The sequence below is a fragment of the Oceanimonas sp. GK1 genome, assembly GCF_000243075.1.
Lineage (GTDB): Bacteria > Pseudomonadota > Gammaproteobacteria > Enterobacterales > Aeromonadaceae > Oceanimonas.
Map to the genome: position 1 here is coordinate 3185515 of NC_016745.1, position 329023 is coordinate 3514537.

Below are 329023 nucleotides of genomic sequence, written 5' to 3' on the forward strand. Positions count from 1 at the left end.
CGCCCGGCCCTGAGGCAGCCAGGCGCACACCAGCTGGCCCTGGTGGCAGTTGAGCACCAGTTGGCGGAACAACCGGCCCTGCTCCAGCAGCGGCGGCGTGATCATCTCGCTCCAGTCGATGGTGTGACGCTCACGCCTGAGGTGCAGCGCCACCCCGCCGCTCACCGGCTCCGCGGCGGTAAAGGGATGGTTGAACAGCTGGCCCAGCCAGTGAACCTTGCAGATGGGCATGATATGGCCTCAGGACAGGGTATTGATCACCTCGCCCAGTATCATGTGGGTGCGCACCGTCTTGATATGGGGAGTGTGTTCAATGAGATGGCGAATGGCGTCGAGCCGCTCCATGGACTCCGCCTCCACATATACCAGCATGTCGGTTTCGCCGCTGATGGTATAGCACAGCTTGATCTCGGGCACGGCGCGCAGGGCCTCGGCATATTGCTCACACTGGCGCACATGGTAGCAAAGGGCGAAATAGGCGCGCACCAGCCCCTGAGGCCGGCCCAGCCGGGCATGGTAGCCCCTGATGATGCCGCGCTCTTCCAGGCTCTTGATGCGCTCCGACACCGCCGAGCGGGACAGGCTGACCTCGCGGGCAATGCTGGCCACCGCCATGCGGGCGTTTTCCGTTAACAAAGACAGGATTTTCCGGTCGAACTTGTCCACTGCTACCTCTATTTTCACGCTGCCGGACAAACGTCGGGCAAAAGCGACGTTTCGCCGACCGAAAGCGTCATAGTGCCGAGTCGGGTTGGTATGTTGTGGCGCTAATATATCAGAATTCCTGAATACGGATTCGAAACTCAATGGGACGTTTGCATAAACAACTGGGGCTGGGCTACGGCACCGGCATGATGGCCACCTCGCTGCTGGGCAGCGGTATTTTCGTGGTGCCGGCGGTGGCTGCCGGCCTGGCGGGGGAAGACTCACTCTGGGCCTGGCTGCTGCTGATGGTGCTGGTGCTGCCGGTGGCCTTCACCTTTGCCCGCCTGGGCCGGGCCTACCCCCACGCCGGCGGCGCGCCGCACCTGATTGGCCGGGCGCTGGGGCTGCCGATGGAAAAGCTGGCGGCGTTTTTGTTTCTGGCGGTGCTGCCGGTGGGCCTGCCCGCCATGCTCACCCTCACCACCGGCTTCTGGCATGCGCTGTTTCCGCTCAATGATACCGGCGATCTGCTGGTTCAGCTGGCCACCCTCGCCCTGGTGCTGGTGCTCGGCAGCCGCCCCAGCGGCGCCTCGGGCCTGGTGCAGCTGCTGATTGCGGTGACCATTGTCGGCCTGCTGGTGGCGGTGTGGCTGACCGGGGATCTAGCAACCAGCGCCGCCGCCACCCTGCCGGCAACGTCTTCGGTGAGCTGGGGCGCCCTGCCCGCCGTGCTGGCGGTGATGTTCTGGTGCTTTGTGGGGCTGGAAGCCTTTACCCACATGGGCGAGGAATTCCGCCGGCCGGAGCGGGACTTTCCCCTGGCGCTGCTGTTCGGCGTGTTGCTGGCGGGCTTTATCTACTTTGCCTACGCCATGGCGGTGGTGAAGTTTGGTCTGTTTGGTGACGAGCGCACCAACACCACCTCCTTTCCGGTGCTGCTGGCCATGCTGTTTGGCGAGCCGGGCCGCTGGGTTGCCGCCCTGGTGGGCTATGCCGCCTGCTTTGCCAGCCTCAACCTCTATGTGCAGGGCTTTGGCCGGCTGCTGTGGAGCATGGCCGACGAAGGCAAGCTGCCGGCCCCCCTGGCCCGGCTCAACCGCCACGGCGCCCCCTTTGCCGCCCTGTGCTGGGTGGTAGGCGCCAGTGTGTTGTGCGTGCTGGCCGCCTGGCTCTTCCAACTGCCGCTGGAAACCCTGATGCGCTACGCCAACGGCAACTTTGTGCTGGTGTATTTGCTGGCAATGATTGCCGGCGTGAAACTGCTTTGCGGCTGCTGGCGCGCCCTGGCGGTGGTGGCCACCCTGCTGTGTGCCGGTGTGTTTGTGTCATTGGGGCTGGAAGCGGGCTACGCCCTGGTGATGGGGGCGGGTTTTATTGGAGCGCGGGCGGCTCGCCCGCAATTTGTCGCGAAGCGGCAACGCTTTTAAGTGCCTGCGGCGCTAATGCAGGCAAGGTGCCTGCGTTCCAATAAACCTTTTTGAGCGCCTGCGGCACTGATACGGACTTTCTATACGCGAGCAGCCTGCACGTTACTTTGTACTCAAGCACTTAAACCGTGTTGGCGGCCTGTAGCATCTGCATAGGTTCGGGTTTGCAGAGGGAGCAGTGCCTGGCGCAGTGAAGCAGTTGTATCCTTTAAACCCCAGCGTTTACTGGGAGAATAACGTCCCAGAGCCAGTGGGGTATCGTCCCCCATTAACCGTGAATGGAAATCATGTGTAAGCTTCTGAAGATAAAGTGCATTTTCACGGTAACAGACAGGATATTGACTGAGCAGCTCAAGCACACAGAGCACGCGCTGAAACTGCTCACAAGTCATCACATCCCGCAATCGTTCCAGTTCCGTTTGAGTTGGCTGGTAACCACGATACCAAACGGCGTAAGCAAGCTGTTTCACATCTTCCAGAGCGCTTCCAAGAGGATGCAAGCCTACGCGATATAACCTTTTTTTTGTATAAGATATACTCACTGGCTGCTGCCTTCACTGTAATAATCATTCAGTACCATTTTCATGTTACACAGTATACGGGTTGGCTCGCCAACATAGTAGCTGATGGCTTCCTGAGCCAAACGCTCAAACTCAGCAGAGCTAACATGCGGAAGTTGCAGTAATGCCTGAATATCCAATCGATCACGCTCACTGAACCGGCCCAGCTTTGATATAGCCACGTCAACCGCACTGGCAACATAGACCTCAACATTGGGTACGCTGCTTTGAGTCATCAGTCGAATCACACGATCTTCATAATCTTCGTGCAATGGCCCTAAGGTCGTGTTGAAGCTGGTATCCAGCTCCAACATTTGCAACACCCCTTCTTCATTTGAATACACGTAGGCGTCTTCATTCAGAAGAGCGACAATATCAGATTTACTCGCATAGCCATGAGAGGCAACTTCAGCGTCAACATCTGCGCTGCCCCGCGCTTGAGTATGCACATGAACTGCACAGCCACCAAAAACTATCACCTGAAATATCCCTTTACTCCCATCAGCAAACAATGGTTCCAGCACATCAAAAAAAGCCACCAAAGCACGCCCTAATGCTGTTGCGGGCTGTATAGTTGGATACTCGCGCTTTTCTATCGACATAATCCCCCCCTGTCACTCGACAGACTATACACATAAAAATGATGAACCAGACTCCCTCATGCAAGCGCGAAAGGTGGAGCAGGCCAGTCAATCCAGCCGCTTGTGAAAACGGCGGGCGGCCACCATCAGGCCGAGCAGGGTAAAGCCGGCCAGCCAGAGGGCGTCGGGGGCCAGGGTGGCAAGGCTGGCATCGCGCAGCAAAATGCCCCGGGCCAGGCGCATGTAGTGGGTGGCGGGCAGGGCCTCGGCCAGCCACTGGGCAATGATCGGCATGCCCTCGTAGGGGAACATGAAGCCCGAGAGCAAAATGGACGGCATCAGCACGAACACCGTCATCTGCATGGCCTGCAGCTGGTTGCGGGCCAGGGTGGAGATCACCAGCCCCAGCACCAGGCTGGCGGCAATAAACAACAGGGTGGCCAGCAACAATTGCAGCGGGCTGCCGTTCATGGGCACATCAAACAGGGCAACACCCAGCGCCACAATGATCACCAGCTGCACCAGACCGGCAAAAATGTAGGGCACGATTTTGCCAATCATCAGCTCCATGGGCGTGACCGGAGTGGTGATCAGCCACTCCAGGTTGCCCCGTTCCCGCTCACGCACCACCGCCAGGGCGGTAAACAGCACCATGGTCATGGTAAGGATCACCCCGATCAGCCCCGGAATAATATTCACCGCCGCCCGCTGCTCCGGGTTGAACAGCAGGGTCACCGCAAAGGGTGCATTAACCCCGGGTCGGGGCGGAATTTCCGGCAACGCCGCCTGGCGCAGCAGCGCACCGGCCAGCAGCGGATCCGTGCCGTCCACCAGCCACTGGCCCAGCGGCCGTTCATCCTGACGCCGGCGCGCCAGATCCGCCGGCAGCACCAGGGCCGCCCTCGCCCGCCCCGCCACAATGGCCACCTCGGCCTCGGCCGGCCGGGCCAGCCGCTCGGTAAAGATCACCAAACCGCCGGCCTCCAACCGCGCCGCCAGTGCCCGGCTATCACCGGTTTGCGCCTGATCCACCAGCACCGCCGGAATATGCCGCACCTTGGTGTTGATGGCGTAGCCAAACAGCAGCAGCTGCAGCAGCGGCACCATGATCACCATGGCAAAGGTGAGCCGATCCCGGGACAGCTGGCGAAACTCCTTGACCATGATGGCCTGAATACGGCGCAGACGAACGGCGAGGCTCATGCACTTGCCCCGGTGCAGCTCACAAACACGTCTTCCAGGCTGGGCCGCACGGGGGTCAGCTCGGCGTCAGCCAGGCGCGCGGGCAACTGCCGGCGCAGCCAGGCCACCGGCTGCTCGATGCGGCCATCCACCAGCACGCGCAGGCGCAACCCCAGCTGGGCGGCGGAGCGCACCTCGGGCAGCGCGAGCAGCGCCCGTTTCAGCTCGCGCAGATCGGTAGTGAGCACTTCCACTACCGTGGCGCCCAGGGTGTTCATCAGCTGCTCCGGGGAGCCGTCGGCCCGCTTAACGCCTTGATCCAGAATGGCCAGACCATGGCAGCGCTCGGCCTCATCCATGTAGTGAGTACTGACCACGATACTGGTGCCGGTGTCACACAAGTCGAACAGCTTTTCCCAGAAATCGCGGCGGTTTTCCGGATCCACCGCCGAGGTGGGTTCGTCCAGAAACAGCAAGTCGGGCCTGTGTACGATGGCCGCCGCCAGGGCCAGCCGCTGGCGCTGACCGCCACTTAAGGAGCCCGCCAGCTGGCCGGACAGATCCGCAAGATCGTGAGTGGTCAGCAGCTCGTGAATGCGCTGCCGCGCCTGGCGGCCACCCAACCCCTGCACCCGGGCCACAAAGGCCAGGTTTTCCTGCACCGACAAGTCTTCATAGAGGGAAAAGCGCTGGGTCATGTAGCCCACCCGCCGGCGCAGGGCCTCGGCCTGCTGTGGCACCGGCAGCCCCAGCACCGTTATTTGGCCGTCGGACGGCAACAGCAGGCCGGTGAGCATGCGCAAACAGGTAGACTTGCCGCTGCCGTTGGGGCCGAGAAAGCCGTAGATGGTGCCGGCCGGAATGGCCAGGTCGAGGCGGTCGACCGCTACCAGCTCGCCAAAACGCCGGGTCAGCCCTTGAGTTTCAATGGCCAGCTCACTCATGGTGCCTCCGGCAACACTTGCGCCGGCACGCCGGACGGCAGCGTCACCGCCGCGGCGGGCAGTTGCACCCGGGCCAGGTACATCAGCCGGCTGCGCTCGCCTTCACTGAGCGCATAATAAGGGCCGAACACCGGCTCGCTGGCTACCCAGCTCAGCCGCCCGCGATAGGGCTCGCTCACGCCTTCTACCCATACCCCCATGGCATCACCAATATGCAGCCCGGTGCGCGCCGGCGCCGGCACATACACCTCGGCATAGGGCGCCGTGTCGGTTTCCAGCACCGCCACCACGGCCCCGGCCAGCACCCTGTCCCCCACCCGGTAGGGCAGGCTTTCCACCAGGCCATTACGGCTGGCATCGATGGTGAGCTCATTCAGGCGAAAACGGGCCAGCGCCAGCTCGACCCGGCTGGCATCCCGTGCCGCCTCGGCGGTGTCTATCTCCTGCGTTCGGTTGCCCGCCTCGGTCCGTGCCAGCCGCTGCTCGGCCGCCGCAATTTGAGCCCGCAGGCGATCAAACTCCGCCTGTGCCCGGTCCCGCTCCGCTCGGCTGGCCAGCTGACGGGAAGTGAGCGCCCGCACTCGTTCAAGGCTTAGCCGGGCTTCCGGCAGCAAGGCTCGCTGCTGTGCCAGCTCGGCCCGGGCGGCAGCAATGTCTTCCGCCCGGCTGCCCGCCCGTAACAATGCCAGCCCTGCCTCGGCCTGACGCAGCCGCGCCTGCTGGCGGTTTACCTCCAGCTGCAAGCGTTCCGGGTTCAGCTGCACCAGCAGGGTGCCGGCCGTCACCCGCTCCCCTTCCGCCACCGGCTGCGCCACCACTCGCTCACTCACAGGCGCCAGCAGCTCAATGCGATCCCGCTCCAGGGTGCCCAGCCAGGGCGCCGGCCCGGCGGGCTTGCAGCCGTTCAGCAACAGAGCACAGACGCACAGCAGCATGCGGCAGAAAACAGACATAACGGATTCCATTGAGATTCATGGCTTCAGCTTAGCCGAGCACGGGCAGGAAGGAGTTGCGTGGGATCAGGGAACAGCGTTGTTGGTGGCGAAAAAATCTTAATGAGCATATTTTTACTCAAAAAAGGCATAAAAAATAAATAGTGGGTGAAATATTGCTCATAATGATATTTAAAACTTATAATTGAGCATTATTCTGCACATTTCATCGGTAACTCTATGGTAACCCCTCTCACTCTGACCATTCAGATTTTCCATCATGGCCAATGGCATGATGCCGCCGAGCTGACCATTGAAAAGCCGCACTTGGGCAGAAGCGGGCCGGTGCGACTGGGGTACGAGTTCGATTATGCCCTCAAATACCAGTATCGTGACGATGAATATGCCTGCGGGCTCACCCTGCCGGTAGAGCTGATGATTCCACACGATGCCACAACCTGGTTCGGGTTTCTCGACGACATCATGCCCGCCGGAGCCGCCCGCCGTTATTGGGTTAATTTGCTTGGATTAAGCCATGCCACACCAGAAAAGCAGGATACCGAACTGCTTCACCATGGCACCATAGCGCCGGTTGGCAATTTGCGTATAAAGGAATCGCTGCCTGTGTTGCCAGCCAACAGCACACTCAAACAACGACGCTTTGCAATTGGAGAGGTGGTAGAGCGCAACACCGATTTTCTGGAATATGCCCAACAGATGGGGGCGGCAAGTGGAGGAGCCACTGGTGCCGGCGGCGAAGCACCCAAGCTGCTGTTACGCTGCTCGGACAAAGATGAAGTATGGATTGATACCTTTCAGGATGATGTGCATACGCCGGATACCCATTATCTGGTTAAATTTCCGCGCAATAACAGAGGAACCATCGATTGCGACATTCTGCGTGCGGAATATCACTATTATCATGAGTTGCACAGCCTGGGCATCAGCACCATCAGCACAACCGGAATGAAGCTACTTGAAGGTGAGCGCTTTCCTTCACTCTGGTTACCTCGCTTCGACGTGGCCATGCGTGAGGGCGAGCTCACCCGTTATGGGTTGGAGTCGGTATATTCGGTACTTCACAAGGCACCAGGCAGTTATCTGAAGCACCAGGAGGCATTACGCTGCCTGGTTAAATTGCTGGAGCAGCAATACCGGGTTGTAGAGCTGGAAGAAAGTTTTGATCGGCAGGCGTTTGTCATCGAGTGGATTAAACGGGATTTGCTGAATGTGGCCTTTGGCAACTCCGACAACCATGGCCGCAACACAGCATTACTGAAAAAGCCGGCAGGTATCTGGCTGGCACCAGTCTATGACTTTGCCCCCATGAAAGCAGATCCGGAAATGGTGCCCCGCTCCACCATCTGGGGGAGCCCGCTGGAAGAAGGCGGTCAGTATAACTGGCAGACCATTGCTGCCGAGCTTGCCGATTTGGCAGAGCCGGAGCAGGTGTTGAAAGAGCTGAAAGCGCTTGCCGGCAAACTGGTGGGACTAAAACAGCGGCTGAAAGCCAGAGGAGTGCCCGAAAGCATACTCAATATGCCGGTGATGGGGTTTGATTATCTGGACAACAAACTGAAAAGCTGGGGGTTGATTTAATGAACAAGCCCAGCCCCGCCGAACGAGAGGCCTTGTTAATCTCATTACTTTCCAGGTTATTTGGCGGAGAGATCACCGAAGGTGAGCTTTTGCGCACCCTGCGAAAGGATCTGCTGAAGATGTCGCAAACTGACTACGCCAATATGGTAGGCATTAGCAGACGCACTCTGTCCGACATCGAACGTAACACCGGCAGCCCTACACTTGCAGTGCTGAACACCGTATTCAAGCCTTTCGGACTAAAAGCTGGCCTGCTGCCAAGAAACCCGGCTCTGATGAAAAAAATGCTGGCAGAAAATATACAGCCGCCCGGCAATCCGTAGCTTATTGGAGCCCGGAGGCCTTGCCGGCTACTCAACCCCTGCACTCGGGCCACAAAGGCCAGGTTTTCCTGTACCGACAGATCCTCGGAAAGGGAAAAACGCTGGGTCATGTAGCCCACCCGCCGGCGCAGGGCCTACCGATGGAAAGGCTTGCGCCAAATCAGCACGGCATGCAGTTGCCGGGCAATCCGGGTAACATAAGGCGCCATACACAGCCCCCGCTTTCAAGGAAAGGAACACCCATGATCATCACCCAGGAACTGCTCAGCCAAACCGATGCCCTCGCCCGCCAGGCCGGCGCCGCCATTATGGAGATTTACGGCCGGGACTTTGCCGTTGAGCAAAAACAGGACAACTCGCCGCTAACCGAGGCCGACGCCGCCGCGCACCACATCATCGTCAACGGGCTGAAGGCACTGCCACTCACCGCCCCCATTCTGTCGGAAGAAGACACCGCCGGCTTTGCCGGGGCCGATGAGCAGGGGCGCTACTGGCTGGTGGATCCGCTGGACGGCACCAAGGAATTCATCAAGCGCAACGGCGAGTTCACCGTCAACATTGCGCTGATTGAGCACGGCAAACCGGTGCTGGGCGTGGTCTATGCGCCGGCCCTGGGCGTGGGCTATATGGCCGCACAGGGGCTCGGGGCCTTCAAGTACGAAGGCGACAAGGTGCCAGTGGCCATTGCCGTGGTTGCACACCAAGAAGGCCAGCCCTGGCGCGTGGTGGGCAGCCGCTCCCACGGCGGTGGCGAGCTGCCGTCCCTGCTGGACAAGCTGGGCGAACATGAGCTGGTGGCCATGGGCAGCTCGCTTAAATTATGCCTGGTGGCCGAAGGCGCCGCCGATGTGTATCCGCGCCTGGGCCCCACCTCGTTGTGGGACACGGGGGCCGCCCAGTGTGTGGTGGAGCAGGCCGGCGGCACCGTGGTGCAGCTGAACGGCGAACCGCTTTGCTACGCCAATACCCAAGAAGTGCTTAACCCGTATTTTCTGGTGCTGGGCAGGAATGACGTAAACTGGCCGGGGTTGTTTGGGTGAGCATGCCCATCCCCCTGGTTGCGGGGTGTGCTCCTCTGCCAAATTAAGGTACTCTGTCCGCCGTTTTTTACCCAGCTCAGGAACCACGGATTGGCCCGCATCAACCAGCGCCAGGTGTTTTATCTTCACGGCTTCGACCCGCGCGGAGCGAGACATTACCACCGCCTTTATCGTGAGCAGGCCGCCTTGCAGGAAAAGGTAAACGGCCTGCACATTCGCGTATCGGGCCGCCGGCGCGGGCACGATCACAGCCACCACTGGCAACTGGACACCGACAATACCCACACCCGTTACAGCTACCTGGGCTGGGATGACATTATTCGCAACCACTGGGCCAGAGGCTGGCGCGAAATCATCGGCGATTTGTGGCTGTTTGTGTGGGCCTATATTTTACCCGGCCACATTCTGGCCTATGCCAAGGCTTCTCCCAAACAAATGATGGCCGGCTTCTATCCTCTCTTTTATCTGTTGCTGAGCCTGCTCCTTTCCGGCTGGCTGGCCACCGGCCTGGCCGAACACTTGCCCTGGACTTATGCGCAAGTGCCGGCAGGCCTGGCGCTGTTTGCATTGCTGATGCACAGCAGCAAACGTCTGGGAGACAAACTGGCGGTATTCTGGCTGTTGCGCATTTACGCCTTTTCAACGCGCTGGGCCAAAGGCCGAATACCGGAGCTGGAGCCACGCATTCACGCCTTTGCCAGGCACATGGCGGACGCCATCAACGACGAGACCAACGATGAAGTTGTTATCGTCGCCCACAGCGTGGGCACCATGGTGGTGATCCCGGCTCTGGCCCGGGCCCTTGAGCAAATACAGGATCCAGCGCGGCTGGCCAACCGCCGTGTGGTGCTGATCACCCTGGGGCACTGCATTCCACTGCTCAGTTTTCAGCCCAAGGCAACCGACTTTCGCGCCGCCCTGCAGCAGTTGGGCCACAACGAGCAACTGCTGTGGCTGGATTACACCGCCCCCACCGACGGCGCCTGTTTTCCATTGCTCGACCCCATTACCTCCTGCGGCCAGCAACGGGCCGCCAATGCCGGGCCCAAACTGCTCTCTCCGCGTTTTTTCACCCTTTATCACCCTGTTCGCTACAAAAAACTGCGCCGGGCCTGGTATACCATGCACTTTTTGTATTTGATGGCCACCGACAAGCCCGGCCCTTACGACTATTTCGCCTTTACCGCCGGCCCCGATGCCATCGCCACTCGACTGAAGGAGCGGTCATGACCTGCCCCGTGTTTCCCAAGCCGGCCAAAAGCAAAGCCTCGTTGTGGAAAGTGTTTTTCACCAAACGCCACTCCTGGCTGGATGCCCTGTATGAACGCAGCTACGGCATGAAAATGGGCGAATACAAACTGCCCGGGCTCACCCTTTACATGGTGAACCAGCCGGATCTGGTGAGGCAGGTGATGGTGCAGAGCATGGCCGACTTTCCCAAACACCGCATGCTGGGCGACATCCTCGAGCCGCTGCTGGGCGAGAGTATTTTCACCACCAACGGCGAGCAATGGCAAAAACAGCGCGACATGCTCGACCCTGCCTTTAAGCACGCCCGGGTGCAGCAGGTGTTTGGGCTGATGCAAAGCGCCGCCAACGACATGCTGGAACGGCTTAAAACACACCGGCCCGGGCAGGACATAGACCCGGAAATGACCTTTGTTACCGCCGACATTATTTTTCGTACCATTATGTCGACCCGGCTCAACGAAGAGCAGGCCAACCGCATTCTCGACGCCTTTGTGCGCTTTCAGGCCGAGTCTCCCAAGCTGGCGCTGATGAAAATGTTCCGCCTGCCGGGCTTTTTGCAGCGGGGTGGCAGCGAGCGCCGGCGCATGGCGGCGGCGAAAGAAATTCGCGGCACCATAGAAGACATTATTCGCCCTCGCTACCAGCAGGCCGAAGCCGCCCGGGCCGGATGCCCGCGCTCAAAAGCCGAGCTGGAAAACCAGCAGGATATTTTGTCTTCCCTGCTGCTTACCACGGATGCCAGCACCGGCCAGCCCTTTGGCTTTGATGAGATAGTGGATCAAATCTCCATGCTGTTTCTGGCCGGGCACGAAACCACCGCCAGCTCCCTGACCTGGTCGCTCTACCTGCTGGCAACCCACCCGCAAATACAGGAAGACGCCTACCAGGAGGTGACTCAGGTACTGAATGGACAGCCCATCAGCGTGGAGGCCCTGCGCAAAATGGTGCTGGTACGCGATGTGTTCCGCGAAGCCCTGCGCCTCTACCCGCCGGTGGGCTTTTTTGCCCGGGAATGCGCCCATGCCACCGAAATGCGCAACAAACACATGAAAGCCGGCAGCACGGTAATGGTGTCGCCCTGGCTTATTCACCGGCACAAAGACTACTGGCACAATCCGCACCAGTTCGACCCCTACCGCTTTACTGCTAAGCAGCTGAAAACTCCGCTGAGCAAGTCTTACCTGCCTTTTGGCGCCGGGCCACGGGTGTGCATTGGCGCCGCCTTTGCCCAGCAGGAGTCCAGCCTTATACTGGCGAGCATATTGCAACACTACCAGCTCAGCCTGGCCGAAGGCTTTGAGCCCAAACCCGTGGGCAGGCTGACCATACGCTCCGACAACGGCCTGCAACTGGTACTGACCCCAAGGGAACAACAACCATGAAAGAACGCATTGCCGGTTTTATTTTAATGTGCGCCGTGGTGCCCCTGGCCGTGGTGGGTTACCTCATCATCTGCTACGTGGGCTTTATGGGCCGGGTGGAGCGTGGCCGCGCCGGCGTGCGGGCGCTGGACCACTTTGTGAATGCTTCCGTATTTAACGGCTACGCCTGGGAGTCGGTGTCGTCTCACGCCTGGCGCGAACGCGACAACAAACGCTGGGCCCGCTTTGTGATCTGGCTGACCGACAAATTCCAGCAGGATCACTGCAAGCGCGCCAACAAACGGGAGCAACCCCTGGTAGACCTGATGCTGCAAAAGGGCCTGCACCGGCAAACCATTAAATAACCCCCACCCCGGCACACGTTGTCGCATTTATCCCGTTTATACATCCGTAATAAACATTTGATATTAATCCTGCTCACCCCCTGTGATAGCATACGCGCCGCACGGAAAACGCCAACATAACTAAAAAATGTTCATTCGGGACTCTTAATGAAATCAGCCTTGCTACTACAAGGGCCACTTGGACCTTTTTTTCAGCACTTTTCTCGCTTTTTGAACGAGCAAGGCGTTCATGTTCATAAAATTCACTTCAACGGCGGCGACGGCTGCTGGCCCTGCAAGGGCACCAATGTGCATTACACCGGCTCCCTGCCCGAGTGGCGGAACTTCTTAAACAGCTACATTAGCAAACACCAAATTGACACCGTGTTCTGCTACAGCGACTGCCGTGAGTATCACGCCGTGGCCCGGCACTATTGCCTGAGCCACAACATTCGCTTTTTTGTATTTGAAGAAGGCTACCTGCGGCCGCACTACATTACCCTGGAACAAAACGGCGTGAATGCCCATAGCCCCTGGTTCGGAAAACTGGAGCAAGCACTGCCCCGGCAAAACCCCGAGCACGTTAAACACCAGTTTGATATTCGCGCTAGCTTTAAACGCCGCATTTATTTTGCCATGCGATATTATTTCAGCATGCACTGCTGCCGTTGGCGCTTTCGGCACTATGTTCATCATCGCCACCGCCCCTACTGGAAAGAAGGCATCGCCTGGCTGAAAGGCTGGTACACCAAATATACCCACACAGCCCACGACAAAGGCCTGCAACAAAAGCTGATTGACCAGCACTCAAAGCATATTTTTCTGGTGCCGCTGCAGGTGGCCGACGATTTTCAGATAAGAGCACATTCGCCCTTTAACGATGTGGCCGAGTCCATTCGGCACATTATGACCTCGTTCGCGGCCTGTGCCCCCCGGCAGGATGTGCTGCTGTTCAAGCACCACCCCATGGACCGGGGCTACACCAACTACACCCAACTGATAAAAAGCCTGGCCAGCGAGCTGGGCATTGAACACCGCGTGTTTTACGGCTTTGAACTGCACCTGCCTGACCTCTATCAGCACTGCAAGGGCGTAGTCACCGTAAACAGCACCGTGGGCATGTCGGCCCTACTGCACCATGTGCCCACCATGACCCTGGGCAAGGCACTTTATGATGTGCCGGGCCTCACCAGCACGGGGCCGCTGGCCACCTTTTGGCGTGCACCGCAACCGGTGGATGTGGACTTATTTAAACGCTTACGGGCATTTTTGCTGGAGCACACCCAGCTGAACGGCAGCTTTTATGCCGAGCCGGAGAACACCTGCCAGCAAATTTGGCAACGGCTGCAGCAACAGGCCGAACCGCCGCTGCAACAGCGCCCGCGCATCATTTCGCTCCAACCGGCCAGGGCGGAAAACAGCCCACGCAAAGGAAAAAGAGAAGTGGCGTAAGGCAACGCCCTGCCGCCTTGCCCACAAGCCAAACAGGCGAGCGGATTGGCATCGAAATGACGATGGCCAGATGATAAAATTCGCCGCTAAAAAAATGCCGCCATGCAATTTGCAAGGGTGTGCACAAGGAAAGTGACATCAGCGAATTGGGAGCTGCAACCCACGGGCGGTAGCGTGCCTTTTTATTAATTAACACGAGTTAACCCATGCATTTTGTTAGCAATCCCCTTGCAGGCACCATGATGGCGCTGTGCCTGTTCACCCTGGCCGGCTGCGCCGGCCAGGCATCACAAAACAGCACTGCTATAAACAACGCCCCGCTCAACCAGTTTCTTGAGTCGGCCGCCGCCAACGCGGCCGGCACCCTGGCCACCAGCCCCTGGGGCGACAACGCCCAGGTAACCGCCGGCGCCTCCTATTTCGCGGCCAGCGGCAAAACCTGCCGCCCGCTGCAGGTAAGCCTGCCCACCGGCAGCACAGATGCACACATTGCCTGCAAAACCCAAAACGGCGAATGGCAACTTTCCCGCCCCTTCGGGAGCCATAAGCTTTAAGCTGTCGGCTGTAAGAAAAATAACACCATGCTAATGGAGCGCAGGCAGCCTGCCTGCAATAGCGCCGCAGGCGCTACCTGGCTTAGAGCCAAACAAGCACAGCACGATATCCGCATACAACACGCAGCCATCTTTAACTGAAAGCTGACAGCTGACAGCTGTTTTCAAGACTCCGAGAACACCACATGTCTCTAAAGAAATTACTTCTCCCCCTTGGGCTACTCATGCTGGCGGGCCCCGCCCAGGCCCAGCTGATTGGCGCCAGCGCCGGCGAACTGCCCGCCGAGCAACAAAGCCGCTATAACTCGCCGTCCGAAGCCGACCAAGCCGCGCAAAACAGCAACACCCAGTGGCAAAACCCTCGCTATGGCACCCACGGCGCTCCTGCAATGGCCACCGACTACTCCAGTTTTGGCAGCCACCTGTTCAGCGGCGGCTTTAGTGGCGTGCGTGCCGACGGCCTTAACCCGGACTATGTGATCACCCCCGGCGATCAGGTTACCCTGCGGGTGTGGGGCGCGGTAGAAATAGACAAAGTGCTGCCGGTGGATGCCCAGGGCAACATTTTTATTCCCGGCGTGGGCCCCATTAAAGTGCAGGGCATAAGGCACAGCCAGCTGGACGCCCGCGTGCGCAGTGCCGTTAACTCCATCTACTCCAACAACGTGCAGGTATACACCAACCTGCAGGGTGTGCAGCCGGTGTCGGTGTTTGTAACCGGCTATGTGCAGAACCCTGGCCGCTTTGCCGGCACCCCCAGCGACTCGCTGCTGTATTTTCTCGATCAGGCCGGCGGCATAGACGACGCCACCGGCAGCTACCGCAAGGTGCGGGTTAAGCGCCACGGCAACACCATTGCCACCGCCGACCTTTACGCCTTTTTGCTGAACGGCACCCTGCCCCGCCTGCAGTTTAAAGACGGCGACACCATAGTGGTGGAAGAACGCGGCCCCACCGTGACGGTGGAAGGCGACGTGGCCCGCCCCTATCGCTATGAGCTGCTGCGCACCGGCATGACCGGCCAGGAGCTGCTGAAACTGGCGCGACTCAAGTCGAACGTAACCCATGTGCTGCTGCGCGGCGCCCGTGCCCAGGGCCCGGTTTCCAGCTATGTAAAGCTGAACGAATTCGACCGGCAACCGCTGAACAGTGGTGATCAACTGGTGTTCAGCCGCGACATGCGCGACAACACCATAGTGGTGCAGTTGGAAGGCAGCTATTACGGCCCCTCGCACTTTGCCCTGCCCCGCGATGCTCGCCTGCATGAACTGCTGAACGCCATTGCCGTGCCGCAAACCATGACCGACACCGCCAGCATCTCGCTCAAGCGAGTCAGCGTGGCCGAGCGCCAGAAACAAGCCTTGAATGAAAGCCTGGCAAGGCTGGAAACCACCTACCTGGGCGCCACCTCTTCCACCGCCGAAGAAGCCCAAATTCGGGTGCGTGAGGCCGAGCTTATCAGCCAGTTTATTGAACGCGCCCGCCAAGTAGAGCCCAACGGCCGCCTGGTGCTGGCCAACAACGGCACCATCAGCGACATTCGCCTGCAAGACGGCGACGTGATCACCATTCCGGAAAAATCCGATGCGCTCTTGATCAGCGGCGAAGTGCTGGTGCCCCAGTCGGTGGTGTTTGCTCCCGGCCGCAGCGCCCAGGACTATATCGCCGGCGCCGGCGGCTTTACCGAGCACGCCGATGAAAGCCGCATTCTGGTGGTGCGCCAGAACGGCGAAGTACGCGAGGCGGCAGACGTAACCCTGCGCCCGGGCGATGAAATTCTGGTGTTGCCCAAGGCCCCCACCAAAAACTTGCAACTGGCCGGCACCATCACCCAGATCCTTTACCAGATCGCCATTGCCGCCAAGGTGGCGGTGGATCTGTAATGAGCACAATGCCGACCCGCACACCCTGGCAGGTAACCCGCAGTGTGTGGTTCGCCATGTTTATGCGCGAGGCCGTGTCGCGCACCATGGCCGATCGCATGGGCTGGTTCTGGATGATTGCCGAGCCGGTGGCCATTATTGCCATCATGGTGGCCATGCGTGCCATGATCAGCCACAGCAACGGCCTGATTATTGGCGCTGATTTCATCCCCTGGATGATTGTCGGCTTGATGGGCTTTTACCTGGTACGGGACGGCATGATGCGAGGCCTGGGCGCCGTGGATGCCAACAAGGCGCTGTTTGCCTACCGCCAGGTTCAGCCGGTGGATCCGGTGCTGGTGCGCAACTTTCTTGAAGGAATACTGCATACCGTTGTTTTTCTTCTTTTTATTGTTGGCGGTTTGATGGTTGGCATGGATATGTTTCCGGACAACCTGATCAACGCCCTGTTCGGCTGGTTTTCGTTATGGACCCTGGGGCTGGGGCTTGGGCTGATTGTTTCCGTTGCCGGCACTCTTATTCCCGAGCTGGCCAAGATTGTTCGCATGCTCAGCCTGCCCTTAATGATTATTTCCGGCGGCATTATTCCTCTGCATATACTCCCGCATAATGTGCTGGAATATTTAATGCTAAACCCTATAGCCCATGGCCTTGAGCTGCTGCGCCATGACTTTTTTGAGCCTTATCATATGGCCAAGGGCTCCAGCAATATCTATCTGTGGCTGATCAATCTGGCGTTGATTACCTTTGGCCTGCTGTTGCATGCGCGCTTTAAAGAGAGGTTAAAGGCACAATGATTGCCATCCAAAACCTTTACAAACGCTATAACAACCACGACGGTACCGAGAACCACTGGGTACTGAAAGACATCAACCTTACCATTCCCAAAAACGTAAGCGTGGGCCTGCTGGGCCGCAACGGCGCCGGCAAAAGTACCCTGCTGCGGCTAATTGCCGGCATGGACAGCCCCGAGCGGGGCGTGGTGGAGCGGCATGCCCGGGTTTCCTGGCCTATCGGGCTTTCCGGTGGCTTTCAGAGCAACATGACCGGCAGGCAAAACGTAAAATTTGTGGCCCGGGTGCACGGTGGCGGCCTTAACGTGCAGCGTATTATCGACTACGTGGAAGACTTTGCCGAAATTGGCGATGCCTTCGACCGGCCTATCCGCACCTATTCTTCGGGCATGCGTGCCCGACTGAACTTTGGCTTATCTTTGGCCTTTAACTTCGATGTATACCTGTCGGACGAAGCCACGGCGGTAGGCGACCGCGCCTTTCGGGAAAAAGCCAGCAAAGCCTTTAAAGACAAAGTAGGCCAGTCCAGCCTGATTATGGTGTCGCACTCCGAAGGCATACTCAAAGATCTGTGCCAGGCTGGCATTTACCTGAAAAACGGCCAGGCCCAATGGTATGACGACATCAACGACGCCATCGTGGCTTACCACCAAGAAACTGCCCCGCCTCCCAACCTTCACCCTTAAAAAGGGGGAAGAGCAAAAACTCCCTCCCCTTTTTAAGGGGAGGGCTGGGGTGGGGTCTTCTCTCCCTCCCCTTACCAAGGGGAGGGTTGGGGTGGGGTTAAAACAAACAACGCCGGGCAACAACATGAAACCGCCCGAATAAATTCGGGCCTACAGGCAACAAATTCGAATCCAAAACTGAGACACCATGCATCACTTCATCAAAAAACAACCCCATTGGGCTGCCGCCCTGGTGGCGATTCTGGCCGTTGCCTTTTACTGGTTCGCCTGGGCGGCGGATCGTTATGTTTCTCGCGCCACCGTCGTGCTGGAAAGCCCGCAAATTGCCGCACCCGAGTTCAGCTTCTCCAGCCTTATCAAGGGTACCAGTGGCCACAGCGATCTGCTGCTGCTGCGCGAGCACCTGCTCTCTACCGATATGCTTAAAAAAGTGGAGGCCGAGCTGCCTTTTCGCCAGCACTACAGCCAGAATGGCGATCTCTTCTCCCGCTTGTGGGACGCCAGCGCCCCCATTGAGGAAGTACACGAATACTTTAAAAAGCGCGTAAGTGTAGAATTGGATGAATACGCCGGTGTACTGAACATAGAGGTACAGGCCTTTACCCCGGAATTTGCCCATCAACTGGCCGCCCTGTTGCTGCAAAGCGGCGAAGCCCATATGAACGACATGGGCCAACGCCTGGCAGAAGAGCAGGTTAAATTCCTGGAGCGCCAGGTAGAACGGCTGGAGCACAGGCTGAATACAGAGCGGGCCGCCCTGCTGGCCTACCAGAACGAGCACGGCCTTATCTCGCCCCTGCACACGGTAGAAAGCCTTAACCAGGTAGTGGGCACGCTGGAAGGTGAGCTGGCCCGCCTGCAGGCCCGCTACACGGCGGCCCAAAGCTACCAGAGCACCCGCTCCGCCGAAATGGTGCAAATCAAAAACGAAATCAACGCTCTGCAAACCCAAATAGACCGCGAGCGCAACCGCCTGGCGCAAGAAACCGGTAATGCCCTTAACCGCATTTCCGCCGACTATCAAACCCTGGAGCTAAAAGCCCAGTTTGCACAACAAACCTACTCCAGTGCCCTGGCAGCCCTGGAAAACACCCGTATAGAAGCCGCCCGCAAACTCAAACAGGTAAGCGTGCTGCAAAGTCCGTTGCAGCCGGAGTATGCCACCCAGCCCGAGCGGCTCTACAACGCCAGCGTATTTGCCATCATCACCCTGTTTCTGGCCTTTATTGCCAACATGATGATGCTGATCATTCGGGATCATCGGGACTAACCCAATGAACCAAGCCACAATACAAAACCAAATAACGGCGTTCACAGAGCTGGCTGCGCACCCCTACAACCAGCCAGTAGACCTCCATTTTGCGTTACCAACCCGCTTTTATGCGGGCATGTATGCCATTTGGTTGCTGCGCCCGGCGTTGCAGCAACGATTTCCGTTACACAAACAGCGCCAGCAAGATTACCTTAAGTTTCTGGCCTGGTGCGTGGGTGTGGGCAGAAGGCAATATGCCCTGTTAAGAGAAAACCAGGCCTGGAACCAGGAACTGGATAACCCCGTAACACTGCCCCCCCTGCGTGGTGACCAGTGGCAAGGCTGTTACACCAATGCGGTATATCTGGCAGGCATTTATCGTGCGGGTTTCTGGCCTGCGTTTTATCTGCATAACAAAAAAATACGCCACCGGGCCACACGCTGGTTTTTTCGGGATGGCCGTGAGTTGCTTGGCTTTAGTGCACTGCCCCAGTGGCAACAGCAGCAAGTGCTGGCGAACTTTGGTAATGCTGAGCAATTTATTAATGCCATTACCCTGCCCAAAGATCACCAAACCAAACATGGCATGGCGCGCCTAAAAGAGATGAATAAAGACATTCTCTCGCTCACCGCCACACCAGATGCTCACCTGGTGCAGAAGCAGGCTCACGCAGATTCCATCAGCAAACCGCAGGCCTGGCTGGCCAGCCTGTGCTGGCCCATCACCACCCGTTTGCTAAACGCAAAATACAAAAAGCACGCCAAAGCAAGTGTGCAAACACTCTCCACCACCATGAAGGCGGTTAACCAGTTGCAGTGGCAACGCACAGCAGCTACTTCCGCCTTGCCGTTTGGTGTAAACCTCTATGGCTATGCCCGTGGCGAGCTTGGCATAGGCGAAGATGTGCGCATGATGGCGCTGTCGCTGGAAGCCGCCGGCATACCGTTTTGCATCATCAATATTGAACCGGGCAACGATGTAAGCCAGCAAGACAGCTCGGCTGAACACTGGATTAGCCAGGCGCCCCAATATCACATCAACATATTTTGCATGACCGGCATAGAGCACTGCCGGCTGGTGTGTGAGCAGGGACTGGCACTGCTGCAAAACCATTACAACATTGGCCTGTGGCCCTGGGAGCTGCCCCAGTGGCCCGAGCCCTGGGAGCACAGCTTTCACCTGGTGGACGAGCTATGGGGCATAAGCCACTACACCGTCCATGCCTACCACAAGGCTCAAGTGCCGGTGCAGGCAGTGCCACTGCCGGTAATGCTGGGCGAGGTAAGCAATAAGCAACGCCGGCACTGGCAATTGCCCGAACAAGCCTACTTGTTTGTGTTCGCGTTCGACATGAACTCCACCCTTGCCCGTAAAAATCCGGCTGGCCTGATCAAGGCATTTTTAACAGCCTTTCCGGACAGAACCGCCAGCGAAGTAGGCCTGGTGCTTAAAATAAGCCACCTCAAACAGCAAGATCCCGCGTGGCAGAAACTGGAAGCACTTATTCAGCAAGACACCAGGATCCATCTGGTTGCGGAAGAATTGCGCCGCCCCGATGTGCTGGCGCTGTATGGCTGCTGCGACTGCTATATAAGCCTGCACCGGGCAGAAGGCTTTGGCCGTGGCCTGGCCGAGGCCCAACTGCTGGGGCTGCAACTGATTGCCACAGGTTACTCCGGCAATATGGATTTTTGCGCTCCTCCCACCCTGCTGGTGAAGCACCAGCTTAGTCGGTTGCAGCCCGGCGAATATTTTTATGGTGATGGCCAGCACTGGGCAGAGCCAGATATTGACCATGCAGCTTTGCTGATGCAGCAGTGCTTGCAAGAAAAACAAGAAGACACACAAACAGAATATAACCTTGCTCGCTTTACCCCAGACTATTGCGGCCAGGTGTTTAAAGAAAAACTAACCAGCATTAATCAACGAATCAGAGATCATCTATGAACTTAGATCGCATTCACCCTGTAGTACTTTCCGGTGGCTCCGGCAGCCGCCTGTGGCCCCTTTCCCGTGCCGGTTACCCCAAGCAATTTTTGCCACTGGCCGGCGAGCAAACCATGTTGCAGGGCACCATGCAGCGGGTGGCCGGCCCTCAGTTTGCTGCTCCGTTAATGATTTGCAACGACGAGCACCGCTTTGTGGTAGCTGAGCAGCTGCGCACCGCCCGCATTACCGCCAACCGCATTATTCTGGAGCCCATTGGCCGCAATACGGCACCGGCAGTGGCGGTGGCTGCTCTTACTCTGCTACAACAGCATGAAGACGCCCTTATGCTGGTGTTGCCTTCCGATCACGTTATTCAAAACGAGCCGGCGTTTCACGCGGCCATTGCCAGGGCAGAGCAGGCCGCCAGGCAGGGCAACCTGGTCACCTTTGGCATTACGCCCAACAAGCCGGAAACCGGCTATGGCTATATTCAGCAAGCCGAAGCATTAAGTGTGGATGGCGTACACAAGGTAGCCCGCTTTGTTGAAAAACCGGACGCAGACACCGCTGCCACCTATGTAGCCAGTGGCGAGTTCCTGTGGAACAGCGGCATTTTTCTGTTCAGTGCCCGCCAGTACCTGGATGAACTGAAAGCCCACCATCCAAAAATGGTAAAAGCCTGCGAGGCAGCACTGGCGCTGGCAGAAAACGACCTTAACTTTTGCCGCTTGAACAAAGAAGCCTTTGCCGACTCTCCATCTGATTCCATTGACTATGCGGTAATGGAAAAAACCACTCATGCCGCCGTGGTACCGGTGGATATGGACTGGAGCGACCTGGGTGCCTGGTCTGCATTGTGGGACATTACCCAAAAAGACGAGCACGGTAACGCCAGCCATGGTGATGTGCTGCTGCACAACACCCGCAACAGCTATGTGCATGCCGACCACGCCCTGGTGGCGGTAACCGGACTGGACGATGTAATAGTGGTAGCCACCGACGACGCCGTGCTGGTGGCCAACCGCAACAACGCACAAGACGTTAAAAAAATCGTAGACACACTCAAAGAGCAAGGCCGCTACGAGCATACCCTGCACACCACGGTGCACCGCCCCTGGGGCAACTATCAGGGCATAGACCTGGGTGAGCGCTATCAGGTAAAGCGCATTAGCGTGAAGCCCGGTGAGCAACTCTCTTTGCAAAAGCACTACCACAGGGCCGAACACTGGATTGTGGTAAAAGGCACCGCCCTGGTTACCTGTGGCGACAAGGAATTTCTGGTGCGTGAAAACGAATCTACCTACATTCCCATGGGCGAGGTTCATCGCCTGAAAAACCCCGGCAAGGTAGAGCTGGAGCTGATTGAAGTTCAGTCTGGCGGCTATTTGGGTGAAGACGATATTGTAAGACTGGAAGACGGATACGGACGCACAAAATAATGAAAGCACTTTGTATTACCGGCATGAGCTCAGCCAGCTTGCAGCAGGTGGGCTCTTTATTCTTTGACGCTGGAGTAAACGAGGCTAAACCAGTAGAGCGTGGTGTTACTGTTACCATCGGCAACTGGGAAAGGACCATCCTGGGCAAACAGTCTCAATCTTCATCGACTGTTAAAATATCGAACCTTTGGCGGCAACTGGCTGCAGATTTGTTGCTCAACAATATGGATAGCAGCATCTGGGCCTGGACGAGCAGTACTAGTGCTTTACTGCTGGATTTTTGGGCAGAACTGGATCACGACATTCATTTTCTATTGATAGGCTGCTCGTTACAGGAGGGCCTGACCAATGAAGTGAACAATGGTGCCAACCTCGAGGAATTGCAGAAGTATTATCATCAATGGTGCCGATACCATCAGACTCTGTTGCAATTCTACCTAACTCACCCAGAGCGTTGCCTGCTGGTCGATCAATATGTTGCCTTGAATAACGGTGTAAATTTGCTCCAAACGGTGAGTGATCGCTGGGGTTGGAACCTCTCGCTTAGTAAGAAGCTCACAACCAACTTTCAAGTAAATTCTTGCTCAAAACTTTCTTATTATCTGGCTCAGCAATTGATTACTGAGCGTTTCAAACTGCCAGATTTCGCACAAGAAATTACCGCTGCACAGCATCCATTGACTCTACCCCAGGATAGTGGTTTTACAAATGAACCGGCTATAACCGTTGAAGAGCTGCTTACCGTTTATCAACAAGAAAAGCAGGAGCAACAGCAGCAAGCAGTTATCTCAGAGCAGCAATATCAATCAAAACTAACAGAGCTAAACTCACAAATGGCAGAGCTGATTTCCAGCAATCAGCAGCTGCGTCAGAATGAAGAGCAAGCCCGAGTACACTTAACCCATGTAGAAAACGAAGCCAAAAAACTACTGCTGGAACTGCATAACACTCAGCAGGAGCTGGAGCAGGCACTGCTGGATAGAGAGTCTATCCTGCAGCAGGCTAATCAAGCACAACAAACTCTTAACGCAAAAATGACCGAGTTGGAAAACCACCGTGACCAGTTGACCCAAAGCGAAGAGCAATTGCGTGCCCGCCTGAACCATGTAGAAAACGAAGCCGAAAAACTGCTGCTGGAACTGCATAACACTCAGCAGGAGCTGGAACAGACACTGCTGGATAGAGAGTCGATCCAACAGCAGGCTAATGAAGCACAACAAGCTCTTAACGCAAAGATGACCGAGTTCGAAAACCGCCGTGACCAGTTGACCCAAAGCGAAGAGCAATTGCGTGCCCGACTGAACCATGTAGAAAACGAGGCCGAAAAACTGCTGCTGAAGCTGCACAACACCCAACAAGAACTGGAGCGGGCGCTGATCCGGCAAGATGAGCTGAAAAAACAACAACAAACAGCCGAGTCGACAAAGTCCCTTGGTGCCCTACCCCGGTTGTGGAGCGGTAAAAAGACAGTCCTTCCAAAGCTGAACTTTAGCGAGCTGCAACTGCGCCATGTACAAGTAAACCCGGATTATGAACACCTCTGGTTCAGCCTGAAAAATCCAGAGTTTGGCAAACACCAGCTACCCCAGTGGCAGTTCCGTTTGTCCTGCGCCGCCATTCGGCCTGGCCAGTTTGGCAGCCAGCCTAAGCTGGAATTTCCAAAGCAGCCACAACAGCTGCTTGGCAACTGGTTTGCAGAAAGTCAGGATGACTTTGGCGAAAAGCTGGAGCTTCGCTTCGCCCTACCGGACGCCATGGACAAAGGGCTGTGGAAAAAGCTCGGCACTAAGGATCAGCAACTGCTGCAGGCATTGATCAACCAGTTGCCGACCATGTTGCAACAGGCACAGCAATTACGCCCCACCCTCTCCCGATCGTGGCAGGACTGGCATAGCCTGGCAGAAGATGTTCAACGCATTTACGCCCTTAAGGCAAAACCAGGAAAGTAACCCATGACGGCGCAATATCAAACTCTCATTCATATAGGCTGTGGTACACAACCACCCTTAACACTTTACCGGCAATTGGCTGAAAAAACGGTGCTGGTGGATGCCGCCGATGCTGTGGTAAACACATTGCAGCAACAGGCTAGTGAAACACCCCAAAAGGTGGAGGTGCTGCAACGGGTAATCGCAGCGTCAACACAACCAGTATGCTTTTATGAGTACAACCTTAACTGGGTAAGCAGCCTTAAACCGGCACCAGAAGAACTTAAAGTGCTTTATCCGGGCCTTGCCCTTTTGCGACAAAACGAGCACACAGCGACTGGTCTGCCCGACTTCCTTGGTTCTATAAGCTGCGGTCAACCGGGCACTAACCTGCTGATCCTTGACTTACAGGACCAGGCCGAAAACTTACTGCAGGCCCTGGCTCAAACAAACCTGCTTCAGTCATTTTGCTGCATTGTGCTTCCTCATCATCAGCAACAAGCACTCAGGATAAACAACCTGCCGCTACAGCTTCATCCTGCTGCCGGGCAATTGCCCGCAGAGCTGACCCAGGTGCTGAAACAACCGGAAGTGTATATCCTCCACCCCTGGCTGCAACAGCTTGCCGACCAGCAAAACACCATTGCCGGATTACAACAGCAACAGACACATCTGCAGGCAGGCAAAGCCCAAATGGAACAGGCTTTGCAGCAAGCAGAGCAAAGCGCCAAGCAACAGCAAGGAGAACTAAACGAAGTTAAGCAATCCTTTGACGCAATCAGCGCCGAAAATACAACGCTTCGGCAGCAACTTACGCAAGCCCAACAACAGTACACCGAAAGTTCCACTGAACGACAAAGCCTTCAGCAACAACTCCAATCGCAAACCCAATTGCAACAAACGCTGGAACAGCAAAACCAGCAACTGCAAGCCCAATATCAGCAGGCCACCCAAGCAGTACAGAGTGCCGGCCAAACCATAGAAAGGCTGAATGAACAAATTAAAGGTCTGCAATCCGAAAATGAAGCATTTCGGGCAGAAATCAGTGAGCTGCAACAACGATTACAAACACGGGATGCGGAACAAAACACATTGCGCCAACAACTGGATGAAGCTAATAAACAAAAAGAACACGCGCTGCATCAAAACCATATCAATCATGAAGGCTGGAAAGCAGAACAGGCACGCACTGCTCAGTTGGAACAAGAGCTGAACCATGCCAACAACGAGCTGGAACAGGCTCGTCAGCAGGCACAACAAACCAGCCTGCAGCTGGTACAAGAGCAGAGCTCTCGCCAGCAACTGATTGAACAGGAAGTGATGAAGGCAGAAGCCCAGCTTGAATTAATCAAGGATGTGCTGCTTCGCAGCCAGGAAGCTTGATATGGCCAAATCGAAGAATAAAAAAAGAATAAAAAAACGCACGTCACTCACTCCTGCACCTCGTTCAGCACACACAATCGCCCTCCCCTCGGCAGAAACATCGCGCTTGACTCAGGCCCGAACCCATTGGCTGTTTAATGAATGGGATCAGCTTACACAGGTCCAGCTGCAGGAAGTGGAGCAACAACCACAGCGGGAACAACTGGCGCTGCTAATTGCCAGCGCACACCAGCAGAAAGGTAATATAACCACAGCACAAACCTGGGCCAAGCAGGCATTAGCTTGGGGAGCCAGCCGCAAGGCGGTTGCCCAGGTTCTGGTTTCAGGCTTACATCACACCTTGGGGAGAGTAGCGATACTCCAAGAAGATGGTCAAAAAGCACAACGTCATTTCTCTGATTCTATATCTGTAATGCAGCTACAAGATACAGATACTGGAACTTTGGCAAAATTTCGTATGCATGACCAGATACAGCTTCTGAAAGAGAATATAAACAACAGTGCTTGTAATGAATCACTAACCAGAGAGGATGTTAAGCAAGCTTTTCGCTATATCCTTAATCGTGAGCCTGAAGATGAAAAAACAATACTGTCACATGCACAACTTGCATCAAAAGAGAAGCTCAGAACAACACTGATAGAATCAGCCGAATTCACAGAGAAATACAACAAGCACCATCGAAATAAGGTATATAAAAACACAGAAGTGAACCTTAGTGAACAAAGAGTGATTTTTATGCATCTCCCTAAAACGGGGGGAAGTACAATGCATAAACTACTCGAGAAACACTTCCACTCAAGTGAAATCTGCCCAGAGCGGTGGAATTATTTACGGGAATATCAACTTGGTGAACTGAGCCAGTATCGATTATTATCTGGTCATTTTGATTACACCAGCTGCAAAATGATTCCCGGGCTTAATAATAAAATTATCACTATGTTACGTGAGCCAAAGTCACGATTAATATCACTGTATTACTTTCAACGTGCACACAAAGCAGAAGTCATTAAGAGAGAAAGACTTAGACTAGCAGAACTGGCAAACCAGTACACTATACTAGATTTCTTTAAACTTGAAGAAGTTCAGCAACATACATCGATTTCGAATGCAATGGTCAATGCATTAATCGGGGTTTCTCAGCTCAGACGTTGGGAGCATGCTGCAGATATAGAAGACAATCATCGAAAAACCACATGCATGACAGACCAACAAAATCTTTCTCTAGCTAAAAAAAACCTTGTAAATTTAAATGCGTTTGGAATCATGGAACACTTTGATGATTCTGTAAAAAAAATATTTAAGAAAATAAATTTAGAAGTGCCATCGTCAATATCATGGGAAAATAAGTTAAATAAAGTCATGCATACAAACCCTGGATTGAAGCAAGTAACCAGGGAACCCATGACTGAAGAACTCAATGAAATATTATCAAAGCTAACCGCACTAGATCATCAGCTTTATGAGTTTGCTCTAAATAAATTCAAAAAAGACCTTACATGAAACGCTAGAGCAAAACATTTTTCAACTTCACCTATCAAAGATAAGACGCCTAGTAACTCTATCTAAAATCACAACTGAACACTGAGTTTAAAATGAGTATTGAAGAGTTAAAAACCAGAAACGCAAACATAACCTTAGACTTTGCAATAAGCATTTTCTCCTATCAAAATAAAATAGAGCGAGAGCTGAGGGAAACATGGCTGGAAAGGATAAAGACCGGTGCCAGTCTCCAGGAAGTACTGCACGAGATCAGAGAAAACAGTAACTTCAACACCGATAATTTACAGAACACCTCACAAGACAGCATAAGCATAGCAGATTCAAATTTAGACTTTCAGGCTGGCCTGAAAAGAAAGTTAAACGTAAAAATAAAAAACAATTCATCTCAAACTTACCAAACAACGCCGGAAGAGCCACTCTTTGCATGCTATCACTGGTTCAATGAGGATGGCAGTGTATACGAGTTTGATGGTGTCAGAACTCCTTTAGCAGGCACCATTGAACCTGATAATTCTTTGGAAATGGCAATAAATATCAACTCCCCCCTAGAACCTGGTAACTATCACCTTATGGTGACTATGGTATATGAAGGCCGGCACTGGATGGAAGAAGTGGGTTTAAATGTGAGTAAGGTGCTTATAAACGTTCAGGATTATGAGGGCAGCGACCTTACTCGTCAGGCACTCTCTGTTTTCAAACAACTACATGCTGCTGAAATGGAGGCATCCCAATAATGCGTATTGCTATTGATATGCAAGGGGCTCAGACTGATAGCCGCTTCCGGGGTATTGGCCGTTATACCACCTCTCTTACTCAAGCCATTTGCCGCAACCGTGGCGATCATGAAATTATTCTTGTGTTAAACGGTCTGTTTCCGGAAACGATAGAACCCATTCGCACAGCCTTTGATGGACTGATACCTCAAGACTGCATCAGAGTATGGAGTGCTGCTGCTCCTGTATTTGAGCCACTGCAAGATAATGAGTCACGCAGAAGAGCGGCTGAACTTGTTCGCGAAGCATTTATTCAGAGCTTAGAGCCTGATATAATACACATCCCTAGCTTATTCGAAGGGTTTGGCCAAGATGCGGTACTCAGCATTGGCCGGCTTGATAAAAACACGCCGGTAAGTGTAACCCTGCATGATCTGATCCCCTTACTTAATCCAGAGGAATACCTGGATAATAATCAAAAGTTCGCTGATTACTACAACAACAAGATTGAAAACCTAAAGCGTGCAGCTTTATATCTCAGCATTTCAGAATCATCAAGCCAGGAGGCTTTTGATTACCTCCATGTTACTCAGGAAAAGGTAGTTAACACATCCGAAGCTGCCGATCCGATGTTTAAGGAAATAAACATAACACCTGAAGAGCAGAGCTCTCTTCTTAACAAGCTTGGGATTAACAGAAAATTTATACTCTACAGTGGTGGCGGAGATAAAAGAAAAAACCTTCCTCGACTGATTGAAGCTTACTCGGCGCTCCCTGTTCGGCTTCGTCAGCACTATCAACTGGTTTTCGCGGGCAAGATTCCTCATGGCATTGCAATGCAGTTTAAGAGCATTGCAGAGCAGCATGGACTGAACGAAGATGAATTCATTTTCACCGACTACATTACAGATGAAGAGCTGGTAAAGCTATACAACCTTTGTCATCTTTTTATTTTCCCAAGCTGGCACGAAGGATTTGGACTACCGGCACTGGAGGCCATGGCATGCAGTGCGCCAGTCATTGGCTCTAATACTTCCAGCCTGCCTGAAGTCATTGGCCATGAAGACGCGCTATTTGATCCATTTAGCACTAACAGCATTGCAGGAAAATTGCAGGAAGTTTTACAAGACCCGGCACTCTATCAACGACTAAAAGATCATGCCAAAACACATGCCAAAAAATTCTCCTGGGATAATTCAGCCCGTATAGCACTTGATGCATGGGAAAAATTACTGCATACCCATCCAGGAAGTACTGCTAATGTAGATTCCTCGAACCTGATCAACCAACTGATTAATGAATTAACTGGCTGGAGCAAAGGGTTAAAAAGTGAGCTTTCCAGTGCCATTGCACTCAACCAACAGGCTGGTATTAGCCGCCAGCTTCTGCTGGATGTATCTGAAATCCGCAACAATGATGCAGCCACTGGTGTGCAACGTGTAGTCCGCAGCTATTTACAGGCGCTGCTGCAATCTCCTCCGGCCAGTTTTAAGGTCATTCCGGTATACGCCACCCGGGAAGAAGGCTATTGCTATGCATGGCAAATGGCCAAACAGTATGGTGCTGTTTTGCCGGCTGGATTAACTCGCCAGGCACTGGAAGATCAAATGCCCATTCACTGGCAACGGGGCGATATTTTCTTTGCCCTCGACATGCAGCACCATGTTCAGCTGGCGCACAAGCATTTCTTCCGCCAGTTGCAGGCCGATGGGGTAACGGTGAAGTTTCTGGTACATGATCTGCTGCCTATTCAGCTGGCAGAGCTGTTTAAGGATGATGACGCCAAACAGTTGCATGAACAGCTGCTTGCCATGATAGCAGCAACCGATGGGGCCATTTGTGTATCCAAGGCGACGGCTGATGCCTTTGATGAATGGATTGAACATAACAATATCTTCCGCACTCCCGGCTTTCGTATGGCATGGGTGCATAATGGCGGTGATCTCGACGGCTCCAAACCGTCGACCGGACTGCCCGAAGATGCCAACGCTGTGTTGAATAAAATACGTCAACGCCCCGCTTTTCTTTCGGTATCAACCATTGAGCCTCGCAAGGGACAAGACCTGCTGTTTAATGCCGTTGAAACACTGTGGCAACAGGGAGCAGATATCAACCTGGTGCTGGTTGGTAAGCAGGGCTGGAAAATGGATGAACTGGCTCAGCAACTGCGCAGTCATCCGGAGAATGGAAAGCGTCTGTTCTGGCTGGAAGGTATCAGTGACGAATATCTTGAAAAGGTCTATCAGGCCAGCAGTGCCTTGGTGGCCGCCAGTATCAATGAAGGATTCGGCCTGTCACTGATTGAAGCCGCACGCTATAAGGTACCGATTATTGCCCGGGATATACCGGTATTCCGGGAAGTGGCCCAGGACTGTGCCTTTTATTTCAACAGCAATAGTGCTGAAGCATTGGCAGGTGAACTGCAGCAGTGGCTTGTATTGCAGCAGCAGGGCAAGCAGCCAACATCCGGCCAGCTGCACTGGCAAACCTGGGCACAAAGCGCTGAACAGCTAAAAACAGAACTGGTAGAAAAACGCTACCCTCGCCGGCAGTTGCTGGTGGATATCTCCGAGCTGGTGCGGCACGATGCACGCAGCGGCATTCAGCGTGTAGTGCGCAGCATTCTTACCGAGTGGTTAAACAACCCGCCCGAAGGCTACCGGGTAGAGCCGGTTTACGCCAGTGTGGATGAAGGCTATCGCTATGCCCGGCGCTTTACACTCGACTTTATGAACTGGCCCCCAGCAGCACTGGAAGATGAACTGATCGACTATGCGCCCGGCGATGTGTTTTTTGGCCTGGATATGCAGCCACAGGTGCAAATTGCACAGCAGCCTTTCTATCAGCGGCTGAGACAGCAAGGTGTGATGGTAAAATTCCTGCTGCATGATCTGCTGCCCATTCAGATGCCGGAGTTTTTCCCTCCGGGTAATGAAGAAGGCTTTACCCAGTGGTTGAAGTCCATTACCGCAACCGACGGGGTTATTTGTGTATCCCGCACCGTGTCTGAAGAGTTGCGTGAGTGGGTGGAACAGCATGGGCCAGAGCACGGGCGACCATTGCAGATTGGCTGGTCACACAACGGCGCGGATATCGACAGTTCGGCCCCCAGCAAGGGCATGCCCGATGATGCCGAACAGGTGCTCAGCGAAATAAAGGCCAGACCCAGCTTTTTGATGGTAGGCACCATGGAGCCACGCAAAGGCCATGCAGACACCCTGGATGTATTTGATGCGCTGTGGCAACAGGGCGAAGACGTAAACCTGGTGATTGTGGGCAAAAAGGGCTGGAAAATTGAAGCACTGATTGAACGCATTAAAACGCATCCTGAATACAACCGCCGCCTCTACTGGCTGCCCGGCATCAGCGATGAATATCTGGATAAGGTCTATGATGCCTGCTCCTGTCTGATTGCTGCTTCTTACGGCGAAGGCTTTGGTCTGCCACTGATTGAAGCTGCTCAAAAGGGCATGCCTATTATTGCGCGGGATATTCCTGTTTTTCGGGAGGTTGCGGGGGAATATGCAACATATACACCTTCTCAAATGAAAGTAGAACCGACTAAAGTAATTTTCAGTGAATGGCTGAATTGCAACATAAAAAACAAACTTAAAACATCAGCAACTATAAACTGGTTAACATGGCAAGAAAGTTCAAGAGTACTTTTCAAGGAAATAAAAAATGATCATATCAATCGATAAAAAATTCATCTTTATTGCAAACCTTAAAACGGCATCAACATCTATAGAAGCCGCACTAAGACCGCACGGCGATATTGTTGTAAGACGTAGTGAGTTAGGTAAACATCTCCCTTACACTGAAATACAACACCGTTTCAGATGGGTATTTAACACTATAAAAGAAGAAGAGTTCTTTAAGTTTGGAGTAATTCGCGACCCATTGGACTATGCTATTAGTCTTTACAGATCCCATAATGACGAAAAATTCAAAAGTAACAATAAGCTTTACACTGGAGACATAAACTTTGATGAATTTTTAGAAACATGGGTGCCCAACAACCCGGGGCAATTGCAACCTCAGATCAGTAAGTTCATAGATAACGATGGAAAATTAGCGCTAGACCATCTAATCCTTTACAGCAAATTAGAAAATGAGTTTCCAGTTGCAATGAGAAAAATAGGAATACCAGAAATAAAGCTCCCAAGAATGAACGTAAGTCCTTCAGTAGATGTTGAAATTAGTGAAGAGGCGGAAATGAAAGTGAAAGATATAATGAGCAAGGATTACGATGAGATAGCAAAAATAGGTTATTAGCAGCCCTTCTCTTCATGAACAATTAAGTTAACGAAAACACACGTAGACTAAGTCAAACATTTCTAACACCAAGGGCACACAAGCATTAATAGGTGACGCCTTTATAAACTAGCTTACCTTTAAACCTTGAAGAAAAAGTGCCCTGAACTCACACATTTTTTATCATGCATCAGTGTTCTGCTTATAATTATCAGGGTTATGACTCTTATTATCTCCCTCCAACATTAATTTATAATAAAAAATAATGCGACTAGTGAAAATCGCACACCCAAACTGCCATGCATTAATTTCTACTCAAGGTGCACAATTACTACACTGGCAGCCTGCCATAACTGAACAACCCGTACTTTGGCATTCAGATAAGGCTTTCTGGAAGCCCGGCTTACCCGTTCGGGGTGGAATCCCTCTGTGCTGGCCCTGGTTTGGCAAACACCAACAGCCCAGCCATGGCTTTGCCCGCCTGCTCGAGTGGACACTGACAGAGCAGCGGCAAGATGCTGACGCTACTTACCTTGCTTTTGAACTAACCGATAATGAATACACCAAACACCTTTGGCCATACGCCTTTTTGGCCAGGGTTCATATGATATTGGGCAAGCAGTGTGATATTCAGCTGGAAGTCGATTGCAACGTTAACACCACTGCCGCCCTGCATACCTATCTCAGAACAGGCAATGTGCAAGGCACAACCGTAACCGGGCTGGGTGAGCAATATCAGGATGCTCTGCAAGGCCTCAAGCCATGTTCAGCTGGCCCTGCATTACAACTGGACGGGCCGGTAGATCGCATCTATACCACTCCTCCAAATACCACCGTTTTAAAGGATACAAGCTTCAACCGGGAGATAAAGCTAGATCACCGCCATCATTCCGATCTGGTGGTATGGAACCCCTGGCACGAAGGTGAACACCATTTAGCTGATGTCAATGCTGGGCAGTTTCAGGAATTTTTCTGTATTGAAACGGCAGCCATTAACCGCCCTTGTACAAACCGCCTTGGTGTTAGCATCAGTCTTCCATCTTAAGAGTCGAGAAACATCACATTTAATAACATAAGGTTACATTCAACACTCTGAGCAGTGATATCAGCTTTAAGGCCGGCATTAAACATGATCGGGCAAGTAGTAACATCGAATACCTGTTACAAGCCCTGTCAGGCATCGCAATCTTGCTCTGCCGTTTAATTACAAAAGATTTGGATAATTGTGCTAAAGGAAGCAGATGACTACTGACAAATCACTAACAGAAATTGGTGTACGTAATATCATTGATCTGCTGCTTTGGCGTGCAGATGCCAACTCAAACAATCTTGCCTATACCTATCTGGAAAATGGCAGAAGAGAAAAAGAAGCATTAACCTATCAGCAGTTAAAATGCCGCATTCTCGAAGTTGGGGCTCACTTACAGGCACTGGGTGCCCAAGGTCAACGAGCGCTGCTGCTATACCCTCAAGGGCTCGACTTTATCATCGCGTTTCTAGGTTGTCTGTCAGCAGGTGTGATTGCCATTCCGGCACCTGCGCCTGAAGCAGCCCGATTAAAGCGGACACTTCCTAGATTACAGGCCATTGTTGATGATGCAGAGGCATCAGTTGTTCTAACGACAACAAGCATTTTGCAGAGCATTGAAAGCTCCTGGTCTGACAGTAGTTACCTGAATGCTTTGAACTGGATAGATACAACCAACCTCTCTACCCCAGTTGACCAAGAATGGCATGCTAATGAGATCACCCTCTCAGCAACGGCCTATTTGCAATATACATCCGGATCTACATCAACGCCGAAAGGCGTAAGAATCAGTCACGAGAATATCTTCAATCATCTTCGTAGTATTCAATTATCTTGTGGCTATACCCCAAACTCGGTTACTGTAACATGGATGCCACACTTCCATGATTATGGTTTGGTTGAAGGGATTATGCTGCCATTATTTAATGGCACTCCCTGTTATCTTATGTCTCCTTTTGCTTTTGCAAAAAGGCCCAGCTGCTGGCTACAGGCAATTTCTGACTATAAAGCTACACATAGTCAAGCACCTAACTTTGCCTATGAACAGTGCATTAAACGCGTGTCACCTGAGTATCAGAAGTCGTTAGACCTATCTAGCTGGATATCAGCTGCAAATGCTGCGGAACCCATTAACCCGCGGGTTATGATTGAGTTTTATGAAAAGTTCAAACACAATTATTTTCACTGGAATTCATTTTCTCCAGCCTACGGGCTTGCCGAAAACACGCTTGTAGTATCCATCAATTCAGTTTTCTCTCCACCAGTATTAGGCAGGTTTAATTCAGAAGCATTGGGGCAGTCTAAGGTTATTGAATGTATTGGTGAAAGTGAGTCAGGTACAATAATAGTTGGATGTGGGGAACCGATACATAGCACGGAAGTTGTCATAGTAGACCCAGTAACTAAAAAACGTTGCGCAACGGATGCTATTGGCGAAGTCTGGGTTACAAGCAGTGGAGTTGCGAACGGATTCTGGAGAAGAGCAGAAGAGAGCACAACAACGTTTCAAGCTAAACTAGTTGATGGTTTAAATGAAGATAAAACCTATTTGCGCACAGGCGATCTTGGTTTCATGAAAGAAGGTGAACTATTCATAACCGGTCGCCTTAAAGACTTGATCATTATCGATGGTGTAAACCATTGGCCCCATGATATTGAGTGGACGGTAGAGCAAAGCCACCCCGCCATTCGGTCAGGAAACTGCTGTGCTGCATTTTCTATTAATGAATTAAATAAAGAAAAGTTAATAGTAGTTATAGAAACTGAGAAATCACGGACTAACTTCAAAGATATATACCAGTCTGTTAAAGTCGCAATCAGTGAATATCATGATATAAAGCTACACCAACTAGTTGTTGTAAGTCGGGGAGGAGTATTTAAAACCTCTAGCGGAAAAGTTCAACGCAACACCTGTCGATCTAGCTTTAGCAACGGTTCGTTACCTGTTCTTTGGAGCAGCCCCCTTAATCAAGGTATTAACAAAACAGCATTAGAATCAAGCTTCAACCCTGACAATAAAATAAAATCAGAAGAACAGGTTAAGCTTGAGACTTGGCTCATACAAGAGATTTTTAAGCTGATTGGCACCAGCAGCGCTGAGATAGAACCTGAAACCCCACTTAGCGCTCTCGGTTTAGGCTCAATGGATACATTAATATTAGTCTGTGAAATCGAGGACAAGATAGGAAAAAAAATACCTTTAGCTGAGGTGATAGGTGACGGAGTAACTATTCATAAACTGGTAAAAAAAATTACTGAATCGGGCTGGTCACCATCTAAAAACTCTCTTGTGGCAATTCAGCCAAAAGGATCAAAGCCACCACTTTTCTGCATACACCCGGCAGGCGGAAATGTAGTAGGTTATTCTGCGCTAGCTAAACACCTGGGCACAGATCAACCCCTGTATGGTTTGCAGTCACAAGGCTTGATACCAGGGCAGCGTCCTTTAACAAGCTTTGAAGATATGGCAAAACACTATTTAAAGGAAATTAAAGAACTCCAACCTGAAGGACCCTATTATCTTAGCGGTATGTGCTTGGGTGGTATGATTGCTTTTGAGATGGCACAGCAACTCAAAGCAGAAAAAAGTGAGGTTGCATTTCTAGGATTAATTGATCCTCGTAACCCACCAACCCTTTTAAACAAAATAATCAGTCAAAACTCAGATAAGAACTATGCTAACGAAGCAATTCCCTTTGAACGGAGAGAGTTACTGTGTAAGCTTAGAGATGAAGCAAAAGTAAAACCCCCTATATCATTCCCCGACAACCTTGTCCCTGAAGATCCAACACTAAAAAAAGTGATGGATACAAATGGAAAAGCAAGGGATATTTACTTACCAAGAACATACACTGGTTTAGTAGAGTTCTTTTGGGCAAACCAAACTCCTGGAGATCTTGGTTTTTACCACGACCCTAGAGTTTGCTGGTCTCAGTTAGCAGGAGGTGGGCTGAATATCCATGAGATTGATGCGAATCACTTTGAGTTACTTGAAGAGCCTCATGTAAAAGTGCTCGCAGAAAAAATAAAACGCTGCCTTGAACAGATCAATCACTAATAACTTAGATGGTTAGTATATAGTTACATATCAATTGATAATTATAACTCCCGCATGCGCTTTAATACATTACCATGTGAACCAAAATAAAATTATGCAAGAAATCAAAATATCAGCTGACATTATTAAAAAAAGCGGCATCGCCTTTGGCACAAGTGGTGCTCGGGGTTTGGTAGAACAGTTTACCGACAAAACCTGCGCTGCCTTTGCAGTAGCGTTTTTATCACATTTGCAACAATCTGCCGCTGTTAAACGGGTGGCCATTGGCATGGACAGGCGTCCATCCAGCCCGGCCATGGCTGCCGCTTGTGCCGGCGCGGCCCAGGCCATGGGACTCGCGGTAGATTATTACGGCATTCTGCCTACTCCGGCTCTGGCCTGGCAGGCGATGCTGGATGGCGTGCCTGCCATTATGATCACCGGCAGCCATATTCCCTTTGATCGCAACGGCATCAAGTTTTACCGGCCAGACGGCGAAATTACCAAGGCCGATGAGCAGGCCATTGTGCAATCAACCGCTGAACTGCCTGCCTTTGAACCTGCACTTCCGGCTGAGTCTGCTAACGCCCGTGCAAACTATATGGCACGGAATCTCACGCTGTTCCCGGACGGGCTTCTTTCAGGCTGGCGCATTGGCGTATATGAACATTCCGCTGCCGGCCGGGATATTAACATTGAGGTGCTTACACAACTGGGTGCCGAGGTTGTCTCTTTGGGCCGTACCGATACCTTTGTTCCCATAGATACCGAAGCGGTTTCGGAAGAAGACAAGGCCCTGGGCAAAGCCTGGTCGCGCGAGCATAAGCTGGATGCCATTTTATCAACCGACGGTGATGGCGATCGCCCGCTGGTAGCGGATGAAAACGGCGAATGGCTGCGTGGTGATATTCTTGGCTTGCTGTGCGCGCGATTTCTTAATATTCAGGCGCTGGCTGTGCCAGTTAGCTGCAATACCGCCATTGAGGCCTCCGACAGCTTTAGTGAAGTGCTGCGCACCCGCATAGGCTCACCCTATGTGATTGAAGGCATGCAACAGTTGAGCCGCCGCCATAAACGAGTGGCCGGGTTTGAGGCCAATGGCGGCTTTTTAATGGGCGACCTGCCTACACGAGATGCGCTGCTGCCGGCCCTGGCATTGTTTGCCGCCGCACGGCAGCGCAACCTGCCCATTTCTGCTTTGCTGGCCGATTTGCCGTCGCGCTTTACCGCCAGTGACCGTATTAAAAACTTCCCTACCGAACAAAGCCGGGCTTTGCTGGCCAGCTGGCAGCAAAATACCGCCGGGCTTGAAGCCGCCCTGAACTTGCCCGCCCCGATTGCCAACATCAACACCACAGACGGCCTGCGCGCCACTCTGGAAAACGGCAGCATTGTGCACCTGCGCCCTTCCGGCAACGCGCCCGAGCTGCGCTGTTATGTGGAGGCCTCAGCCCCGGCTGCTGCAGAACAATTACTTACTCATTGCATGAAAGCGCTTGGCAGTTTATGACGCAAAAGTTTCGTATTATTTTGCATATAGGTACCGAAAAAACCGGTACCTCTACCCTTCAGCATTTATTTCATCAGCAACAGCATGCCCTGCTTAAGCAGGGCATTTTCTACTATGCCTCGCAAAACCGGGTGGAAGCCCGCGCCCTGGCTGCAGCCGCAATGGGAGACAAAGCTGCAGACGATTACCTGAGCAGTGAAGCAATACACACCCCAGAGCAAAGGCAGGCGTTCCGGCAGCAGGTAGCTGAGCATTTTTCGGCTGCCATGGCGGCCATGCCAACGCAGGTGCATACGGTTATTATCTCCAGCGAGCATTTTCATTCCCGCTTGCGCCGGCCCGAGCAACTTAAGTGGCTGCAAAACCTTATTGCCCCCTGGTGCCACTCTTTACAGATGGTAGTTTATTTGCGCCGGCAGGTTGACTTGGCAAGCTCTTATTATTCTACCGAGCTTAAAAACGGGGGAATACGCACACTGGAACAAACCGCCAGACAGGGTTGCAAACCCGCTAATCATTATTTTAACTATCAGGCTTTGCTTGCTTTGTGGGAGAGCATTTTCTCTGAGGCACTGATTACGCCACGGCTGTTTACAAAAACAGAGCTGGTTAACGGTGATATTGTTGCAGACTTTATGCACATTACCGGGCTGACCTGCCACTTCTCTGACGCATCTCGCACCTTTCGCTACAATGAATCTCTCACGCCATTTGGTCAGCACTTGTTGTTAGCGCTTAATCAAATGGCCAGAAAAAATGTAAATGGTGAAGTTCAGGATATTTCTTCACTTAAGTCGCAACTCAACAAAGCGTTTGCCGGCACGGGTGAACGCCTGCCACTCACACTTGCTCACGCTCTGCAGAAGGCGTTTTATGAAAGCAATCAGGCAGTGTGTGCACGCTGGTTTAGTGACAGACAAGCACTGTTTGATGAACCAGAAGATAAACCTGCTGTAGCAACATTCAGGCTTAACAAGCAACAGGCACAGCTTGCTAAAACAGTGCTTGGGCTGGTTGCAGATGCATCAGCAGGGTTGCCCCAACTTAACCCGTATGCAGATAAACTGCGTGATATGGCTGTTGTTTGTGAAAGCACTGATCTGGAGCTTGCAACGCTGTTAATGGAGTCGGCCTGGCTGATAAGGCCTCAAGGCCCGGTTATTAACAGAAAACTGGGTGAATACAGCATACAGCGCACTCAGCTTGGTAACCGCCTGAAAAAGTGGTTAATGCGAATAAAAGAACAATAAAGCATGCTTTTTACACAGCACACAGGCTGGCACTTGCTCCGCTGCCAGTCAGGCAGCGAGCACACCACCTTTACAGAGCTTGTTGGCAGCACCACTAATGTGCCGGTGGCACAACTGCGTTTAATAGCCGGCCGAAAAATACAGTATGTTTTGTATTTATCAGCAGGAACTTACAGCTTACAGCCTGCCTCGAACAAAAACATAAATGCTGAGCTTGAACCCATATCAACAGCAGATGCTCTGCACAGATTATGGCGCAGGGTGCGCAACTTGCTACCCGGCTGGCGACAGATATCACTTCCCCGTTTTCTGTTCCGGGTGAGTGCTTACTGCTTTCACAATAAAACATCTTTTACTAATTCGCTGTTGCACCTCTACAACACAACATGGGAATATCTTCCTCTCTGTGGCAATAGCTATCATTACTGGATTAACAAAGCTGAAGATAAAATTTACAACAGAGCAACTGAACAAAATGGCAGCATCAACTTTCTAATCAGCATCACTGGCAACAGCGAGCTGGAAAAGTTAAAAAAAACATTAAAAAGCATTACACAGCTAAAGTGTAGGAGTTGGCATTGCTATATAGCTTGCCATTCCAGCACTTACCATGAGCTGACCAAAATAACATCTTCTTTTTCAGCCAGCACCACTTTACTTCCTTCAGAGTTCAAAACCACTTCTCAGCTTTTAAATTCAGCCTTAAGCTTTATACCAAAAGAAAGCTGGTTATTACCTCTATTGCCCGGGTGCCAGTTAAATCCTGCAGCCATCAACTGTTTGTTAGCTGCCACAGATAATAACCCTGAGCTTATGGGATTATTACTGGATGAAGACGAGCTTTCTGATGAAGGCACAAGAGCCAACCCCACTTTTAAATGCAAACCGGATATTTACTCACTGCTTTCTGGTGTAAAACCGGGGTATGCTGTTTTATTTAAAACGAAGTGGCTGCTAAACCAGCCAAGCGACGATAACAATGCATCATTGCAAGACTGGATCTACAAAAAATTTCTGCAACTGGTTCAGCAGCATTCGCCGGAGGCCATAAAACACTTGCCCGTAGTGGCGCTTCACACAGTTCCGGAGCTTTGTGCACATAAACCTGTTCGCCATACCGCTGAGCAGTGCCTGGCAGCTGAGCAGCAAAAGCCTGAAGTCATGGAGCAGGCCTCAGGCTTGTTGCGCTTGCAGTGGCCGTTGCCAGAGCCTGCACCGCTGGTTTCTGTACTTATTCCTACTAAAGACAGGCTGGACATTTTAAAACCATGTTTAGATACATTACTGTCTGTTACTGAATACCCTGACTTTGAAGTGCTTATTCTGGACAACCAGACCACCTGCCCTGAAGCGCTTGCTTTTATGAAGGTATTATCTGAACAAGACGCGCGTGTGCATGTTCTGCCCTGGAATTATCCTTTTAACTTTGCTGCTATTAACAATTTTGGTGCAAAACATGCCAAAGGCAGCGTGCTGGCACTGGTAAACAATGACATTGAGCCTATTTCACCCCACTGGCTGCAAGAGATGGTCAGTCTTGCTTGCTTGCCGGATACCGGCTGTGTTGGTGCCAAGCTTTATTACCCCAATGGGGCTATTCAGCATGCAGGCGTAGTGCTGGGGCTGGGAGGGGTAGCAGGTCACTCAGACAGGTTCAGCCCTGGTAACGCTGCAGGCTATTTACAGCGCTTGCAGCATGTGCGTGAAGTATCGGCTGTGACTGCCGCCTGCCTGGTGGTAAAAAAAGAGCTGTTTGAACGAGTGGGCGGCATGAACGAAGAGCACCTTGCTGTGAATTACAATGATATTGACTTTTGCCTTAAAGTTAATGCGTTAGGCTATAAAAACCTCTGGACGCCTCACGCAGAGCTGGTTCATCACGAGTCGGTTTCTCGCGGTCCTGCCACCAGCAAAGCGCATATAAAGCGCGCAAGACAAGAAGCTGACTATATGTATAAAACCTGGGGTAACCGGCTGTGCGCAGATCCTTTTTACAGCCCCAACTTCTCACTGATTCATGAAGAAGTATCACTGCGAGCAGTGGAATAATGCGCTGGTTACTGGTTCAGCAGGGTGCCAACCCTTCAGCTGATTTTTTTTTGCGGCCTTATCTGCGCAATATGAATGCAGCGGTAACAGAGACTCATCTGCATAACTCCCCTCCCTTGAGCGCGCCTTTTGAGGGAGTGATTTTTGTACGTTATTTAACACCAGACTGGTGCAAGTGGGTTGAACAGCACCGCTCGCACATTGGCCGGCTGGTGTTTTTTATGGATGACGATCTGTTTGACCTGCGTGCTCACACAGGTTTGCCGCTGCGCTATCGCTATAAGCTATGGAAAATGGCGTTACGCTATAAGGGCTGGCTGCAGCGCATGCAGGCAGAACTATGGGTGTCTACGCCCTGGCTGGCAGAGAAATATGCCAGCTGGTCTCCTGTGGTGTTGCAACCACAATCACCTTATGTGCGTTCAACACCACAAAAAACGCTGTTTTATCATGGTTCTGCATCACACGGAGCTGAGTTTGAGTGGCTGTATCCGGTGTTTGAACAGGTGCTGGAACAGGATGCCAGCCTTAGCGTGGAGTTAATTGGCAGCCAGGCAGTTCGCAAACAGTTTGCCGGCCTGCCCCGGGTGCATGTGTTGCACCCCATGAGCTGGCCGGCTTACCAGGCCTTGCTGGCCCGCCCGGGCCGCACCATTGGCCTGGCACCACTGCTGGACAGCCGCTTTAATGCAGCCCGGGCTCCCACCAAGTTTTTTGACATTACCCAGGCTGGCGCCACAGGCATTTATGCGGATCATCCTGTTTACCGTTCTCTGGTGCGCCATGAACACAACGGCTTGCTGCTGCCCATGGAGCAGCAAAACTGGGTGGAGGCGATTTTGCGGTTAAGTGCCAATGCGACAGCCCGGCAGGCGATGTGGGAAAATGCACAATTCACAAGTGCCGTCCCGGCCACCCAATTCCCTGAACAAAAGTGAGGGCCAAAATGGGCCCCGTCGACGGCAATTATCAATTCAAATAATCTGAGCACAACAATTACATGCGAAAAATCATGGTCACCGGTGGCGCCGGATTTATCGGCTCTGCCGTTATACGCCACATTATTCACCACACACAAGATCGGGTGGTGAACGTCGACAAGCTGACCTATGCCGGTAACCTGGCATCCCTGGCCGAGGTTGCCAACTCCGCACGCTATCACTTTGCGCACCTCGACATTTGCGATCGCGCCGGGCTGGATACGCTATTCGCCGAACACAAACCCGATGCCGTACTTCACCTGGCGGCAGAGAGCCACGTTGACCGTTCCATTTCAGGCCCGGCGGAGTTCATCAACACCAACATAGTGGGTACTTACACCCTACTGGAAGCAAGCCGTCATTACTGGAACGAATTAAACGAGCAGGACAAGGCCGCGTTTCGCTTTCACCATGTTTCCACCGATGAGGTTTACGGCGATCTGCCCCACCCGGCCGACGCCCCCCTCGCAACCGAACTGCCCCTCTTTACCGAGCACACCGCTTATGCGTCCAGCAGCCCTTATTCGGCCAGCAAGGCGGGCTCGGACCATCTGGTACGGGCCTGGCACCGCACCTATGGTTTGCCGGTCTTGCTCACCAATTGCTCCAATAACTACGGGCTCTGCCAGTTTCCGGAAAAGTTGATTCCGCTGGTGATGCTCAACGCGCTCGCAGGCAAGCCGCTGCCTGTTTACGGCCAGGGTGATCAAATCCGTGACTGGCTGTATGTGGAAGATCACGCCCGGGCCCTGTATACGGTGCTCACGCAGGGCGCAGTGGGTGGCACCTGGAACATTGGCGGCCACAACGAAAAGACCAATCTGGAGGTGGTTCACACCATCTGTGAACTGCTGGAAGAGCTGGCGCCCCCCTCTGCTCATTCCCATAAAGGCGGGAATCCATCGAGCCATGTGCAAGGCTACAAGAGCCTCATCACCCACGTCACGGACAGGCCCGGCCACGACCGCCGCTATGCCATTGATGCCGGAAAAATTGAGCGGGAGCTGGGTTGGCGCCCTCAGGAAAGCTTTGAATCGGGCATGCGCAAAACCGTGCAGTGGTACCTGGCCAACAAAGAGTGGGTCGAGCAAGTAAAGAATGGCTCTTACCGGGAGTGGCTGGATCAACACTACGGTGAGACCCGCTCATGAAGATTCTGCTGCTGGGAAAAAACGGACAGGTCGGCTGGGAACTGCAAAGGGCTCTGGCCCCCCTGGGCGAGGTCATCGCCCTGGATCGTCACTCACAAGAATACTGTGGCGATCTGAGCAATCTGCCGGGACTGGTGCATACCCTTCACACCCTCAAGCCGAATGTCATCGTCAACGCGGCGGCCTACACGGCGGTGGATCAGGCCGAAACCGAACACGCTCAGGCTACGCTCATCAACGCTGAGGCCGTGGCCCTGCTGGCGAAGGAAGCCTGCGCCCTGGGTGCCTGGCTGGTGCATTATTCCACCGACTATGTCTTCAACGGGGCCGGTTCAACGCCCTGGCGTGAAGAAGACACACCGGCTCCGCTCAATCATTACGGTGCCAGCAAACTGGCCGGTGAGCGAGCCGTTATATGGCATTGCTCCCGTTATCTGCTGTTTCGCACCAGTTGGGTCTACGGCGCACGCGGCAGCAATTTCGCCAGAACCATGCTGCGCCTGGGTAAAGCACGCAGCACACTGGGCGTTATCCACGATCAGGTGGGGTCTCCCACCGGGGCCGCCCTCATTGCCGATGTCACCGCTCATGCACTGCATAAAGCCATGCAGCAACCGGAGCTGGCCGGTCTGTATCACCTGGCCGCCGCTGGCTCAGCCAGTTGGTACGACTATGCAAGCCTGGTATTTGAGCAAGCTCGTAAAGCTGGCATACCTCTTGCCTTAACTTCACTGGAAGCCATTCCATCCAGTGCATGGCAAGCCGCGGCCAAAAGACCGCTTAATTCCCGACTCGATTGCCGACGACTGGAAGCCGTATTTGAGCTCAGTTTGCCGCCCTGGCAACAAGGCCTGCAGCACACGCTTACCGTAATTTTTGGAGCCACTCATTGAACAAGCGTAAAGGCATGATTCTGGCCGGGGGTTCGGGCACCCGGCTTTATCCGGTTACCATGGCGGTAAGCAAACAACTGCTGCCGGTATACGACAAACCGATGATCTATTATCCGCTGTGCACCCTGATGCTGGCGGGGATCCGAGATATTCTGATCATCAGCACCCCGCAAGATACCCCCCGTTTTGAACAGTTGCTGGGTGATGGCAGCCAATGGGGGATTAACTTGAGTTATGCGGTGCAGCCCAGCCCCGACGGGCTGGCTCAAGCCTTTCTTATTGGTGCCGATTTTATTGGCGAAGACCCCTGTGCTCTTGTGCTTGGCGACAATATCTTTTTTGGCCATAACCTGCAGCAGGAGCTGGTGCAAACCAGCAACCAGACCCAGGGTGCCACCGTGTTCGCTTATCATGTGCAAGATCCGGAGCGCTATGGCGTGGTGGAGTTTAATGAGCACGGCCATGCTCTTTCACTGGAAGAAAAGCCCGCTCATCCCAAAAGTAACTACGCCGTTACTGGCCTGTATTTTTACGATAACAAGGTTATAGACATTGCCCGGGAGCTGACACCCTCAGCCCGCGGGGAGCTGGAGATCACCGACGTGAACCGGCATTACCTGGAGCAGGGCAAGCTGTCGGTAACGGTAATGGGCCGGGGTTATGCCTGGCTGGACACCGGCACTCACGACAGCCTGATGGAAGCCGGCAGCTTTATTCAGACCATTGAGCACCGTCAGGGCCTGAAAGTGGCCTGCCCGGAAGAAATTGCATATCGCAAGGGATTTATTGATGCCGTGCAGGTTGCCCGTTTGGCCGAGGCGCTGGCCAAAACCACCTATGGCCAGTATTTGCTGCGCCTGACTCAGCCCGGGTTCAGAGCCTGATGAACATTATTCACACCACCATTCCCGATCTTTACGTTATCGAGCCCACCGTATTTGGCGACGAGCGGGGCTTTTTCTTTGAGAGCTTTAACCAACGGCGGTTTGAGCAGGCCATTAAACGCCAGGTCTCCTTTGTGCAGGACAATCACTCCCGCTCTGCTCAGGGGGTGCTGCGTGGCCTGCATTACCAGGTAGCCCAGCAACAAGGCAAGCTGGTGCGTTGTACGCTGGGAGAGGTGTTTGATGTGGCGGTAGACCTGCGCCCGGATTCAAATACTTTCGGGCAATGGGAAGGCATGCTGCTCTCGGCCGAAAACAAGCGCCAGGTATGGATTCCGGAAGGCTTCGCCCACGGCTTTGTGGTGCTCTCAGAAGTGGCCGAGTTTTTATATAAAACCACAGACTATTATGCCCCCGAGCATGAACGAGCCATTCGCTGGGACGACCCCACCCTGGCCATAGACTGGCCACTACCCTGTTCACCGGTACTTTCGGCTAAAGACAAACAAGCGCCGCTGTTTGCCGATGTGGAATTACCTACGACTCTTACCCCCGATTAAAACGGAAACACCATGGGCACCAGCGTGATCACCCCGGCGGAGTAGACAAGGCTGACGGGCAGGCCGGTTTTAATAAAGTCGGTCATTCGGTAACGTCCGGGGGAATACACCATCAGGTGGGTTTGGTATCCAAAAGGCACCAGAAAACAAGCGCTGGCACCAAACGCCACGGCCATAATAAAGGGCATGGGTTCGGCGCCAAAGGCATAAGCGGTAGAAAGCCCCACCGGAAAGGCCAGCGCCGCTGCCGCATTGTTGGTTACGGTTTCGGTGAGCAGCAATGTCATGACATAGACCCCCACAAAGGCGCCGAACACGCCGTAACCACCAAACAGGGATCGCATGCCATTGGCCAGTAACTGTGCCGCTCCCGAGCTGTCCATGGCCTTGGCCACGGTGAGCGCCGAGCCAATAATAATGACCAACTCAAACGGAAAGCGCCGCCGCAGCTCCGAAAGCGTAAGAATGCGGCTTAGTAACAAGGCTGCCAACAGCAGCAGCAAGCCGTTTAGCAGTGGCAACACATTAAAGGCTGCCAGCGCCACTACGGCACCAAAGCCGGCAAAGGCCAGCATGCTCTGGCGATGGCTGAGCTTGGGTCGTTGCCAGTTTCCCAGCACATGAAAATTGCGATCAATGTTGCGGTGCTGGGTAAAGTCGTGCCCCACCGCCAGCAAAAGGCTGTCGCCTACCCTGAGTGGAATTTTACCCAACTGGCCGGTTAACCGTTTGTTGCCCCGCCTTATTCCCACGACTCCGGCATTGAACATGGTGCGAAAGTCCACCTCTTGCAGGGTTCGCTTGGCCAGCTCCGACTCGTTGGAAACCACCACTTCCACCAGGTTGGAGGCAAGTAACTGGTCTGCGCCGTTGCCAAATAGCTCCAGCCCGCTGAAGGGCTGCAGCGCCTGCACCTTTTCTATTTCACCGGTAAATACCAAGACATCGTTCGCTTCCAGCACTTCATCGGGCGACACCGGGCTAATAAGCCGGTCGTTACGCACAATTTCCAGCAAAAACAATCCATCCAGGCTGCGCAGACGGTTTTGCTCTATGCTGCGACCAATCAGTGCCGCACCGGGCTGCACTCTTGCTTCCAAAAAATAAGTCTGCGCATGCTCGTTATGTTGCTGATCATGCCTCGGCAACCACCTGCGGCTTGCCAGCACAACCAGCAAACACAGCAGGGCCACCGGTACCCCCACAGCGGCAAATTCGAACATGCCCAGCGCCGGCAGCCCGGCACTCACCACAAATGAATTCACTACCAGGTTGGTGGAGGTGCCAATCAGGGTGGTGACTCCCCCCAGCACAGAGGCAAACGACAGTGGAATAAGCAGGCGGGATGCCGGAATATGACGCTGCCGAGACACCACACTCAACAAGGTACCCACCACAGCGGTGTTGTTAAGAAAAGCAGAAAGCGTTGCCGTCACCCCCATCAGCCGCAGGCTGGCCCGGTTTTCGCTGCCTGTGAGCAGTGCACCGGCAAACCGTTCCAGTAAAGGAGAGCGTTCCAGCGCCAATGACACCAGCATTAACACCAGCAGGGTGATCAAGGCCGGATTGGTAAAACTGCTCAGCCATTGTTGCTCGCTCACTACCCCCAGCACCAAATAGCCGGTGGCCCAACCGCCAAACAGCGCGGCCGGCGCAAAACGCCCCTGCACCAGCAGCACCAGCAACGTCCCTACCGATGCCAACACCCACCAGGCCATCATTATTTTTGTTCCTTTTTACGCATGCTTTTATTCTACTTTGATGTTTAATACACTGTCATCCGAAACTAAAGCAAATAACCGGCAACATGGCCAAACCCCTTGCGGTAACTGAACTTGAACAAAAAGAGCAGTATTAAAGATTTATCGCCAGCAAAGCTAAATCAACGCCGAAAACAGGCGGTGGAACTGCGGCTTGGCGGTGCCACCCTGGCTCAGGTTTCTGCCACTACCGGGCTAAGTAACCCCACCATTATTGCGGCCTGCAAGGCCTTTGCGGCCGGTGGCTGGGATGCCATCAATGTGAAACCCAGAGGCCGGCAAACGGGTGACGGTCGCGCCTTGTCTTCCGAGCAGGAGCAGGTGTTGCTGCAACGCCTGCAATCTCCGCCGCCGGGCAATGGCCTGTGGCATACTCAGCCGATTTTGCAATGGGTAGCCAGCGAGCTGGGTGTGCCATTAACCGAGCGTTCTCTGCAGCGTTTTCTGGTGCGCTGGCAACTACAGGCAGAGCCGGTGCATGCTGTTTTTTCACGTTCAGCCCACCCCGTGAATCCGCAGTGGCTTAAACATGCTTTTCCCCTTGTTGAGCAGCGTGCCAGGCATATGGGTGCACGGGTGCTCTGGGGCGGCCTTAAAACAACAGGCACGCATTCGCTGTTGTACGCGCACACGCCCAGAGGGCGGCAACTGTGGCTTGCCGTGCCCTACCCGGCCACGGCCGAGCATTTTATTGCGTTTTTTGAGCGTCTTCTCTTTGAAGAGCAACAACTCTGCCTGGTGCTCACTGGCTGCGATATTTCACGCGTTACCAAAATTCAGCATTGGCTGAACGAACACTCAAGCATCTGTGTTTTTCACCCTGCGTCATATTCATCTTCGCCGGTTGCAACAGCAGCGCCACGGGAGCCCGCCCGGCGCCCGCAGTCTTCTGCAATTTCAGCTACGGCAACCTTCGTAACCAAGAGGAACTCCATGAACTTAACCCACCTGCAACGGCTGGAAGCCGAAAGTATTCACATCATGCGGGAAGTGGTGGCCGAGGCCGACAACCCGGTCATGCTCTATTCCATTGGCAAGGACAGCGCCGTCATGCTGCACCTGGCGATGAAGGCGTTCTACCCCTCGGTGCCGCCCTTTCCGCTGCTGCATGTGGACACCCGCTGGAAGTTCCGCGAAATGTACGAGTTCCGCGACCACATGGCCAAGAAGCTCGGCATGGAGCTGCTGGTGCACGTCAACCCGGAAGCCATCGAGAAGGACATCAACCCCTTCACCCACGGCTCCGCCATTCATACCGACATCACCAAGACCGAGGGCCTGAAGCAGGCGCTGGACAAGTACGGTTTCGACGCCGCCTTTGGCGGTGCCCGCCGCGACGAGGAAAAGTCCCGGGCCAAGGAGCGCATTTTCTCCTTCCGCACCGCCCAGCACCGCTGGGACCCGAAAAACCAGCGTCCCGAGCTGTGGAAGCAGTACAACGCCCGCAAGCACAAGGGCGAGTCTATTCGCGTGTTCCCGCTGTCCAACTGGACCGAGCTCGACATCTGGCAATACATTCACCTCGAGAACATTCCCATCGTGCCCCTGTACTACGCGGCCCAGCGCCCGGTGGTGGAGCGCGACGGCACCCTGATCATGGTGGATGACGAGCGCATGCCGCTGAAAGACGGCGAAGTGCCGATGATGAAGCACGTGCGTTTCCGTACCCTCGGCTGCTACCCGCTCACCGGTGCCGTGGAGTCGGAGGCCGATACCCTGCCCGCCATTATTCAGGAGATGCTGCTGACCAAGACCTCGGAGCGTCAGGGCCGCATGATCGACCACGACTCCGCCGCATCCATGGAAAAGAAAAAACAGGAAGGTTATTTCTGAGGCGCGCAGCGCCTCGGAAATAACCAGCTGTAAGCTATAAGCTTTATGCTGTAAGACAAATAAAGTCACAGCGCAGCTGATGGTTTATGGCTTCCAGAGAGGGCGTGATGAATTTTGAGAAATTGCAGGTGTGGAAGAAGTCGGCGAGGTTATCGGCTGACTTGTATAAGGCGCTGAGAGAACTACGGGATTTTGGTTTTCGCGATCAAATTACCCGTTCGGGCCTGTCCATACCCAGCAATATTGCCGAAGGCATGTCACGCTTCTCCAACAAGGACAAACGCCACTTTTTGGTGATCGCCAGGGGCTCATGTGCCGAGCTGCGCACTCAGGTCTATATCGGCATCGAAATTGGCTATATCAACGAGCAACAGGGTCGGCATTGGTTGCAGGAAACCCGTGATATTTCAGCCATGCTGCACGGGCTTATTACCACCCTGAATGACGAACAAAACGCCGCAAGCTGACGCTTTGACATACAGCATACAGCTTACGGCATATAGCTCTGAAGGATACGCAAGATGCACCAGTCATCTCTGATAGAAAGCAATATCAACGAATACCTCAAGCAGCACGAAAGCAAGAGTCTGCTGCGCTTTATCACCTGCGGCAGCGTGGACGACGGCAAGAGCACCCTGATCGGCCGCCTGCTGTTCGAATCCAAAATGCTGTTTGAAGATCAGCTCGCCGCCATGGAAGCGGACTCCAAGAAATACGGCACCCAGGGGGAAGAGATCGACTTCGCCCTGCTGGTGGACGGCCTCGCCGCCGAGCGGGAGCAGGGCATCACCATCGACGTGGCCTACCGCTTCTTCTCCACCGACAAGCGCAAGTTCATCGTGGCCGACACCCCCGGGCACGAGCAGTACACCCGCAACATGGTGACCGGCGCTTCCACCGCCGATGCCGCCATTCTGATGGTGGACGCGCGCAAGGGCATCCTCACCCAGACCCGCCGCCACAGCTACCTGATGTCGCTGCTGGGTATTCGCCAGGTGGTGGTGGCCATCAACAAGATGGACCTGGTGGATTACGCGGAAGACACCTTCAACCGCATTCGGGAAGACTACGCCCAGTTCGCCGAGCAGCTCGATCTTGAAAACATCACCTACATTCCGATGTCAGCGTTCAAGGGCGACAACATCGTCGAGCCCAGCCCGAACATGCCCTGGTACCACGGCACCACCCTGATGGGCTACCTGGAAACCGTGGAAGTGGACGACACCCGCATGCAGCGCGCGCCCTTCCGCCTGCCGGTGCAGTGGGTCAACCGCCCCAACCTGGACTTTCGCGGCTTCGCCGGCACCATCGCCAGCGGCGTGGTCAAGCCCGGTGATCGCATTCGGGTACTGCCCTCGGGCAAGGAAAGCACCGTGGACCGCATCGTGGTGCACGGCGGCGATCTGGCACAGGCCGTGGCCGGCCAGTCGGTGACCCTGACCCTGGCGGACGAGATCGACATCTCCCGCGGCGACATTATCTCCGCCGCCGACGCGCCGGTGGAAACCGCCGATCAGTTCGAGACCACCCTGGTGTGGATGCACGAAGACGCCCTGCTGCCCGGCCGCCCCTACCTGCTGAAGATCGGCACCAAGACGGTGACCGCCACCGTCACCGACATCAAGTACCAGGTCAACGTCAACACCCTGGAGCACGTGGCCGCCAAGAAGCTGGACTTGAATGGCATCGCGGTGTGTAACCTCAGCCTGGACCGGGCCATCGCCTTTGATGACTACCAGAGCAACAAGGACACCGGCGGCTTCATTCTGATCGACCGCCTGTCCAACAACACGGTCGCCGCCGGCATGCTGCACTTCGCCCTGCGCCGCAGCCAGAACATTCACATGCAACACGTGGATGTCAACAAGGAAGCCCGTGCCCTCACCAAAGGCCAGAAGCCGGCGGTGCTGTGGTTCACTGGCCTGTCCGGTGCCGGCAAGTCCACCATCGCCAACCTGGTGGAGAAGAAGCTGCACGCTCAAGGGAACCACACCTACCTGCTGGACGGTGACAACGTGCGCCACGGCCTGAATAAAGACCTGGGCTTTACCGATGCCGACCGGGTGGAAAACATTCGCCGGGTGGCAGAAGTGTCCAAGCTGATGGTGGACGCCGGCCTGATTGTGCTTACCGCCTTTATCTCGCCGTTTCGCGCCGAGCGCCGCCTGGCCCGGGAACTGCTGGCCGAGGGGGAGTTCATTGAAGTGCACGTGGACACCCCGCTCAACGTGGCGGAAGAGCGCGACGTGAAAGGCCTGTACAAGAAGGCCCGCCGCGGCGAGCTGAAGAACTTCACCGGCATTGACTCCGCCTATGAGCAGCCGGAAAGCCCGGAACTGCGCCTCGACACCACGGCACTCAGTGCCGACGAAGCGGCGGATCTGGTTATTGAGCTGCTGAAAGAGCGGGGAATAATCGGCTAACAACAGCTAACTGCTTTAACCCCCTCCCAACCTCCCCCTTAAAAAGGGGGAGGAGCAAACCAATTCCCTCCCCTTGCCAAGCGGGAGGAGCAAACCAGCTCCCTCCCCTTACCAAGGGGAGGGTTAGGGTGGGGTTATTTGGACACCAACACATTCACAGGAAACAGAATGATCATTACTCAGGAATTGCTTAACCAGGTAGATTCTCTGGCTCGAAAGGCCGGCGCCGCCATCATGGAAATTTATGGCCGCGACTTTTCCATCGAGCAGAAAGAAGACAAGTCACCGCTGACCGAAGCTGATGCCGCCGCGCACCAGATCATCGCCGACGGCCTGGCCAAGCTGGAGCTCAAGGCCCCCATTCTGTCGGAAGAGGACACCGCCGGTTTCGCCGGTACCGATGAGCATGGCCGTTACTGGCTGGTGGATCCGCTGGACGGCACCAAGGAATTCATCAAGCGCAACGGCGAATTCACCGTGAACATTGCACTGGTGGAGCACGGCAAGCCAGTGCTGGGCGTGGTATACGCACCTGCGCTGGATGTGGGCTATACCGCTGCTCAGGGTATTGGCGCTTTCAAAACCGAAGGCCAAAACACCCCAATGGCAATTCAGGTAGCGGCCTATCAGGCTGGTACTCCTTGGCGGGTAGTTGGCAGTCGTTCTCACGCCGGCGATTCCCTGCTACAGCTATTGGAAAAACTGGGTGAGAATGAGTTAGTGGCCATGGGTAGCTCGCTCAAGCTGTGTCTGGTGGCCGAAGGCGCCGCCGACGTATACCCGCGCCTCGGCCCTACCTCGCTTTGGGACACGGGTGCCGCTCAGTGTGTTGTGGAGCAAGCCGGCGGCACCGTGGTGCAGCTGAACGGCGAACCGCTGAGTTACACCAACACTCAAGAAGTACTTAACCCCTTCTTCCTGGTGCTGGGTAAGAGCGACGTAAACTGGCCGGCACTGTTTGCCTGAGTCACCCTCTCGGGAACCATTAATTATAAGTGAAAATACCCTCTCCCGGCCTTCACCCTTAAAAAAGGGGAGGTGCAAAATAGTTCCCTCCCCTTGCCAAGGGGAGGGTTAGGGTGGGGTTAAAACCTGCCTATTTCCCTTTAACTTCTTTAAATTCCGCCCATTATGCTTCTAACCACCTCTTACGGCATCTGGCGTCAGCGCCGAGTGCTAAATGCCTTGCTGGCCCCTCACTACCTTGGGCTTATGCCTGGCAACAACGCCACTGCCGTGGTGGGCTGGGGCATGAAACCCAACACCGAGCGGGCCCGCCGGCTGGCAGCGAGAAAAGACCTGCCCTTCTGGCAGTTGGAGGATGGCTTTGTGGGCTATATTGGCCACCCCGCCACAAGGGCCACCCGGCTGTCGCTGATTGTGGACGAGGTGGGTGTGTATTACGACGCCACCCGCCCCAGCCGCCTGGAGCAGTTGCTGCAAAACATCGACTGGTGGAATGATGACTGGCAGCAGCGGGCCGATGCTCTGCGTCGCATTCTGGTTGACCAGGGCATTACCAAATACAACTGCTACTCCGGCAATGTGTTGCCGGCAGCCATCGCGGCCAGGCTGGATAACACTCGCCCCCGGGTGCTGGTGATTGACCAGACTAAAGGCGATCAGTCGGTGCGGCTGGGGCTGGCAAGCGAGGCGTCGTTTACCAATATGCTGGCTGCCGCCAAGGCCGAGAACCCGGACGCCCAGATTATTGTGCGCACCCACCCCGATGTGCTGTTGGGCAAAAAGCAGGGGTATTTAACCGATGTGGCCGGTAGCGATGTGTTGCTACTGGCCGACAGCGTGAACCCCTTTGCGCTGATGGCCGAGATGGACAAAGTGTATACCGTTACTTCCCAGTTGGGCTTTGAAGCCCTGCTGGCCGGTAAGCCGGTGGTGTGTTTTGGCGCGCCCTTTTATGCGGGCTGGGGCGTAACCGACGATCGCCTTGCCGTGCTGCGCCGGGGTGAACAACGCACGGTGCCACAACTGCTGGCGGCGGCCTATTTACGTTATTGCCGTTATCTTGACCCGGTAACCGGTGAGCGTTGCGAACTGGAAGATCTGCTGGATTTGATCCTGGCGCAGCGCTCACCGGTGCCGCCGGTGGATACCCTGTATGCGGTGGGCTTTTCGTTATGGCGCCGTCGCTTTGCGCCCCGTTTTTTGCGCCGTTATGCAAAGAAAGTGATATTTGTTGACCGTATGCCGGACGCCATGGATTCCCGCCTGCGCGGGAATGACACTTCCCCTTCCCGGGCCGTGCTGGTATGGGGCCGCAAATTTGAATCGCAACTGGCCGGTTGTTCACTACCGGTGTGGCGAATGGAAGACGGCTTTTTGCGATCTGTGGGGCTGGGTTCGGATCTGCGCCGCCCAGGCTCGCTGGTAATTGACCCCTTGGGCATGTATTACGATCCGCGCACCCCCAGTGCCATTGAGCATTATTTAAAACATCATGACTTTTCCGCTCTGGAGCTGGAGCTGGGTGAGCAGCTGTTAACGCATTTTCGCGAGCAGGCACTGACCAAATACAATGTGGGTGTTCGCCGCCAACTGGATTGGCGGGCACAGGCCAGCCATCGTCCGGTCATTCTGGTGCCTGGCCAGGTAGATGACGATGCCTCGGTGCAACTGGGCAGCCCCTTTGTGGCGGGCAATGCCGCCCTGCTGCAGGCGGTACGGGCAGCTCACCCCAATGCTTTTATCGTGTTTAAACCCCATCCGGATGTAGTAAGTGGCAACCGCAAAGGACAGGTGCCGGAAAAGGTGCTGAAAGCTTGTGTAGACCTGGTGGAAACCGAGGCCGGCATTGTGGATTGTTTGGATGAGTGCGATGCGGTGCATACGCTAACGTCACTGACAGGGCTGGAAGCGTTAATTCGTGGTAAGCCGGTCACGGTATGGGGCCAGCCGTTTTATGCCGGTTGGGGGCTGACCACAAATGTTCACCCGGTAACGCGCCGGGCTCGAACTCTACCCTTGGCCGCGCTGGTGTATGCCACCTATGCCTGGTACCCCACCTATGTGGATTATGACTCCGGCCTGTGCAGCACGCCGCTACGCATGGCGCGCCAGCTGGCTCAAGAGCGGAAAGCATACCGGGAGCCCAAACACCCTGCCCTGCAGTTGGTTTATCGCCGTTGGCGCAAACTGAAGTATTTATGGGAAGCGTTGGTTCCAAATCGCACAGGTTGGCGATGAACGCCACACATTCACCACCTTGTCGCCTTCTGCGGAATAGATTCCGGGTCAAACCCGGAATGACAAGGGTGGGGTTGTAGGCCCCGGTTTATCCGGGGCTAATACGGTCGCATGGGGCATGATTTGCCCCAACAAATGGGCCCTACAGACCCAGATGCCGCGCATGAAAGCGCAAATGCTCTTCTATAAAGCTGGCGATAAAGTAGTAGCTGTGGTCGTAACCGGGCTGCAGGCGCAGCTCCAGCTTGGCGCCACTCGCTTCGGCGGCGGCCTTGAGCGCCTGAGGTTTCAGTTGCTCAGCCAGGAAGTTGTCGGCCTCTCCCTGATCCACCAGCATCGGCAGTGAACAGCCTTTTTGCTTCAGCAGCAGGCTGGCGTCGTACTCGGCCCAGGCGGCTTTATCATCACCCAGGTAGGCGCCCAGCGCTTTGTGGCCCCAGGGGCAGTCGCTCGGGTTGGAGATGGGCGCAAAGGCCGACACCGACACAAACCGCTCGGGGTTGCGCAGCGCCAGCACCAGAGCACCGTGGCCCCCCATGGAATGACCGCTGATGGCGCGCCGGCCGCTGAGCGGCAGCTCGCGTTCCACCAGTGCCGGCAACTCGCTCAGCACGTAGTCGTACATGCGGTAGTGCTTGTTCCAGGGCGCTTTGGTGGCGTTAACGTAAAAGCCCGCCCCCAGGCCCAGATCGTAGGCGCCTTCAGGGTCGTCGGCCACACCGTCGCCCCGGGGGCTGGTGTCGGGAATGACGAGCGCCAGCCCCAGTTCGGCGGCCACCCGCTGGGCGCCGGCCTTGGCGGAAAAGTTCTCGTCGGTGCAGGTCAGGCCCGACAGCCAGTACAGCGCCGGCACCGGACCTTGCTCGGCCTGGGGCGGCAGAAACACGGAAAACTGCATGGTGCAGTTAAGGGTACTGGAGTCGTGCTGATAGCGGATTTGGCGACCGCCAAAGCATTTTTGTTCTTGTAGCAGTTTCATAGCTTCCCCTTCGGGTAGCTGTAAGCTGTCGGCTTTAAGCTGTAAGACAAACACCGAAGGCTGAAGGCACAGCATGGTGCCTGCAGCATCACTAGCCGCCTGTTACATGGACTCCGGCCTGCGCCGGAGTGACACGGGTTTACAGGCGGCTTCGGGCTGCTTACAGCTGATAGCTTAAAGCTTAAAGCTGTTTATTTGTCGTACAGGATCACCGAGCGGATGGACTTGCCTTCGTGCATCAGGTCAAAGGCGTGGTTGATGTCGTCCAGGCCCATGGTGTGGGTGATAAAGGTGTCCAGCTCGAACTCGCCGTTCAGGTACTGCTCCACGATGCCGGGCAGCTGGGAGCGTCCCTTCACGCCGCCAAAGGCGGAGCCTTTCCACACCCGGCCGGTCACCAGCTGGAACGGACGGGTGGAGATCTCGGCGCCGGCCGGGGCCACACCAATGATCACCGACTCGCCCCAGCCCTTGTGGCAACACTCGAGGGCAGAGCGCATCACCTTGACGTTGCCGATGCACTCAAAGGAGAAGTCCACGCCGCCGTCGGTCATTTCCACGATCACGTCCTGGATCGGCTGGTCGAACTTGCTCGGGTTCACGCAGTCGGTGGCGCCCAGCTTTTTGGCAATCTCGAACTTGTCTTCGTTGATGTCGATGGCAATGATACGGCTGGCCTTGGCCTGCACCGCACCGATGATCACCGCCAGGCCAATGCCGCCGAGGCCAAACACCGCCACGGTGTCGCCTTCCTGCACCTTGGCGGTGTTTTTCACCGCGCCCATGCCGGTGGTCACGCCGCAGCCCAGCAGACACACCTTCTCCAGCGGCGCTTCCTTGCTTATTTTGGCCAGGGAAATCTCGGGCACTACGGTGTGCTCGGCAAAGGTGGAGCAGCCCATGTAGTGGAAAATCGGCTTGCCGTCTTTGAAGAAACGGGTGGTGCCGTCGGGCATCAGGCCCTTGCCCTGAGTGGCACGCACCGCCTGACACAGGTTGGTCTTGCCGGATTTGCAGAACTTGCACTCGCCGCATTCGGCGGTATACAGCGGAATAACGTGATCGCCCACCTGCAGGCTGGTCACGCCCTCGCCCACGGCCTCCACAATGCCGGCGCCTTCGTGACCCAGAATGGCGGGAAACACGCCTTCGGCGTCGTCGCCGGACAGGGTGTAGGCGTCGGTATGACAAACCCCGGTGGCCACAATGCGCACCAGCACTTCACCTTTCTGGGGCGGCATCAGATCCACTTCTTCAATGCTGAGCGGCTTGCCCGGCTCCCAGGCGACGGCGGCGCGGGTTTTCATCATTTCCATGGTTGGCTCCTGTTGGTGTTCGGTTTTGTCTGCAAAAGGGTTGCCGCTTTGCGGCAAATGGCGGGCAGGCTGCCCGCGCTCCATTGCATATGCATAAGTGTATTTGGAGCGCAGGCTGCCAGCCTGCATCAGCGCCGCAAGGCGCTTCGCATGCCGGTTATTGTATTACAGCCCTCATCGACGATAATGCTCCACAAGGCAAATGATTTTTACCACTGAGTAACAATGACCCACTGGGAAGGCATTAACGAGTTCATCAGTGTAGTGGAAAGCGAGAGCTTTACCGCCGCCGCCCGCCGCTTGAACGTGTCGGTGGCCCATGTCAGCCGGCGCATCAACCAGCTGGAAAAGCGGCTGGGGGCCAAACTGCTGTACCGCACCACCCGCAAGCTCAACCTCACCGAGACCGGGCGGCTTTACTATCGCCAGGTACGCCGGGTGCAGGATGAACTGCAGGCCGCCGAAGAGCAGGTGATGGCGATGGAAGGCAACCCGGCGGGCAAACTGCGCATTACCGCCCCGGTGTATTACGGCGAGCAGTTCCTGGCGCCATTGGTGAATGATTTTCTGCTGCGCTATCCGGAGCTGAAACTCGACATGGTGCTTACCAATCAGACGGTGGATCTGGTGCAGGACGGTTTTGATCTGGCCATTCGCCTGGGCACCCTGGGCTCCTCCAGCCTGATGTGCCGCAAGCTGGCCCGGCGCACCCAGTATTTATGTGCCGCCCCCGATTACCTGGCACGCTTCGGCACCCCTCTGCACATTGGGGAGCTGGCCCGGCACCGCTGTCTGGCCGGCACCGTGGATCACTGGCGCTTTGTGGAGGACGGTCGCCCCCGCGCCTTTCGGCTGCATTCGGGCTGGCACTGCAACTCGGGGCTGGCATTGAAAGATGCGGCCATCAAGGGGCTGGGCATAGTCCAGCTGCCCGATTACTACGTGACCGACGAGCTGGAGCGAGGCCTGCTGGTCAGCCTGCTGGACCAATACCGGCTGCCGGACGACGGCGTCTGGGTGGTGTACCCCAACAACCGGCACCTGTCCCCCCGGGTGCGGCTGCTGGTGGATTATCTGGTGGAGCAACTGGGCTAGTGACTAAGCTTGGAGCAGTTTCCCAAGCCAGCGAGCCTTGCCATGACCTCTTCTTCTCTCTATCTCGGCGCCACCCGCGACCGGCAGCCGGTCACCCTGCACCTGCCCATGGCCAACCGCCATGGGCTGATCACCGGGGCCACCGGCACCGGCAAAACCGTCACCCTGCAACGGCTGGCGGAGGGCTTTTCCCGCGCCGGCACGCCGGTGTTTGTGGCCGACGTCAAGGGGGATCTGTCGGGCCTGGCGGCCGCCGCCGGCCCCAATGACAAGGTGGCCGAGCGGCTGGCGCTATTATCCTATTCAGATTACCAGCCGCGCCCGGTGCCCACCCTGCTCTGGGATCTGTTCGGTGAGGCCGGCCACCCGGTACGGGCCAGCCTGTCGGAGCTGGGGCCGCTGTTGCTGGCCAACATCATGGCGCTGAACGACACCCAAAGCAGCCTGCTGTACGCCTGTTACCGCATCGCCGATGACGAGGGCCTGCTGTTGCTGGATCTCAAGGACTTGCGCGCCCTGCTGGGCTGGGTAATGGAAAACGGCAAGGCGCTGGGCCCGCGCTACGGCCATCTGCCCACCAACAGCCTGGCGGCGATTCAGCGCCGCCTGCTGGTACTGGAGCAGGAAGGGGCCGGGCACTTTTTTGGCGAGCCGTCGCTGCAGCTGCCGGATCTAATGCAACGGGATTTTTCCGGCCAGGGGGTGGTCAGCATTCTCGATGCCCGCCGGCTGATGCAAAGCCCGCGCCTCTACGCCAGCCTGCTGCTGTGGTTGCTGAGCGAGCTGTTTGAAAACCTGCCGGAGCGGGGCGATGGCGAGCGGCCCGAGCTGGTGTTCTTCTTTGATGAAGCCCACCTGCTGTTCGACACCGCCCCCCAGTCCCTGCTCGACAAGGTGGAGCAGCTGGTGCGGCTGATCCGCTCCAAGGGCGTGGGCGTGTATTTCATTACCCAGAGCCCGCAGGACATTCCCGAGGCGGTGCTGGGCCAGCTCGGCAACCGCATTCAGCACGCCCTGCGCGCCTTTACCCCCAAGGACGAACAGGCGGTGCGTACGGCGGCCCGCACCTTCAGGGCCAACCCGGCCTTTGATACCCTGGCCGCCATTACGCAGTTGGGAGTGGGCGAGACCCTGGTCTCGGTGCTGGATGAAAAGGGTACGCCCACCATGGTGGAGCAGACCCTGATCTGCCCGCCGGAATCCCGCATCGGTCCCTTGAGTGAGGACGAGCGCCGGCTCAGGCGGCAGCAGTCGCCCCTGGCCGGACGCTATGAGCAAACACTGGATCGGGACTCGGCCTTTGAAATGCTGGCGCGGCGGCTGGAAACCGCCCGGAGCGAGCCGCCGTCACAGCGTCCGGCACCGGCCAGGCGGCAAACCGACTCCCTGCTGGAAAGCATGGCCAAGAGCGCCCTGCGCAGCATGAGCAGCCAGATCGGCCGGCGGCTGGCGCGCGGCTTGCTGGGATCCCTGCTGGGCGGTAAATAGAGGAAAATCACGGCACGCGCGGGCAGGACGCCCGCGCGTGAGAACGGAATTGCTGACTTACATCTGCGACTGCAGGTAGTTGGGCAGGCCGATGCGCTGAATAAGGCCCAGCTGCTGCTCCAGCCAGTGGGTGTGGTCGTTTTCGGTGTCTGCCAGCAGCACCTGCAGCATGTCGCGGGTCTGGTAGTCCTGCTCCTGTTCACACAGGGCCATGACCTTGCGCAGATCTTCAATGACCTTGTACTCCAGGTTCAGATCGCTCTGCAGCATGGCGGGAACGTCCTTGCCGATGTTGAGCGGAACCCGGGTCACCATGTCGGGGGTGCCTTCCAGAAACAGAATGCGCTCAATCAGCTTGGAGGCATGACCCTTTTCGTCTTCAAACTCGTGGTCGATGCGTTCAAACAGCTTGGTCAGACCCCAGTCTTCATACATGCGGGAATGGATAAAATACTGATCCATCGCGCTCAGCTCGCCGGCCAACAGCTCGTTCAGTGCGGCAATGATTTGCTGATTACCTTTCATTGTTCTGCTCCCTTACAGTTGTGACTGCTGGTAATTCTCAAGGCCAATTTTACCGATAAGGTCAAGCTGGGTATCGATCCAGTCCAGGTGCCCTTCCTCGTATTCTTCCAGTTCGCACAGCAGCTCGCGGGACACGTAATCCTGTACCGACTCACAGTAGGCGATGGCTTCTTTCAGCACCTGCAACTGCTCTTCCACCTGCTGGCGGTCACAGCCCAGCATTTCCTCGGTGTTTTCACCAATACGCAACCGGTTGAGGTGCTGCAGGTTGGGCAGACCTTCGAGGAACAGAATGCGCTCGATCAGCTCATCGGCCTGTTTCATGTCCTTGATGGACTTCTTGTATTCCCGCTCGTTGAGCTGTCCGAGCCCCCAGTTCTTGAACATGCGGGCATGCAGGAAATACTGGTTGATGGAGGTCAGCTCAATGCTGAGCACCTGGTTCAGGTACTCGATGACTTTCTTGTCGCCTTTCATAACCCTCTTCTCCCCTTGAGACGTCAGCCATAAGGATAGACGTCACGGTCTATTTAATCAAACCAAAATAAAATATAAGCGTATGATTTTATTGGGTTTTACTAGAAACAAGAACGAGTGGCATTTACCCTCACAGTCAGTGGCCGGCACCTCCACGGACCACGGCCACTCACTGCTCGGGCTCAGCTGGCCTCCGCTATCTCGCCCGTCTGCACCCGCCATTGGGCGGCATACTGTCCGTTCCGGGCAAGCAGCTCGGCATGATTCCCCTGCTCTACAATCCGGCCCCGTTCCATCACCACGATGTTGTGGGCCTGGACCACGGTCGACAACCGGTGAGCGATCACGATCAGGGTACGATCCCTGGCGATATGGCGCAGCGAGCGCTGAATGGCAGCTTCGGTTTCATTGTCGACGGCGCTGGTGGCCTCGTCCAGGATCAGCACCGGCGGATCCTTGAGCAGCGCCCGGGCCAGTGACAGCCGCTGGCGCTGGCCGCCCGACAGCCGTACTCCCCGCTCTCCGACCTGGGTATCGAGCCCTTGGGGCAGGCGCTCGATGAACTCCCAGGCTTCCGCCTGCCGGGCCGCCGCCACGATGTCGGCTTCGCAGGCGTCGGGCCTGCCGTAGGCGATGTTGTCGCGGATGCTGCCCTCAAACAGATACACATCCTGGCTCACCAGGCCGATGTTGCCCCGCAGCGACGACAGTGCCAGTTGCTGAATGGGCGTTTCATCCAGATAAATCGTTCCCTGCTGAGGCTGGTAGAAACGCAACAACAGCTTGATCAGGGTCGACTTGCCCGAGCCGGTGGCGCCCACCAGTCCCAGGGTGGTGCCCGCCGGCACCTGCAGACTGACATCATCCACCCCCGCCGCGCCGGCACCGTAATGAAAGCCCAGGTTTTCAAAGCGCAGTTCGCCACGCACCGGCGCCGCCAGCGCCTTGCCGGTGTCCTGGCCGGAGACCGGTTCATTGAGCACATCCAGAATGCGCCGAGTGCTGGCCATGGCCCGCTCAAACAGATCGATCACCTGGGCCAGGCCGGTGAGCGGCCACAACAGCCGCTGGGTAAGAAAAACCAGCACGCCGTAAGCGCCCACATTGAGGGAGCCGTCCAGGGTTTTCAGGCCTCCCAGAATGAAGGTGGCCAGAAACCCCACCAGAATGGCCATGCGGATCACCGGGATAAAGGCAGAGCTGATACGAATGGCGCGACGGTTGGCCTCCACATAGGCTTCGCTGCCGGCACGCAGGCGCTCGCTTTCCCGCGCTTCGGCGGTAAAACTCTTGATGGTGGCAATGCCGTTCAGGTTGTTGGACAGCCGCCCGGCCAGCTCACCGACCCGTTCGCGCACCTCGGTATAAACCGGGCCCGCCTTGCGCTGAAAGTAAAAGGCTCCCCAGATGATCAGGGGGATGGGCGTAAAGGCCAGCAGGGCTATCTGGGGCGAGAGCACCATAAATACCGCCCCTACCGCCACCACGGTGACGAACACCTGGATCAGGCTGTTGGCGCCGCCGTCCAGAAAGCGCTCCAGCTGGTTGACATCGTCATTGAGGATGGAGACCAGCCGCCCCGAACTCTGTCGTTCAAAGAACCCCATATCGAGCCGTTGCAGGTGGTCGTAGGCGTCCTGCCGCAAGTCCGACTGCAACCGCTGGGCCAGGTTGCGCCACAGGATCTGGTAAAGATATTCAAACAGTGACTCGCCGGCCCAGATCAGAAAGGTCAGGGCGCCCAGCACCAGGATCTGCTCCTTGGGCGTGACAAACCCCAGCCGGGCCACAAAGCTCTGCTCCTGGTTCACCACCACATCAATGGCGATACCGATCAGTATTTCGGGCGCGATGTCGAACAGTTTATTGATAATCGAGCAGCTGACCGCCGCCACGATGCGCCGGCGATAACCACCGGCGTAACGCAGCAGTCTGGCCAGTGCCTGAAAGCTGGATGAGGAAGACATAAAAACCCCTGGCTGCAGAAAAAAGCCAAGGGTACTCAATGACACCCGTTTAAGAAAGCGAATCGTTATCGTTTTGCCGTTTGTTATTCAATCCAGATGGGGTTGGAGTAGGCCCGCTTGCCGTCGCGATCTTCCACCACCCACTGCATCCAGGTATGGTTGGGCGGCACCGGCACTCCGGTTCTAAACCACTTGGCGCCGTTGATTTTCCAGCCGGCGACCTGCTTGCCATCCAGCCACACTTCGGCCCGGGCCAGGCCCACCTCGGAGCGGAATTCCACCTGGCTTTCGCTGAAGGGCTTGGCGACACCGCCAAAGTTGGTGGTCACCGGATAAACCTGGGGGCCAAAACTCAGAAAGCTGTGGCCCTTGCCGGCAGCGCTGGCGTAGTCGGCACTCAGCCGGCCGTTGGGAGTGTAGGCGTAGAGCTTGCCGCTTTCGCCTCCCAGATACACCTTTTCGCCCTTGCTCCAGCGCTGGCGCAGTTCCCTGAGCCGGGCCTCAAACCCATCGGTCACCGGTCTCAGCTCCAGCAGGGCCAGCTCGGCCTGCCCCTGGCCGGCATAGAGCGGCTTATCGGCGCTCAGGGCGCCAAGAGAGCCGGCGCTGAGCCAGGCGCTGACGTCACCGCCCTTGCGGGGCTGGCGCAGATCATCACTGCTATACAGCATGCCCAGCTCGTTTTGCAGCCGGGCGGCGGTCCAGTGGGCCTGCACCATGTTGGGCATGTCGTTGTAATTGCGGGTTACCGGCGCCGTCAGGGGATTGCGCTGCAGCCGGTAGCCGGCCAGGCGAGATTCCCCCTGGGGCAGGGTGCTGGAAAGACGAATGCCGGCATCATCCCGGTTCACCTCGTAGCGACTGACCAGCGGCTGGCCCTTCCAGCGCCGCTCCAGCTCAATGACCAGCCGGCTGTCGCTTTGCTCCACCACCTCGATACGGGCCGAAGAGAGCTCACCCTCGCCGGGCACCACGTCCAGATGCTGCACCAGATCCGGCCCGTAGCGGCCCTGGTCGACCAAAGACAAATCCACCAGAGCGCCGCTGTCGGCACTGATGGCAAAGGCAAAGTGCGGTGTGCGCACCGTGATGTCTTCCTCGCCGCCGGCGTTGCCGCCCTCGATAAAGGTGGGACCACGGGTCACCTCCAGGGTCGCGGCGGCCATGCCGGCATCACCGCCCTTGGAGGCACAGGCAGAAAGGACCAGGGCGGCCAGCAGGGTCAGCCCGGTTTGATAAAAGCGCATATTGAAAACCCCGAAAAATAAAAAACGCCATGAATTCTGACAGCTTGCGGCCCAATCTCAAGAGGAGGCGCAGGCTCTTTCCCGCACAACAGCGACGGCGTGCTGCGCCACCTGAACCCCAGCGCCCGGCGCCGGCGCCGAATGCGACCAAAACGGTCGTCAGGGTGCTTCAGCGTCAAGCCAGGCTTCGGCCTCACTCCGGCTTTCAAAGTACTGCACCTGGCTGCCCAGCATAAACCAGTCCACCAGGGTGGCCATGATCTTTTCCTTGAGGTTGCAGCCCACAATGGCCAGCCGGCTGAAGTCGTCACCGTGCTGTTGGGTAAAGCGGATCTCTTCCCAGAAGGCCCGGGCTTCCCAGCCACTGAAGCCGGTAAGATCCACCAGGGCGAGAATGCGCGGCTGATCCATGGCGGCCAGCTCCTGCTCCAGCCGCTGCTCCATGTCCCGGAAATCGTCATAGGCAATGTCGCCAAAAATACGCAGGTGCAGGCGCAGGGTGTGATCGTCCTGCCGCGTCATCTCCACTTCCATTCCATGTGCATTGAGCATGGCCGTCTCCTTGAACGAGTGAGTGTGGCTGTAAGTATAGAGCCGCCTCGCCCACTCTCACCGACACGACCGTCGTCACATGTGATCCAGCTGGTCCAGCAACTGATTGAGGTGATTGAGCAGGGAGCTGGCATCCCCATTGGCCAGCCCCTGGGCCAGCCGGGATTCCCACTCCAGCACTCTGGGGACCATGCGCCGGTACAAGGCCTTGCCGTTCTGGGTCAGGGCAATGCGGGCGGCGCGCTGATCCCGCAGGCTGGGAGTACGCCGGATCATTCCCTTGGCTTCCAGCCCCTGCAATGCCCGGGACACTTTGACCTTGTCCATGCAGGTGAGCTCCGCCAGCTCCCGGGCGATGCGGGTTTCCCCCTGCCCCAGCACCGCCAGCAACCGCCACTCCGGCCGGGTGATACCGAACTCCTTGCGGTAAAACACCGCCAGCTCGCTGCTCACCCGCTCGGCCACCTGCATCAGTTTGTAGGGCAAGAAACGCTCCAGCTCAAAGTCGTCCCTGTCATTCATCTGTGACTCCTGTCGGTCTTCCGTGAAGAGGCCAAGTGTAACCACTTTCCCCGGCCGCTTTAAGGGGACACCATAATACGGTGAGGGGAACTATAGTGATTAAGGCATTCATCGACGCCGGAGGCTCAGCATGAAAACCGGGGTTTCCTTTCCCCTGCGCGAAGGCGAGTATGCACGGCAGGCCCACTGTGATCTGCCCGCCGGCAGCGTTGAGCGGGAAATCGGCAAGGACGGCTTTTTCGGCCCGGCCAGTCACATGTATCACCGCCATCCGCCCACCGGCTGGAGCCACTGGGAAGGGCCGTTGCGTCCCCGCGCGCTCGATACCGGCAAACTGCCCGTACCGGGCCCGTCTCCCTGGGACGCGGCGTCCCTGCTGTATAACGAGCGGCTGCACATTCGCCTGTGGCGTTGCCAGGCCGCCATGGATCACTTGGTGCGTAACGGCGACGGCGACGAATGCCTGTTTGTGCACCAGGGTCGCGGCGAGCTGTATTGCGACTATGGCAGGCTGCCTTTCACCCAAGGGGATTACCTGGTGCTGCCCCGCTCCACCAGCTGGCGTATTGAGCCCGCCGAGCCGGTTACCCTGCTGATGATTGAAGCCACTCACGGCAGCTACCGGCTGGCAGACCGGGGGCCGGCAGGGCGGCACGCCATTTTTGACCCGGGCGTGCTGGATCACCCGCACATCGACGAGGCCTTTACCCGCCAGGCCGAGGCTCCCGGCGAGTGGCAAGTCAAGCTCAAGGCCCGCGGCCAGCTGAACACCATCACCTACCCGTTCAACCCGCTGGACGCCATAGGCTGGAAGGGCGATCTGACCGTGCTCCGGCTCAACTGGCGGGACATTCGCCCCCTGATGAGCCATCGCTATCACCTGCCGCCTTCGGCCCACAGCACCTGGGTGACCGACGATTTTGTGATCTGCACCTTTGTGCCCCGGCCCATGGAGTCGGATCCCGGGGCGCTCAAGGTGCCTTTCTTTCACAATAACGACGATTACGACGAAGTGATTTTTTATCACCAGGGCAACTTTTTCAGCCGCGACAATATCGACGCCGGCATGATCACCTGGCACCCCTGCGGCTTTACCCATGGCCCTCATCCCAAGGCGTTGGTCGCCGGCAGCCAAGCCAGGCGCACCGAAACCGACGAGGTGGCGGTGATGATCGACAGCCGCCAGCCCCTGAACCTGGCCGAGCTGCCGCCGGGGGTGGAAAACGCCGATTACGTCAACTCCTGGCAAGGCAACGGCGCCGCCACATAACGTAAACAAGGAGGTAATGGTGAAACTGGCTTCTCTCAAGGAAGGACGTGACGGCAGCCTGGTGGTGGTGTCCCGGGATCTGCGCCGGGCCTGCAGCGCCGAAGGGGTAGCACCCACCCTGCAGGCCGCGCTCGACAACTGGGAGGAATGCGAGCGCGCCCTGCGCGCCCTCTACCAGCAACTGAACCGGGAAACCCACCGCGACGCCTTTGACTTCCACCCGCAGGAATGTGCCGCTCCCCTGCCCCGGGCCTACCAGTGGGCCGACGGCAGCGCCTACGTCAGTCATATCGAGCTGGTGCGCCGGGCCCGGGGCGCCGAAATGCCGCCCAGCTTCTGGACCGATCCGCTGATGTATCAGGGCATGTCGGACGGGTTTCTCGGCCCCTGCGACGACATTGCCCTGGCCGATGAAGCCTGGGGCATCGATTTTGAAGGGGAAGTGGCGGTGATCACCGGGGATGTGCCCATGGGCACCGAAGAGCGCCACACCCTGCCCCATGTGCGACTGCTGATGCTGGTGAACGATGTGTCGCTGCGCAACCTGATCCCGGCGGAGCTGGCCAAGGGCTTTGGCTTTTTCCAGTCCAAACCGGCCACTTCCTGCTCACCGGTGGCGGTCACCCCCGACGAGTTGGGTCAGCACTGGCAACAGGGCCGGGTGCAGCACCGGCTGCGGGTGGAACTGAACGGCACCCTGTTTGGGGAGCCCCACGCCGGCACCGACATGACCTTTGGCTTTGACCGTCTGATTGCCCACGCCTGCCTGAGCCGGCGACTGGGGGCCGGTACCATTATCGGCTCGGGCACCGTCTCCAACCGGGATGAACACACCGGCGCCTGCTGCATTGCCGAACGCCGCACCCGAGAACTGCTCAACGCCGGCAGCGCCAGCACGTCCTTTATGCACTTTGGCGATCGGGTGCGCATGGAAATGATCGATGACGGGGGGCAGAGCATTTTCGGCGCCATCGATCAGCAACTGGTGCGCTACCGGGGGCCGGACACATGAATACCGCTCCGCTGTGGACGCCCTCGCCCGAGCGAATACAGCACAGCCTGCTGCACGCCTTTATGCAACGGCTGGAGCGAGAGCTCGGGCTGGGGGTTGACGACTACGCCTCCCTGCATGCCTGGTCGGTGGCATATCCCGATCTGTTCTGGCACCAGTTGTGGCGCTTTGCCGGCATTATTGGCCATCGCGGCAGCGTAACCGTTACCCATGTCGAAGACGCCGAACACGCAGTCTGGTTTCCCGAAGCCCGGCTCAATGTTGCCGAAAACCTGCTGGCCCACGAGCGGGTGCCCCTTGACGATCCCGCCATCATCGCCCTTGTGGAGGGCGGCGCCACGCGCACCCTCAATTGGCATCAACTGCACCGGCAGGTAGCGGCGGTAGCCGCCTGGCTGGATGAGGCGGGAGTCCAGCCCGGAGACGTGGTGGCGGGCTTTCTGCCCAATGTGCCGGAAACCCTGGTCGCCATGCTGGCCACCGCCAGCCTGGGCGCGGTATGGACCTCCTGCTCGCCGGACTTCGGCACCGAGGGGGTGATCGAGCGCTTTGGCCAGACTCAACCCAAGGTGCTGTTTGCCGCCGACGGCTACCGCTATAACGGCAAGGCCCACGACAGCCGCGTTCGGGCCAGCGCCATCATGGCGGCCATTCCCAGCCTCTGCCTGCGGGTGGAAGTGCCCTGCCTTAATGATCCGGCCCCGGTCGACGGCATCACCGCCTGGTGCGAGATCCTGGCCGCCCATGAACAGGCGCCGCTTCGCTTTCATTCCATGCCCTTCAACGCGCCACTGTATGTGCTCTATTCCTCCGGCACCACCGGCAAGCCCAAATGCATGGTGCATGGCGCCGGCGGCACCCTGCTCAACCATATCAAGGAGCACCAGCTGCACTGCGACATTCACCCCGGGGACCGTGTGTTTTATTTCACTACCTGCGGCTGGATGATGTGGAACTGGCTGGCCTCGGCCCTGGCCAGCGGTGCCACCCTGCTGCTTTATGATGGCGCGCCCTTTTATCCCGAGGCCGGCCGGCTGTGGCAGTGGTGCAGCGAGCAACAGGTCAGCCTGTTCGGCACCTCGGCCAAATACCTGGAAGCGCTGGAAAAAACCGGCCTGCAACCGGGCCGGCACTACCACCTGGGGGCACTGCATACCCTGTGCTCTACCGGCTCCCCCCTGGCGCCGGAGCAGTTCGACTTTGTCTACCGGCATATCAAGCGTGACCTGCTGCTGGCGTCCATTTCCGGCGGCACCGACATCTGCGGCTGTTTTGTACTCGGCAATCCCATCAGTCCGGTATACCGGGGGCAGTGCCAGGGGCCGGGGCTGGGCATGGACGTGCGCGTGTTTGATGATGAGGGCAGAAACCTGGTCGGTGAGCCGGGTGAGCTGGTGTGCTGCACTGCCTTTCCCAACCGGCCGGTGGGCTTCTGGAACGACGACGGCAGCCGTTATCACCAGGCCTACTGGGCCCGCTGGCCGGGGGTGTGGCATCACGGCGACTTTGTCACGCAAACCCGTGAGGGTGGCATGGTGTTTCACGGCCGTTCCGATGCGGTGCTCAACCCCGGAGGCGTGCGCATCGGCACCGCCGAAATCTACCGCCAGCTGGCGCGCTTCAAGGAAATTGCAGAAAGCGTGGTGATTGGCCAGCGCCAGGGCCACGACGAACGACTGGTGCTGTTTGTGCAGCCGGCAAAGGGCCACACACTGACGCCTGAACTGGCCGCAGCCATCCGCCAGCGGTTAAGGGAAGCCTGCTCACCCCGCCATGTGCCGGCGGTGATCCTGGCGGTGAATGACGTGCCCCGCACCCGATCGGGCAAGCTGGTGGAGCTGGCGGTACGGGAAGTGGTCCACAACAGGCCGGTCAAAAACCTGGAGGCCCTGGCCAATCCCGAGGCGCTGGAACAGTTCAGGAACCGGCCGGAGCTGGCTTAGCTGTCGAGGTAGCGCCCCTGGCTCAGCTCGCGTTCGCGCTGGCATTCGGCCAGGTAGATGGCGGCCACCACGGAAGATTCCTTGTGATGATCGTCAATGGCCCGGGAGACCATGCGCTCCAGAGTCTTGTCATTCTTGGCCATGCGGAACTTGCGCAGCCAGTAATATTTGTCCTGCAGATCCTGTTCCTGAACTGACTCGATATGTTCGTTCATTAATGACGTGAATTCCGGTGAGGAAATAAAGTAAAAGGCCAAAGCCGAAAAATTAGACGGCAAACCGTCCGAAATGGTTCCCGCGCCATTGGCGCGGGAATCCGGGCAGAGTGGGCTCAGCGAACCCGCGGCACGAAGCCGATCACATCATACACTTTGTCGAGGGTCTGCACCGCCTTGGCCCGGGCCTTGTCGGCGCCCAGCGTCAGCACCCGGCGCAGCTCGGTCTCATCTTCCCGCAGCTCGTGAAAACGCTGCTGAATGGGGGCGAGCATGGCCAGCACCGCCTCGGCGGTTTCGGTCTTGAGGTGACCGTACATCTTGCCCTCAAAGTGCTGCTCCAGCTCCGGGAGGGTGCGACCGCTGGCACCGGCCATCAGGGTCAGCAGGTTGGACACGCCGGGCTTTTCGGCGGTGTCGAAACGCACCACGGGCGGCTCGTCCGAATCGGTCACGGCCCGCTTCAGCTTCTTGGTGATCACCTTGGGATCTTCCAGCAGTCCGATGAAGTTGTTGGCGTTGTCGTCCGACTTCGACATCTTCTTGGTCGGCTCCTGCAGGCTCATGATGCGGGCGCCGTCTTCGGGAATAAAGGGCTCGGGCACGGTAAACACGTCGCCATACAGCTGGTTGAAGCGGTAGGCGATGTCCCGGGTCAGCTCCAGATGCTGCTTCTGATCGTTGCCCACCGGCACCTGGTTGGCCTGATACAGCAGAATATCGGCGGCCATCAGCGCCGGATAGGTAAAGAGGCCGGCGTTGATGTTTTCGGCGTAGCGGCTGGACTTGTCCTTGAACTGGGTCATGCGCGACAGCTCGCCGAACTGGGTATAGCAGTTGAGCACCCAGGCCAGCTCCGCGTGCTCGGGCACGTGAGACTGAATAAAGATGGTGCTCTGCTCGGGCTCAAGGCCGATGGCCAGGTACAGGGCGGCGGCGTCCAGGCAGGCCGAGCGCAGGGCTTGCGGGTCTTGCCGCACGGTGATGGCGTGCATGTCCACGATGCAGTACAGGCAGTCGTAGTCCTGCTGCATTTTCACCCACTGGCGCAGGGCGCCCATGTAGTTGCCAATGGTCAGCTGGCCCGAGGGCTGGGCACCGCTGAGTACGATGGGTTTAGCCATGATGTTCCTTGTGGTGTATTGGGTTAAATCTTAAGGATGGCAGCGAGCCCGGCGAAATCGTCCAGCACCCAGTCGGGGGAGCTGTCGGCGATGGGCCGGCCGTAATTGTAGCCATAGCTCAGCGCCGCCACCGCCATGCCCGCGGCCCTGGCCGCCAGCACGTCGTTCTCCGAGTCACCCACCATCAGGCTGCGGGCCGGGCTCACGTCCAGCCGCTCGCAGATGTGCAGCAGCGGGGCCGCACTCGGCTTTTTCTCGGCCAGGCTGTCGCCGCCCAGGGCCAGTTCAAAGTGATCGGTCAGTCCTCCCGCCGCCAGAATGCCGGGCACAAAACGATAGGGCTTGTTGGTAACCAGGGCCAGGCGTTTGCCCGCCGTGCGCAACCGCTCAAGGGTGTCGAGCACGCCGGGATAAAACACCAGGGCAGCGTCGGCATGGCCGGCATAGGCCTCGTCGAACAGGGCGCGGGCGCGGCGGTGCAGGTCGGCGTCCGGGGCCTCTCCCTGCGCGGCGGTGAGCGCCCGCTGTACCAGCATGTCGGCACCATTGCCCACCCAGCAACGCACCGCTTCCACCGGCTGACCGGCATGGCCGAGGGTGGCCAGCATGTCGTTGATGGCCTCGGCCAGCTGGGGCACGCTGTCGATCAGGGTGCCGTCGAGATCGAACTGAATAAGCTCAAAGTCAGCCATGGGCGGCCGCCAGCTCCCGGCGCATCTGGTCGATCACCGCCTTGTAGTCGGGCTTGCCGAAAATGGCCGAGCCGGCCACAAACATGTCGGCGCCGGCCTCGGCGATATCGCGAATGTTCTCGGGCTTGACGCCGCCGTCGATCTCCAGACGAATATTGCGGCCGCTCTCGTTGATACGGCGACGGGCTTCACGCAGCTTGTCGAGGGTACCGGCAATAAAGGACTGACCGCCAAAGCCCGGGTTGACCGACATCAGCAGGATCACGTCGACCTTGTCCATCACGTAGTCCAGGTGGCTGAGCGGCGTGGCCGGGTTGAACACCAGGCCGGCCTGGCAGCCCTGCTCGCGAATCAGCCCCAGGGTGCGGTCGATGTGCTCGGACGCTTCCGGGTGAAAGGTGATGATGGAGGCTCCCGCTTTCGCGAACTCGGGCACCAGGCTGTCGACCGGCTTAACCATCAGGTGCACGTCGATGGGCGCGGTAATGCCGTAGTCGCGCAGGGCCTGGCACACCATGGGACCAATGGTCAGGTTGGGCACATAGTGGTTGTCCATCACATCGAAATGCACGACATCGGCACCGGCTTCCAGCACGTTCGCCACGTCTTCACCCAGACGGGCAAAATCGGCGGAAAGAATGGAAGGAGCAATCAGAAAGTCTTTCATCGGGGTTACCTTGAGCGCAAAAAACGCACCGATTCTACCCCAGCGCCCGGGGATTCTCTAGCGCGCGTCTATGCTTGGCGTAAGCGAATTCGGGAGTATGGCCTGGCTTCGTCGAGTCATTCCGGCCTTGAGCCGGAATCTGTAGCAGGATGCAAAGCACTCCCTGAAGGAAGATGCCGGCTCGAAGGCCGGCATGACAAATCTTGTGGAGAGGAAAGCCCATGAGCTGGAAACACAGACTGCAGGCGGTGCTGGCCGCCCTGTTCGGGGTGCAGTCGGAGCAAAACCGCCACGCCCAGTTCACCGGCAGTCCCTGGCCCTATGTGGCCCTGGGGGCGGTACTGATTTTGCTGTTTGTGCTGGCGCTGGTGGGCATAGTGAAGCTGGTGCTGGGCGGTGAGGGGTAAAACGTGAGGAGTGAGGCGATGGTTTCCTCACACTTTACCCCTCACTCCTCACCGGCCTTCGGCGCGAACAGCGCCAGCAGTTCATCCACCTTCTGGCGATTGTGGCCGTGACGGCTGATGGTCCGCTTGACCGCCACCACATCCAGGCTCGCATCCCGGTACAGTTCCCGGGTCAGCGGAATATCGTGGTTGCTGATCAGCACCGGCACGCCCTTGGCCGCGGTTTCCCGGGCCAGCCGCGCCAGAATGGCCTGATCGTCCAGGGTAAAGCCGTTGGCGGCATAGGTGGTAAAACTGGCGGTACTCGACAGCGGCGCATAGGGCGGATCGCAGTAGAACACCTGATCCGGCTCGGCGCCGGCAAAGACTTCATCATAGCCCTGGCAGACAAAGCGGGCCTTCTGTGCCTTTTCGGCAAAAAACCACAGCTCCCTTTCGGGAAAATAGGGCTTCTTGTAGGCGCCAAAGGGCACATTGAAACCGCCCTTGCGGTTATAGCGGCACAGGCCGTTGTAACCGTGGCGATTGAGGTACAGGAACAGCAAGGCCCGCCGGAACGGCTCCGCTTCCTGATTGAACTCGGTACGCAGGCCGTAATACACCGCCTTGTCGTTATTGCCGGGCACAAACAGGCTGGCCGCCTCGCGAACAAAGGCATCGGGGCGGGTTTGCAGCAACTGGTAGAGACTGATCAGATCGGCGTTGATGTCGGCCAGCACATAGGCATCGAAGTTCGAATTGAGAAACACCGACCCCGCCCCCACGAAGGGCTCGACCAGGGTGCGGCCTTCGGGCAGGCGGCGGTTGATGTTGTCCACCAGACCATATTTTCCGCCGGCCCACTTAAGAAAGGCGCGGGTTTTCGTCATTGTTGCCATTATTGCCGAACCGTGTGAGGGGCGCGCATTGTAACCCCATGCCGTGCCCATGGCTACGGGCCGGCTTCTTTTTGCACCTGGCCAAAGGGCTTGGGCCAGGGCTTGGCGGCACGCAGCTCGCCGGGCAGCCCGCCAATGGCCCGCCGCGCCTGCTCGGCCGTGGCAAAATCGCCGTGCACCAGCACATACCAGGGCTGGCCGTTAAGAGTGCGGGAATAGACCCAGGCGGGCGACAACCGGTGGCGGGACACCAGCTGGTTGAGGGCGTTCTGATCCCGGCTCGCCATCAGCTGCAGGGTGTAATGGGCCGCCGGTTTTTGCTTCAGTGCCGCCGGCGAAGTGGGCGTCGGCGAAGTGGGCATCGGAGCGGCTCGAGTGTCGTTGGCCGCCGGACGCTCGGCCTGAGGCTCGCCGTCTCGGCGCAGTAACCGGCTGACCACCTCGTCTTCAATGATCACCCGTTCCTTGCCACTGTCGTCGGGAGATGCTGCCACCTGGGTGTCCACACGGGGTTCATCGGGCAGCGGCTCCAGCGGCCAGTCACTGACCAGCGGCTCGGCCCCGGACTCGGTCGGTGTTGCCGGCACTTCGGGGGCCAGGGTCAGGGGCTGCCCCGGGGCCTCGGGCAGGGATTCGGCCTGAAACGGCTGGGCCACCTCGGGAGCAGGCTCCTGCCTGCCCAGCAGCAGGCTGACCACCGCCGTCAGCCCAAGCAGGATCAACCCGGTCAGCAGGATTTTGACGGATTTGTTTTCAAGCCATTGCCGGTATTGGGAAGGTCTCATGCTCGACTCCATGCTGGTCGCCAGATCGCCCGGGTAATGCAGCCGTGCAAGCAGGCTTGCCGCTGGCTCCACCCCGGAATGAAGGCACAGTTGCCGTTTATCCTGCTCGCTCAGTTCGGGAACTTCAAGCTCCACCACCGGCAGTTCCGGATAACTGCGCAACAGCCCGCGCACCCCGCCGGCCCAGGAGGGCAGGCCCAGCAACGCCATAAAGGGGCGCAGCTCTGCCGGCAAGCCCTGGCCCAGTTCGGCCAGCTCCTGCAGTTGGGGATCGGTCAGCCACTGGGCGTTGTCCACCACCAGCAGCCGCCGGCCCGGCGCCGCCGGCAGCAAGCGGGTCATGGAGTCAAGCAGAGTGTCATCGGCATCAAAGACCGCCCCGGCAAACCACTGCTCCAGCAGCGCTTCGCGAAAGGCGGTCTGACTGGTGATCAGACGAGCATCGAGCACCACAGGGGTGAGCCCGGTGCTCTGTTGCGCCAGCAGGCCGGCCAGGGTGCTTTTGCCGGCACCCTTGGGGCCACTCAGCAACACCAGTTCGTGATCGAGCCTAAACAGGTGCAGCAGCCGCTCCAGCAACTGCTGTTGGGAGGACAGTATCGGCAGGGCCTCGGCGGTCACGCGCTACCGCCCTTAATCCAGCACTTGTGCCAGCTGGCCCTGAGTGACGTCACTCACCACCCGCGCCCGGCCAATGCCCTCGGGCAGCACCAGCCGCAGCTGGCCGGCCAGCACCTTCTTGTCCCGCAGCATGTGCGGCAGGTACTGGGCCAGGGTCATGCCGGCGGGGCCGGCAACCGGCAGCCGGGCCCGGGTCAGCAGGGCTTCGACCCGGGCCACCTCGGCCTCGCTCATGTCGCCGCGCAGCCGGGCGGTATGGCAGGCCTGCATGGTGCCGGCGGCCACCGCCTCGCCGTGCAGCCAGTTGCCATAGCCCATTTCCGCCTCGATGGCATGACCAAAGGTGTGGCCCAGATTGAGCAGGGCGCGCACACCGTGCTCACGCTCGTCGCAGGCCACCATCTCGGCCTTGATCTCGCAGCAGCGACGAATGGCGTAAGACAGAGCTTCAGTATCGAGTTGCTGCAGGCGGGACAGGTTCTGCTCGAGCCAGGCAAAGAAGTCGGCATCCCAGATAATGCCGTACTTGATCACCTCGGCCATGCCGGCGGCAAATTCCCGCTCGGGCAGGCTGCCCAGGCAGGCGGTATCGATCAACACCAGCTCCGGCTGGTAAAAGGCCCCGATCATATTCTTGCCCAGGGGATGGTTGACCGCGGTCTTGCCGCCCACCGAGGAGTCGACCTGGGCCAGCAGGGTGGTGGGCACCTGAATAAAGGGCACGCCCCGCTGATAGCAGGCGGCGGCAAAGCCGGTCAGATCGCCGATCACCCCGCCGCCGAGGGCGATCAGGGTAGTATCCCGGCCGTGACCGCTTTCCAGCAGCTTGCCCATCACCTGATTAAAGGTCTCCAGGGTCTTGAACTGCTCGCCATCGGGCAGCCCCAGGGTGTCGGCCTCAAGCGGTGCCAGGGCCGCCAGCAGCCGGTCAAGGTACAGCGGCGCCACCACCTCGTTGGTGACCACCAGTACCTTGTTGCCCTTGATGGCGCCCTTCAGCAGAGCGCCGTCGGACATCAGCCCGGCGGCGATCAGGATGGGGTAGCTGCGTTCGCCCAGATTGACGGTTAACCTTTCCATGGAGCTTCTCCCGGCTTACAGGCCGATCAGTTCAACGATCTGGTTGGCCACCAGCTTGGCGCTCTGCTCATCGGTGCGCACGACGTAGTCGGCCACTTCCCGGTAGAGCTCATTGCGCTCGTGGGCCAGGCGTTCCAGCACCTCCCGCGGCGGCTCTTCGGTTTGCAGCAGCGGGCGGCGCTTGTCTTTCTGCACTCGGGCCAGCTGCTTTTCCACCGTGGTTTCCAGGTACACCACTATGCCCCGGGCCGACAGCCGGTTACGGCTTTCCCGGCTCTTGATGGAGCCGCCGCCGGTGGCGAGTACAATGCCCTGCAGCTCGCTCAGTTCGTTGATTACCTTTTCTTCGCGTTGGCGGAAGCCTTCTTCGCCTTCGACATCAAACACCCAGCTGATATCGGCACCGGTACGGCGCTCGATTTCATGATCGGAGTCGTAAAACTCCATATGAAGTTGCTGGGCCAGATATTTGCCAATGGTGCTCTTGCCCGCACCCATAGGTCCCACTAGGAAGATATTGCGTTTCTCAGCCATGTTGCACGAAATTCTCACAAACAAATGCGCCCCACGAACACCGCGGGGTCGACGATGAACCTAACCTTGATTTTCTGAAACTGGACGCCGGATTATCGCAACTGAGCCGGCGGCTGGCAAGGTGCACGCCGCCGGCTCGGTGATCGGCCCCGGTTCCTAGATGCTGTCGTGCACGATACGGGGGGTGACGAAGATAATCAATTCCCGCTTGCGGTTGGTGTCCGAGGTGCTCTTGAACAGCCGCCCCACCACCGGAATGTCCCCCAGCAGCGGCACCTTGGTGACATTGCGCAAAATATCCTGCTGATAGATGCCCCCCAGCACCAGGGTTTCGCCGTCGCTGACCAGCACCTGGGTGGTCACCGACTGGGCGTTAATCGAGGGAACAATGGAGCCGTCCGCCTGGGGAACAAATTCTCCCACGCTGTCCTGGGTCACGATCAAATCCAGCACTACCCGGTGATCGGGGGTGATCTGGGGAGTCACCTGAAGGCTGAGAAACGCATCTGCAAACTCCACATTGGTGCCCTGTTCGCTGACGGTACTGTAGGGGATCTGCACCCCCTGCTGAATCAACGCCGGTTTCTGGCTGGAGGTGGTGACCCGGGGGCTGGCGATAATCTCGGCCCGGTTTTCCCGCTCCAGCGCCGATAACTCCAGATCGAGAATGGTGCCGTCCGACAGTTTGGCGATCTGCAAGCCAATGGATCCTCCCTCGCTGGTCGTGGGCAGGTTGATATTCAGGTTGCCTTCGGTGCGGTTATGAGAACCCGTGGTGTCGTTACGGTATTCCCAGTTGATCCCCAGGTCCTCCTCCAGCCCTTCATTAATGGTGACCATGCGCGCTTCGATCACCACCTGTTTGATGGGAATGTCCAGCAGCGCCAGCATGCGGCGAATGTTTTCGATGTTTTCCCGAGTGTCCTTGAGCACCAGCATGTTGGTTCTGTCATCCACCGCAATGGCGCCCCGCTCCGACAGCAGGCTGGTGCTTTCGTTGGTCAGCAGGGCCACCACGTCCATGGCCTTGGCATAGTTGACCTGCAGAAACTCGGTTTCAAGCGGTGCCAGCCCTTCCTGGGCCTGGCGGTTTTCCAGCAGTTGCTGCTCCTGTTGCGCCAGCTCCGCCGCCGGCGCCACCAGCAGAATGTTGCCGTCCAGGCGCTTGTCGAGGCCACGCACCTGCAAAATGGTATCGAGGGCCTGCTCCCAGGGCACGCCGTCCAGCCGCAGGGTCAGGTTGCCCTGCACCGAGTCGGTGGTGACCAGGTTGAAATTGTTGAAGTCGGCGATCAGCTGCAGCGCAGTACGCACCGGAATATCCTGAAAGTTCATCGAGATGGGCTTGCCGCCCCTGGCAGCGCGGCTGGCACCGGCCGCCACCGCCGGCCGGGCCAGCTCGATCACAAACTCGCGACCGCGCTGCTCATACTGGTAAACGAAGTCTCCGTCCGTCTCGATCGTCATTCTCACGTTTTCCCGCTCCCGGCGCGTCTGAATGCGCCTGGCCGGGGTAGCGAAGTCGCTCACATCGTAGGTTTGCCGCAGCGCGTCGGGAATGTGGGTATTGTGAAAACTGGCGGTCAGCCGCCGGCCGTGCTGTTGCAGATCCACCGCCGCCGTCGGCCGCTCAAGCGTGATCACCAGCTGCCCCTGCCCCTGGGCGCCACGACGAAAGTCGATGCCGGCAATGCCGTTGATGGCCCCGGGCGGCAGCGGGTGACCGGCGCCGGCAGGGGCAGACACTCCCTCCCCCAGCAACACCTGCAGGGTATTGCCCTGCTGCTGCACCCGGTAGGGCTGCACCCGCGCCATGGGGATCACCACCTCCAGTACCGTCCCGGCACGACGAACGTCAATGGCGGAAATGCCCTGGCGCTCAATGGGAATGTGGTTTTCCAGCAGTGCCGAGCTGGCCCCGGGCAGCTGCAGCACCAGGCTCGGCGGGCTCTGGCTCAGCCGCTCGATCACCCTGGGTGGCCCGTCGAATTCCAGTTCCAGCACCAGCTGATCGCCCGTCAGCGGATTAACCCGAAACTGCTCCAGGCTCACCGCCAGCGCCGGCCAGGCAATCAGCCAGGCGGCCAGACAGACACTCAGCCGCGCGGCCGTCGTTATTCCCATGATGTGTGCTCCCTGCAAACATGATTATTCGAACTCATTTATTGTTATTCGCCGGTCAGCGCCAGGGTGGTTTCCCGCAAGCTCCAGCAACCCCGGCCATCGGCCACGTATTCCTTCAGGGTGATCCGCTCCCCGCTGATGGCGGTCACCTCCCCATGGTTCAGCCCCAGCCGGTCTCCGGGCGCCACCAGGTGGGCCTCCCCATTCCGGGACACCACCAGCGCCCGAATGCCGGCGTCATTCTGCAATGTGCCCCCCATGGCGAGATTGGCGAGGGAATAGCGCTCCAGCGGCTGTTTTTCCCGGTTGCTATCGGGTTGTTCGCAATCCCGCGGCAGCGGCCCCCGGCTGGCACTTTCCGGCCGGGGCGTGACAAAGGGACTGCGCTCACGGACCGGTACATAAGCCGCGGGCACATATTCATTGATCTCGGGCATGGCTTCAGGCGGCGCCGCCGGACGGGAGCGGACCTCGGCCACGTAACGGCGCAGATCCTCTTCCTCGGCGCAGGCACTCAGGCCCAGCACCACCAGCAGCAAGATCAGTGGGCCCCTCATCGCTCCCCCTGCTCGTTGTATTTGTAGGTTTTGGCCAGCATGCTCATGGCCAGCTGTTCGCCGCTCTGGTGGCTGAGGCTGAAACTGTCGAGGATCACGATGCGCGGCAGTGCCGCCACGCCGGCCACGAACCGGCCCAGCTGATGATAGTCACCACGGACGATGATGCGCATGGGCAACTCGGTGGAAAACTCCCCCGGCTGCTCCGCCTCCCAGTTAATGCGCTCCAGACGCAGGCCGTTATTGGTGGCAATAAAGCTGATGTCATCGAGCAGGCCGGCGATCTCCAGCTGGTTGGGCAACTTGCGCAACTCCTGTTCCAGGCGCACCTGCAGTGTTTTCATCTGCTGCTCGTAGGCGGGCAGGGCCGACGCCTGGCGGGCCTTGGTTTCAAAGGTGGCCTTGAGGGACGCTTCCTGGGCCCGGGCCTGCTCCAGCTGCGCCAGACTGTCGCGGATCAGGAACTGTCCCAGCAGCCCGGCCAGCAGGGCGCACAGTATCACCAGGGTGGCCACCTTGGCAGATCTTGGCCACTGGCCGATGTTGTCAAAGTCCAGATCATTCAGCTCTTGCCAGTTCATGGTTGCCTCCCTTCTGCGGCCACCTTAACGCTCATGGAAAACTGGCTGAGGGCCATGGGCTGGCTGTCGGATGCGTAAATGGAGCCCAGCCGGGGTTCGGTGAGCCAGCGACTGTCCTCCATGCTGCGCAGCATGCTGGCCACCCGCGGATAGGCTTCGGCCTTGCCCACCAGCTCAATGCGCTCCCGATCCACGTTGAGCGAGCTCAGGTATACCCCGGCGGGCACCAGCCCCGGCATCTGGTTAAACAACCGCACCGAAAAGGCCCGCCGGTGCTGCAACTGCTCTATCAGCCGCATGCGCTCCAGCAGTTGTTCCCGTTGCTGGCGAATGGCGCTGATCTCCCCCAGCACCTGATCCAGCCTGACGGTTTCCAGCTGTAAAAAGCGGTTGCGCTCCTGCTGATGCGCCTCAAGCTGGCCAATGCGCAGGTTAATCAGCACCATCACCAGGGTGGTCACTGCCACCGCCGCCGCCAGCAGCAGCATAAAGCGTTTTTTCTGCCGGACTTTCCGCCCTTCCCGCCAGGGCAGCAGGTTTATATTGGACATGGTGTAAAGCTCCTCAGCGCCAGCCCCAGTGCCGTGGTGTAGGCCGCCGCTCCGGCATAGTGCCGATCGTCACCGCCCAGCAGTCGCTCAAAGCGGGGCACCAGCACCGGCATGGCCAGCTCTTGCTCCAGCACCTGAGCCAGCTGGGGCAGCTGGCTGCCGCCGCCGCTCAGCAACAGCGCCTGGGGCGGTTGACTGCCGGCGCCGCTCTGAAAGATCTGCAGGTTGCGACGAAGATGCTGAAGAATGGCGGTAATGTGATGCTGCCTTGCCTCCTCCAGCAGCGGCTCAGGCAGGCCGTACTGGACCTTGGCGGTGTCGGCCTGGCTTTCCGGCATGCCCGAGAGCTGGCTGATCTCCCGGGTAAAATGGGCTCCGCCAAAGTTCTGCAACCGGCTGTGAATAACGTCTCCCCGCGCCATCACGCCAAAGGTCAGGCATTCTGCACCGATATCGGCCAGCGCCAACAGGCCGACGCTGGCCTGTTCCGCCTGCAGCAACGCCTGCGCGGCCCGGGCCAGGGCGTGCACGCCGATGTCCACCACGCTGGTCTCCCAGCCGGCCAGCTGCAGGGCCGCCAGGCGCGAGCTGATGCTGTCGGTACGGGCGGCGCTGAGCAGAATGTCTTCCCGGTCGGGGTGCGCCTGGCCGGGGCCCAGGCGCTCGTAGTCGAGGCTGATTTCTTCCAGCGGAAAGGGAATGTGCTGGCCGGCTTCCAGCATCACCTGGTGCTCCAGGTCATCGTCACTCAGACCCCGGGGAAAGGAAATGATTTTGCTGGTCACGCTGCTGCCGGTTACCGCCGTGGCGACCCTGCCAACCGGGCTGCCGAGCTGACGCCTGAGCTGTTTGAGCGCTTCGCCCACGGCATTGATGTCCTGCAACTGGTGGTCAATGATGCTGTGAGCCGGCGTGGGAACACTGGCCATGGCGGCGAGCTGTATGCGTTCCCTTTGCCCCTTGAGCAGCACCGCCTTGAGACTGCCGGTGCCGAAGTCCACCCCCACCATCCACTGTACGTCCCGTCTTCCCGTCAGACTAAACATAAGCATCCATGTCGTTGTTTTTGTTGGCGCCCCTAAGCTTAGGTGGACTCATTTGTACTTATAGTCATTTCATAAAATAAAACCAAATAAAACCAAAAGCGCTCGAATAACACGGCGCTCACAGGATATACTTGCCCGTCAATTGGTTAAAAAATGATTTACCGGGTTTTATTACATGCTCAAATGGCTCGTTCGCCTGCTTGCCCTGGCTTTCTTCCTTGGCCTTTCCGGCATGGTTGCACTTTTTGTTCTGTACCAGCAAATCAGTGCCGATCTGCCGGATGTTTCCACCCTTAAGGACGTGCGTCTGGAAACTCCCATGCGCATCTACAGCCAGGACGGCGAACTGATCTCCCAGTATGGGGAGCAACGCCGCACGCCGGTCACCATAGACCAAATGCCGCCCCTGCTCATCGACGCCTTTCTCGCCACCGAGGACGCCCGCTTTTACGAGCACCCGGGTATCGATCCGGTGGGCATTGCCCGCGCGGCCATGGTGTGGCTGACCACGGGGGAAAAGCGCCAGGGCGCCAGCACCATTACCCAACAGGTGGCCCGCAACTTTTTCCTCAGCCGGGAAAAAACCATAGTGCGCAAGGTAAAAGAGATTGTTCTGGCTTTGCACATTGAAAGTCAACTGACCAAGGACGAGATCCTTGAGCTCTACCTCAATAAAATTCCCTTGGGCCACCGCTCCCACGGCGTGGGCGCCGCCGCTCAGGTGTATTACGGCAAGGAGCTGAGCGATCTGAGCCTGCCGGAAATGGCGATGATCGCCGGCCTGCCCAAGGCCCCGTCTACCCTCAACCCCATCAGCAACCCGCGCCGAGCCGAGGAACGCCGGGCGGTGGTGCTGGGACGCATGCTGGAAACCGGCAAAATCACTCAAGACCAGTATGAAGACGCCATGGCGGCGCCGGTGCGCACCCGTTATCACGGCGCCGAAATCACCCTGAACGCCCCCTACCTGGCGGAAATGGCCCACCAGTTTGCCCTGGCCATGTTTGGGGACGAGGCCTACACCCGTGGCCTGAACATTTACACCACGGTGCATGCCGACGAGCAACAGGCCGCCAACCAGGCCCTGGTTAACGGTCTGCTGGCCTACGATTTGCGCCACGGCTACCGAGGCCCGGTGGCCGCGCTGTGGCAGGGCGACAACGCCTGGAGCGAAGCGCAGATTGAACAGCACCTGGAAGAGCAGCCCGCTTACTGGCCCCTGAAGCCGGCGGTGGTCACCAAGGTGGGAGAGCGCAGCGCCACGGTCTTCATCAAGGACAGCGGCCCCGCCGAACTGGAGTGGGATGGCCTGAAATGGGCGCGTGCCTATATCGCCGACAACCGCCAGGGCAAGGCACCTTCAAGGGCCGGGGACATTCTCAAGGCGGGCGAACAAGTCTGGGTGCGCCCGCTCGGCGAAGGCTGGATGCTGGGCCAGCAGCCCGAGATCAATGGCGCCCTGGTGGCATTGGAGCCGGTCACCGGCGCCGTCACCGCCCTGGTCGGCGGCTTCAACTTTACCCTCAACAAGTTCAACCGGGTGGAGCAGGCCGAGCGCCAGATGGGATCCAACATCAAACCCTTCATCTACTCCACCGCCCTGGATCACGGCTTTACCCTGGCCAGCCTGGTGAACGACGCCCCCATCAACCACTGGGACGCGGGCAGCGGCAACGCCTGGAAACCGCGCAACTCCCCCAATGTCTATGATGGCCCCATTCGGGTTAGAGAGGCCCTGGCCCGCTCCAAAAACGTGGTGTCCATCCGTCTGTTGAGGGACAGCGGCATCGCCAACGCCATGCAGCGGCTGAACGATTTTGGCTTTGATACCAGCCGCATTCCCGCCACCGAGAGCCTGGCGCTGGGCTCGCCCTCGGCCACGCCGCTGCAAATGGCCGCTGGCTACGCCGCCTTTGCCAACGGCGGCAACAAGATCTCGCCCTTTGTGGTGGAACGCATTGAAGACGCCCAAGGGGTGGTGCTGTACCGGGCCGCGCCCGAGCAACAGCGTATCATCAGCGAGGAAAACGCCTGGCTTATCAGCTCGGCGCTGGGCTCGGCCATTCAGGGCGGAGTGACCGGTGATCGCCGCTGGAACGGTACCGGTTGGCGCGCCGGCCGCGCCCTGGGGCGCAGCGACATCGCCGGTAAAACCGGCACCACCAACGACTCCCGGGATGCCTGGTTTTCGGGCTTTACGCCAGACCGGGTCGCCACCGCCTGGGTGGGCTTTGACGACTTTGGCCGGCCGCTCGGCCGCACCGCCTATCATCCCAACCTGGGCCGGGATCAGGTGGCCGGCGGCGAGTTCGGCGGCAGCACGGCCCTGCCGATCTGGGCCGATTACATGAAGGTGGCCTTGTCGCACTTTCCGGAGCGCGAACGGCCCCGTCCCGCCGAGCTGGTCAGCGTCAGCATCGATACCAGCACCGGCCTGCTGAGCAACGGCAAAGGGCACACCGAGTATTTCGTGAAAGGCAGCGAGCCCCGCCGCTACAGCCGCCCCGACAGCCATCAGCAGTTTGGCGGCACCAGCGTGACCGACGAGCTGTTTTAGGCCGGCTAACGGAAAGACAAAGGCGCTGCATGAGCAGCGCCTTTTTTATGGCAAGCGCTCTTGCAGCAGCGTGCTGATCACCTTGGCCATTTCGTTAAAGCAGGGCCGGCGCACCGAGTGAGCCCGGTGCAGCAGGGCAATGGTGCGGCTGGGCTGGGGATCGGTCACCCTGAGGTAGCTGACCCCGGCGTCGCTGCTTTGCTCTCCCACCGCCAGTTGCGGGATCAGGGTCAGCCCCGAGCCCGCCGCCACCATGTTGCGCAGGGTTTCCAGGCTGGTGGCCTTGAAATGGCTGTCTTCACCGATGCCGGCGGCAAAGCAGAAGCCCATGGCCTGATCCCGCAGGCAGTGGCCATCTTCCAGCATCAGCAGTTTCTCGCCCTTGAGCTCGTTAAGCCGTATCTGTTCCCGCCCGGCCCAGGCATGGGTGGCAGGCACCGCCAGCAACATGGGCTCGTCATACAGCGCCAGCGCACCAAAGTTGTCCATGTTGTCGAGCTGGGCCAGGATCAGGCAGTCGAGTTCGCCGTCCGCCAGCTGTTTGAGCAATACCTGGGTCTGGGCTTCGTAAAGAAAGATGTGCAGCTCGGGAAAATGCTGCCTGAGCGCGGGAATGATATGGGGCAGCAGGTAGGGGCCGACGGTGGGAATCAACCCGATATGCAACTCGCCCGACATGGGCTCGGTAAAGGTGCGGGCGATATCGCGCAGCTCCTTGGTGGCCGCCAGCACCCGGCGGGCCTGAGCGGTAATGGCATCCCCCGCCGGGGTGAACAGCACCTTGCGGGACGTACGCTCCATCAGCAGCACGCCCAGCTCGTCTTCCAGCTTGCGCAGCTGGCCGCTGAGGGTGGGCTGACTGACGAAACACTTTTCCGCCGCCTTGCGAAAGTGGCGCTCTTCCGCGAGCGCCACCAGGTATTCCAGATCCCGTAAATTCACCTTTTCACCATGGTTATTCATTCCTTTGCGGCATGATCCCCGATTTTGGTGAGAATGGAAAGGTACGTGCAACCAAAGCAACCACAGGGTTACCTTCACCGACACGCTGCAAGTACTTCCCTGTAGCGCTAGGCACATGCCATCCATGGCATGTGACGGTCGGTTCCGGCAATCCCTGTGGTTGCTAATCCGTTTATTAGCCCAGGTGGGCGGCCAGTTCGTCGCTGCCGCCGATATGGCGGCCGTCGATAAACACCTGGGGCACGGTAGTGCGACCGGACACCGCCTTCAGGCTGATGCTGGTGGCATCCTGGCCGATGATCACCTCTTCATAGCGCATGTTGCGCTCCAGCAGCATCTGCTTGGCCCGGGCGCAGTAAGGACAGCCCGGCTTGCTGAACAGGGTAATGGCCGAGGGCTTGGCGGCTTCCGGGTTGATATAGGCCAGCATGGTGTCGGCATCGGACACTTCAAAGGGATCGCCGGGCTTTTCGGGCTCGATAAACATTTTTTCGATCACCCCGTCTTTCACCAGCATGGAGTAGCGCCAGGAACGCTGGCCAAAGCCCAGTTCCCGCTTGTCTACCAGCATGCCCATGCCCTCGGTGAATTCGCCGTTGCCGTCGGGGATCACTCGAATGTGCTCGGCCTCCTGATCCGCCAGCCAGGCGTTCATCACAAAGGTATCGTTCACGCTCATGCAGATGATCTCATCCACACCGTTTTCAAACAGCACCGGCGCCAGCTCGTTGTAGCGCGGCAGGTGCGTGGACGAACAGGTGGGGGTAAAGGCGCCGGGCAGCGAGAACACCACCACGGTTTTGCCACTGAACAGTTCATTCGAGGTTATGTCGGTCCACTGATCCTGCTGGCGGGTACGAAAGGTCACCTGGGGTACGCGCTGGCCGGTTTTGTCTGTCATCATATTGAGTCCTTGTGCTGCCTGTTTGGAATTGGACTCATTATTACCCGACACAGAACAAAGGTGAAATCGTTTAGGCTGCTTAATTTGATAGGTTTACACAATTAAAAAGAGCAATGGTGTTGCCATTGCTCTTGTCGTCTGGTGCTTCAGCCCCGGCCGTTAAACCACCCTTTATAGATCTGCTCCTTTAACTCCAGCCGCCTGAGCTTGAGGCTTTCAAACTCCGCATCGGAAATCGGCAGGTTACAGGCCTCAAGGCCTTCTATTTCGTGGTTCACCTTGTGATATTCCCGGGCAAGACGGGCAAACTCCTCATCGTTGAGCTTGAGCGCGGTAATGTGCTCGGCGTGCTCGGGAAATTCTTCGGCAAGCGTGTGTGTCATGGTTCAACCTCCTCGGCATCAGGGGATGGTTTAACTATAGACGACGCTTTCTTCCGGCACCCTGGCCATGGCCGCTTCCACCACCTCGGGGCCGGCGCCGCGTTTGTGGGCATTTTCACTGAGATGACGACGCCAGGCCCGGGCCCCCGGCATGCCCTGGAAAATCCCCAGGGTGTGGCGGGTAATATTGCCCAGATAGGTGCCCTGCGTCAGCTCCCGCTCGATATAAGGCAACAGCTGGCGGATCACCTGGTGGCGGCTCGGCGCCTCATGCTCGTCATTAAACAGCTCGGCATCCACCCGGGCCAGCAGATACGGGTTCTGATACACCTCGCGCCCCAGCATAACGCCATCCAGATTCGCCAGATGAACCCTAGCCTCTTCCAGGGTCTTGATGCCGCCGTTCACAGCGATGGTCAGCCCGGGATAATCCCGCTTGAGCTGATAAACCCGGTCGTAATCGAGCGGCGGAATGTCCCGGTTTTCCTTCGGGCTCAGCCCCTGCAGCCAGGCCTTGCGGGCATGTACGATCAGCGCATCGACGCCGGCCTCGGCCACCTTGTCTACCAGGGTGCACAGAAATTCGTAGCTGTCCTGTTCGTCGATACCGATGCGGGTTTTCACCGTTACCGGAATGGACACCGCCGCCTTCATGGCCGCCACGCCCTCGGCCACGGTGTGGGGATGGGCCATCAAGCAGGCGCCGAACAGACCGTTTTGCACCCGATCCGACGGGCAGCCCACGTTCAGGTTGATCTCGTCGTAGCCGCGCTGCTCCGCCAGCCGGGCACAGTGCGCCAGAGCCTGCGGGTCATTGCCTCCCAATTGCAACACCAGCGGGTGCTCTTCGTCGTTGTAGGCCAGATAATCGCCCTTGCCGTGAATAATGGCGCCGGTGGTGACCATTTCGGTATACAACTGGGCGTGACGGCTCATCAGCCGGTGAAAATAACGGCAATGACGGTCGGTCCAGTCCAACATGGGGGCAACAGAAAACCTGCCAGAGCTGAAACCGCCAGCCGTAGCGGCTTCGCTCTGGTTTTTCCTTGTATTTGAATCTCTTACAATCTTAGTCATTTGGCATTGGTCTCAGGCATTTTTCGGGCTGCGGTATCCCTTACAAATGGGATACCTGATGGAGGAAACATGGCCAGCTTTACAGTAGAGAAGCGCAAAATAGCGGCGGGCGTCATACGGTACCGCTGCATAGTGCGCGTCAAAAAAGATAAGGCGATAGTGTATCAGGAGTCCCGCACCTTCGGGAAATTGGCCAAGACCGGAACGCAGCCGGCGGCCAACCAGCGACGAGCAAGCGGAAGCTGATCAGCTCGAAGTGCTGCGCTCTTCCAGCTCATGGCGACTGGCCACGGCCAGGAAGTGACTGCGGTCCCGGTATTGCCCCTTTGAGGCCTTCACCCGGGAGTCAATCAGCTGGATCAGGCCGTCCGGCAAGCTGACATTAATACGCTTGGGCTTGCCCATAAACTCGGTCAGATCCACATCCAGCAACAGCCAGCCGTCGCAGTGGCTGTAGTCCTCAAGCTGTCGATACTGGCGTGGGCCCATGTCCTTAATGTTGTCGACACTGACCCCATTGCTGACCATTTCCTCTACCACCATGGCAATGGCCTCGGTGGCCATGGACTTCACCTGCTCTTCACTGTCGGCGGCACTGAAGCAGGCATAGTCATCATTACAGAGCGCAGGCACCACCAGGCCGAGCGCTTCCCCGTCGTGGGACGGATATTCAACACCGACTGAAAACAACATAAGCACCTCCGCTAAATTCTGTGTCAGACCCAAGGAGCGGGGGGATCAAATCCCCGCCGCTTTCTTAATGGACTTGATGGTTCCGACCGGCAGCGATTTCTTCGGGTGCGGCACCGGGAAGGTTCTGCCCGTGATGGGTGAGTACCAGATCTCGTGGCTCCCCTTGCCTTGCCGTTTAAGCTCGCAGCCGGCGGCCTTCAATTCCTTGATCAGGTCGCCTGACGTCATAGAACCTCCTAATCAAGTGCCATCAATATACACACCAATACACACAAAATCAAAATCAGGAGGCAGCAAAGAAGGGGCCCACCATCTCTCTTCCAGCTCCTTGATGGGCATCTGTTGTATCAGGCAATCTGTAGGCATAGCAGTTGACTGGAAGTAGCAACTTCATCCCCACCATCTGGAAGACGCGGTGAAGATGAACCCACTGGCGGCGGCCGGGAAAGCAGAATTTCAACGGATGATCTTTTTTGAAGAAAAATGAAATTACGGCGGGGCAGCGCAGGATCCGGCAAGGATCGCAAAGCCCCGCCGGCTCTGCCTCTCCGGCCGTTTACGTGGGTGTATTTCACATTCCAATGTTTTATCTGGCCAACAATAAACATTGTATAAAGTGAGGCTGAGTGAGGTGTTCAGACTGATCAGCAGGCTGCCCCCGACAGAGCCGGAAGAGCTGGTGGAAAGGCTGAAGAAAGAGTTGCCGCCTGTTATGGAAGCCGAACCAAGCGGCCCCAGGATCGTCAGGCGGTCAACGTGACTATTCTTCACTGTGGCGGCTGGCCAGCCGCCACTTTCAAACAAATATCATTACGACATCCGCGGTTTAGTCGCCCCCGAAATCACCAGGTCGCCAACCACCTAGATACTTCTCTGCAAGCTCGAGATACATAAGTTCACCTTTGGGGCAAACCGGCCTGAGCTGCGCTATGCGTTCGCCCAACTCTCTTTCTCCACCGCATATTTCGACTAACACATCCCACGCTAGCCGGGGAGACCGCCGTACCGCACGGGTTCCCATCTGTTGGCTCAGAGCGTAGCTATGAGCTGAACGCAATAGTCGAAGTACTATTGCTGGAGAGTCAGGAACCACAAGAAGAGCTTCATTAGAGCTCGCATCCCGTTTCGCATTCATCAGAACCCGAAGTAGATCTTGCTCTTTAGTCAAGGTTGATGGTGCAGCAGCTCGAACTTCGGCCCGCCATTCCGCTTCTAGCTGGCGAGCGGCCTCCTCACTTACAAGCTCATGCCCAGCATTCTCGCGGTATCCCACTATCGTAATGAGTTTATTCTTCGCCGATAAAGTGTTGAGTTCCGGCAAAATCCTCCGAACGGCCTCTTCAACTTTATCAGGAGTTTTTATAGTCCGCACTAACCGATAGACCACCCGCCCGACAACCATTGCTGAGCCAAACTCAAACATACCTCGCTCCCTTTCTGGCAGGTCAGGGAGAAGGTTAAGCAAAGCTACGCTTCCAGGAATAACGTGTTCTGGTTCAAATTCGTCCTCGTAAACCTCCAGAGACGAAATAACATCCTCCCACATCTCCGGCTCGATAAGACGAAAATAATCCTCTAGGGCCTTTCTGTTTAGCATCCGGGCCCAAACTTCTTCGGCATGCGTGAAGGCCTGAAGCCCTTCCCCAAGCACTCTCTCCAGGTAAAACCTAAGCACATCCTCATGCGCCACTCGCCGTTCTCGAAGCCATCTATGCGCCGACTGCGGTACGTAACATGAGCCGCCTATATGACTTAGAGCAGCGGGAAAGAGACGTTCTATTACGTCTCGTACAACAGGAGCGTGCGCACCAGCCGAATCAATGAGTTGTTCAATCTGCTGTTTTAGGTACGGCGAGTCATCGCTACCACTGCTAGAAAAATTACTAGTCTGGGTTAAACCATCAATGGATATATGCAGCCTTCGAAACACATCAGGCAGGAAAACCCGTACGGCTTCCAAAGCAAGTACATCTACCAAAGCAACTTGGCCACCCAATCCTGTAACAGTACCATGAACAGAAGCTGCGTAACGCCGAACGTCGCGCATGTTCCGTACCAAGGGGCGAATCACTTCCATGAACACATCGGGCCAAGAGTCCTCATCGAACGTTCCCTTCTGATCCACCTGCGAGAGAGCGTCATCAATCGCCTTGAGAGTTTGATGAATTAGGGCCTTGGGTGGCACCTCCGGGAGATCGATCCCCACCTGAAGAATCTTCTCAAGATAATCACGGCCGGGAATGCCCTGCTCGGCGAGGGCTTCTTCAACGCGCGCACGGTCAAAAGCCACCACATATATAATGTTTGGAAAGTTCGCTGTCAGTCTCACCAGCTTGAATATATCCCGTATTTCTCCAGTGGTGAGTCGGTCGATATCATCAAGCACAACGATAAGAGGCTTACTCAAGCCTCGAAGAGCTTTTTCAACTTTAGCCCTCCGGCTACCAACACCTTCCCTGCGATGCTGAAGCATTTTGGAAATTAGGCTTGTTGCTGCTCGCCCTCTCTCTATCCAGGGGCCTACCAATGGCAACCATCCCATGCCGGCGAATGCTTCTCCGTATTCCTCCAAGCCTTTGCCAACCTCAGACAGCTCTGGGGTAAGTCGAAGCTGCGCTGATATCTCAACGAAAAAGGAGTCAACCAACTGCTCAGTCCCGCTAAACATCCAAGGGTTGAAATTAAGTACAGCAATTCCCGAATCATCCAGATACGTACGAGCAATGTTTACAAATGAAGTCTTGCCAGAACCCCAGGGCCCTAAAACCCCCACAACCACGCCCTCACTCACATCCAAGGAAAGAAGCTGGCTCGCGAAATTCTTGGCAACTTTCGCCCTCCCTAATGCGTCATCTACTGGGTCTTGAATAGGATTGTCCGCAGTCGCGCCTACCTTTTTTACCTCACGGCGTGCAACCTGGTTGACATCAACTTTTCTTTTGGAACGTCGAAAAATGCTAAGTATTCGCTTCAATTGTTATTAGCCTCCACCCAATAATTTTAATACCTGCGTGCACATATATTCTTGCACGAACTCTTAAAAATTAAGAATGCGATTGAATTTAACTTTTTCATTAAAGGTAAATACTTAACTGGAAATTCTTGGCGACCTTGCCTCTCCTCGTCCCTGTGAAGATGATCTCCGCCAGTCGAATGGAATCGTATGAAACCGCTTCATTATGACGTTACAAGCCGCCGAATGGAAGAATAGCCCAAGAGCCTGGCCGCAACTGAGCCCGCCTGGCGTTAATGCGTTTGGAACACCGAATTATGAGGGGGCTCCTCCAGCACGACGTGATATCGCCAGCTACCAAGCCCTAGGTTAAATATGACGGTCCAGGGCTTTGCCCTGGCGGGTATGGGCGGAGCCCATAAAGACCCAGCGAAACGGCAGGCCAGGATAAATCCGCTACGCGATCACTGATTCATCAAGCGATAGAAAGCTTTCCTACGCCCTGTCAAACCGAGTTTTTGCCAACAGGCGTCAAGTCGCTTGAGCTTGATGCAGGCAGATCAAAAGTCCGCTTAGCTTGCTGCAGGGAATCTGGGAACGGGTGGGATACTGGGTAGTAGCAGGGGACAGAAAGTACGTTTAATCAGATCCTCGGTGATCCATAAGTATCCCAAGGAATTAACCAGTCCAATAAAAACAAAGGCTTATTTAAAAGTCAGCCCCATCGAGCATGGGGCAACGGAGAAACGGGCGCTGGGATAATGGCTCATGGGCGTGATGACTTTTTGAACAACGGGGCGCGCATTATACCCAAGCATGCTCACAGACCCAACCCTGAAGGCAGGAAGGGGCCGCCGGCTGTGTTAATATGCGCCCAGAAGCCCTAGCGATGAGCCTGATTTATGTCCATAACACAACAACTTAAACGTGCCGAGCAGCTGTGCGAACAGCGCGGAGTGCGTTTTACGCCCACCCGCCGTCATGTGTTCGCCCTGATGGCCGAACACAAGGGGGCGGTCAGTGCCTACGAGTTGCTGGATCAGCTCAAGGAGCTGGAGCCCAGCGCCAAGCCACCCACGGTATACCGGGCGCTGGACTTTTTGCTGGCCCAGGGCTTTGTGCACAAGGTGGAGTCGCTCAATGCCTTTCTGTTCTGCGATCACTTTGCCGAGCACCACCCCATGCAACTGTTGATCTGCACCCAGTGCGGCGAGGTCATCGAGCTGCACGACGAGGCCATCAACCGCGCCTTTGAGCACCAGGCCGAGCTGCACGGCTTTGCCATTACCAGTCAGTCCATTGAAGCCCACGGCCGGTGCCGCCGCTGCCGGGGCGAAAGTGCCGGCAGCTGATATGCTTGTATCACCGCCACACCACAGGGACGAGACCATGGGCGCACTGATCAAACTGCTGCTGCTACTGCTGGTTGCCTTTTTCCTGGCCAGCGAGGTCACTCTCAGTACCTCCCTTTATCGTTATGAAGACAACGAAATCGAGCTGACCTTTCCGGTCTGGCAAACCGACAAGCCCTGGTATTACCTCAAGTGGAACCCAGCCGAGGGGGAGTTCGAGCAGCGTGTTAGCCTGAAACAGTGACGCAGCTCAGTGCCGTGTAACATCACCATGCTAGTATGCCGGCTTTTACTTCCGGAATACGATCATGGCCGAACCCCTGCTTAACCTGTTGCTGCCACTGATGCTGGCGCTGATGACCCTGATCATGGGCATGACCCTGGAAGCCGGCCATTTTACGCACTTGCTGCGCCGCCCCCGCCCGCTGCTGCTGGGGCTGGCCCTGCAATGGCTGCTGTTGCCGTTGCTGGCCTGGGGGCTGATCTTCCTGCTGGCACTGCCGCCACTGGTGGCCGCCGCCCTGGTGCTGATTGCCGCCGCGCCCGGGGGCGCCACCTCCAACCTGTTCAGTTTTCTGGCCAACGGCGACACCGCCCTGTCGGTCAGTCTCACCGCCCTGGTGGGCCTGCTGGCGCCCTTGTGGATGCCGGTGGCAGTGATGCTGCAACTGGGCTGGCTGGGCCAGCAGGATGCCAGCCTGGCCCTGCCGCTGGGGCCGGCCATGGCACAACTGGCATTGATCTGCATTGTGCCGGTGATACTCGGTATGCTGATACGCCAGTGCAGGCCGGGCTGGGTGGAGCGACACCAGCCACGGCTGAAAAAAACCGTGAGCCTGACGTTTTTGCTGTTGCTCATCGTGCTGGTGGCGCGCCATCGTGAACAGCTGCCGTCCCTGCTCAGTCTGGCGGCGCTGGCCATGCTGCTGCTGTGCACCTCGGCCCTGGCGGCCGGCTATGGGCTGGCACGCCTGGCACGCTGTGCCCAGCCAAGTTGTCGCAGCCTGGCCTTTGAAACCGGCATTCAGAACGCCGCCATCGCCATTGTGGTGGCCTATACCCAGCTCAACTCCGGCGAGCTGGCCCTGATGGCCCTGCTGTATGGAATTGTGATGAACATTCCGGCCCTGCTGCTGCTGGGCTGGTTTCGCCGCCGGCAAACGGCAGCGCGCAGCGCAATGGCGTGAGACGTAAAAAAGCCCTGTTGCGAACAACAGGGCTTTTTTTGAAGGCAAATCCGTCAGTCCACGTATTCCAGCATGGGCCGTGCGGTCATGCGGGTCACCAGCTCGTAGGCAATGGTGCCCACATGGCGGGCCACTTCTTCCGCCGCCAGGCCGTCACCCCACAGCAGAACTTCATCACCCACCCGGTCGGTGGCATTCGGGCCCAGATCCACCGTGGCCATGTCCATGGACACCCGGCCTGCCAGCGGTACCCGTCGGCCATTCACCAGCACCGGCGTACCCGCCGGCGCCATGCGCGGATAACCGTCGCCGTAGCCCACGGCAATCACGCCGAGGCGGGTGTCTCGTGGGCTGACCCAGCTGCCGGCATAGCCCACCGGCTCGCCGGCCTTGTGATCACGCACCGCAATCAGGGTGGTGGTGAAGTTCATCGCCGGGCGAAGGCCAAAGTCGGTGCCCTGCTGATCGCCAAAGGGGGTAATGCCGTAGAGCATGACACCGGGACGAATGAAGTCGGCATGGGCCTCGGGAAAGGCCAGCACCCCGGCGGAGTTGCACAGGGCGGTGGCACCGACCTTGCCGTCGGTCGCAGCCTTGAAGCGGGCAATCTGGGCCTCGGTCACGGCGCGCTGCTCGGGCTCGTCGGCCCGGGCGAAGTGGGTCATGGCATTCACCGGCTGCACCACTCGGGTCAGCCTGGCCAGACGGGCAAACACCCCTTCGGCCTCTTCCGGGGCAAAGCCCACCCGGTGCATACCCGAGTCGATTTTCACCCACACCGTCACCGGGGCGGCCAGCTCGGTGCGCTCAAGGGCATCGAGCTGGGCATGGCTGTGAATGCACAGGTGAAAGTCGTGCCGGGCGGCGTATTCCAGCTGGGGAATATTAAAAAAGCCTTCCAGCAGCAAAATGGGCAACTGAATGCCGCCGGCACGCAGCCGTTGCGCCTCTTCAAACCGCGCCACCGCGAACAGATCCGCGTCCTGCTCCAGGGCCGCCGCCACCCTGAGATCTCCGTGGCCGTAGGCATTGGCCTTGACCACGGCCATGGCCCTGGCATTGGGCGCCTGTTGTCTGGCTACCTTCAAATTGTGCCGAATGGCCTCCAGACTGATGCGGGCCACTGCTCCCCGTGCATCCATCTTGACTCCTTAATAATCATCATCGAAATCCGGTCCGGCGTAGTTGTCGAAGCGGGAAAACTGCCCCTGAAACGTCAGCCGCACCTTGCCTATGGGTCCGTTACGCTGCTTGCCGATGATGATTTCAGCGATGCCTTTATCGGGGCTGTCTTCGTGATAGACCTCGTCCCGATAGATAAACATGATGAGGTCGGCGTCCTGCTCGATGGAGCCGGACTCCCGCAGATCCGAGTTAACCGGCCGTTTGTCGGCGCGCTGTTCCAGGCTTCGGTTAAGCTGGGACAGCGCCACCACCGGCACCTGCAGCTCCTTGGCCAGGGCCTTGAGCGAGCGGGAAATCTCGGCGATTTCCAGGGTCCGGTTATCGGCCAGGCTGGGTACCGTCATCAGTTGCAGGTAGTCGATCATGATCATGCTGACACCACCGTGCTCGCGGGCCACTCGCCGGGCCCGGGAACGCACTTCGGTGGGAGTCAGGCCGGAAGAGTCGTCGATATAGAGCTGACCTTTCTCCAGCAACATGCCCATGGTGGAAGACAACCTGCCCCAGTCTTCATCATCCAGTTGCCCGGTGCGAATACGGGTTTGATCGATTCGTCCCAGGGAAGCAAGCATCCGCATAATAATTTGCTCAGATGGCATTTCCAAGGAGAATATGAGCACAGGTTTGTCATTTGTTAGTGCAGCGTGCTCGCAAAGATTCATTGCAAAAGTAGTTTTACCCATAGAGGGTCTGGCCGCCACTATAATCAGATCGGAAGGTTGCAGTCCGGCAGTTTTTTTATCTAGATCATTGTATCCGGTAGAGACACCGGTAATGCCCTGATGCGGATTTTTAAATAAATCTTCTATGCGATCTATGGTCTTTTCGAGCAGGTTTCGCAGCGGTTGCGGTCCCTCGTTGGCACCGGTGCGACTCTCGGCAATCTTGAACACCCGGCTTTCAGCCAGATCCAGCAGATCGGAGGAGCTGCGCCCCTGGGGATCGAACCCGGCCTCGGCAATCTCGTTGGCCACGGCGATCATCTCGCGCACCACCGCCCGCTCCCGCACGATATCCGCATAGGCGCCGATGTTGGCTGCGCTGGGGGTGTTCTTCGCCACCTCCACCAGATAGGAAAAGCCGCCCACGGTTTCCAGCGCCTCGTGCCGCTCCAGCTCTTCCTGCACCGTGATCAGGTCAATGGGGCTGCCGGCCTGGCTGAGCCGCTGCATGGCCTGAAACACCAGCCGGTGGGGCCGGCTGTAGAAGTCGGTGTCCGAGACCTTCTCCGCCACCCGGTCCCAGGCATTGTTGTCCAGCAACAAGCCGCCCAACACGGACTGCTCCGCTTCAAAGGAATGGGGCGGCATTTTAAGCTGGGCCACGGCCTGATCGGACCGGTTGGCGGTCTTGTCTGTCATCGGAACTCTCGCTGATTGACCAAAACGTCATTATCGGAATTTTTGGGGGCGACTGAAAGGTTCAAAGTTGCCTGTTACTCCTTTCTGCTTTCCCTCATAATAAAACGGCAGTTGACATAACATGTCGCTGCTTTAGGATGTTGCCAGTCCGTTAATCAAGGAAATCACCATGCGCAAACTGCTTGCCCTGTTTACCCTGATCTTTGCCGTGGGCCTGACCGCCACCGCCTTTGATGCCGAAGCCCGCAAAATGGGCGGCGGCAGCCGCTCTGTCGGCAAGTCTTACAAGACGGCGCCGGCGCAGCCGACCCAGCAAAACATCAACCGCAACAACACCACCCAGACTCAGCCCCAGTCCAAGAAATCCGGTCTGATGGGCGGCCTTCTGGGCGGCCTGCTGGCCGGCGGCCTGTTCGCCGCCCTGCTCGGCTCCGGCGCCTTTGAAGGCTTCCAGTTTATGGACTTTCTGCTGATTGCCGGCCTGGCCTTTGGCGCCGTCATGCTGTTCCGCGCCCTGCGCCGAAGCAAGGCACCGGCGGCCCAGCCCGCCTACAGCGGCCCTCAGCGGTTTGAAGCGCCGCCCCAGGCGCCGGCCGCAACCGGTGCCACCGGCGGCTTTGGCCAAACCGAGGTGCCCTTTAACCTGCCCCCGGGGTTTGACCTGCAGGCGTTTTTGCAGGGCTCCCGCGAGCACTACCGCACCCTGCAGAAAGCCTGGAACCAGAACAACCTGGAAAAAATGCGCGAATATCTCTCCCCCGAGCTGTTTGCGGAATTGAGCCGCGAGCGCGCCGCCCTGAGCGGTGACCAGCACACCGAAGTGATGTTCGTCGATGCCGAACTGGTGCGTGCCGACCATACCTCCTACCAGGCCCAGGTAAGTCTGAAGTTCAGCGGCCGCTACCGCGACAGCGCGGAAAACGTGGAGCAGGACATCAGCGAAATCTGGCACCTGGAGCGGGATCTGACCCAACCCAACGCCCCCTGGCTGATTGTGGGTCTGGAAGATCTGGCCTGATCGTTTTTATTCTCTGTATCAAAGGGCTGCCATGGGCAGCCCTTTTTGTTGCTGCGAAGCGGCAACCCGAGCCATCAAGCGCCTCGCGGCGCCAAGGCATGCTGGCAGCCTGCGCTCCATCTGTTCCGTACACCATGCTCTGGATTCCTGCGAGAGAAGGCTCCCTGAATACGTCACCCCCGCGCAGGCGCAGATCCATGCGCATCTGCAGACACTGCGTGACCGTCAAGATTCTGCACCCTGTTCTGGATTCCTGCCTTCGCGGGAAGGGCGGTACTAGAAGCTGATTCGTGGAAGTTTCTGGTCCCAAGGCCCCATTCCCAATCCCAAAACAAAAAAGGCGCCCGCAGGCGCCTTTGAGTAAGGGTTAATAAGGGTGTCAGCCCACCAGGGCCAGCAGCACACCGGCGGCCACCGCCGAGCCGAGCACACCGGCCACATTGGGCCCCATGGCGTGCATCAGCAGGAAGTTCTGATGGTTGGCCTCCAGCCCCACCTTGTTCACCACCCGGGCGGCCATGGGCACCGCCGACACGCCGGCGGCGCCGATCAGCGGGTTGATCTTGCCGCCCGACAGCCGACTCATCAGCTTGGCCATCAGCACACCGGCGGCGGTACCGATGGAGAAGGCCACCGCGCCCAGGCCGAGAATGCCCAGGGTGTCCAGGGTCAGGAACTTGTCGGCCGACAGCTTGGAGCCCACCGCCAGCCCCAGAAAGATGGTGACCACGTTGATCAGCTCGTTCTGGGCAGTTTTCGACAACCGGTCCACCACCCCCGACTCCTTCATCAGGTTACCCAGGCAGAACATGCCTACCAGCGGCACCGCCGACGGCAGGAACAGCAGGGTCAGGGTGAGGATCATCAGCGGAAAGATCACCTTTTCCCGGCGGCTGACATGCCGCAGCTGATCCATCTTGATGGCCCGCTCTTCCGGGGTGGTCAGCAGCTTCATGATGGGCGGCTGAATGATCGGCACCAGCGCCATGTAGGAATAGGCCGCCACCGCAATGGCCCCCAGCAGATCCGGCGCCAGGCGCGAGGCCAGGAAAATGGCGGTGGGACCGTCGGCACCGCCGATAATGGCGATGGCCGAGGCGTCCGCCAGGGTGAAGTCAAACCCGGGCAGCGCATTGAGGGCAATGGCGCCAAACAGGGTGGCGAAAATACCAAACTGGGCCGCCGCCCCCAAGAGCAGGGTCTTGGGGTTGGCGATCAGCGCCCCGAAGTCGGTCATGGCCCCTACCCCCATGAAGATCAGCAAGGGGAAGACGCCGCTGCCGATACCCACTTCATAGACGTAGTAGAGCAGGCCGCCGGGCTCGGCCATGCCCGCATTGGGAATATTGGCCAGCACGCCGCCAAAGCCGATGGGCAGCAGCAGCAGGGGCTCAAAGCCCCGGGCAATGGCCAGATACAGCAGCAACAGGCCCACCGCTATCATCACCAGCTGCTTCCAGTGGAAGTTGGCGATGCCGGTTTCCTGCCACAGGGTCAACAAGGATTCCATCTCGCTCTCCTCAGCCCAGGCTGACCAGGGTATCGCCCACGGACACGGCGTCGCCTTCCTTCACCAGCACGTCCACAATCTGGCCGTCCCGGGCGGCGCGCACCTCGGTTTCCATCTTCATGGCTTCCATGATCAGCAGTACCTCGCCGGCGGCCACCGACGCGCCCTTTTTGGCCAGGATCTTGAAGATGTTGCCCGCCAGTGGCGCCGCGACCGGCTCACCGCTGCCGGCGGGGGCCACGGCCGGGGCCGGGGCGGGTGTCGCGGCAGCGGCGCCGGTTTCACGCACGGCACTGATGCTGCCCGCCGGGCCCACTTCCACTTCAAACACCTGGCCATCCACCTTGACCGCATAGGTCTCGGGGGCGCCTGCAGGGGCGCCGGCAGGAGCAGAAGCGGCCGGAGCGGCAGGCACCGGCTCGCTGCCCGGGGCCGGCTCAAAGGCGTCCGGATTGTCCCGGTTACGCAGGAATTTGAGGCCGATCTGCGGGAACAGGGCGTAGGTGAGCACATCGTCCACTTCAGCGCTGGCCACCCGCAGTTGTTCTTCCTTCGCCAGGGCCTGGAACTCACTGGTGAGGCGCTCCAGCTCGTCGGAGAGCAGATCCGCCGGGCGGCAGCTGATGGGCTCGGCACCGTTCAGCACCCGCGCCTGCAGCTCGGCATTGAGCGGCGCCGGCGCGGCACCATACTCGCCCTTGAGAATACCGGCGGTCTCCTTGGTGATGGTCTTGTACCGCTCGCCGGTGAGCACGTTGATCACCGCCTGGGTACCCACAATCTGGGAGGTCGGGGTCACCAGCGGAATAAAGCCCAGATCTTCCCGCACCCGGGGGATCTCTTCCAGCACCTCGTCCATGCGATCGGCGGCGCCCTGCTCTTTCAGCTGGCTTTCCATGTTGGTGAGCATGCCACCGGGCACCTGAGCCAGCAGAATGCGGGAGTCGACGCCCTTGAGGCTACCTTCAAATTTGGCGTACTTCTTGCGCACCTCACGGAAATAGGCGGCGATCTCTTCCAGCTTGGTCAGATCCAGGCCGGTATCGCGTTCGCTGCCCTGCACCATGGCCACCAGGGTTTCGGTGGGAGAATGGCCGTAGGTCATGCTCATGGAGGAAATGGCGGTGTCGAGGATATCGATGCCGGCATCGATGGCCTTCATGTGGGTCGGCAGGCTGAGGCCGGTGGTGGCATGACAATGCAGCGCCAATGGCAGCGACACTTCGGCCTTGATGCGCTTGATCAGGGTCTCCGCCTCATAGGGCTTGAGCAGGCCCGACATGTCCTTGATACAGATAGAGTGACAGCCCAGATCCTGCAGCCGCTTGGCCATGTCGACCCAGGTCTCCAGGGTATGCACCTTGGAGGTGGTGTAGGAGATGGTGCCCTGGGCATGCCCCTCCATTTCCACCGTGGCCTTGATGGCACTTTGCAGGTTGCGCACGTCGTTCATGGCATCGAAGATGCGGAACACGTCCATACCGTTGGCCCGGGCCCGCTCCACGAACTTGAATACCAGATCATCGGCGTAATGGCGGTAGCCCAGCAGGTTCTGGCCGCGCAGCAGCATTTGCTGGCGAGTGTTGGGCATGGCTTTTTTCAGGGCGCGCAGCCGCTCCCAGGGATCTTCGCCCAGGTAGCGAATGCAGGCGTCAAAGGTGGCGCCGCCCCAGGTTTCCAGTGACCAGTAGCCGATGGCATCGAGCTTTTCGGCAATGGGCAGCATGTCTTCCAGACGCAGGCGGGTGGCCAGCAGGGATTGGTGCGCGTCACGCAGCACCACGTCGGTAATGGCGAGGGGTTGAGTCATGGTTAAAGGCTCCATTCAAGTTCCGTTTTGGTGTTTCCGTAAGATGCCGCTCAGTGCTTGTGATTTTTTTTGTATTGATTGATGGCGGCGGCAATGGCGGCCAGCTTTTGCGGGCCAAGTTGGTGGTCACTGGGCAGCGGGGCCGCCGGAGCGGCTGCGGGCACCGGAGCGGCTTCGCCCGCAAAGCGGGCCAGCAGGGTGACGGCCACGATGGCCAGCGACAGAAAGGCAAACACGAAGGCCATGCCCAGCCCCATCAGGCTGGCCGCCTCCAACAGTTGCGCAGAAAGGTTGTTCATTAGCATTGTCCTTGCCGTGATTGTCCAGGCTCGGGAGCATATCCAGCCCGACTCGGTAGTGACAACGCCGCATTATCAAAAATGTTGTAATGATCCTAAAAAAAATTGCATTTCGATGACTGGATCACGCTATGAGCGTATGAAAAAACTGCAATGTTTTGATTGATAACATAAAAGCATGAAAGACGTATACAAAGGATGAAAGCTGGTAACACAAGGAAAGGAAGGAACGGAGTCGCGGGCCGGATTGCGAACATGGCAGGATGAGAAGAACGGAAAAGCAAAAAGCCGGCACAAGGCCGGCTTTTCACTGTATGGCGCATCCGGGAGGATTCGAACCTCCGACCGCTCGGTTCGTAGCCGAGTACTCTATCCAGCTGAGCTACGGATGCATGTCTTTGCGTTGATATTCAGATGGCGCATCCGGGAGGATTCGAACCTCCGACCGCTCGGTTCGTAGCCGAGTACTCTATCCAGCTGAGCTACGGATGCTTTTCTGAAAAACGCTTTTAAAAATGGCGCATCCGGGAGGATTCGAACCTCCGACCGCTCGGTTCGTAGCCGAGTACTCTATCCAGCTGAGCTACGGATGCGCTGCAAAAATGGCGGTGAAGGAGGGATTCGAACCCTCGATGCGGGTATAAGCCGCATACTCCCTTAGCAGGGGAGCGCCTTCAGCCTCTCGGCCACCTCACCGTGTTTGCGGGGCGTATATTACCGTCGGGCCAAAATAAGTCAAACACTTTTCCCACCGGTTTTTTTCGTTCGAACAGACTTTAAGCAGTTGGCAGCAAAAGCCGGCAATGTGAATAAAAAACGCCCCAAAAACCCGCCAATTAAAACTGGCTGTCGTCGCCGGTTCCCTTTTCCGCCTGTATCCGCATGTAAATTTCTTCACGATGCACGGACACTTCTTTCGGTGCATTTACACCGATGCGCACCTGGTTACCCTTGACGCCCAGCACGGTCACGGTTACTTCGTCACCGATCATCAGGGTCTCCCCTACTCGACGAGTCAAAATCAGCATATGGCTGCTCCTGTATTGGCAATGTATTAGTGAAAAATGTTGTTCATTATCCGATAAAGACGACGAAAAACCCAGCCTTCCTGTGGCATGAAATGGGGGGAACCCGTGTCAAAATCAAGAGGCCTGTCGATGACAGGCCTCTTTTTACTGTTTCGGCGTATGGCTGCCGATCCAAATTATAGACGGCCTGGTCCGGCCCGCCGGGTTACAGACGTTCGCTAAGCCAGGATGTGACCGAGTCCAACGCCGCCGGCAGCGCCGCCGGCTCGCTGCCGCCGGCCTGGGCCATGTCGGGGCGACCGCCCCCCTTGCCACCCACCTGCTGGGCGACCATGTTGACCAGTTCACCGGCCTTGACCTTGCCGGTGAGATCCTTGGTGACACCGGCAATCAGGCTGACCTTATCGCCGCTGACGGTGCCCAGCACCACCACGCCGGACTGCAGCTTGGACTTGAGATCGTCCAGGGTGCCGCGCAGGGATTTGGCATCCACCCCTTCCAGGTTGGCCACCAGCACCTTGTTGCCGTTGATGTCACGCACCTGCTCCAGCAGAGAAGCGCTGGCCTGGGCCGCCAGCTTGCCCTTGAGCTGCTCGACTTCCTTCTCCAGCTGGCGACTGCGCTCCAGCATCTGACGCACCTTGGCCGACACCGAGAAGGTATCGCCCTTGACCAGGCTGGCGGCCTGGTCAATTTCGTGGTCGAGCTGGTGCAGGTAGGCCAGGGCCGCCTCGCCGGTCACCGCCTCGATACGGCGCACGCCGGCGGCGATGCCGCTTTCGGACAGGATCTTAAACAGGCCGATATCCCCGGTGCGGCTGACGTGGGTACCGCCACACAGCTCGGTGGACACCTCGCCCATGGCCACCACCCGGACTTCGTTTTCATCGTACTTTTCACCAAACAGGGCGGTGGCACCGGCCCGTTTGGCGCCTTCCAGATCCATCAGCTCGGTGGACACCGGCAGGTTGGCACGAATGTCCCGGTTGACCATGTCTTCCACTTCCCGCAGTTCCTGTGCGCTCATGGCTTCCAGGTGGGAGAAGTCAAAACGCAGCCGCTCCGGTTCGACCAGCGAGCCTTTCTGAGTGACGTGATCCCCCAGCAGCTTGCGCAGGCTGGCATGCAGCAGGTGGGTCACCGAGTGGTTGAGGGCGGTGGCCTGGCGACGGGCACCGTCGACCGCGGCAGCCACTTCCTCGCCCACTTCCAGGGTGCCCAGCTCCAGGTAGCCCAGGTGCAGAATGCCGCTGCCGGCCTTTTGGGTGTCTTTCACCACGAACAGGCCGTCATCCATGCGGATCACGCCGGCATCCCCCACCTGGCCGCCGGACTCGGCATAGAAGGGCGTGGTGTCGAGCACCACGGCGCCCTCTTCACCGGCGATCAGCGCCGGTACCGGTTCGCCATTTTTGAACAGGCCGGTCACCTTGCCGGGCTGCGCCAGATGCTCGTAGCCGGTAAAGGCGGTTTCGCCGTCCACCTTGATGACCTTGGAGTAATCCACGCCGAAGTTGGAGGCTTCCTTGGCCCGTTCCCGCTGCTGCTGCATCAGGGTTTCAAAGCCGGCCTCGTCGATGCTGATATCCCGATCCCGCAGCACGTCGGCGGTCAGATCCGCCGGGAAGCCGTAGGTATCGTAAAGCTTGAACACCACCTCGCCGGGCAGTACCTTGCCCTCGCCCAACTCATTGATGGCGTCTTCCAGCAGTTGCAGCCCCCGGTCCAGGGTGCGGGCAAACTGCTCTTCTTCCAGCCGCAGCACCTTCTCGATGATCGGCCGCTGGGTGTTCAGCTCAGGGTAGGCCTCGCCCATCTGCTCGCACAGGGCTCCCACCAGGGTATGGAAGAAACTCTTGTCGGCGCCCAGCTTGCGGCCATGGCGCACGGCCCGGCGAATAATACGACGCAGTACATAGCCCCGGCCCTCATTGGACGGCATGACGCCATCGGCAATCAGGAAGGAACAGGAACGAATGTGATCGGCGATCACCCGCAGGGATTTGTTGTCGAGATCCGTGGTGCCCACTGCCTCGGCGGCGGCCTTGATCAGCGCCTGAAACAGGTCGATTTCGTAGTTGGAGTGCACCCCCTGCAAAATGGTGGCGATGCGCTCCAGGCCCATGCCGGTGTCCACCGAGGGCTTGGGCAGTGGCTCCATGGTGCCGTCGGCGTGACGGTTGAACTGCATGAACACCAGGTTCCAGATTTCAATGTAGCGGTCACCGTCTTCTTCCGGGCTGCCGGGAGGACCGCCCCAGATGTGTTCGCCGTGATCGTAGAAGATCTCGGTACAGGGGCCGCAGGGGCCGGTGTCACCCATGGTCCAGAAGTTGTCGGACGCATACTGGGCGCCCTTGTTGTCGCCGATGCGCACGATGCGATCCACCGGTACGCCGATTTCCTGGGACCAGATGCCAAAGGCCTCGTCATCGGTCTCATACACGGTGACCCACAGCTTGTCTTTGGGCAGCTTGACCACTTCGGTCAGGAATTCCCAGGCGAAGCGAATGGCATCCTGCTTGAAATAGTCACCAAAGCTGAAGTTGCCCAGCATCTCAAAGAAGGTGTGGTGACGGGCGGTGTAACCCACGTTTTCCAGGTCGTTGTGCTTGCCGCCGGCACGCACGCAACGCTGGGAGCTGACGGCCCGGTTGTAGGCCCGCTGCTCCAGGCCCAGGAACAGATCCTTGAACTGGTTCATGCCGGCATTGGTGAACAGCAGGGTCGGGTCGTTGTGAGGCACCAGCGAGCTGGACGCCACCACCTGGTGTCCCTGCTGGCGGAAATACTCGAGAAACGCGTTGCGTAACTCAGACGTGGTCATTCGCATGGAAAATCCTGTTGATTGCTTGGTAGGCGGTTACTCCCATAATTTAAAAGGAATGGGGAGCAATGTAAAACGCGCCATCAGGGCGATGGCCGTGGAAAGGCGCTATTCGTCACCGCTTTCCAGGGCGTAACGGATATGAGCCGGGCCAAAGCCCCTCGCCTGCAGGTAACGCATGCGCCGGGCCCGCTCCTTGAAATCGGTGATGGGCGCGTCGCCAAAGCGACCGCGGTGGCACTCCCGAGCCAGCTCGAACCAGTCGGGGTCTTGCTCTTCCAGGGCTGTGGCTATCTCGTCCGGGCGCACCCCCTTGCGCTGCAGCTCGGCGCGAATGCGCAGGGGGCCATGCTTTTTATACAGATGCTGTCGCACCTGAGTATGGGCAAAGCGCGCGTCCTGCAGCCATTGCTGCTGCTCCAGCCGATCCAGGGTGCGTGTGATTTCCTCTTCCCCAAACTGGCGCTGGCGCAGCTTTTGCTCCAGCTCCCGCCGGCTGTGATCCCGGCGCGACAGCAGCCGCAGGGCGCAGTCCCACACCGGCTGATCCGGATTTGCTGACTCAAACAACATGGGGATGCCTCAAAAAACGGTCTACCTCAAAACACAAAGGCCGGGCATTGCCCGGCCTGTTCATCAGAATTCGTTGTTGCCATCCGGGCCGTCCAGCTCGGTGACCGCCTCGCCCTTGACGTCGCCTTCATCCTTGGTCGCCCCCGGCGCCAGCAGCAGCATCTGACGCAGTTGCTGTTCAATTTCGTCGGAGATGTTCTTGTGCTCCAGCAGGTATTTGATGGAGTTGGCCTTGCCCTGGCCAATCTTGTCGCCCTTGTAGCTGTACCAGGCACCGGCCTTTTCGATAAGCTTGTGCTTCACGCCCAGCTCAATCAGCTCGCCTTCCTTGGAAATGCCCGCGCCATACATGATCTGGAACTCAGCCTGCTTGAACGGCGGCGCTACCTTGTTCTTCACCACCTTGACCCGGGTTTCGTTACCCACCACCTCATCGCCTTCCTTGATGGAGCCGATACGGCGAATGTCGAGGCGCACGGAGGCGTAGAACTTGAGGGCATTACCGCCGGTGGTGGTTTCCGGGCTGCCGAACATGACGCCGATCTTCATGCGGATCTGGTTGATGAAGATACACAGGCAGTTGGCACTCTTGATGTTGGCGGTCAGCTTGCGCAGCGCCTGGGACATCAGGCGGGCCTGCAGGCCAACATGGGAATCCCCCATTTCACCTTCAATTTCGGCACGGGGCGTCAGCGCCGCCACCGAGTCGACGATAATCACGTCTACCGCGCCGGAACGCACCAGCATGTCGCAGATTTCCAGCGCCTGCTCACCGGTATCGGGCTGGGATACCAGCAGATCGTCCACGTTCACGCCCAGCTTGCCGGCGTAGACCGGATCCAGCGCGTGTTCGGCATCGACAAAGGCACACACCTTGCCGGCGCGTTGCGCCTCGGCGATCACCTGCAGGGTCAGGGTGGTTTTACCGGAGGACTCGGGGCCGTAGATTTCTACGATACGGCCGGTAGGTAGGCCACCAATGCCCAGCGCAATGTCCAGAGACAGGGAGCCGGTGGAAATGGCTTCAACATTCAAAGCCTTGTTGTCGCCCAAACGCATGATGGAGCCCTTGCCAAACTGTTTTTCAATCTGGCCCAGGGCGGCGGCCAAGGCTTTTTCTTTGTTCTGATCCATAAAGTGCTCCGCTGAAAATTGGCTGGTGCGTAATACGAGAAACTGAAGTTGAGTATACTGTTTATTCGTACAGTATCAAGTTGGGTTTTCATCGAGCAGGTCAAGGCAGGCCTGCAGCGCCTGCACAACGGTCTGCCGGCGCACTCCGGCCCGGTCGCCGTCAAGGCGCAGCAGCCGGCAGACCAGCCGGTCGGTCTTCGCCAGATAGCAGGCCAGCCAGACGGTGCCCACGGGTTTGTCCGGGCTGCCGCCACCGGGGCCGGCCACGCCGGTGACCGCCACGCCGAGGGCGCAGCCGGATGCGGTGCAGGCGCCACGCACCATGGCCTCGGCCACTTCCCGGCTGACCGCACCGTATTGCTCGATAAGGGCCTCGTCCACCCCCAGCATCTGGTGCTTGGCGGCATTGGAGTAGGTCACAAAGCCCCGGTCAAACCAGGCCGAGCTGCCGGCGATGTCGGTGATGGCGGCGGCAATGCCGCCCCCGGTGCAGGACTCGGCAGTGGTCATCATGATGCCCTCGGCCTGCAGCGCTTCGCCCAGTTGCCGCGCCAGTGTAATGGTGTCCATCGCCTGCCCCATGTGCTCGTTTCAATATGCTGGTATTATGCCGGGCTCGGCCCCAGGGTGCCAACACCATTGCTTACCACCTCGTAAAGACAACGACAAAAGGCATTGATTTCATTATGAATCAGGAAAATTCCCCGCACACGCCCATGATGCAGCAATACCTGGCCCTGAAGGCCCAGCATCCGGACATTCTGCTGTTCTACCGCATGGGGGATTTTTACGAGCTGTTTTACGACGATGCCAAGAAGGCGTCACGGTTGCTGGACATTTCCCTGACCAAGCGCGGCAAGTCGGCGGGCACCGCCATTCCCATGGCCGGGGTGCCTTACCACGCGGCGGAAAACTACCTGGCGCGGCTGGTGCAAATGGGGGAGTCGGTGGCCATTTGCGAGCAAATTGGCGATCCGGCCACCAGCAAGGGGCCGGTGGAGCGTCAGGTGGTGCGCATCGTGACCCCCGGTACCCTGTCCGATGAAGCCCTGCTCAATGAACGCCAGGACAATTGCCTGGCGGCGGTGTACCACGATGGCGAACGCTTCGGTTACGGCATTCTCGATGTCAGTACCGGCCGCTTTGTGATCAACCAGTTCGACAAGGAAGAAACCCTCACCGCCGAGCTGCAGCGCACCCAGCCCGCCGAGCTGTTGTACCCGGAAGGCTTTGAGTGGTTTGGTCTTATCGAGCAGCGCAAGGGTCTGCGCCGCCGGCCCGAGTGGGAGTTTGATCTCGGCACCGCCCGTCACCTGCTGTGCCAGCAGTTCGGCACTCGGGATCTAGTGGGCTTTGGCGTTGAGCAGTCCACCACCGCCCTGTGCGCCGCCGGCTGCCTGCTGCAGTATGTGAAAGACACTCAGCGCACCGCCCTGCCCCATATCAACAGCGTGCGGCTGGAGCGGCGTCAGGACATGGTGATCATGGACGCCGCCACCCGCCGCAATCTGGAGCTGACCCTGAACCTCTCGGGCACGGTGGAAAACACCCTGGCCGAGGTACTCGACCGCACTGCAACCCCCATGGGCAGCCGCTTGCTCAAGCGCTGGATCCATCAGCCCATCTGCAACCGCAATGAACTGGCCCAGCGCCAGGACATGATCGCCGCGCTGATGGCAGACGGCAGCCATGACGCGCTGCATCCGCTGCTGCGCCAGGTGGGCGATCTGGAGCGGGTGCTGGCACGGCTGGCGCTGCGTTCGGCCCGGCCCCGGGATCTGAGCCGGCTGCGCGCCGCCCTGCAGGCCCAGCCGGACATTCAGACGGTGCTGGCCGAGGCCGAGGCTGACTGCCTGGCACCACTGGCCCAACAGATCAGCACCTTTCCCGAGCTGGCGGAGCTGCTGGAAGTGGCGGTAGTGGATACACCGCCGGTGGTGATCCGCGACGGCGGCGTGATACGGGATGGCTACAATGCCGAGCTGGATGAATTGCGCGAGCTGGCCGCCGGTGCCCACCGCTACCTGGAAGAACTCGAAGCCCGGGAGCGGGTCGCCACCGGCATCAGCACCCTGAAAGTGGCCTACAACAAGGTGCACGGCTTTTATATCGATGTCAGCCGGGCCAACGCCCACCTGGTGCCGCCGCACTATGTGCGCCGCCAGACCCTGAAAAACAATGAGCGCTACATCATTCCCGAACTGAAGGAATACGAAGACAAGGTACTCAATGCCCAGAGCAAGGGGCTGGCACTGGAAAAACGCCTGTATGAAGCGCTGCTCGACCGGCTGCTAGAGCATCTTGCCCCCTTGCAGCAAAGCGCCGCGGCGCTGGCCAGCCTGGATGTGCTGGCCAACCTGGCAGAGCGGGCCGACAGCCTGAATTACTGCCGGCCCGAGCTGACCGACGACGAGGTGATCGACATCGAGGAAGGCCGTCACCCGGTGGTGGAGCAGGTGATGACGGATCCCTTTATCGCCAACCCGCTGGCGCTCTCCAATGAGCGTAAGATGCTGGTGATTACCGGCCCCAACATGGGCGGTAAATCCACCTATATGCGGCAAACGGCGCTGATCGTGCTGATGGCCTACATGGGCTCCTTTGTGCCCGCACAGCAGGCCCGCATCGGTCGAGTAGACCGCATCTTCACCCGCATCGGCGCCTCGGACGATCTGGCCTCGGGCCGCTCCACCTTTATGGTGGAAATGACCGAAACTGCCAATATTCTCAACAACGCCAGCCGTCACAGCCTGGTCTTGATGGACGAAATCGGCCGCGGCACCAGCACTTACGACGGCCTGGCCCTGGCCTGGGCCTGTGCCGATGCCCTGGCCAACCGGCTGCACGCCTATACCCTGTTCGCCACTCACTACTTTGAGCTGACCGGGCTGGCGGCACTGTGGCCGGCGGTGGCCAACGTACACCTGGACGCGGTAGAGCACGGCGACACCATCGCCTTCATGCACGCGGTGCAGGAAGGGGCCGCCAGCCGTTCCTACGGCCTGCAGGTGGCGGCCCTGGCGGGAGTACCAAAGCCGGTGCTGAGCCTGGCCCGGCAGAAGCTTACCGAATTGGAAAGCGGCCGGGGGGCCCCGGCCGCGGAGCCGGCTCTCACCGAGCCTCAAGGGTCACTGCCGCTGTTTGAGGAGCCACTGGATGATCCGGCGTTGGCGTTACTGGATGAACTGGATCCGGACGAGATGACGCCACGGCAGGCGCTGGAGCAGCTGTACCGGCTGAAGCAAGCCAGAAAAGACAGCTGAAAGCTGGAAACTGGAAGTAACCCCCTCCCTCCCTCCCCTTATCAAGGGGGGGGAGTTAAAGCAATGTACTCCTGCTTGTTTAAGAGGGAGGGGTTATTAGCGTTACTCGCTGTGGAACAGGGTATCGATATTAAGGCCCTGCTGGGTGAGGATTTCCTTCAGCCGGCGCAGGGCTTCCACCTGGATCTGGCGCACCCGCTCCCGGGTCAGGCCGATTTCCCGGCCCACGTCTTCCAGGGTGGAAGCCTCATAACCCAGCAGCCCAAAACGCCGCGCCAGCACTTCCCGCTGCTTGGGGTTCAGCTCTTCCAACCAGCGCACCAGGCTCAGGTGCATGTCGTCGTCCTGGGTCTCGGCTTCCGGATCCTTGTCGTTTTCATCGGCCAGCACATCGAGCAGCGCCTTGTCGCCGTCACCGCCGATGGGGGTATCGACAGAGCTGATTTTTTCGTTCAGCTTGAGCATCCGCGACACGTCTTCCACCGGCTTGTCGAGCGCGTCGGCAATCTCGTCGGCCGTGGGCTCGTGGTCCAGCCGATGGGCCAGCTCCCGGGCGGTGCGCAGGTAGACATTGAGCTCCTTGACCACATGAATAGGCAGACGAATGGTACGGGTCTGGTTCATGATGGCCCGCTCTATGGTCTGGCGAATCCACCAGGTTGCATAGGTGGAGAAGCGGAAGCCCCGCTCGGGATCGAATTTCTCCACGGCGCGGATCAGGCCCAGGTTGCCTTCTTCGATAAGATCCAGCAGAGCCAGGCCCCGGTTGTTGTAACGGCGGGATATTTTAACCACCAGCCGCAGGTTGGACTCGATCATCCGTTTGCGGGCGGCAAGGTCGCCCCGCAGGGCGCGACGGGCGTAATGGACTTCTTCTTCGGCAGTCAGCAGTGGAGAAAAACCGATTTCCCCCAGATACAACTGGGTCACATCCAGGCTGCGCTGGCTGGGCGCACTGAGCACTTCCTCTTCCTGAGCGTCCAGCTCGGCGTCCTGAATCTCCTGTTCGGCGGGCTCAACCTCCGTGTTATTGATGGTGTTCGTTTCTGCGTCGTCGTGGATGTTATGTTTTTTCTGGCTCATGGCAGTTCTCCCTCAATCCGGGTACTACCTGTTTCCCGGTCACTATCGCTTGGGCAGATATTTTCTCGGATCAACCGACTTGCCCTGATGCCGGATTTCGAAATGCAACCGGACATCATCAGCATCGCTGCTTCCCATATCCGCTATGTGCTGCCCGCCCTGCACCGTGTCCTGCTCCTTGACCCGCAGTACCTCGTTATGGGCATAGGCCGACAAGTAATCATCGTTGTGCTTGATGATGATCAGATTGCCGTAACCACGTAGCGCATTCCCTGCATAAACTACCTTGCCTGCTGCGGCGGACTGAACGGCCTGCCCCCTGCTGCCACCAATGTCGATGCCCTTGTTGCCGGTTTCCGACAGTGAAAAGCCCGAAATCACCGGCCCCTTGACGGGCCATTGCCACACAATGGCAGCATTGACGGCAGTGCTTTTTTGTACTCCGGATCCAGCGTATGCCTTTCCCTTGGCCGGTGCAAGAGGCTTGGATGATTTTGCAGCAACCGCAGTGGAAGGCCGGGAGGGAACCGATAATGGCGGGGCCTTTTGCGTGTGTTCGGGGCCGCTAACCCCATGCAGCGCCAGCGGCTGCCCCACGTAAATGCGGTAGGGCGGGCGCAGGCCGTTGAGGCTGGCGAGATCCGCCACCGAATGGTTGGTTCGCCGGGCAATGCCGCTCAGGGTATCGCCCCGGCGCACCCGATACAGCAGCTGTTTGCGGCCGGGCACATCCAGCCGCAGCGTCTGACCGGGATAGATGCGGTAAGGCGGACGCAGGCCGTTGTGGCGGGCCAGAGTGGCCACGTCGGTGCCGGCTTGCCAGGCAATGGAATAGAGGGTATCTCCCCGGACCACCACATACTGGCGGCCATGGGCCTGAATCTGCCCCTGGGCATGCACGCCGGCCCCTCTTACCGGGGCCGGCCGGGGCGCGGAGCAGGCCGACAGCAGCAACACCAGCGCAAGGCCGATGCTCACCGCGTTGCCAATCCCGCGCCCGCGCGTCATCAGTTTCTCAGCAACAGGTAGGCCAGTACCGCCGCCGCCACGCACAGCCAGCCCAGCAGATCGATGTAGCGAATGAGCTTGCGCTCCATTTTCACGCCACCCCATACCATCAGCCCGGACACCAGGAAGAAGCGCAGGCCGCGGCCAACCAGGGAAATCAGCAAAAACGGCATAAACGCCATCTGCAGCAGGCCGGCAGTCACGGTAAACACCTTGTAGGGAACGGGCGTAAAACTGGCAATAAAGATCACCCACACGCCCCATTCATCAAACCACTGGCGGGCCACTTCTATCTTGCCCTGATAGCCCATGGCGGTAATAAAGGGCTCCACCAGCGGCTCCCACATGGCATAGCCCAGCAGGTAGCCAAAGGCCGCCCCCAGTACCGAAAACACCGTCGCCAGGGTGGCATAATTCCAGGCCCGCTCGGGCTTGGCCAGGGCCATGGGTGCCAGCATCACATCCACCGGCACCGGCCAGAAAATGGACTCAACAAAACTGTTCATGGACAGATAAACCGGTGCGTGACGGTGGACCGCCCACATCATGACCAGCCGGTACATACGGGAAAACAACTTCACTCAAGATCACCCTGAATCAAAGGAACAAACCGCACCGCCTCAAGCTCGGTGCGCATAAACTCATCTCCCTGGCGCCGGTACAGCCACAGGGTCTGGTGCATTCCCCCCACCGGAATCACCATACGGCCGCCATCCATCAGCTGCTCCAGCAGCGCCGTGGGCGTGGAGCTGGCCGCTGCCGTAACCAGAATGGCATCAAAGGGGGCCTTGCTGGCCCAGCCCTGCCAGCCGTCGCCGTGCTTGGTCGACACATTGTGCAGATCCAGCCGTTGCAGCCGGCGCCGGGCCTGGTACTGCAGGCGCTTGATACGCTCTATGGTGTACACCTGCTCCACCAGCTGGGCCAGCACCGCGGTCTGAAACCCGGAGCCGGTGCCCACCTCCAGCACCCGGCGCGGGGCCGGCCCCTGCAACAGGACTTCGGTCATGCGCGCCACTATATAGGGCTGGGAAATGGTCTGGCCAAAACCAATAGGCAGGGCCCGGTTGTCCCAGGCCTGGTGAGCCATGGCCTCATCCACAAATTCGTGCCGCGGCAAACCGGTAATGGCCCGCAGTACCCGCTCGTTACCAATGCCCTGCTGCTTCAGCAGGCGATAAAGCTGCTCTCCCGCTAACGTGCGCACATCCTTACTCCACATCCTTAATCCAGCGGGACAGGGCCGCCATCTGATCGTATGCCGTCAGATCGATGGTCAGCGGGGTAATGGACACAAAGCCCCGCTCCACCGCGTCAAAGTCGGTGCCTTCCCCCGCATCCTGAATGGCGCCGGGAGGACCTATCCAGTAAATGGGACGACCACGGGGATCATATTCCTTGAGCACCGCCTCGGAACGATGGCGATTGCCCAGGCGGGTCACTTTGATACCCTGAATTTCCGCCAGGGGCAAGTCGGGCACGTTCACGTTCAGGATCTGGTTGGAGTACAGCGGCGCCCGCAGTAACCCCTGCACCAGCATGCAGGCAAAGTGGGCGGCGGTCTCGAAATGACGCTCGCCGCACAGGGATACGGCCAGGGCCGGCAACCCCAGGTGCCGGCCTTCGGTGGCCGCCGCCACCGTGCCGGAGTAGAGCACGTCATCGCCCAGATTGGCGCCGTGGTTAATGCCCGCCACCACCAGATCCGGATCCGGATCCAGCAGGTGGTTTACCGCCCAGTGCACGCAGTCGGTGGGGGTGCCCTTGACCGAATAAAAGCCGCTGGCATCCATTTTGTCGGCGCGCAGCGGCACCTCCAGCGTCAAGGAATGACTGGCACCGCTGCGATTGCGATCCGGCGCCACCGTCACCACCTCGGCAAATTCCGACAGGGCGCGGCTCAGGGTGCGAATACCGAGGGCGTTCACGCCGTCGTCGTTACTCACCAGTATTTTCATGGCTCTCCGTTTCCTTGATGACTTCCCGCACCAGGCTGGTGGCATAGCTGCCCGCCGGCAGCCAGAACGACAGCCTGAGACGGTCTGCTTCCCGCTGCCAGTTCAGCTGTTCCGGTTTCAGCAGCAGGGCGCGGCGCTCCTGCTTCAGGCCGTTGGCCTCCAGCCCCTGCTGCAGTTCCTGCATATTGGCCAGCGCCGCCTGCTCAAGCTCGCCGGCCTCGTCCTCGGCCGGCAACCGGCCCCGGCCCCACAGCGGCGCGCTCAGGCGAATGTCGCCGGAAGCGAACCGTGCCCGCAGGGCGTCGTCGAGCGGGTTGTCGTCGTTCAGGGTGAAAAACGACTGGCTGCCCGCCAGCATCACGCAGTCGCCCGCCAGCAATTGCTCGCCAAGGCCTGCCGCCAGCCGGTGGCTCACCGCCAGGTTGAACAGATAACTGCGGGCCGCAGACAAGTACATCGACCGCTTGTTGCGATCCTTGATGCGCTTGCCGCCAAACATGGCCCTGGCCTGGTCGATATTGCCGCCGTTATGGCCAAAACGCTGCTCGCCGAAATAGTTGGGCACGCCCCGATCACGAATGGCCGCCAGCCGGGCATCGAGACAGCCCTCACCTTGCAAGCCGGTCAGGGTCAACTCAAAGTGGTTGCCCTTGAGGGCGCCGGTTTTCAGCTTTTTGTGGTGACGGGCAATGGCCAGGATCTGCACATCGTCGTTTTCCAGGGACGAGAAGTCGGGCATCTCCTTGCCCGGCAGGTGCACCCCGAACCACTGTTCGGTAACCGCGTGCCGGTCCTTGAGCCCGGCCCAGGTCACATCGCGCTGGGCCACCCCGGCCAGCCGGGCCAGGTCCCGGGCCACCCACTGGGTGTTCTGGCCGCGCTTGCGAATGTGCAGAAAAATATGCTCGCCGTCGCCGCTGGGGACAAAGCCCAGATCCTCGCGCACCACAAAATGTTCGGGCTCGGCCTTGAGCCGGCCGCTGAGGCTGGGCTCGCCGTGCAGATAATGCCAGTTGTTGTTCATGCTTTTACCAGTAACACCACGGCTTCTGCCGCTATGCCCTCTTTGCGGCCGACAAAGCCGAGTTTTTCGGTGGTGGTCGCCTTGACGTTGACCTGAGACAGGTTGGCCTGCAGATCCTCGGCGATATTGGCCGCCATGGCATCGACAAAGGGCGCCAGCCTGGGGGCCTGGGCCATGACGGTGACATCGGCGTTGCCCAGTACGTACCCCGCCGCTTTCACTTTCGCAAAGACATCGCGCAGCAAAATACGGCTGTCGATGCCGGCAAAGGCAGCATCGGTATCCGGAAAGTGACGGCCGATGTCGCCGGCGCCGATGGCGCCCAGCAGGGCATCGCAGAGGGCATGCAGCACCACGTCGCCGTCGGAATGCGCCAGCAAGCCCTGCTCGTACGGCACCGCCACCCCGGCCAGAATGCAGGGACCCTGGCCACCAAATTTATGCACGTCAAACCCGTGCCCGATTCGCATCATTCGTTGTTCTCTTTCAGCTGCTGCAGAAAAAAGCCGGCCAGTGCCAAGTCTTCCGGCCGAGTGATCTTGATATTGTCGGCCCGGCCTTCCACCAGCAGGGGGTGAACGCCGGCCAGCTCCATGGCCGAAGCCTCGTCGGTCACCGCCAGGCCGTTAGCCAGCGCATCCGCCAGCGCCCGGCGCAACTCCTCGGTAACAAAACACTGGGGGGTAAGCGCGTGCCAGAGCTCGTCCCGGGGCACACTTTCGGCAATGGCCCCCCGGCCGTTGCCCCGCTTCATGGTGTCTCGCACCCGACAGGCCAGAATGGCGCCCTGCGGCTGTTGGGCGGCGGCCAGCAGGGCATCGAGATCGCCGTAAGCCAGACAGGGCCGGGCGGCATCGTGCACCAGCACCCGCTCGCTGGTCACCACGGCCAGCGCATTGAGCACCGAGTCGGCCCGCTCCCGGCCGCCGTCAACCCGCAGCACCCGGGGGTCCTCGGCCAGCGGCAGCGAGGCAAACCACTGATCTTCGGGGCTGACCGCCACCACCACCCGCTCGATGGCATCGTGGGCCAGCAACCGCGCCAGGCTGTGCTCCAGCACGGTTTTGCCGGCGAGCTTCAGGTATTGCTTGGGGACAGTGCTGCCCATGCGTTTGCCCACCCCGGCGGCGGGCACCACGGCGGTCATACCGGTACGGCTCATTGTCTGAGTCCGTCATCGGCGGGGATCACCCGATAGAAGGTTTCCCCGGGCTTGATCATGCCCAGATCGTTGCGCGCCAACTCTTCCACCGCCGCCAGTCCCTGATTGAGATCCCTGATTTCCCGGTACAGCAGGGCGTTGCGCTCCACCAGCCGCTGGTTATCGGTCAGCTGGCGGGCGACATTGGCGGCCGTTTCATGGTATTCGGCCAGGCCGTTTTTACCCCACCACAGGTGGTATTGCAGGGTGGCCAGCAAGGCGAGCAGTATCAACGTCAGGGTGCGCATTTATCCTCCGGAACAAGGCGGCTAGTTTCCCATATTCGCCGGCCGAACAAAAGAAACCCCGCACGAGGCGGGGTTTCAGGAAGGCATGCGGGGAGGACAAAGGGACTGCGCCGCCGAGACGCTTCAAGCCCATCCCTGGGACGCTCGGCAAATGCCATCCATGGCATTTGACGGTCGGCTCTGCAGCACCCTTTGCTCTCCGTTTTCGACTTCTCAGCCAAAAGCTGGCTTAGGCCTGGCCTTTCACTTCGGACAGACCGTGGAACGGGGCCTTGGCGCCCAGCTCTTCCTCGATGCGGATCAGCTGGTTGTACTTGGCGATACGGTCGGAGCGGCTCATGGAGCCGGTCTTGATCTGACCGGCGCAGGTGCCCACGGCCAGATCGGCGATGGTGGCGTCTTCGGTCTCGCCGGAGCGGTGGGAGATCACCGCGGTGTAGCCGGCGTCCTTGGCCATCTTGATGGCGTTCAGGGTTTCGGTCAGGGAGCCAATCTGGTTGAACTTGATCAGAATGGAGTTGGCGATACCCTTGTCGATGCCTTCCTTCAGGATCTTGGTATTGGTCACGAACAGATCGTCACCCACCAGCTGCACCTTGTCGCCCAGGATCTGGGTCTGGTAGGCGAAACCGTCCCAGTCAGACTCGTCCTGACCGTCTTCAATGGACACGATCGGGTACTGCTGGCACAGCTCGGCCAGGTAGTCGGAGAACTGCTCGGAGGTGAACACCTTGCCTTCACCCTTCAGGTTGTAGTTGCCTTTTTCCTTGTCGAAGAACTCGGAAGCGGCGCAGTCCAGGGCCAGGGTCACGTCCTTGCCCAGGGTGTAGCCGGCCTGCTCCACGGCTTCCTTGATGGCGGCCAGGGCGGCGGCGTTGGACTCCAGGTTGGGCGCGAAACCACCCTCGTCACCCACGGCGGTGGACAGGCCCTTGGCCTTAAGTACCTTGGCCAGGTTGTGGAATACCTCGGCGCCGATGCGCAGGGCTTCCTTGATGTTCTTGGCGCCCACCGGCTGGATCATGAATTCCTGAATGTCGACGTTGTTGTCGGCGTGCTCACCGCCGTTGATGATGTTCATCATCGGCAGCGGCATGGAAAACTGGCCGGGGGTGCCGTTCAGCTCGGCAATCCAGGCGTACAGGGGCTGGCCCTTGGCGGCGGCGGCGGCCTTGGCGTTGGCCAGAGACACGGCCAGAATGGCGTTGGCGCCCAGGCTGGCCTTGTTGTCGGTGCCGTCCAGATCGATCATGATCTGGTCAATGTCGGCCTGCTGAGTCGCGTCCTTGCCCACCAGAGCGGCGGCGATGCGATCGTTGATGTTGGCCACGGCGGTCTGTACGCCCTTGCCCAGAAAACGGGACTTGTCGCCGTCACGCAGTTCCAGTGCCTCGCGGGAGCCGGTGGAGGCACCGGAGGGCGCCGCTGCACGGCCCATGAAACCACCTTCCAGGTAGACGTCGGCTTCCACGGTGGGGTTGCCACGGGAGTCGATGATCTCACGACCGATCACTTTAACGATCTTAGCCATTCTCTGTTTCCTCTTGAGTTAAACGCAAAACCTAACTAAAGCGCTAAAAAGTACGGCCAACCCCAAGGGGTCAGCCGCTGGTAAGGATTACTCCAGCTCTCCCTGCTGGTACTGGCCGGCCGCCTTGACGAAACCGGCGAACAGGCCGTGGCCATCGCGGGGGGTGGAGGTGAATTCGGGGTGGAACTGGGCCGCCACGAACCAGGGGTGATCCGGGTTTTCGATGATTTCCACCAGCTTCTTGTCGGCGGAAAGTCCGGTCACCTTCAGGCCCGCCGCCTCGATTTGCGGCAGTAGGCGGTTGTTCACTTCATAGCGGTGACGGTGACGCTCATAGATGGTGTCGGAGCCGTACAGGGCGTGTACCTTGGAGCCCGGCGCCAGATGACAGAGCTGAGCGCCCAGACGCATGGTACCGCCCAGATCGGACTCTTCGTCGCGCACTTCGACGTTGCCTTCCTCGTCCACCCACTCGGTGATCAACCCCACCACCGGATAAGGGCTCTTGGGATCAAACTCGGTGGAGTGGGCGCCTTCCAGGCCGGCCACGTTGCGGGCGTATTCGATCAATGCCACCTGCATGCCAAGGCAGATGCCGAGATAAGGCACCCGGTTTTCCCGGGCGTAGCGGGCCGCCATGATCTTGCCTTCCACGCCGCGCTCGCCAAAGCCGCCGGGCACCAGGATGGCATCCAGGCCTTCCAGCAGGGACACGCCCTTGCTCTCCAGATCCTGGGAGTCGATGTATTTGATGTTGACGGTGAGCCGGCTCTTCAGGCCGCCGTGCTTGAGCGCCTCGTTCACCGACTTGTAGGCGTCGGGCAGCTCAACGTATTTGCCCACCATGCCGATGGTCACTTCGCCCACCGGGTTGGCTTCTTCATAGATAACCTGTTCCCACTCGGACAGATCCGCGGCCGGACAGGTCAGGCCAAAGCGCTTGACCACCAGCTCGTCCAGGCCCTGAGACTTGAGCAGCGCCGGAATCTTGTAGATGGAATCCACGTCCTTCAGCGAAATGACCGCCTTTTCAGACACGTTGCAGAACAGGGCAATCTTGCCGCGCTCGTTGGCCGGGATCACCCGGTCGGAGCGGCAGATCAGAATGTCGGGCTGAATGCCGATGGACAACAGTTCCTTCACCGAATGCTGGGTCGGCTTGGTTTTCACCTCGCCGGCGGCGGCCATGTAGGGCACCAGGGTCAGGTGCATAAACAGGGTGTTTTCCCGGCCCACTTCCACCGCCAGCTGGCGAATGGCTTCCAGGAACGGCAGCGACTCGATGTCGCCCACGGTGCCGCCGATTTCCACAATAGCCACCTGGTGGCCTTCGGCACCGGCGATCACCCTGTCCTTGATGGCATTGGTGATGTGCGGAATCACCTGAATGGTGGCGCCCAGATAGTCGCCGCGTCGTTCCTTGCGCAGCACATCCGCGTAAACGCGGCCCGAGGTGAAGTTGTTGCGGCGGGTCATCTTGGTACGGATGAACCGCTCGTAATGGCCCAGGTCCAGATCGGTTTCAGCGCCGTCGTCGGTCACGAAGACTTCACCGTGCTGGGTGGGGCTCATGGTGCCCGGATCCACGTTGATGTAGGGATCCAGCTTCATGATGGTCACGTTAAGACCGCGGGCTTCGAGGATAGCGGCCAATGAGGCGGCTGCAATGCCTTTGCCCAGGGAGGAGACCACCCCGCCAGTAACAAAAATATATTTAGTCGTCATGCTGAACCTGAAAAAGCTTGGGAACGAATGAAATGTGGAATTCAAGACGGGGTCACATTATACGCAAGAAGCCCGATTACGACAATGAAACAATGGTCCATGCCCCTGCCTTGTGGCGACTTCCCTTTTCATATCCATGCTCCTGCCATGGCCGGAACTATAACTTCTATCGTAGTTTTATTACAACAAAATAACATTCCGGCTTGCCATTGGCGGGCAAGCGGTCAGAATGGTCCCCGGCCGCCGGCTTGCTGCCGGCCTTTGCTGACCTTTTCGATAAGGATATGGAATGAGCTTTACTTTCAATGATTTGAAAAACAGTTGTGCGCACAACTGGCGCGCCTATCGGGAGCACGATTTTGTCCGCCGGCTGGGTGAAAGCACCCTGGCGCCCGAGGCCTTTCGTCATTATCTGAAGCAGGATTACCTTTTTCTTATTCAGTTTGGCCGCGCCTTTGCCCTGGCCGCCTACAAGAGCCCGACCCTGGCAGACCTGCGCCACGCCAAGGCCGGGCTGGACGCCATTATCGATCTGGAGCTGGGGCTGCATATCGACTACTGCAGCCGGTGGGGCATCAGCGAGCAGGAGCTGAGTGAGCTGCCGGAAGCCCGCGCCACCCTGGCCTACACCCGCTATGTGCTGGACACCGGCAACCGCGGCGATCTGCTGGACTTGCATGTGGCGCTGGCGCCCTGTCTGGTAGGCTACGCCGAGATCGCCCGCTGGCTGGTGGAGCAGCCCGCTACGGTGCGCGGCGAGGCCAACCCCTATGAGGCCTGGATCGCCATGTATGAAAGCGCCGAATTCCAGGCCGCCGCCCAGGCGGAAATCGCCTGGCTCAACGAGCGTTTGGCCGAGGTGCCGCCGTCGCGCTTTAATCAGCTGTGCCGCATCTTTGACGATGCCACCCGGCTGGAAATCGACTTCTGGGAGATGGGGTTAGAGCAAAGAATGTAACTCTGATGTGAGGGGGGAGGAGAAAAGCGTGAGGAGACCAAGCCCCCTCCCACCTCACTCTTTACCCCTCACATACGTCTCACAACATGTTCTCCAGCTCCGGTAATGCTGTAAACAAGTCCGCCACCAGGCCGTAGTCCGCCACCTGAAAGATGGGAGCGTCTTCGTCCTTGTTGATGGCCACGATGATTTTGGCGTCCTTGATGCCGGCAAGATGCTGAATGGCCCCTGAGATGCCCACGGCAATATACAGCTCCGGCGCCACTATCTTGCCGGTCTGTCCCACCTGCTGATCGTTGTCGGCCAGTCCCGCGTCCACCGCCGCCCGGCTGGCCCCCACCGCCGCGCCCAGTTTGTCGGCCAGCCGTTCCAGCAAGGCGAACTGCTCCTTGGAGCCCAGGCCGCGGCCACCGGATACCACCACTCGGGCCGAGGTCAGCTCGGGCCGCGCGCTGACCCTCAGCTCATCGCGCACAAACCGACTGGCGTTGTCCACCGCCACCGGGGTTATTCCCTCAACCGGCACCACCTCCTCCCCTTCGGCCACCGGCTCAAAGGCGGTGGCGCGAACGGTCAGCAGGGTCACCGGATCCAGCGACTGTACCCGGGCCAAGGCGTTGCCGGCATAAACGGGGCGTACAAAAATGTCTTCGCTTTCAATGGCCACCACGTCCGCCACCAGCCCCACCCCCAGCAGGGCCGCCACCCGGGGCAACATATCCTTGCCAAAGGTGGACGCCGGCGCCAGCACGTGGCGGTATTGGGTGGCCAGACGCGACACCAGGGCGGCACAGGGCTCGGCCAGCTGGTGTTCATAGAGGGCATCATCAGCCAGCAGCACCTTGCTCACGCCTGCCAGCCGGCTGCCCTGTTCGCTCACGGCAGTGCAGCCATGGCCCATCACCAGCAGGTGCACTTCGGCATTCAGCCGGCTGGCCGCCCCCAGCACTTTCGCCGTGTTGGCCGCAAGCAGCGCATTATCGTGTTCGGCTATCACCAGTATGCTCATGGGATCACCTTGGCGTCATGTTTGAGTTTGTTCACCAGCTCGGCCACGTCGGCCACCCGTACCCCGGCCTTGCGTGCCGGCGGCTCGCTCACCCCCAGCAGGCGCACATGCTGCTCAGGCGTCACGCCCAGTTCGTCGGGAGTCAGCGTGTTCAGCGGCTTTTGTCTGGCTTTCATGATATTGGGCAGTGAGGCAAAGCGCGGCTCGTTCAGCCGCAGATCCGTGGTGATCACCGCCGGGGGTACCACTGCCTGAGTGCGCAGGCCGCCGTCCACTTCCCGGGTCACCAGCAGTGTCTTATCCTCACGCTCGATGGCCGAGGCAAAGGTGGCCTGGGGCCAGCCATTGAGTGCCGCCAGCATCTGCCCGGCCTGATTATGATCGGTGTCGATGGACTGTTTGCCCATCAGCACCAGATCGGGCTTTTCACGCTCGCACAGCGCCGCCAGCAACCGGGCCACGGTCAGCGGCTCGGCCACCTCGGCGGTTTCAACCAATACCGCCCGGTCGGCGCCCAGGGCCAGGGCCGCGCGCAGTTGCTCTGCCGCCTCGGCCGGGCCAATGGACACGGCCACGATTTCCGACACCCAGCCCTTTTCCTTCATGCGTACCGCCTCTTCCACCGCAATCTCGCAAAAGGGGTTGGCCGCCATCTTGACGTTGTTCAGGTCCACGTCGCTGCCGTCACTGCGCACCCGGACCCGCACGTGATAGTCGATTACCCGCTTGACCGTCACCAGTACTTTCATGGCTGCTCCCGCAATTGAGTGACACGAGTTAATACTAGACGATTCCCGCCCCGCTCCCGTTTGTTAAATATCACCGCCAATACAATACTTTAGCCAGGGCAGCAAGCAGGAGAGCGAGCATGGTGCGGGAGTCGATGGAGTTTGACGTGGTCATAGTGGGGGCCGGCCCGGCGGGGCTGGCGGCGGCCTGTGGCCTGATGCAACGGGCACAACAGGCGAGCCTGGAGCTCAGCGTGTGCGTGGTAGAAAAGGGCGCCGAGGTGGGCGCGCATCTGCTCTCCGGCGCCCTGCTCGATACTCAAGCCCTGAACGAGCTGTTTCCCGACTGGCGCACGCGCAACGCTCCCCTGACCACGCCGGTTGCCGAGGAGCATTTTTACCTGCTGAGCAGTGCGCAAGGGGGCATTGAGCTCCCCGCCTGGCTGACCCCGCCGTCGCTGCACAACCAGGGCTGCTATATCGTCAGCCTGGGCCGGTTGTGCCGCTGGCTGGCGCAGCAGGCAGAGCAGCTCGGGGTGGCGGTATTTCCCGGTTTTGCCGCGGCGGAGGCCCTGTTCAATGATCAGGGCGCCGTGTGTGGCGTGCTTACCGGCGACATGGGCGTGGCCGCCGATGGCTCACCCAAACCCGGCCACGTACCGGGCATGGAACTGCGCGCCAAATACACCCTGCTGGCAGAGGGCAGCCGGGGCCATATTGGCAAAAGTCTGATCGATCGCTTCGCCCTGGACCGGGGCCGGGATCCCCAGCATTACGCCATCGGCTTCAAAGAGCTGTGGCGGCTGGCACCCGAGCGCCATCGTCCCGGCCTGGTGGTACACGGCGGCGGCTGGCCGCTGGGGCGCAATGGCGGCGGCTTTTTTCTCTATCACGGCGACGACGGTCTGGCCTCGGTGGGGCTCGTCGTCGATCTCAACTATGAAAATCCGCACCTGGATCCGTTCCGGGAGTGCCAGCGGCTCAAGCACCATCCGGTGCTGGCCCGCCACCTGTGGGACGGCGAGCGACTGGCCTGGGGCGCCCGGGCGCTGACCAAGGGCGGGCTCAACTCCCTGCCACAAATGAGCCTGCCCGGCGCCCTGCTGCTGGGCTGTGACGCCGGCACCCTGAACGGCGCCCGCATCAAGGGCATACATACCGCCATGAAATCCGGCCTGCTGGCCGCCGAGGCGCTGGTGCCGGCGCTGGCGGCGGGCCGGCGCGGTGACCGATTGACGGAGTTTGATGCATGCATGAACGACAGCTGGCTGCAGCACGAACTGAGGCAGGCCCGGCACTTTGTTCCTGCACTGCACAAACTCGGACCCTGGGCGGGCGGCGCGTTAAACTGGCTGAGCCAGCGCCTGCTGGGAGGCCGGCTGCCGTTTGCGCTGCATGACCGCATCCCGGATCACGCCACCCTCAAGCCGGCGGCGACCAGTCCGGCCATGGCCTATCCTCACCCCGACGGCGTGCTGGCCTTTGATCGCATGTCGTCGGTGCACCTGGCCAACACCGGCCACGACGAGGATCAGCCCTGTCACCTGCACCTGACCGACGGTTTGCTGCCGGTGCGGGACAACCTGCCCCGCTTTAACGAACCGGCCCAGCGCTACTGCCCTGCCGGGGTTTACGAAGTTGTGGAACAAGCGGGGCAGCCGGTGTTTCGCATTAACGCCGCTAACTGTGTGCACTGCAAAACCTGCGACATCAAGGATCCGGCCCAGAACATTACCTGGGTGCCGCCGGAAGGGGGCAGCGGGCCCAATTATTCGGGCATGTAACGCAAAAAAAAAACCCTGAAGGCAGTGTTCCCTCTAAAGGGATCAATGCGTTCAGGGATATGGCAGTGGTTATGATTATTTTGTTGTTTGGCTCTGTTAACGCAGGGCACGTCCGTCGCTGTGCGTTGCAAAAAACAATACGCCTTTCATCCACTGCTCACAAGATAGACTTTAGTTCTAACCAGGCAGCATCCAGAGCCCCATGCCCAACATCATCAGGTTTTCGGTCAAGGAGATGGCTCCGAGAGGCACCTTGCTGTTACCCCCGACGCAGGCGCACTTCAGCTCACGTTTGTCTATATACACCGCCTTGAACACGGAAACCGCGCCAATCAGGCCAATCACAATCGCCACCGGTGAAGCCAGCCAGAGCAGTATCCCCGCCGTCATGGCAACACCCGCCAGGGCCTCGCCAAAGGGATAGAGCATGCCGTAGGGCACCCAGCGCCGGGCCAGCAGATCATAGTTCAGAAACATGGTTGAAAAGCTTTCAATATCCTGCAGTTTCTGCACAGCCAGAAAACACATGGAGATAGAAATGAACCACTCCACGGCGCGCCCGGTAAAAATGCTGTCATACATCTGCCAGGAAAGCCCCAGCGCCATCAGCAAGGCCACGGCAAAAATGGCGATCACCGGCTGATATGAGGTCTGTTCTTTTTCTGGATTGTCGAGCCCAAAATAAACGCGTAATTTCTCGTAACCGCCGATACGCTCGCCATCAATAAAGGCCTGGGGGGTGGTATCCACACCGTGACGCTTCATAAAGGCATCGGTTTCCTCCCGCGAGGAAAGATGATGATCCTCCACTTCCAGCCCCTGCCGCTCCAGCAAATATTTTGACTTCAGACCATAGGGGCACAGATGCCCGGGCATTACCATACGATAGAGTTGTGCCGTTTGTTTACCGCTCTGCTCCTCTGCCATTACTGTCCTCCTTTTGTCTACAGCCGCAAGCCGCCGTCCATTTCCAGTATGCGGCCGTTGAAATAGTCGTTTTCAATCACGTATTGCAGGCTGTGCAATAGCTCATCCACTTCTGCCAGCCGGCCAAGGGGAATACGCTTGGTGATGCGCTCCATGGCGTCGGGCTTCATCTGCGCCGTCATCTCTGTGGCAATCACCCCGGGGGCGATGCCCGCCACCCGAATCCCAAAACGGGCAAGTTCACCGGCCCAGCCCACCACCAGCGCCGCCACCCCGGCCTTGCTGGCGGCATAGTTGCTCTGGCCCGGGTTGCCGACCCGGGCCACCGAGGAAATATTGACAATCAGTCCGCCCTGGCCGCGCTCGGCCATGATGGCCGCCGCTTCCCGACCACAGAGAAAGCTGCCGGTCAGGTTGACGTCGATCACTTGCTGCCAGTCTGTCAGGCTCATTTTTTGGCTGACCTTGCCATTTTCCCGCTTCACCAGCAGGGCATCGCGCATCAGGCCGGCATTGTTGACCAGCACATTCAAGCCCCCCAGCTCCCGTACGATATGCCCAAAACAATCGCTCACCTGGGTTTCATCGGCCACGTCACACAGGTGCACCGCCACCCGGGCACCGGTGGCCGCCACCATTTCACCGGTTTTGGCCAGATCCTGCTCCTGAGTGTCGAGCAGGGCCAAAACGGCCCCCTGCCGTCCCAAATGATGGGCCATGGCCCGCCCCAGGCCGCGACCGGCCCCGGTGATCACCACCACCTTGTCCTTGATGTCCATTCAGTCGTCTCCCCGGGGTTCGCGATACAGTTGAAACAGGCTGGAAAAGTCGAGACCACCATGGCCTGCCACCCGGTGCAGGCTGAACAGAGCCCGGGCGGCAGAGCCCATGGGCACCGGCGAGCCACTGGCCTGACTCAGACTCATGGCCAGATTGAGATCCTTACACATCAGGTTGACCTGAAAGCCCCCCTGGTAATCACGACTCGCGGGTACTCGGTCCATCACTCCCGGCACCGGGTTGTAATGCTCCATCACCCAGTTATTACCCGAACTCTGGCGAATGATCTCCGACAGCACCGCCGGATCCAGGCCATGATCCAGCCCCAGGTTAAGGGCCTCGCAGCTGGCCGCCATCTGCGCCGCCAGCAACAGGTTGTTGCAGGCCTTGGCCACCTGGCCAGCACCGTGAGGCCCGGCGTGCAAGACCTTTTTGCCCATGTGTGTCAGCACCGGCGCGGCGCGGGCAAACTGGTCGTCGCTGCCGCCCACAATAAAGGTCAGGGTAGCGGCTTCGGCGCCGGCCACACCGCCGGACACCGGGGCGTCCACAAAGTCCAGGCCATGGCCGGCAGCCATCTTGGCCAGGGTTTGCGCGGTATCGGCCTCGATGGTGGAGCAGTCGATGACCAGGGTGCCCGGCGCCAGGTGGCCAAACAGGCCGTCGTCTCCTCCATAGAGGCTCGCCACCTGGCGGCCGTTTTGCAGCATGGAGATCACCACGGCGGCGTGTCTGGCCGCGGCGGCCGCGCCGGTGGCAGGCATGGCGCCCAGCGCCTCGGCCTGCTTCAGCGCCTCGGGCTGCAGGTCAAACGCCTGCACTTGGTGCCCGGCTTTCACCAGGTTGGCGGTCATGGGCAGCCCCATGTTGCCGAGGCCGATAAATGCGAGGGTTGCCATAATGTGTGCCTCCTATTTAAGATCCGCCAGCGGGCTCAGGCCCCAGGGGGACGAGAACAACGTGTTCAGCAATGCCGGATCTACCTCGTTCAGGCCGGCAAAGGTCCAGTGGGCGGCGTTGTCCTTGTCGATCAATCTTGCGCGCACCCCTTCGGCAAACTCCCGGCAGCGACAAAGCTGTACCGACAACGCCAACTCGGCCTGGAACACCTGCGCCAACGACAAATAGCGGCTGGCCGCCAGCTGCCGGTGGATCACCGCCATGGCCAGGGGGCTGCCCGCCGCCAGGGTTGCCTGGGCCTGACTGAACCAGGCATCGTGCATGTCTACTTCCAGTATGGCGCCGACCTGCTCGGCCAGGCTGTCCTTGTCCATCAGTTTACCAATCAGATCCTGGTGCCGGCGTAGCGGCGAGTCGAGCCCGGCCAATCGCGCCGCCGACTCGGCTTCCAGCTCCCGCAGCACACGCCCAACGGCCACGGGCCAGTCACTTTCCTCCTGCAGCCGGGGCAGCAGTTCAGCCACATGCTCTTCGGCCACAAAACGGTTGGCCAGCCCCAGCCAGAGGCTGTCGGCCGCATTGAGGGAGCAACCGGTGAGGGCGATAAATTCCCCCAGCCCCGGCGGCAGTCGGTTAAGAAACCAGCTGCCGCCCACGTCCGGATAGAGGGCGATGGTCACCTCGGGCATGGCCAGCCGGCTGCGCTCGGTCACGATGCGCTGCCCGGCCCCCGCAAAGAGTCCCATGCCGCCCCCCATGACGATGCCGGCCCCCACACAGATCACCGGCTTGCCATAGGTGTGCAGCAGGTAGTCGAGCCGGTATTCCCGCTCAAAAAAACGCGCTGCCGGTGCCGGCACCGGACCGAGTTCCCGGTCCGCGCAACCGGCTCTGGCAGTGACCATGGCCCTGTGCAAGCCGACCACGTCGCCGCCGGCGCAAAAGGCCTTGTCACCGGCGCCCTCCAGCACCACCGCGACCACGTCATTGTCATGCTGCCATTCCCGCAGGGATAACAGCATGGCTTCAATCATCTCCAGATTCAGCGCATTCAACTGAGCTTCACGGTCCAGCACCAGATGGCCGAGATGGCGGCCATCGGCGGTGGGCAGCCTGTTCATCCTGATACTCATGCCATCTCCTAACGGTTACGCCACTGGGGAGCGCGTTTTTCCAGAAAGGCAGTGACCCCTTCCCGCTGATCTTCGGTGTCGAACAGCGCCATAAAATAGTCCCGTTCCCGCACTCGGCCCTCGCTCAAGGGCCGCTGCCGGGCCGACTGTATCAGCCGCTTGCAGGCCGCCACCGAGCCCGGGCTCTGCCCCGCGGCGCTTTCGGCCAGGGCCATGGCCCGGCTCAGTACCTCATTATCGGGCACCATTTCTTCCACCAGCCCGATACCCAGCGCCTGTTCGGCGCTCAGCCGCTCCCCACACAGGATCAGCCGCTTGGCCCAGGCTTCCCCCACCAGATGGGGCAGCAACTGAGTGCCGCCGGCACAGGGCAACAGCCCCACCCTGGCCTCGGGCAGGCCCATGACGGCACGCTCGGCGGCAATGCGCAGATCACAGGCCAGGGCCGCTTCCAGCCCGCCGCCCATGGCAAACCCGTTAATGGCCGCCACCGACAGGCCGCGAAAGTCACTCAGGGCCTCAAAGGCCCGGCCAAAGGCCTGGGCCATGGCGTGGGCCTTGCCCTTGTCGCCATCGGCAAACAGACGAAGCTCGGCCCCGGCACAGAAAAACTTCTCGCCTTCACCGGTCAGCACCAGGCTGCGAATGTCTTCATCGCTATTCAGCTTCTCCACCAGCGCCGCCAGCCGGTTCAGGCTGTCCACCGTCCAGGTATTCGCCGGCGGGTTGTTCATGGTCAACAGCGCCACATGCCCTTGTTTTTCATACTGGATCACAGCTCGCCTCCTTCCGCCAGCAGCCGGCGGGCGATCAGCAGTTTCATGATTTCGTTGGTGCCTTCCAGAATACGGTGCACCCGGGTGTCCCGCACATGGCGCTCCAGCGGATATTCCCGAATGTAGCCATAGCCGCCATAGAGCTGCAGCGCCTGATCGCAGACTCTAAAACCCACATCGGTGGCAAAACGTTTGGCCATGGCGCAATAGGTGGTGGCGTCCGCAAGTCCGGCGTCCAGCCGGCTGGCGGCCAGCCGCACCAGTTGCCGCGCCGCCACCAGCTCGGTGGCCATGTCGGCCAGGGCAAACTGCAGCGCCTGAAACTCCGCCAGCTTGCGGCCGAACTGGCTGCGCTCCTGCAGGTAATTGCGCGCCAGGTTCAGCGCCTGCTGCGCCGTGCCCAATGAACAGCTGGCAATATTGATGCGGCCACCGTCCAGCCCTTTCATCGCCAGTTTAAAGCCCTCGCCTTCCCGCCCTAGCAACTGGCGGGCGGGCACCCGCACCCCGTCAAAGGTGACGCTGCGGGTAGGCTGGCTGTGCCAGCCCATCTTGTCTTCCGGCCGGCCGTATTCAATGCCGGGGCTGTCGGCATTCAGGGCAAAGGCGGAAATGCCGCCGGGGCCCTCGCCGCCGGTGCGGGCCATGACCACCAGTACCTGGGTGCTGCCCGCCCCGGAAATAAACATCTTGCTGCCGGTGAGTTCATAGTCGTCGCCCACCTTCTTCGCCCGGGCTTTAAGGGACGCGGCATCGGAGCCCGCATTGGGCTCGGTGAGGCAGTAGGATCCCAGCCAGCGGCCACTGATCATGCCGTCCCGCCACTGCTTCCAGACCTCTTGCTCGGCACTGCTGGCCACCATCCAGGTCACCATGTTGTGAATGGTAAGAAAGGCGGTGGTGGAGGTGCAGCCCATAGCCAGCCGCTCAAAGATCAGGCTGGCATCGAGCCGAGACAGCCCCAGACCGCCGGCGGCTTCCGGTGTATAGAGCGCGCAAAACCCCAGCTCGCCGGCCTGTTGCAGGGTCTCCACCGGAAAATGATGGTCCCGGTCCCAGTCCGCGGCAAAAGGTGCCAGCGCCTTGTCGGCAAACTCCCCCGCCAGCGCCACAAAGGCCCGCTGCTCCTCGTTCAGTTCAAAGTCCATAAGCCCTCCTGGCTGACAACCAAAAGTTGACTGAAAGTTCCTGCCTGCCTTCGAGCAAAGGGCACTACTTCGCCGACACGCCGTAAACCCCTCCATGGGGGCTCCGCTGCGCCATCCATGGCGCAGAGGGTACGGCGAAGCAGACACCCTTTGCTCTTCGGGAAAGTGCCGAGTTGCATGAAAGCATTCATCAGGCGGCACCGGCGTGAAGCGAAGAAGCAGCAGGGATTGCCGGAGCCGACCGTCAAATGCCAGGGATGGCATTTGCCGAGCGCTACATGGATGTACTCGCAGCGTGTCGGCGGAGGTAACCCTGCTGATTCATCGCCTGGCAGAAACTCCCGGGCAACAGACAACCTTCCCGCTGGATTCGTCATTTCAGATGAATCGACAGATTGAGGCCGGCCACGACCTCGTCATCGAACCAGCGGGCGGTCACGGTTTTGGTTTCGGTGTAAAAGCGCACCGCCTGTTTGCCGTAGGCGTGCAGATCCCCGTAAAAAGACCCGCGCCAGCCGGTAAAGGAGAAAAACGGCAGCGGCACCGGAATGGGCACATTAATGCCCACCTGCCCCACCTGAATCTCCATTTGATACTTGTGTGCTGCCGCCCCCGAGGCGGTAAAAATGGCGGTGCCGTTGCCGTAGGGATTGGCATTCACCAAGGCAATGGCGTCGTTCAGGCTGTCCGCTTCCATCAGCAGCAACACGGGGCCGAAAATCTCTTCGGTGTAAATGCGCATGGTGGGGGTCACACCGGCAAACAGGGTGGGCCCGACCCAGTTGCCTTCCGGGTAACCGCTCACGGTGCAGTGGCTGCCATCCAGCAGACAGTCGGCCCCTTCTTGCTTTACAGACTCAATCAAATCCAACACCCGCTTTTTGGCATGCTGGGTGATAAGCGGGCCATACCCCGCCTTGGGGTTATTCCAGACACCGGGCTGCACCTTTTCCAGCGCCGCTTTAATCTCGGGGATCCACGCTCTGGCCTCGCCCACCAGCACGCCCACCGAAATGGCCATGCAGCGCTGGCCGGCGGCGCCTACGGAGGCGCCCACCAGGTTATTGATGGCCTGCTGTTTATTGGCATCGGGCATCACCACCATGTGGTTTTTGGCACCGGCAAACACCTGCACCCGCTTCAGCCGGTCGGTGGCGGTGCGGTACACATGCCGCCCTACCGCCACCGAGCCCACAAAGGATACGGCGGCAATGTCATCGTGAGTCAGCAACTGATCCACCACCTCGGGCCCGCCGTGCACGATATTGAGCAAACCGTCGGGGGCCCCCGCTTCCCGAAACAACGTGGCCAGCTCCATGGGTACCAGGGGATCCTGCTCCGACGGTTTCAGTACAAAGGCATTGCCGCAGGCGATGGCCAGGGGAAACATCCACAGCGGAATCATGGCCGGAAAATTAAAGGGGGTGATGCCCAGGCACACGCCCAGGGGCTGGCTGAAACTGTAACAATCCACCCCCGCAGCCACATCGGCCTGGTTTTCACCCAGGGTCAGTGAGGCCACATTGGCAGCCTGCTCCACCACTTCTATGCCCCGCCATACATCGCCCCTGGCGTCTTCCAGGGTCTTGCCGGTGTCCCGGCTGAGCAATTGCGCCAGCTCATCATGCCGCTCCTTGAGCAGGGCCTGATAGCGCAGCATCAGCCGGGCCCGCTCCGGCACCGGCACTTGCCGCCACTGAAGAAAGGCAGTTTTCGCCGCCGCCACCGCCGCGGTCACTTCATACTTAGTGGCACAGGGCAGGCGCGCAATGACCTTCTGAGTGGCCGGATTGGTCACCTCCAGCCACTGTTTGGTGTGGCTTTGCACCATGCTGCCGTCGATCAGCAGCGGAACCTGATAAGCCATGGGTTCACCTCACTCACACAGTTCAATGGCCAGCGCCGTGGCTTCGCCCCCGCCGATGCACAGGGCCGCCACTCCTTTCTTCAGCCCTCGCCGGCGCAGGGCATGCAGCAGGGTCACCACAATGCGCGCGCCGCTGGCACCGATGGGATGCCCCAGGGCACAGGCGCCGCCGTTTACGTTCACGCTGTCCGGGTCAAGCCCCAGTTCCCTGATGGCCAGCAGGGTGACCACCGCAAAGGCTTCGTTGATCTCGAATAAATCCACCTCGTCCGCTTGCCAATCCAGTTGTTTCAGCAATGTCTGCATGGCACCGATGGGCGCCAGGGTAAATTCGGCGGGCAATTGCGCATGAGTGGCGTGACCAAGAACGCGCGCCAGCGGCCTGAGGCCAAGCTGTTGTGCCCTTTCCGCCGTGGTCAGCACCAGGGCGGCGGCACCGTCGGAAATGGAGCTGGAATTGGCGGCGGTAATGGTGCCGTTGTCGGCAAAGGCGGGGTTGAGGCGCGGAATTTTTTCAGGGCTTGCCTTGCCCGGCTGCTCGTCGGTGTCCACCATGATCTCGCCTTTGCGGCCGGTCACCGTGACCGGGGCGATTTCCTCGCGAAAGTCCCCTTCATCAATGGCCCGCTGGGCCCGGCGCAACGAACGGATGGCAAAGTCGTCCATTTCGGCGCGGGTCACGCCAAAGCGGTCGGCGGTACGCTGGGCAAAGCAACCCATCAGGCCGCCTTCATAGGCGTCTTCCAAGCCGTCGAGAAACATATGATCCAATAACTGACCGTGACCCAGCCGCAAGCCGACCCGGGCCCTGGGCACCAGGTAGGGGGCCAGGCTCATGCTTTCCATGCCGCCGGCCACCATCAGCGAGGCCGAGCCCGCCCGCAGTTGGTCGTGAGCCAGCATCAGCGCCTTCATGCCCGAGCCGCACATTTTGTTGACCGTGGTGCAGGGCACCGATACCGGCAGCCCCGCGCCCAGGGCCGCCTGCCGGGCCGGAGCCTGCCCCTGGCCGGCAGGCAGCACACAACCCATGATCACCTCATCCACCTGCTCCCCGCCAATACCGCCCCGCGCCAGGGCGGCATGGATGGCCACCGCCCCCAGCCGGTGGGCGGGTTCACTGCCCAGTGAGCCCATCAGCCCGCCCATGGGGGTGCGGGCGGCGGCCACAATCACAATCTGGCGCTCTGTGTTCATACGGGCCTCATTCCTGAAAATGCCGTTGTCCGTTAAAGCTTAGCCGGCTCCCGCTGACTATAGTTAATGCATTCAAACGAACCCGGTTTTCTGCCTTCTCAGGAGGTGACATGGCCCCATATCCCACCCTCGATCTTGATCTCGGCGAGATGCACAGCCTGCTGCGCGAGCAGGTGGCCGCCTTTGCAGCCAAGGAAATCGCCCCCCTGGCCGAAGCCATCGACCGGGACAACCGCTTTCCTGCCGAGCTCTGGCCCAGGCTGGGCGAGCTGGGACTGTTTGGCATTACCGTGGCGGAAAGATTTGGCGGCGTGAACCTGGGTTATCTCGCCCATGTGCTGGCCATGGAGGAGATCAGCCGGGCCTCCGCTTCGGTGGGGCTGTCTTATGGTGCCCACTCCAACCTGTGCGTGAACCAAGTTCACCGCCACGGCAGTGAGGAGCAGCAACAAAAATACCTGCCCGCCCTGCTCAGCGGCGAGCACATCGGCGCCCTGGCCATGTCCGAGCCTGGTGCCGGCTCCGACGTGGTGGCCATGAAACTCACCGCCCGCCGCGACGACAATGATTTTGTGCTGAACGGCAACAAGATGTGGATCACCAATGGCCCCGATGCCCATGTGTTTGTGGTGTACGCCAAGACCGACCCGCAAGCCGGTGCCAAGGGCATCAGCGCCTTTATTGTGGAAGCCGGCACGCCCGGCTTTGCGCCGGCCCAGAAGCTCGACAAGCTTGGCATGCGCGGCTCCAACACCTGCGAGCTGGTGTTTCAGGACTGCCGGGTACCCGCCGCCAACCTGCTGGGGCCGCTGAACGGTGGCGTGGCCGTGCTAATGAGCGGCCTGGATACCGAGCGGCTGGTGCTGGCGGGCGGGCCACTCGGCATTATGGCGGCGGCCATGGATCTGGTGGTGCCCTATGTACGGGAGCGCCGGCAGTTTGGCCGGGCCATCGGCGAGTTTCAGCTGGTGCAGGGCAAACTGGCCGACATGTATACCCGCATGAACGCCGCCCGCTGCTACACCTACATGACCGCCATGGCGGCGGACCGGGGCAAACTCAGCCGTCAGGACGCCGCCGGAGTGATTTTGCTGGCGGCCGAAACCGCCACGCAAGTGGCCCTGGATGCCATTCAGCTGCTGGGCGGCAACGGCTATATCAACGACTACCCCGCCGGCCGCCTGTTGCGGGACGCCAAGCTCTATGAAATTGGTGCCGGCACCTCGGAGATTCGGCGCATGCTGATCGGCCGGGAGCTGGTGCGCGAACCTTGAGGAGCCGTTATGACCCAGTTTGTCAGCCGGGTGCAGCCGGCTTCCACAGAGTTTATTGCCAACCAGCAGGCGATGGCCGCCGAGGTAACGGCCCTGCGTGAACAGGTGGCCCTCATTGCCGAAGGCGGCGGAGCCGACAGCCGGGAGCGCCATCAGGCCAGAGGCAAGCTGCTGGTGCGGGATCGCATTGCTGCCCTGCTTGACCCGGGCACGCCCTTTCTTGAGCTGTCGCAACTGGCAGCACTCAACGTTTACGACGAGCCGGTGCCGGCGGCGGGCATCATCACCGGCATTGGCCGGGTGAACGGGGTGGAGTGCATGGTGGTGGCCAACGATGCCACGGTCAAGGGCGGCACCTATTATCCGCTCACGGTGAAAAAGCACCTGCGGGCCCAGGCCATTGCCGAGCATTGCCGACTGCCCTGCCTGTATCTGGTGGACTCGGGCGGTGCTCACCTGCCCAGTCAGGACGAGGTCTTTCCCGACCGCGATCACTTTGGCCGCATCTTCTTTAATCAGGCCCGCCTGTCCGCCGCCGGCATTCCCCAGCTGGCGGTCGTCATGGGCCTGTGTACCGCCGGCGGCGCCTATGTGCCGGCCATGGCGGACGAGTCCATTATGGTGCGCAATCAGGCCACCATTTTTCTCGGTGGCCCGCCATTGGTCAGGGCCGCCACCGGCGAGGTGGTGACCGCCGAGGAGCTGGGGGGGGCCGAGGTGCACACTCGGCAGTCCGGCGTGGCGGATCATGCCGCCGACGACGACCGTCATGCCCTTGGCCTGGCCCGCCGGCTGGTGGCCAATCTCAATGTGTCCGCCGTACCGCCGCCCCCCCGTGAGCCTCGCTCACCCCGCTACCCCATTGACGAGCTCTACGGCATTGTCGGCACCAGCCTGCGCACCCCCTTTGAGGTGCGGGAAGTGATCGCCCGGCTGGTGGATGATTCTGTGCTGGACGAGTTCAAGCGCGATTTCGGCCCCACCCTGGTCACCGGATTCGCCCATCTGCAGGGCTATCCGGTGGGCATCATCGCCAACAACGGCATTCTGTTCAGCGAGTCGGCCCAGAAAGGGACCCACTTTATCGAGCTGTGCTGCCAGCGGAATATTCCGCTGCTGTTTCTGCAGAACATCACCGGCTTTATGGTGGGCAAGAAATACGAGGCCGAGGGCATCGCCAAGCACGGCGCCAAGCTGGTGACGGCGGTGGCCTGCGCCAGCGTCCCCAAAATCACACTAATCATCGGCGGCAGCTTTGGGGCCGGCAACTACGGCATGTGCGGCCGGGCCTATGATCCCGACTTTTTGTGGTGCTGGCCCAATGCCCGCATTTCGGTCATGGGTGGCGAGCAGGCCGCCGGGGTACTCGCCACCGTGCGCCGGGATGCCCTGGCAAAAACAGGCCAGGACTGGTCCGCCGAGGACGAAGCCGCCTTCAAGGCCCCCATTATCGAGCGCTACGAGCAGCAGGGCCACCCCTGGTATGCCAGCGCCCGGCTGTGGGACGACGGCGTGATCGACCCGAAAGACAGCCGCACCGTGCTGGCCATGAGCCTGGCGCTGGCGGGAAACCGCCCTGTCACTCCCACCCGCTTTGGCGTATTTCGTATGTAGGGCGCCTGTAAGGACGCCTGTAAGGAGGTGCCATGTCCGACCCAATAACACTGCAACCGACCGGCAAAGGGGTATGGGAGCTGGTGCTGAATAACCCCGAACGCCGCAATGTGCTGAACGAAGCGACCATCGAAGCCTTTCACCAGTGCCTGAGCGACGCCGAGGCCGAGCCGACACTGCGCCTGCTGGTGCTGAAGGCCGAGGGCAGGCACTTTTGTGCCGGGGCGGATCTGGGCTGGATGCAGCGGGCTGCGTCCTTAAGTCCGGCGCAGAACCGTGCCGACGCCGGCCGACTGGCGGAGTTGCTGTGGCGGCTGGACCGCTTTCCCCACCCCACCCTGGCACTGGTGCAGGGGGCGGCCTTTGGCGGTGCCCTGGGGCTGGTGTGCGCCTGCGATATGGTGGTGGCCGCCGCCGATGCCCGTTTTTGCCTGAGCGAAACCCGCCTCGGCCTTATTCCCGCGACCATCGCCCCCTATGTGCTGCGGGTGCTGGGCGAACGCCAGGCCCGGCGCTATATGCTGAGCGGGGAAGTGATCGACGCGGCCCGCGCCGAGCGGCTGGGGCTGGTGCACGAGGTGGCGGAATCGGCCCTTGCAGAGGGCGCCACTCCCATTATCACCGCCTTGTTACGGGGCGGTCCGACGGCCCAGAGAGCGGCCAAGGCGCTGATTCGGGATTATGCCGGCCGGCCGTTAAGCCGAGCCCTGGTGAGCGACAGCGCCCAACGCCTGGCCGCCCTGCGAGTAACAGAGGAAGCGCAAGAAGGGCTGGCGGCCTTTCTGGAAAAACGCCCCCCGGGTTGGGAGAACAAGGATGATCACTAAACTGCTGGTGGCCAACCGGGGCGAGATCGCCTGCCGGGTGCTGCGCACCGCGCGCCGGATGGGGCTACATACCATAGCAGTCTACTCCGATGCGGACCGACAGGCCCTGCATGTGGAGCTGGCCGATGAGGCCTGGCGCCTGGGCCCGCCCTCGGCGGCGGAAAGTTACCTCAATCAGGCGGCGCTGCTGGAGATTGCCGGCGCCTGCGGGGCCGATGCGGTGCACCCGGGGTACGGGTTTCTGTCGGAAAACGCCGGCTTTGCTCAGGGGTGTGCCGACACCGGCCTGGTGTTTGTGGGCCCGCCCCCCGCCGCCATTGCCGCCATGGGCGACAAGGCCGCCGCCAAGGCGCTGATGGCCGCCGCCGGTGTGCCCCTGGTGCCTGGTTATCATGGCGAGGATCAAAGTCATGCACGGCTAAAACGAGAGGCCGAGGCCTGCGGTTATCCACTGCTGCTGAAAGCGGTGGCCGGCGGTGGCGGCAAAGGCATGCGCATCGTGCATGAGCCCGGTGAGTTCGATGACGCCCTGGCCGCCGCCCGGCGCGAGGCCAGGGCGGCCTTTGGCAACGATGCCATGCTGCTGGAGCGTTACCTGCCGAAGGCCCGCCACGTGGAAGTGCAGGTATTCTGCGATGCCCACGGTAGCGGCCTTTACCTCTCGGAGCGGGACTGCTCGGTGCAGCGCCGGCATCAGAAAATTCTGGAAGAAGCCCCCGCGCCCGGCCTGACCAGTGCTACCCGCACCGCCATGGGCGAGGCGGCGGTGCGGGCCGCCCAGGCCATCGACTATCGCGGCGCCGGCACCGTGGAGTTTCTCTATACCGAAGACGGCCACTTCTATTTTATGGAAATGAACACCCGGTTACAGGTGGAGCACCCGGTAACCGAGTTCATTACCGGCCTGGATCTGGTGGAATGGCAGTTGCGGGTGGCGGCGGGAGAGCCCCTGCCGCTGACCCAGGAGCACATCAAGCTTCAGGGCCATGCGGTGGAAGCCCGCATTTACGCCGAGGATGCCGAGCACGGCTTTCTGCCCGCCGCCGGCGTCCTGCACACCCTGCACGAGCCCGTCATATCAAGCCAAGTACGCCTTGACACCGGCGTGCGCCAGGGCGATGAAGTGGGCATTTATTATGATCCGCTGATCGCCAAGCTGATCGTGCACGCTCACAGCCGCGAGGCCGCCCTGGCGGAGCTGGCACGGGCGCTGGCGCAGTACCGTATCGGCGGTGTGAAAACCAATATCGGCTTTTTACGCCGCCTGTGCCGGCACCCGGCCTTTCAGGCCTGCGAGCTGCATACCCGTTTTATCGAGCAGCACCAGCACAGCCTGTTTCAAGCTTCGGCGCTGGCCGCCGGCGAGGTGCTGGCGCTGGCCGCCCTGGCTTATACCCTTCACCCGCCGCCAGGGAGTGACTCGCCCTTTGCGGCAAGCAGCGGTTGGCGCCTGAACCAGCCGGCGGCCTACCGGCTGCGGCTGGAATACTCGGGGGAAGTTTATGATCTGACGCTCACCGCCACGGATACCGGCTGGCACGTACCCGTGAAGGAGCAACAACACACGCTGGAAGGCGAGCTGACCGATGAACGGCTGCAGGTCAATCTGAATGGCCGACGGTTGGCACTGCATGTTGCCCGGCATGACGCCTTTGTCTGGCTGTTTTATCAGGGAGAACGTTTCGATCTGCGCCGCATTGACGCCGAGGCCGGTACGCCTCCCCATCAGGCCGCCGGCGGCCTGACCGCCCCCATGCCGGGACTGGTGGGGGAGCTGAAGGTGGCCGAAGGCGATGACGTCCGTGAAGGCCAGACCCTGCTGGTGCTGGAAGCCATGAAAATGGAGCATCCCATTCGCGCCCCCATGGCAGGCCGGGTGGCGGAAATTCACTTTCGCGCCGGCGACCAGGTGAGTGAAGGGGACGAGCTGTTACGGCTGGAGGCGCCCGATGGATAGGGTCAAACTGGTGGAGATGGGCCCCCGGGATGGTCTGCAAAACGAGCCCATGCCGGTGCCCACCTCAACCAAAATCGAGCTGGTGGAACGGCTGGCGGAGTGCGGCCTCACTCACATTGAGGCGGCCAGCTTTGTGTCGCCCAAATGGGTGCCGCAAATGGCCGACGGCGCCGAGGTACTCCAAGGCCTTCGCCGCCGCGACGGTGTGGTGTATTCGGCACTCACCCCCAACCTGCAGGGGCTGCAGGCAGCGCTCGCCGCCGGCGCCGATGAAGTGGCGGTGTTTACCGCCGCCTCGGAAAGCTTTTGCCAGAGGAACATCAACTGCTCGGTGGTGGAAAGCCTTGAACGCTTCACCCCCGTACTGCAACGGGCTCATGAACACGGAGTACGGGTACGGGGCTATGTGTCCACCGTGCTGGGCTGCCCCTATGAAGGGCACATTGCCCCCGCCGCCGTGGCCCGGGTCGCCGGCGCGCTCTATCGGCTGGGCTGTGATGAAATCTCCCTGGGCGACACCATTGGTACCGGCACCCCGAAAAAGGCCATCGCCATGCTGTCGGCGGTGCGCCAGGAGGTGCCCCTGGTGCGGCTGGCGGCCCATTTTCACGATACCTACGGCCAGGCCCTGGCCAACCTGTATGCGGTGCTGGAGCAGGGCCTGCGTATTATCGACAGCTCGGTGGCGGGCCTCGGCGGCTGCCCCTATGCCAAAGGCGCCACCGGCAACGTGGCAACCGAAGACGTGGTCTATCTGCTGCACGGCCTGGGCCTGGACACCGGCGTGGATCTCGACCGGCTGGTCGCCACCGGTCGCTGGATAAGCCGACAGCTGGGCCGGGAGAACGGCTCCAAGGTGGGCCGAGCATGGAACGACCAAAGCTGAAAGCCCGGATTGTCGTTTGCTGTACCGCGCACTTTCGTCGGACAAAGCGCACTGCTTCCCCCGCACGCTGTAAATACATCCCTATACGCTCCATCGCGCCATCCCTGGCGCGAAGGGCACGGCGAAGCAGACACCCTTTGCCCTCCTTGGAACACTCTGAGCCGACTGACAGCATGCAGACAACGCCGAGGTTACCCGAAGCAGCAGTGGGGATTGCCGTAGCCGACCATAAAATGCCATATATGGCATTTTCGAGCGTACATGGGGCGAGCTTGCTCGCCGTGACGAAGTAAAAAAGCCTGACCGAACATTAAATATGTTCGCAGCAGACTTTTTTAGTGAGTGGCCTGCAGCGAAGCGTGTCGGCGGAGTGCAACCGCACTGATGCTTCGCATTGCGTCCTCTTTGGCGACTTGTGACTAAGAGGCAGACCGTAAGCTGTAAGTATCCAATCCCAGTCCCGACGCCCCAATTCCTAAACGAAAAAAGGGAGCCGAAGCTCCCTTTTTAGTGTTTAACTCGCAAACCTTACTGGTTAACGAACTCCACACCTTTCTGAATGTCGCCACGCAGGGTTTCCAGCATGCCGTCCATGGCGGCCTGCTCGAAAGCACTGACTTCGCCGTAGGGCAGCACTTTTTCCACGCCGTTCTTGCCGAGCAGTACCGGCTGGGCGAAGAACTGGGCGTGCTCGCTGCCGCCGTCCACATAGGTGCACTCAACCACGTTGGCTTCGCCTTGCATGGCTTTCACCAGAGACAGGGCGAAACGGCAGGCGGCCTGGCCCATGGACAGGGTGGCGGAGCCGCCACCGGCCTTGGCTTCCACCACTTCGGTGCCGGCATTCTGAATACGGTAGGTCAGCTTCTCGATTTCCTCGTCGGAGAAGGAAGCGCCTTCCACCTGGGACAGCAGCGGCAGAATGGTCACGCCGCTGTGGCCACCAATCACCGGCACCTTGACGTCGGCCACGTTCAGACCCTTGGCTTCGGCCACAAAAGTCTCGGCACGGATCACGTCGAGGGTAGTGATGCCGAACAGCTTGTTCTTGTCGTACACACCGGCCTTTTTCAGGACTTCGGCGGCGATCGGCACAGTGGTGTTCACCGGGTTGGTAATGATGCCGATGCAGGCCTGGGGGCAGGCGGCGGCGGCTTTCTCGATCAGGTTCTTGACGATGCCGGCGTTCACGTTGAACAGATCGGCACGGTCCATGCCCGGCTTGCGGGCCACACCGGCGGAGATCAGCACAATGTCGGCACCGGTCAGGGCCGGAGTGGGGTCTTCACCGCCAAAACCCACTACGTTGACCGCAGTCGGGATGTGGCTCAGATCGGCAGCAACACCGGGAGTAACGGGAGCGATATCGTACAGGCTCAGTTCAGAGCCGGCGGGCAGATTGTTCTTCAACAGCAGGGCGAGAGCCTGACCGATACCACCGGCAGCTCCGAGTACGGCAACTTTCATAACTGAACTCCGTTTATTATTGAATAGTTATACGTTTCCTGGGCCTTAGCAAAATAGCGAAACCGCCGTTCAAACACAATGCCCAGGCCTATCAAATGTCATGGTTCTGTGAGCCAACGCAGTGCGAAACAACAGCGCGGTTGCACTGCGCCGGCACGTTTTATCCCTGCTGCTGGAACGCCAGCGCGCGCCGTTCCAGCAGACGGAACAGCCAGGTCAGCAGGCTGTTCATCAACAGGTAAATGGCCCCCGCCACCCCGAACACCGTCAGGGTGTCGTAGGTCTGGCCGTTGATGCGCTGGGCCAGGCCCATGATGTCCATAATGGAAATGGTGCTGGCCAGGGAACTGCCCTTGAGCACCAGCACCACCTCGTTGGAATAGGCCGGGATCACCCGGCGCATGGCGTGGCGCAACTTCACGTTCAGGGTCTGCCATTCGCTCATGCCGAGCGCCCGGCAGGCCAGGGTTTCTCCTCTCGGCACCCCATCCAGGGCGCCCTTGAACAGCCGGCAGGTATAGGCTCCGGCGTTCATGCCCAGGGCCAGAATGGCACAGAACAGGGGTTCACGCAGATACTGCCAGGCCCAGCTCTGCTTGATCCAGTCAAACTGGGCCGGGCCGTAGTAGATCAGAAAGATCTGCACCAGCAGGGGGGTACCGGTGATCAGCAGCAGGTAGCCTTCCGCCAGCCAGTTCAGCACCGGCACCCGCTTGTCCAGGATCCAGGTGAGCAGCAAGGCGATCAACAGCCCCAGCAGCAGGCCGGAGGCGGTGATCAGCAAGGTGATCTGCAGCCCTTCCAGCAGAGCCAGCGAATACTCGATTACTTTAGTCATAACGGGTGACCCTCGCCTGCAACCGTTTCAGGCCCTGCTGGCTAACCAGGGTAATGGCCAGGTAAATCAGCGCCGCCAGGGCGTACCAGGTAAAGGGCTCATAGGTGCTGGCCGCCGCCGACTTGGCCTGGTGCATCAGGTCGTGCACGCCAATCAGCGACACCAGGGCGGTATCCTTCAGTAAGACCAGCCACTGGTTGCTCAGCCCCGGCAGGGCGTGGCGCCAGGTTTGCGGCAGCACGATGTGAAAGAAGGTGTACAGGGGCGGCAGTCCCAGTGCTTGGGCCGCCTGGCGCTGCCCGCGGGACACGGCGTTGAGCGCGCCGCGCAGGGTCTGGGCGGCATAGGCGGCAAACAGCAGCGACAACGCGGTCACCCCGCACCAGAAGGGGCTGAACTCAATGTATTCGCCGGTCAGCAGAAACAGCAGATGGGTGGAGCCGAAATAGATAAAGAACACCACCAGGATTTCCGGCAGGCCGCGCAGCACTGTGGTGAACGCCGCCGGCAGCCGAAGCAGCCGCCAGCGACTCATTTCGGCACCGCACAGCAACACGGCCAGCACCATGCCCACCGCCAGCGAGACCAATGCCAGCCCCAAGGTCATGAGGCCGGCATTCAACAGGTGCGTCATCATCAGTGGGGAAAGTACTTGCCGTAAAGACGGTCGTAGGTGCCGTTGGCCTTGAGCTCGGCCAGGCCCTGATTGAGCTTGTCGAGCAGTTCCTGGTTGCCCTTGGTCACGGCAATGCCAAAGCCGGTGCCGAAGTAGTTATCATCGGTCACCGCCTCGCCCACCACCTCGAATCCGTCGGACTTGGCCAGCCAGTCGCCCACCACGGCGGTGTCGGCAAACACGGCTTCAATACGGCCGTTGGTCAGATCCAGCAGGGCGTCCTGCACACTCTGGTAGGAGCGCGGCTCCAGGCCTTCGCCTTCCAGCTTGTCCTGAATGTACTTCTGGTGGGAAGTGCCGTTCTGCACGCCCACGGTCTGGCCCTTGAGGCCGTCGATGGCGCTGAACTTGCCATTGGGCGCCACAAACACCGCGGAGTTTTCATAGTAAATGTCACTGAAGTCCACCTGTTCGGCGCGCTCGGGGGTAATGTCCATGGCGGCAATGGCGGCATGGTAACGCTTGAACTTGAGGCTGGGGATCAGGCTGTCGAAGGCCTGGTTGTGAAAGCTGCACTCCAGCGCCGCCACCTCGCACAGGGCCTTGGCCAGATCGATGTCAAAGCCCTGCATTTCGTTGTTGTCGTCAACGAATTCAAAGGGAGGATAGGCGGCGTTGGTGACGAACTTCACTTCGTCGGCCTGGGCGGCGGCGCTGCCGGCGGCGGCCAGCAGGGCCAGGGACAACAGGGTCTTTTTCATGGTCGAGTCCTTTATCAATGAGTCAGAAATTCCGCCAGACGCTGGGTCTGGGGGTGGTCAAACAGGGAGGCATCACCGTACTCCACCAGCTTGCCCTGCTCCAGGTAGGCCACTCTGGTGGCCACCCGGCGGGCAAAATTCACTTCGTGGGTCACGATCACCTGAGTGATGCCGGTTTTGCCCAGTTGCCGAATGATCTCCGCCACTTCCTTGGTGATCTCCGGATCCAGGGCCGCCGTGGGCTCGTCAAACAACAGCACCTCGGGGTTCATCATCAGCGCCCGGGCAATGGCCACCCGCTGCTGCTGGCCGCCGGACAGGGATCCGGGCCAGGCCTGGCGCTTGTCCGCCAGCTTGAGCTGGGCCAGCAGCTGGCCGGCCTTGTCCTGGGCCTCGGCCTTGTCCATGCCCAGTACCTTGAGCGGCGCTTCCAGCAGGTTTTGCTCCACCGTCAGGTGGGGCCACAGGTGGTATTGCTGAAACACCATGCCCACCTTGCGGCGCAGGGCTTGAGCCCGCTTCGGCAGCCGGCCGTTGTTGTCGGCGGGAAAGCTGAATTGCTCACCGGCGATGGCTAGCTGGCCGGAATCCGGAATATCCAGCAGGTTCATCAGCCTGAGCAAAGAACTTTTTCCTGCACCGCTTGGGCCAAGCAGCACTAATGTCTCTCCGGCATCGCATTGCAGCGAAACCTGGCTTAAAATTTCCTGACCGAACCAGGACTTGCTTATGCCGCTGAATTCTATGCCCATGCGCTATGTTCACTTCATCTGTCAGAGTCTTTGGCTGATTTTATTTTGCATTATTGTTAATGCAAGCTAATTTTGCATCTTTATGCAAGATAAATGACTATTCCTTGATAAAAAACCATGGCGGATAGACAATATGGCCCATTCACTCACGCTCGGTCGACTGCAAAACATGAACGAAAAACAGGAACAGCTGATCAAGGCGTTCAAGGCGCTGCTTAAAGAGGAGCGGTTCGGCTCCCAGGCGGAAATCGTCAATGCCCTGCAGGATCTGGGGTTTGAGAACATCAACCAGTCCAAGGTGTCGCGCATGCTGAGCAAGTTCGGCGCCGTGCGTACCCGCAACGCCAAGATGGAAATGGTGTACTGCCTGCCGGTGGAGCTGGGTGTGCCCACCAGCAGCAGCCAGCTCAAAAACCTGGTGCTGGATGTGGGCCACAACAGCGCGCTGATCGTGATCCATACCAGCCCCGGCGCGGCCCAGCTAATTGCCCGCATGCTCGACTCCCTGGGCCGGGCCGAAGGCATTCTCGGTACCATTGCCGGCGACGACACCATCTTTATTACCCCCACCAAGGAAACCCCCATCGAGGAGCTGTACCAGAGCGTACTGGAACTGTTCGAGCAATACGTATAAATCCCGGGACTGGTGATCCGGGACTGGGGATTAGATTCCAGTCCCCGGTCCCTGCTCCCTAGTCCCCGCTTGTTTCCAGCCATTCTTCCGACGGCGCAAAAAACGCCGCCCCGGTTTCCGGGCGCGTGTACAGCGTCAGGTGATCAAAGTGCCCTTCGCCGTCTCCCCGGTACATGCTTTCCAGCATGCGGGTAAAGTGCCGGGGCGTGTGGCAACAGGAAATAAACACCAGCCCCTGCTCGGTGGCACTGCCCCAGGGCATGCTCTGACGCAGAATCTCCAGGCTGTTGCCGGCGTCGTCCTTCAGGCTGGTGCGCCTGGTATGGGCGGTCAGTGGCTTGTCGGCGGAAGCGTACTCGATATTGTCGGCCTTGGTACGGCCGTACACGTCCTCCTGCTCTTTCACGGCCAGCCGCTGCCAGCGGGTCATGCGGTGGTGAAAGCGCTGCACATGCACATAGCTGCCGCCGGCAAAGGGACCATCGGCCACCAGCGCCACCTCGGCCCTGTGCTCCCCTTGCGGGTTTTCGGTGCCGTCCACAAAACCGGTCATGTCGCGGCAATCGAGATAGCGAAAGCCCTGGCGTTCGTCCTTCAGCTCCGCCAGATTAGCCAGCAACGCCATGACCTTCTGTACCGCAATCCAGGCCACATCGAGACGGTCGGCGCGCAGCTGAAAAAACAGATCAAAGGGAGTGGCCGGTGCCGAACGTTCCCCTTCCCCCTGGGCCGGAAAAGCAGTCAGCTCCTTCGGCCGCCCTTGGGGATAGAGCTCGTCCCACGCCTCATTGCCGATGGCCGCCAGGCCGGAGAAAGCGGCGTCAGGATAGCTTGCGCTCAGCTCTCGCCACAGCCAGGGAATGGCCCGCAGCCGCTCCCGCACCTCGGCCTGACGACCGGGCAGGATATTGAAAAACAGGTAATAAGCGTGAAGATTGGGTTCGGCGCAAACGCCGGCTTGTGCTGTCATGCTGTGCTCTTCCATTGCTTCGAAGGAGTCCAGTATAAGACGGCAGCTCAGGCGCTGTCAGCGATCCACAGCACCTTGTTGGAAACACCATGGGGACTGGGGACTGGGGACTGGGGACTGGGGACTGGGGACTGGGGACTGGGGACTGGGGACTGGGGACTGGGGACTGGGGACTGGGGAAATGGTAGACACCACTTTAGTCGACGCAACGCCAGCGACCATATCGGAACCATCGCCTTGCTACACCGGCTCTACCAGCTAAAGCGGCAGCTACAAGTCCCTGATCCCTGCTCCCCAGTCCCTGCTCTTAAGCCACTTCCCGCCGGCGCTCGCTTTGGTCGGGAAAAAAGGTCAGGGCATGGGCCGCCACCCTGACCTGTACCCTGGCCTGGGGCGGCAAGGGCTCATTGATGCTCACTTCCAGCAACAACCCCTGGCAGTCCACCTGGCAGCGGGTATGGGCACCGAGAAACTGCTGCTCCAGTACCCGGCCATTGCCCTGCTCGTCTTCGGTCAGCTGCAGCTGGCGCGGTCGCAGCAACAGCTGACCTTCACTGCCGGGCTCGGCATTCAGGGCGGCCTGGCTCTCGATGGAGCCGATGGGCGTGACCAGGGTGTGGCTGTCGTGCACCGTGGCCGGCACATAGTTGCTCTGTCCGAGAAAGTCCGCCACAAAGGGGGTCTGCGGATGCTGGTAGAGGGTTTGCGGCCGCCCCACCTGCTCGATGTGACCGGCCCGGAACAGCGCCAGCTTGTCGGCAAAAGCAAAGGCTTCTTCCTTGCTGTGGGTCACGAAAATGGCGCTGATCCCCTGCTGCTTGAGCAGGCTGCGGATTTCGCCAATCAGGCGCATCCGTACCTGAGTATCGATATTGGAAAAGGGCTCATCCAGCAGCATCAGCTGGGGCCGGCAGATCAGCGCCCGGGCAATGGCCACCCGCTGCTGCTGGCCGCCGGACAGCTGGTGCGGATAGCGCTCGCCGAGGCCCGCCAGGTTCACCAGCTCCAGCACCTCCTCTACCCGGGCGTGAATCACCGCCTTGTTGCTTTCCTTGCTCTGCAGACCAAAGGCCACGTTCTGGGCCACATTAAGGTGGGGAAACAACGCATAATCCTGAAAGATCATGCCGATATTACGCTCTTCCGGCACCACCGCCAGGCCATGGCCATTCACCGGCCGGCCATTAATGGCAATGTCACCGCTCGCTACCGGCAACAGCCCGGCCACCGCCTTCAGCAGCGTGGTCTTGCCGCAGCCGCTGGCGCCCAGCAGACACATGATCTCGTTGTCTTCCACTTCCAGCGACAAGCCGTTCAGCACCGGTTTGCCGTTGTAACTGCAACAAATGTCGTGAATGGTCAGTGCCGCCATCAGTGATGCTGCTCCAGTGAACGGTTCAGAAAAATCAGCGGTATCAGTCCCACCAACACGATGACAATGGCGGGCAGCGCACCCAGCTCCAGTTGCTCGTCGGACACGAACTGATACACATAGGTGGCCAGGGTCTGAAAGTTGAAGGGCCTGAGCAGCAGCGCCGCCGGCAACTCCTTCATGCATTCAATAAACACCAGCAGGGCCCCGGCCAGCATGCCCTTGCGAATCAGCGGCAGGTGCACCCGCCGAATCATGGCCGCCGGGCCATAGCCCATGGTCTGGGTGACCATATCGAGGGACGGCGACACCTTGTTGAGGCTGCTTTCCACCGCGCCGATGGCCATGGCGCCAAACCGCACCAGATAGCCAAAGGCAATGGCGGTCATGGTGCCGGTCAGCAGCAGCCCCGGCTCGGGCAGTCCCAGCCACAGCGCCAGATCATTGATGGCAAAGTCCATCATGGTGAGCGGCACCAGCACGCCAATGGCCAGCACGGTGCCGGGCAGGGCGTACCCCATGGAGGCCAGCCGCATCGGCAGCACGGTGTAACGCTTGCCCCGCAGGCGGTGGGTCATGCCCAGCAGCAGGGCAATGGCCAGCGCCAGCACCGCCACCACCGCCGACAACACCAGGCTGTTCAGGCTGTACTCAAAAAAGCGGGCGTTCCAGGCCCGGTCAAAATAACGTACCGCGTGGTAACACAGGATGCCAAAGGGCAGCAGAAAGCCCAGCCCCACCAGGCCCCAGCAAAATGCCAGCGCCGCCCATTTGCGTCCGCCGGTCAGCCGGTAACCGGTTTCCTGTTCATGGCCCATGCTCTTCTGAAACACCTGCTGGCGCTGGCGGCTCATGCGCTCCAGGCTCAGCAGCACCATGACCACCAGCAGCATGATGGCGGAGATCTTGGCCGCCGCCTGCAGGCTGCCATACCCCAGCCAGGTGTCGTACACCGCCGTGGTCAGGGTATTGACCGCAAAGAAATTGACGGTGCCGAACTCGGCCAGGGTTTCCATGGCCACCAACGACAACCCCACCGCCAGGGCCGGGCGGGCCAGGGGCAGACTGACCCGGCGAAAGCTCTGCCAGGGCGAGCAGCCCAGCAGCCGACTGGACTGAATAAGACTGGTGGACTGCTCCAGAAAGGCGGTGCGGCCCAGCAGGTAAACGTAGGGGTACAGCACCAGCCCCATCACCAGGGCGGCACCGCCCAGGGTGCGAATGGGAGGAAAGAAGTAATCACCGGCCGACTGCCAGCCAAACCAGTCCCGCAGCGCCAGCTGCACCGGACCGGAGTAGTCGAGCAGGTCGGTGTACACAAAGGCGACGATGTAGGACGGCATGGCCAGGGGCAGGATCAGCGCCCATTGCAGCAAGCGCCGGCCCGGCAGCTCGCACATGGCCATCAGCCAGGCGGCGGGCAGCCCGAACAGCAGGCTCAGTCCCATTACCAGCGACACCAACCAGAAGGTGTTGCCGATATAGGCCGGAAGCACAGAAGCCCACAGATGACGGAAGATGTCTTCTGCGGGCAACAGGGCTTCGGCAATCAGTGCCAGTACCGGCAAGGTCAGCACCAGGGCGATGCCCCAGCTGCTGACCGTCCAACCATATCTTTTCATGTACTACTCAAAGCGGGGGCGAACCCCCGTCTTTTTACAGATCGTATTGCACTTCGTCTACCAGCTTAATCGCTTCCTGGGCATGTTTGGCGACCTCGGTCAGCGGCAGGCTATCGGCCTTGAAGTCACCCCAGCCCTTCACCAGCTCGGAGGGCTCCACGCCCGGCTTGACCGGATATTCGTGGTTGGCAGAGGCATAAAGATGCTGGGCTTCGTCACCGGACAGGAATTCCATCAGCTTGAGCGCGGCGTCCTTGTTCTTGGCATGACTGGTCATGGCCACCGCAGAAATATTGACGTGGGTACCACGATCGGCCTGGTTCGGGAAGTTGACCACGGCGGCCTCGGCCCACTCGCGCTGCTCTTCGTCGTTGAGCATGGCACCGTAGTAGTAGCTGTTGCCCAGGGCATAGTCACAGACGCCGTCACGAATGGCCTTCACCTGATCCCGGTCGCCACCCTGGGGCTTCTGCGCCAGGTTGGCCTTCAGCCCCTGCAGCCAGTTCTTGGTGTACTCGCTGCCGTGCTCGGCAATCATTGAAGCGGTCAGTGCCACATTGTAGGGGTGTTTGCCGCTGCGGGTACAAATTTTACCCTTGTACTTGGGATCGGCCAGTTCTTCATAGGTGATGTCGGTTTTGCCTACCCGCTCGGCGGAGCTGTACACCACACGGGCACGGGTCGTTAGGGCAAACCACTTGCCATCGGCATCCCGGTACTGGGCCGGAATATTGGCTTCCAGCACGTCGCTTTGCACGGCTTGAGTCAGTTCCTTGTCCACCACATCCATCAACCGGCTGACGTCCACGGTCAGCACCAGATCCGCCGGCGACAACCGTCCTTCCCGCTCCAGACGCTCACCCATGCCGTCCTTGATAAACACCACATTAACGTCGATACCGGTTTCCTTGGTAAAGGTATCAATGATGGGCTTGATCAAAAACTCCTGACGGTTGGAGTAAACGTTTACTTCTTCGGCAAAGGCCTGGGCCGTGAAGCTGGACGCCAGCAGAGCGGCGGCAGAGAGGGAAAACGTTTTGGTCATCATCCGGTTCCATTAGGTTGATTGAGAATAATTAACGTTCAGAAGTATACAGCGGCCAAAACGGGAATCAACTGCCAAAGCATATTGAAATAAGAAAAATTTTCATCTGCAATACGTTCTCTTGCGCCAGATCAAAAAAAGAGGAGCCAGAGGCTCCTCAAAAACAAGACCCGGCGGCCTCGTGACGTAACTTAGCGAGGTTTGATGGTGACAAACTCAGGGTAGGCGTCGATGCCGCAGTCGATGCGATCCATGCCCGACAGCTCTTCTTCCTCACCCACGCGAATGCCCATGCTGCGCTTGAGCCCGTACCACACCAGCAGGCTGGCGCCGAACGACCAGCCGCCAATCACCACAATACCGGCCAGCTGGGCGAACAGGGTGGCGTCGGGGTTGGCCACCGGCACCAATATCAGACCAAGCATGCCGCACACGCCGTGCACCGAAATGGCGCCCACCGGATCGTCGATACGCAACCGGTCCAGCCCGACAATGGCATACACCACCAGCACGCCGGCCAGCAGACCGATGGCGGCCGCCCACAGATGCCCCGGCGACAGCGGATCGGCGGTAATGGCCACCAGTCCGGCCAAGGCGCCGTTGAGGATCATGGTGAGATCCGCCTTGCCCCAGGTCAGCTTGGTGACCAGCAGGGCGCCAATGGCGCCGGTGGCGGCGGCGGCGTTGGTGTTGACGAAAATCTTGGCCACGGCGGTGGCGTTTTCCACGTCGGACACCAGCAGCTGGGAGCCGCCGTTAAAGCCGAACCAGCCCATCCACAGAATAAAGGTGCCCAGGGTCGCCAGCGGCATGTTGGAGCCGGGAATAGGATGGATTTCACCGCTCTTGCCATACTTGCCCTTGCGCGCCCCCAGCAGCAGAACCCCGGCCAGGGCCGCCGCGGCGCCGGCCATATGCACGATGCCGGAGCCGGCAAAGTCGCTGAAGCCCCACTGGGAGAGGAAACCACCGCCCCAGGTCCAGTAACCTTCCAGCGGATAGATAAAGCCGGTCATCACCACACAGAAGGCGAGAAAGGCCCACAGCTTCATGCGCTCGGCCACGGCCCCGGACACGATGGACATGGCGGTGGCCACAAACACCACCTGGAAGAAGAAGTCGGATTCCAGGGCGTGGTCCGCATCGGCGCTGGTGCTGCCAATCAGGCCGCCCAGGCTGGGCAGCCAGCCCCCTTCCGGGTTGTCCACATACATGATGTGGTAGCCCACCAGCAGGTACATGGTGCAGGCGATGGCAAACAACAGAATGTTTTTGGTCAGGATTTCGGTGGTGTTCTTGGCCCTTACCAGGCCCGCCTCCAACATGGCGAAGCCGGCGGCCATCCACATCACCAGCACGCCCGACATCAGAAAATAAAAGGTGTCGAGGGCAAATTTCACTTCGGTCAGTGCATCCATGGCAGATTCCTTCTTTAAATGGCTTCCATATCCCGCTCGCCGGTGCGAATGCGCACCGCTTGCTGCAGGTCGTACACGAAGATCTTGCCGTCGCCGATTTTGCCGGTGCCGGCCGCCTCGGTGATGGTTTCGATCACCCGCTCCACGTCTTCACTCTGGGCGGCGATTTCCAGCTTGATCTTGGGCAGAAAATCCACCTGATATTCCGCACCGCGGTACAGTTCGGTGTGGCCTTTTTGCCGGCCAAATCCCTTGACCTCGGTGACCGTCATGCCGTCGATGCCCATGCCGGCCAGGGCCGAGCGAACATCGTCGAGCTTGAAGGGTTTGATAATGGCGCAAATCATTTTCATGGAGGCTCCTCGCGCTGCCAAGTTGAGTCACCTTGTTCATTACAAGCATCGTGCCAGTTTTTTATTCATTAAAAATCAATGAGTTGAGTTTGCTCAGGTGGCTGGTGATGCGGGCAGCATGTTATGCTGGTGCAGGTTTTCACTGACAAGCACCAAAAAAGTGCAGAGGCAAGGATCATGCTGGAGGTATCGGCCCGGGTGCAGATCCCGGAACAGGAGCTGGAGTTCATCACCATGCGGGCCGGCGGCCCGGGCGGCCAGCACGTCAACAAGACCGATTCGGCGGTGCAGCTGCGCTTTGACTATGCCGGCAGCCCCAGCCTGCCTGAGCATTACAAGGAAGCCCTGGCAAAGATGCGGGATCACCGGGTGCTGGCCAGCGGGCTGATATTAATCCGGGTGGAAAGCGAGCGCAGCCAGCTGATGAACAAGGAAGCGGCCAAAGCGGCCCTGGTTGCCCTGCTGCAACAGGCCGGCAAGCCGGTGAAGGTGCGCCGCCCCACCAAACCGAGCAAGGCGGCCAAGGCCAAGCGCGCCGACAGCAAAACCCACAGGGGCAAGATCAAGAGCGGACGGGGAAAGGTGAAGCTGTAAGCAGTCAGCTGGAAATTGGAAGCCGGTCGAGTGGGCAGTAAATAATGGGTAGCTGCCGCTTTAGCCGGCAGGGGCTGCGCAGCAGGCCTGTAATGCAAGAGCCACCTGCTTGCGCCAGCTGAAGCGGCGCCTACGGCCTCTCCCCCCTTACCGGTTTTGAAGAAATTCCCGCCACTGGGTAAGCAGCCGGGCCAGATCGTCCAGGCCGCAGCCGGCGTAGTGGGCATCGTCGTAGTAGCTCATGCCCTCTTCCAGCTCGTCGTTGTCAAAGGCCAGGCCGTGGCCCACCAGCTCGGCCTCGCCGTCGCTCAGTGCCAGGGAAAACTCGGCATATTCCTGGCGAAATTCGTCCTGTTGGCGTGCATCCAGCTCTGTGATGACGTCCAGCAGACGGCTTGCCTCGGCGGCGTCCACCTCGTCGGTCAGCCATTGGCCAAAGGCCTCGTGGCCCATGTCGCACCGGGCCCGGCAACGGCCGTCCAGATCACGCAGAAAATCAAATTCCATGGCCGTACCCCCGGCGAAAAGCGGCTATTCTAGCCGTCGCCGGCCGCGGCTCACAAGTGCGTCACACGCCAAGGCCCGCCACAGCTTGCCGCCGGTCACCCAGAAGGGCCTGAGGATCAGGGTACTCATGCGCTGATAACGCAGGTTGTCCTTCTCTCCCACCCCAAACTCCAGTGGCTCTGGTGCAGAGGTGGTCACATACAGGGTGCCGAACATCCAGTCCCAGACCGACAGATTGGTGCCGAAATTCAGGCTGAAGTGCCTGGGGTCCCGGCTATGGTGGATCTGATGCTGAGCCGGGCTGTTGATCACATGCTCGATCACCGGGCCGAACGACAGCCATACATGGCTGTGACGCAGATTGGCCGCCAGGGAGTTGAACAGCAGCACCAGATAACTCACGCCAAACAGGGTAAACTTGCCCACCTTGCCGCCACTGACATAGAAGAACAGCCCGGCAAACAGGGCCAGCGCCGCGCCCTTGCACAGCTTCTCAAGCAGTTTTTCCACGATATGAATGCGGCTGGCGGTAAAGGGCACCATGACGGTGGCGGAATGATGCACCTTGTGAAACTCCCACAGCCAGCGGCCATGAAAGGCCCGATGCACCCAGTAATGCACAAAGTCCGACACCAGAAAGGCGCCCAGGCCGTAAGCCAGCATCAGGCCGGTGCTCTCTCCCTGCCAGGGACGGGTCCCCCACCACTCGGTCAACCGGGCGGTCACATCCCCTGAACGCAGCAGGTAAGGGTCCAGCCAGGCCAGCACCGGTACCACCAGGGCAGCATGCAGCAACACCCGCAGAAAATAGTACTGATAGTCAATCATGGCGGAACGGTGCAGCCATACCCGGCGCCCACCCAGAAAATGCCCGAAATGGCGGTAACGGCCATTGTTGCGCCGGCGGTACAGCCCATAGGCCACCGCCAGGGAGATGGCCAGAAAGCCCACTCCCAGACGGCCATTCAGATCGAACAGGCCGGTAAAACGGTGCCAAAGCGGCTGCCAGAGCTGGCTGTAAAGAACATCGGTCAGTACCGGAAAGGCTTCCATGGGATCCTGGCTATCCATGCGAACATCAAGAGGGATGCAATTCTAAAAGAAAGTCAGTCTCAGTTCCATTTTGTCCCGATGGATTGATTTTCAGGTCAGGTGAAGTTTTTTTAAACAAAAAGTGAACACATTTCACACTGAAATTGCATCCAATTACTGGCCGTTCCGGCCCATATCCAGTATCCTATGCGCCCTTCAGCGACCCGCTTTCAGCACGGTCGCCACGATAACCATAACAACGACAACTCCCGTAGCAACACACCGGAAAAACTATGTCTAACCACACGCAGCAACCCTTGCACCAGAGTGATTTGGTGTACCGGCTTCACGACAAGCCGCCGTTTATGCAGTCCCTGTTCGCCGCCATCCAGCACCTGCTGGCGCTGTTCGTGGCGGTGATCACCCCGCCACTGATCATCTGCCAGACCCTGGGCATTCCCGCCGCCGACACCGCGCACATCATCAGCATGTCGCTGTTTATTACCGGTGTGGCCTCTTTTATTCAGATGAAGCGGGTCGGTCCCATCGGCACCGGCCTGCTGTCCATTCAGGGCACCAGCTTTAACTTTCTCGGCCCCATCATTGCCAGCGGCCTGGCCATGAAGGACGGCGGTGTCACCACCGAAGCCATGCTGGCGGCCATTTTCGGCACCGCCCTGCTGGCGGCCCCCACCGAGATGATCATTTCCCGCTTTCTGCACCTGGCCCGGCGCATCATTTCGCCCCTGGTCAGCGGCATTATCGTGACCCTGATCGGCCTCACCCTGATCCAGTTGGGCCTCACCTCCATCGGCGGCGGCTTCGGCGCCATGGCCGCGGGCGAATTCGGCTCCCTGGACAACCTGGCCCTGGCCGGTACCGTGCTCGGCATCATTATTCTGATGAACCGCAGCCGCAATCCCTATGTGCGCCTTTCCTCCATTCTGGTGGCCATGGTCGCCGGCACCCTGCTGGCCTGGCAGATGGGCAAGCTGGCACCGCTGTCCGACAGCTTGCCTACCATCGCCCTGCCCATTCCCATGCAATACGGCCTGGGCTTTGACGCCTCGCTGTTTATTCCGCTGGTACTGGTCTATGTGATCACCTCGCTGGAAGCCATCGGCGACACCACCGCCACCTCGGAAGTGTCCGGCGAGCCGGTGTCCGGCCCGGTGTACATGAAGCGCCTCAAGGGGTGTGTGCTGGGTGACGGCGTGAACTCGTCCCTGGCCTCCATCTTCAACACCTTTCCGGTGTCGACCTTCAGCCAGAACAACGGCGTGATCCAGATGACCGGGGTGGCCAGCCGCCACGTGGGTTTCTTTGTGGCCGCCATTCTGGTGATCATGGGCCTGTTCCCGGCCATCAGCACCCTGGTGCAGCGCATTCCCGAGCCGGTGCTGGGCGGTGCCACCCTGGTGATGTTCGGCTCCATCGCCGCCGCCGGCGTGCGCATTCTGTCCCGGGAAAAGCTGGACCGCCGTGCCCTGTTCATTATCGCCATCTCCTTTGGCATGGGGCTGGGCATTTCCCAGAAGCCGGACATTCTGCAGTTTATGCCCGACATCATTAAGAACGTGTTCGCCTCCGGCATCTCCGCCGGCGGCATTACCGCCATACTGATGAACATCATCATGCCGATGGGCAAGTCCGAGGCCACCGACGCCGCCGCTGAAGCCGAGACTCAGCAGGCGTAATCTATCAGGGAATTGGGATGAGGGACTGGGGACGGGTGAAAAGCGGTTCCCGGTCCCTTTTCTTTACCTATTCCTCCCTACTCCCGCTCAAAGCGCCCAGCGGCGCAGCAGGTTGTGATACACCCCGGTGAGCTGAATGCTGGCCTCGCTGTCGCTGCCCAGTTGCTGGTTGATATGCTGAATGCCGGTATCCAGATCAAACAACAGGCTGCGTTGGCCGTCGTCCCGCACCATGCTCTGAATCCAGAAAAAGGAGCTGATGCGCGCGCCCCTTGTTACCGGCAATACCTTGTGCAGGCTGGAAGACGGATAGAGGATCAGATCGCCGGCGGGCAGCTTGACGCTGTGAGCACCATAGGTGTCTTCCACCACCAGCTCGCCACCGTCGTATTCATCCGGGTTACAGAAAAACAGGGTGGCGGACAGATCGGTGCGGACACGCTCCCCCGTGGCCGGGTTCATGCGAATGGCATTGTCCACATGAATGCCAAAGGACTGGCCGCCCTGATAGCAGTTGAACAGCGGCGGAAAGATTTTCTCCGGCAGGGCCGCCGCCACAAACAGCGGATGTCGTGACAACGCCTCGGTGATCAAGGCACCAATGGCATTGGCGGTGTCGTCGCCTTCCGGCAGTTGCAGATTGTGCTTGGCCTGGGATGACTGAAAGCCGGCAGTGGCATTACCGTCAATCCACTGGGCGGCCAGCAACCGCGCACGGCACTCGGCCACCTGTTCGGCGCTGAGCACGCCGGGTATATGCAGCATCATGATGAAATTCTCGCTTTCTTGCTAAACAAATAAAGCCCCAGCAGGGGCTTGTTATCAAACTAGAAATGGCATGCCGCTGTCAGATCCTGCACAGGGAAGCACCAGCAGGGTTACCTCCGCCGACACGCTTCAAGCCCATCCCTGGGACGCTCGGCACATGCCGTCCATGGCATGTGACGGTCGGCTTCGGCAATCCCTGCTGTTGCTTCCGGCAGCATCGAGTTGCTAAACGCCAGCAGACCTTCTGTTCAGACAGAGCTATCAGAACCGGTAGTTGGCGGAGAGCACGGCAGAGCGGCCATCACCCAGCTCCACGGCGGAGCTGCGGGTCAGAATGCCGGTGGCCGGATCAACCGAGCCGTTGCTGCCGCGAACCCGTTCTACATACTCCTCATCAAACAGGTTGTTCACGTTCAGCTGCAGGCTGAAAGCCTCATTAACCCGATAAGATGCCATGGCATTGTGCACCCAGTAGCTGTCGATTTGGGTATCAGAGCTGCTGGTCACGGCACGGGAACCCACATAGCGGGCACCATAGCCCAGCTCCACGCCCGGAATCACCTCATAGGTGGTCCACAGGTTGGCGCTGTTGCGCGGGGTGTTCTGCAGCTCGCGACCGACCCGGTTCGGATCAAACGAGCTCAGGGTCTCGCTGTCGAGCAGGGTGTAGTTGGCAAACAGCTTCCACTGCTCGCTGACCACACCGGTCAGACCCAGCTCCATACCCTGTACCCGCTGCTCGCCGGCCAGCTCCAGCTCATTGGTCACACTGTTGGTTTCCCGGGCATTGGTCTTGTCGACCCGGAACAGGGCACCGTCCACGCCCAAGTGGCCGTTCATCAGCTCCCACTTGGTACCCAGCTCCCAGGTTTCATTCTTCTCGGGATCCAGGTTTTCGGCGCCATTCCCACGGGGCAAGGCACCGGAGGTCGCGAAAGACTCAGCCGAGGGGTTGAAGGAGGTGCCGTAGGCCAGATACACCCGGCCGTTGTCCGCCGGTTTGTAGACGATGCCGGCACGGCCGCTGAACATTCGATCACTGGTAGAGGTGGTATCACCGCTGACCTTATTGGAGGTATCACCCGAGATCCAGTCTTGGCGCGCACCCAGACTCAGATCCCACTGCGGGTGCAGCGTAATAGTATCAAACACATACAGTGCCCGCGTGTTCAGCTCGGCCTCGGTACCGCCGCTGTCCTTGTAGTTGGTGGGGCCAGTCCAGACACCCGGCGGGTTGTAAAGGTCAAAACCGTTGGCCGGATAATTACCACTCAGGTTGTAGCTGCCCGAGGTCAGATCATAGGTTTCATGAGCGAGCTCACCGCCCACCAGCATATCGTGTTTCAGGGCGCCGGTGTCGAACTCGAACGCCACGCCGGTCTGGTTGATCCACAGCTCGGTTCGGGCATCCCGGCGATAGCCCTGTGGGCCGGCGGGGTTATAGCGACCGGGATCCAGGTTCTCGGTATTAACATGAGAGGCCGAAATGGTGGTATCCCGATCCACCCGGCTGTAGCGGGTCTGGTTTTCGATGCGGGCGGTCTCGCTCAGCTCGTGCTCAAGCTTGAGGGTAACGGCATCGGACTGGATCTTCTCTTCATCCAGGTTGCGCCAGCCAAAGTAGCTCTCCCGATCTACCCCGGGCAGCACTCGGCCGTTTCGGGCCGGCAGGCCGTAGTCGGGCAGGTTGTCGTCCTGCTGGTGGAAGTAGCTCAGGGTGGCCTGGGTCTGCTCGCTCAGCCCTATGGTTACCGAGGGCGCAATACCAAAACGCTGACGATCGATGTTGTTGCGCCCGGGCACGTCGTTCTCGTGAGCCATCAGGTTGATGCGGGCAGCGCTGTTCACGCCCACATCCAGGGTGGTGTTGGCGTCCAGGGTCACACGACGATATTCATCAGTGCCCAGGCTGGCGCCAAGCTCGGCGAAGTCGCGCTGCTTGGGCGCCTTGCTTACCTGGTTGATGGCACCGCCGGTGGTGCCGGCACCGCCAAACACCGAGTTGGGCCCCTTCAGTACCTCCACCTGTTCAATGTTGAAGGTGTCGGTGCGGTTGTTCTGGCTGCTGTCGCGCAGGCCGTCGATCTGCATGTTGGAATTGGCGCTAAAGCCGCGAATGTTGATCTTGTCGCCGGAGCCGCCGCCACCCTCGCCCGCATCAAAGGTAATGCCCGACACGTTGGACAGCACCTGGCGCAGGCTCAGGGCCTGCTGCTCTTCCATTACTTCCTTCGGCACCACGGTCACGGTTTGAGGCGTGTCCAGCAGGGGCTTTACATATTTTGAAGAAGCGGACTTTTCGGTTTTATACCCCTGCTCCCGCACGTCTTTCACGGTCACGGTGTCAAAATGAGTCACATCCTGCTGGGCCTGGGCCGGTACCGCCAGGCTGGCCACCGCCAGACCGACTGCCGAGCTGATCATGGTTCTGGGGGGAAGTGCGGATGAGCGAATAAAGGTGCGCACTGACAACTCCTTGTTGTTATTTCTTGATATGAGAATCGATAACCCTTCACAAAGGCGACTCATTCTCATTTAAGACTTGATCAAGATCAACAAACTTTGTGACTTTTGTTACAGCACCGGCGAAAACGCCATCACCTCACCATCACCTCAATAAAAAAGCCAGCCCGAAGGCTGGCTTTTTGAACAGAGGGACTCACCTGATTCAGATGGCCTGCTGGAAGATCACGGTATCGGCCTTTTCCACGTAGCTGTCGAGCTCGTCGAAGTTCAGGTAACGATAGGTGTCGGCAGCGGTGGCGTTCAGCTCCTGGGCGTATTCCAGGTACTCGGCCACGGTGGGAAGCTTGCCGTGAATGGCGGCCACGGCCGCCAGCTCGGCGGACGCCAGGTACACATTGGCACCCTTGCCCAGGCGGTTGGGGAAGTTACGGGTGGAGGTGGACACCACGGTGGTGTTGTCCCCTACCCGCGCCTGGTTACCCATGCACAGGGAGCAGCCCGGGATCTCGATGCGGGCACCGACCCGGCCGAAGATGCCGTAGTAGCCTTCGCTGGTCAGCTGATCCTTGTCCATCTTGGTGGGCGGGGCGACCCACAGGCGGGTGGGCAGCTGGCCCTTGTACTTGTCGAGCAGCTTGCCGGCGGCGCGGAAGTGGCCGATGTTGGTCATGCAGGAGCCGATAAACACCTCATCGATGCTCTCGCCGGTCACCTCGGACAGCAGACGGGCGTCGTCGGGATCGTTAGGCGCACACAGGATCGGCTCCTTGATCTCGCTCATGTCGATTTCCAGCACGTGAGCGTACTCGGCATCGGCATCGGCTTCCATCAGCTCGGGGTTGGCCAGCCACTCTTGCATGCCCTTGATGCGGCGCTCCAGGGTGCGCTGGTCGCCATAACCTTCGGCGATCATCCACTTCAGCATCACGATGTTGGAGTTCAGATACTCGATGATCGGCTCTTTATCCAGCTTGATGGTACAGCCGGCGGCGGAGCGCTCGGCGGTGGCATCGGCCAGTTCAAAGGCTTGTTCCACCTTCAGCTGGGGCAGACCTTCGATTTCCAGCACCCGGCCGGAGAATTCGTTGATCTTGCCTTCCTTGGCCACGGTCAGCAGGCCGTGCTTGATGCCGTAGTAGGGAATGGCGTGCACCAGGTCGCGCAGGGTGATGCCGGGCTGCATTTCGCCCTTGAAGCGCACCAGCACCGACTCGGGCATGTCCAGCGGCATCACGCCGGTGGCGGCGGCAAAGGCCACCAGGCCGGAGCCCGCCGGGAAGGAGATACCGATGGGGAAACGGGTGTGGGAGTCACCGCCGGTGCCCACGGTATCGGGCAGCAGCATGCGGTTCAGCCAGGAGTGGATAACACCGTCGCCCGGACGCAGGGACACGCCGCCGCGGTTCATGATGAAGTCCGGCAGGGTGTGGTGGGTGGTCACGTCCACCGGCTTGGGATAGGCGGCGGTGTGGCAGAACGACTGCATGGTCAGGTCGGCGGAGAAGCCCAGACAGGCCAGGTCTTTCAGCTCGTCCCGGGTCATGGGGCCGGTGGTGTCCTGAGAGCCGACGGTGGTCATCTTCGGCTCGCAGTACTGGCCGGGGCGCACGCCGGTCACGCCGCAGGCCTTGCCCACCATCTTCTGGGCCAGGGTGTACCCCTTGCCGGAGTCGGCCACCGGGGCCGGGCGCTTGAACACCTCGGACGGGGCCAGCCCCAGGGCTTCACGGGCCTTGTCGGTCAGGCCGCGGCCGATGATCAGCGGAATACGGCCGCCGGCACGCACTTCGTCGAGCAGCACGTCGGTCTTCAGCTTAAAGGTGCTCAGCACCTCGTCACTGCCATGGCGGCAGATCTTGCCCTCGTAGGGGTAGATGTCGATCACGTCGCCGGTGTTCAGCTTGGTCACGTCGCACTCGATGGGCAGGGCGCCGGCATCTTCCATGGTGTTGAAGAAGATGGGGGCAATCTTGCTGCCGATACAGATGCCGCCGGCGCGCTTGTTGGGCACAAACGGAATGTCGTCGCCCATGTGCCACAGCACGGAGTTGGTGGCGGACTTGCGGCTGGAGCCGGTGCCGACCACGTCGCCCACGTAGGCCAGCGGATGACCTTTTTCCTTCAGGGCTTCGATGGCGGTGATGGGGCCAACCACGCCGTCTTCGTCGGGCTCAATGCCGGGACGGGCGTTTTTCAGCATGGCCTGGGCGTGCAGCGGAATGTCGGGGCGGGACCAGGCGTCCTGGGCCGGAGACAGGTCATCGGTGTTGGTTTCGCCGGGCACCTTGAATACGGTCATGGTGATCTTGTCGGCCAGGGGCGCGCGCTCCAGGAACCATTCGGCCTCGGCCCAGGACTGCATCACCTGTTTGGCAAAGGCATTGCCGGCCTTGGCCTTTTCGTCCACATCGTGGAAGGCGTCAAACATCAGCAGGGTGTGGCTCAGGGCCTTGGCGGCGATGGGCGCCAGGGCGTCCACGTCCAGCAGCTCAACCAGGGGAGCGATGTTGTAGCCCCCCTGCATGGTGCCCAGCAGCTCGGTGGCCTGCTCGGCAGACACCACCGGTGAGCTCACCTCACCCTTGGCCACGGCGGCGAGAAAACCGGCCTTGACATAGGCGGCTTCATCAACACCAGGGGGAATGCGGGTAGAAAGGAGTTCGTAAAGGAAGGCTTCTTCGCCGGCGGGCGGGTTTTTGAGTAATTCAACCAGGGCGGCAACTTGCTCTGCGTCGAGTGGCTTGGCGGCCACTCCCTCTGCGGCACGTTCTTCGACGTGTTTACGATAGGCTTCAAGCACGACTGTATCCTCTTATTATCATTCGCCACCGTGGGCGTAAATGTCCTTGTAGGGGGCCAGGGGCGTCCGTGAGAACGCCGCGAAAGTATATAAGTTTTAACCCCGGATTAAAATCCGGCCCCTTAGACCTTTGGTCGAATATTTGACTAACACCGTGTTTTGAATGGATTTTCCGCACTTTCGCCACAAAATTGACGCTCAACAAGCCGTTAACATCAAAAGCTGAACAAATTGCCGAAATACAGATAAACGCTGCTTTTATCCCCTTCTGCCTGACCAAAGGCCAGATAGAGCGGGCCCCAGTTGGTGTCGACACCAACAAAAATGCTGCCGGCGGTGAGGGCATTGTCCCAGCCCACCTCGGCCCCGGAATTCCACACCCCGCCCCGCTCCAGTGACCCGCCCAGGTACACCGGTGAGCGAAAGGCGCCGAAATCGTTGTCAGCCCAGCGGTAGTGATAAAGCAGGCCGGCCAGGCCGCTGTAGCGGCCGCTGAGCTGCTCGCTCTGGTAGCCAGAGAGGTTGAACAGCCCTCCCAGGCTGCGGGCGAACACCGGCAATGGCTGCTCGGCGGTGGAGCCGCCCAGCACCAGCTTGCCGATCAGGGTATGGCGATCGGCATTCCAGGGGCGCAGCCAGTCCAGCTCGTAGTCGAGGCCGGCCACGTTTTCATTGCTGCCCTGCCCTTCCAGCCGGTTGCGGTAATAGCCCAGGGTCAGCGCCGCCGCTTCCCCGTGAGTGGGAAAAAACACATTGTTCAGGGTGTCGTGCGTCAGCCGCAGGTAGGGGCCGGCCGAGGTCACGTCCAGACCGCCGTCCAGGTTGCGCGCGTCAATGCTGCCGGTGAGCCCCTGCACCCCCAGGGCCAGCTCGCTCCAGGGGTTAAGGTTGTAGCCCAGCTCGCTCAGCCCCCGCCAGGTGGCATAGTCGAAGTCCAGGGTGGTGAGCCGGCCAAACTGCTGAAAGCTGTCTTCCCCCGGCTCGACAAAAAAGGTGCGCCGGCGCTTTTCATATTCGCCCCGCGCCTTCCAGAACAGGTCGTAATCGGTATCCAGCGGCGTGTAGAACTCGGTGGCCAGCCGCTTGTTGCTGCCCAGGGTGACCTCCGCCAGCCACTCGCCGCCAAGCATGTTGATGTTGGTGCGGCGAAACTGGGCGCCAATCTCGTAACTGGTGCGGCTGGAAAAGTCGTCTTCCAGGGCAAATTTGAGATCCACAAACCCCGGTCCCCAGCCTTTTTCCCGTGTGTGCACCGTCAGCACCTGCTGGTCGTCCCGCTCCTCGATGCGGTAGCTGACCTGCTCAAAGGCATCCAGGGCATAGAGCCGGCGCACTCCCTGCTCCAGCTCTTCGGTCTGGTGAAACTGGCCCGGCCGAAGACCCAGCGCGTCCCGGATCACCGCTTCGCTCAGGCTGGTGTTGCCTTCCACTTCCACCCGGTCAAGAAACACCACATCGCTGCGCTGCAGCCGGGCGCGCGTATCCAGCTTGCGGTTACGGTAATCGGCATAGTCCCGCTCGCTCAGGGCAAGCCGCTGCAGTTGCGGCAGCATCAGCGTGGCCGCGGCCTCACCGCGCCGAATGGCCTCGGGCATCTGGCTGAAGTCCCCCACCCCGATACCGCTGATATTCGGGCTGAGCAGCACGTCGCCCTCGGTCAGCAGTGCCTTTTGCCGTTCGGTACCGGCCCGGGTGAGGTAGTTGGTGAGCTGGGTCACCATGGCCAGGGCGCTGTCGAGCTGTTCTCGGGGCAGCATGGCATCGCCGATGTCCACGGCAATCACCACCTCCGCGCCCAGCTCCTGAGCCACGTCCACCGGCAGGTTGTTGACCACGCCGCCATCCGCCAGCAGCCGGCCGCCCAGCGCCACCGGCTGCAGCACGCCGGGCACCGACATGGAAGCCTGCATGGCGGTGGCCAGATGGCCCCGGCTAAGCACCACGGGAGTCACGGTTTCCATGTCGGTGGCCACCGCCCGGTAGGGAATGGGCAGCTGGTCGAAGTTTTTCAGCCGGGGAATGGTCAGGGTACTACGCCTGAGCAGGGCGCCCAGGGCCTGGCCCTGAAAGAAACCGCCGGGCAGGCTGAGCCGCCACTGATCGTCGATGCCGATATCGGTGCGTAACAAAAATTCGTCGTTCTGCCGTTTGCGCCGAAGCGAGAGCTCGTCCCGGCCCACCTTGTCCTGGTAGCCCTGGTTCCAGTCCAGGGCCAGCAGCTGGCGCTCCAGCTCATCGGCGTCGAGCCCCAGGGCGTACATGCCCGCCACATAGGCGCCCATGCTGGTGCCGGTGACGATATCCACGGGAATGCGGTGTTGTTCCAGCACCCGGATCACGCCCACATGGGCGGCCCCCTTGGCACCACCGCCGCTCAGCACCAGGGCCACCCGCGGGCGCTCGGCCAGCGCCGGCCACGACAACAACAGGGTCAACAGCAACAGAAAAGGGCGCATGACGGTTCACAACAGCACAAGGGGGTATTCGCATTGTATGCCGGCGGGGTGAAAATAGGGAGCGCCGCGGGTATCGGTAAAGACAGGTGCCGGCATGGGGTTGCCGGCAGCATCAGCACAACAAAACAACACCCGGGTTACCTCCGCCGACACGCTTCAAGCCCTGCCAGGGCATCACGCCGGCAGCCGGAACCGCCCCACCAGCTGTTGCAGCTCGTTGCCCAGACCGGCGAGCTGGGCGCTGTTGTCGGCGGCCTCGTCGCTGGCGGCGGCGGAATGCTCGGACAATTCGCGGATGCTGAACACCGAGCGGTTGATCTCTTCCGCCACCGAGCTCTGCTGCTCGGCGGCGGTGGCGATCTGGCTGTTCATCTGCTGGATCTGCGACACCGCCCGGGCAATGGCCTGAATGGCGTTGCCGGTCTCAGAGGCGGTGGCCACGGTGTCTTCGGCCATGGCGGCGCTGTGATCCATCATGGTCACCGACTCCCGGGCCTTGCCCTGCAACCCCTGAATCATGCCCTCAATCTGGGCGGTGGCCTGCTGGGTGCGTTGGGCCAGGGCCCGCACCTCATCGGCCACCACCGCAAAGCCGCGGCCGTGCTCGCCGGCCCGGGCCGCCTCAATGGCGGCATTGAGCGCCAGCAGATTGGTCTGCTCCGCCACGCCCTTGATCACATCGAGAATACCGCCGATGTTCAGGCTCTCGGTTTCCAGCTGCTGAATCACCGCCAGTGACCGGCGCACTTCCTCCGCCAATGCGGAGATCCGCTCCGTGGTCTGGCTGACCCTGGCATTACCGGCCACCGCATCACTGTCGGCGGTCTGGGCCGCGCCAAAGGCGGCCTCGGCATGACGTGCCACTTCCTGCACCGTGGCCGCCATCTCGTTCATGGCGGTAGATACCTGCTCCAGCTCCAGCCGCTGCTGGTTGGTACCGGTACGGCCCTGCTCCGACATCGCCGACAGGCTCTGGGCCGAGGTGGCGATATGACTGCTGTTATTGTTGAGCTCACCCACCAGGCTGCGCAGGTTTTGAGTCATGGTCTGCATGCTGTCCATCAGCCGGCCCAGCTCGTCCCGACGCTGATGCGTCACGTTCTGGGTCAGGTCACCACCGGCGATGCGATCCGCCTGGGCCATCAGCACCTTGAGCGGATTGACGATGCCTTGCGTGATAAGCCAGGCAAACAGCGCGCCCATTACCAGGGCGGCCACGGTCACCAGCAGAACAAGCATGCCCGCCCACTGACTGACGGTTGCCATGTTGTTCTTCTGGCTGGCCACCAGGGCGGCGCTGCTCTCGGCCATGGTGGCCGTCAGGGTACCGATGCGCTCCTGCACCGACTCCAGCTCGCGGTAGACCTCGATATACTGCTGCTGCTGCTGGTCAAAGCGACCCAGCAACTGATAGAACTCCCGCACATCCGGCTCTTCGCCCAGCTTCAGGCGGCTTTCCAGGGTCAGCATCAGGCCCTTGAGCCGGCTGGCCAGCCGGCTGATCTCACTCTCGTCGCGGCTGATCACGTATTCCTGCTGGCTGAGCCGTATGCCCACCAGACGCACCAGCCAGCTCATGTAGGCGGGCTCGCCGGCACTGAGGTATTCGGCCCGTTGCTGGGCCGCAAAACCCAGCTGGTTCAGACTGAACAACAGCTCGCCGGTCTGCTTTTTAAGCGCTCCCAGCCGTTCCAGCTCCTGCTGATAGCGTTGCGTCCCCTCCAGCAACTGTTCCAGCCGGGCCCGATCCTCGCCCTGCTGCAGATCCTCCAGCAGGCGGCCCGCCTGGCTGCCGGCCCGGGATACCAGCGCCTTGGCCTGCTCCAATTGCTTGTCATCGTGCTGCAGCAGGTAGTTTTTTTCGTATTGCCGGGCCTGCTGAAACAGCAAATCGATGCTCGCCGCCCGCTCCTGGCGGTCGGCACTGCTCAGCACCTGGTTCAGGGAAAAACCACTGATGGCGGCGATGGCCAGGGTCGTCAACAACATCATCACAAAGCCCAGGATCAGTTTGACCCTGACGCTCAGATTGCCGGGATGAAAACGCATGTCGTATTCCTTTACGTCGCGGTGGGGCCTGAGTGCCTTAAACAGGACGTTTTAACATATCCGCTAATGGCGGGAGGCGCGCGCTTTTTCTTCCAAACAGTGATCTCTGGCACAAATGAGGCTGGATGCGGGAGACTGGGGACTGGGGACTGGGGACTGGGGACTGGGGACTGGGGACTGGGGACTGGGGACTGGGGACTGGGGACTGGCAGAATAATCCCACCAATCCCTAATCCCAAGTCCCTATTCCCTAAAAAAATCCCCGGCCAATGGGCCGGGGATTTTTATTGCCGAAGGCAAAAAGAAAACTTACTTCTTCTTCTTGGCCTTGGGGTTCGGCATATCGGTGATGGAGCCTTCGAACACTTCGGCGGCCATGCCCACGGACTCGTGCAGAGTGGGGTGAGCGTGAATGGTCAGCGCGATGTCTTCGGCGTCGGCGCCCATCTCGATGGCCAGGCCGATTTCACCCAGCAGTTCGCCGGCGTTGGTACCGATGGTAGCGCCACCCAGCACACGGTGAGTGTCCTTGTCGAAAATCAGCTTGGTCATGCCGTAGGACGAGTCAGAGGCGATGGCCCGGCCAGACGCGGCCCAGGGGAAGGACGCCACTTCAAAGTTCAGGCCTTTTTCCTTGGCTTCCTTCTCGGTCACACCCACCCATGCCACTTCCGGCTCGGTGTAGGCGATGGACGGGATCACCTTGGGATCGAAGTAGTGCTTCATGCCGGCGATGACTTCGGCAGCCACGTGGCCTTCGTGCACGCCCTTGTGCGCCAGCATGGGCTGACCCACGATGTCGCCGATGGCGTAGATGTGCGGCACGTTGGTGCGCATCTGCTTGTCAACATTGATGAAGCCACGCTCGTCCACGTTCACGCCGGCCTTGTCGGCATCCAGTGACTTGCCGTTGGGGGTACGGCCAATGGCCACCAGCACGGCGTCGTACACATTGGTCACGCTCTGGCCTTTCTTGTCTTCCATGGTGACGTGAATGCCATCGTCTTTGGCGTCAACGGCGGTCACCTTGGTTTCCAGCATCAGGTTGAACTTGCTCTTCACCTGCTTGGTGAACACCTTGATGATGTCCTTGTCGGCGGCCGGGATCACCTGGTCGAACATTTCAACCACGTCAATCTTGGAGCCCAGGGCATGGTAGACGGTGCCCATTTCCAGGCCGATGATGCCGCCACCCATGACCAGCAGCTTCTCGGGCACTTCCTTCAGCTCCAGCGCATCGGTGGAGTCCCATACGCGGGGGTCGTCGTGGGGAATGAAGGGCAGTTTGATCGGCCGGGAGCCGGCGGCGATGATGGCGTTGTCAAAGTTGACGGTGGTGTTGCCACCCTCGCCTTCCACCACCAGGGTGTTGGCGCCGGTGAACTTGGCCACACCGTTGACGACCTTGACCTTGCGCATCTTGGCCATGCCGCCCAGCCCCTGAGTCAGCTGACCGATGACCTTTTCTTTGTGCGCGCGCACCTTGTCCAGATCGATCTGCGGCTCGCCAAAGGTCACACCGTGGCTGGCCATGATCTTGGATTCTTCAATCACCTTGGCGATGTGCAGCAGCGCCTTGGAGGGGATACAACCCACGTTCAGACAAACGCCACCCAGAGTGGAATAACGTTCTACGATAACGGTTTCCAGGCCCAGATCGGCGGCACGGAAAGCGGCGGAATAGCCGGCAGGGCCCGCGCCCAGAACCACAACCTGAGCTTTGACTTCTTGACTCATGGTGACCTCTATTATGATTTTTTAGCCCTGTTCAGTCAGTGGCGGCCGGAGCACCAGACTCAAGACGGCCACTACGATACAAACGGGCAAAAGTTTACTGTTCTGTTATCAAAAAGAAAGTAAAAAGGCAGGCTTATGCCTGCCTTGTCACATTAAAGGGCCAGGCGGCGAAGGTCGCTCAGCACACCACTCAGCATGGTGATGAAACGGGCACCGTCGGCGCCGTCGATCACCCTGTGGTCGTAGGACAGCGCCAGCGGCTGGATCAGACGAGGCTCGAATTCCTTGCCGTTCCACACCGGCTTGATGCTGGACTTGGACACACCCAGAATGGCCACTTCCGGCGCATTCACGATGGGGGTGAACTGGGTGCCACCAATGCCGCCCAGAGACGAAATGGTAAAGCAGCCACCCTGCATGTCGGCGGCGGTCAGCTTGCCGGCGCGGGCCTTCTTGGAGATTTCACCCAGCTCCAGGGCCAGCTCGCGAATGCCTTTCTTGTTGACATCGCGTACCACCGGCACCACCAGACCGTTGGGAGTATCCACCGCCACACCGATGTGCACGTACTTCTTCATCACCAGGCTCTGGCCGTCTTCCGACAGGGAAGAGCAGAACTTGGGATAGGCTTCCAGCGCCTTGGCGGCGGCCTTCATGATGAAGATCAGCGGGGAGATCTTGTAACCCAGCTTCTGCTTCTCGGCGATGGCGTTCTCGGTTTTGCGGAACTCTTCCAGCTCGGTGATATCGGTCTCATCAAACTGGGTCACATGGGGGATCTTGACCCAGTTGCGGTGCAGGTTGGGACCGGAGATCTTCTGAATGCGGGTCAGGGCCACTTCTTCGACTTCACCAAACTTGGAGAAATCAACCTTCGGCCAGGCCAGCACTTCCATGCCGCCACCGGCCACGGCCACGCCCGCAGGTTGGGTGGTCACCTGCTTGATGATGCCCTTGACGTAGTTCTGCACGTCTTCCTTCAGAATGCGCTGCTTGGGACCGGTAGCGGCAACCTTGGACAGGTCCACACCAAATTCCCGGGCCAGGCGACGCACCACCGGGGTGGCGTGCACGTAGGCGTTGTTCTCTACGAACTCGGCCTTGGCAGCCGGGGCAGCCGCCGCCGGAGCGGCCGCTTTCGGCGCTTCTGCTTTCGGTGCTTCGGCCGCGGGCGCAGCCTTGGCCGGTGCGGCGGCGGCAGGAGCCGGAGCGGCGCCAGCCACCTCAAACACCATCACCAGAGAGCCGGTAGACACCTTGTCACCGGTGGCTACCTTGATTTCCTTGACCACACCGGCAAAGGGCGCGGGCACTTCCATGGAAGCCTTGTCGCCTTCCACGGTCAGAATGGACTGATCGGCGTCCACCTTGTCGCCCACGGCCACCATCACTTCGGTGACTTCCACTTCGTCACCGCCGATGTCCGGCACGTTCACGTCCTTGGCAGCGGCAGCGGCCGGGGCCGCAGCAGGGGCCGCTTCGGCGGGCGCAGCGGCAGCCGCCGGGGCGGCACCACCCGCCACTTCAAATACCATAATCAGGGAACCGGTGTTGACCTTGTCGCCCACGGCAATCTTGATTTCAGTTACCTTGCCGGCGAAGGGCGCCGGTACTTCCATGGAGGCCTTGTCGCCTTCCACGGTGATCAGGGTCTGCTCTTCCTCAACGGTGTCGCCCACGGCCACGGCAATTTCGGTGACTTCTACTTCATCACCGCCGATGTCCGGTACGTTCACGTCTTTCTGCGCGCTGGCAGCAGCAGGTGCAGCAGCAGCTTCAGCCTTGGGGGCTTCCTCGGCGGCAGCCGGGGCGGCAGCGCCGCCCTCTGCTTCAAAGACCATGATCAGGCTGCCGGTGTTGACCTTGTCGCCCACGGCAATCTTGATTTCCTTGACCACGCCGGCGGCGGGGGCAGGCACTTCCATGGAGGCCTTGTCGCCTTCCACGGTGATCAGAGACTGCTCTTCCTCGACCTTGTCGCCCACGGCAACCAGGATCTCGGTAACTTCAACCTCGTCCGCGCCGATATCCGGCACCAGAATATCTTTAGACATGTGTTACCCCTTATGCGTACAGCGGGTTGATCTTGTCGGCGTCGATGCCGTACTTGGCAATGGCGTCGGCCACGACCTGCTTGTCGATGGTGCCCTGCTTGGCCAGTTCGGTCAGGGCAGCCACTACCACGTAGTGCTTGTTCACTTCGAAGTGACGACGCAGGTTTTCACGGCTGTCGGAACGACCGAAACCGTCGGTACCCAGCACCTTGTAGCTCACGGACGGCATGAAGGCACGAACCTGCTCGGCGTAGTTCTTCATGTAGTCGGTGGCGGCAATGGCCGGCTCGGAACCCATCACCTGAGCGATATAGGGCACGCGCGGCTCACTGGTCGGGTGCAGCATGTTCCAGCGCTCCGCGTCCTGACCGTCGCGGGTCAGTTCGTTGAAGGACGGTACGCTGTACACGTCGGAGCCGATGCCGTATTCCTCGGCCAGGATCTGCGCGGCTTCACGCACGCCCACCAGAATGGTGCCGGAGCCCATCAGCTGAACCTTGCCCTTGCTGCCTGCCACGGTTTCGAGCTTGTAGATACCCTTGCGGATGCCTTCCTCGGCGCCTTCCGGCATGGCCGGCTGGTGGTAGTTCTCGTTCAGGGTGGTCAGGTAGTAGTACACGTTTTCCGGCTTGTCGCCGTACATGCGACGCAGACCGTCCTGCACGATCACCGCCACTTCATAGGCGTAGGTCGGATCGTAGGTGATACAGTTCGGAATGGTACCGGCCAGAATGTGGCTGTGGCCGTCTTCGTGCTGCAGACCTTCACCGTTCAGGGTGGTACGACCGGAGGTGGCACCCAGCAGGAAGCCGCGGGCCTGTTGGTCACCGGCGGCCCAGCACAGATCACCCACCCGCTGGAAACCGAACATCGAGTAGTAGATGTAGAACGGAATCATGGGGCAGTCGTTGGTGCTGTAGGAGGTGGCAGCGGCCAGCCAGGACGACATGGCGCCCAGCTCGTTGATGCCTTCCTGCAGCACCTGACCTTTCTTGTCTTCTTTGTAGTAGGCAACCTGCTCACGGTCCTGGGGTACGTACTGCTGGCCGTGGGGGTTGTAGATGCCAATCTGGCGGAACAGACCTTCCATACCGAAGGTACGGGCTTCGTCGGCCAGGATGGGCACAATGCGCTTACCGAGGGACTTGTCCTTCAGCAGGATGTTCAGGGAGCGCACAAACGCCATGGTGGTGGAGATTTCACGCTTCTGCTCTTCCAGCAGCGGGGCGAAGTCTTCCAGCGCCGGAATGTCCAGCTTGACGGTGGTTTCCGGCAGGCGGGTCGGCAGGTAGCCCTTCAGGCTCTGGCGACGGGCGTGCAGGTATTCGTGCTCGCGGCTGCCTTCCTCGATCTTGATGTAAGGCAGGTTCGGCAGCTCTTCGTCGCTCACTTCAATGTTGAAGCGATCGCGGAAGTGCTTGAGGGAAGACATGTCCATCTTCTTGACTTGGTGCGCGATGTTCTTGCCTTCGGCGGCATCGCCCATGCCGTAACCCTTGATGGTCTTGGCCAGAATGACGGTCGGCTTGCCCTTGGTCTCGGCGGCGTTTTTGTAGGCGGCAAACATCTTGGCCGGATCGTGGCCACCCCGGTTCAGGGCAAAGATTTCTTCGTCGGTCCAGTCCTTCACCAGCGCGGCGGTTTCCGGATACTTGCCGAAGAAGTGCTCGCGCACGTAGGCTCCGTCCTTGGACTTGAAAGTCTGGTAGTCGCCGTCCAGGGTTTCGTTCATCAGCTGGACCAGCTTGCCGGACTTGTCGTTGGCGATCAGGTCGTCCCAGCGACGGCCCCAGATCACTTTAACCACGTTCCAGCCGGCGCCGGTGAACAGGCCGTCCAGTTCGTTGATGATCTTGCCGTTGCCCACCACAGGGCCGTCGAGGCGCTGCAGGTTACAGTTGATGATGAAGCAGAGGTTGTCCAGCTTCTCACGGGCAGCGATGGTGATGGCGCCCTTGGATTCCGGCTCGTCCATCTCGCCGTCGCCCAGGTAGGCGTAAACGCGCTGCTCGGAGCAGTCCTTCAGGCCACGGTCGGTCAGGTACTTGAGGAAGCGGGCCTGATAGATGGCGTTGATCGGACCCAGACCCATGGACACGGTCGGGAACTGCCAGAAGTCCGGCATCAGCTTGGGATGCGGGTAGGACGGAATGCCCTTGCCGTCCACTTCCTGACGGAACATGTCGAGCTGGGCTTCGGTCAGGCGGCCTTCGGCAAAGGCGCGGGCGTAGATACCGGGAGAGATGTGCCCCTGGAAGAACACCAGATCGCCGCCGTCTTTCTCGTTACGAGCGCGGAAGAAGTGGTTGAACGCCACTTCGTACATGGTGGCACTGGAGGAGAAGGAAGACATGTGACCGCCCAGGTCCAGGTCTTTCTTGGAGCCGCGCAGTACGATCATGACTGAGTTCCAGCGGATGATGGCGCGGATCCGCCGTTCCAGATCCCAGTTGCCCGGGTACTCAGGCTCGGCGTCGGCAGCAATGCTGTTGACGTAATCTGAGTGAGCGTTGCGGGCCACGGCAACACCATGCTTGATGGCTTTGGTGGTCAGGCGCTCGTAAATGTATTGAGCGCGCTCAGGTCCTTCTTGACGGATCAAAGACTCCAGGGCGTCAAGCCACTCTTGAGTCTCTATTGAATCCACATCATTTTTCAGGATATCAGACATGGCTGTTTCCTATCTCGTTTGGGGCAAGTGCCCATGGGTTTCGTCGCTGCCGAAGGCATTATTATTCCTGCTGACGGGTCCGGCGCAGGGAGCGCTGTATGCGGCTCTCTTCACGCTGAATGTCTAACAGGGTTTCTTCAATAAAGGCCAGGTGCTCGTGACAAGCGTCCCTGGCCTGCTCCGGCTCGCGTGACAAAATGGTCTGGATCAGATTGGCGCGATGCTTGCGGATCTGCTCCACCGTGCCGGCTCGCCGGTTGAGAATCTGAATGTTGCGCAAAATGCTGGACTCCAGCATGGGCTGGATGGCGCGCAACAGGTGCAGCAGCACCACGTTGTGGGCTGCCGCCGCCACCGCCAGGTAAAACTCAGCGGCGTATTTGGCCTCTGCGGCCAGATCGCCCTTTTCCTGGGCCTGAATAATGGCCTGCTGGGCTTCGCGAATGGCATCGAAGTCGGTTTCGGTACCGCGCATCGCCGCATAGAAGGCGGAAATGCCTTCCATGGTGTGCCGAAACTCCAACAGGTCATACTGGGATTCCGGGTGTTCCGCCAGCAGCTGAAACAGCGGATCCGCCAGGCCCTTGGTCAGGGCATTCTGCACATAGGTGCCCCCGCCCTGCTTGCGGGAAACCAGACCGCGCACCTCCAGGTGCTGAATCGCTTCACGCACCGACGGACGCGACACCGCAAACTGCTCGGCCAGCTCCCGCTCGGGGGGCAACCGCTGGCCCGGCTGCAGGCTGCCTTCCACTATCATCTGCTCCAGCTTGGCGGCGATGGTTTCGGCAAGTTTGGGTTGTTTGATGCGCTGGTAGGTCATTCGCTCTGGCTTTTTAAATTGGTAATACCAATTAACACTGTTAAAAAAAGGTATCAGAGCAGACAAGAGTTGTCCATTTTTTTTGTGATCATTGCATACAAAGGGCCATTTGTTGCCGGCATTTTTTGGAAGCAGCTCATAAAACTAGTCCAGCCACGGGAAAACACAAGGCCACCGGCAATGGTCAGACCAAAAAGGGAAGCAGGGATTGGGGAATAGGGACTGGGGATGGGTGGTGTCGCTGCCACTTTAGTTGGCAGGGCCTGCCCAGCAGGCCTTAAATCACGGAGTAGGAGGCCGGTCCCGCCGGCTGAAAGCGGCGGCTACACGCCTCACGCCTCACGCCTCACGCCTCACGCCTCACGCCTCACGCCTCACGCCTCACGCCTCACGCCTCACGTCTTCAGCATTCGACGAAACCGGTCCCAGTCAAATCCCGGGCCCGGATCCGTTTTGCGGCCCGGGGCAATGTCGCTATGGCCGGTCATGCGGCTGGGGGTAATGGCGGGATAAGCGCCCATAAGGGTTTGTGCCACCGCGGCCAATTGCCGGTACTGAACGTCGGTGTAGTCGCCGCTATCGGTGCCTTCCAGCTCAATGCCGATGGAAAAATCATTGCACTTGTCCCGCCCTTCAAAGCAGGACTGCCCGGCATGCCAGGCCCGCCGGTGAAAGGGCACGTACTGCACCAGTTCGCCGTCCCGGCGGATCAGGCAATGGGCCGACACCCGCAACTGATGAATGCCCTCAAAGTAGGGATGGGCGTTTGCATTTAACCGCCCCAGAAACAGGTCATCTATAAAGGCGCCGCCAAAGCGCCCCGGCGGCAGGCTGATGCAATGCACCACCAGCAACGAGATCTCGCCTTCGGGGCGGTCATCCTGGTGAGGGGATTCACAGTGGCGGGCGGGGCTCAGCCAGCCCTTGTCCAGCGTAAAAGGCATAATGGGTCCCTAAGCGTAAGGTGAGCGGGCGTATACTAACAGTTTGAGCGCAATGTTCGCCAAGGAGTCAACATGGCACCACAGCATGATCCGGTGCGCCGGACCGGCCGCATTATGTGGATTCTGGTGTGGGGCTTGAGCCTGCTGCTGCTGACCTGGTATTTCAACCAGCGGCTGATGCAGGAGAACAACCCCAACCAGCAAGTGCGGGTACTCGGCACCGATACCGTGGTGCTGGAGCAAAACCGCCACGGTCATTACCTGGCCAGCGGCACCATCAACAGCCAACCGGTGGTGTTTCTGCTCGACACCGGCGCCACCCGAATGGCGGTGCCTCAGGCCCTGGCCGCCAGGCTGGAGCTGCCGGCGGGCCGGGCGCTGACCCTGAGCACGGCGGCGGGCCAGGTGACCGGCTACCGTACCCATATTAAATCGTTGTCGCTGGGGCCCTTCACCCTGTACGATCTGGACGCCGTCATCATGCCCAGCCAAAGCGACGAAGTGCTGCTGGGCATGAACGCCCTGCGCCACTTCGAACTGGTGCAGCGGGGCGAACAAATGACCATCACCTATTTGGCGCCGGCGCCCTGAGCCCCGGCCCGCACGCTTGTTAGTGAACCCGTGATAAAAGGTAGACTCCATGCACAACGCCACCCTGGCCAAGGAAATTCGCTTTAACGTCACCGCCGCCCTCACCGAGGATCTGGGTGGCAGCCTGGATCCCAAGCAGGACATCACCGCCATGCTGTTGCCCGAGGATCAGCAGGTGACCGCCCACCTCATTACCCGTGAAAGCGGGGTGTTCTGCGGCCGGGACTTCGCCGAGGAAACCTTTACCCAGCTGGGTGGCCGAGTGCAGCTGCACTGGCTGGTCAAGGACGGCGACGCCATTACCGCCGGCCAGCGGCTGCTGACCCTGACCGGGCCGGCCCGGGCCATTCTCACCGGCGAGCGCACCGCCCTGAACTTTATTCAGACCCTCTCCGCCGTGGCCACCGAGACCAAACGCTATGTCGACAAGCTGGCCGGCACCCAGTGCCGCCTGCTCGACACCCGCAAGACCCTGCCCGGCCTGCGCCAGGCACTGAAATACGCGGTGACCTGCGGCGGTGGCCACAATCACCGCATGGGCCTGTACGACGCCTATCTCATCAAGGAAAACCACATCTTCGCCTGCGGCGGCATCGCCCAGGCGGTGGCCGAGGCCCGCCGGCTGCAGCCGGAAAAACCGGTGGAAGTGGAGGTGGAGTCCTTGCCCGAGCTGGAGCAGGCCCTGGCGGCCGGTGCCGACATCATCATGCTCGACAACTTCAGCGTACCCGACATGCGCACCGCCGTGGCCACCACCGCCGGCCGCGCCAGGCTGGAAGTGTCCGGCAACGTCACCCTGGAGACCATTGCCGACTACGCCGCCACCGGCGTGGATTTTGTCTCGGTGGGGGCGCTCACCAAGCACGTGCACGCCCTGGACCTGTCCCTGCGGGTGGAAAGCTGAGTTCGGCACCCTTCACTTTTGTTCATGCATTATGCCGGGCCTGCCCGGCATTTTTATGCCCACCCCGCAGTAAGAGCCCCCAATGAATAAAAACCGCTGACGCTAGCAGGTGAACGAAAAATAACCAGCTCATAATATGCGCAGATCTACCGCCAAAATGCCGCCAACGTTTCCGTTCCGTGCATGCATGCAATGGGCAATATTCCAAAGCCTTGCTATAGATATGAGGCAGGCTTGATTGAAGCCGGCCCCAAAGAGAAGACTGGATTGCCACTCAAGGATGATGCCATGAACAAGACTTCGCTTTTCCGCCAGGGCGGTTTTACCCTGATCGAACTGATGATAGTGGTGGCCATTGTGGCCATACTGGCCGCCGTGGCCCTGCCGGCGTATCAAACCTATACCCAACGCGCCAAGTTTAGTGAGGTGATTGCTGCCTCAGGTCCAGCTAAAACGGCCATTGAAGTCTGTGTGCAATCAGGATCAGGGAATTCAAGCACATGTACTACTGCAGCTTCAAGCGCGTCTGCAACAGGAGTCGTAGCTGGCCTTGCAACGGGTATATCTATCCAAACAGGTACATCTGGCAGTAATGATACATACACGATTACGGTTACTGGCGATAGCAATGAGTTCCCCTCACCCGGCACTTTTGAAATAGTTGGTGAAGAATCAAATGGAAGGGTAACTTGGTCTCGAAGCTGTGATCCAGTGACTCTTTGTTAATATGACCATTCCCATTAATACCACCCGCAGCGGCCTGGCCCGCAGCCTGGCCGCCGCCGGGCTGCTGTCTTCTGCCGAGCTGGACCAGGTGCAGGACCTCGCCCGGCAGGAAGGCAAGCCGCTCAGCACCATGCTGGTGGACAGGCAGTTACTCAGCTCCCCCGAGCTGGCCCGTTTCTGCGAGCAGGAATACGGCCAGCCGCTGCTGGATCTCGACGACTTCGACCTCGAACAGCTGCCGCCCCAGTTTCTGAGCATGGATCTGATCGAGCGCCATCATGCCATTCCGGTGAAGCTGGACAACCGGGTGCTCTACCTGGCCATGTCGGATCCCACCCATGTGGCGGCATTGGAAGACTTCGGCTTTCGCTTCAACCTGGTCACCGACACCCTGCTGGTGGAAGAAGACAAACTGCAGCAACTGCTGCTCAGGTTGCAGCAAAGCGGCGGCACCGGGCTGGATCTTGACGGTATTGCCGACGACGACATCGCCGGCCTGGAGCTGGACCAGGATCCGTCGGAGCGGGAAGACCAGTTCGACCACAACGAGGACGATGCCCCCATCGTCCGTTATATCAACAAGATCATGCTGGACGCGGTGCGCAAGGAGGCCTCGGATCTGCATTTCGAGCCCTTTGAGCGCTTTTTCCGCATTCGCTTTCGCATCGACGGCATGCTGCACGAGGTGGCCTCACCGCCGGTGCACCTGGCGTCCCGCTTCGCCGCCCGACTCAAGGTGATGGCCCGGCTCGACATCGCCGAGCGCCGACTGCCCCAGGACGGCCGCATCAAGCTCAAGCTGACCCGCTCCAGGTCGGTGGACATGCGGGTCAATACCCTGCCCACCATGTGGGGCGAGAAAGTGGTCATTCGTCTTCTCGACAGCTCCGCCGCCCGTCTCGATATCGATCAGCTGGGCTACAGCGAGGAGCAAAAGGCGCTGTACCTGCATGCCCTGAGGCGCCCCCAGGGCATGATACTGGTGACCGGCCCCACCGGCTCGGGCAAAACGGTGTCGCTCTATACCGGCCTGAGCATTCTCAATACCGTCACCGCCAATATCGCCACCGCCGAAGACCCGGTGGAAATCAACCTGCCCGGCATCAACCAGGTGCAGATCAATCCCAAGGCCGGGCTGTCTTTTGCCCACGCCCTGCGCGCCTTTCTGCGCCAGGATCCGGACATCATCATGGTGGGGGAAATCCGCGATCTGGAAACCGCCGAAATTTCGGTCAAGGCGGCCCAGACCGGCCACCTGGTGCTGTCGACCCTGCACACCAACTCCGCCGCCGAGACCCTTACCCGCCTTGGTAACATGGGACTGCCGGCCTACAACATCGCCTCGTCGGTGAGTCTTATCATGGCCCAGCGGCTGGCGCGCAAGCTGTGCCTGCACTGCCGCACTCCTGAGCTGCTGCCCACCGAGCAGCTGACCCGGCTTGGCTTTACCCCCGCCCAGCTGGCCGACGGCATGACCCTGTACCGGGCGGTGGGGTGTGCCCATTGCACCGAGGGCTACAAGGGCCGTATCGGCGTCTATGAGGTCATGGCCATGAGCGAGCGGCTGGCCCAGCTCATTATGGAAAACGCCGGCTCCCTGGCCCTGGCCCGGGCGGCGGAAGAGGAAGGCATGGTCCCCCTGCGCCAGGCCGCCCTGGACAAGGCGCGACGCGGCATCATCAGCCTGGCGGAGGTCAACCGCATCACCGGCTGAGGCACATCGGTCACAGGACGCTATCATGGCAACCACAAAGGACTTTCGGGTTTACCCCTACAGATGGGAAGGCATTAACCGCAAAGGGCAGAAGGTGTCGGGCTTTGTGCAGGCTGCCGACGCCAAGGCCGCCCGGCGCGAGCTGCAGCGCCAGGGGGTGAACACCCTCAGGGTAAGGCGCAAACGCCAGAGCCTGCTGGCCCGCTACAGGGACGCCATCAAGCCCGCCGACATCGCCATCATCACCCGCCAGGTCGCCACCATGCTGGGGGCCGGCGTGCCCCTGGTGCAAACCCTGCAAATCATCGCCCGCTCCTACGAGAAATCCAGCATTCGCGAGCTGGCCGGCATGCTGGCCGCCGACGTGGAAGGCGGCACGCCGCTGTCCGACGCCCTGAAAAAGCATCCGCGCCATTTTGACCGTCTTTACTGCGATCTGGTGCACTCCGGAGAGCAGACCGGGGCGCTGGAGCATATTTTTGACCGCATCGCCATCTACCGGGAAAAGGCCGAGGCCATCAAATCCAAGATCCGCAAGGCCATGTTTTACCCGGCCATGGTGATCCTGGTGGCCATGGCGGTAACCGCCATTTTGCTGCTGTTCGTCATTCCCCAGTTCGAGGACATTTTTGCCGGCTTCGGCGCTACCCTGCCGCTGTTTACCCAGATGGTGATCAACCTGTCGCGCTGGCTGCAGCACTACTGGCTGTACCTGCTGGCCGCCATGGTGGTGAGCGTCTGGCTGTATGTGCGGGCCTGGCGCAACTCGCAACAGGTGCGCGATGCCACCGACCGCCTGGTGCTGCGCCTGCCCATTGTCGGTACCATTCTGCACAAGGCCGCCCTGGCCCGTTTTGCCCGCACCCTGGCCACCACCTTTTCCGCCGGCATTCCGCTGGTGGAAGGCCTGCTGTCGTCCGCCGGCGCCGCCGGCAACGTGGTCTACCGCCAGGCGGTGCTGCAACTGCGCGACGAGGTGATCGCCGGCATGCAGATGAACATCGCCATGCGCGCCACCGGGCTGTTTCCGGACATGGTGGTGCAGATGATCATGATCGGCGAGGAGTCGGGCGCCATCGACGACATGATGCACAAGGTGGCCAGCATTTATGAGCGGGAAGTGGACGACGCCGTGGACGGCCTCACCAGCCTGATTGAGCCGCTGATCATGGTGGTGCTGGGCGTTTTGGTTGGCGGCCTGGTCATCGCCATGTATCTTCCCATCTTTAACCTGGGCAGCGTGGTACGCTGATGAAAACAATCCGCTGTATCGCCATGCAAAGCTGCAGTGCGGTTGCACTCCGCCGACACGCTTCAAGCCCTTCCATGGGACGCTCGGCACATGCCATCCATGGCATGTGACGGTCGGCTACGGCAATCCCCACTGCAACTTTGGGAAGCTGCCGAGCTGCCTATACAAACCAACAGTCAGCTCGGTGTTCCGCCGAGGAGAGCAAGGGGCGTCTGCTTCGCCGCACCCTCTGCGCCAGGGATGGCGCAGTGGAGCCCCCAGGGAGGGGTTTACGGCGTGTCGGCGAAGTAGTGACCTTTGCTCGACGACGTTGTACACCCCGGCAAGCAAATACCAATACTGGAAACCTCATGACCGAACTGCTCGACAATACCGCTCTGCTTTATATGGTGATTCCCCTGCTCGGCCTGCTGGTGGGCAGTTTTCTCAATGTGGTGATCCACCGGCTGCCGTTGATGATGCAGCGGCAGTGGCAACGGGAATGCGCCGGACTGAACAACCAGCCGGTGGCCGACGAGGCCCCCTTCAACCTGTGCGTCCCCCGCTCCCGCTGCCCCCACTGCCAGCATGTGCTGACCGTCAAAGACAATATACCCCTGCTCAGCTGGCTATGGCTGAAAGGCCGCTGCCGCTACTGCCGCGCGCCCATCGCCAAACGTTACCCCCTGGTGGAGCTGGCTTCGGCGCTGATTGCCGCCCTTGCGCTGTGGCGCTTTGGTCCCGGCCCCCAGTTGCTGGCGGCATTGGTGTTCAGCTGGCTGCTGCTGTGCATGACCCTGATCGATCTGGATCACCTGCTGCTGCCCGACGATCTGACCCTACCGCTGCTGTGGCTGGGGCTGCTGCTGAATGTGGGCGAACTGTTTGTCTCCCTGCCCTCGGCGGTGATCGGTGCCGCCGCCGGTTACGGCGTGTTGTGGAGCCTGTACTGGCTGTTTAAACTGGCCACCGGCAAGGAAGGCATGGGCTATGGCGACTTCAAGCTGCTCGCCGCCATCGGCGCCTGGTTTGGCTGGCAAAGCCTGCTGCCGGTGCTGCTGCTGGCGTCCTTTACCGGCGCCGCCCTGGGGCTGGGGCTGATGGCCCTGCGCCGCCTGGGGGAAGACAGAGTCCTGCCCTTTGGCCCGGCCCTGGCGCTGGGGGGCTGGTGCTACCTGATGTGGGGCACCGAGGTGGTGAATCTTTACTGGAGGCTGGCGTTATGAGCTATGTAGTGGGCCTCACCGGCGGCATCGGCAGCGGCAAAAGCACGGTCGCTAACCTGTTTGCCGAACGGGGCGTGGACATCATTGATGCGGACATCATCGCCCGCGAGGTGGTGGCCCCCGGCGAACCGGCGCTGGCGGCCATTGCCGAACACTTTGGCGCTGGCGTTATCACCGACCGCGGCGAACTGGACCGGCGCGCGTTGCGTGACCGCGTATTCGGCCATCCCCAGGAAAAAGACTGGCTCAATGCCCTGCTGCACCCGCTGATCCGGGAGCGCATGGTGGCCGCCTGCGCGGCCAGTACCTCTCCCTACTGCCTGCTGGTGGTGCCGCTGCTGGTGGAAAACAAGCTCACCGGCCTGTGCAACCGGGTGCTGGTGGTGGACGTCAGCCCCGAGGTGCAGCTTGCGCGTACGGTCAAACGGGACCAAGCCGTTGAAGCCCAAATTCGCGCCATCATGGCCGCCCAGGCCAGCCGGGAACAACGCCTCGCCGCTGCCGACGACGTGATCGATAACAACAGCCCCGACCAGACGGAGCTGCAAAGTGAGGTGATGCGGCTGCACCAGCAGTATTCGGCACTGGCGAAAGGCGTAAACGGCGAGACGTGAGAGGAAAAACGTAAGGGCGTAGGCTCCGTTTCAACGGGGCAAATTGCCCTGAATAAATCGTTGCCGCTGCGCGGCAAGAGGCGGGCAGGCTGCCCGCGCTCCAAAGATGGTCTATGCAGATAAAACTGACTTTACTCGGTGCGGGTAAAGATCAGATCCCAGACGCCGTGGCCCAGGCGGTGGCCGCGCTGTTCGAACTTGGTCAGCGGCCGGTAATCGGGCCGCGGCATGTAGTCACCGGTGGTCGAGGCATTGGCGTAACCGGGAGCGGCCTGCATCACTTCCAGCATGTGCTCGGCGTAGTTTTCCCAGTCGGTGGCCATGTGGAATTCACCGCCGATTTTCAGTTTGCTGCGCACCATTTCCACAAAGGCCGGCTGCACAATGCGGCGCTTGTGGTGGCGTTTCTTGTGCCAGGGATCCGGGAAAAACAGCTGTACCCGGTCCAGGCTCTGCTCGGGCAGCATTTGCTCGAACACTTCCACCGCGTCGTGGCACATCACCCTCAGGTTGGTAAGCTTGGCTTCCGCCGCGCCCATCAGGCAGGCGCCCACACCCGGGGTGTGCACTTCAATGCCGATAAAGTCCTGCTCCGGCGCGGCGGCGGCCATTGCCACCAATGAGCCCCCCATGCCGAAGCCAATTTCCAGCACCCGCGGCGCGGCTCGGCCAAACACCGCGTCCAGATCCAGCGGCTCACCGGAAAACTCAATGCCCATCACCGGCCACTGCTCCGCCAGCGCCTTTTCCTGGCCCTTGGTCAGGCGGCCTTCCCGGCGCACAAAGCTGCGAATTTTGCGCTTGCGCAGATCTTCCTCGGTCTGGGCGGGCGGGTTCTGTTCTGTCATCTCGTTTCTCCGGCAGGCAATGAAGTGCGAATTATCCAAAGTTGAGCCAAAGGTGCAAGCCGAAAACACCTTGGTCAAAACCAAACCTGTGGTGTCTTTTTCACCCCGCCCCTCTGCTTTTCTGCGCGACAACAAAAAGGGCCTGTCGATGACAGGCCCTTGGGTATTCGCACAATGGCGTGATTACCGCTGCGGACGCAGGGTCGGGAACAGGATCACGTCACGAATGGTGTGGGAGTCGGTCAGCAGCATCACCAGACGGTCGATGCCGATGCCCTGGCCGGCGGTGGGCGGCAGGCCGTGCTCCAGCGAGGTCACGTAGTCCTCGTCGTAGAACATGGCCTCGTCGTCACCGGCGTCCTTCTGCTCCACCTGATCGCGGAAACGCTGAGCCTGATCCTCGGCGTCGTTCAGCTCGGAGAAACCGTTGGCGATCTCGCGGCCACCGATAAAGAACTCGAAGCGATCGGTGATGCTCGGATCGTTGTCGTTGCGCCGCGCCAGCGGCGATACTTCCGCCGGGTATTCGGTGATGAAGGTCGGCTGGATCAGGCGGTGCTCGGCGGTCTCCTCGAAGATCTCGGTGATCACCCGGCCCAGGCCCCAGCTCTTCTCTACCTTGATCTTGAGATCCTTGGCCACTTCACAGGCGGACTCGTAAGTCGCCAGCTGGTCCAGAGTCACTTCCGGGTTGTACTTGAGGATGGCGTCTTTCATGCTCAGGCGCGCGAACGGCTTGCCGAAGTCAAAGGTCTCCTCGCCGTATTTCACTTCGGCGCTACCCAGCACCTCGGTGGTGACGGTGCGCAGCATTTCCTCGGTGAAGTCCATCAGGTCGCGGTAGTCGGCGTAGGCCCAGTAGAACTCCATCATGGTGAACTCGGGGTTGTGCCGGGGCGACAGGCCTTCGTTGCGGAAGTTGCGGTTAATTTCGAACACCTTCTCGAAACCGCCCACCACCAGCCGCTTCAAATAAAGCTCGGGGGCGATACGCAGGTACATGTCCAGATCCAGCGCATTGTGATGGGTGATAAACGGACGGGCCGAGGCACCACCGGGGATCACCTGCATCATGGGGGTTTCCACTTCCATGAAGCCGTGGCGGTTCATAAAGCTGCGAATGGCGGCCATCACTTTTGAGCGCACCATGAAGGTCTGGCGGGACTCTTCGTTGGTGATGAGATCCAGGTAACGCTGACGGTAGCGGGTTTCCTGATCCGACAGGCCGTGGAACTTCTCGGGCAGCGGGCGCAGGGCCTTGGTCAGCAGCTGGAAGCTGTCCATGTTGACATAGAGATCGCCCTTGCCGGACTTGTGCAGGGTGCCGGTCACGCCGATGATGTCGCCGATATCCAGGCCGTTGTACTGCTCCTTGATAAAGGCCTGAGCCTCCTTGGTGGCATAGGCCTGAATGCGGCCGGACATGTCCTGCAGGGCCAGGAAGGGGCCGCGCTTGGCCATGATGCGGCCGGCGACCGAGGCCACCTTGCCGAGGGACTCCAGGGTCTCTTTGTCCTGCTCGCCAAATTCGGCCTGCAGCTCGGCGGCCAGGTGCTGGCGGCGGAAATCGTTGGGGTGACCGTTGGCCGGGCAGCCCTTGCGGATCTGCTCGAGCTTGGCCCGGCGCTCGGCAATGAGCTTGTTCTCGTCTTGTTGCTGCTCTGTCGTCATGATTAAGCCTTGTTTGAATCTTTTTATTTACAGCCCGGACTTGAGGCTGGCTTCAATAAACTTGTCCAGACCGCCGTCCAGCACCGCCTGGGTGTTGCGGGTTTCCACGCCGGTGCGCAGATCCTTGATGCGGGCGTCGTCCAGCACATAGGAGCGGATCTGGCTGCCCCAGCCGATGTCGGACTTGCTGTCTTCCAGCGCCTGCTTTTCGGCGTTCTGCTTTTGCAGCTCAAACTCATAGAGCTTGGCCTTCAGCTGCTTCATCGCCTGATCGCGGTTCTTGTGCTGGGAACGATCGTTCTGACACTGCACTACGATGCCGGTGGGCTCGTGGGTAATCCGCACCGCCGAGTCGGTCCGGTTAACGTGCTGACCACCGGCGCCGGAGGCGCGGTAGGTATCTACCCGCAGGTCGGACGGGTTGATCTCGATCTCGATGTTGTCGTCGATTTCCGGATACACAAAGGCAGAGCAGAACGAGGTGTGGCGGCGGCCACCGGAGTCGAACGGAGATTTCCGCACCAGGCGGTGTACACCGGATTCGGTGCGCAGCCAGCCAAAGGCGTATTCGCCGGTAAACTTGACGGTGGCGGACTTGATGCCGGCCACTTCGCCTTCCGACAGTTCGATGATCTCGGTTTTGAAACCGCGGGCCTCACCCCAGCGCAGGTACATGCGCAGCACCATGTTGCACCAGTCCTGAGCCTCGGTACCGCCGGAGCCGGCCTGCAGATCCAGGTAGCAGTCGGCGGCATCCTGCTCGCCGGAGAACATGCGGCGAAACTCCAGATCCTCAAGCTTTTTCTCAAGGCCCGCCAGGTCGGATTTGGCTTCTTCGAAGGTGTCTTCGTCTTCTTCTTCCACCGCCAGCTCAACCAGCTCGCCGATGTCGGCAATGCCCTGATCCAGCTCGTCCAGGGTTTCCACCACGGTTTCCAGGGCGGATCTTTCCTTACCCAGTGCCTGGGCGCGCTCGGGCTGGTTCCACACATCCGGCTGTTCCAGCTCGGCGTTTACTTCTTCCAGACGCTCTTTCTTGGCGTCATAGTCAAAGGTACCCCCTAAGAAGCTGCGCCCGTTCAGACAGCTCCTTAAGTTTGTTGTACACAGGGTTTGTTTCAAACATGGATCGACAGACTCTCTGTTGACTGAGTGAGTGTTTTTGGCGCCAGGCCAAAAAATGAGGCGATCATTCTACCCAAAGCCGGCCCCGAACGCAGCAACAGGGGCTCATTTTCGTGGCAAGCAGAATGACGCCGCCGAATGAATGCTCGGCCTTCCGCTTAAATTGTCGTTACCTGCCGCCATTCCCCATCTTTGTGCTAATACTCTAAGTGGCATTGCGGTTTTTATGCCCCAAATGAGTAACGCTATTTCGCATCGCCAATCAAGAGGACGTGATTATGACAGGCAAAGGAAAAGCAGCCCTGCTGGCAGCCGGTATAGTAATGACAGGGAGCCTTCAGGCCGCCACCCTGGATGACGTCAAGCAACGAGGAGTACTCAAGTGCGGCGTTAACAGTGGCTTGCCGGGATTTTCCAACCCCGATGACAAGGGAGTATGGAAAGGGCTGGACGTGGATCTGTGCCGGGGCATCGCCGCCGCCGTATTCAATGACGCCGACAAGGTGCAGTACATTCCGCTCAATGCCAAGGAACGCCTGACCGCCCTGCAGTCGGGCGAGATTGACGTGCTGTCGCGCAACACCACCTGGACCTCCAGCCGGGATACCGAACTCGGTGTCAATTTCACCGGCATAAACTATTTCGACGGCCAGGGCTTCCTGATCAAGAAGGATCTGGGCGTGGCCAGCGCCAAGGATCTGGACGGCGCCGCCATCTGCATCCAGTCGGGCACCACCACCGAACTGAACGTGGCCGACTACTTCCGCCGCAACGGCATCGGCTACAGTGCCGTGGTGTTCGATACCTCGGAGCAGACCGTACAGGGGCTGGAAGCCGGCCGCTGCGACGTGCTGACTTCGGATCTTTCGCAACTCTATGCCCTGCGCATAAAGCTGTCCGATCCCGACGGCGCCGTTGCCCTGCCCGAAGTCATTTCCAAGGAGCCGCTGGGCCCCTCGGTACGCCAGGGTGATGACCAGTGGTTCAATATCGTGAAATGGACCCATTTCGCCATGGTCAATGCCGAAGAACTGGGCCTGACCAAGGCCAACGTCGACAGCATGAAAAACAGCGAAAACCCGGACATTCGCCGGCTGCTCGGACTGGAAGCCGACTTTGGCAAAGGCATGGGGCTCGACAAGGAATGGGCTTACCGCATCATCAAGCTGGTGGGCAATTATGGCGAGATCTTCGAGGCCAATGTGGGCCAGGGTTCGCCGCTGAAAATAGACCGGGGCCTGAACGCACTGTGGACCGAAGGCGGCCTGCAGTACGCACCGCCGGTGCGCTGACCCCTCTGCGGGCTGCCCCCCGGCAGCCCGCTGGCCAGTCTTCGGCGAGCCCGTTTTCAGAAGGATGAAGCCCATGTCATCACCGGCCAAACATTCCCCTCCCCCGGTAAAGTTCTGGCGCGACCCGACCAAGCGCGCCCTGCTGTTTCAGATATTGCTGCTGGGCGCCGTCGCCGCCTTTATCGGCTTTATCGTCAACAATACCCTTAACAATCTCAGCACCCGGGGCATTACCACCGGCTTTGGTTTTCTCGACGATCCGGCCGGTTTCGCCATCGCCCAGTCCTTGATCCCCTATGCCGAAACCGACACCTATGGCCGTACCTTTGTGGTGGGCCTGCTCAACACCCTGCTGGTGTCGTTTCTCGGCATTATAGGTGCCACCCTGCTGGGCTTTGTTATCGGCGTCGCCCGGCTGTCGCCGAACTGGCTGATTGCCCGGCTGGCCTCGGCCTATGTGGAGCTGTTCCGCAATATTCCGCTGCTGCTGCAGATGTTTTTCTGGTATTTCGCGGTACTGCGCACCCTGCCAAGCCCCCGCGACAGCCTCAGCCTGAATGACAGCGCCTTCCTGAACGTGCGTGGCCTCTACCTGCCCGAGCCCGTACCGGGCGCCGGCTTTCACTGGGTGTGGCTGGCCCTGCTGCTGGCCGTCGCCCTGGCGGTCTGGCTGATCCGCTTCAACCACCACCGTCAGGAAGCCACCGGCCGGCGCCTGCCCGCCTGGTGGATGGCCTTCGGGCTGATCACTTTACTGCCCCTCATCACCTTTGTGACACTGGGCTCCCCGCTGGAATGGAACTACCCCGAGCTGCGCGGCTTCAACTTTCGCGGCGGCATGACCATTATTCCCGAGTTTCTGGCACTGTGGTTGTCCCTTACCGTTTACACCGCCGCCTTTATTGCCGAAATTGTGCGCTCCGGTATTCAGGCCATTTCCCACGGCCAGACCGAGGCGGCCCATGCGCTGGGCATCAAGGACAGCCTGACCCTGCGGCTGGTGATCATCCCCCAGGCGCTGCGGGTGATCATACCGCCGCTGACCAGCCAGTATCTCAACCTGACCAAAAACTCGTCACTGGCCACCGCCATCGGCTACCCGGATCTGGTGTCGGTGTTCGCCGGCACCACCCTCAACCAGACCGGGCAGGCCATTGAAGTCATCGCCATCACCATGCTGGTATACCTCGTCATCAGCCTGTCGGTGTCGTTCTTTATGAACTGGTTCAACAGCCGCATGGCCCTGGTGGAGAGATAATATGTACAAGGACACCCTGACCCCGGAGCGTCCCGCTCCGTCCTCCAGCAGCGGGCTGATGGGCTGGTTGCGCACCAACCTGTTTTCCGGCCCGCTCAACACGGCGGTCACCCTGTTTGGCCTGTACGCCCTGTACCTGATATTGGTCCCCATCATCGACTGGGCCTTTCTCCGAGCTGACTGGACCGGCGCCAGCCGGGATGCCTGCGTCAGCGGCGGCGCCTGCTGGGTGTTCATCACCAACCGGCTGCAACAGTTTACCTATGGTTTTTATCCCACCGCCGAGCTGTGGCGCATCAACCTGACCTTTGTGCTGTTTGTGGTGCAGCTGTTGTGGCTGGCCCTGCCCCGGCTGCCGGGCAAAATGTGGCTGGCTCCCTTTATGGTGCTGGTGTTTCCGGTCATCGCCTGGCTGTTGCTCTATGGCGGGTACTTTGGCCTGACCGAGGTGCCCACCCACCAGTGGGGCGGCCTCACCCTGACCCTGATCCTGGCGGTGGTGGGCATTACCGCCGCCCTGCCCATCGGCACCCTGCTGGCCCTGGGCCGGCGCTCCCACATGCCGATAGTGCGCAGCCTGTCGGTGGTGTTTATCGAGTTCTGGCGCGGGGTGCCGCTGATTACCGTGCTGTTTATGTCGTCGGTGATGCTGCCACTGTTCGTGCCCGAGGAGCTGACCCTCGACAAGCTGGTGCGGGCCATGATCGGCATCATTTTCTTTCAGTCCGCCTACATGGCGGAAGTGGTGCGCGGCGGCCTGCAGGCCATTCCCAAGGGCCAGTACGAGGCGGCCGAGGCCCTGGGCCTGAACTACTGGAAGCTGATGGTACTGGTGGTGCTGCCCCAGGCGCTCAAGCTGATGATTCCCGGCATCGTCAATACCTTTATCGCCCTGTTCAAGGACACCAGCCTGGTGCTGATCATCGGCCTGTTCGACCTGCTGGCCATCGTGCAGGCGGGGCTGGCGGATCCCAACTGGCTGGGCTACGCCACCGAGGGTTATGTGTTTGCCGGCCTGGTGTTCTGGGTGTTCTGCTACGGCATGTCGAAATACAGCCAGTACCTGGAGCGCAAGCTGCATACCGGCCACAAGAAACGTTAGTCGCATCAAGTGGAGTGAGTACATGGAAGCACAACAACAGGAAGCCATGGTAACCCTGCGCGGGGTCAACAAATGGTATGGCGACTTTCACGTGTTACGCGATATCGACCTGACCGTGACCAAGGGCGAGCGCATCGTGATCTGTGGGCCGTCCGGTTCGGGCAAGTCCACCCTGATCCGCTGCATCAACCGGCTGGAAGAGCACCAGCAGGGCGACATCATCGTGCGCGGCACCCCGCTCACCAACGACGTCAAAAACATTGAAACCATTCGCCGGGAAGTGGGCATGGTGTTTCAGCACTTCAACCTGTTTCCGCACCTGACGGTGCTGGAAAACTGCACCCTGGCACAGATTTGGGTGCGCAAGACCCCCAAGCGACAGGCAGAAGAAGTGGCCATGAAACTGCTGGCCCGGGTCAAAATCGAAAACCAGGCCAAAAAGTATCCGGGGCAGCTATCCGGCGGTCAGCAGCAGCGGGTGGCCATCGCCCGCAGCCTGTGCATGAACCCGGAGATCATGCTGTTCGACGAGCCCACCTCGGCGCTGGATCCGGAAATGATCAAGGAAGTGCTGGACGTGATGATCGAGCTGGCGAAGGAAGGCATGACCATGATGTGCGTCACCCACGAGATGGGCTTTGCCCGCACCGTGGCGGACCGGGTGATTTTCATGGACGCCGGACAGATTATTGAAGAGAACGATCCCGAGACCTTCTTCCACCACCCTCAGTCGGAGCGCACCCAGCTGTTTTTGAGTCAGATCCTGGGCAACTGACGGCCACCGGCGGCGATGGGGCATCGCTGCCGACGAACAAGCTAAAGTATTAAATTTCACTCAAGCTTTTCATGGCAGTGGCCGATACAGCAGTCACTGCCCACTCCCCATACTAAAAAACATGAAAAACCTGAAACTAAAGCACAAGATACTGCTCAGTTTTATTGCAGCCATCGTGCTGATCGTGGCCGTGCTCAGCAGCCTCAGCTTCAGAGACATGAAAGCCCAGCTCTACCACGACAACACCGCCCTGGTAGCCGGCCTGGCCGAACGGGAAGCGACCAAGATCGCCACCTGGCTGAACAGCCGCCAGGCCATGCTCGCCGCCGCCGCCAACCATTTGCAGGACGATCCTCATCCGGCATTGCAGCTGATTGAGCAGGCCGGCGACTTTCAGCTGGGCTACTTCGGTACTGCCGAGGGGGTGATGCTTGATGCCCAGCCCCGGGATCGCAGTAACTATGATCCCCGCGTTCGCCCCTGGTACCGACAGGCCGTGCAGGAAAACCGCGCCATCGTTACACCGCCCTACGAGGATGCCACCTTTGGCGGCACCGTGGTCACCCTGGCCCGGCCGGTCACAGACACCGCCGGCCGGCTGCAAGGGGTGATCGGGGCCGACGTGGCCATCTCCAGCCTGATTGCCGGCGTCAACGCCATCGAGCTGCCCGCCGAGGGCTATGCCATGATGCTGAGCCAGAACGGCACTGTCATCGCCTACCAGGATGCCAGCCTGGCCCTGCAGCCGGCCACCCGCATTGACGCCGCGCTGACCGCGGACAACCTGTCCCGCTGGCAGCAACTCACCCGCCTCAATCCGGCGCAGCTGAACCAGACGGACAAGCTGGTCTATGCCCAGGCGGTGCCCGACAGTGACTGGCAACTGCTGTTCGTTCTCGACCAGGCCGCGCTGGAAGCCCCCCTCACCGGCCTGGTATGGCGCCAACTGGGCGTATCCATCCTGGTGATCCTCGCCGCCGTGGTGCTGATCGGCCTGCTGATGCAATACCTGCTAGGGCCCCTGGTCAAGGTATCCCGGGCCCTGGCCCAGATTGCCGATGGCCGGGGCGATCTGACCCAGCGCATCGAGCTGCACGGCCGGGACGAAGTCGGCCTGCTGGCCGCCAACTTCAACCGTTTTGTGGCCAGCCAGGCGGAGCTTATTCGCCAGATCCGTCACCAGGCCGAACACCTGGGAGGCAACGCCGAGCAGGCCTCGGTGCGCGCCAACCAGACCGTCACCGAGCTGGGCCGGGCCCAGCAGGAAATTACCCTGGTGGCCACCGCCGTGACCGAAATGGCCTCGGCCACCCAGGAAATCGCCCACAATGCCGAGCAGACCGCCACCGCCGCCCAGCAATCGAGCGCCAGCACCGAGCAGGGCAAGCAGCTGGTCAACAAGACCCGGGATTCGATTTTCTCGCTGGCCAAGGAAATGGAACAGGCGGCGGCGGTGATCACCCGCCTCGATCAGCACGCCCACGATATTTCCAGCGTACTGGCCACCATTCAGGGGGTGGCCGAGCAGACCAACCTGCTGGCGCTGAACGCCGCCATCGAGGCGGCCCGGGCCGGCGAGCAGGGCCGGGGCTTTGCAGTGGTGGCCGACGAGGTGCGGGTGCTGTCCCAGCGTACCCATGCGTCCACCGAGGAAATTCAGGGCACCATCGCCACCCTGCAACAGGCCACCGGCGAAGCGGTAACACTGATGCAGGCCAGCCGCAACATGGCCGAGCTGAGCGTGGAAGACGCCGAGGCCGCCGCCGGCGCCCTGGAAGAGATCACCGCCGCCGTGGGGCTGATTTCCGACATGGCCAGCCAGATTGCCACCGCCGCCGAGGAGCAAAGCCAGGTAACCGGGGAAATCACCCAGAATACCACCGCCATCAAGGACGTGTCCGACGAGCTGGCGAGTGACGCCGAGCAGTCACTGAAGCAGTCCCGGGATCTGCATCAGCAGGCCGGCGAGCTTAACGGCCTGGTGAGCGCCTTTACCCTTTAAGGGGTGAGGGGTGAGATGTAAATGTTTTACGTCTCACGTTTGACGTCTTACGTCTTACCTCTCACGTCTCACACAACCTACAAGGGCGCCAGCCGCTCCACCAGCAGTTGCAGCTGGCGCCGCCCCCTCCACTCGTTCACATCCAGCTTGTACACCAGCTGCGCTTTCTGAATGGCGGCGTTGGGCCAGGTGCCCAGATCCACGTTAAAGGCAATGGCGTCGATCACGGTGCGGCCTTCGTCCGGACTCAGCACCAGCTTCAGGTGTTTGTCGCCCACCAGCCGCTGCTGAATAATGCGAAACTCGCCGTCGAACAGCGGCTCGGGAAAGGCCTGCCCCCAGGGACCGGCAAAGCGCAGTTGCTCCGCCAGCTCCAGGGTCAGCTCGGTGGGCGCCAGCTCGCCGTCGCTGAGGATCTCGCCGGTCAGCAGCTCGGGGCTGACCCATTCCTCCACCATTTGCTCAAAGGCCGCCTTGAACGGCGCCAGCGCGGCCTTGGTTATCGACAGGCCCGCGGCCATGGCGTGGCCGCCAAATTTGGCTATCAGGCCGGGATGGCGGCTGTTTACCGCTTCCAGCAGATCCCGCAAGTGCACCCCGGGAATGGAGCGGCCCGAGCCTTTCAGCTCGTCGTCGCCAGCCTCGGCAAAGGCGATCACCGGCCGGAAATACTGCTCCTTGATGCGCGAAGCCACCAGCCCCACCACCCCCTGATGCCAGTCGTCCTGGTGCAGCACCAGCCCCGACGGCAGCGCGCCGTCACTGATACGCACCCTGGTCAGGGTGGCCAGCGCCTCCTGCTGCATGCTGGTCTCGATGGCCTTGCGCTCCCGGTTGAGCTCGTCCATTTGCGCCGCCAGCCGGCGGGCCTCGTTGAGATCGTCACAGAGCAGGCAGGCCACCCCCATGGACATGTCGTCGAGTCGGCCCACCGCATTGAGCCTCGGCCCCAGGGCAAAGCCCAGATCGGAGGCCACCAGCCGCTGCTGGTTGCGCCCGGAGATGTCGATCAGCGCCTGAATACCGGGACGCAACCGGCCGGCGCGCATGCGCTGCAGGCCCTGGTGCACCAGCACCCGGTTATTGCCGTCCAGCGCCACCACGTCGGCCACGGTGCCGAGCGCCACCAGGTCCAGGTAATCCGCCATGTTGGGCGGCCGAATGCCCCGTTGCTCAAACCAGCCTTGCTCGCTCAGGGCCGAGCGCAGCGCCAGCAGCAGGTAAAAGGCCACCCCCACCCCGGCCAGGTTCTTGGACGGAAACTCACAGCCATGCTGGTTAGGGTTGACGATGGCATCGGCCTCAGGCGTCTCGTCGCCGGGCAAGTGATGGTCGGTCACGATCACCTGCATGCCGGCGGCCTTGGCCGCCGCCACCCCGCTGATGCTGGAGATGCCGTTATCCACGGTGATCAGCAGCTCGGCGCCCAAGGCCACCGCTTCTTCCACCACCTGGGGGCTCAGGCCATAGCCGTAATCAAAGCGGTTGGGCACCAGGTAGTTGACCCGCTGCGCGCCCATGGCCCGCAGGCCGTGTACCATCAGCGCCGAGCTGGTGGCACCGTCGCAATCGAAGTCGCCCACGATCAAAATGCGGCGCTGCTCCGCCATCGCCTGCATCAGCAGGCGGACCGCCTCACTCATGCCCCTGAACACCGGCTTGTGCAAGGCACTGGCCTGCAGATTGAGCTGCTCAGGAGAGGTCAGTCCCCGGCTGGCATACAGCCGCTGCAATATAGGAGACAGCTCGGAAGGCAGCCGGTGGGCCACCGGCTCACGCCGGCGAATGGGCAGAGGAGAAGACACGGACATGGAAAATACTGGCTGTTTAAACAGGTCGGTAACACTAACCGGGCAAGGCGAAATTTGCAACGACTCACCAAAAGCGAAACAGAGTCTGAATTGTGTGTACAAGCGCCATGCGAAGCAGCAGCGCGGTTGCGCTACGCCGACACGCTTCAAGCCCATCCATGGGACGCTCGGCACCTGCCTTCCCTGGCAGGTGACGGTCGGCTACGGCAATCCCCACTGCTGCTTCGTGAAACTGCGGAGTTGCCTGTTAAATGCTCACAGTCAGCTCCGTGCCCGACCGAGGAGGGGTTTACGGCGTGCCTTCGAGCTGTACGCTTTGACCGACGTACGCGCACGACAAAGCAAACAGTAAGAGGCTCATCCCCTGGGATGATGCTCCTCATGCAGGGCGTTCAGGCGGTGGGTGGCCACATGGGTGTAGATCTGGGTGGTGGACAGATCCGAGTGGCCCAGCAGCATCTGTACTACCCGCAGGTCGGCACCGTGGTTGAGCAGGTGGGTGGCAAAGGCATGGCGCAGGGTATGGGGCGACAGCTCCTGGGTAATGCCGGCGCGCAGGGCGTAATGCTTGATGCGGTGCCAGAAGGTCTGCCGGGTCATCTGCCGGGCACGGCGGGACGGAAACACCACATCGGACGCCTGCTCCCCCAGCAGCGCCGCCCGTCCGTCCTTGAGAAACCGCCCCAGCCAGTACAGGGCCTCTTCCCCCATGGGCACCAGCCGCTCCTTGTTGCCCTTGCCGGTGACCCGTACCAGTCCCTGACGCAGGCTCACGCTTTCCATCGACAGGCTCACCAGCTCGGTCACCCGCAGGCCGGTGGCATAGAGCAGCTCCAGCATGGCCTTGTCGCGCAGCTCCAATGGGTCGCCGGCGTCGGGGGCATCGAGCAGCGCAGACACCTGTTGTTCGCTCAGATCCCTGGGCAGGCGTTTGGGCAGCTTGGGACCGGCGATCAGCACGCTGGGGTCGTCGGCACGCAGTTGCTCCCGGTGCAGGTACTGGAAGAAGCGGCGCAGCACGCTCAGCAGCCGCGCCGTGCTGCTGGCCTTGAAGCCGGAATCGAGGCGATGGGCCAGGTAGTGCTGCAGGGTCAGGCTGTCTGCAGCCAGCAGGCTGCCGCCTTCGCCGTCCAGCCAGGCGGCGAAATGCCCGAGATCGCTGCGGTAGGACGCCAGGGTGTTGTCGGACAGCCCTTTTTCCAGCCAGAGGGCGTCGATAAATTGGTCGATCAGCGGATGACTCATGTTGACTCCCTACTCCGCCTGCACGGCGGCTTCTGTTATGATGACGCCATTCTGTAAAGCGTGAATGGAGCCCCATGAATATCGGTTTGTTTTACGGCTCGACCACCTGCTACACCGAAATGGCAGCCGAGAAAATTCGCGACCAGCTCGGTGCCGAACTGGTCGACCTGCATAATATCAAGGATGTGCCGCTGGCGCGTGCCGAAGACTACCCCATTCTGATCCTGGGCATTTCCACCTGGGATTTTGGCGAACTGCAGGAAGACTGGGAATCCCACTGGGACGACATCGACACCCTGAACCTGGAAGGCCATGTGGTGGCGCTGTTTGGCATGGGAGATCAGCTGGGTTACGGCGAATGGTTTCAGGATGCACTGGGCCTGCTGCACGACAAGGTGGTGGCCCGGGGCGCCAGCGTGGTGGGCTACTGGCCCAACCAGGGCTACGAGTTCGAGGCGTCCAAGGCACTGACCGAGGACGGCAAATACTTCGTGGGCCTGTCGCTGGACGAAGCCAACCAGTATGACGACACCGACACCCGTATTGAAACCTGGGTGGCGCAGATACTGGATGAGATTGCAGCACTGTAAGCGCCTTTTCCCATACAAAACAAAAAAGCGGCTTAACGCCGCTTTTTTCATGCCGGTACCTGGGGTCAGGCGGTGGCCGGTTGCGCCGTTTTGCCCGCCGCCAGACCAATCACCGCGGCCAGGGCGGTGGGCAGGGTCCAGGCCATGCCCACCCCGAACAGGGGCATAAAGTCGAGCAGGCTCATGTCGAGGCCGGCGGCCTGCAGGCCGTCGAGCAGGCCAAAAACAAAGGCCACGCTCATGATCAGGCGAAAGGCGAACACCGGTGCGCGCATCAGCGGCCGCAGGTAGGTGGCCACCACCAGGGCAATGGCCACCGGGTACAGGGCCACCAGAATGGGCACCGACACGCTGATCAGGGTGTTGAGACCCACGTTGGCCACCAGCATGCAGGCGCCGGCGATCAACACTACCCAGCCTTTGTAGCTGCCCTTGCCGGTGAGGTGATGAAAGTAATCGGCACAGGACGATACCAGCCCCACCGCCGTGGTCAGACAGGCCAGGGTCACGATGGCCGACAAAATCCACAGCCCCGGCTCACCGAACAGCGACAGCACATAGGCGCTGATGATCTCGCCGCCATTGCTGGCGTCCAGCACCACACCCAGGCTGGTGCCGCCCAGCACGAACAGCGAGATATACACAAAGCCCAGGCCGGCGGCGGCAATCAGCGCCGCCGCCATCAGGTAGCGGGACTGGGCACGGGTGTCGGTCACGCCCTTCTTGCGCAGCACGTCCAGGATCAGCATGGCAAACAGCAGGGATGCAAATGTATCCATGGTGTTGTAGCCCTCAATAAAGCCCTTCACGAACGGCTGGGCCATATAGGCCTCGGTCACCGGCGGCTGAGTCCCTTGAGGGTTGACGAACACCGCAATGGCCAGCGCCACCAGCAACAGCAGCAGCAGCGGGGTCAGCAGCTTGCCCACCGCCTCCAGCAACCGGCCCTGGCTCAAGGACAGCAGCAGCGCCACGCCAAAGAAGCCAAGAGTATACAGCGTCAGCGTCCCCTGCCCCGGGTTATCCAGAAAGGGCTTCACACCCATCTCATAGGCCACCAGACCGGTGCGGGGCGCGGCAAAGGCCGGGCCGATAATAATGAAGATGGCGCTGCCCATCAGGGTGATCACCACAGGCGGCAGATAACGCCCCATCACCGGCAGGCCGCCGCCGGCCAGGGCGGCCGCCACCAGGCCGGCCAGGGGCAGGCCCACCGCCGTGGTCAGAAAGCCGACCATGGCCGCGGTGAGGTGCTCACCGGCCAGAAAACCGGCCAGGGGCGGGAAAATAATGTTTCCGGCTCCCAGAAAAAAGGCGAATGTCATGAAGCCGAGACCCATGACATCAAAAGTGGACAGTGGCTTTTTCAAGGCAAACCTCGTGGCGGCAACGCGCATTATTAAAGTTTCGTTCGGAAACGAACGAAATCAACAAGACGATGCGCTGCCATTCGCGGTTTGTAAAATACTAAAAACTGGCAGCGCGCGAGCTAGCCAGTAGCATAATGATGTGAAAATTATCTTCAATACGAAATTTACATCTTAAGGTAGAAGGGGGACACCAGACCTTTGTATATATCGCCATATCCACCTTCTCTAGTATTTATGACAATTTCACCTTCTATTACGTAGTTTTTGATCCTGCCAAAGCGCAGCAAAAAACGACCCGGACTTTTCCCTTCCCGGGTCATAACCTGCTGCTGCTCCAGCAAAAATAAGCCGTTTGAGTCCGCCTGAAGCAGGGCTTCCTCCCGCGCCTGCCAGGGCAGCACCAGGCATAACTGCCCTGTTTCGCTCAGCAGCCGCTCGCAATGGCTGAACAGCGCCGCCAGGCTCAGGCTGCCGCCGTGGCGGGCGCTGGCCCGGGCGGCACAGTCAAAGGCCTGCCCCGGCGCAAAATAAGGCGGGTTGGAGACGATCAGCTCAAAGGGAGCGGCCTCAAACTGCTGCAACGCCCCCTGCTCGATGCAAAGGCGCTCCGGCCAGGGCGAGGCGGCGACGTTTTCGGTGGCCTGGGCCGCCGCCGGCGAGTCCAGCTCCAGCCCGGTAATGTGCACTCTGTCGCCTCCCCGCTGGGCCAGCATCAGCGCCACCAGCCCCGAGCCGGTGCCCACGTCCAGGATGCGCCGGCATTGCCCCAGGGGTGCCCAGGCGCCGAGCAGAATGCCGTCGGTGCCCACTTTCATGGCACAGCGGTCGTGATTGACATGAAATTGCTTGAGCGTAAAACCGCGGCTGGCCATGGTGATCCTGTGAGTATTTTGATGGAAGTTCGCCTATAATACTCGGCCATTTTGGCTGACGGAATTGAACATGAGCAGTATGACCTTTGAGCAACTGGAGCTGGACCCCATTCTGGTTCGCGCCCTGGCCCGCATGGGCTATGCCAGACCCACCACCATTCAGAGCCAGGTCATTCCCGAAGCCATGAGCGGCCGGGACATCATGGCCTCGGCGCCCACCGGCACCGGCAAGACCGCCGCCTTTCTGCTGCCCGTCTGCCAGCACCTGCTGGACTTTCCCCGTCGCCAGGCCGGTCCGGCCCGGGTGCTGGTGCTCACCCCCACCCGGGAGCTGGCCAAGCAGATTGCCGACGACGCCAAGGCCCTGCTCAAGGACACCGGCCTGCGGGTAGAAACCATCACCGGCGGCGTGAACGCCGAAAAACACCTGCCGGCCCTGACCAAGACCACCGACATCGTTGTGGCCACCCCGGGTCGTCTGCTGCAGTACATCGACGAGGAGTCGTTCGACAGCCGCGACATCGAAATGCTGATCCTCGACGAAGCCGACCGCATGCTCGACATGGGTTTTATTCAGGACGTGGACCGCATTGCCGCCGAGGCCCGCTGGCGCCGCCAGACCATGCTGTTTTCCGCCACCCTGGAAGGCCGTGGCCTGATGAAATTCGCCGCCGACATTCTCAAGGATCCGGTGGAGCTGTCCGCCGAGCCGCCCCGCAGTGAACGCAAGAAGATCACCCAGTGGCTGCACCTGGCCGACGATGCCGAGCACAAGTTCGCGCTGCTCACCCATCTGCTGCGCCAGCCCGACGTGACCCGCAGTATCGTCTTCGTCAAGACCCGGGAGCGGCTGATGGAGCTGGCCAGCCGGCTGCAACAGGAAGGGCTGGACAACGCCTGGCTGCGCGGCGAAATGGATCAGGAAAAACGCTTCGAGGCCCTGCGCCGCTTTCGCAACGGCAAGGTCAACATTCTGGTGGCCACCGACGTGGCCGCCCGGGGCATCGATCTGCCCGAGGTCAGCCATGTGATCAACTACGACATGCCGCGCACCGCCGATGTCTACGTGCATCGCATCGGCCGCACCGGCCGGGCCGGGCGCAAGGGCATTGCCATCAGCCTGGTGGAAGCCCACGACATGCCCATGGTGGTGAAGGTGGAACGCTACACCGACCAGCGGCTCAAACGCCGGGTGATCGACGAGCTGCGCCCCAAACACAAGGAAGCGGCGGTCACGACCCGCAAGAAGAAAGACACCGACGGCAAGGGCAAAAAGGCCGATCAACCCAAGAAGAAAACCCGCCTGCGCGACAAAAAGGCCAAGGGCCAGCCGCGCTGGCTGAAGGACAAGCCGAGCCGGGACGAATAAAAAAACCGGCCCTGAGGGCCGGTTAAAACAAAAGAGAGAGTCAAAAAAGGGAATTGCTGAAACTCAGTAGACACATCCTTATAGAGCCATGCCGTGCGCTAAAGGTTCCCGCTGTTTTCCACTTTTTTCAGGCAGCCTGCTCTTCCCGCCGGAATACCAGCTCGGTGGCGGTGGATTCTGCTTCCACAAAGTAATAACCGGCGGTATCAAAGGCGGTGAGCTGGCTCACCTCGGTCAGCCGGTGTTCAATGATGTAGCGGGCCATCATGCCCCGCGCCTTCTTGGCGTAAAAGCTGATGATCTTGTACTGGCCGTTTTTGGCGTCCTTGAACACCGGCGTCACTATCTGGCCTTCCAGCCGCTTCGGCTTCACCGCCTTGAAGTACTCGTTGGAGGCCAGGTTCACCAGCACATTATCACCTTGCTCCGCCAGCGCCCGGTTCAGGGTGTCGGTGATGATATTGCCCCAGAAGGCGTACAAGTCCTTGCCCCGGGCATTGTCGAGTTTGGTGCCCATTTCCAGCCGGTAGGGCTGCATCAGATCCAATGGCCGCAGCACGCCGTAGAGCCCCGACAGCATGCGCATATGCAACTGGGCAAAGGCAAAGTCGTCCTGACTCAGGGTCTCGGCATTCAGGCCCGTGTATACATCCCCCTTGAACGCCAGCAACGCCTGCTTGGCATTGTCGGGGGTAAATGCCGGCTGCCAGTCGGCAAAACGGGCGGCATTGAGACCGGCGAGCTTGTCGCTGATCTTCATCAGCTTGCCGATCTCCGCCGGGGTCAGCTCGCGGGCCCGCTCAATCAGCTCGGCCGAATGGGACAGCAGCTCGGGCTGGGTGTAATCGGCGATCACCGGTGGCGTGTCGTAGTCCAGGGTCTTGGCGGGGGACACCACTATCAGCATAGAGTCCTCAGGATTCGATGGTTACGTTGTCAAACAGGCCGGAGTCGATTCCGCCGCCGTCCTGCAGCTTGATCATCAAGCGCAGATCGTTGGGAGAGTCGGCGTAGGCCAGGGCTTCGGTGTAGCCTATATGCTGGCGCGCATAGAGGTCAAACAGCGCCTGATCAAAGGTTTGCATGCCCGCCTCGCGGGACTTGCCCATGATCTCCTTGAGCCGGTGCATGTCCCCCTGGCGAATGATGTCGGCCACGATGGGAGTGTTGAGCAGGATCTCAAAGGCGCCCCGGCGCTGGTTGCCGTCCCGGGTGGGGATCAGTTGCTGGGCCACGATGGCCTTGAGGTTGAACGACAGATCAAACAGCAGCTGGCGATGCTTGTTCTCGGGCACCAGGTGCATGATGCGGTCAATGGCCTGGTTGGCGTTGTTGGCATGCAGGGTGGCCATGCACAAGTGGCCGGTCTCGGCGAACGACAGGGCGTAGGCCATGGTCTCCTCGGTGCGGATCTCCCCGATCAGGATCACATCCGGGGCCTGGCGCAGCGAGCTTTTCAGGGCCGCATCGAAGGATTCGGTGTCGATGCCCACCTCCCGCTGGGTAATGATCGACTGATCGTGCTGGTGCACGAATTCCACCGGATCCTCAATGGTGAGAATATGGCCGCCGGCATGGCGGTTGCGGTGGCCGATCATGGCCGCCTGGGTGGTGGATTTGCCGCTGCCGGTGCCCCCCACAAACAACACCAGGCCGCGCTTGGCCATGGCCACCTCACGCAGCACCTCGGGCAGGTACAGCTCTTCAAAGGTGGGAATGCGGCTCTCGATGCGCCTGAGCACCATGCCCGCCTTGTCTTGCTGCCAGAAGGCGCTGACCCGAAAGCGGCCGTGCTCGCCGTCGTGAATGGCGAAGTTGGCTTCCTTTTCCCGGTGATAACGTTCCCGACATTCGGCGGTCATGCAGGACTCCACCAGCGCCAGCGTCTCGCGCTCGTTCAGCGGGTGGTCCCCGATGGGCAGCAGTTTGCCCTGGGTCTTGATAGTGGGCGCCACGCCCACCGAGATATACATGTCCGAGGCCTTGTGCTCGCACATTTTGCCCAATAATAAGGCCAGCTCCATGGTACTCTCCGGTTAAGTAATCAGATGCTCTGGGGATCCACCGCCTTGGTACGGGCATCGGCGGGAGACACCAGTCCGCTCGCCACCAGCCGCTTCAGGGACTGATCCATGGTCTGCATGCCATGGGCCATGCCGGTCTGGATCACCGAATACATTTGCGCCACCTTGTCTTCCCGGATCAGGTTGCGAATGGCCGGGGTGCCCAGCATGATCTCGTGGGCCGCCACCCGGCCGCCGCTGACCTTCTTCAGCAGGTTCTGGGAGATCACCGCCCGCAGCGATTCCGACAGCATGGAACGCACCATGTCCTTTTCGGCGCCGGGAAAAACGTCGATGATACGGTCGATGGTCTTGGCCGCCGACGAGGTATGCAGGGTGCCGAACACCAGATGACCGGTTTCGGCGGCGGTCAGCGCCAGGCGAATGGTTTCCAGATCCCGCAGTTCCCCCACCAGTATGATGTCGGGATCTTCCCGCAGCGCCGAGCGCAGGGCATTGCTGAAGGAATGGGTATCCCGGTGCACTTCCCGCTGGTTGACCAGGCACTTCTTGTTGTCGTGCACGAATTCGATGGGATCTTCGATGGTCAGAATATGCTTGTTGAAGTGGTCGTTGATGTGGTTGACCATGGCCGCCAGGGTGGTGGACTTGCCCGAGCCGGTGGGGCCGGTGACCAGCACCAGGCCGCGGGAATATTCCGCAATGCGCTCAAAGATCTCCGGCCCGCCGAGCTGCGCCAGGGTCCACACTTCGCTCGGGATCACCCGGAATACCGCCGCCGCGCCCCGGGCCTGGTGATAGGCATTGACCCGAAAGCGCGCCAGTCCCGGCAGCTCAAAGGAGAAGTCGACCTCGAAGTTTTCTTCCAGCTCCTTGCGCTGGCGATCGTTCATGATGTCGTACACCAGCCGGTGCACTTCCCGGTGGTCCAGCACCGGCAGGTTGATCTTGCGTACCTCGCCGTCCACCCGCAGCAGCGGCTGCACCCCGGCGGAGAGGTGCAGATCCGAGGCATTATGCTTTACACTGAACGCCAGTAATTCCGTAATATCCATATCATTCCCCGTCGCTTGAGCCTGAATCGAATTTATTCATATGAGTACTATCGCACAGCATTTGCAAGACGTTCACGCCCGCCTGGCCGACGCCGCCACTCAGGCCGGCCGTGCCGCCCAAGATATCACCCTGCTGGCGGTCAGCAAAACCAAACCCGCCGAAGACGTGGAAGCGGCCTATGCCGCCGGCCAGCGCTGGTTTGGCGAAAACTATGTGCAGGAAGCGGTCGATAAAATCACCGCCCTGAAACAGCGCTGTCCGGATGCAGTCTGGCATTTGATCGGCCCGTTGCAGTCCAACAAGAGCCGGCTGGTGGCCGAGCATTTCGACTGGGTGCAAACCGTGGATCGAGAGAAAATTGCCCGGCGCCTTAACGACCAGCGTCCGCCCCACATGCGCCCGCTCCATATCTGCCTGCAGGTCAATGTCAGCGGCGAGGCCAGCAAGTCGGGGCTCACCCCCGCCGAGGCCGAGGCCCTGGCCGACGAGGTGGCCAGGCTGCCCAGGCTGTGCCTGCGCGGACTGATGACGATTCCGGAGGCAACCGACAATTCCGACACCCTGCGGGCACAATTACTAGAGTTGAAGCATCTCTTTGATAGAATGCAGAAAAAACACCCCCAGCTGGACACCCTGTCGATGGGGATGAGCAACGATTTGGAACTGGCAGTGGCCTGTGGCTCTACCCTGGTACGGGTGGGCACTGCCATCTTCGGCTCCCGCAACCCTTGAGTGATCATTGATGGAACACAGAAAACTCGCCTTTATCGGCGCGGGTAACATGTCGCGCAGCCTGATCTCTGGTCTTATCCAGTCCGGCTACCCGGCCGACCATATCATCGCCGCCAATCCGTCCCGCCCCAAGCTCGACGCCCTGGCCGCCGACTTCGGCATTCGCACCACTCAGCACAACCTCGAAGCCGCCAGCCAGGCCGAGGCCGTCGTGCTGGCGGTCAAGCCCCAGATGATGGCTGCCATGCTGAGCGAGCTCGGCGCCGCCGGTGCCGACTTTAACGGCAAGCTGCTGATCTCCATTGCCGCCGGCATCAGCGTGGCCCGGTTGGAACAGATGGCCGGCGGTCACACCCGCATCGTGCGCACCATGCCCAACACGCCGTCGCTGCTGGGCCTCGGCATGACCGGCCTGTACGCCCGGCCTCATGTAACCCAGGACGATCGGGACTACTGCCAACACATGATGGAGGCGGTGGGCAAGGCGCTGTGGGTGGCCGAGGAAGACGGCATCAATCAGGTGATTGCCGCCGCCGGCAGCGCCCCCGCCTACTTCTTCCTGTTTATGGAAGCCATGGCCAAACAGGCAGAGCGCAGCGGTTTTTCCGCCGAGGAAGCCCGTCTGCTGGTGCAGCAGACCGCCCTGGGTGCCGCCAGCATGGTGGCCGCCAACCCGCAGTGGTCTCTCGCCGAGCTGCGCGAACAGGTGACCTCCAAGGGTGGCACCACCGCCGAGGCCATTCGCAGCTTTAACGACAACGGTCTCGAGCGCCTGGTAGCAGACGCCATGGCCGCCGCCGTGGCCCGGGCCCGGGAACTGGAAAGCCAGCTTTAAGGACGCATAATGAACACCGCTTATTACCTGATCAACACGGTTTTCGATCTCTACCTGATGGTGGTGCTGCTGCGCATCTGGCTGCAGCTGGCCAGGGCCGACTTCTATAACCCCTTCAGCCAGTTTGTGGTCAAGGCCACCAACCCGGTACTCAAGCCCCTGCGCCGGCTGATCCCCGGCTTTTTCGGCATCGACATGGCGGCGGTGCTGCTGGCGCTGATCGTGGCCACGGTCAAGCTGTCCCTGTTCAAGGCGATGAACCTGCTGTATGCCGACTGGAGCACAGTGGTGCTGGTGGGCCTGATCACCGTGCTGAAAAAGGCCGGGGTCATGCTGTTCTGGATTTTGATCATTCGCGCCCTGCTAAGCTGGGTCAGCCAGGGCCGCAGCCAGATTGAATATGTGCTCTACCAGCTCACCGAGCCCCTGCTGGCGCCGCTGCGCCGCATTATTCCGCCCATGGGCGGACTGGATCTCAGCATACTGGTGGCCTTTATCGCCCTGCAGGCGCTGAACTGGCTGATGGGTGACCTGTTTGGCCCGCTGTGGTGGCAGCTGTGACCGAGGCGGTCCGGCTGCACCAACAGCGGCTGTACCTCAGCCTCTATCTGCAACCCCGCTCCAGCCGGGACGCCTTTCTTGGCCGCCACGGCGACGAGCTCAAGGTGGCCATTACCGCACCGCCGGTGGACGGCCAGGCCAACGCCCATCTGCTGAAATGGCTGGCCAAAGAGTGCGGCGTGGCCAAATCCCGGGTCGAACTGGTGGCCGGCGACAGCAGCCGCCACAAGCGGGTGGTGATCGACCACCCCGGCCGAATTCCCCCGGCACTGGCGGAACTCCTCGGCCAGCCGTCCTAAACTGATCAATGACTGCCACTGGTAAAAAGGAATCGTTATGTTCAAAGCAATGATCACCGCACTGGCCCTGCTGTTCACCTTTCAGGCATCCGCCGAGGAAACCCGTATCGGCGACTGGACGGTGCACTACAGCGCCTTCCCGTCCACCTTCCTGTCACCGGAAGTGGCCCAGAGCAACAACATTGAACGCAGCCGCTTTAACGGCCTGCTCAACATTGCCGTGCTCGACGCCAGCGGCAAACCGGTACAGGTGGCCCTCAGCGGCCAGGGCAAAAACCTGCTCGGCAACGTACGGCAACTGGAATTCCAGACCATTCGCGAGGGAGAGGCGGTCTACTACATCGCCCAGTATCCCTACCGCAACGAAGACAATGTGCTGTTCACCATCGACATTCGCGGCCCCAGCCAGGGCGGCGAGCTGAGCTTTCGCCATACCTTTTATACCGAGTGAGGTGTCGAGGGTGAGGAGTGAGGAGACTCTCCTTATCCCTCACTCCTCTCTCCTCACGCCTTCCCCCTCACATCTTTCCCCTGCAGTGGTATCATGCCCGCTCGCGGTATTCCACAGGAGCGAAAGGTGACCCAACACATCGTACTGGCCTCCGGCAACGCCAAAAAAGTTGCCGAACTGCAAAGCCTGCTGGGCGGGCTGGGCATGAGCGTAGTGCCCCAGACCGAGCTGGGCGTGACCGACGCCGAGGAAACCGGCACCACCTTTGTGGAAAACGCCATCATCAAGGCCCGCCACGCCGCCCGCGTGACCGGCCTGCCCGCCATTGCCGATGACTCCGGCCTGGCGGTGGACGCCCTCGGCGGCCGCCCCGGGGTGTATTCCGCCCGCTTTGCCGGCCCGAACGCCACCGATCAGCAAAACCTCGAGCTGCTGCTGGAACAAATGCAGGACGTCCCCGCCGGCGAGCGCCAGGCCACCTTCTGGTGCGTGCTGGTGTATCTGCGCCACGCCGACGACCCGACGCCGCTTATCTGCACCGGCCGCTGGCAGGGGGAGATCACCACGGCGCCCTCCGGCGAGCACGGCTTTGGTTACGATCCCGTGTTCCGGGTACCGGAAGCGGACAAGACCGCCGCCGAGCTGACCCCGGCCGAGAAAAACCGCCACAGCCACCGCGCCAGCGCCCTGCACCAGCTGCAGCAACTGCTGCGAGAAGAACGCTGATGCTGACGCTGCCGCCCCTGAGCCTGTATATCCATATTCCCTGGTGTGTGCAGAAGTGCCCCTACTGCGACTTCAATTCCCATGCCCTGAAGGAAGGCATTCCCGAGCGGGAATACGTGAATGCCCTGCTGGCGGATCTGGATGCCGACCTGCATTTCGCTCAGGGACGAACACTGCACAGTATCTTTATTGGCGGCGGTACCCCCAGCCTGCTGAGCCCGAAGGCCATCGGCCGGCTGCTGGCCGGGGTGCGGGAGCGCCTGCCCTTTGAGGACGACATCGAGATCACCCTGGAAGCCAACCCGGGCACGGTGGAAGCGGGCCGCTTTGGCGGCTTTCAAAAAGCCGGGGTTAACCGCATCTCCATCGGCGTGCAGAGCTTTCAGGCCGACAAGCTGAGCCGCCTGGGCCGCATCCACGACCCCGAGCAGGCCCGCTTTGCCGCCCGGGAAGCCGCCAGCGTGGGGCTCAACAGCTTTAACATCGATCTGATGCACGGCCTGCCGGCGCAACGTCTTGAAGACGCCCTGTTTGATCTCGAGCAGGCGCTGGCGCTGGCGCCGCCGCACCTGTCCTGGTACCAGCTCACCATAGAGCCCAACACGCCGTTTGCCTCGCGCCCGCCGGCGCTGCCGGAAGACGACACCCTGGCGGAAATCTTTGATCGCGGCCACGAACTGCTGCTGGCCCACGGCTATCAGCAGTACGAAGTGTCCGCTTATGCCAAACCCGGCTTCGAGGCCAAACACAACCTCAACTACTGGCGCTTTGGCGATTACCTCGGCATTGGCTGCGGTGCCCACGGCAAAATCACCCTGCCGCTCGAAGGGCGCATTTTGCGTACCGTCAAGGTCAAGCACCCCCGGGGCTACCTGGATGCCGAGCGTCCCTATCTGGATCAACACTGGCACATAGCGACGCAGGATCTGTCGCTGGAATACTTCATGAACCGGCTGCGGCTGTTCGAGCCCATTCCCCAGCACGACTTCACCGCCCTCACCGGTCAGCCCCTGGCGCGGCTGCAGACCCCGCTGGCCGAGGCGCAACGGCTGGAGCTGCTGGCTGACACCGGCACTCACTGGCAGGTGACGCCCCTTGGGCGGCGTTTTCTCAACCGCCTGCTCGATTTGTTTCTTGAGGAGTGAAGCGGGTACACTGGCCGCTTATCGCCTCGAACCACAGGCCAAGCGTGTTATGTCATCACTGGTTTACGAATTTCCCCTTAACGAAAAGTGCCGCAACTACCTGCGGCTGAGCGAGCTGCTGCAACAAATTGAACAGTGCCGGGGCCTGACCGCCCCCGGCCAGGCCACCGCCCTGTTCAAGGCCCTGCTCGACGCCCTGGAGCTGCTGGAACGCTGCGATCTGCGCAGCGATCTGGCCAAGGATCTGGAACAGCAGAACAACAAGCTGGAAGCCTGGGCCCAGGTGCCGGGCGTGGACGCCGCCGCCCTGCAGCAATTCTCCCAAAAACTCGAGTCCATCAGCCAGCAACTGCCCCGCAGCGCCCGCCTGGGCCAGACCCTGCGCGACGACAGGCTGCTCTCGGCGGTGCGCAGCCGCTTTGCCATTCCCGGTGGTCTTTGCGCCTTTGACGTGCCCCAGCTGCACCATTGGCTACATCAGCCGGTTGAGCGCCAGCAGCAGGACTTGAACGCCTGGGTGGAGCAGCTCGGCCTGCTGCAACAGGGCCTGACCCTGCTACTGACCCTGTGGCGGGAAAGCGGCCAGTTTTCCCCCCAGCGGGCCAACGCCGGCTTTTTTCAGGACAGCGCCGAGCAGACCGAGATGATCCGGCTGCGACTGCCCACCGAACTGCCCGTTTACCCGGTGGTGAGCGGCAACAAGTACCGTTTTACCATTCGTTTTATGCCGGTAGGCAACACCGATATCGGCCACATCGACTTTGAACTGGCGAACATCAAATGAGCACCATCATGACCGTCCCCTGCCCCACCTGCGGCACGTCCGTGGAATGGGGCGAGCAAAGCCCCTTTCGTCCCTTTTGCAGCAAACGCTGCCAGTTGATCGATCTGGGTGAATGGGCCGACGAGGAAAAACGCATTCCCGGCGATCCCGCCTGGCTGCCGGAGCAGGATGGCGAAAATGAATATTGAAGGCAAAAAATCGGTACTGGTGGCGGTGGGCGTGATTGAGAACGCCACCGGCGAGATTTTTATCTGCCGCCGGGGCGAAAGCCAGCATCAGGCCTTCAAGTGGGAGTTTCCCGGCGGCAAGGTGGAAGTCGGCGAAACCGTGCCCCAGGCCCTGGCCCGGGAGCTGGAAGAAGAAATCGGCATCACGGTTACCGCCTGTGCGCCCTTTATGCGCATTGACCACGACTACGGCGACAAGCGCGTGACCCTGGACATTCGCAAGGTCACCGCCTTTACCGGCGAGCCCCACGGCCGTGAAGGCCAGCCCAGCCGCTGGGTACCGGTGAGCGAGCTGCACACGTACGAGTTTCCTGCCGCCAACCGCCCGATTGTGGAGCAGCTGCAGCCCGCGGGCGACAACCGCACACCAGCCGCCACTCCAGGCTAAGCCGGTGGTGTGGGCGGCCCCGACCAGGCCGCTGTTCAGGCCTTCCACGCCACCGATATTCTTCGGCGCCAACGTGTCGACGGCGCCATCCCCTTTCCCATTCGGCATCATCCGCCCGGGGCCAGCAGGCCAGCGAGCAGGGCAAGGCCGTGATGCTGGATACGGAAGCCAGCGTGCGGGCATTGAGCGACCAGCTGGGCCAGTCGGCCCGGCACGTTCGCCAGCTGGTGGATCAGTTCCGCAGCTGAGACGATTGGAAAAGCCGGGCTGTCGCAACAGGAACCGATAGCGACGCTATGGGGAAAGAGTGATGAGGCGCCTGGCGTGACCCTAACGCCTTCGCGAACCACCCGAGAGCCCCATGCGCATTCGATACAAACTGATCCTGGCCCTGCTGCTGACCACGCTGCTGCCCACGGCGCTGCTGTCCGCCTTTACCTTCCACCAGGCCCTCCAATCGGCGGAGCAGCGCTTTCTGGAGCAGGGCCTGGGGGAAATTCACCAACTGGACCAGGCCTTTGGCGCCTACTTCGAGCAGATTGGCCAAAACGTGGACTTTCTCGCCTCCTCCCCCCTGCTGGCCCGGGCTGACGACAGCCTGACCCGCTACCACCAGGGCCCGGCCCAACGCATGACGCCGGATCGCAATGGCGGCATCGAGGCCGAGATCTACCGGGAATTCGAGCGCTTCGCCGCCAGCCACCCCGGGCTGGCCTACGTCTACATGGGCACCCGGGACGGGGGCTATGTGCAATGGCCCCTGGGCGAGGTGACCGCCGGTTACGATCCCCGCCAGCGCCCCTGGTACCAGCGGGCCCAGGAGGCGCCCGGACAGGTGGTGCGCACTCAGGCCTATTACTGGGCGGCGGATGACAACACCATGATCGGGGTGGTGCGCAGCTTCAAAGACCGTAACGGCGAAGAATACGGCGTCATGGCGATGGACGTCTCCCTGAAGGCGCTGACCAACATGGCCAAACAGGCCCAGCTCGGAGAGCAGGGCTACCTGATGCTGGTCGAGGACGGCGGTACCGTGCTGGTGGACGCGGCCCGGCCTGAGCACAACTTCCGCCCCCTGGCCGAGCTGGAGGACGAAGCCTATGCCCGCCTGGCGGCCACGGACCAGGGCCAGCTTGAGCTGACACTCGGCGGTGAAGCTGTGCGGGCCTTGGTCTACCCCTCCCCTTTCCTCGGCTGGAAGTTTATCGCCCTGATGCCGGAGCGCGAGCTGCTGGCGCCGGCCCGGCACATGCTGTGGACCACCCTCGGCAGCACCGCCCTGGTGGTGCTGCTGGTGCTGCTGCTGGCCTGGTGGCTGTCCGGCCTGCTGGTCAAACCCATACTGGCGGTGAGCCAGGGGCTCAGGGACATCGCTCAGGGCGAAGGCGACCTCACCCGCCGGCTCGAGGTGCTCAGCCGGGACGAAACCGGCGAGTTGGCCCGCTGGTTCAATCAGTTTCTGGCCTCCATTCAGCAACTGGTGAATCGCATCAAGGACACCGCCCACCAGGTCAACGCCGTGTCGACCCTCGGGCGCGAGAACGCCACCGCCGTGGACACCGCCAGCGGTCATCAGTTGACGGAAGTGGAGCGCATGGTCACCGCCCTGACCGAAATGTCGGCTTCCGCCAACGAGGTGGCCCAGAGCTGTATCCGCTCGGCCGAGGCGGCCGCCCGGGGCCAGCAGGCCAGCGAGCAGGGCAAGGCCGTGATGCTGGATACGGAAGCCAGCGTGCGGGCACTGAGCGACCAGCTGGGTCAGTCGGCCCGGCACGTTCGCCAGCTGGAGGCGGAAAGCGCCCGCATCAATTCCATTCTGGAAGTGATCCGCGGCATCGCCGAGCAGACCAACCTGCTGGCGCTCAACGCCGCCATTGAGGCGGCCCGGGCCGGCGAACAGGGCCGGGGCTTCGCCGTCGTCGCCGACGAGGTACGCACCCTGGCCCAGCGCACCCAGGTGTCCACCGCCGAGATCGACCGCCTGCTGGCGGATCTCAACCAGCAGACCCGCCAGGCGGTGGACAACATGACCGCCAGCCAGCACCAGTCGGAGCAGACGGTGCAGCGTTCACGTCAGGCACGGGAGGCGTTCGACGCCATCAAGGCCTCGGTGGACGAGATCACCGACATGACCACCCAGATCGCCAGCGCCGCCGAGCAGCAGCACCTGGTGGCGGAGAGCTTCAACGCCCATATCGGCGCCATTCACGGGGCCGCCGGTGAGGTCAGCGAGGTGTCGACCCGGGTGGCCGAGCATGCCGGCCGCCAGGCCGCCCTGGCCGGCGAGCTGGGGCAGCTGGTGGATCAGTTCCGCAGCTGAAGCCGCCAACGAAAAAAGGCCGGAAATATCCGGCCTTGTGGGGTTACTCGGGGTGCTCCAGCTCCAGGCCATCCACCCGTTGCAGGCCTCTGGGCAGCAGGGCGCCGCGGCGGCCCCGCTCGCCCTGATAGTGAGCCAGATCGGCGGGCTTCAGGGTCAGCTTGCGCTTGCCGGCGTGCAGGGTCACGCTGGCCCCCTCCGGCACCACCGCCAGCTGCTTGATAAAGTCTTCCCGGGCCTGCACCTTGGCACCGGTAATGCCGATCAGCTTGTTGCCCTTGCCCTTGGCCAGCATCGGCAGGTCCTTCAGCGGGAACAGCAGCATGCGGCCCTCGTTGGTCACCACCAGGCACAGCTCGCTGTCCATTCGTGCCACCGGCACCGGCTTGAGCACCTCGCCGCCGGCGGGCACCGTCAGCAGCGCCTTGCCGTTTTTGTTGCGGCTAACCATGTCGCCGTAGCGGCAGACGAAGCCGTAACCGGCATCGGACGCCAGCAGGTAAAGCGCCTCTTCCTCGCCGGCCAGCACAAAGCGGGCCTGCTCCCCCGGGCTCAGGCTGCAGCGGCCGGTGAGCGGCTCGCCCTGGCCCCGGGCCGAGGGCAGGCTGTGGGCATCCAGGCCGTAGCCCCGGCCGGTATTCGACAGGAACACCGCCATCTGGTTGCTGCGCCCGGGCGCGGCGTCGAGAAAGCCGTCGCCGGCCTTGTAGCTGAGCGCGGCGCCGTCCACCTCCAGGCCCTTGGCGGCCCGGATCCAGCCTTTTTCCGACAGCACAATGGTGACCGGCTCGCTCGGGATCAGCTCTTTTTCACTTAAGGCTTTGGCCTCTTCCCGCTCCACCAGGGGGGAGCGACGATCGTCGCCATATTTCTCGGCGTCGGCCAGGATTTCCTTTTTCAGCAGGGTGCTGAGGCGACGCTCAGACCCCAGGATCTGGGCCAGCTTGTCCCGCTCGGCGGCCAGCTCGTCCTGCTCGCCGCGGATCTTCATTTCTTCCAGTTTCGCCAGGTGGCGCAGCTTCAGCTCGAGGATCGCCTCGGCCTGGGTGTCGGTCAGGCCAAAACGGGCCATCAGCACCGGCTTGGGCTCGTCCTCGGCTCGAATAATCTCAATGACTTCATCGATGTTAAGAAAGGCAATGAGCAAACCGGCCAGAATGTGCAGCCGGGCCTCGACCTTGTCGAGCCGGTACTGCAGCCGGTTGCGCACCGTCTCCCGGCGGAATTGCAGCCACTCGGTCAGAATGCGGTCCAGAGTCTTCACCTGGGGCCGGTTGTCCAGCCCCAGCATGTTGAGGTTGACCCGGTAGGTCTTCTCCAGATCCGTGCTGGCGAACAGGTGCTGCATCAGCTGCTCCACGTCCACCCGGTTGGAGCGGGGAATGATCACCAGCCGAGTCGGGTTTTCGTGATCCGACTCGTCCCGCAGATCCGCCACCATGGGCAGCTTCTTGGCCTGCATCTGGCCGGCGATCTGCTCAAGTATTTTGGCGCCACTGGCCTGGTGCGGCAGGGCGGTGATCACGATGTCGCCCTGCTCCAGCTGATAGACGGCGCGCATTCTGATGCTGCCTTTGCCGGTTTCGTAAATTTTCTGAATATCGGCCCTGGGGGTAATGATCTCGGCCTGAGTCGGGTAATCGGGCCCGGCCACATGGGCCATCAGCTCGCTTACCGTCGCCTTGGGATTATCCAGCAGGTGCACACAGGCGTTGGCCACTTCCCGCACGTTGTGGGGCGGAATGTCGGTGGCCATGCCCACGGCGATGCCGGTAACGCCGTTCAGCAGAATATGCGGCAACCGGGCCGGCAGCATGCGCGGCTCCTTCATGGTGCCGTCGAAGTTGGGGATCCACTCCACCGTGCCCTGGCCGAGTTCGCTCAGCAGCAGCTCGGAGAAGCGCGACAGCCGGGCCTCGGTGTAACGCATGGCGGCAAAGGATTTGGGATCGTCCGGCGCCCCCCAGTTGCCCTGGCCGTCCACCAGCGGGTAGCGGTAGGAGAAGGGCTGGGCCATCAGCACCATGGCCTCGTAACAGGCGGAGTCGCCGTGAGGGTGGTATTTACCCAGCACATCGCCCACGGTACGGGCCGACTTCTTGTGCTTGGACAGGGCCGACAGCCCCAGCTCGCTCATGGCGTAAATGATGCGGCGCTGTACCGGCTTCAAGCCGTCGCCGATGTGCGGCAGGGCCCGGTCCATGATCACGTACATGGAGTAGTTCAGGTAGGCCTGCTCGGTAAAGGTGTGCAGCGGCAGGCGCTCCACCCCTTCCATGGTAAAATCTTGATTCATATTGTTTTATATCCTCAGGCCAGGGGGTCGACCATGTTGCCCTTGGTTTCCAGCCATTCCCGGCGGTCGCCGGCGCGCTTTTTGGCCAGCAGCATGTCCATCAGCTTCTCGGTAGCCTCGGTGTCGTCCACGGTCAGCTGCACCAGCCGGCGGGTGTTGGGATCCAGGGTGGTTTCCCGCAACTGCTTGGGGTTCATCTCGCCCAGGCCCTTGAAGCGGGTCACCTGCACCTTGCCCTTTTTCTTCTCGGCGCGAATGCGCTCCAGCACGCCGTCCCGCTCGTCTTCATCGAGGGCGTAAAACACTTCCTTGCCCACGTCGATGCGATACAGGGGGGGCATGGCCACGAACACGTGCCCCGCCGCCACCAGGTGCTGAAAGTGGCGCACGAACAGGGCGCACAGCAGGGTGGCGATGTGCAGGCCGTCGGAGTCGGCGTCGGCGAGAATACACACCTTGCCGTAGCGCAGGCCGGACAGGTCATCCGAGTCCGGATCCAGGCCGATGGCCACCGAGATGTCGTGCACTTCCTGGGAGGCCAGCACCTGGCCGGACTCCACTTCCCAGGTATTCAGAATTTTCCCGCGCAGGGGCATGATGGCCTGGAATTCCCGATCCCGGGCCTGCTTGGCGCTGCCGCCGGCGGAGTCCCCTTCCACCAGGAACAGCTCGCCCTGCATGGGATCGGAACAGGCGCAGTCGGTCAGCTTGCCGGGCAGCGCCGGCCCTTGAGTCACCTTCTTGCGCACCACCTTCTTGGCCTGGCGCAGCCGGCGCTGGGCGCTGCTGATGCACAGCTCGGCCAGCTGTTCGGCCAGCTCGATATGCTGGTTCAGCCACAGGCTGAAGGCGTCCTTCACCACACCGGAGACAAATGCCGCACACTGGCGGGACGACAGTCGCTCCTTGGTCTGGCCGGCAAACTGGGGATCCTGCATCTTCACCGACAGAATGTAGGCGCAGCGCTCCCAGATGTCGTCCGGGGTCAGCTTGACGCCCCGGGGCAGCAGGTTGCGGAACTCACAGAACTCGCGCATGGCGTCGAGCAGCCCCTGACGCAGGCCGTTGACATGGGTGCCGCCCTGGGCGGTGGGGATCAGGTTAACGTAGCTCTCCCCCAGGGTCTCGCCTCCTTCCGGCAGCCAGCACAGGGCCCAGTCCGCCGCCGAATGCTCGGCGGCAAAGCTACCGGTAAAGGGCGTTTCCGGCAGGCAGGGGTACTCCTTGACCGCTTCCACCAGATAGTCCTTGAGGCCGTCTTCGTAACACCATTCCAGCGTCTCGCCGTTGGCCTTGTCGTCGAAACGAATGGTCAGCCCCGGGCACAGTACCGCCTTGGCCCGCAGCAGGTGCTTGAGCCGGGTGGCGGAGAATTTGGGGGAGTCGAAATAGCTGGCATCGGGCCAGAACCGCACTCGGGTGCCGGTGTTGCGCTGGCCGCAGGTGCCGGTGACGGTGAGTTCGCTTACCTTGTTGCCATGCTCAAAGGCCATCTCGAACACCTGGCCGCCCCGGCGCACGGTCACGTCCACCCGGCTGCTCAAGGCGTTGACCACGGAAATGCCCACCCCGTGCAGGCCGCCGGAGAACTGGTAGTTCTTGTTGGAGAACTTGCCGCCAGCGTGCAGCTTGGTGAAGATCAGCTCCACCCCGGAGATGCCCTCTTCCGGGTGAATGTCCACCGGCATGCCGCGGCCATCGTCGATCACCTCAAGGGACTGATCCTCGTGCAGTATCACCTCCACCTTGCGGGCGTGACCGGCCAGGGCCTCGTCCACGCTGTTGTCGATGACTTCCTGACCAAGGTGGTTGGGGCGCGTGGTGTCCGTATACATGCCGGGGCGACGCCGCACCGGCTCTAGGCCATTGAGCACCTCAATGGCGTCGGCAGTATATTGACTCGATGTCATGTTGACCTTCGGTAAGCTGGGGTTATCGGCGGATCTTACTACTCGCAGCCCAATGCGGGAAGAAGGAAGCAAAACAGCCGGAAACAGGGTGCATGCGGAAACGGTGCGATATGAAGCATCAGCGGGGTTACCTGCGCCGACACGCTTCAGGCCCTTCCATGGGACGCTCGGCACATGCCCTCCCTGGCATGTGACGGTCGGCTTCACAATCCCCACTGCTGCTTCAGTCAACTCCGGAGCTGCCAATGAAGGCTGTCAGGCGACTCGGTGATGAGCCCGGAGGGCAAAGGGTGTCTGCTTCGCCGTGCCCTTCGCGCCAAGGATGGCGCGACGGAGCGTACAGGGAGGTATTCACAGCGTGCCTTCGAGCCGTGCGCTTTGCCCGACGAAATTGCACGGCCAGACAGACGATATGCATTCCCACGCGGAGCGTGGGAACGAGAGCGGATTACAGTTGCAGAAAGCGGATGATCTGGGCGCAGTAGTGCTGAAAGCCGATAAAGGAGTGGTCGCCGCCTTTTTGAATGCAGACCCGGGCGAAGCGGTAGTAATCGAGGGCTTCCCGGTAGTCCAGCACTTCATCCTCCTGCTGTTGCAGCAACCAGATACGATCAAGGCAGCTCGGCGCATTCACCCTGAGCTCGGCCAGCTCCGCCATGTGCTGCCGGTCAAGGGTATAGCGCTCGTGGGTGTAGGGGTTTTCCTGCTCTCCCAGCCAGTCGGCCAGCAGAATATGAGGATTGACCGCCGGGTTCACCACCACGGCGCGCACGCCGTAGTGCTCCGCCACCCGGGTGGCCCAGAAGCCGCCGAGAGACGAGCCGACCACGCCAAAGGGGGCACTCAGTCGGTCACAAATGGACGCAATCTGGGCCCAGGCCGCCGCCGGGGTGGCCGCCAGCTGGGGGCACACCAGCTCGATATCGGGCCGGTGCCGGGCCAGGTGCTCGCGCATCAGCCGGGCCTTGATGGAGTTGGGAGACGAATTGAAACCGTGCAGGTAAAGCAGGGTCGCCATGATTAATATCCCCTGGCGCTGAAGTCGGGCACAAAGGCATTTGGCGGCAGCCGCCAGACCCGGGTACTGAGCCGGCCATCCGGGTACAGCGACAGCTGACGCCAGCCCGGAGCGGTGTGATCCAGGGCAAACTCGTCAGACAACGGCTTGAACTGAATACAGGTGGAGGGGCTCGCCAGGTAGCGGATGCCGCCCCGGACCTCATCAAAGCCCTGATGCACATGGCCGCACAACACCACGCGGTTGGCCCGGTGACGGGCCAGCCGGGCACCGAGCTCATCGGCATTGCGCAGGTTGTGCTGATCCAGCCAGGCACAGCCCACCGGTACCGCCTGGTGATGCACGGCCACCAGCAGATGATGGTTGGGGTAGCGGTCAATGGCCGTGTCCAGCAACGCCAGCTGATCGTCACTCAGCCGGCCATGGGTATGGCCCCGCGCCTGGGTGTCGAGCAGCAGCACCTGCCAGTGCTCGCCCAGCAGGTGCTTGGCCTGGCCGATGCCGGCGGCGTCCAGCTCCGCCTGCATCAGCGGCGCTTCGTCGTGATTACCGGGCAGCCAGAATACCGGCGGGGTGAGCTCGGCCATCATGCCGACGAAGTGGCGGTAGGATTCGGCACTCTGATCCTGGGACAGATCCCCGGTGGCCAGTATGGCATGGCAGCCGGCCAGCTCTTCTTTCATGGCATCCACCACCGCCCGGCAACTGTGCCAGGTCGCCACCCCGAGCAGCTCACCGTCGCGATCGGCAAACAGATGGGTGTCGGTGATCTGGGAAAGCTCAAGTACGCCGTTGCCGGCCCGGGGGCCGAGGGGAAGGGTGGAAAGCGTCATTGCCTCGCTCAAAGCTGTTTGACCGTGCTGAATCCGTGTTGCAGGCAACATCTCAGCCATTCGGCGAGAAAGAAGTTGACCTGTTCCTTTTCGTTACGGTGATGCATGTTTTTGTTGGGATAATCATAACTTGGCTGCAGGGTGGAAATCTGCTGACTGGCACACACTTCGGCCATTCTGACATCATGATACAGCCGCACCCGCACTTTCATGCGCATAAACACCGGCAGGCCCGGGGTACACTGCTCTATCGACACATGCCAGGTATAGGGCGCCGTTTCCAGCACCCTGAGCACAAACAGCACTCGCTCGCTGATCCCCACCGACAGACTCTCGCCCGCCTGCGCCTCGCCGGGCAGCAGTTTCATCAGTGCCATGTAGTTGGTGTCGCAGGTACGCTGCAACCCCTTGAGATCCGGCACATGTTTGCGGGTAGTGAACGCCAAATTATTCTCCTCGTCTTGCTTTGCCGGCCAGGCCTATTGCCAGAGTCCGGCCTCACGCTTCAGCGCCAGCCATTGCAGGGCGATCACGCTGGCGGCGTTATCTATTCTACCATCCTCAAGCCATTGCATCGCCTGCTCTCTGGGCAGGCGATGCACGCGAATGTCTTCCCCTTCGTCGGCAAGACCCGCGTGAGTCGCGGCCTGAGAGGCATCCACCTCCCCCACAAAGACGGTGATCCGCTCGCTGCAGCCACCGGGGCTGGAAAAGTAGCCCAGCGCCCGGGTCAGCCGGCCCAGGGTGAGGCCGGCTTCTTCCTCCGCCTCCCGGCGTACCACGGCTTCTTCCGACTCGCCGGGCTCGACAATACCCGCCACGATTTCCAGCAGCCAGGGCGAGTCGTGATGATGAATGGCACCGACGCGAAACTGCTCCACCAGCACCACTTCGTCGCGCACCGGATCATAGGGCAGCACCGCCGCCGCATGGCCCCGGTCAAACAACTCCCGGGTAAGCGTTGGGCTCCAGCCGCCGGCAAACAGGCGGTGGCGCAGGCGCACCTTCAGCAAACGGAAAAAACCCTGGTAGCCGGTTTCCTCGGCCACAATCTGCATATCCTGTCGCCCCAGGCGGGCGCCCTTGTTATTGTTCATGGTTGCTCCTTGCTTGACATTCCGGTGGCAAAATCTAGACTGAAGCCCTTAATGAATGAACGTTCATTCTCTTGCCGTATCTTGCCTGTATTCGCGGTGCACTCAGGCGGCCGTCAGCCGCGGCAAACAGGGCTCATGTTACCGTTATACTGAACAGACGAAAACCGACTGCCTGCTTGGGCACGGCGATCATGGCATCATCCGTTATACAAGGCCAACCCATGAAAAAAACACTGTTGTCGACCCTGGTGCTACTGTGCACGGCAGGCCAGGCCCAGGCCGAAAACCTGCTGGAAATTTATCAGCAGGCCACGCAAAACGATCCTCAGGTGCGCGAGGCCAAGGCCCGCCGCGACGCCGCCTTTGAGCGGATCAACGAATCCCGCGCACCGCTGCTGCCCCAGGTGGATCTGAGCGCCGGCGCCAACTATATCCAGAGCAGCCAGACCGACTCCACCGTCACCAACGCCGGTGTCAACCTGAGCCAGGCCCTGTACCGCAAGTCGAGCTGGGTCAATCTGGACATCACCGAAAAGCAGGCAGCCCAGAGTGAAGTAACCTACAAGCAGGTGCAGCAGGCACTGATCGTGCGCGCCACCCAGGCCTATTTCAACGTGCTCAACGCCGAAGACACCCTGAGTTTTGTGCAGGCCAACAAAGAAGCGGTCAGCCGCCAGCTGGAGCAGACCAAGCAGCGCTTTGAGGTGGGCCTGAGTGCCATGACCGACGTGCACGAGGCCCAGGCCCAGTATGACCAGGCCCTGGCCGATGAAATTCTGGCCCGCAATGCCCTCGACAACAGCAAGGAAGCCCTGCGCGAGCTCACCGGCATCAGCTACGAGCAACTTGCTCCGCTCAATACCGACAGCTTCAGCCCCCAGGCGCCGGCCATGCGCGCCGACGGCTGGCTGGAGATTGCCCTCGAGCAGAACCTGGAGCTGCACGGCCAGCGCATTGCCAAGGACATTGCCAACGAGCAGATTGACCTGGAACAGACCGGCCATCTGCCGACCCTGGATCTGAATGCGGGTCTGAACAGCCGCCGCACCGATTTCAGTGGTACCCCCAGCGGTACCAATAACGTCCGCGACAATACCCTGAACGAAGGCAGCATTGGCGTGGCCTTTAACCTGCCGCTGTATTCCGGCGGCGCCACCCGCTCCCGGGTCAGCCAGGCCAGTTACAACTATGTGGCGGCCAGCGAGTTGCTGGAAAGAAGTTTCCGCTCGGTACAAAGCAGCGTCTACTCCTCCTACAACGACGTGACCGCCGCCATTGGCTCCATTCGTGCCTTTGAGCAGCTGGTGATCTCGGCCCAGAGCGCCCTCAGCGCCACCGAAGCCGGCTACGAAGTGGGCACCCGCACCATAGTGGACGTGCTCAATGCCACCCGCCAGCTGTACGATGCCCGGCAACAGCTGGCCTCCGCCCGCTACAACTACATCATCAGCCAGCTGCAGCTCAAGCAGGCCGCCGGCAACCTCACCGAGCAGGATCTGATCGATATCAATAACGGTCTGCAACGGTAACGTGAGACGTGAGACGTGAGACGTGAGACATTAATCGTGAAACGTCCAGCGTCTGGACTGGCCCGAAAAAAGTAGACACCTTCATTTAATGAGAAGGTGTTATGAAGTACAAACCCCACCGTCACTTTAGCGATGCATTCAAACGTGAGGCCGTCGAGGCCTCGCTATCCACCACAGAGACACAAGCTCAGCTTGCTGGCAGACTCGGGATCCATCCTAACCAATTGAGTCGCTGGCGCAGAGAGTGGATCATGACCAAGAAATCATCTGACAAAGCAGTTGAAAACACCGGACCAGAAAAAAGCCTGCAGGAGCTGGAGCGCGAGGTGGCTCGGCTGAAGAAGCAGCTTGAGCGGAAAGAGCTGGAGAACGAAATCCTAAAAAAGGCACAAGAGTACTTCGCCAAGCACGGCAAGTAAGGTTTGCCTTTATCGAGGCTCACCGAAGTCAACGCTGGCGGGTCTCGATAATGTGTGAAGTACTCGATGTGTCACGAGCGGGATATTATCGCTGGCGAGCACGTCAGCACTCGCCGGGAGCGCGTACCATCGAGCGACGGACGCTGAGCACCTTCCTGCTCGAGCGAGCCAGGCAACTGAAGAATGTGCCGGGTTATCGCAAGATGTGGCTGGAAGCACGGGATGCCGGGTTCTGCTGCGGCAAGAACCAGGTTCAGGGCTTGCTGAAAGACGCTGGTTATCGTTCATGCACGGCTCCTAAAGCAGGATATCAAAAGCCAGCATCATCCTTGCCTGTGTTGCCGAATCTGCTGAATCGCCAGTTCTCGGTGGGGTCAGCGAACCGAGTTTGGGTATCAGATATCACCCAAATCCGGTGCAGTGAAGGCTGACTCTACATTGCTGCAGTCCTGGACCTGGGCACACGCCGCGTGGTGGGCCGAGCCATGGGTGCGATCAATAGCGCTCAGCTGGTGCTGGAGGCCCTTGAGCAGGCATGGCAACATCAGCTGCCAGATGGGACACAGCTGTTGTTCCACTCGGACCAGGGGAGTCAGTATCGGAGCGAAGAGGTGATGAGATGGCTCAATACACGGGGAATCACCATCAGCATGTCACGCCGAGGTAACTGCTGGGATAACGCCTGTTCGGAAAGCTTCTTCGCGCTGCTCAAGAAGGAATGGATACATCCATTAGGAATGCTCGGAAGAGACGAAATGGCAGATGAAGTCCGGTATTATACGGACGAGTATTACCCGAAAGTGCGGCGCCACATGGCGCTGGGAGGAATAACTCCCAATGCCTACGCAGCTGCCGCTTAACTTAAGTGTCTACTTTATCGGGGCCACTCCAGTCCAACAACATTAATACAAGGAACTTGACGTGTTGAAAATCATTCTGGGAGTCATGCTGGTGGCACTGGTGGTGCTGTTTATTTACCGCGCTCAGGGCAACAAGCAGGCGGCGGCCGCCAACATTCAGGCGGGAGACGCCTTTCTGGCCGACAACAGGGAAAAGGACGGGGTAGAAACCACCGCCTCCGGCCTGCAGTACCAGGTGCTGCAGCCAGGCACCGGCACCGTTCACCCCAAGGCCAGTGACAAGGTGACCGTGCACTACCATGGCACCCTGCTGGATGGCACCGTGTTCGACAGCTCGGTCAATCGCGGCGAGACCATCCAGTTTGGCCTCAACCAGGTGATCAAGGGCTGGACCGAGGGCTTGCAACTGATGGTGGAAGGCGAGAAGACCCGCTTCTTTATTCCCGCCAACCTGGCCTACGGCAACCGCGCCGTGGGCAGCATCCCGCCGGGATCTGTGCTGATCTTTGAGGTGGAACTGTTCAAGATCAACTGATTGCACGCAACGATTTATGCGCCGGGCTGATGTACGCCCGCCCGGCGCATCAGCCAGCCGGCGGTCATGCCCAGCAGCACAATGCGCAGCACATGGTGGAAAATCACCCAGGATGGTTCCAGGCCGGTGACCAGCGCCAGATAGATCATCGCCTCCACCGCTCCCGGCGCATAGGCGAGCCACACCTGAAACACCGGCAATTCCAGCCACCAGGCCACCAGCCCCGCCCACAGCAGCGACACCAGCGAGCTCGACAGGCTGACCAGCAGACCCGCTACCAGCAGGCCGGCCATTTCCCGCGCCGGCAAGGGGCGCAAGCGGCTGCCCACCAGGGCCCCCAGCAACACCATGCTCACCGGAATCAACCCCGCCACCGGCAGCGCCGGCTCCCCCAGCCAGGCGGCACCGGCACCGGCCACCAAGACCCCGGCCAGAATATGGCTGGCGGGCACCCTGAGCCGGGCCAGCAACTGGCCCCCAGCCCAGGCCAGCGCCACCAGCGCCAGGGTGGCGGGTGCCGACAGGCTCAGGCTGGCCGGCGTCGGCGCCAGCGGCACCCATTCCAGCACCATGACGGCACTGACGGTGCTCACCAGGGCGATGACCCGCACCGTTTGCGACAGGATCACGCGAATGGGATTGTCCAGTTTAGTGGCCAGTGCCGCCATCACCGACAGCGCCCCGGGCGAGGCGCCCATGGCCGCCTCCTGGCGGGACCAGCCCAGCCGGTGCAACAGGTATTGCCCCAGCGGAATTTGCGTCGCCAGACACAGCAACAGCCCCGCCACGCTGATCGTCAGCGAAGCGAGGCCGGGCAAATTCAGCTCCAGGCGAAGCCCTACGGCCACCCCCAGACAGGCCTGAATGAGCGGTAACAGCCGACGGGGCAGCGCCACTTCCAGCCCCAGCATGGTGGCCCCGGCCACCAGCAGCATGGCCCCCAGCAGCCAGTCGGACGGAAAGCCGGCCCAGTGGGCCAGCCCTCCTCCTGCCGCGCCCAGCAGGGCCGTGCGCAGCCAGACCGTCATGCTTCGGCAGCGGCCTGTTTCTGCCGGGCCGCCCGGCGGCGCCGGCTCAGCAGCAGCGGCAACACCAGCACCAGCACACTCAGGCTCCACAGGGTCAGGGTGACGCCGTTGCCGAACAGTATGCCCCAGTCACCGGCACTGATGGACAGGGCCCGGCGCAGGTTGTCTTCCAGCACCTCGCCCAGCACCAGGCCGAGGATCACCGGCGCCAGGGAGAAGCCCAGCTTGCGCAGCAAAAACCCGAACACCCCCAGCAGTATCATGAAGAACAGATCAAAGCTGGCACCGTGAATGGAGTAGATGCCCACGAAGGTCAGCATCACGATCACCGGTACCAGGTAGGCCTGACGCACACTGAGCATGCGCACAAAGATGCCGACCAGGGGCAGGTTCATCACCAGCAGGGCAATGTTGCCCACAAACATGGAGGCAATCAGGCCCCAGGCGATGTCCGGCTTCTGGCTGAACAACAGCGGCCCCGGGGTCACATCAAACAGCAGCAGGGCGCCCAGCAGAATGGCGGTGGTGCCGGAGCCGGGGATCCCTAAGGTCAGCATGGGCACCATAGATCCCACCGCCGCCGCGTTGTTGGCCGCCTCCGGGGCCGCCAGGCCGCGCACGTCGCCGTTGCCGAACTCGTTGTGCTCGCCGGCCATGCGTTTTTCGGTGCCGTAGGCCACGGCACTGGCCACGGAGGCGCCGGTGCCCGGCAGCACACCGATCACAAAGCCGACCAAGGTGGAGCGCAGCACCGTCCAGCGTACCGCCACCAGATCCGCCGCCTTGACGAAGGATTTGCTGACCTTTTCCAGCCGGCCGCCACCGCCGTAGTGATGCTCTACCAGCAGCAGGATCTCGCTGATGGCGAACATGCCGATCACCACCACCAGAAAGTCGATGCCGTCAAACAGGCTGGTCAGGCCAAAGGTGAAACGCAGCACGCCGGTGCCGGAGTCTACCCCCACCGTGGCCATGGCCAGGCCGATCAGCGCCCCGATCACGGTTTTCACCGGGCGCGCGCCCACCATGGAGGCCAGGCAGCACAGGGCGAACACCATCAGCGCCACAAACTCGGCGGGGCCAAAGGTCACCGCCAGCCGGGTCAGCAGCGGGGTAAAGATCACCAGCAGCACCAGCGCCCCCATGGAGCCGGCAAAGGACGACACCGCCGACAGCGCCAGCGCCCGGCCGCCTTCGCCCCGCCTGGCCATGGGATGGCCGTCCAGGGTGGTCATGATGGCACCGGCGTCACCGGGCACGTTCAGCAGAATGCTGGAAATACGGCCGCCGTACTCGGCGCCATAGTAGACACCGGCCAGCAAAATAATGGCCGAGGCCGGCTCCAGGCCCATGGAATAGGCCAGGGGCAGCAAAATGGCGATGCCGTTGATGGGGCCGATGCCCGGCAGGGCGCCCATCAGGGTGCCGAAAAAGCAGCCGGCGAGCACCAGCCCCAGGTTCATGGGGGTCAGGGCCACGGCAAAACCGCTGGCCAGGGTAGATAACACATCCATGCAGTTAACCTCCAAACACCGTGCCCACGGGCACATTCAGTTCCAGCAGCCAGCTCAGCAGCAGGTGCCCCACCCCGCCCAGGGCGGCGGAATAGAGCAGCGCCCGGCCCCAGTCCAGACCAAACAGGCGGGCAAACAGGGTGCCCACCAGCCAGGTGGACAGCACCAGGCCCAGCCATTCAAAGCTCCAGGCATAGGCCAGCAGCAACAACACCACCAGAACGTGGCGCAGGAACAGGCCTCCGGTATAGGCCTGCTTGAGCCGGTCTGGCCTGATCGCCAGCCACAGGGCAGTAGCGAACAGCAGCACCGCCAGGATCAGGGGAATGGCCTTGGGCCCCACGGGCTCATATTGAAAGGGCACATCCAGTTGCCAGGCGGCGGCCCCCAGGGCCACCGCCAGCACCATCAGCGCCAGGGAAAAACAGCGATCCGCCATGACGCCACCTCTTATTTGAGCAGTCCCATTTCACGGGACAAGGTCTGGAACTTCTCGACTTCGGCCTTGACGTAGGCCTCGTATTCATCACCAGCCATGGACAGGGGGAACAGGCCCTGATTGTCCCGCACCTGGGTAAAGGCGTCGCTCTGGTAGAGGGCGTTAAACTGCTGCACCCAGTAGCCGTAGGCCTCGTCGGATGCGTCCGGCGCCATGTAGAAGCCACGCATGATGGGCCATTCCAGGTCAAAGCCCTGCTCGCCGGCGGTGGGAATGCCGGCAAAGTCGCCGTCCAGCCGCTCGGGGGCCATCACCGCCAGCACCCGCACAATGCCCGCGTCCAGCTGTCCCTTGATCTCGGACATGTCGCCCGGATACACCTGAATGTGGTTGCCGAGCACCGCGGCCATGGCATCGCCACCCCCTTCGTAGGCCACGTAACGCATGGTGCGCGGATCCAGCCCCAGGCTGCGGTAGAAAAAGGCGGCCTTCATCCAGTCCTGGCTGCCCACGGTGCCGCCGGCACCGAACACCAGCTTGCCCGGGTTGGTCCTGAGATCCGCCGCCAGCTCTTCCAGGCTTTGCCAGGGGGCGTCGGCCTTGACGATGATGGCACCATAATCGGTACCGACCGCGCCCAGCCAGCGGGCGTCCTCCACATCCAGATCCCGGCCAAACTTGTGCAGGGCCAGGTTCAGGGAAGAGCCGGAACTGAAGGCGACCACGGCGTTGTTGTCTGCCCGGCGGTTACTGTTCATGTGGGTATAGGCCACGGCGCCCACACCACCCGGCATAAAGGTGACCCGCATCGGCTCCTGCAGCAGGCCGGACTTGTCGAGACTGCTGGTCAGAATGCGGCAAGTCAAGTCAAAGCCGCCGCCCGGCTTGGCCGGGGCAATGCACTCGGGCTTGTCGGGGGCAAAGCCGGCGCTGGCGGTACCGGTCATCATCAGCAGGCCGGCGCCCAGCAGCGCCTGGGTCAGGGAATGCAGCTTCATAACAGTTCTCCTTGATTGGGGTTCCATGGCACACTTCGGCCACTTGAAGCCAGGCCCTTGTTCCTCATGGAGATGTTAACAAGGGCGTTACAATTGCCTATGCTAACGGCGCAAGCTGTCACCAGGCTGTCATCAAGGAACTGAGCTCAACACATGCGCATTCTTGTGATCGAAGACACGGTCGTCCTGGGCGAAGCCATTGCCGAGCGACTGCAGAAACTGGGCCACGGCACCGATCTGATTGGCAACGGCCGCCAGGCCGCCGACTGGCTGCGCCACCAGCAGGTGGATTTGATCATTCTCGATCTCAACCTGCCGGGCCTCGGCGGCGACGCCCTGCTGGCGGAGCTGCGCCAGCGCAAAAACCCCACGCCGGTGCTCATCCTCACCGCCCGGGACGGCATTGACGATCGCATCAAGCTGCTGGATCTCGGCGCCGACGATTACCTGGCCAAGCCCTTTGACTTTGGCGAGCTGGAAGCCCGGGTGCGGGCCCTGCTGCGCCGCCGCCAGGGCTACGCCTCGGACGTGAGCGAGCACGGCAACCTGGTGTTCAACCGCACCGCCAAGACGGTCACCATCAAGGGGGAACCCTGCGGACTGGTGAACCGGGAGTTCCGGCTGCTGGAGATCTTTCTCGGCGCCCTGGAGCGGGTGATGAGCAAGGAAGAGCTCACCGACCGGCTGTTCAACGCCGATGAAACCCCCTCCGCCAATGCCATTGAGCTGTACGTGGCCCGGCTGCGCAAAAAGCTGGCCGGCAGTTCGGTACACATTCAGACCCTGCGTGGCCTGGGCTATGTGGCCCATGTGCAGGCAGAGGAAAAGGACACATGACCACGCCGGGCCGGCTGCGCCACCCGGCTCTGCGCCGGCGGCTGCTGGCCCTGAGCGGCATCGTGCTGGCCGCCCTGGCGCTGCTGGCACTGGTGCTGATGCAGGGTTACGCCCGCCGGACCGCCGATCGCAGCTACGACATGATGCTGGGCAGCGCCGTCCTGCAACTGGGCCAGTCGGTGCGCCACTCCAGCCGGGGCTTTGCCGTGGATCTGCCGGTGGCGGCCTTTGCCACCCTGGCCCAGGCCCCGAATGACCGGGTGTTTTACCGCATTAGCGTGAACGGCGAAGTGCTCACCGGCTATGGGGATCTGCCCGCCCCGCCGCCCCGTGCGGCCACGGCCCGGACCCTGACCCAACCTGGGCCGGATTTTTTCAACGCCGCCTACCGGGGCGAGCCCATTCGCGTGGCCCGGCTGGTACGGCTCAACACCGAGCGCCTGCCCCAGGACGAAATTGTGATTGAGCTGGCCCAGACCCGGCTGGCCCGCAACGCCATGGCCGAGGCCATGCTGCACCCGGCGCTGGAGCTGATGCTGGCGGTGCTGGCGGCGGCTCTGGGGCTGCTGTGGCTGGGCATCTATTACGCCTTTCGGCCGTTCACCATGCTGGCCCGGGCCCTGGCCCGGCGCTCCCCCAAAGATCTGACGCCGCTGGCGTTACCGGTGCCGAAAGAAACCCTGCCCCTGCTCGATACCATCAACCACTTTATCGCCCGTCAGCAGGCGCTGCTGGAGCGGGTGGAGTCCTATACCTCGGTGGCCGCCCACCAGTTGCGCACGCCCCTGGCCAGCCTGCGGGCCCTGTGTGAAAACGCCCGGGACGAAACCGACGACACCCGCCGGCAGCAGTTGCTGGCGCAACTGGTCGAGCAGTGCGACCAGCTGTCTCTGACGGTGCGCCATCTGCTCAACCAGGCCATGCTGGATCACCGCTTTCACAGCCGCGAGCCGGAGCCGGTGGCCCTCAACGACCTCACCCGCCGCGTGTGCCTGGAGCTGGCGGTGCAGGCCCTGCGCCGCGGCGTGGAGCTGGCCTTTGAGCCGGCCCCGGCAGAGCAGCATATTCAGGGCGATGCCTTTGCCCTGACCCAGATGCTCAACAACCTGATTGAAAATGCCGTGGCCCACAGCCCTGAAGGCGGCCTGGTGGAGATCCGCGTGCTCGCCGGCGGCGGCATTTGCATTCGCGATCAGGGGCCGGGCATTCCCGCTCATGAGAAGGACAGGGTGTTCGAGCGTTTTTACCGGGGCACCGCCAGCCGCCATCATGGCAGCGGCATGGGCATGGCCATCGCCCGGGATGTGGCCGAGCACCACCACGCCCGCATTCACCTTGCCGACAATGTCCCTCACGGCCTGGTGGTAGAGATTCGTTTTGAACCGGAGGTGTCGCCATGAACTGGTGCTACGGGTGCCTGGCCCTGCTCTGCCTGTTTTCGGCCGTACAGGCTGAAGAAACGATACAACTGCCGGCACAGGAGGGCGAGCAACCGCCGCTGGTGATCTACAGCGCCACCGACTACAACCACATGGCGCCCCTGCTGCACGCCTTTCAGCAACGCCACCCCACCGTGGCCATTCGCTTTGTGGATGCCAACTCCCAGCAGCTGTACCAGCGAGTGCTGGAAGAAGGCGAAGCCTCGCCGGCGGATCTGCTCTTGAGCTCGGCCATGGATCTGCAACTGAAGCTGGTCAACGATGGCCATGCCCGGGTCTGGCGGTCGGCGCGTACCAACGCCCTGCCTGCCAATATTCACTGGCGCCACGAACTGTTTGCGGTCACCGTGGAGCCGGTACTGATGGTATTCAACCGCCAGCTGCTGGGCGACCATGCCCTGCCCCAAAGCCGCCAGGAACTGCTGGCCCTGCTGCGCCGGGATCCGGAGCGGTTTCGCGGCCGTATTCATACCTACGACATTACCCAGAGCGGCGTGGGCTACCTGCTGGCCACCCAGGACAGCCTGCAAGGAGAAAGCTACGGCCGGCTGCTGGAAGCCTTTGGCGGCCTGTCGGTGCACCTGAGTGAAAGCAGTAACCAGATGCTGGCCGAGCTCGCCGCCGGCCGGGCCGTGCTGGGCTACAACCTGCTGGGCTCCTACGTGGCCGCCGCCCTGGAGAAACACCCGCAACTGGTGGCGGTGGCGCCCCGGGACTACAGCCTGATATTAATGCGCCTGGCCCTGATCCCCCGTCATGCCCGCCAGCCGGCGCTGGCGGGGGAGCTGCTCGACTTTATGCTCTCTCCCGCCGGCCAGGCGGCGCTGGCCGAGGGGGGCCTGCTGCCCCTGCTGGCCCCGAATGCCGGCGAACCCCGGCTGACCGTGCAGCCGCAAGGCCCGGTGACCCCCATTCCCCTCACGCCGGCGCTGCTGCCGGCGCTGGATCCCCTCGATCAGCAGGGCTTTGTACGCACCTGGATAGACTCGCTGGCGCCCTGAGCCACACCCGGGCACAAAAATGCCGGCGCAAAGCCGGCATGGGTCTCATCAGACGGGCCCCCTCAGCGGGTGCGAATGGCTTCGATAATGGCGGTGGTGGAGCAGCCGTCCTCAAAGTTCAGCACGGTGACCTCGCCGCCGTTGGCGGTCACTTCGGCATAGCCAGCAATGTCTTCGGGCTGGTAGTCACCGCCCTTGACCAGAATGTCCGGCAGCACCCCGGCGATCAGCCGCTGGGGCGTGTCTTCGGCAAAGGGCACCACCCAGTCCACCGCGCCCAGGGCGGCCAGCACCGCCATGCGGCGATCCACGGTATTCACCGGCCGACCTTCGCCTTTGAGCGCCCGCACCGATTCGTCGGTGTTCACCGCCACGATCAGCCGGTCGCCCAGCTTGCGGGCGTTGTTGAGGTAGGACACGTGGCCGGCGTGCAGAATGTCGAAACAGCCGTTGGTCATCACGATTTTCTCGCCACGGCGGCGGGCCGCTTCCACCACGTACTTCAGTTGCTGCTCGCTCACCACCCCCATGCCCGACTCGGGGCCACCATAGAGGGCGTTGGCCAGCTCAATGGCAGACACGGTGGAGGTGCCCAGCTTGCCGACCACAATGCCGGCGGCCACGTTGGCCAGGGCGCAGGCTTCTTCCAATGCCAGGCCAGCGGCCAGGCTGGTGGCCAGGGTGGCGATGACGGTGTCGCCGGCGCCGGTCACGTCATACACCTCGTGGGCCCGGGCCGGCAGGTGCAGCTCGTCATCTTCCCGGCGGATCAGGGTCATGCCGTGCTCGGATCGGGTAACCAGCAGCGCCTGCAGTTCAAAGCGCTCCACCAGCTCCCGGCCCCGGGTCACCAGCTCCTGCTCGTCCTTCACCTTGCCCACCACCGCCTCGAACTCGCTCATGTTGGGGGTGAGCAGGGTGGCACCGCGGTATTTTTCAAACTCGGTGCCCTTGGGATCCACCAGCACCGGCACCCCGGCCTGGTTGGCGGCCTGGATCAGCTCCTGCACCTGGGACAGGGCGCCCTTGGCATAATCCGACAACACCACCACCCCGGCGTCGGCAAGCGCAGCGCGCGTGCGCTCGGTCAGGGGCGCGGCGTCGGCGGCGTCAAAGCCGTTTTCAAAGTCGAGCCGCAGCAGTTGCTGGTTGCGGCTCATCACCCTGAGCTTGGTAATGGTGGGATGGGTGGCATGGCGCACAAAATCGCACGCCACCCCCACCGCCTGCATGCGCTCCTGCAGGGCGTTGGCGGCCTCGTCGTCGCCGGTCAGGCCCAGCAGGCGGGCGCCGGCCCCCAGGGCGGCGGCGTTCAACGCCACGTTGGCGGCGCCGCCCGGACGTTCTTCATTGTGCTCAACCTTGACCACAGGCACCGGGGCCTCGGGGGAGATGCGTCCGGTTGGGCCCGACCAGTAACGGTCCAGCATCACATCCCCGACCACCAGCACCCTGGCGCCATCAAATTCCGGCAGCTTGATCTTCATAGGTTCCGACTCTTTGACACATGGAAAGGCCGAATAATATCACAGCCCCGGCCGACTGGGGGGGCGCGGGTGGTCATTGGTGCCCGAGTTCTTTAAAATCCGGCCATTCCCCTTTGACTGGCGTTGTTACATGCAAGACCACCGGCTTCCCCCTTTTCGTGCGGCCCTGCTGCACCCGCGCTTCTGGCCCGCCTGGCTGGGACTGGGTTCGCTCTGGCTGCTGGTGACCCTGCTGCCCTGGCGCGCCCAGATGGCCCTGGGCCGGGCCCTGGGCCGGCTGTCGATGAGGCTGCTGACCTCCCGGGTGAAGGTGGCCCGGCGCAACCTGGAGCTGGCCCTGCCGGAGCGAGAAGAAAGGGAACGCGAGCGGCTGCTGAAGGCCAATTTTGACAGCGTGGGCTGCGCCGTATTCGAGACCGGCATGGCCTGGTTCTGGCCCCACTGGCGCATGAGCGCCCTGACCACCATGGAAGGCACCGAGCACGTGGACGCGGCGGTGGCCAAAGGCCAGGGCATGCTGCTGCTGTCGGCGCACTTTCTCACCCTGGAGCTGAATGCCCGCCAGTTTGGTTTGTACCGCCCCGGGGTGGGCGTGTACCGGCCCAACACCAATGCGGTGCTGGAATACGCCCAGGTGCACGGCCGCTGCCGCTCCAACAAGTATCTGGTGGACCGGCTCGACATCAAGGGCATGCTCAAGGCCCTGCGTGCCGGCGATGCGCTCTGGTACGCGCCGGATCACGACTACGGCCGCCACGCCAGTGTGTTTGTGCCCTTTTTTGCGGTGGACAAGGCCGCCACCATCACCGGCACCGCCACCCTGGCCCGGGTGAAAAACACCGTGACCCTGCCTTGCTTTACCCTGCGTGAAAAAAACGGCTACCGGCTGGTGATCCAGGCGCCGCTGGAGAATTTTCCCGTCGGCGATGACGAAGCCGACGCCATCACCGGCAACGCCGTGATCGAGGCCGCCATTCGCCGCGCCCCGGAGCAGTACATGTGGCTGCACCGGCGCTTCAAGACCACCCCGGAAGGAGTGCCTTACCGGTACTAATGTCGTGAGGTGTCAGGCGTGAGGGGTGAGGTGCTCCGCAGTTGGTGTTTCTCCTCTCCCTTCACCCTTCACTCCTCACTGGCTTGCAGCCACGTGTTCCAGCTTGCCACCACCCACTCCCGCTCCTGAGTGAGCTCGCTGTCGGGCACCCGGCCGGGTTGATCCGAGAGACTCAGGCGATGGCCCCGGTCACGGATGGCGCAGTAGGCCCGGCGCAGGCGCAGGGATTCCTCTTCCTCGAGCAAGCCCACCTCCACCGCGGTTTCCAGAATACGCATGTTGTCGGACCAGCGGGTCAGCTCCGGGTGCCGCTCGCTATAGGCCAGCACCAGGTACTGGGTCAGGAACTCGATGTCGGCCAGTCCCCCTGCCGACTGCTTGAGGTGAAACTCCCCCGGGCCGGCCTTGATCAGGTGCTCTCGCATCTTTTCGCGCATGGCCACCACCTCTTTGGCCAGCTCGTCGCGGTCGCGGGCCTTGCTCAGCACCCCGGCGCGAATGCAGGCAAACTCATCAAACAAGGCCGGCTCCCCCACGATCAGGCGGCTGCGCACCAGGGCCTGGTGCTCCCAGGTCCAGGCGTCCTTCTCCAGATAATGGCCGTAGGCATCGAGGGGGCTCACCATCAGCCCGGCGTTGCCACTGGGGCGCAGGCGCATGTCCAGCTCGTAAAGCACGCCGCTGGCGGTACGGGTGCTGAACAGGTGAATGATACGCTGGGCCAGGCGCAGGTAGAACTGGCGGCTGTCGAGGGGCTTGTCACCATTGGTCTGGCCGGTGATGCCACTTTGGTGCACAAACACCAGATCCAGATCCGAGCTGTAGGCCAGCTCAATGCCCCCCAGCTTGCCGTAGGCCACCACCCCAAAGCCCTTGTTGCCGCTGTCCGCCAGCAGGCCCGGCACTCCGTGGCGGGCGCTGATCTGGGCCCAGGCCTGGTTGACCACCTCCTCGACGATGGCTTCCGCCAGCCAGGTGAGGTGGTCACTCACTTTCATCAGTGGCAGGGCGCCGGCAATGTCGGCGGCGGCGATGCGCAGCAGCTGAATTTGCTTGAACTGGCGCAGGGCCTCCATCTGCTGCTCCACATCCTCTTCCGGCACCCGCAGCAGAAACTGGCGCAGCTCGTCCTTGTAGGCGTCCAGCGGAATGGGGTTGTACAGCACCTGGGGCACCAGCAGCTCGTCCAGCAGAATGGGAAAACGCGCCAGCTGCTCTGCCACCAGGGAGCTGGCCTCGCACAGGCGAATCAGCTGAGTCAGGGCGCCGGCGTTTTCCACCAGTAGTTGCAGGTAGGCGGTGCGGGTGGCAATTTGCAGCAGCAATTTCTGCAGCCGGGCAAACAAAATGCCGGGAGTGTCGGACTGGCTGACCTTTTCCAGCAGCACCGGCATCAGTTTTTCCAGCGCCTGCCGCCCCTGGGGGCCCATGGCCCGGCGCGGACACTCTTCCTTGAAGGTGTTTAACGCGCCGGCCAGCCGCGCCGCCTTGTCCGCCGCCATGCCCTGCTCCTGCAACAGGGCCGCCAGTTCGCCTTGCTCTTCCCAGTCGGTCTGCCAGATATCGGACCAGATCTGGGCCACGCCTTCGTCTTCCACCTCGGTGCTGTCGCCAATCAGCAGCTCGAACTGGCGGTGCACCCGGCTCATGGCGGTATGCAGGGTGGCGCAAAAGGCGTCCCAGCTGTCGTGGCCGGTCAGCCAGGCCAGCCGCGCCTGGTTGAGCTCATCCTGAGGCAGGGTCTGGGTCTGCTGATCCGCAAAGGCCTGCAGGTAGTTTTCCACCTTGCGTAAAAAGCGGTAGCTGGCGTGCAACTGGGCGGTCACATCTTTTTCAAGGGCGCCCGCCTCACTGGCCGCCGCCAGGGCCTCGGGCAGGTGGCGTACCTGCAGCGCCGGCTCCCGGCCGCCGCGAATAAGCTGGAACACCTGGGCGATAAATTCCACCTCGCGAATGCCACCGGCCCCCAGCTTGATGTTGTCCTTCAGACCCTTGCGGCGCACCTCGGCGGCGATCATCGCCTTCATCTGGCGCAGGGAGTCGATCACCCCGAAGTCGATGTAGCGGCGAAACACAAAGGGCTTGAGCATGGCGCGCAGCTCGGCGGTGTATTCGCCCTCGTCGTTGAGAATGCGCGCCTTGACCATGGCGTAACGCTCCCAGGTACGGCCATGGTGCTGGTAATAGTCTTCCATGGCGGTAAAGCTCACCGCCAGTGGCCCCGACTCGCCAAAGGGCCGCAGCCGCATGTCCACCCGGTAGACCTGGCCGTCGATGGTGGTCTGGTTGAGGGCGTTGACCAGCTTTTGCCCGAGACGGATAAAAAACTGCTGGTTGGCCAGTTCCCGCCGTCCGCCTTGCGTCACGCCGTTGTGGGGAAAGGTAAAAATCAAATCGATGTCGGAGGAAAAGTTGAGCTCGCCGCCCCCCAGCTTGCCCATGCCGAGGATCAGCATGGGCACGGCGTTGCCCTCGGCATCGGTGGGGGTGCCCAGTTCGGCACACTGGCGCCGGTACAGCCAGCGATAACTTTCCACGATCAGGGCATCGGCCAGGGCCGAGATATGCACAAAGCTCTCTTCCACCTCGGCGCCCAGCAACATTTCCCGCCAGGCGATGAGCAGCAGCTCCCGCCGCCGGTACTGGCGCAGCACCCGCATCAGGGTGGGTTCGTCGTTCACCCCGGCCAGCAGCGCCGCCAGCTCGGGCTGATAGCGCCCGGCGCGCTCGGCATTAAACAGATCCCGCTCATTTTCCAGCTCCAGCGCCAGCTCGGGCTGACGGCACAGGCTGTCGGCGGCAAAATCGCTGCAGGCAAACAGCGCCTTGAGCCCGGCCGTGCGGTCGGCGTCGAGCCGGGGCAGCACGTCGGCGGCGCGTTCGGCAAAATGGGCCCAGTGTTTGTCGGCCTGGGCGGCGAGCGGGGCGGGCAATGCTGACATTGGCAATTCCTTCTGTTCGACAATGGCCTTCAGACTACCACCCTTGCCGAAGCGGCACAGCGGGCCGAGCGCAAATTATCCCGCGCCACGCCGCGCTTGCACTGGCAAGGCCGGCTGAATTAGTCTTTAGCCGACTTATTATGTCAGGATTCGTGCATGGAACTATCAATCATCGGCCGTCACCTGGAGCAACTGGGCGAGGCCTCAACCACCGGCTTTGCCTTTCAGTGCTACCCCATTCCCGGCGAAGTGGAGGTGCTCAGGGTCACGGTGGAAGGGCGGGAAGAGCTGCCGCTGTTTATTTCCGTCTCCGATGATCAGATTTTGTGTATCAGTTACCTGTGGGACGAAAGCCAGGTGGATCCGGCGCGGCGCCAGGCCATGCTGGAGGCCATGCTCGACATGAACATTCCCATGCCGCTGTCGGCCTTTGCCCGGCTCGACGACTGGTACGTGGTGTTCGGCGCCCTGTCGCTCAACTCGGCCCTGGCCGACATTGAGCACGAGCTGGCGGTGCTGAGCGACAACTGTCTGGAAGTGATCGAAGACATGGCGGAGTTTTTGTTGTGAGGGCGGGAGTATGAGCGTATTGGGTCGCGTACTGCGCAGCCTGCAGGATGCCGACGGCAGCCTGGATTCGGAGCGGGTATGCGTGCAGCTGGTGCAGGATTGCCGTCATGCGGAGCAACACATGACCGGGCTGGCGCGCCAGTGCGAACAGCTGAAACAGGAGCTTGACGCCACCGGTAAACAGAGTGCCTTGCTGGCCCGACGCCATCATGAGCAGGAAAACGCCGTGCTGGCGGCCCTGGACGACAACGAACAGGCCCATACCCTGGCCCAGGCGCTGGCGGAGCTGGAAAACGAGCAGGAAGCGCTGACGGCCCGCCGCATTTATGATGAAAAACGGCTGGGCTATTACCGCCGCCGCTGGCAGGAGGCAGAGCGCCACTACCACGATCTGTGCCGCCAGCTGGCCATGGCCCGGGCCACCCGCTGCGTGCGCCAGACCATGGCCGCCATTCGCCAGCATCCGGACGTGACCCTGGTCAACGCCAAACAGGCGCTGGCCCATATTCGCGCCCGGGAGCAACAGCCTCAGCCCGACGAGCCGGCACCGGCCGGTGACCAGCCCCGGCGCCACAGCGCCGACGAGGTGCTGGCCCGGTTGCGGCAACAGCGGGATGCACGCCCATGAGCCAGCGCAAACTGCCGGACAAGTGGCAGAGTTCGGTACGGGCCGCCCGGGCGGTGCAGGTGGCCTTTGACATGGACGAACAGCTGCAGTATCGCATTCGCCGCGAGGCCCTGGACAACGGCCTCAGCCCCTCGGATCAAATTCGGCACATACTGAGCCTGCCCACCTCGGCCAAGCCCAAACGCCCCCGCCTGACGGTCTCCCTGAGCCCCGACGATTACGCCTGCCTGGCCGAGCGCTACGGCCTGGAGCCGGAGCAGCAGCTGGAAATCAAGCACCGAGTGATGGACGAGCTGCTGGAATACAGCAAAACCAAGGCCCCTTCGGAAAGCTGAAAGCGGGAAAAATGAACGTTTCCGGCCTGCCTTAGTCATTCCGGCCTTCGAGCCGGAATCCATTCTGCAGACCATGATGTAACTTGCCCTGGACTCCGGCCTGGGCCGGCGTGACGATATTGTTGCAGGCCCGAATTTATTCACGGTTGTAAACGGGCAACGTGTTTTAAGCCTATCCCGCAGCCCCACTAAAGTGGGGGCTGCCAATTTCAGCGCCAGTAGGGCATCAGCTCCAGGGCCTGGCGGCGGGACTGCTCCAGCGCCTCCAGCAGAAAGCCCTGCTTGCGGTCCAGCCATTGCGCCAGCTCTGCCCCCTCTGCCGGCTCCAGTTTGTCCACCAGCTCCGGCAGCGGCGACAGCATGTCGAGATCTTCAATGCCGCGCAGAATATCGAGCCAGGGCATACGAAAGCCCAGCCGTTCCGCCTCCGGAAACAGGCGGCTGAAGCACAACCCCACCATCAGGTTGCGGCGCAACTTGCCCTTTTGCTGAATATACTGCGCCACACTGAGCTGCTCTGAGCCCAGGGCACTGTGGCGCAGGGTCTGCCAGCTGTCTTCCAGCAAGGGCGCGGCCAAGCTGGCCACCGGCGTCAGCAGCTGGGCCTGCTGCTCCCGGGTCAGGCCGGCGCGCCAGTCCTGACGATACAGCCAGTGGGTCAGGCCCAGCACCAGCCGGCCATAGCGGGGGCCATGCAGCAGCTCGCGCAGGCTTTGCTCATCGGGCAGGCACTGCTGCTGCTCGGCCAGCAGCCGCAGCAGACTCTTGCGGCAATCAAGCCGGCGCAGGTAATGGCCCTTGTCGGCAGTCAGGTGCGCCAGCATCTGGGCCCGGTCGAGCCAGGACAGCTGCTGCTGCAGCCACAGTAAATCATCGACCCAGCCGCAATTGACCCGAAGCGACACCCGCTCGCCAAACATCAGCAAAATCTGGTGCACCAGGGCGGCACCTTCGCGCAACTGCACCAGCCAGTCGATGTCGGGCCGGGCCAGCCAGCCCTCCTCGTGGTGCTGCCAGTGGGCCAGGGCCTGATGCAGCAACGCCACCATGGCCTGCTCACAGGACTCATCCGGTTGCAGCGCCACCGGCTCCAGCGCCTGCAGCTCGGGCATGGGGCTTAAGCCCGCCAGCCGGTAACCCCGCTGGGCCTTGGACACCGCGCCCAGGCGCAGGCCACCCTGGCGCACCAGATGTTCGGCCAGCTCAAACAGCACGGAGGCATCGCCGCGCACCAGCTCCAGCTCCAGTTCGCGAATGGGCTCGCGGTGCTCCCCCGCCTGCACTTCCCCCTCGTCCAGCGCCAGTTCAACCTCGGTGCCGTTCAGCTCCACCAGCCAGCGACGGCGCACGAAGTCGGTACAGAACAGGGGTTGCAGCCCCTGCTGCAACGCGAGCGGATCGGCGCCCTCGGGCCAGATGGTGGCGGGAAACAGCGACAGATCCGGATTGTGCACACTCAGGGCCACATTGTACTCGGGCCGCTGGTGCAATCCCCCCACCTGGCTGCCGGCCAGCTTGACGGTCTGCTCCAGCTCGCCATTCTGGCTGCGAATGCGCAGCCCGGCGCCCAGGCGGCGCAGGCCCAGCTCACTGGTGTCGAAGTAGGTGTTGGCCAGGTGCTGGCGGTCGTGCTCAAGAATTCGGCAGGATGGCAGCAGATCGGGCAGGCTGTCATTGATTTCGCGTGAGACAAGAAACTTGATCTCGATTTCTGTATCCATAGGGGTGTCCGGAAAACCAACCTTTTGTTTTGGAAGTGAAAGCAAAAACCACCATCAGAGTAGCATGGCAGTTTTATGAAAAATGCTGTTTTCTTGCCTGGGGAGTTACGTTACCATTCGCGCCACATTGACGTATCGAGTGTTTTTTCACCGACACAGGGTTGGCTATGCCAGTTAATACTATTTTGGGACTCTTTGCCAAGTCCCCGATCAAGCCGTTGCAAAAGCATGTGATGAAAGTCCATGAGGCGGCGCAGCAGTTGGTTCCCTTCTTCGACGCCATGTGGGAGCAGGACTGGGAAAAGGCCGAGCAAATCCAGCGGCGCATTTCCCAGCTGGAACGGGAAGCCGACGCACTGAAGCGGGAGATCCGCCTCAAACTTCCCCGTGGCCTCTTTATGCCGGTGGAACGCACCGACATGCTGGAGCTGCTCACCCAGCAAGACAAAATAGCCAACAAAGCGAAAGACATCTCCGGCCGCATCGTGGGTCGTCAGATGGCCATTCCCGTTGAGCTCAAGTCCGCCTTTATGGATTACCTCAACCGCTGCATTGATGCCACCGCCCAGGCGGCCAAGGCCATCGACGAACTCGACGAACTGCTGGAAACCGGCTTCAAGGGCCGGGAAATGGACTTGGTCACCGACATGATCCACCAGCTTGACCTCATCGAAGACGACACCGACGTGATGCAGGCCAAACTGCGCCGTCAGCTGCAGGTCATTGAAGACAGCTACAACCCCATCGACGTCATGTTCCTGTACAAGATCCTTGAGTGGGTCGGCGACCTGGCGGATCAGGCCGAGCGGGTTGGTTCCCGCCTGGAACTCATGCTGTCCCGTTCCTGAGCGAAACGACAAGGTAAATAAATGGATATCATTGCTAACTACGGCACCACGCTGATCCTGGTGGCGGCCGTCTTCGGCTTCTTTATGGCCTGGGGCATTGGCGCCAACGACGTGGCCAACGCCATGGGCACCTCTGTGGGTACCCGCTCACTGACCATCAAGCAGGCGATCATCATCGCCATGATCTTTGAATTTGCCGGCGCCTATCTGGCCGGCGGCGAGGTCACCTCCACCATTCGCAGCGGCATCATCGACTCCGCCGCCTTTAACGACACCCCGGATCTGCTGGTGTTCGGCATGATCGCCTCGCTGCTGGCGGCGGGCACCTGGCTGCTGCTGGCGTCCTATTTCGGCTGGCCGGTGTCCACCACCCACTCCATCATCGGTGCCATTGTGGGCTTTGCCCTGGTGTCGCTGGGCTCCGAGGCGGTGCACTGGGGCAAGCTCGGCGGTGTGGTCGGCTCCTGGATAGTCACCCCGGCGCTGTCGGGACTATTGGCCTATTTCACCTTTATCAGCGTGCAGCGGCTGATCTTCAACGCCGACAACCCGCTGGCGGCCGCGAAAAAGTATGTGCCCGCCTACATCTTCCTCACCGTCATGGTGATCTGCCTGGTGACCCTGAAAAAGGGCCTCAAGCACGTGGGCCTGGACATGACCGATGTGCAAAGCTGGGGCCTGTCGGTACTGGTCTCGCTGGTAAGCGCCGTGCTCTGCGGCATCTATATCAAGCGGCGGCGCTACAATCCCCAGGATGATCAGGACATGCACTACTCCAACGTGGAGAAGGTGTTCGGCATTCTGATGGTAGTCACCGCCTGCGCCATGGCCTTCGCCCATGGCTCCAACGACGTGGCCAATGCCATTGGGCCGCTGTCGGCGGTGGTCAGCGTGGTGCAGAACGCCGGCCAGATTGGCGCCAGCGCCAGCATTGCCTGGTGGATCCTGCCCCTGGGCGGCATCGGCATCGTGATCGGCCTGGCCTCACTGGGTCACAAGGTGATGGCCACGGTGGGTACCGGCATCACCCATCTCACGCCCAGCCGCGGCTTTGCGGCCCAGCTGGCTACGGCTGCGACAGTGGTGATCGCATCCGGTACCGGCCTGCCCATTTCCACCACCCAGACCCTGGTGGGTGCGGTGATGGGGGTTGGCCTGGCCCGGGGCATTGCCGCCCTGAACCTTAATGTATTGCGCAATATCGTGGTTTCCTGGGTCGTGACCCTGCCCGCCGGGGCCATTCTGGCCATCGTATTCTTCTATATCATCCAGTGGATGTTCACCTGATACCACGCCAATATCGGGGGGCCTTGCGCCCCCCTTGTTCTTGTCCTTCCCGTCGCCCGCCATTACCATGACCTCACTTTAAGAGCCCAAGGATCCTCAGGTGAAAGCAAAACTTCTGCTGCTGCTATGCAGCCTGTTTTGGGTGAGCCAGGCCAGTGCCGCCACCCGTTATATTTCCGATGACGTCTATGCCTTTTTGCATGCCGGCCCCAGCAACCAGTACCGCATTATCGGCTCCATCAAGGCCGGCGAACCGGTGGACTTTCTGGATCGCAACGCCGACACCGAATACGTACAGATCCGGGACGCCGACGGCCGTACCGGCTGGATGGACGGCCAGTTTCTGCAGACGGACGCCAGCTTTCGCTCCCGCCTGCCGGTGCTGGAAAAGGAGCTGAACGATACCAAGGCGCAACTGGCCAGCGTGGATGAACGCCATGCCCAGGACGTGGCCGACAAGCTCAGCCTGATCGAGCGCCAGCAACAGGAGCTGTCGGTGCTGACCGCGCGCCTGGACGAACTCGGCAGCAGCCATGCCAGGCTGACCTCCGAGAACCAGCGCCTGTCCAGCCTGATGGATGACAAGGAACATCAAATGCGTCTGGACTGGCTGGTGCACGGCGGCCTGGTGGCCGGCATTGGCGCCTTGGTGGGCTTGGTGCTGCCAATGCTGCCCCTGCGCCGGCGCAAGCGCCAGGACAGATGGATGAACTGAGCCCCGGGGGATTAGGGATTAGGGAGCCTGCAGGCACATCTTTGTGTCTGCAGGCTTTTTGTTTATGTAGCTGCCACTTTAGTTGGCAGGGCCTGTGCAACAGGCCTTGAAGAGCACGCTGTCTTCAGGTTTGCGCCAGCTAAAGCGGCGCCTACAGCCCGAATACACAATGAGTCAATATTGGCCCGTCAGTCCTCATTCAACGCAAAGTGCCGGTTGGGCTTGCGGTACACCACGCCATCCTGCTGCAGCCAGTGAAAGATGTCTTCCACCTCTTCCTTTGACTTGTTCAGCAAGGCCGATACCGCGCCCTTGGCACAGCGCAACTCCCCGGCCTGCAGCCGCGCCACCAGCTCATGGTAATAATCGGGCCGCGGGGCAGGTTCGGGCAGCGGCTCGGATGGCGGCAGCGCCGGGGCTTTCTGCTGGCGGTGATGACGACGAAAGCGGATTTCATCGCCCAGCAGCGAGATAAAAAAGGCGGCAAAAAAGTCGAGCAGCATCGACAGCGCCGCCACTATGCCAAACTGTACCCGGCTCAGGGGCCAGTTCAGGCCGTCGGCCAGGCTGGTCATCAGCCCCATCAATGAGTCCTGATTGGCCACGGCCACCTGATCCCGCTCCCGGCGCAGCTGGTCCTGCTGCTCCATCAGCGCCTGATTGCGTTGGAGCATGCGGGTCATGCCGGTGGCGATGCGATCCATCTCGATATAGGCCTGAGCCGCCTGCTCATTGATTTCCATTTCCCGGTCGAGGGCGGCAATGCGATCGTCATAGCCCTGCACCAGGGCGGCCCGGGCCTTGTCTCCCTCCAGTAGGGTATTGGTGGCGGCATTAATGCCACCCACGCTGCCGGCAATCGACAAGGCCGCCAGAATGCCATAAAAACAGAACGCCTTGCCCGCGCCCAGCCGGTCCCGGCGGTTGAGCCGCTCCCCCATCTCGTACCAGATGTAGAACTTGCCCACCTCAAACACCAGGGCCAGGCCACCGAACATCACTTTCATCAGGGGCCCCTGATCCAGGGACAGAAACAGCAGCAGGGAAAACACCATGGACGCGGCGATGGAAGCGCCGGTGATCAGATAAACCACGCACAGGGCAAAGGGCCCCTTGGGAAGACGTTGATACAGCACTGACGGAAACCCACAAACAAAATGAGCGGGCATTATAGGGGCCGCTGATCCTCAGGCAAGTACCGGCCGAGCCCTGTTGCACCTTCCTGCGGGGCCGGCCTTCATCCTCAGGTACAGAGCCGGCCCTGCACCGGCAGCGCCATGAACTATAGTCATTCCAGAAACCGGCCTTCATTTCGTATACGAAAATAAAGTGAAACGGACCTACACCAGTCAGAAAAAGGATGATTTAGAGCATGAATTTAGGTTAATTACCGCCATGACTGGCTTTGATCTTTTTAACCTCGACAAAAATCGTATACATTAATGCCGTTCACCGGCCTGACTGCAGGCCTCCACCATTCGCAACATCAGGACACTCGCCATGTTTACTGTCGCCACTGTCTTTGCCCCTGACTACCGCCCTACCGATCTGGCCGCGCTGCGTCAGGACATTACTCATAACTATGCGGTAGACGAAAATGCCTGGCTGGCCCGGCTGCTGGAGCAATTGCCCGCCTCGGGGCCGGAGCTGGCGCAACTGGAGGAGCAGGCACGCCGCCTGGTGACGCGGGTGCGGGCGGAGAGCGACGGCGGCGACGGCATTGACGCCTTTTTGCAGCAATACAGCCTGGATACCCAGGAAGGCATCATCCTCATGTGCCTGGCCGAGGCGTTGCTGCGCATTCCCGACAGTCATACCGCCGACGAGCTGATCAAGGACAAGCTCTCCGGTGCCGACTGGGCCAGGCATTTTCGCCAAAGCGACTCCACCCTGGTCAATGCCTCCACCTGGGGGCTGATGCTCACCGGGCGCATCGTACGCATGGACAAGAAACTGGACGGCAACCCGGCCAACGTGCTGAGCCGAATGATCAACCGCCTGGGCGAGCCGGTGGTGCGCTCGGCCATGTACGCCGCCATGAAGATCATGGGCAAGCAGTTCGTGCTGGGCCGCACCATTACCGAGGCGCTCAAGGCCAGCCGCAAGTCCCGGGAGCAGGGCTATACCCATTCCTACGACATGCTGGGCGAGGCCGCCATGACCGCCGCCGACGCCGAAAAATACCGAGCCGACTACGCCAGTGCCATCGCCGCCGTGGGCGGGGAAAAACTCAACAACCCGGAGGTGCCCCGCCCGTCCATTTCCATCAAGCTGTCGGCCCTGCACCCCCGCTACGAAGAGGCCAACCGCGAGCGGGTACTCACCGAGCTGTACGCCACCGTGCAGGGCCTGCTGGAAACCGCCCGCAAACTGGATGTGTGCATCACCATCGACGCGGAAGAAATGGACCGGCTGGAGCTGTCTCTCAGTCTGTTTGAAAAGCTGTATCGCAGCGAGGTCAACCGGGGCTGGGGCGGTCTGGGGCTGGTGGTACAGGCCTATTCCAAGCGCGCCCTGCCGGTATTGTGCTGGCTCACCGCCCTGGCCCGGGAGCAAGGGGATGAAATTCCGCTGCGGCTGGTGAAGGGCGCCTACTGGGACAGCGAAATAAAGCACAGCCAGCAGGCCGGCCTCGACGGCTATCCGGTCTATACCCGCAAGGCAGGCACCGATGTGGCCTACCTGGTGTGCGCCCGCTATCTGCTGAGTGCAGCCACCGAGGGGGCCATTTACCCGCAGTTTGCCACCCACAATGCCCACACCGTGGTGGCGGTGCTCAGCATGGCCGGCCAGCGCCGCTTTGAATTCCAACGCCTGCACGGCATGGGCGAAGAGCTGTACGATGCGGTGCTGGCGGACAACCCCGGCCTTCACTGCCGCATCTACGCCCCGGTGGGTGCCCACAAGGATCTGTTGCCCTACCTGGTGCGCCGGTTGCTGGAAAACGGTGCCAATACCTCCTTTGTGCACAAGCTGGTGGATCCGGATACCCCCGTCGATGCCCTGATCACCCACCCGGTCACCAGCCTGCGCCACTGCCCCAGCCTGGCCAACGACAAAATCCCCCTGCCCCGCGACATTTTTGCCGACCGCAAAAACTCCGCCGGCATTAACCTGAATATCGATGCGGTGCGTACGCCCCTGTTCCAGCAACTGGACGCCCTGGCCGGCAAGCGCTGGCAGGCCGCACCCCTGGTGGGCGGCAAGGCGGTAACCGGCGAGCCGCGCCCGGTCATGAGCCCACAAAACCGGCAGCACCAGGTAGGCACAGTGGTGTTTGCCGACAAGGGCACGGTGGAGCAGGCCATCACCCAGGCCGAAAATGCCTTTAAAGGCTGGCGCGATACGCCGGTGGAAACCCGGGCCCAGGCGCTGGAAAAACTGGCGGACTTGCTCGAAGCGCACAGCGCCGAGTTTATCTCGCTCTGTACCCGAGAGGCGGGCAAGCTGCTGCAGGATGGCATTGACGAGGTGCGCGAGGCGGTGGACTTCTGCCGCTATTATGCCAACGAGGGCCGCCGGCTGATGGGAGAGCCTGCCAAGCTGCCCGGCTACACCGGCGAGCTCAACCTGCTGCAGGCTCAGGGGCGCGGGCCTTTTGTGTGCATCAGCCCGTGGAACTTTCCCCTGGCTATCTTTCTCGGCCAGGTCAGTGCGGCGCTCATCACCGGCAACACCGTGCTGGCCAAGCCCGCCGAGCAGACCAGCCTGATCGCCCACCTGGCGGTAACCCTGGCCCACGAGGCCGGCATTCCCGGCGACGTGTTGCAACTGCTGCCCGGCGACGGCGCCATCACGGGGGCGGCACTCACCGGTGATCTACGCATTGCCGGGGTCTGCTTTACCGGCTCCACCGACACCGCCCGGCTGATCAACCAGACCCTGGCCCAACGCAGCGGTGCCATAGTGCCGCTGATCGCCGAAACCGGTGGCCAGAATGCCATGATAGTGGACTCCACCGCCCTGCCCGAGCAGGTGGTGCGGGACGTGCTGCGCGCCGCCTTTCAGAGCGCCGGCCAGCGCTGCTCGGCGTTACGGGTGCTGTACCTGCAGGACGATATCGCCGACCGGGTGCTGGAGATCCTTGAAGGGGCCATGCAGGAGCTGAGCGTGGCCGATCCGGCGCTGTGGTCCACCGACGTGGGCCCGGTGATCGACGCCGACGCGCAGGCCGGGCTGCAGGCCCACCTGGATGCCATGAAGGCCGCCGGTCGCAAGGTGCTTGCCGAGGCACCCATGAGCGAGGCCTGCGCCGGCGGCTTTTACCTTCGCCCGACCGCCATTGAAATTGGCAGCATCGGTGAGCTCGACAAGGAGCAATTCGGCCCCATCCTGCATGTGGTACGGTTCAAGGCGAAAGACATCGACCTGGTCATCGACGACATCAATGCCACCGGCTACGGCCTGACCCTGGGCATTCACAGCCGCAACGAGTCGTTCGCCGCCCAGGTGGCCAAGCGGGCCGAGGTGGGTAATATCTACATCAACCGGGATCAGATTGGCGCCATGGTGGGCGTCCAGCCCTTTGGCGGCCGGGGCCTGTCCGGCACCGGACCCAAGGCCGGCGGCCCCCACTACCTGACCCGCTTTATCACCGAGAAGACCGTTACCAACAACACCACCGCCATCGGCGGCAACGCCACCTTGCTGTCGCTGGGAGAGGGGTAAAAGCTGAACGCGGGAAGGAAACCGCGTCCCTCCGCCACAAGCCGGAGTCCATCGCAGGGTGCACCGGCGCCTGCTGAATGGATTCCGGCTCGCGGGCCGGAATGACGACATGGAAGTGACACTTCGCACCGCAACACAATGAAAATGAGTATCAAAGGCGCCGAGGCGCCTTTTTTCATGTTCAGCCGTTATAATGGCCGTTTTGCATGCGGGGGAGCGGACAGTGAAAATCTATCTGGTGGGGGGCGCAGTCAGGGACAAACTGCTGGGCCTGACGGTCAAGGAGCGGGACTACCTGGTGGTGGGCGCCGCCCCGGCGCAGTTGCTGGAGCTTGGCTACACCCAGGTGGGCAAGGACTTTCCGGTGTTCCTGCACCCCCGCAGCAAAGAGGAATACGCCCTGGCCCGCACCGAACGCAAGGCCGGCAGCGGCTACACCGGCTTTATCTGCGACTTCGGGCCGGGCGTCACCCTGGAAGAAGACCTGCGCCGGCGGGATCTCACCATCAACGCCATTGCCCAGGACGAGGCGGGCGCACTGATCGACCCCTATGGCGGCCAGGCCGACATAGAGGCGCGGGTATTGCGCCATGTGTCCGACGCCTTTGGCGAGGATCCGCTGCGGGTGCTGCGGGTGGCCCGCTTTGCCGCCCGCTTCCACCACCTGGGCTTTACCCTGGCCGGCGAGACTCAGGCCCTGATGGTGAATATGGCCGCCAGCGGCGAGCTGGCCACCCTGACCCCGGAGCGCGTGTGGCGAGAAACCGAAAAGGCATTGGCCAGCGATAATCCCCAGGTCTTTTTTGAGGTACTGCGCGACTGCGGCGCGCTGGCGGTACTGTTTCCGGAAGTGGATGCGCTGTTCGGTGTGCCCGGCCCCAAAAACTGGCACCCGGAGATCGACACCGGCCTGCACACCATGATGGTGCTCAAGCGCGCCGCCGATCTGGGTGCCGGTCTGCCCTGCCGCTTTGCCGCCCTGTGCCACGATCTGGGCAAGGCCCTGACGCCGCCCGACCACTGGCCCAGCCACCACCACCACGGCGAGCTGGGAGTGCCCCCCATACGGGCGTTGAGCGAGCGACTGAAGGTACCCACCGAGCACAAGGAGCTGGCGGTACTGATGAGCCGCTGGCACATTTGCCTGCACCGGCTGGCCGAGCCGGCGCCGCAGCAGGCGCATACCGTGCTGGATCTGCTGGATCATACCGATGCCTGGCGCAAACCGGCGCGCTTTGCCGAGCTGCTGCTGTGTGCCCAGGCAGATCTGCAGGGCCGCACCGGCTTTGAACAGCGGCCCTATCCCCAGCGACAACGGTTATGGCAATGGCTGCAGGAACTAAAGCAAATTACCGCCCAACCCTTTGTGGCCCAGGGACTGAAAGGCCCCGCCATTGGCGAGGCCATACGTCAGGCAAGACTTGAGCGGCTGACTCAGCTGCTGGCGGAGTAACGTCAACCTCCCCGTGTTCGCGGGGACGACGCTGTATTCAACCCTGACTCAGCACGCCGATCAGTACCGCCCCCAGCGCCAGCCGGTAGAGCACAAAGGGCAAGACCCCCACCCGGCTGAGCAGCTTAAGAAACAGGTGAATGCAGGCCAGGGCACTGGCGAAGGACACCAGCACTCCCAGGCTGACCGCCGGCCAGGACATCACAGCGCCGCTGCCCACCAGACCGCTGGCCTGGTGGCTGCCCGCCAGCAGGATCACCGGAATCGACATCAGAAAGGAAAACCGCGCCGCCGCCTGCCGGGTGAGCCCCAGCATCAGGCCGGCGGTAAGGGTAATGCCACTGCGGGAGGTACCGGGGATCAGCGCCAGCGCCTGAGCACAGCCAAGCCAAAGGGCGCCGCGCCAGCCGGTTTGATATTCGTTTTTGCATTGCCGGGCGATGCGGTCCGCCCACCACAACAGCAAACCAAAGACAATGGTGGCGGCGGCAATCACCCAGCCAGAGCGCAGGTAGGCGCCAATCACCTCGTCCAGCAGCAGCCCCGCCACGCAGGCGGGCACCGTGGCCAGTATGATGCCCCAGGCCAGCCGCGACTCGGCACTGTGGCCGCCGCCCCGCAGTGATGCCCACCAGCTCAGCGCCATGGTGTGCACCTCGCGCCGAAAGTAGTACAGCACCGCCAGCAGGCTGCCCAGGTGCACCGCCACGTCAAAGGCCATGCCCTGATCGGGCCAGCCCAGCAGGACCGCCGGCAATATCAGGTGAGCAGAGCTCGAAACAGGTAAAAATTCGGTCAGCCCCTGGATCAGGGCCAGCAGAATGGCATGAACTTCCATGAAGCCGTTCTCTGAAATAATGATGGCTTAGAGTATAACGGTTTGGAATGACAATACAGTGACGCTAGCCCTGCAGATTGCGGCTGGCAAAACGTTCGATTTCCACCCCCACCCCGGCCGCATTGGGCACGGCGGCGGGTTTGGTCAGGCGCACCTTCACCGACAGCACCGGGAACTCGGTCAGGATCAGTCGCGCAATGTGCTCGGCCATGGTTTCCACCAGCTCAACGTGGTTCTGCTCGGCATAGGCGGTCACCTTCTGGGACAGGGTCGCATAGTCGAGGGCGCAGCCGATGTCGTCACCCGCCGCCGCGGGTCGGTTGTCATACCCCATTTCCAGATCGAACCGGATCTTCTGGCGAATGCCTTTCTCCCACTCGTAAACGCCTATGGTCGTCAGTACTTCCAGGCCTTGCACAAACACTTTATCCATCGTCTTCGTCTTCTGTTAAGCTGTGGCTGTCTTTGGCGAGCAGGCCGTAAGGCCGGTTCAGCGCGCCATCATAACGGATTGAACCCGGGGTATAAACCGCGAGATGACCGCCCTTACGTTGTTCATGATCATACTGGCCTATCTGGGCGGCTCGGTGTCCAGCGCCGTGCTGATCTCCCGTCTCTATCGCCTGCCCGATCCCCGCACCCATGGCTCCGGTAATCCCGGCGCCACCAATGTGCTGCGCACCGGCAACCGCAGCGCGGCGGTGTGGGTGCTGCTGCTCGACCTGCTCAAAGGCACCCTGCCCGTCTACCTCGGCTGGTTTCTCGGCATCAGCCCGCTTTATCTGGCCTTTATCGCCATGGCCGCCTGCCTGGGGCACATGTTCCCGTTATTTTTTCACTTTCGCGGCGGCAAGGGCGTGGCCACAGCGCTGGGCGCCCTGCTGCCGCTTGGCATGGACCTGGCCGGCCTGTTGCTGCTGACCTGGCTGGTCAGCCTGGGACTGTTTGGCTATTCGTCGCTGGCGTCGCTGATCACCGCCCTGTTCGCGCCCGTATTCGTGTACTTTATCAAGCCCGAATACACCCTGGCGGTGGCGCTGTTGTCCTGCCTGATTATTGTGCGTCATCATCGCAATATCAGCCGGCTTTACCATCATGAGGAAACGCCCATCCTCAACCGCTTCAAGCGCAGGTGAAGCGCGTGAGGAGTGAAGTGTGAGGGGTGAGGAGTTCACGCTCTGTGTCTCCTTACCCCTCACTCCTTACCCCTCACCAACCGGCGACAGCTCATCCAGCGGCCAGCGCGGGCGGGCCTGCACCAGCAACGGTTCGGTCTGGCCGGCCTTGAGCCGCTGCAGCCCGGCAAAGGCGATCATGGCGCCGTTGTCGGTGCAGTATTCATTGCGCGGGTAAAACACCTCGCCCTTCAGCCCGGTCATCAAGGCGGCCAGTTGCTCCCGCAACGACACATTGGCACTGACGCCGCCCGCCACCACCAGCCGGTTGAGCCCGGTCTGCTTCAATGCCCGTTCACATTTGATGGCCAGGGTGTCGACCACCGCCTGCTGAAAGGCGTGGGCAATGTCGGCCCGGGTCTGGTCGTCGTCGCCTTCGGCGGCAATGGTGGTGGCGGTGGCGGTCTTCAGCCCGGAGAAGCTGAAGTCCAGCCCGGGCCGGTCGGTCATGGGCCGGGGAAACTTAAAGCGGCCGGGCACGCCTTGCTCTGCCAGCTTCGCCAGGCGCGGACCGCCGGGATAATCAAGGCCCATCAGCTTGGCGGTCTTGTCAAAGGCCTCGCCGGCGGCATCGTCGATAGACTCGCCAAGGATCTGATAGCGGCCAATGCCGTCCACCCGTACCAGCAGGGTGTGACCACCGGACACCAGCAGCGCCACAAAGGGAAAGGCCGGCATCCGCTCTTCCAGCATGGGGGCCAGCAGGTGCCCTTCCATGTGGTGTACCGCCACCGCCGGCTTGCCCCAGGCAAAGGCCAGGCTGCGACCGATGGTGGCCCCCACCAGCAGCGCGCCCATCAGCCCCGGGCCGGCGGTATAGGCCACACCGTCGATGTCGTCCTGGCTGCAGCCGGCTTCCGCCAGCGCCGCCTCAATCAGCGGAATGGTCTTGCGAATGTGGTCGCGGCTGGCCAGCTCGGGCACCACACCGCCGTAATCGGCATGCAGTTTCACCTGGCTGTACAGCTGATGGGAGAGAATGCCGAGCTTGTCGTCATAGATGGCGATGCCGGTTTCGTCGCAGGAGGTTTCGATGCCTAGTACACGCATGGGAAAATGAATAACACTGTCGAAAAATAGGCAACCATGTTACCCTGCCCGCGCTTTTTTAACCAGTAAAGGGGTGTCGGTCTTTACAGCCATACCCGGTTAAGAGTAGAATTTCGCACCATTTTATTGTCATACTGGTTGATACAAGCCAGTAAACCGAGGTGAGAGGCACATGCCAGTAATTAAAGTACGTGAAAACGAGCCCTTCGACGTAGCCCTGCGTCGCTTCAAGCGTTCCTGCGAAAAGGCCGGTATCCTGTCTGAAGTACGTCGCCGCGAGCACTACGAAAAGCCGACTACCGAGCGCAAGCGCGCCAAGGCTGCCGCTGTTAAGCGTCACGCCAAGAAGCTGGCTCGCGAAAACGCACGTCGCACTCGTCTGTACTAAGGCGTTGTTGATCTCATGTCTTTGAAAGACCAGCTGTCGGAACAGCAGAAAAATGCCATGCGCGCCAAAGACAAGGCTCGCCTGGGCACCCTGCGCATGCTGATGGCCGAGATCAAGCAAAAAGAGATCGACAGCCGCGAGACCCTGGACGATGACGGCATCATCGCGGTGATCACCAAGATGGTGAAACAGCGCAAAGATGCCGCCAACCAGTTCGAGCAGGCCGGTCGTCAGGAACTGGCCGACAATGAGCGCCAGGAAATCGTGGTGCTGCAGGAGTTCCTGCCGCAACCCCTGACCGAAGACGAGCTGGACGCTTTGCTCACGCAGGCCATCGCCGACACCGGCGCCACTGGCATGCAGGACATGGGCAAGGTGATGGCGGTACTCAAACCGCAGATCCAGGGCCGTGCAGACATGGGCAAGGTCAGCGCCACCATCAAGGCCAAACTGGCCTGATAATCGCCGCTGAACTGCCAACGGGCCGTGCTTCGAGAGAATGCACGGCTTTGTTTTTTGCTTTAGGGTGAATCATGGCTGGCAGAATCCCGCAACAATTTATTGACGACCTCCTCGCCCGCACCGACATTGTCGATTTGATCGATCAGCGGGTACGACTCAAAAAAGCCGGCAAGAACTATCAGGCCTGCTGCCCCTTTCATAACGAAAAAAGCCCGTCCTTTACGGTTAGTCCCGACAAACAGTTCTATCACTGCTTCGGCTGTGGCGCCCACGGCACCGCCCTTGGCTTTTTGATGGAATATGACGGGCTGGAATTTCTCGACGCTATTGACGAAATGGCGGCCATGCACGGCCTCACCGTGCCCCGGGAAAGCACCGGCGGCAGCTCGCCCCAGCAACAGGCGGCGGCCCGGGCCGAACGTCAGGATCTCTACGGCCTGCTGAACGACATCAGTCAGTTTTACCAGCAGCAACTGCGCAGCGCATCGGCAGCCATTGACTACCTCAAGGGCCGGGGCCTGAGCGGCGAGGTGGTGAAACGCTTTGGCATTGGCTATGTGCCGGATCAGTGGGACAGCGTCAAACGCCGCTTTGGCAAAAACCGCGACACCGAACGCCAGCTGATCGACGGCGGCATGCTGCTGCAAAACGACAACGGCCGCGTTTACGACCGCTTTCGCGATCGCATCATGTTCCCCATTCGGGACCGGCGCGGCCGCACCATCGGCTTTGGCGGCCGGGTGCTGGGCGACGGCACCCCCAAGTACCTGAACTCGCCGGAAACCCCGGTGTTTCACAAGGGGCGCGAGCTGTATGGCCTGTATGAAGTTCGCCAGGCCCACCGCAACCCGGAGCGCATTCTGGTGGTGGAAGGCTACATGGACGTGGTGGCCCTGGCCCAGTTCGGCATCGACTACGCGGTAGCCAGCCTGGGCACCTCCACCACCCCCGATCAGCTGCAGTTGCTGTACCGTACCACCCGCGAAGTGATCTGCTGCTACGATGGCGACCGCGCCGGTCGCGAAGCCGCCTGGCGGGCACTGGAAAACGCCCTGCCGCTGATGCAGGACGGCCGCAGCCTGCGCTTTGTGTTTTTGCCCGACGGCGAAGATCCCGACAGCCTGGTACGCACCCAGGGCCAGCAGGCCTTTGAACGGCTACTGGACAACGCCCAGGACTTTGGCGACTTTCTGTTTGAACGCCTGGCGCAAGACAGCATGGGCGGCGACGCCGGCCAGCACGAGCTGGCCCACAAGGCCGCCGAAGCCATTATGCGGGTGCCCGAGGGCTTTACCCGGGAAGGCCTGGTCACTCAGCTGTCGCGCCAGCTCAACTGGGGCGAGAACGAGCGCCGGATCAAGGAGCTGTTTGCGCGGCTGAAGCCCGCCGAGGGCGAAAAAAACCGCCGTCGCGCCCGCAAAAACTCAAGTTAACCCCGCTTCGACGGGCCATTGCCCTTGTGCTACAATATCCGGCTGCCGCGGCCCGGCTGCCGGAAATGCCGGCGCTGGAAGAGCTGTCCGTTCCGGGCATGGAGCTGCTGCTGGCGCTGCTGGTGATGGTGCGCGAACAGCCCGGAATGAGTACCGCCCAGTTGCTGGAGCACTGGCGGGGGCATTCAGCGGAGCCTGCGCTGTCGCGCCTGGCCATGGCCGACAACGCCTTTGCCGGTGACCATATCGAGCAGGAACTGCAAGACATCTTCGTGGTGCTGATCAACGACTACCTGGCCCAACGCATTGAGCTGCTGCAACAAAAAAGCCGCAGCCGCGACGGGCTGACACCATCGGAAAAACAGGAATTACTGCTGCTGCTGACAGAAAGCAAGGGCGGCGCGGTCTGATAATTGAAAAACGGGCAAGATGCCCCAAGATTGTAGTAAAGGCCCGAACACGGGTAGAAGGTAAACCAGTGAACGCTGCAGCACGCTCGGCTCAAGGGCGAGGTGTTGGCAAGCTCGGACCAGTTAGCCAGACTGGTCAAATTTTGTTATAATCGGCTACTTGCGCGCCAGAAATGAGTGCCTCTAGTACCCACCCTCTTGCAACATCTAACCGGACGAGTTCTATGGAGCAAACCCCGCAGTCACAGCTTAAGCTTCTCGTTGCCAAAGGTAAAGAACAGGGCTACCTGACCTATGCCGAGGTAAATGATCATCTTCCTCAGGATATTGTCGACTCCGATCAGATCGAAGACATTATCCAGATGATCAACGACATGGGCATTCAGGTGGTGGAAAACGCCCCCGACGCCGATGATCTGATGATGTCGGAAACCACTGCCGACGAAGACGCCGCCGAGGCCGCCGCCCAGGCGCTGGCGTCTGTTGAATCTGAAATTGGCCGCACCACCGACCCGGTGCGCATGTACATGCGCGAAATGGGCACCGTGGAGCTGCTTACCCGCGAAGGCGAAATCGACATCGCCAAGCGCATTGAAGACGGCATCAACCAGGTGCAGAGCTCGGTATCCGAGTACCCGGAGGCCATTACCTCGCTGCTGGATCAGTTCGACCGCTTTGAAGCCGGCGACATCAAGCTGAGCGACATCATCTCCGGTTTTGTGGATCTGGAAGAAGCCGACGACGTGGCGCCCACCGCCACCCACATTGGCTCCGAGCTGAGCGACAAGGACCTCGACGACGAAGACGACGACGAGGATGAAGACGAGGACGACGACGAAGAATCCGACACCGACAATGGTCCGGATCCGGAAGTAGCCCGCGAGAAATTCGGTCAGCTGCGCACTCAGTATGAAGCCGTAAGAGACACCATCGCCGCCAAGGGCCGCACCTCGGACGAAGCCGCCGAGCAGATCACCGCCCTGGCCGACCTGTTCCGCCAGTTCCGTCTGGTGCCCAAGCAGTTCGACCGCCTGGTGAACAGCATGCGCGACATGATGGAGCGGGTGCGGGTGCAGGAACGCATCATCATGAAGCTGTGCGTTGAGCAGTGCAAAATGCCCAAAAAGACCTTCGTGCAGGCCTTTGCCCACCACGAAAGCGAGCAGGCCTGGTTCAACGCCCAGCTGGCCGCCGGCAAGACCTGGTCTGCCCGGCTACAGGACGTGTCTGAAGACGTGCTGCGCGCCATTGGCAAGCTCAAGACGGTGGAAGAGGAAACCGGCCTCACCATTTCCCAGATCAAGGACATCAACCGCCGCATGAGCATTGGCGAGGCCAAGGCCCGCCGCGCCAAGAAGGAAATGGTGGAAGCCAACCTGCGTCTGGTTATTTCTATCGCCAAGAAGTACACCAACCGCGGCCTGCAGTTCCTGGATCTGATCCAGGAGGGCAACATTGGCCTGATGAAGGCGGTCGACAAGTTCGAATATCGCCGCGGCTACAAGTTCTCGACCTACGCCACCTGGTGGATCCGTCAGGCCATTACCCGCTCCATTGCGGATCAGGCCCGCACCATCCGTATTCCGGTGCACATGATCGAGACCATCAACAAGCTGAACCGGATCTCCCGCCAGATGCTGCAGGAAATGGGCCGCGAGCCCACGCCGGAAGAGCTGGCCCACCGCATGGCCATGCCGGAAGACAAGATCCGCAAGGTGCTGAAAATCGCCAAAGAGCCGATCTCGATGGAAACTCCCATCGGTGACGACGAAGATTCACATCTGGGCGATTTTATCGAGGACACCACCCTGTCGCTGCCGGCGGACTCCGCCACCAGCGAGAGCCTGCGCAACGCCACCAAGGACGTGCTGGCCGGCCTTACCGCCCGGGAAGCCAAGGTACTGCGCATGCGCTTTGGTATCGACATGAACACCGACCACACCCTTGAGGAAGTGGGCAAGCAGTTCGACGTTACCCGTGAGCGTATTCGCCAGATTGAAGCCAAGGCCCTGCGCAAACTGCGCCACCCCAGCCGCTCCGAAGTGCTGCGCAGCTTCCTCGACGAATAAGCACAACCGCACCACAAGGTTCAAAGGGCGCTCCGGCGCCCTTTTTCTTTGCCTACCGGTCAAGTCGGCAAAGGGCTACTTCACGACACGCTACGAGTACCTCCATGTAACGCTCGGCAAATGCCACCCATGGCATTTGATCGGTCGTGAAGCAGCTCCCTTTGCCCTCCTGTCGACCATTCACATTGTCTAAAGCGTCGTCTTTGGTATAGAGCCAACCGCTTAAAAATCAAACTCCTAAGCGCCGCCACGGCTGGACAGGCCCCCGCCCCTTCCCCTATAATCAGCCCACTTTTGGCCCCTTAGCTCAGTTGGTTAGAGCAGTCGACTCATAATCGATTGGTCGCCCGTTCAAGTCGGGCAGGGGCCACCATACAGACACTGAAAAAGCCAGTTGCAGCAATGCACTGGCTTTTTTGTGCCGCTGCGCACGCCTGAAAAGCTCCCGGGATACTCAGGAGATACCGCAGCTTCATCAATCAGCCGCTCCAAGGTCCTCTACCCTGCCAAAGTTCCATTTGAATTCCGCCCCGCCACAGGCACAATAAGACCTCTATCGCAGCACGCAAAGCGGCCCGGTCGCCCACAAGATCCGGGCGGTAGCGTGACCACAGCCTAATAAGTGATGATTTGCACAGTGTATTGGCGTGCCTGCCGGCAGAGTGCTCACTATCAACACGCCGTGCGCGTGTACAACAAATCAGGCTAAAAAATGCTCATGATATTAATAAGTTACGCCTGAGCCATGTAGATAGTGAGCAAGAAGCTGTAGATACCGCGCATGCGCGTTTTCACTCATCACAAAACCCGACTGATGAGTGAAAATTAAATTATTATCAATAGCTTACAAGTTAAACACGAGCTGGCCCATGGTAGAAATATGAGCATGCTCACTATTAAAATGTTAGGCATCAAGGAAAAGAATGAAAATTATTCGACGTGTTGATATAAAGTACTTCCGATCAATCTATACGATAGCGCTTAAGCAATGTGGATCTCTCAATGTATTGTCGGGCCGTAATGATGTGGGGAAGTCGAATATTCTTCGCGCACTGAATCTATTCTTCAACGGTCAAACAGATTGGAAAACACCGCTGGATTTTTCCCGGGATTTTTCGCTCGCCCGGTTGGAGCAAGTGCGTAAAGAGTCCGTTAAAGGCAAACAGTTCATTCAAGTATCGATTGAATTTGAAAGGCCGAGTAATTTTAAAGGGAGCCTTCCAGAGAGATTCGTTGTCAAGAGAAACTGGTATCGAGATCAAAACCAATATAGTCAAGCTGACAACCTTGTGGCACTAGATAAAGCTGGAAAGTGCCCGTCAACGCTTGCAACAGCTCAGAGAATGCTCCCTGTGTTTCTAAATCGAGTTCACTTTGAGTATGTTCCTGCAGTAAAAGATAGAGCGTTTTTTGAGCATGTTCTTTCGCGTTTACAGCATTCACTGTTAGGTGCATCGCTTGAGATTGACAACCCAATATCTCAGCTTTCTGGTCAGCTAGCTGAACATATCGGGCAGCAAGTGGGGGATTTACGAACGGATTTTTCAAGAGCTACTAATTTAGATACAACCATCGAACCACCAAGTCAGCTGTCAAGCCTTTTTCAAGCATTCCAGGTGTCAGTTCCTTCTGGTGAGAATCAAGTATCTCTAAATTTAAGAGGTGATGGTATGCAAGCTCGTTACATACCGTCGGTTCTTCACTATATCGCTTCAAAGAGCCCCTCTTTTTTTATATGGGGGTTTGAAGAGCCAGAGAATTCGCTAGAATTTGCCAGCGCTGATTCGCTCGCAGACGATCTTGAAACACGTTACTCGAATGACGCGCAAATTTTAATAACCAGTCATTCACCTGCAATGGTTTCTCGAACAGGCCCAGAAGTTTCATGCTACCGAGTATGGCAGCCGGATTCAAAAACAGAGGTTGAGCGTTTGGAATATCCACTGGAGAAAACAATTTCCGGAGCAAAACTGAAAGAAGAAATTGGATTACTAAGAATTCAGCAAGAAATTCATGGTGAGTACAAAAGTAAATTAAAGGAATTGGAAAAGTTATCTAAAAAGGTTTCTTCATTGGAAGAAGAAATAGAAGCTAAGCAACTTCCTCTTGTGCTAGTGGAAGGTGTGACTGATATCTCAATCATTGAGGCTGCTTGGAAAAAGCTCAATCCCAATGTTGAAATGCCATTCATGATTCGTTCCGCTGACCCTTCAGCAAATATTTCTGGTGGTGGAAGTGGAGGGGCAGGTTCATTGGCTAAAGCTATTGAAAGTATTCATCCCGCAGATGGTCGCCATGTTGTCGCTGTCTTCGATCATGATCAAGAAGGGATAAAGGCGTTTGATTCGCTAAGCAAGAACTTCAAGATTGTGAAGGCGCGATCACATGAAAAAAGGCATGCAAATGGATATGCGGTCGCTCTTACTCTTGCCGTAGCTGGCGATAACTTGCCAGTAGTCGAGGCAAAAAATCTATGTGTAGAATACCTATTCGACAGCGATGTACACCAACTTAAGGATGACGAGGGCCGAGGTCTTGAGTTTAAGGAGCAAGAGATAGTTGTAGCCGCAGCAGGTAAAAAGATCCCTCTTTCTCCAGAGCAACAGCAGCTATTTTCTGGCGCTTTAGGCGACTTATCAGCTTATCGTTTAGTTTCTGGTGATAAGAAGGCATTTTCTCAAAATATAGTGCCAAATTTAGAGGCTGATAAGTTTCATCGTTTCTCTGTTCTCTTTGATCGTATTTCGGTAGCACTACAGAACGATAATGCCTAACAAATCAATTAACTACGCGCCTTCGGCGCCGGACGCAGCAAAGCTGCGCCGGTTATTGAAGCGTTAATTTAGTCATCCAATTGATATAGAGGTTATTGAAAAATCAGATCACGTAAAGCCATTAGAAATCTGGCAGGTGACGGAGCATATTACAGGAGCCAAGAGATGTTTAATGGTCTAAGCGCATTTCCCCTTACCCCCATGAATATGAAAGGACCGAACGAAACATCCTTTGTTCGCCTGATCGAACGCCTTACTGAGGCGGAAGTGGATTCTATCGGGGCACTGGGATCCACCGGCAGCTATGCCTATCTGAACCGGGCCGAACGGGCCCAAATTATTCAGCTGGCGGTGCAACATGCCGGGCCGATACCGGTCATGGCAGGAATAGGAGCGACGAGCACCAGAGAAGTGCTGCACCTGGCCGAAGATGCCCAACAGGCCGGTGCTAGCGCACTGTTGCTGGCACCTGTGTCATACCAGCCGCTGACCAGTGAGGAAGTCTACGAGCTTTACCGAAGCGTCAGCGCTGAAATTTCGGTGCCCCTGTGTGTATACGATAATCCGCGCACGACCCGTTTTGAATTTACTGACGAGCTGCATGGCCGTATCGCTCAGTTGCCCAACATCGCTTCGATAAAAATTCCGGGTGTTCCTGCCGACCCGCAAGCTGCAAAAGAGCGGATATCCCGTCTGCGCAAGCTGATTCCTTCTCATGTATCCATTGGTATCAGCGGAGATCCCTTGGCTGCAACCGGGCTGAACGCCGGCTGTGAGCTGTGGTATTCGGTGCTGGGTGGGCTTTTTCCAGAAATGGCCCTGGCACTGACCCGGGCCGCGCAAAGCGGTAACGCTGCACTGGCGGAACAGCTCTCAATGCGCCTGTCCCCGCTCTGGGCATTGTTTAATCAGCACGGCAGCGTCCGGGTGGTGGCAGCGGCGGCAGAATTGCTGGGGCATGCCAGCGCTCCTTGTCTGCCGGCGCCACTGCAGGCATTGAATGCTGCCGAGCGGGCAGCGCTCGCCACGCTGTTGGATGAACTCGCTCTGTAGCGTTATTTTTCACGCCTAAAATAACAGCCCGGTGTAGGCATTTACCCCATGGCGGAGGAATATGCCGCCATCACCGACTGCTGGTGAAATTCCTTCTCCCCTGGCCGGCTCTCTGAATATATTGAATACTGTTGACGCTACTGCTCCGGGAGCCCACGCCATGACCGACGCCACCACCGCGCTGCTTGAGTTTATTCACCAGCACCCTCGCCTGCTGGTGCTGACCGGCGCCGGCATCAGCACCGACTCCGGCATTCCCGACTACCGGGATCAGCTAGGCCAGTGGAAGCGCCCGCAGCCGGTGCAGCATCCGGATTTTATGGGCTGTGAGCACACCCGTAAGCGGTACTGGGGCCGCAGCCTGGTGGGCTGGCCGGTCATGCGGGATGCGCGCCCCAATCCGGCCCACAGTGCGCTGGCCACCCTTGAGCGGCTGGGTCATGTGAGTTTGCTGGTTACCCAGAACGTGGACGGCCTGCACCAGCGGGCCGGCAGCGAAAAGGTAGTGGACCTGCATGGCCGCTCCGATCAGGTGGTGTGCATGCGCTGCGACTATCGCTACAGCCGGGATGACACCCACCAACGCAGTGCCGAGCTGAACCCGGAGTTTATTCACTATACCGCCGCCACGGCACCGGATGGCGATGCGGATCTGGAAGTGGATTTCAGCCGCTTTCACGTGCCCGAGTGCGACCGGTGCGGCGGCATTCTCAAGCCCGATGTGGTGTTCTTTGGCGACAATGTGCCCAGGCAACGCGTGGCAGATTCACTGAATGCCCTTGAAGCGGCCGACGGCCTGCTGGTGATTGGCTCGTCGCTAATGGTGTATTCCGGCTTTCGCTTCTGCCGCAAGGCCCAGGAGTGGAACAAGCCCATCGCCGCCCTTACCCTGGGCAAAACCCGGGCCGATGAGCTGCTCAGCCTCAAGCTGAATGCGCCCATCACTCCGTTGTTGCAGGGAGTACTGAACGGGCTGGCAGCCGAATAAGCATTTAAAAACCAGGAGGTTTTCGTGGCGACTCAATACACAGGATCATGCCTCTGCGGTGGTGTGAACTATACGCTTGCGGGGGAGTTTCGGTCTTTTTACCTGTGCTACTGCCATCGCTGCCAAAAAGGCACGGGCTCTGCCCATGCCGCCAATCTGTTTGCGCCGTCTGCGGTGTTAACCTGGACTCGGGGCGAAGAGGATGTCAAAACCTACCGGCATGCAAACACGCTGCATGCCAGAAGCTTTTGCCGGCACTGCGGTTCGGCCCTGCCGGTGGTGGCGGAACACATTGATTGTGTGGTGGTGCCTGCCGGCAGTCTCGACAGCCCGGTGCCCATTGCGCCTACAGCCAGAATTTTTTTGGGCAGCGGGGCCCCTTGGGCAATCAAGCTGACGGACATTCCGGCTTATCAACACTTGCCGGAATGTCCGTCATGACCGGTGCCGTTCGCCGGCGTTACACGCGAAAGCGCCCTACCAGCGCCTGCAACTGAGTAGCAAGCCGCGCCAGCTCTGCACTGGCCTGGGCGGTCTGACCCACGGAATGACCGCTTTGCTCGGCAATGTCGTTGATAAGACTCATGCTGCGGTTTACGTCTTCCGCCACGGCGGACTGCTCTTCCACGGCCGCAGCCACCTGGGTGTTCATGTCGTGAATGGCATCCACGGCGGTTTTAATGTCACTCAGCCGGCTGGCCACCGTGTTGGCCTCGTCCACGGCGGTTTCGGTTTTTTGTCGGTTCTGCTCCATCACCGCCACCACATTGTGGGTGCTTTGCTGAATGCGGGTCACCAGCTGTTCAATTTCGCCGGTGCTTTGCTGGGTACGCTGGGCCAGGCTGCGCACTTCATCGGCCACCACCGAGAAGCCCTTGCCGGCGTCGCCGGCCCGGGCCGCTTCAATGGCGGCATTGAGCGCCAGCAGGTTGGTCTGGTCGGCAATGGTGTGGATCACGTCCAGCATTTTGCCAATGTCGCCGCTCTGGCGGGCCAGCTCCTGGATCATGGCCGACGCCTGCCCCGCCTCGCCGGCCAGCTCGTGCATGCTCTGCACGCTGCGGCCCACGGCGTCGCGGCCATGTTCGGTGGTGGCGGTAGTCTGCCGGGCGGTATCGGCGGCATTGCCGGTGTTGCCGGCAATTTCCTGAATCGACATGGTCATCTGATGCATGGCGGTCACCACCTGGGTGGTCTGATCCCGCTGGCTGTCTACGCCCCGACGGGTTTCCCCGGCCACCTGAGACAACTCCTCGGTGGCGGCGGCCATCTGGCCGGTGGCGTCCGACACCCGTCGTACCAGCTCCTGCACCTTGGTCACGAAGCGGTTATAGGCCCGGGCCAGCTCGCTCAGCTCGTCACGGCCGGCCTCATCCAGGCGCCAGGTCAAATCCCCGTCGCCGTCGGCAATGTCCTGCAGGTTCATTACCGTTGCCCGCAGCGGCTGCACTATGCTGCGCGCCAGCACCAGGGCCACCAGCACCGCCACCAGCAGGGCAACCGTGGCCAGACTGCCCACAAACAGCCGGGTGGCGGCCAGATTATCGGCGTAGAAGCTGCGATCCATGGCAATTTCCACCACCGCAATGGGGTTGCCGGCATAGTCGCTCAGGGTGCGGGCCAGGGTGGCGTAGTGCGTATCTTTTTGCTCTTCACGGCCCAGCACGGTTTCTCCCCGCCAGGCGGCCAGCAATTGCTCCGCCGTGTTCAGGCTGCCGCCGGCAATGGTGGAGGCCAACTGCTCCGGGCGGTTGCTGTTAATGGCATGAATGGCAATGCCGGCACCAAATTCCTGACTGAAATGTTCCGCAAAGGACTGGGCCAGGTTAAGCCCGAACTCCACCGAGCCCAGGTGCCGGCCCGCCTGGCCGATGGGCGACAGGCCGCGAATGCCAATGCCGGCCACCCCGCCGTCCAGCCCCCGCACCGGCGCCCGGCTCTGGTTGGTGGCCACTATGGTGGGCCGCAGGGCGCTCAGATCATCACCGTATTTTTCCGGCCGGTGCAGCCGCAGAAAAGAGGTGGCGGGCGCGGTGTGAAACTGAAACTGGGCCACGCCATAGTGTTGTTCAAGACGCTTGAACACCGGCAGAAACTGGCCGGCAAGCCGCTCCCGCTCGCCATTGGCAAAGGCACTTTGCACGCCGGGCTGGGCCGCCACCATGGCGCTCATGGCCTCGGCAAACAGCGCCTGGGTATCAATCTGGGCACGCACGGCGCCATACAGGCCTTGCAGCTCGCGCTTTTCCGCCTGGGCGATCAGCCGGTTGGCATTGGCCAGATAAAAGAAGGACATGGCGAGCACGGTGATCGCCACCAGGCCACCCACGCCGGCGGCCAGGCGAGTGCCGATATTAACGTTTCTGAACAACGGAATTTCCTTGCTGGTTTGGTGTTGAAACAGGGTTTTGGTCGACTGGATGGATCGGCCGGAGCCAGCCAATACTTGAGTGTTTAACCAGGTTTTTAAGTTATATGTTCCCGCTATTTTCAGATAATCGATTATAAGCAATGAGAATAGGTTCCACCTGAACCTTGCTGGCGGTTCACTCCCGCAGGCTATGATAACATCAGCCCCCTGCCTTCCCGCTTCAAGGAGCCGCCATGTCGCTGGTGCTGCTGCTCACTCAGCAGATGTCGCTGTATCTGGTCATTGTGTACCTGGTCAGCCGCACGCCGCTGTTCCGGCTGTTAACCGAAGCGGCCACCCGGCTGCCCCACAAGGTATTTATTTACCTGGTGTTTTCCGGCTTTTGCATCATGGCCACCTACTTTGGCGAGCAAACCCATGGCGCCATTGCCAACACCCGGGCCATGGGCGCGGTGCTGGGCGGCCTGCTCGGCGGCCCGGTTACCGGCACCCTGGTGGGCCTCACCGGCGGACTGCACCGCTACAGCCTGGGGGGCTTTACCGATCTGGCCTGCGCCGTGTCCACCACCCTGGAAGGGCTCTCCGCCGGCCTGGTCAGCCTGTATTTGCGGCGCACCGGCAGAAGCGAGCTGATCTTCAACCCGCTGCGGGTCTGCCTGCTGACGCTCGCGGCCGAGCTGATGCAGATGGCCATTATTCTGCTGCTGGCCCGGCCCTTTGATCAGGCCCTGGCGCTGGTGCTGCAAATCGCGCCGTCCATGCTGCTGGTGAATTCGGTGGGTGCGGCGCTGTTCATGAGCATGATTCGGGATCAGAAAGCCATGTTCGACAAGCAGTCTTCCGCCTTTTCCACCAAGGCACTGAAAATCGCCGAGCGCAGCGTGGGCCTGCTCAGCAAGGGCTTTAACCAGGAAACCAGCACCCAGGTGGCGCGCATCTTAATAGAAGAAACCAAGGTCGGCGCCGTGGCCATCACCGACCGGGAAAAACTGCTGGCCTTTATCGGCATCGGTGCCGACCACCACCTGCCCGGCGCCCCCATTTCCTCGCAAATGACCCTGGACGCCATTCGCCACAATAAAGTGATGTTTGCCGACGGGGTGAACGTTCCCTACGCCTGCTCCATGTCGCCTCACTGCCGGCTTGGGTCCAGCCTGGTGATCCCGCTGCGCAGCGACAACGAAGTGGTGGGCACCATCAAGCTGTACGAGCCCAAGAACAAGCTGTTTCTTAATATCAACCGCACCCTGGGGGAAGGCATTGCCCGGCTGCTGTCGAACCAGATCCTGTTTGGCCGTTTTGTGGAGCAGCAAAGCCTGCTGACCCAGGCGGAGCTGAAACTGCTGCAAGCCCAGGTCAATCCGCACTTTCTGTTCAATGCATTAAGCACCATAGGCGCCATTACCCGGCAGGATCCCGGCAAGGCGCGGCAGCTGTTACAGCAGCTCAGCCAGTTTCTGCGCATCAACCTCAAGCGCACCACCGGCCTGGTCACCCTGGGCGACGAGCTGGAGCACATTCACGCCTACCTCACCATCGAAAAGGCCCGCTTTATCGACAAGCTGCAAGTGGACATCGACATTCCCGCCTCGCTGCACGACATTCGCGTGCCGGCCTTCACCCTGCAGCCCATTATCGAAAATGCGGTCAAGCACGGCACCTCACACCTGCTGGACACCGGCCATATTCAAGTGACGGCGACCATCCAGAGCGGTGTATTATGGCTGGCGGTGACCGACAATGCCGGCCTGTATCAGCCCCAAAAAGACTCGGACGGCCTGGGCATGAACCTGGTGCACAAACGCATTCAGAACCTGTTCGGCCCCGACTACGGCCTGACCGTGGTCTGTGAGCCCGGCGAATTTACCCGGGTGGACATTCACCTGCCCGTGACGGAGCCTGCATCATGATCACCTGCCTGATTGTTGACGACGAGCCCTTTGCCCGGGAGGAGCTGGCCGCCCAGCTCGCCGAGGCCGACGACATCGAGATTGTGGGCCAGTGCGGCAACGCCATTGAGGCCATGCAGGCCATCAGCCGGCTGCAGCCCGATCTGGTGTTTCTGGATATTCAAATGCCCCGCATCAGCGGCATGGAGCTGATCGCCATGCTGGATCCGGCCACCATGCCCCGGGTGGTGTTCGTTACCGCCTTTGACGAGTTTGCGGTGCAGGCCTTTGACCGCCATGCCTTTGACTATTTGCTCAAACCGGTGGATGAACGGCGGCTGCAGCAGACCCTGGAGAAGGTACGCCGGGATCGGCGCCCCCAGGCCCTGGAAACACTGGCGCCCGACCGGCTGGAGCACCTGCCCTGCTACAGCGGCCAGAAGCTGAAAGTGGTGCCGGTGGCGGAGGTGGAATACGTGTTCAGTGATCTCTCCGGCGTGCACGTGGCCACCCCCCGCGAGCAGGTACACACCCATATGACCCTCAAGGTAATTGAGGAAAAAACCCCCTTGGTGCGCTGCCACCGGCAATATCTGGTGGCCCCCGGCGCCATTGCCGAGATCGAGATGCGGGAGGCGGGCGCCGAGCTCACCACCCGCGCCGGCGCCAAGGTGCCGGTGTCGCGCCGCTACCTCAAGCCCCTTAAGCAGCTGTTCGGCTTTCACTAGCTCGCAATCTGAGCGATCGTTCAGCCCGGCTGCCGACCGCTTACCCCCTTGATTCGACCGCTCACCCAAGTCCCCCTTTTCCCGCCTTTATGCCGGCCTACACTGGCGGCCATCTATACAAGAGGGATGATGTGATGACCTGGTTTCTGCTCTGCGTCGGCCTGCTGATCGGCGGTTATTTCATTTACGGCACCTTGGTGGAAAAGGTGTTTGGTATCAAGCCTCAGCGCCAGACGCCGGCGTTCGCTCAGGGCGACGGCGTGGACTATGTGCCCATGTCCAAGGGCAAGGTCTATCTCATTCAACTGCTCAATATCGCCGGCGTCGGCCCCATCTTCGGCCCCATTCTGGGCGCCCTCTATGGCCCCGCCGCCATGCTGTGGATAGTGCTGGGCTGCATTTTTGCCGGCGGTGTGCACGACTACTTCTCCGGCATGCTGTCGGTGCGCAACGGCGGCCAGTCGGTGCCCAACCTGGCGGGCAAATACCTGGGCCGGGGCGCGAAAAACTTCATGAACGTGTTCGCCATCGTGCTGCTGCTGCTGGTGGGCGTGGTGTTCATCTCCGCTCCCGCCGGCCTGCTGGCCAAGATCACCGGCGTGAGCGTGTCGGTGTTTGTAGGCGTGATTTTCGTGTATTACCTGCTGGCCACCATAGTGCCGGTAGACAAGATCATCGGTCGCCTGTACCCCTTCTTCGGCGCCCTGCTGATCTTCATGTCGGTGGGGCTGACCGTGGCGCTGGTTTTCTCCAGCCAGCACAGCATGTTGCCGGGCTTTGAGGTGGGGGATTTCTTCCAGAACCTGAACCCCAACGACATGCCGCTGTGGCCGGCGCTGTTTATCACCATCGCCTGCGGCGCCGTGTCCGGCTTTCATGCCACCCAGTCGCCGCTGATGGCCCGCTGCGTAGAAAACGAAAGCAATGGCCGTTTCGTGTTCTACGGCGCCATGATCGGGGAAGGCATTATCGCGCTGATCTGGTGCGCCATCGCCCTGTCGTTCTTCGGTGGCGTGGAAGGCCTGAACAGCGGCATGGCCGGCAACCCGGCCAACGTGGTGTATGAGGCCTCCACCGGCCTGCTGGGCGCCGTGGGCGGCTTTATGGCGGTGCTGGGCGTGATTGTGCTGCCCATTACCTCCGGCGACACCGCCTTCCGCTCCGCCCGGCTGATCCTGGCCGAGTACTTCAACCTGCCGCAAACCCGCCTGCCCAAGCGCCTGCTGCTGGCCATTCCGCTGTTCGTGATTGGCGCCGTGCTGACCCAGGTAGACTTCGGCATTATCTGGCGCTACTTCGGGGTCGCCAACCAGGCCACCGCCGTGATGATGCTGTGGACCGCCTCGGCCTACCTGCTGCGTCACAACAAGCTGCACTGGATTGCCACCCTGCCGGCCATGTTCATGACCACGGTAGTCATCAGCTTCCTGCTGAACTCCGCCACCCTGGGCGCCGGCCTGCCGATGGCCCTGTCCACCGTGACCGGCATGGTGCTGACCCTGGTGATCACCGCCCTGCTCATTACCCGTATCAAGGGCCGCAACGAAAACATGCTGGCCGACGAAGCCTGACAGCTTCGCGCCATGCCATGAAAAAGCCGGCCCAAGGGCCGGCTTTTTCATGGGTGATATCGAAGGGAATACTTACCCTTTTGCCCCTTCATCGCCTTGGCGCCAGGCGTCGATAAAACGGTGATAACAGGCCACCAGCACGTCCGCCTCATGGGCATAATCGGGAACCGCATCCGGAAAATACAGCGCACAGCGGCTGCCGGCATTTTGTGCGGTCTGCAAGTCAAACAGATAATCCCCCACATAGAGAATGTCGGCGGGCGCCAGCTGCCATTGCCGGCAAATAAGCTGTATCCCCTCAGGGTGGGGCTTGGGCCTGGCATGGTGGCGGGTTAAAACCAGATCGATGTCGATGCCCAGTTTGTTGATGGTGAGCTGAGCCGCCTCGGGAATGTTGCGGGTTAAAATCGCCAGCGGCAGCGACCTGGCGCGTAAAAACGCGATCAGCTCCTGCGCCCCGTCCACCCAGCTTGAGGTATGCGATGCCCGGCATTCGTACTCGTGAATGATGGCCAGCGCCTTTTCCCGTGCCGAGGCATCGCTCAAGCTGTCGACGTGAGCCAGCACATCGGCGCCCGGGCTCACTCCCAGCTCACGGCGCAGGCCGGGAAAGTCAGGATTGGAATGGGCCAGGGTGCCGTCGAGATCGAAGATAACCCCTCGAATCTCATCAAATTTAAAGCCACTGCCGCGAGTAACCACTGCCTTATCTCCTTTAAAAACCCGCCTCACCCGGCGCCGTTCCGTCCAGGGTCACTTCATAGCCGGTAAACTTGCGCAGGTTAATCACCCCGGTGTCGAGGATCAGGTACTGGCCCTTGATGCCGAGCAGGGTGCCGGCCACCTCGGGGTGCTTGTCGAAGTTGTGGCTGGTGATTTTGGTCGGGTATTCCAGCACCGGATAACTGAGCTCAACCACCGGCTCGTCGAGCACGCTGATGGCGTCTTCACCGTATTTGAGGGTAAGCTCGGCCAGTTTTTCCGTTATTTCCGGCAGCAGGCGTTCGGCTTGCGCCTTCAGATCCAGCGGCGCTTCGTCGCCCTTGAGCATGGCGCGCCAGTTGGTCTTGTCCGCCACCATGTCCGCCAGGGCCACTTCCACAAAGCCGGACAGCTGACGGGTGGCCACGCTCAGTATGGGCAGCGCCTGGGTGGCGCCCTGGTCAATCCAACGGGTCGGCACCTGGGTAGCACGGGTAATGCCCACCTTCAGCCCGGAGGTGTTGGCCAGGTAGACGATGTGCTCCACCATGCAGTGGCGGTCGCCCCACTCCGGCTCGCGGCAGGTGCCTTCGAAGTAGTGGCAGGTTTCCGGTTTCATCACGCACATGTCGCAGCGGGCCAGCTTTTTCATACAGGGAAAACAATGCCCCTGGGAATAACTCTTGCTGGTTTTTCGGCCACAGGCGTCGCAGTAAATATTGCCGGTAAAGGTCAGCTTGATGGGCTGGCCCAGGCGGGCATTCAGGTCAAGGCGGTGCTCGCCCAGGGCCAGCTGGTAGGCCACGGGAGCGGCCAGGGTGGCCGGCATTTTGATCAGGGTTCCGGTGAAGTTGCTCATGCTTGCTTCGTGTCGTGATGTTATGAGCACCATTCTACCAGCCACCGGCACGGGCGTCCCGGTGCCTGGCCAGGCCTGCTTGCGGCAACCATACTTCGCACACCGCCCTCACCCGCCAGGAAGGTATCATGACCGACACCCACTATCCCCGCCTGACCCACCTCGCCCTGCATGTGCGGGATCTCGATGCCTGCCTGCGCTTTTATGCCGACTTTTGTGGCCTGCAAGAAACCCACCGGCGGGAAAGCGGCCCCCAGACCATTGTCTGGCTGGCGGAGCCGGGCCGGGAGCAGGATCTGGTGTTTGTGCTGATGAACGGCGGCGAGGATCTGCACCTGGGCAGCCGGGACTACCGTCACTTCGGCTTTGCCCTGCCCAGCCGCAAGGCGGTGGATGCCCTGGCCGAGCGGGCCCGGCAGGCGGGCTGCCTGCTGTGGCCGCCCCGGGACGAGCCCTGGCCGGTGGGCTATTACTTCGGGGTGAAGGATCCCAACGGCAATCAGGTGGAATTCAGCTTCGGTCAGCCTCTTGGCCCGGCTGCCGCGCCAGCACTGGGGCCGGCTGGCTCTCGGGCTCGATAAAGTCCACCACGCCGTTCTGGGTGATCTGCTGCACGCACACCGGCTCGCCCTGCTCGTTGAAGCGCACATAACCAATGCCGGCCCGGTTCAGCAACCGCTCCCCCCTTGACGCCCCCACCGGGGAGTGAGGGGTAATGCGCAGCCGGCGGCGGCGGGTAAACCAGTTCAGGGGCGAGCGGGGGGCATAGAGCCAGCGGTTCAACCGGTCGAGCACGTCCAGCAGGCGGCGGGGAAATTCGTTCTTGATGCCGCTGCTGGTGATCTGCCAGATATGGGGTTCACCGCCCCGGTGGCGCAGGCGAATGTCGTACATAAAGGAGTAATGCACGTCACCGGAGAGGATCACGTAGTTGGCCGGGGTGCGGGCATGACGAAAGATATTGAGGATCACGTTGGCGGTGCCCTTGTGGGCCATCCAGTTTTCCGCATCCACCAGCAGCGGTTTGCCCAGCCAGGTAAAGATCTTCTGGATCACCTCGATCAGTTTCACCCCGAACACCGGAGTGGGCGACACCACCACCACCGATTCCTGATGCAGCATCTCCCCCTGCAACTCGGTCAGTGCCTCCCAGTCCATCAGCCCCGAGGGCCGGTTCAGGCTCGACTCGGAACGCCAGCGCCGGGTGCGGGTGTCGAGCACCAGCAGCCGGGGCTTGGTGTCGAGCTGATATTGCCAGCCGTCAAATTTCAGCAGGCAGTCGATCAGCCGGTCCTGATGGGCGCCGCTGGGCTGCTCGCACCAGGCCTGCAACCGTTCCACCGGGGCACCGGCAAAGGCGTCGGGATCATTGCCCCAGCCCTGACAGATGAAATACCCCACCAGGGCATTACCGATGATCCGTTTGGAAAAGGGGTGGCCGTAGGCGCTTTCCTCCCAGCCCGCGGTCAGGTTCCAGTCGTCGGTCACATCGTGATCGTCAAAGATCATCAGGGTGGGCAGATGGGCCAGCAGCCGGCGCACCGCCGGCAGGCCGTCCACAAAGGCCGCCAGCCGGCCCCGCTCCCGTTCATAACGTTCGGCCAGCTCTCCTTCCAGCGGCGGTCGCTCCTCCGGCAACAGCCGCCAGGGCGCCGGCGACCACACCAGCAGATACATGGCCAGCACCTCGGCCAGGGTGATCAGGTGGTTGGCGGCGCTGCTGGTGGTAAAGATGGGCTTGCGCGCCCCTTCAAAAAAGCGCTTTTGCAGCGGCACGTTGGCCTGGGTGTCGGGCAACAGCTGTTCGCGCCGGTAATAATTGAACGGGCTGGCAAACAGCTCGTCGCTGTCGGCCACCAGGGCGCCTTCGAGCTGCTCACCGTAGAGCCCCAGCTCCTGGATCAGCTGATGAATGGCGGTGAGCATGGGGCCGGCCACGTCGTCGGCATAGATCTGATCTCCGCTCAGCATCAGCACCGCCGGACGCTGGGCCGGCTGACTGTGGCGCTCACTCAACCAGTCGTCCGCCGCCACCAGGCCATCGGGAGCGGCATGATGGGGCTTGCGGCAGGAGCCGTGCAGCATGGCATCAAGCCGCTCCCGCAACACCAGGCTGGGCAGCTCTTCGCCGTCGTAACACAGCTCTCCGCCCCACTCGGCCATGCCGTGCCAGTGAGACTCTCCCGGCCGGCGCCACTGCAGATCGTAGGGCAGCCGGGTATCGGTGGGCAGGGGCTCGTCGAGGGTCAGATCCAGCAACTGAATAAAACATGACTCTCCCACCCGCAGTTGCCGATGCGCCTTATCGGAAAACGCCAAGGGTTCACGACCGGGGAGGCACAGGCGAAAGCCCAGGGCCTCGCGGCTGGCCAGCCAGAACACCAGGCGATGGGTTTCGGCCCGGCGAAGCAGGGGGCCGGCGAGAATGGTGGAGTCCATGAAAAATCCGTTGATGCAGCAGTGGGCCCATCATAACCACTGGTTTGCGGCCTTGAAAGCACCCCCGGCTCAAGCCAGGACGATTCCTGCCGTTAACCCTGTACCGACTGCGCACTGGCCGAGCCGTATTTTGTATTAGTCGGAATGACATTCAGAAAACAAAATGATACAAAGATGTAAACAAAACTAGGGTGAGATCAAGGATGAAGCGACTTTCCATCAGACAAAAAATTCTGTTGCTGGCATTGCTGCCGCTGCTGCTGCTGGCCGCCGTCAGTACCTGGGTCAATGTATCCCAGTCGCTGCGGCTCAAGGAGCTCAGCGGTCAGAGCCTGCATCAATCCCTGTTTGAGTCTCGCAAGCAACAGCTGTCCAACTACATGGAGCTGGCCATCACCAGCATTCAGCCGCTGCTGGCCCGGGGCGACACCGACATTGCCAAGGAGCAGCTGCGCCGGCTGCGCTTCGACAACGGCACCGGTTACTTCTTTGTCTACGACCACGACGGTGTGCAGGTGGTCAGCGCCGACAACCCGGCCCGGGAAGGCAACAACTACTATGACTCCACCAGCCCCGATGGCCGCCACCTGGTGCGGGAGTATATTCAGCTTGGCCGCAATGGCGGCGGCTATGTGGAATACAGCTGGCCCAAGCCCGATGCCCGGGAAGGCTCTCCCAAGCTGGCCCACATCATGCCGGTGCCCGGCACCGACTGGCTGCTGGGCACCGGCTTTTACATCGACGATCTGCTCGCCACCGTGGCTCAGCTGGAAACTGAGCTGTCGGCCTCGGTACGCCAGGGCCTGATCAACTCGGCGCTGTCCGCTTCCCTGCTGCTGGCCTTGATCGCCGCCGTGGGCCTGGTCATTGCCCGGGGTATTCACACCCCCATTCGTCAGGCGGTGCACACCATGGAAAACATCGCCCAGGGGGAAGGGGATCTGACCCGCCGGCTCGACGCCGATCAGCAAAACGAGCTGGGCACCCTGGCCCGCTCCTTTAACCAGTTCGCCGGCCAGATCAGCGAGCTGGTGCAGAACACCCGCCATTCCGCCGACACCCTGCAGCAGGCCAGCCAGGAGCTGCAGCGGTTTATGGAAGAAACCGAGGTCGGCATCGGCCGCCAGCATCACGAGAGTGACCAGCTGGCCACCGCCATGAACCAGATGTCGGCCACCGCCCAGGAAGTGGCCAGCAGCGCCGCCAACGCCGCCGAGGCCGCCGAGCAGGCCGAGCGCCTGGTCAACAATGCCCAGCAGCAGTTGCAGGGCGCCATTGCGGTGATCGACGGGCTGGAGAACCAGGTGGCCGCCGGGGTGGACATCATTCAGCGGCTGGGGCAGGAGTCGGAGCAGATTGGCACCGTACTTGATGTGATCCGCGGCGTGGCCGAGCAGACCAACCTGCTGGCACTCAACGCCGCCATTGAGGCGGCCCGGGCCGGCGAGCAGGGCCGCGGCTTTGCGGTGGTGGCCGACGAGGTACGCACCCTGGCCGGCCGCACCCAGACCAGCACCGAAGAAATTCACACCATGATCACCCGGCTGCAGCAGGGGGCCAAGGAGGCGGTGCAGGCCATCGAGACCATTCGCGACGGCAGCAGTCACACCGTGACCGAAGCCCGCCGCATCGACGAGGCCCTGCTCGACATCGGCACCGCGGTCAATACCATCAACCTGATGAACGCCCAGATCGCCAGTGCCGCGGAAGAGCAGACCCAGGTATCGGAAAGCATCAACACCAACGTGCATCAGATTGTGGCCATCGCCGAGCAGACCAATGCCGGCTCCAAGGCGGCGACCCAAACCAGCCGCCAGCTGGGCGATCTGGCTGGCCGGCTGCAACAGCTGGTGGGCCGCTACCGTACCAGCTAAACCCGAGGCCGGCCCCGGCCGCCGGCCTCAGCATTCACTGGCCACTTCAGTGCCCCTTCTTTACACTGGGGATCCGTTTGCTTCGGATCCCTGACGTTATGCGTGAAAAACTGGAACGCCGCTCTTTTCTGTTTACCCTGCTGCTGGTCAGCCTGTTGTTCGGGCTGGTGCTCAAGCCCTTCTGGGGAGCCATTTTCTGGGCCTGCGCCATCAGCGTGATCTTTTACCCGCTGCAAAACGCCATCATCGCGCGCATCGGCCCCAAGCCCAACCGGGCGGCGCTGCTGACCCTGACCATTTGCGTGGTCATCGTGGTGCTGCCGGTGCTGTTTATCGCCGCCTCCTTTGCCCAGGAGGGGCTGCTGCTGTACCAGCGCCTCGACCAGGGTGAAATCAGCCCCGGCAATCTGCTGGAGCAGATCCGCACCGCCTTTCCGCTGCTGCCCGATCTGCTGGCGCGGTTGGGCATCGATCTGGACAGTATGCGCGAGAAACTGTCGGAAGCCGCGGTGGCGGCCAGCAAGCTGCTGGCGGGCAAGGCCCTCACCGCCGGCCAGAGTACCTTTACCTTTGTGGTGGACGTGGCGCTGATGCTGTACCTGGCCTTTTTTCTGCTGCGCGACGGCCATCAGCTCACCGAGCTGCTGGTACGGGCCCTGCCCCTGGGCGATGCCCGGGAGCGCACCCTGTTTGCCAAGTTTTCGGAAGTCACCCGGGCCACGGTCAAGGGCAACATACTGGTGGCTATGGTCCAGGGCGCCCTGGGCGGCTTTATTTTCTGGGTGCTGGGCATTCCCGGCCCGCTGCTGTGGGGGGTGGTGATGGCGTTCCTGTCACTGATCCCGGCCATTGGCGCGGCCCTGGTATGGCTGCCGGTGGCCATTTACCTGTTCGCTACCGGGGCCTGGGTGTCGGGCAGCATACTGGTAGCATTTGGCGCCCTGGTGATCGGCCTGGCCGACAACGTGCTGCGCCCGCTGCTGGTGGGCCGCGACACCAAGCTGCCCGACTACCTGGTGCTGTTTTCCACCCTGGGCGGCATCAGCCTGATGGGCGTGAACGGCTTTGTTATCGGCCCACTGGTGGCCGCGCTGTTTCTGGTGTTCTGGGACATTTTCATGCGCGAGTTCAACGGCCGGGAGCGGGAAGAGCAAGGCCACCCCGGGCCGCAGGCTCAGTCCGGCAAGGATTGACGGCGGCGAATGCGCGCCATATTGCCGGTCAGCCCCTCGGCAATGGTGCGGATTTGCCGCCCTTCCCGCTCCAGGTTGTCGAGCAGGGGCTGGGAGCTTTCGGCCTGCTGCCACAGTCGCGCCAGATAGGCGTCCAGCTCGTTCATGGCCGCCTCCTGGGCCGAAATGGCCTCGGCAATGTCGCCGTTCATTTTGCTCAGCCCCGCCGAACGCTGCTGAATACCTTCCAGCGCCGCCAGCCCGGAACGCACCTTTTCTGCCGCCTCCCCGCTGACCTGGGCATTGGCGGCCATCAGGCCGGCACTGCGCTCTACCCGCTCACTCAGGGCATCAATCATCTGCTGAATGTCCTGGGTGGCATCCTGAGTGCGCCGGGCCAGGGTGCGCACCTCGTCGGCCACCACCGCAAAGCCCCGCCCCTGTTCACCGGCCCGGGCCGCCTCGATGGCGGCGTTGAGCGCCAGCAGGTTGGTCTGCTCCGAAATGCTTTTAATGGTGTCTACGACCGTGGCCACCCGGGTCAGGGTATCGCCCAGCAAGGCCGCTTCCTGCAATGTGGTGGCGCTGTCCGCCTCCAGCCGGCTGATGCCGTCCATGGCTTCCTGCATGTACTGGCCGGTGGTCGCGGCTTCGGCATGGCTCTGGCCGGTCCATTCACTGGCCTGCCGGCAGTGCACCGCGACCTGCTGCAGACTCTGGTGCTGCCCGGCCACCGCCGTGCGGCAGGCGGCAATTTGACGATGCTGCTCTCCCACCGCCTGGCCGGTATGTTCCACCGTTTCGCCAATGGCGCCCACGGCGCCATGCAGACCGCCCACCGCCTGCTCCACCAGCGTCAGGGTGCCCGAGAGGTGATCCAGGGTGGCATCAATGGCCGAGCCGATCACCCCGAACTCGTCTTCTCCGGAAAACCCGACCCGGCGCTCCAGGCCGCCCGACGCCACGGAGCTCATCACCCCTTCAATGTGCGCCAGCAGTGGCAGCAGGTTGGCACTCACGGCGCGGGCCACCAGCCACAGCAACACCAGGCCGCCAGCACTGGCGGCAAGCAGCCATGCCGGATCGGGCAGCCTCAGGGGTAACGCGGCGGGCTGGCGCCAGGTCAGCCAGAGCACATAAAGGGAAGGCGCCAGCAATAACACGCCGGCCAGGTAGCAGGTCAGCATCAGCTTGTGCTTCAGCGGCAGGTTCATCAGCAGGCGGTCGCGCCAGCCAATTGTGACGGCATCCATGCAGTATCTCCATATGATATTTCTTTATATAGAAATAACACATGGCAAACAACGGCTCAACAACCTCTTTTCATCCCGCTTGAATAACAAAACCCCGTATCGTGTTCACGATACGGGGTTTGATGGCATGACCGGCGTCAGGGACGCTGTCAGTCGAGCTCAACGGTCAGCTGCACCGACTCGTCAAAGAAGAACTCGTCACAGTTGTTGCCCGGGCCGCTGCGATCCACCACCAGGAACTCGTCGTTGTCGCGCAGCGCCATGATCGGATGGTGCCATACGCCCCTGTGGTAGTTCACGCCCTGGCGACCGCTGGCGCGGAAGGCGCGCACGGTGGCCGGGTCGATGTTCATGCTGCCGTCGCCCACCGGGGCAACCACCAGCAGGAAGTCGTGGCCGAACAGCGGAATAAAAGACTGGGAGCCGAACGGATGGCGCTCCAGCATTTTGATCTGCAGCGGGTATTCCAGGGTCTCGGCACGGAAGATGCTGATGATGCCCTGGCCCTGCTCGTCCAGCTGTACTTCACCCAGCTTGTGGTAACGCTGAGTGGAGCCGTTGTTGATCATGAAATAGTCACGACCTTCGGATTCGATGACGTCGCCAAAGGGAGCGAAGGCTTCCTTGGTCAGCGGCTCGATCTTGAGAGTTTTGATCATTGCTGCCTCCTGCAGAGAAGAAAGAAGGCAGGGCCTGCCGGCCCCGCCGGCCGTGTTACATGTCGCTCAGACGGAACAGGGCAATCTTGTTGATCTCTTTCACGGCGCGATCGAACTCGGTGTCGTAGTCGTTGTGAATACGCTCTTCAAAGGCCGCCAGGATCTGGTGACGGTTGGAGCCCTTGACCGCCATGATGAAAGGAAAGGCGAACTTTTCCTTGTAAGCGTTGTTCAGGTAAGTGAAGCGCTCGAACTCTTCGGCGGTGCACTCGCTGATGCCGGCACCGGCCTGCTCGTTGGTGGAGGCTTCGGTCAGCTCGCCGCGCTGGGCAGCCTTGCCGGCCAGATCCGGGTGAGCGTTGATCAGGTCGAGCTGAGCTTGTTTGTCGGCATTCAGCAGCACAGTGCACATACGGGCGTGCAGTTGCTCAATCTCGTTGTCGGCCTCGGTCAGGCCCTGGTCAAAGGTCTGCTCGGCCACCCAGGGAGAGTGCTCGTAAATGTCGGCGAAGATCTTGACGAACTCGTCGCGGCCCATGGTGCTGGGCTTGCAGGTCTTGAACAGGCTCATTACTTGTTTCCTTTGTAGGGATGGTGCTCATGCCAGTGCTTGGCAATGTCGATGCGGCGGGTAAACCACACCTTGTCATGGCTGCGGGCGTACTTGATAAAACGCTCCAGACCGGCCATACGGCCCGGGCGGCCCAGCAGGCGGCAGTGCATGCCGATGGACAGCATCTTGGGTGCTTCGGCGCCTTCTTCATAGAGCACGTCGAAGGCATCCTTCAGGTACTGGTAAAACTCTTCGCCGGTGTTGTAGCAACCCTGGCCAAAGCGCATGTCGTTGGTGTCCATCACGTAGGGGATCACCAGGTGGCCCTTGCCGTTGTTGTCTACCCAGTACGGCAGGTCGTCGCCGTAGGAGTCGGAGTCATACAGGAAACCGCCCTCTTCCATCACCAGCTTGCGGGTGTTGGGGCTGTCGCGACCGGTGTACCAGCCCAGCGGACGTTCGCCACAGACGCGCTCGAAGATTTCCAGCGCCTTATACAGGTGCTCGCGCTCTTCCTCTTCGCTCATGAACTGGTAGGTGATCCACTTGTAGGCGTGGGAGCAGATCTCGTGACCTTCGTCCATGAACGCCTTGGCGATTTCCGGGTAACGCTCAATGGCGGTGGCCACGGCGAAGATGGTCAGCGGAATGTCGTAGCGCTTGAACAGGCGCAGCAGGCGCCAGACACCGGCACGGCTGCCATACTCATAGATGGACTCCATGCTCATGTGACGCGCGTCCGGGAAAGACACGGCTGCCGGCATTTCCGACAGGAAGGCTTCAGATTCACCGTCACCGTGCAGCACACAGCGCTCACCGCCTTCTTCGTAGTTCAGAACAAAGTTGATGGCGATACGCGCATCACCGGGCCACTGCGGGTGAGGAGGGTTGGCACCATACCCGACGAGATCGCGGGGATAGTCTTTGTTTTGGCTCATCTGAAAACTCCTAAAAAAACAAAGGATTACATGCCGGCCAAATACAGCCGGGAAAAGAGAGTTTGACGGTCGTCACAATCTTCCCATTGTATACAATAAAATCAACTTATGTAAATAACAGGTTTAGTTTTTGTATCGGAAGCCCGCCGCATTCTTGCTTTGCGACCACAAAGCAAAGACAATCGGCAACGGATCAAGATTCCCGCATTGAAAAATGTGACGCAGTGCTCAAAAAAACATGTCTCGATGTTAAGATAATGTAGACGCGCTGTTTATCTTGATGTAAAAATACTTCTGCCGGCGTTACCCGTCGGCAGTACCTTGGACTTTGAAGACGCAGTAATGCGCAAGGTAACTTGAAAATGGGAAGACTGACTACTCACGTACTCGATACTGCCAAGGGCCTGCCCGGCTCCGACATCAAGGTTGAGCTGTACAAGGTTGACGGCGAGCAAACCACGCTGATCAACACCGTTTACACCAACCACGACGGCCGTACCGATGCCCCCATCCTGGAAGGTGCTGACTATGTTGCCGGCAAATACCAGCTGGTATTCCACACCTCTCCTTATTTCAAGAAACAAGGTATTGAACTGCTTGAGCCGGCATTCCTGGATGACGTTGTTATCCGTTTCGGTATTGCCGAAGGCGAAGAGCACTATCACGTACCCCTGCTGATCTCGCCCTACAGCTACTCCACCTATCGCGGTAGCTAAAGGGTCGCAGACGGCTCCTGCTCATGCCGCCGGCCCAAGGAAGACTGGCGGCATGGGCAGTCTGCAAAATTACCCACGAGGACTTCCGGTTATGGAACACGCCAAGCACGAGCCAACCTCTCAAACACTCCCGGCTTCCGGGGGGCTGCTGGACAAGCTGTTCAAACTGAGCGCCCATGGCACCACCGTCAAAACCGAGCTGGTAGCCGGTCTGACGACCTTTATCACCATGGCGTACATCATTTTCGTCAACCCCAATATTATGTCTGCCTCCGGCATGGATGCGGGAGCGGTCTTCGTGGCCACCTGTATTGGCGCCGCCATTGCCACCCTGTTTATGGGGCTCTACGCCAACTGGCCGGTGGGCCTGGCGCCGGGTATGGGCCTGAATGCCTTCTTTGCCTTCACCGTGGTCGGTGAAATGGGCTACAGCTGGGAAGTGGCGCTGGGCGCCGTATTCTGGTCCGGCATCATCTTTACCGCCATGAGCTTCTGGAAGATTCGTGAATGGGTGCTCGACGCCATTCCCGAGTCACTGCGCTATGCCATGACCGCGGGTGTGGGCCTGTTTCTGGGCTTTATCGGCCTGAAAACCGCCGGCATCATTGCCGACAGCCCGGCCACCCTGCTGACCACCGGCGACCTGACCCAGCCTCAGGCCTGGCTGGCCGTCCTCTGTTTCCTGATCATCTCCGTGCTGGCTCACCGCAAGGTATTCGGCGCCGTGCTGATCGGCGTGCTCGGCACCACCCTGATTGGTCTGGGCATGGGACTGGTGGAATACAACGGCATCTTTGCCGCGCCGCCCAGCCTGGCCCCGACCCTGTTCAAGCTAGACATCATGGGCGCCCTGGACGTGGGCATGATCACCGTGATCCTGGCGTTTTTGTTTGTGAACATGTTCGACACCGCCGGCACCCTGATGGGCGTGGCCGAACGCGCTCACCTGCGTCGCCCCGACGGCACCATTGAAGGCCTGAAAAAATCCCTCAAGGCCGACAGCGCCTCGTCGGTTATCGGCACCTTTGTCGGCTGTCCACCGGTTACCAGCTATGTGGAAAGCTCCGCCGGCGTGGCCGCCGGTGGCCGTACCGGCCTCACCGCCGTGACCATTGCGGCCCTGTTCCTGCTGTCCATCTTCCTGGCGCCCCTGGCCGGCATGGTGCCCGCCTACGCCACCGCCGGAGCCCTGATCTACGTGGCCTTCCTGATGACCAGCAGCCTGGCCAGCATCGAGTGGCACGACTACACCGAAATGGCCCCGGCCGCCATCACCGCCCTGATGATGCCGCTGACCTTCTCCATCGCCAACGGCATTGCCATGGGCTTCATCTCCTACACGGTGCTGAAAGTGGCCACCGGCCAGGCGAGCAAGGTGTCGGTGGGCGTGTATGTGTTGAGCGCCATCTTCGTCGCCAAGTTTATCTTTATGTAAGCACTTGTCACTGAAAGCAAAAAGCCACCGCATTGCGGTGGCTTTTTTGTTGGCTGTGTCCCGTCATGCCGGGCTTGACCCGGTATCTTGCTGCCTGCCTTGAAAAAATTCCGGCTTTCGCCGGAATGACCGAGAGGGTCAGTTCACCCCGCCAACCGGCTCATGCGCCGGCGCAGCTCGGCCATCTTGTCGTTCATCACCCGCTCAAAACGCCCCAGCTCCAGCAGCAGCCGCTCCCGGGAGCTTTCCCGGCCCAGCAACTGCTCCAGCTCTTCAATGGCGCTGTCCAGGGTCTGGGCCACTTCCCGGTTGATAACCCGGGGAAAATGAAACTTGAGGCTGGCGGGCAGGCAGGAGTCCGGGCCGCGTTCGAACCAGATCTTGAGCACCTTGTGGGTGTCGCTCTCACCCAGGCGAAAACGGCTGATGGCACCGGTGTCTTCAATGCCCATGGCGGCGAGCGTGGGGTAAGCCTGACTCATAACAACCTCCGTTTACAAAACAAACCCTTTACATTTTATTAACCCAAAGGCTAGCCGCTGGCGCCGGTTCCCATTAGAGCCAGTTACCGCGCAAGCTTAAGACCAGCTGGTCCCATGGAACAAGGCCGGCTGGTGCTAATGCCGGCACACGGGCCCTTCTAGAGTGGGGCCACTACCTGTGAACATTACAACAAGACAAGGAGCCGTCATGGCAGCACAAACCCTTACCCTGACACTGAGCCCGGAACTTGCCACCCTGTTTGAACAATATGAAGCCCTGACCCGCGTCAGCGCTGAGCAGTATGTGCAACAACTGGTGGAAAAGACGCAGCCCACTCTGGAAGCCATGGTGGCGGCCCTGCAGGAAGCCGGCGACGACGAAGCCGCGGTGATGGAGCTGTTTGGCAGGAAAATGGCCGAGTCCATGCTGCGCCAGCAGCAGGCGGTCCAGGCGTAACAAACAACAAGGCCACTGTGCTCTGCATCATACAGACAACGCAGATGTGACACGAAGCAGCAGTGGGGATTGCCGTAGCCGACCGTCAAATGTCAGGGATGCCATTTGCCGAGCGGCCCAGGGATGGGCTTGTAGCATGTCGGCGGAGCGCAACCGCACTGTTGCTTCGCACTCCTCCCGATTACTTCAGCGCTTCTATCTGACGGCGCAGTTCGTCCAGCTTGTCCTGCATCACCCGCTCCATGTGCTCCAGATCCGCCAGCAACTGCTGTTTGGTGTCGGCGGTGGCCTCATCTGTTTTCACCTCACTGCCCAGTAACCAGTGCAGCTCCAGCAAGGCCTGGCGCAGGACCGGGCTGGTGTCTTCCAGACTGTGCCACTGCTCGGTTTTCTGAAACTCCACCGGTCCCAACGACCCCGGGCGGGCAAAGGTGAATTTCTTGCTGCGCGACAGCAGCGAGCCCTTTGGCCTGTGGTAATAAATCTTGAGCACGTCCGCCCGGCCCTCACGCCTGAGCTGGTAACGGCTGATGTTGTCAAAGGAGGTAATACCCATCTGGGCAAGGGTCGGATAGAGTTGGCTCATTGCTGCTCGCTCGGAAGTTCGTCATTCAACACACTCCGCTCACTGGCGGAGAACACTGTTGCTGCAAGCCTTCTTCCTTGAGCAGCCCCGGCGGCGACCGGGTCGAGCAACAGGCCGGCAAGTCTAGCCCGGCCCACCAACAACCAACAGGGCCAGTTCACTTTTCATACTGGTACCAGTTGATCAGACCGGGTCGGCCAGACCGGGTCAGACCGATACCAGCACCGTCTTGCCCCGGCAGAATTCCTTCAGCGCCGGACGCCGGGCCGGGTCTGCATCGGGCGGCCAGTGCCGACCGTGATAAGGATCCGGATTGACCCGGCACAGGTCAAAGGGCAGCGCCCGGGCCAGCCGCTCGCCCCGGCTTCGGTCCTGCGTCCAGATAGCTGCCATGCCGTCGGCAGACAGCTGCCGGCACAGCGCCAACATGGCCGCCTCATCCGGTACCCGCAGCACGCCGCAAAACGGGCCGGCGGGCCAGGCGGGAAACAGCGTCATGGCGGGGTCCGTGCCTTCAATCAGCGTCGGCGGATAATGCCAGCCCTCCTCGTCGGGCAGGTAACCGCCACAGCGAATGCGCCCGCCCCGGCGTTCGGCCTCGCGCAACTGGCGCTCCAGCCACTCCCGCTGACCGCTCTTGGCCAGCGGCCCCAGCGCCACTCCCGGCTCGTCGGGCCGGCCGGTGCGCAGCCCCGTCAACCGGGCGGTCAGCCGTTCCAGAAAGGCGTCTGCCAGGGCGGGAGTGATCAGCACGCCGCCTTCGCTCTGGCGCCAGCTGGCCCGATAGCGAAAACAGCTGTTGAGCACCGACTCCACCGCCGGCTCCAGCTCGGCATCATCCAGCACCAGTTGCACATCCGCCCGGGCCAGCTCCAGCCGCACCGGCTTGAGCTGGGCTCCCGCCAGGGCCGCCATGGCCGCCCCGCCCTTGCGCTCGCCGCTGTAGGCCAGCCCCGCAATACGCGGATCCGCCACCAGGCCGGCCACCTGCTCCTTGCTAATGCGCAGCGGCGTCACCAGCCCTTCCGGCACCTCGGCCCGGGCCAGCAGCCGCGCCAGCACATCCACCAAACGGGACAAATGCTCCGCCGGCTTCAGCAGCAGGCCATTGCCGGCCATCAGTGCCGGCACCAGCAAGCGAAAGCATTGCCACAGGGGCGCCGGGCCGGCGGTGAGCGCCAGCATCAGCCCCAGCGGCAACTGGCCATGCTGGCTGCGCGCCGAGGGCAGCATGGCCTGACCATGGGCGGCAAAATAGGCGCATTCCTCGGCGCAGCGTTCCACCTCCTGCAGGCAATCGGCCAGCAGGGAGCCGGTCTCCAGGCAGAGCTCCCGGGCCAGGCGGTCGCGCTCGGCGGACAGCGTCGAGGCCAGCCGGAACAGCAGGGCCGCGCGCTCAGCGGGGGCCACCTGCTGCCACTCCTGGGTCGCCTCATGGGCCAGGGCCAGACTCTGCTCCAGCCGGGTTGCGCTCATACCGGCATGGTGGGCCAGTACCCGACCGGTACCGGGATCAAAGGAAACAAAGGTCATCACAGGGCTCCTTGTGCAGGGCTTGCCACGCCCTCAGCCACGACATCGGCTGGTATACTGAATGCGGTGGCACTCGGCACCACGTTTTCACCGACGTTAATAAAGGGTTAACCGGGCCACAAAGGCCAGTTACCCCCGATGAATGGAACCAGGGAGGAGTCTCATGCCCGAGCCGACGGCCGGCTATTGTTCACGCTGGCAGCGCCTGCTGCCCTTTCTCGGCTGGTGGCCCCTGGTCAACCCGGCCAGCCTGCGGGCCGACGCCCAGTCCGGCCTGACCAACGCCATCGTGGTGCTGCCCCAGGGGGTGGCCTATGCCCTGATCGCCGGCCTGCCGCCGGAATACGGCCTTTACGCCGCCATTGTGCCCGCCATTATTGCGGCCCTGTTCGGCTCTTCCTGGCACCTGATTTCCGGCCCCACCGCCGCCATGTCGGTGGTGGTGTTTACTTCGGTCAGCCCGCTGGCCGAGCCCGGCACCGCCACCTTTATTGCCCTGGCGCTGACCCTGACCCTGATGAAGGGGGTATTCCAGCTGGTGCTGGCCTTTGCCCGGCTCGGGGTGCTGGTGAACTTCGTGTCCCAGTCGGTGGTGATCGGCTTTACCGCCGGTGCCGCCGTGGTGATCGCCTCCAGCCAGCTGCCCACCCTGCTCGGCATTACGGTAGACGGTAATGGCAGCGTCACCGGCACCTGGTGGCAACTGCTGCATCACTTAACGGAAGTGGATTACTACAGCCTGTCGGTGGCGCTGTTTACCGTGGCGGCCTGTGTGGGCATCAAACGCTGGCGGCCACGCTGGCCCAATATGCTGATCGCCCTGGCCCTGGCCAGCGGCCTGGCGCTGTTGATTGATCCCGATCATGAACACATTGCCCTGGTGGGCGCCATTCCCGCCGGCCTGCCGCCCTTAAGCCTGCCGGACTTCAGCCTGGCCAGCATCAGTGCCCTGGCGCCGGGGGCACTGGCCATCAGCCTGCTGGGGCTGGTGGAAGCCGCTGCCATCTCCCGGGCCATTGCCAGCCGCTCCCACCAGCGCCTGGACGACAACCAGGAGTTCATTGGCCAGGGGCTGTCGAATCTGGTGGGCGCCTTCTTCTCCTGCTACGCCTCGTCGGGCTCCTTTACCCGCACCGGCATCAACTACACCTCGGGCGCCCGCACCCCCATGGCGGCCATCTTCGCCTCCGGCTTTTTGTTGCTGATCCTGCTGCTGATCCCGGGCATCACCACCTGGCTGCCCCTGCCGGCCATGGCCGGCCTGCTGCTGGTGGTGGCCTGGAATCTGATCGACGTTCACCATATCGGGCTGATTATTCGCGGCTCCCGCTCCGAGACCACGGTGCTCACCGCGACCTTTGCCGCTACCCTGCTGGTGGAGCTGGAATTCGCCATTTACACCGGGGTGATCCTGTCGCTGGTGTTCTACCTCAAACGCACCTCCACTCCTCGGGTGGTGTCGATTTTGCCCGATCCCGACAGCAAGCATCCCTTTTTCGTCAACGCCGAACGCCGTCGCCTGCCCTACTGCCCCCAGCTGCGTATTGTGCGCATTGAAGGTTCGCTGTTCTTTGGCGCGGTCAACCACGTGCAGGAATACCTGCAGGCCATTCGCGAGCCCCGACTGCTGATCGTGGGCAACGGCATCAACTTTGTGGACATGGTGGGCGCCGACATGCTGGTGCAGGAAGCCGAACGCCGGCGCGAGCTGGGCGGCGACCTTTACCTGTGCAACCTGCGGGAAGGAGTGCTGCGTTTTCTGTTGCGCAACAACCGGCTCGACGACATTCGCCGGGATCATGTGTTTATCAACAAGGGCCAGGCCATTCACCGCATCTACGATCAGCTCGACGCCGAGGTATGCCGCACCTGCACCGCTCGCATCTTTCGGGAATGCCATCTTCGGCCACCGGGGCAACCGGCGGAAAAAGCAAAAGCAGAAGGCTAACGGCGCGCTGGCCATATGGTCGGCGCGCAACTGGCCCTGTTCAGGGCCGTGGCGGGGGGTAGAGTGTGTTAACACCTTGTTACCTTTAGCCGCCGCCAGTGAGGCCAGTGCCATGACCGATCTTCTTCACGACCATCCCAGCCGGCTGCGCCCGGTGCGCGACCTGTTCAACCTCGACGTGGACATGCAGGTGCCGGTGTTCGAGCACCAGGACGAGCACGTGCCCGACATCGATCCCAGCTACTGTTTCAACCCGGACGTCACCCTGGCCATTCTGGCCGGCTTTACCCGCAACCGCCGGGTGCTGCTGCAGGGGCTGCACGGCACCGGCAAGTCCACCCACATCGAGCAGGTGGCCGCCCGTCTCAACTGGCCCTGTGTGCGGGTCAATCTCGACGGCCATATCAGCCGCCTGGATCTGGTGGGCAAGGACACCATAGTGCTGGAGGAAGGCAAGCAGATCACCCGCTTTCAGGAAGGCATAGTGCCCTGGGCGCTGCGCCGGCCGGTGGCGCTGATCTTTGACGAGTTCGACGCCGGCCGGCCCGACGTGATGTTCGTCATTCAGCGCATTCTGGAGCAGGACGGCAAGTTTACCCTGCTTGACCAGAACCAGGTGATCACCCCCCACCCCCACTTTCGGCTGTTCGCCACCGCCAATACCGTGGGGCTGGGCAACGTCACCGGCCTCTACCACGGCACCCAGCAGATCAACCAGGCCCAGATGGATCGCTGGAACATTGTCGCCAAGCTCGACTACCTGCCCCGGGAAGACGAAATTCGCATCGTGCAGGGCAAGGTGCCCCGCTACAACGATGCCCGTGGCCATGAGCTGATAAGCCAAATGGTGGCGGTGGCCGAACTCACCCGGGCCGGCTTTGCCGCCGGGGATCTGTCCACCCTGATGTCGCCCCGCACCCTGATCGCCTGGGCCGAAAACACCGAGATTTTCGGTGATACCGCGCTGGCGTTCCGGCTGTCGTTTCTCAACAAGTGCGACGAGGCCGAACGCCCCTTGGTGGCCGAATACTACCAGCGCTGCTTTGATGAAGAGCTGCGCGAGCCCCAGGCTCTGCAACTGACGGCTATCTGAACCATGGCCGCCTCCCTTCCCCCTTCGAATCCGGCCGCCGAAGCGCGCCGCCAGCAACGGCTGGAAGAGCTGTGCGCGGCGCTGATCCGCGCCCAATCGGCCCAACGCGAGGTGCGCTACCGGGGCCACCGGCTGGAATGGCGCGGCAGGGCCTACCCGCTGCGCGCCCCGCATCTGCAACTGAATGCGCAACAGGACGACTGGGGCTCCTGCCGGGGTGTGGCCGACGCCATTGCCCTGCGCCTGCGCCATCACGATCCCGAACTGCACCGGCACTGGCTGCCCGCGCCGCCGGTGGCCCGGCTGGTGTTCGAATTGCTGGAGCAGCTCAGGGTGGAGTCTCTGGTGCCGGCCCATCACCCCGGCAGCCGGCGCAACCTGCATTACCGCTTCAGCGCCTGGAGCAATCGTTTTCTGGCCTCGGGCCAGACCGAAAGCCACCTGGGGCTGCTGCTGTTTACCCTGTCGATGATGAGCTGGGTACAACTGGGCGGCGGCCCCATCGACGAGAGCACCGAGCACCTGATCGAGTCGACGCGCATGTTTCTGCTGCGGGAGATCGGCCAGCCCTTTGGCCGCATTCGCCGCTGCCGCGAAGATCAGGCCGCCTACGGCGAGCAGGCACTGGCCATTGCCCTGACCGTGAACGGGCTGATCGAGGAGCTGCAAAAGCAGCTGACCGGCGACGAACAGGACAATGACGCACTGGAAGAGGTCGGCAACGGCTTTGGCCTGCTGCTGGATCTCGACGGCGACGGCGAGCAGGGCGCCAGCCTGGCCGGCGGCGCCTCCACCCGCGACGGCGACGGTGAGGCCAGTTACCGCATCTTTACCGGCCAGTACGACAAGGAGTGGCGGGCCGACCGCAAGGTGCGCCCCGAGCTGCTGGCAACGCTGCGCCAGCAGCTGGATAGCCGCATTCGCGAGCAGGGCCTTAACCTCAACGGCCTGACCAAAAAACTGCGCCGGCTACTGGCCCGCCCCCACGACGACGGCTGGCGCTTTGGCGAGGAAGAAGGCCGGCTCGACGGCCGCCGGCTGTCCACCCTGGTCACCAGCCATGCCGACCGCCGGGTGTTCAAGCAGTCCCGGCAGGAATGGCACGCCAACGCCGCGGTCACCCTACTGGTGGACAATTCCGGCTCCATGCGCCCCCACATGACGCACATCGCCATGCTTGTCGACCTGCTGGTGCAGGGGCTGGAACGCACCGGCGCCCGCACCGAAGTGCTCGGCTTTACCACCGGCCACTGGAACGGCGGCCAGCCCCTGAAGGACTGGCAACGCCGGGGCCGGCCCGCCAATCCGGGCCGGCTCAATGAACGCTGCCACCTGGTGTACAAAGGCGCCGACACCCCCTGGCGCCGGGCCCGGCAGAGCCTCGCGGCCCTGCTCAAGGGCGACCTGTTCCGGGAAGGCCTCGACGGCGAGGCCCTGCTGTGGGCCGAGCAACGGCTGCTGGCCGAAGACGTCAATGAGCGCCTGCTGCTGGTGATCTCCGACGGCTGCCCCATGGACACCGCCACCCGCCAGGCCAACGCGCAGGACCTGCTCGACAGCCACCTGATGGCGGTGGCGGATCGCATCGATCGGGATCCGCGCATTCGCCTGTGTGCCCTGGGGGTGGGCCTCGATCTGAGCCGCTATTACCGCCACAACCAGCTGCTGGATCTGGAGCACAGTCCCGACAACCGGATTTTCGATGAAATTCTGGCGCTGCTGGGGCGGACCATGCACGGCTGAACGCCAGTTGACAAGTCGCGTCCCAGGCCGGAGAATTAACAACTTTTTTACAAAAATCAACCATAACAAATTGAAAATAAAGAAGTTTTATTCTGGCCCCAGCTTGAGAACACAAGTGGTCCTAACCAATTTCACGCCCTCATTCAAAGATATTGTCAGGCTTTGAACGAAAGCCGGACACGACAGCCCGCCGTCCTGGCAGTCCCGTTTCGGGCAGCACGGCAACCATTGAGCCAGTCTCACGGAGTGTTCGCACTCCGGTTATCACGGAAGGTACACACCCGGTCTCATCCGGGCCACACAACTGGAGCAAGAAACCATGATATTCAAGCAACGTTTTGTGAAATCCCTGTCCCTCGCCCTTTGCCTTGGCGCCGCCATGGCCAGCCCCCAACTGCTGGCCAACACCTTTCGGGTGGCGGTGGGCGACGGTGCCGGCGGCACCCAGCATGAACTCGGCAAGGCCTTTTCCGAAGAGCTGAAGGCACGCACCGAAGGCAAGCACGACACTCAGTTGTTCCTCAACGGCCAGCTGGGCGACGAACAGGCCACCGTCAACGACGCTTCCATGGGGCTGCTCGACTTCTCCATTCTGGCCATCAACAACGTCACCCCCTTCTCGCCTTCCGTGGGCGTGCTGACCCTGCCCTACATGGTGCAGAGTCTGGATGACGCCGTGGCCCTGACCCAGGGCGAAGTGGGCCAGGAGCTGGTCAACAACACCATTCGCGATGCCGGTGTGCGCATTGTGGGCTGGGCCTATTCCGGTTTCCGGGTGCTGACCAACTCCAAGCAGCCGGTGTCCAGCCTGGCTGATCTCAATGGCCTCAAGATCCGGGTGCCCAACAACGAGATCATGATCGACACCTACCGCGCCTGGGGCATCAACCCCACCCCCATGGCCTGGTCCGAAACCTTTACCGGCCTGCAGATGGGCGTGGTGGACGGCCAGGACAACCCCTACATTACCGTCTCCGCCATGAAGTTCGACGAGGTACAGAAGTACATCACCAACATTCGTTACCTGTTCTCCATTGAACCGCTGATCATGTCGGAAGCGGTGTTCCAGTCGCAGCCAGAAGACGTGCAGCAGGCCATTCTGGCCGCCGGCAAGGCCGCCACCGAGCACAGCGCCCAATGGCTGGTGGCTCAGGAAGACCGCATCAAGGCCGAGCTGGTGAAAAACGGCATGCAAATCAGCGAGCCCGCCAACGGCGAGCAGGAATGGATGGAAAAGGCCGTGAGCCAGGTCTGGCCCAAGTATTACGACGCCGTGGGAGGCAAGGACAAACTGAACCAGATCCTGCAATCCCTGGGCCGTGACACCATTTAATCACCCCGCTCGACCCGTCTGCCCCCGGTTGCGTCGGGGGCAGTGTGCATCAGGGAGGAACCGGCCATGTCCATTGGCACCATCATCTACCGGCTTATCGACAACATCGAACGCGTGATCTGCAGCACCCTGCTTGCCACCTTTGTGGTGATCCTGTTCGTACAGATTATTTCACGGCAGCTGTTCAATCACTCCATTGCCTGGAGCGAGGAGCTGTCCACCTACATGTTTGTGTGGTTTGTGTACTTCGGTGCCAGCTACGCCACCAAACTGGCGGCCCACAACCGGGTCACCTTTCAGTTCAAGCTGTTCCCACCTAGGGTGGCGGTGTGGAGCGAAGCCCTGGCCGATCTGATCTGGGTGGGCTTCAACAGCTACTTTGTCTGGCTCAGCTATGACTTCGTGTTCAACAAGATGAACCTGTTCTGGAAGTCCCAGACGCTGGGGTTCCCGATGAAATACGTGTACATGATCCTGCCCATCGCCTTTGCACTGATGACCTTTCGCATTCTGCAGGTGAACTACTACAAGCTGGTCAAGGGCATCGACATTCGCGATCCCGAGTCACTGGAAGTGGAAAAGCTCATGGACTCGGCCCAGCAACCGAAGTCATCAACATCCACACAGCAGGACGAGCCTCAGCCCCCCATTCAAGGCCGAGTCAAGGCGGGAGCCCACCATGGTTGAATCATCCGTAGTCATGATCCTGTTCGGCAGCTTTCTGGCGCTGCTGCTGCTGGGCGCGCCCATCAGCGTGTCGCTGGGGGTGTCGGCACTGGCCTCCTTTCTGTATCTGGGGGAAAACCCCATCAAGTTCGTGCAGATCGCCTTTACCTCGGTGGGCTCCTTTCCGCTGATGGCGCTGCCCGCCTTTATTCTGGCCGGCGCCCTGATGGAGGCCGCGGGCATTTCCAAACGGCTGGTGGACCTGGCGGAAAGCTTTGCCGGGCCCTTTACCGGCGGTATGTCGGCCGCCACCGTCATGGCCTGCATGTTCTTTGGCGCCATTTCCGGCTCCGGCCCCGCCACCACCGCCGCCGTGGGCATGCTGATGATCCCCGCCATGATCGAGCGGGGCTACGGCAAGGGCTATGCGTCGGCCATTACCGCGTCTTCCGGCGGTCTGGGCGTGGTCATTCCGCCGTCCATTCCCATGGTGATTTTCGGTATTTCCGCCATCGGCCTGATGCCGCCCCCCGAGGCGGTGGCCGCGCACGGCCAGTTCCAGTCGGTGTCCATTCCCAAGCTGTTTATCGCCGGCTTTCTGCCCGGACTGGTGCTGTCCTGCGGTCTGCTGACCATGAACTACTTCCTGTGCAAAAAGCAGAACTATACCGGCACCACCGAGGGCTGGTCCGGTGCCAACATTCTGACCATGCTGCGCAAGGGCACCTGGTCGGTACTGGCCCCCATCGTGATCCTCGGGGGCATTTACAGCGGCCTGTTCACCCCCACCGAATCGGCCATCGTCGCCATCTTCTACACCCTGTTCATCGGCTTTTTCGTGCACCGAGAGCTGAAGCTGAAAGACGTACTGCGCTCCCTGGAAACCACCACCTGGCTCACCGGCCGCGTGCTGCTGATCCTGTTTACCGCCACCGTGTTCGGACGCCTGCTGGTGGAAAACCAGATCCCGGCCATCGTCGCCTCGTCGATGCTGGAGATGACCAGCAACATCTATCTGATCTGGGCGCTGATCATCTTCTTCCTGCTGTTCGTGGGCATGTTCATGGAGACCCTGGCGGCCATACTGATCCTCACCCCGGTATTGCTGCCGGTGGCCTACAGCCTGGGGATAGACCCGGTTCACTTCGGCATTGTGGTGGTGTGCTGTCTGTCCATCGGCTTCCAGACTCCGCCCCTGGGCGAAAACCTGTTTATCGCCTCTGGGGTATCGGGCACCTCCATTGAAGAGATCTCGGTACGGGCCCTGCCCTTTGCCCTCACCTCGGTGATCGCCGTGTTCATTATCGCCTTTGTACCGGAAATCACCCTGTTCCTGCCCGAGCTGCTCGGGTACTAGAACACCGGCGCCAGCCACCACCACGCCGCCGGCGTGATCAGGGTCAAGGCCCGTTCACGCCGGCGGCATCATCATGATGTCACCGATCGGCGCTATGCTGAACATTGCAAGAACGCCATTCCAGCCAACCAACAAGGGAGTGTCCCATGCTGCCGCAAGTCAACCGGATCCTGTACTGTACCGATCTGTCCAAGAACGCCTCCTATGCCTTTCAGTATGCCGTTTACCTGGCCAGGCAGACCGGGGCCGACATTCACATTCTCAAGGTGGTGGAGCAGCTGTCCGGCGACGAAAAGCTCACCCTGCAGTCCTACATTCTCAATCAGAGCAGCCGGGAAGAGTTTCTGCACCAGCGCCTCAATCATGCCAAAAGCCTGCTGCAGGAGCGGCTGGATTACTTCTGGAACGAGATAGCCCCCGAAGAGAAAGCCCTGCGCAGCAAAATCGTCGGGTGCGAGGTGGTGGAAGGCTACCCGGAGCAGACCATACTGAAACGCTCCAAAGAGCTGCAGTGTGACCTCATTATCATGGGCGCCCACGAAAAGGGCTGGTTTCATACCCTGCTGGGCAGCGTGGCCAAGAACGTGCTGCGGGAGTCACGCATTCCCACCCTGATCGTGCCCCGCCCGGCAAAGAAAACGGTCTGATGTAACTCCCCCCACCTTCACCTCGTTCCCACGCTTTGCGTGGGAATGCAGACCCTGTCCGGCAGGACAACCCCAACAGGCAGATATACACACCACGCTGGCGCGTGGAAGCGAGAAAAGCCCCCAGTCCCCAAACAAAAAAAAACCGGGCTGTCGCCCGGTAAAATGGAGTGAAGTAAAAAATGGGTCAGGCCCACTGAATCCTGTCCTGATCCTCCGGGCGATGCACCGCCCGGCCCAAGGGCACATGATCGTTGATCGCGGCGCGGATCGCCGCTTCTTCCTCGGCGGTAAAACCGCCGCACAGTTCAATCAGCTCAATGCGGCGGGTGAGCATTTCCTGGGCGGCCATGATGGCTTCCTCCAGGGTGCTGACGCCGGACACCGCCAGATCAAAGCCTTCGCTCTTGATGCGGCCATGGTGTTTGAACAGCTCCAGAACCGGGGCTTTTACAATAAATCCGTAACGACTCAGGCTCATCGGTTATCTCCTTGTTCAGGCGCTGGCACGGGCGGGGGCCGCCGCGGTCTGCCGGCTGTGATGCACAATACTGGCCAGGGCACAGGACGCCAGCCTTGCCTCGGGCGGATCGGCCCGGGAAGTGAGGATGATCGGCACCCGGGCGCCCAACACCAGGCCGGCGGCGGTGGCGCCCATAAAGTACACCATCTGCTTGAACAGAAAGTTGCCCGACTCCAGGTTGGGCACCAGCAAAATATCGGCGTTACCGGGCACCTTGCCGGAAATGCCCTTGATCTCGGCGGCTTCCCGGGACACCGCATTGTCGAACGCCAGCGGCCCTTCCACCACGGCCCCGGGCAGGGCGCCCATGGCCGCCAGCTTAACCAGCTCGGCGGCGTCCTGGCTCGAGGGCATGGCCTTGCTCACCTCCTCGGTGCCCGACAGCAGCGCCACCCTGGGCTCGTCACAGCCTAGGGCGTGCAGCAGCTCGATGGCGTTGCGGGCAATATGCAGCTTGTCGAGCACCGTCGGCTGCACATTGATCACCGCATCGGTAATGCACAGTGCCCGGCAGCTGCCCGGCACCGTCATGTGAAACACATGGCTCAGGCGGCTGTCGGTGCGCAGCCCGGCGCCGCGGTTGAGCACCGCCCGCAACAGCACATCGGTATGCACATGGCCCTTCATGATGGCGTCGGCCTCGCCCCGGCTGACCAGGGCCACGCCCGCCTGGGCGGCGCCGGCCTCGTCGGCGGCATCCACCAGCCGCACGCCGGCCAGATCCCAGCCCAGCGCCTCGGCTTCATGACGAATACGGGCTTCATTGCCCACCAGAATCGGCGTGATCAGCCCTTCCTGTTGTGCCATGCGCGCGCTGAGCAGCGACACCTGGTTTACCGGATTGATCACCACGGTTGCCACGGCCGCATATTGCCGGGCCTGCGCCAGCAGGTGGGCGGGGCATTCCTTCGGATTGGTATTGAGCATCACTGAATTCCCTTTGACGTGATCAGTAGACAACCGAATACCGCTCGGCAAACGGGATCGGGTTGTCCTCCTGAAAAAACCCGGCCTTGGCGGCCGGGTAAAAAGGCTGCCCTGACCGGGCAGCCGTACCTGTCAGCAATAGTCTTTGTACTTGTCCAGGTGGCGTACCGGCTTGGACAGGGCGTCACGACGGAAGGGGTCGCCCAGCTCGCGGGTACACATGATTTCGATGACGGTGGTCTTGCCTTCTTCCATCTGGCGCGCAATGGCGGCCTTCAGGGCCGGGCCCACGTCTTCCAGCTTGTCGACGGTCACCCCTTCGGCGCCCATGGCGCGGGCGATATCGGCAAAGCTCGGGTTTTCCAGGTCACCGGCCACAAAGCGGCGGTTGTAGAAGTCGACCTGGTTCTTCTTCTCGGCGCCCCACTGGCGGTTGTGGAACACGATGGAGGTCACCGGAATGTGCTCGCGCACACAGGTCATGATTTCCATCATCGACATGCCCCAGGCACCGTCACCGGCGTAGGACACGGCCGGACGGTGCGGCGCGGCGGTCTTGGCACCGATGATGGTCGGCAGGGCGTAACCGCAGTTGCCGAAGCTCATGGCGGCGAAGAAGGAGCGCGGCTTTTCAAAGCGCAGGTAGCTGTTGGCCACGGAGTTGATGTTGCCGATGTCGGTGGACACCATCACATCCTCGGGCATGGCCTTTTCCAGCTCGCGCAGCACCTGACGCGGGTGCAGGTAGCTGCCTTCTTCTTCCGACTGCTCGGCGATCATGTCGAGGGAGTAATCGTCCTTCTCGTGGATCCACTGATCCAGCTCGGCTTCCCAGGCCGCCTTCTCGGCGGCAATTTCGGTGGCGCGGGCGCCCTTGTTTTCCAGGCAGGCGACGTTGAGGTTCTGCAGCCGATCCAGCATGGTCACGGCGGCGGCCTTGGCATCGCCACACACGCCCACGGAGATCTTCTTCACCAGGCCCAGCATCTTGGCGTCGCAGTCCACCTGAATGATCTTGGCCTGCTTCGGCCAGTAGTCCAGGCCATGCTGCGGCAGGGTACCGAACGGCCCCAGACGGGTGCCCAGCGCCAGCACCACGTCGGCGCGGGACAGCAGTTTCATGCCGGCCTTGGAGCCCTGGTAGCCCAGGGGACCGCACCACAGCGGATGGCTGGCGGGGAAGGAGTCGTTGTGCAGGTAGCTGTTCACCACCGGGGCGCCCAGGTACTCGGCCAGGGCCTTGCATTCTTCCACCGCGTCGGCCATGACCACGCCGCCCCCGGAAATGATCACCGGGAACTGGGCCTCGGCCAGCAGGGCCGCGGCCTGCTGCAGGCTCTGCTCGCCGCCGGCACCGCGCTCGATGCGGATCGGCTGAGGAATTTCCACGTTGATGTCGCCGTAGAAGAAGTCCCGGGGAATGTTGAGCTGGGTCGGGCCGTTCTCCAGCATGGCGCGGTCAAAGCAGCGGGCGGTAAACTCGGCCATCCGCGCCGGGTTGGCCACGTGGCCCTGATACTTGGTGATGGTTTCAAAGAAGGGCAGCTGCTGCGCTTCCTGGAAGCCGCCCAGCCCCTGGGTCATGGAGCCGGTTTCCGGGGTGATGCACACCACCGGGCTGTGGGCCCAGTAGGCGGCGGCAATGGCGGTGACGAAGTTGGTGATGCCGGGGCCGTTCTGGGCGATACAAACGCCGTGGCGGCCGCTGACCCGAGCATAGCCGTCGGCCATGTGGCCGGCGCCCTGCTCATGCACCGTGGGGATCAGGCGAATGCCGGCCGGGGCGAAAATATCCATGGCATCCATAAAGGCGGAGCCCATGATACCGAAGACGTCGGTAACACCGTTGGCCGCCAGGGTTTCGACCAAAGCTTCACTGGGAGTCATACGTGGCATAGCTGTCTTCCTTTTGCTGTTTCCCGTCGGTGGCGGCCTTAAGCCATCCTCCTCGGTGGGGTTGAGTTCAATGTTCCGTTTTCTGTTTGGGCAACTGGTTCGTTTGCGTTTGTTATGACGAGCAAGCCGCAAAGCAATACAGGGTCTTGGGTGGCTCGCTTGGGGAACAGCTTAGGAAGGGGGGGGATGGGAACATAGGGCCAGTTTTGCCACCCATGTTACGCCAGCGTTAAAAAATGGTGTTTTGGAGTTGGTTGGTGAGCCGGCGTTGGGTCAAGTAAAGGGGACATCGGCTCCACCTGGATCAGCCGTGATGCCGGCTCAGGGCCGGCATCACGCCATCTGGTCTGCAAGCTGGCGGCTTTGCTGCCAGAAGTGCTCGGCCAGTTCCGAGCGGGCTTCGCCCAGCCGGCACAGCTCGATATTGAGCGCCAGCGGGCGCACGCCGTCCAGGGCCACCACCCGGCGGTTGGCGAGCTCGTCCCGTACCAGGCTTTCGGGCAGAAAGGCCACGCCCTCGCCCAGCAGCAACTGGGCCTTGAGCCCTTCGCCCAGGGCATTTTCACAGGCCGGCAGCCAGGGCCGTTCGCCCAGGGCCGGCAGGCATTCCCGCTGTACCAGGGCGCCGAGAAAGGCATCTTTCGGGTACAGCAGCAGCGGCAGGGGTTGCTCCCCTTCAAGGGGAAAGCGGGGCCGGCCCCCTTCATCGCAGGCGGAAAACAGCACCAGCCGGTCCTGGCCCACCCGCAGCCGTTCCACGTTCAGCCGCTGCAAGGTGTCGGCGCTGCCCGCGTCAGCAAAGCACAGCAAAAAGTCCACCGCTCCCGCCACAAACTGCTCCATGGCCTCGTGGTAGTGACCGGTATTCAGCCGCACCAGGCCCTCGCCCAGGGCGGGCCGCAGCCGGTGCAGCCAGGCCGGAAAAAAGGTCACCGCCAGCGCCGGCTGGGTGATCAGACTCAGGCCCGGGGTCTGCTGCTGGCTCAGCCGCAGCTGGCTGCGCAGGCCGTAGATCTGGGCCAGTAGCTGGCGGGCCTGCTCCAGAAAGGCCTCGCCGGCGGGCGTCAGCTCCAGCGGGTAGCGATGTCGGCACACCAGTGCCACCCCCAGCCAGTTTTCCAGGGAGCGAATGCGCCGGCTGAACGCCGGCTGGGTCACAAAGCGGCTTTCCGCCGCCCGGGAAAAACTGCCCTGCTCGCTGAGCGCGATAAAATCATGCAGCCATTTGGTTTCCATCAATGGGTCCTTGTCTGTGAAAATAGCGCCTATGCAAAAAAGTAACCGCCATGGCCGAAAACGGCATTGGCTCGCTTGTCGCCATCATCAATAACATAACAGCAACATTCATTTGTCTTGCTTCTTCGGAGGAATTCACCATGGCTGCCGACACCCACTCTCCGGTAATGGGCCTGCTGCACCGCCTGGACGACACCCGCAAACGCTATTTTCCCGGCATTTGCGTGGCCGCCACCATCGGCATTGCCGCCAGCTTTCTGTCCCAGCATTACGGTGCCCCCGCCATGCTGATGGCCCTGCTGCTGGGGCTGGCCTTCAACTTTCTCAGCCAGGAACCCCAGTGCGCGCCGGGCCTGGAGCTGTCGGCCAAAACCGTGCTGCGCCTGGGGGTGGCCCTGCTGGGCCTGCGCATTACCTTTGGCGACGTGCTCACCCTGGGCTGGCAGCCCATGCTGATGGTGTGCTCCGCCGTGGTGCTGACCATCTGCTTTGGCGTGGTCATGGCCCGCTGGCTGGGTTTCTCCAAAGAGTTCGGCACCCTCACCGGCGGCTCTGTGGCCATTTGCGGCGCCTCGGCGGCCATGGCCATCAGCAGCGTGCTGCCTCAGAGCGAGCAGGCCAAGCGCGACACCCTGTTTACCGTGATCAGCGTCACCACCCTCAGCACCCTGGCGATGATTTTCTATCCCATGATCAGCGAAGCGCTCGGGCTGACAGACCAGGAAGCCGGCCTCTTTATCGGCGCCACCATTCACGATGTGGCCCAGGTGGTCGGCGCCGGTTACAGCATGTCGGCGGAAGTGGGTGATCTCAGTACCTTTGTGAAACTGCTGCGGGTGGCCATGCTGGTGCCCATCGTGATGACCATCGGCATTCTGATCCGGCGCGCCGCAAGCCAAAAGGGCGACAGCGGTAGCGGCAGCCGAGTGGCCATTCCCGGTTTTCTTATCGGCTTTGTGGTGCTGTTCGTGCTCAACAGCCTAAGCTGGATCCCCCAGGACATCGCCCAGCCCCTGGCCGGCAGCTCCTCCTGGCTGCTGCTCACCGCCATCGCCGCCCTGGGCGTGCGCACCCAGCTCAAGGACATTCTGTCGGTGGGCTGGAAGCCGGTCCTGCTGGTGGTGCTGGAAACCGCCTTTATCGCCCTGCTGGTGATCGCCTACCTGCTGCTGATGGGCTGATATGCCTGCTTTTATTACCCTTGCACCTTTTAGCCCCGCTCACGCGGGGCTTTTTTTGTTCAGGTCATGTCCTTGATCAGCGCCACCAGCGCCTCGATGCCCGGACGAATGCGCTCCGCGGGAATGGAGGAATAACCCAGCCGGAAGTAGTTGAGCGGCACCTCATCACCAAAAAAGTGAATATCGCCGGGCTCGATCAATATGCCCCTGTCCGCCGCCTCCTTGCGCAGAATGCGGCTGTCGAGCCCTTCCGGTCCGCGCACCCAGTAGCAGGAGCCACCAAAGCCCGGCTGGCGGCTGGAGCAGGGCATAAATTCATCCAGCGCCGCGCCCATTTCCCGCCAGCGCGCCTCGTAGGCCTTGGCCAGGTTCATGATCAGGGCGTCGTGATAACCCCGCTCCAGAAACAGCGCCACCGAACGCTGGTTGTTGGCCGCCGGGTGGCGCAGCATCAGCCGGCGCAGGGCCCGGGCCTCGCGTATCAGCTCCGCCGGCCCCACCAGATAACCCAACCGAAGCCCGGGCGCCAGGGTCTTGGACAGGCTGCCCACGTACAGCACCCGGTCGTTGTTATCGAGGCTCTTCAGCGCTGGGGTGGGATTGGCCTTGAAGTTGGTTTCACTCTCGTAGTCGTCTTCGATGATCAGAAAGTCCTGCTTGCTGGCCTGCTCCAGCAACGCATAGCGCCGCTCCAGGGGCATGGTCACCGTGGTCGGACACTGGTGGCTGGGGGTGGTGTACACCAGGTCACAGCCGGCCAGCTGGTCGTCGATGACCAGGCCCTGCTCGTCCACCGGCAGCGGACGCACCTTGGCCGGGTTCATGGTGGCGATATTGCGAATATCGACGTAACCCGGATCCTCAATGCCGATGGTGCTGTCTTTATCCAGCAGCAACCGCGCCAACAGATACAGCGCCTGCTGGGCCCCCACCGTCACCAGGATCTGATCCGCCGAGGCCCAGACGCCACGCCGGGGCAGCAGCCGGGTGCGGATCTGCTCGATCAAGAGGGGATCGTCGTTGTCAAAGCTGTCGGACGCCCAGTCGCGAATGGCGGGAATGCTCACCGCATCGCGGCAGCACTCGCGCCAGTTGTTGCTGGGAAACAGGGTGGGGTCGAACTGGCCGTAAATAAAGGAATAAGGGTATTTCTGCCAGTCTCTGGGCTTGCTGATATTCTGCTGGCCACTGGGATGGATCTTGAGCTTGCGGCCCCAGTCCGGTGGCGTGCCCTCGCTGGCTGGCGCGGTTTCTGCGGGCAGTTCGGGCTGGCGGGACAGGATCTCCGGATTGACGAAATAGCCGCTGCGCTCCCGGGCGATGAGATAACCGTCATCCAGCAGGTGCTCGTAGGCCAGCACCACGGTGTTACGGGCAATGCTGAGCTGCTTGGCCAGCTTGCGGCTGGACGGCAGCGGGGTGTCGACGGGAATGTTGCCGTTAATAATGGCGGCGGCAATCTGCTCCCGCAGCTGTTGCTGCAGGCTGGTGTTTTTTTCGGTGGAAAGATGGAACAACTGGAACATGAAAAGACTTTCCTGTCAGCGAGTTGGATTCGTCTGGCGGGAACACGCAGTCCGCCCTCTGTGCTGATTGTTTTAACTCAGAGGGCGAAAAAGTAAAAGCATTGTTAACAATTTAATGCACTTTACAGCACTTCATCACGCAAATGGTACCAGTGATAGAGCATGCGCTGGCCCAGACGACGGAAGGGCGCGAACAGGTGGCCCGGCAGCGGCGAGTTGTAGATGGGCAGCTCAAACCCTTCCCGAATGCCGGCAATGCGCTGGGCCATGCGCCGGCCGGCATGGGCCGAGAACATGACCCCGTTGCCGCCGTAACCCAGGGCATAGAAGATCTGCTCCCTGTCGTCGGGCTGGTAGATGCGCGGCATCATGTCGTGGCTCACATCCACCCAGCCCCACCAGGAATAGTCGATCTGAATGCCCTTGAGCGGCGGAAACTTGCGGTGCAGGCCGTCGATCAACAGTTGCAGGTGCCGGGGGTTGCTGGCATCGGCCCCGGTGATGGAGCTGCGGCTGCCGATCTGCACCCGGTTGTCGGGCAGCTTGCGGTAGTAATAACGCAGGGTCCGGGTGTCGGTGATCACCTCATTGGTCTTGAAGTTGCACGCCGCGATTTCCTGCTCGGTCAGCGGCCGGGTGACCAGTGAATTCGACAGTATCGGCATGATCTTGCTGTTCAGGCTGGTGTGCAGCCCCTGGGAGGTATAGCCGCCGGTGGCCACCCCCACCGCCCGGGCCCGCACCGTGCCGCCCGGGGTCTTGATGTGGTGCACGCCGTTGATGGTTTCCCAGCCCAGCACCGGACTGGACGGATGTATGGTGGCCCCCAGCTCCCGGGCCATGCGGTGGTAACCGTGGGCCAGCTTGAGCGGATGCACGCCGATGCCTTCCGGCTCGTGCATGGCGCCCACCGCCTCGGCCTCGTTGACGTAGTCGCGGCTCAGGGTGGTCTTGTCGAGCAGTTGGGTTTCATAGCCAAACTGCTCGCGCAGCACCCTGGACTCGGCCTCCAGCTTGCGCATGGCCTTGTCGCGGTGGGCAATGTAGAGATGACCGCCGGTCTGGGGATCACAATCGATGTTGCCGTCCCGGATCAGGCCCTTGAAGGTGTCAAAGCCTTCCTGCACTTCTTCATGCATTTTGCGGGCGGTACTCAGACCCCAGCGCTTGACCCACTGGGAGCGGGTCAGCCGGCCCGAGGCGTTCTGGGCCTGACCGCCGTTGCGGCTGGTGCAGCCCCAGCTGACCTGGTTGGCTTCCAGCACGGTCGCCCTGATGCCGTGATCCCTGGCCAGATGCAGGGCGGCGGACAGGCCGGTGAAGCCGCTGCCGATGATCACCACGTCGACATCCATGTCACCGGTTACGGGGCCATCATCCTCCGGCGGCGCGCCGGCAGTATCAACCCAGTAGGTGGGCGCGTACTGCTGCCCCCGGCCGGGCGTGGCCGCCACCAGGGGATCATAGCCGGGATCGTAACGATCCAGCACGGTGTCGGCCTGAGCCGTCTGGCGGAAGCCCGCCCGAGTGTTGTTGACCATATCCATATTTGTGATTCCCGTTAACAGAGTGGAACTGCCGTGAATTACTTGGGGTCCAGCAGCGGACGGTCCTTGCGGAAGGCCTGCTTGAGCGCTAGCTTGCCGCCCTTGAGGGTGAACAGATCCACCCCGTCGGCTTCAATGCGGCGGCCGTCCGGGGTGGTGGCGCAGAAGGTCCACTGGGACACGCCCCGATCGCCGGCGGCAAAGTGGCTGGTGTTGTTCCACTGCACGTCCGGCATGGTGGTCCACACATTGATAAAGGCGGCGGCCACGGCATCGGCGCCCTCAAAGCGGTTGCCGTGGGCCTCGGGGCCGGCGGCGCCCTCAAACACCACATCGTCGGTCATGCAGGCCATCACGCCTTCCACATCGTGACGGTTAAAGGCGGCAAACAGCTGCTCCAGCAGCGCGATGGTTTTCTGGTTTTCAGCGGACATATCCATTCTCCCTTGGCCACCCAGTGGCAATGAACCCTGGCCCGGCGCACCGGGCCGTTTACATGCTCATAACATTAGGGGGAAAGGGGCAAGGCACGGTAGCGCCAGTTGCATGGATTGGCTTGGACCACCACCACAACATGCCGCCAGGCTGAAACAGGAAGGAAGGGAAACAACGGGCACGGCAACGCCGGGGCGGAGAGACCCGCCCCGAAAAACACTACGTCAAAAGAAGTACGTCAGGAACTCAGCGAGCGCGGCCGGGGCGCTTTTTGGTGACGCCGGAAAACACCACGTGCAGATCGGTGGAGGCGGTGTCGCCGTCCAAGTTGAGCTTGGCCTCAATATGGTCCAGGTGCTCGGTCATCTTCTGCAGTGCCACGTCTTTGTCGCCACTTTCGATGGCGTTGAGCAGGATCTCGTGCTCGTTAAAGGAGCAATGGGCCTGATGGCCGACTTCGTACTGGGCGATGATAAGAGAGGTCTGGGACACCACGCTGCGCTGGAAATTCAGCAAGGGCGTGTTGTTGGCCATGTGGGCAAGCTCCAGGTGAAACTCACCCGACAGCCGAATGCCACTGCCCCGATCGCCCCGGGCAAAGGCGTCCTGCTCTTCCTTCACCATGGCGCGCATGCGGGCCAGGCTTTCGGGGGTGGCGTGCTTGACCGCCAGCTCGGTGACCGCCAGCTCCACCACCCGGCGGGCGGCAAAGATCTGCCGGGCTTCTTCCACGCTGGGCGCGGCCACCACGGCGCCCCGGTTGGGACGAATGATCACCACCTGCTCGTGAGACAGGCGCAGCAGGGCGCGGCGAATAATGGTGCGGCTGACGCCGAAGATCTCGCCCAGGGCTTCCTCACTGAGCTTGGTGCCCGGCGCCAGCCGTTGCTCCAGAATGGCGTCGAAAATGTGTTCGTAGACGATATCGTCCTGGGTGTTTGAGCTCGACTTGACAGGTCTTGGCTCCAGTTGACTGAGTGAACTCATGTTTTGATTTCCAGTTGCGGCCCTGGCGGCGGCGACCGAGTCACCGCCATGTTTGCCATTGCCAGTTAAAAAATTGTTACAAATCACGTATACAATCTAACGCGCTTTTTGCCGATGTGACAGCCACAATGTCCAAGTCTGTGACTGAACACAAAAAACGCCCTATTCGGGCGTTTTGGCTGCGCGAACGACCCTTGCCGCTGTTATGCCGCGTCACGCCGGTGCCGGCACTCGCCATACACATAGGTTTCGGCAATGGCTCTGTCGTCTCCCAGCATCATCAGCACGAAGAGTTTTTCGTACAAACTGTGTGCGTTTTGTATTCTCGCCTTCATCAATGGCGTCGCATGCAGGTCCAGCACCACAAAGTCGGCCTCCTTACCGGGCAACAGGTTGCCCAGTTTGTCATCCAGGCACAGCGCTTCGGCGCCGCCCAGGGTGGCCAGATAAAAGGCCTTGAGCGGGTGCAGCTTGTGCTGCCGCAGCTGCTGGATTTTGTAGGCCTCATTGATGGTCTGCAGCATGGAGAAGCTGGTGCCGGCGCCGACGTCGGTACCCAGGCCCACCCGGATTTGGTGCTGCTCGGCCGACGGCAGGTCGAACAGGCCGGATCCCAGAAACAGGTTGGAGGTAGGGCAATGGGAGATCACCGAATCGGTCACCCCCATGCGCTCGCTTTCTTCCTGCTCCAGGTGCACCGCATGAGCGAACACCGAGCGCTCGCCAAGCAGGCCAAAGTGGTCATATACGTCCAGGTAACCCTTCTGCTCGGGGAACAGCGCCTTGACCCACTCGATTTCCTGCTGGTTTTCCGACAAATGAGTCTGCATGTACAGATCGTCATACTCGCTCATCAGGCGGCCAGCCACCGCCAGTTGCTCGGCGGTGCTGGTGGGCGCGAAACGCGGGGTCACCGCGTACAACTGACGGCCGTTGTTGTGCCAGCGCTCGATCAGCTCCCGGCTGTCTGCGTAGGACGACTCGGGGGTATCCAGCAGAAACTCGGGCGCGTTCCGGTCCATCATCACCTTGCCGGCAATCATGCGGGTATTGCGCCGGGCCGACTCGGTAAAAAAGGCGTCCACCGCCTGCTTGTGCACGGTACCGAACACCATGGCGGTGGTGGTGCCGTTGCGCAGCAGTTCATCCAGAAACAGCCTGGCCACCCGGGCCGCATGGGCCGGCTCGGCGAACTTGCGCTCTTCCGGAAAGGTGTAGTTGTTCAGCCAGTCGAGCAACTGGTCGCCGTAGGAAGCGATCATCTCGGTCTGGGGAAAGTGAACATGGGTGTCGATAAAGCCCGGCATGATCAGCCGGTTTTCCAGCGTGATCACTTGCGTGCCGGCGGGCAGCCTGTCCAGCACCTCGGGGGCCGGACCCACATCCTGAACATGGCCATCGGCCACCACCAGTACACCGTCTTCATGCCAGGCAAAGGACTGTTCGAGGCCGACTTTGGCCGGATCCCCCAGGCTGTAAAGTATGGCGGCGCGATAGGCTACGGGTTGCGTCATCTCTGCGCGTCTCCTTGAAATCAATAAAATCAGGCGTGCTCGGCCTGGATGGCGGAAGCCGCCGTGTCCGCCCCGAGGGCGGCTTCGCCCTGGTAGGCGGCAATCAGCTGGCCGGCCACCGATACCGCGATCTCCGCCGGATGCTTGCCGGCCACCTCGGGCAGGCCGATGGGGCAGATCATGGACGCCAGGGCGGCCTCGTCAAAGCCCCGCTCCCTCAGCCGGTAGTCAAAGCGCTTGCGCTTGGTACGCGAACCAATCACGCCGAAATAGCGGGCATCGCCCCGTTTGAGAATACGGGCGCACAGTTCAAGATCGAGCTGGTGGTTGTGGGTCATCACCAGGTAGTAACTGCCCGGGGGTTGATCATCCACCTCGTCCACCGGCTCCTCACTGACCAGGGCGGTAACGCCCTCGGGCAGGGTAGCGGGAAACTCCTCGGGCCGGGAGTCCACCCAGGTGATGCGAAACGGCAGCGTCGCCAGCACCTGCACCAGGGCCTTGGCCACGTGACCGGCACCAAACAGCACCAGATGATGACGCGGCCGAACCACCGGCTCCAGCATGATGGTGGCCATGCCGCCACAGCACTGACCCAGGTTGGCCCCCAGGTTAAAACGCTCGATGCGCAACTGCTGCTCGCCACTGGCCAGCATGGCCCGCGCCAGCTCCAGCGCCTTGTATTCCAGGTGGCCGCCGCCAATGGTGGCATGGCAGCCGTGCTCGGTCACCAGCATTTTGGTGCCGCTGTCCCGCGGGGTGGAGCCCTTGTGCTCCACCACGGTCACCATGACACAGGGCTCTCCCCGCTGCTCCAGCTCCGCCAGAATTTGGATCCAGTTATCCTTGAACATGTGTTGCTCCCGGGGCGGCGTGCCGCCCCTGTTCGCCGATTATTTGGCGGTCACCGCTTCGCTGGCAACGGCTTGCTGCTGTTGCTCCCGCAATTCACGCATCTGCTCCACCGCCCACAACACCCGCTCGGGGGTCGCCGGCGCGTCGATGTGCGGGTAGCGCAGGTAACCAGACACGCTGGCCACGGCGTCTTTCAGCGCACACCATACCGCCATGCCCAGCATGAAGGGCGGCTCGCCCACGGCCTTGGAGTGGAATACCGTGTCTTCCGGGTTCTTGCGGTTTTCCACCAGCTTCACCCTGAAATCTACCGGCATGTCGGCCACCGCCGGAATCTTGTAGCTGGCCGGCCCCGAGGTCATCAGCCGGCCCTTGTCGTTCCACACCAGCTCCTCGGTGGTGAGCCAGCCGGCGCCCTGCAAAAAGGCCCCTTCCACCTGGCCGATGTCGATGGCCGGGTTCAGGGAGTCGCCCACATCGTGCAGAATGTCGGTGCGCAGCAGCTTGTATTCGCCGGTCAGGGTATCCACCACCACCTCGGCACAGGCGGCGCCGTAGGCAAAGTAGTAGAACGGACGGCCCGAGCCGGTGGCGTGGTCGTAGTAGATCTTCGGCGTCTTGTAGAAGCCGGTGCTGGAGAGCGACACCTGGTTGAAGTAGGCCAGCTGCACGAACTCCGGGAACGACATCAGGGTGTGGCGGATCTGCACGAAGTTGTTCTTGAACACCACCTCTTCCGGGCTGACCTGGAAATGGCCCGCTGCCCAGTCGATCAACCGCTGCTTGATGGTGCGAGCCGCATTCTGGGCCGCCTTGCCGTTCAGATCGGTACCGCTTGAGGCTGCCGTGGGCGAGGTGTTGGGCACCTTGTCGGTGTTGGTGGCGGTGATCTGAATACGATCGATGTCCACCTGGAATTCTTCCGCCACCACCTGGGCCACCTTGATGTTCAGCCCCTGGCCCATTTCGGTGCCGCCATGGTTGAGGTGAATGCTGCCATCGGTATAGACGTGGATCAGCGCCCCGGCCTGGTTGAGGAAGGTGGCGGTAAAGGAGATACCGAACTTCACCGGGGTGATGGCAATCCCTTTTTTCAGAATCGGACTTTTGGCGTTGAAGGCCCGAATCTCTTCCCGGCGTTTGGCGTATTCCGACGACAGCTCCAGATCGTTAACCAGCTCGTGAATGATGTTGTGCTCCACCGGCTGATGGTAGTGGGTGACGTTGCGCTCGGCCTTGCCATAGAAGTTAATCTTGCGGATCTCGAGGGGATCCTTACCCAGATGCGAGGCGATCTCATCGATCACATGCTCGATGGTCATCATCCCTTGAGGGCCGCCAAAGCCGCGGTAAGCGGTGTTGGAGGCGGTGTGGGTCTTGCAGCGGTGGCCGATGACGGTGGCGTCGCCCAGGTAATAGGCATTGTCCGAGTGGAACATGGCCCGGTCGACGATGGACGAAGACAAGTCCGGCGAATAACCGCAGTTGCCGGCCACGATGATTTCTGCGGCCTGAATACGGCCATTGTCGTCGAAACCGATCTTGTACTGGTTATAGAAGGGATGACGCTTGCCGGTCATCATCATGTCTTCCATTCGCGGCAGCCGCATCTTGGCCGGACGGCCGGTCAGGCGGGCCACCACTGCGGCCATGCAGGCGGGGCCGGCGGCCTGGGTTTCCTTGCCGCCAAAACCGCCGCCCATGCGCCGCATGTCGATGACTACCTTGTTCATCGGCACGCCCAAGACGCTGGCCACCAGCTTCTGTACTTCGGTGGGGTTCTGGCTTGAGGTGAACACCAGCATGCCGCCGTCTTCGGTGGGCACCACAGAGCTGACCTGGGTTTCCAGATAGAAGTGCTCCTGGCCGCCGATATGCAGGCTGCCTTCAATCACATGCTTTGACTTTTTCAGGCCGGCGGCGGAGTCGCCCCGCTGCTGCTTGTGGCTTTCGGTCACAAACAGCTCTTTTTCCAGCGCCTCTTCCACCGACAGCACCGCCGGCAGCTCTTCGTATTCAACGATGGCGGCCATGGCCGCCTTGCGGGCGGTGTCCATGTCGCTGGCGGCCACCGCCAGCACCGGCTGGCCGTAGTATTCCACCTTGCCGTCTGCCAGCAGGGGATCCCCCGCCAGCACCGGGCCGATGTCCAGCTCGCCGGGCACGTCCTCGGCGGTGATGGCAATAGCCACCCCGGGAAAGTCGTAACAGGGGCTCACATCCAGCTTGGTGATGCGGGCATGGGCCTTGTCGGACAATCGGGCATAAACATGCAACTGGTTGGGAAACTCCAGCCGGTCGTCGATGTACTGGGCTTCGCCGGAGACCTGCCGGGCGGCGCTGTCGTGGGGCACGCTCTTGCCCACTCCGGTTTGCAGTTCCTGTTTCATTTTCGCCATCATTTCGTCGATGGTGAGCGTGTTCTGAGGTTTGTTAGACATAAGACGTCACCCTGGTTTCCAGTTTCAGATCCTGTTGCTCGATAAAGCACTTGTACAGCAGGTTGGCCGCGGTTCTGGTGCGGTATTCCTTGCTGGCACGGAAGTCCGACAGCGGTTCAAAGTCGGCTTCAAGGGCCTTCATGCCGGCCTTGACCGTGGCCATGTTCCAGGGCTGCCCCAGCAGCGCCTGCTCGCAGCCGGTGGCCCGTTTCGGTGTGGCCGCCATGCCGCCAAAGCCGATGCGGGCGTCGGTGACAATGCCATTTTCAATGATCAGGTTGAAGGCGCCGCACACCGCGGAAATATCGTCGTCCAGTCGTTTGGACAGCTTGTACACCCTGAAGTGCTGATTAGCCGAGGGCTTGGGCACGATAATGCGCTCGATAAATTCGCCCTGTTCCTGAGCGGTCACCTTGTAGCTGAGGAAGTACTCATCCACCGGCAGCTCGCGTACCCGGTCGCCCTTGCGCAGCACCAGGCGGGCATTGAGGGCAATCAGCACCGGCGGCGCATCGCCGATGGGCGAGGCATTACCGACGTTACCCCCAAGAGTGCCCTGGTTGCGGATCTGCAGGGACGCAAAGCGGTGCAGCAGCTCGCCGAAATCCGGGTAGACCGTGCTCAGGGCCTCATAGCTGTCGCTTAGGCTGCGGGCCGCGCCGATGATGATCGCCTCGTCGGTTTCTTCCAGGGTTTTCATGTCGGCAACGTTGCCCACATAAATCATGGTGGGCAGCTCGCGATGGAACTGGGTGACTTCCAGCGCCAGATCGGTGCCGCCGGCCAGCAGCCGGGCGTCCGGGTGCTGCTCCAACAGAGTGGCCAGCTCGTCGCTGGTGGTGGGTGAGAAACACACCTTGTCGTCACCGCTCAGGGTCACCAGGGTGTCGGTCTCGATGTTCGCCAGCCGCGCCACCAGTTGCTGCTCGTAACGGGAAAACTCGTCGGCCAGTTGCGGCTGCTCGGCAATGGCCTTGGCGGCATCCACAATGGGGCGGTAGCCGGTGCAGCGGCACAGGTTGCCGGCCAGGGCTTCCAGAATGTCGTGCTTGTCAGCCGCCGGCTTGTTCTTGCTCAGGGCAAACATCGACATGATGAAGCCCGGGGTACAGAAACCGCACTGGGAGCCGTGGAAATCCACCATGGCCTGCTGCACCGGATGCAGACCGCCGTCTCTGGACTTGAGATCTTCCACGGTGATCAGCTGCTTGCCATGCAGTGCCGACACAAAGGTCAGGCAGGAGTTGACCGAACGGTAGCGAATGCGGTCGCCGTCGCGCTCGCCCAGCACCACGGTACAGGCGCCGCAGTCTCCCGAGCCGCAGCCTTCCTTGGTGCCGGTCTTGCCGACGCGGGTGCGCAGGTAATTGAGCACCGTCATGTTGGGGGACAGGTCTTGCTCCTGTCGCAGCTCCTGATTTAACAAAAAGGTGATCACGGCTTGCCTCCTTCAGGGGTTACAGCGCCTGGCCGAACAAATGAGTTGTTAATATCTTCACATCTAATTAAATTAAAATCTGACCCTGCGGTCAACAAAAATTTTACACCCGGGTTGCGGCTGCCGCCGAGTTCATAGTTAACTGCCTGCTGCAAAAACGGTTTTCAGGCACTCTGCAAGCCGGCCGGCCTTTTTATTAAAGTGTAGTGGGAGCATTTTTATCATGTCCGAAACCATTCAGGACCGGCAAAGCCGGCAGGCGCACCGAGTGTTTGCCGGGGTGGCGCTGGCCATCATGCTGGGGGCACTGGAGATCACCCTGCTGATGCCCGCCATTTCCCGGCTGGGGCAGATTTTTGACTCGCCCGCCCTGGCGCCGCTGCTGGTGAGCAGCTATCTGTTCGCCATGACCCTGACCATGCCGGTGTACGGCCGGCTGAGCGATCGCTTTGGCCGCACGCCCTGCCTGGCCGCGGCCCTGGGCTTCTTTACCCTGGGTTCCCTGGCAAGCGCCCTGACCGACAGCCTGCCGCTGCTGCTGGCCACCCGGCTGCTGACCGGCCTCGGCGGCGGCGGCCTGATCGCGCTGTCTTTTGCGGTGATTGCCGATGTGATCCCGCCCCGCCAGGTAGGCCGCTACCAGGGGCTGATCTCCACCCTGTTTGCGGTCTCCAGCGTAGCGGGGCCGCTGCTGGGTGCCTTTATGGTGGCTCGCTTCGACTGGCGCTGGCTGTTCCTGTTCAAGCTGCCCCTGGGACTGCTGGCCATGGCGGTCAGTTACTGGGCGTTGAAGGGGCTGGGCCACAAGGGCGCCCACAGCACGCCGGATCACTGGGGTATCGGGTTGCTGTTGCTGGCCGGTACCGGCTGGGGCCTGTCCACCAACACCGCCGAGCTGCTGCCGGCGCTGGCCCCGTTTCAGCCGGCGCTGCTGGCCGGCGCTGCCCTGCTCAGTCTGGTGTTGCTGATCCAGCAATGGCGCCACCCTCATCCGGTGCTGCCGCTGCGCCTGCTCGGTGGCCGGCTGATGGCCATTGCGGTGCTGTTGCTGGCGCTGTCCGAAGGCGTGCGCCTGGGGCTGCTGGTATACCTGCCGCTGGCGCTGGAGCAGCAGCAGGGGCTGAGCCCGGATGACACCAGCCGCGTGTTGTTGTGGTTTATTCTGAGCGTGACCGTCGGTACCTTTGTCAGCGGCAAACGTATTTCCCACGCGGGCTACTGCCGGCCCTTTCCCTGGAGTGGCGGGCTGCTGCTGGGGCTGGGGTGCGTGGTGTTGTGGGGGTTGTTCAGCCAGCGGCTGAACGGCGTCTGGCTGCATGGCGGGCTGATTGCCGGCGGCATCGGCATCGGTTTTTTGATCGTGGCCTGCTCCATTGCGGTGCAGAACGCCCTGCCTTCAAACCAGCTGGGGGCCGGCCTGGCGCTGATGAACTTCTGCCGCTCCCTGGGCGGCACCCTGGGAGTGATCTGGCTGGGCTGGCAGTACCAGCAGCAACTAACCGACTGGGCGACCCCGGTGTACGCCTCGCTGTCGGCCTACGGCCTGATCTGCCTGCTGCTGGGGTTCGCCATGCCGGACCGGGAGCTGGGTAACCAGGCCAAGAATCAGCCCGGCTGAACGACTCAGGTTTCGGCCACCGATTTGACCCGGCAGCCTTCGATCACCAGCCGAGTGATCACCTCGGCGGCCTGGTCATAGTCGCTGTCGTCGAGCTCTTCCTTGCCCAGGGCCATGGTGATCTGCCAGTTGAAGTCGGCATAGGTCTGGGTGGAGGCCCAGATCGCAAACAGCAGGTGCCGGGGCTCAAGGCGGGCAATCAGTCCCTGCCCCATCCAGTGGCTCAGCTTGTCGCTCAAGCTGCGCGTCTGCTCGCTCAGGCGGGCGATGATGTCTTCCGGCAGGTGCGGCGCACCGTGCATGATTTCGCTGGCAAACACCTTGGAAGCATAGGGGTAATCCCGGGAGATCAGCAGCTTGGCACGAATGTAGGCGGTCAGTGCCATCACCGGATCCGAATATTCCTCAAAGGGGGCCGAGGCGGCCAGCAGCGGCTCGGTGACGCTTTCCAGCACCGCCCGGTAGAGGTTTTCCTTGCTGCCGAAGTAGTAGTAGATATTGGGCTTGGGCAACTGCGCCAGGGTGGCAATCTCGGCGGTCTTGGTAGCGGCGTAACCGTGTTCGGCAAACACCCGGCTGGCGGCGCGGATGATCTTTTCTTCGTTTCTGGCTCTTATCCGTGACATGCTTGTTTATTGGGCTCCGGCCACAAAGGGGTGGCTTTGTTTTTGCCAACCATACCGGAATCCGGTAAAAATACATAAAAAAAACGCCCACCATGGGTGAGCGTGAAAAAAAGAGTAACCAAGGTTACCCCTCGACCAAAACAACACCTTGGGTGCCGCCGGCTTCGGTCAGCTGCAGTCGGCCTTCAGGCCCACCTGCTCGATACCGGCCACGGCACAGGCTTCGTCCACATCGGACAAATCGCCGGTGATGCCAACGGCACCAATAATCAGATTGTTCTCATCACGGATCAGCACTCCACCCGGGGCAGGCAGGATTTTGCCTCCCCCCAGGGTGGTGAGCGACTGCATAAAGCCCGGGCGAGCCGCGGCCATTTCCGCCAGACCACGGGAGCTGCGGCCCAGCGCAATGGAGCCCCAGGCCTTGGCAATGGCGATATCGGGGCGCATCAGGCTGGCGGTGTCCTGACGTTGCAGTGACACCAGCACGCCGGCGCTGTCGAGCACCGCCACGGTCAGCGGCGCCGCCGACATCTCCTTGCCCCGTTGTAGCGCGCCCTGAGTGATTGCCAGTGCCTGTTCGAGTGAAACCGTATTCATTTACTCATGACTCCCTGTCTAGCCATACTAAAGTATTACCAACTGGAGACTAATAAAACACAAAACCGAGACAAAGTTAACAGATATTTGTATACGTTTAATATAAAGACAAATTTTCTGTCACCTTTCGTCCTACCCTGAGTGCATTTTTAACATGCCGTCCTCAGCGGCCGGCTCCTCCCGGCCCCGCCATGCCAATGGCATGAATATTGCTGAACCCGGACGACTGCTACCCATCGGAGAAACGAACAATGCCGGAGCTGCGACAGGTCTCAACGCTGAACTGGTTTATGTGCTGGTTGATGCTGAGCTGCCTGATGATCACCCTGTTGCCCGAGCGGCTGTTTGCCGGCCAGTTTGGGGCCTGGCTGGGGGAATACCGGCTGCTGTTCGTGCTGGCCATGGTGCTGTCGGCGACCTACTTTCTCTCCATTGCCGCCATCCTGCTGTTTCAGCACGTGTTTTATCGTAAACAGCGGCTGACCCGGCAAAAGCTGCTGAAGGAATTGCTGGAGTACCTGGATGCCAGTGAAAAGGCGGTATTGCGGGAGTTCGTGATCCAGCGCCGCAGCGTCATAAAATTGCCGGTCACCGAGCCCTGCGTCAAAAATTTGCTGGATCAGGGCATTCTCACTTATGCCTATGGCGAGCCCGGCGAACACAGCCTGCAGACCATCAAGCCTCTGATGATCACGCTGGAAGCCCGCCCCCTGCTGACTTTTCGCGTGCTGGGCCTGAACCCGGCCAGCATGACCGAGGAGCAGAAAAACCAGATCCTGAATACCCGCCCCCGCTACGCCTACAAACAGCTGGGCCGCAGCTAAAGCGCCGGTGCGCAAAAGGGCAGAAGATACCCTTTTTTACACGCCCAAAACGACAAAAGCTCCACAAGGGAGCTTTTGTCGCAGAAAACGGTGCGGTCAGGCCACTTCGTAATAGAGGGCGTTTTTGGCGGTTTCCTCGGCCAGAATGGCGAGGGCCACGGGAATGCATTTACCGCACTGGGAGCCGACCCCCAGCTCTCGCTTGAGATCCATAAACTCGGTATTGCCTTCGGCAATGGCCTCTTTCAACTGGCGTTCGGTAATGCCCTTGCACAAACACACATACATGAATAATGTCCTCCGCGTACAGGGCAAATCTAAATGATAGCGGTTATCAGTGCAAGTTAATTTTGTTGAAAAAAACGCCGTCAGTTCACACCGTCGAAAATGGCTGGCGGCGCCTCGACAGGGCCAGACTCACTCAGCGCTTTCCAGGCCTGGAAAAGGGTGAGATAAACCTCACCGCTGAGTCGCGGCAGCAGCTCGCTGCGCTCCAGTCGGTCCATCACCGGCCCCTTGACCTCCGCCAGGTGAAAACGAATGCCGGCCAGTGCCAGCCGTTCGTTAATCATCAGCAGACTGTCCAGCGCCGAGGCATCGATACGGTTCACCGCGCTGCATTGCAGCACCAGATGGCGCAGGCCCGGCCGCAGACTGACCAGGGTGGCGATGATGTCTTCCAGCTGGCCGGCATTGGCAAAATATAGGCTTTCATCCACCCGCAGGCACAACAGCGAGGGCCGCAGCTCCACCTCATGGCGCAGCCGGTTACGAAAATGCTCGGTGCCGGCAATGCGCCCCACTTCGGCCCAGTGCGGCCGGTGGCTGTGGTACAGATGCAGCAGCAAGGACACCAAAATACCGCTGACCAGCCCCGGCTCCACGCCCCCCAGCAGGGTAACCGCAAAGGTCACACACAGGGCGCTGAAATCGGCCCGGGAATAGCGCCAGGTATGGCCGAACTGGCGCCAGTCAAACAAGCCCAGTACCGACACCACTATGGTCGCCGCTAGCACCGCCTGGGGCAGCCCGCTCAGCCAGGGCGCAAACCAGAGCCCGGCCAGGGTGATGCCGAGGGCGGCGTACATGCCCGCCGCCGGGGTTTTAGCACCGGCGTCAAAGTTGACCACCGAGCGGGCAAAGCCGCCGGTCACCGGCATGCCGCTGGACAGCCCCGCCGACAGGTTGGCCAGCCCCAGGCCGATCAGCTCCTGGTTGGGAGAAAGACGCTGGCGCCGCCGGGCGGCCAGGGTCTGGCCGATGGACACCGATTCCACAAAGCCCACCAGGGCCAGCAGCAGAGACGGCAACATCAGCTCGCGCCAGGGCAAGGCGCTCCATTCAGGCCAGCTAAAGGCCGGCAACCCGGCGGGAATGGCCTGCACCACGGCCACCCCCGCCGCCTCCAGTTGCAGACCATAAGACAGCAGAATGGCCACCACCACCACCGCCGCCGGCATCAGCCGCACCAGGGCCGAGGCGCGGCTTGCACTCACCAAGCGCCGCAATAATGCCCCCAGCCCGCCGCGGGCCCAGAACAGCACGCCCAGACTGATGGCAGACACCGCCAGGGTGGCCACCGGCATCGCCCGCCATTGTGCCAGCAGGGCCCCCGGCAGTTGCCAGAGCGCGCCTTCCAGCGGCACCCCCAGCAGGTGGCGCAGCTGGCTCAGGGTGATCAGCACCGCCGAGGCGCTGATAAACCCCGACATCACCGAATGGCTGATAAAGTGCGCCACAAAGCCCAGCCGCAACAGCCCGAACAACAACAACCAGCCGCCGCTCAGCAGCGCCATCGCCAGGGCGCCATCGAGGTAATGCACCCCTTGCAGGGAAAGCTGGCCAAGGGTGGACGCCGTCATCAGCGACAGCACCGCCACCGGTCCCACCGACAGGGTACGGCTGGATCCGAACAGGCCGTAGATCACCAGCGGCAGTATGCTGGCGTACAGCCCCGCCTCGGGCGGCAGGCCGGCCAGCATGGCATAGGCCAGCGACTGGGGGATCAGCATCAGGGTGACAATCAGTGCGGCACTGCCGTCCTGCGCCAGGGTGGCCCTGTCGTAACCCCGCCCCCACTCCAGTATGGGCAGGCGCATGCTCAGCCTTTGCTGCCGGCGGCCAGGTGAAGAGCGGCCAGCCGCTCGGCCTGGGCCGACAGATCATAGCCGGCGGCGGCAGCCTGACGCAGCAAGTCCTCCGCCGGCTGCTGCCCAGCCCGGGACAGGGCCCACAGGGTAATGGAGCGGGTGCCGGTGCGGCAGAAGGCCAGCACCGGTGCCTCATGGTGACCGAGGGCAGCGTCAAAGTCGGCAATGGCCTGTTCGCTGAAATGGCCCGAGGCGATGGGTATCCACTCCCAGGCAAGACCCTGGGCGCTGGCCTCGGCGGCGAGCGCCTGCGCCGCCGGCTGGCCGGCGGTTTCGCCGTCGGGGCGGTTGCAGATCAGGGTTTTGTATCCCAGTGCCTTTAACCGGGCCAGATCGCCGGCGGTGACCTGATCCGCCACCGCAAAGTCCGCTGTTACCTGCCTGATGTCCATGTGCTTGTCCTCTTGTTTCATCCTGCCTGCAGCGAACCATAGCACTGCAGCCATGCCTTTAAATTAGAAATTACTAACATAAAGGCATGGAGACAAGTGCAAAAACAAAAAAAGGAGGCCGAAGCCTCCTTTCTTGCAGCGCTTGTGGCGCCAATCCTCAATTACTTGAGGATCTTGGCTACAACGCCGGCGCCTACGGTACGGCCACCTTCACGGATGGCGAAACGCAGACCGTCTTCCATCGCGATGGGAGCGATCAGGCTTACAACCATCTTGATGTTGTCGCCAGGCATTACCATCTCAACGCCTTCCGGCAGTTCGATGGTACCGGTCACGTCAGTGGTACGGAAGTAGAACTGAGGACGGTAGCCTTTGAAGAACGGAGTGTGACGGCCGCCTTCGTCTTTGGACAGTACGTACACTTCGGATTCGAAGTCGGTATGCGGGGTGATGGAGCCCGGCTTGGCCAGAACCTGACCACGCTCAACGTCTTCACGCTTGGTGCCACGCAGCAGCACGCCCACGTTCTCACCGGCACGGCCTTCGTCCAGCAGCTTGCGGAACATTTCAACGCCGGTACAGGTGGTCTTGGTGGTGTCTTTGATACCCACGATTTCCACTTCTTCACCCACGCGAACGATACCACGCTCTACACGACCGGTCACAACGGTACCACGGCCCTGGATGGAGAATACGTCTTCGATCGGCAGCAGGAAGGCACCGTCGATGGCACGCTCGGGATCCGGAATGTAGGAATCCAGGGCAGCAGCCAGTTCCAGGATCTTCGGTTCCCACTCGGGATCGCCTTCCAGGCCTTTCAGGGCGGAGCCCTGGATAACCGGAATGTCGTCGCCCGGGAAGTCGTACTCGGACAGCAGCTCACGTACTTCCATTTCTACCAGCTCGAGCAGCTCTTCATCGTCAACCATGTCACACTTGTTCATGAAGACAACGATGTAAGGTACACCTACCTGGCGGGCCAGCAGGATGTGCTCACGGGTTTGCGGCATGGGGCCGTCGGTGGCAGCAACCACCAGGATCGCGCCGTCCATCTGGGCAGCACCGGTGATCATGTTTTTCACGTAGTCAGCGTGACCGGGGCAGTCAACGTGAGCGTAGTGACGGGCTTCGGTGTCGTACTCAACGTGAGAAGCAGCGATGGTGATACCACGGGCCTTTTCTTCCGGAGCGTTGTCGATCTGGTCGAAGGCGCGAGCGGAACCGCCGAACTGCTTGGCCAGCACGTTGGTGATGGCAGCGGTCAGAGTGGTTTTACCGTGGTCAACGTGGCCGATGGTACCAACGTTAACGTGCGGTTTCGTACGTTCAAATTTTTCTTTAGACACGGACTAGTCCTTCCTGATTTGCTCCCGTCCGACAGGACGGACGGGAAGATTTAACAAAGATTAATTAACCTCGGCGGGCAGCAATCACTGCCTCGGCCATGTTCGCGGGCACTTCGGCGTACTTGGCAAACTCCATGGAGTAGGAAGCACGACCCTGGGTCTGCGAACGCAGGTCGGTAGCGTAACCGAACATTTCGGACAGCGGAACCAGGGCGTTCACAATCTTGCCGCTGGGGCCGTCTTCCATGCCTTCGATGATGCCGCGACGACGGTTTACATCGCCGATCACATCCCCCATGTAATCTTCGGGGGTTTCCACTTCCACCTTCATCATGGGCTCGAGCAGAGCCGGGTTACACTTCATGAAACCCGCCTTGAACGCCATGGAGCCGGCGATCTTAAAGGCCATTTCGGAAGAGTCAACATCGTGGAACGAGCCGTCGTACAGGGTTACCTTGATGTCTTCAATCGGGTAGCCTGCCAGTACGCCCTGCTTCATCTGCTCCTGAATGCCCTTGTCTACGGCGGGAATGTATTCCTTGGGAATCACACCACCCACAACGGCGTTCACGAAGGTGTAGCCGGCGCCCTCTTCCTGGGGCTCGATTCTGATCCAGACGTGACCAAACTGACCACGACCACCGGACTGGCGCACGAACTTGCCTTCCTGCTCCACGGAACCACGAATGGTTTCGCGGAAGGCCACCTGGGGCTTGCCCACGTTGGCCTCCACCTTGAACTCGCGTCTCATGCGATCCACGATGATGTCCAGGTGCAGTTCGCCCATGCCGGCGATAATGGTCTGGCCGGACTCTTCGTCGGTCCAGACCCGGAACGAGGGATCTTCCTGGGCCAGACGACCCAGGGCCAGGCCCATTTTCTCCTGGTCGGCCTTGGTTCTCGGCTCGACCGCCACGGAGATCACCGGCTCGGGGAATTCCATCCGTTCCAGAATGATCGGTGCGTCCGGCGCACACAGGGTGTCACCGGTGGTCACGTCCTTCAGGCCGATGGCGGCGGCGATGTCTCCGGCGCACACGGACTTGATCTCGTCACGCTTGTTGGCGTGCATCTGCACGATGCGGCCAATGCGTTCACGTTTGCCCTTGACCGAGTTCACCACGGTATCGCCGGTGTTGACGACGCCGGAGTACACGCGGAAGAAGGTCAGGTTGCCCACAAAGGGATCGGTGGCGATCTTGAACGCCAGCGCCGCAAAGGGCGCGGCGTCGTCGGCGGGACGGGTATCGGGCGTTTCGCCGTCTTCCTTCACACCGGCGATGGCAGGTACTTCCACCGGCGACGGCAGGTATTCCACCACCACGTCGAGCATGGCCTGTACACCCTTGTTCTTGAACGCGGATCCACAGGTAACCAGGATGACCTCATTGCTGAGCACGCGGCTGCGCAGGCCGGACTTGATGTCCTCCTCGCTCAGCTCGCCCTCTTCCAGGTACTTTTCCATCAGCTCTTCATTGGCTTCGGCGGCGGCTTCCACCAGATTCTGGTGCCACTCTTCGGCCAGTGCCTGCATGTCTGCAGGAATATCGTGGTATTCAAAGCTGGTACCGTTGTCTTCGTCGCTCCAGTCGATGGCCTTCATCTTGACCAGGTCGACCACGCCCGTGAAGTGCTCTTCGGCGCCAATCGGCAGCTGCACCGGCACCGGCGTTCCTTTCAGACGGGTCTTGATTTGCTCGACCACGCGCAGAAAGTTGGCACCGGTACGGTCCATCTTGTTGACGAAGGCAATACGGGGAACGTGGTACTTGTTGGCCTGACGCCATACCGTCTCGGACTGGGGCTGCACACCACCCACGGCGCAATACACCATGACAGCACCGTCGAGCACCCGCATGGAACGTTCCACTTCAATGGTGAAGTCCACGTGTCCGGGCGTGTCGATGATGTTGATGCGGTGCTGAGGGAACTGGTGATCCATGCCGTCCCAGAAACAGGTCGTTGCTGCGGACGTAATGGTGATACCACGTTCCTGCTCCTGCTCCATCCAGTCCATGGTCGCGGCGCCCTCATGGGTTTCGCCGATCTTATGGTTTACACCGGTATAGAACAGAATGCGCTCGGTAGTGGTGGTCTTGCCGGCGTCAATGTGAGCGCTGATACCGATATTACGGTAGCGTTCAATCGGAGTTGTACGAGCCACAATAAGATCCTCTTGCCAAGGTCGAATGTCCTTAGTGAGCCACAAGGGGCGCGACCGAGGCCGCGCCCGCTCTCATTACCAGCGGTAGTGAGCGAAGGCCTTGTTGGCTTCGGCCATGCGGTGAACGTCTTCACGTTTCTTGACCGCGGAGCCTTTGTTTTCAGAGGCATCCATCAGCTCGCCAGCCAGACGCTGGGCCATGGATTTTTCGCCACGCTTGCGCGCAGCGTCCACCAGCCAGCGCATGGCCAGGGCGTTGCGACGTACGGGGCGTACTTCAACAGGCACCTGATAGGTGGAGCCACCTACCCGGCGGGATTTAACTTCAACAGTAGGACGAACGTTGTCCAGGGCTTCTTCAAACAGCGCCAGGTGATCTTTGCTGGTTTTGGCAGCAACGATGTCCAGGGCACCGTAAACAATCTTTTCAGAGGTAGACTTCTTGCCGTCTACCATTACTACGTTTACAAACTTTGCCAGCAGTTCGGATCCGAACTTGGGATCCGGCAGGATTTTACGCTGGCCGATTACGCGACGTCTTGGCATTGCAAACTCTCCGTAACTTCAGGAATAACCCAAAACAAAACAGGTTAAAAAAATAAATGTTTGGCCTTACTTAACGGAGAACCATTAAGCCTTGGGCTTCTTGGCGCCGTACTTGGAGCGGCCCTGACGACGGGCGGAAACACCGGAGGTGTCCAGCGCGCCGCGCACGGTGTGGTAACGCACACCGGGAAGGTCTTTAACACGACCACCGCGGATCAGCACAACGGAGTGCTCCTGCAGGTTGTGGCCTTCACCACCAATGTAGGAGTTCACTTCGAAGCCGTTGGTCAGACGAACACGGCACACTTTACGCAGTGCGGAGTTCGGCTTCTTCGGAGTGGTGGTGTATACGCGGGTGCACACGCCGCGCTTTTGCGGGCAGGCTTCCAGCGCCGGCACGTTGCTCTTAGCAACGGCTTGTTGGCGAGGCTTGCGCACCAGCTGGTTAATAGTTGCCATTAACAGCTCCTGATAATGTCGTTCTACAGTTGAAAAAATCCATCCCCAAAAGCGGGGACGCAAAATTCTATGCTCGCCCCGAAGGCAAGTCAAGATTTATACAGTTGCTCAAAGCCGCTTGGCTACAGACAGTGGCGGGGATTGCCGGAGTCGACCGTCAAATGTCATGGACGACATTTGCCGAGCGTCCCATGGATGGGCTTGAAGCGTGTCGGCGCAGGTAACCCCGTCACGCTCGGGCTCGCCGGTTACCACGCCGTGGGGCTGCCCTGCGCCGCAATCAGCTCGACCAGGCCGGCCATGGTGAGCGGCGTGCCGATCACTGGCTCAAGGCCGCGGGCCTCCAGATCTTCCTGCATGACAAACAGGCCACCGGCGTCGGCCAACGGCTGCAGCCGGGCCTGCCAGGCCGGCAGGGTGGCGGCGATCACCCCATCCTGCCACAGCACCAGCTGATCGCCGGGCTGCAGGTAACCCATGGCCAGCTCCAGGCTGTGGTGACTAAAGGGAGAGTGTTTGACGGTATGCAGCATAGGTCCTCAGAAGCTCAACCGAACGTCGTGCTCGCCCAGAAGACGGCGCAGCTCGCCGGTATCGCAGGCTTGCGCGTCAATACACAAATCGGCCAGGGTCAGGCCGCGCTCGGCCAGTGAGGCGGCGCACACATACACCTGCTCGATGTCGTACAGCTCCAGCAGGCCAAAGGTCGGCGCATAATCCCGGCCGTGAATGGCGGCGGGCGCTTGCTCACGCTTGAGCTGATACACACCGTCGTCCATAAAAAACACCGCCAGCGCCTCGCTCAGGGCCGAGGTGGCCAGCACCGCATCCAGCCCTTCCCGACCGGCGGCGCTGCCGTGGGGCGCCGTGCGGAATATAAAAGCAACCTTGTTCATCAGAATTGCACCACCCTGTCGGCGGTCAATGCCGCCTGGGCCAGGGCCCCGAGGCCACTCAGACGAAAGGGCGTGGCCACGTTGCCGCTATCCAGACCGGCTTCAGCGGCACCGGTGTCGTCGCACAGGCCACGGCGCAGCGCCGCCGCCACACACAAGTCCAGGGTAAGCCCATGCTGTTCGGCCAGGGCCACCCAGGCCCGGTGCAGATCGAATTCGTCACTGGCGGGCTGCACCAGGCGGTTACCGTTGTGCACCCCTTCCTGATAGAAGAACACGCTGTCGATGACATGCCCCTGCTCCAGCAGGGCACAGGCAAAGCGCCAGGCATCGGCGGCGGCCTGAGTGCCATAACAGGGGCCGGTCACCAGCAGGGCAAAACGCAGGGAAGAGTCGGTCATGGCAAGGTCCGCAGAGAGCAAAAGAGCGGCCGCAACCGCTCTTTGAATTGGCTTATTCCACCAGGGCGATGGCTTCCACTTCCACCAGCACGTCTTTGGGCAGACGGGCCACTTCTACGCAGGAACGGGCCGGGGCACCGGCGGCGAAGTAGCTGGCGTAGACTTCGTTGAAGGCCAGGAAGTTGTTCATGTCGGACAGGAAACAGGTGGTCTTGACCACGCTGGTGGCATCGGCACCGGCTTCGGCCAGCACCGCCATCAGGTTGTCCATTACCTGCTTGGTCTGGGCTTCGATACCGCCCTCGACCACGTCCATGGTGGACGGATCCAGCGGGATCTGACCGGAGGTGTAGACCATGTTGCCCACGCGGGTGGCCTGAACATAGGGACCGATGGCAGCAGGTGCCTGGTCGGTGGCGATTACGGTTTTAGTCATGGGTTCTCCTGGTTATTTGGCGATGACGCTTCGTCATCGCGTTTTTTCTGCCTGATATAGAGATAGACAGTGTGTTTGGAAATGTTGAGCTTGTCCGACACCATGGCGATGGCGTCCTTGATGTCGAAGATGCCTTTTTCAAACAGGGTAGTGACAATTTGCTTGTTCTTGGCGTTGTTGGCCACATCCGGATCGGCGTTGATCGCTTCGATGGTACGCTCCACCGTCAGGGTCACCAGCTCCTCCACATTGTTGCTGAAGTTTTCCGCCGACGCCTGGGGCCGCTCGTTTTCCGGCGGCAACCAGTCGGCCATCAGTTCGTGCAGGGGTGCCCCCAGATCCAGATGCAGGCACAGCACGCCGGCCAGCTCGCCATGAGCACCGCGCACCACCTGCATCAGGCTGCGCACCGGCGAGCCCAGCCGCTGGTGAGTCAGACACAGCCGGCTGCCCCCGCGGTGCTGCAACTCGACCAGCAGCCGCTGTTCGGTATCGGTCATGGCCGCGCCCGGCTGGCGGTTGCCACCGGCCACCCGCAGGGCCACGCCGCCCGGCTCGTGGAGGGAATAGAACACGACCTCACAATGCCGCCCGTAAAGCGCCGACAGCCCCTCTACCAGCTCCGCATACCGCAACAGCGCCTCATTCAAGGCGGCACCCGTGGCCGTATTGTTCAGCACAAGGGCCGCCCCGCTTCGGGCCGTCCCACTCTCCGTTGGCATTGCTGGCTCCCACCCCTGATCTCTGGTTCTGATTTTCAATCGCTGGTAATGAATGTCAACTTTTTTTGAAGGGAAGCGTGAGGCCACCAGCCCGCCGACAAAAAAACCGCCCGCAGGCGGTTTTGCATTGTATGGCAACTTGCTCAGGCCCGCAGGGCCTTTTCACCCCGGGACACACCGCACACGCCGCTGCGCACCACTTCCACCACTTCGGTGGTATCGCTCATGTTGCAGATAAAGGCATCGAGCTTGTCGCTGGTGCCCACCAGCTGCACCGTATACAGGTGCGGAGTGACGTCCACGATCTGGCCGCGAAAGATGTCGGCGGTACGCTTGACTTCATCCCGGTTGGACCCGTCGGCGCGCACCTTGACCAGCACGATTTCCCGCTCGATATGATCCCCGTCGGTCAGATCGCTGACCTTGAGTACGTCCACCAGCTTGTTGAGCTGCTTGGTGATCTGCTCGATTACCCGCTCGTCGCCGCTGGTGACGATGGTCATGCGCGACAGGGTGGGATCCTCGGTAGGCGCCACGGTCAGGGTTTCAATGTTGTAGGCCCGCTGGGAAAACAGCCCCACCACCCGGCTCAGGGCGCCGGACTCGTTTTCCAGCAACAGGGAAATAATACGCCGCATCAGGTTCGCTCCGTTTTGCTCAACCACATTTCATCCATGGCTCCGGTCTTGATCTGCATGGGGTACACATGCTCTTCCGGATCGATCTGAATATCCATGAACACCAGCTTGTCGGTCAGGGAGAAGCACTTCTCCAGGGCCGCGTCCAGCTCGGCCGGATCCGTCACTTTCATGCCCACGTGGCCGTAGGATTCGGCCAGCTTGACGAAGTCGGGCAGCGAGTCCATGTAGGAATGGCTCTGACGGCCTTCATAGAACATCTTCTGCCACTGCTTCACCATGCCCAGGGCGTTGTTGTTCATGGAGATGATTTTCACCGGTATGTTGTATTGCATACAGGTGGACAGCTCCTGAATGTTCATCTGAATGGAGCCGTCACCGGTCACGCACACCGACACCGCATCGGGGCAGCCCAGCTTGGCGCCCATGGCGGCGGGCAGGCCAAAGCCCATGGTGCCCAGGCCACCGGAGTTGATCCACTGGCGCGGCTTGTCGTAGGGATAGTACAGGGCGGCAAACATCTGATGCTGGCCCACATCGGAGCTGACGATGGCCTTGCCCTCGGTGATGCGGTAGACGGATTCGATCACCTGCTGGGGTTTGATGTACTTGTCGCTCTTCTCGTAGCTCAGGCACTGGCGGGAGCGCCACTGCTCGATCTGCACCCACCAGTCGTCCAGCGCCTGGGTATCGGGCTGCAGGCCCAGCTCGCGAATGGCCTCCAGCATCTGGGCCAGCACGGTATCGGCCGAGCCCACGATGGGTATGTGCGCCGGAATGGTCTTGGAAATGGACGTCGGATCCACATCCACGTGCACTATGGTGGCGTGCGGACAGAACTTGGCCACGTTGTTGGTGACCCGGTCGTCGAAGCGGGCACCGATGGCAAGGATCAGATCCGAGTTGTGCATGGTCTTGTTGGCTTCATAGGTGCCATGCATGCCCAGCATGCCGATAAACTGCTTGTGGGTACCGGGCATGACGCCAAGGCCCATCAGGGTGTTGGTCACCGGCAGATTGAACTGCTCGGCCAGCTGCACCACCAGGCCGCTGGCATCGGCAGTAATGGCACCGCCCCCCACGTACATCACCGGTCGCTTGGCGGCGGCCAGGGCCTTCATCGCCTTTTTGATCTGGCCCTTGTGGCCCACGCCGGTGGGGTTGTAGGAGCGCATGTCCACCGACGCCGGATAGACGTAGGGGTGCTTTTCCTTGGGGTTCTGAATGTCTTTGGGCAGGTCCACCACCACCGGGCCGGGGCGACCGGACGCGGCAATGTAGTAGGCCTTTTTAATGGCCAGCGGAATATCGGACGCCTTTTTACACAGAAAGCTGTGCTTCACGATGGGGCGGGAAATACCGATCATGTCGGTTTCCTGGAAAGCGTCATCACCAATGTAGTTGGTCGGCACCTGGCCCGACAGCACCACCATGGGAATGGAATCCATGTAAGCGGTGGCAATGCCGGTAATGCAGTTGGTCGCGCCCGGTCCCGAGGTTACCAGCACGGTGCCCACCTTGCCGGTGGCCCGGGAATAACCATCGGCCATGTGCACGGCCGCCTGCTCGTGGCGCACCAGCACGTGCTCTATTTTGCTGTTTTCAAACAAGGCATCATAGATGTCCAGTACCGAGCCGCCGGGATAACCAAACAGGTAATCAATCCCCTGGTCCTCCAGCGCTCGCACGACCATTTCTGCGCCTGATAACATCTCCATGGTAAAGCCCTCCAGGCTCTGCTCCGTTCACTTTGCCACTCTCTCGCACAGCCACACGCGGCCGCCAGCCGGGTGACATGACAAAATGAGCGACTTTTTATATTTATAAAACAACAACTTACAACAGCGAAGCTGAAGATAAGCAGAAAAAGGATGAAAAATCACCTTAACCTGCTTTAAATCCGTTGTCTACGGGCTTTGGCAAATCCGTTGGCCCCGCTCGAAACAGCCTGCCACAGCGGCCTCGAGCGCAACAGCGCCAACAAAACCTTCCGGCTGGCGCCAGTGCTCAAAGCCTCACCAACCCCACCGGCAACGCCGGATTTTACCAATTACAAAACAATAACAAGACAGAGCCAAATAAAAGCAAAACGATCAATCAACAAAAAACACAAGACCAGAATAAAACACCAAAAATAACCACCAACCCCTTCCTATCAAAGGGGCACCACCCGCCTTCATGACCACGGTAAAGTTGACAGCAGCATCGTTAATCGTTATCTGTATAGCGTTGTTAACGGATTCTTTCCTGATGTGAGTGACCATGCAAAAGCAAATTCAGCTACTACTACTAACCAACAAGGTGCTATAGCGCACGGGGTCAGGCGTAGCTGGAATTTATCATTCACACAGTTTCACACTTAAAAACCCGTGCCGTCCGCACGGGTTTTTTTCATTCTGCCTCGGGCGGCACGAATACACAGAGGAAAGCGACATGTCGAACCAAGTCATCATATTCGATACCACCTTGCGGGACGGTGAACAGGCGCTTTCCGCCAGCCTGACCGTCAAGGAAAAACTGCAGATCGCCCAGGCTCTGGAACGACTCGGTGTGGACGTGATGGAAGTGGGCTTCCCCATTTCCTCGCCCGGCGATTTTGAGTCGGTGCAGACCATTGCCCGCCATATCAAAAACAGCCGCGTCTGCGCCCTGTCCCGCGCCCTCAAGGCCGATATCGACGCCGCCGGTGAGGCGCTGCGGGTGGCGGATCAGTTCCGTATTCACACTTTTATCTCCACCTCCGACATTCATGTGCAGAGCAAGCTGCGCAAGGACTTCGACTCGGTGGTGGAAATGAGCGTGGCTGCGGTCAAGCATGCCCGGGGTTACACCGACGACGTGGAATTCTCCTGCGAGGATGCCGGCCGCACCCCCATCGATAATCTGTGCCGCATGGTGGAAGCCGTGATTAAGGCCGGTGCCCGCACCGTGAACATTCCCGACACCGTGGGCTATACCGTGCCCAGCGAGTTCGGCGGCATCATCAAGACCCTGTTCGAGCGGGTGCCCAACATTCACGAAGCGGTGATTTCCGTGCACTGCCACGACGATCTCGGCATGTCGGTGGCCAACTCCATCGCCGCCGTGCAGCAGGGCGCACGGCAGATAGAATGTACCATCAACGGTATCGGCGAGCGCGCCGGCAACTGCTCGCTGGAAGAAGTGGCCATGATCATGAAAACCCGGGGCGAACTGCTCGGGGTGCACACCAACATCAAGCATCAGGAAATCTACCGCACCAGCCAGCTGGTACGTAACCTGTGCAACATGCCGGTACAGCCCAACAAGGCCATCGTCGGTGCCAACGCCTTCTCTCACTCCTCCGGCATTCACCAGGACGGCGTGCTGAAGAACAAGAATACCTACGAGATCATCACCCCCGAGAGCATCGGCCTGCCCAAGAACCAGCTCAACCTGACCTCCCGCTCCGGTCGCCATGTGATCAAGCACCGCATGAGCGAGATGGGCTACACCGAGCAGGACTACGATCTCGACACCCTCTACACCAGCTTCCTGGCGCTGGCCGACCGCAAGGGCCAGGTATTCGATTACGATCTGGAAGCCCTGGTGTTCTTCAGCCAGATCCACGAGGAGCCCGAGCAGTACAAGCTCAAGTACCTGAGTGTGCAGTCCGGCAGCAACGTCATGTCCACCGCCAGCGTGCGCATGGAAGTGGGTGGCGAAATCGTCAATGAAGCCGCCGTGGGCAACGGCCCGGTGGATGCCGTTTACCAGTGCATCAATCGCGTCACCGGCTATGACATTCGCATCGACAAGTACGAGCTCAAGAGCAAGGGCGAAGGCAAAGATGCCCTCGGTCAGGTGGACATCGTGGCCGAATACAAGGGCCGCAAGTTCCACGGCATGGGCCTGGCTACCGACATCGTCGAGTCGTCTGCCCAGGCCTTGATTCACGTGATTAACTGCATTTACCGGGCCGAGCAGGTCGCGGAAAAGAAAGAAGAAATTCAGAAAAAAATACGTATGGAGACAGTGTGAACATGAGCGCAAGCTACAAGGTCGCGGTATTGCCGGGTGACGGCATTGGCCCGGAAGTCATGGCCGAGGCCATTCGCGTGCTGGACAAGGTGCAGGCCGAATTCGGTCTGCAGCTGGAATACAGCCACTTTGACGTGGGTGGCATCGCCATCGACAACCACGGTACTCCGCTGCCGGCCGCGACCCTGGCCGGCTGTGAAGCCGCCGATGCCGTGCTGTTCGGCTCTGTGGGTGGCCCCAAGTGGGAAAACCTGCCCCCCAATGAGCAGCCCGAACGAGGTGCCCTGCTGCCCCTGCGCGGTCACTTCAAGCTGTTCTGCAACATGCGTCCGGCCAAGATCTACCAGGGCCTGGAAGGCTTCTCGCCGCTGCGTGCCGACATCAGCGCCCGGGGCTTTGATATCGTGTGCATGCGCGAACTGACCGGCGGCATCTACTTCGGTCAGCCCAAGGGCCGCGAAGGCAGCGGCGCCGAGGAGAAGGCGTTCGACACCGAGGTGTATCACCGCTATGAAATTGAGCGCATCGCCCGGCTGGCGTTTGAAGCGGCCCAGGGCCGCCGCGGCCTGGTCACCTCCGTCGACAAGGCCAACGTGCTGCAGGCCTCCATCCTGTGGCGCGAAGTGGTGACCGAAATTGCCAAGGATTACCCGGACGTGGCCCTGAACCACATCTACATCGACAACGCCACCATGCAGCTCATCAAGGATCCGTCCCAGTTCGACGTGCTGCTGTGCTCCAACCTGTTCGGCGACATCATCTCCGATGAAATGGCGATGATCACCGGTTCCATGGGCCTGCTGCCCTCCGTCAGCCTGAACGACCAGGGCTTTGGCCTGTACGAGCCGGCCGGTGGCTCCGCCCCGGACATCGCCGGCAAAGGCATTGCCAACCCTATCGCCCAGATTTTGTCCGCCGCCCTGATGCTGCGCTACAGCTTCAAGCAGGAAGACGCGGCCCAGGCCATTGAGCGCGCCGTGGCCGAAACCCTGGCCGCCGGCTACTTCACCGGCGATCTGTACAGTGACCACGCCGAACATCCGGTGCAATCCACCAGTCAAATGGGTGAGCAGATCCTGTCCCGCATTCGGAGAGCAAACTAATGGCCAAGACCCTTTATCAGAAAGTCTTTGACGCCCACCTGGTGCGCAATGAAGCCGGCGAAACCCCGCTGCTGTATATCGACCGCCACCTGGTACACGAAGTGACCTCGCCCCAGGCCTTTGACGGCCTGCGCGAAAAGGGCCGCAAGCTGCGCCGTCCCGACCGCACCTGGGCGACCATGGACCACAACGTGTCCACCGAGACCAACGACATCGCCGCTTCCGGTGAAATGGCCCGCATCCAGATGGAAACCCTGGCCAAGAACTGTGAAGAATTCGGCGTGCCGCTGTATGACCTGCACCACAAGTACCAGGGCATCGTCCACGTGATCGGCCCGGAGCTGGGCCTGACCCTGCCCGGCACCACCATCGTCTGCGGTGACTCCCACACCGCCACCCACGGTGCCTTTGGTGCACTGGCCTTCGGTATCGGTACGTCCGAGGTGGAGCACGTCATGGCCACCCAGACCCTGAAGCAGGGCCGGGCCAAAACCATGAAGATCCAGGTCAACGGCGAGCTCAACCCGGGCATCAGCGCCAAGGACGTGGTGCTGGCCATCATCGGCAAGGTCGGCCATGCCGGCGGCACCGGTTATGTGGTGGAATTCTGCGGCAGCGCCATCGAATCCCTGTCGATGGAAGCGCGCATGACCATCTGCAACATGGCCATCGAGCTGGGCGCCAAGGCGGGTCTGGTCGCCCCGGATCAGACCACCTTTGACTACCTCAAGGGTCGTCCCTTCGCCCCCGAAGGCGAGCAGTGGGAGCAGGCGGTGGCCTACTGGAGCACCCTGAAGTCCGACGACGGCGCCCAGTTCGACGCCGTGGTGGAACTCAACGGGGCCGACATTGCACCCCAGGTGACCTGGGGCACCAACCCGGGCCAGGTGATGCCGGTGAACGGCACCATTCCTTCGCCGGAAGATTTTGACGACGCCGTGGAGCGCCAGTCCGCCGCCAAGGCGCTGCAGTACATGGACATTCCCGCCGGGGGCAAGCTCACCGACGTGAACATCGACAAGGTGTTCATCGGCTCCTGTACCAACAGCCGCATTGAAGACTTGCGCGCCGCCGCCGCCATCGCTCAGGGCCGCAAGGTGGCCGCCGGGGTCCAGGCCCTGGTGGTCCCCGGCTCCCAGCAGGTGAAGGCCCAGGCCGAAGCGGAAGGGCTGGACAAGATCTTTATCGAAGCCGGTTTTGAATGGCGCCTGCCCGGTTGCTCCATGTGTCTGGCCATGAACAACGACCGGTTGCAGCCCGGCGAGCGTTGTGCCGCCACCAGCAACCGCAACTTTGAAGGCCGTCAGGGCCGGGGTGGCCGTACCCACCTGGTGAGCCCGGCCATGGCCGCCGCCGCCGCCGTGTTCGGTCACTTTGTCGACATTCGGGAACTGTAAGGGGAATAATATGAGCAGATTCAAGCAATTAACCGGTATCGCCGCCCCCCTGGATGCGGCCAACGTAGACACCGACCAGATCATTCCCAAGCAGTTTCTGCAGAAGGTGACCCGGTCCGGCTTTGGCAAGCACCTGTTTCACGACTGGCGCTTTCTGGATGACGCCGGCGAGCAGCCGAACCCCGAGTTCGTGCTCAATCAGGCGCCCTACGACCAGGCGGTGATTCTGCTGGCACGGGAAAACTTCGGTTGTGGCTCCAGCCGCGAACACGCGCCCTGGGCCCTGGCCGATTTCGGTCTGAAGGCCGTCATCGCCCCGAGCTTTGCCGACATCTTCTACGGCAACGCCATCAACAACGGCATGGTGCCGGTGCGCCTCACCGACGACCAGGTTGAAAGCCTGTTCCAGTACGTGGCTGCCAGCCGGGGCGCCGAGATCACCGTGGATCTGGAAGCCCAGCAGGTGCGCGCCGGTGAACTGGCCTTCCCGTTTGAAATCGACGAGTTCCGCCGCTACTGCCTGCTCAACGGCCTCGACAACATCGGCCTGACCCTGCAGCATGCAGATCAGATTGATGCCTATGAGGCTCAGCAGCCCGCCTGGCTGTAATCTGCGGTGCCACTACCTTCAACGCCGGCTTGATGCCGGCGTTTTTTATCAAGGCAACCGCGTCAGTGCACATCCTCCAGATACAGGGCAACCAGATCGGTGGTCACTCCCTGCTCCACCCTTAACACCCGGGCCATAGCCTTGAGCGGAGGCACCCGCTCGCCCGCCGACGGCAGCACCAGCTGCCACTGCTCTCCGGGGTGGCAGCGGCTGCACTCGACTTCCATCAGCATGCCTTCCGGACTCAGGTTCAGACAGGTTCCCTGAATGCGCTCGCTGGCAGTGGCCAGGATCACGGTAGCGTTAACTTGCAGACGGCTGAACAGCCGCTGATCCTTGTTGGCAAATAACATGGGCTCATCCTTTCAATGGCTGGTTTCACACGGGAAATATTCCTACAATAGCGCTCTTACCCCTTACTATCGGGCTCACCGGCAAAGGCAGCTGTATCGCCCCGATGCTTGTAACTCAACCAGGGAGTGGCCCAGTGAAAAAGACGCTGTTTGCCTTGCTGATGGCCGCCGGCACGCCGCTGGCGGCTCAAACGCCGACGCTTACCATTTATACCTATAGCTCATTTGCATCGGACTGGGGACCAGGCCCGGCCATAGAGCAAAGCTTTGAAGCCGAGTGCGGCTGCAACCTGGAATGGGTGGCACTGGACGATGGCGTGTCCATCCTTAACCGGCTGCGGCTGGAAGGGGACAATACCAGGGCCGATATCGTGCTGGGGCTCGACAATAATCTGCTGCAGGCGGCACAAGAAACCGGCCTGATTGAACCTCATGGCCTGAGCCCCGAAGGGCTGACCCTGCCCGGCGGCTGGAGCAACGCCTACTTTCTGCCTTTTGATTACGGCTATTTCGCCTTTATCTACAATGCCGACAAGCTGGCCAACCCGCCCGCCAGTTTTGCCGAACTGCTCGAGCGCCCGGAGCTGACCCTGCTGTATCAGGATCCGCGCACCAGCACCCCGGGACAGGGCCTGCTGCTGTGGGTACAGCGCCTCTACGGCGACCAGGCCCCCGAGGTCTGGCAAAACCTGGCCAAGCGTACCGTGTCGGTCACCAAGGGCTGGAGCGAGTCCTATGGCATGTTCCTCAAGGGTGAGGCGGATCTGGTACTGTCTTACACAACCTCGCCTGCCTATCATATCGAGGCGGAGCAGCAGCACCAGTACCGGGCTGCTGCCTTTGAGGAAGGCCACTATCTGCAGGTGGAAGTCGCCGGTAAGGTGAAAGGCAGCAACCAGCCCGAACTGGCCGACCGCTTTATGCAATTCATGACGACGCCGGGTTTCCAGCAGCACATTCCCGCCGGCAACTGGATGTACCCGGTAATCGACACGGCCCTGCCCGCCGGTTTTGACGAGCTGGTCACCCCGAGCCGATCGTTAAGTTTCAGTGCCGAGGAGGTGGCCAGCCAGCGCAAACAATGGCTGCGCCAGTGGCTTGGCGCCACCACCCGCTGATGTCCCTTCGTTTATGGTGGTTGCCGGGTGCCATCAGCACCGGCGCCATTCTGCTGCTGACGGTCGCTCCCCTCGCCGTTCTGTTGCGCGGCGGCAGCGATACCGGGCAGATCCTTGCCGACCCCTATCTGCGCCACGTGGTCTGGTTCAGCTTTTACCAGGCATCCCTGTCGACTCTGCTCAGCCTGGGCCTGGCCCTGCCACTGGCCCAGGCGCTGTCGCGCCGGCGCTTTCCCGGACGCACCCTGCTGCTGCGGCTGTTTGGACTCACCCTGGTGCTGCCGGTGATCCTGGTGGTGTTTGGCATGGTCACGGTGCACGGTCGCCAGGGCTGGAGCAACCGGCTGCTGGAATGGCTCGGAGTGGAGCCGGTCAGCTACCTCTATGGCCTGAGCGGCATTCTGCTGGCTCATGTGTTTTTCAACATGCCACTGGCAACGCGCATTTTGCTGCAAACCATCGAGGCCATTCCCGCCAGCCAGTGGCGACTGGCCAGCCAGCTCGGCTTTAACAGCCGACAGCTGTTTCGCTGGCTGATCTGGCCGGCGGTACGGGGCGCTTTGCCGGGGCTGGCCAGCCTGATTTTCATGCTCTGTTTTACCAGCTTCGCCACCGTCATGGCGCTAGGCGGCGGCCCCAGATCCACCACCCTGGAAGTGGCCATCTACCAGGCCCTGCGTTACGACTTCGATCTGCCCCTGGCCGGCAGCCTGGCGCTGCTGCAACTGCTGCTCTGCGGTGCCTTTCTGCTGGTGCAATACCGCCTCAGCAGACCGCCGGAGTACCGGAATGATCAAGCGCTGGCCTGCCCGCGTCATGATGCCCCCTGGTGGCATACCCGCCTGACCGATACCCTGGTGATGGCAGTCGCACTGCTCATTTTTTTGCCGCCGTTGCTGGCCATCGTCACCGCCGGCCTTAACCCGCAATTGCTGCCGGCACTGGCTTCACAACAGTTATGGTCGGCCCTGGGGCAGTCTATGGCCATTGCCGTCAGCGCCGGTCTGCTGTCGGTGCTGCTGACCATCGGCCTGCTGAGCACCAGCCGTCACCTGCGACTCAGGCAAGAACGCCGGGTACTCGCCAGCGGGCTCGAAGCCAGCGGCTCCGTCATACTGGTGCTGCCCGCTGTGGTTCTGTCCACCGGCCTGTTTATATTGCTGCGCGACCTCACCGATGTGTTTGCCCTGGGGCCGCTGCTGGTGATCCTGGTCAATGCCCTGATGGCCATGCCCTATGGCCTGCGCACCCTGCAACTGCCCATGGCGCGGGTAGTCCGGCGCTACGACCGCCTTTGTAGCAGCCTGGACATTCGCGCCTTCAACCGTATTCGGCTGGTGGAATGGCCACTGCTGCGCCAACCCCTGGCCCTCGCTCTGGCGCTGGCCATGATGCTGTCGTTGGGAGATTTGAGTGCCATCGCATTGTTTGGCAGCCAGCAGTTGCAGACCCTGCCCTGGCTATTGTACCAGCAACTGGGGAGCTACCAGATGACGGAAGCCGCTGCCACTGCATTGGTACTGCTGGTGCTGAACCTGGCGCTGTTCCTGCTGATTGAACGGGTATTGGGAGGGCGGAATGCTCACACTGAATAAGCTGAGTGCGCACTATCCGGAGCAAAGCCAGTGTTTTTCCCTCACCGCCGCTCCCGGAACCATTACTGCACTGATCGGCCCCAGCGGGGCCGGGAAATCCACCCTGCTGGCCATGCTCGGGGGCTTTGCCAAAACCGATTCGGGCAGCCTCAGCCTTGACGGTGTAGATCTGCTGCCCCTGAGCCCGGCCGAGCGTCCCATGACCACCCTGTTCCAGGACAACAACCTGTTCTGGCACATGAGCGTCCAGCAGAATATTGCCATTGGCCTGGATCCCGGCCTGCGCCTGAGTGTCGAACAGCAACAGCAGGTGCATCAGGTGGCCGCCCGGCTGGGCATTGACCACCTGTTGCAACGCAAGCCGGCGCAACTGTCGGGTGGGCAACAGCAGCGGGTGGGCCTGGCGCGCTGCCTGGTACGCAACCGGCCGGTATTGCTACTCGACGAGCCCTTTTCAGCCCTGGATCCGGCGCTGCGCTTTGAACTGTTGCAATTATTGCGGGAGCAGACTGACCGGCGGCAGCTGATAGTGCTGATGGTCACTCATCATCCAGGCGAAGTAGCCGGCATTGCCGATCAGATCGCCTACATTCACGATGGTCATATTCTGGAGCAGGGTGACGGCGGGCTGCTGTCAGCCCCCCGCACAACAGAATTAAGGGCCTATCTGGGCAAGCAGGCCGTGAGGGGTGAGG

General features: G+C 60.5%; 289 protein-coding genes, 5 tRNA genes and 2 pseudogenes (1 of these 296 cut by a window edge). 135 read left to right on the forward strand and 161 right to left on the reverse strand.

Annotated elements, in window-relative coordinates:
* Together GU3_RS15020 and GU3_RS15025 are read right to left on the reverse strand one after the other, a co-directional pair.
* A protein-coding gene (locus tag GU3_RS15020) for a UvrD-helicase domain-containing protein (RefSeq protein WP_014293382.1) crosses the window boundary here: on the reverse strand, nt 1-231 show its 5' end (the start). It extends 1782 nt beyond the left edge of the window; the window shows 231 of its 2013 coding nt (coding positions 1-231); the start codon lies at nt 229-231; its stop codon lies beyond the left edge, outside the window.
* Nucleotides 232-240: 9 nt separating this feature from the next.
* Nucleotides 241-666, reverse strand: a complete 426-nt coding sequence (locus tag GU3_RS15025; protein ID WP_041543312.1) for an Lrp/AsnC family transcriptional regulator — start codon at nt 664-666, stop codon at nt 241-243.
* 140 nt (nt 667-806) lie between these two features.
* Here GU3_RS15025 and yjeH point away from each other — a divergent pair, with 140 nt between their 5' ends.
* The gene (gene yjeH, locus GU3_RS15030) at nt 807-2072 is read left to right on the forward strand and encodes an L-methionine/branched-chain amino acid transporter (protein WP_014293384.1); all 1266 of its coding nucleotides are present in this window, start codon (nt 807-809) and stop codon (nt 2070-2072) included.
* A 113-nt stretch (nt 2073-2185) separates the two neighbouring features.
* On the opposite strand, the gene GU3_RS17180 is transcribed toward yjeH, so the two are convergent.
* The 5 genes from GU3_RS17180 to GU3_RS15055 form a co-directional block, all read right to left on the reverse strand.
* Nucleotides 2186-2614, reverse strand: coding sequence for a hypothetical protein (locus tag GU3_RS17180; RefSeq protein WP_148265923.1), 429 nt, complete (start codon nt 2612-2614; stop codon nt 2186-2188).
* Nucleotides 2611-3234, reverse strand: coding sequence for a DUF6036 family nucleotidyltransferase (locus GU3_RS15040; protein ID WP_041543316.1), 624 nt, complete (start codon nt 3232-3234; stop codon nt 2611-2613). Before GU3_RS15040 ends, GU3_RS17180 begins: the two co-directional genes overlap by 4 nt.
* A gap of 87 nt (nt 3235-3321) precedes the next feature.
* Entirely contained in the window at nt 3322-4416 is a 1095-nt protein-coding gene (locus GU3_RS15045) for an ABC transporter permease (protein WP_014293387.1), read from the reverse strand.
* Entirely contained in the window at nt 4413-5339 is a 927-nt protein-coding gene (locus GU3_RS15050; protein ID WP_014293388.1) for an ABC transporter ATP-binding protein, read from the reverse strand. Before GU3_RS15050 ends, GU3_RS15045 begins: the two co-directional genes overlap by 4 nt.
* Nucleotides 5336-6292 carry an HlyD family secretion protein gene (locus GU3_RS15055; RefSeq protein WP_014293389.1) on the reverse strand — a complete coding sequence of 319 codons (957 nt, stop codon included), beginning with the start codon at nt 6290-6292 and terminating at the stop codon, nt 5336-5338. Before GU3_RS15055 ends, GU3_RS15050 begins: the two co-directional genes overlap by 4 nt.
* Before the next feature lie 219 nt (nt 6293-6511).
* Between GU3_RS15055 and GU3_RS15060 the strand changes: the two genes are divergently transcribed.
* The 30 genes from GU3_RS15060 (at nt 6512) to rfbC (ending at nt 45299) form a co-directional block, all read left to right on the forward strand.
* Nucleotides 6512-7870: a type II toxin-antitoxin system HipA family toxin gene (locus GU3_RS15060; protein WP_014293390.1), complete on the forward strand. Its 1359-nt coding sequence runs from the start codon at nt 6512-6514 to the stop codon at nt 7868-7870.
* Nucleotides 7870-8193 (forward strand): helix-turn-helix domain-containing protein, encoded by a 324-nt coding sequence (locus GU3_RS15065; protein ID WP_014293391.1) that lies wholly within the window; start codon nt 7870-7872, stop codon nt 8191-8193. Before GU3_RS15060 ends, GU3_RS15065 begins: the two co-directional genes overlap by 1 nt.
* 242 nt (nt 8194-8435) lie before the next feature.
* Complete coding sequence (gene cysQ / locus GU3_RS15070; protein ID WP_014293392.1) at nt 8436-9233, forward strand: 3'(2'),5'-bisphosphate nucleotidase CysQ; 798 nt, start codon at nt 8436-8438, stop codon at nt 9231-9233.
* 90 nt (nt 9234-9323) lie between these two features.
* Nucleotides 9324-10463 (forward strand): hypothetical protein, encoded by a 1140-nt coding sequence (locus GU3_RS15075; protein ID WP_014293393.1) that lies wholly within the window; start codon nt 9324-9326, stop codon nt 10461-10463.
* Nucleotides 10460-11866: a cytochrome P450 gene (locus GU3_RS15080; protein WP_014293394.1), complete on the forward strand. Its 1407-nt coding sequence runs from the start codon at nt 10460-10462 to the stop codon at nt 11864-11866. The genes GU3_RS15075 and GU3_RS15080 overlap by 4 nt, the downstream gene beginning before the upstream one ends.
* Nucleotides 11863-12210 carry a membrane protein gene (locus GU3_RS15085; protein ID WP_014293395.1) on the forward strand — a complete coding sequence of 116 codons (348 nt, stop codon included), beginning with the start codon at nt 11863-11865 and terminating at the stop codon, nt 12208-12210. The genes GU3_RS15080 and GU3_RS15085 overlap by 4 nt, the downstream gene beginning before the upstream one ends.
* 210 nt (nt 12211-12420) lie before the next feature.
* Entirely contained in the window at nt 12421-13641 is a 1221-nt protein-coding gene (locus GU3_RS15090; protein WP_014293396.1) for a capsule biosynthesis protein, read from the forward strand.
* A 206-nt stretch (nt 13642-13847) separates the two neighbouring features.
* Nucleotides 13848-14195 (forward strand): DVU3141 family protein, encoded by a 348-nt coding sequence (locus GU3_RS15095; RefSeq protein WP_014293397.1) that lies wholly within the window; start codon nt 13848-13850, stop codon nt 14193-14195.
* Between the two features lie 224 nt (nt 14196-14419).
* Nucleotides 14420-16078, forward strand: a complete 1659-nt coding sequence (locus tag GU3_RS15100; RefSeq protein ID WP_014293398.1) for a polysaccharide biosynthesis/export family protein — start codon at nt 14420-14422, stop codon at nt 16076-16078.
* Entirely contained in the window at nt 16078-16875 is a 798-nt protein-coding gene (locus tag GU3_RS15105) for an ABC transporter permease (protein ID WP_237711153.1), read from the forward strand. Before GU3_RS15100 ends, GU3_RS15105 begins: the two co-directional genes overlap by 1 nt.
* A complete protein-coding gene (locus GU3_RS15110; RefSeq protein ID WP_014293400.1) occupies nt 16872-17558 on the forward strand; it encodes an ABC transporter ATP-binding protein in 687 nt (228 codons plus the stop codon). The genes GU3_RS15105 and GU3_RS15110 overlap by 4 nt, the downstream gene beginning before the upstream one ends.
* Nucleotides 17559-17745: 187 nt before the next feature.
* Nucleotides 17746-18828 (forward strand): chain-length determining protein, encoded by a 1083-nt coding sequence (locus GU3_RS15115; protein ID WP_014293401.1) that lies wholly within the window; start codon nt 17746-17748, stop codon nt 18826-18828.
* A 4-nt stretch (nt 18829-18832) separates the two neighbouring features.
* Entirely contained in the window at nt 18833-20758 is a 1926-nt protein-coding gene (locus GU3_RS15120) for a glycosyltransferase (protein WP_202798265.1), read from the forward strand.
* On the forward strand, nt 20755-22179 hold the full coding sequence (locus GU3_RS15125; RefSeq protein ID WP_014293403.1) for a mannose-1-phosphate guanylyltransferase/mannose-6-phosphate isomerase: 1425 nt from the start codon (nt 20755-20757) through the stop codon (nt 22177-22179). The genes GU3_RS15120 and GU3_RS15125 overlap by 4 nt, the downstream gene beginning before the upstream one ends.
* Nucleotides 22179-24128, forward strand: a complete 1950-nt coding sequence (locus GU3_RS15130) for a chromosome segregation ATPase-like protein (protein WP_014293404.1) — start codon at nt 22179-22181, stop codon at nt 24126-24128. The genes GU3_RS15125 and GU3_RS15130 overlap by 1 nt, the downstream gene beginning before the upstream one ends.
* Nucleotides 24129-24131: 3 nt before the next feature.
* Nucleotides 24132-25490: a hypothetical protein gene (locus GU3_RS15135; RefSeq protein WP_014293405.1), complete on the forward strand. Its 1359-nt coding sequence runs from the start codon at nt 24132-24134 to the stop codon at nt 25488-25490.
* 1 nt (nt 25491) lies between these two features.
* A complete protein-coding gene (locus tag GU3_RS16900; protein ID WP_158308473.1) occupies nt 25492-26991 on the forward strand; it encodes a sulfotransferase family 2 domain-containing protein in 1500 nt (499 codons plus the stop codon).
* A 92-nt stretch (nt 26992-27083) separates the two neighbouring features.
* Nucleotides 27084-27725 carry a hypothetical protein gene (locus GU3_RS15140; RefSeq protein ID WP_014293407.1) on the forward strand — a complete coding sequence of 214 codons (642 nt, stop codon included), beginning with the start codon at nt 27084-27086 and terminating at the stop codon, nt 27723-27725.
* A complete protein-coding gene (locus GU3_RS16905; protein ID WP_083829486.1) occupies nt 27725-31405 on the forward strand; it encodes a glycosyltransferase family 1 protein in 3681 nt (1226 codons plus the stop codon). Before GU3_RS15140 ends, GU3_RS16905 begins: the two co-directional genes overlap by 1 nt.
* Nucleotides 31386-31979, forward strand: a complete 594-nt coding sequence (locus tag GU3_RS15160) for a sulfotransferase family 2 domain-containing protein (protein WP_014293410.1) — start codon at nt 31386-31388, stop codon at nt 31977-31979. The genes GU3_RS16905 and GU3_RS15160 overlap by 20 nt, the downstream gene beginning before the upstream one ends.
* Nucleotides 31980-32232: 253 nt before the next feature.
* Nucleotides 32233-33003, forward strand: coding sequence for a D-hexose-6-phosphate mutarotase (locus tag GU3_RS16910; protein WP_014293411.1), 771 nt, complete (start codon nt 32233-32235; stop codon nt 33001-33003).
* 196 nt (nt 33004-33199) lie between these two features.
* Nucleotides 33200-36043, forward strand: a complete 2844-nt coding sequence (locus GU3_RS16915) for an AMP-binding protein (protein ID WP_083829488.1) — start codon at nt 33200-33202, stop codon at nt 36041-36043.
* 94 nt (nt 36044-36137) lie between these two features.
* On the forward strand, nt 36138-37532 hold the full coding sequence (locus GU3_RS15170) for a phosphomannomutase (RefSeq protein ID WP_041543326.1): 1395 nt from the start codon (nt 36138-36140) through the stop codon (nt 37530-37532).
* Nucleotides 37529-38782: a hypothetical protein gene (locus GU3_RS15175; RefSeq protein ID WP_014293414.1), complete on the forward strand. Its 1254-nt coding sequence runs from the start codon at nt 37529-37531 to the stop codon at nt 38780-38782. Before GU3_RS15170 ends, GU3_RS15175 begins: the two co-directional genes overlap by 4 nt.
* A 3-nt stretch (nt 38783-38785) precedes the next feature.
* The gene (locus GU3_RS16920; protein WP_083829489.1) at nt 38786-40831 is read left to right on the forward strand and encodes a glycosyltransferase; all 2046 of its coding nucleotides are present in this window, start codon (nt 38786-38788) and stop codon (nt 40829-40831) included.
* Entirely contained in the window at nt 40831-41769 is a 939-nt protein-coding gene (locus GU3_RS15185; protein ID WP_014293416.1) for a hypothetical protein, read from the forward strand. Before GU3_RS16920 ends, GU3_RS15185 begins: the two co-directional genes overlap by 1 nt.
* Before the next feature lie 62 nt (nt 41770-41831).
* Nucleotides 41832-42962, forward strand: coding sequence for a dTDP-glucose 4,6-dehydratase (rfbB, locus tag GU3_RS15190; protein WP_014293417.1), 1131 nt, complete (start codon nt 41832-41834; stop codon nt 42960-42962).
* Entirely contained in the window at nt 42959-43855 is an 897-nt protein-coding gene (rfbD, locus tag GU3_RS15195; RefSeq protein ID WP_014293418.1) for a dTDP-4-dehydrorhamnose reductase, read from the forward strand. The genes rfbB and rfbD overlap by 4 nt, the downstream gene beginning before the upstream one ends.
* The gene (rfbA, locus tag GU3_RS15200; RefSeq protein WP_014293419.1) at nt 43852-44739 is read left to right on the forward strand and encodes a glucose-1-phosphate thymidylyltransferase RfbA; all 888 of its coding nucleotides are present in this window, start codon (nt 43852-43854) and stop codon (nt 44737-44739) included. The genes rfbD and rfbA overlap by 4 nt, the downstream gene beginning before the upstream one ends.
* On the forward strand, nt 44739-45299 hold the full coding sequence (gene rfbC / locus GU3_RS15205; RefSeq protein WP_014293420.1) for a dTDP-4-dehydrorhamnose 3,5-epimerase: 561 nt from the start codon (nt 44739-44741) through the stop codon (nt 45297-45299). Before rfbA ends, rfbC begins: the two co-directional genes overlap by 1 nt.
* On the opposite strand, the gene GU3_RS15210 is transcribed toward rfbC, so the two are convergent.
* Nucleotides 45296-47020 (reverse strand): SLC13 family permease, encoded by a 1725-nt coding sequence (locus tag GU3_RS15210; protein WP_014293421.1) that lies wholly within the window; start codon nt 47018-47020, stop codon nt 45296-45298. The two genes, rfbC and GU3_RS15210, sit on opposite strands and share 4 nt — an antisense overlap.
* Nucleotides 47021-47623: 603 nt before the next feature.
* On the opposite strand from GU3_RS15210, the gene cysD reads away from it, so the two are divergent.
* From cysD to GU3_RS15235, 5 genes are all read left to right on the forward strand, one after another.
* Nucleotides 47624-48892: a sulfate adenylyltransferase subunit CysD gene (gene cysD / locus GU3_RS17380; RefSeq protein ID WP_371245764.1), complete on the forward strand. Its 1269-nt coding sequence runs from the start codon at nt 47624-47626 to the stop codon at nt 48890-48892.
* Between the two features lie 107 nt (nt 48893-48999).
* On the forward strand, nt 49000-49359 hold the full coding sequence (locus GU3_RS15220) for a four helix bundle protein (RefSeq protein ID WP_041543328.1): 360 nt from the start codon (nt 49000-49002) through the stop codon (nt 49357-49359).
* Between the two features lie 54 nt (nt 49360-49413).
* A complete protein-coding gene (gene cysN / locus GU3_RS15225; RefSeq protein ID WP_014293423.1) occupies nt 49414-51315 on the forward strand; it encodes a sulfate adenylyltransferase subunit CysN in 1902 nt (633 codons plus the stop codon).
* Between the two features lie 168 nt (nt 51316-51483).
* Nucleotides 51484-52281, forward strand: a complete 798-nt coding sequence (cysQ, locus tag GU3_RS15230; RefSeq protein WP_014293424.1) for a 3'(2'),5'-bisphosphate nucleotidase CysQ — start codon at nt 51484-51486, stop codon at nt 52279-52281.
* A 165-nt stretch (nt 52282-52446) separates the two neighbouring features.
* Nucleotides 52447-54519, forward strand: coding sequence for a capsular polysaccharide biosynthesis protein (locus GU3_RS15235; RefSeq protein ID WP_050899379.1), 2073 nt, complete (start codon nt 52447-52449; stop codon nt 54517-54519).
* Between the two features lie 142 nt (nt 54520-54661).
* Here GU3_RS15235 and fghA read toward each other — a convergent pair whose 3' ends face one another.
* On the reverse strand, nt 54662-55498 hold the full coding sequence (gene fghA, locus GU3_RS15240; RefSeq protein WP_014293426.1) for an S-formylglutathione hydrolase: 837 nt from the start codon (nt 55496-55498) through the stop codon (nt 54662-54664).
* Nucleotides 55499-55689: 191 nt separating this feature from the next.
* On the reverse strand, nt 55690-56808 hold the full coding sequence (locus tag GU3_RS15245; protein WP_202798317.1) for an S-(hydroxymethyl)glutathione dehydrogenase/class III alcohol dehydrogenase: 1119 nt from the start codon (nt 56806-56808) through the stop codon (nt 55690-55692).
* Nucleotides 56809-57039: 231 nt separating this feature from the next.
* On the opposite strand from GU3_RS15245, the gene GU3_RS15250 reads away from it, so the two are divergent.
* Both GU3_RS15250 and GU3_RS15255 read left to right on the forward strand, forming a co-directional pair.
* Nucleotides 57040-57909 (forward strand): LysR substrate-binding domain-containing protein, encoded by an 870-nt coding sequence (locus GU3_RS15250; protein WP_014293428.1) that lies wholly within the window; start codon nt 57040-57042, stop codon nt 57907-57909.
* 42 nt (nt 57910-57951) lie between these two features.
* On the forward strand, nt 57952-59397 hold the full coding sequence (locus tag GU3_RS15255; protein WP_014293429.1) for a helicase HerA-like domain-containing protein: 1446 nt from the start codon (nt 57952-57954) through the stop codon (nt 59395-59397).
* 57 nt (nt 59398-59454) lie between these two features.
* Here GU3_RS15255 and bfr (GU3_RS15260) read toward each other — a convergent pair whose 3' ends face one another.
* The 6 genes from bfr (GU3_RS15260) to GU3_RS15285 all read right to left on the reverse strand — a co-directional run bounded on the left by bfr (GU3_RS15260) (nt 59455) and on the right by GU3_RS15285 (nt 64687).
* The gene (gene bfr / locus GU3_RS15260) at nt 59455-59922 is read right to left on the reverse strand and encodes a bacterioferritin (protein ID WP_014293430.1); all 468 of its coding nucleotides are present in this window, start codon (nt 59920-59922) and stop codon (nt 59455-59457) included.
* Between the two features lie 12 nt (nt 59923-59934).
* Entirely contained in the window at nt 59935-60399 is a 465-nt protein-coding gene (bfr, locus tag GU3_RS15265) for a bacterioferritin (protein WP_014293431.1), read from the reverse strand.
* A gap of 182 nt (nt 60400-60581) precedes the next feature.
* On the reverse strand, nt 60582-62366 hold the full coding sequence (locus GU3_RS15270; RefSeq protein WP_014293432.1) for an ABC transporter ATP-binding protein: 1785 nt from the start codon (nt 62364-62366) through the stop codon (nt 60582-60584).
* Nucleotides 62367-62449: 83 nt separating this feature from the next.
* Nucleotides 62450-63613 carry a hypothetical protein gene (locus tag GU3_RS15275; RefSeq protein ID WP_014293433.1) on the reverse strand — a complete coding sequence of 388 codons (1164 nt, stop codon included), beginning with the start codon at nt 63611-63613 and terminating at the stop codon, nt 62450-62452.
* Between the two features lie 159 nt (nt 63614-63772).
* Nucleotides 63773-64165: an STAS/SEC14 domain-containing protein gene (locus GU3_RS15280; protein WP_014293434.1), complete on the reverse strand. Its 393-nt coding sequence runs from the start codon at nt 64163-64165 to the stop codon at nt 63773-63775.
* A 75-nt stretch (nt 64166-64240) separates the two neighbouring features.
* Nucleotides 64241-64687 carry a MarR family winged helix-turn-helix transcriptional regulator gene (locus GU3_RS15285; protein WP_014293435.1) on the reverse strand — a complete coding sequence of 149 codons (447 nt, stop codon included), beginning with the start codon at nt 64685-64687 and terminating at the stop codon, nt 64241-64243.
* A gap of 130 nt (nt 64688-64817) precedes the next feature.
* Here GU3_RS15285 and GU3_RS15290 point away from each other — a divergent pair, with 130 nt between their 5' ends.
* Genes GU3_RS15290 through GU3_RS15300 form a run of 3 tightly spaced genes read left to right on the forward strand, consistent with a single transcriptional unit; the run spans nt 64818 to nt 68912 of the window.
* The gene (locus GU3_RS15290; RefSeq protein ID WP_014293436.1) at nt 64818-65957 is read left to right on the forward strand and encodes a homogentisate 1,2-dioxygenase; all 1140 of its coding nucleotides are present in this window, start codon (nt 64818-64820) and stop codon (nt 65955-65957) included.
* Between the two features lie 19 nt (nt 65958-65976).
* Nucleotides 65977-66969 (forward strand): fumarylacetoacetate hydrolase family protein, encoded by a 993-nt coding sequence (locus GU3_RS15295; protein ID WP_041543870.1) that lies wholly within the window; start codon nt 65977-65979, stop codon nt 66967-66969.
* On the forward strand, nt 66966-68912 hold the full coding sequence (locus tag GU3_RS15300; protein WP_014293438.1) for an acetoacetate--CoA ligase: 1947 nt from the start codon (nt 66966-66968) through the stop codon (nt 68910-68912). Before GU3_RS15295 ends, GU3_RS15300 begins: the two co-directional genes overlap by 4 nt.
* Here GU3_RS15300 and GU3_RS15305 read toward each other — a convergent pair.
* From GU3_RS15305 to rpe, 4 genes are all read right to left on the reverse strand, one after another.
* Nucleotides 68909-69127: a hypothetical protein gene (locus GU3_RS15305; RefSeq protein WP_014293439.1), complete on the reverse strand. Its 219-nt coding sequence runs from the start codon at nt 69125-69127 to the stop codon at nt 68909-68911. The genes GU3_RS15300 and GU3_RS15305 overlap by 4 nt on opposite strands.
* A 116-nt stretch (nt 69128-69243) precedes the next feature.
* Entirely contained in the window at nt 69244-70251 is a 1008-nt protein-coding gene (trpS, locus tag GU3_RS15310; protein ID WP_014293440.1) for a tryptophan--tRNA ligase, read from the reverse strand.
* 23 nt (nt 70252-70274) lie between these two features.
* A complete protein-coding gene (locus tag GU3_RS15315) occupies nt 70275-70943 on the reverse strand; it encodes a phosphoglycolate phosphatase (protein ID WP_014293441.1) in 669 nt (222 codons plus the stop codon).
* Complete coding sequence (gene rpe, locus GU3_RS15320; protein ID WP_014293442.1) at nt 70936-71610, reverse strand: ribulose-phosphate 3-epimerase; 675 nt, start codon at nt 71608-71610, stop codon at nt 70936-70938. The genes GU3_RS15315 and rpe overlap by 8 nt, the downstream gene beginning before the upstream one ends.
* A 221-nt stretch (nt 71611-71831) precedes the next feature.
* Between rpe and GU3_RS15325 the strand changes: the two genes are divergently transcribed.
* Nucleotides 71832-72017: a DUF2970 domain-containing protein gene (locus tag GU3_RS15325; RefSeq protein ID WP_014293443.1), complete on the forward strand. Its 186-nt coding sequence runs from the start codon at nt 71832-71834 to the stop codon at nt 72015-72017.
* Nucleotides 72018-72058: 41 nt separating this feature from the next.
* Here GU3_RS15325 and GU3_RS15330 read toward each other — a convergent pair whose 3' ends face one another.
* From GU3_RS15330 to pilM, 9 genes are all read right to left on the reverse strand, one after another.
* On the reverse strand, nt 72059-72886 hold the full coding sequence (locus GU3_RS15330) for a Dam family site-specific DNA-(adenine-N6)-methyltransferase (RefSeq protein ID WP_014293444.1): 828 nt from the start codon (nt 72884-72886) through the stop codon (nt 72059-72061).
* A gap of 62 nt (nt 72887-72948) precedes the next feature.
* Nucleotides 72949-74301 (reverse strand): AAA family ATPase, encoded by a 1353-nt coding sequence (locus GU3_RS15335; RefSeq protein WP_014293445.1) that lies wholly within the window; start codon nt 74299-74301, stop codon nt 72949-72951.
* A gap of 12 nt (nt 74302-74313) precedes the next feature.
* Nucleotides 74314-75381, reverse strand: coding sequence for a 3-dehydroquinate synthase (aroB, locus tag GU3_RS15340; protein WP_014293446.1), 1068 nt, complete (start codon nt 75379-75381; stop codon nt 74314-74316).
* 15 nt (nt 75382-75396) lie between these two features.
* Nucleotides 75397-75915 (reverse strand): shikimate kinase AroK, encoded by a 519-nt coding sequence (gene aroK, locus GU3_RS15345; RefSeq protein ID WP_014293447.1) that lies wholly within the window; start codon nt 75913-75915, stop codon nt 75397-75399.
* Nucleotides 75916-76071: 156 nt separating this feature from the next.
* Nucleotides 76072-78039: a type IV pilus secretin PilQ family protein gene (gene pilQ / locus GU3_RS15350; RefSeq protein WP_014293448.1), complete on the reverse strand. Its 1968-nt coding sequence runs from the start codon at nt 78037-78039 to the stop codon at nt 76072-76074.
* Between the two features lie 44 nt (nt 78040-78083).
* Nucleotides 78084-78596 carry a pilus assembly protein PilP gene (locus tag GU3_RS15355; RefSeq protein ID WP_014293449.1) on the reverse strand — a complete coding sequence of 171 codons (513 nt, stop codon included), beginning with the start codon at nt 78594-78596 and terminating at the stop codon, nt 78084-78086.
* Nucleotides 78593-79177, reverse strand: a complete 585-nt coding sequence (locus GU3_RS15360; RefSeq protein ID WP_014293450.1) for a type 4a pilus biogenesis protein PilO — start codon at nt 79175-79177, stop codon at nt 78593-78595. Before GU3_RS15360 ends, GU3_RS15355 begins: the two co-directional genes overlap by 4 nt.
* Nucleotides 79174-79728: a PilN domain-containing protein gene (locus GU3_RS15365; protein WP_014293451.1), complete on the reverse strand. Its 555-nt coding sequence runs from the start codon at nt 79726-79728 to the stop codon at nt 79174-79176. The genes GU3_RS15360 and GU3_RS15365 overlap by 4 nt, the downstream gene beginning before the upstream one ends.
* Nucleotides 79716-80774: a type IV pilus assembly protein PilM gene (pilM, locus tag GU3_RS15370; RefSeq protein ID WP_041543336.1), complete on the reverse strand. Its 1059-nt coding sequence runs from the start codon at nt 80772-80774 to the stop codon at nt 79716-79718. The genes GU3_RS15365 and pilM overlap by 13 nt, the downstream gene beginning before the upstream one ends.
* Before the next feature lie 175 nt (nt 80775-80949).
* Here pilM and GU3_RS15375 point away from each other — a divergent pair, with 175 nt between their 5' ends.
* Complete coding sequence (locus GU3_RS15375; protein WP_014293453.1) at nt 80950-83331, forward strand: penicillin-binding protein 1A; 2382 nt, start codon at nt 80950-80952, stop codon at nt 83329-83331.
* A 45-nt stretch (nt 83332-83376) separates the two neighbouring features.
* Here GU3_RS15375 and oxyR read toward each other — a convergent pair whose 3' ends face one another.
* From oxyR to GU3_RS15410, 7 genes are all read right to left on the reverse strand, one after another.
* A complete protein-coding gene (gene oxyR, locus GU3_RS15380) occupies nt 83377-84273 on the reverse strand; it encodes a DNA-binding transcriptional regulator OxyR (RefSeq protein ID WP_014293454.1) in 897 nt (298 codons plus the stop codon).
* Between the two features lie 196 nt (nt 84274-84469).
* Nucleotides 84470-85198: a glutathione peroxidase gene (locus tag GU3_RS15385; protein WP_014293455.1), complete on the reverse strand. Its 729-nt coding sequence runs from the start codon at nt 85196-85198 to the stop codon at nt 84470-84472.
* Between the two features lie 146 nt (nt 85199-85344).
* Nucleotides 85345-85581, reverse strand: a complete 237-nt coding sequence (locus tag GU3_RS15390; protein ID WP_014293456.1) for a YdcH family protein — start codon at nt 85579-85581, stop codon at nt 85345-85347.
* 30 nt (nt 85582-85611) lie between these two features.
* A complete protein-coding gene (gene dusA, locus GU3_RS15395; protein WP_083829491.1) occupies nt 85612-86658 on the reverse strand; it encodes a tRNA dihydrouridine(20/20a) synthase DusA in 1047 nt (348 codons plus the stop codon).
* A 246-nt stretch (nt 86659-86904) separates the two neighbouring features.
* Entirely contained in the window at nt 86905-87351 is a 447-nt protein-coding gene (locus GU3_RS15400) for a type II toxin-antitoxin system HicB family antitoxin (RefSeq protein WP_014293459.1), read from the reverse strand.
* A gap of 45 nt (nt 87352-87396) precedes the next feature.
* Entirely contained in the window at nt 87397-87579 is a 183-nt protein-coding gene (locus tag GU3_RS15405; RefSeq protein WP_014293460.1) for a type II toxin-antitoxin system HicA family toxin, read from the reverse strand.
* Nucleotides 87580-88177: 598 nt separating this feature from the next.
* The gene (locus tag GU3_RS15410) at nt 88178-90325 is read right to left on the reverse strand and encodes a P-loop NTPase fold protein (RefSeq protein ID WP_014293461.1); all 2148 of its coding nucleotides are present in this window, start codon (nt 90323-90325) and stop codon (nt 88178-88180) included.
* A gap of 881 nt (nt 90326-91206) precedes the next feature.
* On the opposite strand from GU3_RS15410, the gene zur reads away from it, so the two are divergent.
* From zur to GU3_RS15425, 3 genes are all read left to right on the forward strand, one after another.
* A complete protein-coding gene (zur, locus tag GU3_RS15415) occupies nt 91207-91656 on the forward strand; it encodes a zinc uptake transcriptional repressor Zur (RefSeq protein ID WP_014293462.1) in 450 nt (149 codons plus the stop codon).
* A gap of 37 nt (nt 91657-91693) precedes the next feature.
* Nucleotides 91694-91900: a hypothetical protein gene (locus GU3_RS15420; protein ID WP_014293463.1), complete on the forward strand. Its 207-nt coding sequence runs from the start codon at nt 91694-91696 to the stop codon at nt 91898-91900.
* Between the two features lie 64 nt (nt 91901-91964).
* Nucleotides 91965-92843 (forward strand): bile acid:sodium symporter family protein, encoded by an 879-nt coding sequence (locus tag GU3_RS15425; RefSeq protein ID WP_014293464.1) that lies wholly within the window; start codon nt 91965-91967, stop codon nt 92841-92843.
* Between the two features lie 53 nt (nt 92844-92896).
* Here GU3_RS15425 and alr read toward each other — a convergent pair whose 3' ends face one another.
* Both alr and dnaB read right to left on the reverse strand, forming a co-directional pair.
* Nucleotides 92897-93985, reverse strand: a complete 1089-nt coding sequence (alr, locus tag GU3_RS15430; protein ID WP_014293465.1) for an alanine racemase — start codon at nt 93983-93985, stop codon at nt 92897-92899.
* Between the two features lie 9 nt (nt 93986-93994).
* Entirely contained in the window at nt 93995-95389 is a 1395-nt protein-coding gene (gene dnaB / locus GU3_RS15435; protein ID WP_014293466.1) for a replicative DNA helicase, read from the reverse strand.
* A gap of 169 nt (nt 95390-95558) precedes the next feature.
* Here dnaB and GU3_RS15440 point away from each other — a divergent pair, with 169 nt between their 5' ends.
* A complete protein-coding gene (locus tag GU3_RS15440) occupies nt 95559-96407 on the forward strand; it encodes a Tim44 domain-containing protein (protein ID WP_014293467.1) in 849 nt (282 codons plus the stop codon).
* A gap of 379 nt (nt 96408-96786) precedes the next feature.
* On the opposite strand, the gene GU3_RS15445 is transcribed toward GU3_RS15440, so the two are convergent.
* From GU3_RS15445 to GU3_RS15500, 12 genes are all read right to left on the reverse strand, one after another.
* Nucleotides 96787-97917: a sodium ion-translocating decarboxylase subunit beta gene (locus GU3_RS15445; RefSeq protein ID WP_014293468.1), complete on the reverse strand. Its 1131-nt coding sequence runs from the start codon at nt 97915-97917 to the stop codon at nt 96787-96789.
* Between the two features lie 10 nt (nt 97918-97927).
* Nucleotides 97928-99727 (reverse strand): sodium-extruding oxaloacetate decarboxylase subunit alpha, encoded by a 1800-nt coding sequence (gene oadA / locus GU3_RS15450; RefSeq protein ID WP_014293469.1) that lies wholly within the window; start codon nt 99725-99727, stop codon nt 97928-97930.
* A 50-nt stretch (nt 99728-99777) separates the two neighbouring features.
* The gene (locus GU3_RS15455; protein WP_014293470.1) at nt 99778-100026 is read right to left on the reverse strand and encodes an OadG family protein; all 249 of its coding nucleotides are present in this window, start codon (nt 100024-100026) and stop codon (nt 99778-99780) included.
* A gap of 315 nt (nt 100027-100341) precedes the next feature.
* A tRNA-Arg gene (locus GU3_RS15460) sits at nt 100342-100418 on the reverse strand.
* Nucleotides 100419-100441: 23 nt separating this feature from the next.
* Nucleotides 100442-100518 (reverse strand) — tRNA-Arg (locus GU3_RS15465).
* Nucleotides 100519-100542: 24 nt separating this feature from the next.
* Nucleotides 100543-100619, reverse strand: a tRNA-Arg gene (locus tag GU3_RS15470).
* Nucleotides 100620-100629: 10 nt separating this feature from the next.
* Nucleotides 100630-100722, reverse strand: a tRNA-Ser gene (locus GU3_RS15475).
* Between the two features lie 140 nt (nt 100723-100862).
* Nucleotides 100863-101054, reverse strand: coding sequence for a carbon storage regulator CsrA (gene csrA / locus GU3_RS15480; protein ID WP_014293471.1), 192 nt, complete (start codon nt 101052-101054; stop codon nt 100863-100865).
* A 205-nt stretch (nt 101055-101259) separates the two neighbouring features.
* Nucleotides 101260-103887: an alanine--tRNA ligase gene (gene alaS / locus GU3_RS15485; protein ID WP_014293472.1), complete on the reverse strand. Its 2628-nt coding sequence runs from the start codon at nt 103885-103887 to the stop codon at nt 101260-101262.
* A 102-nt stretch (nt 103888-103989) separates the two neighbouring features.
* Nucleotides 103990-104454 carry a regulatory protein RecX gene (locus GU3_RS15490; RefSeq protein WP_014293473.1) on the reverse strand — a complete coding sequence of 155 codons (465 nt, stop codon included), beginning with the start codon at nt 104452-104454 and terminating at the stop codon, nt 103990-103992.
* Nucleotides 104455-104517: 63 nt separating this feature from the next.
* A complete protein-coding gene (recA, locus tag GU3_RS15495; protein WP_014293474.1) occupies nt 104518-105588 on the reverse strand; it encodes a recombinase RecA in 1071 nt (356 codons plus the stop codon).
* Nucleotides 105589-105663: 75 nt separating this feature from the next.
* On the reverse strand, nt 105664-106158 hold the full coding sequence (locus GU3_RS15500; protein WP_148265924.1) for a CinA family protein: 495 nt from the start codon (nt 106156-106158) through the stop codon (nt 105664-105666).
* A 113-nt stretch (nt 106159-106271) separates the two neighbouring features.
* Between GU3_RS15500 and mutS the strand changes: the two genes are divergently transcribed.
* Nucleotides 106272-108851 (forward strand): DNA mismatch repair protein MutS, encoded by a 2580-nt coding sequence (gene mutS, locus GU3_RS15505; RefSeq protein WP_193372557.1) that lies wholly within the window; start codon nt 106272-106274, stop codon nt 108849-108851.
* A gap of 102 nt (nt 108852-108953) precedes the next feature.
* Here mutS and rpoS read toward each other — a convergent pair whose 3' ends face one another.
* The 11 genes from rpoS to pyrG form a co-directional block, all read right to left on the reverse strand.
* Nucleotides 108954-109934: an RNA polymerase sigma factor RpoS gene (rpoS, locus tag GU3_RS15510; RefSeq protein ID WP_014293477.1), complete on the reverse strand. Its 981-nt coding sequence runs from the start codon at nt 109932-109934 to the stop codon at nt 108954-108956.
* A 42-nt stretch (nt 109935-109976) separates the two neighbouring features.
* On the reverse strand, nt 109977-110942 hold the full coding sequence (locus GU3_RS15515; RefSeq protein WP_014293478.1) for a LysM peptidoglycan-binding domain-containing protein: 966 nt from the start codon (nt 110940-110942) through the stop codon (nt 109977-109979).
* Nucleotides 110942-111523 (reverse strand): YqaA family protein, encoded by a 582-nt coding sequence (locus GU3_RS15520; RefSeq protein ID WP_014293479.1) that lies wholly within the window; start codon nt 111521-111523, stop codon nt 110942-110944. The genes GU3_RS15515 and GU3_RS15520 overlap by 1 nt, the downstream gene beginning before the upstream one ends.
* Nucleotides 111520-112164: a protein-L-isoaspartate(D-aspartate) O-methyltransferase gene (locus GU3_RS15525; RefSeq protein ID WP_050899380.1), complete on the reverse strand. Its 645-nt coding sequence runs from the start codon at nt 112162-112164 to the stop codon at nt 111520-111522. The genes GU3_RS15520 and GU3_RS15525 overlap by 4 nt, the downstream gene beginning before the upstream one ends.
* Nucleotides 112154-112900 carry a 5'/3'-nucleotidase SurE gene (gene surE, locus GU3_RS15530; RefSeq protein WP_014293481.1) on the reverse strand — a complete coding sequence of 249 codons (747 nt, stop codon included), beginning with the start codon at nt 112898-112900 and terminating at the stop codon, nt 112154-112156. Before surE ends, GU3_RS15525 begins: the two co-directional genes overlap by 11 nt.
* On the reverse strand, nt 112881-113924 hold the full coding sequence (gene truD / locus GU3_RS15535; RefSeq protein ID WP_014293482.1) for a tRNA pseudouridine(13) synthase TruD: 1044 nt from the start codon (nt 113922-113924) through the stop codon (nt 112881-112883). The genes surE and truD overlap by 20 nt, the downstream gene beginning before the upstream one ends.
* On the reverse strand, nt 113921-114397 hold the full coding sequence (gene ispF / locus GU3_RS15540) for a 2-C-methyl-D-erythritol 2,4-cyclodiphosphate synthase (protein ID WP_041543340.1): 477 nt from the start codon (nt 114395-114397) through the stop codon (nt 113921-113923). The genes truD and ispF overlap by 4 nt, the downstream gene beginning before the upstream one ends.
* Nucleotides 114394-115086 (reverse strand): 2-C-methyl-D-erythritol 4-phosphate cytidylyltransferase, encoded by a 693-nt coding sequence (ispD, locus tag GU3_RS15545; RefSeq protein WP_014293484.1) that lies wholly within the window; start codon nt 115084-115086, stop codon nt 114394-114396. Before ispD ends, ispF begins: the two co-directional genes overlap by 4 nt.
* The gene (gene ftsB / locus GU3_RS15550; RefSeq protein WP_014293485.1) at nt 115083-115373 is read right to left on the reverse strand and encodes a cell division protein FtsB; all 291 of its coding nucleotides are present in this window, start codon (nt 115371-115373) and stop codon (nt 115083-115085) included. Before ftsB ends, ispD begins: the two co-directional genes overlap by 4 nt.
* Before the next feature lie 229 nt (nt 115374-115602).
* Nucleotides 115603-116904 carry a phosphopyruvate hydratase gene (gene eno / locus GU3_RS15555; protein WP_014293486.1) on the reverse strand — a complete coding sequence of 434 codons (1302 nt, stop codon included), beginning with the start codon at nt 116902-116904 and terminating at the stop codon, nt 115603-115605.
* An 87-nt stretch (nt 116905-116991) separates the two neighbouring features.
* A complete protein-coding gene (pyrG, locus tag GU3_RS15560) occupies nt 116992-118629 on the reverse strand; it encodes a glutamine hydrolyzing CTP synthase (protein WP_014293487.1) in 1638 nt (545 codons plus the stop codon).
* Between the two features lie 289 nt (nt 118630-118918).
* Between pyrG and tenA the strand changes: the two genes are divergently transcribed.
* A complete protein-coding gene (tenA, locus tag GU3_RS15565; RefSeq protein ID WP_014293488.1) occupies nt 118919-119587 on the forward strand; it encodes a thiaminase II in 669 nt (222 codons plus the stop codon).
* Between the two features lie 79 nt (nt 119588-119666).
* On the opposite strand, the gene GU3_RS15570 is transcribed toward tenA, so the two are convergent.
* Nucleotides 119667-120596, reverse strand: coding sequence for an electron transfer flavoprotein subunit alpha/FixB family protein (locus GU3_RS15570; RefSeq protein WP_014293489.1), 930 nt, complete (start codon nt 120594-120596; stop codon nt 119667-119669).
* Entirely contained in the window at nt 120593-121345 is a 753-nt protein-coding gene (locus GU3_RS15575) for an electron transfer flavoprotein subunit beta/FixA family protein (RefSeq protein ID WP_014293490.1), read from the reverse strand. Before GU3_RS15575 ends, GU3_RS15570 begins: the two co-directional genes overlap by 4 nt.
* A gap of 119 nt (nt 121346-121464) precedes the next feature.
* Here GU3_RS15575 and GU3_RS15580 point away from each other — a divergent pair, with 119 nt between their 5' ends.
* Nucleotides 121465-123108 carry an electron transfer flavoprotein-ubiquinone oxidoreductase gene (locus GU3_RS15580; protein WP_014293491.1) on the forward strand — a complete coding sequence of 548 codons (1644 nt, stop codon included), beginning with the start codon at nt 121465-121467 and terminating at the stop codon, nt 123106-123108.
* 177 nt (nt 123109-123285) lie between these two features.
* On the opposite strand, the gene GU3_RS15585 is transcribed toward GU3_RS15580, so the two are convergent.
* The 8 genes from GU3_RS15585 to GU3_RS15620 all read right to left on the reverse strand — a co-directional run bounded on the left by GU3_RS15585 (nt 123286) and on the right by GU3_RS15620 (nt 131836).
* Nucleotides 123286-124035, reverse strand: coding sequence for a MauE/DoxX family redox-associated membrane protein (locus GU3_RS15585; protein ID WP_014293492.1), 750 nt, complete (start codon nt 124033-124035; stop codon nt 123286-123288).
* A 17-nt stretch (nt 124036-124052) separates the two neighbouring features.
* On the reverse strand, nt 124053-124814 hold the full coding sequence (locus tag GU3_RS15590; RefSeq protein WP_014293493.1) for an SDR family NAD(P)-dependent oxidoreductase: 762 nt from the start codon (nt 124812-124814) through the stop codon (nt 124053-124055).
* A complete protein-coding gene (gene mmsB, locus GU3_RS15595) occupies nt 124815-125714 on the reverse strand; it encodes a 3-hydroxyisobutyrate dehydrogenase (protein WP_014293494.1) in 900 nt (299 codons plus the stop codon).
* A 12-nt stretch (nt 125715-125726) separates the two neighbouring features.
* A complete protein-coding gene (locus tag GU3_RS15600; protein ID WP_041543342.1) occupies nt 125727-126848 on the reverse strand; it encodes an enoyl-CoA hydratase/isomerase family protein in 1122 nt (373 codons plus the stop codon).
* A gap of 8 nt (nt 126849-126856) precedes the next feature.
* Nucleotides 126857-127624 (reverse strand): enoyl-CoA hydratase, encoded by a 768-nt coding sequence (locus GU3_RS15605; RefSeq protein WP_014293496.1) that lies wholly within the window; start codon nt 127622-127624, stop codon nt 126857-126859.
* On the reverse strand, nt 127621-128772 hold the full coding sequence (locus GU3_RS15610; protein WP_014293497.1) for an acyl-CoA dehydrogenase family protein: 1152 nt from the start codon (nt 128770-128772) through the stop codon (nt 127621-127623). Before GU3_RS15610 ends, GU3_RS15605 begins: the two co-directional genes overlap by 4 nt.
* Nucleotides 128773-129145: 373 nt before the next feature.
* Nucleotides 129146-130639, reverse strand: coding sequence for a CoA-acylating methylmalonate-semialdehyde dehydrogenase (locus tag GU3_RS15615; RefSeq protein WP_014293498.1), 1494 nt, complete (start codon nt 130637-130639; stop codon nt 129146-129148).
* 9 nt (nt 130640-130648) lie between these two features.
* The gene (locus tag GU3_RS15620) at nt 130649-131836 is read right to left on the reverse strand and encodes an acetyl-CoA C-acyltransferase (protein WP_014293499.1); all 1188 of its coding nucleotides are present in this window, start codon (nt 131834-131836) and stop codon (nt 130649-130651) included.
* A gap of 110 nt (nt 131837-131946) precedes the next feature.
* On the opposite strand from GU3_RS15620, the gene GU3_RS15625 reads away from it, so the two are divergent.
* From GU3_RS15625 to GU3_RS15645, 5 genes are read left to right on the forward strand one after another with little or no spacing between them, the layout of a single operon-like run.
* Nucleotides 131947-133110, forward strand: coding sequence for an isovaleryl-CoA dehydrogenase (locus GU3_RS15625; RefSeq protein ID WP_014293500.1), 1164 nt, complete (start codon nt 131947-131949; stop codon nt 133108-133110).
* Between the two features lie 9 nt (nt 133111-133119).
* Complete coding sequence (locus GU3_RS15630; protein ID WP_014293501.1) at nt 133120-134724, forward strand: carboxyl transferase domain-containing protein; 1605 nt, start codon at nt 133120-133122, stop codon at nt 134722-134724.
* Nucleotides 134725-134756: 32 nt separating this feature from the next.
* Entirely contained in the window at nt 134757-135551 is a 795-nt protein-coding gene (locus tag GU3_RS15635; protein WP_014293502.1) for an enoyl-CoA hydratase-related protein, read from the forward strand.
* Nucleotides 135541-137508, forward strand: a complete 1968-nt coding sequence (locus GU3_RS15640) for an acetyl-CoA carboxylase biotin carboxylase subunit (protein WP_014293503.1) — start codon at nt 135541-135543, stop codon at nt 137506-137508. The genes GU3_RS15635 and GU3_RS15640 overlap by 11 nt, the downstream gene beginning before the upstream one ends.
* On the forward strand, nt 137501-138394 hold the full coding sequence (locus GU3_RS15645) for a hydroxymethylglutaryl-CoA lyase (protein ID WP_014293504.1): 894 nt from the start codon (nt 137501-137503) through the stop codon (nt 138392-138394). The genes GU3_RS15640 and GU3_RS15645 overlap by 8 nt, the downstream gene beginning before the upstream one ends.
* 528 nt (nt 138395-138922) lie before the next feature.
* Here GU3_RS15645 and mdh read toward each other — a convergent pair.
* The 5 genes from mdh to GU3_RS15670 all read right to left on the reverse strand — a co-directional run bounded on the left by mdh (nt 138923) and on the right by GU3_RS15670 (nt 142828).
* The gene (gene mdh / locus GU3_RS15650; RefSeq protein ID WP_014293505.1) at nt 138923-139861 is read right to left on the reverse strand and encodes a malate dehydrogenase; all 939 of its coding nucleotides are present in this window, start codon (nt 139859-139861) and stop codon (nt 138923-138925) included.
* Nucleotides 139862-140021: 160 nt separating this feature from the next.
* Nucleotides 140022-140699 (reverse strand): arginine ABC transporter permease ArtM, encoded by a 678-nt coding sequence (artM, locus tag GU3_RS15655; protein ID WP_014293506.1) that lies wholly within the window; start codon nt 140697-140699, stop codon nt 140022-140024.
* Complete coding sequence (gene artQ / locus GU3_RS15660; RefSeq protein WP_014293507.1) at nt 140692-141336, reverse strand: arginine ABC transporter permease ArtQ; 645 nt, start codon at nt 141334-141336, stop codon at nt 140692-140694. Before artQ ends, artM begins: the two co-directional genes overlap by 8 nt.
* On the reverse strand, nt 141336-142076 hold the full coding sequence (locus tag GU3_RS15665) for a lysine/arginine/ornithine ABC transporter substrate-binding protein (RefSeq protein ID WP_014293508.1): 741 nt from the start codon (nt 142074-142076) through the stop codon (nt 141336-141338). Before GU3_RS15665 ends, artQ begins: the two co-directional genes overlap by 1 nt.
* Before the next feature lie 14 nt (nt 142077-142090).
* Nucleotides 142091-142828: an ATP-binding cassette domain-containing protein gene (locus tag GU3_RS15670; RefSeq protein ID WP_014293509.1), complete on the reverse strand. Its 738-nt coding sequence runs from the start codon at nt 142826-142828 to the stop codon at nt 142091-142093.
* Nucleotides 142829-142997: 169 nt separating this feature from the next.
* Between GU3_RS15670 and argR the strand changes: the two genes are divergently transcribed.
* Nucleotides 142998-143462 carry a transcriptional regulator ArgR gene (argR, locus tag GU3_RS15675; RefSeq protein ID WP_041543346.1) on the forward strand — a complete coding sequence of 155 codons (465 nt, stop codon included), beginning with the start codon at nt 142998-143000 and terminating at the stop codon, nt 143460-143462.
* Between the two features lie 58 nt (nt 143463-143520).
* Here the strand turns inward: argR and GU3_RS15680 are convergent, their stop codons facing one another.
* From GU3_RS15680 to GU3_RS15705, 6 genes are all read right to left on the reverse strand, one after another.
* A complete protein-coding gene (locus tag GU3_RS15680; RefSeq protein ID WP_014293511.1) occupies nt 143521-144432 on the reverse strand; it encodes a Dyp-type peroxidase in 912 nt (303 codons plus the stop codon).
* A gap of 307 nt (nt 144433-144739) precedes the next feature.
* Nucleotides 144740-145804, reverse strand: coding sequence for an ABC transporter ATP-binding protein (locus GU3_RS15685; RefSeq protein ID WP_014293512.1), 1065 nt, complete (start codon nt 145802-145804; stop codon nt 144740-144742).
* Nucleotides 145804-147426 (reverse strand): iron ABC transporter permease, encoded by a 1623-nt coding sequence (locus tag GU3_RS15690; protein WP_014293513.1) that lies wholly within the window; start codon nt 147424-147426, stop codon nt 145804-145806. Before GU3_RS15690 ends, GU3_RS15685 begins: the two co-directional genes overlap by 1 nt.
* Before the next feature lie 34 nt (nt 147427-147460).
* Nucleotides 147461-148471, reverse strand: coding sequence for a Fe(3+) ABC transporter substrate-binding protein (locus GU3_RS15695; protein ID WP_014293514.1), 1011 nt, complete (start codon nt 148469-148471; stop codon nt 147461-147463).
* A 191-nt stretch (nt 148472-148662) separates the two neighbouring features.
* A complete protein-coding gene (locus GU3_RS15700) occupies nt 148663-149889 on the reverse strand; it encodes an ammonium transporter (RefSeq protein WP_014293515.1) in 1227 nt (408 codons plus the stop codon).
* Between the two features lie 14 nt (nt 149890-149903).
* A complete protein-coding gene (locus GU3_RS15705) occupies nt 149904-150242 on the reverse strand; it encodes a P-II family nitrogen regulator (RefSeq protein ID WP_014293516.1) in 339 nt (112 codons plus the stop codon).
* A 177-nt stretch (nt 150243-150419) separates the two neighbouring features.
* On the opposite strand from GU3_RS15705, the gene arfB reads away from it, so the two are divergent.
* Nucleotides 150420-150836 (forward strand): alternative ribosome rescue aminoacyl-tRNA hydrolase ArfB, encoded by a 417-nt coding sequence (gene arfB, locus GU3_RS15710; RefSeq protein ID WP_014293517.1) that lies wholly within the window; start codon nt 150420-150422, stop codon nt 150834-150836.
* 147 nt (nt 150837-150983) lie between these two features.
* Here arfB and GU3_RS15715 read toward each other — a convergent pair whose 3' ends face one another.
* Entirely contained in the window at nt 150984-151343 is a 360-nt protein-coding gene (locus GU3_RS15715; protein ID WP_014293518.1) for a YacL family protein, read from the reverse strand.
* A 24-nt stretch (nt 151344-151367) separates the two neighbouring features.
* A complete protein-coding gene (locus tag GU3_RS15720) occupies nt 151368-152414 on the reverse strand; it encodes a sterol desaturase family protein (RefSeq protein ID WP_237711155.1) in 1047 nt (348 codons plus the stop codon).
* A 254-nt stretch (nt 152415-152668) separates the two neighbouring features.
* On the opposite strand from GU3_RS15720, the gene GU3_RS15725 reads away from it, so the two are divergent.
* The gene (locus GU3_RS15725; RefSeq protein ID WP_041543351.1) at nt 152669-154072 is read left to right on the forward strand and encodes a uracil-xanthine permease family protein; all 1404 of its coding nucleotides are present in this window, start codon (nt 152669-152671) and stop codon (nt 154070-154072) included.
* Nucleotides 154073-154159: 87 nt separating this feature from the next.
* Here GU3_RS15725 and GU3_RS15730 read toward each other — a convergent pair whose 3' ends face one another.
* From GU3_RS15730 to ampD, 10 genes are all read right to left on the reverse strand, one after another.
* Nucleotides 154160-154840 (reverse strand): Fe2+-dependent dioxygenase, encoded by a 681-nt coding sequence (locus GU3_RS15730; RefSeq protein WP_014293521.1) that lies wholly within the window; start codon nt 154838-154840, stop codon nt 154160-154162.
* Nucleotides 154841-155101: 261 nt separating this feature from the next.
* A complete protein-coding gene (locus GU3_RS15735; protein ID WP_014293522.1) occupies nt 155102-157306 on the reverse strand; it encodes a TonB-dependent siderophore receptor in 2205 nt (734 codons plus the stop codon).
* 202 nt (nt 157307-157508) lie between these two features.
* The gene (gene acnB, locus GU3_RS15740) at nt 157509-160106 is read right to left on the reverse strand and encodes a bifunctional aconitate hydratase 2/2-methylisocitrate dehydratase (protein WP_014293523.1); all 2598 of its coding nucleotides are present in this window, start codon (nt 160104-160106) and stop codon (nt 157509-157511) included.
* A 215-nt stretch (nt 160107-160321) separates the two neighbouring features.
* Nucleotides 160322-162562, reverse strand: coding sequence for a patatin-like phospholipase family protein (locus tag GU3_RS15745; protein WP_014293524.1), 2241 nt, complete (start codon nt 162560-162562; stop codon nt 160322-160324).
* A 174-nt stretch (nt 162563-162736) separates the two neighbouring features.
* Nucleotides 162737-164611 (reverse strand): methyl-accepting chemotaxis protein, encoded by a 1875-nt coding sequence (locus GU3_RS15750; RefSeq protein WP_014293525.1) that lies wholly within the window; start codon nt 164609-164611, stop codon nt 162737-162739.
* Nucleotides 164612-164920: 309 nt separating this feature from the next.
* Complete coding sequence (gene lpdA, locus GU3_RS15755; protein ID WP_014293526.1) at nt 164921-166348, reverse strand: dihydrolipoyl dehydrogenase; 1428 nt, start codon at nt 166346-166348, stop codon at nt 164921-164923.
* Between the two features lie 152 nt (nt 166349-166500).
* Complete coding sequence (gene aceF / locus GU3_RS15760) at nt 166501-168402, reverse strand: pyruvate dehydrogenase complex dihydrolipoyllysine-residue acetyltransferase (protein WP_014293527.1); 1902 nt, start codon at nt 168400-168402, stop codon at nt 166501-166503.
* Between the two features lie 10 nt (nt 168403-168412).
* Nucleotides 168413-171073, reverse strand: coding sequence for a pyruvate dehydrogenase (acetyl-transferring), homodimeric type (gene aceE, locus GU3_RS15765; RefSeq protein WP_014293528.1), 2661 nt, complete (start codon nt 171071-171073; stop codon nt 168413-168415).
* Nucleotides 171074-171134: 61 nt separating this feature from the next.
* Nucleotides 171135-171896: a pyruvate dehydrogenase complex transcriptional repressor PdhR gene (pdhR, locus tag GU3_RS15770; protein ID WP_014293529.1), complete on the reverse strand. Its 762-nt coding sequence runs from the start codon at nt 171894-171896 to the stop codon at nt 171135-171137.
* Nucleotides 171897-172291: 395 nt separating this feature from the next.
* Nucleotides 172292-172840, reverse strand: coding sequence for a 1,6-anhydro-N-acetylmuramyl-L-alanine amidase AmpD (ampD, locus tag GU3_RS15775; RefSeq protein WP_014293530.1), 549 nt, complete (start codon nt 172838-172840; stop codon nt 172292-172294).
* Nucleotides 172841-172912: 72 nt separating this feature from the next.
* Between ampD and GU3_RS15780 the strand changes: the two genes are divergently transcribed.
* The 7 genes from GU3_RS15780 (at nt 172913) to coaE (ending at nt 179846) form a co-directional block, all read left to right on the forward strand.
* Nucleotides 172913-173431: a TIGR02281 family clan AA aspartic protease gene (locus tag GU3_RS15780; RefSeq protein WP_014293531.1), complete on the forward strand. Its 519-nt coding sequence runs from the start codon at nt 172913-172915 to the stop codon at nt 173429-173431.
* A 49-nt stretch (nt 173432-173480) separates the two neighbouring features.
* Nucleotides 173481-174335 (forward strand): carboxylating nicotinate-nucleotide diphosphorylase, encoded by an 855-nt coding sequence (gene nadC, locus GU3_RS15785; protein ID WP_014293532.1) that lies wholly within the window; start codon nt 173481-173483, stop codon nt 174333-174335.
* A gap of 288 nt (nt 174336-174623) precedes the next feature.
* The gene (locus GU3_RS16935; protein ID WP_014293533.1) at nt 174624-175061 is read left to right on the forward strand and encodes a prepilin-type N-terminal cleavage/methylation domain-containing protein; all 438 of its coding nucleotides are present in this window, start codon (nt 174624-174626) and stop codon (nt 175059-175061) included.
* Between the two features lies 1 nt (nt 175062).
* Complete coding sequence (gene pilB / locus GU3_RS15795) at nt 175063-176775, forward strand: type IV-A pilus assembly ATPase PilB (RefSeq protein ID WP_014293534.1); 1713 nt, start codon at nt 175063-175065, stop codon at nt 176773-176775.
* Nucleotides 176776-176800: 25 nt separating this feature from the next.
* A complete protein-coding gene (locus tag GU3_RS15800; RefSeq protein WP_014293535.1) occupies nt 176801-178027 on the forward strand; it encodes a type II secretion system F family protein in 1227 nt (408 codons plus the stop codon).
* 350 nt (nt 178028-178377) lie between these two features.
* Nucleotides 178378-179232: an A24 family peptidase gene (locus GU3_RS15805; protein ID WP_014293536.1), complete on the forward strand. Its 855-nt coding sequence runs from the start codon at nt 178378-178380 to the stop codon at nt 179230-179232.
* Nucleotides 179229-179846 carry a dephospho-CoA kinase gene (gene coaE, locus GU3_RS15810; protein WP_014293537.1) on the forward strand — a complete coding sequence of 206 codons (618 nt, stop codon included), beginning with the start codon at nt 179229-179231 and terminating at the stop codon, nt 179844-179846. The genes GU3_RS15805 and coaE overlap by 4 nt, the downstream gene beginning before the upstream one ends.
* A 131-nt stretch (nt 179847-179977) precedes the next feature.
* Here coaE and trmB read toward each other — a convergent pair whose 3' ends face one another.
* The 3 genes from trmB to prfB all read right to left on the reverse strand — a co-directional run bounded on the left by trmB (nt 179978) and on the right by prfB (nt 183491).
* On the reverse strand, nt 179978-180694 hold the full coding sequence (gene trmB / locus GU3_RS15815; protein WP_014293538.1) for a tRNA (guanosine(46)-N7)-methyltransferase TrmB: 717 nt from the start codon (nt 180692-180694) through the stop codon (nt 179978-179980).
* Between the two features lie 183 nt (nt 180695-180877).
* Nucleotides 180878-182365, reverse strand: a complete 1488-nt coding sequence (gene lysS / locus GU3_RS15820) for a lysine--tRNA ligase (RefSeq protein ID WP_014293539.1) — start codon at nt 182363-182365, stop codon at nt 180878-180880.
* 27 nt (nt 182366-182392) lie between these two features.
* Nucleotides 182393-183491 (reverse strand): peptide chain release factor 2 gene (gene prfB, locus GU3_RS15825; RefSeq protein ID WP_148265925.1). Its coding sequence is split into 2 segments (ribosomal slippage): nt 182393-183415 and nt 183417-183491, totalling 1098 coding nucleotides; the frame shifts between segments, so codons are not numbered across the junction.
* Between the two features lie 322 nt (nt 183492-183813).
* On the opposite strand from prfB, the gene GU3_RS15830 reads away from it, so the two are divergent.
* From GU3_RS15830 to GU3_RS15850, 5 genes are all read left to right on the forward strand, one after another.
* The gene (locus tag GU3_RS15830) at nt 183814-184782 is read left to right on the forward strand and encodes an amino acid ABC transporter substrate-binding protein (RefSeq protein WP_237711156.1); all 969 of its coding nucleotides are present in this window, start codon (nt 183814-183816) and stop codon (nt 184780-184782) included.
* Nucleotides 184783-184855: 73 nt separating this feature from the next.
* Nucleotides 184856-186040 carry an amino acid ABC transporter permease gene (locus GU3_RS15835; protein WP_014293542.1) on the forward strand — a complete coding sequence of 395 codons (1185 nt, stop codon included), beginning with the start codon at nt 184856-184858 and terminating at the stop codon, nt 186038-186040.
* 1 nt (nt 186041) lies between these two features.
* Entirely contained in the window at nt 186042-187142 is a 1101-nt protein-coding gene (locus GU3_RS15840) for an amino acid ABC transporter permease (protein ID WP_014293543.1), read from the forward strand.
* A 46-nt stretch (nt 187143-187188) separates the two neighbouring features.
* Nucleotides 187189-187917: an amino acid ABC transporter ATP-binding protein gene (locus GU3_RS15845; RefSeq protein ID WP_014293544.1), complete on the forward strand. Its 729-nt coding sequence runs from the start codon at nt 187189-187191 to the stop codon at nt 187915-187917.
* A 121-nt stretch (nt 187918-188038) separates the two neighbouring features.
* Nucleotides 188039-189919 carry a methyl-accepting chemotaxis protein gene (locus GU3_RS15850; RefSeq protein WP_014293545.1) on the forward strand — a complete coding sequence of 627 codons (1881 nt, stop codon included), beginning with the start codon at nt 188039-188041 and terminating at the stop codon, nt 189917-189919.
* 77 nt (nt 189920-189996) lie between these two features.
* Here GU3_RS15850 and recJ read toward each other — a convergent pair whose 3' ends face one another.
* Entirely contained in the window at nt 189997-191730 is a 1734-nt protein-coding gene (recJ, locus tag GU3_RS15855; RefSeq protein WP_014293546.1) for a single-stranded-DNA-specific exonuclease RecJ, read from the reverse strand.
* Nucleotides 191731-192087: 357 nt separating this feature from the next.
* Nucleotides 192088-192975 (reverse strand): site-specific tyrosine recombinase XerD, encoded by an 888-nt coding sequence (gene xerD, locus GU3_RS15860; RefSeq protein WP_014293547.1) that lies wholly within the window; start codon nt 192973-192975, stop codon nt 192088-192090.
* Between the two features lie 74 nt (nt 192976-193049).
* Here xerD and fldB point away from each other — a divergent pair, with 74 nt between their 5' ends.
* Nucleotides 193050-193565, forward strand: coding sequence for a flavodoxin FldB (gene fldB / locus GU3_RS15865; RefSeq protein WP_014293548.1), 516 nt, complete (start codon nt 193050-193052; stop codon nt 193563-193565).
* A gap of 65 nt (nt 193566-193630) precedes the next feature.
* On the opposite strand, the gene brnQ is transcribed toward fldB, so the two are convergent.
* On the reverse strand, nt 193631-194905 hold the full coding sequence (gene brnQ, locus GU3_RS15870; RefSeq protein WP_162470462.1) for a branched-chain amino acid transport system II carrier protein: 1275 nt from the start codon (nt 194903-194905) through the stop codon (nt 193631-193633).
* Between the two features lie 194 nt (nt 194906-195099).
* Nucleotides 195100-195807 carry a tRNA1(Val) (adenine(37)-N6)-methyltransferase gene (locus tag GU3_RS15875; protein ID WP_014293550.1) on the reverse strand — a complete coding sequence of 236 codons (708 nt, stop codon included), beginning with the start codon at nt 195805-195807 and terminating at the stop codon, nt 195100-195102.
* Nucleotides 195808-195877: 70 nt separating this feature from the next.
* Here GU3_RS15875 and srmB point away from each other — a divergent pair, with 70 nt between their 5' ends.
* Complete coding sequence (gene srmB, locus GU3_RS15880) at nt 195878-197176, forward strand: ATP-dependent RNA helicase SrmB (RefSeq protein ID WP_014293551.1); 1299 nt, start codon at nt 195878-195880, stop codon at nt 197174-197176.
* A 127-nt stretch (nt 197177-197303) separates the two neighbouring features.
* Here srmB and yaaA read toward each other — a convergent pair whose 3' ends face one another.
* Genes yaaA through GU3_RS15895 form a run of 3 tightly spaced genes read right to left on the reverse strand, consistent with a single transcriptional unit; the run spans nt 197304 to nt 200255 of the window.
* Complete coding sequence (yaaA, locus tag GU3_RS15885; RefSeq protein WP_014293552.1) at nt 197304-198083, reverse strand: peroxide stress protein YaaA; 780 nt, start codon at nt 198081-198083, stop codon at nt 197304-197306.
* A 7-nt stretch (nt 198084-198090) separates the two neighbouring features.
* On the reverse strand, nt 198091-199200 hold the full coding sequence (locus GU3_RS15890; RefSeq protein WP_014293553.1) for a PilT/PilU family type 4a pilus ATPase: 1110 nt from the start codon (nt 199198-199200) through the stop codon (nt 198091-198093).
* 20 nt (nt 199201-199220) lie between these two features.
* Complete coding sequence (locus tag GU3_RS15895) at nt 199221-200255, reverse strand: type IV pilus twitching motility protein PilT (protein ID WP_014293554.1); 1035 nt, start codon at nt 200253-200255, stop codon at nt 199221-199223.
* Nucleotides 200256-200295: 40 nt separating this feature from the next.
* Between GU3_RS15895 and GU3_RS15900 the strand changes: the two genes are divergently transcribed.
* From GU3_RS15900 to GU3_RS15950, 11 genes are all read left to right on the forward strand, one after another.
* Nucleotides 200296-200988 (forward strand): YggS family pyridoxal phosphate-dependent enzyme, encoded by a 693-nt coding sequence (locus tag GU3_RS15900; protein WP_014293555.1) that lies wholly within the window; start codon nt 200296-200298, stop codon nt 200986-200988.
* 10 nt (nt 200989-200998) lie between these two features.
* Nucleotides 200999-201823 carry a pyrroline-5-carboxylate reductase gene (gene proC, locus GU3_RS15905; protein WP_014293556.1) on the forward strand — a complete coding sequence of 275 codons (825 nt, stop codon included), beginning with the start codon at nt 200999-201001 and terminating at the stop codon, nt 201821-201823.
* A 9-nt stretch (nt 201824-201832) separates the two neighbouring features.
* On the forward strand, nt 201833-202384 hold the full coding sequence (locus tag GU3_RS15910) for a YggT family protein (protein WP_014293557.1): 552 nt from the start codon (nt 201833-201835) through the stop codon (nt 202382-202384).
* On the forward strand, nt 202372-202683 hold the full coding sequence (locus GU3_RS15915; RefSeq protein ID WP_014293558.1) for a DUF167 family protein: 312 nt from the start codon (nt 202372-202374) through the stop codon (nt 202681-202683). Before GU3_RS15910 ends, GU3_RS15915 begins: the two co-directional genes overlap by 13 nt.
* A gap of 37 nt (nt 202684-202720) precedes the next feature.
* Nucleotides 202721-203134, forward strand: coding sequence for a DUF4426 domain-containing protein (locus tag GU3_RS15920; RefSeq protein WP_014293559.1), 414 nt, complete (start codon nt 202721-202723; stop codon nt 203132-203134).
* Nucleotides 203135-203227: 93 nt separating this feature from the next.
* Nucleotides 203228-203860, forward strand: a complete 633-nt coding sequence (gene rdgB / locus GU3_RS15925; protein ID WP_050899381.1) for an RdgB/HAM1 family non-canonical purine NTP pyrophosphatase — start codon at nt 203228-203230, stop codon at nt 203858-203860.
* Nucleotides 203860-205005, forward strand: coding sequence for a radical SAM family heme chaperone HemW (hemW, locus tag GU3_RS15930; protein WP_014293561.1), 1146 nt, complete (start codon nt 203860-203862; stop codon nt 205003-205005). Before rdgB ends, hemW begins: the two co-directional genes overlap by 1 nt.
* Nucleotides 205006-205054: 49 nt before the next feature.
* Nucleotides 205055-205789 (forward strand): cell division protein ZapD, encoded by a 735-nt coding sequence (gene zapD / locus GU3_RS15935; protein WP_014293562.1) that lies wholly within the window; start codon nt 205055-205057, stop codon nt 205787-205789.
* On the forward strand, nt 205786-205977 hold the full coding sequence (yacG, locus tag GU3_RS15940) for a DNA gyrase inhibitor YacG (protein WP_014293563.1): 192 nt from the start codon (nt 205786-205788) through the stop codon (nt 205975-205977). The genes zapD and yacG overlap by 4 nt, the downstream gene beginning before the upstream one ends.
* Nucleotides 205967-206404 (forward strand): 8-oxo-dGTP diphosphatase MutT, encoded by a 438-nt coding sequence (mutT, locus tag GU3_RS15945; RefSeq protein WP_014293564.1) that lies wholly within the window; start codon nt 205967-205969, stop codon nt 206402-206404. Before yacG ends, mutT begins: the two co-directional genes overlap by 11 nt.
* Nucleotides 206405-206765: 361 nt before the next feature.
* Entirely contained in the window at nt 206766-208724 is a 1959-nt protein-coding gene (locus tag GU3_RS15950) for a methyl-accepting chemotaxis protein (protein WP_014293565.1), read from the forward strand.
* 43 nt (nt 208725-208767) lie between these two features.
* On the opposite strand, the gene parC is transcribed toward GU3_RS15950, so the two are convergent.
* From parC to nudF, 6 genes are all read right to left on the reverse strand, one after another.
* Nucleotides 208768-211020 (reverse strand): DNA topoisomerase IV subunit A, encoded by a 2253-nt coding sequence (gene parC / locus GU3_RS15955; protein WP_014293566.1) that lies wholly within the window; start codon nt 211018-211020, stop codon nt 208768-208770.
* Nucleotides 211021-211034: 14 nt separating this feature from the next.
* A complete protein-coding gene (parE, locus tag GU3_RS15960) occupies nt 211035-212930 on the reverse strand; it encodes a DNA topoisomerase IV subunit B (RefSeq protein ID WP_014293567.1) in 1896 nt (631 codons plus the stop codon).
* 448 nt (nt 212931-213378) lie between these two features.
* Entirely contained in the window at nt 213379-213951 is a 573-nt protein-coding gene (locus GU3_RS15965) for a YqiA/YcfP family alpha/beta fold hydrolase (RefSeq protein WP_041543359.1), read from the reverse strand.
* Nucleotides 213951-214781 (reverse strand): 3',5'-cyclic-AMP phosphodiesterase, encoded by an 831-nt coding sequence (gene cpdA / locus GU3_RS15970; RefSeq protein WP_014293569.1) that lies wholly within the window; start codon nt 214779-214781, stop codon nt 213951-213953. Before cpdA ends, GU3_RS15965 begins: the two co-directional genes overlap by 1 nt.
* Nucleotides 214782-214789: 8 nt before the next feature.
* On the reverse strand, nt 214790-215158 hold the full coding sequence (locus GU3_RS15975; protein ID WP_237711202.1) for a DUF1249 domain-containing protein: 369 nt from the start codon (nt 215156-215158) through the stop codon (nt 214790-214792).
* 102 nt (nt 215159-215260) lie between these two features.
* On the reverse strand, nt 215261-215878 hold the full coding sequence (gene nudF, locus GU3_RS15980) for an ADP-ribose diphosphatase (RefSeq protein ID WP_014293571.1): 618 nt from the start codon (nt 215876-215878) through the stop codon (nt 215261-215263).
* Between the two features lie 221 nt (nt 215879-216099).
* Here nudF and tolC point away from each other — a divergent pair, with 221 nt between their 5' ends.
* From tolC to GU3_RS16000, 3 genes and pseudogenes are all read left to right on the forward strand, one after another.
* Nucleotides 216100-217407, forward strand: a complete 1308-nt coding sequence (tolC, locus tag GU3_RS15985) for an outer membrane channel protein TolC (protein ID WP_014293572.1) — start codon at nt 216100-216102, stop codon at nt 217405-217407.
* 101 nt (nt 217408-217508) lie between these two features.
* Nucleotides 217509-218686 (forward strand): annotated as a pseudogene (locus GU3_RS15995) (IS3 family transposase).
* Nucleotides 218687-218750: 64 nt separating this feature from the next.
* Nucleotides 218751-219221, forward strand: a complete 471-nt coding sequence (locus GU3_RS16000; protein ID WP_014293574.1) for an FKBP-type peptidyl-prolyl cis-trans isomerase — start codon at nt 218751-218753, stop codon at nt 219219-219221.
* 14 nt (nt 219222-219235) lie between these two features.
* Here GU3_RS16000 and GU3_RS16005 read toward each other — a convergent pair whose 3' ends face one another.
* From GU3_RS16005 to GU3_RS16020, 4 genes are read right to left on the reverse strand one after another with little or no spacing between them, the layout of a single operon-like run.
* On the reverse strand, nt 219236-220249 hold the full coding sequence (locus GU3_RS16005) for an AbrB family transcriptional regulator (RefSeq protein ID WP_014293575.1): 1014 nt from the start codon (nt 220247-220249) through the stop codon (nt 219236-219238).
* Nucleotides 220246-221763, reverse strand: coding sequence for a tripartite tricarboxylate transporter permease (locus GU3_RS16010; protein ID WP_014293576.1), 1518 nt, complete (start codon nt 221761-221763; stop codon nt 220246-220248). Before GU3_RS16010 ends, GU3_RS16005 begins: the two co-directional genes overlap by 4 nt.
* Nucleotides 221764-221767: 4 nt before the next feature.
* Nucleotides 221768-222202 carry a tripartite tricarboxylate transporter TctB family protein gene (locus tag GU3_RS16015; RefSeq protein ID WP_014293577.1) on the reverse strand — a complete coding sequence of 145 codons (435 nt, stop codon included), beginning with the start codon at nt 222200-222202 and terminating at the stop codon, nt 221768-221770.
* 11 nt (nt 222203-222213) lie between these two features.
* The gene (locus GU3_RS16020) at nt 222214-223200 is read right to left on the reverse strand and encodes a tripartite tricarboxylate transporter substrate binding protein (protein WP_014293578.1); all 987 of its coding nucleotides are present in this window, start codon (nt 223198-223200) and stop codon (nt 222214-222216) included.
* Nucleotides 223201-223353: 153 nt separating this feature from the next.
* Here GU3_RS16020 and GU3_RS16025 point away from each other — a divergent pair, with 153 nt between their 5' ends.
* From GU3_RS16025 to GU3_RS16035, 3 genes are read left to right on the forward strand one after another with little or no spacing between them, the layout of a single operon-like run.
* On the forward strand, nt 223354-224037 hold the full coding sequence (locus tag GU3_RS16025) for a response regulator transcription factor (RefSeq protein WP_014293579.1): 684 nt from the start codon (nt 223354-223356) through the stop codon (nt 224035-224037).
* Nucleotides 224034-225437, forward strand: a complete 1404-nt coding sequence (locus GU3_RS16030; RefSeq protein WP_014293580.1) for a sensor histidine kinase — start codon at nt 224034-224036, stop codon at nt 225435-225437. The genes GU3_RS16025 and GU3_RS16030 overlap by 4 nt, the downstream gene beginning before the upstream one ends.
* A complete protein-coding gene (locus tag GU3_RS16035; protein WP_014293581.1) occupies nt 225434-226477 on the forward strand; it encodes an ABC transporter substrate-binding protein in 1044 nt (347 codons plus the stop codon). The genes GU3_RS16030 and GU3_RS16035 overlap by 4 nt, the downstream gene beginning before the upstream one ends.
* Nucleotides 226478-226539: 62 nt before the next feature.
* On the opposite strand, the gene hldE is transcribed toward GU3_RS16035, so the two are convergent.
* Nucleotides 226540-227964 (reverse strand): bifunctional D-glycero-beta-D-manno-heptose-7-phosphate kinase/D-glycero-beta-D-manno-heptose 1-phosphate adenylyltransferase HldE, encoded by a 1425-nt coding sequence (gene hldE, locus GU3_RS16040; RefSeq protein ID WP_014293582.1) that lies wholly within the window; start codon nt 227962-227964, stop codon nt 226540-226542.
* A 130-nt stretch (nt 227965-228094) separates the two neighbouring features.
* Here hldE and lpxL point away from each other — a divergent pair, with 130 nt between their 5' ends.
* On the forward strand, nt 228095-229018 hold the full coding sequence (gene lpxL / locus GU3_RS16045; RefSeq protein WP_014293583.1) for an LpxL/LpxP family Kdo(2)-lipid IV(A) lauroyl/palmitoleoyl acyltransferase: 924 nt from the start codon (nt 228095-228097) through the stop codon (nt 229016-229018).
* A 68-nt stretch (nt 229019-229086) separates the two neighbouring features.
* Here the strand turns inward: lpxL and glnE are convergent, their stop codons facing one another.
* Complete coding sequence (gene glnE, locus GU3_RS16050) at nt 229087-231960, reverse strand: bifunctional [glutamate--ammonia ligase]-adenylyl-L-tyrosine phosphorylase/[glutamate--ammonia-ligase] adenylyltransferase (protein ID WP_014293584.1); 2874 nt, start codon at nt 231958-231960, stop codon at nt 229087-229089.
* Nucleotides 231961-232116: 156 nt separating this feature from the next.
* Here glnE and GU3_RS16055 point away from each other — a divergent pair, with 156 nt between their 5' ends.
* The 3 genes from GU3_RS16055 to GU3_RS16065 are packed head-to-tail and all read left to right on the forward strand — an operon-like array spanning nt 232117 to nt 233493.
* Nucleotides 232117-232530 (forward strand): YjfI family protein, encoded by a 414-nt coding sequence (locus tag GU3_RS16055; protein ID WP_014293585.1) that lies wholly within the window; start codon nt 232117-232119, stop codon nt 232528-232530.
* Between the two features lie 10 nt (nt 232531-232540).
* Nucleotides 232541-233158: a hypothetical protein gene (locus GU3_RS16060; protein ID WP_041543362.1), complete on the forward strand. Its 618-nt coding sequence runs from the start codon at nt 232541-232543 to the stop codon at nt 233156-233158.
* The gene (locus GU3_RS16065) at nt 233155-233493 is read left to right on the forward strand and encodes a hypothetical protein (RefSeq protein WP_014293587.1); all 339 of its coding nucleotides are present in this window, start codon (nt 233155-233157) and stop codon (nt 233491-233493) included. The genes GU3_RS16060 and GU3_RS16065 overlap by 4 nt, the downstream gene beginning before the upstream one ends.
* Before the next feature lie 209 nt (nt 233494-233702).
* Here the strand turns inward: GU3_RS16065 and GU3_RS16070 are convergent, their stop codons facing one another.
* Nucleotides 233703-235214 carry a CYTH domain-containing protein gene (locus GU3_RS16070; protein ID WP_014293588.1) on the reverse strand — a complete coding sequence of 504 codons (1512 nt, stop codon included), beginning with the start codon at nt 235212-235214 and terminating at the stop codon, nt 233703-233705.
* Nucleotides 235215-235381: 167 nt separating this feature from the next.
* Here GU3_RS16070 and GU3_RS16075 point away from each other — a divergent pair, with 167 nt between their 5' ends.
* From GU3_RS16075 to GU3_RS16085, 3 genes are all read left to right on the forward strand, one after another.
* Nucleotides 235382-236062 (forward strand): TIGR00153 family protein, encoded by a 681-nt coding sequence (locus GU3_RS16075; RefSeq protein WP_014293589.1) that lies wholly within the window; start codon nt 235382-235384, stop codon nt 236060-236062.
* A 21-nt stretch (nt 236063-236083) separates the two neighbouring features.
* Complete coding sequence (locus tag GU3_RS16080) at nt 236084-237349, forward strand: inorganic phosphate transporter (protein WP_014293590.1); 1266 nt, start codon at nt 236084-236086, stop codon at nt 237347-237349.
* A 100-nt stretch (nt 237350-237449) separates the two neighbouring features.
* Nucleotides 237450-238064 carry a TIGR04211 family SH3 domain-containing protein gene (locus tag GU3_RS16085; RefSeq protein ID WP_014293591.1) on the forward strand — a complete coding sequence of 205 codons (615 nt, stop codon included), beginning with the start codon at nt 237450-237452 and terminating at the stop codon, nt 238062-238064.
* 188 nt (nt 238065-238252) lie between these two features.
* On the opposite strand, the gene GU3_RS16090 is transcribed toward GU3_RS16085, so the two are convergent.
* Nucleotides 238253-239200, reverse strand: a complete 948-nt coding sequence (locus GU3_RS16090; protein WP_014293592.1) for a hypothetical protein — start codon at nt 239198-239200, stop codon at nt 238253-238255.
* A 364-nt stretch (nt 239201-239564) separates the two neighbouring features.
* Here GU3_RS16090 and putA point away from each other — a divergent pair, with 364 nt between their 5' ends.
* The gene (putA, locus tag GU3_RS16095; protein ID WP_014293593.1) at nt 239565-242732 is read left to right on the forward strand and encodes a bifunctional proline dehydrogenase/L-glutamate gamma-semialdehyde dehydrogenase PutA; all 3168 of its coding nucleotides are present in this window, start codon (nt 239565-239567) and stop codon (nt 242730-242732) included.
* A gap of 223 nt (nt 242733-242955) precedes the next feature.
* A complete protein-coding gene (locus GU3_RS16100) occupies nt 242956-244185 on the forward strand; it encodes a multifunctional CCA addition/repair protein (protein ID WP_014293594.1) in 1230 nt (409 codons plus the stop codon).
* A gap of 37 nt (nt 244186-244222) precedes the next feature.
* On the opposite strand, the gene GU3_RS16105 is transcribed toward GU3_RS16100, so the two are convergent.
* Together GU3_RS16105 and folB are read right to left on the reverse strand one after the other, a co-directional pair.
* A complete protein-coding gene (locus GU3_RS16105; RefSeq protein WP_014293595.1) occupies nt 244223-245023 on the reverse strand; it encodes an undecaprenyl-diphosphate phosphatase in 801 nt (266 codons plus the stop codon).
* Between the two features lie 64 nt (nt 245024-245087).
* Nucleotides 245088-245456 carry a dihydroneopterin aldolase gene (folB, locus tag GU3_RS16110; RefSeq protein WP_014293596.1) on the reverse strand — a complete coding sequence of 123 codons (369 nt, stop codon included), beginning with the start codon at nt 245454-245456 and terminating at the stop codon, nt 245088-245090.
* 103 nt (nt 245457-245559) lie between these two features.
* On the opposite strand from folB, the gene plsY reads away from it, so the two are divergent.
* Complete coding sequence (gene plsY, locus GU3_RS16115) at nt 245560-246159, forward strand: glycerol-3-phosphate 1-O-acyltransferase PlsY (RefSeq protein ID WP_014293597.1); 600 nt, start codon at nt 245560-245562, stop codon at nt 246157-246159.
* 66 nt (nt 246160-246225) lie between these two features.
* On the opposite strand, the gene tsaD is transcribed toward plsY, so the two are convergent.
* Nucleotides 246226-247248, reverse strand: coding sequence for a tRNA (adenosine(37)-N6)-threonylcarbamoyltransferase complex transferase subunit TsaD (gene tsaD / locus GU3_RS16120; protein ID WP_014293598.1), 1023 nt, complete (start codon nt 247246-247248; stop codon nt 246226-246228).
* 172 nt (nt 247249-247420) lie between these two features.
* Here tsaD and rpsU point away from each other — a divergent pair, with 172 nt between their 5' ends.
* The 10 genes from rpsU (at nt 247421) to GU3_RS16160 (ending at nt 257266) form a co-directional block, all read left to right on the forward strand.
* Nucleotides 247421-247636: a 30S ribosomal protein S21 gene (rpsU, locus tag GU3_RS16125; protein WP_014293599.1), complete on the forward strand. Its 216-nt coding sequence runs from the start codon at nt 247421-247423 to the stop codon at nt 247634-247636.
* A gap of 15 nt (nt 247637-247651) precedes the next feature.
* On the forward strand, nt 247652-248095 hold the full coding sequence (locus tag GU3_RS16130) for a GatB/YqeY domain-containing protein (protein ID WP_014293600.1): 444 nt from the start codon (nt 247652-247654) through the stop codon (nt 248093-248095).
* 74 nt (nt 248096-248169) lie between these two features.
* Nucleotides 248170-249531, forward strand: coding sequence for a DNA primase (gene dnaG, locus GU3_RS16135; protein WP_237711158.1), 1362 nt, complete (start codon nt 248170-248172; stop codon nt 249529-249531).
* Nucleotides 249532-249557: 26 nt separating this feature from the next.
* Nucleotides 249558-249941 (forward strand): hypothetical protein, encoded by a 384-nt coding sequence (locus tag GU3_RS17385; RefSeq protein WP_237711159.1) that lies wholly within the window; start codon nt 249558-249560, stop codon nt 249939-249941.
* Nucleotides 249942-250165: 224 nt separating this feature from the next.
* Nucleotides 250166-252010 (forward strand): RNA polymerase sigma factor RpoD, encoded by a 1845-nt coding sequence (gene rpoD, locus GU3_RS16140; RefSeq protein WP_014293601.1) that lies wholly within the window; start codon nt 250166-250168, stop codon nt 252008-252010.
* A 296-nt stretch (nt 252011-252306) separates the two neighbouring features.
* Nucleotides 252307-252383, forward strand: a tRNA-Ile gene (locus GU3_RS16145).
* A gap of 550 nt (nt 252384-252933) precedes the next feature.
* Nucleotides 252934-254784 carry an ATP-dependent endonuclease gene (locus GU3_RS16940; RefSeq protein ID WP_014293602.1) on the forward strand — a complete coding sequence of 617 codons (1851 nt, stop codon included), beginning with the start codon at nt 252934-252936 and terminating at the stop codon, nt 254782-254784.
* A 165-nt stretch (nt 254785-254949) separates the two neighbouring features.
* Nucleotides 254950-255837: a dihydrodipicolinate synthase family protein gene (locus GU3_RS16150; protein ID WP_014293603.1), complete on the forward strand. Its 888-nt coding sequence runs from the start codon at nt 254950-254952 to the stop codon at nt 255835-255837.
* Nucleotides 255838-255997: 160 nt separating this feature from the next.
* Nucleotides 255998-256825 (forward strand): NAD-dependent protein deacetylase, encoded by an 828-nt coding sequence (locus GU3_RS16155; RefSeq protein WP_014293604.1) that lies wholly within the window; start codon nt 255998-256000, stop codon nt 256823-256825.
* A 24-nt stretch (nt 256826-256849) separates the two neighbouring features.
* Nucleotides 256850-257266, forward strand: a complete 417-nt coding sequence (locus GU3_RS16160; protein WP_041543365.1) for a GFA family protein — start codon at nt 256850-256852, stop codon at nt 257264-257266.
* Nucleotides 257267-257285: 19 nt separating this feature from the next.
* On the opposite strand, the gene GU3_RS16165 is transcribed toward GU3_RS16160, so the two are convergent.
* On the reverse strand, nt 257286-259196 hold the full coding sequence (locus GU3_RS16165; RefSeq protein ID WP_014293606.1) for a methyl-accepting chemotaxis protein: 1911 nt from the start codon (nt 259194-259196) through the stop codon (nt 257286-257288).
* A gap of 233 nt (nt 259197-259429) precedes the next feature.
* On the opposite strand from GU3_RS16165, the gene GU3_RS16170 reads away from it, so the two are divergent.
* The 3 genes from GU3_RS16170 (at nt 259430) to GU3_RS16180 (ending at nt 263384) form a co-directional block, all read left to right on the forward strand.
* On the forward strand, nt 259430-261106 hold the full coding sequence (locus GU3_RS16170; RefSeq protein WP_014293607.1) for a sensor histidine kinase: 1677 nt from the start codon (nt 259430-259432) through the stop codon (nt 261104-261106).
* On the forward strand, nt 261103-261813 hold the full coding sequence (gene btsR, locus GU3_RS16175; protein WP_014293608.1) for a two-component system response regulator BtsR: 711 nt from the start codon (nt 261103-261105) through the stop codon (nt 261811-261813). The genes GU3_RS16170 and btsR overlap by 4 nt, the downstream gene beginning before the upstream one ends.
* Nucleotides 261814-261947: 134 nt before the next feature.
* Nucleotides 261948-263384: a carbon starvation protein A gene (locus tag GU3_RS16180; RefSeq protein WP_014293609.1), complete on the forward strand. Its 1437-nt coding sequence runs from the start codon at nt 261948-261950 to the stop codon at nt 263382-263384.
* A 72-nt stretch (nt 263385-263456) separates the two neighbouring features.
* Here the strand turns inward: GU3_RS16180 and GU3_RS16185 are convergent, their stop codons facing one another.
* Together GU3_RS16185 and GU3_RS16190 are read right to left on the reverse strand one after the other, a co-directional pair.
* Nucleotides 263457-264086: an HAD family hydrolase gene (locus GU3_RS16185; RefSeq protein WP_014293610.1), complete on the reverse strand. Its 630-nt coding sequence runs from the start codon at nt 264084-264086 to the stop codon at nt 263457-263459.
* A gap of 13 nt (nt 264087-264099) precedes the next feature.
* Entirely contained in the window at nt 264100-264945 is an 846-nt protein-coding gene (locus GU3_RS16190; RefSeq protein WP_014293611.1) for a DUF2797 domain-containing protein, read from the reverse strand.
* A gap of 128 nt (nt 264946-265073) precedes the next feature.
* Here GU3_RS16190 and GU3_RS16195 point away from each other — a divergent pair, with 128 nt between their 5' ends.
* A complete protein-coding gene (locus GU3_RS16195; protein ID WP_014293612.1) occupies nt 265074-265526 on the forward strand; it encodes a VOC family protein in 453 nt (150 codons plus the stop codon).
* On the opposite strand, the gene GU3_RS16200 is transcribed toward GU3_RS16195, so the two are convergent.
* Nucleotides 265456-267384: a hypothetical protein gene (locus tag GU3_RS16200; protein ID WP_014293613.1), complete on the reverse strand. Its 1929-nt coding sequence runs from the start codon at nt 267382-267384 to the stop codon at nt 265456-265458. The genes GU3_RS16195 and GU3_RS16200 overlap by 71 nt on opposite strands.
* A 203-nt stretch (nt 267385-267587) precedes the next feature.
* On the opposite strand from GU3_RS16200, the gene GU3_RS16205 reads away from it, so the two are divergent.
* Nucleotides 267588-269258: a methyl-accepting chemotaxis protein gene (locus GU3_RS16205; protein ID WP_014293614.1), complete on the forward strand. Its 1671-nt coding sequence runs from the start codon at nt 267588-267590 to the stop codon at nt 269256-269258.
* A 98-nt stretch (nt 269259-269356) separates the two neighbouring features.
* Nucleotides 269357-270451 carry an AI-2E family transporter gene (locus GU3_RS16210; RefSeq protein ID WP_014293615.1) on the forward strand — a complete coding sequence of 365 codons (1095 nt, stop codon included), beginning with the start codon at nt 269357-269359 and terminating at the stop codon, nt 270449-270451.
* Here the strand turns inward: GU3_RS16210 and GU3_RS16215 are convergent.
* From GU3_RS16215 to puuE, 4 genes are all read right to left on the reverse strand, one after another.
* Nucleotides 270433-271683, reverse strand: coding sequence for a methyl-accepting chemotaxis protein (locus GU3_RS16215; protein WP_014293616.1), 1251 nt, complete (start codon nt 271681-271683; stop codon nt 270433-270435). The genes GU3_RS16210 and GU3_RS16215 overlap by 19 nt on opposite strands.
* Before the next feature lie 149 nt (nt 271684-271832).
* The gene (locus tag GU3_RS16220) at nt 271833-272339 is read right to left on the reverse strand and encodes an ureidoglycolate lyase (RefSeq protein WP_193372558.1); all 507 of its coding nucleotides are present in this window, start codon (nt 272337-272339) and stop codon (nt 271833-271835) included.
* A 58-nt stretch (nt 272340-272397) separates the two neighbouring features.
* Nucleotides 272398-272913, reverse strand: a complete 516-nt coding sequence (uraD, locus tag GU3_RS16225) for a 2-oxo-4-hydroxy-4-carboxy-5-ureidoimidazoline decarboxylase (RefSeq protein ID WP_014293618.1) — start codon at nt 272911-272913, stop codon at nt 272398-272400.
* Entirely contained in the window at nt 272913-273833 is a 921-nt protein-coding gene (gene puuE / locus GU3_RS16230; protein ID WP_014293619.1) for an allantoinase PuuE, read from the reverse strand. The genes uraD and puuE overlap by 1 nt, the downstream gene beginning before the upstream one ends.
* A gap of 362 nt (nt 273834-274195) precedes the next feature.
* Between puuE and uraH the strand changes: the two genes are divergently transcribed.
* Together uraH and GU3_RS16240 are read left to right on the forward strand one after the other, a co-directional pair.
* Entirely contained in the window at nt 274196-274549 is a 354-nt protein-coding gene (gene uraH, locus GU3_RS16235; RefSeq protein WP_014293620.1) for a hydroxyisourate hydrolase, read from the forward strand.
* A gap of 91 nt (nt 274550-274640) precedes the next feature.
* Entirely contained in the window at nt 274641-275984 is a 1344-nt protein-coding gene (locus GU3_RS16240; protein ID WP_014293621.1) for an NCS2 family permease, read from the forward strand.
* Between the two features lie 143 nt (nt 275985-276127).
* Here GU3_RS16240 and GU3_RS16245 read toward each other — a convergent pair whose 3' ends face one another.
* Nucleotides 276128-276466, reverse strand: coding sequence for a DUF3461 family protein (locus GU3_RS16245; RefSeq protein ID WP_014293622.1), 339 nt, complete (start codon nt 276464-276466; stop codon nt 276128-276130).
* Between the two features lie 208 nt (nt 276467-276674).
* On the opposite strand from GU3_RS16245, the gene GU3_RS16250 reads away from it, so the two are divergent.
* Nucleotides 276675-276923 carry a hypothetical protein gene (locus GU3_RS16250; RefSeq protein ID WP_014293623.1) on the forward strand — a complete coding sequence of 83 codons (249 nt, stop codon included), beginning with the start codon at nt 276675-276677 and terminating at the stop codon, nt 276921-276923.
* A gap of 181 nt (nt 276924-277104) precedes the next feature.
* Here the strand turns inward: GU3_RS16250 and GU3_RS16255 are convergent, their stop codons facing one another.
* Entirely contained in the window at nt 277105-277509 is a 405-nt protein-coding gene (locus tag GU3_RS16255; RefSeq protein ID WP_014293624.1) for a DUF3461 family protein, read from the reverse strand.
* 207 nt (nt 277510-277716) lie between these two features.
* A complete protein-coding gene (locus GU3_RS16260; RefSeq protein ID WP_014293625.1) occupies nt 277717-279042 on the reverse strand; it encodes an aldehyde dehydrogenase family protein in 1326 nt (441 codons plus the stop codon).
* Between the two features lie 163 nt (nt 279043-279205).
* Between GU3_RS16260 and GU3_RS16265 the strand changes: the two genes are divergently transcribed.
* The 7 genes from GU3_RS16265 (at nt 279206) to GU3_RS16295 (ending at nt 287829) form a co-directional block, all read left to right on the forward strand.
* On the forward strand, nt 279206-280990 hold the full coding sequence (locus tag GU3_RS16265) for a SulP family inorganic anion transporter (RefSeq protein ID WP_014293626.1): 1785 nt from the start codon (nt 279206-279208) through the stop codon (nt 280988-280990).
* A gap of 112 nt (nt 280991-281102) precedes the next feature.
* Nucleotides 281103-282083, forward strand: a complete 981-nt coding sequence (locus GU3_RS16270) for an AAA family ATPase (protein WP_014293627.1) — start codon at nt 281103-281105, stop codon at nt 282081-282083.
* Nucleotides 282084-282086: 3 nt separating this feature from the next.
* Nucleotides 282087-283826, forward strand: coding sequence for a cobaltochelatase subunit CobT (locus tag GU3_RS16275; RefSeq protein ID WP_014293628.1), 1740 nt, complete (start codon nt 282087-282089; stop codon nt 283824-283826).
* A 319-nt stretch (nt 283827-284145) separates the two neighbouring features.
* Nucleotides 284146-285159, forward strand: coding sequence for a TRAP transporter substrate-binding protein (locus tag GU3_RS16280; protein ID WP_014293629.1), 1014 nt, complete (start codon nt 284146-284148; stop codon nt 285157-285159).
* A gap of 66 nt (nt 285160-285225) precedes the next feature.
* Nucleotides 285226-285846: a TRAP transporter small permease gene (locus GU3_RS16285; protein WP_014293630.1), complete on the forward strand. Its 621-nt coding sequence runs from the start codon at nt 285226-285228 to the stop codon at nt 285844-285846.
* Complete coding sequence (locus GU3_RS16290) at nt 285839-287182, forward strand: TRAP transporter large permease (protein ID WP_041543368.1); 1344 nt, start codon at nt 285839-285841, stop codon at nt 287180-287182. The genes GU3_RS16285 and GU3_RS16290 overlap by 8 nt, the downstream gene beginning before the upstream one ends.
* Before the next feature lie 146 nt (nt 287183-287328).
* A complete protein-coding gene (locus tag GU3_RS16295; protein ID WP_014293632.1) occupies nt 287329-287829 on the forward strand; it encodes a universal stress protein in 501 nt (166 codons plus the stop codon).
* A gap of 187 nt (nt 287830-288016) precedes the next feature.
* Here GU3_RS16295 and GU3_RS16300 read toward each other — a convergent pair whose 3' ends face one another.
* The 4 genes from GU3_RS16300 to GU3_RS16315 form a co-directional block, all read right to left on the reverse strand.
* Nucleotides 288017-288310 carry a DUF6506 family protein gene (locus GU3_RS16300; protein WP_014293633.1) on the reverse strand — a complete coding sequence of 98 codons (294 nt, stop codon included), beginning with the start codon at nt 288308-288310 and terminating at the stop codon, nt 288017-288019.
* 15 nt (nt 288311-288325) lie between these two features.
* Nucleotides 288326-289279, reverse strand: a complete 954-nt coding sequence (locus GU3_RS16305) for a bifunctional enoyl-CoA hydratase/phosphate acetyltransferase (RefSeq protein WP_014293634.1) — start codon at nt 289277-289279, stop codon at nt 288326-288328.
* Nucleotides 289280-289411: 132 nt separating this feature from the next.
* Nucleotides 289412-291175: a sulfoacetaldehyde acetyltransferase gene (gene xsc / locus GU3_RS16310; protein ID WP_014293635.1), complete on the reverse strand. Its 1764-nt coding sequence runs from the start codon at nt 291173-291175 to the stop codon at nt 289412-289414.
* 333 nt (nt 291176-291508) lie between these two features.
* Nucleotides 291509-292411, reverse strand: a complete 903-nt coding sequence (locus GU3_RS16315; protein WP_014293636.1) for a LysR family transcriptional regulator — start codon at nt 292409-292411, stop codon at nt 291509-291511.
* Nucleotides 292412-292551: 140 nt separating this feature from the next.
* On the opposite strand from GU3_RS16315, the gene GU3_RS16320 reads away from it, so the two are divergent.
* The gene (locus GU3_RS16320; RefSeq protein WP_014293637.1) at nt 292552-293592 is read left to right on the forward strand and encodes a YeiH family protein; all 1041 of its coding nucleotides are present in this window, start codon (nt 292552-292554) and stop codon (nt 293590-293592) included.
* A gap of 59 nt (nt 293593-293651) precedes the next feature.
* On the opposite strand, the gene GU3_RS16325 is transcribed toward GU3_RS16320, so the two are convergent.
* From GU3_RS16325 to xdhA, 8 genes are all read right to left on the reverse strand, one after another.
* The gene (locus GU3_RS16325; protein WP_014293638.1) at nt 293652-295118 is read right to left on the reverse strand and encodes a PLP-dependent aminotransferase family protein; all 1467 of its coding nucleotides are present in this window, start codon (nt 295116-295118) and stop codon (nt 293652-293654) included.
* A gap of 122 nt (nt 295119-295240) precedes the next feature.
* On the reverse strand, nt 295241-296665 hold the full coding sequence (locus tag GU3_RS16330) for an FAD-binding oxidoreductase (protein ID WP_014293639.1): 1425 nt from the start codon (nt 296663-296665) through the stop codon (nt 295241-295243).
* Nucleotides 296666-296703: 38 nt separating this feature from the next.
* Nucleotides 296704-297099, reverse strand: coding sequence for a nuclear transport factor 2 family protein (locus GU3_RS16335; protein WP_014293640.1), 396 nt, complete (start codon nt 297097-297099; stop codon nt 296704-296706).
* Nucleotides 297100-297346: 247 nt separating this feature from the next.
* The gene (locus GU3_RS16340) at nt 297347-298087 is read right to left on the reverse strand and encodes a GntR family transcriptional regulator (protein ID WP_014293641.1); all 741 of its coding nucleotides are present in this window, start codon (nt 298085-298087) and stop codon (nt 297347-297349) included.
* 203 nt (nt 298088-298290) lie between these two features.
* Entirely contained in the window at nt 298291-299601 is a 1311-nt protein-coding gene (gene guaD / locus GU3_RS16345) for a guanine deaminase (RefSeq protein ID WP_014293642.1), read from the reverse strand.
* Between the two features lie 29 nt (nt 299602-299630).
* On the reverse strand, nt 299631-300455 hold the full coding sequence (gene xdhC / locus GU3_RS16350; protein ID WP_014293643.1) for a xanthine dehydrogenase accessory protein XdhC: 825 nt from the start codon (nt 300453-300455) through the stop codon (nt 299631-299633).
* Nucleotides 300456-300494: 39 nt separating this feature from the next.
* Nucleotides 300495-302897 carry a xanthine dehydrogenase molybdopterin binding subunit gene (gene xdhB / locus GU3_RS16355; protein WP_014293644.1) on the reverse strand — a complete coding sequence of 801 codons (2403 nt, stop codon included), beginning with the start codon at nt 302895-302897 and terminating at the stop codon, nt 300495-300497.
* Nucleotides 302890-304335, reverse strand: a complete 1446-nt coding sequence (xdhA, locus tag GU3_RS16360) for a xanthine dehydrogenase small subunit (protein ID WP_014293645.1) — start codon at nt 304333-304335, stop codon at nt 302890-302892. The genes xdhB and xdhA overlap by 8 nt, the downstream gene beginning before the upstream one ends.
* A gap of 223 nt (nt 304336-304558) precedes the next feature.
* On the opposite strand from xdhA, the gene GU3_RS16365 reads away from it, so the two are divergent.
* Nucleotides 304559-305953: an MFS transporter gene (locus GU3_RS16365; RefSeq protein ID WP_014293646.1), complete on the forward strand. Its 1395-nt coding sequence runs from the start codon at nt 304559-304561 to the stop codon at nt 305951-305953.
* Between the two features lie 5 nt (nt 305954-305958).
* On the opposite strand, the gene GU3_RS16370 is transcribed toward GU3_RS16365, so the two are convergent.
* Together GU3_RS16370 and GU3_RS16375 are read right to left on the reverse strand one after the other, a co-directional pair.
* Entirely contained in the window at nt 305959-306579 is a 621-nt protein-coding gene (locus GU3_RS16370; protein ID WP_014293647.1) for a TetR/AcrR family transcriptional regulator, read from the reverse strand.
* Between the two features lie 168 nt (nt 306580-306747).
* Nucleotides 306748-307179 (reverse strand): heme-binding protein, encoded by a 432-nt coding sequence (locus GU3_RS16375; RefSeq protein ID WP_014293648.1) that lies wholly within the window; start codon nt 307177-307179, stop codon nt 306748-306750.
* 251 nt (nt 307180-307430) lie between these two features.
* Here GU3_RS16375 and GU3_RS16380 point away from each other — a divergent pair, with 251 nt between their 5' ends.
* The gene (locus GU3_RS16380) at nt 307431-308003 is read left to right on the forward strand and encodes a superinfection exclusion B family protein (RefSeq protein ID WP_014293649.1); all 573 of its coding nucleotides are present in this window, start codon (nt 307431-307433) and stop codon (nt 308001-308003) included.
* 96 nt (nt 308004-308099) lie between these two features.
* Here the strand turns inward: GU3_RS16380 and GU3_RS16385 are convergent, their stop codons facing one another.
* The 14 genes from GU3_RS16385 to GU3_RS16450 form a co-directional block, all read right to left on the reverse strand.
* The gene (locus GU3_RS16385; RefSeq protein WP_014293650.1) at nt 308100-308291 is read right to left on the reverse strand and encodes a bacterioferritin-associated ferredoxin; all 192 of its coding nucleotides are present in this window, start codon (nt 308289-308291) and stop codon (nt 308100-308102) included.
* Nucleotides 308292-308371: 80 nt separating this feature from the next.
* Nucleotides 308372-310102, reverse strand: a complete 1731-nt coding sequence (locus GU3_RS16390) for a SulP family inorganic anion transporter (RefSeq protein ID WP_014293651.1) — start codon at nt 310100-310102, stop codon at nt 308372-308374.
* 2 nt (nt 310103-310104) lie between these two features.
* Nucleotides 310105-310545 (reverse strand): TIGR01244 family sulfur transferase, encoded by a 441-nt coding sequence (locus tag GU3_RS16395; RefSeq protein ID WP_041543889.1) that lies wholly within the window; start codon nt 310543-310545, stop codon nt 310105-310107.
* A 161-nt stretch (nt 310546-310706) separates the two neighbouring features.
* The gene (gene tuf / locus GU3_RS16400) at nt 310707-311891 is read right to left on the reverse strand and encodes an elongation factor Tu (protein WP_014293653.1); all 1185 of its coding nucleotides are present in this window, start codon (nt 311889-311891) and stop codon (nt 310707-310709) included.
* Between the two features lie 64 nt (nt 311892-311955).
* Nucleotides 311956-314055: an elongation factor G gene (fusA, locus tag GU3_RS16405; RefSeq protein WP_014293654.1), complete on the reverse strand. Its 2100-nt coding sequence runs from the start codon at nt 314053-314055 to the stop codon at nt 311956-311958.
* Between the two features lie 75 nt (nt 314056-314130).
* A complete protein-coding gene (gene rpsG, locus GU3_RS16410; protein WP_014293655.1) occupies nt 314131-314601 on the reverse strand; it encodes a 30S ribosomal protein S7 in 471 nt (156 codons plus the stop codon).
* 84 nt (nt 314602-314685) lie between these two features.
* Nucleotides 314686-315060: a 30S ribosomal protein S12 gene (gene rpsL, locus GU3_RS16415; RefSeq protein WP_014293656.1), complete on the reverse strand. Its 375-nt coding sequence runs from the start codon at nt 315058-315060 to the stop codon at nt 314686-314688.
* Between the two features lie 248 nt (nt 315061-315308).
* A complete protein-coding gene (gene tusB, locus GU3_RS16420) occupies nt 315309-315593 on the reverse strand; it encodes a sulfurtransferase complex subunit TusB (protein ID WP_014293657.1) in 285 nt (94 codons plus the stop codon).
* A gap of 6 nt (nt 315594-315599) precedes the next feature.
* Nucleotides 315600-315956: a sulfurtransferase complex subunit TusC gene (gene tusC, locus GU3_RS16425; protein WP_014293658.1), complete on the reverse strand. Its 357-nt coding sequence runs from the start codon at nt 315954-315956 to the stop codon at nt 315600-315602.
* The gene (gene tusD, locus GU3_RS16430; protein WP_014293659.1) at nt 315956-316357 is read right to left on the reverse strand and encodes a sulfurtransferase complex subunit TusD; all 402 of its coding nucleotides are present in this window, start codon (nt 316355-316357) and stop codon (nt 315956-315958) included. The genes tusC and tusD overlap by 1 nt, the downstream gene beginning before the upstream one ends.
* 52 nt (nt 316358-316409) lie before the next feature.
* Entirely contained in the window at nt 316410-316793 is a 384-nt protein-coding gene (locus GU3_RS16435; RefSeq protein WP_014293660.1) for a RidA family protein, read from the reverse strand.
* Nucleotides 316790-317473, reverse strand: a complete 684-nt coding sequence (locus GU3_RS16440) for a transcriptional regulator (protein WP_014293661.1) — start codon at nt 317471-317473, stop codon at nt 316790-316792. Before GU3_RS16440 ends, GU3_RS16435 begins: the two co-directional genes overlap by 4 nt.
* 185 nt (nt 317474-317658) lie before the next feature.
* Entirely contained in the window at nt 317659-318153 is a 495-nt protein-coding gene (gene ilvN / locus GU3_RS16445) for an acetolactate synthase small subunit (protein WP_014293662.1), read from the reverse strand.
* On the reverse strand, nt 318153-319871 hold the full coding sequence (locus tag GU3_RS16450) for an acetolactate synthase 3 large subunit (protein WP_014293663.1): 1719 nt from the start codon (nt 319869-319871) through the stop codon (nt 318153-318155). The genes ilvN and GU3_RS16450 overlap by 1 nt, the downstream gene beginning before the upstream one ends.
* Nucleotides 319872-320586: 715 nt before the next feature.
* On the opposite strand from GU3_RS16450, the gene leuA reads away from it, so the two are divergent.
* Genes leuA through leuD form a run of 4 tightly spaced genes read left to right on the forward strand, consistent with a single transcriptional unit; the run spans nt 320587 to nt 325262 of the window.
* Nucleotides 320587-322152, forward strand: coding sequence for a 2-isopropylmalate synthase (gene leuA / locus GU3_RS16455; protein WP_014293664.1), 1566 nt, complete (start codon nt 320587-320589; stop codon nt 322150-322152).
* A gap of 2 nt (nt 322153-322154) precedes the next feature.
* Nucleotides 322155-323255, forward strand: a complete 1101-nt coding sequence (gene leuB, locus GU3_RS16460; protein WP_014293665.1) for a 3-isopropylmalate dehydrogenase — start codon at nt 322155-322157, stop codon at nt 323253-323255.
* Complete coding sequence (leuC, locus tag GU3_RS16465; RefSeq protein ID WP_014293666.1) at nt 323255-324652, forward strand: 3-isopropylmalate dehydratase large subunit; 1398 nt, start codon at nt 323255-323257, stop codon at nt 324650-324652. The genes leuB and leuC overlap by 1 nt, the downstream gene beginning before the upstream one ends.
* Nucleotides 324653-324662: 10 nt before the next feature.
* Nucleotides 324663-325262: a 3-isopropylmalate dehydratase small subunit gene (gene leuD / locus GU3_RS16470; RefSeq protein WP_014293667.1), complete on the forward strand. Its 600-nt coding sequence runs from the start codon at nt 324663-324665 to the stop codon at nt 325260-325262.
* A 62-nt stretch (nt 325263-325324) separates the two neighbouring features.
* Here the strand turns inward: leuD and GU3_RS16475 are convergent, their stop codons facing one another.
* Nucleotides 325325-325615 (reverse strand): PilZ domain-containing protein, encoded by a 291-nt coding sequence (locus GU3_RS16475; protein ID WP_014293668.1) that lies wholly within the window; start codon nt 325613-325615, stop codon nt 325325-325327.
* A 146-nt stretch (nt 325616-325761) separates the two neighbouring features.
* On the opposite strand from GU3_RS16475, the gene thiB reads away from it, so the two are divergent.
* The 3 genes and pseudogenes from thiB to thiQ all read left to right on the forward strand — a co-directional run.
* On the forward strand, nt 325762-326733 hold the full coding sequence (gene thiB, locus GU3_RS16480; RefSeq protein ID WP_202798320.1) for a thiamine ABC transporter substrate binding subunit: 972 nt from the start codon (nt 325762-325764) through the stop codon (nt 326731-326733).
* Complete coding sequence (gene thiP / locus GU3_RS16485) at nt 326733-328328, forward strand: thiamine/thiamine pyrophosphate ABC transporter permease (RefSeq protein WP_041543893.1); 1596 nt, start codon at nt 326733-326735, stop codon at nt 328326-328328. Before thiB ends, thiP begins: the two co-directional genes overlap by 1 nt.
* Nucleotides 328312-329004, forward strand: a pseudogene (thiQ, locus tag GU3_RS16490) (thiamine ABC transporter ATP-binding protein); the annotation flags it as partial. The gene thiP and the pseudogene thiQ, both read left to right, overlap by 17 nt.
* Nucleotides 329005-329023: the final 19 nt, after the last annotated feature.

Excerpts from the sequence above, each read along its gene's own strand:
- yjeH (WP_014293384.1), top strand. The coding sequence starts at position 807 with ATGGGACGTTTGCATAAACAACTGGGGCTGGGCTACGGCACCGGCATG.
- GU3_RS15040 (WP_041543316.1), bottom strand. The coding sequence starts at position 3,234 with ATGTCGATAGAAAAGCGCGAGTATCCAACTATACAGCCCGCAACAGCA.
- GU3_RS15045 (WP_014293387.1), bottom strand. The coding sequence starts at position 4,416 with ATGAGCCTCGCCGTTCGTCTGCGCCGTATTCAGGCCATCATGGTCAAG.
- GU3_RS15050 (WP_014293388.1), bottom strand. The coding sequence starts at position 5,339 with ATGAGTGAGCTGGCCATTGAAACTCAAGGGCTGACCCGGCGTTTTGGC.
- GU3_RS15055 (WP_014293389.1), bottom strand. The coding sequence starts at position 6,292 with ATGTCTGTTTTCTGCCGCATGCTGCTGTGCGTCTGTGCTCTGTTGCTG.
- GU3_RS15060 (WP_014293390.1), top strand. The coding sequence starts at position 6,512 with ATGGTAACCCCTCTCACTCTGACCATTCAGATTTTCCATCATGGCCAA.
- GU3_RS15065 (WP_014293391.1), top strand. The coding sequence starts at position 7,870 with ATGAACAAGCCCAGCCCCGCCGAACGAGAGGCCTTGTTAATCTCATTA.
- cysQ (WP_014293392.1), top strand. The coding sequence starts at position 8,436 with ATGATCATCACCCAGGAACTGCTCAGCCAAACCGATGCCCTCGCCCGC.
- GU3_RS15080 (WP_014293394.1), top strand. The coding sequence starts at position 10,460 with ATGACCTGCCCCGTGTTTCCCAAGCCGGCCAAAAGCAAAGCCTCGTTG.
- GU3_RS15085 (WP_014293395.1), top strand. The coding sequence starts at position 11,863 with ATGAAAGAACGCATTGCCGGTTTTATTTTAATGTGCGCCGTGGTGCCC.
- GU3_RS15095 (WP_014293397.1), top strand. The coding sequence starts at position 13,848 with ATGCATTTTGTTAGCAATCCCCTTGCAGGCACCATGATGGCGCTGTGC.
- GU3_RS15100 (WP_014293398.1), top strand. The coding sequence starts at position 14,420 with ATGCTGGCGGGCCCCGCCCAGGCCCAGCTGATTGGCGCCAGCGCCGGC.
- GU3_RS15105 (WP_237711153.1), top strand. The coding sequence starts at position 16,078 with ATGAGCACAATGCCGACCCGCACACCCTGGCAGGTAACCCGCAGTGTG.
- GU3_RS15110 (WP_014293400.1), top strand. The coding sequence starts at position 16,872 with ATGATTGCCATCCAAAACCTTTACAAACGCTATAACAACCACGACGGT.
- GU3_RS15115 (WP_014293401.1), top strand. The coding sequence starts at position 17,746 with ATGCATCACTTCATCAAAAAACAACCCCATTGGGCTGCCGCCCTGGTG.
- GU3_RS15120 (WP_202798265.1), top strand. The coding sequence starts at position 18,833 with ATGAACCAAGCCACAATACAAAACCAAATAACGGCGTTCACAGAGCTG.
- GU3_RS15125 (WP_014293403.1), top strand. The coding sequence starts at position 20,755 with ATGAACTTAGATCGCATTCACCCTGTAGTACTTTCCGGTGGCTCCGGC.
- GU3_RS15130 (WP_014293404.1), top strand. The coding sequence starts at position 22,179 with ATGAAAGCACTTTGTATTACCGGCATGAGCTCAGCCAGCTTGCAGCAG.
- GU3_RS15135 (WP_014293405.1), top strand. The coding sequence starts at position 24,132 with ATGACGGCGCAATATCAAACTCTCATTCATATAGGCTGTGGTACACAA.
- GU3_RS16900 (WP_158308473.1), top strand. The coding sequence starts at position 25,492 with ATGGCCAAATCGAAGAATAAAAAAAGAATAAAAAAACGCACGTCACTC.
- GU3_RS15140 (WP_014293407.1), top strand. The coding sequence starts at position 27,084 with ATGAGTATTGAAGAGTTAAAAACCAGAAACGCAAACATAACCTTAGAC.
- GU3_RS16905 (WP_083829486.1), top strand. The coding sequence starts at position 27,725 with ATGCGTATTGCTATTGATATGCAAGGGGCTCAGACTGATAGCCGCTTC.
- GU3_RS15160 (WP_014293410.1), top strand. The coding sequence starts at position 31,386 with ATGATCATATCAATCGATAAAAAATTCATCTTTATTGCAAACCTTAAA.
- GU3_RS16915 (WP_083829488.1), top strand. The coding sequence starts at position 33,200 with ATGACTACTGACAAATCACTAACAGAAATTGGTGTACGTAATATCATT.
- GU3_RS15170 (WP_041543326.1), top strand. The coding sequence starts at position 36,138 with ATGCAAGAAATCAAAATATCAGCTGACATTATTAAAAAAAGCGGCATC.
- GU3_RS15175 (WP_014293414.1), top strand. The coding sequence starts at position 37,529 with ATGACGCAAAAGTTTCGTATTATTTTGCATATAGGTACCGAAAAAACC.
- GU3_RS16920 (WP_083829489.1), top strand. The coding sequence starts at position 38,786 with ATGCTTTTTACACAGCACACAGGCTGGCACTTGCTCCGCTGCCAGTCA.
- GU3_RS15185 (WP_014293416.1), top strand. The coding sequence starts at position 40,831 with ATGCGCTGGTTACTGGTTCAGCAGGGTGCCAACCCTTCAGCTGATTTT.
- rfbB (WP_014293417.1), top strand. The coding sequence starts at position 41,832 with ATGCGAAAAATCATGGTCACCGGTGGCGCCGGATTTATCGGCTCTGCC.
- rfbD (WP_014293418.1), top strand. The coding sequence starts at position 42,959 with ATGAAGATTCTGCTGCTGGGAAAAAACGGACAGGTCGGCTGGGAACTG.
- rfbC (WP_014293420.1), top strand. The coding sequence starts at position 44,739 with ATGAACATTATTCACACCACCATTCCCGATCTTTACGTTATCGAGCCC.
- GU3_RS15210 (WP_014293421.1), bottom strand. The coding sequence starts at position 47,020 with ATGATGGCCTGGTGGGTGTTGGCATCGGTAGGGACGTTGCTGGTGCTG.
- cysD (WP_371245764.1), top strand. The coding sequence starts at position 47,624 with ATGGGTGCACGGGTGCTCTGGGGCGGCCTTAAAACAACAGGCACGCAT.
- GU3_RS15220 (WP_041543328.1), top strand. The coding sequence starts at position 49,000 with ATGAATTTTGAGAAATTGCAGGTGTGGAAGAAGTCGGCGAGGTTATCG.
- cysN (WP_014293423.1), top strand. The coding sequence starts at position 49,414 with ATGCACCAGTCATCTCTGATAGAAAGCAATATCAACGAATACCTCAAG.
- cysQ (WP_014293424.1), top strand. The coding sequence starts at position 51,484 with ATGATCATTACTCAGGAATTGCTTAACCAGGTAGATTCTCTGGCTCGA.
- GU3_RS15235 (WP_050899379.1), top strand. The coding sequence starts at position 52,447 with ATGCTTCTAACCACCTCTTACGGCATCTGGCGTCAGCGCCGAGTGCTA.
- fghA (WP_014293426.1), bottom strand. The coding sequence starts at position 55,498 with ATGAAACTGCTACAAGAACAAAAATGCTTTGGCGGTCGCCAAATCCGC.
- GU3_RS15245 (WP_202798317.1), bottom strand. The coding sequence starts at position 56,808 with ATGATGAAAACCCGCGCCGCCGTCGCCTGGGAGCCGGGCAAGCCGCTC.
- GU3_RS15250 (WP_014293428.1), top strand. The coding sequence starts at position 57,040 with ATGACCCACTGGGAAGGCATTAACGAGTTCATCAGTGTAGTGGAAAGC.
- GU3_RS15255 (WP_014293429.1), top strand. The coding sequence starts at position 57,952 with ATGACCTCTTCTTCTCTCTATCTCGGCGCCACCCGCGACCGGCAGCCG.
- bfr (WP_014293430.1), bottom strand. The coding sequence starts at position 59,922 with ATGAAAGGTAATCAGCAAATCATTGCCGCACTGAACGAGCTGTTGGCC.
- bfr (WP_014293431.1), bottom strand. The coding sequence starts at position 60,399 with ATGAAAGGCGACAAGAAAGTCATCGAGTACCTGAACCAGGTGCTCAGC.
- GU3_RS15270 (WP_014293432.1), bottom strand. The coding sequence starts at position 62,366 with ATGTCTTCCTCATCCAGCTTTCAGGCACTGGCCAGACTGCTGCGTTAC.
- GU3_RS15275 (WP_014293433.1), bottom strand. The coding sequence starts at position 63,613 with ATGCGCTTTTATCAAACCGGGCTGACCCTGCTGGCCGCCCTGGTCCTT.
- GU3_RS15280 (WP_014293434.1), bottom strand. The coding sequence starts at position 64,165 with ATGCTCAATGCACATGGAATGGAAGTGGAGATGACGCGGCAGGACGAT.
- GU3_RS15285 (WP_014293435.1), bottom strand. The coding sequence starts at position 64,687 with ATGAATGACAGGGACGACTTTGAGCTGGAGCGTTTCTTGCCCTACAAA.
- GU3_RS15290 (WP_014293436.1), top strand. The coding sequence starts at position 64,818 with ATGAAAACCGGGGTTTCCTTTCCCCTGCGCGAAGGCGAGTATGCACGG.
- GU3_RS15300 (WP_014293438.1), top strand. The coding sequence starts at position 66,966 with ATGAATACCGCTCCGCTGTGGACGCCCTCGCCCGAGCGAATACAGCAC.
- GU3_RS15305 (WP_014293439.1), bottom strand. The coding sequence starts at position 69,127 with ATGAACGAACATATCGAGTCAGTTCAGGAACAGGATCTGCAGGACAAA.
- trpS (WP_014293440.1), bottom strand. The coding sequence starts at position 70,251 with ATGGCTAAACCCATCGTACTCAGCGGTGCCCAGCCCTCGGGCCAGCTG.
- GU3_RS15315 (WP_014293441.1), bottom strand. The coding sequence starts at position 70,943 with ATGGCTGACTTTGAGCTTATTCAGTTCGATCTCGACGGCACCCTGATC.
- rpe (WP_014293442.1), bottom strand. The coding sequence starts at position 71,610 with ATGAAAGACTTTCTGATTGCTCCTTCCATTCTTTCCGCCGATTTTGCC.
- GU3_RS15325 (WP_014293443.1), top strand. The coding sequence starts at position 71,832 with ATGAGCTGGAAACACAGACTGCAGGCGGTGCTGGCCGCCCTGTTCGGG.
- GU3_RS15330 (WP_014293444.1), bottom strand. The coding sequence starts at position 72,886 with ATGACGAAAACCCGCGCCTTTCTTAAGTGGGCCGGCGGAAAATATGGT.
- aroB (WP_014293446.1), bottom strand. The coding sequence starts at position 75,381 with ATGGAAAGGTTAACCGTCAATCTGGGCGAACGCAGCTACCCCATCCTG.
- aroK (WP_014293447.1), bottom strand. The coding sequence starts at position 75,915 with ATGGCTGAGAAACGCAATATCTTCCTAGTGGGACCTATGGGTGCGGGC.
- pilQ (WP_014293448.1), bottom strand. The coding sequence starts at position 78,039 with ATGGGAATAACGACGGCCGCGCGGCTGAGTGTCTGTCTGGCCGCCTGG.
- GU3_RS15355 (WP_014293449.1), bottom strand. The coding sequence starts at position 78,596 with ATGAGGGGCCCACTGATCTTGCTGCTGGTGGTGCTGGGCCTGAGTGCC.
- GU3_RS15360 (WP_014293450.1), bottom strand. The coding sequence starts at position 79,177 with ATGAACTGGCAAGAGCTGAATGATCTGGACTTTGACAACATCGGCCAG.
- GU3_RS15365 (WP_014293451.1), bottom strand. The coding sequence starts at position 79,728 with ATGTCCAATATAAACCTGCTGCCCTGGCGGGAAGGGCGGAAAGTCCGG.
- pilM (WP_041543336.1), bottom strand. The coding sequence starts at position 80,774 with ATGTTTAGTCTGACGGGAAGACGGGACGTACAGTGGATGGTGGGGGTG.
- GU3_RS15375 (WP_014293453.1), top strand. The coding sequence starts at position 80,950 with ATGCTCAAATGGCTCGTTCGCCTGCTTGCCCTGGCTTTCTTCCTTGGC.
- GU3_RS15385 (WP_014293455.1), bottom strand. The coding sequence starts at position 85,198 with ATGATGACAGACAAAACCGGCCAGCGCGTACCCCAGGTGACCTTTCGT.
- GU3_RS15390 (WP_014293456.1), bottom strand. The coding sequence starts at position 85,581 with ATGACACACACGCTTGCCGAAGAATTTCCCGAGCACGCCGAGCACATT.
- dusA (WP_083829491.1), bottom strand. The coding sequence starts at position 86,658 with ATGACTAAGATTGTAAGAGATTCAAATACAAGGAAAAACCAGAGCGAA.
- GU3_RS15400 (WP_014293459.1), bottom strand. The coding sequence starts at position 87,351 with ATGTTGTTTTCAGTCGGTGTTGAATATCCGTCCCACGACGGGGAAGCG.
- GU3_RS15405 (WP_014293460.1), bottom strand. The coding sequence starts at position 87,579 with ATGACGTCAGGCGACCTGATCAAGGAATTGAAGGCCGCCGGCTGCGAG.
- zur (WP_014293462.1), top strand. The coding sequence starts at position 91,207 with ATGTCCATAACACAACAACTTAAACGTGCCGAGCAGCTGTGCGAACAG.
- GU3_RS15420 (WP_014293463.1), top strand. The coding sequence starts at position 91,694 with ATGGGCGCACTGATCAAACTGCTGCTGCTACTGCTGGTTGCCTTTTTC.
- GU3_RS15425 (WP_014293464.1), top strand. The coding sequence starts at position 91,965 with ATGGCCGAACCCCTGCTTAACCTGTTGCTGCCACTGATGCTGGCGCTG.
- alr (WP_014293465.1), bottom strand. The coding sequence starts at position 93,985 with ATGGATGCACGGGGAGCAGTGGCCCGCATCAGTCTGGAGGCCATTCGG.
- dnaB (WP_014293466.1), bottom strand. The coding sequence starts at position 95,389 with ATGACAGACAAGACCGCCAACCGGTCCGATCAGGCCGTGGCCCAGCTT.
- GU3_RS15440 (WP_014293467.1), top strand. The coding sequence starts at position 95,559 with ATGCGCAAACTGCTTGCCCTGTTTACCCTGATCTTTGCCGTGGGCCTG.
- GU3_RS15445 (WP_014293468.1), bottom strand. The coding sequence starts at position 97,917 with ATGGAATCCTTGTTGACCCTGTGGCAGGAAACCGGCATCGCCAACTTC.
- oadA (WP_014293469.1), bottom strand. The coding sequence starts at position 99,727 with ATGACTCAACCCCTCGCCATTACCGACGTGGTGCTGCGTGACGCGCAC.
- GU3_RS15455 (WP_014293470.1), bottom strand. The coding sequence starts at position 100,026 with ATGAACAACCTTTCTGCGCAACTGTTGGAGGCGGCCAGCCTGATGGGG.
- csrA (WP_014293471.1), bottom strand. The coding sequence starts at position 101,054 with ATGCTGATTTTGACTCGTCGAGTAGGGGAGACCCTGATGATCGGTGAC.
- alaS (WP_014293472.1), bottom strand. The coding sequence starts at position 103,887 with ATGCGAATGACCACGTCTGAGTTACGCAACGCGTTTCTCGAGTATTTC.
- GU3_RS15490 (WP_014293473.1), bottom strand. The coding sequence starts at position 104,454 with ATGTTGTTTGAGTCAGCAAATCCGGATCAGCCGGTGTGGGACTGCGCC.
- recA (WP_014293474.1), bottom strand. The coding sequence starts at position 105,588 with ATGGATCAGAACAAAGAAAAAGCCTTGGCCGCCGCCCTGGGCCAGATT.
- GU3_RS15500 (WP_148265924.1), bottom strand. The coding sequence starts at position 106,158 with ATGGACACCATTACACTGGCGCGGCAACTGGGCGAAGCGCTGCAGGCC.
- rpoS (WP_014293477.1), bottom strand. The coding sequence starts at position 109,934 with ATGAGCCAGAAAAAACATAACATCCACGACGACGCAGAAACGAACACC.
- GU3_RS15515 (WP_014293478.1), bottom strand. The coding sequence starts at position 110,942 with ATGACGCGCGGGCGCGGGATTGGCAACGCGGTGAGCATCGGCCTTGCG.
- GU3_RS15525 (WP_050899380.1), bottom strand. The coding sequence starts at position 112,164 with ATGTGGAGTAAGGATGTGCGCACGTTAGCGGGAGAGCAGCTTTATCGC.
- surE (WP_014293481.1), bottom strand. The coding sequence starts at position 112,900 with ATGAAAATACTGGTGAGTAACGACGACGGCGTGAACGCCCTCGGTATT.
- truD (WP_014293482.1), bottom strand. The coding sequence starts at position 113,924 with ATGAACAACAACTGGCATTATCTGCACGGCGAGCCCAGCCTCAGCGGC.
- ispF (WP_041543340.1), bottom strand. The coding sequence starts at position 114,397 with ATGATGCGAATCGGGCACGGGTTTGACGTGCATAAATTTGGTGGCCAG.
- ispD (WP_014293484.1), bottom strand. The coding sequence starts at position 115,086 with ATGAGCCGTACCGGTATGACCGCCGTGGTGCCCGCCGCCGGGGTGGGC.
- ftsB (WP_014293485.1), bottom strand. The coding sequence starts at position 115,373 with ATGCGCACCCTGACGTTGATACTGCTCGCCTTGCTGGCCACCCTGCAA.
- eno (WP_014293486.1), bottom strand. The coding sequence starts at position 116,904 with ATGGCTAAGATCGTTAAAGTGATCGGTCGTGAGATCATCGACTCCCGT.
- pyrG (WP_014293487.1), bottom strand. The coding sequence starts at position 118,629 with ATGACGACTAAATATATTTTTGTTACTGGCGGGGTGGTCTCCTCCCTG.
- tenA (WP_014293488.1), top strand. The coding sequence starts at position 118,919 with ATGAGCTTTACTTTCAATGATTTGAAAAACAGTTGTGCGCACAACTGG.
- GU3_RS15570 (WP_014293489.1), bottom strand. The coding sequence starts at position 120,596 with ATGAGCATACTGGTGATAGCCGAACACGATAATGCGCTGCTTGCGGCC.
- GU3_RS15575 (WP_014293490.1), bottom strand. The coding sequence starts at position 121,345 with ATGAAAGTACTGGTGACGGTCAAGCGGGTAATCGACTATCACGTGCGG.
- GU3_RS15580 (WP_014293491.1), top strand. The coding sequence starts at position 121,465 with ATGGTGCGGGAGTCGATGGAGTTTGACGTGGTCATAGTGGGGGCCGGC.
- GU3_RS15585 (WP_014293492.1), bottom strand. The coding sequence starts at position 124,035 with ATGGCAGAGGAGCAGAGCGGTAAACAAACGGCACAACTCTATCGTATG.
- GU3_RS15590 (WP_014293493.1), bottom strand. The coding sequence starts at position 124,814 with ATGGACATCAAGGACAAGGTGGTGGTGATCACCGGGGCCGGTCGCGGC.
- mmsB (WP_014293494.1), bottom strand. The coding sequence starts at position 125,714 with ATGGCAACCCTCGCATTTATCGGCCTCGGCAACATGGGGCTGCCCATG.
- GU3_RS15600 (WP_041543342.1), bottom strand. The coding sequence starts at position 126,848 with ATGAGTATCAGGATGAACAGGCTGCCCACCGCCGATGGCCGCCATCTC.
- GU3_RS15610 (WP_014293497.1), bottom strand. The coding sequence starts at position 128,772 with ATGGACTTTGAACTGAACGAGGAGCAGCGGGCCTTTGTGGCGCTGGCG.
- GU3_RS15615 (WP_014293498.1), bottom strand. The coding sequence starts at position 130,639 with ATGGCTTATCAGGTTCCGCTGCTGATCGACGGCAGCATGGTGCAAAGC.
- GU3_RS15620 (WP_014293499.1), bottom strand. The coding sequence starts at position 131,836 with ATGAACACAGAGCGCCAGATTGTGATTGTGGCCGCCGCCCGCACCCCC.
- GU3_RS15625 (WP_014293500.1), top strand. The coding sequence starts at position 131,947 with ATGGCCCCATATCCCACCCTCGATCTTGATCTCGGCGAGATGCACAGC.
- GU3_RS15630 (WP_014293501.1), top strand. The coding sequence starts at position 133,120 with ATGACCCAGTTTGTCAGCCGGGTGCAGCCGGCTTCCACAGAGTTTATT.
- GU3_RS15635 (WP_014293502.1), top strand. The coding sequence starts at position 134,757 with ATGTCCGACCCAATAACACTGCAACCGACCGGCAAAGGGGTATGGGAG.
- GU3_RS15640 (WP_014293503.1), top strand. The coding sequence starts at position 135,541 with ATGATCACTAAACTGCTGGTGGCCAACCGGGGCGAGATCGCCTGCCGG.
- GU3_RS15645 (WP_014293504.1), top strand. The coding sequence starts at position 137,501 with ATGGATAGGGTCAAACTGGTGGAGATGGGCCCCCGGGATGGTCTGCAA.
- mdh (WP_014293505.1), bottom strand. The coding sequence starts at position 139,861 with ATGAAAGTTGCCGTACTCGGAGCTGCCGGTGGTATCGGTCAGGCTCTC.
- artM (WP_014293506.1), bottom strand. The coding sequence starts at position 140,699 with ATGACTAAAGTAATCGAGTATTCGCTGGCTCTGCTGGAAGGGCTGCAG.
- artQ (WP_014293507.1), bottom strand. The coding sequence starts at position 141,336 with ATGATGACGCACCTGTTGAATGCCGGCCTCATGACCTTGGGGCTGGCA.
- GU3_RS15665 (WP_014293508.1), bottom strand. The coding sequence starts at position 142,076 with ATGAAAAAGACCCTGTTGTCCCTGGCCCTGCTGGCCGCCGCCGGCAGC.
- GU3_RS15670 (WP_014293509.1), bottom strand. The coding sequence starts at position 142,828 with ATGGGCATAGAATTCAGCGGCATAAGCAAGTCCTGGTTCGGTCAGGAA.
- argR (WP_041543346.1), top strand. The coding sequence starts at position 142,998 with ATGAACGAAAAACAGGAACAGCTGATCAAGGCGTTCAAGGCGCTGCTT.
- GU3_RS15680 (WP_014293511.1), bottom strand. The coding sequence starts at position 144,432 with ATGACAGCACAAGCCGGCGTTTGCGCCGAACCCAATCTTCACGCTTAT.
- GU3_RS15685 (WP_014293512.1), bottom strand. The coding sequence starts at position 145,804 with ATGGCGGCACTGACCATTCACGACATTTGTTGCAGTTACAACGGCAAA.
- GU3_RS15690 (WP_014293513.1), bottom strand. The coding sequence starts at position 147,426 with ATGAAAAGATATGGTTGGACGGTCAGCAGCTGGGGCATCGCCCTGGTG.
- GU3_RS15695 (WP_014293514.1), bottom strand. The coding sequence starts at position 148,471 with ATGACCAAAACGTTTTCCCTCTCTGCCGCCGCTCTGCTGGCGTCCAGC.
- GU3_RS15700 (WP_014293515.1), bottom strand. The coding sequence starts at position 149,889 with ATGGATGCACTGACCGAAGTGAAATTTGCCCTCGACACCTTTTATTTT.
- GU3_RS15705 (WP_014293516.1), bottom strand. The coding sequence starts at position 150,242 with ATGAAAATGATTTGCGCCATTATCAAACCCTTCAAGCTCGACGATGTT.
- arfB (WP_014293517.1), top strand. The coding sequence starts at position 150,420 with ATGCTGGAGGTATCGGCCCGGGTGCAGATCCCGGAACAGGAGCTGGAG.
- GU3_RS15715 (WP_014293518.1), bottom strand. The coding sequence starts at position 151,343 with ATGGAATTTGATTTTCTGCGTGATCTGGACGGCCGTTGCCGGGCCCGG.
- GU3_RS15720 (WP_237711155.1), bottom strand. The coding sequence starts at position 152,414 with ATGGATAGCCAGGATCCCATGGAAGCCTTTCCGGTACTGACCGATGTT.
- GU3_RS15725 (WP_041543351.1), top strand. The coding sequence starts at position 152,669 with ATGTCTAACCACACGCAGCAACCCTTGCACCAGAGTGATTTGGTGTAC.
- GU3_RS15730 (WP_014293521.1), bottom strand. The coding sequence starts at position 154,840 with ATGATGCTGCATATACCCGGCGTGCTCAGCGCCGAACAGGTGGCCGAG.
- GU3_RS15745 (WP_014293524.1), bottom strand. The coding sequence starts at position 162,562 with ATGCGCCCTTTTCTGTTGCTGTTGACCCTGTTGTTGTCGTGGCCGGCG.
- GU3_RS15750 (WP_014293525.1), bottom strand. The coding sequence starts at position 164,611 with ATGCGTTTTCATCCCGGCAATCTGAGCGTCAGGGTCAAACTGATCCTG.
- lpdA (WP_014293526.1), bottom strand. The coding sequence starts at position 166,348 with ATGAGTCAAGAAGTCAAAGCTCAGGTTGTGGTTCTGGGCGCGGGCCCT.
- aceF (WP_014293527.1), bottom strand. The coding sequence starts at position 168,402 with ATGTCTAAAGATATTCTGGTGCCGGATATCGGCGCGGACGAGGTTGAA.
- aceE (WP_014293528.1), bottom strand. The coding sequence starts at position 171,073 with ATGTCTGATATCCTGAAAAATGATGTGGATTCAATAGAGACTCAAGAG.
- pdhR (WP_014293529.1), bottom strand. The coding sequence starts at position 171,896 with ATGACCTACCAGCGCATCAAACAACCCAAACTTGCCGAAACCATCGCC.
- ampD (WP_014293530.1), bottom strand. The coding sequence starts at position 172,840 with ATGCCTTTTACGCTGGACAAGGGCTGGCTGAGCCCCGCCCGCCACTGT.
- GU3_RS15780 (WP_014293531.1), top strand. The coding sequence starts at position 172,913 with ATGGCACCACAGCATGATCCGGTGCGCCGGACCGGCCGCATTATGTGG.
- nadC (WP_014293532.1), top strand. The coding sequence starts at position 173,481 with ATGCACAACGCCACCCTGGCCAAGGAAATTCGCTTTAACGTCACCGCC.
- GU3_RS16935 (WP_014293533.1), top strand. The coding sequence starts at position 174,624 with ATGAACAAGACTTCGCTTTTCCGCCAGGGCGGTTTTACCCTGATCGAA.
- pilB (WP_014293534.1), top strand. The coding sequence starts at position 175,063 with ATGACCATTCCCATTAATACCACCCGCAGCGGCCTGGCCCGCAGCCTG.
- GU3_RS15800 (WP_014293535.1), top strand. The coding sequence starts at position 176,801 with ATGGCAACCACAAAGGACTTTCGGGTTTACCCCTACAGATGGGAAGGC.
- GU3_RS15805 (WP_014293536.1), top strand. The coding sequence starts at position 178,378 with ATGACCGAACTGCTCGACAATACCGCTCTGCTTTATATGGTGATTCCC.
- coaE (WP_014293537.1), top strand. The coding sequence starts at position 179,229 with ATGAGCTATGTAGTGGGCCTCACCGGCGGCATCGGCAGCGGCAAAAGC.
- trmB (WP_014293538.1), bottom strand. The coding sequence starts at position 180,694 with ATGACAGAACAGAACCCGCCCGCCCAGACCGAGGAAGATCTGCGCAAG.
- lysS (WP_014293539.1), bottom strand. The coding sequence starts at position 182,365 with ATGACGACAGAGCAGCAACAAGACGAGAACAAGCTCATTGCCGAGCGC.
- GU3_RS15830 (WP_237711156.1), top strand. The coding sequence starts at position 183,814 with ATGACAGGGAGCCTTCAGGCCGCCACCCTGGATGACGTCAAGCAACGA.
- GU3_RS15835 (WP_014293542.1), top strand. The coding sequence starts at position 184,856 with ATGTCATCACCGGCCAAACATTCCCCTCCCCCGGTAAAGTTCTGGCGC.
- GU3_RS15840 (WP_014293543.1), top strand. The coding sequence starts at position 186,042 with ATGTACAAGGACACCCTGACCCCGGAGCGTCCCGCTCCGTCCTCCAGC.
- GU3_RS15845 (WP_014293544.1), top strand. The coding sequence starts at position 187,189 with ATGGTAACCCTGCGCGGGGTCAACAAATGGTATGGCGACTTTCACGTG.
- GU3_RS15850 (WP_014293545.1), top strand. The coding sequence starts at position 188,039 with ATGAAAAACCTGAAACTAAAGCACAAGATACTGCTCAGTTTTATTGCA.
- recJ (WP_014293546.1), bottom strand. The coding sequence starts at position 191,730 with ATGTCCGTGTCTTCTCCTCTGCCCATTCGCCGGCGTGAGCCGGTGGCC.
- xerD (WP_014293547.1), bottom strand. The coding sequence starts at position 192,975 with ATGAGTCATCCGCTGATCGACCAATTTATCGACGCCCTCTGGCTGGAA.
- fldB (WP_014293548.1), top strand. The coding sequence starts at position 193,050 with ATGAATATCGGTTTGTTTTACGGCTCGACCACCTGCTACACCGAAATG.
- brnQ (WP_162470462.1), bottom strand. The coding sequence starts at position 194,905 with ATGGGTCTCGGCTTCATGACATTCGCCTTTTTTCTGGGAGCCGGAAAC.
- GU3_RS15875 (WP_014293550.1), bottom strand. The coding sequence starts at position 195,807 with ATGGCCAGCCGCGGTTTTACGCTCAAGCAATTTCATGTCAATCACGAC.
- srmB (WP_014293551.1), top strand. The coding sequence starts at position 195,878 with ATGAGCAGTATGACCTTTGAGCAACTGGAGCTGGACCCCATTCTGGTT.
- yaaA (WP_014293552.1), bottom strand. The coding sequence starts at position 198,083 with ATGCTGATAGTGGTGTCCCCCGCCAAGACCCTGGACTACGACACGCCA.
- GU3_RS15890 (WP_014293553.1), bottom strand. The coding sequence starts at position 199,200 with ATGGAGCTGGCCTTATTATTGGGCAAAATGTGCGAGCACAAGGCCTCG.
- GU3_RS15895 (WP_014293554.1), bottom strand. The coding sequence starts at position 200,255 with ATGGATATTACGGAATTACTGGCGTTCAGTGTAAAGCATAATGCCTCG.
- GU3_RS15900 (WP_014293555.1), top strand. The coding sequence starts at position 200,296 with ATGAGTACTATCGCACAGCATTTGCAAGACGTTCACGCCCGCCTGGCC.
- proC (WP_014293556.1), top strand. The coding sequence starts at position 200,999 with ATGGAACACAGAAAACTCGCCTTTATCGGCGCGGGTAACATGTCGCGC.
- GU3_RS15910 (WP_014293557.1), top strand. The coding sequence starts at position 201,833 with ATGAACACCGCTTATTACCTGATCAACACGGTTTTCGATCTCTACCTG.
- GU3_RS15920 (WP_014293559.1), top strand. The coding sequence starts at position 202,721 with ATGTTCAAAGCAATGATCACCGCACTGGCCCTGCTGTTCACCTTTCAG.
- rdgB (WP_050899381.1), top strand. The coding sequence starts at position 203,228 with ATGCCCGCTCGCGGTATTCCACAGGAGCGAAAGGTGACCCAACACATC.
- hemW (WP_014293561.1), top strand. The coding sequence starts at position 203,860 with ATGCTGACGCTGCCGCCCCTGAGCCTGTATATCCATATTCCCTGGTGT.
- zapD (WP_014293562.1), top strand. The coding sequence starts at position 205,055 with ATGTCATCACTGGTTTACGAATTTCCCCTTAACGAAAAGTGCCGCAAC.
- yacG (WP_014293563.1), top strand. The coding sequence starts at position 205,786 with ATGAGCACCATCATGACCGTCCCCTGCCCCACCTGCGGCACGTCCGTG.
- mutT (WP_014293564.1), top strand. The coding sequence starts at position 205,967 with ATGAATATTGAAGGCAAAAAATCGGTACTGGTGGCGGTGGGCGTGATT.
- GU3_RS15950 (WP_014293565.1), top strand. The coding sequence starts at position 206,766 with ATGCGCATTCGATACAAACTGATCCTGGCCCTGCTGCTGACCACGCTG.
- parC (WP_014293566.1), bottom strand. The coding sequence starts at position 211,020 with ATGAATCAAGATTTTACCATGGAAGGGGTGGAGCGCCTGCCGCTGCAC.
- parE (WP_014293567.1), bottom strand. The coding sequence starts at position 212,930 with ATGACATCGAGTCAATATACTGCCGACGCCATTGAGGTGCTCAATGGC.
- cpdA (WP_014293569.1), bottom strand. The coding sequence starts at position 214,781 with ATGACGCTTTCCACCCTTCCCCTCGGCCCCCGGGCCGGCAACGGCGTA.
- GU3_RS15975 (WP_237711202.1), bottom strand. The coding sequence starts at position 215,158 with ATGGCACTGATGAAACTGCTGCCCGGCGAGGCGCAGGCGGGCGAGAGT.
- nudF (WP_014293571.1), bottom strand. The coding sequence starts at position 215,878 with ATGAACAATAACAAGGGCGCCCGCCTGGGGCGACAGGATATGCAGATT.
- tolC (WP_014293572.1), top strand. The coding sequence starts at position 216,100 with ATGAAAAAAACACTGTTGTCGACCCTGGTGCTACTGTGCACGGCAGGC.
- GU3_RS16005 (WP_014293575.1), bottom strand. The coding sequence starts at position 220,249 with ATGACGGTCTGGCTGCGCACGGCCCTGCTGGGCGCGGCAGGAGGAGGG.
- GU3_RS16010 (WP_014293576.1), bottom strand. The coding sequence starts at position 221,763 with ATGGATGTGTTATCTACCCTGGCCAGCGGTTTTGCCGTGGCCCTGACC.
- GU3_RS16015 (WP_014293577.1), bottom strand. The coding sequence starts at position 222,202 with ATGGCGGATCGCTGTTTTTCCCTGGCGCTGATGGTGCTGGCGGTGGCC.
- GU3_RS16020 (WP_014293578.1), bottom strand. The coding sequence starts at position 223,200 with ATGAAGCTGCATTCCCTGACCCAGGCGCTGCTGGGCGCCGGCCTGCTG.
- GU3_RS16025 (WP_014293579.1), top strand. The coding sequence starts at position 223,354 with ATGCGCATTCTTGTGATCGAAGACACGGTCGTCCTGGGCGAAGCCATT.
- GU3_RS16030 (WP_014293580.1), top strand. The coding sequence starts at position 224,034 with ATGACCACGCCGGGCCGGCTGCGCCACCCGGCTCTGCGCCGGCGGCTG.
- GU3_RS16035 (WP_014293581.1), top strand. The coding sequence starts at position 225,434 with ATGAACTGGTGCTACGGGTGCCTGGCCCTGCTCTGCCTGTTTTCGGCC.
- hldE (WP_014293582.1), bottom strand. The coding sequence starts at position 227,964 with ATGAAGATCAAGCTGCCGGAATTTGATGGCGCCAGGGTGCTGGTGGTC.
- lpxL (WP_014293583.1), top strand. The coding sequence starts at position 228,095 with ATGCAAGACCACCGGCTTCCCCCTTTTCGTGCGGCCCTGCTGCACCCG.
- glnE (WP_014293584.1), bottom strand. The coding sequence starts at position 231,960 with ATGTCAGCATTGCCCGCCCCGCTCGCCGCCCAGGCCGACAAACACTGG.
- GU3_RS16055 (WP_014293585.1), top strand. The coding sequence starts at position 232,117 with ATGGAACTATCAATCATCGGCCGTCACCTGGAGCAACTGGGCGAGGCC.
- GU3_RS16060 (WP_041543362.1), top strand. The coding sequence starts at position 232,541 with ATGAGCGTATTGGGTCGCGTACTGCGCAGCCTGCAGGATGCCGACGGC.
- GU3_RS16065 (WP_014293587.1), top strand. The coding sequence starts at position 233,155 with ATGAGCCAGCGCAAACTGCCGGACAAGTGGCAGAGTTCGGTACGGGCC.
- GU3_RS16070 (WP_014293588.1), bottom strand. The coding sequence starts at position 235,214 with ATGGATACAGAAATCGAGATCAAGTTTCTTGTCTCACGCGAAATCAAT.
- GU3_RS16075 (WP_014293589.1), top strand. The coding sequence starts at position 235,382 with ATGCCAGTTAATACTATTTTGGGACTCTTTGCCAAGTCCCCGATCAAG.
- GU3_RS16080 (WP_014293590.1), top strand. The coding sequence starts at position 236,084 with ATGGATATCATTGCTAACTACGGCACCACGCTGATCCTGGTGGCGGCC.
- putA (WP_014293593.1), top strand. The coding sequence starts at position 239,565 with ATGTTTACTGTCGCCACTGTCTTTGCCCCTGACTACCGCCCTACCGAT.
- GU3_RS16105 (WP_014293595.1), bottom strand. The coding sequence starts at position 245,023 with ATGGAAGTTCATGCCATTCTGCTGGCCCTGATCCAGGGGCTGACCGAA.
- folB (WP_014293596.1), bottom strand. The coding sequence starts at position 245,456 with ATGGATAAAGTGTTTGTGCAAGGCCTGGAAGTACTGACGACCATAGGC.
- plsY (WP_014293597.1), top strand. The coding sequence starts at position 245,560 with ATGACCGCCCTTACGTTGTTCATGATCATACTGGCCTATCTGGGCGGC.
- tsaD (WP_014293598.1), bottom strand. The coding sequence starts at position 247,248 with ATGCGTGTACTAGGCATCGAAACCTCCTGCGACGAAACCGGCATCGCC.
- rpsU (WP_014293599.1), top strand. The coding sequence starts at position 247,421 with ATGCCAGTAATTAAAGTACGTGAAAACGAGCCCTTCGACGTAGCCCTG.
- GU3_RS16130 (WP_014293600.1), top strand. The coding sequence starts at position 247,652 with ATGTCTTTGAAAGACCAGCTGTCGGAACAGCAGAAAAATGCCATGCGC.
- dnaG (WP_237711158.1), top strand. The coding sequence starts at position 248,170 with ATGGCTGGCAGAATCCCGCAACAATTTATTGACGACCTCCTCGCCCGC.
- rpoD (WP_014293601.1), top strand. The coding sequence starts at position 250,166 with ATGGAGCAAACCCCGCAGTCACAGCTTAAGCTTCTCGTTGCCAAAGGT.
- GU3_RS16940 (WP_014293602.1), top strand. The coding sequence starts at position 252,934 with ATGAAAATTATTCGACGTGTTGATATAAAGTACTTCCGATCAATCTAT.
- GU3_RS16150 (WP_014293603.1), top strand. The coding sequence starts at position 254,950 with ATGTTTAATGGTCTAAGCGCATTTCCCCTTACCCCCATGAATATGAAA.
- GU3_RS16155 (WP_014293604.1), top strand. The coding sequence starts at position 255,998 with ATGACCGACGCCACCACCGCGCTGCTTGAGTTTATTCACCAGCACCCT.
- GU3_RS16170 (WP_014293607.1), top strand. The coding sequence starts at position 259,430 with ATGTCGCTGGTGCTGCTGCTCACTCAGCAGATGTCGCTGTATCTGGTC.
- btsR (WP_014293608.1), top strand. The coding sequence starts at position 261,103 with ATGATCACCTGCCTGATTGTTGACGACGAGCCCTTTGCCCGGGAGGAG.
- GU3_RS16180 (WP_014293609.1), top strand. The coding sequence starts at position 261,948 with ATGACCTGGTTTCTGCTCTGCGTCGGCCTGCTGATCGGCGGTTATTTC.
- GU3_RS16190 (WP_014293611.1), bottom strand. The coding sequence starts at position 264,945 with ATGAGCAACTTCACCGGAACCCTGATCAAAATGCCGGCCACCCTGGCC.
- GU3_RS16195 (WP_014293612.1), top strand. The coding sequence starts at position 265,074 with ATGACCGACACCCACTATCCCCGCCTGACCCACCTCGCCCTGCATGTG.
- GU3_RS16200 (WP_014293613.1), bottom strand. The coding sequence starts at position 267,384 with ATGGACTCCACCATTCTCGCCGGCCCCCTGCTTCGCCGGGCCGAAACC.
- GU3_RS16205 (WP_014293614.1), top strand. The coding sequence starts at position 267,588 with ATGAAGCGACTTTCCATCAGACAAAAAATTCTGTTGCTGGCATTGCTG.
- GU3_RS16210 (WP_014293615.1), top strand. The coding sequence starts at position 269,357 with ATGCGTGAAAAACTGGAACGCCGCTCTTTTCTGTTTACCCTGCTGCTG.
- GU3_RS16215 (WP_014293616.1), bottom strand. The coding sequence starts at position 271,683 with ATGGATGCCGTCACAATTGGCTGGCGCGACCGCCTGCTGATGAACCTG.
- uraD (WP_014293618.1), bottom strand. The coding sequence starts at position 272,913 with ATGAGCCTGTTCAAGACCTGCAAGCCCAGCACCATGGGCCGCGACGAG.
- puuE (WP_014293619.1), bottom strand. The coding sequence starts at position 273,833 with ATGAGCCAAAACAAAGACTATCCCCGCGATCTCGTCGGGTATGGTGCC.
- uraH (WP_014293620.1), top strand. The coding sequence starts at position 274,196 with ATGGGAAGACTGACTACTCACGTACTCGATACTGCCAAGGGCCTGCCC.
- GU3_RS16240 (WP_014293621.1), top strand. The coding sequence starts at position 274,641 with ATGGAACACGCCAAGCACGAGCCAACCTCTCAAACACTCCCGGCTTCC.
- GU3_RS16245 (WP_014293622.1), bottom strand. The coding sequence starts at position 276,466 with ATGAGTCAGGCTTACCCCACGCTCGCCGCCATGGGCATTGAAGACACC.
- GU3_RS16250 (WP_014293623.1), top strand. The coding sequence starts at position 276,675 with ATGGCAGCACAAACCCTTACCCTGACACTGAGCCCGGAACTTGCCACC.
- GU3_RS16255 (WP_014293624.1), bottom strand. The coding sequence starts at position 277,509 with ATGAGCCAACTCTATCCGACCCTTGCCCAGATGGGTATTACCTCCTTT.
- GU3_RS16260 (WP_014293625.1), bottom strand. The coding sequence starts at position 279,042 with ATGACCTTTGTTTCCTTTGATCCCGGTACCGGTCGGGTACTGGCCCAC.
- GU3_RS16265 (WP_014293626.1), top strand. The coding sequence starts at position 279,206 with ATGCCCGAGCCGACGGCCGGCTATTGTTCACGCTGGCAGCGCCTGCTG.
- GU3_RS16270 (WP_014293627.1), top strand. The coding sequence starts at position 281,103 with ATGACCGATCTTCTTCACGACCATCCCAGCCGGCTGCGCCCGGTGCGC.
- GU3_RS16275 (WP_014293628.1), top strand. The coding sequence starts at position 282,087 with ATGGCCGCCTCCCTTCCCCCTTCGAATCCGGCCGCCGAAGCGCGCCGC.
- GU3_RS16280 (WP_014293629.1), top strand. The coding sequence starts at position 284,146 with ATGATATTCAAGCAACGTTTTGTGAAATCCCTGTCCCTCGCCCTTTGC.
- GU3_RS16285 (WP_014293630.1), top strand. The coding sequence starts at position 285,226 with ATGTCCATTGGCACCATCATCTACCGGCTTATCGACAACATCGAACGC.
- GU3_RS16290 (WP_041543368.1), top strand. The coding sequence starts at position 285,839 with ATGGTTGAATCATCCGTAGTCATGATCCTGTTCGGCAGCTTTCTGGCG.
- GU3_RS16295 (WP_014293632.1), top strand. The coding sequence starts at position 287,329 with ATGCTGCCGCAAGTCAACCGGATCCTGTACTGTACCGATCTGTCCAAG.
- GU3_RS16300 (WP_014293633.1), bottom strand. The coding sequence starts at position 288,310 with ATGAGCCTGAGTCGTTACGGATTTATTGTAAAAGCCCCGGTTCTGGAG.
- GU3_RS16305 (WP_014293634.1), bottom strand. The coding sequence starts at position 289,279 with ATGCTCAATACCAATCCGAAGGAATGCCCCGCCCACCTGCTGGCGCAG.
- xsc (WP_014293635.1), bottom strand. The coding sequence starts at position 291,175 with ATGCCACGTATGACTCCCAGTGAAGCTTTGGTCGAAACCCTGGCGGCC.
- GU3_RS16315 (WP_014293636.1), bottom strand. The coding sequence starts at position 292,411 with ATGGAAACCAAATGGCTGCATGATTTTATCGCGCTCAGCGAGCAGGGC.
- GU3_RS16320 (WP_014293637.1), top strand. The coding sequence starts at position 292,552 with ATGGCTGCCGACACCCACTCTCCGGTAATGGGCCTGCTGCACCGCCTG.
- GU3_RS16325 (WP_014293638.1), bottom strand. The coding sequence starts at position 295,118 with ATGTTCCAGTTGTTCCATCTTTCCACCGAAAAAAACACCAGCCTGCAG.
- GU3_RS16330 (WP_014293639.1), bottom strand. The coding sequence starts at position 296,665 with ATGGATATGGTCAACAACACTCGGGCGGGCTTCCGCCAGACGGCTCAG.
- GU3_RS16335 (WP_014293640.1), bottom strand. The coding sequence starts at position 297,099 with ATGTCCGCTGAAAACCAGAAAACCATCGCGCTGCTGGAGCAGCTGTTT.
- GU3_RS16340 (WP_014293641.1), bottom strand. The coding sequence starts at position 298,087 with ATGAGTTCACTCAGTCAACTGGAGCCAAGACCTGTCAAGTCGAGCTCA.
- guaD (WP_014293642.1), bottom strand. The coding sequence starts at position 299,601 with ATGACGCAACCCGTAGCCTATCGCGCCGCCATACTTTACAGCCTGGGG.
- xdhC (WP_014293643.1), bottom strand. The coding sequence starts at position 300,455 with ATGTTCAAGGATAACTGGATCCAAATTCTGGCGGAGCTGGAGCAGCGG.
- xdhB (WP_014293644.1), bottom strand. The coding sequence starts at position 302,897 with ATGTCTAACAAACCTCAGAACACGCTCACCATCGACGAAATGATGGCG.
- GU3_RS16365 (WP_014293646.1), top strand. The coding sequence starts at position 304,559 with ATGTCCGAAACCATTCAGGACCGGCAAAGCCGGCAGGCGCACCGAGTG.
- GU3_RS16370 (WP_014293647.1), bottom strand. The coding sequence starts at position 306,579 with ATGTCACGGATAAGAGCCAGAAACGAAGAAAAGATCATCCGCGCCGCC.
- GU3_RS16375 (WP_014293648.1), bottom strand. The coding sequence starts at position 307,179 with ATGAATACGGTTTCACTCGAACAGGCACTGGCAATCACTCAGGGCGCG.
- GU3_RS16380 (WP_014293649.1), top strand. The coding sequence starts at position 307,431 with ATGCCGGAGCTGCGACAGGTCTCAACGCTGAACTGGTTTATGTGCTGG.
- GU3_RS16385 (WP_014293650.1), bottom strand. The coding sequence starts at position 308,291 with ATGTATGTGTGTTTGTGCAAGGGCATTACCGAACGCCAGTTGAAAGAG.
- GU3_RS16390 (WP_014293651.1), bottom strand. The coding sequence starts at position 310,102 with ATGCGCCTGCCCATACTGGAGTGGGGGCGGGGTTACGACAGGGCCACC.
- GU3_RS16395 (WP_041543889.1), bottom strand. The coding sequence starts at position 310,545 with ATGGACATCAGGCAGGTAACAGCGGACTTTGCGGTGGCGGATCAGGTC.
- rpsG (WP_014293655.1), bottom strand. The coding sequence starts at position 314,601 with ATGCCAAGACGTCGCGTAATCGGCCAGCGTAAAATCCTGCCGGATCCC.
- rpsL (WP_014293656.1), bottom strand. The coding sequence starts at position 315,060 with ATGGCAACTATTAACCAGCTGGTGCGCAAGCCTCGCCAACAAGCCGTT.
- tusB (WP_014293657.1), bottom strand. The coding sequence starts at position 315,593 with ATGCTGCATACCGTCAAACACTCTCCCTTTAGTCACCACAGCCTGGAG.
- tusC (WP_014293658.1), bottom strand. The coding sequence starts at position 315,956 with ATGAACAAGGTTGCTTTTATATTCCGCACGGCGCCCCACGGCAGCGCC.
- tusD (WP_014293659.1), bottom strand. The coding sequence starts at position 316,357 with ATGACCGACTCTTCCCTGCGTTTTGCCCTGCTGGTGACCGGCCCCTGT.
- GU3_RS16435 (WP_014293660.1), bottom strand. The coding sequence starts at position 316,793 with ATGACTAAAACCGTAATCGCCACCGACCAGGCACCTGCTGCCATCGGT.
- ilvN (WP_014293662.1), bottom strand. The coding sequence starts at position 318,153 with ATGCGGCGTATTATTTCCCTGTTGCTGGAAAACGAGTCCGGCGCCCTG.
- GU3_RS16450 (WP_014293663.1), bottom strand. The coding sequence starts at position 319,871 with ATGGAGATGTTATCAGGCGCAGAAATGGTCGTGCGAGCGCTGGAGGAC.
- leuA (WP_014293664.1), top strand. The coding sequence starts at position 320,587 with ATGTCGAACCAAGTCATCATATTCGATACCACCTTGCGGGACGGTGAA.
- leuB (WP_014293665.1), top strand. The coding sequence starts at position 322,155 with ATGAGCGCAAGCTACAAGGTCGCGGTATTGCCGGGTGACGGCATTGGC.
- leuC (WP_014293666.1), top strand. The coding sequence starts at position 323,255 with ATGGCCAAGACCCTTTATCAGAAAGTCTTTGACGCCCACCTGGTGCGC.
- leuD (WP_014293667.1), top strand. The coding sequence starts at position 324,663 with ATGAGCAGATTCAAGCAATTAACCGGTATCGCCGCCCCCCTGGATGCG.
- GU3_RS16475 (WP_014293668.1), bottom strand. The coding sequence starts at position 325,615 with ATGTTATTTGCCAACAAGGATCAGCGGCTGTTCAGCCGTCTGCAAGTT.
- thiP (WP_041543893.1), top strand. The coding sequence starts at position 326,733 with ATGTCCCTTCGTTTATGGTGGTTGCCGGGTGCCATCAGCACCGGCGCC.